The following is a 461,373-nucleotide window of genomic DNA, read 5'->3' as shown; positions in this document are numbered from 1 at the left end:
TACGCACCATCTCCGGATCGGTCTACTACCTGGCCGTAGGTGCGAAGATCGCCGCCTCCCGTCAGCGAGTTGAAGCCTCCTACGCTGAGTTGTGGCTACTTCACGATGCGGAATCGGGTGTGGATCGCGGCTGGGGTTTCGACGACCTGCAGGGTTTCCAGTGGCAGATGATCGGTGGGCAGGTTCTCGAACAGGCGGGTGCCTGCCCCGAAAATGACCGGTACGACGTGCAGGGAGACCTCGTCGAGCAGGCCGGCGGCCAAGTACTGCTGACCGAGGTCGGCGCCTCCCATCACACAGACGCTCCCGTTCCCGGCCGCGGCGCGGGCTCGATCGAGGGCATCGTGGATGCCGTCGGTGGCGAACTCGTACACCCCGTTCTCCGGGGCGGTGTCCGGAGCGTGGTGAGTGACGACGATGGTCGGGCGCCGGGCCGGGCCGGACGGTCCGTTCGGTCCCCACCACGTGATCGAGTGGTCGAAGGTCCGGCGACCGCAGATCACCGCGCCCAGGCCGCCGAGTGCCTCTTCCATGTACTGGCGGTTGGCATCGTCGCGACCGATCCAGTCGTGCAACCTCAGGCCGCCCTCGCCCATGGGCTCGTCCGGCGTCTGGTTCGACGCGGTGATGAAACCGTCGATCGATACGCTGATGTCGAACACGACCGTGCTCATGCTGTTCCTCCTCGATGATGCCGGGCGGCGCCCAGCTTGTGTGATATCGGTGAAACGTCCGCCGAGATCCGAATCCATCGGTTCAGCGGAAGAAACTTTGCGGTCGTATTCACCGATGACACCGAGTAGCCGGGACGTCGTTGCCGCTACCGTCACGATCCGGCTGGAGGCCGCCACGATGAAGGATGCCCAGGAGCTCGACCCCGAGGACCTTGCAGCTGCCGCGGTAGCCGGTGACGAGTCGGCCTTCGCGACGCTGTTCGAGCGGCACCGACGTGAACTCCACGTGCACTGCTACCGGCTGCTCGCCTCGTTCGAGGAAGCCGAAGACATGGTCCAGGAAACCTTCCTGCGTGCTTGGCGCAAGCGCGAAACCTTCGACGGCGGTCCGATGATCCGTGCGTGGCTCTACCGCATTGCCACCAATGCCTGCATGGACCTGCTCCGGCAGCGGGCCCGCCGGATCCCGGTCTTGCACTCCTACGCCGAGATCGCATGGCTCGAGCCCTATCCGGATCGGCTTCTCGACCAACTCGCTCCACGGGAGGACGAGCCCGGTGCTGCCGTCGTCGCCCGGGAGACGATCGAGCTGGCCTACCTTGCCGCCCTTCAGTTGCTGCCGCCCCAACAGCGAGCCGTTCTGGTTATGCGCGATGTCATCGGTTGGTCGGCTGCCGAGGCCGCGGCGGTGCTCGAGACCACCACTGCTGCGGTCAACAGCGCCCTGCAACGAGCCAGGGCGACGATGGCCCGCCACTCCGCACGCGACCGACAGCCCACCGGCGGCGACCTCAGCGCCGAAGAGCGTGACCTGCTTCAGCAGTACATCGCGCTGCACGAACGTCCCGACCTGGCGCGGATGGCGGCACTGGTCCACCACGACATCCGAGTGACCATGCCACCCCAGCCGCTGTGCTTCGACGGCTGGGAGAATCTGGCTCCCCTGCTCGAACGGGCATTCGGCCCACAAGGCTTCGGCGACTGGCATGTCATACCCACCAGCGCGAACCGCATGCCGGCGGCGGCCTGCTATGTCCGCCCCGCCGGTGACACCTTGTTCCACGCCTTCAAAATGGACGTCCTGCGATTCGACGGCGGCAGTATCACCGAAATCACCACGTTCGAGCGGCACGTATTCCCACGATTCGGCCTGCCGGACACCCTTCCCGGCCCGCCACCGCACAGCCGATGAGGCCCACGCCCAACTCGATGCGCAGAGCTGGTGCGGGCCTCGCCCGTGGCTTGTTCAACGACATGATTCGCTATTGGGGTCGAGACGTGCTGGTCTGCGGGGGCGGTGGTTTACCGGGTGGTGTCGCGGTCGGAGACCAGCCCGGCGACGGCAAGATGGGTTGGCGGGAGTGTGTGGCGGCGGTGGTGCCAGCGGCGCAGGCCTCGCCATTGCTTGTGTGCGGCGATTGCGTGTTCGACCGGGATGCGTGGTGAGGAATGCCGTGTGCGGGCCCGACTCCCTGGCCCCGGCGGTCAAAGTTGGTGGCGCAGGATCGCCCTGGGGTTGCCTGTGTGCCCGCGCCAGCGCCCACCCCCTCGGGTACGAATGGCCGCGAAACCATGATCGTGGATGTGGTGCCTGGCTGCCGGGAAGCCGCAGGTTCGACGGTCAATGTCGGTGACAGACCAGCTTGACGTCGCGTCGTGTATTGGTCGCCCTGCCTTCGCTATCGACCGGTGGGCGGTAGCAGGGGATGTAAACCCCGGGCCTGGCCCCCGGCCGCAGCAGCGGTGGGGCCGATAGGTCGCGGGTGTGTCCGAAGACACCATCGCCGACGCCCTGAAGCGAGGTACTCACGAATCGGGCAGGGAAGTCAGCCAGGACCGAACCCTTTCTCCGCGTTCGATAGCGGCGTCGTATTGCCCAGGTCGCCGTTCGTTCAATCTTTGGAAGATCCGGGTGGCTTCTTCGATCGCGGCCAGTCCGTCCTCGTGTCGGCCAAGATCGCCCAGCCGGTTCGCGAGGTTGTGCAGGCTGGTGGCGAGGTCGGGGAGGTAGGTGTCGGGTCGCTGTTGGGCCAGGGCCCGGTACATCCGGGTGCCTTCTTCGATCGCGGCCAGTCCGTCCTCGTGTCGGCCGTGGTCGCCCAGTTGGACTGCGAGGTTGTTCAAGCTCATGGCGAGGTCAGGGAGGTAAGTGTCGGGTCGTTGTTGGGCCAGGGCCCGGTAGATCCGGGTGGCTTCTTCGATCGCAGCCAATCCGTCTTCTGGTCGGCCGTGGTCGCCCCGTTGGACTGCGAGGTCGCCCAGTTGGACTGCGAGGTTGTTCAAGCTGGTGGCGAGGGCGGCGAGGTGGGTGTCGGGTCGTTGTCGGGCGAGGGCCCGGTAGATCCGGGTGGCTTCTTCGATCGCGGCCAGTCCGTCCTCGTGTCGGCCGAGGTCGCCCCGTTGGACTGCGAGGTTGTTCAAGCTGTTGGCGAGGGCGGAGAGGTAAGTGTCGGGTCGTTGTTGGGCCAGGGCCCGTCGGATCCGGGTGGCTTCTTCGATCGCGGCCAGTCCGTCCTCGTGGCGGCCGAGTACGCCCAGCCGGTTTGCGAGGTTGTTCAGGCTCATGGCGAGGTCGGGGAGGAAGGTGTCGGGTCGTTGTTGGGCGAGGGCCCGTCGGATCCGGGTGGCTTCTTCGATCGCGGCCAGTCCGTCCTCGTGGCGGCCGAGCGCGCCCAGCCGGTTTGCGAGGTTGTGCAGGCTGGTGGCGAGGGCGGGGCGGTAGGTGTCGGGTCGTTGTTGGGCGAGGGTCCGGTGGATCCGGGTGGCTTCTTCGCTCGCGGCCAGTCCGTCTTCTGGTCGGCCGAGGTCGCCCAGCCGGACGGCGAGGTTGTGCAGGCTCATGGCGAGGGCGGGGCGGTAGGTGTCGGGTCGTTGTTGGGCGAGGGTCCGGTGGATCCGGGTGGCTTCTTCGCTCGCGGCCAGTCCGTCTTCTGGTCGGCCGAGGTCGCCCAGCCGGTTCGCGAGGTTGTTCAGGCTCATGGCGAGGGCGGGGCGGTAGGTGTCGGGTTGTTGTTGTGCCAGAGCCCGGTGGATCCGGGTGGCCTCTTCGATCGCGGCCAGTCCGTCCTCGTGGCGGCCGAGCGCGCCCAGCCGGTTCGCGAGGTTGTGCAGGCTGCCGGCGAGGGCGGGGCGGTAGGTGTCGGGTCGTTGTTGGGCGAGGGCCCGTCGGATCCGGGTGGCTTCTTCGATCGCGGCCAGTCCGTCTTCTGGTCGGCCGAGGTCGCCCAGCCGGTTCGCGAGGTTGTTCAGGCTGCCGGCGAGGGCAGGGTTCGTTTCGGGTGGGGTTCCGTCGGTGCGGTAACGCCGAACGAGCGCCTCGGTCATGGCGGTGGCGATCTCTGCGAGCGCTTGGCTGGTGTCGGGGAGGCTGTCGTGCAGAGTGATCAGAACCGTGGTGGGAGTGGTCGGGTCGGTGATGGCGTCGTCGAGGGCAGTGGTCAAGGGTGTCGGGTTCTCGACGTGGGTGGCGACCTCGATGGCGTGGACCAGCATCGTGTCGGGCTGGGTGCGGCACCATGCGGTGAGTCGCTGCCCGGGCATGGGTCCGAGGATCGGGTGGGCGGCGGCACGGGTGCACACCGTCAGTAGCTGGCGGGCACGGGTGTCGGTGAGTGGCAGGGCGGTGAGGTGTTCGATGACGCAGGGGCGGGTGCGGTCGAGCATGAGCCGCCCGACAAGTCGTTCGGCGACCCGGTCGGGTGCCAGCCCGGTGAACACGCCCGGTTCCTGTCCGGGATACAGGCTGGTCAGCCAGGCGCGGGTGCGGTTGCGGATGAGCAGGGGTTGTTCGGCCAGCTCGGGTACCCAGCCCAGGATTTCATCGAGTTCGGCTCCGCCGGTGGGGGCGAGGACCGCGGTGGTGGCGACCACGTCTTTGAGGGCGGGTGTGTCGAGGCTGGTGAGCCCGTGGCTGGCGGCGATGTGGCCCCAGTATCGGTATTCGTGGTCCAGTACCCGGTCCTCGATCCCTCGCGCACCCGCCCTGGCTGACGATGGAGGACTACTTGTGTCCAGAAGCGCGGTCAACGCGGTCATCTGCACAGTCAGAACGCTGGTGTCTTCGACGAACTCCGGTACCGGCGCGGCCAGGACCTTGTCGGCGGCTTCGGCCCACCCGTGTGCTTGTGTCGGGCCGGGCAGTCCCGGCAGCGCGGTCGCGAACGCTTCGACCGCTGCCCGGTAGGACTCTGCGCGGGCGCCGGGGTCGGGATCGAGCGCGCTCAGTTCGGTGATCGCGGCGGTGTCGGTCAGATCGGCGATGTCGTCACTGCCGGTGGGGATCTCGTTCCACCAATCGCCGTGGGTGCGGGCCAGCAGCAGCACTTTCATCGACCGATCGCCTGTCGTCGCGGCCAGCGTGGTCAGCAGCTCTTGGACTTGGCCAACCCGTGACTCGGCGTAGTCGATGATCACCAGCAACGAGGTCACCACCTGAGCCAGCACCGCCAGATCGGTGTGCGGGGCGTGCGGGTCCAGCCAGAGTACTGTCCATTTCTGGTCGGTCAGCTGGCCGGCGAAATGGTGTGCAAGTCGGGTCTTGCCATGTCCTCCCGCGCCGGTGATCAGCTGAACTCCGATCCCCGGTGCCTTTGCCCACTCGAGGAGTTGGTCGAGGAGGGTTTCGCGGCCGGGCCGGAACTTCACGATTGCTCGGCGTGCCAGCAGCAGCGAGGCCGGAGTCGCGGGTGCGGTGGCTGTTCGGGTGGGGGAATGGCGGTCGGACAGGTGCTGGAGTTCGACCGGCGCCCATCCCGAACCCGCTTCCCCGCCATGGGATGTCACTACTTCCCGGAACCGGTCACTATTGAGCAGCACGTACGCGGGAACGACATCGAGCGCGCCATGAGCGCGGTGCGCGGGATCAGCGGCCACGACACCGGTCAACAGGTCCCCGCAATACACCGCCGCGCCGGAGATCCCCGACCACGGTGACTCACCCAGCTGCGCTGGTGGGTGTGCGTCGAGTTCGACGACGTAGCGGTTGCCGACCAGCCCCGCACCAGGATTGATACGTCCGGTCGGCTGCGCCAGCTCAGTTGCACCGCCCTCATGCTGGGCGAAGTCGGGCACACCCCAGCTACGGCAGGCGATACCGGGTTGGTGGGTGACCGTGCGTCCCCACACCACCGGCCGCATCGCCGGTGGAACCCACTGCGGGTCGGTGACTTCCACGAGCGCGGCGTCATCACGTCCACCAGGGGTTCCACACCACAACACCCTCGCGGCGTAGACACCGGACGCGCCCGGTCGAAACACCCGCACCGCCGCACCGACCCCGCCGGTCACGTGCGCGGAGGACAGCACCAAACGCGGTGCGATCAGATACCCCGAACCTGCCTGCTGCCCGGTCACCCGCAGCAGTTGCTCCCACCGCATCACATCGCTCCGCTCTCACCGCGAACCCAGTGCATCCCAACAGCTTCAGCCGGTGACGTCATGGATTCAGGGTCCTATCGCACCGAGCTGTTACGGCTCGATCCGTTCCGACAGATCACCTGGCCCCTCCTCACCGGCCTGGCTGCCGACCAGCACTCGCCCGCCGCCGACGGCTTGCGGGGTCAAGGTGAGCGTCACCCGTTGGCGACGTGAGTGCCCGGCTCCTGCCTCGACGTCCGCTGACACCACCCAGGCTTTGAACCCGGCCTTGGCCTTGGCGTCCTTGCGGAGTTCGACCTCGAAAGACAACTCGACCGGGCCCACCTCGAATTGCAGGCCCGTTCCGGCTCCCTTGGCCGCGGCTTCCAGCAATTCGTCGCGCAAGGCTGCGACAGCATCACTCAACTCGATATCCACATCGACCCCTCATCGCTGTCGGCCCCATCGGCCCACTTCATCGTGGTGGTCGTCATCGTGCCCGATAGACGGTGTACGACGAAACCTGAACCCGGCCAGCCGGTTTCACGCCAGGGACGACCGATCGTCGCCGAGTCGACCATGCGCTGCCGTGGTTTTCGGAGCCGGTCGTAGTTGTCGGTACGCCAGGAGTGGCTGTTCGGGTCGGCTCGTCGGCACCGGTACACCGAACCCAGGGTGGTTCGTCCTCAAGCGGCCGACCAGCCGATTTTCGTTCAGAACATCTGTCCCCGAAAACTTTTTCAAGATCATGGGAAGTGGCGGTGGTCAGGAACGAGAACGGCGGTACCGCACGACGAGGTGCGGTACCGCCGTTCGCCTTCCCTGAGTCAGTTCAGGGCGAAGGCGGCGGTCGGCGCGGAGGCTTCGCCCTCGGCGCCGAGCGCGTTGTAGACCAGCGTGTAGTCGCCGGTGCCGGGGGAGTCGACCACGAAGACCACGAAGTTGTCCGGCTTGTCGATGGTCTGGCGCGCGCCGAGCAGCTCGTTGATCGGGCCCTTGAAGTCGGCGGGCACGGTGCGGCCGTCCGGGGTGCGCACGCTGAAGTACTGGTAGTAGATGTTGGCGCCGCCGGCCGGGATGCCGGAGCCGCCGGTGAGCGTGATGTGCAGCGCCACATCGGATTTCCCGCGCTCGCCGGTGCTGTAGCTCGGGTGCAGGCTTGCGCCGGTGACGGTCACCGTCGTCTCGCCCTGGGTGAGCTTCGCGGAGGTCGGGAAGCTGCGCGGCTCCACGCTCTGCACCTGCGCGTCCTTCTTCAGCGCGATGATGGTCTGGTTGTCGGTGGCCGTGCCGTAGACGATCGTCATGGTGTCGATCAGGTGCTCGGCGTCGTCCAGCGAGCGCACCGGGACCTCGGCCTTGCCCCTGCCCTTGCCGCCTGCGGCGACGGTCGGGCTGTCGAAGGTCGCGCCGCCCTCCAGCTCGCCGTTGACCAGCAGGGTCGGGGTCAGCCCCAGCATTCGGTCGGCGAGGCCGGTATTGGCGTAGGTGATGTCGATGGTCACCTCGGCGCCGCCATACTCGTCGGGCACCACGGTGGCCTTGTCCACGGTGATGGCGAAATCGTCGTACCAGCCGGTCTTGCCGACGGTGCGCACGGTGGACTGCCCCGCGCGGCCCGCGGCGGGGGCGCCGGCCGGCGTGCCCGCGGAGGTGGCCACCGTCGTGCTGGCCGGTGTCGCGGTGCCGACCTCGTCGTTGCAGGCGGTGAGGGAGAGCAGGGCGACGGCCAGCGCGGCCGCCACAGCGGTTTTCCGGACAAGTGGAGTGGGCACGACTGCCTCCAGTGATTCGACACCCCGTCCGGCGGATTCCCGGGTTCGGCGCACGGCGGGTTCTGCCCGAAGATATCCCGGCGCGCGCCCGGTGTTAACCGGAGCGCGTAGAACGATCGGGGAACGCCCGGATCACCGCCGCAGCGCGGTGTAGTCGATCAGCTTCTCCGCGTTGGACAGCGAGGTCACCACGCAAATGCCGAGCGGGCCGGTGCGGTCGTCCATGGTCGCGGTGCCGATGGAGACGCCGTCGGCGGCGAGCGGTGTCTCCACAACGACTGGCGGTAGTGTTCGGTCGTTTTCCGAACACCGTGCACCACCTTTCCAGTAGGGGCACGGTGTTCGCCTCCGACCGCGGCGGCCGCTACTCTGATTTCCCTGCGGGGGTGGGCAGTACAGTCGGTGGCCCTCCCTCCAAAGGAGGGGCAGGGGCCTGGATCTGGGCATGCTGACGTCGGCGGCCCAGCCAGCGACGACCGACGAGGGGGTAGCCAGCCCTCCGCCTCCGACCGCGAGCGACCAAGATGTAACGGCGACAAGCGATCTCGGACCCGCCCCGTGCACGCACCAGTGGCGCCCCCGGCATGGCCTGCGGAATATCGGGTTTGTCTCGGCAGCGGCGCCGCTGGCGGCCCCGGCCTGGCGGGCGGATGCGATGCAGACGGCCGTCTGGCGGGGTCCAAGAAGGCATCTGCACGGGCGCGGAATCTCGCCTTCATCTGTGTGCCGGGTCGCCGGACCGCTGCGGTCTGCCCGCTCGGCCCCTTCGCTCCCAGCTGTCTCGACCGTCTCACCGGCCTGCCCATCGCTGCACCAGCTGCGCCATTCCCGCCTGACTCACGCCGCGGAAGAGGGTGCGCCGACGCCGGTGCTGATGAAGCTGTCCGGGCACACCTCGGTGCGCAGCTTGGTGAAGTACGCGCGAGTTTCCGACGAGGGGCTGCGCCGCTTCCATGCCGACAGCGACCCGGCGGCTCGGCGGAGAGGACGACCACGCAGTTTGGAATTCGTTGCCGTGCAGGTTGTTTCAGTGAGTGAGGTCCAGGGTGTCGAATCGGTGGGCCGACCAGATTCGCCGCGAAGCGTCTTCTGGGTAAGGCCGGGTGATCGGTTCGGCGTCGTAGACGCGGGTGGTTCGTGTCCGTGGATCGTAGGGTGCCCAACCGGGTTTGCCGGTGGCGGCGAACCGCACCCAGTCGGCACGCATGTACTGGCCGACCTGGTTGATTTCGTTCGCGGCGTTCGGATGGGCGGCTCGGTGGGCGCGGACCTCGTCGGGGCTGAGGGTGCCGAACAGGAGCAGGAAGTCCAGGCAGTGCGAGGCGCCCTGTTCGGCGTTGAAGCTCCAGGTGAGTTCGTAGAGCCACACGGGTCCGCCGCCGGCGTAGGCGGCGTCGGCCAGATGCAGGCTCGGCATGCGGAACAGCCAGTCGGTGCTGAGTATTTCGAGTCGCTGGCTGGGGGAGGCGTCGGGGTAGGCGGTGCGGTAGAGCCTGTCGCCGTCCGCATTGGGGGCGAGGTGGTGGAATGCCGCGGTCATGTGCGCGGGGGTCGGTTCGCTGCAGGGCCGGGATGTGTAGAGCCGGAACTCGTCTCTGGTGTGGCCGATGAGCAGGTCCACCCCACGCGCGGCGCCGCCGGCGACCGCGCTCCACGGTGCGCTCGGCAGGACGTCGCCGTCGATGAGGGGTGAGAACGGGGTGGGCGTGAACGTCAGCGGGCCCCAGATATCGACGAACTCGGGCATCTTCGCGATCACCGCAGTGGTCGCGTCGGTCAGGGCGCGCGGTGGCAGCTGGCTGAAGTCGGAGACCGTGGCTTGGACGCCTGCCTCGGTGGCGATCGTGGTCGAGATCGCGGCGGCGAGTTGTGGGGTGAAGTAGGTGCCGGGCATGGATTGGCTGATCGCGCGTCGGAACAGTCCGGCCGCCCTCGGCATGACGAGGAGGGCGGCGATGGCTGCCCCGCCGGCGGATTGGCCGAATACGGTGACGTTGGATGGGTCGCCGCCGAAGGCGGCGATGTTGTCCTGGACCCAGCCCAATGCGGCGATCTGGTCGAGGATGCCGCGGTTGTCGGGGGCGCCGGTGATGCGGGCGAAGCCGTCGACGCCGACGCGATAGTTCATGCTGACCACCACCACGCCCGCCCCGGCGAGTGTCGCGGCGTCCAGGTGCGGGTTGGCGGTGTTGTTCTCCAGATAGGTGCCGCCGGAAAGCGACGTCATCACCGAACCGGTGTTGCCTGGTTGGGGCACGGGTGGACCGAACCGGCGTGCGTCCCGGATGCCGTCCCACCGCTGTGCAGGAACGGGGGCGGCGAATCGTCTTGCACCGAACGGTGGTTCGGCGTATCGGATGCCCCGGAACACCGCGACAGGGTCTTCCCATCTGCCGCGTACCACTCCGGTCGCGGTGCGGATTTCAGGTTCGATGTCCACACGATGCTCGCTTCTCTTGGCAGCGGACGGTGATGATCAGCCGAAACGCACATCTCAATCAGATGTCGGGTGTGTTGTAGGTCACTGCCTGTTGAGGGAACCGGTCTTGGGCGTGTCCCGTCCTACCATGCGACACATCGGAACTCTCGATGTGCCCGAAAGTCATGGGGGTACAGCATGATTCGGAACAGTCGGCCCGTTCGGGCCTGTGCATTGCTTCTCGGGATTCTCGCAACGGGGTTGGTCGAGCCGGGGTTGGCACGAGCGCAAAGTCTTCCGACCTGCCAGAACTATGTGGTCAACGCCCAGTGGGGCAAGTTGACCGTGGACACGCGGCGGTCGAACGACGGCGACCCCATCGGAGTTATCAGCTGGGCGTGGTTCATCAACGTCCATGCCGATGTTCCAGGCCGCTACGACTGGACGGTGTTCATCAACAGCACCGCGCCGGAGGGTCCGCAATGGAACGTCAAGGACGACAACTTGCATTCGGCGTTTCGTCGCTACCGCGACGGGGTCACCCGGTACAACTCCGGTGACGTGTTCCACGTTGAGGCTGCCCACGCGGCGGGTAGGAACCTGTACGTCACCCCGCTCAACAGATGCCGCATTCCGTAGGAGGTGTGGAAGAATCGTGGAAATGACTGAGTCCAACGCTGTTGTCGGGGCGCGACTTTTGGCTGATGACATAGCGAACGCACTGGGCTATGAGGTGCAGATCGATGCCGAGACCGATGATCGGTTAGGCGGCGAAACCGCTACGAGTTCGATCGGTATCCGGGTTCCCGATCTGGGGATCGAGATGGGATACCGTCCCGCTGCCGGGGTTGCGCCGGAGTCGGTGGCTTGCCAGCTGGCCAGCCACATTCAGGACGACATCCTGTCCAAGACCGGGATGATCTGGCCCGAAGATCAGGGCCAGGGTGACCAGCCGCTGGTTCCAGGCGATTCCGGGTGGCACCGGGAGAGTGAGCCAGGTGTGGTGGTCCCGTACGGTCAGGCGGGCGGGGCCCACCGACCGGACAGTTCACTGGACGCGGTGGTCCGGTGGTGGCTGGGATATTGGTTCGTCGGCGTGATCGCTGACCCGGCGGGCGATGTGTGGTTCTCCGAGCACGAATTCGTCGGGGACCTGTCGGCGATCGCCCCAGGGGTTCGAGTCGACTACGAGGTCGGCGACCGTTTCCATGGTCAGCTCCGCAAGGCGACCGTAGTTCGTTTCGCCGACTGATCGCGCTCCGGGGCGGCGTAGCGAGATCGAAAACGGAAGACCCCGGCTGTATCCCGTGCCCCTGACGGCAGGCCATATCCGACCGCAACCACGGCTCGGCCGCAGTGATCTCGAACGCCCGCGACATCAAAGCGCCAGAAATCCGCTACTCCTCCGCGAGGTGCCGACCGAAGGCTACGTTTCTGCCCGAGGGAGAGGGATCATCAGGGCCATGTCCAGGACCGGACTTCTGGCCACCGGTGGGCGTAGCCGTGGCGGCCGAGGTAGCGGCTGGTGAGGCGGTGATGGATCTCGGCGTAGAGCTGAAGTTGGCGCAGGTCGCAATAGGCGTTCTCGACAAAGAGTGTCTCGTTGTTGTAGAGATCGAGCGCGTTCTCGATCAGGTCGCCAGACGCGCAGCAACCGTCGATCGTAGTGGCGGGGCCGACGATTGTTGCCCATGATGTTGCCCCTGAGTCCTTGGACACTGGAGACACTGCCCGAGCAGGAGGCCAGATGGTTCGCGCTGCGGTAGTTCTGGATGTTCCCGCCCGTTTGCGCCAGGAACTCACCGGTAAGGACATGGCCGAAACCCGGCATACTCGACACGATGGGGGTGTAGGGGTGTCGCCTGAGGATGGCCTCCACGGACCGCTCGACTTGGGCAATCGCGGTGTCGAGTAACAGGATGTCGTCTGCGATTTGTCCGATGATCACGCCTGCGAGCTGTTCCCCGGGGATCTGAACAGTCTGCTTCTGTGCCGCTTCGACTGCGGCGACAGCGATTTTGCGTGAGCAACGGGCACCCTGACTCTGTAGCCACGCCTCGATCCCGGCCGCTCCGGCCTGGAGGATCGCCGTTGGCGTCTGGTACTGGCTGACCAGCATGACCGCTGCCGCGCTTCTGGCGAACTGAAACTCGCGTCGAGGGCTGGAAGGACTCGGTCAGCAACCCTCTCAGACGATTGATCGCGCGGACACGGTCCTCCTCAACATGCTGCGACGGGCCGTGAGCACCTTCAAATGGCGTGCAGCAGTATCCGCCGGCGGCAGGTAGTGCGGATCTAGAGACGACCGGGCGTGATCAGCGAGTACGGCGGCATCCTTGGCATCACTCTTCACCTCACCGCGATACAACTCCGCGGCATGATGGAACCTTCGACCTGCCAGGTAGATCACCCGCTGTTGACGGTTGTGCAACAGAGTGAGCAGCAGCGAAGCGGGGCCGCGGTTGAGATCGGCGGCCCAGGCTACGCCGCCGTCGGCGAGCCCTAGGACATCGTCGATCAGAACGTTCAGGTCGGCCTCGGTGTTGGGGACACGTCGAGACAACAGCTGCTTGCCGGCGTCATCCATGACGATGCAATGATGAGCCGACTTCCCGATGTCGACGCCGCTCCAGATGTTCTGTGCCATACCGCAACCCGATCTCGGCTTGAGGGACGATTGACAAGGGTGGCTCGCCGACACAGACAGGTTCTAGCGATCGGTCGCAGTTATATCAGAGCGGTCGAGCCATCCCTTGTGGGCGGATGGCTCTCGACCAGACGGGTGGGATCGTGGGGATTTTCGCGAGGTCGCTGAGTCCGTAGGTCCGTATCCCGACGGCGGCGAGGTCGCGGACCAGCCGGATGTCGTAGCCGTTGCGGCCGTTGTGGAACCAGGCGGGCAGGTTGTCGAGCCAGTCGTCGCCGTGTGGCATCCCGGGGTGGGTGAAGACCGTCGGCGTGGGGGAGGACCGGTCGGGTTCTGGTCCAGCGCGGTGTTCGTTGCCCTGTGATGTCGAGGTCGTCGTCGTCGGATCGGGCTGGCCCGGCGAGGTGATCGCCGACATCGTCGCGTGAACACCCGATGGTCCGCAGGTAGCGAGACCGCGGGCCGTCGGAGCACCCGTCTCACTGCGCATCGTCCTCGGACCGCTGCGGGCCGGGGCGCACATGCGCACGCGTTCCGTGCGAGCCGAACAGAATGAGCAACTCGACCGCACCGCCGTCGGCGCTACCCAGCCAGTGGGGCAGGGCGGTGTCGAACTCGGCGGCCTCGCCGGACGGCAGGGTCAGGTCGCGGTCACCCACGATCAGCCGCAGGCGGCCGTTGAGGACATACAGCCATTCGAAACCGTCATGCGTCTGTGGGGTCGGTTCCACCGGGTGCGGCCGGGCCGGGATCATCATCTTGAACGCCTGCACCCCACCCGGCCGACGGGTCAGCGGGATGTACACCAACCCGGACCGCCGGATCGGTTTCAGATGGATCCGGGGATCGCCGGTGCGCGGGGCACCCACGAGATCGTCCAACGGGACATCGTAGGTCCGCGCCAGCGGGAGCAGTAATTCCAAGCTCGCCCGGCGCTGCCCGCTCTCCAGCCGGGACAGGGTGCTCTCCGACACTCCCGTCTTCTCGGCCAGGTCGGCGAGGGTGATCCCGCGGTCGCGGCGCAGTGCGCGCAATCGCGGACCCACCACGTCGAGAACGTCTTCCGTTTCACGGTCCATCCAGCCATCTTGCCGGAACCGCAAGATTTCGTGCCAGGCGACCGGGGGCCCGAAAGACTGAATACGTCCCGACCCAAGGCGCCCCCGGAACCCCACCTCTCCCAGGACGGATCATGATGACCACCGCAACCCGGCCACCATCGCGCCGATCAGCGCGCACCGTAGCGGCCGCCGCGCTCACCTTGCTGCTCATGCTCGGAACCGCGGCGTGCACCACGCCCGCCGCCGAGATTCCCTCCTACGCCGCCGTCACCCACAACGACCCCGAGTTCCAGAACAGCTTCCGCCACGAATTCGCCGATGTCGACGGCGTCCGCATGCACTACGTCACCGGAGGTAGCGGTACCCCGGTGGTGCTGATCCACGGGTGGCCGCAGACCTGGTACGGCTGGTGGCCGATCATTCCCGCGCTCGCCGAACACCACACGGTCTACGCCGTCGACCTCCCCGGACTCGGTGACAGCACCGGTACACCGGCCGGCTACGACAAAGCCACCCTCGCGCGATACATCCACACCCTGATCGCCGAACAGCTCGGCGTGCGCGACGCCCACATCGTCGGACACGATTTCGGTGCCGCGGTCGCGTTTCAGTACGCCGCCCAATTCCCGGCCGACACCGCACGACTCGGCTACCTCGACCTCCCCCTGCCGGGCCCCGCGATCGACGCCGCCACCTACCGTGCGATGAGCTGGCATATCGCCTTCCACTCCCAGCCGCGGGTGCCCGAGGCGGTGGTCGGTGACGACGTCCGCGACTACCTGGCGCTGTTCTACCCCCAGGTCGCGTTCGGCGGAACGGCTTTCGGCGGAACGTCGAACCGCTCCCCGTTCACCGAGGCCGAAATCGATGAGTGCGCCCGAACCTACACCCGCCCCGAGACGCTGACCGGTGGCTTCGAGCTCTACCGCGCCCTCGACCAGGACGTACGCGACACCGTGACGACCGCACCGGTCCGGGTCCCGGCCCTGCTGCTGACCGCCCAGGGACAGCTCGACCAAGTCCGCGCAACCGTGGCCCCGATGATGACCGACATCGTGCGGGCGGCGGATGTCCCGAACGCGGGGCACTGGCTCGTCGAGGAGAACCCTGAGTTCGTCACCGCCGAACTGCTGCGCTTCCTCGACGGCTGATGAGCCGGGGTCTGTCGGGGCCGGCAGGCCGAGCCGGTTGCGCGCCCGACCGCGCCCGTTCCGCGCAACCTGTCGGTGCTATCCGGAATGCGGGCTTTCGGCCGGTCTGCGGGGGATCTCGGTGCGGGCGGCGATCCCGAGTTTGGCGAGGATATTGCGCACATGGGATTCGACGGTGCGTTCGGAAAGCACCAGTCGAGTGGCGATTTCGCGATTGGAGAGGCCGCAGGCGACCAAGTCGTGCACCTCGCGTTCGCGGGCGGTGAGCGGGTCGGCAGCGCGGGTGGCGGTGGTGACCTCGGTCAGCAGCGCATCGGTTTCGAGCAAGCGGTAAGACATGCCGAGACGACGGAACACCGCGGCGGCCTGCTCGGCGGCGGTACGGGCAGCACGCAGGTCGGCGCACACCTCGCGAGCATGTGCGCCGGGCTGGATGGCCCGTGCCAGATGAGTGCGAGCGAGGCCGAGATGTCCGAGGGCGACGAAGGGTTTGGCACCGATCGCGGCGTCCATCGCGAGGCCGCGGTGGTAGAGCGCGACAGCCTCGTCGAGGTGGCCGGCCACCCTGGCATTGTCGGCGCGTACTCGGGCCAGCGAGCCGACACAGATCAGTGCCCCGGTGCCGTCGGCGGAGTAGTGCTGTTCCACGCCGCGGTACACCCGGTAGACACGGTCGGCGGTGACGGTGTCGTCGAGGAGTCCGGCGACGATCCCCACCGAGTGCATGGTGCCTGCCCAGCGCGGGCCGACCTCGAGCGTGTCGGGCAGCGTCCGCAACGGTTCGAACAGCGCACGTGCCTCGTCGAGATCCCCGGCGAGCGCGTGCATCATCGGCGCGAACAGTTGCGCGATAGGAATCTTCGGTGCGACGGCGAGCGCGGTGACAGCGGCGTCGAGTTCGGCGCGCTCGACGTGGCCGACGATCGCCGCGTACATACCGCGGAACGCGTGGTGCAGGCCCGCGAGCGAGAGGTCGCCGATGCCGACGGCCAGTTCGTGCGCGGCGGAATCGTATTCGAGGCTCGCGGCGAGCTCACCGACGAGCACCGATCGCGTCGCGCGCAAGCGAAGCAGATGCCAGCGGGCGATCGGGAGGCGACGCCGGTCGGTCAGGAGTTCGATGTGGTCGAGCGCGGCGTCGAAGGCGGTGAGGTCGCCGCGTTGCAGGGCGGCGTCGGCCGTCCACGCGTATCCCCAGAGCTGGGCGAGTGGTTGTTCGGCGTCGGCGGCGATCTCGACCGCCCTGGCCGCCAGTTCGATTCTCTCGTCCAGGAATTCGAGGCTCGATGACGCCAGATGCCGCGCGTGGATCACGTCCAGGGCAACGTCGGGGTCGGTGGATCGCGCCGCGGCGCGCATCGCCCGTTCCGACAGTTCCCTTGCCTGTGCGCCCGCGCCGCGATCGGCGGCCGACAGGGCGTACTGGGCTAGAATCCGCGCGATCAGATCGGCGTGCTCGGCCGGGTCGAGCTGGTGTAGAGCCCTGCCACAGAGCTGATCCAGCTGAGTCATGACCGTCGGGGCGGTCACGCCGTGGACGACGAGACCGGCTTCGGCCAGCAGATCGGGCCTGCCCGCGCTCTCGGCCAGGGCGCCGGCTCGAACACAACGCTCGAGGCTGTCCGTGATCCGGCCCGCGGCGAACTCGTCACGAGCCAGATCGATGAGCAGCTCGGCACGTTCGGCCTCGGTCGCCGTCGACCCGGCGGCGTCGATCGCCCACTGCCCGAACCGGATCGCCTCCGCGTAGGCGGCCGCCTCGCGCGCCGAACGCGCCGCCCGTCGCGACCAGTCCAGGCACGGTGGTGACTCCGCGCGGGCACTCGCGCGTCGCCAATGCGTCGCGATCACCCCCGCGACAGCGGAATCCGGGCCGCGGCGCTCGGTCAGGGCGGTGGCGGCCGCACGATGAAGGGCGGTCCGTCGCGAGGGTGTGAGGTCGGCGTACACCGCGTCCCGAATCAACGCGTGGGTGAATCCGCTGGTGTCATCCGCGAAGCGACGCACGATACCGGCGGCGGTCGCCGCATCGATGGCCCTTAGCACGCGGCTGCGCGGCCGACCGTCCGTGCGCCGCCGCGACCGTCCTCGGCGGGGCTGCCGCGATGCTCCGTCCGCGCCGAGGTTTCGCCGGGTGTGCCCCGCTGGGGCGGGTCGCCCACGGTGGTGACGACGGCGGTGAGGACATCCACATCGATCCGTTCCCCGAGCATACTCGCGGCACCGAGGATGTCGACATCCTCGGCCGAAAGACGGTCGAGCTGGGTGAGAACCAGGCGGCGGAAGCCGGGAACCGCGACCAGTGGATCATCCGACTGCGCCGGGTCCGATTCGATGACCAGGCGGACCAGCAGCGGGTTGCCGTCGGTGCGGGCGTGCACGCGGGCCGCGTAATCGGTACGGAGGCCATGACATTCGAGCCAGTACCGCACGTCCTGTTCGGAAAGCGGACCGACACTGATCAATTGGGTGTGCGCCAGACGCAGCCAGTCGGGTTCGTAGGCGAGCAAGGTTTCGCCCGCCGGTTCCCGCGCGGTGGCCACGATGAGCAGTTGGGCCCGGTCGGTGTGGGCCGCGACGTGGCCGAGCAGGGCCAGCGAAGTCGGATCGGCCCAGTGCAGGTCTTCGAGAATCAGCAGGAGCCCGGTCGGCGCGGCCGCGGCGGTGAGCGCATCGGCGACCTCGGTGAACATCCGGAATTGTCGCTCGGCGGCGCCGCGACCTGGCTCGGTGACCGTGTTCAGCGCGGCGGTCAGCTCCGGGAGCGATCGGGCCGCCCGCCGCCACGGCCACAGCGGCGGCATCCCCACGTCGTCTACGGCGTTGCCGCGCGTTGATCGCATGCCAGCCTCCGCCGCCAGTTCGGCGGCTCGATCCGTCAGCCATGACTTGCCGATCCCGGCGGGGCCGCTCACCAGCACGAACCGCCCCGCACCCGACCCAGCCGCCAGCACCGCCGCGCGCAACCGCGCGATCTCCTGATGCCGTCCGACCGACGGAGTCCGCATCGCACCAGTATCCGCCGAAATCGCAGCGCGTCACACAGTTCAGTACCGCGAATCCGTACTGGCACGGATCCGGGCACGACCGCGCGCGACGAAGCTGGAATCAGTCGCATCATCACAGGTCAGGAGCTGAAATAATGTACGCACATCTCATCTGGTTCGACCGCCCACGCAGCGCGGACGAACTGGCGGCCGCCGACTTCGCCGCCACCCACCGGATCAGGCCCGCTCTCGCCTCCGTGCCGGGCCTGCTCGACTACTACGAACTGCGCCGCGCCGATGGGTCGGGCGTGCTGATCGGCATCGCCGAAACCGAAGCCACCTTGGATGCCGTTCGCACCGCGATCCTCGCCACCGCACTGCTGCCGGACGAGGACCCGGCCCTGCTGCCTGGCCCGGACCGTGTCGAGATCTACCCGGTTCACGAGCACCGCGACCAGGCAACCATCTACGCCGAAGGAGCACGGTCATGAACCTGATGGGCGCGGGGACGCGGTGGACCGCCGACCCCGAACACAGCGGCGCCGTTTTCCAGGTCGCCCACTTCGGTGGCGCGGTACACGGGAACGTACCGGTGCGGGCGGGGCTGCTCGCGCTGGGGCCGGACGGACAACCGATCACGGTGTCGGGCGTCGTCGACCTGGCCGCGATCAGCACCGGCAACCCCCGGCGCGACCGGGACCTGCGCAAACCACGGTTCCTCGACCTCGACCGGCATCCACGGATGACGTTCACCGCCGAAGACATCACCACCACCGACGGGCAATGGCGCGTCGCCGGTGTCGCGTCGGCGCGGGGGAGGACGGTGCCGCTGATCTTCACCGTCGACGGCTTCGACATCACCGACACGACCGTCGCCCTGACCGCGCACGCGGTGCTCGACCGCAAGCAGCTCGGGCTGCGCGCACCGAACGTGCTGATCGGACGCTGGGTGGACATCACCGTGCGGGTCGTGCTGCGGGCCACCGCACCTGCCCCGGCCGCGGCGAGGGGGTGAATGCCCCGGCGTCGAGGGTGAGCCCGCGGTCCGCGACTACGCCGAAGGCGATGTGTCGACAACCCGCCGCGCCACGGCCGTCGCGTGCCGCACCGGCCATGTCCGTCTACGCGGCGACGGTGATCACGATCTTCGCCCTGGCATGCTCGGACTCCATGTAGTCGATGGCCGCGGGGGTCTCGGCCAGTGGATAGGTCCGGTCGATGGCCGGGCGGACATCGCCCGACTCGATGAGCTCGCGGAGCTCTGTCAGCGACGCTGGACTCTGCGCAGCCAGCGGACCACGGATCGACGGTTTCACGAACGGCCGAGCCAGCTGGCCGAGCGCGAGCAAACCAACCGGACCGAACAAGCTGCCACCGTCGAAGTTGCCGCCGCCGGACAGGACCAGGGTGCCGGTGGGTTCGACCAGGCGAAGGAGCTTGCGCAGGCCCCGCGTGCCAGCCAGGTCGACAACGGTGTCGTAGCGGCCGGTCACGGTCTCGCGGGTGTAGTCGAAAACGTGTCCGGCGCCGAGAGACCGTGCCGCCTCGACATTGCGGGTACTGCACACCGCGGTGACCCCGGCACCTCTGGCCCGGGCGATCTGGACCGCGAACGTGCCGACCCCACCGGAGGCACCGATGATCAACACCCGCTCCCCGGCGTTGAGGTGGCGCAGGCAGGTCAGGGCCGTGTTGGCGGCCAGCGGCACGGCCGCCGCTTGTTCGAAGCTCAGATTCTTCGGCTTTCGGTCGAGAAGGACGCGCGGTACCGCGAGGTACTCCGCGAACGCTCCGCTGACCGCCTCCCCGAACACTTCGTCGCCCACCGCGACATCGGTGACCCCTTCGCCCACCGCCTCGACCGTCCCCGCGAAGTCTCCGCCCTGCACCAGGTTCGCCGGCCCCTTGCCTCGGAACACCGACCGATCCATCCACCGCGCGATCTTCGGATCCCCCCGCATCACATGCCAATCTCGCGCGTTCACCGACGCCGCACGGACCCGAACCAGCACCTCTCCCGCCGACGCTTCCGGGCGCTCGACATCGGCCACCGCCAACATCGCCGATGATCCGTAAACCCGCTGCACGATTGCCTTCACCCCCACAACGCTAGGCGTCGCGACCACCCACGCACATCAGGGAATGCCCCGAGGTGTCCCGGATCCGAGACCCCGTCCGTTCGCCCACGTCGCCGCCGTCACGCCAGTGCGCCTCGGAAGGGGGCAGAGAAGGCGAACTCATACCCCTTTGACCGCGGTTCGTGACCGGAGGCGCCTTCGGGCCGCAGTTACCCAAGGCGCTGTCGGCGCTGAAAACACTGATGCGCGTCACAGATTCGGGCCCGCTTCGGTTCACCGCCCCGGTCTTGGGGCGTCTGGCGGTGCCGGTGGTGGACCGGTCACTGGGGCCGGTCCGGCTCGGCCGCGAAGAAGATCGATGCCGATTTCAGAATTGCGTTGGCGCGCTTGAGTTCTTCGTTCTCCCAGCGCAATCGCTTCAGCTCCGCGGACTCCTCGGTGGTGACTCCGGCCCTCGCACCGACATTGACTTGACCCTGGCGCACCCACTTGCGGACGGTCTCGGAGGTCCCGACACCCAGCAACTCGGCGACCGCCCCGATCGCCGCCCACTCTGACTCGTGCTGGTCGCGGACCTCCGCCACCATCCGCACCGCCCGCTCACGCAACTCCTGCGGGTACTTCCTCGAACTCACAGACTTTCATCCTTCCTCAAGAGATGAAGTCTCCGGAATCACCGGGGGATTCAGACCGCTGGCACGCTGGCCGTGGAGAACACCTGGGCGGCGGTGTATTCGCCCAAGACCGTCGAGGGCTGATCCATGGACTGGCCGACGCTGGCAGTCCTGATCGGTGCCGTCTTCGGAGGCCAAGGGCTTTTGCAGCACCTCTCCGAGCACCGAATCCGCGCAGCGAACGCCAGGCATGTGTATGCATAGACCGAGTCGTCATCCGTCGCAGCCTCCGAGCGCGCCGTGGACCTCGCCATCAAGATGATGGAACGGCTCAATACCGAGCTGGAACACGAGAAGCGCGCGCGGGTGCTGCTGATGGAGTACGTCAAGGATTTGCGCAACAACATGATCGAGGCCGGTATCCCGGTCTCCTCGATTCCTCGCGAGCTGCGGGATCTGGGGCTGTAGCACGAGAAGACCCCCAACTGTTCGGAATTCCCGAATGGTTGGGGGTCTTTTCTGCGTTCAGGCTACTTCTCAGCCTTGCGCTCTCCGAACCGGACCGGTTCTTCGAGGCAACGTTCGAGCAGTGAGTGGAGGAGGAAGATCGTGCACGGGAAAAGCAGTAGAAGCCATGGTCCGAAATCCGGTGCGCGCCCGTCGAGAACCGCCATTAGCTGGAGCACGCCCGCGATGGCGAGAGCAGGGTAGGCCACACCGAAGAAGCCCGCCCGGACGGCGACCCGCCAGGCCCCCCGCGGCGGGCGCAAGGCGCAGACAACGACACACAGCCCAGCAGCAGCCATCGCGAATCCGAGGAGGGCTTTTGCCGCAGTGCCGGTTGGCGCGAGAAGCAGGAGGATGGCCACGACTATTGCGGCCGGGAGCGCGACGACGACCAGGCCGAGGAGCCGGACTGTCGCCTCGACCGCCCTCGACTTCGTCGTATTCGGTGTCAGTTCAGCCTCCACTTGGACTCGTTGTCGCCCTCGACCGAGGCGTCGTTGAATGTGGAGGCTTGGGACGCGGGCCAGGCGCCGCCGGGGAATGCTCCGTTATCCGACAGGGTTGAGTTTATCTCGCCGAATGCCTTGTACTGCATGCCGAGGAAAGTCGTCAGCAGACCGACAGCGGCCCACAGCTGCGCGGTGCTGACCCCCGATGTAGCGGCGATATCGGCAATGCTCACTCCAGCACCCACGCCGGACGCCATCTCCGCGATTGCCCTCATCAGTCCGATGATGAAACCGCCGGTGATCGCGAGAATGCCTGCGTAGAAGGCGGCTCCGCCGATCGCGCAGTCCATCATCGCACTGCGAGCCTTGTCGGAGATGTCGCCGAGAGACTTGGCTGCGCCGCTCTGCTGGGTGCACGTTTTCAGGTAGGACAGTTGTGCCGCGCCCCTCCAGGTGCGGTTGGCCTCGAGGTTGTTGGCGTCGATCACGCTCTGGGTAGTGGTGACGATCTGACGAATGTCCGCCCAGTCGTTGCTGCGGAGGTACATCTCATACGGTGCTCGGATGCCCTGGTAGATCTCTTTGATCTTGTTCAACATCCACTGTGCGGCCTCGATCAGCTTGGTCGCGGCAGTCTTGATCAGCTTCTGCAGCGGAGGTATGAGGCGAACGTACGGCAGGTCGAGGGCGTCCGATTTGTCGTTCGGAATCTTGACATTGATCGAGTTGTCGACCTTGGTGAGGAAGTCCTCGATGTCATCGATAATGGAGTTGTAGCTTGCGACGTCGAATGTCATGGTGATCCCCCATCTACCACAGGTTGTCGATGCGGTGCTTGCCCGCTTCGTCTTCGGCTTGGTACGTATCGGCGCAGAAGATCATGGTGTCGGCGACTTGGTCGAAGCTCGTTTCCGCCTGCTCGGCCAGACGTGCCACCTTCGGAACGAGCTCGTCGTTGGCGCCGACGATGACCTGGAACAATCCCGCTTCGATTCGGTTGAAGGTCAGCGCCTCCACCTTGGGCTTGACCGATGCGATCTGGGTTGCTTCGTTCGCCCAGGTGCGCGCGTCGTTCCGCAGTGAGCCGAGGGCTACGTTGAGTTGTTCTGGAGTGGGGCTCACTGCGCTCTCCCGGGTTGGTCGACCTGCATTGCGGCAAGGAGTTGAATGGCGTCGTTGGCGAGAGATTCCAGCGGGTTTCCTCCGGATGCCGCGGCGGTCCAGCGCGCATTGAAGGCGTCTGCGTACGCCTCCGAGACGAGGGCGGCTATCGATTCCGCAGAGGGGTCCATCCCCCAGGGCAGCCCCACGGTGCACGACGAGATGCCGGTCGCCGTGAGTTTCACCGAGGCGTACAGCTCATCTTCGGTCTCTCGGGTTCCGGTGAATGAGGTTGCCTGCTCGTCCGCCGTCGAGGTGTTCACTGCGTCAAGGATTTCGTTGGTGAGCTGGTTGACCCCGACCGTGGGATATCGAGGAGGCTCGGGCAGATCGAACTTCGTCGGAGCGAAGTCTTCGACCTTGAGTCCATCGAGCCTCTCGACGAGTCCGCTGGCTGCAGTCGCGTCGGAGATTGCCTCCAGGCTTGCCAGTTCGGCGTTCTTCACTGCCTCGACTATCGCTTTACCCAGATCACCCCGGTCGATGACAGACGACCGCTCGTGGAGCGATTCGCAGGTCCGCCAGTTCGCCTGATCGTTGAATCGTGACCGTCACCGTGCCGGTGGCGTCTCGTCCGCTCGACTGATCCGGCCCCAGCGTGGAAGCCTGTCGCATCACGTTGCCGATGGCCTGGGTGTAGGCGTGGAACTGTGCGATTTCCTCTAGCAGCTTCTCGTGCAAGCGTCCCCCATTATGGCGATTTGGTGCAGAACCTACCTGGCACCATCCCTGCCGTCAAAGCGGCGCGGTGGCATCGAATCCTCTTGTTGGACTCCTCACTTCAGGTCAGGGGATGCCGTTGCCGTTGGCCGCGATATCGCCCGCGTTCTGCTGGTCGACAGCCTGCAACTTGCCGATAGCGGCCAGGGACGTGTCCCGCTGATCGCGGGCAATCACGATGGGTTGGTCCAGGCGCTTCACGGCATTGTCGTCGGGATCGTCCCCGCTGAACCACCCCGGGTTTGGTGCCCACCTTCTTTCTTGGGAAGGATGGGCAGATCATGCCTGCGAAGTACGACGAAGCGACCAAGGCCAAGGCTGTCCGGCTGGTCGTCGATCACCGCGACGACTACGAAGCCGACTGCTATGCACTCCACGCCGAGCAACCGGCTGGAGACAGATAACCCCGGTGCGCATCAAACCCGGGGCGGTTCAACGATGCTCGGTCGTGTCCGATGACACTGCTGCTACCCCGCTCCGACGTGATCCCCCGGCCTCCGAAGCTGAAAGAGAGCGTTTGCGGGCGCTGACGGAGCGCGGCAGGCCGTCATCGGGGCTGACGACTGCATGATGACCGCGACCGAGTTGTCGCCGTCACGGTGCAGTCCCGTTGAGGGCCGAGTGGCCGCACCGCGGTTTGTTCTCGAACACGCGATGTCCGCGCACTGCTCGAACCTGGGTACCGCGCCCGATCCTGGGTAGTGGTCCGATAGGCGCGGCGCTGGGGGCCAGTGTGCGGGCCAGGTGGTCCGGCGTCGCGGTGTCCTGGTGCCGTGCGACATCCTTCTTCGGTCGGTTTGGAGCCGCGCGTTCGCGCCCGGCCATCGGTTGTCGGTGAAGCCGATCGTCCTGATGGGTATCCCGAATCTCACGCCTCTGGCCCCTCCAGACCCAGGTTCACCCGAGCCGCGGCAGCGCGGAAGGCGTAGCGGTCAGCCCTGCGGCTTCGCCTGATCTGTGTCCGTCTCGGCCCGTCGACTCGACCCTCTCACGGCCCATCTCGGACCCGGTTCAGGAATACAGATAGGTGATACACGTGTTGTGGATCGTGGGTAAATCGTAGAAAAATCGTAGAAAGCAGGGGTGGACCCCGAAGATGACCAGGTCAGCGGTGGTATAGGCTTTGTCGGTCATGAATTCAGCCCAGTGTTTCCGCAGGTTCCCGGAATTGCTCGACTCTTCCCGTTCTCCCCTCTTTGCGCAGCTAGATACCTATCTGAAAGTCCTGAAGGTGCCGGACCTTTCCCGAAAATGCCCGTGCAAACCCGCGCGCAAATCGTAGAAGAATCGTAGAAACAAAACTGCGATGGGAACGGGCGGCGGGTGGGGCCTGCTCAGCGGCCCAGCGGTATCTGTCTGTCGTCATGCGCCGCCGGGCCACATCGAAGTACTTTGGAACGCGGGCGACTTCGAGTACGTTCGGGTCGACTGGTAGTCGAAGCGGTTTCGCTCTGAGCTGGGGGAGCGGACGATCATCGTCGGTGGGTACTTGAATTCTGAACCCGCTGATCGAGAGTTCTGGTCAATGTTTAGGTAGTACCTGGATTCCGACGTGGGGGCTCGTTGTTCGGGGATTCAGTAGAGGGGCCCTTTCCTGCGTCGACGTGGGTATGACCTGACCCCATGTGCTCGGTCCGGCTGACCTTCCGAGCCTGATGGCCTCCGGAGCGAACGACCAGGGTACCGGCGTCGGTGACCTCAACTGTTGTTCTGTGCCGACTTGTGCCACGCAGCGGTGAGGAATGAGCTTGGCAACGGAACGGTCATCGAGAACCCCAGGCTAGATGTGCCCCCGGCTCAACGGTCCCGGGACAATGCACGCTCGTCGTCGGCATGGGCTTGCGCCTGGGCCTCAGTTGGTCTCGTCAGCAATGCACTTCCTGCCGGTTCGATTCGCACGCTATGCGGATCCACCCCGTAACCCAAAGTACGTTTGATACTTGCGGCGGATTGGTCGAGACCCGGCAGTCAGGCCGAATGAGGTTTTCGGTCGAGGCGAGAACCTTCCTGCCGGAGCGCGTCTATGAACTGCGGGTAGGCGTCGTCCCAGGGGATTCGTTCCTGTTCGAGTAGCAGCCCTCTCCCATGTTCGGTCGCGTGCTCGACGAGGTGGTTGTACAGCCGGCGCTCGTGGTCCCTCAGATGCGGAGGTGTCGAGTTACGTTGCGGCATTGCACCTTCAACCAGCAGATGCTGGTAACGGTCGAGGACGGTGGTATCGGTGAGGATGGTGGTGGCGGGTATGCCGTGGCCGCGCAAGTCGCTGACGAACTGCAGGCCGGGGATGTCGATATCGCCCCAGTAGATGATTCGTTCGGCGTCGCGTACCCAGATGATCCGGGCGTATTGGTCGACGAAGAAGCCGTGGCCGTGCAAAATGACCGTGCCGAGGTGGTCATCTTGCACTGCGAAGGCGGTTTCCTTGTTTTCCAGGATCACCACGGTCGTGGGATGATGCGGCCATCGGTTGAGATCGTCGACCGGGGCAGCGAGGTGGCGCATACCTGCCAGCTGATGGCGCAGCTGTGGATCGCAGACGGTGACTTGGACGAGTTCGGGGACGACCCGCAGGCCGAGTCGGGTGTGCAGGGTGCGCTTGCGAGATTGGGGTGACTCGTTGTCGGAGGGTTCGGGGTTCGGTTCGTCTCCGAGCAGCGCGAGGACCAGGTTCGCGTGTGCGCCTATCCATTTCGTGTCGATGCCTTCAATCGGCAACTGTCGTAGCAGTAGCCCGGAGGTCGGGTTCGCACGTAGCCAGCGCACGGTGTGGGTCAGGCGGTCGTAGTCGCGTTGCTTGAGCTCGGTGATGCGGCGGACCAGGCCGGTGAAGCGTGTCTCGGGAAACTCGCGTTGCAGGGCGGTGAGGCGCTGCCCGCACCGCTGCCATGTCTGCTTGTCGTCGGCATGCCCCGCGGCGACGTCGCCTGGTCGTTGGAGTATCAGCGTTTTCGGCATGCGGTGGGTGCCGGTCGGGAATCGCAGGTTGGTGTATTCGAGGGTGCCCGGGCCGGGGTGGGCAGCCCAGTGTGCGGCCCATTCGTGGCACGCGACCGGAGCGGTGGATCGTTGCGCGGTGCTCGGTGGTTGTAGTGAGATGCGAAGGGGCCAGCTGCCTTTGCCGCGGGCCCATGCCGGGTATTCGTCGAGGAACCGCCGGTGCAGTCGATCGAGAACCTCGTCAGGCCGTAGCACGGGTGGCTCCGTCGCTTTCGGCGAATCGCTGGGTGGCAAGCTCGCCGAAAGTGGCGGAGCGGCCGTGCGATCGGGTGCCGTCGGGGAAGAGTCTCTTTTCGACCAGGATGGCTTGGCCGATGTAGGGCTCAACGATGCCTGACAGGCGGATGGGTGCTGCGATGACCAGTTGAAAGCCGAACTCGTCGAACGCCGACAGGGCCTGGGCGGAGAAGTTCTCGTCAGATTTGCTGAACGCTTCGTCGAGCATAAGGGTGCCGAATCGTGGGCGCGCGTCGGTTTGGTCATCGGCGAGGTTGTAGCTCAGTGCCGCAGCGAGGCAGAAGGCGACCAATTTTTCTTGTTCCCCACCGGAATTAGAAGCGGTGTTGCGGTAGGTGTGTTTGGTGATCTCACCCTCGACCTCACGTCCGTAGAAGACGTAGCCGTTGCGGACGTCGAGCACATTGCGGCGCCAGCGTTCGGCGGCGGTGTCGGTGGCAGTGAACTTTCCCATGAGTGCTTTGACCCGTTTGAACTGTTCGACGTAGCGCTGGGGGTCGTTGCCGAGTTGGGCGGCCTTGCGCATCAGGGTGTCGACGCTGGCACGGAAGGCCTTGCTGTCGACGGAGGAGCTGGTCGTATACGAGATCTGCAGGTGTGTCCCGGTGTTGAATTCGACGCGGCGCAGGCCGGCATTGACCATCCCGACACGTCGCTCGATCTCGGTGGCGGCGTTCTCGATGCTGCGCTGCAGCATGGCGATCGAGGGAACCATGTCCTCGCTGATCATCTTTTCGAATCGCCGCATCGCTTCCGGAAATCGGCGTTGTACGATCTCGGCGTGCAGGTCTGCAAAGTCCTGGCCGCTGCGGTCGACGTCGCCGCTGTCGTCGGGTGCGCTGTCGCGCCACTGGTCGAGAAATCGTGTGATCGCCGACCGGACTCGCTCGCGTGCGGCCTGCCGTTCGCCGTTGGCGATGCCGACACTCTTGTCGAGCGTCGAACGGAGCTGGCGCCGAACGTCGTCGATGGTGTCGACGGTGGCAATGACACCGGTCGAGACGTATAGCTCGTCGAGGTACTGCTGGTCGTCTGCGTCGAGGGCGTGGGGGCGGCGTTCCTCATCGGATTGCAGGTCCACCAGAGTCGTTTCGCGGGTCGTGATTTCGATGATCCGTTGCTCGGTGCGGTGCCAGATGCCGTAAGCCTTCTTGTCCTCGTCGGCAGCCTTGTCCCGTTTGGCTTCGAGTTTCTGCAAATCGACATTGCCCGAGCGGATCTCGTCGATGCGGTCACTGAGCTCGCTCGCTTCGTGGTCGGGAGTCCAGTAATCCAGTTCCGTCCAAGTGGTGAAGCCAGTGAGCTCGGTGGCGGCGTCCCGGTGCCGGTTGGCTTCTTCGAGTTGGTACTGCAGGTCCCGGGCGGTGTCTTCGGCGATCTTCTTCTCATCGGCGAGCTGCTGGACTTCCGCTTCCTGCGCTCGACGTTTGGCGATCGTGTTGGCTCCGAGAATGTAGCTCGACGTGCTGGTCAGCTCGGGGCGGTCGTCCTTGCGGTAGTGGTTGGCGTGCAGTTTCACGGTGCCGTTGACTGTGACGGCTATTTGATGATCGTCGAGGTCGTGTGCGGATTCGACGCAGACGTGGTTGAAGCGGCGGGTCAGCTGATCGGCGAGCCATCGTCCATGTGGATGGTCTCGGTCGACGGTGAGTTTTCCCGCTAGGGTCGTGGGCAAGGGGCGCGGCTCGTGCGCGGAGACTGCGGTGACGACGCTGTATTCAATGACTCCGCGCATATCGTGCTGGTCTATGAAGCGACGTAGCGCTTCCTTGTGCCGCTGCGGGACGAGCATCCGCATGCCGTAGCTGCGTAGCACCTTCTCCGCGGCTGCCCGCCAGCGTTCGTGGCCTTCGGCCATATCGATCAGTTCTGCGGCATAGGGCAGGTCGGCGATTGGCACACCGGTTTCCGCGCTGATGCGGGCCCGCCGTTCGATGGCAGGGCCGGGCATCAGGGACTTCGCCGAACGCAGCCGGGCGAGTTCTTCCCCGGCTTCTCGGTGCGCCTTGGCAGCCATGTACTCGGCGGCAATGGCGGTATGGGTTGGTGGCGTGAGATTTCCCGCGCGCGCAGCCGCCACGGAGCGCAGCTCCGGCAGCCGGGTTCGCAACTGCTCGAAGCCCTCGGGATCCTGCGGGCACGGTTCGCCCAGCTTCGTCACATGCCCGCTGTATTGCCGGTACAGCAGCTTGGCCGCGCGCGCTTGGTCCAGCAGCGCTTCGTGGCGTGTTTCGAGGGCGCGCAGGCTCTGGTTCTCCTTGTTGAGCTGCATTTGCAGGTCGATCAGAGCCGCGCGGGCGGCCTCGCTACGGGCCTTCTGGTCGCCGATCACCGCATCGAGGCTCTGGACCTCGGTGTCGATCTCGTCGAGTTCACGCTGGATCGCCGAGAGCAGAAGCCCGCGCACATACCGTTCGAGTCCCGCTCCCCGCAGGTTGGTAGCCCGGTCGATCATGTGCGCGGATTCCCTGTATGTCCGCCAGCTTTCGGGAAGATCATGCAGCACCTGGGCTTGCGCGTTGGCGCGCTTTGCCGTCTCGTAGGCTTCGTTGAGAGGCGTGAACGCCGACAGCATGTGCTGGGCGTCGTCGAAGGTGTCGGGGCGGTCGAGCATATTGTCGCGAATGAAGAGGTTGAGATCGCCGACGTTCTTCATTGCTTTCGCTTTACCGAGCAGCGCTAGCGCGGTGCGCGATTTGCTCAGGCCGATGCGTTTGGCCAGTTCGGTCATGTACTTGTCTTGAGTCGGCGGGAATTGCGCCGTGGGATTGACGCTCTTCCACCATCGGGTGTCGAATGTGCGGTCAGCCCAGCCATTGAGCTCCTGCAGATCGAAGTCGCCGTCGTTGAGTTGATGCAGGGTGCTCATGGCCGCGCCGTCATTCTCGACGCCGGTGAACCACTTCACGACGACCGCCGTGGTGACAGCTCCTTGGCCGTCATCGTAGGTGGTCGCAACCGCGGACCAGGTGGGCGCGCCGCCACGCAGGTAGCGGACCTGTGAATGTTCGTTCTCGTCGTTGGTTTCCGACCACGCGCCGCGGACGTAGTCGGCGACGGTACGGGTATTGCGTTTCGAACCGCGCGCGGTGAGGTCGGCTGAGGCGTTGAACCGTTGGTCGTGGGTCGGTAGCAGCACCAGTGAATGCGCGTCCATGAGCGAGGATTTGCCGGATCCAGACGGGCCGGTGAGTAGCACCCCGCGATCGTCGATGCGAAAGTCCTTATAGCCGCAGAAGGTTCCCCAGTTCACTACCTGTAGTCGCGTCAGGCGGAACTGGCCCAAATGCACGGTGCGCGATGATGCGGGCTCGGTCATTCGGATCCCTCTTCCTGCGCGCTGGCACCATCCGCGGACGGTGCCGACTCCCCTGTGGCGATCGCCCGGTATCGAGCTTCGAGTGCGGCCACCTGATCGGCGGTCAGGAGAGCCGTGATCACTCCGTAGATGGTGAATCGATCGCTGTTCCCCTTGATGGGCTTGATGATTGCGGCTTCGTCGAGCGACCGGATTGCCGCATTGATCTTGTCGCGGAATCTGATCTCGTCGGTATCGTCGCTCGGCCGGTAGGCCAGCAGATGCTCGACCATATCAGCGCGGTCGACGATCGGATCGTCCGGCGAAACCACATACAGCCGATACAGATACAGTGCCAGTGCACTTGCCGCCAGACTGAGCGTTTTGGCGCGCAGCAAGGTACGGCTACGCGGGCTGGGGTCCTCGGCTTGTCGGGTGAACGCGTACCGGAACTCGCGGTTGATCTCGAGAATCAGACCGAGCTCCGACAATCGCGACCGCAGGGGCTGTTCGTACTGCAGGACCACCGGCCAGCTTCTGGACTTCTCTGTAATGTGCGGCGCGGTCACCAATTCTTGCAGTGTCCAACACAATTCGGATGGCAGTTCGCTGGTGTCACCGTCGAAACGCTCGGCGGGAGCGTCGTCGTTCACCCGTGCCCCAACGTTCTCGTCATCGCCAGTGAACACGGCGTCCGGATCGAGTCGCACTTGATCGGCGAGCGACGCCGCGTTCCCCTGGCCGGACAGATCGTCGCCGAACACGTCGGCGAAGGATGGGGCAGTTGTGTCACTCATCGCTCAGCTCCTCGGCCAGGGTCAGCTGCCGTTCCAGGCGGCGTGGTGCGCGTACCGGGGCGGCCGGAGCGGGAATGGGCTCGCCGAATATCGCGTAAGGAACCAAGATTTCCCGGTGTCCGCCTGCGGTGACCGCCCGAACCGGGGTGGTCGCGGTGTCATCGACTTCGCCATAACGTGTTGCCAGCGACCATAATCCGATGACGTCGCCAGTACGCGCGGCGGGCAGTCGTTTCAGCACTTCGGATAATGTAGCGAAGCCCGATTGCGCTGCCATGGTCGCGTGGACAGCCTCACGCAACGCGCTCCAGTCGATCGATTCCCGCCCTACCATCTCCGCCGGATCGATCGCGAACTCCGCACTGGTGTCCTGTACCGCCGCGGGCTTGGTGGTCAGGCCCTGGTCGAGCCGGAGCCGACCCACCGAATGGGTATCCACGCCACTCATCGGCACGACGAAGCCGATGTCACGGCTGCCATGGGTGTGCTGGAACGCCAGCGCCGCCGAGGCCTGCGCTTCGCTGATCCGTGTCCGCATGCTCCGATAGTGCGTCAGATCTCCGCCACGCACGAAGTTGCTCATGCGGCGGAAGGCGATGCGGCGAATGTCCTCGACTTCGCGCACCCGCTGCCACATGGCACCGATGAATCCGTTCAGTGACCGCTCCAGATGTGCTGGCAGTCCTTCGACCCGGTCGATGATCTCGGAGATATCGCGTTCGAGCTGGGCACGCTGCGACGGCGTCGCGATGAGCGTGGCGAAGGCCCGGAATGCTTGGCCTTCAGGTGATTCCGCGATCACGTCATGCCCGTCGAACATGCGCTGAAGAGACTCGGCGAACTCCATCGCATCATCGGAGAGGCTCTGCCGCAGCAGCGCGGCGGTATTGGTGTGCATCCGCTCGCCGTAACTGGCGACGTCGGAGGGAATCCGGTCAACGAGCTCGGCCAGCGTGGCGATCTTGTCTACCAGCTCCGCGTGATCCACCGTGAGCTCCGCGCCGCTGTCGAGCGCATCGCGCTGCGCGACCAGTTTCGCGATCCGTTCGTCGATCGCGAGCCGGCGAGCCGCTCGATCCGGGTTCGCCTCGGTGGCGATCAGGTGGAGTTCCGACATCACGATGCCCAGACCCGACCCGGTCGCAACGGATGTACGCCGCCGCAGATTACGCATCTGCCGTACCGCCGCATGCGCCCCCGAGGTCAACTGATATCGCTCCACCCGCGGATCACGCGGGTCGGCACTGCGGTGAACCCAGTTCCTTTTTCGCCATCGAGTGAGCACCTCGTCAGCGCCCCCCGATTCCTGCTCGGCACCGCCCTCCTCTGCGGCACTCCCGCGCAGCAGTGCCGGCAGATCGGCGTCCATCGCCGCGGTCAGGGTCTGCCCGTCGACGATCTGCCCGTCTCCCAGGTGCGCGGCCATAAGCGCCAGGTCGAGCAGCGCGCCCCGGGACCGCAACAACGACAGCGAGACATCCGCTATCGCACTGTTGCGGAACTCGTGGAAGAGCTGTTCCGCAGTCAATTCGGCCAATCCAAACCCCCTAGCCCTGAGCAGCTTCCTGTCTCATTACAGCATCGCCCGCCGACAGGTTGCTGCTTCTCGGATTCCTCGCAGCCGGCACGACGGCCTTGCATTGGAGCTCGGTCGGCAGACACCGTCGTGATCCACACAACGCGTCCTCGCTGACCTTGATGAGTCGCCCCGGTGAGTCCGGAGACTTATTGGTGTGACAGCCCGGTAGGTTGCTGGGCTGGGTGTTGAGCGTAGTAGGCCGATTCCATCTCTGCAGGCGGGATGTCACCGCAGTACCGATAGAGGCGCCGGTGGTTGAACCAGTCGACCCATTCAGCGGTGGCGAACTCAACCTGCTCGACGCTGCGCCACGGGCTACGTGGTTTGATCAGCTCGGTCTTGTAGAGGCCGTTGATCGTCTCGGCGAGTGCGTTGTCATACGAAGATCCCACTGCCCCGACCGACGGTTGTATCCCGGCCTCGGCGAGACGTTCGGTCAGCGCAATCGAAGTATATTGCGCGCCTCTATCCGTATGGTGCACAACATCTTTCACCTCGGCTCCCGCTCCTTCTCAAGTCCAGATCGCATGCTCGATCGCGTCGAGAACCAACGTGGTCGTCATCGTTGTCGAGGTGCGCCAACCCAGGATCCGCCGGGCATAAGCATCGATGACGAACGCGACGTACACCCACCCCGACCACGTGGACACATAGGTGATATCGGCGACCCACAATCAGTTCGGCGCCCTCGGCGCGAACCGGCGTCGCACCAGATCCGCCGGCCGCGGTGCGGCCGGATCAGCGACCGTAGTGCGCTTGATCCGGCCACGCACCGCCCCAGCCAGCCCGAGGGCTTTCATCAATCGTTCGACCGTGCAGCGGGCTACCGCGATGCCCTCACGATTGAGCTGCAACCACACCTTCCGTGCCCCATAGATACCGAAGTTCTCGCCGTGAACCCGCCTGATCTGGACTTTCAGCTCTTCGTCGGCGACTTCCCGTTTCGTCGGAAATCGTTGTCGCTGTTCGTAATAGGTCGATGGGGCGATCTTCACGCCGAGCTCGGCCAGCCCGGCGCAGATCGACTCGACACCCCATCGCAAGCCGCCGACCTCGCGGTGACCCTGGTGTTCGCTGATGAACCGCACAATCAGCGCTGAGGCCGGTCCAGTTCGGCCGCGAAGAAAGCCGACGCGGCTTTCAGAATTCCGTTGGCGCGCTTGAGTTCTGCGTTCTCACGCCGCAGTCGCTTCAACTCCGCGGACTCATCGCTGGTGATGCCAGGACGGGCACCGTCATCGACCTGGGCCCGCCGGACCCACTGCCGGACTGTCTCCGGCGTCGCGACGCCGAGCAGGTCAGCCACGGCCCGCATCGCGGCCCACTCCGACTCGTGCTGATCCCGGATCTCGACCAGCATCCGCACCGCACGTTCACGCAGCTCTGGCGGGTACTTGCTCCTCGACATGACTCCATCCTCTCCAAGAGATGAAGTCCCCGGACACGCCGGGGCGACTCACGTTCTGGGCTGGGTCAAGCCTGGAGTGTGTCCCGCGTGTCTCCGGCGTCGAACGGTCGCGCGGCCACCAACCGACTCTCGGAGATGACCTGAGCGACACGAGTATCGAACTCGGAGCACCAGCGGCGGATGCGCTGACCGGTTTAGATCAAGCTGGCGAAGCGCTGCGGGTGTGGCGTCGGCTCTGTTGCCGGGCCGCGATGGTTCCTACAGTCCTCTCTGAGCCAGCGCCAAGATCATTCGCATGCGCGCGGTGACATGCCATTTGTCCCGAGCGAACGCTCCGGAGGGATTGTGGATCAACTCGGTTGCCTCTTGGAGGGTTGCCGTTCGCCCGGCGGTGAAGTAGTCGAGTCGTTGCGCATCTGCGTCGGCAGCGATATCGGACACGCTTCTACAAGTTCTCGCCACCCCCAGCACCGCGCAGTTCAAGTGCCTCGATTGCAGTGCGATGGCACTGAACTCGATGCCCAGTACGTCAGTGCTGTCGATACCCAGCTCGCGTTTGAGGCCGCCCAGGGCGACACCGGTGATATCGACTTGACCTGCGACAATGTCGGACACCTTGACCCCCTGCTCCATTGAGCATGTCCATCGACGCCCGCTCTGTGCCTCGCCACCGCCTGCGCGGGGGTCTTTGGAGAGCAAAAGGATCTGGTCGTCTTGGTCGATGACCGCCACCTCGACATAGAGGCTGGAGGGGAACCGGAACCGGTAGTTGCCGGCATCGTTGTCGGTATCGAGCAGTGCACCCACGAGGCGTCCTGCGAGGTCTCGTAGGTGGCTCTGTTCTTTGTCTGCCGCTGCGGGGCCTGTCCGATGGGCCCGGAGGAGCTGTCGATTGAAAGTGTTCTCCACCCACCACAATTGGGGTTCGACCAGTATCTGGGGCGCTATCGTGTCCCCTGGTTTGCCCCGCAGGATCCTCGACACCGAAACCTTGTAGTCGTGGGTGCCGTGCTCGACGTCCTCCGGAAGTTGTTGTCGCAGATACGCACTAACCTCCGGGTCCCGGGCGGATGTGTCGATGGCCTGCTCGAGTTGTCCTCGTGTCGGGTCCTCGATTCGCTGGTACCGAGAGCTGTCGAGTGCGCCGTCGACCGTCCGGCAAATCACGCTGCCCACTGGTTGCGCCCAGCTTGTAAGGCAGATCGCGTCATCGACGGCGAAGAACCCCGGCACCGATACGGCGTCCAATGTTGCGCGGGCATGCTCGGACGCCAGGTCAGTCGTAGTCAGCTGTTCGGTTATCCGGCCGTTGGCTGGTCCGCCGGCATCTGTCCGAGTGCTGTAGGGCACTCCATCTGGAAACTCCGAGGAGGGTGGTCTCGCCGTCTTCTGGGCCTCGGTCCATCGGGCCGTCCATACCTGTTCGGAGAAAAGTTCCTCGCTGACCGCGACGCCTACCTCTTGCGTGTAGCCGTGGCATCCCTCCACGAAGGCGAGCACGACCTCGAGAGACGGCATGCCTTTTCCCCTGGGCGCGGCCCACGCAGCGCTTCGAGAAAGAAACCGGTTCGATTTCGCGGCCGCTGCTTCGATGCGTCCGAAGCTGGGTCTGCCGCATGCATCGCGCAGCACCTCGAGCTCGGCCGCCAGTCGGGACTGGTTTTCGCTTGCCGGTGTAGTCATGGCTGGATTTCCTTAGGTCGGAGGGTTAGAGGGGCCAAATGGCTTGAACCCAGTGGAGTGGCTCGAGACAAGCCACGACCACCACGATCACGACAAACCGTGCCGTGTGTGCCCAGCTAGCCATCGCCTGCCGCACAGTCGCCCCGATTTCGTGCCACATCCCGTTGCCGATTCGCTTGCTGGAGTTCATGTATCAAGTTCAACCGCTGGAGGTGGTGTTGGCATCGCCAACGGACAGCATCGGACAGCGATGGACAGATCCGGTCAAGAATTGATCGGTACCAAGGGGCCGAGACTGACCATCAGCCCAGCGGGGTCCGCGGTAACGCGCGTGGCTTCGCGGATCGGAAACGATTGTTCTCGAGACACTCAGTGGCGAACCGGTTTCCCGCAGGTCGGTTCTGTAACGCTTGCTGTGTACGCGGCAATGTCAACCTGTCGGAGGTTCGTAATACACTCCGCGCCATGAGAATCGGTTATGGGCGGGTCTCGACCCGCGATCAACATCCCGAAGCCCAGCACGACGCACTCACCGCGGCCGGGTGCGAGGAGATCTTCCTCGACAAGGCCTCGGGCAAACTCGCCCTGCGCCCGGAGCTGAGCAAAGCGCTGCTTGTGGCCCACCGACCAGGCGACCAACTGGTGGTAACCAAACTCGACCGCCTCGGCCGCTCCCTCGAGCACCTGATCGAGTTGTCGAAAGCCCTCCAAGACCGCGAGGTCGATCTGGTGGTGCTCGATCAGGGCATCGACACCTCCACCGCGGTCGGGCGCATGTTTTTTCAGATCCTGGGCTCCATCGCCGAATTCGAGCACGCCCTGATGTCGGAACGTACTCGCGACGGTCTGGCCGCCGCCCGCGCCCGCGGGCGAACCGGCGGGCAGAAGCCCAAACTCGGACCACGGCAGGTAGCCCTCGCCCGGCAGATGTACGACGAACTCGACGACCACGGCAAACGCCGGTACACCGTCGAGCAGATCGCCACCGAATTCGGCGTCACCCGACCCACCATTTACCGCCATCTCTCCGCCGCCGCAGCAAAAATGGAGGCATGAGCACGGTCGAATTGACCGAATTGACCGACGCCGAGCGCCGGCACGCGATGCGCCGCTTCGAGGTATTGCGTCCCCACCTGCACGACGAGGTGCCGCTCACGTGCGCCGCGGCCGAAGCCGGTGTGCCACTGCGGACCGCTCAACGGTGGCTGCGCCGCTACCGAACCGCAGGGTTCGCGGGGCTCGCCCCAGCCCGGCGCCGATCGGGTGAGCGGCGCACCCGCCCGGATCTGGTGCGCCTGATCGAAGGCATGGCGCTACGACGCCCGCGCCCATCACTGGCGGCGATCACCCGCCGATGCGCCCGGATCGCTACCGACCAGGGATGGGTACCGGTGTCCTACAACACCGTTCGCTCGATCGTCACCGCCCTCGACCCGGCCGTGCTCACCCTGGCGCACGAGGGCACGGTCGCGTTCCGCGATACCTTCGAGCTGGTCTACCGGCGCCGCGCCGAGTGTCCGAACACCATGTGGCAGGTCGATCACACTCAACTCGACATCCTGGTCCTGGATTCCGAGACCGCGCGCCGGCCGTGGCTGACGGTGGTGCTCGATGACTATTCGCGGGCGGTGACCGGCTACACCGTCACCCTGGGCGCACCCTCAGCGCTGAACACGTCCTTGGCGCTGCGCCAGGCGATTTGGACCAAATCCGACCCGGCGTGGCCGATGTGCGGACTGCCCGAAATCCTGTACGTCGATCACGGCAGCGACTTCACCAGCGAGCACCTCGCCCACGTCGCGGCCGATCTGAAGTTCCAGATCGTGCACTCCACGGTGGCCCGCCCGCAAGGCCGCGGGAAGATCGAGCGGTTCTTCGGCAGCATCAACACCGAATTACTCGCCGAACTGCCCGGCCATCTCATCGCCGGTAAGCCGGTCACCGCACCGGCGGTGTCGCTGCGCGAGCTCGATGAGCAGATCGGCCGGTTCCTCACCGACACCTATCACCGGCGCGTGCATTCGGAGATCGGATGCACCCCACAACAGGCATGGATTGCCGAGGGCTGGCTCCCGCGCATGCCCGAGAGCCTGGAACATCTCGACGTGCTGCTGGTGCAGGTCGCCGCGCGACGGATGGTGCACCGCGACGGCATTCACTTCCAAGGCCTGCGATTCCTGCATCCCGCCCTGGCCGCGTACGTGCGCGAATCGGTCACCATCCGCTACGACCCGCGCGACATCACCGAGATCCGGGTCTTTCACAAGAATCGATTCCTGTGCAAGGCCGTGAGCCCCGACCACACCGGGGACACCATCGGGCTCAGGGACATTCAGGCCGCTCGCCGTGCCTACCGCCAGCGCGTCCGCGCCCAGATCAACGAACGCATCACCGTGGTGGCCGACTACCTGCCCGCACCCTCGCGCGTCCGCGCTCCCACGAGTCCGGCGCCACCGCCGGCGCCACCGCTTCGCGCCTACCTGGAGGAGTGAGAATGCCGCAGCCGCGGAACTGGCCGTTCATCGCCACCAAGGAATACCGCCGCTTCGTCGAGTTCGCCGACACCGTCAAACGCGACCGCACCATCGGAATCTGCTACGGAGCAGCAGGAATCGGGAAAACCCTGTCCGCATCCCGCTACGCCCGGTGGGACAAGGCCGAACCCCTGCTCAGGGACTGGGGACCCCGCCAGGAGTCAGACAAAGACATCTACGCCGCACTGGCACGCTCACGCACGGTGTTCTACACACCCACCGTCGCAGCCGCCCCGCGCGAACTGCGCGAAGACCTCAAACGGCTGCACAGCCGGGTCAATATCTGTATCGACCAGCACGTGGACACCCACGTCGGTCCGCGCCCGATGCCCGACTACGTCGAGCTGGTCGTCATCGACGAATCCGAACGCCTGTCCGCGATCGGGATCGAGCACCTACGCGACCGATATGACCGCAGTGAACACGGGCTTCTGCTCATCGGCATGCCCGGCATCGAGAAGACCTTCTCCCGCTACCCCCAGCTCTACAGCCGCGTCGGATTCGCCCACCATTACCGGCCATTGACCGGCGAGGAGCTGACATTCGTCTTGGCCCGGCACTGGCACAAACTCGGCCTGGAATTGGACTCTGGCGACTTCACCGACGCCCAAGCCGTAGCTGCGGTCGCGCGTATCACCGGCGGCAACTTCCGTCTCCTTCAACGCCTGTTCGCCCAGATCCACCGAATCCTGAAGATCAACGACCTGCACACCATCACCGCCGACGTCGTCGAAACCGCCCGCAGCACACTGGTTATCGGCGCCACCTAGACGTGCGAGAAGACCGCCACTTATCGCTGCGAGTTCACAGCGCCAGGACGGGTCCGCCGTTACGGTGTCGAGAAAACATGTTGCAAAGTCGGAGTGTTCAAAAATCCGTGTCAGCCCTTTCTCGTACAGTTCCGGGCATGGTCTCCAAGTCGACCGCACTCGATCTCCCGGAACCGCTTGTCCTCGACGGGGATGCGCTCGATCCGATCGGAGGCGGGGGAGCGCTCGTCGGGTACGGGCGGGTCTCGACCACCGGCCAGTTGCTCGACCGCCAGCTCGCCGCGCTCACCGCGGCCGGCTGCCAGAAGATCTTCACCGACAAGAAGTCGGGCAAGGACACCGAGCGCGCCGAACTGTGGAAGTGCCTTGAGTACATGCGCGCCGGCGACACCCTCGTCGTACCGTCATTGGATCGGCTCGGCCGCTCGCTGCAGGATCTGATCTCGATCGTCGCCGGACTCCGCAAGCGCGACATCGGGTTCCGGTCGCTGCACGAAGCGATCGACACCACCACCCCCGGCGGGCGACTGGTCTTCCACGTCTTCGCCGCACTGGCCGAGTTCATCCGCGAACTCATCGTCCAAGGCATCAACGAGGGCCTGGCCGCCGCGCGCGCTCGCGGGCAACGCCTCGGACGTCCACCGGCGATGACCGAGGAACAGATCCGCCAGGCCCGTGCGATCCTGACCCGGCCCGAAGAAACCGTCTCCTCGGTCGCCCGGCTGCTCGGCGTCTCACGCTCGACGATCTACAAGTACGTCCCCGACCTCGCCGCCGCCGGAAAGCCGAGCATCGACTCCTCCGCGGTCTCGATCACGACCTGACTATTCGTCGGCGGGGATCAGTCCACGGCGCTTGGCCTCCGCCCGATACTCTTCGGCGGCTTCGCGACACTGAGCGGCGGCCTCAGGATCACCTTCGCGGTTAAATTCCGCTTCCTTGCTCTCGAAATAGGGGATGTGCTGAAGAACGTCATCGTCTTCTTTGGTGTCAGGCTTTCCGGATGAGGGCGTCCATGACGGCATGACTGGATTGTGCACCCGGACTGGGGCAATCCAGTGTTGCGCCGTTCACTGCGGCGAGCCTGCAGAGCTGCTCTTGCGTCGCCGGTAGGCACGCTGGCGGTCGCGACGAATTCCGAAGAGGGAGAACATCGGTAATGGCGAAGAAGTTCGCCGGCCGACGAGCTGGTCGGGCTCGGCGAGGAGATCCGGCCGCACCCCCGACGACTTCCGTGCGGGCATCCTGTTCGCCTGCAAGCTATTCGCCGATCCCGACTTCGACTACTGAAAAGCGGGGTGCTGCACCAGCAGGTGCAGCACCCCGGCGTGACGCCTACCGACTGCGTCGTCGCCCGGCCGGGCGCGACATCCAGGAGATGTCAGGGCCCTGCATCTTCATCGCCATCAGCTGCCCGGCTTTGTCGAGCTCGGGCCGCATCGTCTCGCGGATGTCTTCGAGCATCCGGGCCTGCTGAGCTCTGACCGCGCTGTTGTTGTTGATCGCGTCCTTCACCGAGTCCATCCAGGACAGGTTCATGGTGTCTCCTCTATCGCGATCCGGTGGTTGGTGTAGCACGCCCGCCTGTCTGCGGATCGCTGGTCAGAACAGTTTTCGAGCGTGCGACGCGCACGGTATCGACCAGGGGTGCAAAAGCTTCCAGCGTGCGATTTGTGAAGGCACTCATCGCGGCCGCGGTGGCGAGGCGACGCCGGGATCTCCACCGTCTCGAACGACTGAGAGAACGGCAGCTGGGGCGCCGGTGAGGCGAGTACACGGCGCCGGGGCGATCCGACGCTGTCGTCGCAGGTCGACCCCGCAATGCCGCGATAGAAGACGGTGGTCGCGCCGAGGGGGCACCAGACGCGCAAAACCCCGGGAAGACATACCTGGCCTCCCCGGGGCTCCACGCACGCTTTATGCGCCGGACTCCAGAGCGCTCTGAAGGGGCGGCCGACGGTGCTGCCTCCGAGGAGGCGTTTCAGGTGCGGTGTCGACGACGTAAGTCCGAAGCTACGGCACCGGCATCGCCGCTCGCAAGTACCCGGCTGGGATCTTCGACGCTAGCGTGAGGTTAGACCCCCCTGTATCGTTAGGTCATATGTTATTACTAATCAGGAACGCGTTCCGCCGCACGCAGGAGGGCAGCAGGCTGTCATGGGAAGACCAGTCCGATTGACCGCAGCCAACGAGGTGGCCTCGCGTCTGCGAGGGCACTACGGCGCGCCGTTGCGTCGGGAGTTCGTGGTCCGGTCTGAGCGCGGCGAGCCGACACCGCTCAACCGGCTCATGAGCAGCCAGGGCGCAGCCGGTGGCGGCCGCGGCGGACGGCAGCGGCTGGCGTTGCTGCTGACCGCGCTGTGGGTGTGTTCGAAGCCGCCTCACAGCACGAAGCATTCGGCAGGCTGGTGGGCGGAGATGATCGGGCTGCCCGAGCCTCGAGGTCAGGCGGCAGGCCGGTCCGTGGTCGCGAATCTGAGAGAGCTCGACCGTCGGGGATTCATCACGCTCGAAGCCGGCCGCGATGGCCTGCTGCCGAAGGTAAGCCTGCGCAGCGAGCTCGGCACCGGCGAGCCGTACGTGAGGCCGCATCTGGATCCGTACCCGAGTTTCATCAGGGTCCCCGAAACCCTGTGGACCAGAGGCCTCATCGGCGAGCTCGATGCGCGAGCGCTGGCGATGTACCTGCTCTTGATCTACTACACCAATTTGGACTCCAGAAACGAGATCTGGTTCTCCAACACCGCGTTCCGGGAGCGCCATGGGATGGCCGAGGCGACCCGCCTCAACGGGTTGAACACGTTGGTGAACCTGGGCGTCGCCACCATGCGCGAGGACTATGTCGACGCGGCGCACGACGTCGGCTACCGCACCATCAAGCGCCGGTTCTACCGGCTGGACCCGCTGTACATCCCGCCGGCGACATCCAAGCCCGACACGGAGCCGAAAGTATCCAACACCGACATTGAGCCGAAGCCCATGAATCGGTGGCCGGAAGCCGTACCCGAGATCGACCCATGGGCATCGTTCCCAGCGGGGAACCAACCCACTGGGGCGAAGCACTTCGACGACGAAACACCCATCTTCTAGCACTCGCTCAGCACGCAGTTGCACACCGGCCCGCGAACACTCATGCCTGTGTCGCAGCGCTATGGGCTGGACTGCGCACAACGATGTTGCGGCTGCACGTCGGTGGGGTAGGCCATCATGCGGGCATGGGAGTGAAGATGAAGCCAGAGGTATCGCGCCGGTATTGGCGAGCGCTGACGGCCAACGTGGTCGGGTTGATCTGTGACGCTCAGACCCTGCTCGAGCACGAGTCAGCGGGGCGGGCACGGTCGCTGCTGATCTTGGCTCGCGAGGAACTCGCGCGAGCCAACGCGGTCTACAACACCGCCCACCTCAGCTGGACCGAGGGCCGGGGGATATGTGAGTTCCCGAAGCACCACCTCAGCTTCTCGACCAGCCACCCGAACAAGATCGCGGCCACCGACAGCTACAGCCGAGAGTTGGGCCCGTTCTGGGGCGACTACGACGACATTCCGCCACTGAGCAGCCAGGCCGAGATCGACCACCTCAACAGCGACAAGCAGGCAGGGTTCTATGTCGACTCCGCGGCGGGTAAAGGCGGGCGGTTCGGTTCCCCGCTCGATGTCGAGCCCGACCCTGTCCTGAGTGAGTTGCAGGTCGTAGCCCAGCTCGCCGAGATGTCGCTGATCAGGGATCACACCCGAATGCGGGACGGCGACCAGCCCTACGACTCCACTTACGACCTTCAGAGTGAACTGACGCCGATTGCGCACCCCGAAGAGTTCGCCGAGTTCATCGCCGAGATATCAGCGGCAGCAGACGAGTCTTGAACCGCGCGGGCTGGACGGCCGCGAGCTTCCCGAAACGAGTTTCCGAGTATCCGCGCCCCGGCTGGTCCACTGCCAGCCTCCAAGCCGCACGGCGCGGGGGCGCAGAACGTGCTCAGTTCAGTGCTTGCATTGACTTATGTCCGCTGCTCCGTACATCAGTTCAGCCGTGGCCCTGATCATGGGCGGGGCCAGCATCTGGCATGCACGCAAGGCATACAAGCTGACCGAGAAGGCTGATCTCCGAGCTGCGGCTGCAGAAGAACGAGCCAAGACAGCAGAGCAGCGAGCCGAGAAGGCGGAACAACGAGCCGCAGAGCGCAGGAACTTCCGGTGGGAAATCCTGGAGACGGCAGGGTCGGTCGGCCGTGGCCCTCGGGGCCACTACAGCGTCTCGGTAGTGAATCGAGGGCTTGATACCGCCCATCACGTAGTTATCTCTCTCGAAGCTCCTTTCGCGAAACCGGTGAAAAGAAGCTTCGAAGCTCTCGACTGCGACACACCTGTCGAAGTCGAGACCGAGTGGCATAAGCCCGCATGGCTCCAGAACCTGCCGGACAACCTCCGAGGGCCGGACATGCCGGGCATTGGCCCCCCAGACAAGTGCGCGGTTCGGATCTCATGGCGTTCGGAGCACGGGGTCTGGGACGAGCAGGAACTCATGTGGTCGACCTCAGGTGGAGAGAGCTGACCGCCGATCCTTGCTGATGCGGTGCTTATAGGTCGTGGTGGTGTCCACGATCGCCGCGCCGACGGCGTTGGTCTGCACCGAGGAGATGCCCTTCTTCGCCGACTCCTTGGACCCGTACGCCGCGATGATCTCGCCGTTGCCCGCCTTGAGTCCGCGCGCCAGTCGGACTGGCACCAGGACAATCCCGATGATCTCCAGCTCGCGATCAACGTGATCCCCGACGATGTGCCGACGCAGGGCTGGAAGGACCTCGCCGCAGGAGGGAACGAGCCAGTAGCCGGGACCTGCACTAGGTTCCGGTCAGGGCGTTGATGACCGCCGAGGCTTTGTCTCGGCGGCCATCCTGCTCTTGCAGTAAGACCGCGGTGGATGGTGAGCGCGTACGGGTTTTACGAACACGCGCAACGTCCCGGGATCCCGAGCAAGCTGCGGATGCAGAGGTCAGCACAGTCTCCAGGGTGGGCCGGTATTGGAAACCCCTTCGGCCACTCAGTGTTCTCATCGTGGTAAGCGCCACTCAGGTCCGCGCCGCCCAGGTCCGCGCCGGTCAGGTCCGCGTCGCCAAGTTTCGCGCCGGTCAGGTCCGCGCCGCGCAGGTTCGCGCTGGTTGTAGTCCCGACGCCGACCCGCGATCAACTTCCGGTCTTCGTCATCGAGGTAGAAGAACCGCTCCAGCTCAACACGGGACAACGTCCCGAACCGGCCGTAGCCGCACTCATCGGTCACCACGACTTGAAATCACTTGTAGGTCAACACCGCTCGATGTTCCCGTTCGGCTTAGTGGTTATGCCAGCGAATCCTGGCACCGTTTGTCGATGAATTCTGGCGTCACGCAGGCAAGGTCTAGTTCGATCGTGACGGTGAAAAATGACGTTAGTTGTGGCCGTTCGTGTCAGCTCGAGTCCAGAGGATCCGGCGTGTTGGTGACGGCTCAGTCGGCCGGGTGCGGTTCGATCCCCTGCGGCGCTATGTGAGGATGTCGACGAGCTGGTCGGTGGCTTGGATCACCCAGTCTGGGTCGTGGTGTTGGCGTCCCCAGAGCGCTGCATTGATCGCACGGACCTGTGCCCAGCGGCGGGCCCGCTCGCGGTCGATGCCCGCTGACTCGCAGAACAGGTCCAGGCCGCGCGAAAGGCCCTGTTCGGGGTTCGGACCGAACAGCAGATGCGCGAAGCGGATACTGCGGATCACAGTGATCGTGTCGTAGGCCCGGTCACCGACGTAGCCTTTCGGGTCGATCGCAAGCCAGGGTTCCCGCTCGCCTGGCAGGACGTTGGCGTCGTGAAGGTCGCCGTGTACCAGGGTGTCGGGTTGGTCTGGGCCGAGTTCCCGCAAGGTCGCTATGGCGGCGTCCAGAGCTCGGCGTGGCAGCGGATCGCCGAGTTCGGCGGCGGTGGTGAGGATCTCGGTCTCCCAGTCTGCGACCAGGTCGCTGAGTCTCGGCAATCCCTCTGGTGCGTCGACTGCGAGGCGTTGAGACAGCTGGCCCAGCGTGCTGACGGCTTGGTCGAAGTCGGTGACGTCGGCCAGCGTTCCGTGCCCAGCCCGTTCGAGCAGCATGGCGAATTGTTCATCGTCACGGTCGTAGAGGTGCACTGCTCCGCTGCCGTTCCAGACACTGAACGCGTCCGGTTCATAGACGTTGCCCGGATGCGGGAACGACACCTTGATGACCGAGGGAGGTAGGTCGGTGTGTCGCACCGGCACGATGATTCCGATGTGGCCGTGCAGCACCGACCCGTCGGGCACGCAGTCCCACCGTTGCAGCAGTTCATCGACCAAACCTGGAAGCGTTGATATCCATGTCCTGCCGGGATCTCCCTCTCGGAGAACGGTCTCGCGGGCGAAATCATCGGGAATCTCGATCACAATCCGACTGTATGCGCGCCCAGATTTGGTCTCGACGCGCAAGCACCACCCGCATGACCGTCGACCCAAACCATCCCGGCCTCAAAGGACAGCGAACGAACATTCAGACCAGCGCAGTGCAACTGACATCAAATCATGCCCTGAACTGGGATCTATCGGCGAATAGCGACGTCACCTCGCAGCAGCCGCGGCGGCTGTGCGAGCGAGTCGGTAGGAGTCGGTGCCGGTTTCGATGATGTGGCCTCCGAAGGTGAGCCGATCGACGATCGCGGCGCAGAGCCGCGGGTCGGTGAAGGTCTTTGTCCAACCGGAGAACGACTCGTTGGAGGCGATCGCGACTGAGTTCTTCTCCTCGCGTTCGGTAAGGACCTGGAACAGCAGTTCCGCGCCGCGGCGGTCCAGTTCCATGTAGCCGAGCTCGTCGATGCAGAGCAGATCGACGCGGCCGTAGCGGGCGATCGTCTTGGTCAGCTGCTTCTCGTCGGCGGCCTCGACGAGTTCGTTGACCAGTTTCGTGGCGAGAGTGTATTTCACTCGGTGTCCCTGCATGGCAGCTTCGGTGCCCAGCGCGATGAGCAGGTGTGACTTGCCGGTGCCGGAGTCGCCGATCAAGCAGAGGGGAAGCCCCTTCTTGATCCAATCGCCCTTGGCGAGGGTGTTGATCGTTGCTTCCTCGATGTTGGGGTTGGCCGTGAAGTCGAACGCGCGCAGCGACTTGTCGCGCGGGAACCCGGCTGCGCGGATGCGGCGTTCGGAGCGTCGGCGTGCGCGGTCGTCGCATTCGGCCATCAGCAACTCGGCCAGGAACGCCCGGTAGGTCATCTGATCGCGGGTCGCGCCTTCGGCGATCTCGTTGAACTGGGACCGGACTGTGGGAAGTCTCAGCATTCGGCAGGCCTGGTCGACCGCGGCGTCGGCCGCCTGCTCGGTCATGCCGTGCCGTCGAGGTGTGGTGGTTGTCATGCGGAACTCCCTTTCGTTGTGGATGTGCGGCGAAGCAACTGGTCATAGGCGGTCACCGACGGCAACGGCCGCCGGTCCGGGGGCAGCGACGCGAGCCGACGCTGGGTCAACGACGAGACGGTGCCCGGGCCATCGAGATCGACCACAGGTGTCTCGGCTGGACTGGACTCGCCGATTTTGCGGGCCTCCAACGCGACCGCGTCCGCGGTCAGTGCCCCGGCCTGCAGTGCGGCGGCCAGGCCGGCGACGACATGTTCGTGCGGGAGATGCCTGTGAAGAAGAAGGACTTCGATCAACGCCCGAGTGCCGTCGCGCTCACCGTGTGCTCGCCGCGCTGCCGACCACCAACTGTCGTGGACCGGTGTGAATTTGCCTGCCGAGCGGGCTTGCTCGAGCGCGGTCGCACCAGGCAGTGCACCTGGTTTGCGCAGCAACCCCTCCAGATAGTGGTCGAGATCCAGGCGTGTTCCAGCTTTCGCCGGCAGGCGCTCGTGGCGGGCGACCTCGGTGCGGCCGTCGAACACTATGAGGTGGTTGGCGTGGAGCAGGACCCGGACCTGGCGTCCGATCAGCCGGACCGGAACCGAGTAGCGATTCGTGCGGACGGTGATCTGGGAGAATTTGTCGACGCGCGGGGTGAACCACCGCCCAGTCTCGAATGTCTCCTCCGGAAGAGGTTTGAGCAAGGGTTTCTCGACGGCGAACAGTTCACCGATGGTGCGGGGGCGTGCGCCGATGCGCCGTTGCTCGTCGGAGAGATCCCAGGCGTCGATCATCTCGTTCAACTCGTCGATCGACTCGACTTCGGGAATGGGAACGAAGTGGTTGCGCCGGAACCAGCCGATCTGGCCCTCGACGCCACCCTTCTCGTGGGCGCCGCCGATCCCGGGCTGGCAGTAGAACGCTTCGAGGTCATAGTGGGAGCGAAACGCTGTCCAACGGTCGGATTCTTCACGGAGCCGGGCGAATCCGAGGACTCGCGACACCGCCGCGCGCAGGTTGTCGTAGCGGACATTGATCGTGGGGACCCCGCCCAGCACCGAGAACGCATGCGCGTGGCCTTCGAAGAACGCTTCCTGACCCGCGGATAGGAAGCAGCGGTGGACGGCTTTGCCCGAGAACGACATCCGCAACGCGAACAAGCAGACCACGACCAGTTCGCCGCGCAGTCGGATCGTCACGTCGCCGAAGTCGACTTCGGCTTCTTCACCCGGCCGATGGGTCTGCCGGATGAACACCTCGGCCGGGCCCCTCCCGACTTCGGTCTTGATCTGTGGCTTGCGCTCGGCGACGTAGTCGCGGACCGTCTGATACGAGATCTCGTCCATCCCGTGCTCGTCGATCAGTCGGGCATAAAGACGTTTGACAGTGTGCCGCTGCTTCCTCGGAGCCCGCAGGTCATCCTGCAGTACCTCATCGATGAACGACTTGAACGGGTCGAGCTTGGAGGCCCGCTTCGGATACTGCTTGCGCGTTGCTGGCCAGACCGACTCGGTTGCGGCCTGTACGGTGCGCCAACCTACCCCGTACTTGGCCTGTAGTGCCCTGCCCGTCACTCCCGCTCGGGCATCACGCGGGATCGCGGCATACAGCTCGACCTTCGACTGACGGGGCAACTGTGACCTTCTTCCACGCAAGTTCGGGATGAAGCACACGCATCCTTGCACCGCAACTAAGATCACGACGTCAAAATTCGCCGATACGAACATCTTCCGATCGCCAGCGACGCTGGCATCCACCGATCGGTGACGTCAGAGATGACCGATAAAACCAGCCGGGGGAATGGTGTCGAGCAGCTCGCATACCGGCTGCGGCGGCCGGTACCCCGACGCATACAGCTCAGCTTCGGCGTCGGCCCAGTCTTGGTGCTGCTCTGGGGTCCAGCCTGCCTTCGGGTCGCCACCCCAGGGCAGCTCATGTGGGGTCGTCCAGTCGTCCATCGTGTTCTCTCTGGTGAGGTCGATCAGGCCGAAGCGCTGTCGGCGGTGCGGCGCGAGGGCAGCAGCTCGTCGTACACGCTGACGTCGGGCATGGGGCGATCCTGCCCGACGGCGAGCTCGGCCGCCGGCACTTCGCCGTGCACGACCGCGAGGCTGACCCCGGCACCGCGCGAGATCTCGCGCAGGGTCTGGCTTCGGCGCGACGGGCCAGGATCGCGCGGCGCTTGTCGTCGTCGACCTCGCCGTGCGGCTGATGGACTGCTGCCCGACTGTCTAGACAGTCCAGAGCAATGTCAGAACGAGAACGAACAGGGTGAGCGTTCCGGTGAAGATCCCGACGCCGGTGAAAAAACAGGTGGCCCAAGAGTTTTCCGCGCTGCGGGCCACCCACGCTCCGATGACTCCGCTGAGGAGGCTGAGGAGCACGCAGATCACGAAGTAGAGGTACTTGATCCGCTGGCGCAGTTGGTCGTATGACAACATCGAGTTCCCTCATAGTCGGCAACCTGCGGATAGTCGGGAAGGCCCCGAAATCCACTGTTGGGTTTGCTGATTCATGAGGGTCTAGGCCTGATACGTGGGGACTCGTACGCCTGGAAGCGGTGCTGAGAGGTTTCTCGCATTCGCGTACGCGCGGCGACTCCACCCCCTACACCAGCCCGGAAGGCTATGGGTATCGCAGGATCATCGTTGCCACGCCCGTGCCCGGTTCGACCTTCCCGGTGTAGTAGAGCCGGACACGCCCCTCGTTGTCGTGCAAGATCGTGACTCTCCCGGTGGAGGACCACTCCACCGGCGAAGGCCCGGCGAGGGGGAGGCATCTCATCGTGGCCGCATCGATGCCTTGGACACGCAGTTCGCAGTCCCACCCCACGTGTTCGCTGGTGTTTTCGGTCCGAAACTGGAAGGAAGTCGGCCCCGTTCGTGTAAACGTTCCGGACACTCCACTGCGTTCTGATTCGAGCAGCCAGTCCCCGCTGGTATCGACGTCGGCGAGAGCCCCTCCCGGTATCGGTACCGGCGGCAGGGTGGTCGTCGTGGCCGGCGGTGTCGTGGTGGTGGATGCGTCCTGGTCCTGAACACCGACGGTTCCGCTGGGCCGCGAGAACAGGATGCCCCCGCGCAGATCCAACAACGTGAAGGCCTGCAGCGGCGCGCTGGGAGTGATCGTCACGACGGTCGCGGGCGAGAACTCCTGCCAAGCGGTGCCGGTGTAGTGGATGTGTGTGGCGACTTGTTCGGGCGCGGTCAGTGGTGATCCGCTGATGCTGCGAATCCGCGGGACCCCGGTTCGATCGATTAGCACCACGGTCCCCATTTGCAGCACGACCTGGTTGGCTGTGCCGCCGTCACCCCAGTTGGTGGCGTAGTCGGTGACGCGGGTATCGGCGCGTAGCCACACCGCGGTCAGTTCGTTCAGATAGTCGACCAGGTTGACGGCGGTCAAAGGCCCTCCCGGCCACGTCAACGTGGCATCGGTTTCGAGAGCCGCCGCAGCCGCCGCAGCCGCCGCACGGTCGGATCGGTAGAAGTCGATGATCTGTTCACGTCCCCCCATCATCTGATCGCGAATACCGCTGTAGAGGCCGTCGGTCCCGCCCGAATACCTGCTGGTGCCTCCAGGCAAAGTCACCAACGGGGTGATCGGCTCCGAGGGTGGAGCAGATCCTGGGGGCGGTACCGACAGATACGGCGTGCCACCGGGGTCATCGGCGCGCAGCAGCTGCGCATCGATCGTGACCGGTGGCGCCTGCGTACTGTCGGAAAAGAACAACACGCGTACACCGAACACCATCAACGGCACCAGGACCGCCAGCACGACCACACCCCGCCATCCTGGGCGCCGGGCACGGCTGATCACGTTGTTTCGAACCACAACGGATCCCCCCTCGGCGACCACACCGCCGATGTAGGCCCCGCCGACGGCGTATCGGTCGCGGATCTGGTCGCCATTCGACTTCCGTGCGGGTGACCGTTTCTTCTTGTGATGCAACCGGTCTCGGCTTGAAGGTGGGTCGTCAGGCGGCGGTGTGCGCTGGTTGTCGGCGCGGGCGAGGAGCTGGTCGACTTCGGTGTCGGAGGTGCGTTCACGTAGCGCGCGCCCGCCCTCGGAGCCGAGGGTCGAGTCCTCGATGAGCTGGCGGAACCGTTGCCGTTCGGAAGGGGACGGGCCTGGTGGTGGAGTGGTGGTCACTGGTCCTCCTCCAGCTTCAAACGCGCATAGATTCCCGGCATCCGCTGCCGAAGTCGCTGCAGCACGGCACGTACCGCTCCGGGTGTCGGCAATCCACAGATCTCAGCAATTTCACTGGTCGAGTAGCCGTCCAACCTGGCGGCGATGATCTCTCGTTCCAACGGTGTCAGCAGGTCCCAGAGGCGGTTTCCTTCGACGTCGTCGAGGACGCTTTCCGGGGAAGCCGACTGGACAGGCGGGAACACCATGCTGCCGCCGATGAGGGAGAATGCCTCATCGAGATCGTCATGCCATGCCGGTTGGTCGGCGGGTTTGAGCAGGCGCCGGAACACACTGATGAACTTCAGGACGCAGCCGTTGGTGAAGAAGGTGCGGATGTCGGCGCCCTTGTCCGGATCCCATCCCGTTCCCGCGAACACCTGCGCACGGAACCCTTTGATCGCCTCGACCAGCGTCTCGTTGAGCAGATCGTCGCGCAGCCCCGCATCGCTGCGTACGCGTCGACGCTCCTGCGGGGTGGCCGAGAACGAGCCGCCGCGTTTCTGGATCAGTTCGGAGGCCTTGACGTACACGGCCTCGCTACGTATCCACGCCCGCATCACCGGCAGCGCGTACTTCACCAGCTCACGCTCGAGTTCCTTGAACTGCCAGCTGTCTATCCCGGCCTCGTGAGCCGCAGCGAGCAGCTCGATATCGCGGGCCTTCCTCTCCAGCCTTGCCAGCTCCTCGGCGTCGACGCCGACACCGGGCGCACCATCGGCGGGACGACCGAGCGCGTGTTCGTCCGTGGGATCGGACATCGACCACCTTCTGCCCGGAAGCACAAGAACGGATCGCCGAGGCGAAGAGAACACGCACAGTTATAGGCGCGACCGAGCCAACGCGTACGCGGTTGGACAAAGAAGTTTCAACAGATCCCAGCTCATTCGGCGCCGAAGGCCGCCGGCGGTTCGCCGCCCCTACGGTCGCTGTTGAAAATCGATCGGTTCTCAACACCATCACTCCCGAAGTCGAGCAGGCGAGTCCAGGTGTCGGACAAACGTGTCGAGATCTCCGGCGTCGCTCCCGGCACTGCGCGTGGTGGGATACGGGGCCCCGGATCCCACCACGACCGCGTCCTGGTGAGCTACGCGAGCCAGTCCCAGATCTTCGGGAGCCACTCCCTGCGGATCTCGGTTGCCCAGTCACCGACGATCCGGCCGGTGAATGAGCCGATCGCCGCGGAGAAGAACACCCTCCGAGACTTCTCCGCTCCGGCGACAGACGGCGTCGGCGCAGCAGCGTTGTCGTCGCGGGGCTGGGCCGACCGTTCTGGCGGCCTTACTACAGTCATTTCCTACCTCGATGGTGAGAGCTGTCAGCGATTGCGAAGTTGAGGTGCCCCGGCTGTCCTCGCCTGTTGCAGCAGACGAGGACAGCCCTCAGGGAGGCCCCCGATCGCGGATCCGCCAGGGCCAGGCACAGTTCATGCGGCGCCTATCCGACTCGGAGGCGCGCGACGACCCGGGTGGCATTGCCCCGCAGCGGCGGGTCGCCGAACTCGACCTGGGATCTGGCGCGGATCCACTGTCCGAGACCGGTGTCTTCGGGGATGGCGATCTCGCCGAGGAAGTGCTGCCGCAGGATCTTCTTCTTGAAGCGGCGCAGCTGCGTGCGCACCGTCGACGGATTCAGCCCGAGCTCCGTGGCGGCATCGAAGACGGTGATGCCGTCGTAGATGTGGAGCATCAGCACATCTCGCAGGTCATCCGGTGCTCGCAGCAGGAGGTAGCGGGCGAGATCGCGGCCTTCGAAGTCGGCCAGGCCGGCGTCGGGGGATCGCAGGACGGCGAACAGTTCATCGGTGTTGGGCCGCAGTTCGGCGATCGTCACCTGGTGTGCGCGGATGACATCGCCGAGCCGGTTGCGGCAGGCACCGATGAAGTAGGTCCTCATCGAGGAACGGGTGTCGTCGAATTCACGGTCGAGCCGGGCGAGGAAGCCGGGCAGGGTGGCCATGAAGGTTTCGAGCGCGATGTCCTCGCGCAGATCGCGATCGAACTCGGCGAGGTCGAGGACGTTCCGGGGTAGCTTCCCGTAGCGGGAATACTGACCGGCCACGCCGTCGGCAAGCCACTTGATCATGGCCGAAATCGCCGGGTCGTAGAGCTCAGCAGTGACCTTCTGACCGGCAGCAGTCAGCTTTCCGGTGTAGTCGATGTACTTGCGCATATGAAGTCCTCGCGGGTGTGTCAGGCGCCGCACGGATGCAAGCGATTACTGGTCATACGGCGGGTTCTGGGCTGTGTGTTGCACCGACATCTCGCGAGTTTTTCAGCCGGGGTCCCAGGCCGGTCGGCCAGCGCGATGGAGTGCGGTCGGCGCTTCGGGTTGCGGTGCAAACCTGGGCGCGCGCAGGAGCGCTCGCCCAGGTCCGGCGTAGGCACAGCGAAGGAGGTGGAGGGCACGGCGTCCACTTCACTCCGAAAGCGGTTGGGGCGTAAGTGGTGCACTTGGTGCGTTTCGGTGCACTTGGTGCACTCCGGCGGAGTTCGCACCGGACATGTTGCCCGATAACTATGGATATCGGGCATGGTCGCCCCTAGGCGGGCTTCGCCTGACCGATTTCTGCGGGTCGGGCAAGATGGCGTCATGACAGACCTCAACGGCCAGTTGACGATTCGGACCAGCGGAGACTCCGACGAGCTGTTCCGGTTGTTGGAGTGGTTCCGCAACGACGACGCGCTACGCGGCCGGGTCAGCCTTCCCACCCCACAGATCCGTGAAGGTCAGATGGGCGATGTCTACGACGTCCTGACCGTTGCAGGCGGCGCCGGCGGATTCGGCACGGCCCTGGCCATGTCACTGAACGCCTGGTTGAAGACCCGCCGCTCCCAGGTCAAGATCACGTTGAAACGCAACGGCATCGAACTCGAACTCGATGCCGCAATCATCAAAGCTCCCGAACTCGTCCGCGAGATCCACAAGCTGCTCGGCGAGGCGGACACCCCACAGTGACCGCACCATCCCGAGGTCAGGGTTCGCGTGCGGTCCTCATCGGCACCGCCACCTACACCCACCCCGATCTGACCGCGATCCCCGCCGCGCTCAACAACCTCACCGACCTGAGCACAGCGTTGACCTCCACCGGTGGGGCATTCGCTACCGAACACTGTGTCGCTTTGCCTGACCCGGTCAGTGGCGCGCAGATCGGGCACTCCGTCGCTGCTGCCGCTGGTGAAGCCACCGATGTTCTGTTCGTCTACTACACCGGGCACGGGGTCCTCGACTCCCGCGGTCGTCTCTACCTGACCGTGACTGGAACCGACCCGACACGGCCCTCCTGGACCTCGGTGCCGTTCCAGACGTTGCGTGAGGAGATTCTCGAATCCCGCGCCACCGCGCGCATCCTGATCCTGGACTGCTGCTTCTCCGGTCGGGCGTTCGAAGCGATGAGCGACACCGCCAGCGTGATCGCGGGGGAGACCGGTATCCGTGGCACCTACACGATCCCTCTTCGGCGGCCAACGAACCGTCCCTCGCTCCCCACGGCAACCGAAACACCGCCTTCACTGCCGCTCTATTGACTGCGGCCAACACCGCGGATCTCACTCTCGATGAGCTCTACTTCCGTACCGAACAACACCTCATCGAACACGGACACCCCCGACCCCAACGACGTACGGTTGATGCCGCCGGCGAGCTCAAGCTCTTTGGAGACACCCAGGAGCGCCAGTACCGCAGTCTCGCCGAGCTCGGCGACACCAACGCAATGAACAAACTCGGGAACATGCTCTGGGATCAGGGTGAATTCGCCGAAGCCGAAATTTGGTGGCGCCGAGCCGCTGAGCTCGGCAATACCGACGCCATGTCCATCCTGGGGGCTGTGCACATGGAGCGTGGTGAGCTCACCGAGGCCGAACACTCGTGGCGCAGAGCCGCCGACACAGGCCATCTGTACGCCATGACCGACCTCGGGATCCGGCTCAAGCAGCGTGGGGAGCTCACCGATGCCGAACACTGGTGGCGTAAAGCTGTCGACGCAGGCGACACCAACTCCATGTCCCACCTCGGGGGCCTGCACCTTGAGCGTGGGGAGATCACCCAGGCTGAACACTGGTTGCGCAAAGCCGCCGACATCGGCGAAACCACCGCCATGATTAACCTCGGGGTCCTGCTCAAGCAGCGTGGGGAGCTGACCGAGGCCGAACACTGGTGGCGCAAAGCCGCCGACATAGGCCACCCGAACGCCATGATTAAACTCGGTGTCCTGCTCAAGCGGCGTGGGGACCTGACCGAGGCCGAACATTGGAACCGCAAAGCCGCCGACACTGGCAACCGCAAGGAGGTGGACTGATAGCTCCTGGTGGAGTACTCGCGTTCGTGATTCGAAGTTTGTCTAGTTGGGGTACACCCCAACACCACGCCGGTATGCCAGCGCGAGCAGCGTCAAAGTTGAAGTCGCTTCGACGAAATTCTGACGCTGTCCGGTTAGGCTCCTAGACTCCTGATCCGTTCTGCGGCTGGGTAGGCCAGGTGTTGAGCATTCGCAACGCTAGATGTATTGCCGCGGCGGCATTGGGCACCAGGTATCCGCGGTCGAAGGTCGCGGAGTTCACGGGCCGGAAGTCGGGAGCTTCGAGGCAGATGCGGGGATCATCAGTTCGTTGGTTGTCGGAGAGCGTGTGTATCGGCTGTCGAGAGTCGCTGTATTCCCAGCCCAACCGCATCGGGCGTCCGAACTCCCGCGCGGTGCGTGTCTCCTCCTTCAGCCAGGTGGAGTCGTGGACCACCAGCGCCAAACAGATCTCCGGGCGCAGGGTCAGGAGGTTGACAGAGACTCCTGTGTAGTACAGAGCCGCCCGCCCGTCACTGATCGCCTGCTTGAGCCGGATCACTTCGGGGGCGTACTCCGGGTCGGGTGCATCTATGCCTTCTGGACGTTCGAAGGCATCTTGGGCGTAGATCTCTTCTACCCACTCGCGGAAGAAGTTTCGTTCCACTGAGCACTCGTCTATCGACGGAACCGGGTCCTCGAAGTGGGGAGACAGGATTCCTGACGGCGCCACGTGGTTGAAGTAGGCGTGGGTGGCGACCGCCTCGGAGCGGAACGGCAGAAGGAGGTCGTAGCGGTCAGTACCATTTGCCACGAGAAGGACAGTGGCGTGCGATAGCGCTGCGGCGCGAGTGGAGCCGGCGACAACCGGGTCGATTATGGAGCCGTCCCTGTCGGTGGATTGGTGCAACCACGACCGGCGCGGCAGATCGGCCAGCCTGACCACACCGTCGCGATCAGGCCGCAGAGCGTCCATCAGCTCCTTATCGAGGTCCTCCGAGGTCGCGATGGACGCGAAGTATCGGCCCAACTTGCAGTCCAGGCGCGGTGCACCTGCGTCGTCGAACCAGAGCTTCTCGAAGGCATAAGTGGAGCCGGAGAAGAACGCGCGCGTATCAACGCCGAGGTCCTCGGCCTTGTCGAATCGGTCGTTGAGAGCGACGAATCGGTCGTAGACGTCACGATCGAACCTGTCCGAGTAGTCCTTCTTCGAGGGAAGGACATCACCCTGCGGCTTACCAGCGAGGACAGCTTCCCAATCGAGATGCTCGGACTCTGGCGCAGGGAAGGCACAGATAGGGTAGTCGACATCCCACAGTCGAACGAGATCGTAGTTCGGATAGATACTGCGAAGGGTCTGGACCACGCCGCTACCCGTCAAGAGATCGGCCCGCTCCTTCTCGGCGGCTCGCTTCTGCTGCCTCGCTGACTCGGTCGGGGTCAGCCTCGGCACCGATGCAAGAGATGTGAGAGGCGAATCCACGATCTGGCCCATCTGGGCGGCGCCCTGGAACTTTTTCCAGGCGTCAAGGGTGCCGATCTGACCATGACCTTGAGAATCGGGATGGTCCGACGCGTCCAGCAGAACCATGATGATTGACTGTACGAAGCTCCAGTCCGGGCACTTGCGCGGATTCGAGCCCAGCCTGCTGTAGAAAGTCGAGTTTGGCACTCTGGGCGTCCCCGGCACACTGGCTGCCCGCAGGAGTCGGTTAGCCCGCTGGGCGACTTCGTGCCTGTTCAGTCCCACCGTGTTGATGGCATCGGAGACTTGGGTCAGAAGGTTGCCTGCAGGCGTCAGGCCGCTATCGGTTTCCAAGTTCTTCCAACCTCTTCCACGCTACGACTTTTGGCGGCGGCAACCGGCGATCCTGTGATCAGAAACCTTGCACTGGAAGGGAAGTCTGACACATGAGCATCGGATGGCAGGCTCTGTTCGACACCGCAGGACCTGTTGGTCTCGCCATCGGCGTAGCGCTGGTTGTGGTGGGCCTGATATTGAGGACCGTAGGTGTGCACGGACCACATCTCCTCGGCGCCCTCGATCATCGGCGCGTTGTACGCGCCGCCGCCGAAGCCAGAACCAAAGGGGAACGCACCCACACACTGCAGTTGCTCCAGTCCTTGTCCGATCACAAGGGCGGGCCGGTAGCTGAACCCGCACGCAAACGTCAGAAGAAGCCGCGCTGAAGATTCACCGCCTTGGGCGGCGCCCACTCTGGCTTGTCCGTAGCCGCCGAACCACACAGAGACTTCGAGAAGCGATCGGTTCTCGACACCGACTCGGTCGCGTGGGCGGTCTCCGGTGTCAACAAACGCGACGAGATCTCGCGTCGTGCAACGCAGACAGGGCACCCATATGGGTGCCCTGTCACTTTGGTACCGGCGGCCGCCCGCTTCCTCCATGCCCGGAACGCGAGAGAGCTCGCGGTGCCGCGTCGCCACTCGCCTTGCGAGTGCGCCCCTGCCAGCTTCTGAACTAGGCGCGGATGCTTGCCTCGAGCTCAGCGGCGTCGGGGCCCGTGATCGTGAATTCGACACCGACTGGCACTACCGGTGTGCTCGCCTCGTTGGCGGAACCGGGCACGATCGACTGTGCCAGTTCGCTGATCGCATCGAGTTGGTCGACCAAGCCTCGCTGGGTTGCGTAGTGCCGCAGCGCCGACTTGTTCTCGTCGAGCAGGACTGCAAGGACGTCTTCGACACCGAACCACGCGCGGCCGTTGCGCTCGGCTGATTCGGTGGCCTGGCGCAAGGCTCGGATCAGGGCCGGAGCCGCACCGGTCAGAGTCACGTGAGTTTCGTTGGTTTCGGTCATGTGGTACTCCCGTCAGAAGAGAATCTCGAGTCCGGTGTAGAACCCGCCGATACAGGTTTTGGTCCCGTCCATCTCGTGGATCACGACCCCACCGCCACCTACACACTGCCCCCCGGTGATCGCCGAGGCTTGCCCAGCGGAGACGACTGTCACCGTCGCAAAAGCGAGGATAATCGTGGCCCTGGTCAGGATCTTACGCATTCTTGTAACCCCCAAATTGATTGTGTAGGTGAAGAACTCGCCTACACCTTCTTTGACGCACCCCGGGGCCACAGGGTTCCGTGCGGGAATCCATCCCTCTTGACAGTCCCGGCTGAAGTGAGTCGGAATGCCGCGCGGAGCTCACACCGACTCGGTCGCTGGCTCCCGTGTCGCCTTCACTTCGCCGTGGACAACGGCCAGGCTGACCCCAACGCCGCGGGAGATCTCGCGCAGCGACTGACCTTCGGCATGACGGGCCAGGATCGCGCGGCGCTTGTCGGCGTCGACCACCCGCGGCCGACCACCCTTGCGGCCACGGCGGGCTGCGGCATCCAGGCCGTCGCGGGTCTTGCGGGCGATATCGCGGCGCCGGTCCTCGGCCAGCGCGAGCGCCAGGTCCAGGATCAGGCTGCGCTCGGTGTGCTCGCCGGCCGCGATGCCGTGGAGCACCTTGACCGAGATGCCCTGCTGGAACAGATCGTTGAGCACGATCAGCCCCTCGAGCAGGTTGCGGCCGAGCCGATCGGCCTCCTGCACGGTCAGCAGGTCGCCGGGCCGCAGGTAGGCCAGGGCGGCCTGCAGGCCGGGCCGGTCGGCGACTTTGATGGTGCCGCTGATTTTCTCGTCGAAGACCTTCACGCAGATCGGGTCGAGGTCATCGTGCTGGCGCGCGGTCTCCTGCTTGCTCGTACTGACCCGGACCAGACCGACCAACGCCATGAAAACTCCTCTGCCCGTTCAGAAAACGTGTTCGACAACCGGAAATGAGACTACCTGTTTCCGAACGGGTTTCCGAACATCCGCCCCTGCGAGTCTGTCCTCGGCGCCCGCCCTGCGCGCGGGTGTTCGGTAAACGTTCGTTTTCCGAACGCCTCGGGCACCGGCAGCTGCGCGGACGAGTCTGGTCATCTGTGGAGCTGATCGGGGTTCCGGTAGTAACCGCCGAAAAATCAACGGATATGGCGTAGCTGCTGGTCAGCGTCGGCGTTCGGCTCCCGGGCCCAGGATCGAGGTCAGCTCGCGCATCGCCTGCGGGGACGGTTTGAAGTAGCGGCGCAGGTTCTCGGCCTTGCGGTGTCGGGACTTGGCCATCAGTTCCAGCAGGCTGGCCCCGGCTTCCCCGAGGTGGTCACGGCCAGACGCGTACCGCCGTTCGCCGCAGTCACCGATGCCCACGCCCCCGGACGACAGAGTCGGCCAGAGTCTCTCGGGGCCCGCGCAATGAGCAATGCCGTCCTGCCTACCGGTGCTCCCGGCTAGCGCCGAGTCCGCCGCGATCATGGAATATCGTGCCGGTCATGACCACGGATGACTGGTTGGCCGACACCCGAACCTCTTATGACACAGTCGCGGTCAGCTATGCCGACCAAGTGCGCGGCGCCCTCGCCGGACACCAGTACCTTCGCGCGGCTCTGGCGTTGTTCGCCGACAGCGTGCGGACCGCTGGCGGCGGACCGGTCGCGGACGTCGGCTGCGGCCCCGGTGAAGTCACCGCCCACCTGCATGAGCTCGGTGTCGACGCCTTCGGTATCGACCTCTCCCCGGCGATGATCGACGTGGCCCGGCGCGACCACCCCGGCCTGCGGTTCGAGGTGGGCTCGATGACGGAACTGAACCTGCCCGTCGCTTCGGTGGCCGGCCTGCTCGCCTGGCAGTCGTTGATCCACATCCCAGACGACGAGGTGCCGACTGTATTCGGGCGCTTCCACCGAGCATTGCGTCCCGGCGGACCGTTGCAACTCCTGTTTCACGTCGGCGAGGAGTCGCTGTTGAAGACGGAGGGCTACGGCGGTCACCCGATGAAGGTCCATGTCCACCGCCGTCAGCCGGACCAGGTGGCGTCCTGGCTGCATGATGCCGGATTCGTGGTCGAGGCCCAGATGCTGCTCGACCCGGATGCGAAAGCTCAGCAAGCGATTCTTTTCGCACGCAGTAAGTCCTAACTTCTGCATATGTCGGCTCGCCATTCGGAACCGCGGGTCCCCGACGTACACCGCCCGGCGGGAAGCGTGGGTACCGCCGAGACCTGGAGTACGCATGTCACCGAAGAAGCAGCCCACCGCCGCCAAACCCGCTCGCGCCGCCGCCCGCGAGGGCGACAAGTACACCACCGCACTGCGCGGTGGGACCGCGGCCGGCACCCGCACCGAGCCCGAGCCCGTCGATCCCGAGCTGATCGTCGCCGGGCTCCGGGAACTCCCGCAGCCGCGCCAACTCCTCATCCGCGAACACCCGCGTTGCCACGAACCTGACCTCCGGCACCAACCAATAGCGTTGGGAGCCAAGCCAACCAGCAACAGGCCATCACCGCAGGATGAACCAGGACTCACCCGTGACCAGCCACGGCATATCCGTTGGTTTTTCGGCGGTTACTACCGGAACCCCTGTTCAGGACGAGGGGTCGTCGCCACGGTCGTCGAGTTCGCGCTGTAGGCCGGTGTTGATGCGCTGGGCCTCGGCGAGCTGATCTTCCAGGATCACGATCCGGCACGACGCGTCGAGAGCGTTGCCCGCATCGACGAGTTCGCGCACGCGTGCGGCGATCCGCAGCTGGTAGCGCGAGTAGCGGCGGTGCCCGCCGTCTGAGCGTTGCGGAGTCAGCAGCCGGGCCGCGTCGAGGCCACGCAGGAACGCTTGGGTGACGCCGAGGATCTCCGCGGCGCGTCCCATGCTGTAGGCGGGATAGGTGTCGTCGTCGAGCTTGTCCGCGGCGCTGGCGCCATCGGCGGGATGGGTGTTCGGATGCTGCACGAGGCCTCTCAGGTTCAACGCTGGAAGGCCCCGGCGCGCTGTGCGCCGGGGCCTTTTGGTTTACGACTTAGGGATTGAGTTCAACTGCGTTCACCGGCCATGGGGGCCCGGTCTGGGACACCGCATCCGACACTTCCAGGATGCGGAACTGGTAAAGGAACACTCAGTGGCCGACCACCTCCTGGATCGTTGGGTTCTTCCTGCGGTACTGCACTTGCCTTGCTTCGTCGCCCCGCCGGCGGTCCGGCCGACTGCACCGGATTCTCTTCTCCGCCGGGCGGGGCGGTCGAACTGTCCCGGGGCAAATCACCTGCCCGGGCATCTACTGCACTTGCTGGTACTTCACTTACTTCACTTGCTAGGTACTGCACTTGCCTTGCTTCATCGCCCCGCCGGCGGTCCGGCCGACTGCACCGGATCTTCTTCTCCGCCAGGCGAAGCGGTCGAACTGTGTCCCGGGCAGCTCACCTGCCCGGCCCATCTGATTTTGTGGAACGACAGCGACTGTATACGCCAACTTCGAGAATGTCTACATTCACCACTATAGGTTTTTTGCATCACACGGAGGGTGGGCTCAGTGCTTTGCTGCCGGCGGTCACAGCGACCCAATTTTCGCCATCTCTTCAGAGTGGAGGCCCCTACATCGGTCGCGGCCCTGCACCGAAGGGGCAATCCGTGACCGACCAGCACAACCGAGGCCATACCCCCGACCGGCGGCCCGCGCACGCGTCGTCTCCGGCCGCCCCTGTCACATCCGCCGAGCGCAGCTTCGCCCGCCGAGCGGCCGAGGCGGTCGTGTTCTCGGGTTGGGCGAGAACACAATTCAGGTGGCGGCACCCGCCGCGGTCCCCGTCGCCGCCGATGCGGTCGACGGCTCACCGAGGCGACCGAGCGCCGTCCCCGGCACGGTCGCGAGCGCGAGAACAGGCGGCCTACGCCACAAAACTTCCGGGGTCGGGACCGGCGCCATGGCCTCGACCTCGACCTCGGTGTTCGACTGATCGGTGTCGATCTTCAAGAACACCTCGCCGACGCGCAAGGTCGCGCGCTCGTGATGGGCGTTGACGACCTCGACCTCTTTCACGTCGGCAAGTATGGCTGGGACGACCGTCGATGTGCCGGGCAGCTGTCCGCGGCTCCCGGCGGCGAGCGGTGTCTCCACAACGACTGGCGATAGTGTTCGGTCGTTTCCCAACACCGTGCACCAGCTGTCCAGCAGAGGCGCGGTATTCGCCTCCGACCGCGGCGGCCGCTACTCCGGTTTCCCGCGGGGTGGGCGGTACAGTCCGTGGCCCTCAGCTGACCCCTGCCCCTCCGAAGGAAGGGCGGGGGCTGGATCTGGGCATGCTGACCTCGGCGGCCCCGCCATCGACGACCGACGAGAGCGGTAGCCAACCCTCCGCCTCCCGACCGCGGGCTCCCGAGATGGAACGGCGACAAGCGTGCCAAGCGATCTCGGACCCGCCCCGTGCACGCACCAGCGGCGCCCCCGACAGGTGGCCTGCGGAATATTGGGTTTGTCACGCCAGCGGCGCCGCTGGCGGCCGTTGTCGGCCACTGCGCAGCGGCCCCGGCCCAGCGCGCGGATGCGCGGCATACGGCCGTTCGGCGGGGCCAAGAAGCATCTGCACGGGCGCGGAATCTCGCCTTCATCTGTCTGCCCGGTCGCCGGACCGCCGCGGTCCGCCCCTCGGCCCCTTCGCTCCCAGCTGTCTCGACCGTCTCACCGGCCTGCTCATCGACGATTCGGGAATGAAAGTAGGTGATACACGTGTTGGAAATCCTGGGTAAATCGTAGAAAAATCGTAGAAAGCAGGGGTGGACCCCGAAGATGACCAGGTCAGCGGTGGTATAGGCTTTGTCGGTCATGAAGTCGGCTTATACGGGTCCGGTCACCGGTGCGCCCAAGACGGTCTACCTCGACCATGCGGCGACAACTCCGATGCTGCCCGCCGCCGTCGAGGCGATGACGGCTGCGTTGGGCACGGTCGGGAACGCGTCGTCGCTGCACGGTTCGGGGCGGGCGGCGCGGCGGGTGCTGGAGGAGGCGCGCGAGTCGATTGCCGCTGATCTGGGGGCGCGGCCCTCGGAGGTGATCTTCACTTCTGGCGGCACCGAGAGCGACAATCTGGCCGTCAAGGGCATCTTCTGGGGGCGCAGGGCGGCCGATCCGCGGCGTACCAGGATCGTCACCAGTTCGGTCGAACACCACGCGGTGCTCGACGCGGTGGAGTGGCTGGAGAAGCACGAGGGTGCGCAGGTCAGCTGGCTGCCGGTGGACGACGAGGGCACCGTCTCGCCGCACGCGCTGCGGGAGGTGCTCGCCGCGCACGTCGACGAGGTGGCGCTGGTCAGCGTGATGTGGGCCAACAACGAGGTCGGTACCGTGCAGCCGATCACCGAATTGGCTTCGGTCGCCGCGGAATTCGACGTTCCGATGCACAGTGACGCCATCCAGGCCGTGAGCCAGCTGCCCATCGATTTCGGCGCGAGCGGGCTGGCCGCGCTGAGCGTGGCCGGACACAAGGTGGGCGGTCCGCACGGTATCGGCGTACTGCTGCTGGGCAGACAGGTGCCCTGTGTGCCGCTGGTGCACGGCGGCGGACACGAACGCGATCTGCGCTCGGGAACCTCCGATGTGGCGGCGGCGGTCGGGTTGGCCGCGGCGCTGCGGGACGCGGCCAACGATCTGCCAGGGCGTACCGCGCAGCTGCGTGCGCTGCGCGATCGGTTGATCGCGGGCGTGCGCGCGCTGGCGCCCGACGCGGTGCTCAACGGCCCGGCCGACGAACGCAGGCTGGCCGGCAATGCCCACTTCACCTTTCCCGGCTGCGAGGGCGACTCGCTGTTGATGCTGCTCGACGCCGCCGGGGTCGAATGCTCCACCGGGTCGGCCTGCAACGCGGGCGTGGCCTCGCCGAGTCATGTGCTCATCGCGATGGGCGTCGAGCCGTGGCAGGCGCGCAGCTCGCTGCGGTTCTCGCTGGGCCATACCTCGACCGGAGCCGATGTCGAAACCCTGTTGACCGTGCTGCCGCAGGTCATCGATCGGGCCAGGGCCGCCGGCCTGGCCGGCGCTAGAGGAGGTGCCTGATGCGAGTTCTCGCCGCGATGAGTGGTGGTGTCGATTCGGCGGTGGCCGCGGCGCGGGCCGTGGACGCGGGCCACGAGGTGGTCGGGGTGCATCTGGCGCTGTCGGCCTCGCCGGGCACGCTGCGCACGGGGTCGCGCGGATGCTGCTCCAAGGAGGACGCCGGTGACGCGCGCCGCGCCGCCGACGTGCTCGGCATCCCCTTCTATGTCTGGGACTTCGCCGACCGCTTCAAGGAAGACGTGATCGACGATTTCGTCGCTGCCTACGCCGCGGGGGAGACGCCGAACCCGTGCCTACGCTGCAACGAGAAGATCAAGTTCTCCGCCCTCGCCGACCGCGCGCAGGCGCTGGGCTTCGATGCCGTGGTCACCGGTCACTACGCCCGCCTCGACGAGGGTGTGCTGCGCCGTGCGGTCGACGCCGACAAGGACCAGTCCTATGTGCTGGCGGTGCTCACCGCCGAGCAGCTGGCACGCGCGATGTTCCCGGTCGGGGACACCCCGAAGCCGCGTATTCGCGAGGAAGCCGCCGAGCGCGGGTTGGCCGTGGCGAACAAGCCCGACAGCCACGACATCTGTTTCATCCCCTCCGGTGACACCCGCGCGTTCCTCGGCGCCAAGATCGGTATCCGGCCCGGTGCGCTGGTCGACTCCGACGGCACGGTGCTCGGCAGTCACGAGGGTGTGCACGGCTTCACCGTCGGCCAGCGCAAGGGCCTCGGCCTGAGCCACACCGCCGCCGACGGCAAGCCGCGCTACGTCACCGAGATCGACCCCGACTCGGGCACCGTCAAGGTCGGTTCGGTCGAAGACCTGCAGGTCGACGTCGTCACCGCCGAGCGCGCCATCTGGACCTCCGGTGCGCGGCCTGGCGGGCCGGTCGAGTGCGTCGTGCAGGTGCGCGCGCACGGTGGTACCGCGCCCGCCGTGGTCGAGCCCGATGGTGACGGCCTGGTCGCGCGCCTGCGTGAACCGCTCAGCGGTGTCGCGAAGGGACAGGCGATCGTGCTGTATCTGCCCGATGCCGAGGGTGGGGACACCGTGCTCGGCAGCGGCACGATCAGCGGTACCGACCGCGCTGGTGTCCCGATGGATTCGGCCGACGCTACGGCGTAGCTGCTGGTGGAGTCCGCGGCTCGGCCGGATCGCAGGTCGCCATCGACCGCTCAGGTGTCCGATGGCGCTCAGGTGTCGTTGCAGCCGCCGGTGCTATCGATGGCTCGGCCGGGTAGCGGTGGCCTCCAACGAGGCCGAACGGCCGGCCACACGGATTGGCGACCACCCGGCTGACCCGCAAGGGCGGCGTACGAATCGAATCGGCCGGGGCGTACGCGGGCATGCGCTGATCGGCCCGGGCGGTGTGTACCGCGTCGGGTGGTGGGGGGATGATGGCGAATGGGCGGATCCGCGCGTCGCAGAATCAGCGTGTGCGGTCCGTGGAGCGTGGTGTCCTCACCGACCGGGTGATGGCTCCGTTTCGATGACACGAAAGGTGCTGAGCGCGTGACATTGTGGCGCAGCGAGAACTCTCCGGAGACTGCTCAGGAGCCGGTCGAGACCCTGAGGGGCGGCGTCGCCACGGGCGTCGGTTCCTGGCCGGGAACCGATCCGCGCGAGGCGGCCGCGACGATCATCGGTGAACTGCCCGACCTCCCGCACCTGGTCGAGTTGCCGGATCGCGGCATCGGCGCGGACATGATCGGCCGGGTCTCGGCCCTGCTCGTCGACCTGCGATTCGATTCGACGACCCGGGGTTATCGTCTGGCCGCGCGACCGGGCGCGGTGTCTCGCCGGGCCAGGGACCTGCTGCACGCGGATCTGGACGCCATCGAAGAAGCGTGGGAGACACTGGGTCTCGCGGGCACCGGTCGCGTGGTGAAACTCCAGTCGGCGGGCCCGCTGACCCTCGCCGCCGAGGTCGAACTCCCCGGCGGACACCGCATCCTCACCGATTCCGGTGCGGTGCGCGATCTTTCGGAGTCCCTCGCCGAAGGGCTGGCCCGGCACGTCGCCGAGATCCGCAGGCGGTTGGGTGCCGAGGTCGTCCTGCAACTGGACGAACCCCAGCTCACCACCGTTCTGAACGGTGCACTGCAGGGCCCGAGCATCCTGAACACCATCGGCGCGCTCCCCGAACCGGACGCCCTGCACATCATCGACACCGTCATCAACGCCCAGTCCGCCCCGGTTCTCCTGCACGCCTGCGCCTCCCGCCCCGCCCTCACCACTCTCGGCCGCACCGCCGCCGCCGCGATCTCCTTCGACGCCTCGACGATCACCACCGCCGATCTCGACGCCCTCGGCGAGATCCTCGACGCGGGCAAGAAGATCGCCCTCGGCCTGACCCCCGCCGAAGCCCCCGCCAAGCCGCCGACCTGGCGCGACATCGCCGAACCCGCCGTCCGCCTCATCGACCGTCTCGCCCTGCCCCGCACCACCCTGGCCACCCAGATCCTGGTCACCCCCGCCTGCGGCCTAGCAGGCGCACCCCTCCCATGGTCGCGCCAAGCTCTCGCCCTCACCACCGAGGTAGCTCGTGCCTTCGCCGACGAACCGGAGTCCATCACCTTCGACTGATCTCGCCGGAAACGGCGCGGTGACAGCCCCCGGAATAAGCCCTGCGACGTGCGGTAACGGTGGGCGGAAGTGTCGGTGGGCTGGACTACTCTGCGGTATGTGAGTGACAGCGACGGCGTGGTTTCGGTGGGTGTCGAGTCGGTGGAGGCGACCTCCGATCAACGAGTGCGGTGGCAGAAGCTGGCCGATGAGGTGCGTGAGCATCAATTCCGCTATTACGTGCGGGACGCGCCGATCATCAGTGACGGCGAGTTCGACACCTTGCTGCGTGAGTTGCAGGCGCTGGAGGAGGCACATCCGGATCTGCGGACGCCGGATTCGCCGACTCAGCTGGTCGGCGGCGGGTTCGCCACCGAGTTCACCGCGGTCGACCATCTCGAGCGGATGCTCTCGCTGGACAATGTGTTCGACTACGACGAACTGCGCACCTGGGCGAGCCGGGTGGAGGCCGAGGCGGGGGCGAACCTGCACTATCTGTGCGAGGTCAAGATCGACGGCGTCGCGCTGAACCTGGTCTACGAGAACGGCCGACTCGTGCGCGGCGCCACCCGCGGCGACGGGCGCACCGGCGAGGACGTCACCCTCAACGCGCGCACCATCGCCGACATCCCCGCCGAACTCACCCCGAGCGCGGACTTCCCGATCCCGGACCTGCTCGAGGTGCGCGGCGAGGTGTACTTCCGGCTCGCGGACTTCGAGACGCTCAACGCCGCCATCGTCGCCGAAGGCAAACCGCCGTACGCGAATCCGCGCAACACCGCCGCGGGCTCGCTGCGCCAGAAGGACCCGGCGGTCACCGCGCGGCGCAGGCTGCGGATGATCTGCCACGGCTTCGGCCGCATCGAGGGCTATCGGCCGGACTCCCTGCACGAGGCCTACCTGGCACTGGCGGCCTGGGGTCTGCCGGTCTCCGAGCACACCCGGCTGGTCGAGGGCATCGACGCGGTGATCGAGCGGGTCGCCTACTGGGGCGAACACCGCCACGACATCGAGCACGAGATCGACGGTCAGGTGATCAAGATCGATCAGACCGCCCTGCAACGCCGACTCGGTTCCACCTCCCGCGCGCCGCGCTGGGCCATCGCCTACAAGTACCCGCCCGAGGAGGCCACGACCACGCTGCTCGACATCGAGGTCAACGTGGGCCGCACCGGCCGGGTCACGCCGTTCGCGGTGATGTCACCGGTGAGTATCGCGGGCTCGACGGTCGCCATGGCCACCCTGCACAACGCCTCGGAGGTGAAACGCAAGGGTGTGCTGATCGGGGACACGGTCACCATCCGCAAAGCCGGTGACGTGATTCCCGAGGTGCTCGGCCCGGTGGTCGACGCGCGCACCGGCGCCGAACGCGAGTTCGTGATGCCCACGCACTGCCCGAACTGCGGCACCGAACTGGCACCGGAGAAGGAGGGCGACGCCGACATCCGCTGCCCCAACCAGCGGCACTGTCCGGCGCAGCTGCGTGAGCGGGTGTTCCACCTCGCCGGGCGCGGCGCCTTCGACATCGAGGCGCTCGGCGACAAGGCCGCCGATGCCCTGCTGCGCTCCGGCGCGATCGTCGACGAGGGTGACCTGTTCGACCTGGACGAGCAGAAGCTGCTCACGGTCCCCCTGTTCACCAATCAGAAAGGCCAGATCACTCAGAACGGTCTGCGCTTGTTGGAGAACTTGCGGACCGTGCAGGACCGTCCGCTGTGGCGGGTGCTCGTCGCGCTGTCGATCCGCCACGTCGGTCCGACCGCCGCGCGTGCGCTGGCCGCGGAGTTCGCCAGCCTGGAACGCATCGAAGCCGCGACGGTGGAGGAACTCTCGGCCACCGACGGCGTCGGCCCGACCATCGCCGCGGCGGTCGCGGAATGGTTCGCCGTCGACTGGCATCGCGCCATCGTCGACAAGTGGCGTGCGGCGGGTGTCCGCATGGAAGACGAGCGCGACCAGTCCATCGAACGCCATCTCGAGGGCCTGTCGATCGTGGTCACCGGCTCCCTGCAGACCTTCACCCGCGACGGCGCCAAGGAGGCGATCCTGGTCCGCGGCGGCAAGGCCGCCGGGTCGGTGTCGAAGAAGACCGCCTTCGTGGTGATCGGCGAAGCGCCTGGTTCCAAGGCCGCCAAGGCCGAGGAGCTCGGTGTCCCCATCCTGGACGAAGATGGTTTCCGCGCCCTCCTGGCGCACGGTCCCGCCGCCGTCACCCCGGAGCCCGCCGAACAGGCACCAGCCCAAGATCTGGACGGTTGATCACCACGCTCTCGGGTAGGTATCCGCCGAGAGGAACGCCACCAGGGCGTGGGGATCGACGATCCGGGTCGGGCACGGACTCAGTTCGGGCTGACGGTGACCGAGTTGCCGATCTGGGTGCGGAAGTCGAACGAGGCGCATCGGCCGTTGTGGACCTGCACCTCGTGCCGGGGCCGCTTCTTGATGTTGGTCTCGATCACGATGGTGACGTCGGTGCTGGCCATCGAGCACACCTTCGACACCGGCGCGTCGGTGTAGCGGACGGTCCCCGCCCCTTGACACGAGTTGGTCGAGTTCGCCAGGAACACCCGCGCGGTCCCGGTCGGACACGGATCGGCCGCCGCGTTCGGGGCGCCGAGCAACACCATCGGCACCGCCGCACCGGCGCTCACCGCCGCGACGACAACCCCACGAACCATGATCCGAACCGCCATCACGCGCACCCATCCTCGTCATCGACCCACTCGGCGACCTCCCGGCCGCATTGCCCAGCATGCTAGTTCCTCACCCCCACCCCCGCCCATCGAAAGTCCAGCACCGACAACCAACGCGGGAACATGGGCAACTCACCGGAACGCCCAGAACCCGCCCACCGACCAACCGGCGTCCGCCGCAAGCACCGCCCCGTCCCTCACGCCCGGCAAAAGACGCGAAGTGGCAGGCGAGAACATGGGTAACTCCCCGGGTACGGGCGAACTCGACCCCCATACCACCGCCGGTCGCGTCCCCAACTCGCCCCATCCTTTAGTCTGGCCAAGAATCTCGGAGAGGCGGGACAGCACCGTGCTGCGTAGTTTTCAGGTGTCCAATCACGGGTCGTTGGCCCAGGCGCAGCAATTGCGGTTGAGCCGGGGTGCGGGTGGTCCCGTGTCCGTTCCGGTGACCGCCGTGCACGGCGTCGCCGCCGCCGGAAAGACCAGCCTGATCGACGCGCTCGCCCAGATGCGTGACGCCGTGTTGCATTCGGTGAGCGGTTGGGATCCCTACGCGGGTCCGGTGCGCCGCCCGCATCTCGGATTCGCCGACCGGCCTTCGGAATTCGTGGCGGGCTTCATCGCCGAGGGCGTGCCCTACACCTACGGTTTCCGGCTCGACAACGCCGATGTGATCGCCGAATGGCTCCACACCCATCCGCGCTCGCGCAAGCGGATCGTGTTCGAGCGCACCGGTGACCAGATCAAGATCGGCCCGATGTTCGAGGCGGCCCGCTACGGGGTGGCGGCGCTGGTGCCGCTGGTGCGGCCGAACGCGCTGCTGTTGAGCCTGGCCGGGCAGCTCTACGCCGAGGCACTGGTGCCCGCCTATCGCTGGTTCGCGGCGAACCTCCAGGTCCAGCAGGGTGCGGTCGACACCGCCGCCCTCGCCCTCGATCTGGGCAGCCACATCTCCCGCTCGCCCGACAACGCCGCGCGCCTGCTGATGCTGTTGCGCACCGCCGACCTCGGCATCGAGGACCTGCTCGTGGCCGAACCCGATCCGATGTATGCCGACTACCTGCGTGACCTGGACACCGAGATCGCCGCGCTGGCAACCAGACTCGATCACGGCGGCGCCGACCCGATCCTGCTCGAGCGCGAACTCAGTACCCTGCGCGCCGCCCGCGACGCGCTGTATCGCCGGATGGTCGACCGGCGCGGGGTCGGCCTCGGCCTGGTGCACGAGGGTATCGATGTGGCGTTCGAACTGGCCGACGAGTCCACCGCCACCCGCTCGCTGCTGCGGGTGCTGCCCGCCATGCTCGAGGCGCTCGACACCGGCCAGGTGCTCGCCGTCGACGATCTCGGCGCGGGCCTGCCGGTGGAGGAGACCGACCGTCTCGTGCAGCTGTTCCAGAATCCGGAGACCAATGCCCGTGGCGCGCAGCTGATCTACACCACCGCCAACCGGACGCTGATCGATCGCGGCAACGGGCGTTCGCAGCGTCGGCGCTGCGCGGTCTGGCAGCTGCGTCGCGAGCAGGGCGTCAGCGAGCTCACCCCGCTCTGAAGCCGCCCGGAACCGCCTCGGCACCCAGCGCCTAGCATGGGCGGCATGCTCGAAGTGGTGATGGCGCTGGCGCTGGTGACGATGCTGGTCGTGATGATCGGTGCCATCCTCGCCCGGCGGCGGGGCATGGGCGGTGGGGGAGCGAACCTGGAACAGGGTTCGCTGTACATCACCGGGGTCAGCCCGCTTCCCGAGATGACCGGCGAGCACTTCGTCACCATCACCGGCACGCTCACCGGGCCCTCGGTCACCGGGAAGGTCGTGTACCGCCGCTTCGTGTGGGACGCCGCGCAGTGGCCCGCGATCGGGGACCAGCTCGTCGTGGCCTATCCGCCGAACAATCCGGGCAAGTGGGTCGCCCAGCATCCCGGCCTGCGCTGAACCAGGCGTGCGTCCCTGGTCCGTGAGCGTCGGCTGCGCGGCAGCGATCGGGGGCGGTGCGGTCGGTCGACGACAGGGTGCGTGCGAGTTCACAGCCCCGTGGGGTGCGATCATGCCCAGATGCGCGCTGACCACGACCTGACCCCCGAGACCGGTGTACTGATTCGCCCGGCGCGGCCCGACGAATACCAGGCCGTGGCCGAGTTGACGGTGCAGGTGTACGTGGGTGACGGCTATGTCCCCGCCGACGACGACTACGCCGCCGAACTCGCCGACGTCGCCCACCGCGCGGCCGCGGCGGAAGTGCTCGTGGCCGTCCACGACGGCCGGATCGCCGGTTCGCTCACCGTCGCGAAGCCGGGAACCACCTACGCCGAGATCGCCCGGCCCGGTGAGCTCGAGTTCCGCATGCTCGCGGTGGCGAAACAAGCCCGTGGACATGGTGTCGGCACCGCGCTGGTGCGTGCTGTGATCCAGGAGGCGACGGCGGGGGGTTACGAGGCCGTGGCGCTCACCACGATGGCCACCATGGTCGACGCGCACAGCATCTACGAGCGGCTCGGTTTCGTGGCTGTGCCGGAACGGAATTGGCTGACACACGACGGACTGCGATTGTTCGTCATGCGCCTGGCACTGAACTGATCAGTTGAGCACCGTGGCGACGATGCCGGCCAGGTAACCCAGGCGAGCCACCTCCGAGGGCCGGAATTCCGGGCCGCCCGGTCGGCCCAGCAGCAGCGCCTTGCCGGTGTCGCCCAGCGGGGCGGCGGCCAGCTTGGTGTCCATGTCGCGCCAGATCTGCGGCACCCAGTCGGCGTCGGGGTCGAGCAACGAGGGCTTCTGCAGCGGCATCCACGGCGCCGAACCCGCCTGTGTCTCAGGGGCACTCGGACTTCCGACGACCCGGTAGGCGCCGGTGGGGCCGAGGCCGATGATCGTCGACCAGCCCACGCGCAGCACGCGCGGTACCCCGTCGACGAGCACCTGGAGCCGATCGTCGCGGGCGTTGGCGACCTGGTCGATCAGCTCGAGCTCACGGTGGGTGTCCAGGACCCCGGAGTAGGGCCGGATCGAGTCGACGGTGACATCGTGGACGGACTCCGCCGCGGTGATGAGGGTGTCGGGCAGGGCGCCGGTCGGGACCTCGACGACGAGGTCGTCCACCGCGAACCCGGCGCCACGTTCGACGACATCGAGCGAGAGGATGTCCGCGCCGACCCCGCCGAGGGCGAGTGCCAGGGAGCCGAGGCTTCCCGGTCGATCCGGAAGTTGCACGCGGAGCAAGAATGACACGTGCGTTCCTTTCCTAGGGCGCTGCCGGGTTGTTCGGAACGAATACCCGGTCAGCCAATACTTACACCCCGGTACGCGGGTTATCGACTCGAAGTATGACCCCAACGGCCCGACATGCGCGAACTTTCGCGCACGGCGAGCGGGTCCGATGCCTCGACGAGGCCGCCCGCGGCCGTGCAGGGCGCGGGATCGGGGCCTGGTGCTGCCAACTAGGCTGTAGCCGACTACTGCCCACCGAAGCCGAAAGGGGTCCCGCGGTGCCCGCAATCTCCCGTGACGAGGTCGCTCACCTCGCCCGGCTGTCCCGCCTGGCGTTGACCGACGCCGAACTCGACCAGTTCGCCGGTCAGCTGGATTCGATCCTCAGCCACGTGCGGACCATCTCCGAGGTCGCCGCCGACGTCCCCGCCACCGCGTCGCCGAACCCGACGACCAATGTGACCAGGCCCGATGTGGTGGTTCCCGGACTCACCCCCGAGCAAGCGCTGGACCAGGCGCCCGCGGTGGAGGAACAGCGCTTCCTGGTCCCGCAGATCCTGGGAGAGGGCGAATGAACGAGTTGACCCAGCTGTCGGCGGCGGAACTGGCGGCCAAGATCCACGGGGGCGAGGTGTCCTCGACCGAGGTCACCCAGGCGCACCTGGATCGCATCGGCAAGGTCGACGGTGAGCTCAACGCCTTCCTGCACGTCGCGGGCGACGAGGCGCTGGCCGCGGCCGCCGTGGTCGACGCCGCGCACGCCGCGGGCGAGACCCCGGTCTCGGTGCTGGCGGGAGTTCCGTTGGCGCTCAAGGACGTTTTCACCACCACCGACATGCCGACCACCTGCGCGTCGAAGATCCTGGAGGGCTGGCGCTCGCCGTATGACGCGACGGTCACCTCCCGGCTGCGCGCCGCGGGCATCCCGATCCTCGGCAAGACCAACATGGACGAGTTCGCGATGGGCTCCTCCACCGAGAACTCCGCCTACGGTCCCACCCGCAACCCCTGGGACACCACCCGCATCCCCGGCGGTTCCGGCGGTGGTTCGGCCGCCGCGCTGGCCTCGTTCCAGGCGCCGCTGGCCATCGGCACCGACACCGGCGGCTCGATCCGTCAGCCCGCCGCGGTCACCGCGACGGTCGGTGTGAAGCCCACCTACGGCACCGTCTCCCGATACGGTTTGGTCGCGTGCGCGTCCTCGCTGGACCAGGGCGGTCCGTGCGGGCGTACCGTGCTCGACACCGCGCTGCTGCACGAGGTGATCGCCGGGTACGACCCGCGCGACTCGACCTCGCGCAATGTGCCGGTGGCTCCGGTCGTCGAGGCAGCCAAGCAGGGCGCCGAGGGCGACCTGAAGGGTGTGCGTGTCGGCGTGGTGCGCGAATTGCATTCCGACAGTTACCAGCCCGGCGTGCTCGGTTCCTTCGACGCCGCGGTCGCGGTGCTGAAGGACCTCGGCGCCGAGGTGATCGAGGTGTCGTGCCCGAGTTTCGAGTACGCGCTGTCCTCGTACTACCTGGTGATGCCCTCGGAGGTGTCGTCGAACCTGGCGCGCTTCGACGCCATGCGCTACGGCCTGCGCGCCGGGGACGACGGTGGCCACAGCGCCGACCAGGTGATGTCGCTGACCCGCGAGGCGGGTTTCGGACCCGAGGTCAAACGCCGCATCATCATCGGCACCTACGCGCTCTCGGCCGGGTACTACGACGCCTACTACGGCCAGGCGCTCAAGGTCCGCACGATGATCGCGCGCGATTTCGACGCCGCCTACGAGCAGGTCGACGTGCTGGTCTCGCCGACCAGCCCGTTCACCCCGTGGAAGCTGGGCGAGAAGGTGGACGACCCGCTGGCCATGTACCTGTCGGACCTGTGCACGCTGCCGACCAACCTGGCGGGCCATCCCGGCATGTCGGTGCCGTCGGGTCTGTCGGCCGATGACAACCTGCCGGTGGGCCTGCAGATCATGGCGCCCGCACTGGCCGACGACCGCCTGTACCGGGTGGGCGCGGCCTACGAGGCGGCACGTGGTGCGCTGCCGACTCCCACCGGAGTCTGAGTTCAGAAACGGGTGTGCCTGGCCGAATCGGCCAGGCACACCCCGCTTTTCAGTGGGTGGTGGCCCGTTCGCCGACTCCGGCCGTCATCGCGCCGAACCCGGCTCGGAGGTGTTTGCCGAGGGCGAGTACCACTACCGGGCTGAGCCATCCGGCCAGGGTGAACCGGGACTCGTAGCGGCTGCGGTTCGGGCCCAGCGCCACCACGGTGTGCGAGCGCAGGCTGTGCAGCGCGCCGAGGGCCACCGGCTTCATGGTGTAGCTGAACTCGGTGCCGGGGGTGTGGGAGCGGATCCACTCCCGCTGGGTTCGGGTGTTGGCGCCGAGGCGCACCCGCATGTCGATGGGTTCGCCCGGAACCAGCGTGCTGGCCGCCTCGACGCAGAAGGTGTTCCATTCGCCGTAGTGCTCGAAATCGGTGAGCACCTCCCAGACCTTCTCGGCAGGGGCGTCGATCTCGATCGTCTCGTCGATGACTAGAGCCATGCGTGAAAACTAGGACATGTTCTAGTCTCAGGCAACAGGGCCGGTCAGATCAGGCGGCGGCGGCGCTTCCGCAACGCATCGATGATGACCGCCGAGGCTGCCGTCACCGCGAACAACCCGAGGGCGGTGCGCGCCAGCGGCCACAGGGTGGGCCGGTCGGCCGGGTCGGTGCTGGCGAAGACGTTCTCGACCACCGGTGCGCCGTACTCCTGCCTGCGCGAGTTCACATCGACCGCGGTGAAGGCGATATCGGCCATCACCGAGCAGCGGGCGCGGGAGAAGTCGTCGGCACGCTGCTCGCAGGCCGCGTGGATGCGCCGGTTCAAGGCCGCGTCCACCGAGCGGCGCGCCCACGGGCCGAGCGGCTCGTCGAACCGCTCGGCGTAGCGCAGCATGTCGTAGCCCAGATCGTGCGCCCTGCAAGCCGGCTGGAACTCCGCGGGCAGGGTCACCGGGGATGAGCAGTCGCCGTGGGGGTTCACCAGCAGGCCGTTCTCCACCGCCGGGTCATAGCCGAACTTGTAGCCGAAATCACGCGGGATCAGCGCGAGCGCGTCGGGCTGGTCGTCGGTGAGCGCGTGCACCACCGCGGCCGCCGCGGCGTTCTCGGCCGCGTCCGGGGTGGTGCCGAGCGCGCCGGGCGAGGACATGATGACGGCGGCGGCCATGGCCAGCCCCGCGGTGCACAGCGCGACACCACTGCGGCGGCGGTGCTGCCCGGGCTGGGCCGGGGTGGACGCGGAGACTGCGGTAGGGCCGGCGGCGGGTACCGGGCGAAGCGGGGTGTTCATGGCCTCCGACGATAAGGAGCGGGTCGTGCGACGGGCATCCCGCTGCGGACCGGTTCTGAAGGGCACGCGGGCGGGTGACCCGGCGCCGGGGTCACCCCAGGGTAGGGGGTCCGAATTCGCTCGTGGGTATGAGGTCCGCTGACCGGACGGTTCGTAGGCTCACAGTCATGACCGGACATCTGCGCGCCGCCGCGCGACCCATCACCGCGCGCACCTGGTTCGATCTGGGGACGGTGGCTGTCGCGTTGATCTTGTACAGCATCGCGTGGCCGACGCTGTTCGTCACCCACGAGGTACCCGCGACCCTCGCGCCGCTGCTGTCGGCACTGGCGGTGTTCCCGATCCTGTTCGTCCGGGTGAATCCGGCGCTGGGCTGGGCGGTCTCGGCGGGTTCGGCGCTGCTGTTGTCGCTGGCGCTGAACCCGACCGAAGGCAACGACCTGCCCTTCCAGGTCGTGCACGTGATCGTGCTGTTCGTGCTGCTGTTCGCGGTGGCCCTGCGGGCCTCGGCGCCGATCGTGGTCGTGGCGTGGGCGGCGACCTCCATGCTGTTCGCCACCACGATGCCCGGATCGGAATCGGGGCCGCTGTGGGGCTGGCCGATCGGTTTCGGCGCGCTCGCGCTGTTCGGGTACCTGCTGCGCATCCTGGTGGTCTCGCGACGGCGGCTCGAACAGCAGGAGGAGGTGACCGAGCTCGAACGCGCGCGCAGGGCCATTCTCGAGGAGAAGGCGCGCATCGCCCGTGACCTGCACGATGTGGTCGCCCACCACATGTCCATGGTCGTCGTGCAGGCCCAGACCGCGCCGTACCGGATCGCCGACATGGACCCGGCCGCGCGCACCGAGTTCGAATCCATCGGCGCCACCGCCCGCACCGCGCTCAACGAGATCCGCGGGATGCTCGGGGTGCTGCGCAGCGACGGCCAGTTGCCCGAGCACGCGCCCCAGCCCACCGCCGCCGAGGTGCCCGCGCTGTGCGCCTCGGCGCTGCGGGCGGGGATGCCGGTCGAGTGCACTGTGATCGGGGACCTGACGCTGGTGCCGGACACGACCGGGCTGGTCGTCTACCGGGTGGTGCAGGAGTCGATGGCCAACTCCGCGCGGCACGCGCCGGGCGCGCCGGTGCACGTCACCGTCGCGGTCGATCCGGGCCTGGTCGCGGTCACCGTGCTCAACGCCCCCGCGACGAGCGTGCCGCGCCCGGCGGCGGGAGGCGGCCACGGGATCGATGGGATGCGCACCCGGGTCGCCGCGGTCGGCGGCGAACTCCGCGCGGGACCGACGCCGACCGGCGGATTCGAGGTCTCGGCGAAACTACCCACCCACTAGGGTGGTTGGGTGGCTATTACCGTTTTGATCGCCGACGACCAGGCGATGGTGCGGCAGGGTTTCGGCGCGTTGCTCGCCGCGCAGCCCGACATCAGCGTCGTCGGGGACGCGCCCGACGGCAAGGTCGCGGTGGCCGAGGCCAAGCGGTTGCGTCCCGATGTGGTGCTGATGGACGTGCGGATGCCGGAGATGAACGGACTCGACGCCGCCCGCGCGATCCTGGCCGCCGGTTTCGAACCGCCGGTGCGGGTGCTCATGCTCACCACCTTCGACATCGACGACTACGTCTACGAGGCGCTCAGCCTGGGCGCGAGCGGATTCCTGCTCAAGGACGCCCCCGCCGAGGAACTCGTGCGGGCGGTGCGGGTGGTCGCCGACGGCGAGGCGCTGCTCGCGCCGACCATCACGCGCCGACTGATCGCCGACGTCACGCGCAGGCGCAACACCGCGCGTACCCCGGCCGCGCCCGCGCTGTCCTCGCTGACGCCGCGCGAGCGCGAGGTGCTCGAACTGGTGGCCAAGGGACTGTCGAACACCGAGATCGCCGCCTCGCTCTACGTTGCCGAACAAACGGTGAAAACCCATGTCTCCAAGGTGTTCTCGAAGCTCGGGTTGCGAGACCGGGCCCAAGCGGTGGTGCTGGCGTATGAATCCGGCCTGGTCGTCCCCGGCTGAGCCGCGGCGGCGCTCAGCGCGGGCAGACACCACCGCGCAGTTCCGGCAGGTGCCGGTCCAGCAGCACCGCCATCCGGTCCAGCAGCGCGGTGGTGTCCTCGAAGGCACCCGAATCCGCTTGTGCGGCAAGGGCGACCGCGAGCTGTCCGCTGCCGACCGGTACCAACCCGAACTGGCGCACGGTGTACACGCCGGTGTCGTCATCGGGGCCCCACCCGCCTTTGAACTCGGTGCCGTCGAGCAGGCCGAGGCCCCAGCCCTGGTCCGGGTCGATCTCACCCATCAGCGCGGTGACCACCTCGGTGTGGGGCAGGCACGGCAGCCGCGAGGCGAAGCGGACCTGGTCGGCCAGCGACCATTCGGTGCTGCCGAAGGAAGTGGCGTTCATCTCGGGGTGCCGGACCGCCGTACCGGTGGTCGTGCCGCCGGCTTCGTCGAGAACCCGCTGCACGGCCTCGGCCGCTGCGGGCCCGTCGCCGAGGGATGTCCACAGCCCGTAGGCGGCGTCGTTGTCCGACACCGTGATCGCCGCGCGCACCATCTCGAAGATCGACTGGTTCTGCTCGTGGCGCAGCGCCGCGACCGCCAGCGGCACCTTGATGGTCGACCAGGCGATGCCGGAGGTCCAGTCGCCGTAGATCGTCATCCGGCCGCCGCCGACCGGCATCAGCGCCATGCCGACCTGACCGGGCAGCGCGGACTGCAACCGGGTGAAATCCGCGCCCAGCGAATCGGGCAGCACGATGGACAGGCCAGGATGCCGCGGGTCGTCGCTGTTCACCGTGACCGTCGGCGCGACCGGAGTCGCGGTGCCGCTGACGACACACGAGGTGGACAGCGACACCGCCGAGAACACCACCGCACACTGCAGCAGCCTGCGGCGGAGGGCCGCCTTGCGGGTCGAGAACACTACCGAATCCTCCCCACCACCCGCTGCGCGTCGGCGCCCTGCTTCGGCGGTGCAAACTACTCGTCGAGCGCGCCCGGACACTATCGGACGCCTACCGGCAAGTCTCACCGATCGAGGGCCAGAATTCGAATGTGGGTGGTCAGGCGGTCGAACGGCTACGATGCTGATCCGCCACCGGCATCGGAAGGGGGTCGCGGTGCTCGAGAACGGTGAAGTGTTCGCCGGGTTCACCATCGAGCGGTTGCTCGGCCAGGGCGGGATGGGCACGGTGTACCTGGCTCGGCATCCGCGCCTTGACCGGTTGACCGCGCTCAAGCTGCTCAACCGGGATCTGTTCGCCGACGAGCGGATTCGCGCTCGGTTCGAGCGGGAAGCCGATCTCGCGGCGGGGCTCGATCATCCCGGCATCGTCACCGTCTACGACCGTGGCACCGAGGGTGACCAGCTGTGGATCAGCATGCAGTATGTGGACGGGGTCGATGCCGCGACCGTCGATCCGATGACGCTGCCACCCGAGCGGGCCGTGCAGATCGTCGAAGGGGTCGCCGACGCCTTGGACTTCGCGCACGAGCGAGGAGTGCTGCACCGGGACGTGAAGCCGGCCAACATCCTGCTCGCCCGCTCCAGCGGAGGTCAGGGGGAGCGAGTCTTCCTGACCGACTTCGGGATCGCCCGTTTGCGCGCCGACTCCACCCACCTCACCCAGCAGGGCATGTTCACCGCGACCCTGGCTTACGCCTCGCCCGAGCAGATGACCGGCGCCGAGCTCGACCATCGCTCCGACCAGTATTCGCTGGCCTGCGCCCTGTACTGGCTGTTCACCGGCATCGCCCCTTTCGACTCACCCGACCCGAACGAGATCATCCACGGCACCCTCTACCTCGGCCCACCGCCCCTGGCCCTGCGTCGCACCGGCCTGCCTCCCGTCATGGACGCGGTCCTCGCCGCCGCGATGGCGAAACACCCTGCCGCCCGGTTCGATTCGTGCGCCGCCTTCGCCGCGGCCGCCCGCCAGGCCCTGACGTCCACCACCCCGCCCGTCCTCCCGCGCCCGGCCCCGAACCCCGCGCCTCCCTACCCTCCGCAACAGCCTGCACCGGCCGGGCCCTTTCCACCGCAAGGTCAACCGGTACCTGTTCCCGGATACCCGGTATCTCCGATGCCTGCTGTGCCCCAAGGTAATTGGCAGCCTCGAGCCCCCCGGCCACCAGCGGTGCCGTCGAGTCCGCCCCCACCGCGCCCACCCGCAGCGCAAGCGCCTGCCCATCCATACGGCGTGCAGCCGCAGCCACCGCAGCCGCAGCCACCGCAGCCGCAGCCACCGCAGCCGCAGCCACCGCAGCCGCAGCCACCGCAGCCGCAGCCACCACAGCCACAGCCGCAGCCGCAGCCGCAGTCACCGGAACCGCAGCAGTCGCCGCCCGGCGCGCAGCGGCAGGCGGACCTCGACAAAGCCGGGAAACCTGCTGAGGAGACTTCCGCGAAGATGAGCGCACCGGGTGGCAGTGCGGCGCAGCCAGGTAGCGGTATCGGGCTCGACAGCACAACCCATGTCTCCGATTCGGCCACGACCGATGTGGTCGCCATGCCGAATGCCGGTGTGCTGGACGCGGAGAACTCCGCCGCGCAGACGGATGTGACGGCGCTCGCGCAGCCTTCGGGGTCCACTGCTGCCGCTGATTCGAGTCGGCATCGGCCTGCGCGGGAACCTGTGCTCGGCTCGGACAGCGCACCACAGCCGGATTCGGGTGGTGCCGCCGAGTCGGGTTCGGGCGAGGCGGTGGACAGGGAAGCCGCACAGGTGATCTCGCTGGAGAAGTCCTTTGCCGCCGAGGGGGCGAAGGGATCGTCGGAGGCCGGTTCGGCCGCTGAGCTCGCATCCGGTGGGCCCGGGTCGGATACCTCCGCTGAAGGGTCTGCGGCACAGGAGGATCGGGGAGCGCCGGTGAAACCGCTGGGCGGACAGCCGATGGTCGCACCGCCCGGCCCACCCGACGGCGCGGCGGTGCGGCGCGGGTCGGAGGGTGATCCCGCCGCGGTTTCCGCGCCGGTGCAAGTGAGTTCGCGTCAGGGTCCGCCAGTGGCGGGAAATGGGCGAGGAGCGCAGCAGGTTCCGCGGATGGCGCCCGGGATGGTGCACCAGGCGCCCTGGCCGGGGCCGCGGCGGCCGGTGCGGCGACGGGCTGCCTCGCGATTGCATCGACTCGGGTGGCTGGTGTTCGCGGCGCTCCTCGCGGCGCTGCTGGTCCTGGTCGGGGCGTTGGTGGTCGTGGTACTGCCCGATGGCGACGAGGATGCCGCAGCCGACGCGGCGACGACAGCGCCGTCGAGTTCTGTGACGGCGGTGGATGATTCGTTCGCGGCCAGCAGGCGGATCTTCTCGACGCTGGTTCCGCAGGGCGAGACTGCCGAGGGGCCGGGGTATCGCGGCGCCCACTGCGTCGCGGTGCGCAGTGTCAGTGATCTGGAGTGGAAAGAACCTGCCCTGCAGTGGAATCCGATCACCGCCGGCTGGCAGTGCGAGCGCACCGGTACCGGCGCGGCGGCGGTGAGCTATCTGGTGCTCGAGTATCCCCAGGCCGCGCAGGCGCGCTCGGTCGTCGAGGCGCTACCTGCCCCGATCCGCTTCACCGGCGACAAGGACGACATCCCGTTCTCGATGCGCCGCTGGGTCGTCGAGGATCCGGCGAGCAGTCGCGTGGCGACCGCGCACCAGGTGGTCAGCTTCCCCGGCGACCCGTCCCGCGCCAACTACGTGGTCGCGGTGAGCCGCCGGGGCAGCAGCGGAGTCGACGGTGCCCCGCGCCCCTCCGCACTGGACGAGGTGATCGCCTGGTGGGAGGAGGTACCGCTGTGAGCGCTCAGTCCACCGCGAGCGCCGCCACGATCGGCATCCGCGCCGCCCGCAACGCGGGTGGGATGGAGCCGAGCAGCGCCAGCCCGAGCGCGACCGCGCCGTAGAGCACCAGCATCGGGCTCGCCTGGTAGACGATGTCGATGGTCATCGCGTGCCCGATCGCCACGGTGGCCAGGTACTGCACCGCCGCGCCGATCACCAGCCCGATCACCGCCCCGACGACCCCGATCCCGGCGGCCTCGGCCAGCACCGACCGCAGCAGGAACTTGCGGTTGGTGCCCATGGCGCGCAGCACCCCCAACTCCCGGCGCCGTTCCAGGACCGACAGCATCAGTGTGTTGAGCAGGGCCACGGTCGCCACCAGCACGACGATCCACAGGATCATGCCGCTCATCGCCGCACCCTGTTCCACACTCGCCGAGATGGCCGCGACCATGGTGGCACCGGCGTCGACGTGGATCTGTTCGGGCACGACGGCCCGCACCGCGGCGCGCACCGCGTCCGGATCGGCGCCGGGCGCGAACTGCACCGACAGGATGGTCTCGCCGGGACGCTGATACCACTCGCGCATCTGGTCCAGGTCCATCATCACCACACCGGACACGGCGGTGAAGTACGGAATGACTTGCAGGACCGGGGTGGTGCGCGCGCCGGTCGGGGTGGGCAGGGTGATCTCCTCACCCGCGCCGACGCCGAGCGAGCGCGCCACGTCCCTGGTGATGACGACGCCTTCGCCGCGGCTCATCCGGTCGATGACGGCCGGATCGACGGCCCCGAGGCGCGCGTCGTCGCCACTGGGCGGATAGCCCTGCAGCATCACCCGCCCGCTGCCGACGGTCGCGAAGGCCATCTGAGCCGGCCTGACCTGCTCGACGCCGGGCACCGCCGCGACCCGATCAGCCAGCTCGGGCGGCAGAATCGGTCCGGTCGGGAACTGCTCGACCGGGCTCGGGCTGACATACAGGTCGGTGTCGCCGAGGTTCTGGAACGAGGCGGTCGCCGCGTCGACCATGTTGCGCGAGGCACCGCCGAGCGCGACCACGGCAGCGACACCGATCATCACCGTCATGGCGGTGGCCCAGACCCGGCGCGGCGCGCGTTCGAGGGTGGTCGCGCCGAGGGCACCCGGTGCGCCGAACCAGCGCGCGATTCCCGCCGCCGCGCGCACGATGGGCCCGGTCGCGGCGAAACACAGCAGGACCGCCGCGGTGAACGACGTCGAGATCGCCGCGAGGGACAACCGGCCGAGATCGAGCACGGCCACCGTCACCGCGAGCGCGGCCAGACCGAGCCCGGTGATCAGGGCCGCCCAGCGCAGTGCCGAACCGGTCGACGCCGCATCACTGGCCTCCACCGGCGCGAGCGCCTCGACCGGGGCCACCTTGTACACCTGTCGAGCAGCGATTCCCGCGGCCAGCACGGTCGCCAGGACGCAGGCCAGAATCGCTACGGGCACCGCGTAATTCGGGACGAGGAACTCGGTGCGCGCCTCCACCGACTGCACGATCGCCGCGGGCAGCCGCCCGATGGCGAACCGACCCATCAGCACACCGATTCCGGCACCGAGCACACCGCCGATCAGGCCGAGCAGCGACGCTTCGACCAGCAGGTCACGCACCATCGGTCCGCGCTGTCCGCCGATCGCCCGCAGCAGCGACAGCGTGGGTCTGCGCTGGGCCACCGCCATGCTCATCGCGTTGTAGATGAGGAAGGCGGAGACGATCAGCGCCGCCGCCGAGGACATCAGTGTGGAGTAGCGCATGATCTGGATCGCGCCGCCCGCCTGCGCGGTCCGCAGACTGGGTTCGGCGACCACCGCGCGCCCGTCGACGACGGTGGTGAGCGCGGCGCGCAGCTCTCCGATATCGGTCTCGGGGGCGGCGATGATCTGCACCGAGTCGAGCTTGCCGACCCGGTCGGTGAGCCGCTGCGCCAAGCCCAGCGGCGCGGCGACCACGTGACCACCGTTGAGCCGGTCGGTGGTCTCGGCATCGAGCACACCGGCCACCGTCGCGGTGCCGGTGCCGATGGGCAGCGTGTCGCCCTCCCGGTAACCCATCGCGGCGCCGACCAGTACTCCGTTGGGGGTGGTGATCAACTTGTTGGTGAATCCCGACATCGGCCCGGCCAGATCACTGCCCAGGGCGGCGATGCTCGTGTCGGCCCCGATCAGCAACGCCCGATCGGGGCCGGCGCCGAGTGCGCTGCGCACCATCGGCACCGCCGCCGACACGCCAGGAGTCGCGGCGATCGCTGGCAACAGGGCCTGCTCGAATCCGGCGTCGGTGATCCCGGTGACTTCCAGTGCGGCCGTGCCCGCCAACCCCTTGGTGAGCCGGTCGACCGAACCGGTGACCGATCCGGAGATGCTCAGCACCGCGACCAGCAGCGCGGCCGAGACCGCCATCACCGCCATCGACATGACGGTGCGGCCGGGATGCCGCACCAGTTCGCCGATATTGAACAGCCGCAGCCGATCCCACAGCGCGGCGATCATGCCCGCACCCGCGTCGGCACCGCGTCATCGGCACCGATGCGGCCGTCGTGCAGCGTGATCATCCGATCGCAGTAGGCGACCGCGCCCATGTCGTGGGTCACCATGACCACCGAATTGCCCTGTGCGGTGATCTCCCTGAGCAGGGCGAGGATGGCCGCGCCGGTCTTGGAGTCCAGATTGCCGGTCGGCTCGTCGGCCAGGATCAGCGGCGGGTCCATGATCAGCGCTCGCGCCACCGCGACCCGCTGCATCTGCCCGCCGGACAGTTCCGCGGGCCGGTGCTGGGCGCGATCGCCGAGGCCGACCAGGTCCAGCAGTTCCAGCGCACGGGGCTTGGCTTTGCGTAGTCCGGTGCCGTCCAACAGCTTCGGCACCGCGACGTTCTCCCACGCCGAGAGCGTGGGCAGCAGATTGAAGAACTGGAAGACGAACCCCACCTGCTCGAGCCGGAACGCGGCCTGCCGATCCTCGTCGAGATCACCGATCTCGGTGCCGCGGAAGCGAATCGAGCCCTCATCGGGGCGATCCAGGGCGCCGAGCAGGTGCAGCAGGGTGCTCTTGCCGGACCCGGACGGTCCGATGATCGAGGTGAACTGCCCGGCCTCGATCCGCATGCTCACCCCGTCGAGCGCGCGCACCGTCTCGTCACCGATCCGGTACTGCTTGATCACCCGCGTCAGCTCCAGCATCGGCGGCTGTGCTGTGTCGGTCTCCGGCATGTGGTGTCCCCCAAACGTGTTCGATCGTGGATGGTCAGCGTGCGAGCACGTGCGAGCGGATGGTACGGCCGACGGGCTGATGGGTGTCGAGAATCGCGCGCAGTGCGGGTTGTTCGGCGGCCAGCTCCAGATAGGCCTCCACCGCCGTGTTGCCCTCGAACTCGGCCTGTTCGAGTTTGGCGTGCAGGTGGTTGTTCCAGCGGTAGGCCAGTGCGCGCACCACGCCGTCGACTCCGCCGAAGAGCCTATCCAGCTCGGGCAGACCGGCGAACAGCTCGGGGTCGGCGGGGTCGAGCGCCGCCCTGGCCAGCACGGTGTGCACGATCTCGGTGCGTTGATGCTGATCGGTCCAGGTCATGGGCTTCACCTTCCGTGATCGGTATCGATGACGCTACGGTCGTCCACCGGGCGAAACGTCGTGCCCGGGACCCGACTTCTTCTCCTACCCCGGTAGGAGGCCGGGACCGTTCGCGGGACGATGCCTCACCAGGAGTGCGCCAGCTAGCCTGGCTACATGGATGTGGTCCACGCCATCCCCGGCACCGAGCCGAGCCGGCCACGGTGGGTGGCTCGGCCGTGGGCGATGGCGCGACGGCTGGTCGAGGCGGGACGGGCCCGCATGGAATCGCTGCCGTTCGACTATCCGCCCGCGGTGATCCTCGCCGCCGACCTGGCTTTGCTCGTGATCACCGTCGCCGCGGTCGTGCAGCGGCACTCCTACTTCCCGTCGCTGCTGCCGCTGTTGGCGATGCTCACCGCGTTCCTGCCGATCCCGCTGTTCGTGATCTTCGGGGTGAAACCCCATCCGGTTCTGCTCAAGGCTTGTGGACTGCTCTCCTGCGCGCTGTTCCTGCTGCAACCCGTGCCCGCTGATTTCGCGCCGTTCGTGCTGGTCATCGTGGCCGGTGAGGTGGCCGCTATCGCGCCGCGCGGCATCACCATCGGCTTCACCCTGATCGCGATTCTGGAACTGGTCGCCTTCGACCTCGCGGGCAATGTGCAGTGGGGTCTCGAGGGGCAGCGGCTGCAAGGGCTGCCGATGTATGTGCTGGGCATCCTGCTCGGCATGTTCGTCGGGGTGATGCTGCAGTACCAGCGCCGCTTCCTCTATCAGGAACGCGAGAACCAGGCCATCCGAGCCGGTCAGGCCGCCGACGAGGAGCGGCGTCGGATCGCGCGCGAGGTGCACGATGTGATCGCGCATTCGCTGTCGATCACCCTGCTGCACCTGACCGCGGCCCGGCGCGCGTTGCAGACCGACGACGACGTCACCGAGGCCGTGGAGGCGCTCGTCGACGCCGAACGCCTCGGCCGCCAGGCGATGGCCGACATCCGCCGCACCGTCGGCATGCTCGACCAGGGCAAGGGCCAGATCACCCCTGAACCGGGCGCCGCCGACCTCGACGAACTCGTCGGCGACTTCCGCCGCGCCGGACTCACCGTCGACTACACGCGCACCGGTGATCTGACCGCGGTCGCGGGTGCCGTCGGCCACGCGCTGTATCGAATCGGCCAGGAATCGCTGTCCAATGTCGCCAAACACGCCCCCGGCGCGGCGGCGACGGTGCGCCTCGACATCAGCCCCGAGGCCGCGACCCTGGTGGTGCGCAACGCGCTGCCACTGGGTCCACCCGCGCGCCACGACACCGGCATGGGCGTGCGCGGGATGCGCAAACGCACCGAATTGCTCGGCGGGTCCATCATCGCGGGCAGCGCCGAGGGCAGTTGGATGGTCCGGGCCGACTTTCCGCTGAAAGCCGGGCCGTGCCAGATCGTCTCGGGCCTGCTCCGACCCAAACTCCAGGAGGACATGTGACGGCCGCCGCGCCCGTCGAGAACCCGGTGACGGTGCTCGTCGTCGATGATCAGGAACTCGTGCGCGGGGGGTTGCGCCGCATCCTGCGCCGCCGCGACGGCTTCACCGTCACCGAGTGCGCCGACGGGGACGAGGTCGCGGCGGCCATCGCCGCCGAACGGCCCGACGTCGTGCTCATGGACCTGCGGATGAAGCGGGTCGGCGGCATCGACGCCACCCGACTGCTGCGCGCGCGGCCGGACGCGCCGCCGGTGCTCGTGCTCACCACCTTCGACGACGATCAGCTGCTCTCCGGTGCCCTGCGCGCGGGGGCGGCCGGATTCCTGCTCAAGGATTCCCCCGCCGAGGACCTCATCCGCGCGGTGCGCACGGTCGCCGCCGGTGGCGCGTGGCTCGATCCCTCGGTAACCGGGCGGGTGCTCACCGCCTACCGGACGGTCAAACCCGCCGGTACCCGCACCGATCGCAGGCTCGGTGAACTGACCGCCCGTGAGTACGAGGTGCTCGAGCTGATCGGGCGCGGCCGGGTGAACAGTGAGATCGCCGCCGAGCTCGGTATCTCCGAAGTCACCGTGAAAAGCCACGTCGGACACATATTCGGCAAGCTCGACCTGCGTGATCGCGCCGCGGCGATCGTGTTCGCGTTTGACCACGGCGTGGTGACACCGGGAGAATCCTCCTTCTGACACGCGAGCTCTGCAGGGCCCGCATGGAGTGGGAGGCGGACGCCGGTGCAGGCACCTGGGTCACGGACGGGGAGCAGCTTCGGCCCGTACGAGTTGCGGTCGATGCTGGGCAAAGGCGGGATGGGCGAGGTCTACGAGGCCTACGACACCGGCAAGGACCGGGTGGTCGCCCTGAAGTTGCTGGCCGAGGAACTCGCGCAGGACCCGGCCTACCAGGTCCGGTTCCGCCGGGAATCCCAGGCCGCGGCCAAACTGGCCGAGCCGCACGTCATCCCGATCCACGACTGGGGCGTGATCGACGGGGTGCTGTTCATCGACATGCGTCTGGTCCCCGGCACCGATCTGCGGACCGTGCTGCACACCGGGGGACCGCTGAGTCCGGATCGCGCGGTCGCCGTCGTCGAGCAGATCGCCGCGGCTCTGGACGCCGCGCACGCGGGCGGGCTGGTGCATCGCGATGTGAAACCGGCCAACATCCTGGTCACCCCGGCCGATTTCGCCTATCTCGCCGACTTCGGCATCGCGCACACCGAGGGTGACAGCGCGGTGACCCAGGTCGGGATGGCCATGGGCTCCTACATCTACATGGCGCCGGAGCGCTTCGACGTCGGCCCGATCTCGCACCGCGCCGACGTCTACTCGCTGGCCTGTGTCCTGCACGAATGCCTCACCGGTGCCTCTCCGTTCCCCGCGGCCAGCATGAGCGTGCTCATCCGCGCCCACCTCTCCGACGCGCCGCCGCGCCCCAGCACCCTGCTGCCCGGCCTGCCCGTCGCCCTCGACGACGTCATCGCGCGTGGCATGGCCAAGGACCCCGCCGACCGGTACGCCACCGCGGGCGACCTGGCGATCGCGGCCCGCGACGCGCTGGCCTCGGCCGGCCACGGTGGGGCGCCGCGCCCGCCCGCCTACCCTGCTTACGGCGGGCCCGGTGCCCACCCCGGCGCCGGACCGAACACCCCCGGCCGTTCGACCGGGTCCCACCCGATCCCGGCCGGTCCGGTCGTCGGCCGCGACGTGCCCGCCGGTTCGGCCGCAGCCGTGATGCATGGTGTGCCCGGTGGTTTCGGAACGGGTGCCACACCGATCGCGGGTCGCGACGTGCCCGGATCCACTGGACCCCGCGGCACGACCGGTGCCACGCCGTTGGTGGGTCGAGAGGCGCCTCCGGGGGCCGGCGGTCCGCGTGGTGTGCCCGGTTCCGGTCCGGTTGGGGCTGCGAAGGATCCCAGATCGGTGACCGGTGCCAGGGGTGTCGTGCCGTCCGGTGTGCAGGACGACGAGGATGATCAGCCGCAGCCCACACCGACCGGGGAGTTCCGTGTCGTCGGGGCGGTGACCGCGACCGGCGGCATCGAGACTTCACGCAGCCAGACCCCGGCCACCGGCGCCCAGCCGACTCTGATCATCCGGCCCCCCGAGCCGCGGCCGGACACCACGGGTTTCCGCCGCGTTCCCGTGGAGAGCACCGGCGAGATGTCCATCCCCGCGGTGATCCAGCCGACCGGCCCCGCGGAAATCCGCGTGGCCGACACCCATTTCACCCCGCTGCCCCCCGCCGACGGCCCGGCGGAGGCACCCGAACCCCCACCCGCCTACACTCCCGACCAGGGCCTGCCCCGCATGCGCCCGTTCCCCGACGCGCACCTCTACGGCGACAACGGTCCCGGCGAGACCTCAGGCCCGGTCCCACAGCCCACTCCGCCCTACCCGGCCCCGACCGGCCCCCACCGCCTCGCCCAACCCCCGCATGCCGGAGCCTTCCAGCCGCCGCACGGTCCCGCTCCCCAGCGAGCGGTGCCGACCCAGCGCTACTCCGGCGAACATCCTGTTCCCGCAGCGCCGTTCACACCTCCGACGGAGCAATTCCGCCCACCGGAGAACCCCCGCTCGGCCCCCACGCAGCACTTCGCCGGCGGGCCCGATCCGGACGCCCGCTTCGGTCCCGCCGGTGCGCCGTTCGACGACGACCGGAACGCCCCGGACGCCCGATTCGGTGGCCCGGCAGCGCAGTTCGGTGGCGGACGTCCCTCGCCTCCCGGTGGGCCGACCCAGCGCTACAGTGACGATCCCGATGCCGGGTTCGGTCCTCGGCCCGGATTCGATGACGACGGGTACGACGATCCCGATGCCGGGTTCGGCGCACCGACCGAGCAGTACCGGGGTCCCGCGCACGAGGACCCGCAAAGATTCGCCGCGACACAGCATTACGGTGGGGCGCCGGAGCCGTTCGGGCCGGCCGCCGAGCAGTTCGATCCGAAGGGGTTCGATGCGCGGCGGGCGGCGCCGACACAGCACTATGGTGGCGCGCCGATCGGGCCTGACGCCGGGTTCGGTGCGCCGACCGAGCAGTACGACGCGGACCCGCAGCGTGCGCGGGCGACCCATCAGTACCGTGGCGGGGCGGCGCCGTTCGCCGCGCATCAGGCGGGGCCGGACGACTATGACGATCCGGCGCGCGCGGCCGAGGCCAGGCAGTACGCCGGTTCCGGCCCGGTCGCCTACTCCCAGTACGACGATCCCGACGCCTACGGCGATCACGCCTACCGTGATCCGGCCTACGGTCCCGACCCCGCGTACGGGTCCGAACCGGCCTGGCCGCAACAGGATTCGCGGCGCAAACGCTCGTTGTTGCTGCCGGTGCTCGCCGGTGTGCTCGGCCTCGTCGTCGTGGTCATCGGCGGCGCGATCGGCTGGCGCATGATGTCGGCCGCCGATACCGCCGAGACCGCCGACACGGCCGCGGCCGCCACGACCACCGGCTCACCGATTGGCGCCGGTGGACCCACCGCCACCACCGCACCGCGCGCCACCACCACCGCACCGACCACCACGGCGGGCCCGGTCACCCTGCCCGCCGACGCCCAGCCCTGTGAATCCGGCGGCGCCGGTGGCGACTATGGCAACGCCGCGACCGGCACCACGGTCACCAGCTGTGGCTTCGCCGAAGCGGTCAGGCAGGCGTACGTGGCCGGTGGTACCACCGGCCGCACCGGCCCCCAGTCGGTGGTCGCGACGAGCCCGGTGACCGGCCGCGCCTACACGATGACCTGCTCCCCGGACGGCACCCTCGTCACCTGCACCGGTGGCGACAACGCCGTGGTGTACGTCTACTGATCGGGAATGGCGTAGGCGGGCCGGGGGCTCGACATCGCGGTGGGATTCGCTGGAGCCCCGCTGATTCGCGAACCGGTTGCCGACGCCGCACCGACGTGCGAGACGCAGGCATGCGTAACCATGCATACTGGCGATATGGCTGACGACAACGAACAGTGGTACTACTGCCTGAAGCATCACACAGCCGAACCGGGCAAGACCTGCTGGTACGGCGACCGGATGGGCCCGTACCCGGACAAGGCCACCGCCGAGCAGGCGCTCGAGATCGTCCGGGCGCGCAACAAGGCCGCCGACGACGAGGACGACTGACCACCTCGGCCCCTGTGGGTACGGTCGTTCTGGCGAGGACGAACACCCCGCTCGCCGGTGTCGCCACCGGCTGAGTGAGCCGCCCGCAAGCCAACGAGCGATCGGTACGTCTGATGAGCAGAGTCACCGCACGGCGCAAGACCACCCGGCTGTCCCCGGCCGGGCGGATCCAGCGGCCCGACACCCTCGCGGTGGAGGAACCGCTCGAGATCCGGGTCGACGGCCGGTCGCTCACCGTCACCATGCGCACCCCCGGCAACGACATCGACCTGGTGCACGGCTTCCTGTTCGGTGAGGACATCATCGGCTCGGTCGCCGACATCGTCACGGCCCGCTATTGCGCGGGCGCCGACAGCGAGGGCCGCAACTCCTACAACGTCCTCGATCTGCGCCTGCGCGAGCAGGTCCCGCTGCACACCCGCAACTTCCTGACCACCGGTTCCTGCGGCCTGTGCGGCAAGACCGCGCTCGACGAGGTGCGCACGCGCACCCGCTACCCGATCCCGCACGACGGCATCACGCTGTCCACCGACGTGCTCGCGGGGCTGCCCGCCCAGCTGCGAATCGGACAGAAACTGTTCGACGCCACCGGCGGCCTGCACGCGGCCGGACTGTTCACCACCGACGGCACGCTCCTGGCGTTGCGTGAGGACATCGGCAGACACAACGCGGTGGACAAGGTGATCGGCTGGGCGGTGCGGGAGAACCGCGTCCCCGCCCACGATCTGGTGCTCGTCGTGAGCAGCCGCGCGTCGTTCGAACTCGCGCAGAAGGCCGTGATGGCGGGCATTCCCGTGCTCGCCGCGGTCTCGGCGCCCAGTTCCCTCGCCGTGGACCTGGCCGCCGAATCGAATCTGACGCTGGTCGGCTTCCTGCGCGGCGAGACGATGAACATCTACACCGGAGAACACCGTCTGAGCTGAGCGTTTCCCCGACCAGGTGGGCGATCGGCCATACTGCCCAGTACGGTGTCGGGACGGCTACCCAGCACTGAAAGCCCGGGGGAGTTCACAAACAAAGATGCTTCACATTATGACGATTGATCGACACCGTCGTGTTCGGACGGTGCTCGCCGCGCTGCTGGGCGCGGTCGTGCTACTCACCGCCGCCTGTGGCGCCGAACCCGAAATCGAGCCGCCCCAGGTGACCAGAACGGTGCCGGTCATCGACCCCGGTGCCGGTGGCGAGGTCTCCATCGCGCTGCCGGGTAGCCTCGCGGCCGACTTCGCCGAACTCCAACAGGGTTTCCGCGGCCGCGCCGGGTTGGCGATCATGCCGGTCGGCGGGGAGAAGATGGTCACCTTCGGGACCTGGACCTCCGGTCCGGCCTGGTCGACGATCAAGGTGCCGATGGCGATCGCGGCCCTGCGCGCCGACAACGCCTACGCCGCCACCGCCTCGGCCGCCATCACCGCCTCCGACAACGGCGCCGCCGATACTTTGTGGGCCTCGCTCGGCTCGGGGGTCGACGCCGCCGCGGCCGTCCAGGGCGTGCTGCGCGAGGGCGGTGACGACACCACCACCGTGCCCAGTGTCCGCACACGTTCGGACGCCTCGATCTACGGGCAGTCGGACTGGACGTTGGCCGACCAGGTGCGCTTCGCCGCGCAGTTGCCATGCGTGCCGCAGAGTCAGCGCGTGCTCGACCTCATGGGCCAGATCGTGCCGAGTCACCGCTGGGGTCTCGGCGCGTTCGGCAGCGCCGAGTTCAAGGGCGGGTGGGGGCCCGACCCGTCGGGCAAGTACCTGGTCCGCCAATTCGGCCTGATCGATTCGCCCTCGGGCCGGATCGCCATAGCCTTCGCCGCGCAACCGGATTCGGGCGCGTTCGCCGACGGGATGACCATGCTGGACGAGATGACGACGCTGCTGTCCGGTCATCTGAGCGAGCTTGCCGGAGGTCGCTGCGCCTGATCGGGCTCGGTGCGGCAAGATGGTCGCCATGCGCATCGGAGTCTTGACCGGAGGCGGAGACTGTCCAGGGCTGAACGCGGTGATCCGGGCTGTCGTCCGCACCGCGAACGGCCGCTACGGCGACGCGGTCGTCGGCTTTCAGGACGGCTGGCGCGGGCTGCTGGAGGATCGCAAGGTCCAGATCCACAATGACGACCGCACCGACCGGCTGCTCACCAAGGGTGGCACCATGCTCGGCACCGCGCGCACCAATCCCGACGTGCTGCGCGCCGGGCTCGGCCGGATCAAGAAGACACTCGACGACAACGGCATCGAGGCACTGATCCCGATCGGCGGCGAGGGCACCCTGACCGCCGCGAGCTGGCTCTCCGACGAGGGCGTGCCGGTGGTCGGTGTGCCCAAGACCATCGACAACGACATCGACTGCACCGACGTCACCTTCGGCCACGACACCGCCCTGTCCATCGCCACCGAAGCCATCGACCGCCTGCACACCACCGCCGAATCCCACCAGCGCGTCATGCTGGTCGAGGTGATGGGCCGGCACGCGGGCTGGATCGCGCTGAACTCCGGCATCGCCGCGGGCGCGCACCTGACCCTGGTCCCCGAGGAACCCTTCGACGTGGCGCAGGTGTGCGCCATGATCAAGAAGCGTTTCCAGCGCGGCGACAAGCACTTCATCTGCGTCGTCGCCGAGGGCGCGCATCCGGCGCCCGATTCCGGGTTCGCCTTGCGCGAGGGCGGGATCGACGAGTTCGGGCACGAGCGCTTCACCGGCGTCGCCCAGCAGTTGGGCTCGGAGATCGAACGCCGGATCGGCAAGGAGGTGCGCACCACCGTGCTCGGGCACATCCAGCGCGGCGGCAGCCCCACCCCCTACGACCGCATCCTGGCGACCAGGTTCGGTGTGCACGCCGCCGAGGCAGTGCACGCGGGTCACTTCGGTCAGATGGTCGCGCTGCACGGGACCACCATCGGTCTCGTCCCGCTCGCGGAGGCGACCAAGCAGCTCAAGCGGGTGCCGGTCGAGCGGCTCAGCGAGGCGCAGGCCTTCTTCGGCTGAGCCGGAGTCGTTCGGGTTCTCGCCTTTTCGAGACCCATCGGTACGGTGGCCGTATGCGCACTGGTCGAGTGATCGTTTCGGTACTGTTCGCTGTCGCCGCGTTGGCGACGGGATGTTCGGACTCGTCGCAGGATTCGGCGGCGTCGCCGGTGCTCGGCCAGTGGCACGGCGACATCGAGGTTCCCGGGCAGGTCATCGGCATCGGCTTGACCTTCGCCGAAGACGGGTCGGCCACGATCGACATCCCGGTCCAGGGCGTGACCGAGGGTGCGCTGAAAGATGTGCACACCGAACCGGATCGGGTCGAGTTCACCATTCCCGACGCGCCGGGCGACCCGGGTTTCCGTGGCCGCCTCGACGGTGAGCAGATCACCGGTGACTGGGTGCAGTTCGGCGAGAAGCTGCCGGTCACCCTCACCCGCGGCCCGATCGAGGCGATGGAACGCCCGCAGGACCCGGCCCCGCCGTTCCCGTACAGCAGCGAGGACGTCACCTACCGCAGCGGCGACATCACCATCGCGGGCACGCTCACCACACCCGAGGGCGACGGCCCGTTCCCGGCGATGCTGCTGATCACCGGCAGCGGCCCGCAGGACCGCAACGAAGAGATCATGGGCCACAAGCCCTTCCAGCTGCTGGCCGACACCTTCACCCGCGCGGGCTACGCCGTGCTGCGCGCCGATGACCGGGGTGTCGGCGGCACCGGTGGCACCCTCGACCAGGCCACCTACTCCGATCTGGCCGACGACGCCGCCGCCGGTGTCGTGTTCCTGCGCGAGCGTCCCGAGATCGACCCGGCCCGCGTCGGCCTGTTCGGCCACAGCGAGGGCGGCTACCTGGCGCCGCTGGTCGCCGCCCGGCCCGACAGCGGTATCGCCTTCGCCATCCTGATGGCCGGTCCCTCGGTGCCTGGCGCCGATGTGCTGATCGAGCAGAACGAAGTGATCATGGCCTCCTCGGGCGCCCCGCAGGAGCAGATCGACGCGCAGGTCACCTTCGTCACCGAGTGGACCGCGCTGCTGCGCGCGGGCGACACCGAGGGCGCCAAGGCCTACGCCCAGCAGCACAACGACTCGCTGCCCGAGGCCGAACGCACCCCGCAGTCCGCGGTCGATTCCTTCAGCACCCCGTACATGACCTCGTTCGTCACCTACGACCCGAAGCCGGCGCTGGAGGCACTGCGGGTGCCGGTCCTCGCCTTCTTCGGCGGCACCGACCAGCAGGTCATCGCCACCCAGAACGAGGGCCCGATGCGCGAGAACCTGGCCGGTGCGCCCGATGCCACCGTGCACACCTTCCCGGGCCTCAACCACATGATGCAGCCCTCGCAGACCGGCAAGCCCAGTGAGTACGTCTCCATCGAGACCACCATCGACCCGTCGGTGCTCACCTATGTCACCGACTGGCTCACCCAGCGCGTCCCGCCCCGCTAGCGCTTCCTAAGATAGGAAGCTATGAGCGAGCGCAGCGAGCGAACAAGGGGCACAGCCGCCCGTGCGGTCATGCCGGAGCCGAGCGGCAGCGAGGCGAAGGCATGAGCGCACCCACGGTCGAGTTGATGGATTACGCCGATGTGATCTCCCGGTACGAGCCCGTGCTCGGCATGGAGGTCCACGTCGAGTTGTCCACGGCGACCAAGATGTTCTGCGGTTGCCCCACCGAGTTCGGCGCCGAACCCAACACCCAGGTGTGCCCGGTGTGCCTCGGTCTGCCCGGCTCGCTGCCGGTGGTGAACGAGAAGGCCGTGGAATCGGCGATCCGGATCGGTCTGGCGCTGAACTGTTCGATCACCCCGTGGGGCCGATTCGCGCGCAAGAACTACTTCTACCCGGATCAGCCGAAGAACTACCAGATCAGCCAGTACGACGAGCCGATCGCCACCGAGGGCTTCCTCGATGTCGTCCTCGACGACGGGTCGACCTTCCGGGTGGACATCGAGCGCGCGCACATGGAGGAGGACACCGGCAAGTCGCTGCACGTGGGCGGCGCGACCGGGCGCATCCACGGTGCCAGCCATTCGCTGCTCGACTTCAACCGCGCCGGTGTGCCGCTGATCGAGATCGTCACCAAGCCCATCACCGGCGCGGGGGAGCGCGCCCCGGAGGTCGCTCGCGCCTACGTCACCGCGCTGCGCGAGGTGCTGCGGTCGCTGAACGTCTCCGACGTGAAGATGGAGCAGGGCTCGCTGCGCTGCGATGCGAACGTCTCGCTGATGCCGGTGGGCGCCACGGTGTTCGGTACCCGCACCGAGACCAAGAACGTGAACTCGCTCAAGAGCGTCGAGGTCGCGGTGCGCTACGAGATGCGCCGCCAGGCCGCCGTGCTCACCGACGGCGGCGAGATCGTCCAGGAGACCCGCCACTTCAACGAGGCCGACGGGTCGACCTCCGCGGGTCGCCGCAAGGAGACCGCCGAGGACTACCGCTACTTCCCCGAGCCCGACCTCGAGCCCGTCGCCCCGGCTGCCGAGTGGATCGAGGAACTGCGCACCACCATCCCCGAGTACCCGTGGCTGGTGCGTGCCCGTATCCAGGCCGACTGGGGCCTGTCCGACGAGGTCATGCGCGACCTGGTCAACGCGGGCGCCCTCGACCTGATCATCGCCACGGTCGAGTCCGGCGCCCCCGCCAACGAGGCCCGCTCCTGGTGGGTCGCCTACCTGACCGAGAAGGCCAAGGAGCGCGAGATCGCCCTGGCCGACCTGCCGATCACCCCCGCCCAGGTCGCCGCCGTGATCGCCCTGGTCGAGGCCAAGACCGTCAACAACAAGGTCGCCAAGCAGGTCGTCGACTTCGTCCTCGCGGGTGAGGGCGAACCCGCCGCCATCGTCGAAGCCAAGGGCCTCGGCATGGTCAGCGACGACTCGGCCCTGCAGACCGAGGTGGAGAAGGCTCTCGCGGCCAACCCCGACATCGCCGAGAAGATTCGCTCGGGCAAGGTCGCCGCCGCGGGCAAGATCGTGGGTGATGTGATGAAGGCGACGCGCGGCCAGGCCGACGCGGCGCGCGTGCGCGAACTGGTCATCGCCGCCGTGTCCTGACCGGCCCACTGAACACCGCGGCGCCCGTCCCGAGTCCGGAGGCGGGCGCCGCGGCGTCGCATCGTGGCTCAGTGCACTCCGGCGAGCCGGGCGTGCAGGACGCGCAGCCATCGCGGCGCCCACCAGTTCCATCGACCCAGCAGCAACATCGCGGCGGGTACCAGGGTGACCCGGACGACGAACGCGTCGACGAGGACCGCGACGCCCAGTCCGATGCCGAGCAGTTTCACGATGGTCGTCCCACCCGAGCCGATGGCGAAGAACACGACCGCCACCAGGATCGCCCCCGCCGACAACAGCTTCGAGGTCCGTTCGACCCCGGTCCGCACCGCGATGGCGGTGTCCCCGCAGCGGTCGTACTCCTCGCGAATCCGGGCCAGCAGCATGATCTGGTAGTCCATCGCGAGGCCGAAGGCCAGGCAGAACAGCAACACCGGGGAGGTGACATCGAGACTGCCGGTGGGGGTGAAGTTCAGCAGCCACGACAGGTGGCCCTGCTGGAAGGTCCACACCATCACCCCGAAACTGGCCGTCAGGCTCAGCGCGGTCAGCACGACGGTCTTCACCGCGACCACCGGGCTGCCCGTCACCAGCAGCAGCATCGGCACCATGGTCGCGACGACGATCGCCAGGATCAAGGGGAGCCGGCTGAATATCGCGTCCTGCTTGTCGATCTCGTTGCTGTAGGTCCCGGTGACGACGACATCGTCGGGCACCGCGGCCCGCAGATCCCGTGCGCCCCGGAGCAATTCCTGTGGATCGAGGCCGCCGGGCGGGACGAAGGCCAGTGCCGACAGCGTGCCGTCGGTCTGCGCGGGATTGCCCGGCGCCACGGCCAGACCGCCGGAGTAGGTGGCGCCGGGCCCGATGATCGCGGCGGCGGCCTGCGTCTTCGACAGCGCGCGGGCCAACTCGTCGGCGCGGTCCGGCCCGCCCGGTACCTGCAGGAAGAGGACGTCGCTGGACAGCCGGGGGAAGTCGCGGCGGAGTTCGTCGGCCGTCTGGTGGGTCGCCGCGTCGCTGGGTAGTACTCGGTCGTCGACCGGGCCGAACTGGGCCGAGAAGAACGGCAGCAACAGCACGCCGAGGAAGGTCAGCACCGTCACCGCCACCACGGCCGGACGGCGGAACGCCAGAGTGAGCACGCGCCGCAGCACCGGGCCCGCGGCGGCCAGGTCGACGCGGCGCACGGTGAGCGCGTCGATGCGCGCGCCCAGCAGCGCCAGCAACACCGGCAGCACGGTCAGGACCAAGAAGGCGGTCACCGCGATCACCACCAACCCGGCGACGGCCACCGACCGGATGTATCCGAGTGGGACGCAGAGCAATCCGGCCAGGCACAAGGCCAGGGTCGCGGTCGAGACCGCCACCGTCATCCTGGTGCGACCCAGCGCGATCCGGCGCGCGGTGTCGTAGTCGTGCCCCTGCTTCACCAGCTCCCGATAGCGGGAGACGATGAGCAGGCTGTAGTCGATGGCGAGGCCGAGCGCCAATCCGGTGGTGAGGTTCAGCGCGAACACCGACACCGGCATCGCGTAGGCGATCACCCGCAGCACCGCGATCGAGGCCAGCGCGCACAGCCCGCCCAGCGCCACCGGCAGCACCGCGGCGGGCACGCTGCCGAACACGAACAGCAAGATGAGCAGCGTGATCGGCAGCGCGATCAGCTCGGCCACGATCAGGCTCTCGCGCGAGACCGTGGTCACCTCGTCCAGGATCGCGGCCTGCCCGGTGACGGCGACATCGACACCGTCCTGTTCCCCGGTCAGCTGCGGCACGATGCGCTGGGTCACCGCCGCGACCTGGTCCTCGTCGCCGGGGATCAGACCGAAGATCAGCCCGGAGCGCCCGTCGTCGGACTTCAGCCACGCGATGTCGGTGTTCCAGTACGACTGCAGCGAACCGGCGCCGAGTACGGGTGCCAGCGTCACCGCGATCTGCTCGGCGCGCGCCCGCACCGCCGGATCGTCCACGCCACGTGGTGAGCTCACCCGGACGACGAGATTGGGCGCCCCGACGCCGAGCCGCTCGGACAACTCGTCCGCCGCGCGGGCCGCCGCGGCGTTCTCGTCGACGAAACCGCCCGCCGTCAGATGTGCCGAAAGACCCGGCCCGGCCAGGGCGCCACCCACCGCGAAGCCGAGCGCGATCACCACCGCGAGCAGTTGTCCCCAGGTGAGCCGCCGCCGCGGCGGTCGCTCATCGTGCGGCGGGGCGGCGCGAGTCGCCGTGCTCACTCGCCCATCACAACCCAGATCGATCGTTCACCGAGGAACCGCCTGCGCGCGTGCATCGCCTGGAGATTGTCGACCAGCATCCAGTCGCCCCGCCGCCACCGGAACGACACCTCGGCCCTGGTATAGGCGCGATTGAGGGTGGCGACATCAGCACTGGTGAGTTCGCCCTCGCGTTCGAAGGCGGAGTGGCGCGGCGCGGAGGCGGTGCTGAAACCGAACAGCCGATGCGCCGCGTATCCGGCCGTGCCCAGGCCGCCCCGGCTGAAGTTCTGCGTCAGTACCTGATTGAAGAACACCTCGCGGCCGGTCTCGGGCAGCGTGCGGAACACCGGGAGCACCGAGCGCACCTCGAGCGTCTCCTCGGCGGACCACTCGAACTTCAGTTCCAGTTCGGCGCATTTCGTTTCCACCTCGGCCCGGTCCTCGGTGCCGAAGGAATCCTGCCAGGACACGAACATCGAGGGGAACCGGCGCACCCGTGACGGATGGCGGTCCCGCGACAGATATCGGCGGGTGTAGACGACGTTGTCGCCCGCGATCCGCGCACCGAACTCACCGCCCAGTTCGCGCTGGATGTCGCTCTCGTGCGCGATCGGCGTCTGCCCGCCCCACCGGCTCGGTGTCTCACAGAAGAAGGTGATGTAGCGCGGATAGTTGCGCTGATACGCCATCTCGTTGTGCAGTTTGAGATTGAACAGGCCGTTGAGCTCCGTCGAGCTGAACACGTACCGCGAATGGTTCGATCGCGGTACGACACCGCCGGTGTAGGCCTCGTAGAGCGTGCTCATCAGCTCACGCGACATCGATTCCAGCTCACCGGTTTCGGTGAGTCCGGTGTCGCGCAGGAGCACCGCGCCGTGTTCGAGCAACTCGGCCCGCGCGGTGGTGCGCAGATACTCGCGGACCGCTGTGGCGTCCCCCCGCATCGCGTGCACGGGGAAGCGCTCGGCGAAGCTGTTGTCTTGCATCGGAACACCTTTCACTTGCGGTGGGTAGATGTGGCCGGACCGGTCGAGAGTCCGTACTCGCTGCCGAGGGTGTCCATCGAGATGATCTGGCACAGGAACGCCTGCAGATAGAAGGTGCCCAGTACCCGGACCAGCTGGCCGAAGACCGTGCGGTTGGCCACCATCGCGGTCAGCAACGGCAAGCGGTAGACCTGAGCGACCAGACCGGCGTCGCGGCGGTGGCGGGCGCAGATCGCGGCGACCTCGGCACGCAGCTCCTCGAGCTGTGACTCGTCCTCGGAGAAGGGGAAGACGCTCTTCTTGCGGTACACGACCTCGTCGTTGAACCGTCCGGCGAAGCTGTCACGCAGCAGCTTCTTCTCCGCCGTCGTGTATTTCAGGTCATCGGAGAGCCCGAAGACGTACTCGGCGATCCGATGGTCGCAGTAGGGAACCCGCAGCTCGAGCGACTTCGCGGCACTGAGCCGGTCGGCGCGATCGAGCAGATACGGCAGCGTGAACCGCAGCTGCAGATAGTGCATCAGCCTGCGTTTGTCGGTGCGCACCCGAGCGGGCAGGTGGGCCAGGTCCTCGTCGAATCGGCGGCGCACCGTGCGAGCGGCCGCCAGCGGCCCGATGAAGCCCGGATTGAGCAGGGCGAAAGCGAACCGGGCACGTGGCGAGGAATAGTACGGCCCGACCTCACCGGAGGTGTCGATCTGCATGAAGTAGCCGAGGAACACCTCGTCGGCGCCGTCCCCGGACAGCACGACCGTGTCCGAGTCGGCGATCCGCTCGAAGAGTTTGAGCATCGAGACCTCACTGGCCAGAGTCACCAGGCCGTCGCGGGCACGGGCGCAGCGACGGACGTATTCCACGACGTCACCGGCGAGTTCGTCGAACTCCTTGAGCGCGTGCCCGGCCTCCGCGGCGACGGTGCGCGCGAACGACAGGTCCGAACCGTTCATGAAACTCTTGGCGGTGTACTCCTCGCGCCGGTCCTCGCCGATCGTGTAGGCCCTCGTGCCCGTGCCCACCTCACCGGACAGGTAGGCCACCAGCGAGGAGTCGAGACCGCCGCTGAGCATCACCGAGTAGTCCACGTCCGAACGCATGCGCAGCGCGACCGAGTCGGCGAGCAGCTCGGCTACGGTGCGCTGAGCTCGATCCCGGTCATCGGCACAATCCTGGTCGCCCAGTTCCCAGTAGCGGGTCTTGCTCACCAGGCCGGACCGGGCGCACAGGATCGCCTGTTCGCCGCCGCGCAGCGCCTCGACACCGTCGTAGAACGTCGTCGGCGGCACCGGGTTGCCGTACAGCAGCGTCTGCAGGAAACCCGTGCGATCCAGCGACGGTGTGCTGCCGGGGATCAGCCGCTCCTCGGCCGCGAGTATGCCCTTGAGCTCGGAGGAGATGATCGCGAAGTAGGGGCCGGTCTTGAGGTAGAGCGGCTTGACCCCGAGCCGGTCGCGCCCCAGGAGCAGCCGCTGTGCGGTCCGGTCGTACCAGATGAAGGCGAAGTCGCCGTTGAGATGGTCGACCGCCTGTTCGCCCCACTGCTCGAGGGCGGCGCGCAGCACATCGGTGTCGCTGTCGTCGGTGAAGGAGTGGCCGAGATCGGCGAGCTCGACGCGTAGTTCACGGTAGTTGTAGATCTCACCGTTGAACGCCAGCACCGCGGCCTCGGTGACCACCGGTTGGACGCCCCCCTCCAGATCGATGACCCGGAGCCGGGTGTGCCCGATCGCGACATTCGCACCGGTCCACACGCCGTCGGCATCGGGACCACGATGGTCCAGACGGGTGTTCATCTGCCGTACCGCATCGGTGACGTCGTCGACGGTGGTGTCGGCGCCCCACCAGACGATCGCGTTCAACCCGCACATCGAAGGCTCCCTCGCTGAATGCGTCGCCGGATCATCGGGTATCCGAGGACGGGGGTGGAGAAGGCGACTCGCTCACCGCGGGTGAGCGGGCGCCCGAGTCGGTGCTCCCAGAACGTTCGGTAGTACTGGAAGGGGTTGGCACCCGGCGCGTTCCACCGAGTCCGCCAGGCCCGCGCGATCGGCATGGCCACCGCGGCCGGGTCGTTGCCCCGGACGACCTCGCGTTCCATGTAGACACGCAGCTGCTCGGCCTGCTCGCGGTTGACCGCGATGTCGTCGGCACCCCGGTCGCTGAAGTCGATCGGGGCGTGTACCCGGTAGCGCAGCTGGGCAGGCATCGCGCCGATGAAGTTGCGGGGCAGCAGAATCATCGGCAACGTCGGTCCCAGCGGCAGGAAAGGCAGCCCGAACAGGCGGCGCGCGAGCCGGTTGATCCAGCCGACGGTGCGGGTGAACGGGTTCAGATAGGCGCTGTTGGACACCGTCACCGGAACCACGAGTGCGCCGTGCTTCTTGGCCATGTGCACGAACGACGAGCTGAACGGCAGGAGCTCGTCGGCGCGATGGTGGCCTTTCGCCAGGCCGCTCACGCCTTCGGGGGAGATGAAGATCGCGGCCTTGTCCGCGCACAGCCGATCGAAATCGGGCATCGTGGCCTCGTGGCACTGCATGGCTTCCCACCAGCGTGGCATCAGGAACGGAGTGACCTTGTCCTGGTAGAGCGTGGTGTGGACCAGCCGCTGCAACTTCGTCGGATACCCGGCGGCCGTGGCGGCGCGCCACAGGAGCGCGTCGAAGACGATGTTGTCCCACGACAGGCTCGCCCCCGCGTGGTTGCCGATGAAGATGACCGGGCGGCGGCCGACCTCGGCGAGAACGGACAGATCGCCGTGCAGTTCGGCGCGGAAGTAGTTGTCGGCCAGCGGTAACAGCACCTGCTCGGTGCAGGCGCGGGTGTAATCGCTGGCCCGGGTCGGCGGTGGCGCGGTGATGGTCGAGGTCATCGCGACACGACCGAGGTGATGCGGCGTTTGGCGAATTCGGTGATGTAGTGGCCCTGCACGACCTGGTCGGGGTGCAGGTCGTCCTTGATCAGCCGGTCGATGGCCGGGGCGTGATAGGGGTGCAGGAACGGCAGCATCGAATGCACAACGTGCAGTCCGTCGTTGTCGCCGAAGGAATTGAAGAACTTGGCATAGGAATTGACCGAATGATGGTGCACCGCATCGTCTTTCACCACGTCATGCATCATGTAGAGCACGATCGCCGAGCCCGCCCAGGCAATGGCGAGCGAGGGGATCAGCACGAACAGCGCGAACCGGGGGACCAGGATCAGCAGGGCGACGTCGAGTGCGACCACCACCGCCAACTGGGCGAAGAACTCGGCGAGCTTGCGCCGAGAGGCCTTGCCGACCACCAGGCGGACCTGATGGAAGTACTGGTAGACGAACAGGTAGTGCGCGGCCCAGACCAGGAAGTTCACCGGCTTGCCCGCGGGGGAGTACAGGTAGGTCGACTGCCGGTCTTTGGCGAGTCCGCGTTCGGGAACGTCGTTGTCGTAGCGGTGATGCGCGAAATGGCCGAGCCGGTATGCCTCGAAGGGCACCTGGTACGGGGCGAACGCGAGATAGCGCAGGTATCGGGTCTGCCAGGCGGTGCGGCCCAGTCCCCAGTGCACCTCCGAGTGGATGAACACACGCAGGTAGGGCAGTGCGACGAAGCCGTTCACCAGCGTGCAGGCAACGGCCATCCACCAGGTCTGTCCGGCGAGGAAGAACGCCACCGCCGTGGCGACGAACAAAAGATTGAGGCCATATACTTTCCGCCTGCTGGCGGCGTCGAATTCGTCGATGGCGGCCTGGTGCTCGGGCGCGCGGCGCAATCGTTGCGCCTCGGCTTTCAAAGACGCGGAATCGGTGGTCGGCATGAGAAACTCCTCGAGGCCTTTGTGCATGGCAGCGAAACCCGTATTCGGTGCGCAACGGCGCTGTCCGCGGAATACGTGTCTATGTGAAAGAGGTTGTCGGAACGGACGTTGGTCAACAGCCCAGTTGATTCGCCAGATCCAGGAAATCGGTGGCGTTGACATCGAACTCGTCGGAGAATTCGATGTCGGCGGCAGCGCCGGGGCCGAATTCCAGCGGCCGGGCGACGAAGGCGGTGCGGAAGCCGAGACGAGCGGCGGCGGTGATGTCGTACTTGTGGCTGGCCACCATCATGATGCATTCCGGTGGCAGACCGAGATACTGTGCGGCCATCGTGTAGATCGCCGGGTCCGGCTTGAACACCCCGGCCATCTCCGCGGCGAAGACCGCATGCCAGGGCAGGTTTGCGTGCCTTGCGATGCTGACGACCGCGCTGACGTCGGCATTGGACAGGGTGGCGAGCAGGTACCGGTCGCGGAGCCGGCGCAGTCCGGCAACGGTGTCGGGCCACGGGTCGAGCCGGGCCCACGAGTCACTGAGCAGATCGCGCTCAACGTCGGTGAGGTCGATGCCGTGTGCGTCGAGCAGCTCGTCCATCGTGGCCCGATAGGTGGCCGCGACAGAATTCCACGGATCGGTGGATGCGCGCGGCCGGGATGTTTCCCGGAAATACGCGCTGCGCCATTCGTTGACGAAATCGGGCCAGTGGATTTCGGGAAATCTGTCTCCGGCGACTGCCCGGGCGGTATTGCAGACGGTGGAATGAAAGTCCGTCGCGGTCCCCTGAACGTCGAAGAGAAGCGCGTCGACATGCGCGATCCCCAGATCGTTCATCATGCTGCCCCTTAGAGTCGATGCTTTCGATAGATCGGAGAGCTGCTGCTCGATCCGGTGACCCCTGCTGTATCTGACAAGTGTGGTTACCTTAACTTTCACTCCGGGGCGGAGCAAACCGGAATCCTCGTAATCCGGGTCACAGGGCGAGCTGTGCGTCTACACGAAAATTGTTGCATCAGCGAATGATTCGTCGATCGCACGAATGCCCGAAGGCATAACTCGCAGCGTGCGGGCAGTGTGTGCGGCGCGACGTGGACGTGGCCGCGGACCGCCGGATCGAGTACCCGACGATGCGGTAGGTGCCCGAGGTGTGTCCACCAGCACAGCGAAAAATGGCTGCCCGCAACATCTTTGGTGTCGCGAGCAGCCATGGTGGTGCGTGGGCCTAGTCCGGTCCGCCCGCGCCGCCGGAGGGCGGTGGGATGCGCACGACGCGGTCGTCGAATTCGCCTGGCTCACCGTCGGTCTTGTTGATGGTGGTCACCCAGATGCTGCCGTCGGCGCTGGCGGTGGCGCCGAGGAGCTTGCCGTACCTGTCCTGGCTGATCAACGTCGGCGCGGTGGTGACGGCGAAGGTGGTGGCGTCGGCGCCGACCGCGGCCAGCGCCTTGCCGTCGCCGAGGGCGACCGCCACGCCGTCACTGGTGGCGGTGCAGCCGCCGACGCCGGGACGGTCGGGCCAGGTCCAGGCGACGCGCAGGGCGCCGTCGGCGCCGAGGTGCTGGAGCCGGTCCTCGGCAGTGGTGCGGTCGGTGACCCACATGCCGTCCTTGCCGTCGCGGCAGATGTCGCCCGCCGTCCCGATCCCGGAGGCGACGACCTGCGGGGTGTTGGTGCCCGAGGACGGCGATTCCAGCCGCAGCACCTTGCCGCCGAGCGAGCCGGGATCGGCTGCGGCGCCGGGATTTCCGGCATCACCGGTGAGCACCATCAGCTGGGTCGGTGTCGCCCACTCCAGCGCGCCGCGATTCCCGGTGGCGCCCTTGGGGATTCCGGTCAGGATCTCCTTGGGAGTGCCGTCCTGTGACAGGCGCACCACCCGGTTGTCGCTACCGGTGGTGATGTAGGCGTACATCAGCCCGTCCTCACCGAAGGTGGGCGAGAGCACGATGTCGGAGATGCCGCCGTCGCCGGAGCCGTCGACGGTGAGCGCGGCGACCTCCACCGGCGGCTCCTGCGGCGTGCTCGCGTCGACCGGGAGCACCCGCAGGATGCGCCCGGTGCGCCGCTCGGCCACCAGCGCGCCCTCGCCGACCGCGATCAGCCCGGACGCCGAGTCCAGACAGGTGGCGATGACGTTCGGATCGGGATCGATGCACGGCCCGGTCGGTCGCGGTGGCTGTGACGGCGAATCCTGCGGGCGCTGGGGCTCCACATTGGAACCACCCAGCGACGGTTCGGTGGTGAACGGGCTCGACGCCGACTCGTCGAAACGGGCGCACCCCGCGACCAGCACGGCCCCCACCGCCACCCCGACTGCCACGCGAACCGTGATTCCCGACCTCATGCCAGAGACGTTACCGGCAGTCGAGCGGGGCTGACACGCCTGATGCCGGGAAGAGGGGCGCACCGCGATCACACGTCATAAGGTGGGTCGGTGACCGACAAGTCGAACGACGACACTCCGACGGCGGACGGATCGGCGCAGGCCGGACCGCCTGCGTCGTCGGCTGGTCGCCCGGTGACCAGCCCCTATGATTCGCCGACCACGCAGATGCCGACGGCGGACCTGCGCAAGGACATTCCGCACACCGACGAGGATCTCGGCCTCGACCCCGGTGACGAGGTGCCCACCGCGGGCGCGCCGGCCGGCGGCGGTGGCGACGACAGCTACGGCTACGCCACCATCCCGCCCGCGACCGCCGCCTCCGCGGGTGCGGTCCGGCTGCAGCGCCGCGCCCGCGAACCGCGCCGCGGCACCCTCGATCTCGGCCTGTTCGTGCTGCGCCTGGTGGTCGGCTACACCTTCATCTACCACGGCCTGCAGAAGCTGACCGGCTGGTTCCACGGCCCCGGCCTCGACGGCACCAAGTCGATGATGGAAGGCGGCGGCTGGGACTACCCGTCGCTGGCGACCGCCCTGGTCATCGCCGGTGAACTGGGCGGCGGCATCCTGCTGGTCATCGGACTGGCCACCCCGCTCGCCGCGGGCGCCGTGCTGGCCACCATCGCGACCGCGTGGATGTGGAAGCAGGGCATGTACCCGGGCTTCCAATACAACGCGGGTACCCCCACCGGCGTCGAACTCGATTCGATCCTGGCCGGCTCGGCTCTGGCGATCATCCTCACCGGCCCCGGCCGCTGGTCCCTCGACCGCACCCGAGGCTGGGCCACCCGCCCCGCCTACGGCTCCGGTGTCGTGGTCCTGCTGGCCCTTGCCGCCGCCATCGGCACCTACTGGTTCCTGCACGGCGGCAACCCGCTGACGGGTATCGGTCCGTTCAGCTGACTGCGCCCACAGCCGACGCCGCCGGTCGCGTCAACGACCGGCGGCGCACCTGTGTCCGGCCAGAATCCACGGAGAGGCGGAACAGTTACGGCACCTTGCGGACGGCACCCTTGTCGGCCGAGGTCGCCAGGGCGGCGTAGGCGCGCAGGGCGGTGGTGACCGTGCGGTCGCGGTTGACCGGCTGCCACGGGCGCTCGGAGGCTTCCATCTTCGCGCGGCGCTCGGCCAGGACCTCGTCGGAGACCAGCACCTCGAGTGCCCGGGTGTGCACGTCGATGCGGACGCGGTCGCCGTTCTCGATCAGGCCGATGACACCGCCCGAGGCGGCTTCGGGGGAGACGTGGCCGATCGACAGGCCCGAGGTGCCGCCGGAGAAGCGGCCGTCGGTGATCAGCGCGCACACCTTGCCCAGGCCGAGGCCCTTGAGGAACGAGGTGGGGTGCAGCATCTCCTGCATACCCGGACCACCCGCGGGACCTTCGTACCGCACGACCACCACGTCGCCGGGCTGAATCTTCTTGCCCAGGATCATCGAGACCGCCTCCTCCTGGGACTCGACCACCACGGCCGGGCCCTCGAAGGTGAACAGTTCCTCGTCGATGCCGGCGGTCTTGAGGATCGCGCCGTCGGGGGCGATGTTGCCGCGCAGCACGCACAACCCGCCCTCGACGGTGTAGGCGTGCTCGATGTCGCGGATACAGCCACCGACTGCGTCGGTGTCGAGCGAGGACCAGCGGTTGCTGGTGGAGAAGGGCTCGACGGTGCGCACACCACCGGGGGCGGCGTGGAACAGTTCCAGCGCTTCCTCGGAGGCCTTGCCGGAGCGGATGTCCCAGGTGTCGAGGAACTCGGTGTAGTCGGCGGTGTGCACGGTGGTCACGTCGGTCTCGAGCAGACCGCCGCGGCGCAGCTCACCGAGGATGGCAGGGATGCCACCGGCGCGGTGCACGTCTTCCATGTGGTAGTCGGAGTTGGGCGAGACCTTCGACAGGCACGGCACCCGGCGGCTGATCTCGTCGATGGTCTGCAGATCGAAGTCGATCTCGCCCTCCTGCGCGGCGGCGAGGGTGTGCAGCACCGTGTTGGTCGAACCGCCCATGGCGACATCGAGGGCCATCGCGTTGCGGAAAGCCTTGGCGTTGGCCACGTTCCGGGGCAGGACCGACGCGTCGTCGTCCTGGTACCAGCGCTTGGCGATATCGACGATGACGGTGCCCGCCCGCTCGAACAGCGCGCGGCGCGCGGAGTGCGTGGCCAGCGTGGAACCGTTGCCGGGCAGCGCGAGTCCGAGCGCCTCGGTCAGGCAGTTCATCGAGTTGGCGGTGAACATGCCCGAACACGAACCACAGGTCGGGCAGGCGGAACGCTCGACCTCGTCGAGGCCCTCGTCGGAGACGGCCTGGCTCGCGCTCGCGGAGATCGCGCTGACCAGGTCGAGCGGCGCGTGCGCGACACCGTCGACGACCACGGCCTTGCCGGCCTCCATCGGACCGCCGGAGACGAACACCGCCGGGATGTTGAGCCGCATGGCGGCGTTGAGCATGCCGGGAGTGATCTTGTCGCAGTTGGAGATACACACCAGCGCGTCGGCGGTGTGCGCGTTGGCCATGTACTCGACCGAGTCGGCGATGATCTCGCGCGAGGGCAGCGAGTAGAGCATGCCGCCGTGGCCCATCGCGATGCCGTCGTCGACGGCGATGGTGTGGAACTCGCGCGGCACGCCACCGGCCGCGCGCACCGCCTCGGCGACGATGTCGCCCATGTTCTTGAGGTGCACGTGGCCCGGCACGAACTGGGTGTAGGAGTTGGCGATCGCGATGATCGGCTTGCCGAAATCGGAGTCGGTCATCCCGGTGGCGCGCCAGAGCGAACGGGCGCCAGCGGCATTGCGGCCGATGGTGGTGGTGCGTGAGCGAAGCGGTGGCATCAGCGGAGTCCTTGGTCGTGTCGCTTGGTGCGTCCTCGCCTGCGCGCAGGGGGCTGACCTGCGGGGCGCGGTGCGAGTGCGCGGTGCGTTCGGCAATCCTGCACGTTACTCGGACGGACGGTGGTCGCGTCGCGCCGGTGGCGTGCGGAAGAGAGGGGACCGAGCCGGGGCGGGAGTATCGCTCCGGCGGGTGTCGCCGCGGTCGTGCCGTCGGCGCGGGGGTGCCCGGTCGGCGTCAGCTTACCGGGGAAACGGTGTCGTGCGCTCGTCGATTCCCGATGTGGCCGAGCGCCGTCAGTTCGGCTTCGCCGGGTCCTCGGTCGCCGCGGGGTCAGTGGCCTTCGCGCTGGTGGCCTTCGCGTCGGCGACCTCGGCATCGGTGGCCGAGCTGTCGGTGGCCGCTGTGTCAGGGGCTTCGTCGCGCTCGGCGGCCTCGGCCTCTTCGCGGGCGAGGCGCTCGGCCTCGGCGGCCTCGGCGGCGGCGAACACGTCGGGCAGGCGCCCACCGGAGGCCTCGATCAGTTCGCGCAGGCGGTCGTAACTCACCGAGGGCAGCTTGACCTCGGAGTCGTCGACGAGCCGGGCCCGCACATACCCACGCTTGGGGATGCTGATGCCCTTGACCTGGGACCAGTCCAGATGCCTGCGCTTGCCGAACAGCGAGCTCAACTCCAGCCCGGTCGCCGAGATCGTGGTGTGTGTACGGGTCACCCACAGGACCGCGATCACCGGGAACAGCAGCAACCACCACAGCGCGGCGGGCCACCCGACGAACGGGAAGAACACGCAGAACGCCAGCACGAGCACGCCGATGTAGGCCAGTCGCGGCACGGCGATCACGTGCGTGCCCGGAACCGGGGTGTTGGCTTTGCGCGGGATCAGCAGCCACACGATCACCGCGGTGGGCACGATCAGCCCGATCCGCAGGACCAGCGACCAGTCCTGCACGGTGCCGACGACGACGAAGGCCAGGTAGGCCAGCACCACCGCGGCGATCGCTACGAGTCGGCCCTGACTCGCCGCGCGCAGACCGCCGGGTCGCGTCGGGCGACCCGTATCGGTTCCCTCGTCGGTGGTGTGGGACGATTTAGCCGGTGGCACGGACTGATGCGGTGAAGACACCCCCCTATCCTCGCATCTTGGTACACGGACCCACGCAACCGCTCGAGTCCCACATAATGGGACGCAGTGAGTAGCCTGTTTGACTCATCGGTCCATACACGCATAACGTCGTGTGCGTGAATCGAAACGAGTTGCTCGTACTCGGCCGGCGCGTCCAGCGTTGAGCCTGACTACCTGAGTCGAATACGTCAGCTCGCGTTGCGACGCGCCACCCTCGAACAGCCATGCGCTGATCGGGGGCTTTTTTGTGTTCGGGAGAATTCCGCGCCAGTCCGGAGTCGGAACGACAAAGTTAGGAACGAAGACGGTGAGTGCACCAACCGCACGACCCGGGCCATCGGCCCGCAGGTCAGCGCCTTCAACGGGTCAGCCGAACCCGGCGACCACCCCCGCCCGGCGCCAGGTCGCGCCCGAGCGCGTCACCGGCGCGCAGTCGGTGGTCCGGTCCCTCGAAGAGCTCGACGTCGACACCGTATTCGGCATTCCCGGCGGCGCGGTCCTTCCTGTCTACGACCCACTGTTCGACTCGAAGAAGGTCCGCCACGTGCTGGTGCGCCACGAGCAGGGCGCCGGTCACGCGGCGACCGGCTACGCGCAGGCCTCCGGCAAGGTCGGTGTGTGCATGGCCACGTCCGGCCCGGGCGCCACCAACCTGGTGACCCCGCTGGCCGACGCCCAGATGGACTCGGTCCCGATCGTGGCGATCACCGGTCAGGTGGCGTCGAGCCTGGTCGGCACCGATGCCTTCCAAGAAGCCGACATCTCCGGCATCACCATGCCGATCACCAAGCACAACTTCCTGGTCAAGGACCCGGCCGACATCCCGCGCATCCTGGCCGAGGCGTTCTACCTGGCCGCCTCGGGCCGTCCGGGCGCGGTCCTGGTCGACATCACCAAGGACGCCCTGCAGGCCCAGACCACGTTCTCGTGGCCGCCGGAGATGCGTCTGCCCGGCTATCGTCCGGTCACCAAGCCGCACGGTAAGCAGGTGCGCGAGGCCGCCAGGATGATCCTGGAGTCCAAGTCCCCGGTGCTCTACGTCGGTGGCGGCGTCATCAAGTCCGACGCCTCGGCCGAGCTGCTCGAGCTGGCCGAGCTGACCGGGATCCCGGTCGTCACCACGCTGATGGCGCGGGGCGCGTTCCCCGACAGCCACACCCTGAACATGGGCATGCCCGGTATGCACGGCACCGTCGGCGCGGTCGCCGCGCTGCAGAAGTCGGATCTGCTGATCACCCTCGGCGCCCGCTTCGACGACCGGGTCACTGGTCAGCTGGACTCCTTCGCGCCCGACGCCAGGATCATCCACGCCGACATCGACCCGGCCGAGATCGGCAAGAACCGCCACGCCGACGTCCCGATCGTGGGCGACGCGCGCGAGGTGATCGTCGAGCTGATCGAGACCCTCAAGGCCGACCCACAGACCGGCGCGGCCCCGCTGCTGACGCTCACCGAGTGGTGGGCCTACCTCAGCGACATCCGCGACAACTACCCGCTGGGCTGGAGCCAGCCCAGTGACGGCTCGCTCTCGCCGGAGTTCGTCATCGACGCGCTGGGCCGCCTCGCCGGTCCCGACGCGGTGTACTGCGCCGGTGTCGGCCAGCACCAGATGTGGGCCGCGCAGTTCATCAAGTACGAGAAGCCGCGCACCTGGCTGAACTCCGGTGGCCTCGGCACCATGGGCTACGCCGTCCCGGCCGCCATGGGCGCCAAGATGGGCACCCCGGACAAGGAGGTCTGGGCGGTCGACGGTGACGGCTGCTTCCAGATGACCAACCAGGAGCTGGCCACCTGCGCCGTCGAGGGTGTGCCGATCAAGGTCGCCCTGATCAACAACGGCAACCTCGGCATGGTCCGCCAGTGGCAGACCCTGTTCTACGAGGAGCGCTATTCCAACACCGATCTGGGCACGCACACCCTGCGCATCCCCGACTTCGTCAAGCTGGCCGAGGCGCTCGGTTGCGTCGGCATCCGCGTCGAGAAGGAAGACGAGGTCGAGGCCGCCATCCGGCAGGCCCAGGCCATCAACGACCGTCCGGTCGTGATCGACTTCATCGTCGGCAAGGACGCCCAGGTGTGGCCGATGGTCGCCGCGGGCACCAGCAACGACGAGATCATGTTCGCTCACGGCATTCGTCCGCTGTTCGACGACGACGAGCAGGTCGCCGAGCCCGCCGTCATCCACGAGGCGATGGAACGCGAGCAGGCTGCCTTCGAGAAGGGTTCCCCGGAATGAGCACGACCCACACGCTGAGTGTTCTCGTCGAGGACAAACCGGGCGTGCTGGCGCGCGTCGCGAGCCTGTTCTCGCGCCGCGGCTTCAACATCGAGTCGCTGGCCGTCGGTGGCACCGAGATCCCCGAGATCTCGCGGATGACCATCGTCGTCACTGTCGACGATCTGCCGCTCGAGCAGGTCACCAAGCAGCTCAACAAGCTGATCAACGTCATCAAGATCGTGGAGCAGGACGCCGACGCCTCGGTGGCCCGCGAGCTGATCCTGGTGAAGGTGCGCGCCGACGCCTCGGTGCGCACGCAGGTGATCGAGGCCGTGCAGTTGTTCCGCGCCAAGGTGATCGACGTCTCGCCCGACGCGCTGACCATCGAAGCGACCGGCACCCGCTCCAAGCTGGACGCCCTGCTGCGCATGGTCGAGCCGTACGGTATTCGCGAGATCGTGCAGTCCGGTGTCGTCGCCGTCGGTCGTGGCCCCAAGTCGATCACCGCAACGCGCTGACCGTTAGTATCTCCCCGCGCCTGCGGGGATGACCCCCAGAAATAATCCAGAAGGGACTCCACTGTGGCAGTCGAGATGTTCTACGACGACGACGCTGACCTGTCGATCATCCAGGGCCGCAAGGTCGCCGTGATCGGCTACGGCAGCCAGGGCCACGCGCACTCGCTGAGCCTGCGCGACTCCGGTGTCGACGTGCGCGTCGGCCTCGCCGAGGGTTCGAAGTCGCGCCCGAAGGCCGAGGAGGCCGGGCTGACCGTCGGTACCCCCGCCGAGGTCTCCGAGTGGGCCGACGTGATCATGGTGCTGGCCCCCGACACCGCGCAGGCGTCGATCTTCACCAACGACATCGAGCCGAACCTGAAAGACGGCGACGCGCTGTTCTTCGGCCACGGCCTCAACATCCACTTCGGTCTGATCAAGGCTCCGGCCAACGTCACCGTCGCGATGGTCGCCCCGAAGGGCCCCGGCCACCTGGTGCGTCGTCAGTTCGTCGACGGCAAGGGCGTTCCGGCCCTGATCGCGGTCGACCAGGACCCGAAGGGTGAGGGCCAGGCGCTGGCGCTGTCCTACGCCAAGGGCATCGGCGGCGCGCGCGCCGGCGTCATCAAGACCACCTTCAAGGAAGAGACCGAGACCGACCTGTTCGGTGAGCAGGCCGTCCTCTGTGGTGGCACCGAGGAACTGGTCAAGACCGGTTTCGAGGTCATGGTCGAGGCGGGCTACGCCCCCGAGATGGCCTACTTCGAGGTTCTGCACGAGCTCAAGCTGATCGTCGACCTGATGTACGAGGGCGGCATCGCGCGCATGAACTACTCGGTGTCGGACACCGCGGAGTTCGGCGGCTACCTGTCCGGTCCGCGCGTCATCGATGCCGGCACCAAGGAGCGCATGAAGGCGATCCTCGCCGACATCCAGGACGGCACCTTCGTCAAGCGCCTCGTCGCCAACGTCGAGGGCGGCAACAAGGAGCTCGAGGGCCTGCGCAAGGCCAATGCCGAGCACCCCATCGAGGTCACCGGCGCCAAGCTGCGCGGCCTGATGAGCTGGGTCGACCGCCCCATCACCGAAACCGCGTAAGTTCCGCTGTTTGTCCGAGGGGCCCGTTCGCCACAGGCGAGCGGGCCCCTCGGCATTCCCGACGTCTGCCCAGCTCAGCGGCTTCGGCTTGCCTTGGAGATGTCGGAATTCGGCGTGCAGATGTACCGCACGCGGACGCGTCGGATGTACCCGAACGCATCGGCGGCCGAGATCGACGACAACGTCACGTGCTGGCTTCTGTCCCGGCGTGGGGCGCGGGGTAGGCGGGGTTGAGGGGGTTGCTCGGGTTCATCGGGCTGTAGGGGTAGTTCGGGTCGGCGAGGTTGGGGCCGTAGTCGACGATGGTGTCGCAAGGGGTGGTCGGGTCCGGCTTGCCGCACGGGGATTCGGCGGTGGCGGCCGCGGGGAGGGCGAGTGCGGTCAGGGCGAGGGTGGCGAGTGCGGATGCCGCGGCGAGGCGGGTGAGCGGGCGGCGCGGGGAAGTCATCTGAGGAGTCCTGTCGTGGTGTGGGGTGTAGGGGCGGCCGTCCTCGCCCGATCGGCTCGAAGCCGTCGGTGCGGAGAATGTTCGTCGGGCCGGGGAGGCTAGCTGCTGCCGAAGGAACCCGAGAGGAACGGACGCCAGGGTGACGGGTTCGACGGGTGGTGGCCGCGCCAGCGATCGCAGCGGTCGTCCCACTTGTTGCGCGAGTTCCACGGGTAGTGCCTGCAGTCCCTGCGGTCCCACATGTCGTTGCGGATCTCGGTGGCCGACGGGGTGCTCGGCTGGGCCGCGGCGGGCGTGACGGCGAGTGCGAGGGGGATCGCGGCGATGGTGCCCGCCATGGCGATGCGGGCCAGAGCGTGTCGTGCCGGAGTCTTCGTCGACATCGTGAATCCTTTCGAAGGACTGCCCGCCGGGGCTGAGCGGGGGCCGGTCGCCGTCGCCGGGTGATTCGGTGTGGCGACCGTGTAACTCCACTGTGGCGCAAGCGAATCGAAAGATCAGTAGGTCGGGCGGGACTCGAGGGGCGATTCGGGGGAGGACACCCAGTGGTCTGGGGGTTAACCCTGAGAACCGCTGCTTCGGTGTTGCCAGGTGACAGCTGGATACCGGTGCAGTGCGGGTTCTTGCTGTTGGTCACAGGTAGCGCGAGACTTGCTCGATGGTGAACGAGACAGTGGAGGACTTCCGGGGCGAGGCGATCGAGCAGGGTAGGGCCGCTCGCAAACGCGTCGCGCGTTCCCAGCTCGGCGAGTGGGGCGCCGGTCCGGGGCGAGCGGATCCGGTGGCCATTCTCGAGCAGCAGGCGCAGACCAGGGTCGCCGAACTCGTGCCGATCCGGTACGCGCGAATGCGCCAGTCGCCGTTCACCTTTCTGCGGGGCGCGCCCGCGATCATGGCCGCCGATCTGGCGCAGCGCGAGCACACCGGACTGATGGTGCAGCTCTGTGGTGACGCGCACCTGTCGAACTTCGGGCTCTACGCCTCCCCGGAACGCAATCTCGTCTTCGACGTCAACGATTTCGACGAAACCCTGCCCGGCCCGTTCGAATGGGACGTCAAACGGCTGGCCGCCAGCGTCGCGGTCGCCGCGCGGGACAACGGCTGCGACGACGAGCGCGCCGCCACCGCGGCGGCGGACGCGGCGCGCGGCTATCGCGAGACGATGCACGAGCTCGCCGACACCGACAGCATGGCCGTCTGGTACCAGACCGTCGACGTCGACCGGGTGGCCGAGCTCATCCGGAAACCGAAGGTGCGCAAGAGGTTCGACAAGACCGTCAGCAGCGCGCGCAATCGCAACAGTCTGCAGGCCCTGGCCAAACTCACCACGCCCGACGCCGATGGCATCCCACGGATCAACAGTCAGCCACCACTGCTGGTCCCGATCGAGCTGGCCGACGAGAAGGAGGTGCGCGACGTCTTCGGCGACTACCGCCGCAGCCTGCCCGGCGAGCGCCGCGTCCTGCTCGACCGGTACCGGCTGGTCGATCAGGCGCTGAAGGTCGTCGGCGTCGGCAGTGTCGGTACCCGCTGCTTCATCGCCCTGCTCATGGACAAGGAGTCGGGCAGCCCGCTGTTCCTGCAGGTGAAGGAGGCCGAGACCTCGGTGCTCGCCCCGCATCTGAAGCCGAGCAAGTACCGTCATCAGGGTCACCGGGTGGTGGTCGGTCAGCGCCTCATGCAGTCCTCCAGTGACATCTTCCTCGGCTGGGCGACCGGTCCGGCGGGCCGGTTCTTCTACCTGCGGCAGCTGCGCGACATGAAAGGCTCCGCCGACATCGCCACGATGTCGCACGACACGCTCGCCCAGTACGCCCGCTTGTGCGGAGCGGTTCTCGCCAGTGCCCACGCCCGTTCGGGCGACCGCGTCGCGATCGCCGCCTACCTGGGCAAGAACGACACGTTCGACCGTTCCATGGCCGAGTTCGGCCTCGCCTACGGCGACCAGACCATCACCGACCGGCTCTCGCTGCTGGCCGCCATCGACTCCGGCCGGGTGACCGCGGCGACGCACGCGTACTGAGTCGTCCTACACTGGTTACCGATGAGTAGGTTCTTTTCCTCGGTGGACCAGGTGACCGACCGGCTGACCACAGCCGGGTACCTGCCGTCCCTCGACATCGCGACCGCGGTCTTCCTGGCCGACCGCCTCGGCAAGCCGCTGCTGATCGAGGGGCCCGCCGGCGTCGGCAAGACCGAACTGGCCAAGGCCGTCGCGTCGGCGGTGACGGCCGAGCTCATTCGTCTGCAGTGCTACGAGGGCATCGACGAGGCCCGCGCGCTGTTCGAGTGGAACCACGCCAAACAGCTGCTGCGCATCACCGCCACCTCGGGCGAGACCTGGGACAGCACCCGCGACCACGTCTTCACCGAGGAGTTCTTGCTCGCCCGTCCGCTGCTCGCGGCCATCCGCAACCCCGACCCCACCGTGCTGCTCATCGACGAGCTCGACAAGGCCGATGTGGAGTTGGAGGGCCTGCTACTCGAGGTGCTCGGCGATTTCCAGGTGAGCATCCCCGAACTGGGTACCGTCACCGCCGTGCGCAAGCCGTTCGTGATCCTCACCTCCAACGCGCATCGCGATCTGTCCGAGGCGCTCAAGCGTCGCTGCCTGTATCTGCACATCGACTATCCGACCGCGGAATTGGAGAAGGCGATCGTCCGGCTGAAGGTGCCGGAGCTGGACGCCGCGCTGGCCGAGCCGGTGGTGACGACGGTGAGCGCGCTGCGGCAGCTGTCGTTGCGCAAGGCGCCCTCGATCGCCGAAACCGTCGACTGGGCGAAGACTTTGGTCGCGCTGGGTACCCGCAATCTGAGCGGGGGAGTGGTGCGCTCCACGCTGGGCGTGCTGTTGAAGTATCAGTCCGATCATCGGGTGGCGATCGAGCGCCTCGGTCTGGACGATCAGACCGACGACGGTGTGCCCCGATGACGAGCAGGCCCGACACCGCCGAGGCTCGGCGCGCACCCGGAGCGGCGCGATGAGCGACACGACCACGCGGAAGGGTGTCCTCGCGCCGACGAGCGATCGACTGGTCGGCTTCGTCGGTCTCCTGCGCGAGCACGGCATCCACGCCGGTCCCAGCGAGACCGTCGATGCCGCCGCCGCGATCGTCGCCCTCGGCGCCGACGACCACCGGGTGCTGCGATCAGGCCTCGCCGCCTGCCTGCTGCGCCGAAACGGTCAGCGCAAGGTCTTCGACCAGCTCTTCGACCTGTACTTTCTCGACGGCACCCGCCCGACAAGTTCCGAGGACGACCCCGAGTCCCTGCGCGAGCGGCTCATCGCGACCCTGATCCAGGGCACCGACACCGCCCAGCTGGCCCGGGAAGCGCTCAACACCTTCGGCGCCTACGGCGGCGCGGGCGAGACCGCTGGCCGGGTCACCACCGCCTCGGGCGCGGGGTGGTCGTCGTACATGACCATGAAATCGCTGCGCCCGGAAGAGATCTCCGAGCAGATCGCGCAAACCATCGGCGGCACAGGACAATTCGATGCTGCCGTGCACACGATCGAGGCCCGCCGCCGGGTCGAGCAGTTCCGTTCGGCCGTGCAGTCCGAGGCCCGTCTGCGCTCGGCGCAACTGCGCGGCACCGACTACATCGCCCGCCGTGGCGTCGAACCCGGCGGCGACAGTACCGATTTCCTCGGCGCCCGCGAGCAGGATCTGGCCGAGATGCGCAGGCTCGTGCATCCGCTGGCCCGCAAACTGGCCTCCCGGCTCGCCGTTCGACGCAAGAAGGCGGTGCGCGGGCAGATCGACCTGCGCCGCACCCTGCGCCGTTCGATGGCCACCGGCGGCGTCCCGATCGATCCCGTCCTGCGGACGCGTCGGCACGGGCGACCGGATCTCGTCGTGCTGGCCGATGTCTCGGGCTCGGTCACCGGCTTCGCCGAGTTCACCCTGCAACTCGTGCAGGCTCTGCAGGATCAGTTCAGCCGGGTCCGCAGCTTCGGTTTCGTCGATGTCTGCGCCGAGATCACGCACTACTTCACCCCCGGCGAACCCCCGCCACCCGGCTTCGCGCAGAACATCGTTCGCGACGCCGGGGTCGTCCGGTTCGGCTCCAGCAACTACGGCGAGGCGCTGCGGGGTTTCACCGACCATTACCTCGACGCGCTCGGCCCGCGCACCTGCGTGCTGATCCTCGGTGATGCGCGAACCAACCGCACCGACCCGAATCTCGCTGCGCTGCAAACGATCACCGAGCGAGCCAAAGCGGTGTACTGGCTGAATCCGGAACCCGCGCGGTCCTGGTCGACCGGTGATTCGGCCGCCGAGGCGTACACCGAGATCGTCACCATGCACGAGTGCCGCAATGTCCGGCAACTGGCCGAAGTGATCGGCAGACTCCTGCCCGCCTGAGCTGTTTCAGTGGTGGTACTTGGTGGTACTTGGTGGTACTTGGTGGTGCCCGCGGAGCCACGAGAGTCGCTGACCAGCTTGGCGAAACAATCGTCGGCGGGGAGCGAGCGAGCGTCGCACCAGGCGTTAGCCGAGTCGAGGTCGGCGAACGCGGCGTCGGCGAGGGTGATCCACCAGCACCCCGATCACCCACGGCGATCGACGGTCGCGGCGCATACGGGCCGTTCGGTAGATAGCCCGGATAGCCCGGATATCCCACGGTCACCTCCGCTGTCGCGGCGCGCGACGATCCTTGCCGAGCCTCGATCCCCCGTGCCCTGTCAAGGAGTCTGGAAATCCCTGGCAGGGCCCTCGGCTTTCGTTGCGCAACCGACATGCGTCCGGCTCACCGCGCGCTGAGCCGGACCACCGCGTACTCGTGCTCGCTCTTGGCCTGGTACTTGGCGTAGCGGGGCTGAGCGGTCGTGATCGCCGCCCAGGCCGTGGCGCGCTCCTGGCCCCGCAGCACCTGCGGCCGGACCGGCGTCGGCGCGCTCGCGGGCAGTTCGATGGTGGCCTTGTCGGGGTGTGCCAGCAGATTCCGCTGCCAGTCCGGGGCCCCGGTGCCGCCACCGGAGGCGACCAGCAGCCAGCCGTCGGCGCCGTCAGAGAACCAGGAGATCGGAGTCTGGCGGCAGCTCGCCGCTGCGGCGGCCGATGGTGTGGAGGATCAGCACGTCCATGCCCATGAACTCGCCCTTGCCGTTGCGGATCTTGCGGTTCATGCGGGCGTTCATCTTGTGCTGCATCCAGCGGGAGAAGCTCGAGGTGGCCATGAGATTGTCCTTTCGAGTGGTGGTTCAGCCCCAGGCGCCGGCGATCTGGCGGGTGGTGGCATTGAGGCGGTTGAACATGTTGGTGACGCCGATCATCAGCACGATCGAGGCGAGCTGCTTCTCGTCGAAGTAGCTGGCGGCGTGGTCCCAGACCTCGTCGGTGACCGGGTTGGGACGGTCGGCGAGGCGGGTGGCGGACTCGGCCAGCTCCAGGGCGGCCCGCTCCTCGTCGCTGAAGTACGGGGTCTCGCGCCAGGCGGCGACGGTGGCGAGGCGCTCGTCACTGACACCGGCCTTGCGGGCGGTCTTGGCGCCGCCGTCCACGCAGGCGCTGCAGCCGTTGATCTGGCTGATCCGCAGGTGCACCAGCTCGAGGATCTCGCCGTCCACGCCGCCGGTGCGCACGGCCTTCAGTACCGCCTGGATCGGGCCCATGGCGTCGGTGAGGACCATGGCCGGGTTCTGCATCCGAGACTGCATTGTCGTTCTCCTTGTTCGATGTCGTTCCCGCTGTTCGCGGTGTGCACTGATCACAGCCCGTCACGCTCGGCGAAGCGATGCCCGTGGGACACTGTGGGACAGTGGAAAACGGCCCTGACCTTGCCCTCTACGTCCGGGAAAAAGGTGACCCGGGCCGGGACAGATGGAGTGGACAACGGTGGCGGTACAGCAGCAGACGACGAGGCGGGCTCATCCGCGCGACGAACTGGCCGCCCGGCTGCGGCTGCTCCAGGAAATGTCCGGTCGCGGGGTTCGCGCGCTGGCCCGCGACACCGGCCTGAGTTCGTCGTCGCTGTCGCGCTATCTGAGCGGGCAGACGGTGCCGCCGTGGCCCGCGGTGCTGGAACTGTGCCGCCTGGTCAAACGTGACCCGCGCCCGCTGCGCCCGCTGTGGGAGAGCGCCGCCAACCCGCTGCCCGCCCCACCCAAGACCAGCCGCCAGGTCGCCCCACCCCGCCCGCCGGCCGACGCGCCACCCCCGCCGCGCAATGACCTGCCCCGCGACATCCCCGACTTCACCGGGCGTGAGCAGGCACTGGCCGAGGTGCTCGCCGCCGTGCGCGCCGACCGGGTGGTCGCCATTGACGGCATGGCCGGTGTCGGCAAGACCTCCCTGGCCGTGCACGCCGCCCACCAGCTCACCGCCGACTACCCCGACGCCCAGCTCTACCTCGACCTGCACGGCTTCACCGACGGCCGCGCGCCGCTCGATCCCGATGCCGCCCTGCGTGCCCTGCTGGCCGCGCTGCAGGTGCCCTCGGAGAAGGTGCCCCAGGACGGCGGCGTCGAGTTGCGGGCTGCCTGCTGGCGCGCGGAACTGGCCCGGCTGCGCGCGGTGATCGTGCTCGACAACGTCGCCGACGCCGCGCAGGTCGCGCTGTTGCTGCCTGGTGCGGGCGAGTCGATCGCGATTGTCACCAGCCGCAACCGGCTGCTCGAGCTCGACGAGGTGGCGCCGGTGAGCCTCGACGTGCTCACCGAGCGGGAGAGCGCCGAGCTGTTGGCCCGCGCCAGCGGCGATTCGCGCGGCCCCGACGGCCGACTGGGCAGGGAACCCGAGCAGACCGCGGAGGTGCTGCGGCTGTGCGGCAACCTGCCGCTGGCCCTGCGCCTGGCCGCGGCTCGGTTGCGGCACCGGCCGGGCTGGTCGATCGGCATCCTGGTCGAGCGAATGGCCGAGGGGGCCAGCGAATTCGACACCGCCTTCGGGATGTCGGTGCGTCAGCTGCGCCGCGATCAGGGCCGACTCTTCCGGCTGCTCGGCCTGATCCCCGGCTCGACCTTCACCGACTACGTCGCCGCGGCCGTTGCCGACGTCCCGCTGCGCACCACCCGCGCCATGCTCGAGGACCTGCTCGACGCGCACTTGGTCCAGCAGCCCGCCGACGGCCGCTACCGCCTGCACGACCTGGTCCGCCAGCACGCCCGCCGCGCCACTGCCGAGATCGATTCCGACACCGACCGTGAGCGCGCGCTGGGCCGCGTCCTCGACTACTACGTGCACGCCGCCGCTGCCGCCGACGCCGCCATGCCCTTCCTGACCCCGACCCGACCGGTCTCGGCGGGATCACCACCCGCCGACCTGCCCCGGTTCCTCGATCGCGACGCCGCGTTCTTCTGGTACGTCGCCGAGTACACCAATCTGATGGCGGTGTTCTACGCCGCCGTCGAGGCGAACGCCGACGTGCACGTCTGCGAACTCCCACGCTTCCTGCGCACCTTCTTCGCCCGCCGCTGCGGCACCACCCATCTCAACGACCTGTTCGAGCGATCACTCACCGCTGCAACGCATCTCGGCGACCCACGCCAGCTCGCAGAAGCACACAGCGACCTCGGTTTCGCCCGCTACAACGCGGGCCGGATGACCGAGGCCGCGACCGCCTATGCCGCCGCGGCTCCCCTGATCGCCGCGGCGGGCGACCCGCTGCCACGCGCCGAGCTGCTCATGCGCTGTGCGCAATTGCGCTGGGACGAGGGCGATGTCGTGGAACCGCTCACCCTGTTCCGGCAGGCTCGTGAGCTGTATGCCGCCAGCGGCTGCCCGGTCAGCGCCGCCGACGCCGTCGCGGGGGAAGCCTGGGCGGTGCTGCAGCTGGGCGATTCCGATGCGGCCGCGCGCCTGGCCCGTGAGGCGCTGGCCCTCGCCGGTGACGCGGCGCCGTCGCTGCAGGCCCTGGTCACCCTCGGTGTCGCCATCGCCGCCGAGCAGCCCGAGGCCGCGCTCACCCACCTGGACCAGGCGCTGGCGGCGGCGCGCGCCGACGGACACCAACACAACGAGGCCTGGTGCCTGAACTGCCGGGGCGTCGCCCTGCGCCGGATGGGTCGCTTCGACGAGGCCATCGCCGCGCACCGCGCCGCCTTCGATCTGCTCGACGCCCTGTTCGAAGAACACTGGAAAATCCACTTCCTCAACAGCTACGCCGAAACCTGCCGACTGGCCGGGCTGACCGACGACGCGCTGCGCTTGTATCGTGAAACCCTGGAGCTGGCACCGAAACTCGGCTATCGCCTCGAGGAAGCGCGGGCGCACCAGGGGATCGCTGATGTCCTCGAAGCGACCGATCCGTCCGGGGTAGACGGCCATCGCGTGGCGGCGCAAGTCATTCTGGCCGAGCTCGAACCACCACCGCGGCCGCTGGTCGAATGAGGTCGGTGATCTCGGTCGATCCACGCGGGCGTACCGTTCGGGGCGGATCGAATCACCGACTGAACGGCGCACAACCTCGTGATGCCGGGCGCCGCGCCCGGCGAGCTGCACGCGAGCGCCTCACTCCGGCGTCGCGTTGTCAGCCGCTGCGGTAGCGCTGCCTGCGCCGACGCTGGAAGAACAGTTCATCGACAGCGACCGGGGCTACCAGCGCGGTGATCTCCGCCAGCCTGGCGTCGTACCGATGCTCGGCGATGCACCGGTGCAGGTGTGCGCGACGCTCTGGTCCCAACCTCGACCAGATGGCCCCGAACCTGGCTTGGGCGTCCGGTCCCGACATCGCGACGAGATCGAGAAGCGCTGGCCAGCAACTTGTTTCGGTCGCTCGGGCGGGCAGCGCCGCCACCGCGGTGTCCGACAGTGTGGCCAGGGCGTAGCCGACTTCGCTCCTGACCTGCTCGTCCATCCGCGACATCAGCGTGAACAGGCCACTCCAGCTCCCGGCGTCGTCGCGACGATCCAGTGCGGTGACCAGTCCGGTCCCGACGTCCGGGTGTTCGAACACCGGATTACCGACCAACGTCCAGAGCCCGAGTGGCGTGAGATGCCCAGCGATCGTGAGGAACTCGCCACCCGCCCCGACTGTGAGAGCGTTGCCGACCAGGTTGGCGACATCGGCCGGGGGTGCGTTACCGAACAGAACATCACCCACCCGACTGATCACATCGGGCGTGCACCGCGAGAACACCGACAGCGCGGCGTGCTGCAAGGCGGGCGGACCGGCCAGCACGGTCTGCGTCATCCGCGGAATCCGCCGGTGCGGTCCATCGAGCAGCTGGCGAACGACGGCACTGAGCACCGCGGCGTCGTAGGAATAGGCGGCCGTATGGATGAGACCGGCGTCATCGTGTACCCCCGCTTCCACCGCAGTGATCAATTCCGTTGTGGCAAAGGACAGGAACGGTCCCGCCGTCACATAGTCACGCCGCCGCAGCAGTTCGTTGACGATGTCGACCACCGGCCCCGTCGGCGCTACCTCCGCCAACTGTTCGATGGCGCGTGGATCCAGATACGGCGCGCAATCCGCCGCGTACGCCGGATCGAGTAGTGCCAAGGTCTCCACCGCCTTGCCCGGGTGTTCGAGCCCGACCGCCCCCGCCGCTCGCCCCGTCATCATCGGCGGAACCAGCCGCTGCACCAACGGAATCGAGATCGACAGCGGAATGACCGGCACCAGCGCGCTGATCCGCCGAAAGACCGGCGTGTGCTGATCGAACAGAACCCCCGAAATCTGCTGCTGCAATTCGTGCAACCGCTCCGCGCCCAGATACCGCAGATGATGCAGCCGCTGCGGATGCACATGCAGCGTACGAGCCAGCAGAATCAACTGCGCTCGCGTGGTGAGATCGATCATCGCCCCCCGAACATGATCTTCTTCGTCACCGCCCGCAACGGCCGCGGCAACGCCCCGATCATCGAATCGATCGACTTGTCCAACGCCGCCGCCTCGAACACCGAAGCGGCCCTGGTCAACTCGAACAGATCCCGCGCCTGCTCCGCGGGCAACCGCTCCAACGCGGGCAACGCCCCCGCTTCGCCACCTTCACGATCTCTTCCGGCAGCCATGCAACTCCTCGATAAAACAGCCCTTCCCCGCCGAGGATGCCCTGTCCAGCCCCCTACCCACCACCACTTCGCGAATAACTGTACGCAGCAACGAAAATAACAGAAAGATTACATGTGAACCAACGTCTCCCCTGCGCAATTTCGCGACTATTAGGGGTGTTGTGCGACTAATTAGCGCTTGGGATGTGGTTCGACGTTGACAGCTCCGTGTGAGCGGTCGAGAATGACCGCGAACGTTGCGGGTGAAATTTGTTGCAGCATGATGGTGATAGTGGGGACTGGCGCATGGCTCGAATTACTGGGGTGGTCGAGAACGCGCAGCGGATCCAACCGCACAGTCATGAGTCGAGTGTGGAGTGCCGATATCAGCTCCTCGCAGACGAGAACGGTGAGCCGCTCGTACACTTGTCAACTTTCGGATCGAAGAATCGCGCATCGAAGCCCAAAAGCAGCCAGTCACTCCAGATCGACCGCACCATCGGCGTGAGCCTGGTGGAATTACTGTGCGAGACGTTCGGGTTGGCGGCCCCAGCAGACGACTACGAAACGCGCCTGAACGCCGCCTATCAGGCCAATCCAGAGCTGTTCCGGAAGATCATCGCCAACGATGTCGCCGCCCAGGACGTCATCGGTTTGGCACACCGTCGAGTCCAGGTTGAGCGGTTCCGCCAGCTGTTGAACGATGATGAAGCCTTCACGCAGGAGGCCGCGGTGATTCCGGGCCAGGGGAATGAGAAGGTCTGGCAACGATACTTCGAACAAAATCCATGGATTCTCGGCACGTCGCTGGCGACCCAAGTCCTGACCGCCTGGGACGCGAGCCGTCTGGAGCAGGTGGTCGCAGGCTTCTCCATCGATGGGGCGGGAAAACGCGTCGATGGGCTACTGCGCACGTCGGGTCGAATCCGTTCGATGGTGTTTGTAGAGTTCAAAACGCACAAGACGCCGCTGCTCGGCGCGACCGAGTATCGACCTGGTGTCTGGCGAGCCTCCTCCGACCTGTCCGGTGCGGTGGCGCAAGTGCAGACCACCGTGCATACGGCGACGAGAGCGATCGCTGACCGGTTGCAGTCGAAGGCCGACGACGGCAGCGACATCCCAGAAGACTGGACCTACATGTTCCGTCCCAGGTCGTACGTGGTGATCGGGCAACTGGGGCAGCTCATCGGAAAGGCCGGAGGGGACAACCAATCGCAGATTCGCTCTTTCGAGCTGTTCCGCCGGGAGCTGACCGGCCTGGAGATCGTCACCTTCGATGAGCTCTTGGCCAGGGCCGAGTGGATGGTTGCGCCGCCGTCCACCGACTAGTGGAGACCACGGACTATCACCGTCATTCACAGCCAAAATCGCGCAGGACCGCATCGAGATCCGGGCAGGGGCTGTCTCCTTCAGCGGCACCTCGCCTTGTCCAGGAGTCGGTCACCCTCGTCGAGGTCGCGCGCGACCTGTCCGGCCGCTATGGCGACTGAGTCGCAGGTGAATCGGTGAATGGAGGTTCGAATACGGTCGCTCCCAGGTCAGTGCCCATTGTGACCGGCGTGATTCGTTGGAAGTCGGGCTTGATGGCTCCCGGTGCGGTCGGGTGGGCATGCGTAGTTCCGGTGAGAAATTCCTGGAAGCGCTCCGCGAGTCGATCTCCCGCCGGGTGGAATCTCTTCTTGTCGGGCAGCGTCAGCAACACATTGTTCAAGCCTTTGAAGCCGAACTCGAGAATTGGGCCCTCGTTGTCGGCCTCGGCCAGCGTTGGCCCGATGTGGACCCGATAATCGGGGGAGATACCGATCATGTTTCGGTCGTAGGCGGCGTGGTGGATACTGCAGAGGCTCAACCCGTTCGGGATGTCGGCGATGCCGTGAGCCTTCTTGTCGCCGATGATGTGTGCGGCTTCCAGCAGTTGGGGTCGTCCGAGCCGGCACACTGCGCAGCGGTTTCCATAGGCCATCAAAACGCGGCTGCGGAACTGTGGCTGGTGCAGGCGCTGGCTGGTCATCCGCTGTACGTAGCGTCGTTCGGTCTCGGTCAGGTGCTGCGGATCGCTCACCTGGCGTAGCGACTCGTCGAGTGCGATCAGGACCCGACGGTTGGCTGGGTCATCGGCGACGACATAGACCGGGAAGACGGGCAGGTACCGAATCTCGGTCCCCACCTTGATCCATCGGAGCAGAATGAGCGGAAGCTTCGTGAGGGCTGATCTTCGCAACTTGACGTTGTCGCCCGCATCGATCGGACCCTCGCGGTATGCGTAGGAGAACAGCGAGTCGCCGACCTCTTCATCGGCATACGGGCTGTCGGGCTTGGACATGATCGATAGCGTCGATGCGAGTACCTGCGGATTTCGGATCCCCCGATTGCGGTCGACCAACTGAATTGCGTAGGTGCCCGCGCGGAATTCCAGCAGATCGGCTCGCGTAACCGCTCCGCCCCGCGCGTCCACCAACTCCCGGAGTACATCGAAGATGTCGCGCCTCAGTGCCCACTCATCTTCTAGATCCACTTGCTCAGTGTGCCACGGACATACGACAGAACTCTTGGTTGCACCGGCGCTGAGCGGTGCCAATTGCTCGGATTCCACATCGACGGAAACCGTGGGGTGCCTGCGTTATCTCGAACGGCGTGGAAGAACTGTCGGTGGGGTTGATTGGGGTCCGGCGTATGACTTCCGGTGCGGGTGTTGTGGCTGAGATCGTAGGTGGGATCGAGCCGTTCGATCGGGTGGAGCGGGAGCATGCCGAGGACACGTTGCGGTGGTGGGGGAGCACGGCCGATGTGTATCGGCGGGTGAAGCCGGATGTGCCTGCGCGGCATCTGGTGGCATATGTCGTGGTGGTGTAACCGGGGTAGGCGCGACTTCGCTGAGGTCCGTGGATCGTTCAGTCGGTTTGGTGGTGGGGGGAGTGATCGGTGACGAACTCCTTCGCCCAGCGGTAGTCGGGCTTGCCGCTGGGGGAGCGGGAGATGGTGTCGGTGATCCAGATTTGTTTGGGGAGCTTGTAGCCGGCGAGGTGGGGGCGGAGGTGGGTGTGGAGGGTGTCGAGGTCGAGGGTGTGGTCGGGGGCTATAGAGATGATGGCGGCTACCTGTTGGCCCCAGCGTTCGTGGGGGACGCCGATGACCACGGCGTCGTAGATCGCGGGGTGGGACTTCACGACGGCCTCGACCTCCTCGGGGAAGACCTTCTCGCCGCCGGTGTTGATCACCATGTTGCCGCGGCCGATCAAGGTGATCGTGCCGTCGGATTCGGCGCGGGCGCGGTCGTCGGTGACGACGATGCGGGTGCCGTCGACGGTTTTGAAGAGTCGGGCGCTGCGGTCGGGGTCCTTGTAGTAGCCGAGGGGGACGGCGCCGGTCTTGGCCAGCCAGCCCTCCTCGCCGGGGGTGACGGGGCGGCCGTTCTCGTCGACGACGACCGCGCCGCGTCCGGTCTGGACCCGTGGTCCACGCGCGGGATCGTCGTCCTTCTGCGCGAAACCGATGCCGCCGAAGCCGGTTTCGGAGGAGCCGATGGAGTCCGACACCATCGAGGTCGGGAACGTCTCCAGCAGCGCGTTCTTCACCGGTTGGGACAGCAGCGCGGCGCCCGAGGCGATGACGAGCAGGGAGGAGGCGTCGACCGGTTCGGCGTCGAAGGCGTCCATGAGCGGGCGGGCCATGGCGTCGCCGGTGATGACCATGATGTGCGGGTGGTGGGTGGCGACGGCCTGCCAGATCCTGGCCGGGTCGAAACGCGGTTCGAACAGCACGGTGTTGCCCGACCACAGGGCGTTGAAGGTGGGCATCATCGCCGCGGCGTGGATCAGTGGCGGGAGGACGAACCAGATGCTGGGAACGCCTTGTGCGCCGGTCGCGGACTGCTGGTATTCGTCGCGCACCGGTTCACCGCTGTAGAAGTCGATGCCGCCGCCGAGGACTCGCCACATGTCCTCCTGGCGCCACATGACGCCCTTGGGCATGCCGGTCGTGCCACCGGTGTACATCATGAACAGGTCGTCGGCGGTGCGAGTGATGTTCGGGCGGAACGGCTTTCCTGCCGCGACCAACGGTTCGTACAGGATGGCGCCGGTGTCAGGGGTACCGATGTCGCGGTCGTCGTCGACGCAGATCGACCGGCGCACCGTCGGGACCAGCGCGAGGGCCGCGCGCACGGACTCCTCGTAGCAGGCGTGGTACAGCAGCACTTCGAGGTCGGCGTTGTCGTAGACGTAGGCCAGCTCGGTCGGGCCGTATCGGTAGTTGATGTTGATCGGCACCGCGGCCAGCTTGAAGCAGGCGATCAACGTCTCCATGGTCTCGATGCTGTTGTGCAGCTGGAATCCGACGTGTGTGCCGTGCCCGACTCCTGTGTCCGCCAGCTGGTTGGCGAGTCGGTTGGCGCGAATGTCGAGCTCTCGGAAGGTCACTCGACGATCACGCTGAATGATCGCGATCCGATCGGGCATCGCGTCGACGGCGTGTTCGAACAGGTCGGCGAAGTTGTTGGCCATGTCAATCCATCTCTCGACGCCTGCTCACACGACGGTGAGCGGCAAGGGCTTTCCCCGGTCGGTGAAGGCGAAGCCCGCACCGGTGCTGAAGCGGGTGACCGCGACCTCGGACGCTTCGCGGAACGGTGTGTCGGCCAGGTCGATGTCGACGGTCCAGCCGTGCTGATCGGTGGCGGCGACGCGAGCGACGAAGCGCGGGTTGACGCCGCGGACAAGGGCGTCGAGAGGGCGTAGGTCGTCGGGTGTCAACATCGACGGCCAGGCCCCGTCGGTCTGTGCTCCGCTGTTGTTCGGAAAACGAAGGCGTACGACAGAATTCAGGACCGAGATGTCGGTTCCCGTGTAACTCAGCGGGTTCAGCGCGGGATGCAGACGCAAAACGGTGGCGAGTGCGCGTGGATCGTCACCGAGGTCCAGGCAGCGCCGGATGCGCTCCGAGGTCAGGCCGGCGATCCCGGCGAACTGCTTACGTCCGATTCCGAGCGCGGTTGCCGTATCGGAGCGTTCGGTGATGGCGAGCATGAAGCCGAGCGTCAGCAGGTGCTGTTGCAGGCAGATCTCCTCGGCCATCCGCCGCAGCGCCGAACGCGAGAAATCGGCGAACCGCAGATCGCTCAGCAGCGGACCGGTGTAATCGGCCAGTCCCTCCTCGGCGGGATCGATCGAGGCCAGTTCCGTCCGCGCGGCAACGGAATTGGCGATCAAGGCGGCATGGGCCGGGACGGCGGGTGGGACGTGCGCGGGATCGATGATCACCGTCCACGCGCACACCGGGGTCCGATCGGCGGGCCGACGCGGTGGGCGGTGCACCGGCCGCACCTGAGCGTGCGGATTGGTGGCCAGGGCGGTCGCGTCGAAGGTGGGGTCCTCGATGTCGTGGCACATCGCCACCACGAACTCCTCGCCCATCGGCTCCACATCGGCCAGCGCACCGCAGTGATCGAGCCAGAATTCGCCGTGATCGTGGTCGTCGACCCGGAACCGGAAGTCCATGAACTGTGGTGGCGCGCCGATGTCGAGTTGCAGCCCCTTGAAGATGGTCTCGACGCTGTCGCCGGTGAAGCGCAGGGCCCGCTGCATCCGGCGGGTGTAGATCGGGCTGGCCAGCTGCCATTCCTCGATGGCCACCGCCGTCATCCCCTCCCGGCCGAACGCGGCGATGGTGTGCGCCATCCCGGATCGGTCGATGAGGTGCCCGCACAGCAGCAACTCCGGGACCAGTGCGGCCAGTTGGTCTCGGGACAGCTCCGCATACGTGCTCATCGGATCACCACAGCGGGACCGGCGATTCGCCGATCCGGTACCAGCCGGGCAGGGGATCACGCGAGACCGAGCGCTCGATGCGCTGGTGCATGCCGGGGGAGAGCGCGTTGTCGGTGATCATGTCGAGGAACATCGCCGAGACATTGCCGAAGTCGAAGAAGTCGCGCTGCCAGGACCATTGGAAGTCGCCGCCGTAGCGGAACCAGCTGCCGCCGATGCCCTCGGGGGAGTAGTGGCGGCCGTCGGCGCGCGTGCCCTCGTTGACCTGTTTCCAGAAGCCGATGACGGTGCCGCTGCGCTCGTCGATGACGAATTCCTGGTACGGATAGGTCCAGCCCTCGAGGCCGAGCATCTCCTGACCGAGGGCGTAGTCGCGGATCTCGTCGCGGCCGACGGACATGAACTCCTGCTTGGGACCGTAGTTCCAGCCGTAGGTGGCGTCCTCGGTGTACATCTCGGCGAGGGGCTTCCAGTCGCCCTTCTCCTCGCAGCGCTTGTTCTCCGCGACCCAGCGCCGAACCATCTCCTCGAGTTCGGACCGTTCGAAACGTGCCATCAGTCAGTGCCTTTCACAGCGGAGTCGGGTTCGCCGCCGTCGGTGATCGACAGCGCTCGGGTGGGGCAGTAGCGGATCGCGGTCTCCACGGCCTCGCGCTGCGCGGCGCCCGGGGTGGGGTCGACGATGTGGACCGTGCCGTGTTTGGGCACGGTGAAGACCGCGGGCGCCTCGTCTTGGCAGACCCCGTGGCCCTGACACAGATCGAGGTCGACGACGATCCTCATGACGCGTCCAGGTCTCGCAGCGGCGCCTCGGGCTGCACCTCGACCAACACCATGTGCGCGCCACGCGGAACCGAGACGACCGTCGTGACCGCGTCGGCGAGGTGTTGCGGGCGCAGCATGTAGGGGTGGCGGGCGAATCCCCAGTCCTTCCAGTCCTGCAGCAACGGCCCGACGACCTCCGGCGTCGAGTCCATACCCATCCCGGTCAGCGTCGGACCGGGGCGGACGAGGGAGGCGCGAATGCCGCTGCCCTCCAACTCCATCCGCAGCTGGCCGACCATGGCTTCCAGGCCGTTCTTCGCCGCGCTGTAGGCACCGGAGCGGGGTCGAGGGTTGTCGGCGCAGTCGGAACTGATCACCACCAGATCGCCGCGCCGCCGCGCTCTCATGCCGGGTAGCACACGATGGATCAGCCGCTGCGCGCCGACGAGGTGGACCTGCACCTGGTGCAGGAAGCGTTCCGGGTCCATCTCGCCGACCAGGGCGAATTCGATGTCGCCGGCCCCGGAGACGAGGATCTCGGTCGGGCCGAGGGTGCGTTCGGCGGCCGTGACGAACTCGTCGACGGAGCCGCCGTCGGTGACATCGAGACGGTGCGCGTACGCCTCTCCGCCACCCGCGCGGATCTTGGCGGCGATCTCCTCGCACAACTCGACCCGGCGCGCGCCCAGGGTGACCGGGTGGCCGAGTTGGGCCAGGGCGACGGCGGTCGCGGCGCCGATACCGGAGGACGCGCCGGCGACCAGCGCCGGCCTGCGATCGGGGTTGGGTTCGAATCGGGGCACTAGCTGACCTCCACCGTGATCGGAAGTGTGGCGAAGCCGCGGACATTGGTCGAGTGCACCCGCACGATGCCCTCCGCCCTGACCTCGAAAGACGCGACCCGCGAGGCGAATTCGCCGAGCACGACGGTCGCCTCCAGCCGGGCCAGATGCGCGCCGAGGCAGAAGTGCACGCCCGCACCGAAACTGGCGAGCGCCGCACCACTGCTGCGGTCGATGACGTAGCTGTCGCCGTCGTCGAAGGCCGCCGGATCACGGTTGGCCGAACCGATCAGCAGTAGCACCTTCGCGCCCGCGGGGATGGTGGCGCCGTGGTAGTCGAGGTCGACCGCCGCGGTGCGGGCCACGATCTGGCTGGAGGTGTCGTAGCGCAGGGTCTCCTCCACCCAGTCGCTGACCAGCTCCGGTTCGGCGACGACCTTGGCGTATTCCGCCGGATTGGCGCCGGCCCAGTAGAGCGCGTTGCCCAAAAGCTTGGTGGTGGTCTCGTTTCCGGCCACGACCATCAGGAACATGAAGCCGATGATCTCGTGATCGGTGAGGGTGTCGTCGTCGATTTCGGCGTCCAGCAGCGCCGAGGTGAGATCGTCGGTCGGGTTCGCGCGGCGCTGGGCGACCATCTCGGTGTAGTAGCCGAACAGTGAGATCGATGCCTCGATCGCCTCGACGGGCACATCGAGCACGCCCTCTTCGCGGTGCACCACCAGATCCGCCAGCCGGCGGATCTCGGCGCGGTCGGACTCCGGGACGCCCATGAGTTCGGAGATGACGTCCATCGGCAGCTTGCCCGCGACCTCGTCGATCCAGTCGAAACTGCCGCGCGCGAGCGCGGGCTCGAGATGTTCCAGGGTGATCTCACGGATCCGGGCTTCCATCTCGGCCACCCGTTTCGGCGTGAACCCCCGGAAGACGAGCCGGCGCATCCGCATGTGCCGCGGATCGTCCATCGCCAGAAATGACATCACCCGATGCGCGTGCGGACCCCACGCCGCCGGATCGAGGGAGACGCCATTGGCGCTGGAGAGGCGATTGCTGTCCCGGAACGCCGCGATCACGTCGGCATGCCGCGACAGCGCCCAGAAATCGAGGTCCGGATTGTGGTAGAGCGGCGCCTCGGTGCGCAGGCGGTGGTACGTCGGATAGGGATCGTCGTGGAATCCGTAGTCGTACGGGTCGAAATTCACGGGCTCCACAGTGGTGCCGGTCATCGCGAACACCCCGGTTTCGATAGGTCGTCTCCGTCGGCGGCGGGAACCGAGAACCCAGAGGGAGACATGTAGCTGGACATGTGTCTGGACGGTACCAGCGACACGAGTTCAATACAACGCTTTCGGGCTTCTACCGGCTGTTGTTGTCAAAATCTGGCCTGCCCAGAAAACTGGACCAGTGTCTGGAATGTGGTCTAGATCATATGGTACGGTCTCCGCCATGACGGGGGTATACGGCGAAGTCGCACCGGATTCCGGGGGCGCGGCGAGCGCGGGTGACCCGGAGGTGCCGGCGGGCGCCGGGCAGGTATTCCGCCGAAACTTCGCCGAGACCGTCGGAGCGAGCGTGGCGACGCTCGGGCGCGCGCTGAGCATGGGGGCCGCGGCGATCTACCTCGGTACCAACGACGCCCTTCGAGGGCGATTCCAGGTCAACGAAACTCTCACGCAGGCGTGGTTCCTGATCAGGGTCACCGCGATCCCGAGCATTCTGATGGCCATACCGTTCGGTGTCATCGTGTCGGCGCAGGTCGGCAACATCGTGTCCGAGCTCGGCGCGGATTCGATGATCGGCGCGGCGGGCGGTCTCGGCGTCATCAAGCAGGGCGCACCGATGGCCACCGCGATGTTGCTCGGCGGCGCGGGTGCCGCCGCCATCGCGGCCGACCTGGGGGCGAGGACCATTCGCGAAGAGGTCGACGCGCTGCGGGTGATGGGTGTCGACCCGGTACAGCGCCTGGTCGTGCCGCGCATCGCGGCCATGATGCTGGTCGCGCCGCTGCTGAACGTCTTGATCATCTTCATCGGCATCAGCTCCGGGTTCGTGGTCGCGGTGGCGGCACTGGATGTCACCCCGGGCAGCTACTGGCAGTCCTTCGGCGCGTTCACCACGCCGATCGACGTGTGGGTCTCACTGGTCAAGGCGCTGCTGTTCGGCTTCCTGGTCGTCGTCATCGCGTGTCAGCGCGGGTTGGAGGCCAAGGGTGGACCGCGCGGCGTGGCCGATGGGGTCAATGCCGCGGTGGTCATGTCGATCGCCGCGGCCGTCGTCCTCAACACCGTGATCACCCAGGTGGTCACGATGTTCCTCCCGGTCAGGATGGCCTGATGAGCGCCGCGCCGTACTACCCCGTCGGGCTGCGGTGGCTGGGCAGGCTCCGTCGCCGCGGCATTCGCCCGATCGAGTCGATCGGATTCGCGATCGGCTTCGGCTGGCAGGTGCTGCGGTCGGTGCCCTACACGCTCGTGCACTACCGGCGTCAGACGGTCACGATGGTGACGGACATGACCTGGGGGCGCGGCTCGGTCATCATCGGCGGCGGCGTGGTACCGCTGATGCTGCTACTCGGTGCCGCCATGGGCGCGTCCATCGGCATCGAGGCGTTCAGCGCGCTGAACCTGTTGTCCCTGGGCCAGCTCAGCGGTCTCATCTCGGCCTTCGGCGTGACCCGTGAACTCGCGCCGATCGCGGCCGGGATCGGGTTCGCCGCGCAAGCCGGATGCCGGATGACCGCGGAGATCGGCTCCATGCGCATCTCCGAGGAGATCGACGCCCTCGAATCACTGGGCATCCGCTCGGTGCCGTTCGTCGTGACGACCCGGGTCATCGCCGGGATCATCGCCGTCGCACCGGCATTCGTGGTCGCGCTGATCCTGAGCTACTTCTCCTGCGCCTTCATCGTGACGACGATCCACGGGACACCGATCGGCACCTACAACCACTACTTCGACCAGTTCGTGGTCGGCTGGGACGTCTTCGCCGCGACGGTCAAGGTGATGGTGTTCGCCCTCGCGGTGGTGCTGATCCATTGCTATCAGGGCTATTTCGCGACCGGTGGCCCCGAAGGCGTCGGCATCGGTTCCGGGCGGGCCATTCGGGCCAGCCTGGTGGCGATCATCGCGCTCGACATGGTCGCCACCATTCTGCTGTGGGGATTCCAGTCTCCCGTCACATTCACCGGGTGATGCCATGCCTGCCTACACTCTGCCGGGAACCGAAGTGGGACCGCTGCGTTCCCGTGTTCTCGGGACTCTCGCCGTCGTCCTCACGCTGCTCGGTGTGCTCGTCTGGCAGGTGGTGCCCGACAGCGTGCCCGCCGACCAGATCCGCGTCGCGCTGCTCGTCGGTGAGGTCGGTGCGGGAGTGGGGGAGGGCACCGATGTCCGGCTCGACGGGGTGCGGGTCGGCTCGGTCAGCGCGATCGACTCCGCGGGAGGCAGCGGACAGCGCATCGAGCTGACACTGAACGGATCCGAGCTGTTCGGCCTGACCAGCGCCCTGCGCGTCGACTACGCACCGGGCAACCTGTTCGGCATCAGTGCCATCGAGCTGCATTCGGCGGCAGGCGGTGCGGTGCTGGCCGACGGATCGATCGTCGATCTGACCGATAGCGAGGCCGATCGAGTGCACGACGCCACCCTGTCCGCCCTGCTGAAATCGACGGGACAGCTCACCGACGAGGTGCTGACCCCGAAACTCGTCGAGTTGCTCGGCACCCTCTCCCGTGACCTCACCGCCTTCACCCCGCTGCTGGAAGCCATCGGCGCCACCGCCCGCTCCTACGCCGAGACCAGACAGCTCCCGCCGTCACTGCTGTTCGAGCAGTTCGGTTCGGCGCTGACCGGGCTGCCGCCAATGCTGACCGGCGCGCTGACGCTGTTGTACGCGGAGTACACGAACAAGTACCTGGCAGTGCCCGACCAGCTCCGACGATTCAGCGAGATGTTCGCCGGCATCCAGTACGAGCTGCTGCCGACCGTCACCGAGCTGCTCACCACGTCCGAACGGCATTTCGGGGAGATCCTGCCCATGATCAGCCTCGTACTCGACCGGCTGGCCGCCTCGGTCAGCACCCCGCAACGCTCCACACAGCAGCTGAGCGAACTCCTCACCCGCCTCGACACCGCCTTCCGTGACACACCCGACGGTCCGGTGCTCACCGCCCGGATCGAGCTGGATGTGGTGCCCGGGCTGGCGGGACCACTGGCCGCGATGCTCGGGGGTGGTCGCTGATGAGGACACCTGCCCTGCTGCTGCGCGTGGCCACGGCGACGCTGCTGATGGGCCTGGTGCTGGCCGGAGTCCTGCGCGTGATCGAGCGCCCTGTCGATGGTGAAACCCACACCTACACCGCGTTGTTCACCGATGCGAACGGTCTGCGCGACGGCGACGACGTGCGCCTCTACGGTGTTCAGGTCGGGAAGGTGCGCGCGGTCGAACTCGACGGCGCGCTCGCGCGGGTGCGGTTCACCGTCACCAAGGATCGGGCGCTGTTCACCAACACCACCATCGCCCTCCGGTACCAGAACCTCACCGGCTTCCGGTATCTGGCCGTCGAGCAGCCCGATCAGCCTGCGGGGCAGCGCGATCCGGGCTCGGTCTTCGGGACCGCCGAGACCGTGCCGGACTTCGACATCACCCGGCTGTTCAAGGGACTGCAGCCGGTGCTGGCCGAACTCTCACCCGAGGATCTGAACCGGTTCGCGACCAGCATCCTCGCAGTGATCCAGGGCGAGGGGACCGGGCTGGGGCAGGCGCTGGGCGCCATCGACGAGCTCAGCCGCTACGCCTCCGACCGGCAGGCGGTGCTGTCGACGCTGGCCCGCAACCTTGCCCAGGTCGCCGAGCACCTCGGCGGGAAGTCGGGCAACGCGATGACGCTGCTGACCAATCTGACCAACCTGTTCATCACCATCACCGCGAAGCTGCCCGGCCTCGTCGACTTCGCGAACGGGATTCCCGGTGTGCTGCAACCGCTGCGGAGCATGCTCGCCGTCTTCGGGGTCACCGGCGCACCCGGCCGCGATCTCGATGCCGCGTTGCGCAGCGCGTTTCCCGATCCGTACGACGCGGTGGCCGCGTTCGAGAGCCTGCCCGGCCTCATCCAGGCGATGACGCGGGCGATTCCGCCGAGCGGCCCCGACCTCACTTGCTCGCGGGGCGATGTCACCGCGCCGGAACCGCTGCGGGTACTCATCGCCGGACAGGGGATCGTGCTGTGTCACCGATGATGCGCGGGCGGGCCGCCGACCCGCGAGCGAGCGAGTTGCGCTGGGGGATAGCGGGGTTGTGTGCGGCCATGCTGCTGCTGGTCGCGATCGGTGCCGTGTACGTCACCGGAACGACCGCGCAGCGAACGTATTCCGCCGAGCTGAGCCAGGCGGGTTCGGTCCGCGTCGGTGACGACGTGCGGCTCGCGGGTATCCCCGTCGGGAAGGTGACCTCGCTGAGCCTGCTGCCCGATCGGGTCAGGATGGAGTTCACCGTCGCCGCCGAGGCGTTGCTCGGTGATCAGACCACCCTCGACATCCGGATGCTGACCTTCGTCGGTGGCTACTACGTGGCCGTCCTGCCCGCCGGGACGGCACCGCTCGGCGACACCGTGATCCCCGTGGAGCGAGTCATCGTGCCCTACAACCTGACCCAGGCTTTCCAGGACGCGGTGCAGCCGGTGCGCCGCATCGACGGCACCCTCTTCCGGCGCGATCTCGCCGCCCTGTCCACCGCGATCGACAACAGTCCGGACGCCGTGCGGTCGGCGGTGCGGGCGGCCGGTGACGTGGTCGCGATCCTGGACGAGCAGAACTCCGACATCTCCCGCACCCTGGCCATCGCCGACGAGTATCTGACCGCGCTCGACGCGAACGCCGATGTGCTGGCGGATCTGATCCTCACCCTCGGCACGCTCGAACAGATCATCCAGACGAACAAGGTGCAGGTCGCCGAATCCCTGCGGGACCTGGCGGTGATTCTGCGGGGCTTCACGCCACTCGGGCGGGCGTGGGACGCTTCGCTCGCTCAGCGTGCCCAGCCCCTCGCCGATGCCATTCCGGCGCTGGAGGAGCTCGGCGGCCGACTCACCACCCTGTCGGATTCCGTTCGCGCGCTGATGGAAAGACTGCTTCCGCTGCTGCCCGCGGGTGGTGGGGTGAGCGTCGACCAGTCCGGCGCGACGATCCCCCTACCCGCTGTGTGCGTGCCGCTGCCGGGAGGTGGTTGTTGATGTGGCGACAGATCCTGGGATCGCGCGGGCTGATGTCGGCCGCGGTGGTCCTCACCCTTGTCCTCGTCGGTGCGCTGGGCCTGCGGTTGAGCACACCGAATCCGGCGATGCGCGGCTACTGTGCCGACATGCCCGACAGCATCGGGCTGTACGAGGGCAGCGCGGTCACGGTCATGGGGGTGCAGGTCGGGCGCGTCACCGGGATCAGTGTCGATGGCGCGTCGGCGCGTGTCGAATTCCTGGTTCGCGCGGATCGCACGCTGCCGGTCGATGTCGGGGCGGTGACCGTGAGCGACACCTTGATCGCCGATCGGCGGCTGGCCCTGATCGGCGCCGAACCCGCTGGGCCGGGCTGGGATTCGAGCGAGTGCATCACCAACACGCTGACACCCAAGAGCCTGACCCAAACCTTCGACGCGCTCGCCGCCCTCGCCGATCAGCTCAACGGTGCGGGAGATCCCGCGCAGCGCGACGCCGTCGGCGCCGGGATCGACGCGCTCGATCGCGCGACAGTGGGGACCGGCGAACAGATCAATGACATCATCGTCGCGCTGAGCCGCGCGCTGGCCGCACCCGAAGTGGCCATCGGCCACCTCGGGCAGTTGCTCGACGCGCTCACCGACCTCGCCCATCGGGCCCGCGGTGGCTGGTCGCAGGTGGAGACCACGGTGTCCGGGCTGCCGCAGACCTTCGACGACATCGTCACCATCGCGTTCCCGCCGATCATCGAGATCGTCGACACCCTGGCCGACCTGCTGCCCCAGCTCAACGATGTGATCGTGCTGTTGGGTTCGCCCGCGCTGCGTGCGGTGGACTCTGTGCCGGATCTGTCACGCATGATCGCGGCGGGCGTCGGTTCGCTCGCCGACATCATCGCCATGGCACCGGCCGTCGCGAGCGGATTCGCCGGTGCGGTGGATCCGGTGAGCGGGGCGCTGACAATCGGCTACGCCCCGCCGCGACTCGCACTCGCCCAGCAGGACACGGCCCAGGTCTGTGCCGCCCTGCAGGTCGTCACCGGGCACCACTGCCAGGCGGAAGACGGTGCGATGACGATCCCGGCTCTGCCCGTGCTGCTGGGGGCGGTGAGCGCACGATGAGACGCGCCGCGCTCCTCGTCGCGATGCTGCTCGCCGCCGGATGTGGCTTCCAGCCCGCCGACCTGCCGGTGCCGGGAGCGGGCGTCGGTGGTCCGACGTATCCGCTGCGGATCGAGTTCGCCGATGTGCTCAACCTCCCGACGGGCGCCAAGGTGATCGCGGCCGGCGTCCGCGTCGGCGTGCTCACCCGGGTCGCGCTCGTCGATCCCGTCGCCGCTTCGTCGGAGCGGGCGGCCGAGCCGGGCTACGTCGTCGCCGAGGTCGACATCCGGCAGTCGGTGCGGCTCGCGGTCGGCACCACCGCCGAACTGCGGCAGGAGACTCCGCTCGGCGACGTCCACATCGCGCTGAGCGAACCGCGGGACGTGGCCGCGGGGGAGTTGGCGCCGGGTGCGACCATCCCGCTCGCGGACACCACGCAGTCGCCACCGATCGAAGACATCCTGGCCGGACTGTCCACCTTCCTCGGCAGTGGCGCGGTGACCGACTTCCAGAACATCGTCGCCACCATGAACGGCGTGTTCCCCGACGATCCACGCGACACCGCCCGTCTCGCGGACATCCTGGGCACCGACATCGCCGACCTCGGCGCGAATCTGCGCTCGGTCGACGCGCTGCTCGACGGCATGGAGGCCACGGTCGAGGAGGGATTGCAGGGCAATCTGCCGATCCTCGACGAACTGCTCACCCCCTACGGTGTCGAACACACCACCGAGGCGGTGAACGCGCAGATCGGTGTCATCTTCGTCCTGACCGCGCTTGGCCCGGTCGCACCGAGCGCGCAGTGGCTCGGGCCGTTGCTGTCCTCCTTGGACGACACCGCGCAGGTGCTGGTTCCCATGCTGTTGGGTGCGAATCCGCTCGACACCGAATCGCCCTCGAACATGAAGGCGCTCGTCGACCTGATCAACACGAAGCTCGTCCCCTATGCCACCCACGGTCCGAAAGTCGACGTGGTCGAGGTCGGGCTCAGCCCGGTCACGGCGGACGATCACACCGCGCGCATCGTCGACACCCTGCGGATGATCGGTCTGGTGCGATGAAACTTCGTGCGGCGGTGTCGCTCTGCGCGATCGTGGCGGTGCTGATCTTCGGCGTCGGGTACATGTCGCTCGGGGTGCTGCGGCTGGATCCGCGGATCGATTTCATCACCGTCGATCTGCGGCTGGACAATTCGGGTGGGCTCGGCCCGAATTCGCCGGTGCTGCTGGCGGGTGTGCGGGTCGGGCGTACCGAGTCGGTGCGCAAAGAATCGGACGGGGTGCTCGTTCGGTTGCGGATCGACGATCGCCATCGAATCCCGCTGTCCAGCGAGGTTCGGATCGAGCAACTTTCGGCCCTCGGCGAGCCCTACGTCGCCTTCGCACCGGCATCCGGTGCGGGCCCGTATCTGGCGGACGGACAGGTCGTCGCGGCCGACCGAATCCACGTCCCGATGACCATCACGGCGCTGTCGGCTCGACTGGTGGAATTGCTCGACCAGATCCACCCCGAGGCGATCGCGCGCCTGGTCGACACCTTTGACCGCGCACTCGCCGGAACCGACGCCGCGATGCAGACCCTGCAGCGGTCCTCGACCCTGCTCGCGGCCACCTTGCTCAGCCGCACCGAGGCCATTCGGCAGTTGTTCGCCGATGTGCAGGCCCTCGGCGGCGACATGGAATGGCTGGGGCCCTCACTCGGCACGGCGGGCCCGCTGTTCGGTGAGTTCGGCGTGACGCTGAACGCGATCGTCGAATCGGGATCGGCACTGGTCGAGAGCCGTCCGGTGCCCGACTATTTCACCGGCGACGGCCTGGTTCCCTTCCTCGCCGAGCTCACCACCTTGATCGAGGAGATCGGGCCGGGTATCGCCCCGCTGGGACAGATCCTCGGCCCGGTCGTCACCGACGCGGTGCGGCGCAGCCCCGCCATCGACATCAGCACTTTGATCGACCAAGCCCTGCAGAGCGTGGACGTCGAGGGCACCGTGCACTTTCGCCTCGGCGTCAAATAGTTCGAACAAAGGACAGACCATGAGCACCGAAGCAGCCACCACGACCGAGGTCGGCGAGCCGTCGCCGCGCACCGTGTCCGTGCGACTGTCCACTGTCCTGGTCACCGCGACGATCGGTGTCCTCGTCGCCGCGGTCATCACCTTCGCCGCACTGTATTTCGCGGCCGACGCGACGCTCGCCGAGCGCGAGGCCCGCGAGGCCGATGCCAGGCGGGTCGAGCAGATCGCCACCGACTACGGGGTCGGCGCGTCCACGATCGACTATCGCGATGTGCGGGCGTGGTTCGCCCGGTTGCGGGCGGGCACCACCCCGCAACTGGCCGCGAAATTCGATGCCACCGCACCGCAACTGGAGCAGATCCTGCTGCCCCTGCAGTGGACATCGACAGCGACGCCGCTCTCGGCGACCGTGACGTCGGAGAGCGGCGGCATCTACCAGGTCAACGCCTACTTCGACGTGGTCTCCACGAGTGCCCAGACACCCGACGGCACGCGGTCGACCGTCACCTATTCGCTCACCGTCGATCGTGGCGCCGACTGGCAGATCACCGAGGTGGGCGGCCTGCAGAACGCGCTGCCGACCAAGTAGCCGGCCTCAGTAGGCGATGAAGAGGATCTCGTCGGGGGTGTAGTCGTGGCCGGGGTGGTTCTCGGCCAGGTGCGCCTGGGTCTTCTTGATCAGGTCGTCTTCGTCGGTGCCCTGAATGCTGACGCCGCACGGGCAGTTGAGGCGAGTCTTCATCGTCTTCTCCTTGCTGGACAGTAGTCTGGATTGTATTCCAGGTCGTGTGTTAGCGTGACCCGCATGGGAGCTGACGACCTGTTCGCACTGGCCGAACAGACGGTCGGATTCATGCCGCCCGACGAGGGGCACGCGCTGTACGCCGCCGCCCGCGAGTACGCGGGCGATGGCACCATCCTGGAGATCGGCACCTACTGCGGCAAGTCGACCGTCTATCTCGGTGCCGCCGCCCGCGAAACCGGCGCCAGCGTTTTCACCGTGGACCATCACCGGGGCTCCGAAGAGCACCAGCCGGGCTGGGAGTACCACGACACCACGCTGGTCGACCCGGTGACCGGTGTCTTCGACACCGTGACCACGTTCCGGCGCACCATGATTCGCGCGGGCTTGACCGACACGGTGACCGCGATCATCGGCTCTTCCACGGCTGCGGCCAACATCTGGCGGACCCCGCTGCGCATGGTGTTCGTCGACGGCGGGCACACCGAGGAGGCCGCCCAGCGCGACTACGACAACTGGGTGCACTGGGTGGCCGGCGGTGGGCTGCTGGCCATCCACGATGTCTTCCCCGATCCCGCCGACGGTGGTCGTGCGCCGTTCAACATCTATCGTCGCGCCCTCGACAGCGGAAAGTTCCGCGAACTCTCGGTCACCGGATCGCTGCGCATCCTGCAGCGCACCGCCGCCTGCGGGTGAGCTGTCAGCACGCGTCGCGGAAGATGCCGTTGCCGAGGGTGGCGCGCGACAGAGCGTCGGCGGCGAGCACGACGGCCGCTCCGGTCCAGGTGGTGCGTTCCTCGGGCCAGCGTTTGCCGTCGGTGAAAACCAGTCCGGTCCAATAGGAACCGTCGGTCTCCCGCAGGTGCTGCATGGCGGCGAACAGCCGGTTCGCGGTCGCAGTGTCACCGATGGCATCCAGGGCGAGCACCAGCTCACAGGTCTCGGCGCCGGTCACCCACGGTGCGTCGGAGACGCACCGGATGCCGAGATCGGGAACGAAGAATTCGTCCCAGTGCCGGGAAAACCGGTCCGTGGCCGCCGCGCCGCGGACGGCACCGCCGAGAATGGGGTAGTACCAGTCCATCGAGTAGCGGCTCTTGTCCAGGAACACTTCCGGGTGATGGCGCAGGGCGTGACCGAGCCGGTCGCGGGCCGCCGCCCAGTCCGGGCGAGGATCGCCCACCCGCTCGGCGAGGGTGACCGCGCAGCCGAGGCTGTGGAAGATGCTCGAGCAGCCGGTCAGCAGGGCTTCGCCGGAAGAACCGGATTCGGTTGCCGACCAATGGATCTCACCCTCAGTGCCCAGCTGCAGGCCGAGAACGAAGTCGATGCCGGCGCGCACCGTCGGCCACAGCTCCGCGGCGAACGCGGTGTCTCCGGTGACCGTGAGGGCGTGCAGGACACCGGTGGCCAGGTAGGCGCAGAAATTGGTGTCGGCGTCAGGGTTTTCGACCACGCCCGCGCGCAGCTGCGTGGGCCAGGAGCCGTCGTCGCGCTGGGATTTCGCCGACCAGATGTAGGCGTCGCGGGCCTCGTCCCAGAGGCCGGCCGCGGTCAGTGCCATCGCGGACTCGATGTGGTCCCACGGGTCGGTGTGGCCACCGGTGAACCAGGGAATGGCACCGTCGGGTTCCTGTGCGGCGGCGATGGATTCGGCGGTGCGCCGGAGCTCGCGGGCCGACAGGATGCCGGGCACGACCGGCAGGTCAGCGGGCCGCACGGCGCACCACCGGTTTCGTGAAGTAGAGGGCGACGGACTTGCCGACCAGGGGGTTCAGCAGTCGCTCGGCGGTCCGGGTGAGCGTGGGCGCGGACATCATGTCCCACACCAGCATACGGTGGTAGGCGCTCACCAAGGGGTGATCGTCATGGCGCACGCCCACCGCGCATTTCAGCCACCAGAAGGGTGAGTGCAGGGCGTGCGCGAAGTCCTGATGGTCGTAGCGCAGGCCACGCGCGGTGATCTTGTCGCGTAGTTCGTCGGCGCGATAGATGCGCACGTGGCCGCCCTCGTTGGCGTGGTACTCGTCCGAGAGCGCCCAGCAGAGGCGCTCGGGCAGCCAGCGCGGCACCGTGACCGCCAGTGCGCCACCGGGTTTGAGCACTCGTGCCAGTTCGATGACGGCCTGGTTGTCCTGCGGGATGTGCTCGAGGATCTCCGAGGCGATGACCACGTCGAATTCGTCGTTGCCGTAGGGCAGATCGAGGGCGTCACCGCGCACGGTCTCGGCCTTGGCGTACTCCGGCGCTTCGCACGCGTCGGCCATGGCCTCGAACATGGCGGCCACCTCCGCCAGATCATCGGCGTTCTGGTCGAAGGCGACGATGTCGGCGCCGCGGCGGTAGGCCTCGAAGGAGTGTCTGCCCGCGCCGCAGCCGATGTCGATCACCCGTGAGCCAGGGCCGACGCCCAAGCGGTCGAAATCGACGGTCAACATGGGGCCTCCTGGTGGGATGATGTCGTCATCGGGTGGTGCCCGGTGGTGCGGGGGAGCGGCGGGCGATCGCCCGTTGGTAGACCTCGACGGTTCGCGCGGCGACCGCCGCCCAGCTGAACAGCGCCAGGACGCGCTCGCGACCGGCCGCGCCCATCCGGTCGCGCCGATCGGAGTCGGTGAGCAGCTCGCCGAGCACGCGGGTCAGCGCGTCCACATCGCCCGGCTCGACCAGTGCCGCGCACTCGCCGACGACCTCGGGCAGCGCACCGGCCCGGCTGGCGACCAGCGGTGTGCCGCTGGCCATGGCCTCGACGGCGGGCAGCGAGAACCCCTCGTACATCGACGGAATGCAGGCGAGCTCGGCCGAGGCCAGCAGTTCGGCCAGTTGCTCGTCGCTCACCCCGCTGACCGGGGTGACGATGTCGGCGATGCCGAGTTCGGCGATCAGCTTCTCGGTCGGGCCGTTCGGTTCCAGCTTGGCGACCAGCCGCAGCTCGACCTCGTGGGTGGGGCGCAGCCGGGCGACGGCTTTCAGCAGATGCGCGATGCCCTTGAGTGGTTTGTCGGCGCTGGCGACCGCGACGATCCGGCCACGGACCCGTGGCGTCTCGCGCGGTCGGAACAGGGTGGTGTCCACGCCGAGCGGGACGGTGTGCAACTGCTGCGGCGTCACCGCGAAGTCGGCCGCGATATCGGCGGCCGACGACGAGGAGACCGTGATCAGGTCCGGAATACGCTGCGCCACCCGCTGTTGCATGCCGAGAAATCCGTACCACCGCCGCACGAACAGCTTGCGCCGCCACGGCGCCGCCGCCAGATCCACCGCGCGGTCGCGGGTGATCGGATGGTGGACGGTCGCCACCAGGGGCAGCCGTGCGGCGATGTCGAGCAGACCGTGGCCGAGGCACTGGTTGTCGTGCACGACGTCGAAATCCTGTGCGCGCGCCGACAGCAGCTTGGCGGCGCGCAGGCTGAACGTACGGGGTTCGGGGAAACCGGCCGTCCACATGGTGGCCAGCTCGAGCAGATCGATGCGATCACGGATCTCCCGAGGGTGCGGCGTGCGGAACGGGTCTTCGTCGCGATAGAGGTCCAGACTCGGCACCTCGGTGAGCGCTACCCGCGGATCGAGATCCTCGGGATAGGGCTGGCCGGAGAACACCTCCACCCGGTGGCCCAGCTCGACGAGGCCCTGGCTCAGGTAGCGGACGTAGACACCCTGCCCGCCACAGTGCGCCTTGCTCCGATAGGACAACAGTGCGATCCGCATCAGTACACAGTTCCCGACTCGAACCTGACCTGCCAGTGTTTGATGCCGTTGATCCATCCCGACCGCAGACGCTGCGGCTCCGACACCTGGGACAGGTCCGGCATCGCCTCGGCGATGGCGTCGAAGATCAGCTCGATCTCGAGCCGGGCCAGGTTCGCGCCGACACAGAAGTGCGCGCCGGTGCCGCCGAAGCCCAGATGCGGATTCGGGTCGCGGGTGATGTCGAAGCGGAACGGGTCCTCGAAGGCGTCCTCGTCGAAATTGGCCGAGCTGTAGAACAATCCGACACGGTCACCGGCGCGGATGAGTTGTCCGCCGAGCTCGGTGTCGGCGGTGGCGGTGCGTTGGAACGCCGTCACCGGGGTCGCCCAGCGCACGATCTCGTCGGGTGCGGTACGTGGGCGCTGCTGTTTGTAGAGCTCCCACTGATCGGGATGGTCGACGAACGCCTTCATTCCGTGGGTGATGGCATTGCGGGTGGTCTCGTTGCCGGCCACCGCCAGCAGGATGACGAAGAACCCGAACTCGTCGGAGCCGAGTGCCTCCCCGTCGAGGTCGGCGTGCACGAGCCTGCTGACGATGTCGTCGGCCGGGTCGACGCGTCGTTGCTCGGCCATGTTCCAGGCGTAGCCCAGGATTTCCATCGCCGCGGTGGACGAGGCGTCGGTGGTTGTCGCGTCGCCGTACTCCGGGTCGTCGTAGTTCAGCATCTGGTTCGACCAGTCGAACAGCTTGCGGCGATCCTGCTGGGGAACCCCGATGAGTTCGGCGATGGCCTGCAGCGGCAGCTCGCAGGCCACCTGTTCGACGAAGTCGCCGCCCCCGGTCGCGCGTGCCGCGTGCACGATGGCCGCCGCGCGCTCGGCCAGTGCCGCGCGCAACCCCTCGACCGCACGCGGGGTGAACCCCTTGGCGATGATGCGGCGGATCTTGGTGTGCTTGGGCGGGTCCATGTTCAACAGCAGGGCGCCGGTGAGTTCGATCTGTTCGGGCGTCACCTCGCCGGGCAACCGGATGACCGAACCCTTGCGTTCCGACGAGAACAGCTCCGGATTCCGCGAAACAGTCTTGATGTCCTCGTGTTTGGTGATCACCCAGTAGCCACCGTCGCGGAAGCCCCCCGACTGCGGGTCGGTTTGGGCGTTCCACCACACCGGAGCGGTGCGGCGCAGCTCGGCGAATTCCTGGACGGGGTTGCGGGATTCCCACAGTGCCGGGTCGGTGAAGTCGAATCCGGTGGGGAGCGACGGCGTGGCCACGATGTCCTCCGGCCGCGCTCAGCGCTGCCTGCGGCGGTAGCGCACGCGACAGGGCTGCTCGAGCTGCACCACCATCTTCGAATGATCGTTGCGGTAGGTGTCGGAGGGCTGGGCGAGTTCGAACTCCCAGTCCCGCAGCAGGATCGAGAAGATCGCCTTGAGTTGCATGAGCGCGAACGGCGCGCCGACGCAGCGGTGCCTGCCCGCGCCGAAGGGGATCCAGGTCCAGCGGTTGAGGATGTCGTCCTGGCGCGGGTCGAGGTAGCGCGCGGGATCGAAGGTGTCCGGGTCGGGGAAGTCTTCCGGAATCCGGTTGGAGACCGCGGGGGTGGCGGCCACCATGTCGCCCGGTGCGATCCGGTGCCCGCACACCTCGAACTCCGCGCGGGCCAGGCGCATCAGGATGATCAGCGGCGGATGCAGCCGCAGTGTCTCCTTGAGCGCGGCTTCCAGATTCGGAATCTGGCGCAGCGCGTGATGGCTGACGTCGGCACCGTCGGCGTAGAGCGTGTCGAGCTCGGTGACCACCTCGGCCAGCGTCGCCGGGTGGCGCAGCAGTTCGATGATGGTCCAGGCCGCCGTCCCCGAGGTGGTGTGGTGGCCGGCGAACATCATCGAGATGAAGATGCCGGTGATCTCACTCGCCGAGAACCGCAACGCCCCGCTCTCGTCTTTCACCGAGACGAGGACATCGAGCATGTCGCGATCGTCCTTGCCGCTCGGCGGGTTCGCCTGCCGCTGATCCATGATCGCCTGTACCAGCTCGACCAGGGCGACCCGCGCCGCGTCGCGCCGGGTGAAACTCTCGATCGGCGCGTACGGATCGACGTAGGCCAAGGCATCGGTGCCCTGCTCGAGCTCGTGATAGAGATGCGCGAAGCGCCCGTCGAGCTGATTGCGGAACTTCACCCCGATCAGACACGCCGACGAGGTGTAGATGGTCAGCTCGGCGAAGAACTCGAGCAAGTCGATCTCACCCTCGTCGTCCCAGCTCGCGACCATCCGATCCACCTCGGCCGCAATGGTTCCCGCGTGCCCGCGCATGTGGTCGGCACGCAGTGCCTGATTGTGCAGCATCTCCTTGCGGCGTTCGGGCGGTGCGTCGAAGACGACGCCCTCGCCGAAGATCGGCTTCATGAACGGATAGGCGGCGCCCTGGTCCAGATCCTCGTCTCCAGCCCGGAAGAAGAACTCGTTGGCCTCGGCGCCGGAGAGCAGGACCACGTTCCGTCCGGCGAGGTCGAAGGTCCCGACATCGCCGCATTCGGCGCGAACCCGCCGCATCAGCGCGATCGGGTCGGTGCGGAACTCGGCCAGGTGCCCGTGGTCGTCTTCGCCTCCGGATACGCGCCGTGGTTTGACCAGCGTCATGTGGAAGTCCTTCCCGGAATGCCGTCCAGACATATTATGGACAGGTGTCTAGACAGTACTACGGCTGATCTGGCGCGACAAGGCTGCTGATTCGGCGGGCGCGGGCCGTTCGGCGCGTCAGCAGTCGGTGGCGGGTTCGGCCATCAATCGCCGGGCGCACATGTCGAGCAGGTCCGCGACCTGCGCGTACGACAGCAAACCCATGCCGCCCTGCAAGAGTGCGCCGGAGTACAGCAGTTCCAGTGCGGCAAGGCGTTCGGGATCCTTGGCGCCGAGCGCTTCGCCGAGTCGACGGCGGATCTCCCGGCCGATGCGCACGCGGAGATGGCGCACGTCGGGATCGTCGCCGAGCAGGGCGCTGCTGACCGCCCCGGCGAGTGCGGGTTCGTCGGCCACCAGCATCGAGACTTGTCGAAGGACCGCGACCACCCGGGTGGTCGCGTCGGCTTCGCCCGGCTCCATGGGCGCCAGGGCGACGAGTCGCCGCCAGAACACCTCGGAGATCAAGTGCTCCTTGGACGAGAAGTAGGTGTAGGCGGTGGCGGTGCCGACCCCCGCCGAGGCGGCGACGAGCCGGATCGTGGTGCCCGAATAGCCCTCGCGTGCGAGCACCTCGACTGCCGCGACGGTCAGGCGGTCGACGGTGTCGGCCTGCTTCTCGGTCAAGCGTCGCCGCGTTGCTTCGATGCCGGTGGGTGCGAGTTCGGACATGTGTCTGGATGCTACTCCAGGTTGAGACGCAGTAGGTGGGCGACATGGCCTTGCGTCTGGTCGGTGAACCGAACTATATTCCGTACACCTGTCCAGACACATATCGGAGCTGCGCTATGAACGGCCTCGTCCCCGCCGAAGGCACGCCACTGTTGATCGGCGGCAAGCTGATTCCGGGTGGTTCCGGTGTCTTCGCCACCATCAATCCCGCGACCGAGGAGGTGCTCGGCTACGCCGCCGACGCCTCGGCGGCCGACATGGCCGCCGCCATCGCCGCGGCCCGCACCGCGTTCGACGAGACCGAGTGGTCGCGCGATCCGGCACTGCGGGCGCGCTGTCTGCGCCAATTGCGTGACGTGCTGGGCGAACACCTCGAAGACTTGCGCGCGATCACGATCGCCGAGGCCGGCGCGCCGCTGATGCTGACCAGCGGCCCGCAGCTCGAAGGGCCGATCGCCGATCTGTCCTATGCCGCCGACCTGGCCGAGAACTACACCTGGGAAACCGATCTCGGTACCAGGGACCTGATGGGCGTCGCCAGCCATCGGGTGATCCGCCGCGAAGCCGTCGGTGTCGTCGGCGCCATCACGCCGTGGAACTTCCCGCACCAGATCAACCTGGCCAAGCTCGGTCCCGCGCTGGCCGCGGGCAACACCGTGGTGCTCAAGCCCGCCCCGGACACTCCGTGGTGCGCGGCGGTACTCGGGCCGCTCATCGCCGAGCACACCGACTTCCCGGCGGGCGTGATCAACATCGTCACCTCGTCCGACCACGGCCTCGGCGCCCAGCTCGTCCAGGATCCGCGGGTCGACATGATCACCTTCACCGGCTCCACCCGGACCGGTCGCTCGGTGCTGGTCGACGCCTCGGCCACCCTCAAACGGACCTTCCTCGAACTGGGCGGCAAATCCGCCGCCATCGTGCTCGACGATGCCGACATCGCGGCGGCGGCCGCCTATACCGCGTTCACGGTCGCCGTCCACGCGGGCCAGGGCTGTGCACTCACCACCCGACTGCTGGTGCCCCGCGAGTCCTATGACGCGGCGGTCACCGCGGCGGCCGGTACGTTGCGCGGGCTCGCGGCCGGTGATCCCGCCCAGGCCGGAACGGTCTGCGGGCCACTGATCTCCGAGCGTCAGCGGGCGCGGGTGGAGCGCTATCTCGAGATCGCGCGCGACGAGGGCGGGCGGATCGAGGTCGGTGGCGGCAGGCCGGCGGATCGCGAGCGCGGGTTCTTCATCGAACCGACGCTGATCAGCGGGCTCGACAACACCGCGACCGTCGCGCAGGAGGAGATCTTCGGTCCGGTGCTCGTCGTGATCGCCCACGACGGCGACGACGACGCGATCCGGCTGGCCAACGCATCGCCCTACGGCCTGTCGGGCTCGGTCTGGGGCACCGATCCGGACCGGATCGAGCGGGTGGTCGCGGGCGTGCGGACCGGGACGTTGAGCGTCAACGGCGGGCTCTGGTACCACGCCGACGCGCCGTTCGGCGGCTACAAGCAGTCCGGCATCGGCCGCGAGATGGGCGTCGCCGGTTTCGAGGAATACCTCGAGACCAAGTTGATCGCCACCCCCGCCTGACCGCACGAACCATTCACAGGAGCTGAAACACCATGGCACGTTTCACCGGTCGCACCGCGATCGTCACCGGCGCGGCACAGGGCATCGGCGCGGTCTACGCCACCGCGCTGGCCGCCGAGGGCGCCAATGTCGTCGTCGCCGATCTCAATGTCGAGCGCGGCGAGGAGGTGGCCAAGCAGATCGTCGCCGACGGCGGCGTGGCGGCATTCCGGCGCGTCGATGTCGCCGACCCCGAATCCGCCGTCGCCCTCTCGGAATTCACCGTCGCCGAGTTCGGCGCGATCAACCACCTGGTCAACAACGCGGCCATCTACGGCGAGATGAAGCTGGATCTGCTGCTGACCGTGCCCTGGGATTACTACAAGAAGTTCATGGGCGTGAATTTCGACGGCGCGCTGAATGTGACGCGCGCGGTGTGGAAGCCGATGGTCGCGGCGGGTGGCGGCTCGATCGTCAACCAGTCGTCGACCGCCGCCTGGCTGTATTCGGGCTTCTACGGGTTGGCCAAGGTCGGCATCAACGGCCTCACCCAGCAACTCGCCACCGAACTCGGCGGTTCGCGGATCAGGGTGAACGCCATCGCGCCCGGCCCCATCGACACCGAGGCCACCCAGACCGTCACGCCTGGAAACATGGTGAAGGACATGGTGTCCCGCATTCCGATCAAGCGGATGGGCACCCCGCAGGACCTGGTCGGCGCCTGCCTGTATCTGCTCTCCGACGAGGCGAGCTGGGTCACCGGACAGATCCTCAATGTCGACGGCGGGCAGATCATCCGATGACGACCGAATCCGCCAGCGCCCCGGTCGGATTCATCGGACTGGGCAAGATGGGCGCGCCGATCGCGCGACGGCTGCTGGACTGGCCGGGCGGGCTCACGGTCTGCGATGTCCGGGCCGAGGTCACCGAACCGTTCGTCGCGGCGGGTGCGCGTTCGGTCCTCGATCCGGCGCAGGTCGCGACGCACGCGCGGATCATCTGCGTGACCGTCGTCGACGACGCGCAGGTGACCGAGGTGCTCACCGGCCCGGCCGGTATCCTGCGCACCGCGGCGCCGGGCACCGTGGTGGCCGTGCACTCCACCATCGGCGACCGGACGGCGCGGGAGCTGGCCGCCCGGTGCGCCGAGCGCGACGTCGAGTTCGTCGACGCACCCGTCAGCGGTGGTGCGCCGGGCGCGATGCGCGGCAGCCTGGCGGTGATGATCGGCGGCAGCGCCGCCGCGGTCGATGAGCTCAGCGGCCCCTTCGGCTGCTTCGCCGACCTCATCGTGCACGCCGGCCCGGTCGGGGCCGGCACGCGAATGAAGCTGGCGCGCAACCTGCTCCACTTCATCTCCTTCACCGCGGCCGCCGAGGCGCAGCGCCTGGCCGAGGCCGCCGGGATCGGTCTCGCCGACCTCGGCAAGGTGGTCCGGCACTCCGACGCCGTCACCGGCGGACCCGGCGCGATCATGTTGCGCGAGACCACCGCGCCGATCGACCCGGACGATTTCTGGTTCCCGATCCTCGGTCACGTCCGCGATCTCGGCGAGAAGGACCTCGCGCTCGCGCTCGAACTCGGTGACCGGCTCGGCATCGAGCTGCCACTGGCCCAGCTCGCCCTCACTCGACTGGCCGACGGGCTCGGCGTCGCCGAATCCGCGCTCGACAAGGAGACGTCATGACCACCAACGCAGACACACCCGCCGGCACCCGCCAGCGTGGCTTGGCCAAGATGAGCGAGGTCTACGGGTGGGATTTCGCTGACGGTCCGGGTGACCATTTCGCCGTCACCGCCGACCACCTCTTCGCCGACATCTGGTCACGGCCCGCGTTGACTGTGCGCGAACGACGGTTGCTGCTGCTCGGTGCCCTCACCGCGCAGGGCAATCTCGATGTCGCCGAGATCCAGATCGGCGCCGCGTTGCGCAACGGTGAGCTGTCCGAGGAACAGTTGCGCGAGATCGCGCTGTTCCTGTGCCACTACGTCGGCTGGCCCGCGGGGACCAAGCTCGACGGCACCGTCGGCAAGGTGATCGCGCAGGAGCGCAAAGCCGCGCGACGTGGGGACGACCGACAGCGCGGGACCGCCGAGTAACATTCGGACGCATGTCTGAAAGCGAGTCCATCAGTCTCGAAGCGACCCGGCGTCGATTGACCGGCAAGCAGGCCGACACGGTCGATCGGTTGACCAGGGCCGCGCTGCTCGTGCTGGCCCGAGACGGCTTTTCCGGCATGACGATCCGGCTGGTCGCCGCGGAGGCGGGCGTGGCCACCGCGACCGCCTACACGTATTTTTCCTCCAAAGAGCACCTGGTCGCCGAGATCTTCTGGCGTCGCCTGCTGGCCTCGCCCTCGCCGGCCAGCGACGATCCCGACCCGACCGTGCGGGTTTTGGCCGAACTGCGCAACATCGCCCTGCTGGTGGCCGACGAGCAGGCGCTCTCCGGTGCGGTCACCGGCGCGCTGCTCGGGCCGGACCCCGACGTGGAGCATTTGCGCACCCGCATCGGGATCGAGATCCGCGGCCGGATCGCGCGGGCGCTGGGCCCGGACGCCGACACCGAGGTCATCGAATGGCTCGAGATGATCTACGCCGGTGCGCTGGTGCGTGCGGGTATGGGCTACGAGTCGTACTCCGAGATCGCCGATCGTATCGAGCGGGCCGCACTGCGGATTCTGCGACCGGTTCGAGCGGAGTGATCGGGCTGGGTGTCAGTTGGTCTGCCGGACCTTGATGGCGTCGTGGGAGATGTAGACGTCGTATTCGCCGGGGGTCGCGATGACGGCATTGCCGTAGGCGGACTTGACGAAAGGGGAGGTGAACCAGGCCCCGTCGTTCATGTCCTCGAAGAAGTCGCGGTCACCGCCGTTGAGCAGGACATGATCCTGGGTGGTTGCCTTGCCGTCGATGCGCTGGCCGAACAGGCGGGTGATCTTGTAGCCGGAATGGAATCCCATCGCGTTGACCCAGGGGTGCAGTTCGACGATGTTGGCCTGCAGCGCCCACAGGTCGCCCTCGACGCGGTGGGTGGAGCGGCGTTCGCTGCCCTCGTCGTAGAGGGTGAGTTCGAGGTCGAGTTGGTGTTGCTGTCCCGCAACGGGTTTCGCGATCACATGGGCGGCTTTGATCTCGCCGCTGAGGCCGAGATAAGTCTGTAGCAGGGTCGCGATCCAGAGCAGGAGAACGGCGACCAGCAGCAGGGCGAGGCCGGGAACGCCGCGTCCCAGTATCGCTTTCGGACCGCGACGACGGGTGGTCGCCAGCACGGCCCAGCCGATGAGGCCGAGGGCGAGCACGATCATCGCGAGCAGGCCTACTTGGGCGAACCCGAAGGTCACCGGGAAACTCATGCACCCGGTATACCCCGAAAAGAGCTGCGACAGGCGATATCCGGCTACTCCGATACCTTCTCGGAAGGGGAACGGTAGTGCAGCAGCGCCGCGATCGCGACCGCGCAACCGAGGGCCATGCCCACCGCGACCATCGCGGGGACAGGTCCGCGATCGACCTCGACGGTGCGATACCAGGACGACGAGTAGGCGAGGTGGCCGAACTCGCTGTCACTGAGCGCGACACCGATCGACGGCACGAACAGAATCGCCAGGCCCACGGTCGCCGACGCGGGACTCTCCGGGACAGCCGCGCCGACGCAATAGCCACTGACCAAGCCCAGCGCGAGGCAGCCGACGGTGACCGCGACCGCGGCCGGAGGGGCGAACAGATCGGCGATGAGCGTGAGAACGGCCAGCGCGACCACGCTCACCGCCGCGACCAGCGGTCGCGGCGCACGCAGCCCGGACAACAGGCCGACCGCGACGGCGACGAGCGTGACGACATCGACCCAACCCGACCGCGGCACCGTGATGACCAGGCTGCCCGCGACGGCGAAACCGGTCATCAACAACACCAGGATGCCGTCGCGACCAGGCAGGATCGCCGCGGCCGCGGTCGCCGCCGCGACCACCACCATCGCGCCGACGATCAGATGGAGGCTGCTGGTCTTGTGCGCCGCCAACGCCTGGGAGGTGGCGATGATGGTCGAGAAGGCGACGACGGCGGCGAAGATCGGGGCGAGGGGGATCGCGGTGTCGACCGGCACCCGCGGTGCCGGGGTGTCGGTGATCGCGAGGCAACCGAGCGCGAGCACGCTGGCGGCGAGGAACCACAGCGGCAGCGCGCCGCCGAGAACTCTGTCGAAGCCGTCCGCGCTCGCGTCGGTGGGGGCCTGGGTGAGGTCGCCGATGATGGTCGCGCCGATCGCCGCGAACAGATGGACCGCCCGCAGCAGCGGTTCGCGCCATACCGCGACCGCGATGGCACCGAAGGCGATCCCCGCGAGCAGGGCATCGATGAAGTTCAGGGTGGGCAGGGAGAGGGTGTGGAGTTGTCCGTCGCCGCCGTCGCGGACCAGGGCGAGGTGATTGACGAGGATCCCGGCGAGCGCGAACAGCGCCGTCCAGCGGGCGGTTCTGATGCTGCCGACGGCCAGGGTGACCGCGGCGGTGATCGCCGCGACGAAAGCAGCCCCGGTCATCGCCCGCGGAATGTTGAACACCAGCAGGTCGACGTGCACAGCGGCGGTCAGCGAGGCGAAGCTGATCGGCAGCATGATCGCGAGCACCGCCACCGAGGTCGCGACGAGAACGGTGAGTGTTTCGACGGCGCGGCGCGGCGTCATCGGTCGGGCCATGGCTCAGCGTAGCCAGCGGGTGAGTGACCGAGCGGCACGCGCGAACGCGCGACTTTCGTGTCGTGGCCACTGGCATGCGACGATGGACGAATCAGCATGTCAGACAGATGATCAGGAAGGTCGGTGGATGACCGGCGGCGTGGTGAGCTGGTTCGACAGCGGCAAGGGATTCGGGTTCATCACTCCCGATTCCGGCGGCCCTGACGTATTCGTGGAGTACACCGAAGTCGTGGGCGGTGGATTCCGCACCCTGCGTGACGGGCAGCGGGTCGAATTCGGGATCAGAGAGACCCGGCGTGGTCCCGAAGCGCATCACGTACGGGTCGTGTGATCAGGAGACCGCGTATATCGCGAAACCGGTGGCCGCGAGCGAGGCGACCGCGCCGAGGGTCGACAAGCGATTGTTGAGTTGGCGAAGCTTCGCTCGTACCGGTGTTTTCTAATACCCATTGTCTCAGCCGGGTATGACAAGAACGGGCCATCATGGGGCTGGTTTGCCATGGGAAGTCGGCGAATTCGCTGGTAGAAAATTTACCGCACCCGGTTTATCGAAAAGGTGTCCCGGACGGCCGTGAGCCGGGTCGCTCGAGTGACCACACCTGCTCGCACGGTACGAACGTTGGGTTCCTCACAGTCGACGACATCGAGTGTGGAGGAATTCGTCAGATCATGGCATTGTGGAACAACGAGACCGGGTCCGGACCATTAGGACCCTGGCTCGTCTACAAGAAGGTTTTCGAAATGGCTCAGGGCATTGTGAAGTGGTTCAACAGCGAGAAGGGCTTCGGCTTCATCGCGCAGGACGGCGGGGGACCCGACGTCTTCGTGCACTACTCGGCTGTTAGCGGCTCAGGCTTCCGCTCCCTCGACGAGGGTCAGCGTGTGGAGTTCGAGATCGGTCAGGGCCAGAAGGGCCCGCAGGCACAGGACGTTCGCGTCCTCTAGTTCCTGCGCTGACCAGCGTATGAGTTGAAGCTCCGCACCGGACCGGTGCGGAGTTTCTGCGTTGTCGGGGTCGTTCAGCCCGCGGCGAGTGCCTCGGTACGGAAGAACTCGTCGGTGATCGCCCGGGCCGTCGTCAGGTCACGTGGCGCACGCCCGGCGAAAGTCTGCGCCGCCGTGCCGAACTCGCCGGTGATGAAGTCGGCGATCGGCCTCGGCGCCGCCCCGTTGCCCATCTCCCGCGTCCGCGACTTCAACGCGGTGAGCTCGGTGACCGAGGCCACGAAATCGGCCGGCAGCGCGCAGTCGGCCAGCAGCGTGGGCAGGTGCATCGGCGCCACCGCCGCGCCCGGGTGCTCACGCAACCACCGCAGCGCCATCGCCGGGCGCAGCGCGTAGAACACCTTCTTCAATCCGCCGGTGCGCTCGGCCAGTGCCCACTGGCGGGCACCCAGGTGCAAGTAGTGCCGGGCGACCCGGTCCCGATCGGCCACCTCGGCCGCCACCTCCCGCAGCCGGGTGCGAAACGCTTCGTCGCCGCGGTAGACGATGGGTGACATCAGCCACTCGATGAGCACCGCGTTGCCCTGCACCAGCAGGCGCAGCGCCTTGGCCAGATCCCAGCCGTTCACATCCAGCAAGCCGACCAGCGGGGTCTCGATCACATCGCGGGTGCGCCACGGGGACAGGTAGATCTGCAGACCCGCCACATAGACGAATCGGCAGTCGTAGTCGGAGTCCGGCGAGGGAAAACCCCAAGCGCGGCTGCCACTTTCGATGGCCAGGCGGATGGTCACGCCGTGCTCGGCCGCCACCCGGTCGAGCTCGGCGTCGACGGCGGCCACCACGGCCGGATCCATCGAGTCGGGGACGGTGCGCAACAACATGGCGTGATGGTAGAGGCCGCGGTGCGCGGGGTTCACCCGGTTTTCGGCAGGGGGGTAAGGGCACCCGAACCCCGGCGACTATTCTGGTCGGCGGTAACTGCCGACCCCCTTTCTTCCCCAGGAGTACCCCACAGTGAGCCAAGCAGGCCGTCCTGTTGTTCTGATCGCCGACAAGCTCGCCCAGTCGACCGTCGACGCGCTCGGTGACGGTGTCGAGGTTCGCTGGGTCGATGGCCCCGACCGCCCGGCGCTGCTCGCCGCGGTCCCCGAGGCCGACGCGCTGCTCGTGCGCTCGGCGACCACCGTCGACGCCGAGGTCCTCGACGCGGGCAAGAAGCTGCAGATCGTCGCCCGCGCCGGTGTCGGCCTCGACAATGTCGACGTGCCCGCCGCCACCGAGCGTGGCGTGATGGTCGTCAACGCGCCGACCTCCAACATCCACACCGCCGCCGAGCACGCCGTCACGCTGCTGCTCGCGGCCGCCCGCCAGATCCCCGCCGCCGACGCGACCCTGCGTGAGAAGACCTGGCAGCGCAGCAAGTTCAACGGTGTCGAGATCTTCGGCAAGACCGTCGGCGTGATCGGCCTCGGCCGCATCGGCCAGCTCTTCGCCGCGCGTCTGGCCGCGTTCGAGACCAAGATCGTCGCCTATGACCCCTACGTGTCGCCGGCCAAGGCCGCCCAGCTCGGCATCGAGCTGCTGACGCTGGACGAGGTGCTGCAGCGTGCCGACTTCCTCTCGGTGCACCTGCCCAAGACCCCGGAGACCAAGGGGCTGCTCAACGCCGAGCGCCTCGCGCTGACCAAGCCGGGCGTCGTCATCGTCAACGCCGCGCGTGGTGGCCTGATCGACGAGCAGGCCCTCGCGGACTCGATCAACTCCGGCCACGTGCGTGCCGCCGGCCTCGACGTGTTCGAGACCGAGCCGTGCACCGACTCGCCGCTGTTCGACCTCCCCCAGGTCGTGGTGACCCCGCACCTGGGCGCGTCCACCTCCGAAGCGCAGGACCGCGCGGGCACCGATGTCGCCAAGTCGGTGCTGCTGGCGCTGGCCGGTGAGTTCGTGCCCGGCGCCGTGAACGTCACCGGTGGTGCCGTGAACGACGAGGTCGCCCCGTGGCTGGACGTCGTGCGCAAGCAGGGCGCGCTGCTCGGCGCCATCGCCAACGAGCTGCCGGTCAGCATCGAGGTGCAGGTGCGCGGCGAGCTGGCCGCCCAGGACGTGGCCGTGCTGGAACTGTCCGCGCTGCGCGGAGTGTTCTCGGCGCTGGTCGAGGACCAGGTCACCTTCGTCAACGCCCCGTCGCTGGCCAAGGAGCGTGGCATCACCGCCTCGGTCACCACCGCCACCGAGAGCCCGACCCACCGCAGCCTCGTCGACCTGCGCGCCGTGTTCGGCGACGGTTCGACGCTGAACGTGGCGGGAACCCTGACCGAACCGCAGCAGGTCGAGAAGATCGTCAACATCAACGGCCGCAACTACGACATGCGCGCCGAGGGCCTGAACCTGGCCGTGCTGAACTACAGCGACAAGCCCGGCGCACTGGGCAAGATCGGCACCAAGCTGGGCGAGGCCGAGATCGACATCCTGGCCGCGCAGCTGAGCCAGGACGTCGACGCCGAGGGTGCCACCGTGGTGCTGCGCGTCAACGCCGAGGTTCCGGCCGAGGTGCAGTCCTCGATCGCCGAGGCCGTTGGCGCTTCGAAGGTTGTCCTGGTCGACCTGGCCTGAGTTGTACCGTCCCGGTCTCCGGGACATCGGCAGCTGCGCGCCGTCACCCCACGGTGGCGGCGCGCACCTGTATCCCGGCGGCGCGGGCCGTGACCGGGCAGCGGATCACTTCGAACGGAGCAGTTCATGAAACTCGCAGTTATCGCCGGTGACGGCATCGGTCCCGAGGTCATCGCCGAGGCGCTGAAGGTGCTCGACGTGGTGTCGCCCGGTGTCGAGAGGACCGAGTACGACCTGGGTGCGGCGCGGTATCACCGGACCGGGGAGATCCTGCCGGAGTCGGTGCTGCCCGAGCTCAAGCAGCACGACGCGATCCTGCTCGGCGCGATCGGTGATCCGTCGGTGCCCAGCGGTGTGCTCGAGCGTGGTTTGCTGCTGAAGACCCGGTTCGCGCTGGATCATCACGTCAACCTGCGGCCGTCGAAGCTGTTCCCGGGCGTCACCAGCCCGCTGAGCGGCAACCCGGACATCGACTTCGTGGTGGTGCGCGAGGGCACCGAGGGCCCGTACACGGGCACGGGTGGCGCGATTCGCGTCGGCACCCCGCACGAGGTGGCCACGGAGGTCTCCAACAACACCCGCTTCGGTATCGAGCGCGTGGTGCGCTACGCCTTCGCCGCCGCACAGGCCCGCCGCAAGCACCTGACCCTGGTGCACAAGAACAATGTGCTCACCTTCGCCGGGTCGCTGTGGCAGCGCACCGTCGACGAGGTCGCCACCGAGTTCCCGGAGGTGCAGACCGCCTACCAGCACATCGACGCGGCCACCATCCACATGGTCAAAGATCCGGGCCGCTTCGATGTGATCGTCACCGACAACCTCTTCGGCGACATCATCACCGACCTGGCCGCCGCCGTCAGCGGTGGCATCGGCCTGGCCGCCTCCGGCAACATCGACGCCTCGGGCGCCAACCCGTCGATGTTCGAGCCCGTCCACGGCAGCGCCCCTGACATCGCGGGCCAGTCCAAGGCCGACCCGACCGCCGCCATTCTCTCGCTCTCGCTGCTGCTGACCCACCTCGGCAACACCGAGGGCGCGGCCCGTATCGAATCCGCCGTCGCCAAGGACCTGGCCTCGCGCACCGGCGCCGCCTCCACGATCGAGATCGGCGACCGCATCGCCGCCATCGTCTGAGGACGCTGACCCGATCGGCCCGCGCTGTCCACGACGGCGCGGGCCGATCCCGTTGGCGCACCGAACAGTAGAAGGCTCGGTGCCGGTGGGTCCGGGACGGGCCTCTACGGTTCGACAGTGCCGCAAGAGATTCCGTGCGATCAATGAAAAGCTCGGTAGGGCAGCTATTTCCGCTTGGCGACGGGCACGAGTGGGATCGCTGCCGCGGCGGCTACGGCCGCGATGGCGTAGACGACGGGGAAGCCGGTGACAGTGATGACGGCACCGAAAACCGGTGGGACGGCGGCTATCGCAAGGTTCTGGCCGGTGTTCTGGACGCCGAGGCCGCGGCCGCTCCAGAAGGGGCCGGCGATCTCGGCGACGGCGGTGAAGGCGAGGCCGTTGTCGGAGACCGAGATCACCGAGGCGGCGATCATCAGGGGCACGGCCAGCCACCACCAGCCGGTCCACGCGGTGAGTGACAGTGCGGCCATGGCGATCACGGCCGCGACGGCGACCTGACGCAGGGGGCCCAGGCGGCTGCCGACCCGGTCCGACCAGGCGCCCGCGCCGATTCGTCCTGCGGCGCCCAGGAACTGGGTGACGGTCATCAGCAGCCCCGCGGCGGGGAGCGACCAGCCCAGGTCGCGGTGCAGCCACAGCAGGGCGAAGGTCCACAGGGCGGCCTGAGGGACGACCAACAGGATCGACACGGCATGGATGCGCCACAGGGTGGAATCGCCGCGATAGGGGTTGGCGCGGTCGGCGGCCTTGGTCGGCGGGCGCGGCGGGTCGATGATGCCGACCAGACAGCCGATCGCGGCGAGGCCCGCCATCAGCGCGGGGACCAGCAGCGCGGCGGGGATACCGTGGTGCATGGCCACCCAGGGGATGGTCAGCGCGCCGATGCCGACACCCAGCGGCTGCGCCGTCTGCCGGATGCCCATGGCCAGGCCGCGCCGATCCGGCGGGAACCAGCCGACGATGACCCGGCCACTGGCACCGTTCGAACTCGCCGCGCCGACGCCGCCGAGGAACAGCAGGGCGCCGAACGCGACCGGGTCGTCCACCACGGCCGCCGCGACGCCGGCCACGAACATCAGGGCGGTCCCCGCGACCAGCACGACCCGTTCGCCGATCCGGTCGACGACATAGCCCCACGCGATCAACGTGCACACCAGGCCGACGGTCGGTAGCGCGACCAGCCCGCCCGCGGCGACCAGCGAATCACCGCGCGCGGTGAGCGCGGGCAGCAGGAACGGGGTGCCGTGGATGAAGATCGAACTGGCGGTCTGGGCGAAGACACCGAGCGCGAGCATCGACCAGCGTCTGCCGTCGCGGATCCGGGTCATCTCGGCCGTCGGCCGCGTCTCCGTCACGATTCTCACCTCGCCCGTTGCCTGATTGCATCTCAATAGATGAGATGAAGGTCTCAATGAATGAACATCAAGAAGTACGCTACACCGGTGACCGCTGTATGTGAGCCCGGGTGCCGGTGTCTGAAAGATCACATGCCGCCGGGTCGGCGAGCGCCGCGAATAGCGCAGGCGGGCAGCGGCTTCGAATCACATCGGTGTGAGTTCTCTCGCAGTCCGGCGGCGCGGTCATCGACCGATCCGTGGCGTGTCCCGGGTGCGTTCGGGCAGGTCCAGACGCCTCGATAGACTCCGGGAATGCGCTTAGGTCGAGTTGCCAGTCCCGATGGAGTCGCGTTCGTCAGCATCGAAGGTGACGGCGGCGACGCCACCGCCAAGGAGATCGCCGAACACCCGTTCGGCTCGCCGACGTTCACCGGACGGAGCTGGCCGCTGGCCGATGTCCGCCTGCTGGCACCGATCCTGGCGAGCAAGGTGATCTGCATCGGCAAGAACTACGCCGCCCACGCGGCCGAGATGGGCGGCGAGGCACCGGTCGACCCGGTGATCTTCCTCAAGCCCAACACCTCGATCGTCGGCCCGCACGCCCCGATCATCCTGCCGCCCAGCTCTTCCCAGGTCGACTACGAGGGCGAGCTGGCCGTGGTGATCGGGCGACCGTGCAAGGACGTGCCCGCCGCCAAGGCCGCCGAGGTGATCCTGGGCTACACCGTCGCCAACGACGTGACCGCCCGTGACCAGCAGCGACACGACGGGCAGTGGACCAGAGGCAAGGGCTACGACACCTTCTGCCCGCTCGGCCCGTGGATCGAAACCGCCATCGACCCAGCCGATCTGGAGATCGCCACCGAGGTCGACGGCGAGGTCCGGCAGCGCAGCCGCACGTCGCTGTTCCTGCACGACATCCCGAAGATCATCGAGTGGATCAGCGCGGTGATGACGTTGCTGCCCGGTGACGTGATCCTCACCGGCACACCGGAAGGCGTCGGTCCGCTGCGGGCCGGGCAGAACGTGTCGGTCACCGTCGAGGGCATCGGCACCCTCACCAATCCTGTTGCCACCAAGCGCTGATACCCCAGACAAGCGCGGAGAAGAGAGTCATGACTGAAGTACGGGTCCGTTTCTGCCCGTCGCCGACCGGCACGCCGCACGTCGGCCTGATCCGCACGGCGCTGTTCAACTGGGCCTACGCGCGCCACCACGGCGGTAGTTTCGTGTTCCGCATCGAGGACACCGACGCCGCACGCGATTCCGAGGATTCCTACCGCGCGCTGCTGGACGCGCTGCGCTGGCTCGGTCTCACCTGGGACGAGGGCCCCGAGGTCGGCGGTCCTTACGAGCCGTACCGGCAGTCGCTGCGCCGCGACCAGCACCTCGATGTCGTGGCGAAGTTGCTCGCGGCCGGTGAGGCCTATGAGGCATTCTCCACACCGGAGGAAGTCGAGGATCGCCACAGGGCTGCTGGGCGTGATCCGAAACTCGGCTACGACAATTTCGATCGTGACCTGAGCGACGAGCAGATCGCGGCGTACAAAGCCGAGGGACGGCCGGCCGTGGTGCGCCTGCGGATGCCCGATGAAGATCTCGGCTGGAATGATCTCGTGCGCGGGGAAACCATCTTCAAGGCCGGTACCGTCCCCGATTTCGCGCTCACCCGTGGAAATGGCGACCCGCTCTACACACTGGTGAATCCGGTGGACGACGCGTTGATGCGGATCACCCATGTGTTGCGTGGCGAGGACCTGCTCTCCTCGACTCCGCGTCAGCTCGCGTTGTACGCGGCGCTGCAGCGTATCGGGGTCGCCGAGTTCACACCCGAGTTCGGGCACCTGCCGTTCGTGATGGGTCAGGGCAACAAGAAGCTGTCCAAGCGCGATCCGGAATCGAATTTGTTCCTGCATCGCGATCGTGGATTCGTCCCCGAGGGCTTGCTGAATTACCTCGCCCTGCTCGGCTGGAGTATCGCCGAGGATCGCGATGTGTTCTCCATGGCGGAGATGGTGGCTGCATTCGATGTCTCGACGGTGAATTCGAATCCCGCGCGATTCGACCAGAAGAAGGCCGATGCCATCAATGCCGAGCAGATTCGTTTGCTGGAACCGGGTGATTTCGGCCACCGATTGCGCGAGTACCTCACCGCGCACGGGCACATCGGCGCCGATATCGACGAGAAGACCTTCCTGGCCGCCGCCGACCTGGTGCAGACCCGCATCGTGGTGCTCGGTGACGCGTGGGGCCTGCTGAAGTTCCTTTTCGTCGCGCCCGAGGACTTCGCGATCGACCCGGCGGCGGGGGCCAAGAACCTCGGTGCCGAGGCCGACCAGGTGCTCGACGCCGCGATCGCCGCGGTGGAGCCGCTGAGCGCGTGGACCACCCCGGCGCTGGAAGAGGCGCTCAAGACCGCGCTGATCGACGATCTCGGGCTCAAGCCGCGCAAGGCCTTCGCGCCGGTGCGGGTGGCGGTGACGGGTTCGCACATCAGCCCGCCGCTGTACGAGTCGATGGAACTGCTGGGCCGTGAGGTCTCCCTCGACCGGCTGCGTGCCGCTCGCGGGTGGGTACCCGCTGCGGAGTAGCGCGTCGGGAGCGGGTGCGCCCATCGGGTCGCGTCCGCTCCCCGCCGGGTCGCCGAAAGTGGCCGAAAAGTAGCCTATGACCAGGCGATTTGTAGTTCACCCCATGGGTTGGGGTAATCTTCTTCTCGCCGCGGAACACGGCCTCGCAACACCGACAACCAGCCGGTGGAATGCAGGCCGAACGTTTCCATCCTTGGGGTATGGTGTAATTGGCAACACAGCTGATTCTGGTTCAGCCATTCTAGGTTCGAGTCCTGGTACCCCAGCAAGGTTTCATCTCGGTGAGATCGTCCTGGCCCCGTCGTCTAGCGGCCTAGGACGCCGCCCTCTCAAGGCGGTAGCGCGGGTTCGAATCCCGTCGGGGCTACAAGGGAAAGACCCCCGGTCGAATACGGCCGGGGGTCTTTCTCGTTCACAACCGTTTGTGCAGCGCCTCGGCCGCGGCCACCAGATCGGCGGCCCAGCGTGCGCCCGGTCGGCGGCCCATCCGGTCGATCGGACCCGAGACCGACACCGCGGCGACGAGCACACCGCCGGCATCGCGCACCGGCGCGGACACACTCGCCACGCCCTGCGCGCGCTCGGCGGCGCTCTGCGCCCAGCCGCGCTTGCGGACCTCGGCCAGCGCCCGTTCGCCGAACACGGCGTCGGCCAGGACGGTGCGCTGCAGTTCCGGGTCCGACCAGGCCAGCAGGACCTTGGCCGCCGAGCCCGCGGTGAGCGGCAGCCGGGAGCCGACCGGGACGGTGTCGCGCAGTCCGACGGGGGGTTCCAGCGCGGCCACGCAGACCCGCGCGTTGCCGTCGCGGCAGTACAACTGGACACTCTCGCCGGTGATCTCCCGCAGACGGGGCAGAATGGCCCCTGCCGCCTCCACCAGAGGATCGGCGACCCCCGCCGACAGTTCGGTCAGCGCGGGGCCGGGACGCCACAGCCCGTTGCCGTCACGAGCCAGCAGCCGATGCGTCTCCAACCCGACCGCCAGTCGATGCGCCGTGGCGCGGGGCAGGCCGGTACGGGTGCACAGGTCGTTGAGACCGCATGGCTCGTCCGCGACGGCGTAGAGCACCGCCACGGCTTTGTCGAGGACGCCGATACCGCTATGCTGTCTCATAGAACGATACTAACGTCTCATATCATGAGATTCCAAGTATGCCCGTCGAAAGGTGATCAAGCAATGGCCGAGCGCGCCCGCACACTGGCCGAGAAGGTGTGGGAACAGCACGTCGTCGCCCGCGGCGACGGCGAAGGTTCCTCTCGCGAACCCGACCTGATCTACATCGATCTGCACCTCGTGCACGAGGTGACCAGCCCGCAAGCCTTCGACGGGCTACGGGCCGCGGGCAGGCCGGTGCGCCGCCCGGATCTCACCATCGCCACCGAGGACCACAACGTCCCCACCGCCGACATCGACAAGCCGATCGCGGACCCGATCTCGCGCACCCAGGTCGAGACGCTGCGGCGCAACTGCGCCGAGTTCGGCGTGCGCCTGCACCCGATGGGCGATCGCGAGCAGGGCATCGTGCACGTGGTCGGCCCGCAGCTCGGCCTGACCCAGCCCGGCATGACCGTGGTGTGCGGCGACAGCCACACCTCCACCCACGGCGCCTTCGGTGCGCTGGCGATGGGCATCGGCACCAGCGAGGTCGAGCACGTGCTGGCCACCCAGACGCTGTCGCTGCGCCCGTTCAAGACGATGGCCATCACCGTCGACGGCGAATTGGCGCCCGGCGTCACGAGCAAGGACCTGATCCTGGCCGTGATCGCCGAGATCGGCACCGGTGGCGGCCAGGGCTATGTGCTGGAGTACCGCGGTGAGGCGATCCGCACGCTGTCGATGGAAGCGCGGATGACGATCTGCAACATGTCCATCGAGGCGGGCGCCCGCGCGGGCATGATCGCCCCCGACGAGGTGACCTACGAGTTCCTGAAGGGCCGCCCGCACGCGCCGCAGGGCCAGGACTGGGATGCCGCGGTGGCCGCCTGGGACGCGCTGCGCACCGACGAGGGCGCCGAATTCGACGCCGAGGTGCACATCGACGCGAGCGCGCTGACCCCGTTCGTCACCTGGGGCACCAACCCGGGCCAGGGGCTGCCGCTGGGCGCCACTGTGCCCGACCCGGCCCAGATCGCCGACGAGAACGAGCGTGAGTCCGCCGAAAAGGCCCTGCGTTACATGGACCTGATCCCCGGTCAGCCGCTGCGCGAGGTGAGTGTGGACACCGTATTCGTCGGTTCCTGCACCAACGGCCGCATCGAGGATTTGCGCGCGGTCGCCGATGTTTTGAAGGGCCGCCACGTCGCCGACGGGGTGCGAATGCTGGTGGTACCTGGCTCTATGCGAGTGCGCGCGCAGGCGGAAAAAGAAGGACTCGGTGAGATTTTCACCGCAGCCGGTGCGGAATGGCGTCAGGCGGGCTGCTCGATGTGCCTCGGCATGAATCCCGACCAGCTCGAGCCGGGCCAGCGCTGCGCCTCCACCTCCAACCGCAATTTCGAAGGCAGGCAGGGCAAGGGCGGTCGAACCCACCTGGTCTCGCCGCTGGTCGCCGCCGCCACGGCGGTCCGCGGCACCCTGTCCTCGCCCGCTGATCTGGCCTGAGCGCCGAAGATCGCCACGATCGAAGGAGAATCGTTATGGAAGCCTTCACTGTTCACAAAGGCATCGGGGTCCCGCTGCGCCGGTCCAATGTCGACACCGATCAGATCATCCCCGCCGTTTACCTGAAGCGCGTGACCCGTACAGGTTTCGAGGACGGCCTGTTCGCGGGCTGGCGCGCCGACCCGGACTTCATTCTGAACACCGAGCCTTACCGGCACGGCAGCGTGCTGGTGGCCGGTCCGGATTTCGGTACCGGGTCCTCGCGAGAGCATGCCGTGTGGGCACTGTCGGACTACGGCTTTCGGGTGGTCATCTCGTCGCGTTTCGCCGACATCTTCCGCGGGAATGCGGGTAAGGGCGGCGTACTCGCCGCGCAGATGTCACAGAACGATGTCGAAATGCTGTGGAAGCTGATCGAGGAACAGCCCGGCCTCGAATTGGTTGTCGACCTGTCCGCACGCACAGTGACAGCGGGAACCGTCGTGTTGCCGTTCGATATTGACGACTACACGCGCTGGCGTCTGCTGGAGGGTTTGGACGACATCGGGCTGACGCTGCGGCAAGCCGACGTCATCGGCGAGTTCGAAAAGGGAAGGCCGTCATGGAAACCCGTGACGCTGCCGGAGCCTATTTCGCAGGCGTAATCACCTCCGACGATTGGCGGCGCATCCCCTGGGGGCGGTAGCTGGACGTGTGCTAAACCACATGAATTTTGGCGTGGCACATAGACTCTTGCCCAAACTGGGTTTACCGTGGTACCTAGTCGGTCCGACGACGGGCCATTAGTCTGCGGAGGATTCAATGAACAAGGCGGAACTGATCGACGTTCTGACCGAAAAGTTGGGTACGGACAGGCGCACGGCTACAGCGGCTGTCGAGAACGTGGTCGACACCATCGTCCGTGCCGTGCACAAAGGTCAAAGCGTCACCATCACCGGATTCGGTGTGTTCGAACAGCGCAAGCGTGCCCCCAGGGTTGCCCGTAACCCGCGTACCGGAGAAACCGTGAAGGTGAAGGCGACTTCGGTGCCTGCCTTCCGGCCGGGCGCTCAGTTCAAGGCGGTGATCGCGGGTAAGCAGAAGTTGGCCTCGTCCGGCCCCGCCGTCAAGCGTGGCGTGAACGCGCCGGTGGCGGCGAAGAAGGCGGCGGCCAAGAAGACCGCGGCCAAGAAGACGGCGGCCAAGAAGGCCACGCCATCGAAGGGTCCGGCCAAGACCACCGCCCGCAAGGCTGCGACGAAGGCTCCTGCCGCCAAGAAGACCACGGCAGCGAAGAAGACAGCCGCCAAGAAGACCACGGCGGCAAAGAAAGTGACCGCGGCGAAGAAGGCTCCGGCCAAGAAGGTCACCGCCGCGAAGAAGGTGACGGCGGCCAAGAAGACCACGGCCGCCAAGACCGCAGCGAAGAAGGCTCCCGCAAAGAAGACTGCAGCGAAGAAGACAGCCGCCCGTCGTGCTCGTTGATCCCGCCGCAGCGGGATCAGGTCGGGGAATGTGCACGTAGGCGTACCTCCGCCTTCGCTCCGGCCATGCGCGAAAGACTGAGGATCGCTGTCGCGCCTGTGCTATTGAGCCGCATCACCCACCACTGGACCGAGAACGGCCCCGTCGAAAGCGGGGCCGTTTCGGCTGTTTCGAGGGGGGCGTTCGCGCGACTCAGGCGGTGACGATTCCCGTCGAGAGCGACCGATCCATATGGTGTGCCGCGACCAATCGGTCCGCGCTGAACGACAATGCCCAGACGCTGCCCTTCCGATTGCGGGCCGGGGGCAGGGTCAGCGCGCCGCGCTCGGCCAGCCAGTGCATCAGATCCGGTATCACCCCGCCCTGACTGCACACCACCGGCACACCCCGATCCGTTACCAACGACAGAAATCGTTGCTGCGCCGATCCTTTCGCTGAATCGTAACCTTGCTCGGAAAACATTGGCTCGCAATTGATTTCGACGTTCAGCTGTTCCGCCAACGGGGTAACGGTTTGGATACAGCGCAGTGGATCGGCCGAATGGATCTCGGATGCGCCGAACGCCAGCAGATTCGGCGTCAGCGCTTTCGCCTGCTGCTGTCCGGACGCCTCGAGCGGGCGCGAAGCGTCGGGCCCGTCGAACTGGTCGCGCTTGCCCGCCTTGGCGTGGCGCACGAGCAACACCGTGCTCGTGTGGGCGGGCAGCCGGGCGAACATGCGCACGACCTGACGGTCCATCGGATACGACAGCTGGTCCATCACCTGGTCGAGCGTGAACCAGCGCAGCTGGTCGACCTCGGCATTGACGGTGAACTCACCGGGCGCGGCCTGGGCAGCCCAGTAATCGACCCGCTTGAGCTGGCGGTGTCCTGGGATCGGATAGGTGACGTGGCCCAGATAGCGGCCCAGCGTGCACGGGAGACCGGTCTCCTCGGCCACCTCGCGCACCGCGGCGATCACCGGGGTCTCGCCGGGGTCGAGTTTGCCCTTGGGCAACGACCAGTCACCGTATTTCGGCCGGTGGATGACGGCGATCTCCGGTCCCGCCACGCTGTCGCGCCACAGGACCGCGCCGGCGGCGTGGATGTTCGGGCGCACCCGCGGATCCCGGATCGACCCGCCCTGCCGCGCGCTCACGGCTGATCGGGACGACGCAGCCGCATGAGGAACGCTTGGTGGTCGCGCACCTGGCTGGCATCGGCGTCGGTCGGACTGGCCTGCCACGTGCCGTCCGGTAGGAGGACCCAGCAGCGTGTCATCGGGTCGAGCGCGGAATCGAACACGGTGGCGAGTTGCTCGGTGAGCCGGGGATCGTTGACCCGCACCATCACCTCGACACGGCGGTCCAGATTGCGGTGCATCAAGTCGGCACTGCCGATCCACGTCTGGTCCTGTGCGCGGAACGAGATCACCCTCGAGTGTTCGAGGAAACGGCCCAGGATCGAACGGACCTCGATGTTCTCGCTCAGACCCGGCACGCCCGGGCGCAGACCGCAGATGCCGCGCACCACGATCTGCACGGGCACCCCGGCCTGCGAGGCGCGGTAGAGCGCGTCGATGATCTGCTCGTCGACGATCGCGTTGGCCTTGAGCCGGATCCGTGCGTCCTTGCCCTCGCGGGCCAGTTCGATCTCCCGGTCGATCCGTTCGATGATCCCGGCTCGCACACCGAGCGGGGCGACCATCAGATTGCGGTAATCCTCCTTGCGGGAGTAGCCGGTCAGCGAATTGAACAGGTCGGTCAGATCGGCGCCGATCTCCGGTGCCGCGGTGAACAACCCGACGTCCTCGTACAGGCGCGCGGTCTTGGGGTTGTAGTTGCCGGTGCCGATGTGGCAGTAGCGCCGAATCGTCGAGCCCTCACGGCGCACCACCAGGCAGGTCTTGCAGTGGGTCTTGAGCCCGATCAGGCCGTAGACCACGTGCACGCCCGCCTGTTCCAGCGCCCGCGCCCATTTGATGTTGGCCTGCTCGTCGAAGCGAGCCTTGATCTCGACGAGCGCGACGACCTGCTTACCCGCCTCGGCGGCCTCGATGAGCGCGTTGATGATCGGGGAGTCGCCGGAGGTGCGGTACAGGGTCTGCTTGATCGCCAGCACCTGCGGGTCGGCCGCGGCCTGTTCGATGAAGCGCTGCACGCTGGTGGAGAACGAGTCGTACGGGTGGTGCACCAGCACATCGCCCTCGCGCAGCGCGGCGAACACATTGCGCGGCGTCTCGCGCTCGCCGAAGGCGGCCGGAGTGGCCGGAACATACGGCGCGTCCTTGAGTTCGGGCCGGTCGACGCCATAGACCTGCCACAGGCAGGACAGGTCGAGCAGGCCGGGAACCTGGATCACGTCGGCGGGGTCGACCTCGAGCTCGCGTAGTAGCAACTCCAGCATGTGCTCGGTCATGTCGTCGGAGACCTCGAGCCGCACCGGCTTGCCGAAGCGGCGGCGGGCGAGCTCGCGTTCCATCGCCTGCAGGAGGTCTTCGTCGCGGTCCTCGTCGACCTCGAAGTCGGCGTTGCGGGTGATCCGGAACGAATGGGTCTCCACCACGGTCAGGCCGGGGAACAGCAGATCCAGGTGCGCGGCGATGAGGTCTTCCATCGGCAGGAACGCCGCGATCGCAGACGGTGCCTTGGTGCGGCGGACACGGACGAACCGGTCGACGTTGTCGGGCACCTTCACTCGGGCGAAGTGCTCGCCGCCGGTCCCGGTGTCCTTCACTGTCACCGCGAGGTTCAGGCTCAGGCCGGAGATGTAGGGGAACGGGTGTGCCGGGTCGACAGCCAGCGGCGTGAGCACTGGGAAGACCTGATCGGTGAAGTGGCCCGATAGTCGTTGCCGTTCCTCGTCGTCGAGGTCGGCCCAGCCGATGATGTCGATGCCCGCCCCGGCCAGCGCCGGGTTCACCGCGTCGATGAAGACATTGGCGTGGCGCACCGCGAGTTCCTGGGCGCGAGTGGTGATCATCTCGAGCTGTTCCGACGGTGAGCGACCGTCGGCCGAGCGCACCGAGAGGCCGGTCTCGGCGCGGCGTTTGAGCCCGGCGACCCGGACCATGTAGAACTCGTCCAGATTCGAGGCGAAGATCGCCAGGAATTTCGCTCGTTCCAGTAACGGCAGCGACGCGTCCTCGGCGAGGGCGAGGACACGGGCGTTGAAGTCGAGCCAGCTCAGCTCGCGGTTGAGGTAGCGATCTCGGGGCAACCGTTGCGTGGTCGCGTCACCGCCCGTGGCTGTGGCGGCCGCGGGTGGCGGGGAAATCGGGGGCTGCTTGATGGTTTCCGTATCGCTCACGACACCAATCATCCCTCGAGGATGGGAGTGTCCGCAGCAGGACACCGACCGGTTCGTCCGATCCGTGATGAACGCGGCGATCTGCTAGCACACGGTGCGCACCGGATCCCCATGGTGCGGTGACATTCCGAAGGCGCGCAGTGTCCGCGTGGTGAACTCGCCCACGCCGAGCGCGCGCACGATGTCGAGATCGGCGGGAGTGTCCACGTCGCAGCGCAGCCCCGGCCAGTGCCCGGCCAGTGCCCGCGCGCCGCCGTCGCGGTGCGCCCGCGCGGAATCGGCGCCGAAGCGTGGAGTCAGGGGGGCGGTGGCGTCGCGGACCAGCAGGGCCGCGGTGCCGGTGCCGGTGTGATCGATCACCACCGAGCGGCCGCCGGCGGGGGCGACGACGAGCAGGTCGGTCAGTTCCGCGGCGCGCAGGGCGGGCAGATCGGCCTGCAGGGCGAGCAGATGACTCGGCCCGTGCCGGTCGCGCACGTCCGCCGCGCCCGCGGCGAGCGCGGTGTTGAGCGGATCGTGATCGGTCGCCGGTTCGTCGAGTACGTGCGCGCCGAGTTCGCGGGCGCGCGCGGCGACGAGCGGATCCGGGGTGACCACGGTCAGCGACCGCACCTCGGGCACGGCGGTCGCGGCCACGACGGTATCGGCGAACATGGCCAGCACCAGCCGGCCGCGCTGGTGCGGTGTGAGTACCTCGGCCAGCCTGCTCTTGGCCCGGTCGATGTGCTTGACCGCCATCACGACGTGCACGGTGTGCGGACGCATGCCGTCAATCCTTGCATGGCATATTGGGCTGATGACGAGGGCGGCGGTAATGGGAGCGGGGTCGTGGGGCACCGCGTTCGCGAAGGTGTTGGCGGAAGCGGGGACCGAGACGACCATCTGGGCCAGGCGCCCCGAGGTCGCGCTGGCCCTGGACACCGAGCATCAGAACCCCTTCTATCTACCCGGCGTGCAGCTACCGCCGGTGCGGGCGACCGACGATCACCGGGTCGCGCTCGACGGCGCCGACCTCGTGGTGCTGGCGGTTCCGTCGCAGTCGCTGCGCGCCAATCTGGACCGCTGGAAAGGCGATATCGGCGCCGATGCCACGCTGCTGAGCCTGTGCAAGGGCATCGAGACCGGCACGTTGCTGCGGATGAGTCAGGTGATCGCCGAGGTCACCGGCGCCGAGCCGGGCCGCATCGCGGTGCTGTCGGGACCGAATCTGGCGCACGAGATCGTCCAGCGTCAGCCCGCGGCGACGGTGATCGCCTGTTCGGACGCCGAGCGTGCCGGTGCGGCGCAGCGGGCCATCGCCACCGGATACTTCCGGCCGTACACGAATTCCGATGTGATCGGCGCCGAGATCGGCGGGGCGTGCAAGAACGTCATCGCCATCGCCTGCGGGATCGCCTCGGGCATGGGCCTCGGCGACAACTCGGTGGCCAGCCTGATCACCCGGGGGCTCGCCGAGATCATGCGGCTCGGTGTCGCGCTCGGTGCCCAGCCGGTGACGCTGGCCGGGCTGGCCGGGGTCGGCGATCTGGTGGCCACCTGCACCTCGCCGCTGTCGCGCAATCGCTCCTTCGGCCATGTGCTCGGGGCGGGCGGGTCGATGCAGGTCGCGCAGGAGGCGACCAATGGCCAGGTGGCCGAGGGTGTGAAGTCGTGCACATCGGTGCGGGCGCTGGCGGCCGCGCATCAGGTGGAGATGCCGCTCACCGACGCGGTGCACCGGGTGTGTCACGAGGGACTTTCGGTGAACGAGGCGGTCGGCAGTCTGCTGGGCCGACGGATCAAACCCGAGTAAGGCCGATACCACCGCACGGCCGCGAACCCACTAGGTTGGCGTGCATGACGAACCGGATCAGGGTTGCCGTGGTGTTCGGCGGTCGCAGTAGCGAGCACGCCGTGTCGTGCGTGTCGGCGAGCAGCGTGCTGCGCAACCTCGATCCCGAGCGCTACGAGGTGGTGCCGATCGGCATCACCACCACCGGCAGCTGGGTACTGGCCGAGGGCATCGGCGAGCTCGCGCTGAGCCACGACACGCTGCCCGCCGTCGACGCGACGGGTACCGCGTTGACCCTGGCAGCGGACCCGGGCCGGGCCGGCGCGTTGGTCGCGCTCGACGATCCGACCGCCGCGCTCGGTAGCGTCGACGTGGTGTTCCCGATCCTGCACGGTCCCTTCGGCGAGGACGGGACGCTGCAGGGGATGCTCGAATTGGCAGGCGTGCCCTACGTCGGCGCGGGCGTGCTGGCCAGCGCGGCGGGGATGGACAAGGAGTTCACCAAGAAATTGCTGGCGGCCGAAGGGTTACCGGTGGGTCTGCAGGTGGTACTGCGACCCGGCACCGACACCCTGGCCGAGGCCGACCGGGCGCGGATCGGATTGCCCGCGTTCGTGAAGCCAGCGCGCGGTGGGTCCTCGATCGGCATCACCAAGATCACCGATTGGGCCGCGCTGCCCGCCGCGATCGCCGCCGCCCGCGCACACGATCCGAAGGTGATCGTCGAGGCGGGCATCGTCGGACGCGAAGTCGAGTGCGGCGTCCTGGAATTCGCCGACGGACAGGTGCGCGGCAGCGTGGTCTCCGAGATCCGGATGCCCGACGCCGACTCGCCCGCGCCCGAGTTCTACGACTTCGCCACCAAATACCTCGACGACGTGTGTGAATTCGATGTCCCCGCCAAGCTCGACGACGCCGTCGCCGACCAGATCCGCGAACTGTCGGTGCGCGCCTTCCGCGCCCTGGACTGCCAGGGGCTCGCTCGCGTCGACTTCTTCGTCACCGCCGATGGCCCGGTGATCAACGAGATCAACACCATGCCCGGCTTCACTCCGATCTCGCAGTACCCCCGGATGTGGGAAGCGACCGGGGTCGACTACCCGACCCTGGTGTCGACCCTGATCGAAACCGCCGTCGCCCGCGGCACCGGCCTCCGTTGACCAACAGTCACGCGTAGCGACTGAACACCCACACCCGAGGCGACCAACGCCACCGGCCGAACCCGACCACCACCCCCGCGGCGCCAGCCGCCAAAACTACAGCTCGCCCGGCTGGGGTTCCTGGTAGGGGAGCGTCTTCTTGATGGTGTCGGAGACGATCTGGACCGGTGCGGTGCCGGAACCGTCGGGGACGGTCAGGGCGATGTAGGTCTCGCGGTCGACGGCGAACCAGGTGCCGGTCTGGGCCACCTCGTCGCGGACCTGGAACCACTGCACGTCATCGATCACCTGCAGCGGGGAGGCGCGGTTGAATTCGAGCGGGCGGTCGAGGCCGCAGCGCAGCACGATCGGGTCGCCGCCGTCGGGGAGTTGCCAGGCGCGGGTGGCTGGTGGGGCGGGCTCGTGGAGGGTGGACTTGGTGTAGTCGCCGAGGTCGGCGGGCAGTGCGGGGAGCAGGGCCTGGCAGGCCGGGCCGTCCGCGGCCGGCGCGGGGACCGGGCCGAGAGCCAGGGGTTCGCGTTCGGTGGGGGCGCGCAGGGCGATGAAGGCGGCGACCAGGACCGCGACGAGGAGCACGACCGGCAGCGCAACGGCGGTGGCGATGAGTGCGGGGGAGTAGGGCGTCGACGCCGAGTCCGCAGCCGCGTCCGCGTCCGCAGCGGTGTCCGTCGCGTCGGAACCCTTGTCGGCTCGATCGGATTCGAGGTCGGCCGGGTCCGGCTCGTCGGCGGCTTCGGCGGTGGTGGGCGCATCGGCTGCCGAGGCGTCTGCCGGATCGGTGCTCGGCCGGTCGTCCGAGGAGCGCGGGGCGGGCGCGGGAGCGTCCGGGCCGGGGGACTGCTCGTTCCGGTCGTTCGCTGTCGGGTCCGACGAATCCGCCGCCATAGCCGTGTGGTCCTTCCGTTGTGTCCGATCGCCTCCGAAAGGGTACCGTCGGGGCGATTTCGTCGGTCGGCAGCACAGTGGAAAGGGGTCGGTCATCAGCGAGGACAGTCGTTCGCTGACGGTGCGTGAGCTGGGCGAGTTCGCCTTGATCGACCGGATCAACGCGGGCCGGGAACAGGCAGCCCACGTGCTGCTCGGCCCTGGCGACGACGCCGCGCTCGTGGCCGCGCCCGACGGCCGGTTCGTGGTGAGCACCGACATGCTCGTCGAAGGCAGGCACTTCCGGCTCGACTGGTCGTCACCACGCGACATCGGTCGCAAGGCGATCGCCCAGAACGCCGCCGACATCGTGGCGATGGGCGCGCGGCCGACCGCGTTCGTGGTGGCCCTGGGCTGTCCGGGCGAGACCGAGGTGGCGGTGGTCGAGGGCATCGCCGACGGGATGTGGGCCGAGGCCGGACGCGCCGGCGGGTCCATCGCGGGCGGGGACCTGGTCCACAGTGCGCAGTTGGTGATCTCGGTGACCGCGTTCGGCGACCTCGGTGGGCAGGCGGCGATCACCAGGTCGGGCGCTACCGTCGGTGACATCGTGGCGGTGGCGGGCGAGCTCGGCTGGTCCGGTGCCGGTCTGGCCGTATTGTCGAGCAGCGCCGATTCTTCCGACCCGGCCTTCGCGCATGCCCTTGCGGCGCACCGGGTTCCGCAACCTCCGTACGCGGCGGTGGTCGATGTGTTCGGCGCCGAGGGACCGTCGGCACTCACCGACATCTCCGATGGACTGCTCGCCGACCTCGGGCACCTGGCCACCGCCTCCGGCGTCGCGATCGAGGTACACAGTGCCGCACTGGCCGACGCGGAACTGGCCGCGCTCGCCCAGAGACTCGATGTCGATGCGGGGCAATGGATTCTGGCCGGGGGCGAGGAACACGCCTTCGTCGGTACCTGGCCCGCGAGCACGAGCCTGCCCCCGGGGTGGCGGCCGATCGGGGTCGTCCGCGCAGGCAGCGGCGTCACCGTCGACGGCGCGGCGCCGACCGGCGGCACCGGCTGGGAATCGTTCCGTGGGGCGGACGCCCCCTCCACCGGCGACAGACGATAGGTTGTGCGGTCATGGGTGCCAAACCACTGTCGGAGATCATCGATCCGGGCTGGGCCCGGGCACTGGAGCCGGTCACCGACCGCATCAGCGAGATGGGCGAATTCCTGCGCGCGGAGAACGCGGCGGGCCGCGGCTATCTGCCCGCGGGGGAGAACGTGCTGCGCGCGTTCACCCGTCCGTTCGACGCGGTGCGCGTGCTGATCGTCGGCCAGGATCCCTATCCGACCCCCGGACACGCGATGGGACTGAGTTTCTCGGTCGCGCCGGATGTTTCGCCGGTGCCGCGCAGTCTGTCCAACATCTTCGCCGAGTACACCAAGGACCTGGGCTTCGACACACCCAGCTGCGGTGACCTGAGCCCGTGGTCGGATCAGGGCGTGCTGCTGCTCAACCGCGTCCTCACCGTCACCCCGGGGACGCCGGCCTCACATCGCGGCAAGGGCTGGGAAGCGGTGACCGAGCAGGCCATCGCGGCACTGGTCGAGCGCGCCGAGCCGTTGGTCGCGGTGCTGTGGGGGCGCGACGCCGGTTCGTTGAAGCCCACGCTGACCGCCGCCGAGGTCCCCTACATCGAATCGGCGCATCCCTCCCCGCTGTCCGCCTCGCGCGGTTTCTTCGGTTCGCGGCCCTTCTCCCGGGTCAACGAACTGCTCGACGAGCTCGGTGCCGAGCCCGTCGATTGGCGGCTGCCCTGACCCGGGGTGCCGTCCGCACCAGAGGAAAATGATGAAGGAGCACAATTTCATGCACACCACGACCGTTCGCGCCGCCCTCGCGACCGCCGCCGTCGCCGCGGCTCTCACCGCGGGAGCGGGCTCGGCCGCCGCGGCCGGCCTGCAGCTCGAGCCCTACAACGAGCAGGCCGCGCCGGTGAAGACCAGCCAGATCGGTGAGGAATGGACCTCTACCGGCACCTCCACCATCTCCTCGGGCGTGAACGCGAAGGTGACCTGCATCCTGCAGAACACCTTCAGCGCCCTTGGCGCGAATTGCTGAGTCAGTCGAGCCCGCGGTAATCGGGTTTGCGCTTGGCCACGAAGGCGTCGACGCCTTCGCGGCCGGTGTTGCTGCGCGCGGCGGCGGAGATGCCGTCGCGTTCGGCGTCGAGCTGCTGGTCCAGGGTCGCCGTGGGCGATTGGGCCAGCAGCTTTTTCATGGTCGCGTAGGTGGGGCGGGGGCCGGTGACGAAGCCGGTGGCCACACGCAGGGCCTCGGCGCGTACGTCCTCGTCGGCGACGGTGCGGCTGAGCAGGCCGAGGCGGACGGCTTCCTCGGCGTCGACGACGGCGTCGGTGAGCAGGATCTCGCTGGCGCGGCTCGCGCCGACGATACGCGGCAGCGTCCAGGACATGCCGCCGTCGGGGCTCAGGCCGATACCCGGGTAGGCGGGGCGCAGCTTGGTCGACGGGCCGCCGATCGCGATGTCGGCCGCGCACACCAGGCTCATGCCCGCGCCCGCCGCCCAGCCGTGCACCGCGGCGACGACGGGCACCGGGGCGGCGTCCAGGGCACGCACGAAATCGTGCAGCTGGGATGCCAACTCGTGGAGCCGGGCACCGCGGTCGTCGGCACTGGCGAAGTCACGGACATTGCCGCCCGCGCAGAAGTTGGCGCCCGTGCCGACCAGCAGGATGGCGCCGACCTCGTCGCCGAGCGAGCGCAGTGCCTCGGTGCCCGCGTTGATCAAGGTGAAATCCATCGAGGTACCCGCGGCGGCGGTGGCGATGGTCAGCTGCAGCACGCCGTCGAGCAGTTCGACGGCGGCGACCGGTTCGGTGGTACTCATGGCGTCACCCTAGCGATGCGCACGCCGCCACAATTGTTCGGGCAGGAGGGTGAACGGGTCGACCTTGCGCTCGCCGGTATCGGTGAAGCCGTGCCTGCGATAGAAGGCGTGCGCGCGCGGATAGTCGCCGAAGACCCACAGCGTGCACGGCGAGCCGGGGGCCGCGGCCTCGATCAGGGCGTCGGCGACACCGGTGCCGTGCCAGGCGGCCCGGACGTAGAGCGCTTCGAGTTCGGTGTCGGTGGCGGCGGCGAAACCGACGAGCTGGTCGGCGACCACGGCGACGGGTATCCGGTGCTCGCCGTCGGCGCGGCGCCGCTCCCAGGTGATCGCGGAGCGGTCGAGATCGAAACCGGCGAGCACGTGCTCAGGGACCAGCGTGCCGTAGGCCTCGCGCCAGCTCGTGATGTGGCAGGCCGCCAGCTCGGTCACGCGGCAAGCGGTCAGCGGGACGATCCGCCAGGTCATCGCCGTGCCCCACCGACGACAACGCCCCGGGTCACCCACAAGGGGTGCCGGGGCGTTGTCGGCAGAATGTACGGGCTGAGAATCAGCCGCGCACGACCTTGCCCGCCTTCAGGCAGGAGGTGCACACGTTCATCCGGCGAGTGTTGCCGGGGGCAACCTGCGCACGCACGGTCTGGATGTTCGGGTTCCAGCGACGGTTGGTGCGCCGGTGCGAGTGCGAGACCGACTTCCCGAAACCGGGGCCCTTGGCGCAGACGTCGCAAACGGCAGCCATGTCGCGAGCTCCTTCATGTCATAAGCGGACAGCGGCGCACGTATGCCCGCTGAACCGGAAACTGATGTCGTCAAATGCCTTGCCGACTCGCGTCGGCCAGCGCGAACCCAGGGGCCGCACGAGGCAACCCTGCAAGGGTAGCTGGCCGGGCCGTGAACTTCCAAACCGGGTGTCCCGGTCGACACGCCGGGTGCAGCCCGGATGACGGGCCCGTCCGCGGTCAGCATACCGCTGTCGGTCGCTGGCGCTAACCTGGCGTGCGGTGCTCGGCGCGCGGGCATCGATGACGGGGAGCGAGGTGACGGTGTCGCAGGTGCGTGAGGCGCTCGACGGTGCCGCGCTGCTGGCCTGGGCTCGTGATTGCCGTACCGACCTGGACCGTCGCCGCGCCGAGATCGACGCGCTCAATGTGTTCCCCATCGCCGATGCCGACACCGGCACGAATCTGCTCGCCACCATGCGAGCCGCGGTCGCCGCGGCCGACGACGTGGTGGTGGCGGACGCCTCCAACGCCACCCACATCGTGGCGCAGGCCCTGGCCCGCGGCGCCACCCTGGGCGCGCGCGGGAACTCCGGGATCATCCTGTCGCAGGTGCTGCGGGGGATCGCCGAGGCTGTGCGCGGCGGGCCCCTGACCGGTGATCGCCTGCGCGTGGCACTGCGGCGTGGCGCCGTCCTGGTTCGCACCGGCCTGAGCGCCCCGGTCGAGGGCACGATCCTGACCGTGCTCGATCGCGCCGCGCTCGCCGCCGCCGCGTCCGCCGACACCACGCTGGTCACCGTCGCCAGGGCAGCCGCCGAGGGTGCCGCCCGCGCCCTGAACGAAACCCCCACCCAGCTGGGCGTACTGCGTGCGGCCGGAGTGGTCGACGCCGGTGCCCGTGGGCTGTTGGTCCTGCTGGACTGCCTCGTCACCCAGATCAGCGGTGACGCGCCGCACCGCGGTGTGTACGCCCGCGACCGCGCGGACACCGGCGATCCCACGACGGCCGCGCGCACCCCTGCCCGCGACCGCGCCCGGCGGGCCGCCGATCCGCACGTCGCGAACGATGACCCCGCGAGTGCCGCCGCCGACCGACAGGGCATCGACCTTGGTGGGCGGGCCCTCGGCGGTGACCGGGGCGATGCGGATTCCGGCGTCGAGGACGGCCGGCTCACGGGTTCCGGAGAGGGGCGCGCCGACGGCCCCCACGATCGCCCGGCCGGTTCGAGTGAGCGGGCATCCGGGTTCCCCGATGGCCACGGTGATCGCGGCAACCGTGGCGACGGCTGGTTCGACTCGTTCGACCAGGCCGGCGAGCCGCACTTCGAGGTCATGTATGTGATCTCGGGCACCGACGAGGAGGGCGCGGACGCGCTGCGGGATCGGCTCGCCGTGCTCGGTGACTCGGTGGTCGTGGTGGGAGACGGGGACAGCACGTGGTCGGCGCATGTGCACTGTCGTGACGCCGGGGCGGCGATCGAGGCGGGCATCGGGGTCGGGCACCTGACCCGGATCCGGGTCGAGAGCTTCGCGGTGACCGCGCCGCACGGCGGTGGGCACGAGCACGCCGCACCCGCCGGGCCGCACGCACACACCGCAGTGACCGGTTCGCCCGATGGCGTGACGACTGATTCTGCGGGCGGTGGCGGATCGAGTGCCGCTGCGGTCGGCGGTGGGTCCAGCGATGCCACCGGCGGCAGCGAGCCGAGCCGAGGTGCTCGACAGGCGCGCGTCTCAGAAGACGCGGGCGTACTGGGGATGGTCCACCGAGGGCTGCCGCCGGGAACCGAGGCGCGGGTCGAGGACCGAGGGCGCGATGCGGCTCGCCTCGTGGGTGGCGCAGGCCCGGTGGCCGACGGCGGCTCGACGGGTGGCAATGGCCCGGCCGGAGGCGACAGCACGGCGGCCGGCGATGGTCCGGCCGGCGGCGATGGTCCGGCCGGCGGCGATGGTCCGGCGGGTGGGGACGGTTCGTCGGGCGGCGGTGCCGGGCTCGCCGACCGTGGCATCCTCGCCGTGGTCGCGGGGACCGATGCCGCGCGCCTGTTCGAGGACGCGGGTGCGGTGGTGCTGCGCGGTGATCGGCAACTCGATACCAGCGCCCTGCTCGCGGCGATTCGAGCCATGCCGCACCGGGAAGTGCTGGTGCTGCCCAACGGGGCGCTGCCCGCGCAGGAACTGGTCGCGGTCGGTGTGGCGGCGCGCGACGGGTCGCGGGATGTGTTGCTGTTGCCGAGTTCATCGGTGGTGCAGGGGCTGGCCGCGTTGGCGGTGCACGATCGAGGGCGGATCGCGGTCGATGACGCGTTCGCGATGTCGGAGGCGGCGGCGACGACACGGTGGGGGGCGTTGCGGGCGGCGCGTGTGCGGGCGCTGACCATGGTCGGAACCTGTTCGCCCGGTGACGGGTTGGGGCTGGTCGGGCACGATGTGGTGGTGATCGACCCGGATGTGGTCGGTGCGGGCCGTATCCTGCTCGACCGGATGCTCGGGCTCGGCGGCGAACTGGTGACGCTGCTGATGGGCGCGGACGCGGGTCCGGAACTGGCGCGGGTGCTCGGCGAGCATGTGACGGCCGGTTTCCCCGGTGTCGAAGTCGTGGTGTATTCCGGTGGGCAGCAAGCGGATCTGGTGCAGATTGGGGTCGAGTAGACGATGACGACAGTGAGCGACCGGCTCGACCACGTCCTCGGCGTGAAGGCGGCCGACCGCCTGGCCGAGGCCTTCGACATGACCACCGTCGAGGACCTGCTGCGGCACTACCCGGTGCGTTACGCCACCCAGGGTCAGCCCCTCACCGAGGAGGAACCCGAGGAGAGCGCGCACATCACCGTCATCGGCCGGATCACCAAGACCGAATTGCGCCCGATGAAGAACCGCAGGGGCTCCCTGTTGAAGGTCCAGCTCGACACCGGCGCCACGCGTCCGATCGAGGCCACCTTCTTCAATGGCGACAAGGTGCGCTATCTGGTGAAAGAGGGTGTGCGGGCGATGATGTCGGGCACTGTGCACTGGTGGCGCCCCGACCGCTGGAGCCTCTCGCACCCGGACTATCTGATCCTGCCCGACAAGCCGGAAGCGGGCGTCGAGGAACTCACCTCGGTGCGTGGCAGCGGTGCGCTGCGTGGCCTGGCGCAGAGCGCGAAAGGTGCGGGGGGCGTGGATGCCTCGTTCTTCGAGCGCGAGTTCGTCCCGGTGTATCCGGCGACAGCGAAGGTGCAGAGCTGGGACCTGCTGGCCTGCATCCGTCAGGTCCTCGACCAGCTCGACCCGATCGATGATCCGCTGCCGAGCGAGCTGCGCGAGGAGCGCAACCTGCTCGATGTCGCCGACGCGCTGCGCCTGATCCACCTGCCCGAGCACAAGCTCGACATCGAGAAGGCAAGGGGTCGACTGCGTTTCGACGAGGCGCTGGCGTTGCAACTCGTGCTCGCCGAGCGCCGTCACGAGGTCGAGGGCCGTACCGCCCCGGCGTGCTCGCCGCGCGCCGACGGCATCGCCGCCGCTTTCGACGAGCGGCTGCCGTTCGAGCTCACCGAGGGTCAGCGACAGGTGATCGATGAGATCTCCGCCGACCTGTCGCGCACCCGCCCGATGCACCGCCTCCTCCAGGGCGAGGTGGGCTCGGGCAAGACGATTGTCGCCCTGCACGCGATGCTGCAGGCGGTCGACGCCGGTCGCCAGTGCGCACTGCTCGCGCCGACCGAAGTCCTCGCCGCCCAGCACCATCGGTCGCTACGGGCGATGCTCGGCGATCTGGGTACCGCGGGCGAACTCGGCGCCGCCGAGCATTCGACGAAGGTGGTCCTGCTGACCGGCTCGATGGCGGCGGCGGCGAAGAAGACGGCGCTGCTGGACGCGATGACCGGCGAGGCCGGAATCGTCATCGGCACCCACGCCCTCATCCAGGACGCGGTGGAGTTCTTCGATCTCGGCCTCGTGGTGGTCGACGAACAGCATCGCTTCGGCGTCGAACAGCGAGATGCCTTGCGCGCCAAGGCGAAAGATGGCATCAGCCCGCATCTGCTGGTGATGACCGCCACTCCCATTCCGCGCACCATCGCGATGACCACCCTCGGCGATCTGGAGACCTCCACCCTCACCCAGCTGCCGAGGGGCCGCTCGCCGATTGTGTCGAAAGTCGTGCCCCGCAAACTGCATCCGGGCTGGGTGGACCGCGCCTGGGAGCGCATCGTCGAGGAGGTCGGCGCGGGCAGACAGGCCTATGTGGTGTGTTCGCGCATCGGCGAGGACCCCGACGCGCCCCCGGCGAAGGGTAAGAAGTCGGCGCAGGAGAAGGAGGGGCCGACCACCCAGGCCGCTGTCGAGATGTACGAGACGCTCGGCGCCGGGCCGCTCGCCGGAGTCCGGGTCGGACTGCTGCACGGTCGGCTGCCCGCCGACGAGAAGGACCAGGTGATGCGCCAGTTCAACGACGGCGCCATCGACGTGCTGGTCTGTACCACCGTGGTCGAGGTCGGCGTAGACGTGCCCAACGCGACGGTCATGGTGATCGTCGACGCCGACCGGTTCGGCGTGAGCCAGCTCCACCAGCTGCGCGGCCGGATCGGACGGGGCAAGCATCCCGGCCTGTGTCTGCTTGTCACCGACGCCGCGCCCGGCGGCACCGCGATGGCCCGGCTGGAAGCGGTCGCCGCGACCACCGACGGTTTCGAGCTGTCGGTGCTGGATCTGCGCCAGCGTCGCGAGGGCGATGTGCTCGGCGCCGCCCAGTCCGGCACGGCCCGCTCGCTGCGGCTGCTCTCGCTGCTCGACGACCTCGAGGTGATCACCGCGGCACAGGAACTGGCCAGGCAGGTCGTCGCCGAGGACCCCGGACTCGTGAAGCACCCCGGTCTGGCGGGCATGATGCACGCCGCCGTCGATGGCGAACGCATCGAGTACCTGGCGAAATCCTGACCACCGCGCCGATCCGCGAAACGTGCCTGCCCGGATCGGGTGCGGTGTACGACACCGCCGCGGCGACGGCGGTCAGCGCGGCAGGCGTGGGTACGGCAGGTCGGTGCTGGTGTGTTCGGCGACCGCCAGCGGCCGACCGATCTGCGGGAACGCGCGCTGTGGGCAACTCGCTCGCTCGCAGACCTTGCAGCCCGCCCCGATCGGCACCGCGACCAGCGGGTCGTCGAGCTGAATGCCCTGGGAATACACCAGCCGGTCGGCGTATTCGATGTCGCAGCCCAGCCCGATGACGAAGTTCTTCGACGAGGCCCCGTGCCCCTGCGGACCGCTCGGCGTGGTGCGCGCGATCCACAGGTAGCGGCGACCGTCGGGCATCTCCGAGATCTGGGTGAGGATGCGGCCGGGATGGGCGAAGGCCTCGTGGGTGACCCACAGCGGGCAGCTGCCACCGACCCGGGAGAAGTGGAACGCGGTGGCGGACTGGCGCTTCGAGATGTTGCCCGCTCGGTCGGTGCGGACGAGGAAGAACGGCACCCCGCGCTGGCCCTGACGCTGCAGGGTGCTGAGCCGATGGCAGACCGTCTCGAAACCGACCTCGAACCGCAAGGCCAGCAGATCGACGTCGTAGCGCAGTTCCTCGGCCGAACGCAGGAACCGCCCGTAGGGCAGGATCAACGCGCCCGCGAAGTAGTTGGCCAGTCCCACCCGGGCCAGCGTGCGGGATTCGCCGGTGAGCGCGCGGGATTCGGCGAGCACGTTGTCGATTTCGCGGCCGTAGAGCAGCAGGCCGAGGGTGGAGGCGATCTGGAAGGCGCGCTGGCCGGGACGCAGCCGCCGGGCCAACGTCAGGGTGCGGGTGTCGGGATCGTAGTGGCGTTTGGGGATGGTCGGGTCGGCGCCGTCGCCGCGCACGAGCACGGTCACCCCGGCGCGTTCCTCGGCGACCCGGGCGAGTTGACGATCCAGCGAGCCGATACTCAGCCCGGACTCCTCGAACAGCTGCTCGGCGGCATGGTCGAGGGTGGCGATGTGATTGCGGTGGTCGTAGAAGAAGTCGCGCACGTCCTCGTACGGCATGGGGGTGCCCGGCGCGCCGCTGGGAGTGTCGACCCGCGAGGACAGCAGATCGAGCTGATCGGTGGCCGCGCGCAGGCGCCGGTGCATGGCGATCACGATCCGCGCCACCTCCGGCAGGCGGGTCGCCAGTTCCTCGACCTCGGTGATCGGCGCGGTGTCGCCGCCGCCCGCGGCTTCCACCAGCACCTCGTGCAGGTCCGAGACCAGGCGGGCATCGGAGTCGGCGGCGAAGAACTGGACATCGAGATCGAAGGTCGAATTGAGTTTCAGCAGTACCGGAATGGTGAGCGGCCGCTGATCGCGTTCGAGCTGATTGAGATAACTTGGCGAGAGATCCAGTGACTTCGCGAGCGCGGCTTGCGTCATTCGCCGTTCCTCGCGCAGCCGTCGCAGCCTGGCCCCCGCGTACATCTTTCGCACGTCGAAGATCCTAACGCGGCTGGTTCGCAATGTTCGCTGAAAGTCGCGATTGTCTGTGCAGAACCCTAGTCCTGCAAGGGATTCTATCTGTAACTACTGGTGCGTAACGTGCGAAGAGCCTGGCGCCGAACAGTGACTGCCCAGGACAGGAGCGACACCGTCCCGGGCAGTCACGGCGATGATCAGCGCAGCGCGGCCGCGGCGGTCACCAGATTACGCAGCGAGGCCTCGACCTCGACCGGGCCGCGGGTCTTCAGCCCGCAGTCCGGGTTCACCCAGAGACGCTCGGCCGGAACCGCTTTCAGCGCCGCCGACAGCGAGATGGTGATCTCCTCCACCGAGGGCACCCGCGGGGAGTGGATGTCGTAGACGCCGGGACCGACGCCGAGCGCGAAACCCGCCGCGTTCAGGTCGTCGAGGACCTCCATGTGCGAACGGGCCGCCTCGATCGAGGTGACATCGGCGTCCAGGCCCGCGATGGCCGAGATGACCTCGCCGAACTCCGAATAGCACAGGTGGGTGTGCACCTGGGTGGTGTCCGCGACCCCGGCGGTGGCCAGGCGGAACGAATCCACCGACCACCGGAGGTAGGCGGGCTGGTCGGCCGCGCGCAGCGGCAGCAGCTCGCGCAGGGCGGGCTCGTCGACCTGGATGACCCTGGTGCCCTGGGCTTCCAGGTCCACGGTCTCGTCGCGGATGGCGAGGGCGACCTGGCGGGCCGAGTCACCGAGGGGCTGGTCGTCACGCACGAACGACCAGGCCAGGATGGTCACCGGGCCGGTGAGCATGCCCTTGACGGGCTTGGTGGTCAGCGACTGGGCGTAGCCGATCCACGACAGCGTCATCGGCTCGGGCCGCGAGACATCCCCGAACAGGATCGGCGGGCGCACGCACCGGGTGCCGTAGGACTGCACCCAGCCGTTGTCGGTGGCGGCGAAGCCGTCGAGCAGCTCGGCGAAGTACTGCACCATGTCGTTGCGCTCGGGCTCGCCGTGCACCAGCACGTCCAGACCCAGCTTCTCCTGCAGGGCGATCACGTCGGCGATCTCGGCCTGCATCCGGCGCACGTACTCGGCCTCGTCGATCTCGCCCTTGCGTAGCGCGGCGCGCGCCAGGCGGATCGCCGAGGTCTGCGGGTAGGAGCCGATCGTGGTGGTCGGCAGCACCGGCAGGTCGAGGTGGTCGCGCTGCAGCGCGCGCCGCTCGTCGGCGGGCAGCCGGTTGAGGTCGCGCTCGTCGAGGGCGGCCAGCCGGGTGCGGACCCGCTCGTCGTGCAGGCGTGGATCGGTGCGCCGCGACTCGGCGGCAGCGCGCGCGGCGGCCAGCTCGGCGGCGACCGCGTCGGTGCCCGTGGTGAGGGCGGTGGCGAGCAGGCGCACTTCGGCGACCTTCTCGGCGCCGAAGGCCAGCCACGAGCGCAGCCGCTCGTCGAGCTCGGTCTCGGGGTCCAGCGAGTACGGCACGTGCAGCAGCGAGGACGAGCTGGACACGGCGACCGAACCGGCGCTGCCCAGCAGGGTGCCCAGCGTGCCCAGCGCGGCGTCCAGATCGGTGCGCCAGATGTTGCGGCCGTCGACGACGCCGCCCACGACCAGCTTGGTCGCCAGCGCGGGCAGCACCGCGAGGTCACCGACCTGCGTACCCGCGGTGAAGTCGACCGCGACACCTTCGATGGCGGTGTCGGCGAGGGCGCCGAGCGCGCCGTCGGGGTGGCCGAAATAGGTGGCGACCAGGATCGCCGGACGCCGCTCGCCGCTCGACAGCTCGGTGTAGGTCTCGCGGACCAGCGCGATCTCGGTCTCGGTGAGGTCGGTGACCAGCACCGGCTCGTCGAACTGGACCCACTGCGCGCCCGCGTCGGCGAGCCGGGTGAGCAGGTCGCGATAGAGGGCGACCAGCTCGGGCAGACGGTCCAGCGCCGCGCCGTCGGCAGCCTTGGCCAGCTTCAGGAAGGTGAGCGGGCCGACCACCACCGGGCGGGCCGCGACACCGAGCTCGATCGCCTCGGCCAGCTCGGCCAGCAGCTTGTCCGGGTGCAGCGAGAAGACCGTCTCGGCGTCGATCTCGGGCACCAGGTAGTGGTAGTTGGTGTCGAACCACTTGGTCATCTCGAGCGGGGCCACGGTGTCGGTGCCGCGTGCGGCCGCGAAGTAGCGGTCCAGCGGATCGGCGATTCCGGCGACGCGCCGCGGCAACGCGCCGAGCAGCACGGCGGTGTCGAGCACCTGGTCGTAGTAGGAGAAGGTGCCGACCGGCACCGAGTCCAGGCCGGCGGCCCGCAGCTCGAGCAACTGCGCGCGTCGCAGTGCACGGCCGACGGTGTGCAGGTGCCCGGCGTCGGCGCGACCGGCCCAGTAGGCCTCGATGGCGCGCTTGAGCTCTCGGTTCGGGCCCACCCGGGGCAGACCGAGAACCGTGGCGGTGAAAGGAGTGTGCGAAACAGTCACGGAAGTTTCTCCAGTGCGGTATGGACGGCCGCCACCATGCGGGCAGACGCCAACCGCCGGACCGTCCACTCGACGCGTGCGACACGTGGCGGCAGGTCTGCTGGTGGTCCGCGCGCCCGATCCACGAGGCGGTGGCCGCCGGATACGGCGTATCCGGCACAGTCGGCAGGTCTTCGGACTCGCGGGCACCGGTCGTTGTGCTCGACCGACCTACTGGCCGTCGCTTCCCAAGCCTGCGGCCCAGTGCGTGATGACGGCGGTCGTTCCTGCATACCGCTGCGGGACAGTCCCGGATTCTCACCGGGTTCCCTCTCACCCGGCACCGGGAATCCGGTGCGGGCTTCGACACCGGCGCGGGAGGTCGGGGCTCCGACTCTTCCACCGCGCAGGCGAACCAGCTGCACCTCTCAGCATAGGGCCTCGCCGGGCCGAGGATGACCGGTGCGTCTGGGGCAGTGCCGTGACCTGCGGATTGCCCCGGTCGCGCGAGCACGCACCGGCAAGGGCTCGAAACGGTGAGATGTGACGGTCCGATGAACGCAACTTCGCAGGTGGGCGGGTGTGCGCTGTGAAGAATACGACGAAGCCACCTTGCTGGTGAACCGGCGGTTCGGGGCCGGGTACCGTAGGCCAATGTTCTCGAAAGTCTTGGTCGCCAATCGCGGCGAGATCGCCATCCGCGCCTTCCGTGCAGCCTACGAACTAGGCATCGGAACCGTCGCGGTGTTTCCGTACGAAGACCGCAATTCGGTGCACCGGCTGAAGGCGGCGGAGTCCTATCAGATCGGCGAGCAGGGCCATCCGGTCCGGGCCTATCTCTCGATCGAGGCGATCATCGACGCGGCCAAGAGCGCGGGCGCCGACGCGATCTACCCCGGCTACGGCTTCCTGTCGGAGAACCCCGACCTGGCCGCGGCGTGCGCGCGCGAGGGCATCACCTTCATCGGGCCCACCGCCGAGGTGCTGGAGATGGCCGGCAACAAGGCCACCGCGATCGAGGCGGCACGGGCTGCCGGGCTGCCGGTGTTGAAGTCCAGCGAGCCCTCGGCCGACATCGAGGAGCTGCTCGCGGCCTCCGCCGAGCTCGAGTACCCGATCTTCGTCAAGGCGGTCGCCGGTGGCGGTGGACGCGGTATGCGCCGGGTCGCCGCCCCCGAGCAGCTGCGCGAGTCGATCGAGGCCGCTTCGCGGGAAGCCGAGTCGGCCTTCGGCGATCCCACGGTCTTCCTCGAACAGGCGGTGGTGAATCCGCGCCACATCGAGGTGCAGATCCTGGCCGACCAGCACGGCAATGTGATGCACCTGTTCGAGCGGGACTGCTCCCTGCAGCGCCGCCACCAGAAGGTGATCGAACTCGCGCCCGCGCCGAACCTGGATCCCGCACTGCGGACGCGCATCTGCGCCGACGCGGTGGCCTTCGCCCGCCAGATCGGCTACATCAACGCGGGCACGGTGGAGTTCCTGCTCGACGAGCGCGGCAACCACGTCTTCATCGAGATGAATCCGCGCATCCAGGTCGAGCACACGGTCACCGAGGAGATCACCGACGTCGACCTCGTCCAGTCCCAGCTGCGCATCGCCGCCGGGGAGACCCTGGCCGACCTCGGCTTGAGCCAGGACACGGTCGCCATCCGCGGCGCGGCGCTGCAGTGCCGGATCACCACCGAGGACCCCGCCAACGGTTTCCGCCCCGACACCGGCCGCATCACCGCCTACCGCACCCCCGGCGGCGCGGGTATCCGCCTCGACGGTGGCGCGAACCTGGGCGCGGAGATCGGCGCCTACTTCGACTCGATGCTGGTGAAGCTCACCTGCCGCGGTCGCGACCTGCCCGCGGCGGCCGCCCGGGCCCGCCGGGCGCTGGCGGAGTTCCGGATCCGCGGCGTCACGACCAACATCCCGTTCCTGCTGTCGGTGCTCGACGATCCCGATTTCCAGGCAGGCCGGGTGACCACGTCGTTCATCGACGAGCGCCCGCAACTGCTCACCTCGCGTGGCTCGGCCGACCGTGGCACCAAGATTCTGAGCTACCTGGCCGATGTCACCGTCAACAAGCCGCACGGTGACCGGCCGACGACGGTGTACCCCTATGACAAACTGCCCGCGCTCGACCTGACGGTGCCGCCGCCCGCCGGGTCGCGTCAGCGGCTGCTCGAGTTGGGTCCGGAGGGCTTCGCGCGCTCGTTGCGTGAACAGAAGGCACTCGGCGTCACCGACACGACCTTTCGTGATGCGCATCAGTCACTGCTGGCCACCCGCGTGCGGACCAACGGTCTGCTCGGCGTTGCCGGTCATGTGGCGCGCCTGACGCCCGAACTGCTCTCGATCGAGGCGTGGGGTGGTGCGACCTACGATGTGGCACTGCGCTTCCTGCACGAGGACCCGTGGGAGCGGCTCGCGGCCCTGCGCGAAGCGGTGCCGAACATCTGCTTGCAGATGCTGTTGCGGGGGCGCAACACGGTCGGCTACACGCCCTACCCTGAGCAGGTCACGCGTGCTTTCGTTGCCGAGGCGACCGCGACCGGTATCGACATCTTCCGGATCTTCGACGCGCTCAACAATGTCGACCAGATGCGGCCCGCGATCGAAGCGGTTCGAGAAACCGGCACCGCCGTGGCGGAAGTCGCGCTCAGCTACACCGGTGACCTGATGAACCCGGACGAGTCGCTGTACACCCTCGACTACTACCTGAAGCTGGCCGAGCAGATCGTCGACGCGGGCGCCCATGTCCTGGCCATCAAGGACATGGCGGGCCTGCTGCGTGCCCCCGCCGCCGCGAAACTCGTGACCGCGCTGCGCAGCAACTTCGATCTGCCGGTTCACGTGCACACCCACGACACTCCCGGTGGACAGCTGGCGACGTACCTCGCCGCCTGGCAGGCCGGTGCGGACGCGGTCGACGGCGCGTCGGCGGCCATGGCGGGCACCACTTCGCAACCCGCTCTGTCGGCGATCGTGGCCGCGGCCGCGCACACCGAACACGACACCGGTCTGAATCTGCAGAACGTGTGCGATCTGGAGCCGTACTGGGAAGCGCTGCGAAAGGTCTACGCGCCGTTCGAATCCGGCCTGCCCGCACCGACCGGCCGGGTATACACCCATGAGATTCCGGGTGGTCAGCTGTCGAATCTGCGCCAGCAGGCGATCGCGCTCGGCTTGGGCGACCGGTTCGAGGAGGTCGAGGCGAAATACGCTGCCGCCGACCGGCTTCTGGGGCGTCTGATCAAGGTGACCCCGTCGTCGAAGGTTGTCGGCGACCTCGCGCTGGCCCTGGTCGGGTCCGGTGTCGACATCGAGGACTTCGCCGCCGACCCCGGCCGCTACGACATTCCCGATTCCGTGATCGGCTTCCTGCGTGGCGAACTCGGCACACCGGCCGGTGGCTGGCCGGAACCGTTCCGTAGCAAGGCGCTGGCCGGGCGGAACGAGCCCAAGCCCGAGACCCCGCTGTCTCCGGCGGATCAGGCCGGTCTGGATGGTTCCTCGGAGGAGCGTCGCGACACGTTGAATCGTCTGCTGTTCCCCGGCCCGACCGCGGAGTTCCGTACTCATCGGGAGAAGTACGGCGACACGACCGGGCTGTCGGAGAACCAGTTCTTCTACGGTCTGCGTCGCGGCGAGGAGCACCGCGTGCAGTTGGAGAAGGGTGTCACCCTGCTCATCGGTCTGGAAGCGATTTCCGAGCCGGATGAGAAGGGTATGCGCACGGTCATGTGCATCATGAATGGTCAGTTGCGGCCGGTCGCGGTGCGTGACCGTTCGATTGCCTCGGAGGTGCCGGTCGCGGAGAAGGCGGACAAGAACAATCCCGGCCATATCGCGGCACCTTTCGCCGGCGTCGTCACCGTCGCCGTCGCCGAAGGCGAGCAGATCCACGCGGGTGACACTGTCGGCACCATCGAGGCCATGAAGATGGAAGCCGCGATCACCGCACCGCGCAGCGGCGTCGTGGCCCGGATCGCCACCGCGAAGGTCGCCCAGGTCGAGGGCGGCGACCTGCTGGTGGAACTGGCTGCGCGCGAGTCGGAATGACACGCATCGTCGCGGGAACGGCCGGTGGGCGGCGCCTCGAGGTGCCGCCCACCGGTACCCGGCCCACCTCGGATCGGGTACGCGAAGCCCTCTTCAGCGCCATCGACGCCCGCCTCGACCTCGACGGCGCCCGGGTCGTCGACCTGTACGCGGGCTCGGGCGCGCTGGGCCTGGAAGCGCTCTCGCGCGGTGCCGAACACGCCCTGCTGATCGAGTCCGACCGCAAGGCGGCCGCCGTGGTGCGCGCCAACATCGCCGCGCTGGGCCTGCCCGGCGCGGAACTGCGGGTCGGCACCGTCGGCACCGTCCTCGCGCACGCGGCGCCCGCGGCTTTCGACGTGGTCTTCTCCGACCCGCCCTACGACGTGAGCACCGACGACGTCATCGACGACCTCACCGCGCTGGCGGCCAACGGCTGGCTGGCTCCCGACGCCCTCGTGGTGGTGGAACGATCGTCGCGCTCACCCGAGATCACCTGGCCCGCAGGCTATGCGCCGCTGAAACCGCGCAAGTACGGGGAGACCAGGGTCGAGCTCGCCGAATTCGGTGCTAGCGTCTGAGGTATGGCTGCAGCTCTGTGTCCCGGCTCCTTCGACCCGGTCACCAACGGTCACCTCGACGTGTTCATCCGCGCGGCCGCGCAGTTCGACGAGGTGATCGTCACGGTGATGGTCAACCCCAAGAAACAGGGCATGTTCACCGTCGAGGAACGAATGGAACTGCTGCGCGAATCGGTCGCGCACCTGTCCAACGTGCGGGTCGCGTCCTGGCAGGGGCTGCTGGTCGACTTCGCCAGGCAGGAGGGCGTCGGCGCGATCGTCAAGGGTCTGCGCGACGCCGGTGACTTCGGCTACGAGCTGCAGATGGCCCAGATGAACCACAAGCTCGCCGGTGTCGACACCTTCTTCATCGCCACCAACCCGTCCCTGAGCTTCCTGTCCAGCTCCCTGGTGAAGGAAGTGGCGGCCTACGGCGGCGACGTCAGTGACATGCTCCCTGCCGCTGTCCACAAGCGCCTCCTCGACCGCCTGGCCGAACGCAAGAACGGGTCCGCCTAGCCAGTAGGCGAACACGGGGGAGCCTAGAACACCCAGCCACGCAGGGCCAGGAACCGCATCCCGCCGACGGCGGCGGTGATGGCGAGCACGGCCACCGCCTGGGCGGTGCCGCCCAGGGTCGGTGCCCAGACGTCGAGCGCGGCCAGTCCCGCCGTGGTGATGCCGAGGCCGAGCAGGGCCAGCCCGCCGCCCTCCCACTGCGCGGTGAACCAGCTGACCCGGTCGGTCGCGTGGAAGGTGAGCTGGCGGTGCAGCTCGTTGGCGATGATCGTGCTCACGATCGAGCCGATGACATTGGCGATCAGCGGGCCGACGCCGTACATGGCGAAGAACAGCAGCACATAGGCGACATTGCTCGACCCACCGACCAGGGCGAAGCGGATGAGCTGCGGGAGCGCGCGGTCACCGCGCAGGTAGACCATCGTCCCGTTGCACCGCGGACGCATGGTGGGAACCGCCAGGCGCGGCGCCGGCACCGGGTACGGACCCGTCCACGGAGAGAGCATGCCCGCGACATGCGACACCGAGGTTCTCGGTGTTTCCAGAACGGTCATGGTCGGCTCCGATCCCCATGAAAGGTCTCGGGGAGAACAACAGCGAAAGACGTGCGGTGCTTCCCGGCGGACGGCATTGTCGTGCCTTCCGATGGTAGCGGAAGTGGAGGGTGAGACTCCATTTGAATTCGGTGCGATCTAGGACACTGTCGCGACACACCGCGCCGACATTCGGCACACGCGCCGTGGACGGGCACACTGGGCGTCGGCGGTAGTGGTTTCGCCGGGATTCCGCAGGAGGGTAGTGAGCATGTATCGGGTATTCGAAGCACTCGACGAACTGGTCGCCATCGTCGAAGAGGCGCGCGGCATCCCGCCGACCCGCAGCTGCATCGTGCCGCGCGGCGATGTCCTGGAACTTCTCGACGACGTCCGTGACGCGCTGCCCGGCGAACTCGACGACGCCCAGGACGTGCTCGACCACCGGGACAAGATCGTCGGCGACGCCCGCACCGGCGCCGAGGCGACCGTCACCACGGCCAACGAGCAGGCGCGCACCACCGTCGAGAACGCCCGCGCCGAGGCCGACCGCATCCTCGCCGACGCCAAGGAGCATGCCGACCGGATGGTCGCCGAGGCCACCGCGCACGCCGACCGGCTCGTCACCGCCGCCCAGGCCGAGGCCGACCGGGTGATCGCCGACGGCAACGCCGAATACGACGAGCTCACCGGTCGCGCCCAGATCGACGCCGATCGATCCATCGAAGCAGGTAAGGCGTCCTACGAGCGTGCCGTCGCCGACGGCAAGGCCGAACAGGCCCGCCTGGTCGCGCAGACCGAGGTCGTGCGGGCCGCGCACGCCGAATCGGCCCGGCTGATCGACGAGGCGCAGGCCGAGTCCGATCGGGTGCGCGCCGAATGCGACGACTACGTCGACGAGCGGATGGCCGATTTCGGCGGCAAACTCGCCGCGCTGGAGGAGACGCTCAGCACCACCCGGCGCACCATCACCCGCGGCCGCCAGCAGATGCGCGGCGGGCCCGCGCCCGAATACCCCGAATACGCTGCCGAGTACCGCCGCTGAGCCGAGGTCGCGTTTTGAGTTCCGGCGGGGTCCTGCCGTACTGTTGAGTGGTTGCCCACGATCCCCTCGACAAGTCAGTGAGTCAGTGATGTCCGCCCGATCCGGTTCGTCCGCGCGTCCGCACAAGACCAACGGTCCTGTGTCCGAGGCGGGTTTCGTGCTGGATGTCCGCAGTCTCGGCCGTCGGCCGGGCACGATGCGGGACGTGCGTCGCACGGCCACCGACCACGGGCGGCTGGGTCTCGACCTGATCGCCATCCCGGCCGACGCCGCGGTGGAACTCGACCTGCAACTGCAGGCCGTCTCGGAGGGCGTGCTGGTCACCGGCGCGGTGTCCGGGCCGACGGTCGGGGAGTGCTCGCGCTGCCTCGAATCGTTCGACGACCAGGTGGGGATTCGTCTGACGGAGCTGTTCGCGTATCCGGACAGCGCCACCGAGCAGACGACCGAGGAGGACGAGGTCTACCGCATGGAAGACGACCTCATCGATCTCGAGCCGGTGATCCTCGATGCCATCGGGCTGGAGCTTCCGCTGCAGCCGCTCTGTTCGCCGGACTGCGCGGGCCTGTGCCCCGAGTGCGGTGTGCTGATGGCGATTGCGGGTCCCGATCATGGGCATGAGATACTGGACCCTCGCTGGGCGAAGTTGGCGAGTTTCGCCGTCGACGCGCCCGGTACCGGCGACCCCGCTGAGGGTTCCACCCACCCAGACCAACCCGCATCCGCGGCAGATTCTGCTGTCGTGGTCAGCGAAAACCAAGAGGAGAAGTAGCCGTGGCTGTTCCCAAGCGCCGGATGTCCCGTTCCAACACCCGGTCGCGGCGCAGCCAGTGGAAGGCCGTCGCGCCGACCCTGGTCACCTGCCCGAACCGTGCCTGCGGTGAGAAGACCCTCCCGCACATCGCGTGCCCGTCCTGCGGCACCTACAAGGGCCGCCAGGTCACCGCTGCCGTCTGATCGTCTCGATCATCAGTAGCGACGTGACAGCAAGCAAAGACAGTGCGGGCACGGCCGATCACGCCAGCCTGCTCGCCGCCCTCGGTGTCGACGTAGGACCGGAGCTTCTGCGCCTCGCGCTGACGCACCGGTCCTACGCGTACGAGAACGGGGGCCTGCCGACCAACGAGCGCCTCGAGTTCCTCGGCGACTCGGTACTCGGCCTGAGTATCACCGAGCGTCTTTACACCGAGCACCCGGAGAAGTCCGAGGGTGAACTCGCCAAGCTGCGCGCCAGCGTGGTGAACATGCACGCGCTCGCCGAGGTGGCGCGTGGTCTCGGTGACGGTGGCCTCGGTCAGTACCTGCTGCTCGGCAAGGGCGAAGAGCTCACCGGCGGCCGGGACAAGCCGAGCATCCTCGCCGACGGCATGGAGTCGCTGCTCGGCGCCGTGCATCTCGAGCACGGCATCGAGGTGGCGCGCGGCGTGGTGCTGCGTCTGTTTGCCGATCTGCTCGAGCGCGGCCCCCGCATGGGCGCCGGTCTCGACTGGAAGACCAGCCTGCAGGAGCTCACCGCCGAACGCGGTCTCGGTGTGCCCAGCTACGAGATCACCTCGACCGGTCCCGATCACAACAAGGAGTTCACCGCCACCACGGTGATCGCCGGACGGTCCTATGGTTCGGGTGTCGGTCGCTCGAAGAAGGAAGCCGAGCAAAAGGCCGCCGGCACGGCCTACCAGGCCCTCACCGCCGAAGCCGCGGCCGAGTCCGCTCCCGAAGCCTGAGCCGTGCCCGAACTGCCCGAAGTCGAGGTGGTCCGGCGCGGCCTGGCCGAGCACGCGGTCGGCCGGGCCATCGAGGCGGTCACCGTCACCCATCCCCGCGCCGTGCGCAGGCATGTCGCCGGCGGGGCGGATCTGGCCGCCCGGCTCGCCGGCCTGCGCATCGACGCAGCCCAGCGGCGCGGCAAATATCTCTGGCTCACCTTCGACGAGCCCGACGCCGCCCTGGTCGTGCACCTGGGTATGAGCGGGCAGATGTTGGTGCAGCCCGCAGTCGCCCCGGTCGAGAAGCACGCCCACATCCGGGCCGCCCTCGACGGCGGCACCGAACTGCGCTTCGTCGACCAGCGCACTTTCGGCGGCTGGGCGCTGGGCGGACTCGTCGAGGTCGATGGCACCGTCGTCCCCGACTCGGTCGCCCACATCGCCCGCGATCCGCTGGACCCGCGCTTCGACACCGACGCCGTCGTCGCCGCGATCCGCGCCAAGAGCACCGAGATCAAGCGGGTGCTGCTCGATCAGACCGTGATCTCGGGCATCGGCAACATCTACGCCGACGAGGCGCTGTGGCGGGCCGGTCTGCACGGTTCCCGGATCGCCTCGGGCCTCAGCCGTCCGGTGGTACGGACCCTGTTGGTCGAGGTCAGCGCCGTGATGAGCGCGGCGCTGGCGGTCGGCGGGACCTCTTTTGACGCGCTGTATGTCAACGTCAACGGGGAATCGGGCTATTTCTCCCGATCATTGGCCGTGTACGGGCGCCAGGACGAGCCGTGTGAGCGCTGCGGGGCCCCGGTGGTTCGGGAACAGTTCATGAATCGGTCGTCGTTTTCCTGTCCGAAGTGTCAGCCGAAGCCTCGCCGTCGTTGATCGGGGCGCGCTACCGTTTCTTATGCGCAAGCTGACCTATTTCGTGGCATCGACGATCGACGGCTTCATCGCCGCCGAGGACGGGACGCTGGACTTCTTCCCGGTCGGTGGCGATCACGGTCCCGCGATCATCTCGCAGTATCCTGAGACCCTGCCGACCAAGGTGCGCGAGGCGCGCGGCATCGCGGCGCGCAACAGCTACTTCGACACCGTGATCATGGGCCGCAAGACCCACGACTTCGGCGTCCGCACCGGCACCGCCAGCCCCTACGAACACCTGCGCCAGTTCGTGGTCTCCACGACGCTGCCCGAACCGCCGGCCCCGGGCGTCGAGCTGATCAGCGCCGATCCGGTCGCGGCGGTGCGCACACTCAAACGTGAACCCGGACTGGGGATCTGGCTGTGCGGTGGCGGTGAACTGGCGCAGACGCTGCTGCCCGAGATCGACCAGGTGTTCCTCAAACTGCACCCGGTCCTGCTCGGCACCGGCCGCCCGCTGTTCGGCCCCGGTGTGAAACTGCCCGAACCGGAACGGTTCCGGGTGATCACCAGCCGCGTCTACACCGACGGGGTGGCGTTCGTGAAGTACGGCCGGATCAGGTAGCGCCACCGTGGCGACGGCGACGAGTCCCGGACCGGTGGCGGCCTTGCGTGAGATCGGGTTCTGGCTCGAGCGTTCGCGTGCCGAGACCCACCGGGTCAGGGCCTACCGGCGCGCCGCCGATGTCGTCGCCGGGCTGAGCGAGACCGAACGGGCCGAGCGCGCCCGCGCGCGCAGCTGGCGCGAACTGCCCGGGATCGGGCCCAAGACGGCCGCCGTGATCGAACAAGCAAGTGCCGGTGCGACTCCCGACTACCTGGTCGACCTGCGTGCCGCGGCCGAACCGATCGCGCCCGCCGGTGACGAGTTGCGTGCCGCGCTGCGCGGCGATCTGCACACCCATTCGGACTGGTCCGACGGCGGCAGCCCGATCGCCGAGATGATGGGCGTGGCCGCCGCACTCGGCCACGACTATTGCGCGCTCACCGATCACTCCCCGCGGCTGAAGGTCGCCAACGGACTGTCCGCCGAGCGGCTGCTGCGCCAACTCGACGTGATCGCCGAACTCAACGAGCAGCTGGCGCCGTTCCGGATCCTCACCGGCATCGAGGTCGACATCCTCGACGACGGCACTCTCGATCAGCGGGCTGATCTGCTCGAACGCCTGGATGTCGTTGTCGCCAGCGTGCATTCGCGGCTGCGCGACGACAGCGACACCATGACCAAGCGGATGGTGTACGCGGTCGCGAACCCGCATGTCGACATCCTCGGCCACTGCACCGGTCGCCTCGTCGAGGGCGGCCGCGGCACCAGGCCCGAATCCCGTTTCGACGCCGAACTCGTCTTCGAGGCCTGCCGCCGCTACAGCACCGCCGTCGAGATCAACAGCCGGCCCGAACGTCGTGACCCGCCGGGCCGGCTGATCGAGCTGGCGGTGGAGATGGACTGCCACTTCAGCATCGACACCGACGCGCACGCACCCGGCCAGCTGGCCTGGCAGGGCTACGGGTGCGAACGGGCTCTGGCCCACGGCGTCTCGGCCGACCGGGTGATCGACACCTGGCCGCTGGACCAGCTCCTGGCCTGGTGCCGAGAATCCGGTGGGTGAAGACTTGCTTAACACCTGACCCCATTGGGCGCCGAGCCCGGATCCAGCTGGTACACAGGCGATTACAGGCGTGTGCACAACAGCGGGGGAGCTGGTGGAGGAGTTTCCGTTCGAGGTCGTGTTGTCGGTCATCGGCGTGGTGGTGGCCGTGGCCGCGTTCCTGCGCGAGTTCGTTCTCGTCGGGCGTCGTCGGATCGGCTACCGGGTGCAGATGGACACTCCGGTCACCGGCGAGATCGAGTTCCCCGCGCCGAACACCCCCACCGACCCGGATGTCACCGGCGCCCTGCGTAATCTGCGCACCACGGTCGCCGGCGGGCAGGACTGGCAGCTGAAGAAGCTGTCGCTGGTGCTGGTGCGGATCGAGAACAGCGGTTCGCTCGGGATCGGCGCCGACGACTACACGATGCGCAGTGACGGACGGCCGACCGTTGGTCTGCACCTGAGCTTTCCGGGCCGCGAGGTGATCGGCGTGGCCGTCACCGAGCTCCAGGGGGTGCCGCGCGACAACCTCGGCGACGGCTCCGGCATCGCCCGACGGGTCGAAGGCAGCCCGGCGCACGAGCCGGGCCGCGTCTCGAACCTGGTCGGTGTCGTCGACTTGCCCAAGGTGCCGCTCGAACGCGGCGACCACTACAAGATCCTGGCTGTGCTCCACCGGCCCAACGACGAGGACCCGGCCCCGGAGCCCGAACTCGCGGGCGGTGTCAAAGGCGGCCGGGTGGTCAGGACCCGCAGCAACGCGCGCCCGCCGTGGATTCTGGTGGCGCTCAGTCTGTTCCTGCTCGTAGTCGTGGTCGTGCAGCTGGTCCTCGCTGTCGTTCGCGCCGATCGGCCGCCGCGCGACTGCGTGTCCGGTGACCTCACCGTCGTCGGCTCCTCGGCCATGGCGCCGATGATCCGTGCCGCCGCCGAGAGCTACGCGGCGACCTGTGCCGGCGCGAATTTCCGATTCGACTTCGCCGGGACCGAACCGGGGCTGCGCGCGATCACCCTGGCCGGGCCGACTCCCGACGTCCTCGCCATCGGCGACGGCGACAAGGGCGATTCCTTCGCGGCGCTGACCGAACACCCGCTGGCGCTGGCTTCGTTTTCGGTCATCGTGCACCCCGAGGTGGGCCTGAAAGACTTGTCGACTCAGCAGATCCGGGACCTGTACCGGGGCACGGTGACGAACTGGCGCCAGCTCGGCGGGCCAGATCTGCCGGTGGTGCTGATCGATCGGACCGCGGGCTCGGGCACCCGGCGGGCGCTGGAAGCCCGGCTGCTCGAGGACAACCGCAAGGTGTTCCGCTACACCAGCTGCGTCGGGAGGGCCGCTGGTGGGCCGCAATGCGAGGTCGACGTGACCGAGGAAGTGGCTACGTTCGTTGCCAAAATTCCTGGGGCGGTGGGCTATCTGGAGACCTCGGCGATCGGCGCCGACGTCGCGGCGGTCTCGATCGACGGCGTTGTGCCGAATCCGCAGACCTTGCGCGCGGGTACGTACCCGTTCACCGGTGTCGGGTACGCCTACACACACGGTCCGATCGCCGGTGATTCGCTGGTTGCCCAGTTCCTCGACTACCTGACCCGAGGTAAGGCCAGGCTCACCATGACCGAGTTCGGCAACATCCCCTGTGTGGACCCGGTCGAACCGACATTCTGTACGCCGTAGACCGCCTCTGACGGCGGAATCTCCTGTCCCGGCAGGGAATCGCCGAAAAGGAATCCCAGCAACACACTGGTTTACTCTCCGGTAGCGGGGTACGTTCCATGTCGGCCCCTCTGTTCAGGTGGCACCAGCACAGGTGCGCTCCACGCCTGACCAGGCCAACCATGCCCCATGGACGGCGGTGAAGCTCTCGTCTCCACCCCCGCCGAGGCGGCCATCTCTTGTTCGCGCAAGTGTTGCGAGGTTGTGTCCCTGGAAGGAAGGTCATGAGTGCAGACATGTCGGCAATGTCGCCGACCGGGTTCTCGACGTCCGATCTCTATTCGATCGAGCACAACGGTGGCCCACTGCGGATCGCGATGGTGGTTCCACCGTATTTCGATGTACCCCCCAAGGCGTACGGCGGCGTGGAGGCCGTAGTCGCCGATCTGGTCGATTCACTGTGTGAGCGCGGCCATCACGTCACCCTGTTCGGCGCGGGCGAACCGGGTACCAAGGCGAATTTCGTCCCGCTGTGGGACCGGATCCAGCCCGAGCGGCTCGGCGATCCGTTCCCCGAGATCGTGCACGCGCTGCGGGTGCGCCGCGCGATCGAGCGACTGGCCGACACCGAAGGCATCGATCTGGTACACGACCACACCTTCGCCGGTCCGCTCAACGCGCCCGCGTACGCCAATCTCGGGCTGCCGACGGTGGTCACGGTGCACGGGCCGGTGCAGGACGACTGCTACCGCTACTACAAGGAACTGGGCGAGGAGTGCTCGCTCGTCGCGATCAGCGACCGTCAGCGCGCGCTCGCACCCGACCTGCCGTGGGCCGGTCGCGTGCACAACGCCCTGCGGCCCGACCAGTGGCCGTTCGAGACCGAGAAGCAGGACTACGCACTGTTCCTCGGCCGGTTCAGCATGGACAAGGGACCGCATCTGGCCCTCGACGCCGCGCACGCGGCGGGCATCCCGCTGATCCTCGCGGGCAAGTGCAGCGAGCCGCCGGAGAAGGCGTATTTCGACGAGCACGTGCGGCCGCGACTGACCCCCGATGACCACGTGTTCGGCCTCGCCGACGCGACCGCCAAGCGTAAACTCCTCTCCGGAGCACGGTGTCTGCTGTTCCCCATTCGCTGGGAGGAGCCGTTCGGCATGGTCATGATCGAAGCGATGGTGTGTGGCACACCGGTGGTCGCCTTGCGCGGCGGTGCGGTGAGCGAAGTACTGGTCGACGGGGTGACCGGGCGGATCTGTGACGAGCCGGCCGAATTGTCCGCCGCCATCACCGAAGTCGCCACGTACGACCCGGCCGCCTGCCGGGCGCACGTCGTCGCGAACTTCGGCGACGAGGTCCTCGGCCACGGCTACGAGCAGGTGTACCGGCAACTGCTGGCGCGCACCACGATCGGCTACGACACCGCCTACCGGCTGCCCATGCCGGTCGGGGCGGCGATCAGCGGGCGCGCATGAGCCTGGACAGCACCTCGTCACCGACCCCGCTCAACGCGGGGGAACCCGCGGGGCTCGGCGGCAACGGCGGCAACGTCACCCTCGTCGAAGGCGGCACCTTCTGCCTGTCCGATCGGCTCGGCGACATCGAGCCGGGCAAGCCGCAGGGCCTGTTCTTCCGCGACGCCAGGGTCATCTCGCGCTGGGAACTGATGATCGACGGCAAGCGGCCCGAGGGCTTGTCGGTCCTGAGCCCGGAGGCCTTCGCCGCGCGGTTCGTGCTGCGCAGGCCGCCACAGCAGGGCCGGGCCGACAGCACCCTGCTCGTCGTGCGCGATCGGCTCGTCGCCGAAGGCATGCACGAGGTGATCACCCTCGAGAACATGAGCCGCGAGGCGACCGCGGTGGTGCTCGAGCTGCACGTCGACGCCGATTTCGTCGACCTGTTCTCGGTGAAGGAAGGCCGGATGGGCGGGCGCCGGGCGGAGATGACCACCGCCGACGGCGAGCTGCTGCTGCACGACCGCGCCGACCTCTCCCGTGGCCTCGCGCTCACCTCGACCGTCGAGCCGATGGTGCTGCCCGGCACCATGATCTGGCGGGTCGTGGTACCCGCGGGCGGACGCTGGCAGACCGAGATCACCGCGCAACCGGCCGGCGCCGCGCAACGTCCCCAGGTACAGGGCACCGTCGGTGAGCGGTACCGGGCCAGCGAGCCGGTGCGCAAGATCCAGGCGTGGCGGGCCACCGCCACCGACATCAGTGCCGATTCCGGCCTGCTCAACCGGATTCTGCGGCGCACCGAAAGTGACCTGGGCGCCCTGCAGATCCACACCGACTCGGGCACCGGCAGACCTTTCGTCGCGGCGGGCGCGCCCTGGTTCATGACGCTGTTCGGCCGGGACTCCCTGCTGACCGCGTGGATGTCGCTGCCGCTGGAAACCGACCTGGCTCTCGGCACGCTGCAACAGCTGGCCGAATTGCAGGGCCAGACGGTCGATCCGCTGGTGGAGGAGGAGCCCGGCCGGATCATGCACGAGATGCGGCGTGGTCCCTCGGTCGGACAGGTGCTCGGCGGCCAGATCTACTACGGGACCGTCGACGCCACCCCGCTGTTCGTGATGCTGCTCGCCGAATGCCTGCGCTGGGGTGCGGAACCCGCCTCGATCGCGACACTGCTGCCTGCGGCCGATGCCGCGATCGGCTGGATCACCGACTTCGGCGACCGCGACGACGACGGCTTCGTCGAGTACGTCCGCGCCACCGACCGGGGCCTGATCAATCAGGGCTGGAAGGACAGCTTCGACGGGATCAACGACGCCGCGGGCCATATCGCGCAGGCGCCCGTCGCGCTGTGCGAGGTGCAGGGGTATGTGTACGCGGCCTACCGCGCCCGCGCCGAACTGGCCGACGCGTTCGACGACCCGGCGCTGGCCACGCGCATGCGCGAGCGGGCCGCCGAATTGCGCACCAAGTTCGCGGAGCAGTTCTGGCTACCGCACTACGGCTGGTACGCCGTCGCCCTCGACGGCAGCAAGCGCCAGATCGACGCGCTCACCAGCAATGCCGCGCACTGTCTGTGGTCGGGTATCGCCACCGACGAGCACGCCGAGATCTTGATCCAGAATCTGGCCAAGTCGGAGATGGACTCCGGGTTCGGCTTGCGCACCCTGGCCTCGAACATGGGCGCCTACAACCCGATGAGCTACCACTGCGGGTCGATCTGGCCGCACGACACGGCGATCGCGGTCGCCGGGCTGATGCGCTACCAGCACGTGCCGGGCGCGGTCGAACTGGCGACCAAGCTCTCGGCCGGACTGCTCGACGCCGCGGCCGCGTTCGACGGTCGGCTGCCCGAGCTGTTCTGCGGCTTCCCGCGCGCTCGGTTCGCCGCGCCGGTGCCCTATCCCACCTCCTGCTCGCCGCAGGCGTGGGCCAGCGCGGCGCCCCTGCTGCTGGTCCGCTCGTTCCTCGGGCTCGACCCCGACGTACCCGACCGAACCCTGACGCTGCGTCCACAGGTGCCCGACGCGTGGGGCTGCGTGCGGATGTCGGAGTTCCGGCTGGGCGAGGCGACGGTCGACATCGAGGTCTGCGGGTCGGCGGTCACCGTGACCGGCCTGCCCGAGGGCTGGGCGCTGGTCACCGACGAGGAACGCACCGAGTAGTGCACGACAGCGGCGGGGCCGGAGCGCAGTGCTCCGGCCCCGTGCCGTGAGTGGGCCCGATCACCTCGCCGGAATGCCGTCACCGGCGTCGACGTTGCCAGGCGTGCGTTGCCTCCGACGAGAATGGCAGGATCTGACCCATGGCTGAGCAGCAGAGCGCCCCCGTGACCACCGCCCCGACCGAACTGTGGGTCGAGCGCACCGGAACCCGGGCCTACACCGGACGCAGTTCGCGCGGCGCCGAGGTGCTGATCGCCTCCCAGGGCGTGCCGGGCGCGTTCACCCCCGGTGAGCTGCTCAAGATCGCCTTGGCCGCCTGCACCGGTCTCAGCTCGGATCTGCCGCTCTCGCGCCGCCTCGGCGACGACTTCGACGCCACCATCCGGGTCTCCGGCGATGCCGACCGCGAGAACGAGGTGTACCCGCAGCTCGACGAGGTCGTCGAACTCGATCTGTCCGAACTCGACGAGGCCGCGCGCGAACGACTACTGGTCACCGTGGAACGGGCCGTCGACAAGGTGTGCACCGTGGGCCGCACGCTGAAGGCGGGTACCAAGGTGACGTTGAGCTTCGACATCGACGCATGAGCGGGCAGGCCCGGAGGCGGCATCGGAGCGTAACCACGCAGGGTCCCCGCTCATGCAGGTTGGACACAGCATGAGCGGCGAACCGGTTCGGCTCAGCGCCTGGGTGCACGGATACGTGCAGGGCGTGGGCTTTCGTTGGTGGACCCGTTCGCGCGCACTGGAACTCGGCCTGGTCGGCTTCGCCCGCAACCACGCCGACGGTCGCGTGCACGTGGTCGCCGAAGGGTCGCGAACGGTGGGAGAGAAGCTGCTGGAACTGTTACGGTCGGGCGGTGCTCCTGGCCGGGTCGATCTCGTTGTGGAAAGCTGGGAGCCCGCGCGGGGCGATATGACCGGATTCGAGGAGCGGTAGTGGTGACTTCGGGGGTCAGACAGCGGTGAGCACACAGAACCCCGGCCCGCCCGATCAGCCGGAACAGGGGCAACCCCCCCACAGCGGCGACGAATCGCCGCTGTGGAAGGCCCCGGATCCGGGCGCGGGCTGGCCGCCCAAGCCCGAGCAACCGCCGACACCGCCCTCTGGCCCCGGCGGCGAGCAGCAGTCACGGCAGGGCCGGATGCACCGGCAGGAACCCGGTGTCACCCAGCCACGCCCGCCGACCGTCGCCGAGGCCCGGGCCAGGGACAAGGCCCGTCGGGACGCCGAGCTGGCCCACCGCGCGGCTTTCGCGGCCGAGGAGGCCAAGCGGCGCAGCCGCAAACGCGTGATGATGGGCGGTGTCGCCATCGTGGGTGTCGCCGCGCTGGTCGGCGGCGGCTACCTGGCCTATCGGGCGGTCGCGGCACCCGAACAGGTCACCGCCTCGTGCGTGGCGATCGACCAGAACGGGCAGGAAGTCGTCGTCCCGGACGACAACTGCGGTGACGGCAAGGCCAACTTCCGCAGTGACGGCGGTGGTGGCGGCGTCGGCAGTCTGCTGATCCTGGGCTGGCCCCAGTACCGGTACCACTACGGCGGCAACTCCACCATCGGTCAGCCGCCCTCGGGCGGCACCTCGGTGAAGCCACGCAACGCCGAAATCAAGACCAAGAGCGGCACCACCGTGCAGCGTGGCGGCCTGGGTAGCAAGTCGACCGGTGGGAGCGGGTCCTAGTGCGGCGGGTGGTGAGTACCCCGCGTCCGGGGTGGCAGCAGATCATCGAAAGTCAGGGGCTGGTCTACGGCATCCCCGGCCGCGATGCCAGCGGTCAGCCACGGCCGTATTGGGACGAATCGGTGCACTACGAGTTCTCGATGGACGAGATCCTCGCGCTGGAAGCCGATGTCGAACTGCTGCAATCGATGTGCCTGAAGGCCGCCGAACACGTGGTGCTCACCGAGCGCTACGCCGATTTCGGTCTGCCGGAATGGAGTTGGGGCCCGATCGCCGAATCCTGGCGGCGCAGTGACCCTTACGTGTACGGCCGCTTCGATCTGCGCTACGACGCGCGTCGTCCGGCCACGATGCTCGAGTACAACGCCGACACCCCCACCTCGCTGCTCGAGGCCGCGATCATCCAGTGGCACTGGCTGCAACAGATGTATCCCGGTGGCGACCAATGGAATTCGCTGCACGAGAAGCTGGTGGAACGCTGGGGCGAACTGCGCGGCGTGCTGCCGGGCAGTGAACTGCACTTCACCTGGTCGGGGGCCGATGCCACCGGCGAGGACAACGTGACCACCGCCTACATGCAGGAGACGGCGGCCGAAGCGGGCTTCGACACCGTCGCGCTGCCGATCGAGGAGGTCGGCTTCGACATCGAGCTCGACCGGTTCGTCGATCTGGCCGAGGCCCCGATCGAGGCGATCTTCAAGTTGTACCCCTGGGAGTGGATCCTCGACGACGACTTCGGCAAGCGCGTCGTGGCGAGCCTGCCCGCCACCGCGTGGGTCGAACCGCTGTGGACCACATTGCTGAGCAACAAGGCGCTGCTGGCCGTGCTGTGGGAGATGTACCCCGGCCATCCGAACCTGTTGCCCGCCTACCTCGACGACCCCCACGAGCTCACCGAGTACATCCGCAAACCCAAACTCGGCCGCGAGGGCGCCAACATGACCATCGTCGGTCCCGGCATGGAGACCGCGACCGGCGGCGTGTACGGCGCCGAGGGTTTCGTCTACCAATTGCTGGACCCGCTGCCGGAATTCGACGGCATGCGCCCGGTACTCGGGGCGTGGGTCGTCGGTGACACGGCGGCGGGCCTCGGCATCAGGGAGACCGCGGGCCTGATCACCGATGACGGCGCGGCGTTCGTGCCACATCGCATCCTCGACTGACACCAGACCTCATCCACTCTGTTCGAAAGGACCACGATGACCCTCGCCCTGGAATCGGGTTATTGGAACGCGCTCGGTGAAGGCGTCGGCGCCATCATCCTGTACTGCCTCGTCGGCTTGGCGCTCATGCTGGTCGGCTTCTTCGCGATCGACCTGACCACGCCGGGCAAGCTGCGTGAACTGGTCGTGGCGAGCAAGCCCAACGCGCTGATCGTCTCCGCCGCGGGCATGATCTCCATGGCGTTCATCGTCGTGTTCGCGGTGCTGGCCACCGGCGGCTCCGGCAGGCTGATCGAGGGCCTGCTCGCTGCGGTGGTGTTCGGCCTGGTCGGCATCGTGGCACAGGTCATCTCCGTGCGCGTGGTCGAGAAGATCACCGGAATCGACATCGGCCGCACCCTGCATTCCGACACCTACACCCCCGAGGTGTTGGTGGTGGCGGCGGCGCATTTCGCGCTCGGCCTCGTGGTGGCCTTCGCCATTCTGTGACCGTCCACCAGGGTTGACATTGCACAGTGGAGGGTGGACGCTGGAAACCAGCACCTCCACCGTGGACGGTCACCGAGAGGACCTCGGCATGGACATCACCCCCGGCACGCGCGCGTCCGACGCCGAACGCAACGCGATCGTCGCCCAGCTCGGCACGCACCTGGCCGACGGCAGGCTCGACCTGGCCGAGTACGACCAACGGGTCGCCCAGGTCTACGCGACCACGACCCGCGATCAACTCGATGTCGTCCTGTCCGATCTGCCCGAGCTGAGCACACAGCAGTCCGCCGAGGTGGTCGAGCGCAAGTCCGCGCCGCGTATTCCGGTCTGGCAGCGCATCGAGGCGGGCAGCTGGGCCGGCGTCAGCGTGATCGTGCTGGTCATCTGGGGTCTGATCTCACTCACCGCCGGCGAGCTCACCTATTTCTGGCCGATGTGGGTGATCGGCCCGTGGGGCGCGGTGCTGCTGTTCCGCGTCATCACCGGCTGGGAAGCGACCCCAGGCACTCAGACCCACCTGCGTCAACTGCAGAAACACGCGCAACGCATGGACCCCCACCACCCACACCGACCGCGCTGACGTAGTCCGCGCGGTAGCGGGGGGTACGCTGACGCGAGCACATCGGTAACTCATGGGGCACGGGCTACCGGGACCCGAAGCATGTCAGCCAGCCGCCTGCACAGTCCCCGCACCAAGGTCTGGCCAGAATCGCGGGGAGGCGGACCGGAGAGGCGGTGGCGGTTGCATCTGAAGAGCTTGACGTTGAAAGGGTTCAAGTCCTTCGCGTCCGCGACCACACTGCGCTTCGAACCGGGGATCACCTGCGTCGTCGGTCCGAACGGGTCGGGGAAGTCCAATGTCGTCGACGCGCTCACCTGGGTGATGGGCGAGCAGGGTGCCAAGGCGTTGCGGGGCGGCAAGATGCAGGATGTCATCTTCGCCGGAACCACCGGCCGCGCCGCCCTCGGGCGCGCCGAGGTGACCCTGACCATCGACAATTCCGACGGCGCGCTGCCGATCGACTACGCCGAGGTATCGATCACCCGGCGGATGTTCCGCGACGGCGCGGGCGAGTACGAGATCAACGGCAACAGCTGTCGGCTGATGGACGTGCAGGAACTGCTGTCGGACTCGGGTATCGGCCGCGAGATGCACGTCATCGTGGGGCAGGGCCAGCTCTCGGCCATCTTGGAATCGCGCCCGGAGGACCGGCGCGCGTTCGTCGAGGAGGCCGCGGGTGTCCTCAAGCACCGCAGGCGCAAGGAGAAGGCGGTCCGCAAGCTCGACGCGATGCAGGCCAACCTCGCCCGGCTCACCGACCTCACCACCGAACTGCGCCGCCAGCTCAAGCCGCTCGGTCGCCAGGCCGAGGTGGCCCGGCGGGCGCAGACCGTGCAGGCCGACCTGCGTGACGCGCGACTGCGACTGGCCGCCGACGACCTCGTGACCCGTCGCGGTGAGCTGGAATCCCAGCTCAGCAAGGAGGCCTACGCCCGCGAGCAGCAGATCACCGTGCAGTCCGAGCTCGATGCCGCCAATGCCGCGCTCGCCCAGCAGGAGTTTCAGCTCTCCCGGCTGAACCCCAGCGCCGAGGCCGCCGCGCAGACCTGGTTCCAGCTCTCGGCGCTGGCCGAACGGGTCAACGCCACCATCCGCATCGCCGGTGACCGGGCCAGACACCTGCACACCGAGGCGCCCGTCGGCACCGGCCGCGACCCCGAGCAGCTCGAGGCGGAGGCCGAACGGATCGAGGCCGAGGAGGCCGAGCTGCGCTACGCGGTCGAGATGGCCGCGGAGACCCTCGACGCGGCCCGGGAGGCACTCGCCGACCGAGAGCACGCAGCCAAGGCCGCCGAACAGGCGCATCTGGCCGCCGTGCGCGCCATCGCCGACCGGCGCGAGGGTCTGGCCAGGCTCTCGGGTCAGGTCGACACCCTGCGTACCCGCGCGCAGTCGGTGGATGCCGAGATCGCCCGGCTCTCGGTCGCCATCGCCGACGCCCGCCACCGTGGCGAGACCGCACAGGTCGAATACGACGCCGTGCAGGACGAACTCGGCGATCTCGACGCGGGGGAGAAGGGCCTCGACGCTCAGCACGAACACGCCGTCGCCGCGCTGGAACTGGCCGATGAGCGGGTGCGGGAACTGCGGGAGCAGGACCGGGAGGCGAGCAAACTGGTCGCCCGGCTCGGTGCGCGCATCGAGGCGCTCGGGATGAACCTGGCACGCAAGGACGGCGCGGCCTGGTTGCTCGAACACGGAGTGAGTGGTCTCGGCGGGCGACTGTCCGGTGAGCTGCGGGTGCAGGCGGGATTCGAGGCCGCTGTCGCCGCGCTGCTCGGCCCGCTCGCCGACGCCGTCACCGCCGACACCGCCACCGTCGCCGATGCGGCCGTGCGCGAGCTGCGTTCCGGTGACGGCGGCCGGGTGGCGTTCGTGTTCGCGACCGCCGGCGTGGTCAGCGCCGAACGCGGTGCGCTGCCCGCTGGTGCGCGCTGGCTGGCGGAGGTGCTCGACGGTGCCGAGCGGGTGCGCCCGGCACTGGCTGCGCTCACCGCGGGGGTGGTCGTCGTCGAGGACTTGGCGACCGCCACCGAACTCGTCACGGCCCGTCCCGAACTGCGCGTCGTCACCCGCGACGGTGATCTCGCGGGCTCGGGCTGGGTGATCGGCGGATCGGAGCGGATGCCGAGCCAGCTCGAAGTGCAGGCCGACATCGATACGGCCACCGCCGATTTGGCGTCCGCACAGCGCAGGGCCGAGGAGCTGGAAGCGGCGCTGGCCGGTGCGCTGGCCGAGCAGACCGACCGCAAGGACGCCGCCGACCACGCCCTGATGGCCCTGCACGAATCCGATCAGGCACTGCTGGCCATCTACGACCGGCTCGCCCGCGTGGGCCACAGCGCCCGCTCGGCCCAGACCGAAGGCGAGCGGCTGGCCACCCAGCGCGCCGAGGCCGAAGCCGTGCGGGAGAAGTCCCTCGCTTCGCTCGCCGAGTTGGAGGACCGGCTGCGTCACGCCGAGATCGAACACGACGGCGGCGACGACAGCGACACCGCCGCGGGCACCGAGACCGCCGCCCGTGCCCGCGAAGAAGCCGCCGCCGCGCTCGCCGAGGCCCGCACCATGGAAGTCGAGGCCCGCTTGGCCGTCCGCACGGCCGAGGAACGTGCGGAATCGGTACGGGGCAAGGCGGATGCGCTGCGCCGGGCCGCTCGCGCCGAACGGGAGGCCAGGGCCAGGGCCGAGCGGGCGCAGGCCGCGCGCCGCCAGGCCGCCGCCGTGGCCGCCGCGGTCGCCGAATCGGGCGCGAAGATCGCGCACGAACTCGAACAGGTCGTCGCCTCGGCCGCCGCCCGCCGTGACGAACTCGTCCGGCGCCGTGGGGAATGCGCCGCGTCCCTGGAACAGGTGAAGGAACGGGCGCGGGCGCTGAACACCCAGCTGGCCCAGCTCACCGATGCCGTGCATCGTGACGAGGTCGCCAAAGCCCAAGCGGCACTGCGCATCGAACAGCTCGAGACCACCATCTCCGAACAGTTCGGCATCGCGCTGGCCGATCTCGTCGCCGAGTACGGTCCCGACGTACCGCTGCCGCCCTCGGCACTGGAGCTGCAGGAGTACGAGGACGCCAAGGAGCGCGGCGAGCAGGTCAGCGCACCCCAGCCGATGCCCTACGACCGGGCCTCCCAGGAGCGCAGGGCCAAGCGCGCCGAGAAGGACCTCACCACCCTCGGCAAGGTCAATCCCCTCGCGCTGGAAGAGTTCGCGGCGCTCGAGGAACGCTACAACTTCCTGGCCACCCAGCTCGAGGACGTCAAGAACGCCCGCAAGGACCTTCTCGATGTGGTCGCCGAGGTCGACGCCCGCATCCTGCAGGTGTTCACCGAGGCCTACGCCGATGTGGAACGCGAATTCGTCGGCGTCTTCGCGAAACTGTTCCCCGGTGGCGAGGGCAGGCTGGTGCTCACCGACCCCTCCGACATGCTCACCACCGGCATCGAGGTCGAGGCCCGCCCGCCGGGCAAGAAGGTCAAGCGGCTCTCGTTGCTCTCCGGTGGTGAGAAGTCACTCACCGCCGTCGCCCTGCTGGTCGCCATCTTCCGGGCGCGGCCGTCGCCGTTCTATGTGATGGACGAGGTGGAAGCGGCCCTCGACGACACCAACCTGCGCCGCCTGATCGGGCTGTTCGAGCAGCTGCGCGAGAAGAGCCAGCTGATCGTCATCACCCACCAGAAGCCCACCATGGAGGTCGCCGACGCCCTCTACGGCGTGAGCATGCGCGGGGACGGCATCACCCAGGTGATCTCGCAGCGCCTGAACCGGGCCGAGGTCGCCGACGCCGACCCGGTGGGCGCTCCCGCCTGATCGCCGGTCTCGGCGCGCGGGCACCGGGCGTCGATCCGCTCGGTGCGGACAAGGATGCCAGCGGCGAGCAGCCTGCGGATCGTCGCGCCGCCGCCTGACGACTCCCGGCGTACCCCTACAGGAGGTCGCTGACGTCGTCCGGGACGTCGACAGCGTATTTGCGCAGGATCTCCATCGAGATCACCTCCAGGGCGTTCTCGTGGGTGGCGGCCAGCACCACGGGCGCGGCGACACCGTCCTCGTGCGCGTGCAGCCATCGCACGGCTACCACGCACCAACGGTCGCCCGGCTGCAGGCCGGGGAAGTTGTTCTCCGGGCGCGGCGTGCTCAAATCGTTGCCGATGGAGGCTTGATGCTCCAAGAATTCCGCCGTCGCGACGGTGCACACGGTGTGGCTGCCGAGATCCTCCGGACCGGTGCTGCAGCAGCCGTCCCGGTAGAAGCCCGTGAGAGGATCGGCGCCGCACTCTTCCAGCGGCCCCCCAAGCACGTTTCGATCGGTCACGTCGCCGATCCTATGGGGAGAGCGCCAGAAGTTCCGCAGGACAACGAATCTGTAGTGTTTCCCCGGCGCGGCACCGGGCGCCGAAACCGCCCTCGACCCGCCGCGCCGACGCCGCCGACGAGCCGCGACCAACTGCCCGAATAGACTCGGCCGGGTGAGTTCGCAAGCGTGGATCCTGATCGCCGCGATCGCCGCCGTGCTGTTGGTGGCGCTCGTCGCGGGTTTCGTCCTGTACAAGCGTCGCCAGATCTCCCTGGCGCCGCCCGAACCGGACAAGGAGTTGACGGATCGGTCCGGTGGCTACACCGCGTCCGGGGGTTTCAGCTTCAGTCAGGGCGGGTCGGCACCGACGCTGCCACGCCCCGAACCGGCGCCCGAGCGCACCGATGTCGAGGGTCAGCCGCATGTCGGCGACGATGCCGCCGTCCCCAGAGACGCGCCGCGCCGCAGCATCACTGATGTCGCGCTGCCGGAAGCCGATGTCACCGCCGAGACCGTGGTGGTCCCGGACGACACGTCCGCCCTGGTCACACCGGTCGCCCCCGCCGACACCGCGCCCACCGACACCGCGCCCACCGACACCGCGCCCACCGACACCGCGCCCACCGACACCGCGCCCACCGACACCGCGCCCACCGACACCGCGCCCGCTGACACCGCGCCCGCTGACACCGCGCCCGCTGACACCGCGCCCGCTGACACCACTCCGGTCGAGACCGCGCCCGCCGAGGCCGCTACCGAGACGGCACCGACCGAGGCCGACACCGCTGTCGCACCGCAACAGCCGGCCGAGACCGCGCCCCCGGCACCCGTCGAACCCGTCCCGGCCGAGGTCGACGCCGTCGCCGCCGCGATCGAGGAGATCGACCCCACCACCGGCCGCCTGGTCCGCCTGCGCGGACGCTTGGCCCGCTCGCAGAACGCCGTCGGCAAGAGCCTGCTCGGCCTGCTCGGCGGCGGCGACCTGGACGAGGACTCCTGGGAGGAGATCGAGGACACACTGGTGCTGGCCGATATCGGCACCGCGAGCACCGCGGCGATCGTCGAGCGCCTGCGCGAGGAGATGGCCTCGCGCAGCGTGCGCACCCCCGAGCAGGCGCGCGCCGTCCTGCGCGACGTGCTGATCGAGGCACTGCGGCCCGAACTCGATCGCTCCATCCACGCGCTGCCGCACGGCGACCATCCGGCGATCCTGCTGGTCGTCGGTGTCAACGGCACCGGCAAGACCACCACCACCGGCAAGCTGGCCCGTGTCCTGGTCGCCGATGGGCGCCGGGTGCTGCTCGGCGCCGCCGACACCTTCCGCGCCGCCGCGGCCGACCAGCTGCAGACCTGGGGCGAACGCGTGGGCGCCGACACCGTGCGTGGCAAGGAAGCCGCAGACCCGGCCGCCGTCGCCTTCGACGCGGTCGCCGCGGGCATCGAACGCGGTGTCGACGCGGTCCTGATCGACACCGCGGGCCGCCTGCACACCAAGACCGGCCTGATGGACGAGCTGGGCAAGGTCAAGCGCGTGGTGGAGAAGAAGGCCGAGGTCGACGAGGTGCTGCTCGTGCTCGACTCGACGGTGGGGCAGAACGGCCTGATGCAGGCCAGGGTGTTCGCCGACGTCGTCGACATCACCGGGGTGGTGCTCACCAAGCTGGACGGCACCGCCAAGGGCGGGATCGTGTTCCAGGTGCAGCACGAGCTCGGCGTGCCGGTGAAACTTGTCGGTCTGGGCGAGGGCGCCGATGATCTGGCCCCCTTCGAGCCGGGCGCCTTCGTCGACGCGCTGCTCGGCGGCACGTCCTAGGAGCACCCGATGCCCGTCCGGTTCCAGCGATCGGGCGGGCATGGTGGTGTCCAGCCGAAATCTCCGCCGCGAAACGCCCGCGCGAACACGTGGCGAACCGCACATCCGGACTGACCTCACGGTGAGCCGTCGAGTCGCGTAGAGCGGGACGAAACGTGGACGCAACACAACCGCGCCATCCGTTCACGTAGGTGAAACACCACAGCTCAACGGATGAAACACCCAATGAGGACCCTTCTTGGCAGGCCTTCGTCGTACTCGGCGGGGCCCGAGATGAGGAGGACTAAAGGTGGTGAATCCCGTACTCCTGGCGGGCGCCGAGATCGGCGTGCCCGACACAGGTGACACGGCCTGGATCATGACCAGCGCGGCACTCGTGCTGTTGATGACGCCAGGACTCGCGTTCTTCTACGGCGGTATGGTCCGTAGCAAGAATGTTCTGAACATGATCATGATGAGCGTCAGCGCCATGGGCCTGGTCGGTGTGCTCTGGGTGCTCTACGGCTACTCGATGGCCTTCGGCACCGACAAGGCGGGCCTGATCGGCGACCCGACCGAGTTCTTCGGTCTGCGCACGCTGTTCGGCGGCTTCGGCGAGGACTCGGCGGGCGTTCCGCTGACCGGTACGATCCCGACCCTGGTGTTCGTGGCCTTCCAGGCGATGTTCGCGATCATCACCGTCGCCCTCATCTCGGGTGCGGTCGCCGACCGGATGAAGTTCAGCGCCTGGCTGATCTTCGCCGGTGTCTGGGCAACGGTCGTCTATTTCCCGGTCGCGCACTGGGTCTGGGGTGGTGGCTGGATCTTCGACAAGATCGAGGCCATCGACTTCGCCGGTGGCACCGCGGTGCACATCAACTCCGGTGCGGCCGCGCTCGCGCTGGCACTGGTCCTCGGTAAGCGCAAGGGCTGGCCGAAGACGCCGTTCCGTCCGCACAACCTCCCGTTCGTCATGCTGGGTGCCGGCCTGCTGTGGTTCGGGTGGTTCGGATTCAACGCGGGTTCGGCCCTCGGCGCCAACGGCACCGCCGCCGCCGCTTTCGTCACCACCCTCGTGGCCACCGCCGCCGCCATGCTGGCCTGGCTGCTGGTCGAGAAGTTCCGTGACGGCAAGCCCACCTCCCTGGGCGCGGCCTCGGGCATCGTGGCCGGTCTGGTCGCGATCACCCCGGCCTGTGCCTCGGTGAACGTGCTCGGCGCGCTGGTCATCGGCGTGATCGCCGGTGCGGCCTGTGCGCTCGCGGTCGGCCTGAAGTTCAAGTTCGGCTACGACGATTCGCTCGACGTCGTCGGCATCCACCTCGTCGGTGGTGTCCTCGGCACCGTGCTGATCGGCCTGGTCGGTAGTGCCGAGGCGCCGACCGGCGCGGCCGGTCTGTTCTACGGTGGCGGCTTCGACCTGCTGTGGCGTCAGGCTGTCGGCGCCTTCGCGGTGCTGGCTTACTCGCTGGTCGTCGCGGCGGTCATCGCGCTCGCCATCAAGGCCACTATCGGTCTTCGTGCCACCCCGGAGGAAGAAGCTACGGGCATGGACGAGTCCGAACACGCTGAGACGGCATACGATTTTGCTGCTGTGGGTGGCACGGCACGGACTGCCGTCAAGGAGGCATGACGTAATGAAACTCATTACCGCTATCGTCAAACCGTTCACGCTGGAGGACGTCAAGACCGGCCTCGAGCAGGCGGGTGTGCTCGGCATGACCGTCAGTGAGGTCCAGGGCTACGGTCGGCAGAAGGGCCACACCGAGGTCTACCGCGGTGCGGAGTACTCGGTGGACTTCGTCCCCAAGGTCCGCGTCGAGGTCGTCGTCGACGACGCGTCGGTCGAGAAGGTCGTCGAGGTGATCGTCGAGGCCGCGCGCACCGGCAAGATCGGTGACGGCAAGGTCTGGGTGAGCCCGGTCGACACCATCATCCGGGTGCGTACCGGCGAACGCGGTACCGACGCACTGTAATTCGGCGCCGGAGCTTCCGGCGGTGTAACGATCGAGCGGCGGCCCCGCTCCCACCGGCACGACCGGTCGGGGCGGGGCCGCCCGCATGAATGGCGGTGGGGCTGTGGCACAGCAGAACGGCGGTATTCAGCACAACGGAGCGGCTGATCTGGTCAGGGCCAGGGAGCAGCTGCTCACCGGAGCGGGCACCCGAAATCCGCGACTCGATCCGGAATCCCTGCGCTCGGCGCTGGTCGACCTGTTCGAACTCTGGCTCACCAGCAAGGGCAACGAACTCGGCATCACCGCCGACAGCGGCCTCGCGGTCATCGCGGTCGGTGGCCTCGGCCGCCGCGAGATGCTGCCCTACTCCGATCTCGACCTGGTCCTGCTGCACGACGATGTCGACCCCACGCTGGTCGCCGAGGTCGCCGACCAGCTCTGGTACCCCCTGTGGGACGCCCACATCAAGCTCGACCACAGCGTGCGGACGGTCCCGCAGGCGCTGCGGGTGGCCGCCGACGACATGATCGCCGCGCTCGGCATGCTCGAAGCACGCCACATCGTCGGCGACGAGGACCTCAGCAATCTGCTCATCGGCGGCGTTCGCCGGGAATGGCGCACCGGAATCCGTTCGCGCTTCGACGAGCTCATCGCCCAGGCCACCGCGCGCTGGCAGCGCAGCGGACAGATCGCCCATCGCGCCGAACCCGACCTGAAGAACGGTCGCGGCGGCCTGCGCGACATCCAACTGCTCGACGCGCTCGCCATCGCCCAGCTGACCGACGCCATGCCCGGCCTCGGCCCCGAGGTGCCCGGCGGCGGCCTGCGCCAGGCTCACCGCAGACTCCTCGACGTGCGCACCGAACTGCACCGGGTGGCCGGCCGGGCCCGCGACCAGCTACGCGCTCAGGACGCCGACGAGATCGGCGCCGCACTGCGCATCGGCGATCGCTTCGATCTGGCCCGCACCCTGAGTGATTCGGCCCGCACGGTGAGCTACTCCACCGAGGTGGGCCTGCGCACCGCGGCCAACGCGCTGCCGCGCCGCGGCCTGGCCCGCCTGCGCCGGATGCCGGTGCGGAGACCACTCGACGAGGGGGTGGTCGAGCATTCCGGTGAGGTGGTGCTGGCCAGGGACGCCCGGGCACAGCGCGATCCCGGCCTGATCCTTCGTGTCGCGGCCGCCTCGGCGCAGACCGGGCTGCCGATGTCGGCGACCACGCTCAACCGCCTCTCCGAGGACGCCCCCGAACTGCGCGAGCCCTGGCCCAAGGACGCGCTCAACGATCTGCTCGTGCTGCTCGGCGCGGGCCGGGGCAGCATCGACGCGGTCGAGGCACTCGACCGGACCGGGCTGTGGGGCAGGCTCTTTCCCGAATGGGGCGCGGTGCGCGACCTACCACCGCGCGACGCCGTACACACCTGGACCGTCGACCGGCACCTGATGGAGGCCGTCGCCTACGCCGGTGGCTTCAGCACCAGGGTGGCCCGGCCCGACCTGCTCGCGCTGGGCGCGTTGCTGCACGACATCGGCAAGGGCCGCGCGGGCGATCACAGCATCGTCGGCGCGGAACTGGCCACCCACATCGGGCGCAGGCTCGGCCTGTGGCCCTCGGACGTGCGCACGCTCAGCGCGATCGTGCGCCACCACCTGCTGTTGCCCGACACCGCGACGCGACGCGACCTCGACGATCCGGCCACCGTGCGGCACGTCGTCGAGGCGCTCGACGGTGACGTCGGCCTGCTCGAGTTGCTGCACACGCTCGCCGAGGCCGATTCGCTGGCCACCGGGCCCGGCGTCTGGGGCGACTGGAAGGCCTCGCTGATCGGGGAGCTGGTCCGCCGCTGCAAGCTGGTGATGGCGGGGGAGCCACTGCCGCAACCGGAACCGATCGACCCGGAGCTGCTGGAGCAGGCGCGCGCGGGCGGTGTGCACGTCACCCTCGCGCCCGGCGACGGCAAACACACCTACGTGGTCACCGTGATCGCTCCCGACGAGCCCGGCCTGCTCTCCGACGCGGCCGGTGTCCTCGCGCTGCATTCGCTGCGGGTGCTCTCGGCGTCGCTGGGGGAGGCGGGCGGCTCGGCGATCAACACCTTCGTCGTGGCACCGAAGTTCGGTGATCCGCCCGACGCGGGCCTGCTGCGCCAGGAGCTGATTCGCGCCACCACCGGTGCGCTGAATCTGCCCGCGGTGCTGGCCAAACGCGAGGCCGAGGCGATCGGCACCGGACCCGGTCAGTACGCACGAGCCCAGCCGCGGTTGATCTGGTCACCGACCAGCACACCGGGACAGGTGATCCTGGAGCTTCGCGCCGAGGACCGGGTCGGCCTGCTCAGCAGGCTGGCCGGTGCTTTCGCGGCGGCGGAGGCGAATGTGCGCTGGGCCAAGGTGGTGACGATGGGTTCGTCGGTGGTCGACGCGTTCTGTCTCGATCTGGGCGACGCCGACAGCGCACCGCTGCGCGATCGCATCGAAAAGGCTGTCCTCGACCTGGTTCCGAAGCCCGCGCCCGCGCCACCGCCGGGCGAATCCGACTCCGCCGACTGAGACGGCAAGGACACGGTTTACTCACCGATTGCTATCAGGTTGCCCGCAAAGCCTCCACATGCCCGATCAGTCGCGGTGTGACCTATAGCATTCCTGAGGTCTGGCTGTCACTCGTACGAGGGGAGCAGATCCGTGGCTATCGAAGTCGTATCCGCATCGATGATGACCAGCGACGCGACCGCGCACATCGCGCGCTGCGTCGGTGGCGACCTGTGGGTGGTTTCCTGGCTGCCGGGACGCACCCTCAGTGGTGCCCAGGCACTGGCCGCGATGACCATCGCCTCGACCACCGCGCGCGACGGCGACGGCGCCGATGCCGAGTGGGATCGGATCGAGTCGCTCTCGCGCGAACTCGGTCTCACCGGCCGCGAGGCGGTGTACCTGGTCGACATCGAGAATCACGAGTTGCGGCGCCCCGCGCCCCCGCACGTGCGCCACCGGGAATAACACCCATTACCCTGGGAGGGCAATAGACGTCCCTTTCAGATCAGGAGCGCGATCGGTGTTCGAATCCCTGTCCGACCGGCTTACCGGTGCCCTGCAGGATCTGCGCGGTAAGGGGCGTCTGTCACCGGCCGACATCGACGCCACCGCGCGCGAGATCCGCCTCGCTCTCCTCGAAGCCGACGTCGCGCTGCCGGTGGTGCGCGGTTTCATCGCCAACGTCAAGGAGCGCGCCAAGGGCGCCGAGGTCTCCGCGGCGCTCAACCCCGCCCAGCAGGTCGTCAAGATCGTCAACGAGGAACTCGTCGGCATCCTCGGCGGCGAGACCCGCAGGCTCAACCTCGCCAAGAACCCGCCGACGGTCATCATGCTGGCCGGTCTGCAGGGTGCGGGTAAGACCACCCTCGCGGGCAAGCTGGCCAAATGGCTGCGCGACCAGGGGCATCAGCCGCTGCTGGTCGCCTGTGACCTCCAGCGTCCCGGCGCCGTCACCCAGCTGCAGGTCGTCGGTGAGCGCGCGGGCGTGCCCGTGTTCGCCCCGCACCCCGGCACCTCTGTCGGCGGCGGCGAGAACCCGCTGGGCATCACCGCGGCCGATCCGGTCGCGGTGGCCTCCGCCGGTATCGAAGAAGCCAAGGCCAAGCAGTACGACGTGGTCATCGTCGACACCGCCGGCCGCCTCGGCATCGACGCCGAGCTCATGCGCCAGGCCGCGGGCATTCGCGATGCCGTGCAGCCCGACGAGACGCTGTTCGTCCTCGACGCGATGATCGGCCAGGACGCGGTCAGCACCGCCGAGGCCTTCCGCGACGGCGTCGGCTTCACCGGTGTCGTGCTCACCAAGCTCGACGGTGACGCCCGCGGTGGTGCCGCGCTGTCGGTGCGCAATGTCACCGGTTCGCCGATCATGTTCGCCTCCACCGGCGAGAAGCTCGAGGACTTCGACGTCTTCCATCCCGACCGGATGGCCTCGCGCATCCTCGGCATGGGCGATGTGCTCACCCTCATCGAGCAGGCCGAGCAGGTCTACGACGCCCAGCAGGCCGAGGAGACCGCCCGCAAGATCGGCAGCGGCGAGCTCACCCTCGAGGACTTCCTCGACCAGATGCTGGCCATCCGCAAGATGGGCCCGATCGGCAACCTGCTCGGCATGCTGCCGGGCGCCGGTCAGATGAAGGACGCGCTGGCCGCGGTCGACGACAAGCAGCTCGACCGGGTGCAGGCCATCATCCGCGGCATGACCCCCGCCGAACGCGACAACCCGAAGATCATCAACGCCTCCCGCCGCCTGCGCATCGCCAACGGCTCCGGCGTGCAGGTCTCGGAGGTCAACCAGCTCGTCGACCGGTTCTTCGACGCCAAGAAGATGATGGCGCAGATGGGACGGCAGATGGGGCTGCCGGGGTCGTCCTCGCGTCGGAACACGAAGAAGGGCAAGAAGGGCAAGAAGGGTGGCCGCGGGCCCACGCCGCCGAAGGTGCGCGGTGGGTTCCCGGGGATGCCCGCGGGGATGCCGGGATTGCCTGCCGGGATGGACCTGTCGAACATGCCGCCCGGGCTCGACAAGCTCCCGCCGGGGCTCGACGGGATCGATCTGTCACAGCTGAAGTTCCCGAAGCAATAGCGAACTCGGTGTTCGCCCGCCCAGGGTGGTGTACGGGCGGTGTTTGTTGGAGCGCTGGCGCGCTCGAGTTCGCGCCCCCGGCGGTCCCGCCGATCAGGCACCGGTGCTTGCTCCTTCGTCGCGTACGCACCGGCGCCTGATCGGCGGGACGGGCGCGAACCGCCGACTTCGTCGGCGATCCCTCCTCGGGGTCGGGATGTGCGGGGTTGGGTGTGCGGTCATGGCGGATTCAGGTGGTGCCGGGTGTGCGGGAGGCTGCGGGCCGAGTGGGCTCTTCGGGGTCGCGCCACCCGCGGCGCTGCTGGGTGCGGTCGTCGAGGTGGCCGTTGTTCGCGACAGCCCGAGCGGGCGGTCTTGGCCTCAGATCACGCCGGGGATCAGGGCTTTTCGGTTTGTCGGGTAGTCGGCGAACTTTTCCTTGTACCAGCGGTGGGTGGCGAAGGCGCGGGGGATCAGGTTGCCCGCGGTGATCAGGAAGATCGCGACGCCGGCCAGTGACCAGGTGAGCAGGGCGAAGCCGGCCCAGGCGATCAGTTCGCCGAGGTAGGCGGGACTGCTGACGTAGCGGAAGCCACCACCGTGGGGAACGCGGTACTCGGCGGCGCCGGGGTTGTTCTTGTCGCGCAGGTTGCGCACGATCGCCTCCGAGCGCACCAGCAGTGCGAAACCGCTCAGGTACACGACCAGGCCGATCAGGAAGCGCGGGTCGGTGAGCCAGGCGGTGCTGTACTGATTCTTGTAGTCGTGACTGAAGAACGCGCCGTTGAGATAGCCGTGCAGCGCGGTCACGAACACCCCGGCCGCCACGACCGAGATGTTGAAACTGCTCTTCTTGCCCGGCACCTGCCGGAGGGAGAGCGGGAAGAACCAGCCGCGGTTGCCGTAGTGCAGCAGCCAGATCGCCGCCAGGACCAGTGGCACCGGCTCGAATCGGTCCGGGCCGGTGAAGAAGAACAGCGCGAACACCACGGTGGCGGGCAACTCCATCAGCCACCAGCCCAGCTTCGGATTGAGATTGAAGCCGACCGCGGTCGAGGTGAAGCGGCCGTAGGGACTCTGCGCGAACAACCCGCCGACGATCACGAACGCCGCGAAGGCGAAGGCGATCGTGAGCACGGTGTCGTAAGCGGTGTTCCCGGTGTACCAGTCCATCGAGATCCTCCGTCGAACAAGGGTGCGCGGAGATCGTGATCCCCGGCGCCAAAACTAGAACACGTTCTATCATGGATGTCGCGGGGAGCACACGACTATGGAGGACGTACATGCCGCTGGACCAGACCGCTCGAGACCTGTTGGCGGCCGTGCACGCCTCACCGCGCGCCGTGGCGGCGCACGACAAGACGGCCTGGGTCGCGCTGTTCGCCGAGAACGCGGCGGTGCACGATCCCTACGGCTCGCACGCGCACATCGGCACCGAGGCCATCGGGCGGTTCTACAACGTCTTCATCGGGCCGAACGCCATCACCTTCGATGTCGACCGCGATCTCGTCGGTGGCCACTCGGTGGTTCGGGACCTGCGTATCGCGATCACGATGTCCACCGGCGCCACCGTCACGGTGCCGATGCACCTGCGCTACGACCTGGCCGAGACCGAGGACGGCTGGCGAATCATCCGGCTCGCCGCGCACTGGGAACTGGCGGCGATGATCGCGCGTCTGCTGCGGGTGGGGCCTTCCGGTGTGCTGGCGGGAACGAAGCTCGGGCCGCAGCTCGTCGGCGAGCTGGGCGTGGGCGGCGCGATGGGGATGATGCGGGCACTGCGCGGTGTGGGTGGGGGCGGCAAGCGCGTGACCCGTCGGCTGTTCGAGGCGGCCGCCGCGGGTGATGCGAGCGGTGTCCAGGCGTTGCTCGCGGCCGATGCGGTGGTGGAATCGCCCACCGGAGCGCCGATCGCGGTGGCCGAGTTCGTCGACCAGGCCCGGAACATGGAGTGGGGCAAGCTGATCGCCGCCGGTCGCACGGTCAGCGCGAGCGTGCGGATCGGCGCCTCGCATGGCGTCGCCTTCGTCGAGTTCGCGGCGAGGCAGCCGCGCGTCACCGGCGTCACGGTCTTCCTCGACGGAGCAACTCCATCCGGCGCCTGAGGGCGCCGGGCAGGTGGCGATTCCTCGGAAGTGGGCCGCCATCACGCTCATGACGAACTGTCGAGTAGGGGTTGGCGCGGGTGCGTGCCCAGGTGGTCGGCGGTAGGTTGGGCGCTGACCGAGGTCTGGAGGTTCGTGTGCATCTGCGTGGTGTGGTTCTCCCCGATGACCGGGAGCGCGATCTCTGGGTCGTCGACGGTGTCGTCACCTTCGAGCCGGTGGCGGGGGCCGAAACCCTGTGCCGCACCGGGTGGATCGTGCCCGGCCTGGTCGACGCCCACTGTCATGTCGGCATCCGGTACGGCGGTGGCGACGAGACCCGCGAGGGCGCGATCGAGCAGGCCGAGACCGAACGCGACGCGGGCGCGCTGCTGCTGCGCGACGCGGGCTCGCCCATCGACACCCGCTTCCTCGATTCCCGCGCCGACCTCCCGCGCATCATCCGCGCGGGCCGCCACATCGCCCGCCCCAAGCGCTACATTCGCGAACTCGGCATCGAACTCGACGACGAACGCGACCTGCCCGAGATCGTCGCCGAACAGGCCCGCTTCGGCGACGGCTGGGTGAAGATCGTCGGCGACTGGATCGACCGCTCCGTCGGCGACCTGCGCCCGCTGTGGAGCGACGACATCCTGAAACAGGCCATCGACGCCGCCCATGCCAACGGCGCCCGCGTCACCGCCCACGTCTTCGGCGAAGATGCCCTCCCCGGTCTGATCGACGCGGGCATCGACTGCATCGAACACGGCACCGGCCTCACCGACGACACCATCGCCCTGATGGCCGCCAACGGCACCGCACTGGTCCCCACCCTGATCAACATCGACACCTTCCCCGGCATCGCCGACAGCGCCACCAAGTTCCCCGTCTACGCCGCTCACATGCGCGACCTGCACCACCGCGTCCGCGACACCGTCGGCAAGGCGAACGAGGCAGGAGTCGCCATCTACGCGGGTACCGACGCGGGCGGCTCCATCCGCCACGGCCGCATCGCCGACGAGATCACCGCCCTCACCGGCGCGGGCCTCACCCCCCACGCCGCCCTCGGCGCCGCCTCCTGGAACGCCCGCACCTGGCTGGGCCGCGAATCCGTCGTCGAGGGCGCCCCCGCCGACTTCGTCATCTACGCCGAAGACCCCCGCATCAACCTCGCAGCCCTGATGGACCCGCAGTGGGTCGTCCTGCGCGGAATGGTCGTCGAAACCCCGAATCCGGTCACGGGCCACCGCTGACGATTCGCCCGCCACCTCAGTACCCCGCTGCGCACCGGTGTGATTCCTGACATCTCGGTGGTGGCCGGAGGGATCGGTCATGTGAGTTTCGTGGCCGAGGACGTACCGCTTGCTGTCGAGGTCTGGTCACCCGGAAACTCTCGTGAAGAGCGGGACACCAAGATCGCGGCCTACGCTTCGGCCAGGATTCCGAATCTCTGGATTGTCGAGTTGCCGATAGGGAAACCGGCTCGATTCTGGGGTTACGCGCTTGGCGAGACCGGCTACCGGCAGGAGGTCTACGCCGACAGCGGGGAAACGGTGAAGGCAGCCGGCCCGGTGCCGGTCGCCATCGACACCTCGCAGTTGCGGTGAGGTAGCGCGGGACCGATTTCGGCTGAGGTCGACCCGTCTGGCACAATGATCAACCGTCCTTCCTGGACAGTGTCAGCCCGTCTCCGGTCACGTACCGCGCGGCGGTCACACACTCCATGCGCGAAACCGGGCTCGCAGACCGTGCGGGTTGCTGAATCGCGTGGTGACCAACTATCGAAAGAGGCAGATCAGCATGGCTGTTCGCATCAAGCTCACCCGCCTGGGCAAGATCCGCACCCCGCAGTACCGCGTCGTGATCGCCGACGCGCGCACCCGTCGTGACGGCCGGGCCATCGAGGCCATCGGCAAGTACCACCCGAAGGAAGAGCCCTCGCTGATCGAGATCGATTCCGAGCGCGTGCAGTACTGGCTGGGTGTCGGCGCGCAGCCGACCGAGTCGGTGCAGCGTCTGCTGGAGATCACCGGCGACTGGCAGAAGTTCAAGGGCCTGCCGGGCACCGAGGGCACCCTGAAGGTCAAGGCCCCGAAGGCGTCCAAGCTGGACCTGTTCAACGCCGCGCTGGCCGCCGCCGACAACGAGCCCGTCGCCGAGGCCGTCACCCCGAAGAAGAAGGCCGCCAAGAAGGACGAGGCCGCCGCCGAGGCGCCCGCCGCCGAGGCTGCCGAGTAATGACCGCAGTTGTTGCCGATGCCGTCGAACATCTCGTTCGCGGCATCGTCGCCAACCCCGATGACGTCCGTGTCGAGCTGATCACCGGCCGCCGCGGACGCACGGTCGAGGTGCACGTCCATCCTGAAGACCTGGGCAAGGTGATCGGGCGCGGTGGTCGTACCGCGACCGCCCTGCGCACCCTCGTCGCCGGTATCGGCGGCCGGGGCATCCGGGTCGACGTGGTCGACACCGACGCCTAGATGGAACTCGTCGTAGGTCGAGTCGCCAAGTCGCACGGCGTGCGCGGCGAACTCGTCGTCGAGGTGCGCACCGACGAACCGGAACTCCGGTTCGCCCCGGGCGTCACCCTGCGCGGTCGGATGCCGAAGTCGGCGTCGACCCGCGATTACACCGTGAAGTCGGCCCGAGAGCACTCGGGCCGACTTCTGGTGTTCGTCGACGGTGTCGACGACCGTACCGCCGCCGACGCCCTGCGCGGACTGTTGTTCGTCGTCGACAGCGAATCGCTGCCGCCGTCCGAGGATGACGACGCCTTCTACGACCACGAGCTCGAGGGCCTGCGGGTCGAGCTCACCGACGGCACCGTCGTCGGTGAGGTCAGCGAGGTGCTGCACTCGGCCGCCGGCGAGCTGCTGTCGGTGCGCGCCGCCGACGACGGCCGTGAAATTCTCGTTCCCTTCGTCACCGCCATCGTGCCGACCGTGTCGCTGGCCGATGGACTGGTGGTCATCACCCCGCCTGAGGGCCTGCTCGATCCGGAGTAATTCGTGCAACTCGATGTCGTCACGATCTTCCCGGAGTACCTGGAGCCGCTGCGCACCGCGCTGCTCGGCAAGGCCGTCGACAAGGGCCTGATCTCGATCGGCGTGCACGATCTGCGTCAGTGGACCCACGACGTGCACAAGTCGGTCGACGACTCGCCCTACGGCGGCGGTCCGGGCATGGTCATGAAACCCACCGTCTGGGGCGATGCCCTCGACGAGGTGTGCCCCGACGACGCCCTGCTCGTCGTCCCCACGCCCGCGGGCGTGCCGTTCACCCAGGCCACCGCGCAGCGCTGGGCCACCGAGCAGCACCTGGTCTTCGCCTGCGGTCGCTACGAGGGCATCGACCAGCGCGTCGTCGACGACGCCGCCCGCCGGGTCCGCGTCGAAGAGGTGAGCATCGGCGATTATGTGCTCATCGGCGGCGAGGCCGCGGTCCTGGTGATGACCGAGGCCGTGGTGCGGCTGATTCCCGGTGTGCTCGGCAATCAGCAATCACATCAAGAGGATTCGTTCTCCGTGGGGGCGCAGGGGCGGGAGGGTCTGGGCCTGCTGGAAGGTCCCAGTTACACCCGTCCGGTGTCCTGGCGCGGCCTGGACGTGCCGCCGATCCTGCTCTCGGGCGACCACGCCAAGGTCGCCGCCTGGCGCCATGAGCAGTCCCTGGAACGGACCCGCGCACGCAGACCCGATCTGCTGCCGGAGCAGTGACTCAGAGCGGCGTCACCCTGGTGGTGATGCAGAACGGGTGCCCGGCCGGATCGAGCAGCACTCGCCAGCGTGGATCGGGTTGCACCGGAGCGGGTTTCGCGCCGATCGCCAGCGCGTGCTGTTCGCACAGATCCAGATCGGCATCGGCGGCCAGATCCAGGTGGACCGCGGCGGTGCCCGGCCACTGCGGCGGGTAGTAGTCCTCGACCCGCTGCGCGGCGACCGTCAGGCCCGACGGGATGCGGATCCCGACGCTGTGCGCGTCGTTCCACAGCACCCGCCCGCCGAGCAGTCCGAGGTAGAAGCGGGCGAGGGACTCGGGGTCGTCACAGTCCAGCGAAAGGCCTGCCAACTGAAAAGGCTCCGTCATCGGATCGACGGTACCGGGCCGAACGGGGGTCGAGATTGTTTTGCCCTAAAGACATTTGGGTATTCATTGGGGTCGTTCGTTGTGTGATCGTCCATTGTGAGGGTTGCTGGTTCCATCCGGAATGGGCTCGGCGCGGTTCCCGATGGTGGAATCGGTGTCCGACCCCGGGGGAATGGCGGGCCGTGTGCCGATGTTCCCAGTACAGACCCTGTGCGCCTTGGTGATTCGATCCCATCACGCCGCACGCGTGGCGACCGCCGATGCTCGGTCCGGGTGCGATCGCGCGTGTTGTTCTCGCTCATGTGCTCGGTCGATGGCGCCCACATTGCCGCTGCGGCCAATCGATGGAGTGATGAATCGCACAATTCGTAGAGCGTGGAATGACCAGAGCGCCAAGGGGTTCAAGGTAGCAAGCCGTGCCGCCGGGCCAGCGCCACCGCCTCGTGGCGAGTGCCGGCATCGAGCTTGGTCATCGCCTGCCGGAGATAGCTCTTCACCGTCTCCGCACCGAGCGAGAGCCGCCGCGCCGCTTCCTGATTGGTGCACCCGAGGGCGATCTGGGCGAGTACGTCGAGCTCGCGGCGAGACAACCGGGGCGCTGCGCCGCCGGGCTCGCCCGACAGCACGCCGGTCAGCCGGTCGCAGACGCCGGACAGGCGGTCGCGCAGCCCCCGGTCGCCTGTCGCGGTCGCCAGGACACGTAGTTCGGCGTGGATCTCCCGCAGTTCCTCGGCCACCGCGGGAGTGGTGGCCGAGGTCGGCGTCGCGAGTTCGAGCAGCCTGATCCGGCGGTCCACCTCGTCTCGGACCGCGATCTCGGCAGCCAGGCGCCGACCGGCCTGCAGGACGACCTCGGCGGTGCGGTCACCGAGCGGGCCCACACCCCTGGTCGCCGCGTAGAGCACGGCGCGCGGCTGTTCGGCGACCACGACCGGCACGGCGATCACCGAACGCAGGCCCTCGCCGACAACCTGCGCGTCGTAGTGGTGGGTGATGGTCGACGCACCCTGGTAGTCGGCCACCGACGTGGGCCTGCCGTACTCCATCGCCTGGCCGCCCAGACCGGAGGTGCGCAGGACCGACAGTCCGCGCAGCCCGTTGGTCAGGGTGCCGACGAATTCGGTGAGCAGCAAGGTGTCGTCGGCGACCGACCCGCCGAACACCACGGGCACGCTCGCCCGACGCGCGACCCAGCGGATCTCGGCGCGTAGTGCGTCGCCGTCGCGCGGGCGCAACAGGGAGGTCATCGAGCACCCCTTTTCGGGGGTAGTAACGGAGGTGAGCTGTACCACATTCTAGGGCAGACCCGGCGGACCGAGCCGGGTGTTGAGGAGAAGCTGCGATGAGTACCGACCTGGACGTGCGGGTGCGCGACCTGCTCGACCACTACGACGGACCCGAGGCCTGCGCCGCCGACCTGCTCTGCGATCGGCATCCGGCGGAGCGGATCGCGTTCACGGTGATCGAGTCCGATCTGCGCGCCACCGAGCTGACCTACGGCGCGTTGCGGGAGCGCTCGGCCCGTTTCGCCGCCGCGCTGGCCGAACTCGGGATCGAGCCCGGCGACCGGGTGGCGACGCTGATGGCGAAGTCGGCCGACCTGGTGGTCGCGCTGCTGGGTATCTGGCGGCGCGGCGCGGTGCACGTACCGCTGTTCACCGCCTTCGCCGCGCCCGCCATCGAGTTCCGGCTCACCGCCAGTCACGCGAAGGTCGTTGTCGCCGATTCCGACCAGGCGCCCAAGCTCGGCGCTGTCGCGGGCACGACCATCATCGCGGGCACTGGCGAGCAGCCCGGCGCGCTGCGTTTCGACGACCTGCTCGCCGCGCACGAGCCCGGCGACCCGCGCGCGGCGGCGGTCGCGGTCGGCGGTGACGGACTGCTGGTCCAGCTGTTCACCAGCGGCACCACCGGAACCCCCAAGGGCGTGCCGATTCCGGTGCGTGCGCTGGCGTCGTTCCACGCCTATCAGGAGTTCGCCCTGGACGTGCGTCCCGAGGACGTCTACTGGAACGCGGCCGACCCCGGCTGGGCCTACGGTCTCTACTACGCGATCCTGGCGCCCTTGGCCGCGGGTGTGCGCAGCCTTCTGCTGCACGCGGGGTTTTCCCCGTCGCTGACCTGGGAGGTACTGCGGCGTTTCGAGGTCAGCAACTTCGCCGCCGCGCCGACCGTCTACCGGGCTCTGCGCGCCGACAGCGGCCCCGTTCCCGACGGAATCGCGCTACGCCGCGCTTCCTCGGCGGGGGAGCCGCTGACACCCGACGTCGTCGCCTGGTCGAGGCGGACGCTCGGGGTGCCGGTCCGCGACCACTACGGTCAGACCGAGCACGGCATGGTCATCTGCCACGCGTGGCACCCGGCCCTCGATGTGGTCGCCCCGCTCGGTTCGATGGGCCGCCAGCTGCCCGGCTGGGCCTGCACGGTGCTGGCCGAGGACGCCGACACCGAGGCCGCGCCCGGCGAGATCGGCCGCGTCGCCATCGACACCCAGCACAGCCCGCTGCTGTGGTTCCTCGGCTATCTCGACGACGCGCAGCGCACCGCGAACCGATTCACCGCCGACGGCCGCTGGTACCTCACCGGTGATGTCGGGTCCCGCGACGCGGACGGTCTGTTCCGGTTCAGCTCCCGCGACGACGACGTGATCATCATGGCCGGCTACCGGATCGGCCCGTTCGAGGTCGAGAGCGTGCTGGTCCTGCACGACCAGGTCGCCGAAGCCGCCGTGGTCGGTATGCCCGACGAGCTGCGCGGAGAGGTGCTCGAGGCGTTCGTGGTGCCGCGCGAGGGTGTCGCAGGCAGCGACGAACTGGCCGCGGAACTGCAAAAACTGGTCAAGGACAAATTCGCCGCGCACGCCTATCCGCGCACGGTGCACTTCGTGGCGAGCCTGCCCAAGACGCCCAGCGGCAAGGTCCAGCGATTCCTGCTGCGCGACAAGGAGACCCGGTGATGCCCGAACTCAGCTACTCCTGCGGCCCCGCCGACCTCCCCCTGCTCGGGGACACCATCGGCGCGAACCTCGACCGGACCATCGCCGCGTACCCCGAGCGGGACGCGCTCGTCGACCACCCGACCGGACGCCGCTGGACCTATCGCGAGCTGGGCATCGCCGTCGACGCCGTCGCGACCGGCCTGGCCGCGCTGGGCATCGTGCCCGGCGATCGCGTCGGCCTCTGGGCGCCCAACTGCGCGGAATGGTTGCTCGTGCAGTACGCCACGGCCAAGATCGGCGCGATCCTGGTCAACATCAATCCCGCCTACCGCACCAGCGAACTCGAGTACGTCCTCGACCAGGCCGGAGTGCGGATGCTCGTCGCCGCACCGGAGTTCAAGTCCTCCGACTACGTGGCGATGATCGAGCAGGTCCGGCCGAACTGCCCGGCGCTCGAGCAGGTGCTGATCCTGGGCACCGAGCCGTGGCACCGGGTCGCCGAGTCCGCACCTGACACCGACCGGCTGACCACGATCGCCGCGACCCTCTCGGCCGACGACCCGATCAACATCCAATACACCTCGGGCACCACCGGTTTCCCCAAGGGCGCGACGCTGAGCCACCACAACATCCTCAACAACGGATTCTTCGTCGGCGAGCTGTGCGGCTACACCGCGGCCGACCGGGTCTGTATTCCCGTGCCGTACTACCACTGCTTCGGCATGGTCATGGGCAATCTCGCGGTCACCTCGCACGGTGCGGCCGCGGTGATCCCGGCGCCGTCGTTCGATCCGGCCGCGACCCTGGCCGCCGTCGCGGCCGAACGCTGCACCTCGCTCTACGGCGTACCGACGATGTTCATCGCCATGCTCGCCGAACTCGACCACGGCGCCACACCGGACCTGTCGGCCCTGCGCACCGGGATCATGGCGGGCTCGCCGTGCCCGGTCGAGGTGATGAAACGAGTCATGGACCGGATGGGCATGACCGAGGTCGCCATCTGTTACGGCATGACCGAGACCTCGCCGGTCTCGACCCAGACCCGCCGCGACGACAGCATCGACCGCCGTACCGCCACTGTCGGCCGGGTGGGTCCGCACCTCGAGGTGAAGGTCGTCGACCCGGCCACCGGTCGCACCCTGCCGCGCGGCGAACCGGGCGAACTGTGCACCCGCGGTTACTCGGTGATGCTTGGTTACTGGGGGCAGCCCGACAAGACCGCCGAGGCGATCGATGCCGCCCGCTGGATGCACACCGGTGACATCGGTGTGATGGACGCCGACGGCTACCTCTCGGTCACCGGCCGGATCAAGGACATGGTCATCCGCGGCGGCGAGAACATCTACCCCCGCGAGATCGAGGAATTCCTCTACACCCACCCTGACATCGTCGACGCCCAGGTCATCGGCGTGCCCGATGAGAAGTACGGCGAGGAACTCATGGTCTGGCTCCGCCTGCGCCCCGGTGCCCCGCCACTGGACGCCCCTACCCTGCGCGCCTACTGCACCGACCGCCTCGCCCACTACAAGATCCCCCGCTACGTCCACCTGGTCGAGGAGTTCCCGATGACGGTCACCGGCAAGGTCCGCAAGGCGCGGATGCGCGAACTGGCCAGGGACATCCTCGGATGACAATCCGCTGACCTGGCTATCGGCCGGGTGTCGGCGGGGAGCTGTAGTCTCTGCGGACGTGACGACAGCGCCCGAGATCGCCCGCGACAGCACGACCACCCTCGCCAGCGTAGGCAGGCGGATCGCCGACGAACTGGGGGTGCGCGAGACCCAGGTCCGCGCCGCCGTCGAACTGCTCGACGGCGGTTCGACGGTCCCGTTCATCGCGCGCTACCGCAAGGAGGTCACCGGCGGCCTCGACGATGCCCAGCTACGCCAGCTCGACGAACGGCTCGGCTATCTGCGCGAGCTCGACGAACGGCGCGGCGCGATCATCGAATCCATTCGCGGCCAGGGCAAACTCGACCCCGCCCTGCACTCCCAGCTCATGCTCGCCGAGACCAAGGCCCGCCTCGAAGACATCTACCTGCCCTACAAGCCCAAGCGCCGCACCAAGGCCCAGATCGCGCGCGAGGCCGGCCACGAGCCGGTGGCCGACGCGCTGATCGGCGACCCGACCACCGACCCCGCCGGCTACACCGCCGAACAGCTCGAAGGCGCCCGCGCGATCCTCGTCGAACGCTTCGCCGAGGACGCCGACCTGGTCGGTGAACTGCGTGAACTGATGTGGAACCGCGGTCAGGTCACCTCCACGGTGCGCGCGGGCAAGGAAGAGGCGGGCGCCAAGTTCGCCGACTACTTCGAGTTCAGCGAGCCGTTCCACAAGCTGCCCTCGCACCGGATCCTGGCGCTGTTGCGCGGCGAGAAGGAAGAGGTGCTCTCCCTGCACCTCGAGCCCGACACCGAGGAACCGGCCCCCGGCGAGCGCACGATCTACGAGGGCCGTATCGCGGTCGCCTTCGGCATCGCCGACCAGGGCCGCCCCGCCGACTCCTGGCTGCTCGACACCGTGCGCTGGGCCTGGCGCACCAGACTGCAGGTCAGCCTCGGCATCGATACCAGGATGCGGTTGCGCCAGGCCGCCGAGAAGGACGCGGTCGACGTGTTCGCCGCCAACCTGCGCGACCTGCTGCTGGCCGCCCCCGCGGGTACCCGCACCACCATGGGCCTCGACCCCGGCTACCGCACCGGCGTGAAGGTCGCGGTGGTCGATGCCACCGGCAAGGCCGTCGCCACCGAGGTGATCTACCCGCACAAGCCGCAGAGCCAGACCGAGAAGTCCCTCGCCGTGCTGGCCGCGCTGGTGGCCCGGTTCGAGGTGGAACTCATCGCCATCGGCAACGGCACCGCCTCGCGCGAGACCGATGCCCTTGCCACCGAACTGATCTCGCGCATTCCCGAGAACAAGCCGACCAAGATCGTAGTCTCGGAGGCGGGCGCGTCGGTGTACTCCGCCTCGGCGTACGCCTCGGCCGAACTGCCCGACATGGACGTCTCGCTGCGCGGCGCGGTCTCGATCGCCCGGCGGCTGCAGGACCCGCTCGCCGAACTGGTCAAGATCGATCCCAAGTCGATCGGCGTCGGCCAGTACCAGCACGACATCTCCGAGACGCTGCTGGCCCGTTCGCTGGGCGCGGTGGTCGAGGACGCGGTGAACGCGGTCGGCGTCGATGTGAACACCGCCTCGGTGCCGCTGCTCGCGCGCGTCTCGGGGGTGTCCAGCTCGGTCGCGGAAAGCATCGTGGCCCACCGTGATCAGAACGGCCCCTTCGGCAGCCGGACCGCGCTGCTCGAGGTGCCCCGCCTCGGCCCGAAGGCGTTCGAACAGTGCGCGGGCTTCCTGCGCATCCGTGGCGGTGCCGACCCGCTCGACACCTCCGCGGTGCACCCCGAGGCCTACCCGGTGGTGCGGCGCATCCTCGAGACCACCGGTCGCCCGATCGCCGAGATCATCGGCAACACCGGCGCTCTGCGCGCACTGAAGCCCGCCGACTTCACCGACGAGAAGTTCGGCGTGCCCACCGTCAGCGACATCATCGCCGAGCTGGAGAAGCCCGGTCGTGATCCGCGACCGGAATTCAAGACCGCCGAGTTCGCCGCCGGCATCGAGAAGGTCGCCGACCTGAAGCCGGGGATGGTGCTCGAGGGTGTCGTCACCAATGTCGCCGCCTTCGGCGCGTTCGTCGACGTGGGCGTGCACCAGGACGGGCTCGTGCATGTGTCCGCGCTGTCGCACTCCTTCGTCAAGGACCCGCGTGAGGTGGTCAAGTCCGGTGACGTGGTGAAGGTGAAGGTGCTCGAGGTCGATGTCGCCCGCCAGCGCATCGGCCTGACTCTTCGCCTCGATGACGAACCGGGCAAGCCCGCGCAGGGGGACAATCGGACTGGCGGCGCACCGCGCGGCCAGGGTCGCGGACAGGGCCGCCCGCAAGGCGGTCGTGGACAAGGCGGGCAGGACAAGGGTCGCGGCCAGGCGCAAGGGCGCGGTGGCAACCAGCGCAAGCCCGCGGCGGCGCCGACCGGATCGATGGCCGACGCACTGCGCCGGGCGGGGTTCGGCCAGTAACTCGAGGACAGGGCGGGCGGCATGCGACGGTGGCTCGAAGACGATGTGATCGCGCACGGCCGCCTGCCCCTGCTCTGCTTCCTGCTGGGCTTCATCCTCGGCTTCGTGGTGATCCGGATCAGCGTGCGGCTGATCCGGGCCAAGGTGAAATGGTGGCCGGGCAACCTCAAGGCGGGCGACACCCACATCCACCACATGGTGTTCGGCGTGATCACCGTGCTGCTGTCGGGCATCGGCCTGATCGCGACCGCCGAGGACTCCACCCAGGTGACCTCCAGCGTGCTCGCCACACTGTTCGGGATCGGCGCGGCGCTGGTGCTGGACGAGTTCGCCCTGATCTTCTACCTGCGTGACGTCTACTGGGAAGAACAGGGTCGCACCTCGGTGGACGCGGTCTTCGTCGCGGTCGCGGTGACCGGTCTGCTGCTGCTCGGCGTGCAGCCCGCGACCTTCCTCGACTACGACAGCTTCCGGCAGTCGCGCGGGATCGGTGTGCGCGTCGGCTTCGCCCTCTCCCTCGCGCTGAACCTGCTGTTGGCCGCCGTGGTGATCGCCAAGGGCAAGATCTGGACCGGACTGTTCGGCATGTTCTTCGCGCCGCTGCTGCTGATCGGCGCGGTCCGGCTGAGCAGACCGGGCGCGCCGTGGGCGCGCTGGCGCTACGGCAACCGGCCCAAGACGATGAGCCGCGCGATCGCCCGCGAACGACGGTATCGGCGCCCGGTCATCCGCGCGAAGATCTTCATCCAGGACCTGATCGCGGGCACCCCCGACATCGAACACGCGCGCACCGCCGCCGAGGCCGAGCTGCAGCGCACGGTGGTCGCGGCGCCGTCCGCGCCGCCCCCACACCCGCATCTGCTGCCGCGGCGCCGTGCCGAGCCGGCGGGGGACCACGCCGCCGACGAGTGACCGGGGTCGCCCGATTTCTGTCGTGGCTTGCCGGTCTGGCACAATGAACCGGTTGCCTTGGACGAGTCATGTCCGAGAGCACTCCTGTTCTGAGCATGAACCGGTCGAGCGCGACAGTGCCGCCAGGTTCCTCTGTTCGCGCAAAGAATCCGAAAAGGTGGAAAATGAACACCCTTGATTTCGTCGACGAGAAGTCGCTGCGTAGCGATGTCCCCGACTTCCGTCCGGGCGACACCCTGAACGTGCACGTGAAGGTCATCGAAGGCTCGAAGGAGCGCATCCAGGTCTTCAAGGGCGTCGTGATCCGGCGCCACGGCGGCGGCATCGGCGAGACCTTCACGGTCCGCAAGGTGTCCTTCGGCGTCGGTGTCGAGCGCACCTTCCCCGTGCACAGCCCCAACATCGACCACATCGATGTCGTGACCCGTGGTGACGTGCGTCGCGCCAAGCTGTACTACCTGCGCGACCTGCGCGGCAAGGCCGCCAAGATCAAGGAAAAGCGCTGATCTCGCGGTAGCTGTTCGCAGCACAGAGTTTTCAGGTAGCCCGGCACCCGACTCCCGTCGGGGCGCCGGGCTACTCTGTTCGGCGTGGCAGACGACAGTGGTTCGGGGTCGGTATCCGATTCGGGTGACGACAATGGGCGGCGCGGAAAAAAGCGCGGCGCGAAGAAGCAACGCCCCTTCTGGCAGGAACTGCCGATACTGATCGTGATCGCGGCCGTGATCGCCGCGCTCATGGTCACTTTCGTCGGGCGGCCCTACGTGATCCCCTCGCAGTCGATGGAGGACACGCTGCAGATCGGCGATCGGATCTACGTCCAGAAGATCAGTTACTACGGCTCGGATCCCAGTGCCGGTGAGGTCGTGGTCTTCGTCGGGCCGCCCTCCTGGAACGGGCACTACAAGTCGGTTCGTTCCGACAACACCGTCGTGCGCGGAGTGCAGAACTTCCTGTCCTATTTCGGGCTGGTGCCGCCGGACGAGAACGATCTGGTCAAGCGGATCATCGCGGTCGGCGGACAGACCGTGCAGTGCTGCGACCCGCAGGGCCGGGTGATGGTCGACGGGAAACCGCTCGACGAGCCCTACATCAAGAAGGACTACCCCTGGTACACCGACCGTCCCAACGCGGTGTATCCGGCCGGGAGGGTGTTCGGTCCGGTGAAGGTGCCCGAGGGCAACCTGTGGGTGATGGGGGACAACCGCAACGAGTCGGCCGATTCGCGCGCTCATGTCAGCGACGAACTGCAGGGCACCGTCCCGCAGGACAACGTGCGAGGCAAGACGGTCTTCAAGATCTGGCCGCCGAGCCGGATAGGCCCGGTGCGCACACAGAACGCCCAGGAGAACTGACCGGACGAGACGCGGGGACAATCGAACTGTGGGGCAGGATCGGACCAGCTGGCCGCCGCGCGTGGTGATGCGCCGGGCGGGCGGACTACGCACGCTGGAGGCGGCGCTCATCCGTGGGGGCCTCGGCCCGGTGGCCGGAGTCGACGAGGCGGGGCGCGGACCGTGTGCGGGGCCGCTGGTGGTCGCCGCGTGCCTGCTGGCGCCCAAGGCCTACGACAAGCTGTCCGGGCTCGACGACTCCAAGAAACTCACCGAGGCGGCCCGTGAGGAGCTGTTCCCGGTTGTCCAGCGCTTGGCGCTGGCCTGGAGTGTGGTCGTGATCCCGGCCTGGGAGATCGACTCGATCGGTATCCACGTCGCCAATATCGAGGGCATGCGCCGGGCCGTCGTCAGCCTCGGCGCCACCCCGGGCTACATCTTGACCGACGGTTTCAAGGTCCCCGGCCTGCCCGCGCCCTCGCTGCCGGTGATCGGCGGCGACGGCACGGCGGCCTGCATCGCGGCGGCGAGCATCCTGGCCAAGGTGACCAGGGACCGCATGATGGTCGACCTCGACGGGCAGTTGCCCGGGTACGGCTTCGCCGCGCACAAGGGATACAACACGCCCGAGCACACCGCCGCGCTGCGGCAGCTCGGACCGAGTACCGAACACCGCCGATCCTGGCGTAATGTGCGCGAGCTCGAGGTGCCGGGCGGTAGCCGAGTGGCTACCGGCCCGGCGCATGCGCGATGATGTGACCAATGAACGCGGCGCTGCTAGCAGGAGGACGTCCCACCCGATGAGTGCTGAGGACCTCGAGAAGTACGAAACCGAGATGGAGCTGTCGCTGTACCGCGAGTACAAGGACATCGTCGGCCAGTTCTCGTACGTGGTGGAGACCGAGCGCCGCTTCTACCTGGCCAATTCCGTCGAACTGCGGCCCCAGAACGCCGACGGCGAGGTCTACTTCGAAGTGCGCATGAGCGACGCCTGGGTCTGGGACATGTACCGGCCGGCACGCTTCGTCAAGCACGTCCGGGTGATCACGTTCAAGGACGTGAACATCGAAGAACTGGAGAAGCCGGACCTGCGTTTGCCTGAGTAGTCGGAGCGCTGGCACGTCCCCTCCTCGAGGTCGGGGAGTGCGGGCTGGTAGCGCGGGAATTGGGTTGTCCACAGGCATGGGGTTGTCCACAGGTTTGTTGTTTTCGCAGGTGGGGTGATCGGGTCCGGGGTCGGCGGGCCACATGCTTCGGGGCGTGGCAGACAAACAGGCGCTCGGCGCATACGGGGAGGAGCTGGCGGCGCAGTATCTGCGTGGGACCGGCATGGAGATCGTCGCTCGGAATTGGCGGTGTCGGTACGGAGAGCTGGACCTGATCGTCCAGGATCCGTCCATCACGGCGTTCGTCGAGGTGAAGACGCGGTCGGGGCTCGGGTTCGGGGCGCCGGCCGAGTCGGTCACCTTCAGCAAACAGCAGCGGATCCGGCGGCTGGCGCTGCTGTGGCTGGCCGAGCAGGAAGGGCCGTGGCGCCGGATCCGGTTCGATGTGGTGTCGGTCCTGGTCGTACGAGGGCATCGACCAGTTCTCCACCACCTCGCCGCGGCGTTCTGATGGCGCTCGGACGGGCGTTGTCGGTGGCCGTGACCGGGGTCGACGGGCAGCTGGTGGAGATCGAGGCCGATATCGGCCAGGGTCTGCCATCGGTGAATCTGGTCGGGCTGCCCGATACCGCGCTGCAGGAATCCCGGAACCGGGTGCGTTCGGCGGTGGCCAATACCGGGGAGAAGTGGCCCGACGGGCGGGTGATCCTGGCGCTTTCCCCCGCGACGCTGCCGAAGATCGGCAGCGTTTACGACCTGGCGCTGGCTGTCTCGGTGCTCGACGCTTCCGGCGCGGTGCCCGGTGAGCGGCTCGTGACGACAGTGCTGCTGGGCGAACTGGCCCTGGACGGGCGGGTGCGGCGTGTCCGTGGTGTGTTGCCCGCGGTGATCGCGGCGCGCAACGCGGGACTGACCACTGTTGTCGTCCCCGCCGAGGCCGTGGCCGAAGCGGGACTGGTCGAGGGAATCGAAGTGCTCGGGGCGACGAGCCTGCGTGCGGTGGTCACCTGGTTGCGCGGGGAGGGCTCGCTGCTGGAACCCGACGGCGTGGTCTCGGGTGTGCAGGCGCCATGCGGTGATCTCAGCGATGTGGTCGGTCAGGACGAGGCGCGCTGGGCTCTGGAGGTGGCCGCGGCGGGCGGTCATCACCTGTTGCTCACCGGTCCACCAGGAATCGGCAAAACCATGCTGGCACAACGACTTCCCGGTTTGCTGCCGCCGCTGTCGGAGAACGAGTCGCTGGAGGTGACCGCGATCCACTCCATGGCGGGTTCACTGTCGGCCGAGCAGCCGCTGATGACGCTGGCTCCCTTTGTCGCCCCGCACCATTCGACCTCGGTGACCGCCATGATCGGCGGTGGTTCGGGAATGGCGAGACCGGGTGCGGTGAGCCGGGCCCATCGAGGCGTCCTGTTCCTGGACGAGTGCGCCGAGATCGGCACGAAAGTGCTGGAGGCACTGCGTACTCCACTCGAGGAGGGCGAGGTGCGGATCGCCCGGCGCGACGGTGTCGCCCGGTATCCGGCGCGATTCCAGCTGGTGCTGGCTGCCAACCCCTGCCCTTGCGCTCCGGCCCGTGATGTCGACTGCATCTGCGCGCCGCTGGCGCGCCGCCGATACCTGGGCAAACTGTCCGGTCCCCTTCTCGATCGCATCGATATCTGGGTTCAGATGCACGGTCAGGCGGGTGCGACCTTCGGTGACGAGCAGGTCGAGTCCAGTGCCACGGTGGCCGGGCGGGTCGCCAAGGCCAGAGCGATGGCCGCCGAGCGGTGGAGCGGGGACGGCTGGGCGACCAATGCCGAAGTGCCGGGACATATTCTGCGACAGCGATTCCGGCTGCCCCAGGAGTCGATCGCGCCGATCGAGACCGCCCTGCGGCTGGGCCGCATGTCGGCCCGTGGCGCCGACCGAGCTGTCCGCGTCGCGTGGACGGTCTGCGATCTGCGCGGTGGAGAACGGCCGTCGGTGCAGGACGTGTTGTCGGCGTTGAATTTCCGTCAGCGGGGAACGCAGTGAGCCGGGCGCGTGCGGTGCGGTCGGCCGACACTGACGGGCACCGGTCCGCGGGTGTGCCGGCGACCGGGGGTTTCGTGGTGGATCTGGACGGGGATGCCGACGAGCGGCGGCTCGCATGGGTGTATCTGTCGCGGGTGGTGCAGGGCCCGTGTGCCCCGCTGTCGGCGTTGATCGCCTCGGTCGGGGTGTGCGAGGCGGCGCGTGCGGTGCGGGAACACGAGCTGCCGCAGGCATTGCGTGGGCCGACGGCCGCCCGCCGTGAGATCGACTCGGCGGCAGAGGATCTGGAAACGATGGCCCGGCTGGGCGGCCGGGTCATCACTCCGGAGGACGACGAATGGCCGGGGTGGCGGATGCTCGGCCTCGATCAGCTCGACACCGACCGCGACCGTGACGGCGCCGTTCCGCTCGTCCTGTGGGCGCGCGGCCCGCTGTCGCTACAGGCAGCATCCGAACGCGCTGTGGCCGTGGTCGGTTCGCGCTGCAGCAGCGGCTACGGCGTCCAGGTGGCCGGCGAGATCGCCTGCGATCTGGCCGGACGGGGTTGGACCATCGTCTCCGGAGCAGCCTTTGGCATCGACGCCGCCGCTCACCGCGCCGCACTGGCCGTCGGCGGCTCGACTGTCGCCGTCCTGGCCTGCGGTGTCGATCGCCCCTATCCGGCCCAACACGACCGGCTGCTCACCGCCATCGCCGACACCGGCCTCGTGGTGAGTGAGTATCCGCCGGGCGTCACCGCGCAGAAACACCGTTTCCTCGCCCGCAACCGACTGATCGCCACACTCGGCGACGGTGTGCTGGTCGTCGAGGCGGGCATGCGCAGCGGTGCGCGCAACACGGTGAAATGGGCACGTCGACTGGGTAGGCCCGCGATGGCGGTGCCCGGACCGGTCGGATCGGTCTCCTCGGCGGGTTGTCACCGCATGATCAGGGAGGGCGAAGCCCACCTGGTGACCAGGGCCGAAGACGTCATCGACGAAGCAGGCCCGCTCCGCCTCCCGGTCGCCGAGTCCGCTGACGCCGACCCCGCTGCCCACCTGCACGGCGCTGAAGCCGAGGTCTATGCGGCCCTGCCCGCCATCGGCTCGCGTCTTCCCCGCGAACTGGCCCAACAATCCGGCCTCGACGTCGCCACCGTTCGCGCGGTCCTGCCCGCCCTCGAACTCGCCGCTCTGGTGGGATGCGACTCCGACGGCTGGTTCCGTACCCGAGGCCGCCGCCCCGGATGAGGTCATCAGCGCGGGGTTCTCGGGTCGGACCTGTCAGGGAGCGCTCGACATCGGTGCCGCTCGCCCGGTCGGTTCGCCGGGGTGCGGTGGCTGTTGGCGCGGAGCGTGGTCGGCGTGGTGGGTTGCGTGGGCGGGGGACAGGGGTGACGGTGGGGGGATGGAAGTGCTGCCCGAGGATTTGACCGCGTTGCTCACCGAGTTCGGACGGCACCTGCGGTTGGGGCGCAATCGGTCGGCGCACACCGTGCGGGCCTATCTGGGGGATGTGCGGTCGTTGCTCGAGCATCTGTACGCCCGGTCACCGGATTCGGCCGTGCGGGAGCTGGATCTGCCGTTGTTGCGAGCGTGGTTGGCCGAGTCGGCGGCAGCGGACGTGGCGCGGGCGACGTTGTCCCGGCGTGCTTCTGCCGCGCGGACGTTCACCGCCTGGCTCACCGAGACCGGGCGACTCGAGATCGATCCCGGACTGCGGCTGCAGGCGCCGAGGGCGCACCGAACGCTGCCACCGGTCCTCGCCCGCGAACAGGCGGAGCAGGCCATGGAAGCGGCGGAATCCGGTGCGGCCCAGCAGGACCCGATGGCACTGCGGGACCGGCTGATCGTCGAGCTGCTCTATGCCACCGGTATCCGGGTCAGCGAGCTGTGCGGGCTCGACATCGATGACATCGATCGGGAGCGCAAGCTCGTGCGGGTGCTCGGCAAGGGCAACAAGGAACGCTCGGTGCCGTTCGGCGGCCCCGCCGACACCGCTGTGGACGCCTGGCTCCGCGCCGGGCGCCCGGCCCTGGCCGCCGCCCACTCCGGCCGCGCGCTGCTGCTCGGTCTTCGCGGTCGCCGCCTCGACCAGCGCCAAGCCCGCACCGTGGTCCACGAGGTCGTCGCCGCGATCCCCGGCGCCCCCGACATGGGACCGCACGGACTACGCCACACCGCGGCCACCCACCTCCTCGAAGGCGGCGCCGACCTCCGCGTGGTCCAAGAACTCCTCGGTCACGCCAGCATGGCGACCACCCAGCTCTACACCCACGTCTCCGTCGAACGCCTCAAACGGGTCCACGACCAAGCCCACCCCCGCGCCTAGACGCCCGATAACCGTTCTCCGCGACCTCCGTGGCCCCGCGAACGTCGCGGCCCTGTGGCCATCGCGCGGCACCCTCGATGGCCCTGGGGGGTGCCCAGAGGCCGGGCGGATTCGCTCGGTGCAGGCCCGGGAACGCGGTGCCGACCCGGGAACTCGGACTCGCCGGGTCGCGGGCAGTGCCTGCCTGGCATCTGCGCACTCCGGAACACGGCAAGATGGGGTGCGGAGGTGGTGACGATGACATTGCCCGAGGTCGGGGCCGAGTCCGACGACGGGGAAGGCGACGTCGACTATCGGTTCACCCTTGCCAACGAGCGAACCTTCCTGGCCTGGATCCGGACCGCGCTGGGTCTGCTCGCCGGGGGTGTCGCCGTTCATACCCTGGTGCAGCCGCTCCGCCTGGCGGGGTTCGCCGGTGTCATCGCCGGGAGCTGCCTGGTCATGGCCTTGGCCGTCGCGATCGGAGCCTATCGGCACTGGCGGCGGGTGAACATCGTGATGCGGGCCGGGGGCTCGCTCCCCGGCACGATTCTGGTGCCGGTGTTGTCGGTCGGCGTCGCGCTGGTCGCGGTGCTCGCCTGTGTGGCGGTACTGCTGTCATGACGGCACCGACCTTGGCCATGGAACGGACCGCGCTGGCGTGGCGGCGCACGGGCCTCAGCGCGGCGGCCTGCGCCATGCTCTTCGTCCACGCCGCCGCGACCCAGGGGTCGACAGCCATCCTTCCGCTCGCCGCGGCGGCCGTGTCCCTGCTGCTGACCTGTCTCGGGTGGGCCCGCGGCCGTGCGCTCGACCACGGTCGAATACCGCCCGGCCATCGCCCGGTGGCCACCACCACCGTCGCCATCACGCTGGTCGCCCTCATCGCCCTCGGCAGCGTGCTGCTCGACGGATAGACAGCTTTCCCGGAGCAGGCAGCCGCAGCCGTGGAGGGCGTCGGTGGTCGCCGCCTGGGAAGGGCGGATCCGGGCGCGGGGCCGCAAATGTGCTCGACGCTGCTCCGGACCGGCGGTTAGGCTCGCCGACCATGACCACCGGAACATCGGACCAGCTCGGGGTGCCCCTGCGCGAGCGATTGCGCGCCGCGCTGAAGCCTGCGATGAAGGCGCGTGACCTCAGCGCGGTCTCGGCACTGCGATCTGCCCTGAGCGCCATCGACAATGCCGAGGCCATCGATGCCGGTGACGGGAAGGCCGGTGCGCTGGAAAACAGCGCGCTCGGCCTCGGCGCCGCCGAGGCCGCTCGCCGCGACCTCAGCGAAACCGAGATCGTGCAGATAGTGCGCCACGAGATCGACGAAAGACGCACTGCCGCAAAAGAATACGACCGCCTCGGTGCAGCGGAACGTCGCGATCAACTGACCTCGGAAGCCGACGTGCTCACCGCACTGCTCTGATCTGTCAGGTGCCGGCAGGCCGCCGCGGCTCGGCGACGCGAAGGAGCGATCCACCATCGCGCACTACGCCGAGCCGTTCGTGGAATGTGCGGGCTGGGTGGACCGACCCTGGCTGCGAAGTGACGGGCCTTGATTGATCCGCAGGTGTCGGCGAAGGTCAGGGCTCGGTGGGGAGGGTGCGTAGGTAGCGGATCGCGAACCAGCGCTGGATCATGCGCACCGCGGGGCCGCCAAGGCGTACGTACCAGGTGGCGGGTCGGGAGAAGGCGGTGACGAGGCCGTAGACCGTGTCGTCGGCGGGGTCGTACTCGACGGCGAACAGTTCTTCGCCGATCTCGGGGTGGCCGGGGAGGGTGCCGTAGGCGAAGCCGCCGCGGTTCGGGTCGGTGAGGACGTAGACCACTCGGCACGGGGCGGTGATGGCGAGTGGGCCAAAGCCGAGTCGGACCGTCAATTCCGTGCCGGGCTCGGCGGTTTCGGTGTCGGCGCGATCGAAGATGTCGACACCCTTCTGCATGCCGAATTCGAGGATGTGGGCGGCTGCGCGGTCGAACAGGTCCCGGCCGTGGCCGATCCGGCGGCGATGCCGGAACCGGTGGTACCTGGTGGGCATGGTCGTGCGGGTGGCCCCCACTTCGGGGTAGGTGAACGGCGCGGATCGCTCTGACACGCCTCGATTGTCGTCCGGCGCTGGTCGGCACCGCCGTCGGATCAACGGAGTGGTTCATCACATCACCGTGGCAACGGCTTCAGTCGGATCGGGACATGGTGGAGCAGACCGAGTGGATCGACGTATTCGCGCTTGCTGTGTGCGCTGGACTCGCGCCGGGCGCCCCAGTGCAGGCAGGCGGCGGCCGGACACCCCTCATGTCCGGACTCCAGCGTGCCGATCGGCGTGCCTCTGCTCACCCGGGTACCCACGGTGATATCCGCGCGCACCGGCTCGTAGGTCGAGCGCAAACCTCCGGGATGATCGATCGATACCACCGGTTTGTCCGCCACCACACCCGCGAACACCACGATGCCCTCGCCCGCCGCCACGACGACCTGCCCGGCGCTGCCCGCCAGATCGACACCACGATGCCCGGGCAACCAATTGTGTTCCGGCTTGTCGAACCGGCGCTCCACCGTCGGCCGCGGCCGCAACGGCCACCCGAACTCGCCCGGTTCGGCCGCATCCACCAGCGTGGTGCCGCACAGCACCGTGACCACCAGCCAGATTCCGGCCAGACTCCAACAGCGCACCGTCCGCCCACGAACCAACTCCTGGCGCATCGCTGGAACGACTCAACGGTGCGGCCGTGGAGTGGGAACGCGCTGGGCGGTGGTCAGCCCCTGGAGCACTTCCCGCAGCACGTCGGAAAGCTCCGCCGCCCCGCTCCCGGTTCCGGCCGTCGTGTCCGTTTCTGGCTCGCGTACCGGGGCGAGCACGGCATCGGTGTCGGCCGCTCGGGCCGGCGGCAGAATCCGCCCCGCTCGAGCGCGCACCACCGCGCCCGTTCGGGCGTCCGCCCCCGCTTCGGCTCTTCCGCCGGGCCCCGCCGCGGTCACGGTCCCGGCTTCGGGCTTTGCTGTTGCCTTCGCGTCGGCTCGGAGGATGATCCCGACCTGGGACCGTACCGACAATCCTTCGAGGGTGGCGCCTCGTGGCGCGGTCGGCGCCGTGGCGAGGTCGTGCACTGTTATCTGCACCGGGATGGGCCTGGGGACGAGCTCGGGATCGGCCGCAGGGTTCGTCCGACCCTGCGGCCGGTTGTGCGACGCATCCGCCGGCACCGCGCTGGGCACACCGCCGCACACGGGCCGAGGCCGAGGCGCGGCAGGGGTGCCCCCGTCGACCGTCGGTGACGGAAAGATCCGCGGATGGTCTGCATCGCTGTGCGGCGGCTGCGTCGGCGCCCGGCCGACATCACCCCCGGCGCTCACCGGCGCGACCTGGAGCGAATCAGGAGGCTCGGCCACCACCGGTGCGGCCGCGAGGCCAACCGCGCAGAGCAGCCCGGAAAGGGAGGTCATGACCCGTGTCAACATGTTCATGAACCCACTCTGAGCGGCGAGAACCGGGTCCGGGGCCACCGAACTCAGAATGTGGACAACTTCGCCCCATGTGGATATCGCGTGCTTCACCACTGGTGTGGGCGGGCCCTGCGAGGGGGTGATTTCGGGCGTGGCGCCGCTCCGCGTAGACTGATCGAGCGGTTTGTGCTCAGCAGTAGTTGTGCACGGCACGGACCGACTTCGCGCGCCACCCGTGCTCGTCCATCCGGTCGCCGCTCGCAACGCAGGCAGTCCGTGAGGGCATGTCCGCGCGAGTTCTCCAACGGATGAACAGTGGAATCGTCGGCTGGTCCCGATCGTGTAGATCTGGGTCCGGCGGTTCCGGTGGCGCCAGGGCAGTCGATCACCGATCGATCGCGACAACCGGCAACGAAAGAGAGATACGAGGGCTATGCCTGTCGTAACCATGAAGCAGCTGCTCGACAGCGGCGCGCACTTCGGCCACCAGACTCGTCGGTGGAACCCGAAGATGAAGCGGTTCATCTTCACCGACCGCAACGGTATCTACATCATCGACCTGCAGCAGACGCTGACCTTCATCGACAAGGCCTACGAGTTCGTCAAGGAGACTGTCGCCCACGGTGGCACCGTCCTCTTCGTCGGTACCAAGAAGCAGGCCCAGGAGTCGATCGCTTCCGAGGCGCTGCGCGTCGGAATGCCCTACGTCAACCAGCGCTGGCTGGGTGGCATGCTCACCAACTTCTCCACCGTGCACAAGCGCCTGCAGCGCCTCAAGGAGCTCGAGGCCATGGAGCAGACCGGTGGCTTCGAGGGCCGCACCAAGAAGGAAATCCTCATGCTCACGCGTGAGATGACCAAGCTGGACCGCACCCTCGGCGGTATCCGCGACATGGCCAAGGTTCCCTCGGCCATCTGGATCGTCGACACCAACAAGGAGCACATCGCCGTCGGCGAGGCGCGCAAGCTGAACATCCCGGTCATCGCGATCCTGGATACCAACTGCGATCCCGACCTGGTCGACTACCCGATCCCGGGCAACGACGACGCGATCCGCTCCGCCGCACTGCTGACCAAGGTCGTCGCCTCCGCGGTGGCCGAGGGCGTGCAGGCTCGCGCGGGCCAGGCTTCCGGCGACGCGAAGCCCGAAGCCGGTGCAGGCGAGCCGCTCGCCGAGTGGGAGCAGGAGCTGCTGGCTCAGGCGACCCCGGCTGCCGAAGCCGCTCCCGCCGCCGCGACCGAGGCTCCGGCCGTCGAGACCCCGGCCGAGGCCGAGGCCGAGGTCAAGGCCGACCCGGCGCAGCACACCCCGGCCGACTTCTGAGCTGATCGGTAGTTCGACGTTCACCTTGCCGGCCCTTCTGAATTCAGAAGCGGTCGGCAAGGTGGTGTAAGTACCTACGAAAGTGCATGGCCCGAGTCGAGAAGTCTCTTTCCCTGGGTCTTCGAGGTCTCAGGGCCGAGAAACCCCGCGGCACCAGCCGCCATAGATACAGGAGGCTCGCCCCCGATGGCGAACTACACCGCTGCTGATGTGAAGCGGCTCCGCGAGCTCACCGGCTCCGGCATGATGGACTGCAAGAACGCGCTGGCCGACTCCGACGGCGATTTCGACAAGGCCGTCGAGGTGCTGCGCATCAAGGGCGCCAAGGACGTCGGCAAGCGCGCCGAGCGCGCGACCGCCGAGGGCCTGGTCGTCGCCAAGAACGGCGTCCTGGTCGAGATCAACTCCGAGACCGACTTCGTCGCCAAGAACGCGGAGTTCCAGGAGCTGGCCGACGCCGTCGTCACCGCCGCCGCCGCCGCCAAGCCGAACGATCTGGACGCGCTCAAGGCGCTGCCGCTCGACGGCAAGACCGTCGACGAGGCCGTGCAGCAGCTGGCCGCCAAGATCGGCGAGAAGCTCGAGCTGCGTCGGGTCGTCTCCTTCGACGGCCCGGTCGCCACCTACCTGCACAAGCGTGCCTCGGACCTGCCGCCCGCCGTCGGCGTGCTGGTCGAGTACACCGGTGAGGGCGACGCCGCGGCCGAGGCCGCTCGCGCCGCCGCCATGCAGGTCGCCGCGCTCAAGGCCAAGTACGTGACCCGCGACGAGGTTCCGGCCGAGCTGGTCGAGAACGAGCGTCGCATCGCCGAGCAGACCGCGCGCGAAGAGGGCAAGCCCGAAGCCGCGCTGCCGAAGATCACCGAGGGCCGGGTCAACGGCTTCTTCAAGGACGTGGTCCTGCTGGAGCAGTCCTCGGTCACCGATTCGAAGAAGACCGTCAAGGCCCTCCTGGACGAGGCCGGTGTCACCCTGACCCGCTTCGCCCGCTTCGAGGTCGGCCAGGCCTGATCAGGCCGCAGTACACGCCCCCGATGCTCACCGGCATCGGGGGCGTTTGCCGTGCCCGGCCGTGCCCCGCCCCTCGCGCCGCTCACGCCAGGGGGTCTTGTGCGGCACCGGGAACCGGATAAGGCAGGATGGATGCCGCTCTGCCTTGCTGTGCGGCCGGTCCGCAAGCCCTCGAGTTCGACCCGATCTCTACCTTGCCGAAGGAGACGAACACCCATGACCGACCCGGGTAACGACCGCCCTGGATACAACCGGGTGCTGCTGAAGCTGGGTGGGGAGATGTTCGGTGGCGGGGGCGTCGGCCTCGACCCCGACGTCGTGCAGACCGTGGCCGAGCAGATCGCCGAGATCGTCGAGACCGGCGTGCAGGTGGCTGTGGTGATCGGCGGCGGCAACTTCTTCCGCGGTGCCGAGCTCGAGGAGCGCGGCATGGAGCGGGCCCGCTCCGACTACATGGGCATGCTCGGCACCGTGATGAACGGCCTTGCGCTGCAGGACTTCCTGCAGAAGCAGGGCGTGGACACCCGCGTGCAGACCGCCATCACGATGGGCCAGGTCGCCGAGCCCTACCTGCCTCTGCGTGCCAAGCGGCACCTGGAGAAGGGCCGGGTGGTGATCTTCGGCGCCGGTATGGGCATGCCCTACTTCTCCACCGACACCACCGCCGCCCAGCGTGCCCTGGAGATCGGTGCCGAAGTGGTGCTGATGGCCAAGGCCGTCGACGGCGTGTTCGACGCCGACCCGCGCGAAGACGCGAACGCGACCATGTTCACCGAGATCACCCACAAGGAAGTGATCGAAAAGGGGCTCAAGGTCGCCGATGCGACGGCATTCAGCTTGTGCATGGACAACCAGATGCCGATGCTGGTGTTCAATTTGTTGATCAAGGGCAATATTGCCCGTGCGGTCGCCGGTGAACACATCGGCACCCTGGTTCGGTCCTGACGCCGCATCCGCGGACGATGACGATGACGACGCTGTGGAGGAATCGGTCGTGATTGATGAAGCGCTCTTCGATGCCGAGGAGAAGATGGAGAAGGCCGTCTCGGTGGCGAAGGACGATCTGGGCAGCATCCGCACCGGCCGCGCCAACCCGGGCATGTTCACCCGGGTCCTGGTCGACTACTACGGCTCGCTGACCCCGATCACCCAGATGTCGAGTATCAGCGTGCCCGAGCCGCGCATGGTCGTGATCAAGCCCTACGAGCAGAGCCAGCTGGGCCCGATCGAGAACGCGATCCGCAACTCCGACCTGGGCGTCAACCCCACCAACAATGGCGACATCCTGCGCATCACGGTGCCTCAGCTCACCGAGGAACGCCGGCGTGAGATGGTCAAGATGGCCAAGGGCAAGGGTGAGGACGCCAAGGTCTCGATTCGCAACGTCCGGCGCAAGGCGATGGACGAACTGAGCCGGATCCAGAAAGATGGCGAAGCGGGGGAAGACGAGGTCGGGCGCGCCGAAAAGGAGCTCGACAAGACCACCGCCAGGTACGTGGGCCAGGTCGATGAGCTGGTCAAGCACAAGGAAGCCGAACTGCTCGAGGTCTGAGCGCCAGATCTCGCCAGTCCCGCTCGTGCGGGGGATGAACGGAACGACGAGTTGAGCGACGGGACAATCGTGGCCGAAGACGCCGCCGCCACCGGAGCGGCACCGGAACCGATGCCGGACACGGTAGACGTGCCCGGTGGCGCGGCCACGCCGCCCGAAACACAGCCGCAGGGGCCGCCCTCGCGCGCGGGCCGTAACCTGCCCGCGGCGCTGGCGGTTGGCCTGGGACTCGGATTGTCGCTGATCGCGATCCTGCTGTTCGTGCCCAAGGTGTTCATCGCGATCGCCGGCGTCGCCGTCGCGGTCGCGACCTGGGAGGTCACCAAGCGGCTGCGCGAGGCCGACGTCCTGGTGCCGCGGATTCCGCTGCTGGTCGGCGGTCAGGCCGTGTTCTGGGCGGGCTGGCCGTGGGGTGCGGGCGGTGTGCTCGGCGCGTTCGCCGCGACCGCGCTGGCGTGCATGGTGTGGCGGCTGTTCGACCATGGCCTGAACACCGCGCCGCGCAACTTCCTGCGCGACACCTCGATCACCCTGTTCACCCTCAGCTGGATTCCGCTGCTGGCCGCGTTCTCGACGCTGTTGCTACTCGAACCCGACGGCAACCTGCGCGTGCTGACCTTCATGATCCTGGTCGTCTGCTCCGACGTCGGCGGCTACGTGGCCGGTGTGCTGTTCGGCAGGCATCCGATGGTGCCCGCGATCAGCCCGAAGAAGTCCTGGGAGGGTTTCTGCGGGTCGCTGGTGTTCAGCGTGATCGGTGGTCTGCTGACGGTCACCCTGCTGCTGGAAGCCAACTCGATGATCGGCGTGGTGCTCGGTGTCGGCCTGGTGGTTGTGGCCACCGTGGGCGACCTGATCGAATCGCAGATCAAACGCGAACTCGGCATCAAGGACATGGGCACGCTGCTGCCGGGTCACGGCGGCATCATGGACCGCCTCGACTCGATGCTGCCCTCGGCCTTCGTGTCGTGGCTGGTGCTCAGCGCGCTGCTCTGAGCCGCGCTACTCAGGGCTTCTTGGCCGCGTGCCGCAGCTGCAGGATGCGCACCCCGCCGACCAGGCCCATCACCAGCGCGCCCGCGATCACCGACAGCAGCACGGTGATGCCCAGCGGCAGCGAGAAGTCCCAGAACAGCAGGTTGACCTGCGCCTTGTCGAGATTCTGGATGATGAAGATCAGCAGGACGATGCCGAGGATCGCGGCGGCGAGCAGAGCGATCCAGGTATAGCCGGTGCGTGACCGGGTGAGCGCGTCGGGCGTGGCCCGCTTGGCTGGTCGGTCGGGTTCGGCGCGGCGATGCTTCGTGGTGTCGGTGGGGTCGGACGGCACGGGAACCGGCTCGTGAGCAGCCGGTGACGCGCCCGATTCTGCGTTGGTGGACATGTATCGATCATTGCCGACCGCTATCGCCGGTGCACGCATCTTCTCGATAACAAGGCCCGGCGTGGCGGCCCGCCCACCGGGTCCGGCGCCTCGTTTGGGACAATGGGGGAATTATGGCCACCTCCCTGCCCCTCGTCTTCGATGCCCCGCGTCGCGGTATGCCGCCGCGCCACCTCGCCGATCTCGACGCGGACGAGCGCAAGACCGCGGTGCAGGAGCTGGGATTACCGAAGTTCCGCGCCGATCAGCTGGCCCGCCAGTACTACGGCCGGTTGCAGTCCGATCCGGCGCTGATGACCGATCTGCCCGCCGACGTGCGCGACAAGGTCGGCGAAACCCTCTTCCCGCCGCTGCTGTCGGTGGTGCGCCACCTCGCCTGCGACTCCGGCGACACCCGCAAGACGCTGTGGCGGGCCCATGACGGCACCCTGCTGGAGAGCGTGCTCATGCGCTATTCCGACCGCAACACCCTGTGCATCTCCAGCCAAGCGGGCTGCGGCATGGCGTGCCCGTTCTGCGCGACCGGCCAGGCCGGTCTCACCCGCAATCTGTCGACCGCCGAGATCGTCGACCAGGTGCGAGCCGCGGCCGCCTCGTTGCGCGACGGCGAGGTGCACGGCGGGCCGGGACGACTGTCCAACATCGTGTTCATGGGCATGGGCGAGCCGCTGGCCAACTACAAGCGGGTGGTGAACGCGGTCCGCCGGATCACCTCGCCCGCTCCCGACGGGCTCGGCATTTCGCAGCGGTCGGTGACGGTGTCGACTGTCGGCCTCGCGCCCGCGATCCGCAAACTGGCCGACGAGGACATGTCGGTGCGCTTGGCGGTGTCGCTGCACACCCCCGACGACGAACTGCGCGACACCCTCGTGCCGGTCAACAATCGCTGGTCCATCGCCGAAGTGCTCGACGCCGCACGGTATTACGCCGACAAGTCGGGCCGCCGCGTGTCGATCGAGTACGCGTTGATCCGCGATGTCAACGACCAGCCGTGGCGCGCGGACCTGCTCGGCGAGAAGCTGCACAAGGCCCTCGGCCCGCTCGTGCACGTGAACCTGATCCCGCTCAACCCCACCCCCGGCAGCGAGTGGGACGCCAGCCCCAAGCCCGTCGAGCGCGAGTTCGTGCGCCGGGTGATCGCCCAGGGTGTGTCGTGCACGGTGCGTGACACCCGAGGTCAGGAGATCGCCGCCGCCTGCGGTCAGTTGGCTGCCGAGGGCTGAGCCCTATTCGATCCGGATCGGCTGGACGAAGTCGTCGTAGGGCAGCGGCCCCGCGACGAAGGCGTTGACCACCATCGAGTTCAGGGTGATGTCGCCGCCGTGGTTGTCGAGGAAGGCGATGTCGGAGGCGTCGCGGCCGGTGGCGATGCGCACCAGGCTCATTCTGGGGGCCAAGCAGGTCGGGTCGAAGGTGCGCCACACACCGTCGACGAACGCCTCGGCGACCGCGTGGAAGTCCATCGGGACACAGCCCGGGGCGTAGACCGCCGCCATGCGGGCGGGCACGCCGACCGCGCGCAGTAGTGCTACCACGAGGTGGGAGAAGTCACGGCAGACGCCGGTGCCCGACAGCAGGGTCTCCACGGCGCCGTCGATGGGCGCGCTGCTGCCCGAGACGTAGGAGATCCGTCTGCCGACCCAGGCCGCGACCCGGGCGGGCATGTCCGGGTCGACGATGCCGTAACCGAATTCGGCCGCCGCGAAGCCGAGTAGCTTGTCCGACTCGGCGTAGCGGCTCGGCCGTCGATACAGGGCGAGGTCGTAGTCGGTGATCGGCTCGGGGGTGGCGGTGCCCGAGACGCTCGCCCGGTAGTCCAGTCGCAGGGTGCCCGCGGGGGCGTCGAGCACATGGATGCGGGAATTGTGGGGGCCGATCACCTCGCGTGGGGTGAGGAATTCCCCGTCGACCGAGCAGGTCATTGCCTCGACCACGTCCAGTCCGGGCTGTCGGGCGACCGCGATCTGGAACTGCAGCATCGCGTCGGCATGGACCGCAACCTCCATGTTGGCGGAAACGTCACGCTGCACCGGTCCAGCCTGCCAGGCCAGGGCTCCGACGGCGACTCGAATCCCCGAGCATCCGGCTGATTCGTTCGGGGGAGCGGTCGCGACGACATCCGTCGGGTGAAGTGATCGTGGTCCGTCGACGCCCGCGAACGCTGGACCATGCGGCTCGAGACCGATTCGGGCCGCGACCGCGCAAGCGCTATGTTGGAGGTGGCCGGACAATGGTGTTCACGGCTGCGTTCGAGTCAGCCGGACAACGGGGGAACCATGCTTGCGACGGGGGATGTCTTCGCTGGATACGCGATCGAACGGCAACTCGGGCGCGGTGGCATGGGGTCGGTGTACCTGGCTCGCCATCCGCGGCTGCCTCGGCAGACTGCGCTGAAAGTGCTGAACTCGGAACTGTTCGCCGACACCGAGATGCGGGCCCGGTTCGAGCGGGAGGCCGATCTGGCCGCCCAGCTCGAGCACCCCAACATCGTCACCGTGTACGACCGCGGGGTCGACGGTGACCGGCTGTGGATCAGCATGCAGTTCGTCGACGGGGTCGACGCGGCGACCATCGCGCGGCCGGTGCCGGTCGAACATGCCCTGCACATCATCGAGGGAACTGCTGCCGCACTCGATCACGCGCATGAGGCGGGGGTGCTGCACCGTGATGTGAAGCCCGCGAACATCCTGCTGACCGGTGAGAGCGGTCGGGAGCGAGTGCTGCTCACCGATTTCGGTATCGCCCGCCCGCGTGAGGACACCAGCAATCTCACCCGCACCGGCACGTTCAACGCCACCCTCGCCTACGCGGCGCCCGAGCAGCTCACCGGTTCCGCGCTGGACCATCGCGCCGATCAGTATTCGCTGGCGTGCACGCTGTTCGCGCTGCTCACCGGCGCTGCCCCCTTCGCGGCGGCCAATCCGGTGCTGGTCATCCAGGGGCATCTGCAGTCGCCGCCGCCATCGGCGCGCGGCCACCGTCGCGAACTTCCGGCGGCGTTGGACGCGGTGCTCGCCCGCGCGCTGGCCAAGCGCCCCGCCGATCGCTTCGACTCGTGTGCGGAGTTCACTGCCGCCGCACGCCGGGCCGTCGCCGGGGTCGGCGCGCAACCGACGCTGTTCGGCGCGTCCTCGATGCCGCGGCCAGCACAGGCGAATCCCCCTGCGGTGCGAGCGCCTTCGCTCGTCAGGCCTCAACCGGCCCCCGCCTCCGAGCACGGCGCCACATCCCGGCAGCATTCGATGCCTCAGCAGGGCGCCGCACCTCACCAGGGCTCCACCACTCGGCAGGGCCATCTGCCCCAGCCCGGCACCGCGCCTCGGCAGGGTTCCACACCTCCGCAGGGCCATCCACCCCAGCGCGGCAATGCGCCTCAGCAGGGCTCCGCGCCCCAGGGCCACGCGCCGCGACCGGTAGCACCGGGTCGACCGCCCTCGCAGCGCCCCGTCGCTCCAGCTCGGCGAGGGCGCCGCGGGCCCCTGGTGGCGTTGGCGATCGTTGTCGCGCTCCTCGCCGGAGCAGGCGTGTGGGTGTGGCGGGACGACACCGGTTTCATCGCGGTGGCGTTGGGCCGCTCACCGGGCCACGGCGACCTGAACGCGATGGCCGCGGCGTTTCCCGGCCTGCTACCCGGTTCCGACAAGGACACCGACGGCTATTTCGACACGACCTGCCGGGCAGCGCCACAGTGGCAGTCCTTCTACGCGGAGAAGGGGGTCGAGGCCGCGTTCAACGGCTGGCGGGCGCGGTGGGAATGCCTGAGCCCGTCCGGGGACGGATTCGCCTTCCGCTTCTACAGTTTCGACGTCGGGACCGCCGCGGAGTCGGCAGTGGCCACCTTCGCCGTCGATGCCGACGCTCGCGGCGAGTCCGCCGACATGTTCCGTCGCGACCACCGATTCGTCTACCGAGACGAATACGGTGGGGTGGTGTCCACGGTGATCTCGCGGTTCACCGACACCGAACGGGAACGCTTCGTACTGTTCACGATTCCACGGGTGATGGGCGAGCAGGTTCTCGACGAGCTGTCCCAGCAGGTCGCCACCGCACCCTGGTGAGCCGGTCGGGCCAGCGCGCCGACCCGCGATCGCCCCGTTTGGTAGGGTCCTGGCCGTCGGTACGACGAGCGAGATTCGGGGGTCAGAGTGGTTTCTGACGGGACGGTGTTCGCCGGATACACGATCGACCGGCAGTTGGGGCGCGGCGGGATGGGGTCGGTGTATCTGGCCAGGCATCCGCGGCTGCCACGCTGGACCGCGTTGAAACTACTCAATCGAGAGTTGTTCTCCGACAAGGAGATCAGGGCCAGGTTCGAGCGTGAAGCCGATCTGGTCGCCCAGCTCGACCACCCCAACATCGTGACCGTGTTCGACCGCGGTGTCGAAGGCGACCAGCTCTGGATCAGCATGCAGTACATCGACGGCGTCGACGCGTCGAGCCTGGATCCGGTGTCGCTGCCGCCGGACCGGGCGCTGCAGATCATCGGGGAGACCGCGGCCGCCCTCGACTACGCCCACCGCTGCGGCGTCCTGCACCGTGATGTGAAGCCGGCCAACATCCTGCTCGCCCGCTCCAGCAGTCAGGAGCGGGTGTATCTCACTGATTTCGGTATCGCTCGCCTGCGCGACGACTCCGGGCATCTCACCGAGACCGGCTCGTTCACGGCCACCCTCGCCTATGCCGCGCCCGAACAGCTCACCGGCGCCGCCCTGGACCATCGCGCCGATCAATACTCGCTGGCCTGCACGCTGTACACGCTGCTCAGCGGCTCGGCGCCGTTCGAATCGGCGAGCCCGGCCGCCGTGATCACCGGTCACCTGCAGGCGCCACCGCCGCCGGTGAGCCCGCGCCGGGCGGGGCTGCCGCCGGTGCTCGACGCCGTCATGGCGCGTGCACTCGCCAAACGCCCCGCCGATCGGTTCGACTCGTGCGAGGAATTCGTGGATGCCGCGCGTCGGGCGCTGCGGACCGGCACGACCGGCGCTCGTTCGACGGTGCCGCCGCCGTCGGGAGCACACGCGCGGCCCGCGCCGTTCGTGGGCATACAGCCCATGCGCCCGGTGGGCACCGCGGGCGCCCCGATCGCGCCCTACGCCCAGCCGGTGACGCCCTATCGGCCGCCGATGGCGGCGCGGGGGCCGGTGCCGCCGTACCACCAGGGCGTGCCGCCCGGGTGGTCGTCGCCACAGATGCGGTCACCGGTTCCGCACCCGCCACCCCAGCGGGGCTGGGGCTCGGCCCTCGGCACGTACCTGATCCTGCTGATCTGTGTCGTGGTCGTCGCGGTATTCATCGCGCTGGTGGCCGCCAGCGTGTGATCCACGCGTCCGCGGTGCCATATTCTGGTCAGAATGAGCGACTTCGACGTCACCGCCGCCGACTCCATCGACCTCGCCCGGCTGCGTCGCTTCGTCGCCGTCGCCGAGGAACTGCACTTCGCGCGCGCCGCCAAGGCACTGCGGATTCCCCGGCAGGCCCTGAGCGCCACCGTGATCGAGTTGGAGCAGGAGCTCGGCACCAGGGTTTTCGTGCCCGGTGCCTCGCCGACCCAGCTGACCGAGGACGGCGCCGCGCTGCTCGGCCACGCCAGGGAGCTGATCCGGGCACACGAACAGGCCGAGCGCGAGCAGAAGCCCGAGGCCCCCGCGAGCCTGCGGGTGGGCTTCGTGCCGGGCGTGACGGTGTCGAAGTGGGCGCGGATCTGGGCCGACCGACAGCCGGATCATCCGCTCGAGGTCGTCGGTGTCGCCCAGAGCGAGCAGGAGAACGCGCTGCGCGAAGGCCACGTCGACCTGTGCTTCGTGCGGCTGCCGATCGACAGGACCGCGATGAACGCGATTCCGCTGTGGCAGGAGACCCCGGTCGCGGTGGTGCAAAAAGACGACGCGCTCTCGCTGCTCGATGTGGTGTGCCCGGCCGATCTGGCCGCGGAGACCCGGCACGACGGCGCCGACCTCGATCAGGCCGCCGACACCCTCGCACTCGTCGCGGCCGTCGGTGGCGCCGCGATCGTGCCGCAGTCGATCGCGCGTCTGCATCACCGGCGCGACCTGGTCTATCGCCCCATCAGTGACACCGAGGTCACCGAGATCGCGCTGGCCTGGCCCGCGGGTACCGACACCGGGCTGCTCGAGGAGTTCGTCGGGATCGTGCGCGGCCGCTCGGCCAACAGTTCCCGTGGGGCGGCCGAACCGGAACGAACCGCGCGTCCGCGTGCGGCGGCGCCGGCACGCAAGAACACTGCGAAGAAGCCTGCGGCCACACAGCACAGCGCCCGTCAGGGCACCGGCCGCGGCCGCAAACCGGGCGCTGGCCGCGGTCGCTGACCTGCTCGGAACAGACGAAAACGCCTGCGGCACAGTAGCGCCGCAGGCGTGATCGACCGAAGTGCTACTTCGGAATGCGCTTGGTGAGCGAGTCGACGACCAGCAGCAGCGCCATCAGACCGGCGAGGCAGACGAGGAAGTAGTCCTCCACATGTCCCTGGTGGTTGCCGATGGTCATGGCGAGCAGGGCGATCACGACGAACCAGCCGGCGATCTGGAAGGTCCGGCGCGACTCACCGCTCCAGCCCCACGCGGCCGAGGGCACCTCGGCGGGGTCGACGCTGGTGGCGACGGGGCGCTCGGTGCTGGCTTTTTCGAGGTCCGTGGCGGCCACGATCGCTCCTTAGGGCTCGAGTACTGGTTAAGCGAGTAGGCATATCGTGGCATACGACCGTCCGTCGTAGCCAGCAGCCCTGCCACAATGGGCCCGTGTCCCACCCCGCAACGCGTGCCGCGCACGACCACTCCCAGTCCACCGATCGGGTGAAGGTGCTGCTCCTGGGCAGTACCGGTTCGATCGGGACCCAGGCGCTCGAGGTGATCGCCGCCAACCCCGACCGCTTCGAGGTGGTCGGCCTGGCCGCGCGCGGCGGCAACCCCGCGCTGCTGGCCGAACAGATGGCCGCCACCGGCACCCGCAATGTCGCCGTCGCCGATCCCGCCGCCGCCCAGGCCCTCGATCTCGAGCTCGGTGGCGAGGCCGCGGTGACCGAACTGGTGCGCCGCACCGAGGCCGACGTCGTGCTCAACGCCCTGGTCGGCGCGCTGGGCCTGGAACCCACCCTGGCCACCCTCGCCGCCGGAACCAGGCTGGCGCTGGCCAACAAGGAATCACTGGTCGCCGGTGGCTCCCTGGTGACCCGCGCCGCCGCGCCCGGCCAGATCGTGCCCGTCGACTCCGAGCACTCCGCGCTGGCCCAGTGCCTGCGCGGCGGCACCGCCGAGGAGGTGGACCGGCTGGTCCTCACCGCCTCGGGTGGACCGTTCCGCGGCTGGACTGCCGAGATGCTGGAATCGGTGAACCCCGAGGAGGCCAAGGCACACCCCACGTGGTCGATGGGGCTGATGAACACCCTCAACTCGGCCACCCTGATGAACAAGGGCCTCGAACTGATCGAGACCCACCTGCTGTTCGGCGTCCCCTACGACCGCATCGACGTCACCGTGCACCCGCAGTCGATCGTGCACTCCATGGTCACCTTCACCGACGGCTCCACTCTGGCCCAGGCCAGCCCGCCCGACATGAAGCTGCCCATCGCCCTGGCCCTCGGCTGGCCCGACCGCATCCCCGGTGCGGCCGCGGCCTGCGATTTCGGCACCGCGTCCACCTGGACGTTCGAACCGGTCGACGACAAGGTGTTCCCGGCTGTGCAGCTGGCCCGCCAGGCGGGTGAGGCCGGTGGCAGCGTCACCGCCGTCTACAACGCCGCGAATGAAATCGCCGTCCAGGCCTTCCTCGACGGCAGGATCACCTTCCCCGCGATCGTGCGCACCGTCACCCGCGCCGTAGAGGCCGCAGATCGCTGGCAGGCCGAACCCGATACCCTGGACGACGTCCTCGCGGCCGACCGCTGGGCACGGGAGTATGCCGCGAACACCATCGCGGGCACAACGACGCCCTGACCTGACGGACCAAACGAAACCACCACGTTTCGGCCGCCCGCGGCGCCAGCCGCCAAGAAGAAAGGCCCTGATGGTATTCGCGCTGGGGTTCGCACTGTTCGCCCTCGGTATCACGATTTCGATCGCGCTGCACGAGTGCGGACACATGTGGACCGCGCAGGCTACCGGGATGAAGGTGCGCCGCTACTTCATCGGTTTCGGACCGAAGGTGTTCTCGTTCCGGCGCGGGGAGACCGAATACGGTCTCAAGGCGCTGCCGCTGGGCGGTTTCTGCGACATCGCGGGCATGACCGCTCTCGACGAGCTCGAGCCCGAGGAGGTCGACCGGGCGATGTATCGCCAGGCGACCTGGAAGCGCCTGCTCGTGATGTCCGGCGGCATCGCCATGAACTTCCTGCTCGGCTTCATCCTGCTGGTGGTGCTGGCGATCGGCTGGGGCCTGCCGCAGCTGCAACAGCCACCCGCCACCTCACTGGGCACCATGGGCTGTGTCGCGCAGGAGAATCCGGACAAGACCCTGGCCGCCTGTACGGGCGACGGTCCCGCCCAGCGCGCGGGGCTGCAGCGCGGCGATGTGGTGACCGCCGTGAACGGTGTTCCGGTCAGCACGTGGACCCAGTTCCAGGCCGAGACACAGAAGCAGAGTGGCACCTTCGACTACACGATCGAGCGCGACGGCCAGACCCTGACGGTGCCGGTCACCCCGGAGCGGGTTCTGCGCTCGCCGAAGGAGGGCCCCAGCCGCGAGGTGAGCGCGGTCGGTGTGGGTCCCGACTTCGCCGAACCTCAGCAGTACGGGGTGGTCGCCGCGATTCCGGCGACCATCGTGTTCGCCGGCGATTTCATGGTCGAGACCGTGAAGTCGCTGGCCAAGATGCCGCAGAAGGTCTCCGCGCTGTGGGAGGCGGTGACCGGCGGCGAGCGCGATCCCGAGACCCCGGTCAGCGTCTACGGCGCCAGCCGCATCGGTGGCGAGACCGCCGAGCGCGGTCTGTGGGGGATGTTCATCCTGGTCCTGGCCAGTCTGAACTTCTTCCTCGGCGCGTTCAATCTGCTGCCGTTGCTGCCATTGGACGGTGGTCACATCGCGGTGGTGCTCTACGAGAAGATCCGCAACACCCTGCGGTCCTGGCTCGGCAAGGCACCGGCCGGCCCGGTCGACTACCTCAAATTGTTGCCCGCCACCTACGTAGTGGTGGTGATCGGCGGTGCGTTCATGCTGCTGACACTCGCCGCTGACATCGTGAATCCCATCCGTCTGCCGTGATGTCGGCGGCCGGGCGCCGCGGCCGGGCACTCCTTCGTCGCACCCTCTGGTCAGTCCAGGTCGAGGCGGCCGCACACCGCGTGGGTCCGGTGTCGTGCCCCTCACAGGGCGCCCGGTCACCCCGCGCGACTAAGCTCGGCAACAACACCCGAGACCTTGTAGGAAAGAAGGCAGCCGAAAGTGACCAGCACAATCGGATTGGGGATGCCCGCCGCCCCCGCTGCTGTTCTCGCCCCTCGGCGCAAGACCCGCCAGCTCATGGTTGGCTCGGTCGGCGTCGGTAGTGACTCCCCGATCTCGGTGCAGTCGATGACGACCACCAAGACCCACGACATCAATGCCACTCTGCAGCAGATCGCGGCGCTGACCGCCTCGGGCTGCGACATCGTCCGGGTGGCCTGTCCGCGCCAGGAAGACGCCGACGCGCTCGCCACCATCGCGAGGAAGTCGCAGATCCCGGTGATCGCCGACATCCACTTCCAGCCGCGCTACATTTTCGCCGCGATCGACGCGGGCTGTGCCGCGGTCCGGGTGAACCCGGGCAACATCAAGGAGTTCGACGGCCGCGTCGGCGAGGTCGCCAAGGCCGCGGGCGCCGCGGGAATCCCGATCCGCATCGGCGTCAACGCCGGTTCGCTGGACAAGCGGATGATGGAGAAGTACGGCAAGGCCACCCCCGAGGCGCTGGTCGAGTCCGCGCTGTGGGAGGCGAGCCTATTCGAGGACCACGGCTTCGGCGACATCAAGATCTCGGTCAAGCACAACGATCCGGTGATCATGGTGGAGGCCTACCGGCAGCTGGCCGCGCAGAGCGACTACCCGCTGCACCTGGGCGTCACCGAGGCAGGCCCGGCGTTCCAGGGCACCATCAAGTCCGCGGTGGCCTTCGGTGCGCTGCTCAGCGAGGGCATCGGTGACACCATCCGCGTCTCGCTCTCGGCCCCGCCCGCGGAGGAGGTGAAGGTCGGCGGCCAGATCCTGCAGTCGCTGAACCTGCGCCCGCGCAAGCTCGAGATCGTGTCCTGCCCGTCGTGTGGCCGCGCCCAGGTCGACGTCTACACCTTGGCCGACGCCGTCGCCGCGGGCTTGGACGGCCTCGAGGTCCCGCTGCGGGTCGCGGTGATGGGGTGTGTGGTGAACGGCCCCGGTGAGGCCCGCGAGGCCGACCTCGGTGTCGCCTCCGGCAACGGCAAGGGCCAGATCTTCGTCAAGGGCGAGGTCATCAAGACCGTGCCGGAATCCCAGATCGTGGAGACGCTGATCGAAGAGGCGATGCGCATCGCCGAGGAGATGGGCGAACAGCCCGGTGGTGAGCCGGTCGTCACTGTCGGATGAGGCGGCGGTAGCGCGGCGGCACCACGCGGGCCCGTGCGAGCCCGACAAGTAGATGCCGCCGACTGACAGCCGCTACTCACGGTCGAGCGTCGGATTCGGCGGACCCGTACCGTTGCGCGCGCTTTCGTGGCAGGCTGGTGCCGTGCGGAGTCTGCTGGAGCCGACGCGACGGTCCAAGACCGCCCCCGCGCGCCCGGTGTCCGTCCGGGATCTGGGCGAGGTACTGCGTGTGCTCGACGCCGATCCGGTGGCGACGTGCATGATCGCCGCCCGCGTCCAGGAGTTCGGACTCGACGCGCGCAGCGGCCTCGGTGAGCTGTGGAGCCGCGGCGGGCCCGCGGACTCCCTGTGCTTCTCCGGCGCCAACCTGGTTCCGCTGCGCGGTGATCAGCAGGCCCTGCGCGCGTTCGCCGATCGCGCGGGCCGCTGGCCACGCGTGTGTTCCTCGGTGGTCGGCAGGCAGGAACTCACGCTGCCGCTGTGGGAACTGCTGCTGCCCAAGTGGGGCCCTGCCCGCGATCTGCGTGCCGACCAACCGCTGCTCGCCCTCGCCCAGCCCGCCCTGATCCGTCCCGATACCGGGGTCCGCCGGGTCAGGCCCGACGAGATCGACCGCTACCTGACCGCCGCGATCGCCATGTTCATCGAAGAGGTGGGCGTCGACCCGCGCGCGGGCGACGGTGGCCGCGGCTATCGCCGACGCATCCAGAGCCTGATCGAATCAGGAAGGGCCTGGGCACGTTTCGAGGACGGTGTGGTCGTCTACAAGGCCGAGATCGGCGCGCTGTCGCGGCGGACCGGCCAGATCCAGGGTGTGTGGGTGCATCCCGAGCACCGGGGTTCCGGTGTCGGCACGGCGGGCACCGCGGCGGTGGCGAATGCCGTTGTGGCGACCGGCCGTACGGCGAGCCTGTACGTCAACGACTACAACCGCATCGCCCGACGCGCTTACAGCCGTGTGGGTTTCCGTCAGATCGCCACCTTCGCCACCGTCCTGGTGGACTGATCTCGCGCCGCCGACACCGCGTTGTTGCGCGGTCAGTGGCCCTTTCCGCACTACCATCGGTGCCGATGAGGATACGGATGCTCACCACGTGCGCGGTGGCCGCCCTCGCGGTGGCGGCGACCGCCTGTTCGTCGGGTCCGCAGGGGCCGGTGCCCGCCGCCGACGCCTTCGCCACGGCCTTCGCCCAGCACGACTTCACCGCCGCCGCCGAACTCACCACCGAACCCGAGAAGGCCACGGCGGCACTGACTTCGGCATGGCAGGCGCTGCAGGCCGAGGAACTGTCCATCCGCACCGGCGACGCCCGCGTCAGCGGCGACACCGCCACCGTCGACTACACCTACGAGTGGCGCCTGCCCAAGGGGCGGCAGTGGACCTACTCCGGTGAACTGCAGATGGGTCGCAGCGGCGGCCGCTGGCTGGTGCGCTGGACCTCCTCCGACATCCATCCCCGGCTGGGTGACACCCAGACCCTGGAACTGCGCACCCAGGCCGCCCCGCGTGCCAGGGTCAACGAGTCGGCGGGCAGCGATGTCCTGGTCCCCGGCACGGTGTCGCGGGTGCGGTTCGACGTCGCGGAGGCCGCCGATCCGCAGCGTGTTGCCGGGGCCCTCGCCGCGGCGCTGAGCCGCATCGACCCGGTTGCCTACACCCCGCAGGCGATCCTGACCGCGGCCCGCCGCGCCGACGGCCCGCACACGGTGATCCTGCTGACCGAGTACGAGGCCGAGACGATCGGCGGTCAGCTGATCGGCTTGCCCGGGGTGACGCTGACCCAGGAGTGGGACATGGTGCCCACCGACCGCAAGTTCGCTCCCGATCTGCTCGCCCAGGTTCGCAAGACGGTGATCGCCGAGGTCGACGGCAAGGCGGGCTGGAGCGTGGTCACCCGCAACGCCAACGGCGCCGATCTCGATGTGCTGCACGAGGTCGCGGCCCAACCGGCTCCATCGTTCGCGCTCAGCATCGACCGGTTCGTGCAGAACTCCGCCCAGCACGCGGTGGACCTGCGCGCCGAGCAGACCATGATGGTGGTGCTGCGCCCGTCGACGGGCGCGATCCTGGCGGTGGCCCAGAACAAGGCCGCCGATCGCGACGGACCTGTCGCCACCAGCGGCCAGTATCCGCCGGGGTCGATCTTCAAGACCGTGACCGCCTCGGCGGCCATGGCGGCGGGCCTGGCCACCCCCGACACAGTGCTGGCCTGCCCCAGCCGCACCACCATCGGCGAGCGCACCATCCCCAATTACGAACTGTTCTCCGTCGGTGACGTGCCGATGGCCACCGCCTACGAACGCTCCTGCAACACCACCTTCGCCCGGCTGGCCAGCACGCTCGAACCCGACGCCCTCACCGAGGCCGCCGCGCGTCTCGGCATCGGCCAGGACTATCGCGTCGAAGGGCTGCCGACCATGTCGGGCTCGGTTCCCGAGGCCGAGGGGTTGGTGCAGCGCGCCGAGGACGGCATCGGCCAGGGCCGGGTGGTGGTGAGCCCGTTCGGCATGGCGGTCATGGCCGCGACGGTCGCCAACGGCACGGCTCCGGTGCCGTTCCTCATCGCCGGCCGACCGACCGAGGTCACCGGCGAGCGACCCGAGATCGCGCCGGAGGTGGTGGAGGGCTTGCGCACGATGATGCGGATGGTGGTCACCGGCGGCACCGCCGAGCGCATCCGGGACCAAGGCGAGGTGTACGGCAAGACCGGCGAGGCCGAGGTCGAGGGCGGCTCGCATTCGTGGTTCGTCGGGTACCGCGGGGACATCGCCTTCGCGACCCTGCTCGTCAAGGGCGGCAGCTCCGACAATGCTGTCGCCGTGACGAGGGATATGTTCGCGGCGCTGCCGCCGGGCTACTGACCGGCGGTGGGTGCGGTGTGGCCGGGTCCGTCGGCGTGCTCGGTCGCCAGCAGGCCCCGCACCACCGCGAGCGAACTGCTCTCGGGATGGGATGTCGCCGCGTGGTGGATCACGCTGTAGCCGACAGTCGGTGCGGGCGCTGCCTCCGCGCCCGCACCGTCGAGAAGGTCGATGGCGGCCGCGCCGCCCAAGATCATCCCGGCAGTGGTCAAGATCAGGGTGGAACGCCTCATGCTTCGTCTCCCTCGTTCAGGGTTTCGACGTGTCTACGGGCAGCCCTTCGATTGTCTGGGGATTTGCTGTTGGAAGAACCGTAGAACGGCCACCAGGAGGGCAACAGCTGGCCGCAGTAAGCGAAACACAATTGTTGCGTTATGTGCGGGCGTGTTCGAACACAACCGGTACATATCCGTGATGAAAAGGTGAACGACCGGTTTCCGCCGATCAAATGCGCAGTTCAGGAGGCTGCGCGACGATGAACAGTCGAATTCGGCGACGCTCAGGCGCGTTGCAGAGTTGCGGCCAGATGGTGTTGTAGGGATTCCCCGACCGCCGCCATTCGCAGGGTGTAGTCGATGGTGTCTTCGGTCACGTGGAATGAACGGCCGAGCGCGGTAACCGACTTCGCCGATCCGCTCAGACCGATATTCGTCGAGTTCAATTCGAGCCGAATTCCGTCGACGGTTTCGGTGATGGTGCCCTCGCAGATCTCGGTGATCCCGGTGGGATGGGCGAGCACGAGTTCGACCCGGCCGGGGGCCGGGCAGCGCAGGTAGCCGGTCTCGGCGTGCAGCGGCCTGCCGTCGTCGCCCGCCGTGGTGCGCTGGCGGTAGGTGAGGAAGGGCCGGCCGAGATGGCCGAAGGTGATCTCCTCGAGATAGTCGAACGAGTCGATGGTCGGGTACTCGCCGTGACCGCGGCCGCGCCAACTGCCCAGCAGGGGAGCGAGCGCGGCGACAGCGGGATGCGGGGCGATGGGGGCGGGGGGTTCGACCACGGGCGACAGCCTAGACCTGTCCTCGGAGCGGCCGTCACGGCACGCCGTCGCAACGATCAGGCTAAGGTCAGCCTCGCCGAAACGCCGTGCGGCGGAGGTCGAAAGGATGGAACGTGAACGGACAGGTGAGGGGCGCCCGCGCGGTGCGGTCCGGGTTGGTGCGCGGTGCCGTGCTCGCGGCGGCACTGCTGGTGGCCACCGCGTGCTCCAGCACCGGGCAGGCCGCCGTCGAGGTGAGCGCGCTGGACGGTAACCGCTACAGCCGAACCGATCTGGTCGCGGCCAAGGACTCCTATCGTGCCCAGCTCACCATTCCCGAGCTGGTCGACGCCTGGGGCCTGGCCGATCGGCCGAAGGGCGCGGGCGGTCACTTCTGGGTCGGTGCGGGCGGTTCGGCGTTCCAGTTCCTCGGTGACGCGCATTCCTCCTCGGACACCAAGCTGAAGAAGCTGACCCAGGACGACCTGAAGGCCGTCACTGTGCCCGGCGCCGGGACCGCCGATCCGAAGTCGGGCACCACCACCGGTGTGGTGTACAACCCCGCGCCGATCGGCTCCGATCTGTTCGTCGTGCGCGATCAGTGGGTCCAACTCGACGGCATCCCGATTCCGCTCACCGGTTCGGCGCGCCACATACTCGCCACCGATTCGGGCAAGCTCTCGGCGTGGACCGAGCAGGCGCCCGACGGGGCCGTCATCCGGCGCGACGGCACCGCGAACCTGATGTTCGACGGCTCCGCCCAGGACATGGCGTTCTTCGGTCTCGCGCTCTCGCCCGCGGGTGACAAGCTGCTGGTCGCCGACTTCGGCGCCGACCCGCAGATCCGTACCTTCGACAAGTCCTGGCAGCCGGTGGCGACCACCGGGTTCGCCAACCCCTTCGCCACCGGTGAGGTGATCGACCCGGCCACCCCGGAGAAGGGCAAGAAGGCCGAGCCGGGCGATCCCGCGCCGTACAACGTCACCACATTGGGCAGCCGGGTGTTCGTCTCGTACGCCGTGACCACCCCGGACGACAAGGACCCGGAGACCTTCGAGAAGGCCGAGATCGCGTCGTTGTCCGCTGAGGCGGACAAGTCCGCCGACGGCAAGCCGGACCGGGGCAAGATCGCCGAGTTCGACGCCGCGGGCAAGCTGGTGCGCATCATCGACGACGGCGGCAGGCTCAACGCGCCCTGGGGCGTCGCCATCGCGCCGTCGAACTTCGGTGCGCTGTCGGGCAAGCTGCTGGTCGCCAACTCCGGTGGTCTGGGCCGCGTGCTGGCCTACGACGACACCACCGGTACCTTCGTCGACTATCTGCGCGACAACGAGGCCGAGCCGATCGAGATCGCCGGGCTCACCGCACTGCTGTTCGGCAACGGTGACACCCTCGGCGACGCGAACGCGCTGTACTTCACGGCCGGTCCGGCCGGCGGAAAGGATGGCCTGTTCGGCAGTCTGCGCGTGCAGTAGGCGGTCACCGGCGGCAGCGGACAATCCGAATGTCCGGTATGCCAGCTGCTTGTCGTCGGTGCCCTTGTACGGGACAGTGGTGGCGGAATGATTGCCGGGTGCGCGCGAACGGCGCGGAAATGGCCTCGTTCCGCCGCACGCGAGAACACCCCCACCGGGGTGTCGTGCCCCGATCCGGAGGTGTGCAGATGATGATTTCGCGCCATGACGTCGTCGGTTCGTCCGGGGAGCGGTGAGATGCGGCATTCGGCACGAGCGACGATGCTGCCCGATCGCGACGTACTCCTTGCCGCGTTCCGTGGTTTGCCGCACGATGACCATCCGATCCTCGACGCCGCAGGCGAGCTCGCCCTGCTGCATCAGTTGCGCGACCGGATCCCGCGGGGCGAGGCCGAGCGGATCGATCGCCGCCGCGCCCAGCTGATGCGGTCGATCGACCGGTGGGTGATCCTGGCCGCGCCGGTCCCACCGGCCGCCGCCGACGAGCACTCCGAGACTCTCGGTGACCTGGTCGACCGGCTGGCCATGCACAGCGCCCAGGCGTTCGTGGTGCTGGCCGGTGCGCCCGAGTCGGTGTTCTACGACGAGTGGGTCCGGCTCGACGATCTGGCCGACAGCTATCAGCGCCTGATCGATGACCTGTGGGCCGGGGTCCGCAGCCTGCCCGCCTACACCTACTGACGCCCCGCGCTGCCCCCGAAAGTGTTGGGGTTGTTCAGGATTCGTACGACGTATCATTTGTTGTGCCCATTCACGATGATGCCGACGGCACCCCGCCGATGGCCTGCGGGTTCGCGCCGGACCGGCCCGAGGACTGTCCGGCGGTCGACCACGACCGCTCGTCCGCCGTCCCCGGTCCGACCGATGATCGGCCGGCGTCGGCGACGGTGGTGCCGATCCGCCCACTCGGCACCACCGTCGACGGCCCACCGCTGTTCTGCTTCCCCGGCGAAGCGGTTCTGGCCTGGAGTTTCGCCGCCCTGGTGCACCACCTCGACCCCCGCGTGCCGATCTACGGGGTGCAGACGAGTGCCCCTGCCCCGACCATTGCCGCCTACGCGAGCCGACACCTCGCCGAGATCCGCCGCCTCGCGCCACACGGCCCGTACCAGCTGCTCGGCTGGTCGGTCGGCGGATTGATCGCCCACGAGGTCGCCGCACGGCTGCGCACGGCAGGCGAACAGGTCACTGTCGTGCTGCTGGCCACCGAGCTGTCCGCCCCCGGCCCACCGGACCTGGCGCCGATCGCGCCCGAGGGAGCAGAACGTATGCCGACGCCGCGACGTCCGACCGGGCCGGGACCTGCGACACCGCCGCGACCCGCGACAACGCCGGGCCCGGACTTCGTGGAGCGGTTCGCCGCCGTGCTCGGCATCGACGCCGCCATCACCCATCGCAGCGCCGCCGCGGCCGCCGTGCTCGCCGCGCCATGGACGGATGCCCTCGGCCTCACCGCTGCCGACCTCGATCGCCTCGGCGAAGCGAGCACCGCCATTGCGCGCGCGGGTGCCGGTCATCGGCCGTCGATCCTGTCCGGGGATCTGACCCTGTGCGTCCCCGGCCGTGCACCAGACGGAACCGACCGGCCCGATCCCGGTGTGGACGTGCGTAGCTGGCGCCCCTACGTCGCAGGGACGGTCACCGGCGTGGTCCTCGACGCGGGTTCCGGCGAACTGATCGATCCCGAGTTGATGCCCGACATCGCCGGGATCATCGCCGCCGTGTCCGCACCACGGCAGAACCCTTGACCGTGCCCGAATTCGCCACCACGGGCCCGATCGCGCACGATGGGAGTGTGCACATCTCCGACGAACCGGTCACCGGGCACGATCTGTCCGCGACCGGGGCGCTGGGCCAGTGGTGGGTGCTGGCGCGCCGGTTGATCCGGCCGTCGTGGCGAACCGGCGAGATCCTCACCGCGATCTTGGCGCCGGTGGCGTTCACCGTCGGCTTCTACGTCCCGCTCAACCTCGTGATGACCGTGTACGGGCACGGCCTGAGCAGCTACGCCCAGTTCCTGATGCCGATGATCGTCATGCAGGCGGTCTCGTTTTGCGCCATCGCCGCAGCCTTCCGCTCGGCCACCGACGCGCGCGACGGCATCGACATCCGCTTCGCCACCCTGCCCATGCCGCGCTGGGTGCCGTTGGCGGCCAGGATCACCGCCGCCGCGCAGCGCTCGGTGATCGCCATCGCCGCCGCCCTGGTGTGCGGCGCGCTGATCGGGTTCCGGTTCTACGGAAGCTGGTGGCACACGCTGGGTTTCCTCGCCTTCGCGCTGCTGATCGCGATCGCGCTGTGCTGCGGCGCCGACCTGATCGGCAGCGTGTCGTCGAGCCCCGAGGCGACCACCCAGGTGCTGGTGCTGCCCCAGTTGATCCTCGGCATGGTGTCCACCGGCTTCGCACCGGCCGACCAGTTCCCCGGCTGGATCCAGAGTTACGCGCGCAATCAGCCGGTCTCCCAGTTCGTCAACGGATTACGCGCACTGGCGGGCGACTCCACGGGCAACGCGGGCGTGGTCGACCTCGCCACCCTCGGTCCCGGTCTGGCCTGGGCCGGTGGCATCCTCGTCTTCTGCGGTGCGTTGGCCTGGTCGCACGCGGTTCGGCGGACCGGATGACCGCATCGCGCACCGGCGCCCTGCCGAGGGTGAACCGACCTACCGAAACGCTGCGGATGCTGGTGCCCCAGACCCTGATCCACACCAAACGCCTGCTCATGCGCTGGTACCGCGACCCGCTGACGGTCATGCAGGCCCTGGTCTTCCCCGCCCTGCTGTTGGTGATGCTGAATTCGGTCCTCGGCAAGCAGGTCTCGTCGTTCGCGGGCGACAACGCGCTCTACGGCTCGGTGCCGATGATCGCGTTGGTCTCGGTGATGTCGGGCTCGCTGGCCGGTGCGGTCACCCTCGGCCGGGAGCGCGGTGAGGGACTGCTCGCCCGGTTCTGGGTGCTGCCGGTGCATCGCGCGTCGGGCCTGCTGTCGCGCGTGGTAGCCGAAGGCGTGCGGATCGTGCTGTGCACGCTGGTGATCTTCGCGGTCGGTGTCGCGCTGGGGTTCCGGTTCACCCAGGGTCCGCTTGCCGCGCTGGCCTTGTTCGCCGTTCCGCTGGTCTATGGTCTCGGGTTCGCCACCATGGTCACCGCGCTGGCGGTGTACACCGCCAAAGCCGCGCTCGTCGAGAGCGTCTCGCTCGGTTCGTCGATGCTCATGTTCTTCAGCACCGGCTTCGTCCCGCTGACCGCCTACCCCGCCTGGGCCAAGCCGATCGTGGCCAACAACCCGCTGACCCACGCCATCGACACCATGCGCGGGCTCGCCCTCGGCGGACCGGTCGGCGCGCCGCTGCTGGCCACGCTGGCCTGGTCGCTCGGTGCGATCGCGCTGTTCGCGATGCCTGCCGCGTACGGCTTCCGGCGGGCGAGCCGCTACTGAGCGATCGAGGCACGCGCCTCGGCGAGCAGCACGGCCGAATCGCGCGGGCTCAGCGCCATCGCGCGCAGCTGGTCGAAGATCACACCGAAGCGGCGGATCTCGGAGTGGCCCTCCACGAGGGTGTCGATGGCGAGACTCTCCACGTACACCAGCTCCGGGTCGGCCGGATCGCGGAAATCGAGCAGGGTGAACGAGCCGGCCATGCCGGGGTGGGCGCCCGCGTCGAACGGCAGGATTTGCAGGATCACGTTCTTGCGCTTGGTCTCGGTGATCAGCCGATCGAGCTGGCCCGCCATCACCGCAGACCCGCCGACGACCCTGCGTACGGCCGCCTCGTCCATCACGACCCACAGTTCCAGGGGGTCGTCCTTGGACAGGTTGACCGAGCGATCCATCCTGGCCTTGGCCCGGCTCTCCATGGTCACCGCGTCCAGGCGCGGCATCGTGGTGTCGATGACGGCTGCCGCGTACTCGTAGGTCTGCAGCAGACCTGGCACGGTGGATGTCTGGTACTGCCGCGCCGAGAGCGCTTCGGCCTCGAAATTGATGTAAGTGGCATAGACATCGGAGACTGCGCCCTCGTAGGCGTGTGACATGCCGGGTTTCAACGCGTCGGTGAGCAGGCTGAGCGCTTCTTCGCGGATTTTGTCACTGACCTGGTAAAGGTCGAGCATCGCGCCGAGGGTGCGGCGTTGGGGGCGGGCCTGCGCCATTTCGATCCGGTACAGCGTGGTCACGTTGATACCGGTGCGCGCGCTGACGTCTTCCTTGCTCAGCTGCGCGCTTTCGCGCAACTCGCGCAGCATCGCGGCGAGGCGCCGCAGCCTGACGGTCAGTGTCGTGCGCTTGCCTGCCATTGGTTCCCCTTCGCCTGTGGCGCGCTTCGTGAATCGCATTATTGCGCTGCGTGGCGTCGATGTCACGCGATCCGCGAAGACAGCCTGCTCGGTCGCGGCTACTGTGGTCACAGTGCTCGTTGATGCATCGCGGACCGCTGTCGCGGGGCCGATGTGACCGCCGGTTCTGTCGAGGCGGCTTTACTGCAGGAGTGACAACGCAATCTTGCGTTTCGCGTTGTGAGCGAGCATGATCCAGTTAGCCTGGTTGCGAGCAATCCGAACAGAAGACCGGGATAACCGAATCGAGAGCCAATCATGTTGGTAGTCAAATCTTGGGTGTCGGGTGAATTCGGGGCGAAGCGATGAGCGCGCCGGTGATGGGGGTACTTCCGACCGCGCCGCAATTGTTGTGCGCATTCCAGGGCCGTCGTTTTCAAGATCGCGAATTGTTGCGATCGGCGCATGCGCTCGCCGAACTGCACGAACGGCGAGCACAGGTGCGTGACGCCGCGTTGATCGCCGAAATCGATTGCCGTCGAGGTGAACTCGTCGACGACATCAACGACTGGATCGTCGCGGAGGTGCCGATGCATCGCCACGGCGCATCGCTGCACACCGAGAGCCTCGGCGCGGTCGTCGACCGCATGGCGCGTAGCTGGGTGGATGCCAATCAGGCCATCGACCTCAACGGCGCGCGCAGTGACAGCACGCACAAGCACTGGTATCAACTGGCCGAACTCGTCGACGGCTACACCGATCTGGTCACCGACGTGGCCGGTGGACGGCGAAGGCTGCCGGAGCAGTAGTCCGTCACGCCGGCTCGGGTGAGAGCCTCGCCTCGAAGGCGACGCGGTCACCCCGGTACAGCGAGCGCACCCGCTCGATGGGGGCGCCGTCGGCGTCGACGCTGCGCCGGTGCAGCAGCAGCATCGGTAGCGCGGTGCTGCAGTCGAGCAGTCCCGCCTCTCTCGGCGCGGCGAGTACGGTTTCGATGCGTTCGCGCGCACCGGCGAGTTCGACGCCGGTCGCGCGGATCGCGGCGTACAGCGAGGTGGTCGGGTCGTAGCCGCCGCGCAGGGTGGCGAAGCGGTGCAGGGGCAGGTAGGTGCTCTCCAGTCCGATGCGTTCCCCGTCGGCGAGCAGTACCCGCTCCAGGTGCATCACCTCGGTGCCCGGTGTCAGTTCGAGGTCGGCGGCTGTCTCCGCGTCCGCCGCGGTGTCCTCCCAGGTGACGAGGATGCGGCCGGGGGTGCGGCCGAGGCTGATCGCGCCCTCGGTATAGGAGCCCAGTGACAGCGGCTGGGTGAGCTTGGGCCGAGAGACGACGGTGCCCCGGCCGAGGCGGCGAATCCGGCCCGCCACCAGCAGTTCTCGCAGTGCTTGTCGTACCGTCTCGCGGGCGACACCGAAGCGGGTGGCCAGATCGCGTTCCGAGGGGACGGGGTCGCCTTCGTCGAGATCGGCCAGGATGGCGTCGATCTCGGTGCGAACCAGGAACACCTTCGGAACTCGTGTTGCGTCCATGCCATCAGGGTACCCAATTGGTCTATACCAAAATTTAACTTGCTGTTCTCGTTGCCCACACTCATCGGTCTAGACCATTTGCCACCATCATTGGCATGCGATTGGTCATCATCGGTGGCGGGATACTCGGCACCGCACACGCCTGGGCGGCGATCGCCCGCGGCCACGAGGTCGTCCAGCTCGAACGGGAACGGGAAGCGCGCGGCGCGACCGTCCGCAACTTCGGACTGGTCTGGGTCTCCGGGCGTTCGGCCGCCGAGCTGGACCTGACCCTGCGCTCGCGGGAACTGTGGGCCGAGATCGGCGGTCGCGTCGCCGGTGTCGGCTTCCGTGCGGCGGGCTCGATCACGCTGGTGCGCACGCCGGCCGAACTCGCGGTGGCCGAGGCTGCCGCGGGTGGGCCCACCGCGGCCGCCCGCGGATTCGCCCTGCTCGAGCCCGACGCGGTGCGGGCGGTCAATCCGGCGCTGCGCGGCAAATACCTGGCCGGACTGCACTGTTCGACCGATGCCGCAGTCGAGTCGCGCCACGCGCTGCCCGCGCTGCGCGCCCACATGGCCGCCTCCGGCCGCTACACCTTCCACGAGGCCACCGAGGCCCGCTCGGTACTCGACACCGGGTCCGGCGCGGTCGTCATCGACGACCACGGCCGCCGTCACGAAGCCGATCTGGTGATCCACTGCCCCGGCGCAGCCCATACCGGGCTCACCCGCGAGCTCGTCGCAGACCTCCCGGTGCGCCGCGTGCGGCTGCAGATGATGCAGACCGCGCCGTTGGACGAACCGCTCACCACCGCGATCGCCGACGGCGACAGTTTCCGCTACTACCCGGGTTTCGCCGGGGCCGAGGTGGATTCGCTGGCCGCCGAGCAGTCCCAGACCGCGACCGCCGCCGAGCACAAGATGCAACTGCTGTGCGTGCAGCGCCTGCACGGCGGCCTGACCATCGGTGACACCCACGAGTACACCGAGCCGTTCGCCTTCGACCTCGACGAGGCGCCCTACGACCACCTCACCGAGGTGACCGAGGAACTGCTCGGTCGCACACTGCCCCGGATCGTGCGCCGCTGGGCCGGTGTCTACAGCCAGAGTGTCGACCCCGACGCCATCGTCACCCGCGTGCGCGCCGACACCCATGTCTGGGTCGTCACCGGCCCCGGCGGTCGCGGGATGACGCTGGGCCCCGCCATCGGCGAACAGACCGCCGACCAGCTCGGACTGTGAGGAAAACAATGCCGGACACCACCATTCAGCTGGCCGTGCTCGACATGGCCGGAACCACCGTCGCCGACGGGGGGCTGGTGCTGCGCGCCTTCGAGGCCGCCGCCACCGCCGCCGGGATCGAGCCGGCGGGCCCGCGGCGCGCGCAGGCCCGCCGCTATGTCATCGACACCATGGGGCAGTCAAAGATCGAGGTCTTCCGCGCGCTGGTCGGTGACGAGGACGCGGCCCAGGCCGCCAACCTCGCCTTCGAAGCCGCCTACGACGCCCTGGTCGAGAACACCGACATCGCACCGATTCCCGGTGCGGCCGAGGCGATCACCGCCCTGCGCGCGGCGGGCGTTCGGGTGGCGCTGACCACCGGGTTCAGTCGCGGCACCCAGGACAAACTGCTCGCCGCTCTGGGCTGGGCGAGCCTCGCCGACCTCACCCTCGCGCCGTCGGACGCGGGCCGCGGTCGCCCGTATCCCGACATGGTGCTGGCCGCCGCGCTGCGCCTCGGCGTCGACGCGGTCGACCGGATCGCCGTGCTCGGCGACACCACCAGCGATGTCGCCACCGGTCTCGCCGCCGGTGCGGGCATTGTCGCGGGCGCCCTGACCGGCGCGCACACCGCCGAGCAGTTGCGCGCGGCCGGCGCGACCCACGTCGTCGACTCCGTCGCCGAGTTCCCCGCGCTGGTCCTGCGCTCCTGAATCGTCTCCTCTCGGTAGCCGCCGGGAGCAGACCCACCGTCCCTGCGATTCCCCTCTCGACATCGAAGCGAAAGTTGTTGTCATCGTGCGTACATTCCTTCCCGCGCGTCGCCTGTCCAAGGTCGCGTTGCTGCTGGCCGGCGTCACCGCCGTCGCGTTCACCGCGGCCTGCGGCGGCACCGGCACCGAATCGGCGGACGGCCGGACCGTCACCGTGTACTCCGCCGACGGTGTCGGCGGCTGGTACACGGGCCGTTTCGCCGAGTTCACCGCCGCGACCGGCATCGCGGTCAACCTGGTCGAGGCCGGGTCCGGCGAGGTGGTCAACCGCGTCGACAAGGAACAGTCCAATCCACAGGCCGACGTGATCGTCACCCTGCCGCCGTTCATCCAGAAGGCCAAGAAGTCCGGGCTGCTGCAGCCCAGCGGCATCGACACCGCCGCGATCGGTGCCGCCGACAAGGACGTCGACGGAACCTACGTGACCATGGCCAACAACTACCTGTGCTTCATCGCCAACCCCGCGGTGGATGCCTCGGCGCTGACCTGGGACGACCTGCTGAAGCCCGAGTACAAGGGCAAGCTGCAGTACTCGACCCCCGGCCAGGCCGGTGACGGCACCGCGGTGCTCGTCCTGCTGCAGCAGCTGCGCGGCAAACAGGGTGCGCTGGACTACTTGACCGCGCTGCAGGCCAACAATGTCGGCCCGTCGTCCTCGACCGGCAAGCTGCAGGCCAAGGTCGACAAGGGGGAGCTGCTCATCGCCAACGGTGACGTGCAGATGAACCTGACCACGGTCAAGGAGAAGGGCTCGACGTTCGACGTGTTCTTCCCCGTCGCCGACGGCAAGCGCACGACGGTGCCGGTGCCCTACGTGATGGGCCTGGCCAAGGGCGCCCCGCACAAAGACGACGCCATCGAGCTGATGACCTTCCTGCTCGCCCCCGACGCCCAGTCCAAGCTGGCCCCCGAGGCATTCGCCGTCTCGCCCCGCACCGACCTGACCGAACCCAGTGCTCCGGCCGAGGTGCTGGCAGGTGTCGAGGTGCTCCCGATCGACTGGGACGCGGTTCTGACCGACCTGGACGCCGATCTCGCGGCGTACCAGCAGGCCACCGGCAGCTGAATCCGGCCGCGCTGTAGAGGAGTTGACGATGTCCGACGGTGACCTCCGCACGACGTTCGCTACCGCCGCCCCGCTCGGGACGGCGACGACGGACGAACCGGCGATCGTGTTCGACCGGGTCGGGGTCAGATACGGCAGGGGCCGCAAGGCCGCCGTCGCGCTGGCCGATTTCACCCTGCGCGTCGCCGTCGGCGAGACCGTCGCGCTGCTCGGCCCGAGTGGATCGGGCAAGTCGACCGCGCTCAAGGCGCTGGCCGGATTCGTCCGGCCCACCGCGGGTGCGGTGCGGCTGGCTGGGCGTGAGGTCACCGATCTCTCGCCCGCCAAGCGCGGGATCGGTGTCGTCGTGCAGTCCTACGCGCTGTTCCCGCACATGAACGTGCACAGCAATGTGGCGTTCGGGCTGCGCTCGCACCGGGTGCCGCGCGCCGAGCTCGGCGCGCGGGTCACCGAGGCGCTGGAGATGGTCGGCATGGGCGGCTACGCCCAGCGGCTACCGCGCGAGTTGTCCGGTGGCCAGCAGCAGCGCGTGGCGATCGCCCGCGCGCTGGCCATCCGGCCCCGCGTCCTGCTGCTCGACGAGCCACTGGCCGCGCTCGACGCGCAACTGCGGCACTCGATGCTCGGTGAGCTGCAGCAGCTGCGAAAAGCCCTGCCCGACACCGCGATGCTGTATGTCACCCACGATCAGGCCGAAGCGCTGGCGCTGGCCGACCGCATCGCGGTGATGCGCGAGGCCCGGCTCGTCGACATCGACAGCGCCGAGAATCTCTGGCAACGGCCGCCCACCGACTTCACCGCCGCGTTCCTCGGCGGCGCGAATCTGGTGCCGTGCACGGTGAATCATGTCGCCGGGACCGCCGCGTCGGTGACCGCGGGCACCCACACCCTGCGGGCCGAGGCGCCCCGTCCCGGAGTCGGGGCCGCGGAGTGGGCGCCCGATGACGATGCGCTGCTGTGTATCCGGCCACACACTGTGACTGTCGGCGCGACGACCGACCGAGATGCCTTGTGCGCCACCGTGTCGACCGCGGTCTGGCGGGGCGCGTCGACCCGCCTCGAGCTGACGGTCGACGGTCTCCCCGGCGAGCTCGCCGCCGACGTACCCGGGCATTTCAGTGCCGGGGTCGGTGCGGTGGTCGGCGTGCGATTGCCCGACCCGGCCGGTGTGCTGATTCCCCGTGCTGTCGGGGCGAGTTCCGGCGGGGCCGAAGGTTCGAGCACGGAGAGTGCGTCGTGAGTGCGAGGGCGTTGTCGCGCGAATCGGCCCGCGGTGGGCAGCGTCGGCTCGCGGCGACGAGCCCGACGGCGCCCAGCGGTGTACGACCTGACGACGGCAGGGGGTCCCGGCGATGAGTGCGATTGTCATCGACCGCACCGACGGGGTGCCGCCGGTGAAAGCCCCCGCACCACGACGGCAATGGCTGCCGATTCTGTGGACCCTGCCGCCGGTACTCGTGGTGCTCGGCATCGCGGGTTACCCGATCGTGCGGGTGCTCACCGAGTCGACCCAGACCCCGACCGGGCGCGGCACCGAGGTGTGGACCTCGGTGCTCGGCTCGACCGCCTTCCGGGAGGCGCTGTGGCGCACGGTGTCCATCGCTGTCTGCTCGACGATGGGCTGTGTGGTACTCGGCACGTTCCTGGCCATCGTGCTCGCGTTCGTCCCGTTCCCCGGCTCGGGTCTGGTCGGGCGGCTCATCGACACGATTCTGACCTTGCCGTCGTTCCTGATCACCCTCGCCTTCACCTTCCTCTACGGCACGGCGGGCGCGGTGAACGCGCTGATCGCCGAATTGACCGGCGCCACCACACCGGTCATCGACTTTCTCACCACCCCACTGGGGGTGATCCTGGCCGAGATCACCTTCTTCACTCCGTTCGTGGTGCGGCCCGTCCTGGCCGCGTTCGCGCAGATGCCCCGCGAACAACTCGATGTGGCAGCGAGTCTCGGCGCCTCACCGTGGCGGGTGTTGCGGCAGGTGGTGCTGCCCGAGGCCTGGCCCGCGCTCGCCGCCGGTGGCAGTCTCGTCCTGCTGCTGACGCTCAACGAGTTCGGCATCGTGCTGTTCACCGGTGCCAAGGGCGTGATCACCCTGCCCGCGCTCATCTACACCCGCGGCATCGTCACCTTCGACCTGCCCGGCGCCGCCGTGCTCGCCTCGGTGCAGGTGCTGCTCTCGCTCACCCTCTACCTCACCTACCGGTTCGTCTTCGGCCGGTTCACCCGCACCCGCCCGAAGGGGGATTGACTGTGCTCGTCTGGACACCGCGGGGAAAGGCACTGGTCCTCGGCGTTTTCGCGCTCGTGGTCACGGTGGTCTTCCTCGCCCCCCTCGCCACCGTGGTCGCCGCCGCGCTGGCGGGCAGCTGGACCGGCCCCCTGCCCTCGGACCTCGGCTTCGCCAATCTCGGCCACGCGCTCAGCGGCGAGCAGGCCGCCAGCCTGTCGGTGAGCCTGCAGACCGCCCTGCTGGCCGGGGCGCTCTCGCTGATCCTCGGCACCTGGGCGGCCTTGGCCGCCCGGGAAGCACCCGGCTGGCTGCGTCGAATCACCGACGCGGTGTTCACCTCCCGGTCGCCGTGCCCTCGGTGGCCATCGGCCTCGGCGTGCTCATCGCGTTCAACGAGCGCCCGATCCTGCTCGGCGGCACGAAATGGATCGTCATCCTCGCCCACGCCGTGCTGGTCCTGGCCTACGCCTTCAGCGCGGTCTCCGCCGCCCTCGACCGCCTCGACCCCGCCTACCGGCAAGCCGCCGAATCCCTCGGCGCCGGCCCCGTCCGCGTGCTCTGCCAGATCACCCTGCCCCTGCTCCTGCCCGCGATGGGCGCCGCCGCCGGTCTGGCCGTCGCCCTGTCCATGGGCGAACTCGGCGCGACGATCATGGTCTATCCCGCCACCTGGAAGACCCTGCCGGTCGGCATTTTCGCCCAGACCGACCGAGGGGAGGCCTTCGACGCCGCCGCGGGGACCACGGTGCTGGTCGCGGTGACCCTGATCGTGCTGGTGCTACTGGGGCGGCTCAACGGACGTGCCGCGCTGCGCTGACGAACTCGGCCAGGCTCGACCGAGCCCCGTGCCTACCGAATATCGTTGTCTGCCAGCAGATCTCGTCACACCACCGGATCCAGGTGTGCGATGAGTCGACGGGCATCGCGGCCCACGCCGCGCAGGGATGCCGAGGACAGGGTGCGTTGCCATTCCAGGCCGAGGTATCCCAGGCCAGGGTGCGTGGTCGAGACCCCCTTGCGGTGCAGGGGTCTGCCGGTGTCGTCGAGGGCGCCGAGGCTGTGGAGGTAGGTCAGGTCGGGACGGTACCCGGTGGCGAGAATGATCGTGTCGACCGTGCTGCGGGTCGCGTCCGGCCATACCGCCGCGTCGGCCTCGAGCCGGGTGAACATCGCCCGCGCCACCGGCCGTTGCGCGGTGAGCGCGGCCCGGTACCGGCCGGTGTCGACGGTCGGCACCGTGGGCGGTTCGCGGATCAGGTGGCCGATCGGCAGTGCGTCCAGGCCGCTGATGGTGAACCAGAAATGAACGTCGCGGCCGAATGGGCGTTGGGGTACGAATGTGACCGGGGTGCGACTGGCCACTGTGACCGATGCGGTTTCGGCGAGTTCGGTCGCGATCTGGACCGCGGAGTTTCCTGCGCCGACCACGATCACCCGCTGACCGGCGAACGCGGAGGGTGAGCGATACCTGCTGGCGTGCACTATGTCTCCGGTGAAGTCGGTCTGGCCGGGTAGCGACGGAATGTTCGGCGTGCCGAATCCGCCGGTCGCGGCGACCAACCGTGGCGCGGTGTAGACCTTTCCGGTCGCGGTGTGGGCGGTGAACAGTTGCCCGTCGTAGTCGACGTCGGTGACGCGTTGCGATGTCTGGATGTCGGTGTCGAGGGTCGCGGCGTACCGGCGAAGGTAGTCGACCACTTCGTCACGATGCGGGTAGTGGTCGGGATCTCCGGGGAACCGAAGACCGGGCAGGGCGCTGTATCGCGCGGGTGAGAACAGCGTCAGGCTGTCGTAGTAGTGGGGCCAGGAGCCCACCGGCTCGGACCCGGATTCCACGACAACGGCGCTCAGGCCGCGCCTGCGCAGGTGGTGTGCGGCTGCCAGGCCGGATTGACCTGCGCCGACGATGACGGCGTCATGACTCGAATGCACGAGGATCTCCTCTACGGGACGCGGAGTTTCGATGAACGGGGCATGCTCGCGGTGGCCGCAAGCGCCGCCAGTGCCGCGATGGCGGCGAGGACGAAGTAGGCGCGGGCGTAGCTGCCGGTCCAGGTCATCAGCACGGTTCCGGCCCATGGCGCCAGCGCCATCACGATGACCACGGGGGCCGACAGGAGTCCGTTGAGGCGGCCGTAGTGGGTGGCGCCCCAGCGGTCGGTGACAGCGGTCGCCTTGACGAGGGTCATGATGCCTCGGACGACTCCGGCGCCGATCGAGATCGCGATGAGCGCGAAGACCGCCGTCGCCCAGCCTGTCAGCGCTGTCGCGACAGCGGTCAAGGCGAAGGTTCCGACAATGCGGCCGCGGGCGGTGGTTCGGGTCATCAGCGGGAGGTAGCCGATCCGGCCGAGGACCTGTCCGGCGCCGCCCAACCCGAGAGTGAGTGCGGCCAGCGAGGGGGAGAAACCGCGTTCGATCAGCAGTGGTACCAGATTGAAGATCGCGGCGAAGGCAGCGAACGCGCCCAGGCTCGAGGCGAGCACGAGCATCAAGAACGCGCGACTGCGCGACACCGCGCTGTGATCGTCGTCGGCGGGGGACGCGGCGATCGGCGGATTCGGCCACGGGCCGGACAATCCGAACAGGTGCGCCGGGATCGTCACGACCGCCAGCACCACGGTGAGCGTGAGATAGGTGGCGCGCCAGTCGGTGTGCTGGACCAGCGCGGCGGTGAGTGGGGCGAACACGGTGCTGGCGAATCCGCCCGAGAGGGTGAGGATCATCAGCGCCTTGACGTGGTCGGTACCGAACCAGCGGGTGAGTGCCGCGAACGCCGGTGGATACAGCACCGCGCCCATCGCCACACCCGCGGCCACCCAACCTGCGAAGAACACTGCCGGGTTGGGCGCGAGCGCGACCGCCACCAGCGCGGGCACCGCCAGCACCGAGCCCGCTGTCATGACTGACCGTGGACCGACGCGGTCGATGACACGACCGATCGGGATACCGGTGAGCGCGGCGGCCAGTTGGCTGAGCGAGAACGCGGCGGTGATCATCGGCAGCGACCATCCGGTGTCGGCCGAGATCGACACCGAGAGAACGGGAAAGGCGTAGTACAGAATTCCCCAGCTGGTGATCTCGGTCAGGCACAGCGTGATCAGTACCCGCCGGCGCAGGCCGGGCTCGGTGGACCCGGCCTGCGCCACGAGGGTGGCGGTCGACACTTCTCAGCGGCCGACCGCGGGCGCCGTCAAGGTCAGCACTTCGGGTGCTGGACCGCAACAACCACCTGAGCTCTCGCTGTCCGGATCATCGAAAACGCCCGCGCCACCACATACTCCGGTCTCGGGCAAGGTGAGTTCGACGCGAGCGGCGGACTCGTGGTCGCCGACGAGTTCGGCGGCGATGGAACGAACCTGTTCGTAGCCGGTCATCGCCAGGAACGTCGGCGCGCGGCCATAGCTCTTCATGCCGACGAGGTAGACGCCGGGTTCGGGGTGGGTCAACTCGGCGACACCGTGCGGGTAGACAGTGCCACACGAGTGCACATTCGGGTCGATCAGCGGGGCCAAGCGGACCGGGGCCTGCAGGACCGGGTCCAGTTCCAGCCGCACCTCCGACAACCATCCGAGCTCGGGCCGGAATCCGGTGAGAGCCACCACGTTGTCGACATCGTCGATGCGTCGCCCGTCGTCGGCCACGAGGGTGACGCGCCCGCTGGCGCCCGATTCGATTGCGGCGGTGCGGAATCCCGTCACCACCTCCAGGAGCCCGTCGTCGACGACCTGCTTGGCGCGCAGTCCGAGCGCGCCGCGCGCGGGCAGTTCATCGGCGTCGCCGCCACCGAAGGTCGAATCGGCGGATCCTCGCCGCAGGACCCAGGTCAGTCGGGCGCCCGGCTGCCGCTGGGCCAACTGGGCCAGGGCCACGATCGCGCCGAGGGCGGAGTGGCCGCCACCCGCGATCACCGTGTGCGCTGCGCCGAATCGCGCTGCCTGCTCAGCGGAGTCGACATCGGGTACCCGATAGGTCACTGCGGCACAGCCGCGTTCACCGAGTGCGGGGAGTCCTTCTCCACCCAACGGATTCGGCCCGCCCCAGGTGCCTGAGGCATCGATCACCGCGCGCGCCAGGATCCGATCCTCGCTACCGTCGGTACGTTGCACGTGCACCGACAGCGGTTCGCTGTCGCGTCCGGCGTCGACCAGGCGGTCACGCCCTCGGCGGGCGAGTCCGACGACCTCGGTGTCGTAGCGCACGGAATCGCCCAGCGCGGCGGCCAGCGGGGTCAGGTAGTCGCGCACCCAGTCCTGTCCGGTCGGGTAGCCGTCATCCGCGGGGGCGGTCCACCCGGTTCTGTCGAGCACGCGGCGCGCGGCGGGGGCGATCAGTTCGGCCCACCGTGAGAACAACCGCACGTGATTCCACTCCGCGACCGCGGCGCCCGCCCGGGGGCCACGTTCGAACACCAGGACATCCACGCCGCGCTCGCGCAGTTCAGCGGCGGCGGCCAGTCCCACGGGACCGGCTCCTACGACAACGACGGGCAATTCGGTCATTGCACAGCTCCATTCATCGACGTGCATCGATCTAATGGAGATGAATCTATCGACAGTCGTCGATGAATGCAACCATTGATTGTCGTCGATACAATGGCGCTCATGACGTCCCTGGATATGCCCGTGGTTCGCGACGCGACCGCTGCGCGCGTCGACGCCCTGGCCGTCGGTGACGCCACGACCTACGCCGAATGGTTCGCCTGCCTGGCCGACCCGACTCGCATCCAGCTGCTGCACCTGGTGGCCACCCGTCCGGGCGGGATCACGGTGCGCGAACTGACCTCCGCGCTCGAGATCGCGCAGCCGACGGTGTCGCACCACGTCCGCAAGCTCGCCGAAGTCGGGTTCGTGACCACCCACAAGCGCGGGACCTCCACGGTCGTCGCGATCAACCCGTCCTGCTGTACCGGCCTTCCGCATGCTGCCGACGCGGTCATGGGCGTGCTCGCGCCCCGGCCCTGCTGTCCGACCGACCTCCCCGTCGATGTCACTGTGCGGGCGATGCGCGACGACGACTGGGACGCGGTCCTGCGGATCTACGGCGAGGGCATCGCCACCGGCTCGGCGACCTTCGATACCGAGGTTCCCGGTCGGGCGACCCTGGGCGCGCAATGGTTGCCTGATCATCGCTGGGTCGCCGAGATCGGCGGCGTTGTGGTCGGCTGGGCGACGCTGAGTTCGGTTTCCGGCCGTGACTGCTACGCCGGTGTCGTCGAGAACTCTGTCTATGTCGGTGACGGCATGCGTGGGCGAGGCGTGGGGAAGTCGCTGCTGCGAACCCAGGTCGTGGCCGCCGATGAGGCGGGCCTGTGGACGCTGCAGTGCGCGATCTTCCCGGAGAATCGCCCCAGCATCGCCCTGCACCACTCGGCGGGGTTTCGGACCGTGGGAGTCCGCGAGCGCATCGCGCGGCTGGACGGCGTCTGGCGTGACACCGTCTTGCTCGAACGACGCGGCGCGAATTCCTGACGCTGCCGGGGCGGCGGTGGGGGCGTGGCCGTATATCGTGACGCCGCACGATCGTGGTTCCCGGCCGTTCACCGTACGTTTGCTTGCGCATTGATTCGACATACGTCAATATCGAGGAATGTCGAAGTCGGAGCTGAACCTGACACCGGTCGCGGCCTGCGCCGCCGACCCGGTCGTCCGTGACCCGCTGACCCCCACGGAAGCCGTGGAACTCGCCGCCGTGTTCAAGGCGCTGGCGGATCCGGTGCGCCTGCGACTGTTCTCGCTGGTCGCGAGCCGAGCCGGTGGGGAAGCGTGCGTGTGCGACATCTCCGACGGTGTCGAGGTCAGCCAGCCGACCATCTCGCACCACCTCAAAGTGCTGCGCGAAGCAGGCCTGCTCACCAGCGAGCGCCGCGCATCGTGGGTGTACTACCGCGTCGTGCCCGAAGCATTCGCCCGCGTGTCCAGTGCGCTGATCACCGAGAGCGTGCACGCATGAGCGCGACCACCACGACCGAGCACCCGCCCGTCGTCGGCAAACTGTCGACCCTCGACCGCTTCCTCCCGGTATGGATCGGCGTGGCGATGCTGGCCGGAATCCTGTTGGGGCGCATGATCCCCGGCCTCGGTGACGCCCTCGGCACGATCGAGCTCGACGGCATCTCCCTGCCGATCGCGCTCGGTCTGTTGATCATGATGTACCCGGTGCTGGCCAAGGTCCGCTACGACCGCCTCGACTCCGTCACCGGCGACCGCAAGCTCCTGATCGGTTCGCTGGTCCTGAACTGGGTGCTCGGCCCGGCGCTGATGTTCGCGCTGGCCTGGATCTTCCTGCCCGACCTGCCCGAGTACCGCACCGGTCTGATCATCGTCGGTCTGGCGCGCTGCATCGCGATGGTCATCATCTGGAACGACCTGGCCTGCGGTGACCGCGACGCCGCCGCAGTGCTGGTCGCGCTGAACTCGGTATTCCAGGTGTTCATGTTCGCCGTGCTCGGCTGGTTCTACCTCTCGGTACTGCCCGGCTGGCTGGGCCTGGAACAGACCACGATCGATGTCTCTCCCTGGCAGATCGCGAAATCGGTCCTGATCTTCTTGGGCATCCCGCTGCTGGCCGGTTACCTCACCCGCCGCTTCGGCGAACGCGCCAAAGGTCGCCAGTGGTACGAGGAGAAATTCCTTCCCATCATCGGCCCGTGGGCGCTGTATGGGCTGTTGTTCACGATCGTGGTCCTGTTCGCCCTGCAAGGTGACCAGATCACCTCCCACCCCCTCGACGTCGCCCGGATCGCCCTACCGCTGCTGGTGTACTTCGCCGTCATGTGGGGCGGTGGCTACGCCCTCGGCGCTGTCATGGGCCTGGGCTACGCGCGGACCACGACGCTGGCGTTCACGGCAGCGGGCAACAACTTCGAGCTCGCGATCGCTGTCGCGATCGCCACCTACGGTGCGACCTCCGGTGAAGCCTTGGCGGGTGTCGTCGGTCCGCTGATCGAGGTTCCGGTGCTGGTCGGCTTGGTGTACGTATCACTCGCGCTGCGCAAACGTTTCCACAGTGCCGTCGTTTCGGCACCGAGCCCGGCTGTCACGACCGCGGAGGACGCCCGGTGAGCGACAAGCCCTCGGTGCTGTTCGTCTGCGTGAAGAACGGCGGAAAGTCGCAGATGGCCGCCGGACTGATGCGCCATCTCGCCGGTGACCGAGTCCAGGTGCACTCCGCGGGTACCCGCCCCGGCACCGCGTTGAACGAGCTGTCGGTGGCCTCGCTCGACGAACTGGGCATCGACCTCGCTGACGAAAAGCCCAAACCCATCGATCCCGACCTGCTCCCCACCATCGACGTGGTGGTCACCCTGGGGCGCGAAGCTCGGGTCGAACCCGTCCCCGGTGTCCGAATCATCAACTGGGACACCGACGAACCCTCCGAACGCGGAATCGACGGCATCGAACGCATGCGCCTGGTACGCGACGACATCCACGATCACGTGCGACACCTGCTGACCGAACTCACCACCTCAGAACCATCGGACCCGACAAAGGGACATCGTCAATGACCGACAGCCCGGTAGACCACGCACACGCTGTGCGCAGCACCCTCACCCTCGATCAGAAGCACGCTCTCAAGACTGCCGCGACCCGGCTACAACGCGAGTTCGAGACGGCGTTCGGCGTCGAGACGATCGAACGGTTCCTGTATTCCTCTTATGACCAGTTCGCCGGTCGCGCCACCGTGGTGAACTACCTGCCGCTGCTGGCCGAACGGTTCGCCCGCCAGCGCCTGGTCGCCTTGGCCCGCGTCGAAGGCAAAGCCAACACCGGCAAACCGACCGTGCTGTTCCTGTGCACCCACAACGCCGGGCGCTCGCAGATGGCGCTCGGCTACTTCACTCACCTGGCCGGTGACAACGCGGTGGCCTGGTCGGGTGGTTCCGAACCCGGCGACGAGATCAACCCCGCCGCGGTCGCCGCGATGGCCGAGGTCGGCATCGACATCACCGGGGAATTCCCCAAGCCATGGACCGAAGAGATCCTCCAAGCCGCCGACGTCATCATCACCATGGGCTGCGGTGACGCCTGCCCGCTGTACCCGGGCCACCGCTACGAGGAATGGCAACTCGACGACCCCGCCGGCCACGATGTTGCCGCTGTGCGCCCGATCCGCGACGACATCGAAACCCGGGTCCGGCACCTGCTCGCCGAACTCGACATCCCCACCAGCTGACCCACCACCGAAAGGCCTTGCCTCCCATGACGACCAAGCCCAGCGTGCTCTTCGTCTGTGTCCACAACGCCGGACGCTCCCAGATGGCCCAAGGCTTCCTGACCCACCTCGCGGGCGAGGACATCGAGGTCCGCTCCGCGGGCAGCGCACCCGGCAATGCCCTGAATCCGGCCGCGGTCGAGGCGATGGCCGAACTCGGCATCGACATCACCGCCCAGTCACCCAAGATCCTCACCACCGACGCCGTGGAGACCTCCTCGGTGGTGATCACCATGGGATGCGGCGACGCCTGCCCGTACTTCCCCGGCGTGGACTACCGCGACTGGAAGCTCGAAGACCCGGCGGGCAAAGGCGTGGAATCGGTGCGCCCGATCCGCGACGAGATCAGAAAGCGCATCGAGGAACTGATCGCCGAACTACTCCCCGCCCGCACCTGACAACCCGCCCCAACTCGAGAAAGCGACATGTTGATGAGCAAGATCGAAGTCTACGAGCCCGCGCTGTGCTGCAACACCGGTGTGTGCGGACCCGACGTCGACCAAGCCCTGGTGAGTTTCTCCGCCGATCTGGACTGGCTGCGCGGCCAGGGCGGTGACATCACCCGGTTCAACATGGCCTCGGAACCCCTCGCTTTCGCGGGCAACGACACCGTCCGTAGCTTTCTCGAAGTCGCAGGCTCACAAGGGCTTCCGCTGATCCTGGTCGACGGGGTCACCACACTGACCGGTCGCTATCCGACCCGCGACGAGATCACCCTGTGGTCGCGCACCCCTGCGGTGAGCCCGGCGGCGAAGAGCATGACGTTGCTCGACACCGGCAAAGACAGCTGCAGCGGACCCGGCTGCTGCTGATCACCGTGGACACTCCCGCCTTCCTGACCGATGCCCCGCGCTGTGTGTTCTTCACCGGAAAGGGTGGAGTCGGCAAGACCTCGGTCGCCTGCGCATCGGCGATCGCGCTCGCGCGTGGCGGTGCCAGGGTGCTGCTGGTCAGCACCGATCCGGCCTCCAACATCGGCCATGTCTTCGACACGACCATCGGCGCGTCGGTCACCGCGATTCCCGCGGTGACCGGCCTGTCGGCACTCGAGATCGACCCGCACCAGGTGGCCGCCGCCTACCGCGAACGGATCATCGGACCGGTACGCGGGCTGCTGCCCGCCGCCGAGATCGACACGATCACCGAGCAGCTGTCCGGCTCGTGCACCACCGAGATCGCCTCGTTCAACGAGTTCACCGCGCTGCTCGACCCGGCGGCCACCCACCTGGCGGAGTTCGACCACATCGTCTTCGACACCGCGCCCACCGGCCACACGATCCGGTTGCTGCAACTGCCGGGAGCGTGGACCGAGTATTTGCAGGGCAGCGGCGACGCCTCCTGTCTGGGGCCGCTGTCCGGACTGGACGCGCAACGGGAAACCTATGCGGCGGCGGTGCGCACCTTGACCGACCCCAAGCTCACCCGCCTGGTCCTGGTGGCTCGCGCTCAGGACGCGGCGCTGCGCGAGGTGGCCAGAACCTACGACGAGCTCGCCGACATCGGTGTCACAGCCGGGCACCTGATCATCAATGCCGTGCTGTCACAGTCGGATACAGACGCGCTCGCGGTGGCGATCACCCGCCGCGAGAATGCTGCGATCGCGTCGATGCCCAGGTCGCTGGCCGAGTTGCCGTGCGACCGGATCCCGCTCAAGTCTGTCGAGATGGTCGGGGTGACGGCCCTGAGCGCGCTATTCGACTCCAGCACAACACTTTCCGAGGTATCCGACGCGGGTGACGCGCACATCGAACCAGCCCCCTTGTCGGCTCTGATCGATGAGCTGGCTCTCGACGGCCACGGTCTGATCATGTGCATGGGCAAAGGCGGCGTCGGCAAAACCACCATCGCCGCCGCGATCGCGACCGCCTTGGCCACCCGCGGCCACGAGGTACATCTGAGCACCACCGATCCCGCCGCGCACCTGGCCGACACCCTCGGCGAAGGCCCCGCCACCATGCGGCTCTCGCGCATCGACCCCGTCGAGGCGACCGAGCAGTACCGGCAGCGGATCCTGCGCTCCCGCGGCGCCGACCTCGACGCGCAGGGGCGGGCCGCCCTCGCGGAAGACCTCCGCTCGCCCTGCACCGAGGAAGTCGCGGTGTTCCAAGCGTTTTCACGCCTGGTCCACGAATCCCGACGCCGTTTCGTCGTCGTCGACACCGCCCCGACCGGGCACACCCTGCTGCTGCTCGACGCCACCGGTGCCTACCACCGCGAGATCAGCCGCAACCTCGGCGCCGACGGCGGTTTCACCACCCCGCTCATGCGGCTTCAGGACCCCGCGCACACCAAGATCCTCATCGTCACCGCACCGGAGTCGACGCCGATCGTCGAATCCGTCGAACTCTGCGCGGACCTGGAACGTGCCGCCATCACCCCGTGGGCCTGGGTCCTCAACAACTCCCTCGCCGCAGCGCACCCCACCAACGCGTTGCTGCGCGCCCGTGCGGCGACCGAAGTGGCCCATATCGAGGCTGTGGCATCGCGATACAGCAGCCGATACGCGATCGTTGCGATGGCGAGTACCGAGCCGACCGGCGCGGATCGACTGGCGCTGCTGTCCGGCGAGGTCGCCGTGTCGCCAGCCGATTGACCGCTGGGGCGCACCATCCCGCTGTCCGGAGCCGGACAGCGGGGGCCACGCCGAACCGAACTACGCCTGGATGACCTCGATGCCCACCAGCGCGTTGAGGGAATCGCAACTGGCCCAGGACTGGCCCTGGCCGTACTGCGCGGGGCCATACTTCCAGTAGACGAACGGGACAGGCCAGGCGACGCAGGTGAGCTTCACCTGGTGCCAGGTCGGCCGCTCGCAGGTGGACATCCCACCGGTGTTGAAGATGTTGTACACGTGACAGTTGGCCTCCCACACCGGTACGTCGGCCTGGGCTACGCCGCCGCCGGCGATCACGGCGGAAGCGGTGGCGGCGGCAACAGCGGCGCTGGCGGCGAGTCTCTTCGCAGAAAGCATGTCGAACCTCCTGAATCGGTGTTGTCTGAAAGATCGCCAGGAGATCGAGAATGTTACTCAGGCCACTCGTGGCGGCGGATTCACATCCGCCTGGACAGGGCTCTGAACAGGCTGTTCATTCGATCTATGTGCTGTCCTGTGGTGCCGTTGGGAGGTTCGAACAGCGATTTGCCATCGAGCATTTCGGCTCCCACGGTCAGGCTCGGTCGCCTCGGATACTGGCGTGCAGGTGCATGTCGAGGTTGGCGCGCGAGCGCGGCGCGTCGGTGGACGGCTTAGGCTGGGCGCGTGTCGGTGCTGCCTCTGATCTTCACCGCGGGCTGGGCCAGCGGGATCAACGCGTATGCGGTGGTGTTCCTGCTCGGGGTGTTCGGACGGATCGGGTGGGCCGATGATGTGCCCGCCGGTCTCGAACGCACCGATGTGCTGGTCGCGGCGGGGGTGCTGTTCCTCATCGAGGCGGTCGCCGACAAGATCCCCTATCTGGACTCGTTCTGGGATGCGATGCACACGGTGGTCCGGCCCGCCTCGGGTGCGGTGGTGTCGGCATTGATCGCGGGGCAGGACGATTCGCTGCCGACCTTGTTCGCCGCGGCGGTCGGCGGCACCACAGCGCTGCTCAGCCATGTCGTCAAGGCGGGCACCAGGATGGCGGTCAACACCTCGCCGGAGCCGGTCACCAACATCGCGCTGAGCACGGTGGAGGACCTCGGTGTCGCCGGCGTCATCACCCTGGCCGTGTTCTTCCCGATCTTGGCGGCCGTGATCGCCGCGATCGCGTTGGCGATCGGACTGTGGGTGGTCTACCTGTGTGCCAACAGAATTCGCCGCTACCGCCGCCGGAGAAGTGAGCGCCGCGCCGCCCACCGTGCCGGCCGAGACCCGGCACTGGAATAGGCCGCGCGAACCCGAGGTTCGGTCGCGCCCTCGCACGGCGAAAGATCAGCCGTGCGAGGCGCCATCACCCATCACCTCACCTGCGGGGCCACCTTCGTACCCAGCAGGTCGATGCTGTGCAGCACCTGTTCCGGCGGCAGCGTGCCGACGCTGGTGTGCAGCATGAAGCGGTCGAGCCCGAGATCGTCGCGCACCTCGGCGATCTTGCCCGCTACGTGGTCGGGCGTGCCGACGAACAGCGAACCCCCCGGCGAGCGCAGGGCGTCGAACTGCGCGTGGGTCATCGGACCCCAGCCGCGTTCGCGCCCGATGACCGACATGGCCAGCGCGTAGGGCGCGAAGAAATCGGCCACGGCCTGCTCGTCGGAATCGGCAACATACCCGTGCGCGTGCACTGCCACCGGCTGCTTGTCGTGACCGCCCTCGGCCAGCGCGCGGTGATACAGCTCGACCAGCGGCTTGAACCGGGCGGGCTGGCCGCCGATGATCGCGATGGCCAACGGCAGGCCGAGCAGGCCCGCGCGGATCACCGATTCCGGGCTCCCGCCGACCGCGATCCACACCGGCAACGGCCGGTCGTCGGTGCGCGGATAGACTGTGACATCGCGCAGCGGTGCACGGAACCGGCCCGACCAGGTCACCGGATCATCGCCGCGCAAGTGCAGCAGCAGGGCCAGCTTCTCCTCGAACAGCGCGTCGTAGTCGGCCAGGTCGTAGCCGAACAGCGGGAACGACTCGGTGAACGACCCGCGACCGGCCATCAGCTCGGCGCGACCGTTCGACAGCCCGTCCAGCGTGGCGAAGTCCTGAAAGACCCGAACTGGATCGTCGGAGCTGAGCACGGTGACCGCGCTGGTCAACTGGATGCGTTCGGTCCGGGCCGCGGCGGCGGCCAAGACGACAGCGGGGGAGGACGCGGCGAAATCCTCGCGATGGTGTTCGCCGACGCCGTAGACGTCCAATCCCGCCGCCTCGGTCGCGACGGCCTCGGCGACCACCTGGCGCAGGCGTTGGGCGGCGGTCGGCGCGGGCCGATCGCCGGTCGGGTACAGCTCGGCGAAGGTGGTCAGCCCCAGTTCCATGTGAACCTCGTTTCTGGGAGTCGGTCTACTCCACCGCATAAACGGACCGTGGTCCGAAATGATTCCCCGTGTCATTGTGGCTGGTAGCAGACTATCTACGACGAAACTATGATGGACCGCATGACGGCCCCGGCGAACGCTCGTACCGCACCCGACCTGTCCTATCTGCTCGACCGCACCAGTCACGTCCTGCGTACGCGGATGGCGTCCGCGCTCGGGGAGATCGGGCTGACGGCTCGCATGCACTGCGTGCTGGTGCACGCGCTCGAAGGCGAGCGCACCCAGGCTCAGCTCGCCGACCTCGGCGACATGGACAAGACGACGATGGTCGTCACTGTCGACGCGCTGGAGAAGGCCGGCCTGGCCGAGCGCAAGCCGTCGAGTGCCGACCGGCGGGCTCGCATCATCTCGGTGACGCCCGCGGGTGCTGAATTGGCAGCGCGCAGTGTCGAGATCGCCGACGGAGTCCACGAGGCGGTCCTCGGCTCGCTGCCGAAAGGGGACCGGGACGTGCTGCTGCGCGCGCTGAATCGCCTGGTGGAGGGAGAGTTGTCGACCGCGGTGGAAGCGACCTGTGCGCGCCGCGCTCGGCAATAGTCCGTAACGGATTGTCTGCTACGAAACTATCTAGTACGGTCCTTTTATGACCAAATCTCAGCGCGTCGCGCTCGCTGTGCTCTCGGCCGCGATGCTGATGACCATCCTCGACGGCAGCATCGTCACCGTCGCCATGCCCGCGATCCAGGACGATCTCGGCTTCTCGCCCGCCGGTCTGAGCTGGACCGTGAACGCCTATCTGATCGCTTTCGGCGGTCTGCTCCTGCTGGCCGGGCGCCTCGGTGACCTGATCGGTCGCAAGACGATGTTCCTCACCGGCACCGGCGTTTTCACCGTGGCCTCGCTGCTGGCCGGTGCGGCCACGAGCCCTGAGATGCTCGTCGGTGCCCGCTTCCTCCAGGGTGTCGGCAGCGCGATCTCCGCCTCGGTGGTGCTCGGCATCCTGGTGACGATCTTCACCGGAGCGCGCGAACGAGCCACGGCCATCGGCGTTTTCAGCTTCACCGGCGCCGCGGGCGCCTCCATCGGTCAGGTCCTGGGCGGTGTGCTCACCGACGCACTGAACTGGCACTGGATTTTCCTGATCAATGTGCCGATCGGGGTACTGACCATCGCGGTCGCGCTCGCGGCACTGCCCGCCGACCGCGGACTCGGGCTGGCCGCCGGTGCCGATGTGTTCGGGGCGATCCTGGTGACCGCCGGGCTGATGCTCGGCATCTACACCGTCGTCGAGGTCGAAACATACGGCTGGGTCTCGACGCGCACGCTGGGCCTCGGCGCACTGGCCACCGCCCTGCTCGCCGCCTTCGCCGCGCGTCAGGCGACTGCCCGCACGCCGCTGCTGCCGCTGCGGATCTTCCGCTCCCGCAACGTCTCCGGCGCCAATGTCGTGCAGATGCTCGCGCTGGCCGCCATGTTCGCCTTCCAGATCATCGTCGCGCTCTACCTGCAGAAGGTGCTCGGCTACAACGCACTGCAGACCGGCCTTGCCATGCTGCCCGCCGCGCTGGCCATCGGCACGGTCTCGCTGTTCGCCTCCGCGCGATTGGTCACCCGCTTCGGCGAACGGGCCGTGCTCCTCTCCGGTCTGGTGCTGCTGCTGATCGGGATGTCGTGGCTGATGCGGTTGCCCACCGAAGCCGTCTATGTCACCGACCTGCTGCCGATGATGGTGCTGATCGCCGGTGGTGGTCTGGTGCTGCCGACGCTCACCGCCTTGGCGATGTCGGGTGCCGAGGCCGACGACGCTGGACTGGCATCGGGTCTGTTCAACACCACACAGCAGGTCGGCATGGCGATCGGTGTCGCGGTTCTGTCCACCCTCGCCGCCGCCCGCACGGGCGCCGAGCTCGCGGTCGGCGCGTCCGAGGCGGACGCGCTGACCAGCGGCTACCGGCTGGCGTTCACGGTGGCCGCCGGGCTCCTCGCGGCGGCGCTGGCCATCAGCGTCACGGTGCTGCGCAGACCCGGCGCACCCGCCGCGCCCGCGGCGGCAACCGACCAGGTCGCCGTGCGCTGAGCGGCGGCGACGGTATCGCATCCCGAGGTCGGCTGGAACAATGGGCGATATGACCTCGACCGAGGACCCCCAGGACAAACTGACCGTCACGCCGCCCAAGACGTGGGCGGCGGGCGTCCCCGGTGTCGTGCACGCGATCGAGTACTCGCTGTCGCAGACCACTCCGGCGCGCACCGCCTTGACCCTGCTGAACATCAATCAGACCAAGGGTTTCGACTGCCCTGGCTGCGCGTGGCCCGAGCCCAAGCACCGGCACCGCAACGAGTACTGCGAGAACGGCGCCAAACACATCAACGACGAGGCGACCACCCGCCGCGTCACCGCCGAGTTCTTCGCGACCCATCCGGTCGCCGAACTCGACACGATGTCGGACTACTGGCTCAACCAGCAGGGCAGGCTCACCGAGCCGATGGTGAAACGCCCCGGCGCCACCCACTACGAGCCGATCGGCTGGGACGGCGCCCTTGACCTGATCGCCACCCACCTGCGCGAACTCGACTCGCCTGATCAGGCCCTGTTCTACACCTCGGGGCGGGTGAGCAACGAGGCCGCGTTCCTGCTGCAAATGTTCGCCCGCGCCTACGGCACCAACAATCTGCCCGACTGTTCGAACATGTGCCACGAGTCGAGCGGGTCGGCGCTCATCGAGACCCTCGGTGTCGGCAAGGGCAGCGTGTCGCTGGAAGACATCTACGAGGCCGACCTGATCTTCGTCGTCGGCCAGAATCCCGGTACCAACCATCCGCGCATGCTCTCCGCGCTCGAGGAGACCAAGCGCAACGGCGGCAAGATCGTGGCGGTCAACCCGCTGCCCGAAGCCGGATTGATCCGGTTCAAGAACCCGCAGGTACCGCGCGGGGTGATCGGGCGCGGCACCGCCATCGCCGACTGGTTCCTGCAGATCCGTCCCGGTGGCGACCTCGCGCTGTTCCAGATGCTCAACCGGTTGCTGCTCGAATCCGAGGACGCGGCGCCGGGCAGCGTGCTCGACCACGACTTCATCGCCGCGCAGACCAGCGGTTTCGACGCGTTCGCCGCGCACGCCTGGCGGATCACCTGGGACGACGCGCTGCGGGCGACCGGGCTCACCCGCACCGAGATCGAGCAGGTGCGCAGGCAAGTGCTCGCCAGCAAGAAGATCATCGTGTGCTGGGCGATGGGGCTCACCCAGCACAAGCACGGGGTGCCGACCATTCGCGAGATCGTGAACTTCCTGCTGCTGCGCGGCAACATCGGTCGCCCCGGTGCCGGGGTGTGCCCGGTGCGCGGGCACAGCAATGTCCAGGGCGACCGCACCATGGGCATCTGGGAACGGATGCCGCAGTCGTTCCTGGACGCGCTCGGCACCGAGTTCGCGTTCACTCCGCCGAGCGAGCACGGGGTCGACTCGGTCGGCGCCATCCGCGCCATGCGCGACGGCAAGGCGAAGGTATTCGTCGGTGTCGCGGGCAATTTCGCGCGCGCCACGCCCGACAGCGAGGTCACCGAGGCCGCCCTGCGGCAGTGTTCGCTGACGGTGCAGATCTCCACCAAACTCAACCGCTCCCACACGGTGTGCGGGGAGACCGCGCTGATCCTGCCGACGCTGGGGCGCAGTGATCGCGACATCCAGGCCTCGGGTGAGCAGTTCGTCACCGTCGAGGACTCGATGAGCGAGGTCCACGCCTCGCGCGGACGGCTCGACCCGCCGCGCCCACCCTGCTGAGCGAGGTGGCGATCATCGCCGGGCTGGCCCGGCGCACGCTCGGCGACGGCGGGGCGATCCCGTGGGAGGAGTTCGTCGCCGACTACGGCACCATCCGCGAGCGGATCGCGCGTGTGGTGCCCGGCTTCGCGAACTTCAACGAACGCGTCAGCGAACCCGGTGGTCTGCGACTGGCCAACCCGGTCAACGAGGGGGTCTATCGCACTGCCAGCGGCAAAGCGCAGTTCACCTGTAACGACTTCACCGCGCTCGATGTGCCGCCGGGGCACCTGGTGCTGCAATCGCTGCGCTCGCACGACCAGTGGAACACCATCCCGTACGCGAACAATGATCGGTATCGCGGCATCCACAATGCCCGCCGGGTGGTGCTGGTCAACCTCGCCGACCTGATCGAACGCGGGATCGGCGACGGTGACGTGGTCGACATCGTCAGCGTCTGGCACGACGGCACCGAGCGGCGCGCGCGCGATTTCATCGCCGTCGCCTACCCGGCCAGTCGCGGGTCGGCGGCGGCCTACTATCCGGAGACCAATGTGCTGGTGCCGCTGGACAGCGTGGCCGACATCAGCAATACGCCGACGTCGAAGGGCATCGTGGTCCGGTTGGAGCCATCGCCCGACGGCGCCGAGTCGCTGAGCTAGCCGCTCTGGATACACTCTCCTCTATGTCCGTGCGCACCCGTCAGCCACTCGTTCCCGGCACCCAGTCGCCGATCCGGGACGTCCCGCGTTCCATCGAGCGCCCCGAATACGTGTGGAAGAAGACCGCCAACGAGGGCAACGAGCCCTGGGTGCAGACGGCCGAGACCATCGAGAAGATGCGGATCGCGGGCAAGATCGCCGCGCAGGCGCTCGACGAGGCGGGCAAGGCGGTCGCCCCCGGTGTCACCACCGACGAACTGGACCGCATCGCGCACGAGTACATGTGCGATCACGGCGCCTACCCCTCCACGCTGGGGTACAAGGGCTTCCCCAAGTCCTGCTGCACCTCGCTGAACGAGGTCATCTGCCACGGCATCCCCGACTCGACCGTGATCGAAGACGGTGACATCGTCAACATCGACGTCACCGCCTACATCCACGGCGTGCATGGCGACACCAACCGCACCTTCCTCGCCGGGAACGTCGACGAGGAGGTGCGCCTGCTGGTGGAGCGCACCGAGGAGGCGACCAATCGGGCGATCAAGGCGGTCAAGCCGGGCCGCGCGCTCAATGTCGTCGGCCGCGTCATCGAGGCCTACGCCAACCGCTTCGGCTACGGCGTCGTCCGCGACTTCACCGGCCACGGCGTCGGCCCCACCTTCCACAGCGGACTGGTCATCCTGCACTACGACCAGCCCTCCATCGAATCGGTCATCGAACCGGGCATGACCTTCACCATCGAGCCGATGATCAACCTCGGCGGCATCGACTACGACATCTGGGACGACGGCTGGACCGTGGTCACCAAGGACCGCAAATGGACCGCCCAGTTCGAGCACACACTCGTGGTCACCGAGGCAGGCGCGGAAATCCTGACCCTGCCGTGAGGCTTCCGCCGGGGACGGCGCTCACGGTGTCGGGTGGTCATCGAGACGGGGTGGGGGCGTCCGGATCGAGGGTCACGCTCGATCGGGCTGCGCGGTGAGCGAGGGTGATCTGCGCGGCGCTGTCTTGATCGCGGGTACCACCTCCGATGCGGGCAAAAGCGTGGTGGTGGCCGGGATCTGCCGGATGCTGGCACGGCGCGGGGTGCGGGTGGCGCCGTTCAAGGCGCAGAACATGTCGAACAACTCCGTCGTGACCCTCGACGGCGGGGAGATCGGGCGGGCGCAGGCGCTGCAGGCTCGGGCGTGTGGATTGGCGCCGAGCGTGCGGTTCAACCCGGTGTTGCTCAAGCCCGGCAGCGATCGGCGATCGCAGCTGGTGGTGCGCGGTCAGGCGATCGGAACCGTCGGGGCGCGGGACTACTTCACCCGTCGTCAGCAGTTGCGTGCGGTGGTGGCCGCCGAACTCGACTCGCTGCGTGCGGAATTCGATGTGGTGATCTGCGAAGGTGCGGGTTCACCCGCTGAAATCAACCTGCGCGCGACGGATCTGGCGAACATGGGGCTGGCGCGTGCCGCCGACCTCCCCGTGCTGGTCGTCGGTGACATCGATCGCGGCGGGGTGTTGGCTCACCTGTTCGGCACGGTCGCCGTCCTGGAACCCGCGGACCAGCAACTCATCTCGGGCTTCATCATCAACAAATTCCGGGGCGACGTCTCCCTGCTGCAACCGGGACTCGACCAGCTGACCACCCTGACCGGCCGCCCGACGCTGGGTGTGCTGCCTTTCGCCGAGGACCTGTGGCTCGATGCCGAGGACTCCCTCGGCACCGTCGCGGGCACCCCGGTCGGTCGCCCCGGCTCGCCACACGGCACCGAATGGCTCACCGTCGCCGCCATCCGCCTCCCACGCATCTCCAACTCCACCGACATCGAAGCCTTGGCCTGCGAACCCGGTGTGGCCGTGCGCTGGGCCGACGCCCCCGACCAACTCGCCACCGCCGACCTCGTCGTCCTGCCCGGCTCCAAAGCCACCGTCTCCGATCTGGAATGGTTGCGCGCCAAGGGAATCGACGGCGCACTACGGTCCCGTGCCGCCGACGGGCGACCCATCCTCGGTATCTGCGGGGGTTACCAGATGCTCGGCCATCGCATCATCGACGGAATCGAATACCTCGCGACTCCCGAACCCTGGGTGGCCAGCGGTCTCGGCCTGTTGGACCTCGACATCGAATTCGCCGACCCCAAGATCGCCCGCCAGGTCACCGGCAGCGCGGCCGGGATCCCCGTGCACGGCTACGAAATCCACCATGGTCGCGTCCGCCGCACCACCGACCCCGCCTGGCTCACCATCGACGCCGCTTCCGAAGGTAGTGCGCGCGAGGCGATCTGGGGCACACACGTCCACGGACTCCTCGAATCCGACGAGTTCCGCCGCGCTTGGCTCACCGAGGTCGCCGCCCGTGCCGGGCGCACCGGCTTCACCGTGGCACCCGACACCTCGGTCGCCGCCATCCGCACGGCACAACTCGACCTGCTCGCCGACCTCGTCGAACAGCACCTCGACCTCGCCGCGCTGGACCGACTGATCCGCGTCGGCGCACCCGATGATCTCCCCGTCATCCGCACCGGAACGATCGGGTCGGCTGGGCTGTAGCGCAGCCGGGGTGCTGGGTCGATCATGGTGCCGGCCGGGTGAGCAGTGTGATGACGGCGTTCACCTCTTGGTGGGTGGGAATCGGCAAGCTCGCGCGACCGTGGATGAAACCGATGCCGAGGTAGACCATGGCACCGGCCCGCAGCCTGGCCGTCTCGGCGTCGAATCCGAGTTCGGCCAGCGCCGCCCGGATGGTGTCGAAGATCTTTCGATCCAGTTCCTGGACAGCGTTCTGCACTTGCGGGCGGGTGCGGCTCCACTCGCGCACGGTGGCTTCGACCAGCCAGTTCCGATCGACGAGCATGGTGGCCATCGCTTCGATGCGCTGTTCGATCGGCATCGAATCGACGGCGGCGAGTTCCGCGATGACCTGGGCCTGGGTCGTGCTCCATCGATCGGCCATGGCTTCCTCGAGCCGGCCGATGTCGTCGAAATGCCAGTAGAAGCTGCCCTTGGTGACACCGAGTGCTTCGCAGAGCCGGGGAATGCGTACGGCGGCCGCGCCTTCCCTGGCGAGCAGGGCCAGTGCGCCGTCGACCCAATCGTCGTAGGACAGGCGTGGGCTGCGGCTCCGGCCCGACTGCTGGGCACCGGAACGCGCACCGCGCTGTTGCGCCTCGGCCTTCTTGGACCGCCGCGGCGCGGCGGGGCGCGCGGGTTCGGTGGTCATCGGGTCCGGGGGCTGTCGGTCATCTGCACACCTCGATCGTAGAAGGCGGGCCCGGCGTGACGTCGCCCGATCGGCTGCGCCGGGCGAGATCGCGATTTACTCGACCATCCCAGAAGTACGGGCTACGGTACCCCACCGTATGGAGGCGCGATCGGAGGCGCGGATGCCCGAATCCATTTCCATACTTTCGAGTACCGTTGTAGATACTTCAGCGTATGGTGAGGTCGTTGCCCTGGATCCGTGATCACGGGATTCGACTGGAAGGACCGCCCATGTCAGTGGATGTGCCGTCGGAACCCGCCGGAGCGCTGATTCCGCGGCAGGCCCGCTGCCCCAGCGCCTTCCGCTACTGGGAGGGCCGCGACAGGCCGGGCGTCCAGCGCTTCGAACGCCTCGTCACCGCGCTCACAGGTGCCGGACCGTTCCCCACCGACGAGCAGGCGAAAGCCTTGTGCGCGGACCTGTTCACCGGCGATCCGGTGGCCGAACGGTTCGTCGCCGAGGTGATGCACGGCGCGATCGGTGCGACCCGGGGCCGCGAGATGCTGGAGACCGCCCTCACCTCAGGCGTGGATGCCGTCGCGGACTCGCCGGCCGCCATGCGAGAGCTGTTCGCCGAGTTCGAGACCCAGCCCGACTGGCTGCGGCCGGAACTGGTGGAACAGGGCGCGGCCATCTGGCGACGCTGGGGCACCATGCTTTTCAGCTTCGCCGGTGCCGAGACCCTGGAGATGTACACCGAGGCCGCGGTCGCCACCCCGCTCTCGCTCGCCGGAGGTTACGCCGGGAACAGCGCGCTGCGGCGGTTTCTCGAGACCTGCCGGTTCTGGATCGATGTCTCGCAGCCGGGTGCGTTGCTGACGCCGGGATCGGCGGGCCGGGCCACCGCCATGAAGGTGCGGGTCATGCATGTCTCGGTGCGGGCGCGGGTCGCCGACCATCCGGAATGGGACACCGAGCGCTGGGGGCTGCCGATCAGCCAGACCTATCAGCTGCTGACCCTGCTGGGCGGCAGTATCACACCGGGAATGGGACTGTGGTTGCTCGGCTACCAGACCACGCCCTCGGAAATCCGTGCGCTGCTGCACTTCCAGCGATATCTGGGACATCTGCTCGGGGTCCGGGTGCGCTGGTACCCGGAGACGGTCGCCGATTCGCTGCGCGTGCTGGCGATGACGCTGATCTCGCGCTCCTACGATGCCGGACAGCACGGCGCGGAACTGATCGAGTCCTATCCGGCGGCCTTCGCCCCGCGCGCGGACCAGCGCGGGTGGGCTCGGGTGCGCGCGGCGTACAACTTCCGGATCAACGCGGTGTATTCGGCCATGTACATGGCGCCCGGCACCCGTCGGGGTTATCGGATGCCCGCGGCGTTCCCGTGGATTCTGCTTCCCATCGCGCGGTTTCCGCTCATCACCGCGATGGAGGTGACCCGCCGCGTGTGCCCACCGCTGGCCCGGCTGCACGAACGGGTCATGTGCCGCCATCGAGAGAACTGGTACCGCGCCCAAATGGCCGGTCGGGAAGCCCAATTCGAGGCCACCGGTGCGCTGCGGCGCTGACAGAGCGAGGACGAACAGCTGTGCCGAGTACCGCGATCACCGAGGTGTGGAACGGGCCGGGCCGCCGCGACGGCGACCTGACCACCGTGCTTCCACGCCACAACGGCCTGCACCCCTCGCCGAGCCGGGCGGCCTTCGAACACTGGTACTTCGACGCCCAGCTCGACAGCGGGCACGTGGTGGTCGGATTCCTGACCAAACGCCGCCCGGAGGACCTGCCCTGGGCTAGGCCGTGGGTGGAACTGATCGTGTACACCCCCGACGGTGGCCGCAGGCAGGCCGCCCAGCGTTATCCGCATGCGGCGACCAGCTTTTCGGCCGACACCTGCGACGTGCGGATCGGCGACAACCGCGCCTGGTCGGAGTATCCGGCAGCTGGGCTGCCCAGACATCACGTGCGGCTGGCGTGCGACGGAGTGGCCTTCGAATTGACCTTCGACAACGAGACGCCCAGCTGGATGCCGGGCAAGGGTGAGACCCGCTTCGGCGACGGCGAGACCTTCGGCTGGGTGGTCGGGGCACCACGCGCGCGCGTCCACGGCACCCTGGAGATCGACGGCGAGCAACTCGCGGTCACCGGACGCGGCTACGCCGACCACAATTGGGGCGTCGGCGACATGAAGCGGATCATCGACCGCTGGCACTGGGGCCGCCTCTACACCGACGAATACTCGCTGCTGTACGCGAATGTGCTGACCCAGCCGCAGCGCGGCGGGCACGCGATCGCCCCGCTCATGCTCGCCCGCGGTGCGGAGGTGGTCTTGTCGACCGGGGAGACCGTCCTCACCGAGGGGCCGAAGCGCTACGACTCGATCGCGGGCCGGGAGTTCCCGGAATGGATCGACCTGCGGGTGCCCGATCAGCTGGAATTGCGCCTGACCGTGGAATCGGTCATCCACGCCCACGATTTGCTCGACGATGTCCCGGTGGTTCGATCGCGGGTGCTCCGTCCGTTGCTGCACAAGGTGATCGGGCATCCGGCCTACTTCCGGTTCCGGTCGTCGTTCGAACTGACGATCCACCGCGACGGCGCCGTGGACCGGCAGTCCGGCACCACCCTGCACGAGCTCGTCGCGCTGCGCTGACCTGGCGCCTGCTCAGCGGGTGGTGTAGCCGCCGTTGGCGAAGATGGTCTGGCCGGTGACCCAGCCGCCCTCGGTGACGAGGAATTCCACCAGGGGAGCGATGTCCTCGATGCGGGTCAGGCGGCCGCCGAGAGCTTGGGACTTGTGGAACTCCACGCGGTCCGGGGTTTCCTGCGGATAGAAGAACGGGGTGTCCATGGGGCCGGGGGCGACGTTGTTGACCGTGATGCCGCGCTCGGCGAACTCCTTGGCGGCGGCCCGGGTGAAGTGCTCGACGGGACTCTTGGCGCCCGCGTAGGTGGAGTAGCCATCGGTGAAGGCGGCCAGCAGGGAGGTGACGATCGTGACCACGCGCCCGCCGTCGTTGAGTCGCTTGCCCGCTTCCTGGAGGAAGAAGTAGGCGGCCTTGGCATTGATGTCGAACATCGCGTCGTAGTCGGCCTCGGTGGTGTCGAGGATGGGCTTGCGCAGCACCTTGCCGACAGTGTTCACAGCGATGTCGACGCCGCCGAACTCCGCGACCGCGGTGTCGAACAGGCGAACCACATTGGCGGGCACGGTCAGGTCGGCCTGGAACTTCACCGCCCGCACGCCGGCGGCCCGCGCCGCGGCGACGGTCTTGTCGGCGTCGGCTTCGCTCGCGTCGCTGTTGTAGTGGACCAGTACGTTGGCGCCGTCCTCGGCGAGGGTGGTGCTGATCAGCCCGCCCAGATTCTTCGCTCCCGCGGCGACCACGGCGGAATTCCCGGTCAAGATGCCTGCCATCGATCTGTCCTCTCGTCGGTGTCGCTTGCTCCTACTCCTTCAACGCTAGGCAGCCGTGGAACAAATAGGAAACAGTACTTTCTGACCGTTTCACAAAAACTATTTGTGCATCGCTAGGGTGGTGGTCATGGATGGCCACCGGGTGCCGCGGGCGGACAGGCCGCTGGATCTGCATCGACTCCAGCAGTTCCTCGCCGTCGCCGAGAACGCCGGATTCACCAGTGCCGCAGCGCAATTACATCTCACCCAGCAGGCGCTGAGTACCGCCATCCGACAGCTGGAACGCCAACTCGGCGTGACCCTGTTCGACCGCACCGGCCGACGCCTGCGCCCGACGGCGGCGGGCGAGGTGCTGCGCGACGGTGCCCGTGCCCTGCTCGCGGCCGCGGCGACCCTGGCCGAGCAGACCTACGAGGCGGGCACCGAGTCGCCGCGACCGTTCGTCATCGGGCACACCCCGGCCATCACCGCCGAGGAGGTGTACCTGCTGCTGGCCTCGGTCCGGGCGCGACTGCCCACCGTCTCGGTGACCGCGCGACAGATGTTCCCCGACGCCCTGGTCCACGCGCTCTACGACGGACAGATCGACCTCGCCCTGCGCCGCGGCGTGGCGATGCCCGCCCACCTGGCCTCGGCGATCATCGCCTATGACCCGGTCCGCCTCGCCGTCGCCCGCACTCACCGCCTGGCGGATCGCGACATCGTGCGGATCGACGACCTGCGCACGGAGTCGGTCATGGTGTGGGCCCCGCCCGGCCACTCGTTCTACACCGACTTCCTGCTCAGCACCTGCCGTCGCGCCGGTTTCGAACCGCGCTTCGTCGTCAACCGTATCCAGGGGACACCCCCGGTCACCGCCGTCGCCGACAACGACTGCGTCGCGTTCGTGACCGCGCCCGCCGGCCCTGCGGTCGGCGGTCTGGTCCGCGTGGTCGAACTCGCCGACCCGCCACTGGCGCCCACCCAGGCGCTGTGGCTGCCACATACGGTCTCGCCGGTGCGCGACCTGCTCACCGTGCAGCAGCCCACAACCGACGCCGCCGAGTGACTCGGCGCTCGCCGCGCGATCCGATGTGCGGCCGATCTCCGCGGGCCGCCCGCGCCGCCCGTTGTGACAGGTCCGTCAATTCGGGCCGTCCGCGCTGGGAAACCGCAGGACACGGCTGAAAACCGACGGGCCGGACGGACCGGAACACGCTGCCGTGTTCCGCCGCGCCGTGTACCGTACACCGGCATGAAATCTCGGCAGATCACGGTCGGTGACCGGGCCTGGACAGTGCGGGTCGACGGTCCCTCATCGCGGCACAATGTGCTGCTGCTTCCCGATGCGGACGACCCTGCCGATGTCTTCGACCAGGTGTGCGCCCGACTGCACGAATCGGATCTGCAGACCGTCGTCGTGGAGTCCGTCGACGGACTCGACCCGGCGGCCGTCCACACCATCCTCGACGCACTCGAACTGCCCTACGTCAATGTGGCGGGGCGCGGCGCCGGTGGAGCGCTGGCCTGGCGGGTGTGCGCGGGGCGGTTCGGCAGGTTCATGAGCCTGGTCGTCGCCGACCACGGCCACCCCGCCGTCCCCGATGCCGAGGGCAATGCCCCCGATGCCGCCTGTCCGCCGCTGGAGCTGCCCGTCACCATGCTGGTCACCAAGAGCCTGCCTCGCGCGGTCGCCGATGCCTCCGGTCGCTACGTGTACGGCGAGTTCCGGGTGGTGCCGCTCGAGGTCGACAACATCGCCACCGAAGCGGGCCACGAGCTGGCCACCGAGATCGTGCTCCGCACCAGCTTGTGGTGACTGTGTCCACGGCGGCTGGTGCCGCGAGTCCGCGGCCCTGACGGCCTCGAACTAACCCTTCCGGTAGGTGGCCAACCAGTCCAGCCAGCTGTCGGTTTCGGTGAAGGCGTTGGCGCGCACCGCTTCCGAGGACAGGAACACGTCGTGGCGGGCGCCGTCGATCGGGACAATCGTGGTGCGCTCGCCCAGGCAACCGGCCCAGCGCTGGATCTGCCTCACATCGAGCACGGCATCGGCCACGTCGACGGCCGGGCTGTGCTCGCGGGCGAACTTGGTCAGGCGCGAACGCAGGATCAGCGCGGGCACCCCGATCGCCAGACCCTGGTGTAGCCGGGCCTGGCCCTGCCGGATGGCGCGCAGCCAGCCCAGCCGCACCGGTTCGCCGGCCAGCGGCTTCCAGTCCAGGTTGTAGTCCCACTCGCCGCGGCGGGTGTGGTGCAGGCTGTCGCCGTAGGCGGTGCTGACCCCGCCGGGCAGCTGGGCGAACGCGCGGAACCGGCCGACCGCGTTGATCACCGGCGTACCGACGGTGCGGTAGTACGCCGGACCCTGCAGATCGAACCAGGGGCTGTTGAGGACGACACCGGCCACGCCCGCCGCCGCGGCACCGCCCGTGGCCTCCAGCCGGTCCAGCCACAGCGCCGCGATCAGCCCGCCGGTCGAATGCGCGACGATCAGCACGTCGTTGCCGGTCTCGGCCCGCGCGATCCGCAGCGCCTCGTTGAGCTCCGCGTCGTAGAGCGCCAAATCGCTGACGTAGTGCGCGCTCTGCCCCTCGCGCCGCGATCGCCCGCACTTGCGCAGGTCGAGGGCGTAGAAGCGGTGCCCGCGCGCCGCGAAGTGCTCGGCCAGGTGCTCCTGGAAGAAGTAGTCGGTGAAGCCGTGCAGATACAGCACGGTGGGCTCGGCCGCCGGCGCGGCGGACTCGGGCAGGTAGCGCACGAGCGTGGCCACCACCTCGCCCTCACCGTCGGGGTCGGTGCCCAGCGGCAGCGTCCGCTGCTGATAGCCGGTGCCGAGGACATCGGATCGCCACTGCTCGTCGGTCCGGTCGGTGGTACCGATGGTTTCGTTCGTCACACCGCTCAATCTATCGCGCGGTCGTAGCGACGTGCAGTGTTGGTTTACATCACATTCGGTAGGTCGGTTGCAGAAGTCCGGACGGTTGAGGTGCACAATTGGCAACAGGTGAACGACGGGTAACCTACCTCCCGGCGATCACCGCGAGTCGCCTCACGACCCCAAAGCGCCCGCGCCCAAGCGACTCACCTGCCGGTGGGTAGCTGAGAAGGACAAGGAAGTCGATCTACCCGTGCCGAACGCTGCGAAGATGGAAAAGACCGATGTAGTTCTGATCGGTGCAGGCATCATGAGTGCCACGCTGGGCACGCTGCTGCGGCAGCTGCAGCCGGACTGGACGATCTCGGTGTTCGAGCGGCTCGACGCCGCCGCCGCGGAGAGCAGCGATCCGTGGAACAACGCGGGTACCGGCCACTCGGCCCTGTGTGAGCTCAACTACAGCCCGCAGAATGCCGACGGCTCGGTCGACATCGGCAAGGCCGTCGACATCAACGAGCGCTTCCAGGTCTCGCGCCAGTTCTGGGCCGCCGCGGTCGACACCGGCGTTCTCGACGACCCGGCCGGGTTCATCAACCCCATTCCGCACGTCAGCTTCGTCCACGGCGCCGACAACGTCGACTACCTGCGCAAGCGCTACGAGGCACTCGCCCCGCACCCGCTGTTCCGCGGCATGGAGTACATCGACAGCCCCGACGAGTTCGCCGCGCGCCTGCCGCTGATGGCCAAGGGTCGCGACTTCGCCGACCCGATCGCGCTGAACTGGACCGACGGCGGCACCGACATCGACTTCGGGGCGCTCACCAAGCAGCTGCTGGCCTATCTCGGCCGCTCCGGCGGCGAGATAGCCTTCGGCACCGAGGTCCGCGACCTCGACAAGCAGTCCGACGGCAGCTGGAACGTCACCGTGCGCAACCTGCGCACCTACCGGTCACGCACCCTCAACGCGAAGTTCGTCTTCGTCGGCGCCGGTGGCGGCGCGCTGCCGCTGCTGCAGAAATCCGGCATCGCCGAGGCCAAGGGCTTCGGTGGGTTCCCGATCAGCGGCCAGTTCCTGCGCTCGACCAACCCCGAGCTGATCGCCGCGCACGAGGCCAAGGTGTACGGCAAGGCCGCCGTCGGCGCGCCGCCCATGTCGGTGCCGCATCTGGACACCCGCGTCATCAACGGCCGCAAGGGCCTGCTGTTCGGCCCCTACGCGGGCTGGACCCCCAAGTTCCTCAAGGACGGCTCCAACGCGGACCTGTTCAAGTCGATCAAGGCGAACAACATCGCCTCGCTGGTCGGTGTCGGCCTCACCGAGATGGGCCTGACCAAATACCTGGTCGAAGAGCTGCTCAAGTCCCAGAACGGCAAGATCGGCGTGCTCGAGGAGTTCCTGCCGCGTGCCCAGGGCCGCGACTGGGAGCTGATCACGGCCGGTCAGCGCGTGCAGGTCATCCGCCGCAAGGGCGCCGGTGGCGTGCTCGAGTTCGGCACCGCGGTCATCTCCGCCGAGGACGGTTCCATCGCCGGTCTGCTCGGCGCCTCCCCGGGCGCCTCGACCTGTGTGACCGCCATGCTCGACGTCATGCAGCGCTGCTTCCCCCGCGAGTACGCCGAGTGGACCCCGCAGCTCGAGGAGCTGATCCCCTCGCTGGGCAAGAAGCTCTCGGAGAACCAGGCCCTCTTCCAGGAGGTCTGGGACTGGACCAACAAGTCGCTCAAGCTCGACGAGTCGAGCAACGCGGCCGCGCGTCCGGGAGTCGAGAGTCTCGCGCAGGTGTGACCATGATGTCGACGGTCGCGCTGAAGCGGGCATGGTCGGCCGATCTCGACGCGGCCACCCTGTACCGGCTGTTGCGGCTACGCGTCGAGGTGTTCGTCGTCGAGCAGGAATGCGCCTATCCCGAGCTGGACGGGCGTGATCTGGAGCCCGGGACCAGGCATCTGTGGCTCGACGGCGATGGTGCGGTTCTCGCCACCCTGCGCCTGCTCGAGGAGCAGGTCGACGGGGTGCGCGCGTTTCGCATCGGCCGGGTGTGTGTCGCCCGGTTCGCGCGTGGCCGCGGCTACACCGCTCGTCTGATGCGGGCGGCGCTCGCCGAAACCGGTACGGCCACAGTGCGGTTGGATGCCCAGTCGCCTCTGGTCGAGATGTACGCGAAGTTCGGTTTCGTGGTGGATGGCCCCGAGTACGACGACGACGGGATCCTGCACGTGCCGATGCGTCGCGGGTAGCGACGCACCTGCCCGGCTGCGGGTGACGACCCGGGCGCGCCTAGAGTTGAGCCGTGCCTGGTTCTGCTGATGTCGCCGCTGGTCCGCACGCTCCCGCCCGCTCGGTGGGGGAGGCGGGTTTCCCGTTCTCGGCTGTCGTCGGGCAGGAGCGGCTGCAACTGGCCCTGATCTTGTCGGCGGTGCATCCCGGAATCGGTGGTGTGCTGGTGCGGGGCGAGAAGGGCACCGCGAAGTCGACCGTGGTGCGCGCGCTGGCCCAGCTGCTGCCGCCGGTGGTGGACGAGACCGGCGCCCGGCCCGCGCGGCTGGTGGAGTTGCCGGTGGGTGCCACCGAGGATCGCGTGGTCGGCTCGCTGGATCTCGAGCGTGTGCTGCGCGACGGAGAGCAGGCGTTCCGGCCCGGTCTGCTGGCCGCGGCCCACCACGGCGTGCTCTACGTCGACGAGGTGAACCTGCTGCACGACCACCTGGTCGACGTGCTGCTCGATGCCGCGGCGATGGGGCGGGTGCACGTCGAACGTGACGGCGTGTCGCATTCGCACCCGGCGCGCTTCGTCCTGGTCGGCACCATGAACCCCGAGGAAGGGGAGCTGCGCCCGCAGCTGCTCGACCGGTTCGGGCTCACCGTCGACGTGGCCGCCTCCCGCCAGGTGGACACCCGCATGGCCGTGGTGCGCAGGCGCCTGGACTACGAAGCCGACCCCGACGGATTCGCCGCGCGCTACGCCGATGCCGATCAGATGGTCGCCGAACGGATTCTGACCGCGCGCGACCGGCTGCCCGCGGTGGCCCTGGACAACGGGGAACTGCGCCGGATCGCGGCGCTGTGCGCGGCGTTCGACGTCGACGGGATGCGCGCGGATCTGGTTGTCGCCCGGACCGCCACCGCGCACGCGGCGTGGCGCGGGCGCGATCGGGTGACCGAGGACGACGTGCGCATCGCGGCCGAACTGGCGCTGCCGCACCGGCGCAGGCGTGATCCGTTCGACGAGCCCGGCATCAGTGAGGAACAGCTCGACGAGGCGATGCGGGCGGCGGCCGACGAGGTCGAGAAGGCCGCTGCGGCCCAGGATTTCGACGAGTCGTCGGTCGCCGCTGACGCGGACGGGGAGCCGGACCGAAGTGATCGCGGGCAGGGTCGAGACGAGGTCGAGGACTCGGGCGGTCAGGACGGTGTGAACGGGCCGGACGGCGGTGGCGCCGGCCCGATCGACGGCCAACCCGCCGATGGTCCGCAGGACGGTATTCCCGACGACGATGGCCCCGATGACGGTGGCCCGGACGGCGACGGCCCCGATGGCGGTGGTCCCGGCGACGGTCCCGGCGGTCCGCCCGAGGGTGGTCCCGGCTCGGGTTCTCGCCCGGGCGCGGAAAGTCTTTCGGGCACACCGGGTGCAGCGAACAAGCCCGCCCCGCGCTGGGAGGTCCCCGGTCTCGGCGAGGGCGCGCCCGGTCGACGCTCGCGCGCGCAGACCCGCACCGGTCGCATGGTCCGCCCCGATACCGACACCGCCACCGGACTGCACCTGCTCGGCACCATCTTCGCCGCCGCCCCACGGCAATTCGAGCGTGGCCGCTTCGGTGGCCCGCTCGCCCTGGCCGCCGAGGATCTGCGTGGCGCGTATCGCGAAGGGCGCGAAGGGAACCTGGTCGTCTTCGTGGTCGACGCCTCCGGCTCGATGGCCGCCCGCGACCGCCTCACCGCCGTCACCGGCGCCATCGTCACCCTGCTGCGCGACGCCTACCAGCGCCGCGACAAGGTGGCGGTGATCAGCGTGCGCGGCAGCGAAGCCGAACTCGTGCTGCCCCCCACCTCCTCGGTCGACATCGCCGTCCGCCGCCTGGCCGGACTGCGCACCGGCGGCAAGACCCCCCTCGCGGCCGGTCTGCGCAAGGCCCGCGAGGTGATCGCCCGTGAACACGTCCGCGACCCCCGCCGCCGTCCGATGCTGGTCCTGCTCACCGACGGCCGCGCCACCGGCGGCATCGACCCGCTGCCCCGCGCCCGCACCGCCGCGCGTCTGCTGGCCGGTGAAGGTCACACCGCCATGGTCATCGACTGCGAACGCGGCATGATCCGCCTCGGCCTGGCCGCCGACCTCGCCCGCGACCTGCGCGCCCGCTACCTGCGCCTCGACGAACTCACCGGTGACACGGTCGCCGACGTGGTCCGGGGTTCCTCCCGCGGTCCGTCCGTCCGCGCCGCGTAGCGAAACCTCGGCGAAGCATGGCGGCGAGCAAGGGCGCGATGCCGAGGGCTTCGGTGGGCTTCGGTCGGTGCCTGATAGAAAGAAGGGCGAACCCGGCAGGGTCGGTGACCCTGGCGGATCTGTGTCGGCGGCCCCTGGGTTCTGGACAGTAGTGCGCCGAGAAGAGGAGTTCCTGTGCCAAAAGGTGTCCCGGAGGTCGTTCCCGAGGACGGGCTGACCACGCGGCAGCGGCGCAATCAGCCGGTGCTCGCCGTGCACACGGGGCCGGGCAAGGGGAAGTCGACCGCTGCCTTCGGGATGGCGTTGCGGGCGTGGAATCAAGGGTTCGATGTGGCCGTGTTCCAGTTCGTCAAGAGCGCCAAGTGGAAGGTGGGCGAGGAAGCCGCCTTCCGCACGCTCGGCACGCTCCACGACGAGACCGGAGCCGGCGGCGCGGTCGAGTGGCACAAGATGGGCGAGGGCTGGTCCTGGACCCGCAAACACGGTACCGAGGAAGACCACGCGGCCGCCGCTCTGTCGGGCTGGCAGGAGATCGCCCGCCGTCTCGCCGCCGAACAGCACCGCTTCTACGTCCTCGACGAATTCACCTACCCGCTCAAGTGGGGCTGGGTCGACCTCGACGACGTCGTCGAGACTCTGGTGAACCGCCCCGGCAACCAGCACGTCGTCATCACCGGCCGCGACGCACCCCCGGCCCTGATCGAGGCCGCTGACCTGGTCACCGAGATGACCAAGGTGAAGCACCCCATGGACGCGGGCCGCAAGGGCCAGCGCGGCATCGAATGGTGAGTGGGGACGGATCTTCTCGTCTGCGCCGTCGCGAAGCCCGAGGTGAGGCCACTCAGGTATGCGCCACCGGTGGCTCGAGAGGTGTTCGGTGAGCGCACCGGCGGTGGTGATCGCCGCACCGGCCTCGGGCAGTGGGAAGACGACGCTGGCCACCGGGCTGATCGGCGCGCTGCGGGGCGCCGGGCATCAGGTGGCGCCGTTCAAGGTGGGGCCCGACTACATCGATCCCGGCTATCACGGGCTCGCGGCGGGCCGCCCCGGCCGCAATCTCGATCCGGTGCTGGTGGGGGAGCAGCGGGTGGTTCCGCTGTATCGGCACGGTACGCAGGGGTGCGACATCGCCGTGGTCGAGGGCGTGATGGGCTTGTTCGACGGGCGGATCGACGAGCATCGCACCGAGGCCGTGGCCGAGGGGTCCACCGCGCAGGTGGCGAGTCTGCTCGGAGCGCCGGTGGTGCTGGTGGTGGACGCGCGGGGGCACTCCCAGAGTCTGGCCGCTCTGCTGCACGGCTTCGCCACCTTCGACTCCTCGGTGCGCCTGGGTGGGGTGATCCTCAACCGCGTCGGCAGTGAACGCCACGAACAGGTTCTGCGCGCCGCCTGCGACCGCGTCGGCATTCCCGTCCTCGGCGCCCTGCCCCGGATGGCCGAACTCGAAGTGCCGTCTCGTCACCTCGGCCTCATCCCCGCCGTCGAACACGGCACCGCCGCCACCGTCGCGGTCGACGCGATGACCGAACTCGTCGCGGCCCACGTTGACCTGCGAGCCATCGTCGCCCTCGCCGGCGGATCCGTGCCCGGCCCGGCCTGGGACCCGGCCACCGAACTCGCCGCCACCGGGCAGGTCTCGGAGTCCGGCGCTGCCGATGTTTCGGGTGGCAGGTCCAGCTCGGGATCGGCGCCGTTGATCGCGATGGCGGGCGGGCCCGCCTTCACCTTCGGGTACGCCGAGCACCGTGAACTGCTGATCGCCGCCGGAGCCCAGGTGGCGGTCTTCGACCCGCTGTACGACGAGTTACCCTCGGGAACAACGGGATTGGTTCTGCCGGGTGGATTCCCCGAGGAGCATGCCGGACAACTCTCCGCCAACGAGCGGCTCCGCACCGCGGTCGCCGAGGGCGCAGCCCGCGGCCTGCCGATCCACGCCGAATGCGCGGGCCTGCTCTACCTGACCCGCTCCCTCGACGGCCACCCGATGGCCGGGGTGATCGACGCCGACGCCGAATTCGGCCCGCGCCTGACCCTCGGCTACCGCGACGCCGTCGCCCTGCACGACTCCGCCCTCTGGCGGGCCGGTGCCAGGGTGCGCGGTCACGAGTTCCACCGCACGCGGGTGACTCGTACCGGCCGCGAGAACGCCGCTTGGGGTTGGCGCACAACAGGTTCCGTTGCCGAGGGCGCCGTGGTGCGCCAGGTGCATGCTTCCTATCTGCACACCCATCCGGCCGGAAATCCGGAGGCCATCGCCCGATTCGTCGTCGCTGCACGACGATTCGGGCAGTGACCGTGCATCGGAATGTTGAGGTGACGAGCACTGGCAGTGCACTGCTGTCGAGCGGGCGCGATCACCGTGGTCCACGAACGCCACAGGCCGACGTGCCGCGATCGAGCGGTGGTGCGGCACCGCGGCCTGCGTCCGGCCGCATCGCCGTGGCGATCGGGATCGGTGTGCGGCCGGGGACCGAGTCGGCGCGCATCGTTCGCGCGGTAGACGCGGTGGTCGGGCAGACCGCCGTTGTCTGTCTGGCGACGATCGATCGGCGAGCAGCCGAGGACGGGGTCCGCGGTGCCGCTGCCACGCTCGGCGTCCCGCTGATCGGGTTCACCGCCGAGCAGCTGGCCCAGGTGGACGTGCGGCACAGCTCGGAGCGTACATCGGCCGCCGTCGGCGCGCCCAGCGTTGCCGAAGCGGCGGCGCTGCTCGCAGGCGGTGGCGAACTGATCTGTGGGAGAACAATTGTCGAAGGAATTGTCGTCGCCACTGCCGCGATGATCCGGCGCGAGGAAGGTCCGAACTGATTCACTCGGCAAGGGTCGTGGGCTGAAACGTCTCTGGCCGGCCGACTCCGCCATGGCCGCTGAGGAAATCGGAGCCGCCGCGACCTCGTTGTCGCGGCGGCGCCTTTCCTCTCGCACGAGGGGTGCTCGGTCGTCAGGGGGCGACAGAGGACCAATCGGCGAAACCGGTGGGGTCGTGGCGACCCATCGAGGCGTGCTCGAACAGGCCCCAGCCTTCGGCATCGCCGCAGCGGGCGTAGCCGATGTGGTCGATCACGCCGTAGGGGGTGCGGCCGATGATCGCGGGGTCGGTCAGGTCGTAGGAGCTCGACAGCGACCAGTTCTCGCCCATCCAGCGACCGTGTGTCCAGTCGGGGTCGGGCCCGTAGCCGCAGCCGACGTGCAGGGCGATGCCGGGGCGGGATTCGATCTCGACTTCCAGGGGCTTGCCGTCGGGGGTGGTCATGTCCAGGCGCAGCGACTCCGGGTGCCGGGTGCCGGACTTGTAGGTCCAGTGCATCCGTGGCCAGCCGAGCTGTTCCTTGCGGCCGTCGTTCCAGATCCGCACCGCGTTGTTGAGCGTGCGGGTGCCGTCGGGCTCCTCCTGCACGATCACCACGATCGCGAAGTCCTGGAAGCGCAGCGGCGTGTACAGCCACCAGAAACCGCCCATCCCGTCGGCGGGCCGACCCGCGGGTTCGGGCTCACCGGAGGGACGGATGCCCCAGGAGCGGTCGCGGCTGCCGGTCCACACCGCCGGGTCAACGGAGTAGTCGCGCCCGTCGACGGCCAGCGTGCCCGCCCACGAGCCCAGCTGCGCGAACCGGGAGGCCTCGATGATCGGCCGGGTGCCCGACAGGATCAGATGCGGCTGTTCCTGCACGGCGGGCTGCGCGCCGGTCCAGGTGAGGTCGAAGCTCAGGTCGTCGTGGTCGCACACCACCCGCAGCTTCTGCAGCGGCTCGAGCACCTCGACCCGGTAGCCACCGACGCTGGTGTTCAGATCACGCGAGGTGAGCGCGTCGGAGAACCGCACGCTGCGCTGGCGCTCGCCGTGGCGCACCGTCGCGAACGCGTCGAGCACCCCGAGGTTCGGGTACACGCCGAACCCGGTGATCAGCATGGTGTCGCCGCCGGGATCGAAGGCGTTGAAGTAGTAGCGGTCGTAGAAGTTGCGGTCGCTGGTGGCCGCCCGGGCCAGCGAGAGCGGGGTCTGATGGACGGGGTATTCGTCCAGGGGTACCGGCATGATCGCCATCGTCGAAGCTCCTCAGTCCCACTCGTAGGTGCCGTCGAGCAGAGCCTCGAGGCTGAGTCGGTGCATCACGTAGTCGTCGAGCTCGGCGGGCACGGTGTCCTCGCCGAAGTGGATCATCCTGCGCTTGATCCTGGCCATCACGATCGCGTGCCGCAGCGCCGCGTAGATGATGTAGAAGTCCAGGTTCTGCACCGAATGTCCGGTCAGCTCCTCATATTTCGCCACCACCGCGTCGCGGCGCAGGAAATCGGACAGACCCGGCTGATCGAAGCGGGTGGCGATGTCCTGGAAGAAGCGGTGGATGAAGATCACCCAGCCCAGATCCAGCTCGCGCGGGCCGAAAGTGGCCATCTCCCAGTCCAGGACCGCGGCTGGAGTGAATCCGTTGAAGAGGATGTTGCCGGGGCGCGCGTCGCCCCAGTTGAGCACCTCGGGACCGGTCTCGGCGGGCCAGTGGGCTTCCAGCCACGCGAAAGTCCGCTCGATCAGCGGGATCTCGACCCCGTCGTCGGTCAGCGCCCAGTTGTACCAGGCGCGCTGGGCCTCGAAATGCCTGCGCAGCGCCGAACCCTCGCCGTCGAGGGCGGGGAAGCGGCGGCTGATGTCGTCGATCGCGTGCACCTGGGCGATCACCTCGACGGTCGCGTCGGCGATCTGCGCGCGCTCCTCGACCGTCGCGTCGAAGACCCAGCCGAAGAACACATACGGCGGATTGTCGGCCGGTACCCGGCCTTCGACCTTCTCCATCACGAAGAACGGGGTGCCGAAGAAGGATTCGTCGAGTTCGAGCCAGCGCAGCGGGGGCACGGCGACCTGGGAGGCCTCGGCGACCCCGGCCATCACCTGGTGCTGCAGCGCCAGATCGTAGGACTGGAACACCGGGAACGAGGCGTCCTCGGGTGCCATCCGCGCGACGAACGATCCGCCGTCGGCGACCCCGTTCGCCGTCCACGCGGCGTCGAACAGGATGGTCGTACTCGACATGCCGCCGGTGGACGGCTTGCTCAGGTCGGTGATCTTCGGTGGCGCGTCGGCGCCGACCTGGCCGGACAGCCACTGCGACAACTGCTCGGCGAGTTCGTCGAGGTCACGCTCGGTGACGGTGAGCGACTGTTGCGCGGTCAGGTCCGGATCGTCGGACATATGTGAGTACCCCTGTCGCAAGTTGTAACGCGTTCCGATACTGGCCTACCGGACGGTCGACCGGATTGTAAGCCGGGCGTCGGTGAGTGAGATTCAGGGTTGACACCCAAAAGATGGGGGTTTTCCCGGACGCGCACCTGGACTGCCTTCGATTAGCTTCGGTAACAATCGATCTCGACGGGGAGGTGCCGGTGACAACCGCGACCATGGAGCACGCGCACGACGATCTCGCGGGCCCACCGCCACCGGCGCCGACCTGGCGTCCGACCACGCGACTCGCATTCCGCTTCACGGTGGCCTATCTCGGGCTGTTCTGTCTGTGGATGGCGCAGATCACCTTCGTTTTCGTCGGTGTGCTGTTCGAACTGCTGCCCGATGACGCGATCGCCTGGCAGATTCTCGCACTGGCCCCGGTGAGCAGCTGGATCGGCGAGCACGTGTTCGGGGTGGAAGCCGAAGTGGTGCTCAACGGCAGCGGCGACATGGCCGCGCTGTGGATCCAGTGCGGACTGGTGCTGGTGACCGCGTTGGTGGTCACCGTGGTCTGGTCGGTGCTCGATCGGCGTCGGCGGGCCTATCCGCGACTGGCGAGCTGGGCGCTGACCGGCCTGCGGCTCGCGGTCGGCGGACAGATGCTGTTCTACGGCTTCGCGAAGCTGATTCCCACCCAGATGGCGGAGCCGGGATTGATCGCGCTGCTCACCCGGGTGGGCGATCTGAGCCCGATGGCGATGTTGTGGACCCAGGTGGGTTCCTCGCCCGCCTACGAGATCGCGCTCGGCGCCGCCGAGGTGCTCGGCGGGCTGCTGCTGTTCTGGCCGCGCACCGCGACGGTGGGCGCCATGATCAGCGTGATCAGCATGGCCCAGGTGTTCCTGCTGAACATGACCTTCGACGTGCCGGTGAAGATGCTGTCCGGACACCTGCTGCTGATGAGCCTGGTCCTGCTGGTCCCGCAGGCGCGCAGGTTGGCGAATGTGCTCGTGCTGGAACGTGATTCGGGGCCGATGACGCAGCCGGAGTTGTTCCGGTCGCCGCGCGGGAATCGGTGGGCCACCGTGGTGCAGGTCGCCGCGGGTCTGTGGGTCGTCGCCGGGTGCGTCTATACCGGTGTCCAGAGCTGGAACGAATATGGCGGTGGCGCACCGAAACCCGAGCTGTACGGTATCTGGGACGTCACCGAGTTCGCCGTCGACGGCGAGCCGCTCCCGCCGCTGCGCACCGACGAGGTCCGCTGGCAGCGACTGGTCGTCGACTCGGACCTGTCGGCCGTCCAGCACATGAACGACAAGTTCGCGCTCGCGGGCGCCGCCGTCGACCCGGCAGCGGGCACCCTGGCGGTGACGCTGGCCGCGCGAGCACCGGATTCGGCGCCGTACGCCACCTTCACCGTGGAAAAGCCCTCCGCCGACCAGCTGATCCTGCGCGGCGAAATCGACGGCACACCGAGCGCGCTCACCCTGACCCGCTTCGATCACGAGCAGTTCCCGCTGCGCGCGACGGGCTTTCGCTGGGTGCAGAACGAGGCGTACTTCTTCACCGGCTGAGGTTCAGCGATCACGGGCCGGACCGGCGGCCCCGATGTCCTCGAACCACAGGTCCGGTCGCGCGGCGATGAAGTCGGTCATCAGCGTCACGCAGCGCGGATCGTCGAGGATCCGCACCCGCACCCCGTGCTCGGCGAGCCAGTCGTGGCCGCCATGGAAGGTCCGCGCCTCGCCGATGATCACCGTCCCGATGCCGAACTGGCGCACCAGGCCGCTGCAATACCAGCACGGGGACAGCGTCGTCACCATGATCGTCGGTCGGTAGTCGCGGCGACGGCCTGCCGCGCGGAAGGCGTCGGTCTCGGCGTGTGCGCTCGGATCGTCGTTCTGTACCCGGCGGTTGCGGCCGCGCCCGAGCAGGGTGCCGTCGGCGTCGAACAGGGCGGCGCCGATCGGCACACCGCCCTCGGCCAGCCCGCGCAGGGCTTCGTCGTAGGCGACCTCGAGGAGTGCGTTCGGCTCGGTCATGGTTCCACCTTCCGCGCGGGCGAACCGGTCGGCAACACCAGATCGTGTGACACCACGCCGGACCGATCGTGGATGCTCGCCGCGAATGTCGGCGGGTGCGTTCGGCCGGTTCCGCGCCAGGCTCTAGGCTCGGACACTGTGCCGAACACCGCTGATGCCGCATCGAACCAGCCCGCCGGGGACCCGAACTACCTGGTCGGGCTCGATCTGCGGGAGCGAAGGGTCGTCGTGGTCGGCGGCGGAACCGTCGCCCAGCGCAGGCTCGGCCTGCTCGTCGCCGCCGGGGCCGATGTTCAGGTGATCAGCCGCGCGGCCACCCCGGCGGTCGAAGCGATGGCGACCGCGGGGCAACTCACCCTCACCCTACGCGACTACGCCGCCGGCGACCTCGACGGCGCCTGGTACGCGATGGCCTGCACCGACGAACCCGAGACCAATGCCGCCGTGGTCGCCGAAGCCACCACCCGGCGGATCTTCTGCGTGCGCGCCGACATCGCCCGCGACGGCACCGCCGTCACCCCGGCCACCGCCCGCTACGACGGTCTCAGCCTCGGCGTGCTGGCCGGTGGCGCGCACCGGCGTTCGGCGGCGGTGCGCAACGGACTGCTCGAAGCGCTGCAATCCGGTGTGGTGACCGATGATTCGGAACCGGTCACGCCGGGCGTCGCGCTCGTCGGCGGCGGGCCCGGCGACCCGGACCTGATCACCGTGCGTGGCCGCAGGCTGCTCGCCCGTGCCGAACTGGTCGTCGCCGATCGGCTCGCGCCGCCGGAACTGCTCGCCGAACTCGGCCCGCACGTGGAGGTGATCGACGCTGCGAAGATTCCCTACGGCCGGTCGATGGCGCAGGAGGCGATCAACCTCGCCCTCGTCGAAGGCGTCAAGGCGGGCAAGTTCGTCGTCCGGCTCAAGGGCGGTGACCCGTATGTGTTCGGCCGCGGCTACGAGGAACTGGAAGCCTGTGTGGCAGCGGGCGTTCCGGTGACGGTGGTACCCGGCGTCACCAGCCCGATCTCGGTGCCCGGCGCCGCGGGCATCCCGGTGACCCATCGCGGGGTGACCCACGAGTTCGTCGTCGTCAGCGGCCACGTGGCCCCCGATCATCCCGATTCGCTCGTCGACTGGCCCGCCCTGGCCAAGCTGCGTGGCACCCTCGTGCTGATGATGGCGGTCGAGCGGATCGACAAGTTCGCCGATGCTCTGTTGGCCGGCGGCCGACCGAGCGACACCCCGGCCGCGGTCATCCAGGAGGGCACGCTGCGCACCCAGCGCGTGCTGCGCGCCGATCTGGCGACGGTGGCCGAGCGGGTCAAGTCCGAGGGCATCCGCCCGCCCGCGATCGTCGTCATCGGTCCGACGGCGGGCTTCGGTCTCGACTAGGTTCGCGGGCCGCGCGCCCGAGCGCTGTCGTGGCGCCAATTACACTGCCTCGTTGTGCTCGATAAACCCGCTGCGGCGATGCAGTACCCGGTGAAGACGCGGGCCTTCGGCCTGGCCATTCTCGTCCTGAGCGGCCTGCAGTTCATGGTCGTGCTCGACGGCACCGTCGTGATCTTCGCCCTGCCGCGGCTGCAGCAGGAGCTGGGACTGTCCAGTTCGGGCAGCGCGTGGACCGTCACGGCCTATGGCCTCACCTTCGCCGGATTGATGCTGCTCGGCGGCAGACTCGGGGACGCGTTCGGTCGCAAACGGATGCTGATCATCGGTGTCGGGGTGTTCACGGCGGCGTCGCTGGCCTGCGGTCTGGCCAACAGCGAGGCCATGCTGCTGATCTCGCGCGCCGTCCAGGGCGCCGGTGCGGCGATCGCGGCACCGACCGCGTTCGCGCTGGTCGCCACCACCTTCGCCCCCGGACCCGCGCGCAACCAGGCGATCGCGATCGTCGGTTCGATGGTGGGTATCGGTTCGGTCGGTGGCCTGGTTCTCGGCGGTGCGCTCACCGAGCTGTCGTGGCGGTGGATCTTCCTGATCAACGTGCCGATCGGCGCGCTCATCGTGCTCGGCGCGGTCTACAAGCTCGCCGACACCACCCACCAGCGCACCCCGCTCGACATCAAGGGCGCGATCCTGGGCACGCTGGCCTGCGCGACAATCGTGTTCGGCGCCACCGAGGGCCCGGCGATGGGCTGGACCAGTCCGGTGATCCTCGCGACGCTGATCGGCGGGTTCGCGCTGCTGGCGGTGTTCGTGCTGGCCGAGCGTCGTGCGGCCGACCCGCTGCTGCCGTGGTCGCTGTTCGACAGCCGGGACCGGGTCGCCACCTTCGGGCTGATCTTCCTGGCCGGCGCGGTCCTCGGCGCGAGCACGTTCTTCGTCGCCCAGTTGCTGCAGAACGTGCTCGGCTACAGCCCGCTGCAGGCCGGTGTCGCCTCGATCCCGTTCACCATCGGCATCGGTGTCGGTGGGGCCTTCGCCTCCAAGGCGGCGCTGTTGATCGCGCCGCGCTGGCTGCTGGCCGGGGCCGCGATGGTGCTGTCGGCGGGGCTGCTGTTCGGCTCGACGCTGGACCGGCACGTGCAGTACCTGTCGACGCTGCTGCCGCTGCTGCTGGTGATCGGTGTCGGTGTGGGCGTCGCGATGGTGCTGGCGCCGCTGTGCGTGCTGGTGGACGTGCCGCCGGCCGATATCGGTCCGCTCTCGGCGGTCGGCCAGATGTTCATGAACCTGGCGACACCGATCGCGATCGGCGTGCTCAGTCCGATCGCAGCCTCGCGCACCCTGTCGCTGGGCGGCCCCGACGGGGCGGCCCAGGGCATGGGGCCGATCGAGATCGAGGCGCTCAACAGCGGGTACACCCTCGTCCTGCTGGTCTGTTCCGGATTGGCGCTCCTCGCCGCGGTGATCGCGCTGACCCTGCGGTTCAGCCCGCAGCAGCTGGCGCAGGCCCAGCACGCCCAGGAAGAGGCCCAGCGCGTCTGAGTGCGTCGGTGCCCGGCTGCGGCCTGTGCCCGGCGGAGCCGACTCCGCCGGGCAGCGCAACGATCAGAGGCCGCCCACGACGCGCTGCGGGGTGACTCGGACCGTGATCCGGTCACCGTCGTTCACCGACTCGGGGTTGTAGTCGGCGTAGGTCTTGCCGGTGTACTCGAGCGACAGCTCATCGGGCAGCGCCCGTTCCGGATCGGGCACGGTGGTGGCGGTGCCACGAATCGCGGCGTACACGTCGGGCCGCTCGGGCGGGTTCACCATGACGGTGATCCGTGGATCGCGCAGGAGGTTCTTGGCCTGCTGACGATCGACCGTGGTGGAGAACAGCAGGTCCTCGCCCTCGCGTTTGAGCCACACCACGGTCAGGTGTGGGTGTCCGGTCGCCCCGACGGTGGCGACAGTGGCGTACACCTTCCCCTCGTCCAGATACTTCTTCAATTCATCGGAAAGCACTGCGGTGTCAGTAGTCACGTTCGGGGCAACACCGGACGCGGCGGGCGCATTCCGTCCGCCGCGCGTCGGTCAGCGCGCGTCGACGGTGTGCGCGTCGGCCACGTTCAGCGCCTGGTCCAGGATCGCCAGGCCTTCCTTGGCCTCGGCCTCGCTGATCACGCAGGGCGGCACCACGTGCAGCCGGTTGAAATTGACGAACGGCAGCACGCCGCCCGCCCGACAGGCCGCCACCAGCTCGGTCATCGCCGGGCTCGTTCCGCCGTAGGGCGCCAGCGGTTCTCGCGTCACCCGGTCACGGACGAGCTCGATCGCCCAGAAGACGCCGATTCCGCGCACCTCGCCGATGCTCGGATGCCGCGCCGCGAGGTCCCGCAGCCCGGGGCCGAGCACCCGCGCGCCGATGTCGAAGGCGTTGTCGACGATGCCCTCCTCGTGCATCGCGGTGATCGTCGCGACGGCGGCCGCAGCGGCCAGCGGATGACCCGAATAGGTGAGCCCGCCCGGATACGGCCGCTGCGCGAAGCTCGCCGCGATCGCGGGGCTGATCGCCACCCCACCCAGCGGCACATACCCGGAGTTCACACCCTTGGCGAAGGTGAGCAGATCGGGCACGACATCGAAATGCTGGATGGCGAACCATTTTCCGGTCCGGCCGAAGCCCGACATCACCTCGTCGGCGATGAACACGATGCCGTACCGGTCGCACAGCTCCCGCACGCCGCGCAGGTACTCCGGCGTGGGCACCATGATGCCCGCGGTGCCCGGCACCGATTCCAGCACGATCGCCGCGATGGTGGCCGGACCCTCCATCTCGATGGTGCGGGCCAGGTGGCTGAGCGCGCGCTCGGTCTCCTGCGCCTCGTCGTGCGCGTGGAACTCCGAGCGGTACAGGAACGGGCCGAAGAAGTGCACCACGCCCGCGTTGCCGTGATCGTTGGGCCAGCGGCGCGGGTCACCGGTGAGGTTCACCGCGGTCTCGGTGCCGCCGTGATAGGAGCGGTAGCGGGTGAGTACCTTGTAGCGGCCGGTGTGCAGCCGCGCCATCCGCACCGCGTGCTCGACCGCGTCGGCGCCGCCGTTGGTGAAGAAGATCGTGTCCAGCTCGCCGGGGGTGCGCTCGCTGATCAGCCGCGCCGCCTCCGATCGCGCGTCATTGGCGAAATGCGGTGCGACGGTACACATTGTCGCGGCCTGCGCCTGGATCGCGGCGACCACCTTCGGATGCTGGTGGCCGATGTTGGTGTTCACCATCATCGACGAGAAGTCCAGCAGCCGGTTGCCCTCGCCGTCCCAGACATAGCAGCCCTCGGCCGCGGTGAGCACCGTCGGCGTGAGATGTGCCTGCGCGGACCAGGAATGGAAGACGTGGCGGCGGTCGAGTTCATAGGTGCGGGCCGCATCGTCGGAAAGCGTCATCGGCGATCTCCTCTATTGTGGCGGCTGGCGCCGCTGTTCTCGGCCCTGTAACCCCGACTCTTCCCTCCCGGCGGGCACTCCTTCGTCGCACCCTTCGGTCAGTCCAGAGCCGGGGGCGGGCCGAGAACGTTGTCAGTTGTTCTGCGGGAAGCCGAGTTCCAGTCCGCCGTGGCTCGGGTCGAGCCAGCGGGTGGTGATCGCCTTGGTCCTGGTGAAGAAGTGCACGCCGTCGGTGCCGTGGGCGTGTGAGTCGCCGAACAGCGAGTTCTTCCAGCCCCCGAAACTGTAGTAGGCCATGGGCACCGGGATCGGGACGTTGACGCCGACCATGCCGACCTCCACCTCGTGGTGGAACCGTCGCGCCGCGCCGCCGTCGTTGGTGAAGATGGCGGTGCCGTTGCCGTAGCGGTTGGCGTTGATCAACGCCACCGCCTCCTCGTAGGTGCCGACCCGCACGACCGAGAGCACGGGACCGAAGATCTCGTCGGTGTAGACGCTCATCGTGGGTCTCACGCCGTCCAGGATGGTCGGACCCAACCAGAATCCGTCCGGCGCGCCCTCGACGGTGAGCGCGCGGCCGTCGAGCACCACCTCGGCACCGGCGTTCTCGCCCGCGTCGATGTACTCGGCGACGCGATCGCGGTGGGCACGAGTGATCAGCGGCCCCATGTCGGCCCCGGAGGACCCCTCGCCGGTGACGATGCTCGCGGCCCGCTCGGCGATCTTGCCGACCAACTCGTCGGCGACCCCGCCCACGGCGACGACCACGCTGATCGCCATGCACCGCTCACCCGCCGAGCCGAACCCGGCGTTCACCGCGGCATCGGCGGCCAGATCCAGATCGGCGTCGGGCAGCACCACCATGTGGTTCTTGGCCCCGCCGAGGGCCTGGACCCGCTTGCCCGCCGCGGTGCCGCGCTGAAAGACATACTTGGCGATCGGGGTCGAGCCGACGAAGGAGACCGCCTTGATCCCCGGGTTGTCCAGCAGTTCGTCGACGGCGACCTTGTCGCCCTGCACGACATTGAACACCCCGTCGGGCAGCCCGGCCTCCTGGAACAGCCGCGCCAGCCACAGCGCCGCCGACGGGTCCTTCTCGCTCGGCTTGAGCACCACCGTGTTGCCCGAGCCGATGGCCAGCGGGAAGAACCACATCGGCACCATGGCCGGGAAGTTGAACGGCGCGATGATCGCCACCGGGCCCAGCGGCTGGCGCACCGACTGGATGTCGACATCGGTGGAGGCGTTCTCGGTGAACCCGCCCTTGAGCAGATGCGGTATGCCGCAGGCGAATTCGACCACCTCGAGGCCGCGGGTCACCTCGCCGAGCGCGTCGGCGGCCACCTTGCCGTGTTCGGCGGTGATCACCGCGGCCAGCTCCTCCTTGCGCTCGTTGAGCAGCTCACGGAAGCGGAACAGTACCTGGGTGCGGCGGGTGAGCGAGGTGTCGCGCCAGGTCGCGAAGGCCAGCGTCGCCGCGTCGATCGCCGCGCGGGTGTCGGCCACGTTCGCCAGCGCCAGTTCGCCGGTGACGGCGCCGGTGGCGGGATTGGTCACCGGCGCGGTGGTCTCGCTGGTGCCGGAGACCGATTTGCCGTCGATCCAATGGCCGATGGACTGCATGGATTCCTCGTTTCGCCGGGAACGGTGGTGTCTCCACCCTGGCTGATGGCGGCGGTGATGCAGGCCGACGATCTGTACGTGCTTTCGGACTTCATATTACGATTCGTCGGTGTTGTTGACTGTGGCCGACGTGCTCGCGACGCCGGTGGTGCAGGCCGGGCAACCGGAGGTCGTCTGCGCCGCGAATCTGGACCGGCCGGTGCGCTGGGTGCACGTCAGCGACCAGGCCGAGATCGCCCATGTGCTGGTCGGGGCCGAGTTGATCCTGACCACCGGGCAGGCGCTCGCCGCGCCGGAATCCGCGCGGATCACCTACCTGCGCTCGCTGGCCGCCGCGGGCGTGGCGGGGCTCGTCGTCGAGCTGGGCAGCTATGTCAGCGAGCTGGGGCCGGTCGTCGCGGCCACCGCCGCCGAACTCGGGCTGCCGGTGATCGCGCTGCACCGGGTGACCCGCTTCGTCGAGATCACCGAGGTGGTGCACCGGGTGATCGTGGCCGACCAGTACGCCGAGCTCGAATTCGCGCGCACCGTGCACGAGACCTTCACCGAGCTGAGCGTGCGCCGGGCCGCGCTCACCGAGATCGTCAAGACCGCGGCGGGCATGCTCGACGCGTCGGTGGTGCTGGAAGACCTGGCCCGCCGGGTGTTGGCCGCGACCGCGCACAACACCAGTTCGGCTGCCCTGCTGGACAATTGGGAGTCGGTCTCGCGGCTGCTGCCGGAGGGCCCCGGTGTCGTCGCGGTCGGCCCACACACCGAGCGCTGGGGCAGGCTCATCCTGCGCTCGGACGGGGTGCCGACCCCACGCGCCACCATGGTGCTCGAACGCGCAGCCCAGACCCTCACCCTGCACCGGATGATCGACCGCGACCGCTTCGGCCTGCACCAGCAGGCCCAGACCGGGTTGATCGCCGATCTGATCGGGGGCAGGGTGATCGACGAGCGCGACGCCATCGCGAGGGCGGCGGCACTGGGCCTGACCCGCCGGGCCCGCTATGTACCGCTGGTCATCGAGATCGAGACCGTCGCCGAGTCCGATCCGGTCGCCGGGCAGCGGCGCAGCGCAGCCGTGGTCGAGGCGGTCACCCACGGTCTCGGCCGCACCGGTGCTTCCGCCCTCAGCGCGGCCGAACACCGACCGGCGGCACGGCGAGCAGCGGGCCGTCGGACGGGCGGTGGCCGCAGCGCCACCGAGTTGCCCGGCACAGGGCGGCGGTTCGCGGGGGAGCACAGTGTTGACGAGCGAGTCGAGAGGGGTGACTCTGCCGGGGTCGCCGGGGAACGGGTGGCGATGATCCTGGCGGTGCCCGCCGGGACGTCGGTCGACGATCACCTCCGTGTGGTGTGCGCGGCGATGCTGACCGAGGTGCGACGGGCGGAGGGGGTCCGGGGTGCCGCGATCGGTGTCGGGGCCGACGCCGATTCGCTCCTCGACACCGCCTCGCAGTTGGCCCACGCGGCCGATGTCGCCGCCGTGGCGCGGTCGATGACCGGAGCTTTCTCGCGCCTGTTCTTCCGCAGCGCCGACATCCGGTTGCGCGGGCTGCTCTCCTCGATCCGCGACGAACCCGCCGTGCAGAGTTTCGCCGAAACCGAACTCGGCGCCCTGCTGCGCTACGACATCCGTCACGACACCGATCTCACCGGCACCCTGCGCAGCTTCCTCGACCTGGCAGGCAACAAGACCGAACTCGCCAAGTCGCTCACCATCAGCCGCCCCACCCTCTACGACCGCTTGGCCCGCATCGAACGCATCCTCGCGGTGGACCTCGATGACGGCGAATCCCGCACCTCGCTCCACGCCGCGCTCCTCGTGCGCGATCTCACCGCCGGCAGCGACGAACTCTGATCCGAGCCGAACCCGAACGTCGAGACCGGCTCATCGGTGCCCGCGGGCCGACGCCCCGTGCGGTCGAAGGAGCGAGATCCGCCGAAGGCGTGCCTCGCGGGATTGCCTGTGTCGTTGGGTACGAACAGAATTGGTGAATGAGCGCGTTGTCGGAAAGTCTGCTGGAACGATGGATCGCGTTGGCGGGCGCCGGGTCCGCCGAGATCGGCGCCGGGGTCATCGGCCGCTACGCCGAACCGCATCGGCGCTACCACACCGAGGCCCACCTGGCCGTGATGCTCGCGGCGATCGACGAATTGTCCGCGGCCGCGGCAGATGTCGGCGCTGTCCGCTACGCGGCGTTCTTCCACGACGCGATCTATGCCGTGGCCCGCGCCGACAACGAGGAACGCAGTGCCGAGCTGGGTCGTGATGTTCTCGAATCCCTCGGTGCCGCACCGGAACTGGTGACCGAGGTGACCCGCCTGGTGGTGCTCACTCGCGGCCACGATCCCGAAGCCGGTGACGCCAACGGGGCGGTGCTCTGCGATGCCGACCTCGTGGTACTGGCCGGAACATCGCGGGAATACGCCGATTACGCCGCCGCCGTGCGCGCCGAATACGCCGCTGTCCCCGATGACCTGTTCCGTACCGGGCGCGCCTCGGTCCTGCGCAAGCTGGCCACTCAGCCCCGCCTGTTCCGCACCGAGCTCGCCCATCACCGCTATGAGGAACGCGCTCGCGCCAACCTTGCCGCCGAGCTCGCCGACCTCACCGGTGTCGCGCCCTGAGCCGACCCGTCGGCGTCGGTCGGGACGGTTCGTCCTCGCCGGCCGATCGACGCGACCACTTCGCGGTCAACGGTTCAGGACACCGCTCGCGGCGACGGCGTCGACGATCAGCGCCGCGACACCACGCTGACCGGCCAGGGTCGGGTGATAGGGGAGCAGGGTCTGATCGGCCAGGATCGGGTCGAACCAGCGCAGCGCCGGGTCGGCGCACATGCCGAACTCTCGGGAAGCGGTGACGGTGTCGAGGTAGACGGCGCCGTGGGCGGCGGCTTCGCCGGCGACGACGGTGTTGAGGCGATCGAACTTCGACTGGATGTAGGCGGCGTCGGCGTCGAGCAGCCCGAGCATCGCCGGGCAGCTGGTGTCGGTGAGATAGGTGGGCCAGCCGTCGACGAAGACGGTGGCCCGCGGTGCGCGCCGGGCGATCTCGTCGAGTGCGGCCGCGTAGGCGGGGGCGATCGCGTCGATCCGGCGGTCCCATTCCGGGTCTGCCGCCGCCGCGCAGCCGCCCGTGGCGGCACCCGCGTGGCACTGGCCGAGGATGAACTCGGTCATGTCGGCGTCGTTGGCGCCGATGTGCAGGGTGACGATCTCGGTGGCGGGTCCGAGCGCGTCCAGCTGCGGCGCGATCCCGGGTCCCTGCGAGGTGTACAGGTCGGGGATCTCGGCCGAACTGCAGGTCCGGTCGTCCACGGCGAGGTCGAGGCGCTCGGCGACGAGCTTGGGCGCGTTCACCGTGGATCGCACGCACCGCAGCGGCGCGGTCACATCGAGTTCGGCGACCCCGGTGGTCGCCGCGCCGGAATCGCCGAGCGCGACGTACCGAGCTCCGGCGGCGGGCGCCGGTTCGGCCTGCGCGCCGGCGGGCACGATCGCGGCCGCCGCGATCATCGATGTCGTCGCGATCACGCGGAGCCAGCTCTTCATCGAATGTCCTGATCGTCGGGGTTCGGTCGGAAGTGGAACCAGCGGGGTTCGCCTTGCGAGGGTACGACCGCTGTGGCGCGGACCACAAGTTCGGCCACGTCGTCCTTGACAGGCAAGTGAACACTTGCCTATGGTCTCGAAGAGACGGGAGGACGTGCCGTGACCGACATCTTCACCGCTCTCGCCGACCCCACGAGGCGGGCGCTGCTCGACGAACTCGCCGATCGGGACGGGCAGACCCTGTTCGAGCTGTGCGGCCGACTGGCCATGAAACATCAGATCAGCTCGTCCCGGCAGGCGATCACCCAGCACCTGGGGGTGCTCGAGGCGGTCGGCCTCGTCCACACCCGCCGAGATGGTCGATACAAGTTCCATCACGCCGATTTCGCGCCACTGCGCGCGGTGTCGGGGCGATGGCCGATTCCCCAGGAGAACCCATGATTCGCATCGGCGTGACCAGTATTTTCGTCGACGACCAGGACAAGGCCCAGGCCTTCTACACCGACGTCCTCGGCTTCCAGCTCAAGGACAAGGTCCCCCTCGGTGCCCACAGCTGGCTGACCGTCGTCTCCGGCGCCGACCCCGACGGCACCCAACTCTCGCTCGAACCCGACGAACACCCCGCCGCCAAGGCGTACAAGACGGCCCTGAGCGCTGACGGGATCCCGGTCATGGCCTTCACCGTCGACAACGTCGAAACAGAACACCGCCGCCTCACCGACCGCGGCGTGGAGTTCACTCAGGCGCCCCTGGCCATGGGCCCGGTCGTCACCGCGGTCTTCGACGACACCTGCGGCAACCTCGTCCAGCTCGTCTCGCCGGTCGGCGCCTAGGTGATGATGAGCAGTTCGGTGGGGGAGGCGATCTCGGCGCGCAAGCCCGCCTTGGTCGCGACCCGGGCGACCGCGCGGATGTCGTCGGGCTCGGCGCGGGTGAGGACCAGGGCCCGGGCCAGCAGCCCCTTGTGATGCTTGTTGAAGTGCGAGACCACGGTGCGTGAGCCGTCTGGGTGCTCGGTGAGGACGTTGGCGGTGATGGCGCCCGGAACGCGGCCGAGTTGCTGGTAGGTGCCCGAGCGCAGGTCGATGACGAGTTCGTCGGCGGCTTCGGCGTGGAGGGCGTCGGGCAGGACTTCGCGCCACAGGGCCGAGAGAGTCGGCAGGCCGGGGAGTTTGGTGCCGCCGGAGAGACGGTAGGCGGGGATCGGGTCGGACGCGCGGACGGCGCCGAACAGGGCCGAACCGATGCCGAGGCGGGCGTGGGCCTTGGCGCGCTGGACCTTGGTGAACGAGGTGGCGGCCAGGGCGTCGTAGAGGACGCCGGTGTAGCGCTGCAGCGCGGGCCGGGTGGCCGAGGTGCGCAGGCTCGCATTGCGGGCGATGTCGGCGTCGGCGCCCTTGCCGAGCCCGAGCACGGTGGCCGAGGCGACCGGGTCGGCCGCCAGACCGACCACCTCGGTGATCAGCTTGTCGCGCACCGCCGTGAGCTGCGGCATCGCCAGATCGGCGAGGTCGAGCGGCGCGCCCGATCCGCCGTCGGACTTGGTCTCGGAGGGAGGCAGCAGCACCAGCACGATCGTCAACGGTAATCGTGTCGGCGCCGCCGCCGGACTCCGGGTCAGCGCACGGCTTCGAGGAACTTGCGGGTGCGCTCGTTGGTCGGGTCCTCGAAGATCTGCTCCGGCGGACCCTGTTCGATGATCCGGCCGCCGTCGAACATCAGCACCCGATCCGACACCTCGCGCGCGAATCGCATCTCGTGGGTCACGATCAGCATGGTGATGTCGGTGGTCTCGGCGATCGTGCGCAGGACGTCGAGGACGTCACCGACCAGTTCCGGGTCCAACGCCGAGGTCACCTCGTCGAGCAGCATCACCTTCGGGTCCATCGCGCAGCAGCGCGCGATCGCCACCCGCTGCTGCTGGCCGCCCGACAGTCGCGAGGGGTGCTCGTCGGCCTTGTCGGCCAGCCCGACCACTTCCAGCAGATGCCTGGCCCGTTCTCGCGCTTCGTCCTTGGACTTGCCGAGCACGTGGATGGGGGCCTCGGTGATGTTCTCCAGCACCGTCATGTTCGGGAACAGATTGAACTGCTGGAACACCATGCCGATCTTGGTGCGCACAGCGCGCAGGTGTTTCTCCTTGGCGGGCACCAGCTTTCCGCCCCGCTCGGTGTGAGTGAGCGGGGTGCCGTCGACCCAGATCACGCCGTCGCTGATCTTCTCGAGGGTCATCAGCAGCCGCAGGATGGTGGTCTTGCCAGAGCCCGACGGCCCGATCAAGGTCACCTTCTCCCCACGGCTGACACTGAAATCGAGGTGGTCGAGCACGACGTTGTCGCCGAAGCGTTTGACCACCTGATCGAATCGGATCATCTCGTCAGTAGTAGGCAAGTCGCTTCTCCAGTCTTCTGATCAGCACGGACGTCGGGTAGCTGGCGACGAGGAAGAACACCCCAGCGAGGGTGATCGCCTCCAGGTACGCGAAGTGTCGCGCCCCGAATTGCTGTGCGGCGGTCACCAATTCGACGACCGAGATGGCGAACAGGAACGGGGTGTCCTTGAACATCGACACCGCGTTGGTGCCCAGCGCGGGCAGGCTCGACCGGATCGCCTGCGGCAGCACCACCGCACGCCAGGTCCGGCCCGGCGGCAGCGACAGTGCGCGCGCCGCTTCCCACTGCCCCTTGGGCACCGCCTCGATCCCGGCCCGGTACACCTCGGCCAGGTAGCTCGAATAGTGGATACCGAGCACCGTGATGCCGATCTGCAACGCCGAGAACTGCGTCAGCAGGGTGTAGGCGAACAGCAACTGCACGATCAGCGGCGTGAGCCGGACGAACTCGCTGACCGCGTGCACCGGCGCGGCGATCCAGCGTGGCGCCGACTGCCGGATCATCGCGATCACCAGGCCGAGCACCGCCGCCAGCGCAAAGCCGAGCACGGTGGCCAGCAGCGTGATCTGGAAGCCGTCCCACAGCACGGGCAGCGCTTCACGAGCGCGCTGCCAGCTCCATTCCGCGGTCATGAGCCCACCTTCGCGTGCGCGTCGTCGGGCGCCAGGCTGAGGACTTCCTTGAGTGAGGCGCCCCGGCCCAGCTTGGTCTTGGCGCGGGTCTCGAGCAGGTTCATTCCGAGGGTGAGCAGGTAGGCGAGCACGAAGTAGATGGCAAGGCCGACCCCGAACGCGAACAGCGTGTCACCGGTGTCCTTGCGCAGGTTGCCGATCTCGAAGGTGAGGTCCTGCAGGGTGATGTAGGACGCCACCGCGGTGCCCTTGAGCAGGTGGACCAGCAGGTTGGTCATCGAGGGCAGCATCAGCGCCCACGCCTGCGGGAACAACACGCGCCGCAACCGCTGCCACGGACTGAAGTTCAGCGCGACCGCGGCTTCGAACTGCCCGCGGGGCACCGCGTTGAGGGCACCGCGCACCACCTCGGCGCCGTACGCGCCGTAGTTCAGGCCCAGTGCCAGGATCCCGCAGAACACCGGATCCAGCTTGTAGCCCAGCAGCGGCAGCACATAGAACAGCCAGAAGATCTGTACCAGCAATGACGTGCCGCGGAAGAATTCGATCAGGACTCGGGCACTCCCGCGCGCCGCGAGATTGCGGACGCGCGCCAAGGTACCGAGCGCGAGGGCGAGGACGAACGCGAGCAGCGCGCCGCCGATGGTCAGCTCCAGCGTCACCACGATGCCCTCCCCCAGCGAGGGGAGGGCATCGCGTAACGCGTCGAGATTGCTCATGCGTGAATCAGATTTCGCCCTCGCACAGCTTGGCTGTCGTGTACTGCGGATCGGGCAGCTCGCGTTCGGTGAAGCCGAACTCGCCGACGATCGAGAGGTACTTGTCCTTGTCGGAGGTGATCTTGGCCAGCTCGGCGTTGTAGGCGGCCAGCAGGTCGGGATCGCTGGTCCGGAAGACCGTGCCACCCGCGCCGACCTGCGGCTTGCCGTCGATCACCGCCACGAACGACGGCGTCACGTCGACGTCGGCGCCGGGGGTGTGGTTCTTGAGCCAGTTCAGCGAGATCGCGGTGAGTGCGAACACGTCGGCCCGGCCGGAGGTGACCGCGTCCATGCCGTCCTGCGGGGTGGCGACCTGGGCCGCGTCGATGCCGAGCGCGCTGGCGTAGTCGGATTCGATGGCGCCGGTCATCGCGGTCATCTTGGCACCGCTGTCCTTGATCGATTGCATGTCCGTCAGGTTCAGTGGGTTGCCGGATTTCACCATCAGCGCGGTGGTGTACATGAATTCCGGTTCGCTGAAAGCGGCCTGTTCACAGCGTTGCGGCAAGATCGACATCCCCGCGCTCACGGCATCGAATCGATTTGCCTGCAGGCCGGGGATCAGGGCGCCGAAGTCGGTCTGTACGCCGTCGACGGTCTCGATGCCGAGATTGCCGAAGATCTCCCGGTGCAGGGCCACCGTCGCGCCGGTGAGCTGGCTGTTCTCGTTGAACGAGTACGGCGCCTCGCCCGCGAAACCCACGGTGATCGTGCCCTTGTCGCGCAGCGACTCCAGCAGCTGACCGCTCTCGGCGGTCTCGGTCTTCGTGCAGCCGGCCAGTGCGGCCGCGACCAGCGCGGCGCCGCTCAGCACCGCCGCGCAGCGCTTGGGCAGCGATTTCTTGTCGGTCATATCGGCCTCCCGAAAGGGTAGCGTGCGCGAATTCGGCAGCTACCGTTTTCTGTTGTAATTACAAATTGGACGCACGTAGAACCTAGAGGGAACAGAATAGTTCACTCATCATCCGTTATTGTTTTGTTATCCGCTGATTGGTGTCGGGCATCATTGGGTAACCTTCAGTACTTTCTCGCGCGAATCAGTTGTCCGGGCGCGCGGGCGGCGCCCACGTGGTAATCCGCTGTGAGGGCCGGGGGACCAGGGGCTACGCTGTGCACCCGTGATCACCCGCCTCTCCCGCCTGTTCCTGCGCACCCTGCGAGACGATCCCGCCGACGCCGAGGTGCCCAGCCACAAACTGCTCGTTCGCGCCGGATACGTCCGCCGCGTCGCCCCCGGCGTGTACTCATGGCTGCCGCTGGGCCTGCGTACACTGCGCCGCATCGAGGACGTGGTGCGCCAGGAGATGGACGCCACCGGTGCCCAGGAGATCGCCCTGCCCGCGCTGCTGCCGCGCGAGCCGTACGAGACCACCAACCGCTGGACCGAATACGGCGACGCCCTGTTCCGCCTGCAGGACCGCAAGGGCGGCGACTACCTGCTCGGCCCCACCCATGAGGAGCTGTTCGCGCTCACCGTCAAGGGTGAGTACAACTCCTACAAGGATCTGCCGGTCACGCTCTACCAGATCCAGACCAAGTACCGCGACGAGGAGCGCCCGCGGGCCGGCATCCTGCGCGGACGCGAGTTCGTCATGAAGGACTCCTACTCCTTCGACCTCGACGACGCGGGCCTGGCCGCCAGCTATGCCACCCATCGCGCCGCCTACCAGCGCATCTTCGATCGCCTCGGCGTGCGGTACGTGATCGTGGCCGCCACGTCCGGCGCCATGGGTGGCAGCGCGTCGGAGGAATTCCTCGCCGAGAGCCCGGTGGGCGAGGACACCTACGTGCGCTGTGTCGAGTCCGGCTACGCGGCCAATGTGGAGGCCGTGGTCACGCCCGCGCCCGCGCCGCTGCCGATCGAGGGCAGGCCCGCGGCCGTCGAGCACGACACCCCGAACACGCCCACCATCGCCACCCTGGTCGACTGGGCCAACGAGGCGAAGGCTCTCGACCGCGCGGTGACCGCCGCCGACACACTCAAGAACGTGATGGTCAAGCTGCGTCATCCCGACGGCAAGACCGAGATCCTCGGCATCGGCATCCCCGGTGACCGCGAGGTCGACGACAAACGCCTCGAAGCCGCCGTCGAGCCCGCCGAGGTGGAACTGCTCACCGAGGCCGACTTCGCCGCCAACCCCTTCCTGGTGAAGGGCTACATCGGTCCGAAGAGCCTGCAGGCCAACGGCATTCGCTACCTGGTCGATCCGCGCGTGGTCGAGGGCACCGCCTGGATCACCGGCGCCGATGTGGCGGGCAAGCACGTCGTCGGGCTCGTCGCTGGTCGTGACTTCACCCCCGACGGCACCATCGAAGCCGCCGAGGTCCGCGACGGCGATCCCTCGCCCGACGGCGCCGGTCCGCTGGTGTCGGCGCGCGGCATCGAGATCGGTCACATCTTCCAGCTCGGCCGCAAGTACACCGACGCCTTCGACGTCGACGTGCTCGGCGAGAACGGCAAGCCGGTCCGCCTCACCATGGGTTCCTACGGCATCGGCGTGTCCCGCATGGTCGCGGTGATCGCCGAACAGCAGCACGACGACAAGGGCCTGCGCTGGCCCGCCGAGATCGCCCCCTTCGACGTGCACGTGGTGATCGCCAACAAGGACGCCGCCGCTCGCGAGGGCGCCGAACAAGTTGTCGCGGGCTTGGACTCCCAGGGCCTCGAGGTCCTCTTCGACGACCGCACCGCCTCGCCCGGCGTGAAGTTCAAGGACGCCGAACTGCTCGGCATGCCCTGGATCCTGGTGATCGGCCGCGGTTGGGCCGACGGCAAGGTCGAACTGCGCAATCGCGCGACCGGTGCGGCCGAGGAGATCCCGGCCGAAGACGCGGTCGCCGCCGTGACCGCCAAGATCCGCGGCTGAGTTCTGTTTCGTCACATCGCGCCGCTCCGCACACTGTGCGGGGCGGCGCGTTCGCCTTCCGGCGCACCGGCGACCGGCGGGCCGGCCGGTGGCGGCCGAACCTACGCCTACGTAGGGGAAACCGGCAGGTAGACGGCTCGCAGCGGGGTACGGCGCTGATAAGTTGACCGCATGACGAGTTCGCCCAGCCTGCTGTTCAACCCCGCCACCTACGACCCCCAGCATTTCGATGCCGAGACGCGGCGGCTGTTGCGGGCCACCATCGAGTGGTTCGAGTCCAGGGGCAAGGCGCAGCTGCTGGCCGAGGATCGCGACGCGGTGTGGACCGAGGAGTTCCTCGAGTTCGTGGGTGAGGAGAAGCTGTTCGCCACCTTCCTGACCCCGGCCGCCTACGCCGACGGTGATCCGAACAAGCGCTGGGACGCCGCGCGCAATGCCGCCCTCGCCGAGATCTTCGGCTTCTACGGGCTGGCGTACTGGTACGCCGAGCAGGTCACCATCCTGGGGCTGGGCCCGATCTGGCAGAGCGACAACGAGATCGCCAAGCGCAAGGCCGCCGCCGACCTCGACGAGGGTCAGGTGATGGCGTTCGCGCTGTCCGAGCGCGACCACGGCGCCGACATCTACAACACCGACCTGATCCTCACCCCGAGCGCGCCGGGCAGCGCCGACGCCGAGGCGGGCATCCTGTTCCGCGCCAGCGGCGAGAAGTACTACATCGGCAACGGCAACGTCGCTTCGATGGTGTCGGTGTTCTCCCGGCGCGGCGATGTCGAGGGGCCCGAGGGCTACATCTGGTTCGCGGCCGACAGCAGGCACGCCAACTACCACCTGGTCGAGAGTGTCATCCACGGGCAGATGTACGTCAGCCACTTCCGGCTGGAGAACTACCCGGTCACCGCCGCCGATGTGCTGCACGAAGGCCCCGAGGGCTTCTCGGCCGCGCTCAACACCGTCAACGTGGGCAAGTTCAACCTCTGCCACGGCAGCATCGGCATGGTCGAGCACTCCTTCTTCGAGGCCATCAGCCACGCCAACAACCGCATCCTCTACGGCAACCCGGTCACCGACTTCGGCCACGTGCGAGGCAACTTCGTCGACGCCTACGCCCGGCTGATCGCGATGAAGCTGTTCAGCGACCGCGCCGTGGACTACTTCCGCAGCGCCTCGCTCGAGGATCGTCGCTACCTGCTGTTCAACCCGATGACCAAGTCCAAAGTCACCTCCGAGGGCGAGGTCGCGATGACCCTGCTGCTGGATGTGCTGGCGGCCAAGGGATTCGAGAAGGCCACCTACTTCGCGCAGGCCTCGCGCTACATCAACCACCTGCCCCGGCTCGAGGGCACGGTGCACGTGAACGTGGGCCAGATTCTGAAGTTCATGCCGAACTACCTGCTCAACCCGAAGGAATACCCGGTGATCGGCACCGATCTCGCCCCCGGTGACCAGGAGTTCTTCTGGAAGCAGGGCCCGGCGCGCGGCGCGGGCAAGGTGCAGTTCGCCGACTGGGCCCCCGCCTACGAGCAGGCCGCCGAGGTCCCCAATGTCGGCCGCTTCTACGAGCAGGCCCAGGCGCTGCGCACCCTGCTGCTCACCGCCGCCCCCGATGCCGGCCAGCAGAAGGACCTGGACTTCATGCTGACCATCGGCCACCTGTTCTCCACGGTGGTCTACGGCCAGCTGATCCTCGAGCAGGCCGAACTCACTGGCCTCGACCGCGACGTGCTCGACCAGATCTTCGACTTCCAGATCCGCGACTTCAACACCCAGGCCACGGCCCTGCTCGGCAAGCCCTCGGTCACCGAGGCCCAGCGGGCATGGGCGATCGGCGCCCTGCGCAGCCCCGTCGCCGACGCCGAGCGCTTCGACCGCGTATGGCAGCAGGTCGAGTCCTACGACGGGGCCTACGCGATGCGCCCCTAGTCGCGACAGATCTGGGCCGTTGATCACCACGCCCTGGTGGCGTCGCTTCTCCGGCGATGCTCACCTGGGAGCATGGTGATCAACGGTCCTACTCCAGGTCATGGCCGGCGGGGTGCGTCTATGCCTTGCCTGGGAAGCTGACGGTGACCGGATCGGCGCCCAGGATGACCTGCCAGCGGGCGCGGCGTACGGCCGCCTCGGTGAGCGCCTGGGTGGCCGTCACGCGCACGGCGGGCTCGGTGGCTCGTTCGACCGCGGCCAACCACGCTGCGGCGCAGTCGGATTCGACCGCGACAGCCAGCTGGGCCGCGGGGATCGGGTTGTCGACCGGGAACGGCGGGTTGTAGGCGGCGTCGGGTGCTTCCGGGGCGGTGCCGTCGGCTTCGAGAAGTTCGATGGTGGCGTCGCGGCGGGCCCGGTGGGCCGCGCTGAACTCGGCGACCAGGCGGGCCCGGTCGTTGTTGGCGTAGGCGGCGATCACGCCGTAGGAATAGACGGCGGCGTGCTCGCTGTCGAGCGCGGCCTGCAGTGCCTGTCGTTGGTCGGTCATGTCAGCAGGACTCCCGCCTGGGTGGCGCAGGACGCGCTGATCGAGGCCAGCAAGCCTGCGCGATAACCGGATTCGGTACTGGCCGCGCGGGCGGCGGCCTGCTGGGAGCGCGCCAGCTGATCGCGCAGCTGCGCGAGGTCGAGCGGCTGCGCGGCATGGGTCTCGACGACCGAGGCGGGCACCGTCGATCCGTCGGGCCCGGGCACGACGACCTCGCCCGTGCGTCGCACCGGTGTGGTGCCGTCGCCGTACACGCCGAGCACCCGGTCGATCTCGGCACGCAACGCATCGGCATGCGCGGTGCGCTCGGTCGCGATGGTGCTCAACGCGGCCTGCGACTGCGGCGCCAGCGCGATGGCCGCGGTCGCCGCGACGGCATCGGCGCGGGCCAGAACCTCTTGGGCGGCAAGCGGATCGGGTGCGTGGACGGTGTCGTCCTCGGCACAGGCGGCCAGCACGGCTACCGCGGGCGCCCCGAGCGCGCCCGCGCCGACCAGCCGCAGCAATGTCCGCCTGCGCCAGGTCCGTGCCTCGGCGGGCGTCGTGGCGGTGTGCGCCGCTGTGCCATCGGTGTGTGTCGCGACGGCGTCTGTCGCGGCATCCGCGGAAGCGACGAGCGCGGCGCTGACACGGATGACGCCGGCAGGCGCGGTGGCGGTCCGGGCCGCGCGGACGGCGGTGGCCTCGAGGGAGTGGCGGGGCGGGCGGGGTTGAGTCAGTGGAGCTGGAAGCTGTTGTGCGTGTGCGGGATACGTGCTTGCCGTGGCGTCGGCAGGCGGTGTCGGTCCGGCGGGGGCGACGCTGACCGGGTACGGCGCCGCGAGCGTCGTCGGGCGGGATTCGTGCCGGTCGGAACGCATGCCGGAAGGTCGCCCGGCGCTCGACGGGGCGGTATGGCGGAAGGGCACGACCACCATCGTGCCAGATCCGTCCGGCGGCGCTCGCGCACGCCGTGACCTGGTAGGGCACGCCGGAGCGGACCGGTGCGCGACGCCCGGCTGCTGGTCCTTTACACTCTCGGAGCGCGTTACGCTAGACCTTCGGCGTAGAAATTTCCGATCGCGTCACAACTGAACCAGGAGCCGCCCATATGCCGATGCCCACCGAGGAAAGGGTGAGCCAGCTAGTCGCTGAGCTCGTTGCACGCCGGGGATTCGACCTCGAGGGCGTTGCGATCGCGGCTGCGGGCAAAGACGAGCTGGCGCCGGTTCGGTTGAAGGTCATCGTGGACAGCGACGGCCCGGTCGACCTCGACGCGATCGCCGAGCTCAGCCGCGAGACGTCGGAGCTGCTCGACGCGGCCGGTGATTTCGGCGATTCCGCCTACCTGCTCGAAGTGACGACCCCGGGCGTCGACCGCCCGCTCACCACCGATCGGCACTGGCGCCGCGCCCAGGGACGCAAGGTGAAGGTGGTCCTGGCCGAGGCCGCCGACCAGGTCGAGGGCAAGAAGCGCTTCGAGGCTCGCGCGGGGCACCTCGCCGACGACGGCACGATCGCACTCGTGCTCGGCGGCCGCAGCAAGCCGCACCGGGTGCACGTGCCGCTGGCCGACATCGCCTCCGCGGTCGTCCAGGTGGAATTCAACGCACCCGGCGCCGCCGAACTCGAGCTCGCGGGCGGTATCGCCGCGGGCCGACCCGTCCCGGGTGACGAACCCGCAGACCTCGCCGCCAGTGGCCTACACAGTGACTCTCCCACCGAAGGGGTTGCGGAATGAACATTGAAATCGAAGCCTTGCGGGCGATCGTCGCCGACAAGGGCATCTCGATCGAGACCGTGATCTCGGCGATCGAGTCGGCGCTGCTCACCGCCTACCGGCACACCGAGGGTCACCAGCCCAACGCGCGCATCGACATCAACCAGAAGACCGGCGTGGTCCGGGTGATGGCGCGCGAACTCGACGCCGACGGCAACCTCGTCTCCGAATGGGACGACACCCCCGAGGGCTTCGGCCGGATCGCGGCGACCACCGCGCGCCAGGTGGTGCTGCAGCGGCTCCGTGATGCCGAGAACGAGAAGTCCTTCGGTGAGTTCGCCACCCACGAAGGCGACATCGTCGGCGGTGTGGTCCAGCGCGACGCCAGGGCCAATGCCCGCGGCATCGTGGTGGTGCGCATCGGCAGCGAGGCCAATGGCGCCGAGGGCCTGATCCCGCCCGCCGAGCAGGTGCCCGGCGAGACCTACGAACACGGTGACCGGATCAAGTGCTACGTCTACGGGGTCTCCCGTGGCCCGCGTGGCCCGCAGATCCAGCTCTCGCGCACCCATCCGAATCTGGTGCGCCGACTCTTCTCGCTCGAGGTCCCCGAGATCGCCGACGGGTCGGTGGAGATCGTCGCGGTGGCGCGCGAGTCCGGGCACCGCTCCAAGATCGCCGTGCGCTCCACCGTGCCCGGCGTCAACGCCAAGGGCGCGTGCATCGGCCCGATGGGTCAGCGCGTGCGCAACGTGATGAGCGAACTGGCGGGCGAGAAGATCGATATCATCGATTACGCCGAGGATCCGGCGACCTTCGTCGGCAACGCCCTCTCGCCCTCGAAGGTGGTCTCGGTCACCGTCGTGGATCCGGAAGCCAGGGCGGCGCGGGTGATCGTGCCGGACTTCCAGCTGTCACTGGCGATCGGCAAGGAGGGCCAGAATGCCCGCCTGGCCGCTCGTCTGACCGGCTGGCGTATCGATATCCGCAGCGACGCGGCTCCGGAACCGGGCGATCCGGTCCGCCCGGAGGCGCACCGTAGTTGACGAAGACGCGGGAATCCCGACCCTCGGATGACATGTTCGTAACTTCAGAAGGGGAGGGGTTCGTCGTTATGACCGGGTCACCGGTAGAGTGGGTGAAGGATCGGCCCGCGCAATCCGTTCGAACCTGTATCGGATGCCGTCTGCGCGAGCCGTCTGCCGACCTGTTGCGGATCGTGGCGCAGCATCGAGGCGCCGACGGTGACAGTGTCGGAACCCCGGCTGTTGCGATAGTCCCCGACCCGCGGCGCAGACTTCCCGGACGGGGTGCTTGGTTGCACCCCGTTTCAGCTTGTCTGCGTTCCGCAGAGCGGCGCCGAGCATTCGGCAGAGCCCTACGAGTGTCCGGAAATCTGGATATCTCAGCCCTGGAGCAGTACCTCGAGAACAGGCACGAGCACTCATGAGCACACCGTGAAGCACCAACGATGAACGTCCATCGGAGATAACCCGAGGTCGTGCGGGCCCGCCTTCCCTAGGCGGTGTCACTGCTCGACCTCTCAGTGAGGAGAGCAGTGGCAGGCAAGGCCCGCGTGCACGAGTTGGCTAAAGAGCTCGGTGTCACAAGCAAGGAACTACTCGCGAAGCTCAAGGAGCAAGGCGAGTTCGTGAAGTCGGCGTCCTCGACGGTGGAAGCACCCGTCGCCCGTCGTCTGCGTGAATCGCTCGCGTCGAAGTCCGCCCCGGCGGCCGATGCGAAGTCGGCAGCCCGTCCCGGACCGTCCCCGGCGGCCCGTCCGGGCGCCAAGCCCACCCCCGGCGGTCCCCGTCCGGGCCCGCGTCCGGCTCCGGCGGCTCCCGCCGCGGCCGCGACCCCCCCGGCACCGGCCGCTCCCGCGGCACCGGCGACCCCGGCTCCGGCCGAGTCCACTCCGGCTCCGGCTGCCAAGCCCACCCCGGCGGCGGCGCAGTCCGCGCCCGCTGCCAAGCCCGCCGCGCCCGCCCCGCGCCCCGCGCCCGGCGCGCCGCGCCCGGCGCAGGGTGGTCAGGCTCCGCAGCAGCAGCGTCCCGGCCAGCCCGCGCAGGGTGGTCAGGCCCCGCGTCCGGCCGGTCCCGGCCCGAAGCCCGGCCCGAAGCCCCCGCGCGTCGGCAACAACCCGTTCAGCTCCGCCCCCGATCGTGAGCGTCCCGCGCCGCGTCCCGCCCCGCAGGGTGGCCCGCGTCCGACGCCGGGTCAAGGCGGTCCTCGCCCGACGCCGGGTCAGGGTGGTCCGCGCCCGGCTCCCGGTCAGGGCGGTCCCCGTCCCGGTCAGGGCCAGGGTGGTCCGCGTCCGGCCGCCGCGCAGGGCGGTGCCCCGCGTCCCGGTGGTCCGCGCCCCAACCCGGGCTCGATGCCGCCTCGTCCGAACCCGGGTGCCATGCCCGCGCGCTCGGCTCGTCCCGGCCCCGCGGCCGGTGGCCGTCCGGGTCGTCCCGGCGGCGCACCCGGCGGCGGGGGCGCAGGTCGTCCCGGTGGTGGTGGCGGTGGCGGCTACCGCGGTGGCGGTGGCGGTGCCCCCGGCGCCGGTGCCGGTGCGGGTGCTCCCGCGGCCGGTGGTTTCCGTGGTCGTCCCGGTGGCGGCGGCGGTCGTCCCGGTGGTCCCGGTGGCCGTGGTGGTGCGGCCGGTGCGTTCGGTCGTCCCGGTGGTGCTCCGCGTCGTGGCCGCAAGTCGAAGCGGGCCAAGCGCGCCGAATACGAGAACATGCAGGCGCCCGCCGTCGGTGGCGTGCGGCTGCCCCGCGGCAACGGCGAGATCATCCGTCTCGCTCGCGGCGCGTCGCTGTCGGACTTCGCCGAGAAGATCGACGCGAACCCGGCTGCCCTGGTGCAGGCGCTGTTCAACCTCGGCGAGATGGTCACCGCGACCCAGTCGGTGAACGACGAGACCCTCGAGCTGCTCGGCGGCGAGATGAACTACGTCGTCCACGTCGTCAGCCCCGAGGACGAAGACCGCGAGCTGCTGGAATCGTTCGATCTCACCTACGGCGAGGACGCCGGTGGCGAGGACGACCTCGAGCAGCGTCCGCCGGTCGTGACCGTCATGGGTCACGTCGACCACGGTAAGACCCGACTGCTCGACACGATCCGCAAGGCCAACGTCGCCGAGGGCGAGGCAGGTGGCATCACCCAGCACATCGGTGCTTACCAGGTGCTGACCGATCTCAACGGTGAAGAGCGCCTGATCACCTTCATCGACACCCCGGGTCACGAGGCGTTCACCGCCATGCGTGCTCGTGGTGCGAAGGCCACCGACATCGCGATCCTCGTGGTCGCGGCCGACGACGGCGTCATGCCGCAGACGGTGGAAGCGATCAACCACGCCCAGGCGGCCGATGTGCCGATCGTGGTGGCGGTCAACAAGATCGACAAGGAAGGCGCGAACCCGGACAAGATCCGGCAGCAGCTGACCGAATACGGTCTGGTCACCGAGGAGTACGGCGGCGACACCATGTTCGTCAACATCTCCGCCAAGCAGGGCCTCAACATCGACGCGCTGCTCGAAGCGGTGCTGTTGACCGCGGACGCCTCGCTCGACCTGCGGGCCAACCCGGACATGGACGCCCAGGGTGTCGCCATCGAGGCGCACCTCGACCGCGGCCGTGGCCCGGTGGCGACCGTGCTCATCCAGCGCGGCACGCTGCGCGTCGGCGACTCGATCGTGGCGGGCGACGCCTACGGTCGCGTGCGCCGCATGGTCGACGAGCACGGCGAAGACGTCCTGGCGGCCCTGCCGTCGCGGCCGGTCCAGGTCATCGGTTTCACCTCGGTGCCCGGCGCGGGTGACAACCTGCTCGTGGTCGACGAGGACCGCATCGCCCGCCAGATCGCCGACCGCCGCAACGCACGCAAGCGCAACGCGCTCGCTGCTCGCAGCCGCAAGCGGATCAGCCTGGAAGATCTGGATGCCGCCCTGAAGGAGACTTCGGAGCTCAACCTGATCCTCAAGGGCGACAACTCCGGTACCGTCGAGGCCCTCGAAGAGGCCCTGCTCGGCATCGAGATCGACGACGAGGTGCGTCTGCGCGTCATCGACCGCGGTGTCGGTGGCGTCACCGAGACCAACGTCAACCTGGCGTCGGCCTCGAACGCGATCATCATCGGCTTCAACGTCCGTGCGGAGGGCAAGGCCACTGAGCTGGCCAACCGCGAGGGCGTCGACATCCGGTACTACTCGGTGATCTACCAGGCCATCGACGAGATCGAGAAGGCCCTCAAGGGCATGCTCAAGCCGATCTACGAAGAGGTCGAGCTGGGCCGGGCGGAGATCCGCGCGATCTTCCGTTCGTCCAAGATCGGCAACATCGCCGGTTGCATGGTGCTGTCGGGTTCGGTCAAGCGCAACGCCAAGGCGCGCCTGATCCGCGACGGCCGGGTGATCGCCGAGACGATGACCATCTCCTCGCTCAAGCGGGAGAAGGACGACGCCACCGAGGTCCGCGAAGGTTTCGAGTGCGGTATGACCGTGACCTACAGCGACATCAAGGACGGCGACATCATCGAGGCGTACGAACTGCGCGAGAAGCCGCGCGACTGATATCGCACACCGTTCCACACGCCGCATCCGAGTTTCGGGTGCGGCGTGTGGTCATGCGGGCGAATCCCATCTACCAGGAGGTGAGCACCGCTGTACATCGGTGCGCTCGAATTCGATCTACTGCTCGGTGACGTGCATTCGCTCAAGGAGAAGCGGTCGGTCATCCGCCCGATTCTCGCCGAGCTGCAGAAGCGCTTCGGCGTGAATGCCGCCGAGGCCGGAGATCAGGACCTGCACCGCCGAGCACTGCTCGGGGTGGCCATGGTCAGTGCGGAAACGGGACACCTGAACGAGGTGCTCGACAAGTGTGAGCGGCACGTTGCCGCGCGTCCGGAGATAGAGTTGCTGGCAGTACGCCGCCGGATCTTCGGACCCGAAGACTAGAGGGAGGTCAGGCCATGGTGGATCAAGCCAGGGCACGCCGACTCGCCAAGCGGATTTCCGCGATCGTGGCCACCGCGATCGAATACGAGATCAAGGATCCGCGGCTGCGGTTCATCACCGTCACCGACGCCAAGGTGACCGGCGATCTGCGCGAGGCGACGGTGTTCTACACGGTGATGGGCGAGACGCTCGAGACCGAACCCGACTACACGGCCGCGGCCGCCGGTCTGGACGCGGCCAAGGGTGTGTTGCGGTCCAAGGTCGGCGCCGGAACCGGGGTGAAGTTCACGCCGATCCTGTCGTTCACGCTGGACAAGGTGCCCGACGCGGCACGCGACATGGAGGAGCTGCTGGCCCGGGCTCGCGCCATCGACGACGAGGTCGCCAAGGTGGCCGCCAACGCCACCCACGCCGGTGACGCCGATCCGTACAAGTCCGATCGCGACGACGAAGACCCCGAGTAGTCGTCGTGCCCGGTCGCGACGCCGGAATCCGTGACGGGACCGCGCTGGATGCCGCCGTCGCCGCGTTGGCGGCGGCGCGTTCGGTGACCGTCCTGTGCCATGTGCAGCCCGACGCCGACACCGTCGGCAGCGGGCTCGCGCTGGCGCTTGCCGTGCATCGGCGCGGCGTGCCGGTCCGGGTGTCGTTCGCCGAACCGGCCGAACTGCCCGCCTCGCTGCGTACCCTGCCCGGCACCGAACATCTCGTGCCGCCCGCGGAGGTGCCGGACGAGGTGGATCTGTTGATCGTGGTCGACTGTGGTGCGCGCAGTCGTCTCGGCGCGCTCGCCGACCGGTTGCGCGGCGCCCGCTCGACCTTGGTGATCGATCATCACCGCGCCAACGACGGGTTCGGCACCGTCGACCTGATCGATGAATCGGCGGCCTCGACCACCGAGCTGATCACCCGCCTGCTCGACGCCTGGGAAGTCCCGATCGACGCGGCGATCGCGCACTGCCTGTTCGCCGGTCTCGTCACCGACACCGGTTCGTTCCGCTGGGCCAGGCCGGGCAGCCATGCGCTGGCCGAGCGTCTGCTCGCCACCGGCATCGACGGCACCGAGATCACCCGCGTGCTGCTCGACACCCATCCGTTCGCCTGGCTGCCGATGCTGTCGAAGGTGCTCTCGACCGCGGTGGTCGTGCCCTCGGCTGCCGGAGTGGGTTTGGTGTACGCGCTGGTGCGCGCCGCCGACACCCACGAGGTCGGCCCGGAGGAGGTCGAGAGCGTCATCGATGTCATCCGAACCACCACCGAGGCGGGTATCGCCGCGGTCTTCAAGGAGGCCCGCGGCCACAACGACCGCTGGACGGTCTCGCTGCGCTCCCGGGATTCCGCACCCGGCACCGCCGACGGCATCGACGTGGCGGCCGTCGCGAGCGGTTTCGGGGGCGGCGGCCATCGCTTCGCCGCCGGCTACACCACCTACGGCAGTGTGGAGTCGGTGGTTCGGGCGCTGGTCACCGCGCTGGGCTGATCACGTCAGGCGGCGAGAAGACATCGATTGCGCGGAACCCGAGCAGCTCGCGCAGTTCTGGTGCGAGGTAGTGGCATACGAGCGGAGTGGCACACGAGCCGCGGTGTCGGTGCCGTGTGCGACCATCGGCGGCAGTCGTGCACAGGTACGCGCCGGGGAGTGAGCGGCGCCCTTCATCGGGGAGGTCGTCGGGCGTGAGTTCTGCGGTGGAACAGGCCGGGCCGCGGCGCATTCTGGGGATCGCGCTGCCGACCCTGGGTGTTCTCGTCGCCGAGCCGCTGTATCTGCTGTTCGACATGGCGGTGGTCGGCCGGTTGGGGGCGCTCGCGCTGGCCGGGCTCGCGGTCGGTGGCGTGATCGTGGGAACCGTGAGCACGCAGCTGACATTTCTGTCCTACGGGACGACAGCGCGGGCGGCCCGTCGCCATGGCGCGGGGGACCGGGCGGGCGCGGTCGAGGAGGGGATTCAGGCAAGCTGGGTCGGCGTGGCCATCGGGCTGTTGATCGTGGCGGTGGTGCAACTGTTCGCCGGGCCGCTGTGCTCGGCGATCGCCGGGGGCGGCGAGATCGCCGGCGAGGCGCTGACCTGGGTGCGGATCGCGCTGTTCGGGGTGCCGTTGATCCTGCTGTCGATGGCCGGCAACGGCTGGATGCGCGGGGTCCAGGACGTGCGTCGGCCGTTGCTGTTCGTGGTCGCGGGCTTGGCGCTGTCGGCGGTGCTGTGCCCGGTGCTGGTGTACGGGCTGCTCGGTGCGCCGCGGCTGGAGCTACCCGGGTCGGCGGTGGCCAACGTCGTCGGCCAGTTCGTCACCGGCACGCTGTTCGTCTACGCGCTGCTGCGCGAACGGGTTTCGCTGCGGCCACGACCGGCGGTGATGCGCGCGCAACTGGTGCTCGGGCGCGATCTCATCGTGCGCAGCCTCTCGTTCCAGGTGTGCTTCGTCTCTGCCGCCGCGGTCGCCGCCCGCTTCGGTGCCGCGTCCGTGGCCGCCCACCAGATCGTGCTGCAACTGTGGAATTTCCTCGCGCTGACCCTGGATTCGCTGGCCATCGCGGCCCAGACCCTGGTCGGTGCGGCCCTCGGTGCCGGAAATGCGCGAGACGCCAAGGGGATCGCGCGCCGCGTCACCGGCTGGTCGGAGATCTTCGCGCTGCTGCTGGCCGCCACGTTCGCCGCGGGCGTGGGGGTGATCCCGCTGCTGTTCACCGACGACCCGCAGGTGCTCGACCGCGCCCATGTCATCTGGTGGTTCTTCGTCGCCATGATTCCGGTGGCGGGCGCGGTCTTCGCGCTCGACGGGGTCCTGCTCGGCGCCGGCGACGCCGCCTTCCTGCGCACCGCCACGCTGATTGCCGCTCTGCTCGGGTTCCTGCCACTGATCTGGCTCTCGCTCGTCTTCGACTGGGGCGTGGCCGGGATCTGGTCAGGACTGGTCGCGTTCATGCTGCTGCGGTTGGTCGCCGTGGTCGCCAGGGCCAGGTCGGGTCGGTGGGCCAGGGTCGGTGCCGACGTGCCCAGCGGCGCCGCGTGAGCCGGGGTCAGCGCGAGCAGGGGGCTGAGAATGTCGACCCAGCGGATCTCGAGATCGCGGGGCGGATACTCGCCCGCGACCGCCGATCGGTGAACCCGCCGGTCGTCCGCGACGCGGGTGTGCCACTGTGGACGGGTGATACCGAAGTTGATGGCGGTCAGCGACGTCCATGTGGGACACCAGGGCAACAAGCCGGTCGTGGAGCAGATCCACCCGGACTCGCCGGAAGACTGGCTGATCGTCGCCGGGGACGTGGGCGAGAAGGCCGAGGAGGTGCGGTGGGCACTCGAGCTGCTGCGCCGCCGGTTCGCGAAGGTGATCTGGGTGCCGGGCAACCACGAACTGTGGACCACGCCCAAGGACCCGGTGCAGATGCACGGCGCCGCCCGCTACGACTATCTCGTGGCGATGTGCCGTGACCTCGACGTCGTCACCCCCGAAGACCCGTTCCCGGTCTGGACCGGGGCCGGCGCCGAGAAGTACGGCGGACGCGTCACCATCGCGCCGATGTTCCTGCTCTACGACTACTCGTGGCTGCCGGAGGGGACCACGACCAAGGCGCAGGGACTGGCGCTCGCGCGTGAACGCAATGTCGTGGCCACCGACGAATTCCTGCTGACGCCGGAGCCGTACCTGTCCCGCGACGCCTGGTGCCACGCCCGCGTGCAGTACACCCAGCGCCGCCTCGACGCGCTCGCCCCCGATACCGCGGTGGTCATGGTCAACCACTTCCCGCTGGTGCGTCAGCCCACCGAGATCCTGTTCTACCCGGAGTTCTCGCTGTGGTGCGGCACCGACCTCACCGCCGATTGGCACACCACCTACAACGTCGTCTGCTCGGTCTACGGCCACCTGCACATCCCGCGCACCACCTACTACGACGGCGTCCGGTTCGAGGAGGTCTCCCTGGGCTACCCGCGCGAATGGAAGCGCCGCGGTGTGCCCGAGCCCCTGCTGCGCCAGATCCTGCCCGAACCGGTCTACGCCGAGGGCGACCTCAACTCCTGGGGCGGCCACTTCAAGCTCACTCCCGAGATGGAAGCCGCCGCCGCGGAAATGCGAGCCAAGGCGGATCGGCGCCGAGGACTGTGACCGGGAATTTGCGTCGGTGCGCGACGACTGATTTCGTGGTGACCATGGGTAACTCATCGGGGACGGGCGAACGCGCCACACCCGCATTCCGCCGGACGCCGATGAAGGCCGTCGCGATTCTCGCTCCGGCCGGAATTCGCGGAGAGGCGCGACAGTGATTCAGGACATTGTGCCGTCAGGCGTGGCCACCGCCGAGCTGCTGACCTATCCGGAGGAGCTGAAGGCGCATCCGGCCGAGGAACACCTCATCGCCAAGGCGGTCGAGAAGCGCCGCCGCGACTTCATCGGCGCTCGCCACTGTGCGCGCCTGGCGCTCGAACAGCTCGGTGAGCCCCCGGTCGCGATCGGCAAGGGGGAGCGCGGCATGCCGCTGTTCCCGCGTGGCGTCGTCGGCAGTCTCACCCACTGCGACGGCTATCGCGCCGCCGCGCTCACCCACGCGCTGCGCTTCCGCTCGGTCGGCATCGACGCCGAACCGCACGGCGCCCTGCCCGAGGGCGTGCTCGATTCGGTGAGTCTGCCCGCCGAGCGCGAGTGGCTGACCACCGCGCCCGCCGGCCTGCATCTGGATCGGCTGCTGTTCTGTGCCAAGGAAGCCACCTACAAGGCGTGGTTCCCGCTGACCCACCGCTGGCTCGGTTTCGAGGACGCCCACATCACCTTCGAGATCGATTCCCGCACCGCCGATTCCGGTTCCGGAACGTTCCACACCGAACTGCTCATCCCCGGCACGACACACGATGGCGGCGCGCCCCTGCGCACTTTCGACGGACGCTGGACGATCGCCGACGGGCTGATCCTGACCGCGATCGCGCACGGCTGATGGCCGCGCGCCACTCCGCGGTCGGCCAGCTCGGCGGACTGGTGATCGTCGACAAGGACGGCGGCTGGACCAGCCATGATGTGGTGGCACGCAGCCGGAAGCTGCTACGCACCAAGAAGGTCGGGCACGCGGGCACTCTCGACCCGATGGCCACCGGAGTGCTCGTGCTCGGTGTCGAGCGGGCGACGAAACTGCTCGGTCAGCTGATCCTCACCACCAAGGCCTACACCGCGACGATCCGGCTGGGCCAGGCAACCGTCACCGACGACGCGGAGGGCGAGGTCACCGCGACAACGCCCGCGCTGCACCTCACCGACGACGCGATCGCGGCCGAGGTCGCCGCCCTGACCGGTGACATCCAGCAGGTCCCCGCCACCGTCAGCGCCATCAAGATCGATGGGGAACGCGCCTACGCCCGCGCCCGCGCGGGCGAGGACGTACACCTGCCCGCCCGCCCGGTGACGGTGTCACGGTTCGAGGTCCTGGCCCGCCGGGATGTCGCCGACGGCGAATTCGTCGACCTGGACGTGGAAGTCGACTGCTCCTCGGGCACCTACATCCGCGCCCTCGCCCGGGACCTGGGCGCCGCTCTCGGCGTCGGTGGACACCTGACCGCCCTGCGGCGCACCCGCGTCGGTCCGTTCACCCTCGAACACGCCCGCACCCTCGACGAACTCGCCGCGGCCGCCGAGGCCGAGCACCCCTTGCTCAGCCTCGACATCGACACCGCGGTCCGCACCGCTTTCCCCCACCGGGACATCGACGAATCCCAGGCGGAAGACCTCCGCAACGGCCGCTGGCTCGACCCCATCGGCCGCGCGGGAGTCTACGCCGCCATCGACCCGGCGGGCCGAGCCATCGCCCTGCTCGAGGAGAGCGGCAAACGCGCCGCCTCGGTCATGGTGGTTCGCCCGCCGGGCATCGGCGACTGACTGCAGTTCAGCACGTCGGGAATCCGGTGCGCCGCATCGTGTTCGGTTTCAGCGGGCCGGTCGGCGCCAGGGTGGCCGTGCCGGTATCGATCGATCGTGAGTCGCGCACTGTCGTGTATCGCGGTGACTGCTAGGTGGCGAGCCAGATCGCTTCCGCCGCAAGAGTTCCCAGCTCGGTCGGCAAGGCGCCATCGGCGATCCGGACCGCGATGGTGCCGGCGAAGTCGCGACGTTCCTGGACCACTATCGTGGTGTCGAGGGCGATGCCCACCGAGTCGAAATAGCGCAGCATGGCGGGGTCGGAGTCGGAGATGCGGGCGACCCGGCCGGACTCGCCCGCCCCGAAATCGCTGAGCTGGCGGGCCGGGGGAGTGGGGACCGCGCCGTCGACCGAGGGGATCGGGTCGCCGTGCGGATCACGGTCGGGGTGGCCGAGTTTCGCGTCGATGCGCGACATCAGGAGTTCGGAGACGGCGTGTTCGAGCACCTCGGCCTCGTCGTGGACCTCGTCCCAGCCGTAGCCGAGTTCGTTCACCAGGAAGGTCTCGATGAGCCGGTGCCTGCGGACCATCGCCACGGCGGCGCGCCGACCGTGTTCGGTCAGCGTGATCGCGCCGTAGCGGGCGTGTTCGACCAGGCCCTGGTCGGCGAGCTTGCGCACCGCCTCGGACACCGTCGAGGCCGACACCCCGATCCGCTCGGCGAGCAGCTTGGTCGACACCTTCTCCTGTGACCATTCCTGAGCGGTCCAGATGACCTTCAGATAGTCCTGCGCCACCGCGGACAACTCGGGCGCGATCGTGGCGGTGGCGGCGAGTTCGGCCTGCTCGCCGGATCGCGTCGCCGCACGGCGGGGCGCGACATCTCGTTTACCTGGCACACCATTGATGTTAGGCATCCCTGACGGGAATGACACATCCGGCGAACCGGCGCGGCGCACGGCCGCGATAGGCTTCGCGGTGTGCAGAGGTGGCGAAGTCTCGACGAGGTGCCCGCGGACTGGGGGCGCTGCGTCCTCACGATCGGTGTGTTCGACGGCGTGCATCGCGGGCACGCGCAGCTGATCAGTCGCGCGGTGGCCGCGGCGAACTCCCGTGGTGTCCCGTCGGTTCTGATGACCTTCGATCCGCATCCCATGGAGGTGGTACGGCCCGGTTCGCACCCCGCCCAGCTCACCACCTTGACCCGCCGCGCCGAACTGGCCGAGGAACTCGGCATCGACGTGTTCTGCGTGATGCCGTTCACCCAGGAATTCATGAAGCTCACCCCGGGCGGCTACGTGCACGACCTGCTGGTCGAACGACTGCACGTCACCGCGGTCGTGGTCGGGGACAACTTCACCTTCGGCAAGAAGGCCGCGGGCACCGTCGACACGATGCGCGAGCTCGGTGAACGGTTCGGCTTCGAGGTCGACGGGGTGACCCTGCTCGGTGAGCACGCCGTCACGTTCTCCTCCACCTACATCCGCGCCTGCGTCGACGCGGGCGACATGGCCGCGGCCGCGGAGGCGCTCGGTCGCCCGCACCGCATCGAAGGCGTCGTCGTGCACGGCGACAAGCGCGGACGCGAACTCGGCTTCCCGACCGCCAACGTCGCCCCGCCCATGCACGCCGCCATTCCCGCCGACGGCGTGTACGCGGGCTGGTTCACCGTGCTCGGCGCCGACGGCCCGGTCGGCACGATCGACCCCGGTCAGCGGGCGATGGCGGCCATCTCGGTGGGCACCAATCCGACGTTCTCGGGCCGGTCGCGCACCGTCGAGGCGTTCGTTCTCGACGCCGAGGCCGACCTGTACAGTCAGCACGTCGCGGTCGACTTCGTCGAACAGCTGCGCGGGATGCGCAAGTTCGATTCCATCGACGAGCTGGTCGAGGCCATGGGTCGCGATGTCGAGGCCGCGCGCAAGGTGCTCACCGCCGCCGACGCCTGAGGCCGGTGCGGCTCGCCCGAACAGGTCGGGTAAAGTGGTTCCTCGGGTTTGCTGCGGTCCGCGGTGGCGCCCATCCCGGGTAACCGGACATTCGAGCGCGGAACTGAAAAATAGGAGTCTGCCGCATGGCGCTGACCACTGAGCAGAAGTCGGCCATTCTGGCCGAGTACGGCCTGCACGAGAAGGACACCGGTTCGCCGGAGGCGCAGATCGCGCTGCTGTCGAAGCGGATCTCGGACCTGACCGAGCACCTCAAGCAGCACAAGCACGATCACCACACCCGGCACGGCCTGCTGGCCCTGATCGGTCGTCGTCGTCGCCTGTCGAAGTACCTGCAGGCCAAGGACATCAACCGCTACCGTTCGCTCATCGAGCGCCTCGGCCTGCGTCGGTAACCTTGGCGGCTGGCGCCGCGGGTTTTCGGTATTCATGGCGGCTGGCGCCGCGGGTTTTCGGCCTGGTAGCCCCGAATCCGAGGGCCGATACTCCGCCTTCGGCGTTACGTCTCGGCCCTCGGATCCGGGGCGGCCGAACACGTGGGGGTTGCGTGAGAGTCCGTAGCGGGCTTGCTCGGGGTCGATCGCGCCACTCGTGAGGGTGGTCGGTTCGCACGCTGGGTTCCACGCTGAGTTCATTGACACGCCTTCTGGTGGAGGCGGTCGCTCGATAGCCAATGGGAAGAAGTACACTTCTTCTCGTTGGCTATTCGTGTATTCGGCGACCATCGGGGTTCCGCGTGCACTACAACATGTGACAGCCGTATGCATCCGTCCGCGTGGCGTCGGTCTTCGGTAGTGGCCTTTCGGCAGGCGTTTCCCGCCGCCGTCGGGCTTCGATCGATGACCGCCTCCGCGTCGCCGCTTCCAAGGGGATCCGGCCGGGTGCTGCGCGTGGCAGCCAGGAGGGCTGCCGCGTGTCCGTGTCCGGTACGGCTGACGAGGAGCTGGTTCGCGCCCACCCGGCGCCAGTGCGCCTGGAAAACGGCAGCGCGACCAGCGAGACGAGAGGTCGAGAGAAGAAAATGACGCAGACAACTGAACGTACTTCGACCGCGGTCGAGGTCGAGCCCGGAATCTTCGAGTCGGTCGCGCTGATCGACAACGGCAGCTTCGGCACCCGCACCATCCGCTTCGAGACCGGCCGGCTGGCCAAGCAGGCCGCGGGCTCGGTGGCCGCGTACCTGGACGACGAGACGATGCTGCTGTCGGCGACCACCGCCGGTAAGCACCCCAAGGACCAGTTCGACTTCTTCCCGCTGACGGTCGATGTCGAAGAGCGCATGTACGCCGCGGGTCGCATCCCCGGCTCGTTCTTCCGTCGCGAGGGCCGCCCCTCCACCGACGCGATCCTGACCTGCCGCCTGATCGACCGTCCGCTGCGCCCGACCTTCATCGACGGTCTGCGCAACGAGATCCAGGTCGTGGTCACCGTGCTCAGCCTCGAACCGCAGGATCTCTACGACGTGGTGGCCATCAACGCCGCCTCGGCGTCGACCCAGCTCTCGGGCATCCCGTTCTCCGGCCCGATCGGTGGCGTGCGCGTCGCCCTCATCGGCGGCCAGTGGGTCGCGTTCCCGACCGTCGAGCAGCTCGAGGACGCCGTGTTCGACATGGTCGTCGCGGGCCGGGTCACCGAGACCGGTGACGTCGCCATCATGATGGTCGAGGCCGAGGCCACCGACAAGGTGATCGCGCTGATCGCCGACGGCGCGCAGGCGCCGACCGAGGCCGTCGTCGCCGAGGGCCTGGAAGCCGCCAAGCCGTTCATCGCGCGCCTGGTCCGCGCGCAGGCCGACTTGGCCGAGCTGGCCGCCAAGCCCACTCAGGAGTTCCCGCTCTTCCCGCCCTACGGTCCCGACGTGTTCGAGACCGTCGAGGGCACTTCGAAGGTGGAGCTGAACGAGGCGCTGAGCATCGCCGACAAGCAGGCCCGCGAGGCCCGCATCGACGAGATCAAGGCCGAGGTGCTCTCGCGCCTCGGTGAGGACTTCGTCGGTCGCGAGAAGGAGTTGGGTGCCGCGTTCCGCTCGGTCACCAAGAAGCTGGTGCGCCAGCGCATCCTCACCGACGGTTTCCGCATCGACGGCCGCGGTCTGGCCGACATCCGTCAGCTCTCCGCCGAGGTCGACGTGATCCCGCGCGCCCACGGTTCGGCGCTGTTCGAGCGTGGCGAGACCCAGATCCTGGGCGTCACCACCCTGGACATGGTGAAGATGGCCCAGCAGGTCGACTCGCTCGGCCCGGAGACCTCCAAGCGCTACATGCACCACTACAACTTCCCGCCGTTCTCCACCGGCGAGACCGGTCGCGTGGGTTCGCCCAAGCGCCGCGAGATCGGCCACGGCGCGCTCGCCGAGCGTGCGCTGATGCCGGTGCTGCCCTCGCAGGAGGAGTTCCCCTACGCCATCCGTCAGGTCTCGGAGGCGCTGAGCTCCAACGGCTCCACCTCGATGGGTTCGGTGTGTGCCTCCACCCTGTCGCTGCTCAACGCCGGTGTGCCGCTCAAGGCGCCGGTCGCGGGTATCGCGATGGGTCTGGTGTCGGACACCGTCACCAACGACAAGGGTGAGGACGAGGTCCGCTACGTGGCGCTGACCGACATCCTCGGCGCCGAGGATGCCTTCGGTGACATGGACTTCAAGGTTGCCGGTACCCGTGACTTCGTCACCGCCCTGCAGTTGGACACCAAGCTCGACGGCATTCCCTCGCAGGTGCTGGCCGGTGCGCTGAACCAGGCGCACGATGCCCGCACCACCATCCTGGACGTGATGGCCGAGGCCATCGCCACCCCGGACGAGATGAGCCCCTACGCCCCGCGCGTCACCGCGATCAAGATCCCGGTCGACAAGATCGGCGAGGTCATCGGGCCCAAGGGCAAGATGATCAACCAGATCACCGAGGACACCGGCGCCAACATCTCCATCGAGGATGACGGCACCGTGTTCGTCGGTGCGACCGACGGGCTGAAGGCCCAGGCCGCGATCGACGCGATCAACGCGATCGCGAACCCGCAGCTGCCCAAGGTCGGCGAACGCTTCCTCGGCACGGTCGTCAAGACCACCGCCTTCGGCGCGTTCGTCTCGCTGCTGCCGGGCCGTGACGGCCTGGTGCACATCTCCAAGCTGGGCAACGGCAAGCGCGTCGCCAAGGTCGAGGACGTGGTCAACGTCGGCGACAAGCTGCGCGTGGAGATCGCCGATATCGACAATCGCGGCAAGATCTCGCTCGTCCCGGTCGAGGACGAGGCCCCGGCCGCCGAGCCGGCCGCCGTCGAGGAGACCGCCGCCGCCGAGTAGGGTAGCGCACCAGACGCAGAACCCCCCGCCAGCACAACGGCGGGGGGTTTTGTCGTCTCGGCGGGAAAGCAACGTTGATGCAACGTTGTTTCACTTAGTGTTGCCGGACACAGTGGTGACAGCCGCGTGCGCCCGGCGAAGGGCGCGTCGCCTGCTGTCCGCTCGGCGTATGCGGTCGGATTGCTGGACTGTTCTCGGCGCCGGAAAGTTACTCTCAGGTACCAGTATTTTGACGGAATCTGGTCCGGTTTATTATCGAACCGAATACGCTTCCCTTCGTCCGCGGGCGTGTGTGTCAGGTGTCGGGGTTGACGATGGAGGTCGGGAGATAGCCGAGTCATAGCTGTAAGGGATGCAACCCCTGGATCGTGGGCCCGGTGGAGACGGACGAGCCGGTGCCCGGTTGCATGACGGCGCGCCGGAACGGAATGGTCGTGTTATAGCCGATCGCCCTGAATTCTGGCGGCAGTGGGCGGATTTCGGGCAGGGTGCCCGAGGTTGGCCGCCCACCGCCGATCCCATCACCCGGTCAGGCCCGGGAGTTCCGAGAGTTTTTGCGGCCGCGCGATGTCAGCTGCGGTCGGTAGATGGAAGGCAGTGTGCGATGACCAACCCCACTCCGGCGCGCGCGGGAACCGAGCAGCTGGCAGCGCTGGTGGCGACGGTCGCGGCGATGGATCCGGCGCGGATCGCGGTCGAGTTCGACGGCACCGCGGTGTCGTATGCCGATCTCGATGCCCAGCTCACGCTGATGGCCGAGCTCACCGGCGGCGCACTGGACCCCGAGACACTCGTGCAGGTGGTGCTCGCCGAGCTGTTCCCCGGCGTGGTCGACGCGGCCGAGGGGACCTTCGGGCAGCTGCTGGACACCTTGATCGCCGACACGATGGCCGCGCTGGGGATCGAGCAGCCCTCGGCGACCACGGCGCCGACGCTGGTGGACCGGTTCACCGATCAACTGGCGCGTACCCCTGATCGCGTCGCGCTGCGGTTCGGCGCCGAGACACTGACCTACGCGCAGTTCGATGCCAGGGTGCGGGTGCTGGCGGCGCGGCTGGTGGAACTCGGAGTGGGTCCGGAATCGCTGGTCGGTGTGTCGATGCGGCGCAGCGTCGAGCTGATCGTCGCGGTGCATGCCGTCGTGCGGGCGGGTGGTGCCTACGTGCCGCTGGATCCGGATCATCCGGTGGATCGCCTGCGCTATGTGCTCGAGGTGGCGCGTCCGGTCGTGGTGGTGACCCGCGCCTGCGACGCACCCGACCTCGCCGACACCCCCGTGTTGCGTACCGACGACATCGACTGGACGGCGACGCCCGCCGAGGTGATGCCGTGCGCTCAGGCCGGTAACACGGCCTATGTCATCTTCACCTCCGGGTCCACCGGTCGGCCCAAGGGGGTGGCGGTGACCCACGGCGCGATCGTGGCGAACCTGGACTGGCGACAGCGCCGCTACGGCATGACCGAGGCCGATGTGGTGCTGCAGAAGACGCCGTACACCTTCGACGTGTCGGTGTGGGAACTGTTCTGGCCGTTGCAGATCGGCGCCCGGTTGGTGGTGGCCGAACCCGGTCGCCACGGCGACCCCGCGTACCTGGCCGGACTGATCGCCGAGCACGGCATCACGGTCACCCACTTCGTCCCCTCGATGCTGGCCGCGTTCGTCGGTGCACTGGCCGAGCCCGGCGCCGAGGTGGACCTGTCGACGCTGCGGCTGGTGTTCGCCTCCGGTGAGGCGCTGCCCGCCGCGACCGCCGCGCGACTGCGCAAGCTGTCGGCCACCGCGCTGCACAACCTGTACGGGCCCACCGAGGCGGCGGTCGACGTCACGGCGCACGAGGTGAGCGCGGCCGACGAGGTGTCGGTGCCGATCGGCGGACCGGCCGACGACACCGGCCTGCTGGTGCTCGACGAGAACCTCGACCAGGTGCCCGCCGGTGTCGTGGGTGAGTTGTATCTGTCGGGCGTGCAGCTGGCACGCGGGTATGTGGCGCGACCCGGCCTGACCGCGGACCGGTTCGTCGCCAATCCACACGGCGAGCCCGGCGAGCGCATGTATCGGACCGGCGACCTGGTCCGGCAGTTGCCCGGTGGGGACGAGCTCGAGTACCTGGGGCGCACCGATTTTCAGGTGAAGTTGCGCGGTCTGCGGATCGAGCTCGGTGAGATCGAGGCGGTGCTGGCCGCGCATCCGCGGGTCGGCAATGCCGCGGTGGTGCTGCACCGGCACGCGGCGGGGGAGGCGCTGGTCGGCTACGTGGTGAGTGCGGACGGCGCACCGCTGGATCCCGCCGAGTTGACCGCGCACGCGAAGACGTCGATGCCGGAATACATGGTGCCTTCGCTACTGGTGCAGCTGGCGGCCATGCCGGTCAACGCCAGCGGCAAGCTCGATCGGAAGGCGCTGCCGGAACCGGACTTCCGGGTCGCGGCGGCGCAGTTCCGTGAGCCACGAACGGCGACCGAACGCGCGGTCGCCGCACTGTTCGCCGAGTTGCTCGGAGTGGAGACGGTCGGTCTCGACGACGACTTCTTCCGCCTCGGCGGCAACTCACTGATCGCCACCCGCGCCATCGGCCGCCTGCAGGCGAATTTCGGTGTGCGCGTGGACGTACGGGACTTCTTCGACAGCCCGACCGTCGCCGTGCTGGCCAAGCTGGTCGAGGGCGGCGCCGCCGACGATCGCCCTGCCCTCGTCGCCGGTCCGCGCCCGGCGGTGCTTCCGCTCTCGCCCGCGCAGCAGCGGATGTGGTTCCTGAACCGGTTCGACCCGGAAACCGGCGCTTACAACATCCCGATCGCGGTACGGCTCTCCGGAACGCTCGACCTGCCCGCTCTGCGTGCGGCGGTCGGCGACCTGATCGCTCGGCACGAGGTGCTGCGGACGATGTATCCCGAGGTCGACGGGGTGGGAACCCAGCAGGTGCTCTCGCCTGCGGAGGCCATCGAATTGCTCGTCGCCGAGTCGGGTTCGGCGTCGGCGTCAGTGGTCGCGGACAACACCGATGTCGCCAGTTCGACCAGCGTGGTCGAGGCCGGCACGAGCACGGAGGTAGTTGCCGGTCCCGCGTCTCGTGGCGGCGCCCCAGCCAGGTCGGAGCGCTCCACGCTGCTCGATCCGATCGGTGTCGCGGTGCGGGATCTTCCGGCTGTGTTGGCGGCGGAGATCCTGGGTGGCTTCGACGTGACCGCCGCGCCACCGGTGCGGGCGCGGTTGTTCGAGGTCGACGGGGACCACGTGCTGGTGCTCGTGGTGCACCACATCGCTTCCGACGGGTGGTCGGCCGGGCCGCTGGTGCGTGACACCATGGCCGCCTACCACGCGCGGACCGAGGGTGCCGCGCCCGAGTGGGCGCCGCTGCCGGTGCAGTACGCCGACTACACATTGTGGCAGCGGGCCACGCTCGGTGCCGAAGACGATGCCGACTCGCAGGCCGGGCGTGAGATCGCCTACTGGCGTAGCGCGTTGGCCGGACTGCCGGACGAGTCGAACCTGCCGACCGATCGGCCGCGGCCCGCCACGGCGTCGATGCGGGGTCGGCGGATCGACTTCGAGCTCGACGCGGGGCTGGTCTCGACGCTGAATACCGTGGCCGCCGAGCAGGGCGCGACGCTGTTCATGGTGCTGCACGCCGCCTTGTCGGTGTTGATCGCGCGCCTGTCCGGCAATACCGATGTGGCGATCGGCACCCCGGTCGCGGGGCGCGGCGCCGCGGCACTCGACGATGTCATCGGCATGTTCGTCAATACCGCCGTCCTGCGCACCCGGATACGCGCGGGGGAGTCGTTCAGCGAGTTGCTCGGCCGTGTTCGCGCCGAGGATCTGGCCGCGTTCGACCACACCACCCTGCCGTTCGAGCGGCTGGTCGAAGTACTCACGCCGCCGCGCTCGGCCGGTCGGCACCCGCTGTTCCAGGTCGCGCTGTCGCTGCAGAACCTGCCCCCGACCACCTTCGAGCTGCCCGGTGTGCGGGCAGCCGCCATCGACCTGCCCTACGACATCGAGAAGTTCGATCTCTCGATCACCTTGCGTGCGTCCGCCGGCACCGGCCTGTCCGGTGAATTCTCCTACGCCACAGATCTGTTCGACGAGACCACGGTCGTCGCGATGGTGCGCCGGTTTACCGGTCTGCTCGCCGCGATCGCCACCGCACCACACACCGCCGTCGCCGATCTCCCACTGCTCGTCGACGCCGAACGCCTCGAGCTGACCAGCCGAACGGGCGGCCCGTGCGCCCCCGCCCCGCTCCTGCCCGAGGTGCTGGCCCGCGCCGCCGCCGATCCCACCGCGATCGCGATCCGCGACGGCGCCCGCACCCTCACCTACGGCGAACTCGACACCACCTCCACCCACCTGGCTGCCCGGCTGACCGCCCTGGGCATCGGCCCCGGTGATCTCGTCGCGGTGGGCATCCCCCGGTCCGCCGATTCGGTGACTGCCGTCTGGGCCGTGGTGAAGTCCGGCGCGGGCTTCCTGCCCGTCGACCCCACCTACCCCGTCGACCGCATCGCCCACATGCTCGCCGATTCCGGTGCGGCAGCGGGCATCACGGTCGCCTCGATCCGCCCCGATCTGCCCGACACGGTGAACTGGCTCGTGCTGGACGGTGCAGGTGCTTTCGGCGTCGACGAGCCCTTCGCCGACCTTGTCGGGACCGGGTACCTCGGTGGCGCCGGCCCGGTAGGCGAGGTGGCGTCGGAAGCCGCTGTCCCGCAGGCAATGTCGAGCCGCGACGCCGATGCGGGTTCTGCCGATGTCGTCTCGGCGGGATCGCGTCGGGCGCTGGATCCTCGTGATCCCGCGTATGTCATCTATACCTCCGGCACCACCGGTCTGCCCAAGGGCGTGGTGATTCCGCACGGCGCCGTCGCGGCGTACCTGCCGGTGCAGGCGGGGCGCTACCGCGCGTCGGCCGATGCGCGGGTGCTGCATGTGGCCTCGCCGTCGTTCGACATCTCGGTGGCCGAGCTGCTGTTGACCGTGACCGAAGGCGCGACCATGGTGGTCGCGCCGACCGGGGTGTTCGGTGGGGCGGAGCTGCGCGAGCTGGTGCGGGCCGAGCGGGTGACCCATGTCGTCATCACGCCTTCGGCGCTGGCGACGGTGAATCCGGACGGGCTCGACGATCTGCGCGTGGTGGTCGTGGGTGGTGAGGCGTGTCCAGCGGAGCTGGTGGCGCGCTGGACCGCCGCGGTTCCGGGGCTCGTGTTCCGTAATGGCTACGGCCCCACCGAAACCACGATCGTCACCAATATCAGCGAACCACTGGGTGCGGAAACGCCGATCACCCTCGGCGCGCCGGTGGAGGGGACCGCCGAGCTGGTCTTGGACGAGCGACTGCGCCCGGTGCCCGCGGGTGTCGTCGGTGAGCTCTACATCGCCGGTGCTCAGTTGGCGCACGGCTACCATCGCCGGCCCGCGCTCACCGCGGGACGGTTCGTCACCAATCCCTACGGTGCGCCAGGGGAGCGGATGTACCGCACCGGCGACACTGTGCGCTGGGTGCGCCGAAACGACTCGTTCGAACTGGAATACCTGGGCCGCAACGACTTCCAGGTGAAGGTGCGTGGTTTCCGGATCGAGCTCGGGGAGATCGACGCGGTGGTGACCCGGCACGCCTCGGTGGACTTCGCGGCGACGATCGGTCATCGCACCGACGCGGGCGCGACGCTGCTGGTGTCGTATGTGGTGCCGGTCGCCGGTGCCGTCATCGATGCCGCGACGCTGATCGCGCACGCCGCCGCACACCTGCCAGCGCACATGGTGCCCGCCGCCATCGTCGCCCTCGACTCGGTGCCCCTGACCCCGGTCGGCAAGCTCGACCGCGCCGCACTGCCCGCGCCGGTCTTCGAAGCCGGCGCCTACCGCGCGCCGCGGACCCCGGCCGAGCAGGTCGTGGCCGATGCCTTCGCCGAGGTACTCGACCTGGACCGCGTCGGTCGCGATGACGACTTCTTCGACCTGGGTGGCAACTCGCTGCTCGCGACCCGGGTGATGGCGCGCATCGGCACCGACCTCGACCTCCGCATCCCGGTCCGCCAGCTCTTCGACACTGCCACCGTGCTGACCCTGGCCGCGGCGGCCGACCGCCTGCGCGGCACCGGAACCGGCCCTGCCCTGGTCGCCGGCGTGCGACCGGATCCGCTGCCGCTCTCGCCCGCCCAGCAGCGCATGTGGTTCCTCAACCGCTTCGACCCCGGCTCGGCCACCGACAACATCCCCGTGGCGGTCCGCCTCACCGGCACCCTCGACGTGCCCGCCCTGCACGCGGCGATCGTCGACGTCCTCGACCGGCACGAGGTCCTGCGCACCCGCTACCCGGAGGTCGACGGCACCGCGATCGCCGAGATCCTCCCCGCCGTCGGCATCGTCGCCGAGGTACACCCGCACATCGTCGCGGCCGACGCTCTTCCCGACGCGGTCCGCACCGTCGCCACCACCGGTTTCGACCTCACCCTCGACGCCCCCGTCCGCGCCACCCTGCTGCGCGGTGCTGCCGATGATGAAGTGGCACAGCCGAATGCGGTGGGGGCGTCGGCCGAGTACGTGCTTGTCATCGTGCTGCATCACATCGCGGCGGACGGGTTCTCCTTCGGGCCGCTGATCCGGGACGTGCTCACCGCCTACGGCGCACGGGCTGCCGGCGTGGCGCCGCAGTGGGCGCCGTTGAGCGTGCAGTACGCCGACTACGCGGTGTGGCAGCACGCGGTGCTCGGTGCTGCCACCGATCCGGAATCGACGGCGGCCAAGCAGCTCACGTTCTGGCGTGCCGCGCTGACCGGGGCGCCCGAGCAGCTCGAGCTGCCCGCGGACCGGACGCGGCCCGCGGTCGCGTCGCGGCGTGGTGTCGCGCACGGTGTCGAGATCGACGCCGAAACCCACCGGGCGCTGGCGGCATTCGCTCGCGCACACGGTGTCACCGTGTTCATGGCGGTGCATGCCGTGTTCGCCGCGCTGCTCGCGAGGATGTCGGCGACCACCGACATCGCCATCGGCACCCCGGTGTCGGGGCGCGGTGACCGTGCGCTCGACGATCTCGTCGGCATGTTCGTCAACACCCTCGTGCTGCGCACCGACGTCGCGCCCGCGACGCCGTTCACGGAACTGGTCGCCCAGGTCCGCGCCACCGATCTCGCGGCCTTCGGCAACGCCGACATCCCGTTCGAGCGGCTGGTCGAGGCGCTCGACCCGGTTCGCTCCACCGCCCGAAACCCTCTGTTCCAGGTGATGCTGTCGCTCAACGAGGCCACCCCCGGCGACCTGGCTCTCCCCGGCCTCACCGTCGGCGGCGTCGACCTGCCCACCACCGTCGCCAAGTTCGACCTCGAACTGACCCTCACCGAATACCGCGACGACACCGGCGCCCCCGCGGGCCTGTCCGGCGCTTTCGTCTACGCCACCGACCTCTTCGACCACACCACCGTCGCCGGCTTCACCACGCGCCTGTACCGACTGCTCGCCGGAGTCCTCGCCGACCCGACCCGCCCCGTCGGCGACATCGACCTCCTCGACCCCGTCGAACGCACCCAGATCCTCGAAACCTGGAACGTCACGACCTCCGTCGGCAGGACCGAAGCCGTGGGCGAGGCCGCCACCGTCGACGAGGTCACCGCGGCGGTCGGCACCGACAAGGCGGCTACCACCGACACCGTGCCCGCCGTCGCCGTTTCCCGCGAGACCGCCGATTCGGACGGCACCGCCGACACCGACGTTGCCGTCGAGCCGGGCGCCATCGCTGCCGACGTCGCAGCGCGCGCGACGACGCTTGCCTCGCTGTTCGCCGATCAGGTGGTGGCGACGCCGTCCGCGATCGCTGTGGTCGTCGATGTCGACGGTGCGGACTCGAACGGTTCGGCGGTGCGGACAGGCCGCTCGCGGGAAACTGCCGATGCGGATGTGGTCAGTCGGCTCGAAGGGGCGGCCACTGATGTGATCGCCGCGCATCGGGGTACGGGCGGTGCCGGGCGGTCGGCACGCAGCGTGCTGTCCTATCGGGAATTCGGGGCTCGGGTGGCGCGGTTGGCGCGTCATCTGATCGGGCTCGGCGCCGGGCCGGGATCGTTGGTCGCGGTGGGGATGCGGCGCGGGGTGGATCAGCTCGTCGCGGTGCATGCGGTGTTGGCGGCGGGGGCGGCGTATGTGCCGGTCGATCCGGATCATCCGGCCGAGCGGACCGCCTATGTGCTCGGCCAGACAGCGCCGGTCTGTGTGCTGACCGTCACCGGAGGCGGTGTGGCGGTGACGAACTCGGTGGTCGAGGTCGACACGCTCGACCTGTCGGCGCTGTCCGGTGAACCGATCACCGACGATGAGCGGCTGGCTCCTTTGCGTCCCGGGCACCTCGCCTACGTGCTGTTCACCTCGGGCTCCACCGGGCGGCCCAAGGGCGTGGCGGTGCCGCACGCGGCCGTGGTGAACCAATTGCTGTGGCTGCAGCGGGCATTCCCGCTGGGGGCCGACGATGTCGTCTTGCAGAAGACCCCGTTCACCTTCGATGCCTCCGTGTGGGAACTGCTGTGGCCGTTGCGAGCCGGTGCGCGGCTGGTGCTGGCCACCCCCGAGGGGCATCGCGACCCCGCCTACCTCGCCGCCGCCACCGCGCGGCACGGGGTCAGCGTCGTCCAGTACGTGCCCTCGGTGCTCGCTGCCGTTTCGGCTGAACCTGCTGCCACACAGGCGGATTCGCTGCGACTGGTCTTCGCGGGCGGTGAGGCGCTGACCGCCGACCTCGCCGGCCGGGTACGCACGGCCACCGGTGCGACGGTGGTCAACCTCTACGGCCCCACCGAGACCACCATCCAGGTCACCGCCCACCGTGTGGGTGCGGAACAGGGCGCGGCCGTGCCGATCGGCACGCCGGTCGCCGACACCAGGGTGTATGTGCTCGACTCGCGCCTGCACCCGGTTCCCGCCGGAGTGCCCGGCGAGCTGTATGTGGCCGGCGCACAGCTGGCCGAGGGCTACCACGGTCGCACCGACCTGACCGCCGAACGCTTCGTCGCCGACCCCTTCGGCACCGGCGAACGCCTCTACCGCACCGGCGACCTCGTCACCTGGCGCACCGGCCCCACCGGCCCCGCCCTGCACTACCTGGGCCGCACCGACTTCCAGGTGAAACTGCGCGGCCTGCGCATCGAACCCGCCGAGATCGAAGCCGCCCTCACGACGGTCCCCGGCGTGCGCCGCGTGGCCGTGCTGGTGCGCTCGGACGAGGGCAGGCCCGACCAACTGGTCGCCTACATCGTCGCCGCCCCGGACTCGTCGGAGAGTGCGCTCGAAACCTCCTCGGCCGCCTCGTCGCCGTCCCCCGCCGACCTCGACGCCGCGGTCGCGGCGGTCCTGCCCTCCTACATGGTCCCCGGCGCCTACGTGTTCCTCGATGAGCTGCCGGTCAACAGTTCCGGCAAGCTCGATCGCCGCGCACTGCCCGCGCCGGAGCGGCCGCGAATCGACGTCCGCGAGCCCGCCACCGCCACCGAGCGGATCGTCGCCGCCACCTTCACCGACGTGCTCGGCCTGGATCGGGTCGGCGCCGAGGACGACTTCTTCGCCCTCGGCGGCAACTCGTTGGTGGCGACGCAGGTGGCGGCGCGGCTCGGCGCGGCATTGGATGCCAGGGTGCCGGTGCGCGAGCTGTTCGAGGCGAGCACGGTCAGCGGTTTGGCGGCGCGGCTGGACGCGCTGCGCGGGACCGGCAGCAGGCGCGGGCCGGTGGCCGGGCGACGCCCGCAGCGGATTCCGCTCTCACCCGCGCAGCAGCGGATGTGGTTCCTGCACCGCTTCGATCCCAGCTCGGCCGCCTACCTCATTCCGGTCGCCATCCGGCTCGGCGGCGAGCTCGATGTCGCGGCGATGCGCGCCGCGCTCGGTGACCTGATCGCCCGGCACGAGACCCTGCGCACCACCTATCCCGAATTCGACGGACAGGCAACACAACTCGTCGGCGCTCCGTTCGTGCCGGAGCTGGCCGTCACCGATGTCGCGCCCGCCGAGGTGCCCGCGGCCGTCGCCGCCGCCCTCGCCGGTGGATTCGACATCACCACCGAGGTGCCCGTGCGCGCCGCCCTGCTGCGGGTCGCACCGAACGAGCACGTGCTGGTGCTGGTCGTCCACCACATCGCCGCCGACGGCTGGTCGATGGGCCCACTGACCCGAGACCTGGTGGCCGCCTACGCCGCCCGCACCGCGGGCACCGAACCACGGCTGCCCGCGCTGGCTGTGCACTACGCCGATTACGCCCTGTGGCAGACCGAGGGCCTCGGCAGCGCCGAGGACCCGGACGCTGCGCTGGCTCGCCAGTTGTCCTACTGGACCGAGCGTCTCGCCGGTCTGCCCGACGTGCTGACCCTGCCCGCCGACCGGCGCAGGCCACTGGTCGCCTCCCAGCGCGGCGCCACCTTCACCGCCGCCCTCGATGCCGACCTGCACCGCGGCATCGAGGAACTGGCCCGAGCCCGGCGCGCCACGGCGTTCATGGTGCTGCACGCCGGACTCGCGGTGCTGCTGGCCAGGCTCTCGGCCGGTGCCGACATCGTGGTCGGCACCCCCGTGGCCGGGCGCGGACATCGCGAACTCGACGATATCGTCGGCATGTTCGTCAACACCCTCGTGCTGCGCGCCCGGGTGCGCACCGAGGCGAGCTTCAGCGACCTGCTCGACGAGGTCCGCGCGGGCGATCTCGACGCCTTCGACAACGCCGACGTGCCCTTCGAGAGCCTGGTCGACGCGGTGAATCCGGCCCGCTCGCAAGGCTATTCCCCGCTGTATCAGGTCTCTCTGGCCCTGCAGAACCAGCGCGGGACCGCCTTCGAACTCCCCGGTCTCACCCTGTCCGGGCTGACCCTGCCGGACGCGCCGATCGAAGTGGACCTCGACTTCACCTTCGTCGACCGATTCGGCGCCGACGGCACGGCCGAGGGTCTCGACCTCGAACTGCGCTACGCCACCGACCTTTTCGACGCCGATACCATAGCCTCGATGGTCGCCATGCTCGAACGGGTGCTGCGCGCCGCGGTCACCACCCCGGGGACCGCCGTCGGCGATCTCGCCCTGCTCGACGACACCGGTCGCGCCGCCCTGCTCGCCGGCCCGCACGGTGACGTCGAACCGCTCGAGCCGGCACTGGCCGAGCTGGGCATCGGCGCCCCACTCGCTGCCCATCTGCTCGACGCTGCGGCCGCCCGCGACCCGCACGCCGTCGCCGCCGTGTTCGAAGGCGCCGAGATCACCTACGGAACTCTGGCGGCCAGGGCCAACCGTTTCGCGCGCGGGCTCATCGACTGCGGTGTCGGCCCGGAAACACCGGTCGCCGTGGCGGTTCCGCGTGGCATCGAGCTGCTGGTGGTCCTGCACGGCGTGCTCGCCGCCGGTGGCGTGTACGTGCCGATCGATCCCGCCCAGCCCGCCGACCGCATCGGGCACGTGCTCGAGACAGCGGCACCGCGCCTGGTCGTCGTCGCGGCACCCGGAGACCTCGATCATGTCGACAGCGGTATCCGACCCGCCACGGCCTCGGTACATTTCGCCGCCGCCTCACGCTCCGGGATGCCGGTGCTGACCGTCGCGCAGCTCGAGGACCCCGCCCAAGGGGCCGTCGCGAGCGCCCCGGTCACCGATGCCGAACGTCTCGCGCCGCTGCACCCCGATCACCCGGCCTACGTGTTGTTCACCTCCGGCTCCACCGGCACGCCCAAGGGCGTGCTGATCTCGCACCGTGCCGTGGTCAACGAATTGTGCTGGCTGCGGGGCGAATACGCGATGACCTCCGCGGACCGGCTGCTGCAGCGCGCACCGCTCACCTTCGACGTCTCGCTGTGGGAGCTCCTGGCTCCCGCGCTGCTGGGTGCCACCCTGGTGCTGCTGCGCCCCGGTGGCCATCTCGACCTGGCCTATCAGGCCCGGGTGCTGCGGGAACAGCGCATCACCATCGTCGAGATCGTGCCGTCGGTACTGGCTGCCATGCTGGCCGAGGATCTCGGCGACGCGCTGAGCGGCCTGCGGATGCTGCACGTCGGCGGTGAGGAACTGCCCGCACCGCTCGCGGCGTCCGTGCTCGCCACCCTGCCCGGCGAACTGCACAACACCTACGGCCCGACCGAAGTGGCGATCACCTGCACCTTCCAGCAGATCACCGCGCCGGTCGAGCAGACCGAACTGCCGATCGGCAGGCCGAGCTGGAACGTGCGCGCCTACGTCCTCGACGAGCGGCTGCATCCGGTGCCCGCAGGCGTCGCGGGTGAGCTGTATCTGGCGGGCGACCAACTGGCCCGCGGCTATCTCGGCAGGCCCGATCTGACCGCCGACCGCTTCGTCGCCGACCCGTTCGATCCCGACGGCAGGCGCATGTACCGCACCGGTGACCTGGTGCGCCGAGATCGCTCGGGCGCGCTGGTCTATCTGGGCCGCAACGACTTCCAGGTGAAGATTCGCGGTCTGCGGATCGAGCTCGGCGAGATCGAGACCGCGCTGGGCGAGGCTCCCGGCGTCACCCACGCGACGGTTCTGCCCGCCACCGACGACGCCGGCCGCCAATGCCTGGTGGGCTATGTCGCGGGTGAGGTCGACACGGCGTCGGTGCGGGCGCATGTCGCGAGCCGGGTACCCGCGTACATGGTGCCCTCGCACCTGGTGGTGCTCGACACGGTTCCGCTCAACTCGGCGGGCAAACTCGACCGGGGCGCGCTGCCTGCCGCCGACCTGTCCCGCACCACCGAGTACGTGGCACCGCGACCCGGTGCGCAGACCACGCTCGCCGCGGTGATCGCCGAACTGCTCGGTGTGGCGCGGATCGGTGCCGACGACGACTTCTTCGCCGTCGGCGGCAACTCGCTGCTGGCCATGCGCCTGGTCGCTCGCGCCAACGCGGCGCTGGACAGCGCGCTGGACGTGCGCGACGTGTTCGACGCCCCGACCGTCGCGGGCCTGGCCGAGCGCGCCACCTCCGGCCGTGCAGAGCGGCCCGCGCTGACGGTGGCAGACCCCCGTCCCGATCGGATTCCGCTGTCGCTGGCCCAGACCCGTCTGTGGCTGCTCAACCGCATCGACCCCGGCTCGGCGGTCTACACCCTGCCGATCGCCCTCCGCCTGACCGGTGACCTCGACACCGAAGCCCTGTGGGCGGCGCTGGCCGATGTGCTCGCCCGCCACGAGTCGCTGCGCACCGTCTTCCCCGAGGATGCCGACGGCCCGACTCAGGTCGTGCTCCCGACCGCGGAGGTGTTGCCCGCCGCCGTCGTCCGCGACGTCGCCGAAGCCGACCTCGCCGACGCGGTCCGCAACATCATCGGCGCGGGCTACGACGTGACCACCCAGCCCCCGCTACGGGCCGCACTGCTGCGCCGCGCTCGCGAGACGCCCCCGCACGACGGCCCGGCCGACGGTGCGCGGCGAGTCGGCGGCGAGCCGGTGCACGACCGGCACACCGGTGACCTGGGCGCGGGTGAGCATCGCACCGGCCCCACCGAGAAGCGTGGTCCGGTGATGTCGGGCGAGGTCGAGCACGTGCTGGTGCTCGCCGTGCATCACCTCGCCGCGGACGGTGTGTCGACCACGCCCCTGGCCCGTGATCTGGTCACCGCCTACGCCGCGCGGGCGGCGGGGAACGCGCCCGTCTGGGAGCCACTGCCGGTGCAGTATCCGGATTTCACGCTGTGGCAGCGCGAGGTTCTCGGCGACGCGGGTGACCCCGAATCGCGGCTGGCGCGGCAGTTGGCGCACTGGCGCGACGAACTGTCCGGGCTCGCACCGGTGCTGGAACTGCCCGCCGATCGGCCGCGTCCGGTCACCCGCAGTGGTGCGGGCGGTGCCGTCGGGTTCGACGTGCCGGGCGAGGTGGTCGCGCAGCTCGAGGTGCTGGCCCGGCGCCACGGCGTGTCGACGTTCATGGTGGTGCACGCGGCGTTCGCGGTCCTGCTGGCCCGGCTGGGCGCGGGATCCGATATCGCGGTCGGTACTCCGGTCGCGGGCCGTGCCGATGCCGCGCTCGACGATCTCGTCGGCATGTTCGTGAACACGCTGGTGTTGCGGACGAGCGTCGATGCCGGTGCCGGTTTCGCCGATCTGCTCGCCGAAGTGCGGGCGGCCGATCTGCGGGCGTTCGCCCATGCCGATCTGCCGTTCGAACGACTGGTCGAGGAGCTCAATCCGGTGCGGTCCACGGCGTACTCGCCGATCGTGCAGGTGATGCTGGCCTTCGAGCACCGCGAGGACACCGTCATCGAACTGCCGGGCCTGCGGATCGAGGAGTTCGCACTGCCGGCCGCGACCACCCAGTTCGACCTGTCGCTGGCGATCAACGAGGTCACCGGCGACGCGGGTGAACCGGGAATGCGGGGCTGGCTGCGCTACGCCACCGACCTGTTCGACGCCGAGACCGTGGCCGAGGTCGGTGCGCGATTCGTGCGGGTGCTGAGCGCGGTCGTCGCCGACGACACCGTTGCGGTCGGCGAGATCGACCTGCTCGATGCCGCCGAGACCGCGCGACTGGCCGCCTGGAACGACACCGCCACCGCGTTGGACACCGACGCCACCCTCGTCTCGTTGTTCGCCGAGCAGGCCGGGCGGACCCCGCACGCCGTCGCCCTCGAGTTCGAGGGGGAGCGAATCACTTACGGCGAGTTCGCTGTTCGCGTCGCTCGACTGGCGCGTTGGTTGATCGCCGAGCAGGTCGGGCCCGGCGCGACCGTCGGCGTGGGGCTGCGGCGCGGCATCGACCTGCTGGTGGCCCTCTACGCGGTGCAGGCCGCGGGTGCCGCGTACCTGCCGCTGGACCCCGACCATCCGGCCGACCGGATCGCCGACGTGCTCGCCACCGCGGCACCGGCCTGTGTGCTGGCCGCCGCCGGATTCCCCGAAAGCGGCACTCCTGCAGTTGATCCGGCCACACTCGACCTGGCCGGATTCGCGGCCGATCCGGTCACCGACGCCGAGCGGACCCGCCCGCTGCGTGGTGCCGACCTGGCCTACGTGCTGTTCACCTCGGGGTCGACCGGCACGCCGAAGGGCGTCGCGGTCACCCACACCGCGATCGTCAACCGCCTGGCCTGGATGCAGGACACCTATCGGCTGGACGTCACCGCTGTGGTGCTGCAGAAGACCCCGATCACCTTCGACGTGTCGGTGTGGGAACTGTTCTGGCCTTTGCAGATCGGCGCCACCCTGGCCATCGCCCGGCCCGACGGGCACCGCGATCCCGCCTACCTGGCCGAGGTGATCACCCGGACCGGGGCCGAGGTCGCCCATTTCGTGCCGTCGATGCTGGCCGCGTTCCTGGCCGAGCCCCGCGCCGCCGACTGCGCGTCCCTGCGGCAGGTGTTCGCCTCCGGCGAGGCGCTGCCCGCCGCGGACGCCCAGCGCCTGCGCGCACTGCTGCCCGGTGTCGCCGTACACAACCTGTACGGCCCCACCGAGGCCGCCGTCGACGTGAGCTTCCACCAGGTCACCGACGCCGACACCGTCACGGTGCCCATCGGCGCCCCCGTCGCCAACACCGCTCTGCACGTGCTCGATGCCCGCCTGCGCCCCGTCCCGGTCGGCACCCCCGGCGAGCTGTACCTGGCCGGCGTCCAGTTGGCCCGCGGCTACCTCGCCCGCCCCGACCTCACCGCCGACCGCTTCGTCGCCAACCCGCTCGGCGCACCCGGCGAACGCATGTACCGCACCGGCGACCTCGTCGTGCGCACCCGCACCGGCGAACTGGACTACCTGGGCCGCACCGACTTCCAGGTGAAACTGCGTGGCCTGCGCATCGAACTCGGCGAGATCGAAGCGGTCCTCACCGGACTCGACACCATCGATCGCGCCGTGGTCACCGTCCGCGACGACGGTGCAGGCGACTACCTCACGGCCTACCTCCTCCCGGCCGTCTCCGCGCCGAACCCACGGCACACCTCTGATCCTGGCCCGCAGCCCGCCAACGCGCGCACTGGCACGGCGGTCGAATCTGCGGGCGGCGCCGCGGTTCCCGGCGCTGCCGAGACGGCGGGTGGCGGCGACTTCGGCGATCACCGCAGTGCGGCGACGGTGGCGGACTGCGTCGACTGTGTTCGTGGCGGCGACGCTGACGCGACTGCCGGTGCCCGAGCGGCGAGCGGCAGTGACACCGCCGCCCCCACCCTCGCGTTGGATGCGGTGAAATCCACTCTGCAGAAGGCGCTTCCGGCCTACATGGTGCCGAGTGCCTTCGTGGTGCTCGATGCGTTCCCGGTGAACGCGTCCGGCAAGCTCGATCGGCGGGCATTGCCCGCACCGCAGCTCGTCGCTCGGGAATTCCGGGCCGCGGTCACGCCGTCGGAGCAGTTGGTGGCGGGGGTCGTGGCCGAGGTGCTCGGGATCGAGCGGGTCGGTCTCGACGACGACTTCTTCGACCTGGGTGGCAACTCGTTGATCGCCACCCGGGTCGCCGCGCGGCTCGGGGCGGCGGTGCGGCGGCAGGTACCGGTGGCGCGGATCTTCGAGACGCCGGTGGTGGCCGAGCTGGCCGCCGCACTCGACGCCATCGGTGGTGCCGCGCGGGTGGCGCTGGTGGCCGGGCCGCGGCCTTCGGCGATTCCGTTGTCGCCCGCCCAGCAGCGCATGTGGTTCCTCAACCGGTTCGATCCGGACTCGGCGGGGTACAACGTGCCGATCGCCGTGCGGCTGACCGGGGCGCTCGATCTCGACGCGCTCGCGGCCGCCGTCGGCGATCTCGTCGAACGACACGAAGTGCTGCGGACCTACTACCCTCAGACGCCCGGCGGGCCGGTTCAGCAGATCCTGGAGGCAGCCGAAGCCGGTGTGGCACTGCGGGTTCGCGAGATCGCCGCCCAGGACGTGGTCCACGCGGTGACGATGCTGGCCGCCACCACCTTCGACGTCACCGCGGGTGTGCCGTGGCAGGTGGTGCTGTACCGGATCACCGCCGAAGAGGCCGTGCTGGCGCTGGTCGTGCACCACATCAGCGCGGATGGTTCCTCGGTGCCGCCGCTGGTCCGCGATCTGATGACCGCCTACCTGGCTCGCCGCGACGGCGCCGCACCGCGGTGGGCGCCGCTACCGGTGCAGTACGCCGACTACGCCCTGTGGCAGCGCGCGGTGCTCGGCGACGAAGCCGACGCCGCCTCGGTCGCCGCCCGACAGCTCGACTTCTGGCGCGGTGAACTGGCCGACCTGCCCGACGAACTGGCGTTGCCGCTGGACCGGCCGCGCCCGCCGGTGCGCACTCTCGCCGGTGGCACCGTCGCGGTGACCATCGGCGCCGCCACCCATGCCCGGCTCGCCGAACTGGCCCGCGCATCCGGGGCGACGCTGTTCATGGTGGTGCACACCGCCTTCGCCGCCCTGCTCGGTCGACTCTCCGGCAGTGCCGACATCACCGTCGGCACCCCGGTCGCCGGACGTGGCGAGGCCGCGCTCGAGGACCTGATCGGGATGTTCGTCAACACGTTGGTGTTCCGCACCCGGCTGCGCGCGGGGGAGTCGTTCCAGCAGTTGCTGACCCGCCAGCGGGCCACCGACCTCGCGGTCTACGCCAACGCCGACGTGCCGTTCGAACGTCTCGTCGAGGTGCTCGACCCGGCCCGCTCCACCGCCCGGCACCCGCTGTTCCAGGTCGGCTTCTCCTTCCAGAACTTCGAACGCGCCGAACTGGCCCTGCCCGGAATCACGGTGTCGGACCTGGACACCGACACCGAGCTGTCCCAGTTCGACCTGCACCTCATCGTCAGCGACGACTACGCCGCCGACGGTGCCGCCGCGGGTATCACCGGCGTGCTCACCTACGCCCACGACGTCTTCGACACCGAGACCGCCACGGCGATCGCGGCTCGTCTGGAACGGCTGCTCACCGAGGTCGCCGCCGCACCGCACACCACGCTGGACGCCATCGACGTGCTGGAGCCCGCCGAGCGGTCGCGCATCCTGCACCAGTGGAACACCACCACCCACGAGATCGACCGCACCGCGACACTGCTCACGCCCTACCGTGCCCAGGTATCGGCTCGACCGGAGGCCACCGCGCTCGTCTTCGACGGCACCGCGCTGACCTACGCCGACCTCGAGGCCCGGGTGAACCGCCTCGCCCGTCATCTCATCGCCGAAGGTGTCGGCCCGGATGTCCTGGTCGCCTTGGCCATCCGCCGTTCGATCGACCTCGTCGCCGCCATGTACGCGGTCCTCACCGCCGGTGGCGCCTACGTTCCCATCGACCCGGACCACCCGGCCGATCGCATCGCCCAGGTCCTCGACACCGCCCGCCCCCACCTCGTCCTGACCACCCACGGGGATCGTTTCGAGATGCCGGTGTCGACAGACTCGGTCGAAGCGGTGATGGGCGACGAAACCGGTTCCCCGACAACGGAAAGCGACGCGGACCGCACAGCGCCGGCGCAGCGGGAGGGAACCCGGCTCCTGGTCCTCGACGACATCGACGTCGACCGCTACCCCGCGCACCCTTTGGCCGACGCCGAACTCGTTGTACCACTGCGTGAGTCGAACCTGGCCTATGTGCTGTTCACTTCCGGATCCACGGGTAGGCCCAAGGGTGTGGCGATGAGTCATGCCGGGATTCGTAATCAGGTCGCGTGGGTGATCGAGCGGTACCGGCTCGACAGTGCCGATGTGTACCTGCAGAAGTCGGCGGCGACCTTCGACCTGTCGGTGTGGGGCTTCTTCGTGCCGCTCGCCGCGGGCGCGACGCTGGTGCTCGCCACTGCGGATGGGCACCGAGATCCGCTGTACCTGGCCGAACTCGTCGCCGCCCAGCGGATCACCGTGGTCGACTTCGTCCCGTCGATGCTGGCGATGTTCGCCGCGCACGCCCAGGCCGAACAGCTGGCGAGTCTGCGGCTGGTCTTGGCGATCGGCGAGGCGCTCACTCCGGACACCGTGGCAGCATTGGGCGTGAAATCTGCTGCGGCCGTACACAACCTGTACGGGCCGACCGAGGCGGCCGTATCGGCTACCGCCTGGCCGGCCGAGGGCGCGAGCGGGCCCACCGTGCCGATCGGTGTGCCCGAATGGAACACCAGGGTCTACGTGCTCGACGAGCGGCTGCGACCGGTCGCCCCCGGCGTCGCCGGTGAGCTGTATCTGGCCGGTGACCAGCTGGCCCGCGGCTACCTCGGCCGCGCAGACCTCTCGGCCGACCGGTTCGTCGCCGACCCCTTCACCCTGGCCGCAGACACGGCACGACCCAGTGACGGCCCCGGCGCCGCGCCGGCGGGTGCCCGCATGTACCGCACCGGTGACCTGGTCCGCTGGACTCGCGACGGTGTGCTGGTGTACCTGGACCGTATCGACTTCCAGGTGAAGTTCCGTGGCCAGCGGATCGAGCTCGGCGAGATCGAGACCGCGCTGCGGGCACTTCCGCGAGTCAGCCAGGCCGCGGCGGTGGTGTCGGCGAGTCCGACCGGTGACCGCCTGGTCGGCTACGCGGTGCCCGTGCCGGGAACGGACCTCGATCCGGCCGCGCTGCGTTCGGCGGTTGCCCAGGTGCTGCCGTCGTACATGGTGCCGTCGGTGATCGTCGTACTCGACGCGTTCCCGCTCAACACCTCCGGCAAGCTCGATCGCAAGGCGCTGCCCACACCGGAATTCGTGGCCAGGCCGTTCCGTGCCCCGGTCACCGCGGCTCAGCGCGCGGTGGCCGAGGTGTTCGGTGAGGTGCTCGGGCGTGCGCCTGTCGGTCTCGACGACGACTTCTTCGACCTCGGCGGCAACTCGCTCATCGCCACTCGCGTGGCCGCCCGGCTCGGTGCCGCCTTGTCGACCCGGGTACCGGTGCGGACCCTGTTCGAGGCCGGCACCGTCGCCGAATTGGCCACTGTGCTCGCCGAACACGCGGGCAGCGGTGCGGGTGCGGCCCTGGTGGCTGGTCCACGTCCATCCCGTATTCCGCTCTCCCCGGCGCAGCAGCGCATGTGGCTGCTCAACCGTCTCGATCCGGAATCGGCCGCCTACAACATCCCGATCGCGGTCCGCCTCACCGGTGATGTCGACGCCGCCGCGCTGGCCGCCGCCGTCACCGACGTGCTCGACCGGCACGAAGTGCTGCGCACCGCCTACCCGGCGATCGACGGCATCGGTCACCAGGCCGTGTGGGAGTTCGTGCCGGCCCCGGTCGTGGAGACCGTGGACCCGATCGCGGTGCCGGCCATGGTGGCCGCCGAGATCGGCCGCGGCTTCGACGTCACCGTCGCCCCGCCGGTGCGGGTGCGCGTGCTCCGGTGCGCGCCAGACGAGGTGGTGCTGGTCGTGGTGATCCACCACATCAGCGCCGACGGGTTCTCCGCCGGACCGCTGCTGCGCGACACCACCGCCGCCTACCTGGCCCGCCGCGCGGGCACCGACCCCGGATGGGCACCGCTGGCGGTCCAGTACGCCGACTACACGCTGTGGCAGCGCGCGGTACTCGGCAGCGAGGACGACGTCGAGTCGGTCGCCGCACGGCAGCTGCGGTTCTGGCGGACCGAACTCGCCGACCTGCCCGGCCTGCTCGAACTGCCCACCGATCGGCCGCGCCCCGCCGTCGCCTCGCAGCGCGGTGCCAGTGTGGAAACCACGGTGCCGCAAAAGGTCTGGCAGCGGGTCGGCCAGCTGGCCAGACGCGCCGACGCCAGTGAGTTCATGGTCGCGCACGCCGCGCTGGCCGCGCTGCTGGCTCGCCTGAGCGGCACCGGTGACATCGCGATCGGCACGCCGGTCGCGGGCCGTGGTGACGCGGCGCTCGACGACCTGGTCGGCATGTTCGTCAACACGCTGGTGTTGCGCACCGCCGTCGATCCCGCCGCCTCGTTCACCACCCTGCTCGCCGAGGCCAGGCGCGCCGATCTGGACGCCTTCGAGAACGCCGACGTGCCTTTCGAACGGCTCGTCGACGTGCTCGACCCCGCCCGCTCCACCGCGCACAGCCCGCTGTTCCAGGTGATGCTGGCCTTCCAGAACCTCGACGCCGCCGCGGGTGCGGTCGTGCTGTCCGACCTCACCGTGACGGGTCTGGAGACCCACGCCGCGACCGCCAGGTTCGACCTGGACCTGGTGCTCACCGACAGCGCCGAGGGCGGTCGGGTCGTCAGCCTCACCTACGCCACCGATCTGTTCGACGCGACCACCGCGGCCCGCCTCGCCGAGGGCTATGTGCGAGTGCTCGACGCGATGACCGCGCATCCGGACGTGGCGGTCGGCGATGTCGACCTGCTCACCGACGCGGACCGACGCGTGCTCGAAACGTGGTGTGACACAGCGCGGCCGGTGCCCGCGGCGGTGCTGCCGGTCGCGTTCGACCGGCAGGTCGCCGCGACACCGGACGCGATCGCGCTGGTCGACGGCGACACCGTCCTCACCTACGCCGACTTCGCGGCCCGAGTGAACCGACTTGCCCGCCACCTCATCGCTCAGGGCGTCGGCCCCGACACCGCGGTGGCGGTGGCCGCCCGCCGGTCACCGGAACTGCTCGTCGGTCTGTACGCCGTGCTCGCCGCCGGCGGCACCTACGTGCCCATCGACCCCGACCATCCGGCCGAACGCATTGCCCGGATCCTGCGGATCGCGCAACCGGTCCGCGTACTCACCAGCCGCCGCGACGCTGCCGATCTGCTGGGTGCCGGTGTGTCCGCACCGAACCACGACGCCGGTCCCGCCGGGACGGCGATGTCCAGCGGCGCCGAGCCGATGGCCGGCGTGGAGTCCGAACGCACCGGCGCCGGATCTGTTTCGGGACAGGACAGCCGGGCCGGTGACCGGCTCGACGGTGTCGACGTGGTCGTGCTCGACGCGCTCGACCTCGTGGCGTACTCCGCCGAGCCGGTGACCGATGTCGAGCGGGTACAGCCGTTGCGGCCGGAGCACACGGCGTATGTGATCTTCACCTCCGGGTCGACCGGACTGCCCAAGGGCGTCGGCGTGCCGCATCGGGCGATCGTCAACCAACTCGATTGGCTGGCAGCGTCCTTCGAATTCGGGGCCGGTGATGTCGTGCTGCACAAGACACCGGTCACCTTCGACGCCTCGATCTGGGAACTCCTGCTGCCGCAGCGGGTCGGCGCCCGTACCGTCATCGCCCGCCCGGGCGGACACGGCGACCCGGCCTATCTCGCGGCGCTGATCGCCGAGCACGGCATCGACACCGTGCAGTTCGCGCCGACCATGCTGGCCGCCTACCTCACCGAGCTGTCCGACGGGCGAACCGCCGATCTCGTCGTCAGGTCTGCCGGTCTCGCCACCGGAACCACCAGCGGGGCCGCCGGTCTCGCCAGTGGTGCGGCGCACGAGGCCGTGGGCGCAGGACCGGCCGCATCGACGGATCGAGGCGGCATGGTGCGGTCGCTACGCCGGGTCTTCGCCGGCGGCGAGCAGTTGCCCGCCGCGCTGGCCCAGCGGGCGCAGGCGCTCACCGGCGCGCAGGTGGTGAACCTGTACGGACCCACCGAGACCACCGTCCAGGTCAGCGCCCACGTGCTGGCCACCGACGACACCGACTCGGTGCCCATCGGCGTACCCGTCGCCAACACCGGGCTGTACGTGCTGGACGCCCGCTTGCGGTCGGTGCCTGTCGGGGTGACCGGCGAACTGTACGTCGGTGGAACGCAACTCGCGCACGGCTACCTCGGCGCCGCCGAACTCACCGCCGAACGGTTCGTGCCCGACCCCTTCGGAGCACCCGGCGCCCGGATGTATCGCACCGGCGATCTCGTCCGGCTGCGCGTCAGCGAAACCGGCGCCGCCGCACTGGAATACCTCGGCCGGTCCGACCTGCAGGTCAAACTCAACGGTCAGCGCATCGAACTGGGCGAGGTCGAAGCCGCTCTACTCCGGCAGCCGGGCATCGCCCAGGCCGCGGCAACCGTCGTGTCCGATGCGGGCGTCGACCGACTCGTCGGCTACGTCGTACCCGGCACTGCGACCGGCCATCGTGATGCGGCAGCCGACGTGGTGACCGCGACAAACGGTCATGCGGTGGCGGCGGATGCCGAATCGGCAGGTTCGGATGCCTCGGCGTTGCGGGCGGCGCTGGCCGCGGAACTGCCCGGCTACCTGGTCCCGGCCGTCGTGATCACGCTGGACTCCTTCCCGGTCAACACCTCCGGCAAGCTCGATCGTGGCGCACTGCCGCGGCCCGCGCCGCACCGGACCGCCTACCGGGCTCCGGTGACCGAGACCGAACAGGTCGTCGCGCACGAGTTCGCTCGGGTCCTCGGTTTGGACCGGATCGGTATGGACGACAACTTCTTCGACCTCGGCGGCAACTCGCTGACCGCGGTCCAGCTGTCCGCGCGACTGAGCGAGGCGCTGGGATCCGCAGTGCCGGTGGCGTGGTTCTTCACCGATCCGACGCCCGCCGTGGTCGTGCAGCGCCTGTGCGGACACGACGATTCGGCCGACGACGCGTTCGCGGTGCTGCTGCCGCTGCGCACGGGCGGTTCCGGGGCGCCACTGTTCTGCATCCACCCGGTCGGTGGTGTGTCCTGGTCGTTCGCCGGGCTCACCCGCCACCTGGACTCGCAGCGCCCGATGTACGGGCTGCAGTCGCCCGCGCTCACCGCCGACGAACCGCTGCCCGCCACGATCGAGGACTGGGCGAAGCGTTACGTCGACGCCATTCGCGAAGTACAGCCCGAGGGGCCCTATCACCTGCTCGGCTGGTCGCTGGGTGGGCTGCTCGCCCACGCCGTCGCGACCCGGTTGCAGGCCGAGGGGCAGCGGGTGGCGGGGTTGGCCATGATGGACAGCTGGCTCGGCGACGGTCCGGAGCGGACCCCATTGCCCACCGTCGGCGACCTGCTCGGGGGCCTGGCCGGTGACGAGCTCGACGTGGCCTTCGACGCCGACGGGCTCACCGCCGCGGCGGCGGAGCTCGGCGGGCCACTGGCCGCGCTCGACCGCGACCGGGTCGCCCGGATCATCGACGCCGCCACCGCCTCGATGCGGATGGTCGACGACTACCGGCCGCGCCGATTCGATGGCGACCTCGTCTACTTCGCCGCCCTCGCCGACGACCCCACCGGCTCCCGGGGCGCCGCGAGCTGGACCACCGCGATCGGCGGAACCGTGCACCGGCACGGCATCGACGCCACCCACTGGGCCATGGCGGGCGAGGCCGCGCTGGCCGCGATCGCCGCTGTTCTCGACGCGCCACGACCCGACGGTCACGGCGGTGACGACCACAGGCTCGCGGCGGGCGATCCGGCGAGGGCCGATGCACGGGCGGGGGCGATGGGCGCCTAGAATCGCGGAGCCTGCCATCGTGCCCGCTGCCTGCTCACGAGGCATCCACGCCCGTCGCCGGTTCCCGTGTCGAGAGGTTGAGAAAGCCCATGTCAGTACAGCCGTCCGGTGGGATCGGGTGACGAAGCCACAGTTGACCGAATCCGGTACCACCTCCGCTGAGGACGTCTCCACCGACGGTGGGGTGCGTCGCACCGTGCTCCCCGGCGGCCTGCGCGTGGTCACCGAACACGTGCCCGGCGTGCGCTCCGCCTCGATCGGCGTCTGGGTCGGCGTCGGATCCCGTGACGAGGGCCCCACCGTGGCGGGCGCGGCGCACTTCCTCGAACACCTGCTGTTCAAGGCGACTCCGGCGCACACCGCCCTCGACATCGCCCAGGCCATGGACGCGGTCGGCGGCGAACTCAACGCCTTCACCGCCAAGGAACAGACCTGCTACTACGCCCACGTCATCGACGAGGACCTGCCGCTGGCCGTGGAACTGGTCTCCGATGTGGTGCTCAACGGGCTGTGCCGCGCGGTCGATGTCGACGTCGAACGCCAGGTGGTGCTCGAGGAGATCGCGATGCGCGACGACGACCCCGAGGACCTGGTCGCCGATTCCTTCCTCACCGCCATGTTCGGCGACCACCCCATCGGGCGCCCGGTGATCGGCACCATCGAATCCATCGAGGGCATGCGCGCCGCCCAGCTGCGGGGATTCCACCAGCGCCGCTACCGTCCCGAGCGGATGGTGGTGGCCGTGGCGGGCAATGTCGACCACGAACGCACCGTCGAACTGGTGCATCGCGCGTTCGCCGCGCACCTCGACCCCGGCGCCGAACCGGCCCCGCGCCGCGAGGGCGTCTTCCGCGCCAAGGCCGCGCCCGGTCTGGTCCGGATCAATCGGGACAGCGAACAGACCCACCTCGCCTTCGGCGTCCGGGCCTTCGGCAGGCACGAGGGCCAGCAGCGCTGGCCGCTGTCGGTGCTCAACACCATCGTCGGCGGTGGCCTGAGTTCGCGGCTGTTCCAACGGATCCGGGAAGAACGCGGACTGGCGTACTCGGTGTACTCGAGCGTGGACACCTTCGCCGACACCGGCGCGTTCTCGGTGTATCTGGGCTGCCAGCCCGAGAACCTCGCCCAGGTCGCGTCGTTGGCGCGCGGGGTACTCGACGATGTCGCCGCGAACGGGGTCACCGACGCCGAATGCGCCAGGGCGAAGGGGTCGCTGCGCGGCGGGCTGGTGCTCGGGCTCGAGGACTCCGCGTCCCGGATGAACCGGATCGGGCGCAGCGAACTCAGCTACGGCAATCATCGCAGCGTCTCGGCCACCCTGGCCCGCATCGACGCCGTCACCACCGACGAGGTCAGCGCGATCGCGCGCACGCTGCTCGCGCGCCCGTACGGCGCGTGCGTGGCCGGCCCGTATCAGCGCACCCGGGATCTGCCCGCTTCGGTACGCAAGCTCGTCGAGTCCTGAGTCGGCGTCAGCCGGACTCGGCGGTCGCGCGATTGGCGGCCGCGACGATCGCGGGCAGCAGGCCGGGGACCGCGTCCTCGAGCGCGTCGAGGCGCAGGCGCTGGCAGATCTGGCCGTCGATGGTCAGGCGCTCGATCACGCCGGCCTCGCGCAGGATCTTGAAGTGGTGGGTCGCGGTGGATTTGTTGATCGCGTCGTAGAGGGCCGCGCAGCGCACCGGCGTGCCCGCATTGCTGAGGCGCCGGACGATCTCGAGCCGGACAGGGTCGTGCAGCGCACCCAGGACAGCGGGGAGTCCGGCGACGGGTATGGTCGGCGCCACGGGAAGATCTTTAGCCTGGGTCATGATCTACCTCACTCGGGGGTTTGATAGCCATCATACCCAGCGGTAGTCTCAGGCAAGTTCGATGGTGATCAAACTCTGGTGATAGGGGCTGCGATGGCAGCGACAACGATGGCGCCGGTCGAAGCCGGTCAGCGCTGGGCCTACGGCCTGGTCCTCGCGGCGAGCGCGGTGGCGCTCGGCGTGTCGGGGGCGCCCGCACCGCTCTACGGCATCTACGAGACCGAATGGCAGCTGTCGCCGCTCACCACGACCGCCGTCTTCGCGGTGTACGCGGTCGCCGCGCTGGGCGCGGTCCTGGTCTCGGGGCGGCTCTCCGACGTGGTCGGCCGCAAACCGGTGATGATCGGCGCCTTCGTCACCATGATCGCGGGTCTGATCGTGTTCCTGCTCGCCGATTCGGTGCCCATGCTGCTGCTCGCGCGAGCGCTGCACGGTGCGGCGGTCGGCGCCACGGTGGTCGCAGGCGCCGCCGCCCTGCTGGATCTGCGTCCCGAGCGCGGTGCGCGCTCCGGGCAGCTCACCGGCGTGGCGTTCAATGTCGGCATCGCGATCACCGTGCTCGGAACGGCTGTGCTCGCGCAGTACGCGCCGTGGCCGCTGCGCACGCCGTACGTGGTGATCGCGGTGGTGTGCCTGATCGCGGGTGCGGGCATTCTCGCGCTGCGAGAACCGCACACCGCCCGGTCGAAAGGACGCATCACCATCGCGAAGCCAGCGGTGCCGCAGGAGATCAGGGCCGATTTCTGGTTCGCGGCGATCGGCGTGATGTCGGCGTGGTCGGTACTGGGCGTGCTGCTGTCGCTGTACCCGTCGCTGGCCGCGGCCGAGACCGGCGTGCACAACCTGGTCTTCGGCGGTGTGGTGGTCGCGAGCACCGCGCTCGCCGGGGCGCTGGCGCAGCTGTTCGCCACCGGCATCCCGGCACGCCGGGCCGCCATCCTCGGTGACCTCGGGATGGCCGCCGCGCTGCTGGCCACCGTGCCCGCGCTGGCCACCGGACAGCCCGCCGTGGTGTTGATCGCCGGGCTGGTACTGGGCGCCACCTTCGGTCTCGGGTTCGGCGGTTCGCTGCGGCACCTGTCGGAGGTCGTGCCGCCGCATCGCCGCGGCGAGACCATGTCGGCCTATTACCTGCTCGCCTATTCGGCACTGGCCCTGCCGACCCTGGCCGCGGGTTGGGCGGCGACGACCTGGGGGATCGCGACCGTGTTCCCGTGGTTCATCGTGATCGTCGCCATGGCGTGCGTCTCGGCCGCGGCGATCGGGGTGTGGGGGAGCAGGGCCGCCGCGAAGAAGGCGGCCTGACCTCGACAGGGTGACTACGCGGGCCAGCCGCCGTACGGGACGGTGATCAACTCGAGGAAGTGACCGTTGGGGTCGAGGAAATAGACGCCGCGACCACCGTCGTGGTGATTGATCTCGTTGATCCCGTGTTGCTGGGGATCGGCCCAATGGTCCAGCTTGTAGCGCTGGATCTTGGCGTAGGCCGCGTCGAACTCGGCCTCGGAGACGAGGAACGCGTAGTGCTGCGGCTGGATCTCGGAAATATGCGGTGGCACGCGCGCGAAATCGAAGACGGCACCGTGCGCGAGGGGGATCGGAATGAAAGGTCCCGCCTCTTTTCCTATGTCCAACCCGAGGATGTCCGCCCAGAACTCGGCGGTTTCGCGATTGTCGTGACATCCGACAATGGTGTGATTGAACTGCACTGACAAAGGATTTCTCCCTGTTCATGATGGCACCGACCCTGGGCTCGGTACGAGGCGGCCAACAGGAGCACCATCACCGCGATCGACGTTAGCGCCGCAACCGCGGTCGCGCAACGGTCGCTTCGCGGTAGCGTCGCGCCCATGAGGATTCGTGGAGCCGTCCTGGAACGCGTCGCCGATCCGGCGCCGTTCGCCGATTCGCAGCCGATCACCGTGTGCGAGCTCGACCTGGCCGAGCCGGGACCGGGGGAACTGCTGGTCCGGATCGAAGCGGCGGGGCTGTGCCATTCGGATCTGTCGGTGGTCGACGGCAATCGGGTGCGTCCGGTGCCCATGCTGCTCGGTCATGAGGCGGCCGGCATCGTCGAATCGGTTGGCGCCGCAGTGACCGATGTGGCGGTGGGGCAGCGAGTCGTGATGACCTTCCTGCCGCGCTGTGGCGAGTGCGCGGGCTGCGCGAGCAACGGCCGCACCCCGTGCGGGCCGGGCAGTGTGGCCAACAATGCCGGTGAACTGCTCGGCGGCGGTCGGCGACTACGCCGTGACGACGCCGAAGTCCACCACCACCTGGGCGTCTCGGGCTTCGCGACCCATGCCGTGGTCGATCGGCGTTCGGTCGTGCCGGTCGACGACGATGTGCCGCCCGAGGTGGCCGCGGTGCTCGGCTGCGCGGTGCTGACCGGTGGCGGCGCCCTGCTCAACGCGGCGAAACCCGGTGCGGGCGACCGGATCATGGTGGTCGGGCTGGGCGGGGTCGGGATGGCGGCGGTGCTCGTCGCGGTCTCGCTCGGGCTCGGCGAGGTGATCGCGGTCGACACCGTGCCCGACAAACTCGCCCTGGCCCGCCAGTTCGGCGCCACCGCGGCGTTCACTCCGGTCGAGATCGCCGAGCAGGGCGTGCAGGCCGACGTGGTGGTCGAGGCGGCCGGGAATGTGCGCGCCTTCGAAACCGCCGTCGCGGCAACGGCTCCCGGAGGCGTGACGGTGACGGTGGGGCTACCCGCGCCCACCGCCACCGCCACCATCTCCCCGCTGGCGCTGGTCGCCCAGGGGCGCACCATCATCGGCAGCTACCTCGGCTCGGCGGTGCCGGCCCGTGACATCCCCGAATACGTGCGGCGGTGGCGCGCCGGCCAGCTGCCACTGGAACGGCTCGTCTCGGCGCGCATCGGCCTCGATCAGGTGAACGAGGCGATGGACGACCTCGCGGCGGGCGCGGCGCTGCGCCAGGTGATCGTGTTCGACTGACCTCGCCGCCGGGGCGTGCGCCGCTGCTCGATAGGCTGAGGACAAGCGGAATCGAGACGAGGAGATACGGGTGACCATTCGGGTCGGAGTGCTCGGCGCACGCGGCAAGGTCGGGCAGGCGATCTGCGCGGCCGTGGAGGCGGCGGGCGATCTGGAGCTGGTCGCGCAGGTCGACAAGGACGACGCGCTGACGGTGTTCACCGAGACCGGTACGCAGGTCGTCGTCGACTTCACCCACCCCGATGTGGTGATGGGGAATCTGAAGTTCCTGGTGGAGAACGGGATCCACGCGGTCGTCGGCACCACCGGCTTCGACGGGACCCGCCTTGACGAGGTTCGCGGCTGGCTGGCGCAGCGGCCCGAGGTGGGCGTGCTGATCGCGCCGAACTTCGCCATCGGCGCGGTGCTGTCGATGCGCTTCGCCGAGCAGGCGGCCCGGTTCTTCGAATCGGTCGAGGTGATCGAGCTGCACCACCCGAACAAGGCCGACGCGCCCTCGGGCACCGCCTACCGCACCGCCGCCTTGATCGCGGCGGCCCGTGCCGAGGCCGGGGTCGGGGTGAGTCCCGATGCCACCACCACCGAGCTCGAGGGTGCCCGCGGCGCCGACGTCGACGGCGTGCGGGTGCATTCGGTTCGCCTGGCCGGGCTGGTCGCGCACCAAGAGGTGCTGTTCGGCACCCAGGGCGAGACACTGACCATCCGGCACGATTCCATCGACCGCAACTCCTTCGCCCCCGGTGTGCTGCTGGGCGTGCGCGAGATCGCCGGCCGTCCCGGCCTGACCGTCGGGCTCGACCCGTTCCTGGATCTGTGAGTCCGGCCGCCGCACGACCCGACCGGCAGGTCGTGACGATCGTCGCGTTCGTGGCCTTCCTGGTCCTGGCGCTGGTCTTCTACTTCGTGCGCCTGGGCAGTGTGGCCATCGCCTTCATCGCCGACGGCGAATTCGCCGGGATCGCGATGGGTGTCGGCATGCTGCTGCTGCCGGTCGTCGGCGTGTGGATCGTGTGGGCGACACTGCGCGCGGCCTTCGACCACCAGCGCCTGGCCCGGCGCATCCACGAGGAGGGACTCGAGGTCGACACCGCCGAGCTCCCGCGCCGACCCTCGGGCCGGATCGAACGCGCCGCGGCCGATGCCCTGTTCGCCGAGATCAAGACCGAGTGGGAAGCCGACCCGGACAACTGGCGCAGCTCCTACCGGCTGGCCCGCGCCTACGACTACGCGGGCGACCGAACCCGCGCCCGCGAGACGATGCGCCGCGCGGTCGCCCTGGAAAAGCTGGACCGCGACCCCGGAGAGTAGGCGAGCCCATGGCCCGGTTGCTGATCATCCACCACACCCCCTCGCCGCACACCCAGGCGATGTTCGAAGCCGTCCTGGCCGGGGCGGGCGACCCCGAGATCGAGGGCGTGGAGGTGGTGCGCCGGGCCGCGCTGGCCGTCACCGCCGTCGACGTCCTCGACGCCGACGGCTATCTGCTCGGCACCCCCGCCAATCTCGGCTACATGAGCGGCGCGCTCAAGCACGCCTTCGACACGATCTACTACCCGTGCCTGGACTCGACCAGGGGACGGCCGTTCGGGCTCTACGTCCACGGCAACGAGGGCACCGAGGGTGCGGAGAAGGGCGTGGAGCGGATCACCACCGGGCTGGGCTGGCAGCCCGCGGCCGCCGCGGTGGTGGTCTCGGGGCCACCCACGAAGGCTGATCTGGAGAAATGCTGGGAGCTGGGGGCCAGCGTCGCCGCAGGTCTGATGGGGTAGTGGTCGAGGCCCCGAATTCTGGTGGGCTGACACGCGGGCGCCCGATGCGGTAGAACTCGACACCGACGGGTTGCGGGCTGGCCGCGGTGGGTGTTCGAGGACGGGGAATGGTCGGTGAGCGAAGTGACGCGAACGCAGGCGGTGCGGCGGATCGGGCTGGTGGAGGACCACGAGTCCGTGGCGATCGGGCTGGCCGCCATGCTCGGACCCGAACCCGATCTGGATCTGGTCGCGGCCGCGGAATCGGTCAGCGGACTGCTCGCCCAGACCACCGATCTCGATCTCGTCGTGCTCGACCTGCGCCTGCCCGACGGCTCCAGTCCCGAGGACAACGTCACCGCGCTGCGCGAACGCGGCATCGAGGTGCTGGTGTTCACCGGTGCCGACAACGCCTTCCTGGTGCGCTCGGCCGCCAAGGCCGGTGTGCTCGGGGTGCTGCGCAAATCCGAGAGCGTGGCGACGGTGGTCGAGGCAGTGCGCCGGGCCGCCTCGGGCGAGCAGGTGGTCACCACCGACTGGGCCGCCGCCATCGACGGCGATCCGCAGCTGTCCGACGTCGGCCTGAGCCCGCGCCAGGAGGAGGTGCTGATGTTGTACGCCTCGGGGGAGAAGGCCTCGCGCGTCGCCCGGCTGACCGGACTGTCCGAACAGACCGTCAACGACTATCTGGGCCGGATCCGGCAGAAGTACGCCGACGCCGGCCGGCCCGCCCCCACCAAGACCGATCTGTACAAGCGGGCCGTCGAGGACGGGTGGCTGCCCGTGCCGGAACGGCAGCAGCGCACGTGAGTGGTGTCGCGGTCGCGTCGGCGCCCGCGCTCGTCGGGGACACCGAACTCGCCCGCGCGGCCAACGATCAGATCCTGCGCAGGCTGGGCATCGTCATCGGGATCGGTGCGATGCTGGTCATGGCGCTGGAACTGCCCGCGGTCCTGGTCCAGCCCGTCAACCCCACGATGTGGCCCGAGCTGCACCTGATGGCCGCCTACGCGCTGTTCGCCCCGTTGGCGATCGTGTCGGCTCGTGGTCCGGTGGCCGCGATCGGCCGGGTCGCCGCCGCGGCCGCGCTCTGCTACTTCGCGGCGACGCTGGTGACCCCGCTGGTGTACTCGGTGATCGACATCGGTTCGTTCGCGTCCTGGCCGTATCGCGGGCTCGCTCTCGGCGTGCTGGCAGCCGGACTGGCCTGGCCGCGCGGGATCGCGGCCGGGTTCGCGGTCGTGCTCGCGGTGGCGACCAGTGTGTCGAACACCCTTGTCGTCCCGGATGGTTCGGGGTGGGCGGCGGTCGGTGACGTCACTCGGGCACTGGGCGTGGCCGCGCTGTTCCTGTGGTGCGTCGTCTACGCGAGGTCCTCGGCCGAACGGGTCGACCGCGAGGCCGTCCAGCAGCGCCTCCGGGCCGCGACGGTCGCGGCGACGGCGGCCCGCGAGCGCGAGTCCGCCCGGTTCGCCGCGCTCATCCACGACGGCGTGCTCTCCACGCTCCTGGAGGCCTCGCGCGCCGAGCGGTCGTCGCCGGTACTGCGCGACCAGGCCGCGCGCACCCTCGACCAGCTCGAACACTCGCGCAGCGCGCCCGAACTCGACCACTTCGACGCCGTGGCCACGGTGGAATTCCTGCGCGACGCGGTGCGCGAGGTGGGGCCCGACCTTCCCGTGCAGGTGTCCTCGCACAGCGGGGCCGACCTGTGCCTGCCGATCGAGGCGGCGCAGGTGCTCGGCGCCGCGCTCGCCGAGGCCGTGCGCAACAGCCTGCGCCACGCCGACCTGACGACCCGGCAAGCCGCCCGCGGAGTGTCGGTGACCGTGGCCACCGGCGGGATCCGGGTGGTGCTCTCCGACGACGGCGCGGGCTTCGACCCCGCTCGGGTACCGGCCGACCGGATGGGCATCGCGGGCAGCATCCTGGGCCGGATGCGCGCCCTGGCTGGCGGGGCGGCGTTCGTGGAGTCGGCGCCGGGCGCGGGCACCGTCGTGACCTTGGTGTGGGCCAGTGACGGCTGAGCGCGACCTGCCGCTGGGCATGCGCGATCTGTTCGGGCTCAGCGACGGCATGGCGTGGCTGTTCGTGGTGATCTTCGAGGTCACCATCGTCATGTACATGCGGGTGAACTTCGACATCGCGCCGCCCGCGCTGGCCTTCGTCGCCCTCGTACTGATGGCGGTGGCGGCACTGGTGGTGCTGGTCTTCCCGGTGGACCCGCTGCCGTGGCCGGCGACCGCCTATGTGGCCGCTGCCGGGCCGGTCTCGGTGGCGCTGACCATGCCGTGGGTCGAGAACCCCACCAGCTTCGCCCACCAGTTGTGGACGGCGTATCCGACGTCGTATCTGCTGTCGATGCTGGTCCTGCGTGGTCGGATCGTCTCGGCCTGGTGCGGGGTGCTCGCCACGGGGACGGTGCTGGTCACCATGGGCGCGTTCACCACCTGGCACCCCGAGACCGTGGTGCGAGCGCTGACCCCGGTCGCCACGGTCGGCGCGGTCACGGTGTTCATGGCGATCGTGCGCCCCACCCAGCGGTCCCTGCGCGAATTGCGCAGCCAGGCCAATCGCCGCGCGGCCACCGAGGCGGCACTGGCCGCGGCCACCGCCGAGCGTGACCGGCAACTGACCCGGCTCGACCGGATGGCCCGGCCGGTGCTGGCGCGCATCGCCGAGGGCGCCCAGCTCACCGACGCCGAACGCGAGCAGTGCCGGTTGCTCGAAGCCGAACTGCGCGACGGACTGCGCGCGCCCGACCTGGCCACCGAGCGGCTGAGCACCGCCGCCCGCAGGGCACGATCACGCGGTGTCGAGGTGACCCTGCTCGACGACGGCGGCTTCCTCGGTGTGCCGGAATGGGTGCGCCACCACGTGATCGACGCCGCCGTCGAGGAACTCGACACGGCCGAGGCGGGCACGGTCACCGTGCGGGTGCTGCCGGTGGGCAGGCGCTGGGTGGCGACCGTGCTGGCGGCGGCGCCGACCGGAGACCGGCGCACCGAGATCGACACCGCGGGTGCCGTGCACGTCTCCACCTGAGCCCGGATTTCCTGTCGGACCCCTGTGCGAGGCTGAGCCGATGCAGCGGATGAATGCGGCGGCGGCCCGGCGGACCGCGTTGGCCGCCCAGGGTTTCGGCAAGCGCAGACCGGCCAAACCCAATCGGCGCGCGGTGCTCGATGTGGTCGCCAGAACCCGTCTGCTGCAACTGGATTCGGTGTCTGCGGTGGTGCGCGCGCACTACGCGCCGGTGTTCAGCCGGATCGGCGCCTACGACCGAACCCTGCTCGAGGGCGCGGCCTGGAGCGACAGCCCGCGGGCTCGGCGTGGGTTGGTCGAGTACTGGGCGCACGAGGCGGCGCTGATCCCGGTCGCGGACTGGCCGCTGATGCGCTGGCGGATGGCGAAGTACCGGCACGGGCGCTGGTCGGGGATGCGCAAGGTCGTCGAGCGCAATCCCACCCTGGGCAAGGACATTCTCGATGTGGTCACCGAGGTCGGCGCCGCGAGCGCCGGGGAGATCGAGCGTCACCTCGAACTGGACAAGCTCCGCCCCAAGGGCACCTGGTGGAACCTCAGCGACACCAAGATGCTGTGCGAGCAACTCTTCGCCGCGGGGGAGTTGTCCACCGCGCGCCGGGTCGGATTCACGCGCCACTACGACCTCACCGAACGGGTCGTCCCCGCCGATGTGCGCGGCCGCGAGATCGGCGAGGACGAGGCCGTGCGCGAGCTGTTGCGCCGCGCGAGCCGCGCGCTCGGTATCGCGACCGAATCGGACCTGCGCGACTATTACCGTCTGCACCGCCGCCAGAGTGCCCCGGCGATCGCCGCCTTGGTCGACGCGGGTGAGCTGGTGCCCATCGACGTCGACGGCTGGGACGCGCCCGGCTACCTGCATCCGGAGGCGAGCACCCCGCGCCGGGTCGCCGGCGCCGCGCTGCTGTGCCCGTTCGACCCGCTGATCTTCTGCCGCCCCCGGATCCAGCGAATCTTCGGTTTCCACTACCGGATCGAGATCTACACCCCCGAACCCCAACGGGTGCACGGCTATTACGTGTTCCCGTTCCTGCTCGACGGACGCCTCGTCGGCCGCGTCGATCTGCGGGCCGAGCGCGGCAGCGGCAGGCTGCTCGCGCCCGGTGCCTTCGCCGAACCCGGTTACGCCACTCCGGAGACCGCGGGCGCACTGCGCGCGGCCCTGCGGGAGATGGCCGACTGGCTCGAACTCGACGAGGTGGTGATCGGTGAGCGCGGCGATCTCGCGCCGCTGCTGTGACCGGTCACCAGCCCTTGCCGCCCGGGCCGCGCATCTGATCGCGCAACGCGCCGGAGACGGCGCCGGAGAGCCAGGAGTTCAGCGACTGCCCGTTCTGGGCCGCGGCCTCCTCGGCCCTGGACTTGAGCTGTTCGACCAGACGCAAGGTCACCCGGCTGATGTCGCCGGTCATCTCCTCGAACGTCGGTGGTTCCTCCGGGCCCGACGGCGTGTTCTTGCGCACGTCGGCCACGGCATCGGTGCCGTCGAGCCGGATGTGCACGGTGCGGTCGCCGAGCTCGGTACTGATCTCGGCGGCCAGTTCCGACAGTGCCGAGAGCAGCACGAGCCGGCTCGAGCTCTCCACCGCGGCGGCCAGGGCGGCGGCGGTGGCCTGCGTTTTCTCGTCGCCGAGAGCAGCGGCGGCGATCAGTTCCTCGCGCAGCCGCGCGGTGTGAGCGTTCAGATCCATGACATCAGTGTGGCGTCATTCATGACATCACGCAAGGTGAAAGGCTGCCACCGGCAGCCGCTTCGGCCGCTAGGGTGTCGAACCGGGTTCGGGGACCGGGTAGCCTTTCTGACCATGACGAACGGTGAATCGACGCCCACGGAGCTGCACGCGTCCGGCACGGTCGGTGTCGCGATGGTGACCCCCCTCAGCGCCGCGGGCAAGCTCGACGTCGATGCCGGTGTGGCACTGGCCGCACGTCTGGTCGACCGCGGGGTCGATCTGCTCGCGATCTCCGGCACCACCGGTGAGTCGCCGACCACCACCGAGACCGAGAAGGCCGACCTGCTCCGTGCCGTCGTCGACGCCGTCGGCGACCGGGCCACCGTGATCGCCGGTGCCGGCACCTACGACACCGCGCACTCGCTCGAGCTGGCGCGCGCCGCCGAGAACGCGGGCGCGCACGGTCTGCTCGTGGTGACCCCGTATTACTCGCGACCCACGCAGGAGGGGCTGATCGCGCACTTCACCGCGGTCGCCGACGCCACCGCCCTGCCGGTCACGCTCTATGACATTCCACCGCGATCGGTCGTACCGATCGCGATCGACACGATCCGTCGCCTGGCCGAGCATCCCAACATCGTCGCGGTGAAGGATGCCAAGGGCGACTTGGTCTCGGGCGCCGACCTCATCGCCAGCACCGGGCTGGCGTTCTACTCCGGAGACGACGGGCTCAACCTGCCCTGGCTCTCGGTCGGCGCGACCGGATTCATCAGCGTCATCGGGCATCTGGTGCCCGAACGACTGCGCGAGATCCATCAGGCCTACACCATCGGTGACGTGGCAAAGGCCAGGGAGCTCAACGCGACACTGTTGCCGCTGTATGCGGCCATGACCCGCCTGGGAGGTGTGGCGATGTGCAAGGGAGGACTCCGATTGCTCGGCATCGACGTGGGTGAACCACGGTTGCCCCAGCTGATGCCGAACGAGGCTCAGCTCGAAGAACTGGCGCTGGACCTGCAGGCCGCGGGGGTGTCGGCATGACCGAACCCGTCGCTCGCAAGCCCCGTCGTCGCGCGGCCTCCCGTGCCGCGGGTGCGCCCGAACCCACGCCGGTCGAGGCCCCGGTGGAGAAGGTCGAGGCCCCGGTGGAGAAGAAGGCCCCGGTGGCGGACAAGGTCGTGCCGCCGAAGGCCGCCGAACCCGTCGTCGCCGAACCGGTCGCCGAGATCGCCGCCGAGGCGGCGCTGACTGTCGAGGTCGAGGCGGCCACCGAAGCGCAGACCGTCGCGCAGGAGCGCACCGAGCCCAAGAAGGCCAGTGCGCGTCGCGCCAAGACCAAGCCCGCCGAGCAGGCGGCCGCACCGCAGCAGAACCGTCGTGGCGGCGGCGCCGGCGGCCGTGGCAGGCAGGGCGGTCGTGGTCGTGGCGACGTGCAGTCCGAACCGCGCCAGAAGGCCGCCCAGGACAAGCTCGGTGCCCCGCCGAAGCTGCCCAAGAACGGTCTGCGCGTGTTCGCCCTCGGCGGTATCGGCGAAATCGGCCGCAACATGACCGTTTTCGAGTACGACGGCAAGCTGCTGATCGTCGACTGCGGTGTGCTGTTCCCCGAGGACCAGCAGCCCGGCGTCGACCTGATCCTGCCCGACTTCCGGCCGATCGAAGACCGGATGGACGACATCGTCGCCATCGTGCTCACCCACGGTCACGAGGACCACATCGGCGCGGTGCCGTTCCTGCTGCGTATGCGCTCCGACATCCCGGTGATCGGTTCGAAGTTCACCCTCGCCCTGGTCGCGGCCAAGGCCCGCGAACATCGGCAGCAGCCCAAGCTGCGTGAGGTCGCCGAGGGCGAGACCACGGTGCACGGGCCGTTCGAGCTCGAGTACTTCGCGGTCAACCACTCGATTCCCGACGCCCTCGCCATCGCCATCCGCACTCCCGCGGGCGTCGTGCTGCACACCGGGGACATCAAGCTCGACCAGCTGCCCCTCGACGGGCGGCTGACCGACCTGGCCGGGTTCTCCCGTCTCGGCGACGAGGGTGTCGACCTGCTCCTGATCGACTCGACCAATGCCGAAGTCCCCGGCTTCGTCACCCCGGAACGTGAGATCGGGGGCGTGCTCGACACTGTGATCGGCAAGGCGCGCAACCGCGTCATCGTCGCGTCCTTCGCCAGCCATGTGCACCGCATCCAGCAGGTCGTCGACGTGGCGCAGAAGTACAACCGCAAGGTGTGCTTCGTCGGCCGCTCGATGGTTCGCAACATGCAGATCGCCCAGGACCTGGGCTATCTGACCGTGCCCGAGAACGTGGTCGTGGAGATGGATCAGGCCGCGAGCCTGCCCGGCAATCGCCTGGTGCTGATCTCCACCGGCTCGCAGGGTGAACCGCTCTCGGCGCTGTCGCGGATGGCGCGTGGCGAGCACCGGCAGATCCACATCCGTGAGGACGACCTGGTCGTGCTCGCTTCCTCGCTGATCCCCGGCAACGAGAACTCGGTGTTCGCGGTGGTCAACGGCCTGGCTCGGCTCGGCGCGACGGTGATCACCCAGCAGAGCGCGAAAGTGCACGTCTCCGGCCACGCCTCGGCCGGTGAACTGCTGTACCTGTACAACGCGGTGCGGCCGACCAACGCCATGCCGGTGCACGGCGAATGGCGGCATCTGCGCGCCAACGCCGCCCTCGCCGTGGCCACCGGCGTTCCCGAGGAACGGGTGATGCTCGCCGAGGACGGCGTGGTGGTCGACCTGGTCGACGGCATCGCCTCCATCGTCGGCCGTGTTCCGGTCGGGTACGTCTACGTGGACGGCCTCTCGGTCGGTGACGTCGGCGAGTCGACGCTGTCGGACCGCCTCGTGCTCGGTGAGGGTGGCTTCATTTCCATCGCCATCGTCATCGACTCGACCACCGGCAAGGCGGTCAGCACGCCCGAGATCAACGGGCGCGGCTTCTCCGACGACCGGACCGCCCTGCACGGCGCGAACGAACTGGTCGAGGCCGAGCTGCTGCGCCTGGCCGGTGAGGGCATCACCGACACCCACCGCATCGCCCAGGGCGTGCGCCGGGTGGTCGGGCGCTGGGTCGCCGACACCTACCGTCGTCGCCCGATGATCGTGCCCACGGTGATCGGCGTCTAGGAACCGGCAACGACGAAAACCGCCGGGTGACAAGGTCACCCGGCGGTTTCGGTGTGGTGTGGGCTACGCGCTCTGGCAGGCCGCGGAGTCGAGCTTGGCCGACTTCACGATGCTGCAGGCGAAGGTGTTCGACACCTTCCAGTCGCTGCCCTGCGCAACGAACTGGACGGTCGCGCCTTCCACGGGGGCGCCGTCGATGGTCACGTCCGCGTTCGCCTTGAGCTTGCCGTCGGCGGGATCGTCCACCGAGACGATCTTGACGGTGACCTTGTTCTCCTTGGCCGCCGTCACGAACTTGTCGACCAGATCAGGATCCCGATCGGCGTTCTCGATGTAGGTCAGCTTCTCGGAATCGCTGAGCTGGCCGTTGAGCGCCTTGTTGACCCGGTCGTTGAGCTCCTCGGGCGTCGGCTTCGGCAGGTTCGGTGCCGGCGTCTCGGCGATCGAGGCGCCGGTGTCCGACTCGCCGCCGGTGTTCTCGGACTCGAAAGCGGTCGTCGACGTGTCGCCGGCGGCGCTGGTGTCCTCGGAGTCGGAGCTGCACGCGGACAGGCCCAGCGCGGCGGCGGTCATCGCGATGGCCGCGATGGTCTTGAACGAACGGTTCTTCACAACTGTCCTTCTGGTGTGAGTCGGATGTCTACAGCGAGTAGCCGGGCGTGCAGTTCCAGTGCGCGATCTCGGTGCCGCTGCTGGACTGCTTGCCGAGCGCATCGGTTGTCGCCGCGGACAGCGAGGGCCCGGAACCGTAGCTGATCGTCCGCTCGACCTTGTTGACCGCGATGGCGCCGCATCCGTTGCGCCAGGTGACCTTGACTTCGCAGTCGGTGCCGCCGCGTGACTGGCAGTCGGCGATGGCCATGCTCGCAGCCTGTTCGTAGCTGTTCGAGTTGGGCACCCAGCCGTAGTAGCCGGTCTCGAGCGACAGCGCGATCGCGCTGTAGGTGTTCGAGGCGTAGGCGTTGCCGTTCCCGTCCCCGACCTGGGCTGCGGCAGAGGCCATGTGTGCCGACATGATGGCGCCGACGGCGGCAGTGACGACTGCGGCCCCGGACAGAATGTGCTTCACGATCAAATCCCCTTCATCTGTTCACTGGTCCACGACCCGATGGACCAGTGACAACGTACCGGGCAGGGCCCCGACACACCAGCGAGCGAGCCGGGATCTGGCCTGCGCCAAAGGGATCTGACAAGTTTCTTGTAAGGTCTCGGCACCGGTGCCGCTGGTCGAACTCGTGCGAAACGCAGTCTCGAGTGCGCCTTTCGCGAGCTGACCGCAAGCACCGCGACCTGCGGCGTAGTGTCGAACCGGCACCTGAACCGGGGTGGGACCAGTGTTGCGGATGGTCCGGACGGTGCCCGAGCGGCTAGCCTGATGGTCATGGCAGGTAAGTCCCGCAGCACCACGACCTCTCGTGCGCGGGCGGGATCGAGCGGGGGGCGCGCGCCCTCGGCGCGGTCTCGTTCGGCGAACCCGCGAGCGTCGTCGGCACCGCGCGGGCGCACCACGCCCGTCCGCAGGCCGGTCAAACGCGCCTCCAACACCGCCCCGCTGGCGGTGATCGGCCGCGGGATCGGCAGCGGCTGGACCATGCTGGCCCGCGGTCTCGGCGCCACCACCCGCACGCTGAGCCGGGCGGGTGAACTCGAACACGGGCACCGGCGCGACGGCATCGGCCTGGGACTCATCGCCCTGAGCGCGATCATCGCCGCCGCGGTGTGGCTCTCGGCCGGTGGGCCGGTCGGTCGCTTCCTCGAAGACGTCGTACGCGCGGTCGCCGGGTCGGCCGCCGCGCTGGCCCCGATCCTGTTCGTGGCGCTGGCGGTGGTGCTGATGCGCACCGAACCGCATCCCGAGATCCGGCCCCGGCTGGTCCTCGGCGGTCTGCTCGTTGTGCTGCCCGCCCTGGGCCTGTGGCATCTGGCGGCTGGTTCGCCCACCGACGCGCACGGGCGGTCCAGGGCCGCGGGCGCCCTGGGCTACGCGATCGGCGGCCCGCTCGGGCAGGGGCTGACCCCCTGGCTCGCGTTGCCGATCCTGTTGCTGGCCATCATCTTCGGCGTCCTGCTGCTCACCGGGACCACGGTGCGTGAGGTGCCGACCAGGTTGCGCGAGTACTTCGGCCTCGGCGAATACGCCGACGACGGCGACCCGTACGACCCGGCCAACTACGACGCCGACGGATTCCCGGTGCACCGCAACCGAACCCGCCGCCGCGGCCGAAATCCCGACGACAACTACCCGCCCGACGAGTTCGGCGGCTCCGACGCGATCACCGAATCCCTGGGTGAACCGCCGCTGCGCGATGCCAAGCCGATCGTCGAGGAGCCGCCCGCGCCGGCGCCCGCCCCGAAACCGGCGCGCAAGCGTCCGCCCGCCAAGGCCGTCGATCAGACCCCGCCCGCGCCGCCGGAACCGGAGTTCGTCACCGACCGGGTCGTCGACGGGGACTACACGCTGCCGCCGCTGACCCTGCTGCTCGACGGTGACCCGCCCAAGAAGCGTTCGGCCGCCAACGAGTCGATGATCGAGGCGATCACCGAGGTGCTGGTGCAGTTCAAGATCGACGCCGCGGTCACCGGCTTCGTGCGTGGCCCGACGGTCACCCGCTACGAGGTGGAGCTGGGCCCCGGCGTCAAGGTCGAGAAGATCACCGCGCTGGCGCGCAACCTGGCCTACGCCGTCGCCACCGAGAACGTGCGCCTGCTCGCGCCCATCCCCGGCAAGTCGGCCGTCGGCATCGAGGTGCCCAACGCCGACCGTGAACTGGTGCGCCTGGCCGACGTGCTCAAGTCGCCGCACACCCGCAACGACCATCATCCACTGGTGATCGGCCTCGGCAAGAACATCGAGGGCGAGTTCGTCTCGGCCAACCTGGCCAAGATGCCGCATCTGCTGGTGGCGGGGTCGACCGGCTCGGGTAAGTCCAGCTTCGTCAACTCGATGCTGATCTCGCTGCTGCACCGGGCCACCCCCGAGGAGGTCAGGATGATCCTGATCGACCCGAAGATGGTGGAACTCACGCCCTACGAAGGCATTCCGCACCTGATCACGCCCATCATCACCCAGCCCAAGAAAGCCGCCGCCGCGCTGGCGTGGCTGGTGGAGGAGATGGAACAGCGCTACCAGGACATGCAGGCCAACAAGGTGCGCCACATCGACGACTTCAACAAGAAGGTGAAGTCGGGCCAGATCACCGCGCCGCTGGGCAGCGAACGGGTCTACCGGCCCTACCCCTACATCCTGGCCATCGTCGACGAGCTCGCCGATCTGATGATGACCGCGCCGCGCGACGTCGAGGACGCGATCGTGCGGATCACCCAGAAGGCGCGCGCGGCCGGCATCCACCTGGTGCTGGCCACCCAGCGCCCGTCGGTGGATGTGGTGACCGGCCTGATCAAGACCAATGTGCCCTCGCGACTGGCCTTCGCCACGTCCTCGCTCACCGATTCGCGGGTGATCCTCGATCAGCCGGGCGCGGAGAAGCTGATCGGCATGGGCGACGGGCTGTTCCTGCCGATGGGCGCGGGCAAGCCGACCCGGCTGCAGGGCGCCTTCATCTCCGACGAGGAGATCCAGGGGGTCGTCGAGTTCAGCAAGACCCAGGCCGAGCCGGAGTACCAGGAGGGCGTCACCGCCGCCAAGGCGGGCGAGGCCAAGGACGTCGATCCCGATATCGGCGACGACATGGACGTCCTGCTGCAGGCGGTGGAGCTGGTGGTCACCTCGCAGTTCGGCTCGACGTCGATGCTGCAGCGCAAGTTGCGGGTGGGCTTCGCCAAGGCGGGCCGGTTGATGGACCTGATGGAGACGCGTGGCGTCGTCGGACCCAGCGAGGGGTCCAAGGCGCGCGACGTGCTCATCAAGCCGGACGAGCTGGACGGGTTGCTGTGGTCGATCCGTGGCGGGGAGCCGGGCGGAGCCGAGGACGAGTAGCGGGGTTTGCTCTGACCGTGCCGGGAGCAGGCGGCGACGAACGAGGAGGGACCTGGCGAGCTCGATGCGGCCGGGAACGTGGGAGGACCGTCGGAGGACGGGATGGCCTGTGGTCAGGCCGGGGGAGTACCGGTCAGGAGTCGCCGCGAACGCGCGAACGGCGTTGCGGTAGACCGGCATTCGAGGGCAGCCGGTGCATCGGTGCCCGGCGCTGGTACTGCGCGGTGGGTTCGGTCACGGCTCGCTCCTCTCGCGGGTGCCGGTGGATTCGGTCGGTGCGATGACGGTAGCAGCGCGGCCTCGTGCGACGGTACGGGTTTTCCGGCGCGGCCGGGGCGGGTGGATAGGGGCGGTGGCGCCTGTGTGTGAAATCATGGCGGCACACATCCACGCGGTACTGGCTGAAACGGACATTTCGGGCATTATGGGCGGCATGAACTACTTCGATCGGACCACGACATGCAGGTGACCGCGCTCGTCTGGGTGATCACCGCGGTGGTGATTCTCGGCCTGTTCGTCTTCGACTTCTTCGCGCATGTGCGCACACCGCACGATCCCTCCTTCAAGGAGTCGGGTTTCTGGTCGGCGGTCTACATCAGCATCGCGCTGCTGTTCGGGCTGTTCGTGGCCTGGCAATGGGGCGGGGTGTACGCGGGGGAGTACTACGCGGGCTTCGTCACCGAGAAGGCGCTCTCGGTGGACAACCTGTTCATCTTCCTCATCATCATGACCACCTTCGCCGTGCCGCGGATCTACCAGCAGAAGGTGCTGCTCATCGGCATCGTGCTCGCGCTGGTCATGCGCGGCGCGTTCATCGCCGTCGGCGCGGCCGCGATCAACGCGTTCAGCTGGGTGTTCTACCTGTTCGGCGCGTTCTTGATCTACACCGCCGTGAACCTGCTGCGCGAGAGCGGGCACGAGGCCGAGCACGAGGAGAAGCGCGACAGCCGCATCGTCGTGCTGGCCAAACGCTTCCTGCCGACCACCGATCACTACGACGGCGACAAGCTGATCACCAAGATCGACGGCAAGCGGGTGGTGACTCCGCTGCTGCTGGCCCTGCTCGCCATCGGTTTCGCCGACCTGCTGTTCGCCCTCGACTCGATTCCGGCCATCTACGGCCTCACCCAAGAGCCGTACCTGGTGTTCACCGCCAACGCCTTCGCGCTGATGGGCTTGCGTCAGCTGTACTTCCTCATCGGTGGCCTGCTGGACCGGCTGGTGTATCTGTCCTACGGCCTGTCCGCGATCCTGGCCTTCATCGGCGTCAAGCTGGTCCTGCACGCGTTGCACGAGAACACGCTGCCGTTCATCAACGGTGGCGAGCACGTGAGCGTGCCGGAGATCTCCACCGTGCTGTCGCTGTCGGTGATCATCGGCATCCTGACGATCGCGACGGTGGCCAGCCTGATCCGCACCCGCAACCGCGACAAGGCCGAACAGTAGGTCCGCTCAGGCGAAGGCGCCCATCACCGGCAGCCACTCGACGACGCGCACGGCCTCGATCAGGTTCTTCTCGGCGAACGGATCGTGGCCGAGCAGTTCGGTCAGTGCGGCGGCGTTTTCGGCGCGGAAGAGCAGCAGCGCGCCCGTACCGTCCGGGTACGGGCCGCTGCTGAGCAAAACGGTGGCGGAACGCGACCCCGCGTGGTCGCGTTCCGCCACCGCCTCCGGGCCCGCCGGGGGCATCGCGGTGTCCACGAGTGCGTTCTGCCACGCCCGGTGCTCGGGACGGTGAATCGCGCGGTCGGCCGCGGTGTCGTCGGTGTAGGTGTAGTGGACGGCGAAAATCGGCACGGGCGTATCGCTTTCTGCGGGTGCCCGGCTGATCCGGGCGGGATCGAGCGGGGAAATCAGAGCGTGAGCAGCATGCGGGTGTTACCCAAGGTGTTGGGCTTGACGAAGCTCAGGTCGAGGAACTCGGCCACACCGGTGTCGTAGGACCGGCACATCTCGGCATAGACCTCCGCGGTCACCGGCGTGCCATCGATCTCGACGAAACCGTGCCTGCTGAAGAAATCCACCTCGAAGGTCAGCACGAACACCCGCTGCAACTGCAGCTCACGCGCGACCGCGATCAGGTGCTGCACCACCGCGCCGCCCACCCCGCGGCCCTTCACCACCGGATCGACCGCGACCGTTCGCACCTCGCCCAGATCGGCCCACAGCACGTGCAGTGCGCCACAGCCGACGACCTGACCGTCCAGCTCGGCGACCCAGAACTCCTGCACGGCCTCGTACAGGGTGACCAGATTCTTCTCCAGCAGGATCCGACCCGCGTACTCGTCGACCAGGCGCTTGATCTCGGGAACATCGGAGGTTCGCGCGCGTCGGACGATCAGGTGCGGAAGAGGCGCCACAGTGGGCGCGACAGGGTGCGCGTCGCTGGTCGAACCACTCAGTGGTCCCCGTGAGGTCATGGGGTGCACAGTAGTCGGCCCGGTTACCGATAGTCTGAACATGTGCCGCACATCCTGTCGTTCCGCTCACCGCATCGCGCCGGGCCCGACGACCGGATCGGACGGTTGCGACCGCGCGAGCAAACCACGCGCGAAATTGCTGGATCTCGGCGCAGTGCCGGTGAGTGCCGAGAGGGCAGGGCATGAGAGGTCAGCGCCTGGAGGCGGCAGCTCGCGTCACCACGGAGGGCGCCCGAGCATGCCGGACGGAGACAGCATGAGCGTGCGACCCGAAGAAATCGATCGTGGGTCGGGTGCCCACGCACCGCCGCGCGCGGTGCCGGAGCGGGCCGAACCACAGGTTCCGCTGCTCAACATCGCCAATGTGCTGACCGTCGCGCGCATCGTGCTGGTGCCGCTGTTCGTGCTCGCGCTGTTCGCCGCGGACGGTCATGACACGCGCTGGCGGATCATCGCCGCGGCCGTGTTCGGCGTGGCCGCGATCACCGATCGCTTCGACGGGCAACTGGCCCGCAAATACGGCCTTGTCACCGATTTCGGCAAGCTCGCCGACCCCATCGCGGACAAGGCGCTGATCGGCGCGGCCCTGATCGGACTCTCGATCCTGGGGGATCTGCCCTGGTGGATCACCCTGGTGATCTGTGGCCGTGAGATCGGAATCACCCTGCTGCGGCTGGTGGTCGTGCGACGCGGGGTGATCCCGGCCGGCCGCGGCGGCAAGCTCAAGACCCTGGTGCAATCGGTGGCCATCGCGCTGCTGGTGTTGCCGCTGTCGGGCGCCTTTGCCACCGCGGGGATGGTCCTGATGTATCTGGCCGTCGTGCTGACGGTGGTCACCGGCCTGGACTACGTCGGGCAGGCGGCCCGGCTGTGGTTCGCGGGAGGACGCGCGCGCGGCGAGTCCCGCTCGTGAGCGATCCCCTCGTCGCTGGCGCGCCGGTCGCCGAACTGGTCAGGGCCCTGAACGCGGCCGGGCAGACCGTGGCGACCGCGGAATCGCTCACCGCGGGTCTGCTGGCCGCCACCATCGCCGGTGTTCCCGGTGCCAGCGCGGTCCTGCGCGGCGGCCTGATCGTCTACGCCACCGACCTGAAGAACCACCTGACCGGCGTCGACGACGAGGTGCTGCGGCTCGACGGGCCGGTCGCAGCCTCGACCGCCGAGCAGCTCGCGCTGGGGGCGCGGCAACGGTGCGCGGCCGACTGGGGCCTGGGATTGACCGGGGTCGCCGGACCCGATTCCCAGGACGGACATCCGGTCGGCACGGTATACCTCGGGTTGTCCGGTCCGAGCGTGAGCGAAGTGCTCCGGTTGAAACTGGGCGGTGACCGGTGGACGATCAGAATCGGTGCGGTGCACAGCGCGGTGCGGGAGTTGCTGCGCTGTGTGATCGCGGCGACATCGGATCCGGTTCCGGAGCGGAACTGACCGGATTCGGGAACCACCGGCCGATGCTCGACGTTGTGCCAGAAAGAGGTGAGCACCGCTACGGTGGTGACACGAGGTGGAGGAGAACGAGATGACGCTGCTGCGGGAGGCAATCGGGGACAGTCTGCGGCGTGCGCGTCTCGCCCAGCATCGAACGCTGCGCGAGGTGTCGACCTCGGCGCGGGTGAGCCTCGGCTATCTGTCGGAAGTGGAGCGCGGCCGCAAGGAAGCCTCCAGTGAATTGCTCGCCGCCATCTGCGAGGCACTGGACGTGCCACTGTCGCGGGTGCTGTGGGACGTGAGCACGATCATGGCCGGTGCCGACGGCTCCGCGCCGCGTGAACCCGCGCTGACCGGCCCCGCCGCCGAGCGTGAGCCCGACGCGGCCGAGCCCGCCCCGGCCGATACCGAGCCGGCCGCCACCGCGAGCGCGGCGGCCGAACAGGGCGCCAAGATCGGCATCGCCGAAGACACCCGCATCGTCATCCCGGCGCCGAGAGCCGAGATGCTGGTATTGGTGAAGGGGATGTGACGCGGCGAACCCCGTGCCGGACGCGCGAGACGCTGCACACCGCTGGCGAGAACGGATAGATTCTCTTCAGGCGTCGATTGGGCCGGGCAGACCGGTCCGGGTGCCGCATGGTGAAGGATAAGCACATATCTGGTGCGTGACGGTCGCGCACCACCAGTCGCACACGAGCGACGCACAGATGGAGGCGGGATCAATCGATGGCTAATCCGTTCGTGAAGGCCTGGAAGTACATGATGGCCCTCTTCGACTCCAAGATCGAAGAGCATGCGGATCCGAAGGTCCAGATTCAGCAGGCTATCGAGGAGGCGCAGCGCCAGCATCAGGCGCTGTCGCAGCAGGCGGCGTCGGTGATCGGTAACCAGCGTCAGCTGGAGATGAAGCTGAACCGTCAGCTCGACGAGGTCGAGAAGCTCAACGCCAACGCCCGGCAGGCCGTCACCCTGGCCGACCAGGCGGCCACCGCGGGCGACACCGAGAAGGCGATCCAGTACACCAACGCCGCCGAGGCGTTCGCCGCGCAGCTGGTCACCGCCGAGCAGTCGGTGGAAGACCTCAAGGTGCTGCACGACCAGTCCCTGCAGGCCGCGGCTCAGGCCAAGAAGGCGGTCGAGCAGAACGCGATGATGTTGCAGCAGAAGGTCGCCGAGCGCACCAAGCTGCTCAGCCAGCTCGAGCAGGCCAAGATGCAGGAGCAGGTCTCGGCCTCGCTGCAGCAGATGGACTCCACCCTGTCCGCGCCGGGCTCCACACCCAGCCTGGACGCGGTGCGCGACAAGATCGAGCGTCGCTACGCCAACGCGCTCGGTTCGGCCGAGCTGGCGCAGAACTCGGTGCAGGGCCGGATGATGGAGGTGCAGCAGGCCAGCATCCAGATGGCCGGGCACAGCAAGCTCGAGCAGATCCGCGCTTCGATGCGCGGTGAAGCACTGCCCACCGGCAACACCGCGGCGGTCGACCCGGCGCAGCCGCAGGCCGCGCCACCGCAGATCAACAAGGGCCAGGCGGCTCAGCAATAGGAGCACAGGTCCGCCCGAGGGCGCGGTGACCCGGCGGCGACGCCAGGTGACCGCGCCATCAGCGGACCGCGGAAGGACGAGGGGATGAGCGGGAGAACACGGCGCGAACGAGCCGAGATCGTCGGCCCCACCGCTGTCGCGCGCGCGTCCGCCGGGGTGCCTGCCACGCTGCGCGATGTCGGCGAGCAGGCGATGGTCGCGGTGCGCCGCTGGGCCGATCCGCGCGAACGTGAGCTGCGCCGCCGCCGCCGCGCGCGCAGGCGCAGCTTCCAGCTCGGCACCGCCTCCGGAATCACCACCGTGGGCGCGGTGGGCCTGGCTGTGGTGTCGGCCCCGGCCTGGGCGGTCGTCGTGATCGGTGGTGGCGCCGTCGCGTTCGTCACCGGCACCGCGTTGAGCGCCCGGCGCTATCTGCAGCTGCGGGGCCAGCCCCTGCCGCAGGCGGCCTTCGTCGCCCGCAAGACTCCCGGGCTGCGGTCGGCGGCACGCGCGCCCATCCAGCGATTGATCCGCGCCGAACGGGCACTGCACGGCCTCGGCACCCAGATCGCGCGCACCCGGCGCCTGCCCGAGGACGAACTGCGCGATCTGCTCGACACGGCCCGCTCCGGCGCGGCCGCCCTGCACGCCCTCGCCACCGACATCGTGGCGATGGAACAGGCCGCCGACACCGTCGGCCGGGCCGATCCCGACACCATCTGCGCGCTGAAGGCCACCGTGACCGGTGTGCAGACCCGGCTCGACGCCGGTGTCGTCGAATACGAACAGCTGGTGGCTGCGGCGGCCCGGATCCTTGCCGTTCCCGAGGACACCGTCGTCGCCTACCAGTTCAACGGGATCGTCGCCGATCTGCGCGAGGCCGCCGACCGGCTCGACGGCTGGGCGCAGGCACTGACCGATCTGGCCGACCGGCCGGTCGCCACGCCCCCACACTGAGCCCGCCCTGATCGTTTCCCGGCCCCGTCACTCGCCCTGGGTGACGGGGCCGAGTCGTGTCAGGCGCGGGTGTTGGCGTGGTGCGGGGCGTCGAGATCCATCTCGGGGTGAACCCTGAATTGTTCCCCATATCGAGGGTGACCTGGTGATTTATCGATACGGAACTGGCAGCATCGAAGAAGACGGATCGCCGGAGTGCGGTCGCGGTACTGGCGAGGAGTCACATCATGGTCTGGAAAGTCATCGGCATCGTCGTCGTCGCGTGGATCGCCCTGTCGATCATCGGCGCGCTGATCAAGGGACTGCTGCCGCTGCTGGTTGTCGCGGCCATCGGCACCGGCCTCTACCTGCTGTACAAGGCGGTCTCGGGATCGAACGACAAGTCCCCGCTCACCAAGTCCTGATTCGCGCCGGCGCCTACCATGGGCCGGATGGAGCAGGTACCCGAGAACTGGCAGCGCGGCCTGGTGATCGTCGCGCATCCCGACGACATCGAATACGGCGCCGCCGCCGCGGTCGCGCGCTGGACCGGGCAGGGCAAGGACATCAGCTATCTGCTGGTCACCCGCGGTGAGGCCGGGATCGCGGGAATGGCACCGGCACAGGCGGGTCCGCTGCGGGAGGTGGAGCAAATCGCGGGGGCGCGCGAGGTCGGCGTGCACACCGTCGAATTCCTCGAGCACCCGGACGGGCGCATCGAAGAGGGGCTCGTGCTGCGTCGTGATCTGGCCGCGGCGATTCGCCGGCACCGCCCGGAGATGGTGGTGCTGCTCAACTTCGGCGACACCTGGGCACCGGGCCTGGTCAACAGCGCCGACCATCGTGCCGTCGGCCGCTCGGCGATGGACGCCATCTCCGACGCGGGCAACGAGTGGATCTTTCCCGAACTCGCCGATCTGGCACCGTGGTCGCCGCGCTGGGCCGCGGTGGTCGGTCCGGTCGTCACCCACGCGGTCGACGTGAGCGCGCACCTGGAGCAGGCGCATGACTCGCTGGCCGCGCACCGTCGCTACCTGCAGGTGCTCAACCCGGCCATACCGGTCGAGGAGCAGGTACAGGAGGTCATCGCGATGGCGACCGGGCCCAAGGAAGGATTCCCCGCCGCGCACGCGGTCGGCTTCGAATTGTTCACGTTCGCGGGCTGATCGGCGGCTACCGACCTGGAACGTCTGACCCGGTGCGCTCGGTCACGCTGAGCTGCCACCAGTTTCGTAGAAGCCGCCGCACCGTCGGGGGGAGTGTGATCGCACGGATCCTCCTGAAGTGGTCGGGCGGCGTGGGGGCTCGTCGGCGTGACGCCAACGCGCGAACCGGGATTCGGCCGGGTGTGATGTGGGCGACAGGCACCACCTGTCGATGTGGCAGGCTGAGGCCCATGCGAGTAGCCGTGGTGGCCGGGCCCGATCCAGGGCATGCGTTTCCCGCGATCGCGTTGTGTCTGCGATTGCTCGAGGCAGGCGACGAGCCGGTGTTGTTCACCGGACCGAGGTGGCTGGACGCGGCGCGGGCCGCGGGGATCAGTGTGCGCAGGCTCAAGGGGCTGGCGCCGCGGATCACCGACGACGATACCGACGCGGGCGCGCGGATCCACGAACGCGCCGCGCACATCGCGACCGAGAACCTGCCCGAGCTGAGCGCGATGCTGCCCGACCTGATCGTCTCCGACGTCCTCACCGCGGGGGGCGGGATGGCGGCCGAGCGGCTCGGGCTGCCGTGGGTCGAACTGTCCCCGCATCCGCTGTACCTGCCGTCGAAAGCGTTGCCGCCCATCGGCAGTGGGCTCGCCCCGGGCGAGGGCGTACGCGGCCGGGTACGCGACGGGGTGTTGCGCACGATGACCGCGCGCGCGGTCCGCACCGGTCAGCGACAGCGCTCCGAGGCACGGGAGAGCATCGGGCTGCCCGCCGAGGACCCCGGCCCCACCGCACGGCTGGTCGCCACGCTGCCCGCACTGGAGGTCGAGCGCCCGGACTGGCCCGCCGACACCCATGTGGTCGGGCCGCTGTTGTGGGAACCCACCGACGCCGTCCTCGCGCTCCCGCCCGGTGACGCCCCCCTGGTGATGGTGGCGCCCTCGACCGCGCACACCGGTGTGGCCGCGATGGCCGAGACCGTGCTCGCCGGACTGACCGGTCTCGGTGTGCGCGCGGCGGTGTCGATGCTCGACACCCCACCGGCCGACCTGCCCGACTGGGCGACCGCGGGCCTGGGCCGTCAGGACGAGCTGCTCACCCACGCGGCGGTGGTGGTGGGCGGCGGTGGACACGGTCTGCTCGCCAAGTCCCTCTCGGCGGGCGTGCCCGTGGTGACGGTGCCCGGCGGCGGCGACCAGTGGGAGCTGGCCAATCGCGCTGTCCGTCAAGGTGGTTCGCTGCTGGTGCGGCCGCTCACCGCTGAGGCGGTGGGTGCGGCGGTCCGCAAGGTGCTCGACGACCCGGCCTTCGCCGACGCCGCGCGCCGGGCGGCCGAGGGCCGCGACGAGGTGGCGGACCCGGTGGAGATCTGTCACCGCGCCCAGGCCTCGGTCTGACAGCTGGCACCGAGGGCGATCCGGCGGCCGGCGGGCCGCCGACGGCGAGCGTGGGACCGGTGGTGGTGCCGCCGAATGCGTCGACGGTCCTCGATGGTTGCCCTGTCGGGTGCGCCCGGGCGCGAGTATCTTGGGCAGCGTGCGGTTGACCGAATTCCAGGAGCTGATGCACACCGAGTTCGGCGCGGCCCGCGCCGACGCCCTGCTGGCCGATCATGTGATTCCGACGCTGGGACGAACCGGGCGGGCCGCGATCGACGGCGGTGTCGACCCTCGGGAGGTGTGGCGCGCCCTGTGCGCCGATTTCGATGTCCCCCGAGCCCGGTGGTGATCGGGCGATGTCGGTGACAGCGCACGATCCACCCACCCGGCCGTACCGGTTCGACGAACGACTGCGGATGATCCCGGTCGATCCCGAGAGCCTCGCGGCCAGGGTCGCCGTGGCCGACCCACACGATTTCGTCGGCCTGCGCAGGCTGGGTATCGCGTTGATGTTGCTCGGCCGCCACGACGAGGCACTCGATCGGCTCGATCAGGCGCTGGAGCTGGCCGATACCCAGCAGCGCCGGATCACTGTCTGGATCAACCTCGGTGACGTCTACCGCTACCGAGGTGAACCGGGGCCCGCCGAGGTGCTCTACCGGCGTGCGCTCGAGGCCAGCCGGGCGCACGACCCCGATCTGGTCTCCTTCGCCGCGCACCACCTCGGCAAGTCGTTGGCCGAGCAGCACCGCCCGCGCGAAGCCAGGGAGCTGCTCAACGAGGCACTGCGGTTGCGGGTGGCCGACGGTGAGCCCGAACTCATCGAGTCGACTCGGACGGCGCTCGATCACCTCGCCGACCTGGCTCTGTCACTGCCGCCGGTGGTCGCCGACCTGCTCGGCCCCGCACCCGTCTGGTCGGCCGAGCACGAGGGCCGTGGCGGCAACCTCGTGCGCGCGGGCGGGTATTGGATCAAGCGAGGGCCGGCAGCGGTGGCCGAGTACGAACGGCTGACCTGGTTGCGTGATCACGGGGTCGCGGTGCCCGAGGTGGCCGCCTTCGCCGAGGACGTCCTCGTGCTCGCCGATGTCGACGGCGGCTCGCTCACCGGGGCCGGCGACGCGGCCGCGGTCGGCACGCTGATGGGCCGGGTGTTGCGCCGGGTGCACGACCTGCCGGTGGACAGGTGTCCGTTCGACAGCGGCCTGGACGTCAGCCTCGCCCGCGCCCGCCGCGCGGTGGTCGAGGGCTTCGTCGACCCCGCCGACTTCGACGACGACCACCGCGACCTCAGCCCCGCCGAGGTGCTGGCGCGATTGCGGGACCGGCGCCCGGCCGAGGAGGACGTGGTCGTCACGCACGGCGACTTCACGCCGGGCAATGTGCTGGCCGGCGGCGTGCTCATCGATGTCGCGGTGCTGGGCCGCGGCGACCGCTATCGCGACCTCGCCCTGGCCCATCGCGATCTGGCCGAGGACTTCGGCGCCGATGCGGTGGCGGCGTTCGGTGCCGCCTACGGGCTGTCCGACCTCGATGCCGACCGGCTCTACTACTACCGACTGCTCGACGAATTGTTCTGACGCCGAACCGGATTCACTCCGTGATCTTGGCGTAGTGCCGGGCCGCCTTGGTCCGGTTGCCGCAGGTCGCCATGGAATGCCAGCGGCGGGTGCCGTTCTTGGACGTGTCGTAGAAGAACAGGACACAGTCGGGATGCGCGCACTGGCGGATGCGGTGCGGCGCTTCGGCGATGAGCCGCAGCAGATCGTCGGCGGCCAGCCAGCCGGGCAGCCACGCCGGATCGGCCACCTCCGGGACCTCGCGCGGGCCCTCACCGGTGAGCTCACGGCGGATGCGGCCGTGCGCGAGGACCTGGTTCACCGCCGCGTACTCGCCCGTGGTGACCGCGGCGTGAATGGCGTCGCGGGCGGTGCGCAGCGCCTGCAGGGTGTGCTCGTCGGCGGGGACCTGCTCGGCGAGGCCGAGCAGGTTCAGCCACAGCCGCAGTCCGTCGAGATCGTCGAGCAGATCGCCCGGGTCATCGCCGCGCCACCGCGTGTTGAGCAGGTCGAGGGCGGGTGGTTCGCCGGTGTGCGGACGGGGATCACGCATCCGGCGAGGCTACCAACCCCACCGGTTGACGCCGCCGGTCTGCCACCTTAGGGTCTAACTGGCAAAAATAAATTAGCAGGTTAGGTTCGGGCATTCCGAATCTCCGGGAAAGGCTTCGCCGTGCGACCACCACTACCACCGTTCGATCTCGACTCCGCGCGTGCCAAGGTGCTCGCCGCCGAAAACGCTTGGAACACCAAAGATCCCGAGCGTGTCGCCGCGGCCTACACCGAGGACTCGGTGTGGCGCAATCGCGACGAGTTCTTCACCGGTCACGAGGCGATCGTCGACTTCCTCACCCGCAAATGGGCGGCCGAGAACGGCTACGTCCTGCGCAAGGATCTGTGGGCCTTTCACGACAACCGCATCGCCGTGCGCTTCCAGTACGAATGGCACGACGCGGCGGGGCAGTGGTGGCGCAGCTACGGCAACGAGCAGTGGGAGTTCGCGCCGGACGGGCGGATGGCGCGCCGGGAGGCCAGCATCAACGACGTGCGCATCGACGAATCCGAGCGGCGGCTCTTCGGGCCCCGCGCCGAGGGTGAGGACTCCGTGCTGCCGCAGCGGTGACATCGGGGTTGCCGGTCGGGGAGCGCTTCGCGTGTTACCGGGCGCGTCGCTTGACTCGAATGGGTGTTCGACTAATCTGGGCGCAGAACTTGTCGGTGCCGGCCTCTACTGTGGGCGCCAACCAGAGAGACACTCACCTCGAGAAGGGGAACCACACATGGCACCGCAGGCCTACGATCGCGACAAAGCGCTGGAGCTGGCACTGGCGCAGGTGGAGAAGAACTTCGGCAAGGGCGCGGTCATGCGCCTGGGCGAAGAAGCCCGTCAGCCGATCTCCGTCATCCCGACCGGCTCCATCGCCCTCGACGTCGCGCTCGGTATCGGCGGCTTGCCGCGCGGTCGCGTCGTCGAGATCTACGGTCCGGAATCCTCGGGTAAGACCACCGTCGCGCTGCACGCGGTGGCCAACGCCCAGGCCGCCGGCGGCGTCGCCGCGTTCATCGACGCCGAGCACGCTCTCGACCCCGACTACGCCCGCAAGCTCGGCGTCGACACCGACGCCCTGCTGGTCTCCCAGCCCGACACCGGTGAGCAGGCGCTCGAGATCGCCGACATGCTGGTGCGTTCCGGCGCCATCGACATCATCGTGATCGACTCCGTCGCCGCCCTGGTGCCGCGCGCCGAGATCGAGGGCGAGATGGGCGACAGTCACGTCGGCCTGCAGGCTCGCCTGATGAGCCAGGCGCTGCGCAAGATGACCGGCGCGCTGAGCAATTCCGGCACCACCGCGATCTTCATCAACCAGCTGCGCGAGAAGATCGGCGTCATGTTCGGCTCGCCGGAGACCACCACCGGTGGTAAGGCGTTGAAGTTCTACGCCTCGGTGCGCCTGGATGTGCGCCGCATCGAGACCCTCAAGGACGGCAGCGACGCGGTCGGCAACCGCACCCGCGTGAAGGTCGTCAAGAACAAGGTGAGCCCGCCGTTCAAGCAGGCCGAGTTCGACATCCTCTACGGCCACGGCATCTCCAAGGAGGGCTCGCTCATCGACATGGGCGTCGAGCACGGCTTCATCCGCAAGTCCGGCTCCTGGTACACCTACGAGGGCGACCAGCTGGGCCAGGGCAAGGAGAACGCCCGCAAGTTCCTGCTGGAGAACACCGATGTGCGCGACGAGGTCGAGAAGAAGATCAAGGAGAAGCTGGGCATCGGCGCCGATCTGACCGCCGAGGCCGAGACTCCCGCCGACTTCTAGCCGATGGGTTCGCCGACCTCCGGCGGGCGCGCGCGCCCCGATGCCGTCGACCCGGTCGAGGACATGCGCAGGCAGCTGGCACGCCTCGGCATCGAGGTGGAGCCGGAGCCCGCGCCGCAGGCGGGATCGGCGACAGAACTCGTCCGCTCGGCGCGCGAACAGCGCGTCGAGCCGGACGTCCGGGGGGTTCGATCGGGTGCGGGCGATCCGCAGCGCACGCACCCGATCGGATTCGCCGATGAACCACGCTCGAATCACCCGAACCGACCCGGCGTGGAGGCCGAACCTCTCGCGTGGCGGTCGGCGGATGATCACGTGGGGAGGGGGAGCGGGGACCGTCCCCGCGGCGCGCGGCGGGGACGCAGGTCCCGACGGCGCGATGAAGACTCCCTGTCGCCCGGCGTCGGTGGTGACGACGGGCGGCATGCGGATCCGGTGGCGGCCGGGTCCGAGCCGGGAGAGCCCGAGAGGCGGGCCGGCACACGTCGGCTCGCCCCGGGTGACCGGCCCGGCGCGACCCTGGAGCAGGCCAAGGACTCGTGCCTGCGATTGCTCGCGGTGCGCGCCCGCAGCCGTGCCGAACTGGAGAAGCGGCTGGGCGAGAAGGGCTTCCGGCTCGAGATCATCGAGGCGGCGCTCGGTCGGCTCACCGAAGTCGGCCTGATCGATGACGCGGCCTTCGCCCAGCAGTGGGTGCACGCCAGACACACCTACTCCGGCAAGGGCAAGAAGGCCCTGCAGCGCGAACTGCGGGACAAGGGAGTGGCACCCGACGAAGTGGAGCAAGCCTTGGCGATCGTCACCGACGCCGCCGAACACGCCCGCGCCGCCGACCTGGTCCGCCGCAAACTCCGCACCCTGCCCCGCGATCTCGATCGCGACAAGGCGCTGCGCCGTCTCGTCGGCATGCTCGCCCGCCGCGGCTACGACCAGTCCACCGCCTTCGCCGTCGTCGCCACCGAACTCGCCGACGCGGGCTATGAACGCACACCCACCCCACCTCGCCCGACCGGCCCCACCCGGTCCGACAGTCGATCCCGGGACGGTGGAACGGACGATCCCCCAGGCGCCGACGGCCTGCCGGACTCCGACGGCGCCGCCGCGGAGGTCTCGCCGTGGCGTGCTCGTCATCGGCCGCGGTTCGGTGGTGCGGGCTCGGCGCGTTCAGCCGATGCTGTCGATACCTCCGACGGCATGGAAACGCCCGGAACCCAGGGGCGTCCTGCCCGGTCGAGGCCCGTCCCGGGCGACGAACAGGCCGCCATCGACCTGGTTCGCCGCAAACTTCGTTCGATGCCCGCCGACCTCGATCGCACCAAAGCCGCCCGCCGCCTGGTCGACCTGCTCGCCCGCCGCGGATACAGCCCCACCCTCGCCTACGCGGTGGTGAAAGCCGAATTGGCCGAGGCCGATCTTTGAGTGGGTGACGATCGGCGACCGACCCGGAGCGCACGGGGTGGGGACGAATTGCCGCGAGGTGGTCGCGGGGCGCGTAGGATGATTCGCGCTGATGAAAGCTGTTTCTGCGCAGGCGGATTCGGTGTTCGAGCAGCGCGCTGGGGCTGAGGCAGGGTGTTTCGCCCGGTGGTGGGTGGGGCATTCCGGAGGGCAGGGCCCGGTGGGGCCGCCGGACTACGGGGAGGTGAGACCCTGGACGCGTTGTGGTCATTCGTGGTGAACCGGCGAGAACAGCTGCTGGTCGATTCGTATCTGCATGTGTCGGCCGTGGTCCAGTCGTTGGTGGTGGCGACGCTGATCGCGGTGGCGCTCGGGGTCCTGGTGTACCGGAGTCCGCTCGGCTCGGCGGCGGCGACCGCCACGGCGGGCGCGATCCTCACGGTGCCCTCGTTCGCGCTGCTCGGGTTGCTGATCCCGTTCCTGGGGCTCGGCGTCGGCCCGACGATCGTGGCGCTGGTGCTGTACGCGCTCTTACCCATCCTGCGCAATACGGTGCTCGGGCTTTCCTCGGTGGACCCGTCGGTCGTCGATGCCGCGCGTGGAGTCGGCATGAATCGACTGCGGCTGCTCACCACGATCGAACTGCCGCTGGCCTGGCCGGCGATCCTCACCGGCATGCGGGTGAGCACCCAGATGATCATGGGCATCCTGGCCCTGGCCGCCTACGCGAAGGGCCCCGGCCTGGGCAATCTGATCTTCTCCGGGCTCTCACGCCTCGGCAGCCCGAACGCGGTGCCGCAGGCACTCACCGGCACCGTCCTCATCGTCGTCCTCGCGCTCGTGCTCGACGGCGTCCTGCTCCTGCTCGGACGGCTCACCATATCGAGGGGAATTCGTGACTGACACCGAAACCAGCGCCGCGGCCGCGACCGTCTCCGGCGTCGAGATCGTCCTGGACCGGGTCACCAAACGCTATCCGGAGCAACCCGATCCGGCGGTCGACGAGGTCAGTATGACCATTCCGGCCGGGGAGATCGTGGTGCTGGTCGGGCCCTCCGGCTGCGGCAAGACCACCACCATGCGGATGATCAACCGGCTCATCGAACCCACCTCCGGGACCGTCACCATCGGCGGCCGCGACGCCGGGGCGATCGACGCCGACGAACTGCGCCGCGGCATCGGCTATTCGATCCAACAGGCCGGACTCTTCCCGCACCTGACCGTCGCCAAGAACATCGCCACCGTGCCCGGCCTGCTCGGCTGGGATCGCCGCCGCGCCGCCGCCCGCACCGACGAGATGCTCACCCTCGTCGGACTCGACCCCGCCATCTACCGCACTCGGTACCCCCGGCAGCTCTCCGGCGGTCAGCAGCAGCGCGTCGGAGTGGCCAGGGCGCTCGCCGCCGACCCACCGGTGCTGCTGATGGACGAGCCATTCGGCGCCGTCGACCCGATCACCCGCGCCCTGTTGCAGGACGAATTGCTGCGTCTACAGCGCGAACTCGGCAAGACCATCGTGTTCGTCACCCACGACTTCGGCGAGGCGGTGAAGCTCGGTGATCGCATCGCGGTACTCGGCGACCGCTCCCGCATCCTGCAATACGACACCCCCGCCGCCATCCTGGCCGCCCCCGCCGACGACACCGTCGCCGGTTTCGTCGGCGCCACCCCGGCCATCGACCGACTCGGCCTCGTCGTCCTCGCCGACATCGACTTGGACCAGGCAACGGCGGTCACCGACGACACCGCACCCGCCGACCTGGCCGCCGCCCTGCGCGCCAGTGATCGCCAGTGGGGCATCGTCATCGATCCGCAGCGCCGTCCGCTGCACCGGGTCTCGGCATCCGAACTCGCCCACGCGGAGTCCCTCCGCGATCTCGGCACACCGATCAGCACCACCGTGCCCGCGGACGCCACCCTGCAGGACGCACTCGCCCTCCTGCTCACCGACCGCACGGCCTCCGCCGTCGTCGTCGACCCCACCGGCGCCTATGCGGGCGTGGTCACCGTCGACACCCTGATCAGACATCTCGCCACACCCGCCCCGGCAGCGGCGGTGTCGACGTGATCCCCGCCCCACGCCGCCTGCTCCTCGCCTCGAAGCCGCTGTCGCGGCGGGACGCGATGCCATACCCCGGTGCCTCGGCCACCCCGATCCCCGCCCATCGTGGCGCTGTACGCTCCGACGGCTCGACAGTGCTGGTGCTCCGCAGGGGCCGGATAGCCCACGGCGGTGGGGTGGCCGGGGCCATCGGCGGAGTCGCGCGCGCGGGATCGCCATCGACGACACGGCTCGGGTGGGAGGGGCCTCGATCATGACGAATTCCCTGTCGGCCCGGCCGCGTTCGGTTGTCGATGTTCCCGCGACGGTGGCGGCGCCGGGTGCGCAGCGCCGGGCCGAACTGCTGCGCCTGCTCGTGCAGCCGGTGATCGTGCTGATCCTGACCATCGGGGTACTGGTGTGGGCGTTTCGGCGTGATCTCACGCTGACCCAGCAGGCCAGTATCAACGTGGGCACCATCGCCGAAGTCACCTGGCAGCACGTGCTGATCACCGCGACGGTGGTGCTGATCGTCATCGCGGTGGCGGTGCCACTGGGGACGCTGCTCACCCGGGACCGGTTCCGGCGGCTGGCACCGATTTTCGTCGGCATCGCCAATATCGGGGCCTCGGCGCCCGCCATCGGCCTGATCGTGCTGTGCTACTTGGCCACTCGCACCACCGGGTTCTGGGTGGGGGTCGCGCCGATCGCGTTCTACTCGCTGCTGCCGGTGCTGCGCAACACGATTCTCGGCTATCAACAGGTCGATCCCGCCGTGATCGATGCGGGCCGCGGGCAGGGCATGTCGGCGGTGCAGGTGCTGCGGCGCATCGAGTTCCCGCTCGCCGTGCCCTACATCCTGGCCGGACTGCGCACCTCGCTGGTGCTGGCGGTCGGCACCGCGACGCTGTCGTTCCTGGTGAGCGCGGGCGGGCTCGGCATCCTCATCGACACCGGGTACAAACTGCGTGACACCGTGACGCTGACGCTCGGCGCGGTGCTCGCTGTCGCCCTCGCGCTGTTCGTCGACTGGCTCGGCGCACTGGCCGAACAGTTTCTCGGACCGAAGGGGTTGCGGTGAGAATCGCCGGATGGTTGCGCGGGCTCGTCCCGGTGCTCGGTGTCGTCGTTCTCACGAGTTGTGGTCTGCAGTCGGGGAGTTCGGTGCCGCTGCCGGTGGGGCCGGGCAGTATCGGGCCGGTGCCCGAACTCGACGGGGTCGCCGTGACGGTCGGCTCCAAGGACTTCACCGAGGCCAACATCCTCGGCTACCTCATCGAGTTCGCGCTCACCGCCGCGGGCGCGAACGTCCGCGACCTGACCAACATTCAGGGCTCCAACAGCCTGCGCGACGCCCAGCTGCACGGCCAGGTCGACATCGCCTACGACTACACCGGCACCGGCTGGATCAACTACCTGGGCAACGAGACGCCCGAACCGGACGAACGCACACAGTTCGAACTGGTCCGCGACGCCGACCGGGCCGAACACGGCATGGTGTGGGCGGCGATGGCCCCGATGAACAACACCTACGCACTCGTCACCAGCAGGAACACCGCCGAGCAGACCGGGGTGCGGACGCTGTCGGACTACGCGGACCTCATCGCGAAAGACCCCGCCGCGGCGGCCACCTGCGTCGGCACCGAATTCAATGTGCGCCAAGACGGCTATCCCGGCATGGCCCGCAAGTACGGTATCGACGTCGGGGCGGTGCCGAAGCAGATCGTCCAGGACGCGCTCGTCTACCAGGCCACCGCCGACGCCACCCAGTGCCGGTTCGGCTCGGTCGCCGCGACCGACGGCCGCATCCCCGCCCTCGACCTGGTCCTGCTCGAAGACGACCAGGGCTTTTTCCCGAAGTACAACGCCGCCGTGGTGATGCACGGCGATTTCGCCGACGCGCACCCCGAAGTCGCCGAGATCATGGCCCCGATCTCCGCGCGCCTGACCAACGAGGTGATCACCGAACTCAACCGCCAGGTCGACATCGATGGCCGAGAGCCGGCCGAGGTCGCCCGCGACTGGATGGTCGCCGAAGGACTGGTCACCGCCGGCTGACCCGCTCTCGCGCGACGGTTTGCCGAACTGTTACCGGCTGCCGCCCGAGATGTCCGGTACGTGTGGGTCGCGTCCCACACGAGGTCGGTCATCCGGTCCATGATGAGACGCATGACCACCGAATTCCGCAAGGTAACCGTGCTCGGGACCGGGGTGCTCGGATCCCAGATCGCTTTCCAGACCGCGTTCCACGGCTTCGACGTCACCGCCTACGACATCGATGACGCCGCGCTCACGGCGGCGCGCCAACGCCTCGAGGGGCTGGCCACGGTCTATCAGCAGGAGGTCGAGGGCGCCGATGCCGACAACACCGCGACGACGGCGTCGGGTATCACCCTGACCGACGATCTGGCCGCCGCGGCCGCCGAGGCCGACCTGATCATCGAGGCCGTCCCGGAGGTTCTCGCCATCAAGCGCGACCTCTACCGCAAGCTCGGCGAACTCGCGCCCGAGCGCACTGTGTTCGCGACGAACTCCTCCACTCTGCTGCCCAGCGACCTGGTCGACTACACCGGGCGCGCCGACCGTTTCCTGGCCCTGCACTTCGCCAACCGGGTCTGGAAGTTCAACACCGCCGAAGTCATGGGAACCACACGCACCGACCCGGCGGTGTTCGGCGCGGTCGTCGACTTCGCCGAGGCCATCGGCATGGTGCCGATCGAACTGCACAAGGAGAAGGCGGGCTACGTCCTCAACTCGCTGCTCGTGCCCTTCCTCAACTCCGGCATCGCCCTGGCGGCGGGCGGATACGCCGAACCCGCCGCGGTCGACGAGACCTGGCGCATCGCCACCGGCTCGCCCATGGGCCCGTTCCAGATCCTCGACATCGTCGGCCTGACCACCCCGTACAACATCCTGGCCAACGCCGACGGCGAGGGCAAGAAGCTCGCGGCCTGGCTCAAGGACAACTACATCGACAAGGGCAAGCTCGGCGTGGCCTCCGGCGAAGGGTTCTACAAGTACTCCACCTAGCCGCGTCGCCGTATCCGGATCGGACGAAGGAGCTCGGATGTACTACAGCAGTGGCAATTACGAAGCGTTCGCCCGTCCCCGCAAGCCCGAGGGCGTCGATGACAAATCAGCCTGGTTCGTGGGCGCCGGACTGGCCTCGATGTCGGGCGCGGCCTTCCTGATCCGCGACGGGCAGCTGTCCGGTGACAGGATCACCATCCTGGAACGGTTGCCGCTGCCCGGTGGCGCGCTGGACGGGATCAAGAAACCGAAGAAGGGTTTCGTCATCCGCGGCGGCCGCGAGATGGAGAACCACTTCGAGTGCCTGTGGGATCTGTTCCGCACCGTGCCGTCCCTCGAGATCGAGGACGCCAGCGTGCTCGACGAGTTCTACTGGCTCAACAAGGACGACCCCAACTTCTCGCTGCAGCGGGCGACGGTGAAACGCGGTCAGGACGCGCACACCGACGGCCTGTTCGCCCTCACCGACCGCGCGCAGAAGGACATCGTGAAGGTGTTCCTGGCGACGCGGGAGGAGATGGAGAACAAGCGGATCGACGAGGTGTTCGGCAAGGACTTCCTGACCAGCAACTTCTGGCTGTACTGGCGCACCATGTTCGCCTTCGAGGAATGGCACAGCGCGCTGGAGATGAAGCTGTACCTGCATCGTTTCATCCACCACATCGGCGGGCTGCCCGACTTCTCGGCGCTGAAGTTCACCAAGTACAACCAGTACGAGTCGCTGGTGCTGCCGCTGTATCGCTGGCTGCTCGACCAGGGCGTGGCCTTCCGGTTCGACACCGAGGTCACCGACATCGACTTCGACATCAGCGGCGCGCGCAAGCAGGCCACCCGCATCCACTGGGTCGCCGAGGACGAGTCCGGCGGCGTCGACCTGACCGCGAACGATCTGGTGTTCGCCACCATCGGCTCGCTCACCGAGAACTCCGACGAGGGCGATCAGCACACCCCCGCCACGCTCGACGAGGGGCCTGCCCCGGCCTGGGATCTGTGGCGGCGGATCGCGAAGAAGGACCCGTCGTTCGGGCATCCCGACGTCTTCGGCGGCCACATCCCGGAGACGAAATGGGAATCGGCGACGGTCACCACCCTCGACAAGCGGATCCCGCGCTACATCGAGGAGATCGCGAAGCGGGACCCGTTCAGCGGCCGGGTGGTCACCGGCGGCATCGTCACCGTCAAGGATTCGTCGTGGCTGATGAGCTGGACGGTCAACCGGCAGCCGCATTTCAAACAACAGCCGCCCGATCAGATCGTGGTGTGGGTGTACGCGCTGTTCGTCGACCGGCTCGGCGACTTCGTGAACAAGACGATGCAGGAGTGCACGGGCGAGGAGATCACCCAGGAGTGGCTCTACCACCTCGGCGTGCCCGAGTCCGAGATCCCGGCGCTGGCCGCCGATGCCGCGACCTGCGTGCCGGTGATGATGCCGTACGTCACCGCGTTCTTCATGCCGCGCGCGGCCGGTGACCGGCCCGACGTGGTGCCGGAGGGTGCGGTCAACTTCGCCTTCATCGGTCAGTTCGCCGAGACCAGCCGCGACTGCATCTTCACCACCGAGTACTCGGTGCGCACCGGGATGGAGGCGGCCTACCGGTTGCTCGACATCGAACGCGGGGTACCGGAGGTGTTCGACTCCACCTACGACATCCGCTCGCTGCTCGCGGCGACCAGCCGGTTGCGCGATGGTGCCGAGGTGAGCCTGCCCGGCCCGGACTTCGTCCGCAATCGTCTGATCAAGAAGCTCGAGGACACCGAGATCGGCGTGCTGCTGCGCGAATCCGGGCTGCTCGGCGAGGACTGAGCACCACGACGAGAAGCGGGGCCCGATCCGCATGGATCGGGCCCCGCTCTCGTCGTGCCCGCTAGGTCTTGGTGATGTCGACGCCGGGGGCGCCGTCGGTGACGATCGAATCGGCGGCCACCACGGCGGTGCCCTTCTTGCGCCGACCCCGCAGCCGCTTCTCCAGCGTCGTCGCCAGGAAGGTCAGCGCCAGGTTCAGCGCGATCATGATCAGCGCGACGACCATCAGCGCGGGGATCGTGTTCTGCTGCGAGGCACCCACCTGCTGACCGGAGCGAACCAATTCCACATAGGTGATCTGGTAGCCCAGGGCGGTGTCCTTGAGGACGACCACCATCTGCGACACCAGTGCGGGCAGCATCGCGGTGATCGCCTGCGGCAGCAGGATCAACCGCATGAGCTGGTTCTTGCGCAGGCCCAGCGCGACGGCGGCCTCGGACTGGCCCTTGGGCAGTGACCGGATACCGGCGCGCACGATCTCGGCGATGACCGAGGCGTTGTAGATGACCAGCGCGATGACGACCGCCGCCAGGGCCAGCTGATCGGACGGGAAGATCTTGTAACTGCCGAACACCGCGAACAGGAAGATCATCAGGATCAGCACCGGGATCGCCCGGGCGAGTTCGACGATCGCGCCCGCTGTCCAGCGCACCCACCGGTGCTCGGACAGGCGCAGGATGCCGAAGATCATGCCGAAGAGCACCGCGAACACGATCGAGATCGCTGCCGCCACCAGGGTGCCCTCGAGACCGGGCAGCAGGTAGGTCTTCCAGACGTCGGCTTCGAGGAACGGCTTCCACTTCTCGGCGGTGAACTGGTCCTTCTCGGCGAAGGCGTTGAACAACCACCAGCCGCCGACGACCAGGGCGATCACGACCAGGACCGAGTAGAGGCGGTGCCGGAACCGCGCCTGGGGGCCAGGCGCGTCGAACAGTACCGAAGCGCTTGCACTCATCGCGCCACCTCGAATCGCTTGGCCAGCCAACCGAAGAACAGACCGGTCGGCAGGGTGAGTATGACGAACCCGAGCGCGAAGATCGCGCCGATCGCGAGCACCGCGGCCTCGTTCTCGTTCATCGCCTTCATCAGGAAGGCGGCTTCGCCGACGCCGATCGCCGAGGCGATGGTGGAGTTCTTCGTCAGCGCGATCAGCACACTGCCCAGCGGGGCGATGACCGCGCGAAACGCCTGCGGCAGCACCACCAGGCGCAGGTTCTGGGAGAAGCCGAAGCCCAGCGAACGACCGGCCTCGGACTGCCCGAGCGCCACGGTGTTGATGCCCGAACGCAGCGACTCGCACACGAAAGCCGCTGTGTAGACACTCAATCCGAGAATGGCCCAGCGATAGTTGTTGTCGGCCAGCGAATCACCGGCCAGCTTCCAGCCCAGCGTGGTGTAGAGGCCCAGCGAGCAGAACACGATGATCAGAGTCAGGGGGGTGTTGCGGAAGATCGCGACGTAGGCGGTGCCTACCCAGCGCGCGACCGGGATGGGCGACACTCGCATACCGGCGACGACGGTACCGATGATCAGCGCGCCGATCGCCGAGAAGAACGTCAGCTTGATGGTCACCCAGAAGGCTTCGAGGATTTGGGAGTCATACCTCGAGATCAGGTCGAACACGGACGCGCGTCCTCCGATCGGTGTGAAAGGGCCAGCGGGAAAACACCGCGGCGGTGGCTCGGGCGTACCCGGCCACCGCCGCGGTGATGATCAGTAGCGATCGACAGTGGGCGGCTCGGGGACCGCGAAGCCGGTACCGGCGAAGGACTTCTCCAGCGCGGCCTTCCACGAACCGTCGGCGATCATCTCCTCGATCGCGTCGTTGATCTTGGTCCGACCCTCGGTGTCGCCCTTCATCAGGCCGATCCCGTAGTTCTCGGTGGTGAAGGTCTTGTTCACCAGCTTGTAGGTGCCCGGCGCCTGCGCGGCGTACCCGGCCAGGATGACGTTGTCGGTGGTCACCGCGTCGATCGCACCGCCACGCAGCGCCTCGATGCACAGCGAGTAGGTGTCGTAGGTCTGCAGCTGCGCCTGCGGGAAGTTCTTCTCGATGTTCTGCGCCGGGGTGGAACCCGCCACCGAGCAGACCTTCTTGCCGTCGAGCGACTCCGGGCCGGTGATGTCGGTGTTGTCGGCACGCACCAGCAGGTCCTGGCCCGCGACGTAGTACGGACCGGCGAAGTCGACCTTCTGCTTGCGGGAATCGGTGATCGAGTAGCTGGCGACGATGAAGTCGACCTGGCCGTTCTCGATCAGCGTCTCGCGCTGGGCCGAGGGCGCTTCCTTGAAGGTGATGTCCTCGGCCTTGACGCCCAGCTTGTCGGCGACGTACTCGGCGACCTCGATATCGAGACCGCTGTAGGTGCCGTCGGTGTTGCGCAGGCCGATGCCCGGCTGGTCGAACTTGATGCCGACGGTGAGCGTGCCTTCGTTGGCGTTCTCGGTCAGGGACTTGCCGTCCCCGCCGCCGCACGCGGTGAGCGTGGCCGCCAGTGCCAGTGCCGCAGCGCCGATTCCGACGCGCATCGCACGATTGATCCTCATCGAGTTACCTTCTCCTCTTCGGTGGTGGTGACGGCCGTCAGTGGCTGAGAATTTTGCCGAGGAAGTCCTTGGCGCGCTCCGAGCGCGGGGTGGTGAAGAACGTCTCCGGTTCGGTGTCCTCGACGACCTCGCCGTCGGCCATGAACAACACCCGGTCACCGGCACGGCGGGCGAAGCCCATCTCGTGGGTGACGACGAGCATCGTCATGCCCTCCTTGGCCAGGGAGACCATCACCTCGAGCACCTCGTTGACCATCTCCGGGTCCAGTGCGGAGGTGGGTTCGTCGAACAGCATCACCTTCGGGTCCATCGCCAGCGAGCGCGCGATGGCGACGCGCTGCTGCTGGCCGCCGGAGAGCTGCGCCGGGTACTTGTCGGCCTGATCGGCGATGCCGACGCGCTCGAGCAGGGCGTACGCGTGCTTGCGCGCTTCGTCCTTCTTGATCCCGCGCACCTTCAGCGGCGCGAGCATCACATTTTCCAGAATCGTCTTGTGCGCGAACAGATTGAACGACTGGAACACCATGCCCACCTCGGCCCGCAGTGCGGCCAGCGCCTTGCCTTCGGCGGGCAGGGCGACACCGTCGATGGCGATGTCGCCGGAGTCGATCGGTTCGAGCCGGTTGATGGTGCGGCACAGGGTGGACTTCCCCGAGCCCGAGGGACCCAGGACGATCACGACCTGCCCGCGGGGCACTTCGAGGTTGATATCGCGCAGAACGTGGAGTGCACCGAAGTGTTTGTCCACGTTGCGCATCGAGATCATCGGCGGCGCAGCGGCAGTGGCAGCGGCGTCGGCATTCCCGGTCGCGGGTGCGGCGTCGTCGGTCATGGTCAGAAACCTTATGCGTTATTCGGAGATTTGCCCCGCTTTCCGCGACTCACCCCAGCGGCACGCCGAAACGACACCTGTCGGTAACCTGCCGGTATCGCCCCCGCATTGCCGGAGTCGGCGCAGACCGCGGGAGCCGCTGCCCGTACCCTGGATGGGTGGATTCGAACGGACAGAACGTGGCAGAGCGTGCGGTGACCCAGGCGCGTAGTTACGAGGTCCGCACCTTCGGCTGCCAGATGAACGTCCACGATTCCGAACGTTTGTCCGGTCTGCTCGAAGACGCGGGTTACGTCAAAGCCGCACCGCAGGACACTCCGGACCTGGTGGTGTTCAACACCTGCGCGGTGCGCGAGAACGCCGACAACAAACTCTACGGCACCCTCGGTCACCTGGCGCCGGTCAAGCAGGGCAGGCCCGGCATGCAGATCGCGGTGGGCGGCTGCCTGGCGCAGAAGGACCGCGAGACCGTCGTGCGCAAGGCACCCTGGGTCGATGTGGTGTTCGGCACACACAACATCGGCTCGCTGCCGGTGCTGCTCGAACGGGCCCGCCACAACGAGCAGGCCCAGGTCGAGATCCTGGAATCGCTCGAGGCCTTCCCGTCCACCCTGCCCGCCAAGCGCGAGTCGGCATACGCGGGCTGGGTGTCGATCTCGGTGGGCTGCAACAACACCTGCACCTTCTGCATCGTGCCCGCGCTGCGCGGCAAGGAGGTCGACCGCCGCCCCGGTGATGTGCTCGCCGAGGTGCAGGCACTGGTCGACCAGGGGGTACTCGAGGTGACTCTGCTCGGCCAGAACGTGAACTCCTACGGCGTGAACTTCGTCGACCCCGAGCAGCCGCGCGATCGTGGTGCCTTCGCCCAGTTGCTGCGCGCGACCGGCCAGATCGAGGGCCTCGAGCGGGTGCGCTTCACCTCGCCGCATCCGGCCGAGTTCACCGACGACGTCATCGAGGCGATGGCGCAGACCCCCAACGTCTGCCCGCAGCTGCACATGCCACTGCAGTCCGGCTCGGACCGGGTGCTCAAGGCGATGCGCCGGTCCTACCGCAAGCAGCGCTTCCTCGGCATCATCGACAAGGTGCGCGCCGCCATGCCGCACGCTTCGATCACCACCGACATCATCGTCGGCTTCCCCGGCGAGACCGAGGAGGACTTCCAGGAGACCCTGGACGTGGTGCGCCGGGCGCGGTTCACCAGCGCCTACACCTTCCAGTACTCCAAGCGGCCCGGAACGCCCGCCGCCGAGTTGCCCGACCAGCTGCCCAAGGCGGTCGTGCAGGAGCGCTACGACCGGCTGATCGCGCTGCAGGAGCAGGTCTCCCTCGACAGCAACCAGGCGCTGATCGGTGCCGAGGTGGAACTACTCGTCGCCGACGGTGCGGGCAAGAAGAACGCGGCGACGGCGCGAATGAGCGGCCGGGCGCGCGACGGCCGGCTGGTGCACTTCCGGCCCGGGGACGCGGCGGGCATCCGGCCCGGCGACATCGTCACCGTCGACATCACCCAGGCGGCCCCGCACCACCTCATCGCCGACGGCGTGGTGAAGGCGCACCGGCGGACCAGGGCCGGCGACGCGCACGAACGCGGCGTGACCCCCAAGACCGAACCGATCGGCGTCGGCCTCGGGCTGCCGCGCATCGGCGCGCCCGCGGTCGAGCCGGTGACCAGCGGCTGCTCGACCGGCTGCGCATGAGTTCCCCGGAGGAGCCGGACGCTACTACTGGTCGTAGTGGGTCGGGTGCGGGCGCGTCGCGGTGGGATGGCACAGTGGAGCCCGGCGCACACGAGCCCAGCGACGACCAGCCTGCGGACAGGAGTGAGAACGCGGTGAACCCGGTGCAGAACGACCAGGAATTCGAGCAGTTCCGTGGTGAGCTCGACGCGGTGGAACGTCGCATCGCCGGTGAGATCGACCCCGGCGCGCGGGCGCTGGTGGTCGCGGGCGCGGTCTTCGCGCTGCTGATCTCGCTGGTGCTGCCGACCGCGGGCGCCGCGCGCGGCTTCGACGTTCTGCTGAACACCGAGGTCGCGGGGATCGAACACATCGGCCTGCCCTCGCGGATCTTCGTCTGGCTGGTCATCGTCTTCGGCGTCGGCTTCTCGCTGCTGGCCCTGACCACCCGCCGCTGGGTGCTGGCCTGGCTGGCCTGCGCGGGATCGGCGGTGGGCAGCGTCTTCGGTGTGCTCTCGATCTGGCATCGCCAGACCCCCGGTCTGAACAACTACGAGGGCGCGGGTCCCGGTATCGGACTGATCCTCGGCACCATCGCGATCATGGTGCTCACCTTCCACTGGATCCGCGTCGTCTGGAGTCGCACCGCCGTGCAACTCGCCGCCGAGGAACAGCGCCGCAACGCCGCCCGCGAGGCCGAAGAACGCGACCGCAAGCGCCTCACCGGCGAGTGAACTTCCCCGCCTGGTCGTGACTTGGCCAACCTCCCCACGACCGGCAAGAGTCGCGGGGAGGCGGTTACAGATTGCTGACCGCGCCTTCGGCGGCTTCGGCCCATTCACGCCACTGCTGGGCCTGCGCGAGTGCCTTCTCCGCGTCCCGCTTCTTGCCCGCCGCGGTGGCCTTGGCGGCCTGCTCCTCGAACTGGGCGACCCGCTCACGGAACTGCGCGGCCCTGGCCACGGCCTCCGGATCGGTGCGCCGCCACTGCTGATCGGCGGCATCGCGGACTCGCTTCTCGATCGCGCGCAGCTTGCTTTCCAGCTCCTGCATGCGCTCGCGCGGCACCTTGCCGATGGCGTCCCACTTGTCCTGCAGTTCGCGCAACGCGGCGCGGGCGGACTCGAGCCCGGTGGCCGGGTCGATGTGCTCGTAGGCGTGCAGCAGTTCCAGTTTGGCGGTGGCATTGTGTTCGAACTCGGCGTCGCGTTCGGAGACCGCCGCGTTGCGGGCGGCGAAGAACACGTCCTGAGCGCTCTTGAACCGCCGCCACAGCGCCTCGTCGGCTTCGCGCGGCGCGCGGCCGGCGGCCTTCCACTCGGTGAGCAGGTCACGGAACACCGCGGCGGTGCCGGTCCAGTCGGTGGAACCCGACAGCTCCTCGGCGCGCACGCACAGCTCTTCCTTGCGCGTCTTGGCCGAGGCCCGCTCGCGGTCGAGCTCGGCGAAGTGTGCGCCACGGCGGCGATTGAACGCCTCGCGCGCTTTGGAATAGCGCTTCCACAGGGCGTCGTCGACCTTGCGGTCCACGCCGCGGATGGACTTCCACTCGTCGAGGATCTCGCGCAGCCGGTCGCCCGCGGCCTTCCACTGGGTGGATTCGGCGGCGATCTGCTCGGCCTCGGCGGCGAGGGCTTCCTTGCGTTCGGTGTGCTCGTGGCGGGCGCGTTCCTTTTCCTCCTTGGCGTGCGCGGCGGCTTCCTCGGAGTGCTCGGTGATGGCCTGCAGCCGCGTGGTCAGCCCGTCGATGTCGCCGATGACGGCGGCGGTGGGCAGCGTCTCGGCCAGCGCGAGCGCGGCGGCCTTGGTCTTGCGGGCGTCGGCGCCGGCGGCCAGCCTGGCCTCGAGCAAGGCGACCTCGGTCGCGAGATCGTCGAACCGGCGGCCGAAGTGTTCGAGGCCCTCGGCGGGGTTGCCGGCCTGCCAGGAGCCGATGACGCGTTCGCCGTCGGCGGTCTTGACCCAGGCGGTGCCGTCCTCGTCGACGCGGCCCCATTCGGCGGGATTGGTGGCGGCGGGCACGATGACGGCGTGCGGGTGCGGTTGATCGGGACCCGGCGCCGGTTTCACGGCGTGCGGCTTCGGCGGGCGCGGGGAACTACCGCCGGGCTTGGGGGCGCCGGACGGTCGCGGACCCGGACCGGGGGTGGGCTTCGCGGTTCCGTTGCTGTCGGTCATTGCTCTCCGTCCCTGCCGCGCGTCACGGCTGCCTGGTTACGCCCTAGCACATCCCATTGAACCCGGTTCGAGTGTCGGAAACCATCGATCCCGAGGATCGGATACCGGATTTCCTGGGTTTTCGTCCCGGACGACGTGGGTAGTCGTACTTGAAAACACTAGCAATCGCAGCGGGCATCACCGCGCCGGACACTCGCGGACTCCGGTCGGGTGGCGGTGCGCCGGGTGCAGCCGCGCGCTTGCGGTGCGGCTACGGTTACCGCGTGTTCTCGATAGCGGCCCTGGTCCCGTCGCCGCCGATGCTGGTGCCCGCGCTGTGCGGACGCGGCGAGCTGCCCGACGGTGAGTCCGATGACCCGATCGCGGTGCTGCGCGCCGCCGCCCTCGACGCCGCGGCCGCGCTGGCCGCCGTCGCCGACCGGTGGACGGTCCTCGGCGTCGGTGCCGACGACCAGAACTTCGGTCCCGCGACCAGGGGCACCTTTCGCGGTTTCGGCGCCGATGTCGTCGTCGGGCTCGGACCGCGAGACTCGGCACCGGTTCCAGCAGACCCCCAGCTTCCCCTGCCCGTACTGATCGCCGGATGGTTGCGCGAGCAGGTCGCGCCCGAGATCTCGGTGCGCGCGCGTCTGCTGGCCGCCGACACCGCGCCGCGCGAGTGCGCGCGGGTCGGCGCCGCGCTCCGCGCCGCACTCGACGCCGATCCGGCGCCGCACGCGGTGCTCGTCGTGGCCGACGGCGCCGCGACCCTGACGGTCAAGGCACCCGGCTACCTCGACGAACGGGCCGCCCCGGCGCAACACGAACTCGACGCAGCCCTGCGCGCGGGTTCCCGGTCCGGACTGGCCGTGCTCGACCCGGACCTGTGCGCGCGACTGCTGCTCGACGGCCGCGCCGCGTACCAGGCGATGGGCGGCCTGTTCGCCGGTGACCCGGCCGATCCGCTGGTGCGTACCCTCTATCAGGGCGCGCCCTACGGCGTCGCCTACGACGTGAGCGTGTGGCGATCCAGCGGACCGGAAGGCAGCGACGAGTGACCAGCAGGCCCGGGCCTCCGATCGCGGTCGTCGGTCCCACCGCCACCGGAAAGTCCGACCTCGCGCTCGACCTCGCCGAACGCCTCGACGGCGAGATCGTCAACATCGACGCGATGCAGCTCTATCGCGGCATGGACGTCGGCACCGCGAAACTGCCACCCGAGCAGCGCCGCGGTATCCCGCACCACCTGCTCGACGTCCTCGACGTCACCGAGACCGCGACCGTGGCCGCTTATCAGCGCGCGGCCAGTGCGATCGTCGAGGACATCATGGCGCGCGGGCACACCCCGGTCGTCGTCGGCGGGTCGATGATGTATGTGCAAGCCCTGCTCGACCAGTGGGACTTCCCGGCCACCGACCCGGCTGTGCGCGCCCGCTGGGAAGCGCTGCTCGCCGAGGGCGGCGTCGACGCGGTGCACGCGGCACTGCGCGCGGCCGACCCCGCCGCGGCGGCCACCATTCTGCCCACCGACGGCAGGCGGATGGTGCGCGCGCTCGAGGTGGTCGAACTGACCGGCGAACCCTTCGCCGCCTCGGCCCCCACCATCGGCATGCCACGCTGGGACACGCGCATCCTCGGCGTCGACCGGGAGACCGCCGCGCTGGACGCCCGCATCGAGGCCCGCACCGCGCTGATGTTCGACACCGGCCTGGTCGAGGAGGTGCGCGGCTTGATCGACTTGGGTCTGCGCGAAGGGCAGACCGCGCGCCGCGCCATCGGCTACGCCCAGGTCCTGGCCTACCTCGACGGCGAATACGATCTCGCCCACGCCCGCGAGCGCACCCTGATCGGCACCCGCCGGTACGTGCGCAGGCAGCGGTCGTGGTTCCGCCGCGATCCCCGGGTCGTCTGGGTCGACGGCGCCGACCCGCAGCTCGCCGCGACCGCGCTGACCCGGCTCTTTCTCCACCCCGCAGACCCGACAGGACGGACAGCGCAGTGACGCGACGAGTGAGTACCCGCAACGCCTCGGTGCAGGTGTGGCAGGCCTACCTCAACAACCGGACGAAACGTCATCGTGACGGTCGGTTCCTCGTACAGGGTGTGCGCCCGATCACCCAGGCACTGGCCAACGGCTGGCCGCTGGAGACGCTGCTCTACCGGCTCGGCACCCCGGATCTGTCGAACTGGGCGCGCGAGGTCCTCGACACCGCCGACGTGCCGCAGGTCGGACTGGTGCCAGAACTGATGGCCGAACTGGGGGAGAAGGCCGCGAGCGTGCCCGAGATCGTCGCGGTCGCGGTCTCCCGCCAGCCCGAGCTGGCCGACTACGCGCCTGGTGAACCGGGGGAGGACGCCCCGGTTGTCGTGGTGTTCGATCGCCCGAACTCGCCCGGCAACCTGGGCACCCTGATTCGCTCGGCGGACGCCTTCGGCGCGTCCGGGGTGATCGTCACCGGGCACGGCGCCGACCAGTTCGATCCGCAGGCGGTGCGCGCTTCCACCGGCTCGCTGTTCGCGATGCCGGTGCTGCGGACCGCCGGACCCGCTCAGGTGCTGGAGTTCCGCGATCGCCAGATCGCGCGCGGCATTCCCACCCGCATCGTCGGCACCGACGAGGACGCGCCCTCGACGATCTACGACCACGACTTCACCGAGGCCACGATCCTGGTCGTCGGCAACGAGACCAGCGGGTTGAGCACCGCCTGGGCGCAGGCCTGCGACGATTTGGTGACCATTCCGATGGGCGGCACCGCCAGCTCGCTGGGCGCGCCGTCGGCGGGCGCGATCAGCCTCTACGAGATCGCCCGGCAGCGGCGCACCTTCGCCCGGTAGCGGCCGCGCCGACGACACAGAGGAGAATGAGGTACGTGTCCGACATCGAATTCAGCAAGGGCCACGGCACCCAGAACGATTTCGTGGTGCTGCCCGACCCACGGGTTCAGCTCGAATTGACCGCCGACCGGGTCGCCGCGCTGTGCGACCGGCAGCGCGGTCTCGGCGCCGACGGCGTCCTACGCGTCGCGACGGCCGGTGCGCTGCTCGACGCCGGGGTGCTCGACGCGCTGCCCGACGGCGTCGGCGCGCAGGACTGGTTCATGGACTACCGCAATGCCGACGGCTCCCTCGCCGAGATGTGCGGCAACGGCGTGCGGGTGTTCGCGCACTACCTCACCGCCACCGGGCTGGAAGCGCGCACCGAGTACGTCGTCGGCAGTCGCGCGGGCGCCCGCCCGGTGGTCGTGCACGCGGCCGGGACAACCGAGGGCGAGGTCACCGTCGACATGGGGCGCGTTCGCGAACTCGGCCCCTCCACCGCCACCCTGGCCGGCTGGGCGCTGCCCGGTATCGGCATCGATGTCGGCAATCCGCATCTGGCCTGCGTCGACGCCGGACTGACCGCCGACGCGCTGGCCAAGCTCGATCTCACCGTCTCGCCCGGCTTCGATCCCGACCTGTTCCCGCACGGGGTCAATGTCGAGATCCTCACCGCCCTGGATGGCGAGGGCGTCGTCGACATGCGCGTCTACGAACGCGGTGTCGGCGAGACCCGCTCCTGCGGAACGGGAACCGTGGCCGCGGCCGCCGCCGCGCTCACCTCGGCCGGCGTGGCGATCGGCACCGGAACCGGCGAGGTGACGGTGCGCGTGCCCGGCGGGCAGGTGCGGGTCGGGATCGCGCAGGGGCACGCTTGGCTGCGCGGCCCCTCGGTCCTGGTGGCCACCGGCACGCTCGCGCAGGACTGGTGGGACGCGCAGTAGGGCGGATATCCGGATGCGCGCTGTCACCGTGACGTGGCAGCATAGAGGGCGTATGACGAAACCAGAAGCACCCACAGACCCCACCTCGGCCGAGCACATCACCGCGGCCGATCCCGACGCAGCCGCCGACCGCGGCGACGTCGACGAGGCGCTGGCCCGCCACGCGGCCCGCATGAAGCAGCCCGGCTGGGCCGCCGAACCCACCGTCGGTGAGATGCAGCTCGACGAGCGCACCTCGATGCGCCGCGTCGCCGGGCTGTCCACCGAACTCACCGACATCACCGAGGTCGAATACCGCCAGCTCCGGCTGGAACGGGTGGTGCTGGTCGGGGTGTGGACGGTCGGCAGCGCCGCGCAGGCCGACGCGAGCATGATCGAGCTGGCCGCACTCGCCGAGACCGCGGGCTCGGAGGTGCTCGAGGGCCTGATCCAGCGCCGCGACAAGCCCGACCCGGCCACCTACATCGGCTCCGGCAAGGCCGAGGAACTGCGCACCGTGGTCCTCGACACCGGCGCCGACACCGTGATCTGCGACGGTGAACTCACCCCCGCCCAGCTCACCGCGCTGGAGAAGGTGGTCAAGGTGAAGGTCATCGACCGCACCGCGCTGATCCTCGACATCTTCGCCCAGCACGCCACCTCCCGCGAGGGCAAGGCCCAGGTCGCGCTCGCGCAGATGGAATACATGCTGCCGCGCCTGCGCGGTTGGGGTGAGTCGATGTCGCGGCAGGCCGGTGGTCGCGCGGGGAGCAACGGCGGCGTGGGTCTGCGTGGTCCCGGTGAGACCAAGATCGAGACCGACCGCCGGCGCATCCGCGAGCGGATGGCCAAACTGCGCCGCGAGATCCGCGAGATGAAGACCGCCCGCGACACCATGCGCGCGCGCCGCAGCGCCAGTGGGGTGCCCTCGGTGGCGATCGTCGGCTACACCAACGCGGGCAAGTCCAGCCTGATGAACGCGCTGACCGGCGCGGGCCTGTTGGTGCAGGACGCCCTGTTCGCCACGCTCGACCCGACCACCCGCCGGGCCGCGCTCGACGACGGCCGCGAGATGGTCTTCACCGACACCGTCGGTTTCGTCCGCCACCTGCCGACCCAGCTGGTCGAAGCCTTCCGCTCCACCCTGGAAGAGGTGACCGGTGCCGACCTGCTGCTGCACGTCGTCGACGGGTCAGATCCGCTGCCGCTCGAGCAGATCAGGGCGGTGCGCGAGGTGATCACCGACGTGATCAAGGAGCAGGGCACCGCCGCGCCGCCGGAACTGCTGGTCGTCAACAAGATCGATGCCGCCGATCCGAACGAGCTCACCCGCCTGCGCGGCATGCTGCCGCAGGCGGCCTTCGTCTCCGCGCAGACCGGCGCCGGTATCGAGGAGCTGCGCGAGCGGCTCTCGGAGGTGCTCGGCGGACTCGATGTCGACATCAGCGTGCTGCTGCCCTACAGTCGCGGCGATCTGCTCGCGCGCATCCACGCCGACGGCCGGATCATCGCCTCCGACCATGAGGAAGGCGGCACCCGGGTGCGCGCCCGCGTGCCGCACGCGTTGGCCGCCGCGCTGTCGGAGTACGCGCATTCCGGTCCGGCCGAGGCCGTCCCGAGCTGATCATCAGGGTGGGCTTTGCCGCCGGGTTGCGGTAAACGTCGATGCGACACAGCCTTTTTCGGGAGCTATGGTCAATTGTCGACAGCAGGAGGGTGTTATGTCGAACGACCAGCGGGGTCCAGAAATTGTGAACGGGAACATGTCCGAGGTGGTCGTGCAGGGCGACCATGTCCTCTCCGACGGTGCGCCGTTGGAACCGACACCGAGTGAATGGGAGATCCGGGCCTTCGAAGCGGTGTTCGCACCGGTGACGGCCTGGACGAGCCCGCGGTTCTACGGGTTGGAGAACATACCGGCGCAGGGGCCGGTATTGATCGTGGCCAACCACAATCTGCTCGGCGGGATCGACGCGCCACTGCTGATGCCGGCGATCCTGCGGGAACGTGGCCGGTTGGTGCGCGGGCTGGCCGAGCATGTGCTGATGGTGCCGGTGGTGCGGGAGATCCTGCATCGCTTCGGCGCGGTGCGTGGCACCCGCGCCAACTGCCTGACGCTGCTCGAACGCGGCGAGGCGGTGGTGGTGTTCCCCGGCGGTGGCCGGGAGGCGATCCGCCGCAAGGGGGAGAAGTACGTCCTCAAGTGGGAGGGTCGCACCGGATTCGCGCGGATGGCGATCCAGGCGGGTGTGCCGATCGTGCCGCTGGCGATGATCGGCATTGACGATGCCTACGACATCGTCTTCGACGGACAGCATCCGGTGATGCGTCCGCTGCGCTGGACATGCAGCCTGCTCGGCATCAATCCCGAATTGAATCCGCCGCTGGTCAAGGGCGTCGGCCCCACGCCGCTGCCCCGCCCCGAGCGGTTCTATTTCTCGGCGGGCGCGCCGATCGACCCGGCGCCGTGGCTGGAGGCCGAGGACCTCGACAGCGCCGCCGAGGACCTGCGCGATGTCGTCCGCAAGGGTTTGGAGGAGGAACTGCAGTTCCTGTTCAACGAACGCGATCGGGATTCCGGCCGCACGCTGGTCGGCCGGCTGCGCGGCGCGCTGCCCTGGTGAGGCGCTGACCCGCGCGGTGAATGTGGAATGCCCACCGCATGCACCGCGTTACCCGCTATGCGGACTTTGGTCCGCATAGCGAGAGGCGGCGATGATGGGGCAGGTCGAAGTGATCCGGAGTGGTCAGCGCAGGCACTGGTGGAACGAGTGGCTCGACTCGCGTCAGTCCTTCCCGGTGACCGGCAACTTCGTGCTCGAGGACTACGCGCACGGCGTGCTGCTGGTGCACAACGAGGACATCGTCGGTCCGGGCGAGGGTTTCGACACCCATCAGCATCGCGATACCGAGATCCTGACCTGGGTGCTGGAAGGCACTGTGGTGCACCAGGATTCTGCTGGGAACTCCGGGGTGATCCATCCCGGGCTCGCGCAGCGGATGAGCGCGGGCACCGGAATCCTGCACTCCGAACGCAACGGCGCCGGTCTGCTCGAACGCGAGCGCCTGCATGTCGTGCAGATGTGGATCCCACCGGATGTGCTCGGCGCCGACCCTGGCTACCAGGAACTCGACGTCGCCGGGGATCTGCGCCACAACGCCTTGGTGCCGGTCGCCTCCGGCATGTCGCGCCACCGGTCCGAGGCCGCGATCGGCATCGCCAACCGCCATGCCACCTTCCATGTGGCGCGACTCGACCCCGGTCACTCGATCGCCGTCCCCGACGCACCCTACGGACACGTGTTCATCGCCCGCGGCACCGTCGACTACGAGGGGCACGGCGTACTCGACCAGGGCGACGTCGTGCGCCTGACCGCGACGGGCGGCCACCGCGTCACCGCCGTGACCGCCGCCGAAGTGCTGATCTGGGAGATGGACGCGAGCGTGCGCTAGACCTTGCGGATGACGGTGACGACCTTGCCCAGGATCTGGGCGTCGTTGCCGGGGATCGGCTCGAAGTGCGGGTTGTGCGGCATCAACCACACGTCCTTGCCGCTGCGCTTGAAGGTCTTCACGGTGGCCTCGCCGTCGATCATCGCGGCCACGATGTCGCCGCCCTCGGCGACATTCTGCTGGCGCACGACCACCCAGTCCCCATCGCAGATGGCGGCGTCGACCATCGACTGGCCGACGACCTTGAGCAGGAACAGCGACCCGTCGCCGACGAGTTCGCGCGGCAGCGGGAACACGTCCTCCACGGCCTGCTCGGCCAGGATCGGCCCACCGGCCGCGATCCGGCCGAGGACTGGGACGAAGGTGGGTGTCGGGCGGCTGGCGTCGGCTTCTTCGGCCGGTGCGACCGGCAGGGTCGTCACCGAGCGAACCGCCTCGTCGAGCCCGCGGACGTTCACCGCGCGCGGACGGTTCGGATCGCGGCGCAGGTAGCCCTTGCGTTCGAGCGCGCGCAACTGATGGGCCACCGAGGAGGTGGAGGTGAGGCCGACCGCGTCGCCGATCTCGCGGATGCTGGGCGGATAGCCGCGTTCGGTCACCGAGCTGCGGATGACATCGAGGACCGTGCGCTGACGCACGGTGAGATCCTCGCCGGATCCCGATGTGACGGTGCCGGTAGCGCTTTCGTCACCCGTGTCGTCTGTGTGGGTCACCCTGTCCCGCCCTTCTCGTTGTCGAATTCGCCTTTCCGAGGCTAGTCGTGCCACGCCGAACTATCAAACATCTGTTCGAGCATGTCGGGCGTTTCGTGCTGACATCGGCGTCGCCGCGTGGTAGAAATCGAACATCAGTTCTTCGCACACATGTTCGAACACGGCGAGGCGCCGACGCCTCACCAGCACTTTTCCTTCAGCAGCGGAGCACACCACCCCGGAGGTTCTTCCGATGAGCACAGCGAGCAGCGCCCTGCGTTCCTTCGATCCCACCGCCGTCCCCGAGCCCGTGCTCCGCCGTCGCCGGTCCGCGCGCGCCGCACGGAATTTCACGCTGGTCCGGGGTGTGCGCCGTCCCTCGTCGGTGCGCGAGCATGGTCGTCGGACGCCTGCCGAAACCGCGGCCCGCTCGGCCGCGATCACGCCGACACAGGCACGTCGCTCCACGGTGCGCAGCATTGTCGTCCAGTCCGCGCCGCCTGCCGTTCGCCCGGCCGCGCCCGCCCCGGGCGACATGGTCCGGCGCGCCATCGCCTTCGCCCCACCCGAGGAGGGTGGACGGCGCACCCGGCCCTTCGATCTCACCGATGCCGAACTCGACCTCGCCTTCGCGACGGTGCCGCGCACCGAGCCGGTGCGCCGCCGCCGAGAGATCGCCCCGGGTGATCGCGGTCCGCGCCGGAGTGGCCCGCCCAGCGAACTGTCGCTGTACGCGCGCGGATCGGTGCGTGGCGGCGTGACCGCGCGCGGTGTGCATCCGATGCGCCGGGTCGAGCAGGCTCAACGAGGGTTCGCGGCGCTGGCGGTGACGGCACTGGTGACCGCGCTGATCGTCGTGGCGTTCCTCGGCTTGGCGCATCTGCGGGCGGGCAGCTTCGGCGACCGCGTCGAGGCTCCGGTTCCCGGCATCTCCGAGTACTTCCCGGCGGGCGGTCTGCCCGAGCCGGTGCGCTAGCGCGAAAACGGCTGTACGGAAGACGTTTTCGAAACGCGCACCAAAACTAGAACACGTTGCTACCGTGACGGGCATCCTGAGCCGGGGCGGGCTCGCGCCCCGGTCGAACCCGGATGCGAGGTCACGTGCGCCGCTGTTCGATCGCTGTGTTGCTCTGTCTGCTCGTGGGCGCCCTGCTCGCGCCCACCGCGCGGGCCACGCCCGCCTACGCCCACTACCTGGACCTCCCCGCGCTCAACGGTCAGGGCGAATTCGGCGGCGGACTGCATCCCGCGCTCCCGCTGACCGAACCCGAGCTGCTGGTGGCGCTCGACCAGGCCAGGGCCGACGGCATCGCCCCGACCCGCTACGCGACGCTGCTGCATCAGTACTGGTTCGTCGTCGCGGCCGACAACGCGTCCATCGACCTGACCGCGTGGGCGCCCGAACGTGGCGTGGCGGCGAACACGGCGATCTTCACCCAGGTGTATGTGAACTACTTTCGCATCGCCGCGGCCCGGCCCGACTTCTACTGGGCGGGCCTGGCCGGCATCGCGGGCGGGTCGTTCGCCTCCGGCTTCTTCGACGTCAGCGACATCGGCGCGGTCCTCTCGGTCGAAGGCATCCAGCGGCTCGGCTCGGCCGTCGCCGATCTGCTGCGCGCCACCCCGCCCGAACTCGTCGTCGCGGTCCCCGCCGACATCGCCGGACTCGCCTTGCTCGGGCCCCGGCTGACCCCGGCCGATCTGGCCTGGTACCAGGTCCGGCTGATGATCATGCAGCGGCACATCTTCACCGATCTGGTGCCGATGCACGAGGCCTACCTCGCTCGCGGCATGGCCGGCGTCGACGAGATGTTCGCGGCGGGTCTGCTCGACGACCGCCTGCGCTCGGCGTGGGCAGGCATCGACGGGGGTACCGTGGCGGGCCGCGCGGACGCGCTGGTCGCGATGACCGACCGGGAACAGAACCACGTCGTCGCCGACCAGTGGGACGTGACGGCGGCCGGTCGCCACGGCATGGGCCGGGTGCTCACCTACGTCACCACTGTCGCGGGCAAGCCCGCCGTACCCGGCACTCGCGCGCCAGGGGTGTACGCGCCGGCCACGGTCCGCTCGCCGCTGCCGGGCAGCGCACTGGGCCTGCGGGTGCCGTTGCCCGCGTTCAACTGGGCCGACCGGGACAGCCGCTGGGCCTACATCACCGCCGACCTGGTGCCGCGCCAGCTCGACCTGGCCGCCGACGCGGCCCAGGCGGTGACGGTGTACCGCGAGCCGTTCCCCGTCAAGCTCGACCGGGGTCGGCTGATCGCCCGGATACCGGAACTGATCGCGGACCTGACCACGCAGTGGCAGGTCGTGGACTCGTGACCGGTATCCTGTCAAGAGCCATGGAGTGCGCCTCGACGAAGGAACCCTCGGATGCATTGCCCGTACTGCCGACACCCCGACTCGCGAGTGGTCGATTCGCGGGAAGTCGAGGAGGGCACGGCGATCCGTCGCCGCCGCTCCTGCCCGACGTGTGGGCGCCGGTTCACCACCGTCGAGACCGCGATCCTGTCGGTGGTCAAGCGTAGCGGTGTCACCGAGCCGTTCAGTCGTGAGAAGGTCATCGTCGGTGTCCGGCGCGCCTGCCAGGGGCGTGAGGTCGACGACGACGCGCTGAACCTGCTGGCCCAGCAGGTCGAGGATGCGGTGCGCGCCAAGGGATCTCCCGAGGTCCCCAGTCACGAGGTCGGTCTGGCCATCCTCGGGCCGCTGCGCGATCTCGACGAGGTGGCCTATCTGCGCTTCGCCTCGGTGTACCGATCCTTCACCAGCGCAGCCGATTTCGAGCGCGAGATCACCGAGATGCGCCAGGCGCGCGCGGCCGCCGTCGCTACCGACTGAGCTCGGCGCACCCGGTCAGCGCCGGATCGCCGAGATCGCCTTCTCGATCCGCTTGGCCGACACCGGATACGGCGTGCCCAGCTTCTGCGCGAACACGCTGACCCGGAACTCCTCGATCATCCACCAGACCTCGGTGACATCGCGGGCGTTGCGGCGCCCCTCGGGCAGACTGCGGACGAGCCGGTCGTAGGCCGCGAGCATCCGGTCCACCTCGACCATGCCCTGGCGATCACGTACCGCTGAACCGGGGAGCGACTCGAGCCGCTGCGCCGCCGCGAGCAGATAGCGCGGCAGTTCGCGCAGCCGTGCCCGACCCCATTCCGCGACGAAACCGGGAAACAGCAGGTCGTCGAGTTGCTGACGGACATCGTCGGCGATATCGGCCTCGACGGTGTCGGCCAGTGCCGCGCGAGCCTGGTGGGCGGCAGCCAGCACCGGCGTCACCGAGCGGATGAGACCGGCGACGGCGCTCGACAGCTGCGGGCGCACGGTCGAGACCAGCTTGTCGAACTCCGCCGGGGTGCGGACGGGGCCACCGGCCGCGGCGATGAGTTCGTCGGCGGCGGCGACCCGGCAGTCCTCGACCAGTTTGTCGAGCGAGCCGTCGGGATTCTGGCTCAGGGCCAGCCGATCGGCCGGCGGCAGTCCGCCGGTGACCGCGCGCGTGGAGGTGGGGACGGCGGCCAGCAGCAGGGTTCGCACCCCGGCGCGCATGGCGGCAGCCTGCTCGGCGGGGGAGCTGAGCACGCGCACGGCGACGCCGTCGCCCTCGGGGACCAGTGCCGGATACCCCGTCACCGTCTGCCCGGCGACCTCGCGGCGCACGGTCGGTGCCACCGCGCCGAGCGACTCGGAGGTCCACACGGTGGCGGGTGCGCGTTCGGCACCGGCGGTGGCACGGGCCACCGACGCCGAGACCTGTTCGGCCAGCTGTGTTTTCAGCTGGGCCAGGCTCTTGCTCTTGGCCAGCACCCGGCCGCCCCGCTCGACTGCGGCGAAGGTCATCCGCAGGTGATCGGGCAGCGCGGTGGGGGAGAGGTCGTCGGCGCCGATCGTCACCGAGCCCAGCCGCGAGAGCTCCCTGGACAGGCCGGTGCGCAGTGGTTCGGCGCGCGGAGTCAGGCCGCGCAACGCGGCGGCGGCGAAGTCCGGCGCGGGAACGACGGCGCGGCGCAGCGTCTTCGGCAGCGTCTTGATGAACGCGGCGGCGAGTTCTTCTCGCATTCCCGGCACCAGCCAGTCGAAGCCGACCGCCCGCACGTGCGCGAGCTGTTCGACCGGGATACGCACGGTGACGCCGTCGTCGTCTTGGCCCGGTTCGAACTGGTAGGTCAGCGGGAAGCTGAGTTCGCCCTGGCGCCAGGCATCGGGGAAATCGGTCGGATCCAGCGCGGCGGCACCGGCATTGACCACGGTGTCGGTCGAGAAGTCCAGCAGCGCGGGATTTGCGCGCTCGGCCTTGCGCCACCAGGAGTCGAAGTGGCGCACCGAGACGACGTCGGCGGGCACGCGCCGTTCGTAGAACTCGAACAGCACCTCGTCGTCGACCAGGATGTCGCGACGCCTGGCGCGGTGCTCGAGGTCGGCCACGTCATCGATCAGGGCGCGATTGCGGGCGAAGAAGCCGTGCCGGGTCTGCCATTCACCCTGCACGAGGGCATGGCGGATGAACAGCTCCCGCGACAGTTCCGGGTCGATGCGCCCGTAGTCGACCGGTCGCCCGGTCACCAGTGGCACACCGTAGAGGGTGGCCCGTTCGTAGGCGCGCGCCGCGCCCCGCTTCGATGACCAATGCGGTTCGGAGTAGGTGCGTTTGACCAGCTCACCCGCGAGCCGTTCGGCCCACTCGGGTTCCACCTTCGCCGCGATCCGGCCCCACAGGCGCGAGGTCTCCACCAGTTCGGCCGCCATCACCCACCGCGGCGGCTTCTTCGCCAGCGAGGACCCGGGGAAGATCATGAACTTCGCGTTGCGCGCACCGAGGAACTCGCGCGATTCCGCCTCGCGCACGCCGAGATGGGAGAGCATGCCCGCCAGCAGCGACTGATGGATCTGCGCGCTCGGCCACGGCATCGACGCGTCGTCGTCGGCGATCACGGATTCCGCCTGTCGCTGACCGGCTTTTGCCCGAGCCGAGGTCTGGTCGCCACGCTGGGTCCGCTGCCTCGTGTCGCTTCCGGCTCGACGGGAAGGGCCGCCCGCCTGCCGTGTCGCCGATCGCGCACTGTCGCCTCGAGCGTCGGAATTCGCGGGCTCGCTGTCGATGGTGCCCGATTCCGTCAGTGCGCGTTCGGAATTCGACCGGCCCCGGCGACCTCGACGGCGGTCGGCACCGCTGTCGACCGCCTGGTCGCCCCCTTCGGCCTGCGCCGGTCCACGCCCGCCACCGCCGCCGTTCCAGCCGAGGCCACGGGTGATGGTGCGGAGCTGACCGTGCAGATCCTGCCACTCCCTGATCCGCAGGTAGTGCAGGAACTCGTCACGGCACATGCGCCGGAACTGGTTGGACGACAACGACTTACGCTGCTCGGTCAGGTAGTCCCACAGGCGCAGGTAGGCCAGGAAGTCCGAGCCGTCGACGGTGAAGCGGGCATGCTGGGCGTCGGCGGCCTGCTGATGCTCGACCGGCCGTTCGCGGACGTCCTGGATGGACAGCGCGGCCACGATCACCAGCACCTCGTCCAGGCAGCCGTTGCGCTGCGCCTCGACGAGCATGCGCGCCATCCGTGGGTCCACCGGCAGTTGCGCCATCTCGCGCCCGATCGGCGTCAGCGTGAGCTGTCCACCCGAATCGGCTTCGCCGTCAACAGATTTCGCGCTGCCGTGCGCGAGTGCGCCGAGTTCTTCCAGCAGGGCGATGCCATCGCGGATGGCACGGCGGTCGGGCGCCTCGACGAACGGGAAACTCTCGATGTCGCCCAGGCCCAACGCGGTCATCTGCAGGATGACCGCGGCCAGATTGGTGCGCAGGATCTCCGGTTCGGTGAACGCGGGCCGGGCTTGGAAGTCGTCCTCGGAGTACAGCCGGATACAGATGCCGTCGGCAACGCGGCCGCACCGGCCGGAGCGCTGCCGCGCCGAGGCCTGGGAGACCGGTTCGATCGGCAGCCGCTGCACCTTGGTACGCATCGAATAGCGCGAGATCCGGGCGGTGCCGGGGTCGACGACGTAGCGGATACCGGGCACCGTCAGCGAGGTCTCGGCCACATTGGTGGCCAGCACCACCCGGCGGCCGGTGTGCGGGGCGAACACCTTGTGCTGCTCGGCCGCCGCCAATCGCGCGTACAGCGGCACTATCTCGGTGCGTGGCAGCCGCAGATCGCGCAGCGCGTCGGCGGTGTCGCGGATCTCGCGTTCGCCGGACAGGAACACCAGCACATCGCCGTCACCCTCGGCGAACAGTTCGGTCACCGCGTCGGCGATGGCATCGGTGGGGTCGCGGTCGACGATGCGGGTGTCGTCCTCGTCGTCGGTGGAGCCGGGCAGCTCCAGCGACAGCGGGCGATAGCGCAGCTCCACCGGGTAGGACCGGCCCGAGACCTCGACGATCGGCGCCGGTGTCCCGTCGGCGGCGGCGAAATGGCGGGCGAACAGCTCGGGATCGATGGTCGCCGAGGTGATGATCACCTTGAGATCGGGTCGCCGGGGCAGCAGCTGCTTCAGGTACCCGAGCAGGAAGTCGATGTTGAGGCTGCGCTCGTGCGCCTCGTCGATGATGATCGTGTCGTAGCGGCGCAGCATCCGGTCACGCTGGATCTCGGCCAGCAGGATGCCGTCGGTCATCAGTTTGACCAAGGTGCGATCCGAGGCCTGATCGGTGAACCGGACCGTGTAGCCGATCACGTCACCGAGTTCGGAGCCCAGTTCCTCGGCGATGCGCTCGGCCACGGTGCGCGCGGCCAACCTGCGCGGCTGAGTGTGCCCGATCGTGCCGCGGATGCCACGGCCCAGTTCCAGGCAGATCTTCGGGATCTGGGTGGTCTTGCCGGAACCGGTCTCACCGGCCACGATCACCACCTGATTGGCGGCGATCGCGGCGGCGATGTCGTCGCGGCGCGCCGAGACGGGCAGTTGTTCGGGGTAGGTGATCCGCGGAACCGCCGCGCGGCGATTGTCCGCGCGGGTCGCGGCGGCGGCGATCTCGGCCTCGAGGGCGGGCAGGTCGTCGGGGCGCGCCCGGTCGAGCTTGCGCCGGAGCCGGTGTTCGTCGCGCAGCGAGACCTCCGCCAGGCGGGTGCGCAGCGCGCGGGTTCCGGAGCTAGCTGTCCTGGTCATTGCATCTGCCAGCCTAGCGAAGCCCGCCACCGGTTTTCCCGCCGCGCCGTCGCTGCACCGGGCGGCCGAGACCAACGACACACCGGGACCGGCGCCCGGCGACCCTCCGCCCCGCCGACGGCCGTTCCTGACGCGAGGCCGGACGATCGCGAGTCCGGTTCCCCGGCGGCCGTCGCGACGCGCGGGCCCGGCGGCCGCGAACACGGCGGTAGCGGCGTCCGGACGTGCGAAGATCCGGGCATGAGCGCAGCGACGGCGTGGTGGATCAGGGTTTACCGGCTCGGCTTCGGTGTCCTCGGCGCGGTCGCGCTGCTGTGGATCCCGCTGCGCAACATCGACTCGGCGACGTTCTCGCTCACCAACTACCTGAGCTACTTCACGATCGAGTCGAACATCCTCGGTGTCGCCGTGCTGCTCGTGGGTGGGCTGTTCGCACCACAGAGCCGGGGCTGGCAGCTCGTGCGCGGCGCGGTGACGCTGTACATGCTCATCACGATGGTGGTCTACGCCGTCCTGCTGGCCAACATCGACGTGATGCTCAACGACAAGTGGGTCAACGACGTCATGCACCGCTACCTGCCGCTGGTCCTGGTGCTGGACTGGGCGCTGGTCGCGATGGCGCAGCGGCTGCGGCCGAGCCCGGCGCTGATCGGCCAGTGGTTGATCTTCCCGCTGCTCTACGGCGTCTACAGCCTGATCCGGGGGCCCATCGTCGACTGGTACCCGTACCCGTTCATCGATCCACGCCAGCAGGGCTACCTGTCGATGGGCATCGGCCTGGTCGTGCTCACCCTTGTGTTCGCGGTGCTCGCGGTGGCGATGGCGTCGCTGGGTGATCTGCCCGCGTGGTGGCGCGAACGCCGAGCCGCGGCCTGAGCCTTCCGCGGGGGCCGTCGAGCGCAGACCGCTCGGTTCGGGTAAGTGTGGAGCCATGAATGCGCTCTGGCATGGATTCGCCGATATGGGTGCCGTCGATCGGGACGGCGCGTTCGTCATCGCCCGCGGTGACGGCGCCTACGTCTACGACACCGCGGGGACGCGATACCTCGACGCCACCGCCGGACTGTGGTTCGCCAATGTCGGACACGGTCGCGGTGAGATCGCCGACGCGGTCGCCGCACAGTTGCGCACCATCGCGCACTACTCCAACTTCGGCGACCTGACCGAACCGCCGACCCAGGAACTCGCCGAGAAGCTCTCGGCCATCGCCCCGGTGCCGGGCAGCAAGATCTTCTTCACCTCCGGCGGCTCGGACTCGGTGGAGACCGCGGCCAAACTCGCCCGCCGGTACTGGCACGAACTGGGCCGCCCGGACAAGAAGATCCTGGTCGGACGGCGCCTGGCCTATCACGGCATGCACTACGCGAGTACCTCCCTCGGCGGGCTGACGCCCAACAAGGAGGGCTACGGCGTCCTGGTCGACGACACCCGCACGGTCGAGTGGGACGACGCGAAATCGCTGCTCGCCCTGATCGAGGAGGTCGGCGCCGAACGGATCGCCGCGTTCTTCTGCGAACCGATCATCGGCGCGGGCGGGGTGTACCCGCCGCCGGCGGGCTACCTGGCCGAGGTGCGCCAGATCTGCCGCGATCACGACATCCTCTTCGTCGCCGACGAAGTCGTCACCGGGTTCGGCCGGATCGGCGGTTCCTGGTTCGCCTCCACTCGCTTCGACCTGCGACCCGACCTGATGACCACCGCCAAGGGGCTCACCTCCGGCTACCTGCCGATGGGCGCGGTCTTCATCGCCCCGCACCTGGCCGAGCCGTTCTACGCGGGCGGTGTCTGGTTCCGCCACGGCTATACCTACGGCGGGCACGCGGGCGCGGCCGCCGCGGCGCTGGCCAATCTCGCCATCATCGAACGCGAGGGACTCCTGAAAGAAGCCGCCCGCCTGGAACAGTCCCTGCACGCCACCTTGGCGCCGCTGGCCGACCATCCCCGCGTGGCCGAGGTCCGCAGCGGCCTCGGCGCCGTCGCCGCCATCCAGCTGGCCGACCCCTCCGAAGGTCCCGCGCTGGTGAAATCCCTTCGTCAGCAAGGTGTCTCGGGTCGCGCCGCGGGCGCGGGCGCGATGCAGATCTCCCCGTCCTTCGTCATGACCGACGCCCAGGTCGCCGAACTCGCCGAGGGATTCGCGCGCGCCCTCGGCTGACGCACACCGGGCCCGCCGGCGAAAACTCGCTGGTGGGTTCGGCGGTCGGCCCGATACTCTCGCCCCGGTATTCGATCAGTACGGGGGAGGACCTGGCATGCAGGCTGCCGTGACAGTGACGCCGGACCAGCTACCGGAACTCCTGTTGCACGTGGCCGTGGTGCGGCCGGTGTTCCTGTGGGGCGCACCGGGCATCGGCAAGAGTTCGCTGGTACGGACCTTCGCCGATTCACTCGGCCTGGACTGCGTCACCCTGCTGGGCACCCAGCTCGCCCCCGAGGACCTGATCGGTGTGCCGCAGATCGTCGACGACCGCAGCCGGTTCGCACCGCCGGAACTCATCGCCCGGCCCCAGCCGTACTGCCTGTTCCTCGACGAACTCAACGCCGCCGCACCCGAAGTGCAGAAATCGTTCTACTCGCTGATCCTGGACCGCCCCATCGGCACCTACGAACTGCCCGCCGGTTCGGTGGTGATCGGCGCGGGCAACCGGGCCACCGACAACGCGCTCGCCCGGCCGATGGCCTCGGCCCTGGTCAACCGGATGGTGCACCTGCACCTGCGCGCCGATGTCGACTACTGGCTGACCTGGGCGGCGAACAACGACATTCACCCCTGGGTACTGCGCTACCTGACCCAGCGACCCGATCACCTCTGGTCGGCCCCGCCCAAGACCGAGGCGCCGTTCTCCACCCCGCGCGGCTGGCACATGCTCTCCGACGCCCTGCACTCCTGCGGCGACGACATCGACGACACCACCCTGCACGTGCTCGCCTCCGGCACCCTCACCCTCGGCCATGCCTCCGGCTTCCGCGCGTTCGTGAAGACCATCCGGCACGCCTACGACCTCGACGCGGTCCTGAAGGGCGACGCGTCGTGGCCGCGCGAACCGGCCGACCGTGACCTGCTCTACTTCCTGTCCGAGACGATGCGCGCCCGGCTGATCAAGGAACTGCCCGGCGCCCGCGAGCACGTCTCCCCGAGCGTGCGGCGGTTCGTCCTGCGCGCCAAGACGCTGTTGGTGGAACTGGCCGAGATCTCGGTGGAATGCGCGCAGCTGGTGATCGCCGCGGACGCCGACGGGGTGCCGGTGCTGCCCTCGTGGTTCCTGATCGAGGTGTCGCGGGACATGCCGCGACTGGCCGCGCGGCGCTGAGCATGTCCTCGGCACGCGGGCGTCGCGGCATCCGCGACCCGTGGCAGCAGGCCGTGGACGACGGCTGGCAGCGGGTGCACGGCCATCCGGCCTTCCGGCCACTGACCACCCATCTGTATCGGCTCGACGAACGCACCCCGCGCGAGGTATGGGCGCGGATGATCGGCACCCGGCTCGCGTTTCACCCGAGACGGCGGGCCACGGCCGAGGAATGGGCCTGGGTGTTCGCGCACTGTCTGCTGCACGCGGGCTTCGGCCATCTCGATCCACGCACCACCGACGCCGTCAACATCATCGGCCTCGCGCCCGAGGACCCCGAGTCCGCGCGCGAGGGGCGCGCCCCGCATCCGGCCTACCGCGCCGCCTGCTGCGCCGCCGTCGACACCTACCTGTCCACGATGAAGATCGGCACCAGGCCCACTGACGCGTCGCCGACCCCGGAGCTGACCGACGAGCACGTCGCGGTCGCCCGCTGGCGCGAGGACGGCGCCGTCCCGACCGCGTTCGCCCGCACCGGCCTCGCGGATTTCCTGATCGGCTCCGCCGAGGCCGCCAAACGCAGCGACGCGCCCGCCCGGTTCGCCGCGGGCATCGCTGACGCCGCCCGCGTCGCCCTGGCCACCGCGGGCGGCGAACACACCCCGGAGGGGCTGCGCCGCCACCAGCCCTGGGATGCCGCGCTCGGCTGGTTCGTCTCCTCGTTCCCCTTGCTCGGCGCACTGGCCGCGGGCATGACCGTCGTCGCCGACGCCGAACTCGCCCGCGGCTGGGACATTGTGATCGCCGCGGTGAACGCCGAAGCCGCCGAGATCTACATCAACCCGCACGCCGGGCTCAGCGAGCCGCAGTGGCGGTTCGTGCTCGCCCACGAGATGCTGCACGCCGCCCTGCGCCACGGCGAACGCGCCGACTGGCGCGACCCGTACCTGTTCAACATCGCCTGCGACTACGTGGTCAACGGCTGGCTGGTCGAGATGGCCGTCGGCCAGCTGCCCGAAGGGCTGCTCTACGACCCGCAACTGCGGGGGTTGTCGGCCGAACAGATCTATGACCGCATCGCTGTCGACCTGCGCAGGCTGCGCAAACTCGCCACCCTGCGCGGCCGTGGCCGCGGCGACGTGCTCGGCGAACCGCTGGCCCACCCCGGCAGTCCGGGCCGCTACGTCGATCTCGACGAGTACTACCGCAATGCGCTGGTCACCGGCCTGGCCTATCACACCGGCAGTGGCCGGGGAGACATCCCCGCCGCGCTGGAACAGGCGATCCGCGCCCTCGACCAGCCGCCGCTGCCGTGGGACGCGCGCCTGGCACGCTGGTTCGACCAGCACGTGCCCGCTGTCGAGCCGCGCCGCAGTTACGCACGCGCCTCCCGTAGGCAGGCCTCGACCCCCGATATTCCGCGCCCCGCCTGGGTGCGGCCCGAGGAGAACCATCGGCTGCCGACCTTCGGCGTCGTCCTCGACACCTCCGGCTCGATGGATGTGACCCTGCTCGGCAAGGGACTCGGCGCGATCGCGTCCTATGCGCTGGCCAGGAACGTGCCGCGGGCCCGGGTCGTCTACTGCGACGCCGCCGCCTACGACGCGGGCTATCTGCCGGTGGAACAGATCGCGGCCGGTGTCCGGGTACGCGGGCGCGGCGGGACCGTCCTGCAACCCGGCATCCGGCTACTCGAACGCGCCGAGGACTTTCCGCCCGACGGCCCGATCCTGGTGATCACCGACGGCCAGTGCGATGTCGTGCGCATCCGGGGCGAGCACGCCTTCCTCGTCCCGGCGAACGCGCGCCTGCCTTTCACCCCGCGCGGACCGGTCTTCCGGATGCGGTGAGGTGCCCGCTCATTCGGGGTCGAGCGCCAGGGTGAAGAACCGACTCAGCGGATCGGGGACGTAGGCGCCGAACGGCGGGCATTCGGTGAAGCCGTGGCGGAGGTAGAGGCGCCGTGCCGGGGCGAAGTAGTCCTCCGCGCCGGTCTCGAGGCTCAGCCGCCGGTACCCACGGTCGCGGGCCGCCGTGACGAGGTGGCCGAGCAGGGCGGCGGCCACACCGCGGCCGGTGAAGCCGTCGGCGGTGCGCATGGACTTGATCTCGGCGTGCCCGGCGTCGAGTTCCTTCACCGCGGCGCAACCCGCCAGGTCGGCACCGAGCCAGGCGCTCCACACCGTGACCGCCGGATCGCGCAGGGCGGCGAGGTCGAGGGCGTGCATGCTCTCGGCGGGGGAGGTCGCCGCCATGTCGGCGTGGTGCTGGGTCAGCAAGGCGATGATGCGCGCGCCGGTGAGATCGTCGACATCGACGCGCAGTTGCTCGACCATCGATCCGGGTAGGCAGTCGGTCATCTGTCGATTTTGACGCCCGGTGCGCGCCCGGGTCGCGTCGGCCCGGTGCTCGGCTCCGCTTCGGGCCGGAAAATCGCCCGGTTCGACCGTGCCGGGTGCGAGCATGGTGGGCGGGTGGCGACTCGAAGGCGGTGGGGTGTGGTCGAATTCGTTGAGCACCATGCGTTCGTGCGCTGGTCGGTGGTCGCCGCGTTCATCCTGGCCGCGCTGATCGTGGTGGTCCGGCTGGCCCGGCCGAGCCCACCGCCACACCGCGCCGACGCCGGGGCCGACAGCGCGCATCTGCTCATGTGCCTGGTGATGCTGGCGATGCTGGTGTTCCCCGCCGCCACCGATCCACACGCCGCGCGGGGCGTGCTCACCGCCCTCGTCGTGGCCTTCGCGATCCTGCTGGCCGAACGCGCGGCGCAGTGGCGTCGCGGCGCGGTCGACCCGGGCGCGGTGTTCGCCATCGGCTATCACACCGTGGCCGTGGCCGCGATGCTGTACGCGATGGCCGGACACGGCGCCGAGCACGCCGGACCGGCGCCGGTCCCCACGCTGGTACTCGCGCTGCTGTTCGGGGCGGACGCGCTGCTCGTACTCGGTACCGTCGGTCACGGACCGCGCTGGCACCGGTTCGTGCACCCGGTCGGCGCGCACCCACTGACCTCGGCGCTGGTACCCCATGTGGTGATGGATATCGGCACGGCGTTCATGCTGATCGCCGCGATCGGCCGGTGAATACCGATCCACAACCGTCCGCGCTGCGAATTGCCCTTGTGCGGACAGGAATTCGACGATGAACGGGCAGCGTGGTCCCGAGCCGGTGCCGGGGGTCCGCGGCCTCGGCGCGCCCACCCCCGAGATCTCCGCGGGCGCCGACGATCACGACGCGCTCCGTGCGCTCTACCAGGCCACCGGAGCTGCCGCGTTCGGGCTGGCCCTGCGGGTGCTGCATCGTCGCGGAGCGGCCGAAGACGTTGTCCGCGAGGGATATCGCCGCCTGCGCGCCGCGCCCTGGATCGTCGGCGACGACACCGCCCAGGCCGAATCCGATTCCGACGCCGTCGATTCCCCCGACACCGAACCCGGACCCGCCGAGCGCGAACGGGTCCCGGCCCCCGACCTCGGGACACCGTGGGGCCGTTCGGCCTACGTCGCCGCCGAACCACGGTCGGACACCGATGTCGGACCCGCGACCGAGGAGACCACGCCTGCCGTCGACATCGCCTTCGGCACCGGCGTCACCTACACCGAGACTCCCACGCCGCCCGCTGACACCGGCGCCCCGTTCGACCCCGAACAGACCTGGCTGCTCGCCCAGGTCCATCGCCTCGCCGTCCAGCGCCTGCGGCTGGACCGCCACGACGGTGACGATGTGCCGTGGCTCGCGGCCTCGGCGCGCCTCGGCTTCGACGACCCGCTCGACAGCCACTGTGAGGTGTTCGTCCTCGCCTACTACGGCGGACGCACCTACCGGACGATCGGGCGCGAACTGGGGCTGCGTGTGCCACTGGTCAACCGGCTGCTCGCCGAGGGTGTCGAACAGCTCGCCGAGCAGCGGATGGACCGATTCGGCACCCGCGGTCCGTGGAGTCCGCCGGGGTCGATGCTCGCGCTGGCCGACGCCTACGCCCTCGACGCGGTCGCCGAACTCGAGCACCACCACATCGAGAACAAGCTCGCCACGCTCACCCCGCCGAGCCTGGCTCGCTTCGCCGACCGCGTGCGCACTGTCCACGAGGTTCTTGCCCGGTTGGCCGCCGACGACCAGCACACGCCACCGCGACAGCTGGAATCACGAATTCTGGCCGACCTCGGGACCGCCGATACATCGCCGCGGCGCGGTCACTGGACGACCAGGCCACCGTGGCTGCGCCGCTTCGGCAGCGAACGCTAGAGCACCACCACGTGGTCCTCGGCGACCCGGCCGCCCAGGCGGACCCAGCCGTCGGAATCCCACTCGGTGTAGAGCTGCGAGCCCCCGCCCTGGGTGATCACCAGGCCGCGGCGCAGCTTCGCGGTGAGCGCGACCGCCGCCGCGCCGGTGGCCTCGTCCTCGGCGATGCCCATCGAGGGGGCGAACATGCGTGAGCGCAGCGCACCGCGCGGTTCGTTGGTCCAGGCCCAGAAGTAGTGCTGGCCCTCGGTGAAGTCCTCGGCTCGTAACGCCGTCAGCTCGTCGGGTGAATCCAGTTGCTGGAAGTCGAAATCCGGCGCCCACTCGGCCTTGGCGGTGATCCAGGTGAGGCCGTCGGTCTGCGTGACGGTCACCGGCCCGGCCGAGACCCGCAGGGTGTGCACCGGCTGGTGCTGCGCGGCCAGCCACCAGGCCGTGCCGACGGTGGGATGCCCGGCGAAGGGCAGTTCGATGGTGGGGGTGTAGATGCGCACGTCGGCCGTGCCGTCGACGGGCTGCGAGACCACGCTGGTCTCGCTGAAACCCAGCCGCGCGGCCAGCTCCTGCTTGTCCAAGGCGACGACGTCGCCCGCCCGCGCGATGCCGAGGGCATTGCCCTGCCCGCCGGCCGGATCGGTGAACACTCGCACGACCTCGACCTGGATGTCCGGGGCATCGGGCACATCATGTGCGTTCATGATCGCGAGCCTACCGGCCCGCTCCGACACCCCGGCCGAACCGACAGCGCGCGCACGTGTCCGCCCCGGCGAACGCGTCAGGCCCCGATCCGGAAACCGGATCGGGGCCTGACGCGGGATCGAGAGATCAGACGGCGGCCGCGGCCAGCGCCTCGGTCGAGGCCACCGCCTGGCCGACACCGGCGACGATGGCCGCCGCGCGCAGCGACTCGAAGATCACCTCACGCGAGACGCCGGCCTCGCGCAGCGTCTTCTCGTGCGCCTCCAGGCAGTGGGCGCAGCCGTTGATCGAGGACACCGCGAACGACCACAGCTCGAAATCGGCCTTGTCGACGCCCGGGTTGCCGATGATGTTCATCCGCAGACCCGCGCGCAGATCGTCGTAGCGGCCGTCCAGGAACGCCTTGCCGCGGTAGAACACGTTGTTCATGCCCATGATCGAGGCGGCGCCCAGCGCGGCGTCGTAAGCCTCCGCCGACAGCGTGTCGGCGGCTTCCTCGGCGATCTCGCGCAGCGTGGTGGCCGAGCGGGTGGCGGCGGCCGAGGCCAGCAGGGTGCCCCACAGCTGCTGCTCGCTGAGCACGGTGGTGCGCGCGATCGAGGACAGGTTGAGCTTGAGGTCCTTGGCGTACTCGGGAAGGGAGTTCTTCAGGTTCTCGATGCTCATGACAGTGGGGCTCCTCTGGGGTGTATCGGTGGGGAAGGTGGATCAGACGCTGGCCGAGAGCAGTTCGCCCGCGTCGATGGTCGGATCGCCCTTCTTCCAGTTGCAGGCGCACAGCTCGTCGGACTGCAGGGCGTCGAGCACACGCAGCACCTCGTCGACGTTGCGGCCGACCGAACCGGCAGTCACCGAGACGAACTGGATCTCGTTGTTCGGGTCGACGATGAAGGTCGCACGATCGGCGACGCCGTCGGCGTTGAGCACACCGGCGGCGGTGGCCAGCTCACGCTTGAGGTCGGACAGGATCGGGAAGGGGAGGGTCTTGAGATCCTCGTGCTGGGCGCGCCACTGGAAGTGCACGAACTCGTTGTCGACCGAGGCGCCGAGGACCTGCGCGTCACGGTCGGCGAACTCCTCGTTCAACTTGCCGAACGCGGCGATCTCGGTGGGGCAGACGAAGGTGAAATCCTTGGGCCAGAAGAACACGATGCGCCACTTGCCCGCGTGATCGTCGCTGGTGATCTGGGTGAAGTAGTCGTCGGGCTGCTGCGCGTCGACCTTCGACAGGTCACCTCCGATGACGGCCTTGAGGTTGTATGCCGGGAACTGGTCGCCGATGGTCAGCAGAGCCATGCTCATCTCCTCATTCAGTGGTGTGATCGCGCTCGTCGTATGAGCCCGTGGGGGATCTTGCCGAAAGCCTACTGAAAGGTAAAGCCGATTGCTCGTCGTACACTGATAGGCGTGACTGATCAGACTTATCAGCCAACCCTGTCGCAGCTGCGTGCGTTCGTCGCCGTCGCCGAATACCGGCATTTCGGTACCGCCGCAGCACGTTTGACTGTGAGCCAACCCACGCTATCGCAGGCCCTGGCATCACTGGAAAACGGACTGGGGATCCAGTTGATCGAGCGCAGTACCCGCCGCGTGCTGGTCACCGCGGCGGGGATGCGGCTGCTGCCGCAGGCGATGGCGACGCTCGAGGCGGCCGACCGTTTCGTGGCCTCGGCCACCGGCGACAGCCTCGGTGGCGTGCTGCGCCTCGGCATCATTCCCACCGTCGCGCCGTACGTGCTGCCCGAACTGCTGCCCGAACTGCGCCGCAAGGTGCCCGGCCTGGTGCCCCAGGTGGTCGAGGACCAGACCGCACGGCTGCTCGACGGCCTGCGCACCGGCGTGCTCGACGTCGCGCTGCTTGCCCTGCCCACCGAGGCGCCGGGGCTGGTCGAGATCCCCCTCTACAGCGAGGAGTTCGTCCTGGTCACCCCGCGCGGGCACGAGCTGGCGGGTCGCACCGACCTGGCTGCCCCGGCGCTGGCCGATCTGCCGTTGCTGCTGCTCGACGAGGGACACTGCCTGCGCGACCAGACCCTGGATCTGTGCCGGACCGCCGACGTGCACCCCGGCGCGGTCGGTGACACGCGCGCCGCGTCACTGACGACCGTCGTGCAGTGCGTGGCGGGCGGGCTCGGCGTGACATTGATTCCGGAGATGGCCGTGCCTGCGGAGACCGCCCGAGGCACCCTCGACACCGCGCGCTTCGCCGCGCCCGCGCCCGGGCGCACCATCGGCCTCGCCTACCGCGCGTCCTCGGCCCGCGCCGACGACTACGAGTACCTCGCCGCGGTGATCCGCTCGAAGCGACCGCACTGATTTCATCTGTTCGAACGACGCCGCGGCCCGGGATCGGTGCTGTTCTGGATGAGGTGCCGATCCCCGGCCCCGACAGTTCAGACAGTTCGAAGGAATGGCCATGATCAACAACAAGATTCGCTCCACCCTCGCGGTGTTCGCTTGTGCGCCGTTGATCGCTCTCGGCGCCGGCGCAGCCGGCGCGGCACCCGTGGCGGACCCCGTCCCGGTGCCCGTGCAGCCCGCGGTGCTCTCACCGTTCATCACGATTCCGGGCGCGCTGCTCACCTGCGTCCCGATCCTGGTGACGCTGCCCATCCTGTACCCGGTGTGCGTGGTCTGACCCCGCGCATGTCCGTACACAGGAGTAGCCGAGGCACTCCCGCGCTCCGGTGCGAGAGTGCCCCGATCGCGCGGGCGCGCCGGTGGTGGATTCTCGCCGCCGCGCTCGTCCTTGCCTGGGCGGGTGTCGGGGTCGCCCAGGCAGCGCCGCCGGTGGCACTCGGCGGCGGATCGGGCATCGTCCTGGGGGACGGCTCGGTGTGCACACTGACCACGATCGGCACCGATGGTGCCGGTCGGACGGTCGGATTCACCGCGGGGCACTGTGCGAGTCCCGGCGCGGGAGTGGCCGCCGAGGCCGATCCCGACGCGGGCACGCTCGGCACCGTCGACTTCGTGAGCAACGATCTCGACTACGCGGTCATCGTCTTCGATCCGGGTCTGGTCACTCCGGTCAGCCACGTCGGGTCGACATCCATCTCCGGGATCGGCGTTCCGGCGCAGTTCCCGGTCATCGCCTGCAAGGAGGGCAGAACCACCGGCCAGACCTGCGGATTGGTCTACGGCGACGTGTTCGACACCGCCACCTGGACCCTCACCCAGATCTGCGTGATCGTCGGTGACTCCGGCGCGCCGGTGGTCGTCGGATCGACCCTGGTGGCCATCGTCAACGGCTATATCGGCGTGCCGTGCCTGGGACCACAGGTGGGTGCCAACTTCACCACGATCCTCGACGACGTCGGCGCACGCGGCGGGACAGGAGCCGGCTTCATCCCGGTGTGATCGGCACCGGACTTCACGGCGCGGCGACCGCGCTGGTCAGCAGCAGCCGTACCAACTCGGCTTGGCGGTGCGTGTGCGTCTTGGCGAAGATGTGCTGCAGGTGCGTGCGTGCGGTGTACACCGAGACAGAGAGTTGATCGGCGACCGCCGGGAGACCGTCGCCGCGCAGGACGGCCATGGCGACCGTCGTCTCGGCCTCGGTCAACCCGTACACCTCGTGCAGCACAGCCGGATCCGGGTCCGGGTCGTGTTCTGGATCGATGACCAGCGCCAGCGCCGATCGCTGCCAGGGCCCGGTGCCGGCGTCGCCGTCGAGTGAGGTGATCCGCACGATCAGTGGCCGGCCGCCGGACGCGCGCGGCACGGCCACATTGCCGCTGACGCGCTCGGAGCTGGCCGCGCTCTCGATGAGGCGGCGCAACCGATGGTGTGTCGTCGTAGGGGCGGCGTGCAGGTACCCGAAAGCATCGACCGCCAGCCCGTCGGCCCGTGAGGTGATGTCCGTGGCCATGGAGTTGGCGAACACGAGGGCGGCGTCGGCGGTGATGATCATGATGCCGTAGGGCGTCTGTTCCAGTGTCGCCAGCGCCATGGCCCGCTCCTGGGACAACTCGATCAACTCCGAGCGGGAACACAGGGCACGGTGCAGGTGCGGCACGAGCACGCGCAACAGCGCCAGGCCCACCGAATGTCCGGCGATCGCGGCGTGGTCGGCCATGGTCAGACAGAGGAACGAGCACGGCACATCGTCGCTGAGCCGGACCAGGAAGCTGTTGGCCAGGCCGTTGGCACTCGCCCGGTCGGCGGGCGCGCCGCACTGCTCCCGCGCGGCGAACAGATCGTCGCTGGTCGCGGCCAGCCCGGTGGGCAGGTGGTGGACGAGCTCGGCGACCCGGCTCAAGTGGACCGTGATCGGCGTGGGGGCATCGTGACCGGCGGTCTTGACCGCGAACCGGTCGGTGGCGGGTTCGGCGATGACGAGAATGCCGTGCACCGCACCGAAAGCCTCGGTGATCTCGTGGATCACCCCATCCCATCGGTCCGCGTCGGTGCCGGCGCTGTAGATCGCGGCGATCATGTTCGAAAATCGTTGTAGCGCAATCGACATGGTGGCCCTTCCTCGGTGACGAAATGCTCACGCGATGTCGTCGTGCGGCGAACGCCACCCGAGTTGTTCCAACCCATCGAGCTTAGTTGATCTACACCCCTGCCGGAAAGGTCGGCGGCCTCCCTGGCGGCACCGCAGTGCCTGCTCGCCTGCTATTTTGAACGTCGTTCAAGTCTGCTGTGAAGGATGTCTGCCGTGCCCGAAGTCGAGAAGTCCCCGAAGGCCAAGTCCCCGGCGACCGGGTTCACCGCCAGGGACATGGCCCAGATCGCGGTGTTCGCGGCCTTGATCGCGGCCATGGGGCTGCCGGGGGCGATCACGGTCGGGTTCAGCGGCGTGCCGATCACCCTGCAGACGCTCGGCGTGATCCTCACCGGCGCGGTCCTCGGCGCGCGCAAGGGTACCGCCGCGGTAGCGGTGTTCATCGCGCTGACCCTGATCGGACTGCCGCTGCTCTCGGGTGGGCGCACCGGTCTGACCGCGCTGGCCTCGCCGACGGCCGGTTATCTGATCGGCTGGATTCCCGCGACGCTGGTGATCGGCTGGCTGACCGCCAGGATCCTGCCGAAGTACCCGATCGTGCTCGGCCTGTTGATCAACGCTCTCGGTGGTGTGGTGATCATCTACCTGTTCGGCACCGTCGGCCTGCTCGTGCGCGCCGATCTCGGCCTGTGGGCGGCCATCTCGACCAACTTCGCGTTCGTGCCCGGCGATCTGGCCAAGGTCGTGATCGCCACGGTCGTGGCCAAAGGCGTGCACCGCGCCTATCCCGGGTTGATCCGTGGCTGATCGCGCCGCGTGCCATCGCGGGCGGGCATCGTGAGCGAGATCGTCGTCGAAGGGGTGGGCCACCACTTCGGCGAGCGGACCGTGCTGCGCGCGATCGACCTGCGGATCACCGAGCGGCGGGTCGGGTTCATCGGCGCCAACGGCTCGGGCAAGTCGACCCTGGCGCGGATGCTGAACGGGCTGCTGAAGCCCTCGACCGGCACGGTGACCGTCGACGGGATCGACGCCGCCCGCAAGGGCGCGCAGGTGCGGCGCAAGGTCGGCTTCGTGTTCACCGACCCCGACACCCAGATCGTGATGCCGACCGTGGCCGAGGACCTCGCGTTCTCGCTGCGCCGCAGCGGGCTCGGCAAACCGGAGATCGCGGCCCGCGTCCAGCGGATGCTCGACCGCTTCGGCCTCGCCGCGCACGCCGACCATCCCGCGCACCTGCTCTCGGGCGGGCAGAAGCAGCTGCTCGCCATCGGCTCGGCGCTGATCCGCGAACCCGAGGTGATCGTCGCCGACGAGCCGACCACGCTGCTCGATCTGCGCAATGCGCGCCGGGTGTCGGAGGCGCTGAACTCCCTCGATCAGCAGGTCATCGTGGTGACCCACCAGCTCGGCCTGCTCGACGGCTTCGACCGGGTGGTGGTACTCGACGAGGGCCGCGTGGTGTTCGACGGGGCGCCGGCCGACGCGGTCGGCGCCTATCGTCGCCTGATCGAATGATCGGGCTGTACTGCCCCGGCGACTCGCTGCTGCACCGGCTGCCCGCGGGCGTGAAACTGGCACTGCTGCTGGCCTCGATCGTCGCGATGACCGTGTTCGTGCGCAGTCCGCTCGGCATCGCCGTCGTCGCGGTGGCGGTGGCCGGGCTGTTCGCGCTGGCGCGCATCTCCTGGCGGGTGGCGGTGGCCCAGCTGCGCCCCGTGCTGTGGATGACGGTGATCATCGCGGTCTTCCAGCTGCTCACCACATCGGTCGAGCGCGCGGTGGTGGTGTGCGGGGCCCTGGTGATCTCGGTGGCACTCGCGGCGCTGGTGACCGTGACGACTCGGGTCACCGCGATGCTCGACGCGCTCACCCGCGCGTTGCGCCCCCTACGCGGTATCGGCGTCGACCCGGAGCGGGTGGGCGTGCTGCTGGCGCTGGCCATTCGGTGTGTGCCGCTGCTGGCGGGCATCGTGCACGATGTCGCCCAGGCGCGGCGGGCGCGCGGGGTCTCCTGGTCGGCGACCGCCCTGGTCACGCCGGTGCTGGTGCGCGCGTTGCGGACCGCCGACGCGATGGGGGAGGCGTTGGCCGCGCGCGGCGTCGACGACGACTGAATGTGCGGCACTTGCCATTAGTAGACGACCGGTCGTATAGTTCCTCGCATGGCACGACCACGGCGTAGCGACGACACGCGAGCCCTCCTCATCGAGGAGGGTGCGGTCGGCCTGCTCGCCAACGGCTATCACGGCACCGGCATCAAGCAGGTGCTCGACAAGGTCGGCGTGCCGAAGGGGTCGTTCTACAACTACTTCGACAGCAAGGAGAGCTTCGCGCAGGCGGTGATCGAGCATCACTCGCTGTGTGTGCAGCGAAATCTGGCCGCGGCCTTCGCCTCGGCGCCCGACCCGCTCAGCGGCGTGCGCGCGTTCTTCGCCGTGCTGACCGAGGATTTCGTCGCGGCCGATTTCACCGGCGGCTGCCTGATCGCCAACCTCGGCGGTGAACTGGAAGGCAGCGAGATCCTGCGCTCCGCGCTGTCGGCGGCGTGGGCGGCCTGGCGAGACGGAGTGGCGGACGCGCTGCGCGCCGCGCAGGAACAGGGCACGGTGCGCACCGATATCGATGCCGTCGACCTGGCCGACCTGCTGTTGGAATCGTGGGAGGGCGCGGTCATCCGGATGAAGATCGACCGGACGGTGGACCCGCTCGACAAGTGCCTGCATCGACTCCTGGACGACTACTTCCGTCCCTGACCATCACGTGTTCGTTGCCGGTCGTTTCCGTACCTCGAGTCCAAGACGACCGGTCGTATTCAATCGAGAGGAAGACTGCAACATGTCGACACCGAAGACGGTCATCGTGACCGGTGGCTCCAGCGGCATCGGTCGCGATGTCGCCCGCGCGTTCCTCGCCCGCGGCGACTCCGTCGTGCTCGGCGGGCGCGACGCCGACAGGCTCGCCGACGTCGCGGCCGAGCTCGACGCGCCCACCCGGCTGGCGACAGTTGTGGGCGACATCGGTTCGCCCGCAACGGGTTCGGCATACGTGCGCACCGCGCTGGATCGCTTCGGCCGGGTCGACGTGCTGATCAACAGCGCGGGCGTGTTCGGCTCGACCCCGTTCGTCGACGTCACCGAAGCCGACCTCGACCGCTACCTCGGCGGCAACCTCAAGGGCACCTACTTCACCACGCAGGCCGTGGTGCGCCACCTGCTCGACCAGGGCGCGGGCGGCAGCATCGTCAATATCGGTACCGTCTTGATCGACCACGCCCTGACCGGCCTGCCCGCCTCGGCGGCGCTGATCAGCAAGGGCGGCGTGCACGCGCTCACCGTCAGCCTGGCCGCCGAACTGGCGCCGGCGCGAATCCGGGTGAACGCCGTGGCGCCCGGCGTCATCCGCACTCCGCTGTTCGGCGACGGTGACGTGGGCTCGGCCGCCGACCTCGCCCTGCTGGCGCGCATCGGCGAGGTCGCCGACACCACGGCCGCGGTGCTGTACCTGGCCGACGCCGAATTCGTCACCGGCCACATTCTCCCCGTCGACGGCGGGTTCATCGCAGGTAGAGCGGCCTAGAAAGGAAATCATCATGCCGTTTGTCAACATCAAGGTCACCGACGAAGGGGTCACCCCGGAGCAGAAGAGCCGGCTCATCAAGGGCGTCACGGATCTGCTCCACGACGTTCTCGGCAAGGATCCCGACAGCACCTTCGTCGTGATCGATGAAGTGCCGCTGACGGATTGGGGTGTGGGCGGAGTGAACGTCGCCGAGTATCGCGCCCGCCGCGCCGCGCTCGGCTGAGTCCGGCCACCGCGAGCCGGGTGTGGGGTCACACCCGCACCCGGCTCGTCGTCGATTCAGGCGAGAGTGTCGAACGGGACCGAGGCGTCGAGGGCGAACCACCCCATCGAGATCAGGCGCCCCCTGGTCGCGAAGTAGCTCGGCCCCAGCCACAGGCCCGGCTCGATCTCGCGCAACTCGTCATAGATCCGCCGGGCCGGACTGCCCGAGCCCACCCGGGGATCGCGGTAGTCGAGCAGTACGGCGGACTGCCCGTCGACCACGGAAGCGCCCACCGTGGCAACGAAGTTCAGCGCACGGACGCCACCAAGGGCACGGAAGACGTTGTGGCCGAGCGCCGTCTGCGCATCCACGTGACGAAACGACTTGCCCACCCAGAAGTACCCGGGCCGCGCCATCAACGCGCCGAGTACCCGCTCCCCGGACCCAGGGAACGAGCGCATGGCCAGATCGCCGTCCAGCCGCGCGAAGTCGGCGGCCGTCACCGCGGGCGCCGCGGCGAACCGCGGGCCGAACGCGGCCGGTCCGGCGGCCGAGAGCGCGTCCAGCCGGGGGCGGTGAGCGGACGGCGTGCGCACGGGCATCAGGCCGTTCGCGGACAACGATGTCTGCGTCACTGGCGACTCGATTCTGTTCGTCCCGAAGTGTTCGGTACAGACAGTGTCGCTCGACACGCGGCGGCGGACCGGTGGAATCGGCAACCGAGCGGTCGATTGTTCAACAACGACGAACGGCGGTGACCCCGGAATGTCGGGGTCACCGCCGTGGGCGTCGCGTCAGCGGCGCAGCGCGTACGGTTCGATCGCGCCGCGCTCGAGTGCGCGGGCGTCGATGGTCTCGGCGCGGTAGGGGAGCAGGGCCAGGCGGTCGGTCATGCCGCGCACCGGGTCGTCGATCTTCTCGTTCAGGCCGAACAGGAAGGTCCACTCGTGCTCGTCGCTGCCGTAGGGCACCACCGTGGTGAACTGGGCGTTGAACCGGCCCCACGAGCGCTTCAGTGTCTCGTTGCGCCACAGGGTCGCGCACCCGGCCTGGGCCGAGAGCACGCCGCCGGGGGCGAGCAGCGCCCGGCATCGGGACAGGAACTCCGACTCGTAGAGACGGTTGTGCTGGGCGTCCTCCACGCGCTCGTCGGGCAGATCGATGACTATCACGTCATAGCGGGTACCTGCCTGCTGCGCCTTGGCCAGGAAGTCCCAGCCGTCGGCGTAGTGCACGCGGATCGGGCCCTCGCCCGCGACCGCGGCGGCCAACTCCTCGGGGGTGTACCCGTAGGGCAGGTGCCGCGCGCACAGTTCGACCTCGCGCTGGTCGATGTCGACATGGTCGACCAGGGTGGCGCCCGCGGCCACCGACATCTGCGAGGCCACACCCTCGCCGGAGCCGATGATCAGCACCCGGTCCAGTTTCTCGGCCAGCACGAACGCCGGGACCATCATGGCCTCGTGGTAGGTGAGCTGGGAGAACTCGGTGGACTGGCGGTCGTCGTCGGAGAACAGGGAGATGCCCTGATCGGTCCGCGCGATCACCATGTGCTGGAACGGGGTGTTCGTGTCGACGATCACCTCGTGCAGATCCCAGATCCGGGTCAGGCCCTCGCCCACCGGTTCGTAGATCTTCTCCGCGCCGTGGCCGCGCTGGACGACCTTGGTTCGAACTTCCTTGGGAGACAACTTGTCTCGCAGCAAGTCCACGGCTTTCGTCGCGCCGGCACCGATGGTGCCGCAGGTGAAGACGTCGACGAAGATGTCGCCGGACTCCGGATAGGTGTGAATCGAGGCGTGGGACTCCGACAACAGCGCGAGGACGGTCACCCCCTGCGGTTCGAACTTCTTGTGAACGACATCGCAGATGGTGACGCCCGCGGCAACCAGAGACTCACGCAACGCCGATTCGAGTCGTTCGAGATCGTCACACAGGTCTGTGTCGACACCACCGAACTCGGCCAGCACGTGCCAACCGGTGAATTCCGCCGTCATGGCAAACTCACTCTCGCTCAGCGCCCGAGACATGAACGGTCAAGGGCGGAAAACCATTGAAGGACACCGACGAATAACTCGCGGTATAGGCGCCGGTGTGCAGGATCTGGATCCGGTCACCGGCTCGCAACGTGGTCGGCAGAAGGACTCGCGTGCGTTGATACAGTACATCGTCTCCGTCGCAGGTCGGACCCGCGACCACCGCTTCGCCGACCGGATCGCCGTCGCGATCGGTGACGAATCGATAGGCGATGTACTCGTTCTCCGTCTCGGCCATACCGTTGTATCGGCCGATGTCGAGATACACCCAGCGCCGGCCGTCCGGCGCGAATCGAACGCCGACGACCTCGGCGTGGATGGTGCCCGCGTTACCCACCAGCGCACGGCCGGGTTCGACGACCAGCGCGGTGTTCTCGGGCAGGAATCGCGCGGCGGCGTCGGTCATCGCGGCGGCGATCTCACCGAGCGAGGGAGCGTCCTCGGCGTAGGAGATCGGCAGTCCGCCACCGACATTGACCGCGGGCACGCGAATGCCCTTGTCCGCCAACGTCGAGACGATCTGGCCCGCCTGCTCGATACCGATCCGCCAGGCGGTCGGATCGAGCTGCTGGGAGCCGACGTGGAAGTACGGGCCCGCCACCGTCAGGCCCAGATCGCGGGCGCGCACGAGCAGCCGCGTCGCCTCGCGCGGCGCACAGCCGAACTTGGTGCCGAACGGGGTGCGTGACTCCGGCGCCGCCGACAGGAACCGGCACTCGACCTCGGTGCCGGGCGCGTGCTCGGCGATGCGCGCCAGATCGTCCTCGGTGTCGAAGGCGTAGCGGCGCACACCGAGGGCGAAGGCGCGCGCGATGTGGGCGCTCTTCTTGATCGGGTTGCCATAGCAGAGCGCGCCCGCGTCGATGCCGAGGCGCAGGCACTGGTCGATCTCACCGATGCTGGCGACGTCGAACTCCGCGCCCTCGGTGTCGAGCAGGGTGAGCAGTTCGTCGACCGGCGCCGCCTTCACCGCGTACCTGATCCGGGTGTCGCGAGACCGGGGTGCCGACACGGCGTCGGCGAGAGCTCGGTAGTTGGCACGTACCTGTTCGGGGTCGAGGACAAGGTACGGGGATTCGGGCATCGGTGAACTTTCGGTCGGCAGCCGGGAGAGACTATCAGCGGCCCCTACCCAACAACGAATCCGTCAAACATTCGTCATCTTCGGTCATGTTGATCGGCTATGTTTCAGCCCGCTGACACCGTGACCTCGTCGAATACCACCTCGCCCGCGGCATCGGACTCCTCCAGATCCACGATCGCGGTCAGCGCCCAGCCGTGATCGCCCGCCGGGTCGTCGAGCACCTGGCGTACGTGCCAGAAGCCGGGGCGCTTGTCCACCTGGAACAGCTGCGGGCCGCGCGCGTCGGGGCCGGTGCCGATCGCGGCGTACTCGTCGAAATAGGGCGCGAAGTCCTCGGCCCAGTCCGGCCCCGGGCTCAGTTCGTCGAGGTCGTACCAGCGCCGCCGGGAAGCCAGCTCGACGCGCCGGAACATGGCATTGCGCACCATCACCCGGAAGGCGCGTTCGTTGGCCGAGATCGGGCGCACCGATTCCGCGCCGAAGGCGATCTGCTCGGTATCGGTTTCCGCGCCCGGATTGGTGAGCTGTTCCCATTCGTCGAGCAGGCTCGAATCGACCTGGCGGATCAGCTCGCCGAGCCATTCGGTGATGTCGCCGAGTTCCTCGGTGCGCGCGGCGTCGGGCACGGTGCGTCGCAGTGCGCGGTAGGCGTCGGCGAGGTAGCGCAGCACCACGCCTTCCGAGCGAGCCAGTTCGTAGAACGAGATGAGCTCAGCGAAGGTCATCGCGCGTTCGATCATGTCGCGCACCACCGACTTCGGCGAGGGCGCGAACTCCGAGACCCAGGGATGCCCGGCCCGGTAGGTCTCGAACGCGGGTTCGATCAGCTCGGCCAACGGCTTGGGCCAGGTGACCTCTTCCAGGAGCTCCATGCGCTCCTCGTATTCGATCCCGTCGGCCTTCATCTCGGCGACCGCGGCGCCTCGGGCCTTGTGCTGCTGGGCCATCAGCAACTGGCGCGGGTCCTCGAGCGTGGCTTCGATCAGCGAGACGACATCGAGTGTGTAGGTGGGATTCTCGCGATCGAGCAGCTCGAACGCGGCCAGCGCGAAGGGCGAGAGTGGCTGATCGAGGGCGAAATCGCGTTGCAGGTCGACGGTGAGCCGGGCCCTGCGGCCAGTGGCATCGGGCTCGGAGAGCTGTTGCACCACACCGGCATCGCGCAACGCGCGGTAGAGCCGGATGGCGCGCAGGATGTGCCTGCGCTGGGCCGGGCGCGGCTCGTGGTTGTCCTCGAGCAGATGGCGCATCGCGACAAAACAGTTGCCGGGGCGGGCGATCACGTTGAGCAACAGCGAATTGGTGACCGCGAAGCGCGAGACCATCGGCTCGGGCTGTGCGACGACCAGCCGGTCGAAGGTCTCCTCGCTCCAGGACACGAAACCCTCGGGTGGCTTGCGGCGCTGGATCTTTCGCTGCTTCTTCGGATCGTCGCCCGCCTTGGCGATCAGCCGCGCGTTCTCCACCTCGTGCTCGGGTGCCTGCACCACGACGGTGCCCATGGTGTCGAACCCCGCGCGACCGGCACGCCCGGCGATCTGATGGAACTCGCGCGCCTTGAGCCTGCGGGTGCGCACGCCGTCGAACTTGGTCAGGCCGGTCAGCAAGACCGTGCGGATCGGCACATTGATGCCGACGCCGAGGGTATCGGTGCCGCACACCACCTTCAGCAGGCCGTCCTGGGCCAGCTTCTCCACCAGTCTGCGGTATTTGGGCAGCATGCCCGCGTGGTGTACGCCGATGCCGTGCCGGATCAGCCGCGACAGCGTCTTGCCGAAGCCGGTAGCGAACCGGAACTCACCGATGGCGGCGGCGATCGCATCCTTCTCCGCCCGGGAAGCCAGATTCACGCTGGTCAGCGCCTGGGCGCGTTCCAGGGCAGCGGCCTGGGTGAAGTGCACGACATAGACCGGCGCCTGATGGGTGGTCACCAGTTCTTCGAGGGTCTCGGTGATGGGGGTGCGCACGTAGGAGAACGTCAGCGGGACAGGGCGTTCGGTGCCCGCCACGACCGCGGTCGAGCGACCGGTTCGGCGCTCGAGATCGGTGGCGAAGAAGTCCACCTCGCCCAACGTCGCCGACATCACCAGGAATTGCGCGCGCGGCAACTCGATGATCGGCACCTGCCACGCCCAGCCACGGTCGGGGTCGGCGTAGAAATGGAACTCATCCATCACCACCTGCCCGACCTCGGCGGCCGCGCCCTCGCGCAGCGCCAGATTCGCCAGGATCTCCGCGGTGGCGCAGATGATCGGGGCATCGGCGTTGACCGCGGCGTCTCCGGTGACCATCCCGACGTTCTCGGCGCCGAACACCTCACACAGCGCGAAGAACTTCTCGCTCACCAGCGCCTTGATCGGTGCGGTGTAGTAGCTGCGCTGCCCGTTGGCCATCGCGAACAGGTGCGCGCCGACCGCCACCAGCGACTTGCCGGATCCGGTCGGGGTGGCCAGGATGACATTGGACCCCGAGGCCAGCTCCATCAGTGCCTCGTCCTGCGCCGGATACAGGGTGGTGCCCTGCTCGGCGGCCCACGCCGCGAACGACTCGTAGAGCGCGTCGGCGTCGGTCCCGGGAATTTCCAGCAGGTCGGTCAGATCCACTCCGACCACCCTAGTGGGTCGGGTGCTCAGGCCTTGTCGTCGCCGGCGGTGTCGTCGTAGCCGCCCTGCTCGGCCAGGAAGCGCTCGAACTCCGCGCCGAGCTCCTCGCCGCTGGGCAGTTCGCCCTCACCGGCGAGCAGGCTGGACTGGCGTTCCTGGGCGGTGACGAAGTTGTCGTACTGGCGTTCCAGTGCCGTGACGACGGTCTCGACCTCCTCGTTGCCCGCGATGTGCTCGGCGACCTGCTCGCGCACCCGCGCGGCCGCCTCGCCCAGCGCCGCGAGCGGCAGCTCGAGCCCGGCGTTGTCGGCGACGTTCTCGAGCAGGGTCTGCGCGGCCTCGGGGTAGTCGGTCTGGGCCAGGTAGTGCGGCACGTGCACCGAGAACCCGACGGATTCGTGCCCGTGCTGGGCCATCCGGAACTCGAGCAGCGAGGACGCGCTGCCCGGCACCTGCAGCTCACCTGGCCAGCGTTGGTGCTCGCCGATCAGCGAACGGTCCGAGGAGTGCGCGGTGACGCCGAGCGGGCGGGTGTGCGGGATCGCCATCGGGATGGCCGACAGGCCGATCGTGCGGCGCACCCCCAGCTGTTCGGCCAGCAGGCGCACCGCGGTGGTGAACTTCTCCCAGCGCAGGTCCGGCTCCAGCCCGGCCAGCAGCAGGAACGGGGTGCCCGTGGTGTCGCGCAGGGCCCACAGGTTGAGCTCCGGCTCGGCGTAGTCGGCGAAATGGTCGGTCTTGAACGTCATCAGCGGACGGCGCGAGCGGTAGTCGAGCAGCTCGTCGACATCGAAGGAGGCGACCAACTCGGATTCGAGGCTCTCGCGTAGGTGCGTGGTCGCCAGGCGGACGGCGTGTCCGGCATCGGTGAAACCTTCCAGGCCGTGCACCAGCACCGGGCCCGCGCCGTCGTCCGAGGACAGCTGTGGTGCCGGGAACTCCAGCTCGTACATGTGCGACTGGTCATCCATCGCGTTCTCCTTCCTGCGCGGTCCACCAACGCTCGCGGCGGGGGAGGCGTTCTCCATTGTCCCCCACGCGAGCAGACGCATCGCACACGGCCGGAGGACGGCTCGTCTTCGAATGCCAACAGCCCGTCCGGCCGCGGCATTCCCACCGGCGTGGCGCAACCGGTGCCGATCGCCGCCGTGGGGCACAGTGGACGGTGTGAACGTGGCGCAGACGAGGGCCGGTCGTGCGGGTGATGCCGTCCGGGCACGCGGGCTCGTGCGCCGATGCTGTGCGGCCGCGGCGATCGTGTCGGTCGCGGTGCTGACCGGCTGTGGGCAGAGTGTCAGCGGGACACCGGTCGCCGAGAGCACCATGTCGGTGCGCGCGGTGGCGGGGGCGCTGGCCGACCTGCTGCCCACCCCGCAGCAGTTCCCGGACCGATATCCGGCCGTGGTGCTGCCGCCGCAGGCGGCCAGCGCCGCGGCGGGTGATCTCGACGGCGTCGGCGCGGGCGCCACCGTCAGCCCGGCCGCGTGTGCGCCACCCGAGGCCGAGATCGGCGCCGAACCGGCGGCCGTGGCGGTCGGCAGCGACGACGCCAACCGCTCCACACTCACCGTCGAACTGGCGCGCAGCACCGAAGTGTTGTCCGGCCTGCGCGAACGACTGCGCGGCTGCGAGCGGATCCGGGTTGGGCGAGCGGGCGCGGACTCCACCGTCACCACGGTGCTCGACGAGTTCGTCCCGTCGGGCGCCGATGACGCGATCTCGTTGCGGCGCAGGGTGATTCCGGATGTCGGCGGTGCTGGTCTCACCCAGACGATGCAGACCTCGGTCGGCCAGATCGGGGACGTGCGGATCACTGTCACCTCGATGACCTTCGGCGGCGGGGAACCCGACACCGACGCGGTGGCGGAGATGTTCGAAACCACCGTGCGCGCGGTCCACGACAGCTGAGGCCTCGGCTACCACACGGCGGTGACAGTTT

General features: G+C 68.7%; 417 protein-coding genes, 2 tRNA genes, 12 pseudogenes and 1 riboswitch. Of the genes and pseudogenes, 269 read left to right on the top strand and 162 right to left on the bottom strand.

Translation table 11 applies throughout. The features are described 5' to 3' along the window. Positions 1-95: 95 nt before the first annotated feature. On the bottom strand, positions 96-674 hold the full coding sequence (locus tag BOX37_RS22985) for a dihydrofolate reductase family protein (RefSeq protein WP_071929443.1): 579 nt from the start codon (positions 672-674) through the stop codon (positions 96-98). Between the two features lie 115 nt (positions 675-789). On the opposite strand from BOX37_RS22985, the gene BOX37_RS22980 reads away from it, so the two are divergent. Continuing rightward, positions 790-1,866, top strand: coding sequence for an RNA polymerase subunit sigma-70 (locus tag BOX37_RS22980; RefSeq protein ID WP_206045702.1), 1,077 nt, complete (start codon positions 790-792; stop codon positions 1,864-1,866). Between the two features lie 614 nt (positions 1,867-2,480). Here BOX37_RS22980 and BOX37_RS22975 read toward each other — a convergent pair. The 4 genes from BOX37_RS22975 to BOX37_RS34210 form a co-directional block, all read right to left on the bottom strand. After that, positions 2,481-6,050 carry a tetratricopeptide repeat protein gene (locus BOX37_RS22975; protein WP_071929442.1) on the bottom strand — a complete coding sequence of 1,190 codons (3,570 nt, stop codon included), beginning with the start codon at positions 6,048-6,050 and terminating at the stop codon, positions 2,481-2,483. A 90-nt stretch (positions 6,051-6,140) separates the two neighbouring features. Next, entirely contained in the window at positions 6,141-6,455 is a 315-nt protein-coding gene (locus BOX37_RS22970; RefSeq protein WP_240505013.1) for a trypco2 family protein, read from the bottom strand. Between the two features lie 401 nt (positions 6,456-6,856). Then, positions 6,857-7,804, bottom strand: coding sequence for a hypothetical protein (locus tag BOX37_RS22965; RefSeq protein ID WP_156910501.1), 948 nt, complete (start codon positions 7,802-7,804; stop codon positions 6,857-6,859). 132 nt (positions 7,805-7,936) lie between these two features. After that, positions 7,937-8,077: a hypothetical protein gene (locus BOX37_RS34210; RefSeq protein ID WP_206045701.1), complete on the bottom strand. Its 141-nt coding sequence runs from the start codon at positions 8,075-8,077 to the stop codon at positions 7,937-7,939. 172 nt (positions 8,078-8,249) lie between these two features. Between BOX37_RS34210 and BOX37_RS35980 the strand changes: the two are divergent. Then, a pseudogene (locus BOX37_RS35980) lies at positions 8,250-8,726 on the top strand (site-specific integrase); the annotation flags it as partial. Between the two features lie 105 nt (positions 8,727-8,831). On the opposite strand, the gene BOX37_RS22955 reads toward BOX37_RS35980, so the two are convergent. Continuing rightward, positions 8,832-10,244, bottom strand: coding sequence for a carboxylesterase/lipase family protein (locus BOX37_RS22955; RefSeq protein ID WP_071929439.1), 1,413 nt, complete (start codon positions 10,242-10,244; stop codon positions 8,832-8,834). A 255-nt stretch (positions 10,245-10,499) separates the two neighbouring features. On the opposite strand from BOX37_RS22955, the gene BOX37_RS22950 reads away from it, so the two are divergent. Beyond that, positions 10,500-10,862 (top strand): hypothetical protein, encoded by a 363-nt coding sequence (locus BOX37_RS22950; RefSeq protein ID WP_156910500.1) that lies wholly within the window; start codon positions 10,500-10,502, stop codon positions 10,860-10,862. Between the two features lie 22 nt (positions 10,863-10,884). Then, complete coding sequence (locus BOX37_RS22945; protein ID WP_156910499.1) at positions 10,885-11,475, top strand: hypothetical protein; 591 nt, start codon at positions 10,885-10,887, stop codon at positions 11,473-11,475. A 203-nt stretch (positions 11,476-11,678) separates the two neighbouring features. On the opposite strand, the gene BOX37_RS22940 is transcribed toward BOX37_RS22945, so the two are convergent. The 4 genes from BOX37_RS22940 to BOX37_RS22925 form a co-directional block, all read right to left on the bottom strand. After that, positions 11,679-11,942, bottom strand: coding sequence for a hypothetical protein (locus tag BOX37_RS22940; protein ID WP_071929436.1), 264 nt, complete (start codon positions 11,940-11,942; stop codon positions 11,679-11,681). A gap of 469 nt (positions 11,943-12,411) precedes the next feature. Next, a complete protein-coding gene (locus tag BOX37_RS22935) occupies positions 12,412-12,870 on the bottom strand; it encodes an IS110 family transposase (RefSeq protein ID WP_071929435.1) in 459 nt (152 codons plus the stop codon). A gap of 85 nt (positions 12,871-12,955) precedes the next feature. Further along, positions 12,956-13,288: a hypothetical protein gene (locus BOX37_RS34205; protein ID WP_156910498.1), complete on the bottom strand. Its 333-nt coding sequence runs from the start codon at positions 13,286-13,288 to the stop codon at positions 12,956-12,958. A gap of 61 nt (positions 13,289-13,349) precedes the next feature. Beyond that, on the bottom strand, positions 13,350-13,949 hold the full coding sequence (locus tag BOX37_RS22925) for a helix-turn-helix domain-containing protein (protein ID WP_071929433.1): 600 nt from the start codon (positions 13,947-13,949) through the stop codon (positions 13,350-13,352). Between the two features lie 113 nt (positions 13,950-14,062). Here BOX37_RS22925 and BOX37_RS22920 point away from each other — a divergent pair, with 113 nt between their 5' ends. Further along, complete coding sequence (locus tag BOX37_RS22920) at positions 14,063-15,082, top strand: alpha/beta fold hydrolase (RefSeq protein WP_240505011.1); 1,020 nt, start codon at positions 14,063-14,065, stop codon at positions 15,080-15,082. A 78-nt stretch (positions 15,083-15,160) separates the two neighbouring features. Here the strand turns inward: BOX37_RS22920 and BOX37_RS22915 are convergent, their stop codons facing one another. Further along, the gene (locus BOX37_RS22915; RefSeq protein ID WP_156910497.1) at positions 15,161-17,128 is read right to left on the bottom strand and encodes a helix-turn-helix transcriptional regulator; all 1,968 of its coding nucleotides are present in this window, start codon (positions 17,126-17,128) and stop codon (positions 15,161-15,163) included. Then, a complete protein-coding gene (locus BOX37_RS22910; RefSeq protein WP_071929431.1) occupies positions 17,122-18,090 on the bottom strand; it encodes an AAA family ATPase in 969 nt (322 codons plus the stop codon). The genes BOX37_RS22915 and BOX37_RS22910 overlap by 7 nt, the downstream gene beginning before the upstream one ends. Before the next feature lie 134 nt (positions 18,091-18,224). Here BOX37_RS22910 and BOX37_RS22905 point away from each other — a divergent pair, with 134 nt between their 5' ends. Then, positions 18,225-18,560 (top strand): hypothetical protein, encoded by a 336-nt coding sequence (locus tag BOX37_RS22905; RefSeq protein WP_071929430.1) that lies wholly within the window; start codon positions 18,225-18,227, stop codon positions 18,558-18,560. Further along, the gene (locus tag BOX37_RS22900; protein ID WP_071929429.1) at positions 18,557-19,084 is read left to right on the top strand and encodes a YceI family protein; all 528 of its coding nucleotides are present in this window, start codon (positions 18,557-18,559) and stop codon (positions 19,082-19,084) included. Before BOX37_RS22905 ends, BOX37_RS22900 begins: the two co-directional genes overlap by 4 nt. A 106-nt stretch (positions 19,085-19,190) precedes the next feature. Here BOX37_RS22900 and BOX37_RS22895 read toward each other — a convergent pair whose 3' ends face one another. Together BOX37_RS22895 and BOX37_RS22890 are read right to left on the bottom strand one after the other, a co-directional pair. Continuing rightward, complete coding sequence (locus BOX37_RS22895) at positions 19,191-20,168, bottom strand: NAD(P)-dependent alcohol dehydrogenase (protein WP_071929428.1); 978 nt, start codon at positions 20,166-20,168, stop codon at positions 19,191-19,193. 306 nt (positions 20,169-20,474) lie between these two features. Further along, a pseudogene (locus BOX37_RS22890) lies at positions 20,475-20,734 on the bottom strand (transposase); the annotation flags it as partial. 327 nt (positions 20,735-21,061) lie between these two features. Here BOX37_RS22890 and BOX37_RS34200 point away from each other — a divergent pair. Further along, the gene (locus BOX37_RS34200) at positions 21,062-21,229 is read left to right on the top strand and encodes a hypothetical protein (protein WP_156910496.1); all 168 of its coding nucleotides are present in this window, start codon (positions 21,062-21,064) and stop codon (positions 21,227-21,229) included. Between the two features lie 62 nt (positions 21,230-21,291). Here the strand turns inward: BOX37_RS34200 and BOX37_RS22885 are convergent, their stop codons facing one another. The 6 genes from BOX37_RS22885 to BOX37_RS35855 form a co-directional block, all read right to left on the bottom strand. Beyond that, positions 21,292-21,732: a hypothetical protein gene (locus BOX37_RS22885; protein WP_071929426.1), complete on the bottom strand. Its 441-nt coding sequence runs from the start codon at positions 21,730-21,732 to the stop codon at positions 21,292-21,294. Then, complete coding sequence (locus tag BOX37_RS22880; RefSeq protein WP_071929425.1) at positions 21,717-22,514, bottom strand: hypothetical protein; 798 nt, start codon at positions 22,512-22,514, stop codon at positions 21,717-21,719. The genes BOX37_RS22885 and BOX37_RS22880 overlap by 16 nt, the downstream gene beginning before the upstream one ends. Positions 22,515-22,527: 13 nt before the next feature. Next, entirely contained in the window at positions 22,528-22,839 is a 312-nt protein-coding gene (locus BOX37_RS33420) for a hypothetical protein (protein ID WP_084760003.1), read from the bottom strand. Continuing rightward, positions 22,836-23,324 carry a hypothetical protein gene (locus BOX37_RS22870; protein ID WP_071929424.1) on the bottom strand — a complete coding sequence of 163 codons (489 nt, stop codon included), beginning with the start codon at positions 23,322-23,324 and terminating at the stop codon, positions 22,836-22,838. The genes BOX37_RS33420 and BOX37_RS22870 overlap by 4 nt, the downstream gene beginning before the upstream one ends. Before the next feature lie 25 nt (positions 23,325-23,349). Next, a complete protein-coding gene (locus BOX37_RS22865; protein WP_071929423.1) occupies positions 23,350-23,559 on the bottom strand; it encodes a hypothetical protein in 210 nt (69 codons plus the stop codon). A gap of 105 nt (positions 23,560-23,664) precedes the next feature. Continuing rightward, positions 23,665-23,799, bottom strand: coding sequence for a hypothetical protein (locus tag BOX37_RS35855; RefSeq protein ID WP_276207212.1), 135 nt, complete (start codon positions 23,797-23,799; stop codon positions 23,665-23,667). A gap of 80 nt (positions 23,800-23,879) precedes the next feature. Between BOX37_RS35855 and BOX37_RS35850 the strand changes: the two genes are divergently transcribed. After that, entirely contained in the window at positions 23,880-24,002 is a 123-nt protein-coding gene (locus BOX37_RS35850) for a hypothetical protein (RefSeq protein WP_276207211.1), read from the top strand. 1,564 nt (positions 24,003-25,566) lie between these two features. Here BOX37_RS35850 and BOX37_RS22860 read toward each other — a convergent pair. From BOX37_RS22860 to BOX37_RS22820, 6 genes and pseudogenes are all read right to left on the bottom strand, one after another. Continuing rightward, complete coding sequence (locus BOX37_RS22860; protein ID WP_071929422.1) at positions 25,567-26,790, bottom strand: DUF3322 domain-containing protein; 1,224 nt, start codon at positions 26,788-26,790, stop codon at positions 25,567-25,569. After that, positions 26,777-30,151 (bottom strand): ATP-binding protein, encoded by a 3,375-nt coding sequence (locus tag BOX37_RS22855; RefSeq protein ID WP_071929421.1) that lies wholly within the window; start codon positions 30,149-30,151, stop codon positions 26,777-26,779. Before BOX37_RS22855 ends, BOX37_RS22860 begins: the two co-directional genes overlap by 14 nt. Beyond that, a complete protein-coding gene (locus BOX37_RS22850) occupies positions 30,148-30,894 on the bottom strand; it encodes a DUF4194 domain-containing protein (protein ID WP_071929420.1) in 747 nt (248 codons plus the stop codon). Before BOX37_RS22850 ends, BOX37_RS22855 begins: the two co-directional genes overlap by 4 nt. 25 nt (positions 30,895-30,919) lie before the next feature. Next, complete coding sequence (locus BOX37_RS22845; protein ID WP_167659976.1) at positions 30,920-32,464, bottom strand: DUF3375 family protein; 1,545 nt, start codon at positions 32,462-32,464, stop codon at positions 30,920-30,922. A gap of 188 nt (positions 32,465-32,652) precedes the next feature. Continuing rightward, positions 32,653-33,914: pseudogene (locus BOX37_RS33415) on the bottom strand (IS3 family transposase). A 258-nt stretch (positions 33,915-34,172) separates the two neighbouring features. Further along, on the bottom strand, positions 34,173-35,597 hold the full coding sequence (locus BOX37_RS22820; protein WP_156910495.1) for a hypothetical protein: 1,425 nt from the start codon (positions 35,595-35,597) through the stop codon (positions 34,173-34,175). 465 nt (positions 35,598-36,062) lie between these two features. Between BOX37_RS22820 and BOX37_RS36210 the strand changes: the two are divergent. The 4 genes and pseudogenes from BOX37_RS36210 to BOX37_RS22800 all read left to right on the top strand — a co-directional run. Further along, positions 36,063-36,410 (top strand): annotated as a pseudogene (locus tag BOX37_RS36210) (recombinase family protein); the annotation flags it as partial. 239 nt (positions 36,411-36,649) lie between these two features. Then, complete coding sequence (locus tag BOX37_RS22810) at positions 36,650-38,089, top strand: Mu transposase C-terminal domain-containing protein (RefSeq protein ID WP_240505010.1); 1,440 nt, start codon at positions 36,650-36,652, stop codon at positions 38,087-38,089. A 2-nt stretch (positions 38,090-38,091) separates the two neighbouring features. Continuing rightward, positions 38,092-38,901: an AAA family ATPase gene (locus tag BOX37_RS22805; protein ID WP_071929414.1), complete on the top strand. Its 810-nt coding sequence runs from the start codon at positions 38,092-38,094 to the stop codon at positions 38,899-38,901. A 137-nt stretch (positions 38,902-39,038) separates the two neighbouring features. Next, positions 39,039-39,725, top strand: a complete 687-nt coding sequence (locus tag BOX37_RS22800; RefSeq protein WP_084759993.1) for a recombinase family protein — start codon at positions 39,039-39,041, stop codon at positions 39,723-39,725. Here BOX37_RS22800 and BOX37_RS34195 read toward each other — a convergent pair whose 3' ends face one another. Beyond that, entirely contained in the window at positions 39,726-39,926 is a 201-nt protein-coding gene (locus BOX37_RS34195) for a hypothetical protein (RefSeq protein WP_156910494.1), read from the bottom strand. A gap of 310 nt (positions 39,927-40,236) precedes the next feature. Next, positions 40,237-40,440, bottom strand: a complete 204-nt coding sequence (locus BOX37_RS22795; RefSeq protein WP_071929413.1) for a hypothetical protein — start codon at positions 40,438-40,440, stop codon at positions 40,237-40,239. 636 nt (positions 40,441-41,076) lie between these two features. Here BOX37_RS22795 and BOX37_RS22790 point away from each other — a divergent pair. Both BOX37_RS22790 and BOX37_RS22785 read left to right on the top strand, forming a co-directional pair. Then, positions 41,077-41,991, top strand: a complete 915-nt coding sequence (locus BOX37_RS22790; RefSeq protein WP_156910493.1) for a hypothetical protein — start codon at positions 41,077-41,079, stop codon at positions 41,989-41,991. Positions 41,992-42,116: 125 nt separating this feature from the next. Next, positions 42,117-42,761 carry an AbiV family abortive infection protein gene (locus BOX37_RS22785; RefSeq protein ID WP_167659975.1) on the top strand — a complete coding sequence of 215 codons (645 nt, stop codon included), beginning with the start codon at positions 42,117-42,119 and terminating at the stop codon, positions 42,759-42,761. 670 nt (positions 42,762-43,431) lie between these two features. On the opposite strand, the gene BOX37_RS22780 is transcribed toward BOX37_RS22785, so the two are convergent. From BOX37_RS22780 to BOX37_RS22735, 11 genes and pseudogenes are all read right to left on the bottom strand, one after another. Next, a complete protein-coding gene (locus BOX37_RS22780) occupies positions 43,432-43,623 on the bottom strand; it encodes a YegP family protein (protein ID WP_240505009.1) in 192 nt (63 codons plus the stop codon). A gap of 215 nt (positions 43,624-43,838) precedes the next feature. Next, the gene (locus tag BOX37_RS33410) at positions 43,839-44,045 is read right to left on the bottom strand and encodes a pentapeptide repeat-containing protein (protein ID WP_084760970.1); all 207 of its coding nucleotides are present in this window, start codon (positions 44,043-44,045) and stop codon (positions 43,839-43,841) included. A gap of 370 nt (positions 44,046-44,415) precedes the next feature. Further along, a complete protein-coding gene (locus BOX37_RS22770) occupies positions 44,416-45,318 on the bottom strand; it encodes an aminoglycoside phosphotransferase family protein (RefSeq protein ID WP_071929410.1) in 903 nt (300 codons plus the stop codon). A 171-nt stretch (positions 45,319-45,489) separates the two neighbouring features. Beyond that, complete coding sequence (gene istB / locus BOX37_RS22765; protein ID WP_071929409.1) at positions 45,490-46,281, bottom strand: IS21-like element helper ATPase IstB; 792 nt, start codon at positions 46,279-46,281, stop codon at positions 45,490-45,492. Then, positions 46,259-47,897: pseudogene (gene istA / locus BOX37_RS22760) on the bottom strand (IS21 family transposase); the annotation flags it as partial. The pseudogene istA and the gene istB, both read right to left, overlap by 23 nt. 135 nt (positions 47,898-48,032) lie before the next feature. Further along, a complete protein-coding gene (locus BOX37_RS22755; RefSeq protein ID WP_071929407.1) occupies positions 48,033-48,221 on the bottom strand; it encodes a hypothetical protein in 189 nt (62 codons plus the stop codon). 273 nt (positions 48,222-48,494) lie between these two features. After that, positions 48,495-48,704: a hypothetical protein gene (locus BOX37_RS34695; RefSeq protein ID WP_071929406.1), complete on the bottom strand. Its 210-nt coding sequence runs from the start codon at positions 48,702-48,704 to the stop codon at positions 48,495-48,497. Between the two features lie 184 nt (positions 48,705-48,888). Next, positions 48,889-50,415 (bottom strand): DUF6777 domain-containing protein, encoded by a 1,527-nt coding sequence (locus BOX37_RS22745; protein ID WP_071929405.1) that lies wholly within the window; start codon positions 50,413-50,415, stop codon positions 48,889-48,891. Further along, entirely contained in the window at positions 50,412-51,269 is an 858-nt protein-coding gene (locus BOX37_RS22740) for an RNA polymerase sigma factor (RefSeq protein WP_156910492.1), read from the bottom strand. The genes BOX37_RS22745 and BOX37_RS22740 overlap by 4 nt, the downstream gene beginning before the upstream one ends. A gap of 272 nt (positions 51,270-51,541) precedes the next feature. Further along, positions 51,542-51,748 carry a hypothetical protein gene (locus tag BOX37_RS34190; RefSeq protein ID WP_156910491.1) on the bottom strand — a complete coding sequence of 69 codons (207 nt, stop codon included), beginning with the start codon at positions 51,746-51,748 and terminating at the stop codon, positions 51,542-51,544. A 143-nt stretch (positions 51,749-51,891) separates the two neighbouring features. Further along, positions 51,892-52,626 carry an RNA polymerase sigma factor gene (locus BOX37_RS22735; protein WP_071929403.1) on the bottom strand — a complete coding sequence of 245 codons (735 nt, stop codon included), beginning with the start codon at positions 52,624-52,626 and terminating at the stop codon, positions 51,892-51,894. Positions 52,627-53,046: 420 nt separating this feature from the next. Between BOX37_RS22735 and BOX37_RS34690 the strand changes: the two genes are divergently transcribed. Genes BOX37_RS34690 through BOX37_RS22720 form a run of 3 tightly spaced genes read left to right on the top strand, consistent with a single transcriptional unit; the run spans position 53,047 to position 54,751 of the window. Further along, positions 53,047-53,412: an effector-associated constant component EACC1 gene (locus BOX37_RS34690; protein ID WP_071929402.1), complete on the top strand. Its 366-nt coding sequence runs from the start codon at positions 53,047-53,049 to the stop codon at positions 53,410-53,412. Further along, complete coding sequence (locus BOX37_RS22725) at positions 53,409-53,981, top strand: caspase, EACC1-associated type (protein WP_071929401.1); 573 nt, start codon at positions 53,409-53,411, stop codon at positions 53,979-53,981. Before BOX37_RS34690 ends, BOX37_RS22725 begins: the two co-directional genes overlap by 4 nt. After that, entirely contained in the window at positions 53,978-54,751 is a 774-nt protein-coding gene (locus BOX37_RS22720) for a tetratricopeptide repeat protein (protein ID WP_071929400.1), read from the top strand. Before BOX37_RS22725 ends, BOX37_RS22720 begins: the two co-directional genes overlap by 4 nt. 142 nt (positions 54,752-54,893) lie before the next feature. Here BOX37_RS22720 and BOX37_RS22715 read toward each other — a convergent pair whose 3' ends face one another. The 6 genes from BOX37_RS22715 to BOX37_RS22695 form a co-directional block, all read right to left on the bottom strand. Further along, positions 54,894-56,321, bottom strand: coding sequence for a hypothetical protein (locus tag BOX37_RS22715; protein WP_071929399.1), 1,428 nt, complete (start codon positions 56,319-56,321; stop codon positions 54,894-54,896). A 206-nt stretch (positions 56,322-56,527) separates the two neighbouring features. Next, positions 56,528-56,947: a hypothetical protein gene (locus BOX37_RS34185; RefSeq protein ID WP_156910490.1), complete on the bottom strand. Its 420-nt coding sequence runs from the start codon at positions 56,945-56,947 to the stop codon at positions 56,528-56,530. A gap of 262 nt (positions 56,948-57,209) precedes the next feature. Next, entirely contained in the window at positions 57,210-57,548 is a 339-nt protein-coding gene (locus tag BOX37_RS22710; protein WP_063054757.1) for a hypothetical protein, read from the bottom strand. Positions 57,549-57,560: 12 nt separating this feature from the next. After that, positions 57,561-57,749 (bottom strand): hypothetical protein, encoded by a 189-nt coding sequence (locus BOX37_RS22705; protein WP_071929398.1) that lies wholly within the window; start codon positions 57,747-57,749, stop codon positions 57,561-57,563. 141 nt (positions 57,750-57,890) lie between these two features. Beyond that, positions 57,891-58,469: a recombinase family protein gene (locus tag BOX37_RS22700; RefSeq protein ID WP_063054759.1), complete on the bottom strand. Its 579-nt coding sequence runs from the start codon at positions 58,467-58,469 to the stop codon at positions 57,891-57,893. Positions 58,470-58,724: 255 nt separating this feature from the next. Beyond that, positions 58,725-58,925: a hypothetical protein gene (locus BOX37_RS22695; RefSeq protein WP_240505008.1), complete on the bottom strand. Its 201-nt coding sequence runs from the start codon at positions 58,923-58,925 to the stop codon at positions 58,725-58,727. Between the two features lie 194 nt (positions 58,926-59,119). On the opposite strand from BOX37_RS22695, the gene BOX37_RS22690 reads away from it, so the two are divergent. After that, the gene (locus BOX37_RS22690; protein ID WP_240505007.1) at positions 59,120-59,692 is read left to right on the top strand and encodes a class I SAM-dependent methyltransferase; all 573 of its coding nucleotides are present in this window, start codon (positions 59,120-59,122) and stop codon (positions 59,690-59,692) included. 97 nt (positions 59,693-59,789) lie between these two features. Here BOX37_RS22690 and BOX37_RS22685 read toward each other — a convergent pair whose 3' ends face one another. From BOX37_RS22685 to BOX37_RS22675, 3 genes are all read right to left on the bottom strand, one after another. Next, on the bottom strand, positions 59,790-59,993 hold the full coding sequence (locus tag BOX37_RS22685) for a hypothetical protein (RefSeq protein WP_156910489.1): 204 nt from the start codon (positions 59,991-59,993) through the stop codon (positions 59,790-59,792). Positions 59,994-60,137: 144 nt separating this feature from the next. Then, the gene (locus BOX37_RS22680) at positions 60,138-60,500 is read right to left on the bottom strand and encodes a MerR family transcriptional regulator (RefSeq protein ID WP_071929396.1); all 363 of its coding nucleotides are present in this window, start codon (positions 60,498-60,500) and stop codon (positions 60,138-60,140) included. Positions 60,501-61,323: 823 nt separating this feature from the next. Further along, positions 61,324-61,584, bottom strand: a complete 261-nt coding sequence (locus tag BOX37_RS22675) for a hypothetical protein (RefSeq protein ID WP_206045700.1) — start codon at positions 61,582-61,584, stop codon at positions 61,324-61,326. A gap of 783 nt (positions 61,585-62,367) precedes the next feature. Here BOX37_RS22675 and BOX37_RS22670 point away from each other — a divergent pair. From BOX37_RS22670 to ligA, 4 genes are all read left to right on the top strand, one after another. Then, entirely contained in the window at positions 62,368-63,594 is a 1,227-nt protein-coding gene (locus BOX37_RS22670) for a cysteine desulfurase family protein (protein ID WP_071929395.1), read from the top strand. Further along, positions 63,594-64,709, top strand: a complete 1,116-nt coding sequence (gene mnmA / locus BOX37_RS22665; protein WP_071929394.1) for a tRNA 2-thiouridine(34) synthase MnmA — start codon at positions 63,594-63,596, stop codon at positions 64,707-64,709. The genes BOX37_RS22670 and mnmA overlap by 1 nt, the downstream gene beginning before the upstream one ends. Before the next feature lie 393 nt (positions 64,710-65,102). Further along, complete coding sequence (locus BOX37_RS22660; protein WP_420811636.1) at positions 65,103-66,170, top strand: methionine synthase; 1,068 nt, start codon at positions 65,103-65,105, stop codon at positions 66,168-66,170. A gap of 99 nt (positions 66,171-66,269) precedes the next feature. Next, positions 66,270-68,408 carry an NAD-dependent DNA ligase LigA gene (ligA, locus tag BOX37_RS22655; RefSeq protein ID WP_084759987.1) on the top strand — a complete coding sequence of 713 codons (2,139 nt, stop codon included), beginning with the start codon at positions 66,270-66,272 and terminating at the stop codon, positions 68,406-68,408. An 80-nt stretch (positions 68,409-68,488) separates the two neighbouring features. Here ligA and BOX37_RS22650 read toward each other — a convergent pair whose 3' ends face one another. Continuing rightward, positions 68,489-68,842: a hypothetical protein gene (locus BOX37_RS22650; protein ID WP_071929393.1), complete on the bottom strand. Its 354-nt coding sequence runs from the start codon at positions 68,840-68,842 to the stop codon at positions 68,489-68,491. A gap of 433 nt (positions 68,843-69,275) precedes the next feature. On the opposite strand from BOX37_RS22650, the gene BOX37_RS22645 reads away from it, so the two are divergent. The 3 genes from BOX37_RS22645 to BOX37_RS22635 all read left to right on the top strand — a co-directional run bounded on the left by BOX37_RS22645 (position 69,276) and on the right by BOX37_RS22635 (position 71,417). Further along, positions 69,276-70,394: an AAA family ATPase gene (locus BOX37_RS22645; RefSeq protein ID WP_240505006.1), complete on the top strand. Its 1,119-nt coding sequence runs from the start codon at positions 69,276-69,278 to the stop codon at positions 70,392-70,394. 45 nt (positions 70,395-70,439) lie between these two features. Continuing rightward, a complete protein-coding gene (locus BOX37_RS22640; RefSeq protein ID WP_071931794.1) occupies positions 70,440-70,775 on the top strand; it encodes a hypothetical protein in 336 nt (111 codons plus the stop codon). A 120-nt stretch (positions 70,776-70,895) separates the two neighbouring features. Next, positions 70,896-71,417 (top strand): GNAT family N-acetyltransferase, encoded by a 522-nt coding sequence (locus tag BOX37_RS22635; RefSeq protein ID WP_071931793.1) that lies wholly within the window; start codon positions 70,896-70,898, stop codon positions 71,415-71,417. Here BOX37_RS22635 and BOX37_RS22630 read toward each other — a convergent pair whose 3' ends face one another. Next, the gene (locus BOX37_RS22630; protein ID WP_071929391.1) at positions 71,418-72,068 is read right to left on the bottom strand and encodes an ACT domain-containing protein; all 651 of its coding nucleotides are present in this window, start codon (positions 72,066-72,068) and stop codon (positions 71,418-71,420) included. Positions 72,069-72,325: 257 nt separating this feature from the next. On the opposite strand from BOX37_RS22630, the gene gatC reads away from it, so the two are divergent. Together gatC and gatA are read left to right on the top strand one after the other, a co-directional pair. Continuing rightward, on the top strand, positions 72,326-72,622 hold the full coding sequence (gatC, locus tag BOX37_RS22625) for an Asp-tRNA(Asn)/Glu-tRNA(Gln) amidotransferase subunit GatC (RefSeq protein WP_067493225.1): 297 nt from the start codon (positions 72,326-72,328) through the stop codon (positions 72,620-72,622). Then, on the top strand, positions 72,619-74,106 hold the full coding sequence (gene gatA / locus BOX37_RS22620; protein ID WP_071929390.1) for an Asp-tRNA(Asn)/Glu-tRNA(Gln) amidotransferase subunit GatA: 1,488 nt from the start codon (positions 72,619-72,621) through the stop codon (positions 74,104-74,106). The genes gatC and gatA overlap by 4 nt, the downstream gene beginning before the upstream one ends. Positions 74,107-74,155: 49 nt before the next feature. On the opposite strand, the gene BOX37_RS22615 is transcribed toward gatA, so the two are convergent. Together BOX37_RS22615 and BOX37_RS22610 are read right to left on the bottom strand one after the other, a co-directional pair. Beyond that, complete coding sequence (locus BOX37_RS22615; protein WP_071929389.1) at positions 74,156-74,590, bottom strand: SRPBCC domain-containing protein; 435 nt, start codon at positions 74,588-74,590, stop codon at positions 74,156-74,158. Between the two features lie 44 nt (positions 74,591-74,634). Continuing rightward, entirely contained in the window at positions 74,635-75,381 is a 747-nt protein-coding gene (locus tag BOX37_RS22610; protein WP_071929388.1) for a hypothetical protein, read from the bottom strand. Positions 75,382-75,548: 167 nt separating this feature from the next. Here BOX37_RS22610 and BOX37_RS22605 point away from each other — a divergent pair, with 167 nt between their 5' ends. Further along, complete coding sequence (locus BOX37_RS22605; protein WP_071929387.1) at positions 75,549-76,712, top strand: sensor histidine kinase; 1,164 nt, start codon at positions 75,549-75,551, stop codon at positions 76,710-76,712. A 9-nt stretch (positions 76,713-76,721) separates the two neighbouring features. Beyond that, on the top strand, positions 76,722-77,387 hold the full coding sequence (locus BOX37_RS22600; protein ID WP_071929386.1) for a response regulator: 666 nt from the start codon (positions 76,722-76,724) through the stop codon (positions 77,385-77,387). A gap of 13 nt (positions 77,388-77,400) precedes the next feature. Here the strand turns inward: BOX37_RS22600 and BOX37_RS22595 are convergent, their stop codons facing one another. Further along, a complete protein-coding gene (locus BOX37_RS22595; RefSeq protein WP_071929385.1) occupies positions 77,401-78,297 on the bottom strand; it encodes a serine hydrolase in 897 nt (298 codons plus the stop codon). A 196-nt stretch (positions 78,298-78,493) separates the two neighbouring features. Between BOX37_RS22595 and BOX37_RS35975 the strand changes: the two genes are divergently transcribed. Next, positions 78,494-81,154, top strand: a complete 2,661-nt coding sequence (locus tag BOX37_RS35975; RefSeq protein WP_206045699.1) for a protein kinase domain-containing protein — start codon at positions 78,494-78,496, stop codon at positions 81,152-81,154. Positions 81,155-81,158: 4 nt separating this feature from the next. Here BOX37_RS35975 and BOX37_RS22585 read toward each other — a convergent pair whose 3' ends face one another. The 3 genes from BOX37_RS22585 to BOX37_RS22575 are packed head-to-tail and all read right to left on the bottom strand — an operon-like array spanning position 81,159 to position 84,728. Then, the gene (locus tag BOX37_RS22585) at positions 81,159-83,651 is read right to left on the bottom strand and encodes an ABC transporter permease (protein WP_071929384.1); all 2,493 of its coding nucleotides are present in this window, start codon (positions 83,649-83,651) and stop codon (positions 81,159-81,161) included. Continuing rightward, positions 83,648-84,370 (bottom strand): ABC transporter ATP-binding protein, encoded by a 723-nt coding sequence (locus BOX37_RS22580; RefSeq protein ID WP_084759984.1) that lies wholly within the window; start codon positions 84,368-84,370, stop codon positions 83,648-83,650. Before BOX37_RS22580 ends, BOX37_RS22585 begins: the two co-directional genes overlap by 4 nt. Before the next feature lie 34 nt (positions 84,371-84,404). Continuing rightward, positions 84,405-84,728 (bottom strand): hypothetical protein, encoded by a 324-nt coding sequence (locus BOX37_RS22575; RefSeq protein ID WP_071929383.1) that lies wholly within the window; start codon positions 84,726-84,728, stop codon positions 84,405-84,407. 156 nt (positions 84,729-84,884) lie between these two features. Here BOX37_RS22575 and BOX37_RS22570 point away from each other — a divergent pair, with 156 nt between their 5' ends. From BOX37_RS22570 to gatB, 9 genes are all read left to right on the top strand, one after another. After that, positions 84,885-86,186 carry a sensor histidine kinase gene (locus tag BOX37_RS22570; RefSeq protein WP_084759982.1) on the top strand — a complete coding sequence of 434 codons (1,302 nt, stop codon included), beginning with the start codon at positions 84,885-84,887 and terminating at the stop codon, positions 86,184-86,186. Then, a complete protein-coding gene (locus BOX37_RS22565; RefSeq protein WP_206045698.1) occupies positions 86,183-86,872 on the top strand; it encodes a response regulator in 690 nt (229 codons plus the stop codon). Before BOX37_RS22570 ends, BOX37_RS22565 begins: the two co-directional genes overlap by 4 nt. A gap of 45 nt (positions 86,873-86,917) precedes the next feature. Continuing rightward, positions 86,918-89,989, top strand: coding sequence for a serine/threonine-protein kinase (locus tag BOX37_RS36205; protein WP_420811557.1), 3,072 nt, complete (start codon positions 86,918-86,920; stop codon positions 89,987-89,989). A gap of 135 nt (positions 89,990-90,124) precedes the next feature. Next, positions 90,125-90,298, top strand: a complete 174-nt coding sequence (locus tag BOX37_RS34685) for a hypothetical protein (RefSeq protein ID WP_167659974.1) — start codon at positions 90,125-90,127, stop codon at positions 90,296-90,298. 113 nt (positions 90,299-90,411) lie between these two features. Then, on the top strand, positions 90,412-91,221 hold the full coding sequence (fdhD, locus tag BOX37_RS22555; protein ID WP_071929381.1) for a formate dehydrogenase accessory sulfurtransferase FdhD: 810 nt from the start codon (positions 90,412-90,414) through the stop codon (positions 91,219-91,221). Positions 91,222-91,330: 109 nt separating this feature from the next. Further along, a complete protein-coding gene (locus tag BOX37_RS22550; RefSeq protein ID WP_071929380.1) occupies positions 91,331-92,212 on the top strand; it encodes a hypothetical protein in 882 nt (293 codons plus the stop codon). Between the two features lie 28 nt (positions 92,213-92,240). Beyond that, positions 92,241-93,275, top strand: a complete 1,035-nt coding sequence (locus BOX37_RS22545) for an ATP-dependent 6-phosphofructokinase (RefSeq protein WP_071931789.1) — start codon at positions 92,241-92,243, stop codon at positions 93,273-93,275. 53 nt (positions 93,276-93,328) lie between these two features. Further along, positions 93,329-94,708, top strand: coding sequence for an alpha/beta hydrolase family protein (locus BOX37_RS22540; protein ID WP_071929379.1), 1,380 nt, complete (start codon positions 93,329-93,331; stop codon positions 94,706-94,708). Between the two features lie 101 nt (positions 94,709-94,809). Continuing rightward, complete coding sequence (gatB, locus tag BOX37_RS22535) at positions 94,810-96,315, top strand: Asp-tRNA(Asn)/Glu-tRNA(Gln) amidotransferase subunit GatB (protein ID WP_071929378.1); 1,506 nt, start codon at positions 94,810-94,812, stop codon at positions 96,313-96,315. A 68-nt stretch (positions 96,316-96,383) separates the two neighbouring features. Here gatB and BOX37_RS22530 read toward each other — a convergent pair whose 3' ends face one another. From BOX37_RS22530 to BOX37_RS22500, 7 genes are all read right to left on the bottom strand, one after another. Further along, positions 96,384-98,552: an MMPL family transporter gene (locus tag BOX37_RS22530; protein ID WP_084759979.1), complete on the bottom strand. Its 2,169-nt coding sequence runs from the start codon at positions 98,550-98,552 to the stop codon at positions 96,384-96,386. After that, positions 98,549-99,520, bottom strand: coding sequence for a TauD/TfdA family dioxygenase (locus tag BOX37_RS22525; protein ID WP_156910488.1), 972 nt, complete (start codon positions 99,518-99,520; stop codon positions 98,549-98,551). The genes BOX37_RS22530 and BOX37_RS22525 overlap by 4 nt, the downstream gene beginning before the upstream one ends. An 11-nt stretch (positions 99,521-99,531) precedes the next feature. Further along, entirely contained in the window at positions 99,532-101,385 is a 1,854-nt protein-coding gene (asnB, locus tag BOX37_RS22520; protein WP_084759978.1) for an asparagine synthase (glutamine-hydrolyzing), read from the bottom strand. Then, positions 101,373-102,389: a 1-acyl-sn-glycerol-3-phosphate acyltransferase gene (locus tag BOX37_RS22515; RefSeq protein WP_071929375.1), complete on the bottom strand. Its 1,017-nt coding sequence runs from the start codon at positions 102,387-102,389 to the stop codon at positions 101,373-101,375. Before BOX37_RS22515 ends, asnB begins: the two co-directional genes overlap by 13 nt. Beyond that, positions 102,386-103,312, bottom strand: a complete 927-nt coding sequence (locus tag BOX37_RS22510) for a fatty acid desaturase (protein ID WP_167659973.1) — start codon at positions 103,310-103,312, stop codon at positions 102,386-102,388. Before BOX37_RS22510 ends, BOX37_RS22515 begins: the two co-directional genes overlap by 4 nt. Positions 103,313-103,424: 112 nt before the next feature. Then, the gene (locus BOX37_RS22505) at positions 103,425-104,144 is read right to left on the bottom strand and encodes a haloacid dehalogenase type II (RefSeq protein ID WP_420811635.1); all 720 of its coding nucleotides are present in this window, start codon (positions 104,142-104,144) and stop codon (positions 103,425-103,427) included. 388 nt (positions 104,145-104,532) lie between these two features. Further along, the gene (locus BOX37_RS22500) at positions 104,533-105,654 is read right to left on the bottom strand and encodes a PQQ-dependent sugar dehydrogenase (protein ID WP_071929372.1); all 1,122 of its coding nucleotides are present in this window, start codon (positions 105,652-105,654) and stop codon (positions 104,533-104,535) included. Positions 105,655-105,744: 90 nt separating this feature from the next. Here BOX37_RS22500 and BOX37_RS22495 point away from each other — a divergent pair, with 90 nt between their 5' ends. Beyond that, a complete protein-coding gene (locus BOX37_RS22495; protein ID WP_084759974.1) occupies positions 105,745-106,596 on the top strand; it encodes a DoxX family protein in 852 nt (283 codons plus the stop codon). Between the two features lie 85 nt (positions 106,597-106,681). Here BOX37_RS22495 and ilvD read toward each other — a convergent pair whose 3' ends face one another. Then, complete coding sequence (gene ilvD, locus BOX37_RS22490; RefSeq protein WP_071929371.1) at positions 106,682-108,523, bottom strand: dihydroxy-acid dehydratase; 1,842 nt, start codon at positions 108,521-108,523, stop codon at positions 106,682-106,684. A gap of 294 nt (positions 108,524-108,817) precedes the next feature. Continuing rightward, the gene (locus BOX37_RS22485; RefSeq protein ID WP_240505005.1) at positions 108,818-109,645 is read right to left on the bottom strand and encodes a PH domain-containing protein; all 828 of its coding nucleotides are present in this window, start codon (positions 109,643-109,645) and stop codon (positions 108,818-108,820) included. Positions 109,646-109,952: 307 nt separating this feature from the next. Here BOX37_RS22485 and BOX37_RS22480 point away from each other — a divergent pair, with 307 nt between their 5' ends. From BOX37_RS22480 to BOX37_RS36200, 4 genes are all read left to right on the top strand, one after another. Then, complete coding sequence (locus BOX37_RS22480) at positions 109,953-111,881, top strand: acetolactate synthase large subunit (RefSeq protein ID WP_071929369.1); 1,929 nt, start codon at positions 109,953-109,955, stop codon at positions 111,879-111,881. After that, a complete protein-coding gene (gene ilvN / locus BOX37_RS22475; protein WP_019048314.1) occupies positions 111,878-112,381 on the top strand; it encodes an acetolactate synthase small subunit in 504 nt (167 codons plus the stop codon). The genes BOX37_RS22480 and ilvN overlap by 4 nt, the downstream gene beginning before the upstream one ends. Positions 112,382-112,456: 75 nt before the next feature. Next, on the top strand, positions 112,457-113,458 hold the full coding sequence (ilvC, locus tag BOX37_RS22470) for a ketol-acid reductoisomerase (protein WP_206045915.1): 1,002 nt from the start codon (positions 112,457-112,459) through the stop codon (positions 113,456-113,458). 99 nt (positions 113,459-113,557) lie between these two features. Then, on the top strand, positions 113,558-113,692 hold the full coding sequence (locus BOX37_RS36200) for a hypothetical protein (protein WP_420811556.1): 135 nt from the start codon (positions 113,558-113,560) through the stop codon (positions 113,690-113,692). On the opposite strand, the gene BOX37_RS22465 is transcribed toward BOX37_RS36200, so the two are convergent. Then, the gene (locus BOX37_RS22465; RefSeq protein WP_071929367.1) at positions 113,643-113,906 is read right to left on the bottom strand and encodes a hypothetical protein; all 264 of its coding nucleotides are present in this window, start codon (positions 113,904-113,906) and stop codon (positions 113,643-113,645) included. The two genes, BOX37_RS36200 and BOX37_RS22465, sit on opposite strands and share 50 nt — an antisense overlap. A gap of 98 nt (positions 113,907-114,004) precedes the next feature. Then, a complete protein-coding gene (locus BOX37_RS22460) occupies positions 114,005-114,289 on the bottom strand; it encodes a hypothetical protein (RefSeq protein WP_071929366.1) in 285 nt (94 codons plus the stop codon). A gap of 275 nt (positions 114,290-114,564) precedes the next feature. Here BOX37_RS22460 and BOX37_RS22455 point away from each other — a divergent pair, with 275 nt between their 5' ends. The 3 genes from BOX37_RS22455 to BOX37_RS22445 are packed head-to-tail and all read left to right on the top strand — an operon-like array spanning position 114,565 to position 118,273. Beyond that, entirely contained in the window at positions 114,565-115,929 is a 1,365-nt protein-coding gene (locus BOX37_RS22455) for a DUF2252 domain-containing protein (protein WP_071929365.1), read from the top strand. 21 nt (positions 115,930-115,950) lie between these two features. Beyond that, complete coding sequence (locus tag BOX37_RS22450) at positions 115,951-116,838, top strand: AAA family ATPase (RefSeq protein ID WP_071929364.1); 888 nt, start codon at positions 115,951-115,953, stop codon at positions 116,836-116,838. A gap of 49 nt (positions 116,839-116,887) precedes the next feature. Further along, positions 116,888-118,273, top strand: coding sequence for a vWA domain-containing protein (locus BOX37_RS22445; RefSeq protein WP_071931786.1), 1,386 nt, complete (start codon positions 116,888-116,890; stop codon positions 118,271-118,273). 385 nt (positions 118,274-118,658) lie between these two features. Here the strand turns inward: BOX37_RS22445 and BOX37_RS22440 are convergent. Next, positions 118,659-119,088: pseudogene (locus BOX37_RS22440) on the bottom strand (nitroreductase family deazaflavin-dependent oxidoreductase). Between the two features lie 24 nt (positions 119,089-119,112). Beyond that, a complete protein-coding gene (locus tag BOX37_RS22435; RefSeq protein ID WP_071929363.1) occupies positions 119,113-119,568 on the bottom strand; it encodes a carboxymuconolactone decarboxylase family protein in 456 nt (151 codons plus the stop codon). Positions 119,569-119,746: 178 nt separating this feature from the next. On the opposite strand from BOX37_RS22435, the gene BOX37_RS22430 reads away from it, so the two are divergent. Further along, positions 119,747-122,239 (top strand): tetratricopeptide repeat protein, encoded by a 2,493-nt coding sequence (locus BOX37_RS22430; protein WP_240505003.1) that lies wholly within the window; start codon positions 119,747-119,749, stop codon positions 122,237-122,239. 139 nt (positions 122,240-122,378) lie between these two features. On the opposite strand, the gene BOX37_RS22425 is transcribed toward BOX37_RS22430, so the two are convergent. Both BOX37_RS22425 and BOX37_RS34175 read right to left on the bottom strand, forming a co-directional pair. Continuing rightward, the gene (locus BOX37_RS22425) at positions 122,379-123,653 is read right to left on the bottom strand and encodes a hypothetical protein (protein WP_071929361.1); all 1,275 of its coding nucleotides are present in this window, start codon (positions 123,651-123,653) and stop codon (positions 122,379-122,381) included. After that, positions 123,650-123,865: a hypothetical protein gene (locus tag BOX37_RS34175; RefSeq protein ID WP_156910487.1), complete on the bottom strand. Its 216-nt coding sequence runs from the start codon at positions 123,863-123,865 to the stop codon at positions 123,650-123,652. Before BOX37_RS34175 ends, BOX37_RS22425 begins: the two co-directional genes overlap by 4 nt. 303 nt (positions 123,866-124,168) lie before the next feature. Between BOX37_RS34175 and BOX37_RS22420 the strand changes: the two genes are divergently transcribed. Next, positions 124,169-125,173 carry a Shedu immune nuclease family protein gene (locus tag BOX37_RS22420; RefSeq protein WP_071929360.1) on the top strand — a complete coding sequence of 335 codons (1,005 nt, stop codon included), beginning with the start codon at positions 124,169-124,171 and terminating at the stop codon, positions 125,171-125,173. 148 nt (positions 125,174-125,321) lie between these two features. Here BOX37_RS22420 and BOX37_RS22415 read toward each other — a convergent pair whose 3' ends face one another. Continuing rightward, positions 125,322-126,359, bottom strand: coding sequence for an HNH endonuclease (locus tag BOX37_RS22415; RefSeq protein ID WP_084759969.1), 1,038 nt, complete (start codon positions 126,357-126,359; stop codon positions 125,322-125,324). 179 nt (positions 126,360-126,538) lie between these two features. On the opposite strand from BOX37_RS22415, the gene BOX37_RS22410 reads away from it, so the two are divergent. Continuing rightward, positions 126,539-126,697: a hypothetical protein gene (locus tag BOX37_RS22410; RefSeq protein WP_156910486.1), complete on the top strand. Its 159-nt coding sequence runs from the start codon at positions 126,539-126,541 to the stop codon at positions 126,695-126,697. Between the two features lie 38 nt (positions 126,698-126,735). On the opposite strand, the gene BOX37_RS22405 is transcribed toward BOX37_RS22410, so the two are convergent. Genes BOX37_RS22405 through BOX37_RS22380 form a run of 6 tightly spaced genes read right to left on the bottom strand, consistent with a single transcriptional unit; the run spans position 126,736 to position 132,382 of the window. Further along, on the bottom strand, positions 126,736-128,346 hold the full coding sequence (locus BOX37_RS22405; RefSeq protein WP_071929357.1) for an acyl-CoA synthetase: 1,611 nt from the start codon (positions 128,344-128,346) through the stop codon (positions 126,736-126,738). 24 nt (positions 128,347-128,370) lie between these two features. Continuing rightward, complete coding sequence (locus BOX37_RS22400; protein WP_071929356.1) at positions 128,371-129,609, bottom strand: hypothetical protein; 1,239 nt, start codon at positions 129,607-129,609, stop codon at positions 128,371-128,373. Between the two features lie 4 nt (positions 129,610-129,613). Next, positions 129,614-130,165 carry a Cif family virulence factor gene (locus BOX37_RS22395; RefSeq protein ID WP_071929355.1) on the bottom strand — a complete coding sequence of 184 codons (552 nt, stop codon included), beginning with the start codon at positions 130,163-130,165 and terminating at the stop codon, positions 129,614-129,616. Further along, complete coding sequence (locus BOX37_RS22390) at positions 130,165-130,392, bottom strand: ferredoxin (protein ID WP_071929354.1); 228 nt, start codon at positions 130,390-130,392, stop codon at positions 130,165-130,167. The genes BOX37_RS22395 and BOX37_RS22390 overlap by 1 nt, the downstream gene beginning before the upstream one ends. After that, positions 130,389-131,177 carry an SDR family oxidoreductase gene (locus BOX37_RS22385; protein WP_071929353.1) on the bottom strand — a complete coding sequence of 263 codons (789 nt, stop codon included), beginning with the start codon at positions 131,175-131,177 and terminating at the stop codon, positions 130,389-130,391. The genes BOX37_RS22390 and BOX37_RS22385 overlap by 4 nt, the downstream gene beginning before the upstream one ends. Beyond that, positions 131,177-132,382, bottom strand: coding sequence for a cytochrome P450 (locus BOX37_RS22380; protein ID WP_071931785.1), 1,206 nt, complete (start codon positions 132,380-132,382; stop codon positions 131,177-131,179). The genes BOX37_RS22385 and BOX37_RS22380 overlap by 1 nt, the downstream gene beginning before the upstream one ends. 220 nt (positions 132,383-132,602) lie before the next feature. On the opposite strand from BOX37_RS22380, the gene BOX37_RS22375 reads away from it, so the two are divergent. From BOX37_RS22375 to BOX37_RS22335, 9 genes are read left to right on the top strand one after another with little or no spacing between them, the layout of a single operon-like run. Continuing rightward, complete coding sequence (locus BOX37_RS22375) at positions 132,603-133,490, top strand: MlaE family ABC transporter permease (RefSeq protein ID WP_084759967.1); 888 nt, start codon at positions 132,603-132,605, stop codon at positions 133,488-133,490. Continuing rightward, positions 133,490-134,347: an ABC transporter permease gene (locus tag BOX37_RS22370; RefSeq protein ID WP_071929352.1), complete on the top strand. Its 858-nt coding sequence runs from the start codon at positions 133,490-133,492 to the stop codon at positions 134,345-134,347. The genes BOX37_RS22375 and BOX37_RS22370 overlap by 1 nt, the downstream gene beginning before the upstream one ends. A 4-nt stretch (positions 134,348-134,351) precedes the next feature. Beyond that, complete coding sequence (locus BOX37_RS22365; RefSeq protein WP_156910485.1) at positions 134,352-135,395, top strand: MlaD family protein; 1,044 nt, start codon at positions 134,352-134,354, stop codon at positions 135,393-135,395. Next, positions 135,395-136,393 carry an MlaD family protein gene (locus BOX37_RS22360; RefSeq protein ID WP_071929350.1) on the top strand — a complete coding sequence of 333 codons (999 nt, stop codon included), beginning with the start codon at positions 135,395-135,397 and terminating at the stop codon, positions 136,391-136,393. Before BOX37_RS22365 ends, BOX37_RS22360 begins: the two co-directional genes overlap by 1 nt. Then, positions 136,390-137,385: an MlaD family protein gene (locus BOX37_RS22355; RefSeq protein WP_071929349.1), complete on the top strand. Its 996-nt coding sequence runs from the start codon at positions 136,390-136,392 to the stop codon at positions 137,383-137,385. Before BOX37_RS22360 ends, BOX37_RS22355 begins: the two co-directional genes overlap by 4 nt. Further along, entirely contained in the window at positions 137,385-138,485 is a 1,101-nt protein-coding gene (locus BOX37_RS22350; protein ID WP_071931783.1) for an MlaD family protein, read from the top strand. Before BOX37_RS22355 ends, BOX37_RS22350 begins: the two co-directional genes overlap by 1 nt. Next, positions 138,482-139,528 carry an MlaD family protein gene (locus BOX37_RS22345; protein WP_084759965.1) on the top strand — a complete coding sequence of 349 codons (1,047 nt, stop codon included), beginning with the start codon at positions 138,482-138,484 and terminating at the stop codon, positions 139,526-139,528. The genes BOX37_RS22350 and BOX37_RS22345 overlap by 4 nt, the downstream gene beginning before the upstream one ends. Further along, positions 139,525-140,481, top strand: a complete 957-nt coding sequence (locus BOX37_RS22340) for an MlaD family protein (protein WP_071929348.1) — start codon at positions 139,525-139,527, stop codon at positions 140,479-140,481. Before BOX37_RS22345 ends, BOX37_RS22340 begins: the two co-directional genes overlap by 4 nt. A gap of 19 nt (positions 140,482-140,500) precedes the next feature. Next, positions 140,501-141,070, top strand: a complete 570-nt coding sequence (locus BOX37_RS22335; RefSeq protein ID WP_071929347.1) for a hypothetical protein — start codon at positions 140,501-140,503, stop codon at positions 141,068-141,070. A 6-nt stretch (positions 141,071-141,076) separates the two neighbouring features. Here the strand turns inward: BOX37_RS22335 and BOX37_RS22330 are convergent, their stop codons facing one another. Next, positions 141,077-141,223 carry a DUF1059 domain-containing protein gene (locus BOX37_RS22330; protein WP_071929346.1) on the bottom strand — a complete coding sequence of 49 codons (147 nt, stop codon included), beginning with the start codon at positions 141,221-141,223 and terminating at the stop codon, positions 141,077-141,079. Between the two features lie 63 nt (positions 141,224-141,286). Between BOX37_RS22330 and BOX37_RS22325 the strand changes: the two genes are divergently transcribed. Next, positions 141,287-141,919, top strand: coding sequence for a class I SAM-dependent methyltransferase (locus BOX37_RS22325; RefSeq protein ID WP_071929345.1), 633 nt, complete (start codon positions 141,287-141,289; stop codon positions 141,917-141,919). Positions 141,920-141,923: 4 nt separating this feature from the next. On the opposite strand, the gene BOX37_RS22320 is transcribed toward BOX37_RS22325, so the two are convergent. The 6 genes from BOX37_RS22320 to BOX37_RS22295 all read right to left on the bottom strand — a co-directional run bounded on the left by BOX37_RS22320 (position 141,924) and on the right by BOX37_RS22295 (position 148,272). After that, positions 141,924-142,943 (bottom strand): prenyltransferase, encoded by a 1,020-nt coding sequence (locus BOX37_RS22320; RefSeq protein ID WP_071929344.1) that lies wholly within the window; start codon positions 142,941-142,943, stop codon positions 141,924-141,926. Next, positions 142,930-143,661, bottom strand: a complete 732-nt coding sequence (locus BOX37_RS22315; protein ID WP_071929343.1) for a class I SAM-dependent methyltransferase — start codon at positions 143,659-143,661, stop codon at positions 142,930-142,932. Before BOX37_RS22315 ends, BOX37_RS22320 begins: the two co-directional genes overlap by 14 nt. A 25-nt stretch (positions 143,662-143,686) precedes the next feature. Next, complete coding sequence (locus BOX37_RS22310) at positions 143,687-144,931, bottom strand: glycosyltransferase family 4 protein (protein ID WP_071929342.1); 1,245 nt, start codon at positions 144,929-144,931, stop codon at positions 143,687-143,689. Continuing rightward, entirely contained in the window at positions 144,931-146,190 is a 1,260-nt protein-coding gene (locus BOX37_RS22305) for a cytochrome P450 (protein WP_071929341.1), read from the bottom strand. The genes BOX37_RS22310 and BOX37_RS22305 overlap by 1 nt, the downstream gene beginning before the upstream one ends. Positions 146,191-146,208: 18 nt before the next feature. Beyond that, positions 146,209-147,561 carry a cytochrome P450 gene (locus tag BOX37_RS22300; RefSeq protein ID WP_071929340.1) on the bottom strand — a complete coding sequence of 451 codons (1,353 nt, stop codon included), beginning with the start codon at positions 147,559-147,561 and terminating at the stop codon, positions 146,209-146,211. 117 nt (positions 147,562-147,678) lie between these two features. Next, on the bottom strand, positions 147,679-148,272 hold the full coding sequence (locus BOX37_RS22295; protein ID WP_071929339.1) for a TetR/AcrR family transcriptional regulator: 594 nt from the start codon (positions 148,270-148,272) through the stop codon (positions 147,679-147,681). Positions 148,273-148,388: 116 nt separating this feature from the next. On the opposite strand from BOX37_RS22295, the gene BOX37_RS22290 reads away from it, so the two are divergent. Genes BOX37_RS22290 through BOX37_RS22270 form a run of 5 tightly spaced genes read left to right on the top strand, consistent with a single transcriptional unit; the run spans position 148,389 to position 152,542 of the window. Beyond that, positions 148,389-149,858: an aldehyde dehydrogenase gene (locus tag BOX37_RS22290; RefSeq protein WP_071929338.1), complete on the top strand. Its 1,470-nt coding sequence runs from the start codon at positions 148,389-148,391 to the stop codon at positions 149,856-149,858. A gap of 32 nt (positions 149,859-149,890) precedes the next feature. Further along, positions 149,891-150,640: an SDR family oxidoreductase gene (locus tag BOX37_RS22285; RefSeq protein WP_071929337.1), complete on the top strand. Its 750-nt coding sequence runs from the start codon at positions 149,891-149,893 to the stop codon at positions 150,638-150,640. Further along, on the top strand, positions 150,637-151,524 hold the full coding sequence (locus tag BOX37_RS22280; RefSeq protein ID WP_071929336.1) for an NAD(P)-dependent oxidoreductase: 888 nt from the start codon (positions 150,637-150,639) through the stop codon (positions 151,522-151,524). The genes BOX37_RS22285 and BOX37_RS22280 overlap by 4 nt, the downstream gene beginning before the upstream one ends. Further along, positions 151,521-151,937 carry a carboxymuconolactone decarboxylase family protein gene (locus BOX37_RS22275; RefSeq protein WP_071929335.1) on the top strand — a complete coding sequence of 139 codons (417 nt, stop codon included), beginning with the start codon at positions 151,521-151,523 and terminating at the stop codon, positions 151,935-151,937. The genes BOX37_RS22280 and BOX37_RS22275 overlap by 4 nt, the downstream gene beginning before the upstream one ends. Before the next feature lie 11 nt (positions 151,938-151,948). Next, positions 151,949-152,542 (top strand): TetR/AcrR family transcriptional regulator, encoded by a 594-nt coding sequence (locus BOX37_RS22270; RefSeq protein WP_071929334.1) that lies wholly within the window; start codon positions 151,949-151,951, stop codon positions 152,540-152,542. 12 nt (positions 152,543-152,554) lie between these two features. Here BOX37_RS22270 and BOX37_RS22265 read toward each other — a convergent pair whose 3' ends face one another. Next, positions 152,555-153,193 carry a hypothetical protein gene (locus BOX37_RS22265; protein WP_071929333.1) on the bottom strand — a complete coding sequence of 213 codons (639 nt, stop codon included), beginning with the start codon at positions 153,191-153,193 and terminating at the stop codon, positions 152,555-152,557. A 44-nt stretch (positions 153,194-153,237) separates the two neighbouring features. Next, positions 153,238-154,533 carry a hypothetical protein gene (locus tag BOX37_RS22260; protein WP_071929332.1) on the bottom strand — a complete coding sequence of 432 codons (1,296 nt, stop codon included), beginning with the start codon at positions 154,531-154,533 and terminating at the stop codon, positions 153,238-153,240. Positions 154,534-154,660: 127 nt separating this feature from the next. On the opposite strand from BOX37_RS22260, the gene BOX37_RS22255 reads away from it, so the two are divergent. Further along, on the top strand, positions 154,661-154,864 hold the full coding sequence (locus BOX37_RS22255; RefSeq protein WP_071929331.1) for a cold-shock protein: 204 nt from the start codon (positions 154,661-154,663) through the stop codon (positions 154,862-154,864). Between the two features lie 410 nt (positions 154,865-155,274). After that, positions 155,275-155,478, top strand: coding sequence for a cold-shock protein (locus tag BOX37_RS22250; RefSeq protein ID WP_014987157.1), 204 nt, complete (start codon positions 155,275-155,277; stop codon positions 155,476-155,478). Between the two features lie 74 nt (positions 155,479-155,552). Here the strand turns inward: BOX37_RS22250 and BOX37_RS22245 are convergent, their stop codons facing one another. Continuing rightward, positions 155,553-156,362, bottom strand: a complete 810-nt coding sequence (locus BOX37_RS22245; RefSeq protein ID WP_071931781.1) for a nucleotidyltransferase domain-containing protein — start codon at positions 156,360-156,362, stop codon at positions 155,553-155,555. A 133-nt stretch (positions 156,363-156,495) separates the two neighbouring features. Between BOX37_RS22245 and serA the strand changes: the two genes are divergently transcribed. Together serA and BOX37_RS22235 are read left to right on the top strand one after the other, a co-directional pair. Beyond that, on the top strand, positions 156,496-158,094 hold the full coding sequence (serA, locus tag BOX37_RS22240; RefSeq protein WP_071929330.1) for a phosphoglycerate dehydrogenase: 1,599 nt from the start codon (positions 156,496-156,498) through the stop codon (positions 158,092-158,094). Between the two features lie 126 nt (positions 158,095-158,220). Continuing rightward, positions 158,221-159,228 carry a 3-isopropylmalate dehydrogenase gene (locus tag BOX37_RS22235; protein WP_071929329.1) on the top strand — a complete coding sequence of 336 codons (1,008 nt, stop codon included), beginning with the start codon at positions 158,221-158,223 and terminating at the stop codon, positions 159,226-159,228. 164 nt (positions 159,229-159,392) lie between these two features. On the opposite strand, the gene BOX37_RS22230 is transcribed toward BOX37_RS22235, so the two are convergent. Then, on the bottom strand, positions 159,393-160,559 hold the full coding sequence (locus BOX37_RS22230) for an MFS transporter (protein ID WP_071929328.1): 1,167 nt from the start codon (positions 160,557-160,559) through the stop codon (positions 159,393-159,395). 321 nt (positions 160,560-160,880) lie between these two features. Here BOX37_RS22230 and BOX37_RS22225 point away from each other — a divergent pair, with 321 nt between their 5' ends. The 4 genes from BOX37_RS22225 (at position 160,881) to BOX37_RS22210 (ending at position 163,526) form a co-directional block, all read left to right on the top strand. After that, positions 160,881-161,654 (top strand): fumarylacetoacetate hydrolase family protein, encoded by a 774-nt coding sequence (locus BOX37_RS22225; protein ID WP_071929327.1) that lies wholly within the window; start codon positions 160,881-160,883, stop codon positions 161,652-161,654. 29 nt (positions 161,655-161,683) lie between these two features. Further along, complete coding sequence (gene gltX / locus BOX37_RS22220; RefSeq protein ID WP_071929326.1) at positions 161,684-163,159, top strand: glutamate--tRNA ligase; 1,476 nt, start codon at positions 161,684-161,686, stop codon at positions 163,157-163,159. A 194-nt stretch (positions 163,160-163,353) separates the two neighbouring features. Beyond that, positions 163,354-163,425, top strand: a tRNA-Gln gene (locus tag BOX37_RS22215). 28 nt (positions 163,426-163,453) lie between these two features. Then, a tRNA-Glu gene (locus BOX37_RS22210) sits at positions 163,454-163,526 on the top strand. A 45-nt stretch (positions 163,527-163,571) separates the two neighbouring features. On the opposite strand, the gene BOX37_RS22205 is transcribed toward BOX37_RS22210, so the two are convergent. Beyond that, on the bottom strand, positions 163,572-164,273 hold the full coding sequence (locus BOX37_RS22205; protein ID WP_071929325.1) for an IclR family transcriptional regulator: 702 nt from the start codon (positions 164,271-164,273) through the stop codon (positions 163,572-163,574). Between the two features lie 63 nt (positions 164,274-164,336). Between BOX37_RS22205 and leuC the strand changes: the two genes are divergently transcribed. The 3 genes from leuC (at position 164,337) to BOX37_RS22190 (ending at position 167,225) form a co-directional block, all read left to right on the top strand. Then, positions 164,337-165,761, top strand: a complete 1,425-nt coding sequence (leuC, locus tag BOX37_RS22200; RefSeq protein WP_071929324.1) for a 3-isopropylmalate dehydratase large subunit — start codon at positions 164,337-164,339, stop codon at positions 165,759-165,761. 35 nt (positions 165,762-165,796) lie between these two features. After that, positions 165,797-166,405 (top strand): 3-isopropylmalate dehydratase small subunit, encoded by a 609-nt coding sequence (leuD, locus tag BOX37_RS22195; protein WP_071929323.1) that lies wholly within the window; start codon positions 165,797-165,799, stop codon positions 166,403-166,405. Positions 166,406-166,562: 157 nt separating this feature from the next. Next, positions 166,563-167,225: an HU family DNA-binding protein gene (locus BOX37_RS22190; protein ID WP_071929322.1), complete on the top strand. Its 663-nt coding sequence runs from the start codon at positions 166,563-166,565 to the stop codon at positions 167,223-167,225. A 192-nt stretch (positions 167,226-167,417) separates the two neighbouring features. Here the strand turns inward: BOX37_RS22190 and BOX37_RS22185 are convergent, their stop codons facing one another. The 3 genes from BOX37_RS22185 to cofC all read right to left on the bottom strand — a co-directional run bounded on the left by BOX37_RS22185 (position 167,418) and on the right by cofC (position 171,277). Beyond that, positions 167,418-168,362 (bottom strand): NUDIX hydrolase, encoded by a 945-nt coding sequence (locus tag BOX37_RS22185; RefSeq protein WP_084759963.1) that lies wholly within the window; start codon positions 168,360-168,362, stop codon positions 167,418-167,420. After that, positions 168,359-170,524, bottom strand: a complete 2,166-nt coding sequence (locus BOX37_RS22180) for an RNA degradosome polyphosphate kinase (protein WP_071929321.1) — start codon at positions 170,522-170,524, stop codon at positions 168,359-168,361. The genes BOX37_RS22185 and BOX37_RS22180 overlap by 4 nt, the downstream gene beginning before the upstream one ends. A gap of 72 nt (positions 170,525-170,596) precedes the next feature. Next, positions 170,597-171,277, bottom strand: coding sequence for a 2-phospho-L-lactate guanylyltransferase (gene cofC / locus BOX37_RS22175; RefSeq protein ID WP_084759961.1), 681 nt, complete (start codon positions 171,275-171,277; stop codon positions 170,597-170,599). 31 nt (positions 171,278-171,308) lie between these two features. Between cofC and BOX37_RS22170 the strand changes: the two genes are divergently transcribed. Together BOX37_RS22170 and BOX37_RS22165 are read left to right on the top strand one after the other, a co-directional pair. Continuing rightward, on the top strand, positions 171,309-172,304 hold the full coding sequence (locus BOX37_RS22170; protein ID WP_071931778.1) for an NAD(P)H-dependent glycerol-3-phosphate dehydrogenase: 996 nt from the start codon (positions 171,309-171,311) through the stop codon (positions 172,302-172,304). A 44-nt stretch (positions 172,305-172,348) separates the two neighbouring features. Beyond that, positions 172,349-173,443, top strand: a complete 1,095-nt coding sequence (locus BOX37_RS22165; protein ID WP_071929320.1) for a D-alanine--D-alanine ligase family protein — start codon at positions 172,349-172,351, stop codon at positions 173,441-173,443. Positions 173,444-173,539: 96 nt separating this feature from the next. On the opposite strand, the gene BOX37_RS34170 is transcribed toward BOX37_RS22165, so the two are convergent. After that, complete coding sequence (locus BOX37_RS34170; RefSeq protein WP_071929319.1) at positions 173,540-174,328, bottom strand: DUF3515 domain-containing protein; 789 nt, start codon at positions 174,326-174,328, stop codon at positions 173,540-173,542. Between the two features lie 115 nt (positions 174,329-174,443). Here BOX37_RS34170 and BOX37_RS22155 point away from each other — a divergent pair, with 115 nt between their 5' ends. From BOX37_RS22155 to BOX37_RS22145, 3 genes are read left to right on the top strand one after another with little or no spacing between them, the layout of a single operon-like run. Further along, the gene (locus BOX37_RS22155) at positions 174,444-175,427 is read left to right on the top strand and encodes a thiamine-phosphate kinase (RefSeq protein ID WP_071931777.1); all 984 of its coding nucleotides are present in this window, start codon (positions 174,444-174,446) and stop codon (positions 175,425-175,427) included. An 11-nt stretch (positions 175,428-175,438) separates the two neighbouring features. Beyond that, positions 175,439-176,122 carry a uracil-DNA glycosylase gene (locus tag BOX37_RS22150; RefSeq protein WP_071929318.1) on the top strand — a complete coding sequence of 228 codons (684 nt, stop codon included), beginning with the start codon at positions 175,439-175,441 and terminating at the stop codon, positions 176,120-176,122. A 49-nt stretch (positions 176,123-176,171) separates the two neighbouring features. Further along, entirely contained in the window at positions 176,172-176,423 is a 252-nt protein-coding gene (locus BOX37_RS22145) for a hypothetical protein (protein ID WP_071931776.1), read from the top strand. A 1-nt stretch (position 176,424) separates the two neighbouring features. On the opposite strand, the gene BOX37_RS22140 is transcribed toward BOX37_RS22145, so the two are convergent. The 3 genes from BOX37_RS22140 to rpmB form a co-directional block, all read right to left on the bottom strand. Continuing rightward, a complete protein-coding gene (locus BOX37_RS22140) occupies positions 176,425-177,213 on the bottom strand; it encodes an enoyl-CoA hydratase/isomerase family protein (protein ID WP_071929317.1) in 789 nt (262 codons plus the stop codon). Between the two features lie 9 nt (positions 177,214-177,222). Beyond that, positions 177,223-177,681 (bottom strand): GNAT family N-acetyltransferase, encoded by a 459-nt coding sequence (locus tag BOX37_RS22135; protein WP_071929316.1) that lies wholly within the window; start codon positions 177,679-177,681, stop codon positions 177,223-177,225. 82 nt (positions 177,682-177,763) lie between these two features. Beyond that, positions 177,764-177,955: a 50S ribosomal protein L28 gene (gene rpmB, locus BOX37_RS22130; RefSeq protein ID WP_011210730.1), complete on the bottom strand. Its 192-nt coding sequence runs from the start codon at positions 177,953-177,955 to the stop codon at positions 177,764-177,766. Positions 177,956-178,238: 283 nt separating this feature from the next. Between rpmB and BOX37_RS33395 the strand changes: the two are divergent. The 3 genes and pseudogenes from BOX37_RS33395 to recG all read left to right on the top strand — a co-directional run. Then, positions 178,239-179,459 (top strand): annotated as a pseudogene (locus BOX37_RS33395) (DAK2 domain-containing protein); the annotation flags it as partial. Positions 179,460-179,936: 477 nt separating this feature from the next. Continuing rightward, positions 179,937-180,590: pseudogene (locus tag BOX37_RS22115) on the top strand (DAK2 domain-containing protein); the annotation flags it as partial. Positions 180,591-180,593: 3 nt separating this feature from the next. Beyond that, positions 180,594-182,858 carry an ATP-dependent DNA helicase RecG gene (gene recG / locus BOX37_RS22110; protein ID WP_071929315.1) on the top strand — a complete coding sequence of 755 codons (2,265 nt, stop codon included), beginning with the start codon at positions 180,594-180,596 and terminating at the stop codon, positions 182,856-182,858. Positions 182,859-182,930: 72 nt separating this feature from the next. Here the strand turns inward: recG and BOX37_RS22105 are convergent, their stop codons facing one another. Both BOX37_RS22105 and metE read right to left on the bottom strand, forming a co-directional pair. Next, a complete protein-coding gene (locus BOX37_RS22105) occupies positions 182,931-184,355 on the bottom strand; it encodes a short-chain fatty acyl-CoA regulator family protein (protein WP_206045697.1) in 1,425 nt (474 codons plus the stop codon). Between the two features lie 182 nt (positions 184,356-184,537). Then, positions 184,538-186,802: a 5-methyltetrahydropteroyltriglutamate--homocysteine S-methyltransferase gene (gene metE, locus BOX37_RS22100; RefSeq protein WP_071929313.1), complete on the bottom strand. Its 2,265-nt coding sequence runs from the start codon at positions 186,800-186,802 to the stop codon at positions 184,538-184,540. A 147-nt stretch (positions 186,803-186,949) separates the two neighbouring features. Beyond that, positions 186,950-187,158: riboswitch (cobalamin riboswitch) on the bottom strand. A gap of 277 nt (positions 187,159-187,435) precedes the next feature. On the opposite strand from metE, the gene BOX37_RS22095 reads away from it, so the two are divergent. The 3 genes from BOX37_RS22095 to coaD are packed head-to-tail and all read left to right on the top strand — an operon-like array spanning position 187,436 to position 191,892. After that, positions 187,436-190,834: a pyruvate carboxylase gene (locus BOX37_RS22095; protein ID WP_071931775.1), complete on the top strand. Its 3,399-nt coding sequence runs from the start codon at positions 187,436-187,438 to the stop codon at positions 190,832-190,834. Next, positions 190,831-191,394 (top strand): 16S rRNA (guanine(966)-N(2))-methyltransferase RsmD, encoded by a 564-nt coding sequence (rsmD, locus tag BOX37_RS22090; protein WP_071929312.1) that lies wholly within the window; start codon positions 190,831-190,833, stop codon positions 191,392-191,394. Before BOX37_RS22095 ends, rsmD begins: the two co-directional genes overlap by 4 nt. Before the next feature lie 3 nt (positions 191,395-191,397). After that, entirely contained in the window at positions 191,398-191,892 is a 495-nt protein-coding gene (coaD, locus tag BOX37_RS22085) for a pantetheine-phosphate adenylyltransferase (protein ID WP_071929311.1), read from the top strand. A 23-nt stretch (positions 191,893-191,915) separates the two neighbouring features. Here coaD and BOX37_RS22080 read toward each other — a convergent pair whose 3' ends face one another. Next, a complete protein-coding gene (locus BOX37_RS22080) occupies positions 191,916-192,446 on the bottom strand; it encodes a GtrA family protein (RefSeq protein ID WP_071929310.1) in 531 nt (176 codons plus the stop codon). Between the two features lie 250 nt (positions 192,447-192,696). Here BOX37_RS22080 and BOX37_RS22075 point away from each other — a divergent pair, with 250 nt between their 5' ends. The 17 genes from BOX37_RS22075 (at position 192,697) to smc (ending at position 210,667) form a co-directional block, all read left to right on the top strand. Continuing rightward, a complete protein-coding gene (locus tag BOX37_RS22075; protein ID WP_071929309.1) occupies positions 192,697-193,470 on the top strand; it encodes a DivIVA domain-containing protein in 774 nt (257 codons plus the stop codon). Positions 193,471-193,558: 88 nt separating this feature from the next. Then, entirely contained in the window at positions 193,559-194,242 is a 684-nt protein-coding gene (locus BOX37_RS22070) for a YceD family protein (protein ID WP_071929308.1), read from the top strand. Between the two features lie 2 nt (positions 194,243-194,244). Beyond that, the gene (rpmF, locus tag BOX37_RS22065) at positions 194,245-194,427 is read left to right on the top strand and encodes a 50S ribosomal protein L32 (RefSeq protein ID WP_022565580.1); all 183 of its coding nucleotides are present in this window, start codon (positions 194,245-194,247) and stop codon (positions 194,425-194,427) included. A gap of 23 nt (positions 194,428-194,450) precedes the next feature. After that, a complete protein-coding gene (gene rnc / locus BOX37_RS22060; RefSeq protein ID WP_071929307.1) occupies positions 194,451-195,194 on the top strand; it encodes a ribonuclease III in 744 nt (247 codons plus the stop codon). A 3-nt stretch (positions 195,195-195,197) separates the two neighbouring features. Beyond that, positions 195,198-196,058, top strand: a complete 861-nt coding sequence (mutM, locus tag BOX37_RS22055) for a bifunctional DNA-formamidopyrimidine glycosylase/DNA-(apurinic or apyrimidinic site) lyase (RefSeq protein WP_071929306.1) — start codon at positions 195,198-195,200, stop codon at positions 196,056-196,058. Between the two features lie 22 nt (positions 196,059-196,080). Then, positions 196,081-196,662 (top strand): dihydrofolate reductase family protein, encoded by a 582-nt coding sequence (locus BOX37_RS22050; protein ID WP_071929305.1) that lies wholly within the window; start codon positions 196,081-196,083, stop codon positions 196,660-196,662. A 7-nt stretch (positions 196,663-196,669) separates the two neighbouring features. Then, the gene (locus tag BOX37_RS22045; protein WP_071929304.1) at positions 196,670-197,707 is read left to right on the top strand and encodes a PHP domain-containing protein; all 1,038 of its coding nucleotides are present in this window, start codon (positions 196,670-196,672) and stop codon (positions 197,705-197,707) included. A 70-nt stretch (positions 197,708-197,777) separates the two neighbouring features. After that, entirely contained in the window at positions 197,778-199,364 is a 1,587-nt protein-coding gene (locus BOX37_RS22040) for a PstS family phosphate ABC transporter substrate-binding protein (protein ID WP_240504999.1), read from the top strand. A 284-nt stretch (positions 199,365-199,648) separates the two neighbouring features. Then, positions 199,649-200,818: a glycosyltransferase family 4 protein gene (locus BOX37_RS22035; RefSeq protein ID WP_071929302.1), complete on the top strand. Its 1,170-nt coding sequence runs from the start codon at positions 199,649-199,651 to the stop codon at positions 200,816-200,818. Next, positions 200,815-202,965 carry an amylo-alpha-1,6-glucosidase gene (locus BOX37_RS22030; protein ID WP_071929301.1) on the top strand — a complete coding sequence of 717 codons (2,151 nt, stop codon included), beginning with the start codon at positions 200,815-200,817 and terminating at the stop codon, positions 202,963-202,965. The genes BOX37_RS22035 and BOX37_RS22030 overlap by 4 nt, the downstream gene beginning before the upstream one ends. 140 nt (positions 202,966-203,105) lie before the next feature. Continuing rightward, positions 203,106-203,552, top strand: coding sequence for an OsmC family protein (locus tag BOX37_RS22025; RefSeq protein WP_071929300.1), 447 nt, complete (start codon positions 203,106-203,108; stop codon positions 203,550-203,552). Between the two features lie 70 nt (positions 203,553-203,622). Beyond that, complete coding sequence (locus BOX37_RS22020; protein WP_071931774.1) at positions 203,623-203,904, top strand: acylphosphatase; 282 nt, start codon at positions 203,623-203,625, stop codon at positions 203,902-203,904. Between the two features lie 25 nt (positions 203,905-203,929). After that, positions 203,930-204,646, top strand: a complete 717-nt coding sequence (locus BOX37_RS22015; RefSeq protein WP_240504997.1) for a hypothetical protein — start codon at positions 203,930-203,932, stop codon at positions 204,644-204,646. Next, the gene (locus BOX37_RS22010; protein ID WP_071929299.1) at positions 204,646-205,809 is read left to right on the top strand and encodes a glutathionylspermidine synthase family protein; all 1,164 of its coding nucleotides are present in this window, start codon (positions 204,646-204,648) and stop codon (positions 205,807-205,809) included. The genes BOX37_RS22015 and BOX37_RS22010 overlap by 1 nt, the downstream gene beginning before the upstream one ends. 36 nt (positions 205,810-205,845) lie before the next feature. Continuing rightward, positions 205,846-206,298, top strand: a complete 453-nt coding sequence (locus BOX37_RS22005) for a DUF350 domain-containing protein (RefSeq protein WP_071929298.1) — start codon at positions 205,846-205,848, stop codon at positions 206,296-206,298. Between the two features lie 88 nt (positions 206,299-206,386). Continuing rightward, on the top strand, positions 206,387-206,878 hold the full coding sequence (locus BOX37_RS22000; RefSeq protein WP_071929297.1) for a DUF1707 SHOCT-like domain-containing protein: 492 nt from the start codon (positions 206,387-206,389) through the stop codon (positions 206,876-206,878). A 162-nt stretch (positions 206,879-207,040) separates the two neighbouring features. Beyond that, positions 207,041-210,667, top strand: coding sequence for a chromosome segregation protein SMC (gene smc, locus BOX37_RS21995; protein WP_071929296.1), 3,627 nt, complete (start codon positions 207,041-207,043; stop codon positions 210,665-210,667). A gap of 115 nt (positions 210,668-210,782) precedes the next feature. On the opposite strand, the gene BOX37_RS21990 is transcribed toward smc, so the two are convergent. Beyond that, positions 210,783-211,172, bottom strand: a complete 390-nt coding sequence (locus tag BOX37_RS21990) for a DUF2237 family protein (RefSeq protein WP_071929295.1) — start codon at positions 211,170-211,172, stop codon at positions 210,783-210,785. 154 nt (positions 211,173-211,326) lie between these two features. Between BOX37_RS21990 and ftsY the strand changes: the two genes are divergently transcribed. The 6 genes from ftsY (at position 211,327) to ffh (ending at position 219,523) form a co-directional block, all read left to right on the top strand. Continuing rightward, positions 211,327-212,967, top strand: a complete 1,641-nt coding sequence (gene ftsY / locus BOX37_RS21985) for a signal recognition particle-docking protein FtsY (RefSeq protein WP_071929294.1) — start codon at positions 211,327-211,329, stop codon at positions 212,965-212,967. 358 nt (positions 212,968-213,325) lie between these two features. Beyond that, the gene (locus BOX37_RS21980; RefSeq protein WP_206045913.1) at positions 213,326-214,579 is read left to right on the top strand and encodes an ammonium transporter; all 1,254 of its coding nucleotides are present in this window, start codon (positions 213,326-213,328) and stop codon (positions 214,577-214,579) included. A 4-nt stretch (positions 214,580-214,583) separates the two neighbouring features. Further along, positions 214,584-214,922, top strand: coding sequence for a P-II family nitrogen regulator (locus BOX37_RS21975; protein WP_071929293.1), 339 nt, complete (start codon positions 214,584-214,586; stop codon positions 214,920-214,922). 85 nt (positions 214,923-215,007) lie between these two features. Then, positions 215,008-217,455 (top strand): [protein-PII] uridylyltransferase, encoded by a 2,448-nt coding sequence (locus BOX37_RS21970; RefSeq protein ID WP_071929292.1) that lies wholly within the window; start codon positions 215,008-215,010, stop codon positions 217,453-217,455. 132 nt (positions 217,456-217,587) lie between these two features. After that, the gene (locus BOX37_RS21965) at positions 217,588-217,902 is read left to right on the top strand and encodes a hypothetical protein (RefSeq protein WP_240504995.1); all 315 of its coding nucleotides are present in this window, start codon (positions 217,588-217,590) and stop codon (positions 217,900-217,902) included. Positions 217,903-217,957: 55 nt separating this feature from the next. Beyond that, positions 217,958-219,523, top strand: coding sequence for a signal recognition particle protein (gene ffh / locus BOX37_RS21960; RefSeq protein ID WP_084759957.1), 1,566 nt, complete (start codon positions 217,958-217,960; stop codon positions 219,521-219,523). A 360-nt stretch (positions 219,524-219,883) separates the two neighbouring features. Here ffh and BOX37_RS21955 read toward each other — a convergent pair whose 3' ends face one another. Continuing rightward, the gene (locus BOX37_RS21955; RefSeq protein ID WP_071929290.1) at positions 219,884-220,675 is read right to left on the bottom strand and encodes a phosphatidylethanolamine N-methyltransferase family domain-containing protein; all 792 of its coding nucleotides are present in this window, start codon (positions 220,673-220,675) and stop codon (positions 219,884-219,886) included. Between the two features lie 110 nt (positions 220,676-220,785). Here BOX37_RS21955 and BOX37_RS21950 point away from each other — a divergent pair, with 110 nt between their 5' ends. From BOX37_RS21950 to trmD, 7 genes are all read left to right on the top strand, one after another. Then, complete coding sequence (locus BOX37_RS21950) at positions 220,786-221,607, top strand: nuclear transport factor 2 family protein (RefSeq protein ID WP_071929289.1); 822 nt, start codon at positions 220,786-220,788, stop codon at positions 221,605-221,607. A gap of 137 nt (positions 221,608-221,744) precedes the next feature. Further along, the gene (locus BOX37_RS21945; RefSeq protein WP_071929288.1) at positions 221,745-222,839 is read left to right on the top strand and encodes an amidohydrolase family protein; all 1,095 of its coding nucleotides are present in this window, start codon (positions 221,745-221,747) and stop codon (positions 222,837-222,839) included. 27 nt (positions 222,840-222,866) lie between these two features. Continuing rightward, positions 222,867-223,193 carry a Uma2 family endonuclease gene (locus BOX37_RS21940; protein WP_084759955.1) on the top strand — a complete coding sequence of 109 codons (327 nt, stop codon included), beginning with the start codon at positions 222,867-222,869 and terminating at the stop codon, positions 223,191-223,193. 193 nt (positions 223,194-223,386) lie between these two features. Then, positions 223,387-223,824: a 30S ribosomal protein S16 gene (rpsP, locus tag BOX37_RS21935; protein WP_071929286.1), complete on the top strand. Its 438-nt coding sequence runs from the start codon at positions 223,387-223,389 to the stop codon at positions 223,822-223,824. After that, positions 223,824-224,066 carry an RNA-binding protein gene (locus BOX37_RS21930; protein WP_019048210.1) on the top strand — a complete coding sequence of 81 codons (243 nt, stop codon included), beginning with the start codon at positions 223,824-223,826 and terminating at the stop codon, positions 224,064-224,066. Before rpsP ends, BOX37_RS21930 begins: the two co-directional genes overlap by 1 nt. Then, complete coding sequence (gene rimM, locus BOX37_RS21925) at positions 224,067-224,591, top strand: ribosome maturation factor RimM (RefSeq protein WP_071929285.1); 525 nt, start codon at positions 224,067-224,069, stop codon at positions 224,589-224,591. 3 nt (positions 224,592-224,594) lie between these two features. After that, positions 224,595-225,302 (top strand): tRNA (guanosine(37)-N1)-methyltransferase TrmD, encoded by a 708-nt coding sequence (gene trmD, locus BOX37_RS21920; RefSeq protein ID WP_071929284.1) that lies wholly within the window; start codon positions 224,595-224,597, stop codon positions 225,300-225,302. A 1-nt stretch (position 225,303) separates the two neighbouring features. On the opposite strand, the gene BOX37_RS21915 is transcribed toward trmD, so the two are convergent. Beyond that, positions 225,304-225,672 (bottom strand): VOC family protein, encoded by a 369-nt coding sequence (locus tag BOX37_RS21915; protein ID WP_071929283.1) that lies wholly within the window; start codon positions 225,670-225,672, stop codon positions 225,304-225,306. A gap of 401 nt (positions 225,673-226,073) precedes the next feature. Further along, positions 226,074-226,919: a helix-turn-helix transcriptional regulator gene (locus BOX37_RS21910; protein WP_071929282.1), complete on the bottom strand. Its 846-nt coding sequence runs from the start codon at positions 226,917-226,919 to the stop codon at positions 226,074-226,076. 95 nt (positions 226,920-227,014) lie between these two features. Here BOX37_RS21910 and BOX37_RS21905 point away from each other — a divergent pair, with 95 nt between their 5' ends. The 15 genes from BOX37_RS21905 to BOX37_RS21835 all read left to right on the top strand — a co-directional run bounded on the left by BOX37_RS21905 (position 227,015) and on the right by BOX37_RS21835 (position 241,764). Continuing rightward, positions 227,015-228,628: an AMP-binding protein gene (locus tag BOX37_RS21905; RefSeq protein WP_071929281.1), complete on the top strand. Its 1,614-nt coding sequence runs from the start codon at positions 227,015-227,017 to the stop codon at positions 228,626-228,628. Then, positions 228,628-230,241, top strand: a complete 1,614-nt coding sequence (locus tag BOX37_RS21900; protein WP_071929280.1) for an AMP-binding protein — start codon at positions 228,628-228,630, stop codon at positions 230,239-230,241. Before BOX37_RS21905 ends, BOX37_RS21900 begins: the two co-directional genes overlap by 1 nt. A gap of 58 nt (positions 230,242-230,299) precedes the next feature. Next, a complete protein-coding gene (locus BOX37_RS21895) occupies positions 230,300-232,687 on the top strand; it encodes a Tex family protein (RefSeq protein WP_240504991.1) in 2,388 nt (795 codons plus the stop codon). 21 nt (positions 232,688-232,708) lie between these two features. Continuing rightward, a complete protein-coding gene (locus BOX37_RS21890) occupies positions 232,709-233,599 on the top strand; it encodes a hypothetical protein (protein WP_071929279.1) in 891 nt (296 codons plus the stop codon). 164 nt (positions 233,600-233,763) lie between these two features. Beyond that, on the top strand, positions 233,764-234,105 hold the full coding sequence (gene rplS / locus BOX37_RS21885) for a 50S ribosomal protein L19 (protein ID WP_071929278.1): 342 nt from the start codon (positions 233,764-233,766) through the stop codon (positions 234,103-234,105). Positions 234,106-234,189: 84 nt separating this feature from the next. After that, positions 234,190-234,954 (top strand): signal peptidase I, encoded by a 765-nt coding sequence (gene lepB / locus BOX37_RS21880; RefSeq protein WP_071929277.1) that lies wholly within the window; start codon positions 234,190-234,192, stop codon positions 234,952-234,954. Positions 234,955-234,982: 28 nt separating this feature from the next. Further along, entirely contained in the window at positions 234,983-235,687 is a 705-nt protein-coding gene (locus tag BOX37_RS21875) for a ribonuclease HII (RefSeq protein WP_084759953.1), read from the top strand. A 46-nt stretch (positions 235,688-235,733) separates the two neighbouring features. Continuing rightward, positions 235,734-236,039, top strand: coding sequence for a DUF2469 domain-containing protein (locus BOX37_RS21870; RefSeq protein ID WP_011210678.1), 306 nt, complete (start codon positions 235,734-235,736; stop codon positions 236,037-236,039). 154 nt (positions 236,040-236,193) lie between these two features. Then, on the top strand, positions 236,194-236,550 hold the full coding sequence (locus BOX37_RS21865) for a YraN family protein (RefSeq protein ID WP_071929276.1): 357 nt from the start codon (positions 236,194-236,196) through the stop codon (positions 236,548-236,550). Further along, entirely contained in the window at positions 236,550-238,058 is a 1,509-nt protein-coding gene (locus tag BOX37_RS21860; protein WP_071929275.1) for a YifB family Mg chelatase-like AAA ATPase, read from the top strand. The genes BOX37_RS21865 and BOX37_RS21860 overlap by 1 nt, the downstream gene beginning before the upstream one ends. A gap of 83 nt (positions 238,059-238,141) precedes the next feature. Continuing rightward, complete coding sequence (dprA, locus tag BOX37_RS21855; protein ID WP_071931768.1) at positions 238,142-239,287, top strand: DNA-processing protein DprA; 1,146 nt, start codon at positions 238,142-238,144, stop codon at positions 239,285-239,287. A 157-nt stretch (positions 239,288-239,444) separates the two neighbouring features. Continuing rightward, positions 239,445-240,368, top strand: coding sequence for a tyrosine recombinase XerC (locus BOX37_RS21850; RefSeq protein ID WP_071929274.1), 924 nt, complete (start codon positions 239,445-239,447; stop codon positions 240,366-240,368). A 237-nt stretch (positions 240,369-240,605) separates the two neighbouring features. Further along, positions 240,606-240,971 (top strand): YidH family protein, encoded by a 366-nt coding sequence (locus BOX37_RS21845; protein WP_071929273.1) that lies wholly within the window; start codon positions 240,606-240,608, stop codon positions 240,969-240,971. Beyond that, positions 240,968-241,264 carry a DUF202 domain-containing protein gene (locus BOX37_RS21840; protein ID WP_071929272.1) on the top strand — a complete coding sequence of 99 codons (297 nt, stop codon included), beginning with the start codon at positions 240,968-240,970 and terminating at the stop codon, positions 241,262-241,264. The genes BOX37_RS21845 and BOX37_RS21840 overlap by 4 nt, the downstream gene beginning before the upstream one ends. Positions 241,265-241,353: 89 nt before the next feature. Beyond that, a complete protein-coding gene (locus BOX37_RS21835) occupies positions 241,354-241,764 on the top strand; it encodes a GatB/YqeY domain-containing protein (protein ID WP_240504990.1) in 411 nt (136 codons plus the stop codon). Positions 241,765-241,921: 157 nt separating this feature from the next. Here BOX37_RS21835 and BOX37_RS21830 read toward each other — a convergent pair whose 3' ends face one another. The 3 genes from BOX37_RS21830 to BOX37_RS21820 form a co-directional block, all read right to left on the bottom strand. Next, positions 241,922-242,434 (bottom strand): DUF1990 family protein, encoded by a 513-nt coding sequence (locus BOX37_RS21830; protein ID WP_071929270.1) that lies wholly within the window; start codon positions 242,432-242,434, stop codon positions 241,922-241,924. A 62-nt stretch (positions 242,435-242,496) separates the two neighbouring features. Next, positions 242,497-243,039, bottom strand: a complete 543-nt coding sequence (locus BOX37_RS21825) for a peptidoglycan DD-metalloendopeptidase family protein (protein ID WP_084759949.1) — start codon at positions 243,037-243,039, stop codon at positions 242,497-242,499. A gap of 12 nt (positions 243,040-243,051) precedes the next feature. Beyond that, positions 243,052-243,801, bottom strand: coding sequence for a hypothetical protein (locus tag BOX37_RS21820; RefSeq protein WP_156910484.1), 750 nt, complete (start codon positions 243,799-243,801; stop codon positions 243,052-243,054). 412 nt (positions 243,802-244,213) lie between these two features. Here BOX37_RS21820 and rpsB point away from each other — a divergent pair, with 412 nt between their 5' ends. The 5 genes from rpsB to BOX37_RS21795 all read left to right on the top strand — a co-directional run bounded on the left by rpsB (position 244,214) and on the right by BOX37_RS21795 (position 248,663). Then, the gene (rpsB, locus tag BOX37_RS21815) at positions 244,214-245,104 is read left to right on the top strand and encodes a 30S ribosomal protein S2 (protein WP_071929268.1); all 891 of its coding nucleotides are present in this window, start codon (positions 244,214-244,216) and stop codon (positions 245,102-245,104) included. A 186-nt stretch (positions 245,105-245,290) separates the two neighbouring features. Then, positions 245,291-246,115, top strand: a complete 825-nt coding sequence (gene tsf, locus BOX37_RS21810; RefSeq protein ID WP_071929267.1) for a translation elongation factor Ts — start codon at positions 245,291-245,293, stop codon at positions 246,113-246,115. 216 nt (positions 246,116-246,331) lie between these two features. Then, a complete protein-coding gene (gene pyrH, locus BOX37_RS21805; protein WP_071929266.1) occupies positions 246,332-247,060 on the top strand; it encodes a UMP kinase in 729 nt (242 codons plus the stop codon). Positions 247,061-247,109: 49 nt separating this feature from the next. Beyond that, positions 247,110-247,667 (top strand): ribosome recycling factor, encoded by a 558-nt coding sequence (gene frr, locus BOX37_RS21800; RefSeq protein WP_071931766.1) that lies wholly within the window; start codon positions 247,110-247,112, stop codon positions 247,665-247,667. Positions 247,668-247,778: 111 nt separating this feature from the next. Next, positions 247,779-248,663 (top strand): phosphatidate cytidylyltransferase, encoded by an 885-nt coding sequence (locus BOX37_RS21795; protein WP_206045912.1) that lies wholly within the window; start codon positions 247,779-247,781, stop codon positions 248,661-248,663. A gap of 10 nt (positions 248,664-248,673) precedes the next feature. Here the strand turns inward: BOX37_RS21795 and BOX37_RS21790 are convergent, their stop codons facing one another. Next, a complete protein-coding gene (locus BOX37_RS21790; protein ID WP_084759947.1) occupies positions 248,674-249,051 on the bottom strand; it encodes a LapA family protein in 378 nt (125 codons plus the stop codon). Between the two features lie 113 nt (positions 249,052-249,164). On the opposite strand from BOX37_RS21790, the gene rlmN reads away from it, so the two are divergent. Beyond that, positions 249,165-250,274 (top strand): dual-specificity RNA methyltransferase RlmN, encoded by a 1,110-nt coding sequence (gene rlmN, locus BOX37_RS21785; protein WP_071929264.1) that lies wholly within the window; start codon positions 249,165-249,167, stop codon positions 250,272-250,274. 3 nt (positions 250,275-250,277) lie between these two features. On the opposite strand, the gene BOX37_RS21780 is transcribed toward rlmN, so the two are convergent. Next, positions 250,278-251,081: a transglutaminase-like domain-containing protein gene (locus tag BOX37_RS21780; RefSeq protein WP_071929263.1), complete on the bottom strand. Its 804-nt coding sequence runs from the start codon at positions 251,079-251,081 to the stop codon at positions 250,278-250,280. Positions 251,082-251,327: 246 nt separating this feature from the next. On the opposite strand from BOX37_RS21780, the gene BOX37_RS35475 reads away from it, so the two are divergent. The 3 genes from BOX37_RS35475 (at position 251,328) to BOX37_RS21765 (ending at position 255,377) form a co-directional block, all read left to right on the top strand. Then, the gene (locus BOX37_RS35475; protein WP_071929262.1) at positions 251,328-253,109 is read left to right on the top strand and encodes a serine/threonine-protein kinase; all 1,782 of its coding nucleotides are present in this window, start codon (positions 251,328-251,330) and stop codon (positions 253,107-253,109) included. An 87-nt stretch (positions 253,110-253,196) separates the two neighbouring features. Continuing rightward, positions 253,197-254,369, top strand: coding sequence for a serine/threonine-protein kinase (locus tag BOX37_RS21770; RefSeq protein ID WP_084759944.1), 1,173 nt, complete (start codon positions 253,197-253,199; stop codon positions 254,367-254,369). A gap of 33 nt (positions 254,370-254,402) precedes the next feature. Continuing rightward, positions 254,403-255,377 (top strand): LysR family transcriptional regulator, encoded by a 975-nt coding sequence (locus tag BOX37_RS21765; RefSeq protein WP_071929261.1) that lies wholly within the window; start codon positions 254,403-254,405, stop codon positions 255,375-255,377. Positions 255,378-255,441: 64 nt separating this feature from the next. Here the strand turns inward: BOX37_RS21765 and BOX37_RS21760 are convergent, their stop codons facing one another. Further along, on the bottom strand, positions 255,442-255,711 hold the full coding sequence (locus BOX37_RS21760) for a DUF2631 domain-containing protein (protein ID WP_071929260.1): 270 nt from the start codon (positions 255,709-255,711) through the stop codon (positions 255,442-255,444). Positions 255,712-255,806: 95 nt separating this feature from the next. Between BOX37_RS21760 and dxr the strand changes: the two genes are divergently transcribed. The 5 genes from dxr (at position 255,807) to BOX37_RS21735 (ending at position 262,464) form a co-directional block, all read left to right on the top strand. After that, entirely contained in the window at positions 255,807-257,000 is a 1,194-nt protein-coding gene (gene dxr / locus BOX37_RS21755; RefSeq protein WP_240504989.1) for a 1-deoxy-D-xylulose-5-phosphate reductoisomerase, read from the top strand. 70 nt (positions 257,001-257,070) lie between these two features. Beyond that, positions 257,071-258,267, top strand: coding sequence for a M50 family metallopeptidase (locus BOX37_RS21750; protein ID WP_071929258.1), 1,197 nt, complete (start codon positions 257,071-257,073; stop codon positions 258,265-258,267). A gap of 180 nt (positions 258,268-258,447) precedes the next feature. Further along, positions 258,448-259,602 carry a flavodoxin-dependent (E)-4-hydroxy-3-methylbut-2-enyl-diphosphate synthase gene (ispG, locus tag BOX37_RS21745; protein WP_071929257.1) on the top strand — a complete coding sequence of 385 codons (1,155 nt, stop codon included), beginning with the start codon at positions 258,448-258,450 and terminating at the stop codon, positions 259,600-259,602. 142 nt (positions 259,603-259,744) lie between these two features. Continuing rightward, a complete protein-coding gene (locus tag BOX37_RS21740) occupies positions 259,745-260,608 on the top strand; it encodes a GNAT family N-acetyltransferase (protein ID WP_084759942.1) in 864 nt (287 codons plus the stop codon). A gap of 65 nt (positions 260,609-260,673) precedes the next feature. Further along, positions 260,674-262,464, top strand: a complete 1,791-nt coding sequence (locus BOX37_RS21735) for a penicillin-binding transpeptidase domain-containing protein (RefSeq protein ID WP_071929256.1) — start codon at positions 260,674-260,676, stop codon at positions 262,462-262,464. On the opposite strand, the gene BOX37_RS21730 is transcribed toward BOX37_RS21735, so the two are convergent. Then, complete coding sequence (locus BOX37_RS21730) at positions 262,458-262,697, bottom strand: hypothetical protein (RefSeq protein WP_071929255.1); 240 nt, start codon at positions 262,695-262,697, stop codon at positions 262,458-262,460. The genes BOX37_RS21735 and BOX37_RS21730 overlap by 7 nt on opposite strands. A gap of 266 nt (positions 262,698-262,963) precedes the next feature. Beyond that, positions 262,964-263,461, bottom strand: a complete 498-nt coding sequence (locus BOX37_RS21725) for a peroxynitrite isomerase (RefSeq protein ID WP_071929254.1) — start codon at positions 263,459-263,461, stop codon at positions 262,964-262,966. A 113-nt stretch (positions 263,462-263,574) separates the two neighbouring features. Between BOX37_RS21725 and BOX37_RS21720 the strand changes: the two genes are divergently transcribed. The 5 genes from BOX37_RS21720 (at position 263,575) to BOX37_RS21700 (ending at position 268,353) form a co-directional block, all read left to right on the top strand. Continuing rightward, positions 263,575-264,915 carry a TIGR03118 family protein gene (locus BOX37_RS21720; protein WP_240504987.1) on the top strand — a complete coding sequence of 447 codons (1,341 nt, stop codon included), beginning with the start codon at positions 263,575-263,577 and terminating at the stop codon, positions 264,913-264,915. Positions 264,916-265,152: 237 nt separating this feature from the next. Then, positions 265,153-265,596, top strand: a complete 444-nt coding sequence (locus BOX37_RS21715; RefSeq protein ID WP_071929253.1) for a DUF4254 domain-containing protein — start codon at positions 265,153-265,155, stop codon at positions 265,594-265,596. Between the two features lie 62 nt (positions 265,597-265,658). Further along, positions 265,659-266,663 carry a thioesterase domain-containing protein gene (locus BOX37_RS21710; protein WP_071929252.1) on the top strand — a complete coding sequence of 335 codons (1,005 nt, stop codon included), beginning with the start codon at positions 265,659-265,661 and terminating at the stop codon, positions 266,661-266,663. Positions 266,664-266,665: 2 nt separating this feature from the next. Further along, a complete protein-coding gene (locus tag BOX37_RS21705; RefSeq protein ID WP_420811634.1) occupies positions 266,666-267,538 on the top strand; it encodes an ABC transporter permease in 873 nt (290 codons plus the stop codon). Beyond that, the gene (locus BOX37_RS21700; RefSeq protein WP_071929251.1) at positions 267,535-268,353 is read left to right on the top strand and encodes an ABC transporter permease; all 819 of its coding nucleotides are present in this window, start codon (positions 267,535-267,537) and stop codon (positions 268,351-268,353) included. The genes BOX37_RS21705 and BOX37_RS21700 overlap by 4 nt, the downstream gene beginning before the upstream one ends. On the opposite strand, the gene BOX37_RS21695 is transcribed toward BOX37_RS21700, so the two are convergent. Beyond that, a complete protein-coding gene (locus tag BOX37_RS21695; RefSeq protein ID WP_240504981.1) occupies positions 268,347-269,321 on the bottom strand; it encodes a helix-turn-helix domain-containing protein in 975 nt (324 codons plus the stop codon). The genes BOX37_RS21700 and BOX37_RS21695 overlap by 7 nt on opposite strands. 317 nt (positions 269,322-269,638) lie before the next feature. Here BOX37_RS21695 and BOX37_RS21690 point away from each other — a divergent pair, with 317 nt between their 5' ends. Continuing rightward, the gene (locus BOX37_RS21690; RefSeq protein WP_071929250.1) at positions 269,639-269,998 is read left to right on the top strand and encodes a DUF4254 domain-containing protein; all 360 of its coding nucleotides are present in this window, start codon (positions 269,639-269,641) and stop codon (positions 269,996-269,998) included. A gap of 4 nt (positions 269,999-270,002) precedes the next feature. Here BOX37_RS21690 and BOX37_RS21685 read toward each other — a convergent pair whose 3' ends face one another. Next, a complete protein-coding gene (locus BOX37_RS21685) occupies positions 270,003-270,716 on the bottom strand; it encodes a GntR family transcriptional regulator (protein ID WP_071929249.1) in 714 nt (237 codons plus the stop codon). A gap of 95 nt (positions 270,717-270,811) precedes the next feature. Between BOX37_RS21685 and BOX37_RS21680 the strand changes: the two genes are divergently transcribed. The 6 genes and pseudogenes from BOX37_RS21680 (at position 270,812) to BOX37_RS21655 (ending at position 276,808) form a co-directional block, all read left to right on the top strand. Beyond that, positions 270,812-271,939 carry a TIGR03364 family FAD-dependent oxidoreductase gene (locus tag BOX37_RS21680; RefSeq protein ID WP_071929248.1) on the top strand — a complete coding sequence of 376 codons (1,128 nt, stop codon included), beginning with the start codon at positions 270,812-270,814 and terminating at the stop codon, positions 271,937-271,939. An 8-nt stretch (positions 271,940-271,947) separates the two neighbouring features. Then, positions 271,948-272,631 (top strand): phosphonatase-like hydrolase, encoded by a 684-nt coding sequence (locus tag BOX37_RS21675; RefSeq protein ID WP_071929247.1) that lies wholly within the window; start codon positions 271,948-271,950, stop codon positions 272,629-272,631. Between the two features lie 112 nt (positions 272,632-272,743). Continuing rightward, positions 272,744-273,757: a 2-aminoethylphosphonate ABC transporter substrate-binding protein gene (locus BOX37_RS21670; protein ID WP_156910766.1), complete on the top strand. Its 1,014-nt coding sequence runs from the start codon at positions 272,744-272,746 to the stop codon at positions 273,755-273,757. A gap of 28 nt (positions 273,758-273,785) precedes the next feature. Beyond that, on the top strand, positions 273,786-274,997 hold the full coding sequence (locus BOX37_RS21665) for an ABC transporter ATP-binding protein (RefSeq protein ID WP_071929245.1): 1,212 nt from the start codon (positions 273,786-273,788) through the stop codon (positions 274,995-274,997). Positions 274,998-275,109: 112 nt separating this feature from the next. Further along, a complete protein-coding gene (locus BOX37_RS21660; RefSeq protein WP_071929244.1) occupies positions 275,110-276,009 on the top strand; it encodes a 2-aminoethylphosphonate ABC transporter permease subunit in 900 nt (299 codons plus the stop codon). Between the two features lie 2 nt (positions 276,010-276,011). Continuing rightward, a pseudogene (locus BOX37_RS21655) lies at positions 276,012-276,808 on the top strand (ABC transporter permease). A 65-nt stretch (positions 276,809-276,873) separates the two neighbouring features. Here BOX37_RS21655 and BOX37_RS21650 read toward each other — a convergent pair. From BOX37_RS21650 to BOX37_RS21640, 3 genes are read right to left on the bottom strand one after another with little or no spacing between them, the layout of a single operon-like run. Then, the gene (locus tag BOX37_RS21650) at positions 276,874-277,923 is read right to left on the bottom strand and encodes a flavin-containing monooxygenase (protein WP_167659876.1); all 1,050 of its coding nucleotides are present in this window, start codon (positions 277,921-277,923) and stop codon (positions 276,874-276,876) included. Positions 277,924-277,934: 11 nt separating this feature from the next. Then, positions 277,935-279,158 carry an MFS transporter gene (locus BOX37_RS21645; protein ID WP_084759937.1) on the bottom strand — a complete coding sequence of 408 codons (1,224 nt, stop codon included), beginning with the start codon at positions 279,156-279,158 and terminating at the stop codon, positions 277,935-277,937. A gap of 3 nt (positions 279,159-279,161) precedes the next feature. Further along, complete coding sequence (locus BOX37_RS21640) at positions 279,162-280,493, bottom strand: FAD-dependent oxidoreductase (RefSeq protein WP_071929243.1); 1,332 nt, start codon at positions 280,491-280,493, stop codon at positions 279,162-279,164. 102 nt (positions 280,494-280,595) lie between these two features. Between BOX37_RS21640 and BOX37_RS21635 the strand changes: the two genes are divergently transcribed. The 8 genes from BOX37_RS21635 to arsA all read left to right on the top strand — a co-directional run bounded on the left by BOX37_RS21635 (position 280,596) and on the right by arsA (position 286,798). After that, positions 280,596-281,462 (top strand): helix-turn-helix domain-containing GNAT family N-acetyltransferase, encoded by an 867-nt coding sequence (locus BOX37_RS21635; protein ID WP_071931758.1) that lies wholly within the window; start codon positions 280,596-280,598, stop codon positions 281,460-281,462. 118 nt (positions 281,463-281,580) lie between these two features. Continuing rightward, on the top strand, positions 281,581-281,943 hold the full coding sequence (locus BOX37_RS21630) for an ArsR/SmtB family transcription factor (protein ID WP_071929242.1): 363 nt from the start codon (positions 281,581-281,583) through the stop codon (positions 281,941-281,943). Then, positions 281,940-283,055, top strand: a complete 1,116-nt coding sequence (arsB, locus tag BOX37_RS21625) for an ACR3 family arsenite efflux transporter (RefSeq protein ID WP_071929241.1) — start codon at positions 281,940-281,942, stop codon at positions 283,053-283,055. The genes BOX37_RS21630 and arsB overlap by 4 nt, the downstream gene beginning before the upstream one ends. A gap of 53 nt (positions 283,056-283,108) precedes the next feature. Then, positions 283,109-283,498, top strand: a complete 390-nt coding sequence (locus BOX37_RS21620) for an arsenate-mycothiol transferase ArsC (RefSeq protein ID WP_240505443.1) — start codon at positions 283,109-283,111, stop codon at positions 283,496-283,498. Further along, positions 283,495-284,166 carry an arsenate reductase ArsC gene (locus BOX37_RS21615; protein WP_071929239.1) on the top strand — a complete coding sequence of 224 codons (672 nt, stop codon included), beginning with the start codon at positions 283,495-283,497 and terminating at the stop codon, positions 284,164-284,166. Before BOX37_RS21620 ends, BOX37_RS21615 begins: the two co-directional genes overlap by 4 nt. A 26-nt stretch (positions 284,167-284,192) precedes the next feature. Next, complete coding sequence (locus tag BOX37_RS21610; RefSeq protein WP_071929238.1) at positions 284,193-284,603, top strand: arsenate reductase ArsC; 411 nt, start codon at positions 284,193-284,195, stop codon at positions 284,601-284,603. A 33-nt stretch (positions 284,604-284,636) separates the two neighbouring features. Beyond that, positions 284,637-285,017 (top strand): arsenite efflux transporter metallochaperone ArsD, encoded by a 381-nt coding sequence (gene arsD / locus BOX37_RS21605; RefSeq protein ID WP_071929237.1) that lies wholly within the window; start codon positions 284,637-284,639, stop codon positions 285,015-285,017. A 5-nt stretch (positions 285,018-285,022) separates the two neighbouring features. Next, entirely contained in the window at positions 285,023-286,798 is a 1,776-nt protein-coding gene (arsA, locus tag BOX37_RS21600) for an arsenical pump-driving ATPase (RefSeq protein ID WP_071929236.1), read from the top strand. 60 nt (positions 286,799-286,858) lie between these two features. Here arsA and BOX37_RS21595 read toward each other — a convergent pair whose 3' ends face one another. Beyond that, entirely contained in the window at positions 286,859-287,176 is a 318-nt protein-coding gene (locus BOX37_RS21595; RefSeq protein WP_071929235.1) for a hypothetical protein, read from the bottom strand. A 288-nt stretch (positions 287,177-287,464) separates the two neighbouring features. Between BOX37_RS21595 and BOX37_RS21590 the strand changes: the two genes are divergently transcribed. Continuing rightward, positions 287,465-288,073 (top strand): DUF4126 domain-containing protein, encoded by a 609-nt coding sequence (locus BOX37_RS21590; protein ID WP_071929234.1) that lies wholly within the window; start codon positions 287,465-287,467, stop codon positions 288,071-288,073. Positions 288,074-288,144: 71 nt separating this feature from the next. Here the strand turns inward: BOX37_RS21590 and BOX37_RS21585 are convergent, their stop codons facing one another. Continuing rightward, positions 288,145-289,155: an LLM class flavin-dependent oxidoreductase gene (locus BOX37_RS21585; protein WP_071929233.1), complete on the bottom strand. Its 1,011-nt coding sequence runs from the start codon at positions 289,153-289,155 to the stop codon at positions 288,145-288,147. A gap of 120 nt (positions 289,156-289,275) precedes the next feature. On the opposite strand from BOX37_RS21585, the gene BOX37_RS21580 reads away from it, so the two are divergent. The 5 genes and pseudogenes from BOX37_RS21580 (at position 289,276) to BOX37_RS21560 (ending at position 296,119) form a co-directional block, all read left to right on the top strand. Further along, entirely contained in the window at positions 289,276-289,752 is a 477-nt protein-coding gene (locus BOX37_RS21580) for a MarR family winged helix-turn-helix transcriptional regulator (protein WP_071931757.1), read from the top strand. 46 nt (positions 289,753-289,798) lie between these two features. Further along, positions 289,799-291,232: an MFS transporter gene (locus BOX37_RS21575; RefSeq protein WP_071929232.1), complete on the top strand. Its 1,434-nt coding sequence runs from the start codon at positions 289,799-289,801 to the stop codon at positions 291,230-291,232. A 49-nt stretch (positions 291,233-291,281) separates the two neighbouring features. After that, positions 291,282-293,578: pseudogene (locus BOX37_RS21570) on the top strand (FdhF/YdeP family oxidoreductase). Between the two features lie 23 nt (positions 293,579-293,601). Next, positions 293,602-294,465, top strand: a complete 864-nt coding sequence (gene map, locus BOX37_RS21565; protein WP_071929231.1) for a type I methionyl aminopeptidase — start codon at positions 293,602-293,604, stop codon at positions 294,463-294,465. A 94-nt stretch (positions 294,466-294,559) separates the two neighbouring features. Beyond that, on the top strand, positions 294,560-296,119 hold the full coding sequence (locus BOX37_RS21560) for a cobyric acid synthase (protein WP_071929230.1): 1,560 nt from the start codon (positions 294,560-294,562) through the stop codon (positions 296,117-296,119). Positions 296,120-296,141: 22 nt separating this feature from the next. On the opposite strand, the gene BOX37_RS21555 is transcribed toward BOX37_RS21560, so the two are convergent. After that, on the bottom strand, positions 296,142-296,789 hold the full coding sequence (locus BOX37_RS21555) for a TetR/AcrR family transcriptional regulator (RefSeq protein WP_071929229.1): 648 nt from the start codon (positions 296,787-296,789) through the stop codon (positions 296,142-296,144). Positions 296,790-297,061: 272 nt separating this feature from the next. Here BOX37_RS21555 and BOX37_RS21550 point away from each other — a divergent pair, with 272 nt between their 5' ends. Both BOX37_RS21550 and BOX37_RS21545 read left to right on the top strand, forming a co-directional pair. Then, complete coding sequence (locus BOX37_RS21550; RefSeq protein WP_071929228.1) at positions 297,062-298,351, top strand: oxygenase MpaB family protein; 1,290 nt, start codon at positions 297,062-297,064, stop codon at positions 298,349-298,351. Positions 298,352-298,371: 20 nt separating this feature from the next. After that, positions 298,372-299,436, top strand: a complete 1,065-nt coding sequence (locus tag BOX37_RS21545; RefSeq protein ID WP_084759936.1) for a lipocalin-like domain-containing protein — start codon at positions 298,372-298,374, stop codon at positions 299,434-299,436. Between the two features lie 12 nt (positions 299,437-299,448). Here the strand turns inward: BOX37_RS21545 and BOX37_RS21540 are convergent, their stop codons facing one another. Further along, positions 299,449-300,201, bottom strand: coding sequence for an SDR family oxidoreductase (locus BOX37_RS21540; RefSeq protein WP_071929227.1), 753 nt, complete (start codon positions 300,199-300,201; stop codon positions 299,449-299,451). Positions 300,202-300,328: 127 nt separating this feature from the next. On the opposite strand from BOX37_RS21540, the gene BOX37_RS21535 reads away from it, so the two are divergent. Both BOX37_RS21535 and BOX37_RS21530 read left to right on the top strand, forming a co-directional pair. Beyond that, positions 300,329-301,249: a LysR family transcriptional regulator gene (locus BOX37_RS21535; protein WP_071931755.1), complete on the top strand. Its 921-nt coding sequence runs from the start codon at positions 300,329-300,331 to the stop codon at positions 301,247-301,249. 186 nt (positions 301,250-301,435) lie between these two features. After that, positions 301,436-301,999 carry a hypothetical protein gene (locus BOX37_RS21530; RefSeq protein ID WP_071929226.1) on the top strand — a complete coding sequence of 188 codons (564 nt, stop codon included), beginning with the start codon at positions 301,436-301,438 and terminating at the stop codon, positions 301,997-301,999. A gap of 51 nt (positions 302,000-302,050) precedes the next feature. Here the strand turns inward: BOX37_RS21530 and BOX37_RS21525 are convergent, their stop codons facing one another. Beyond that, positions 302,051-303,079, bottom strand: a complete 1,029-nt coding sequence (locus BOX37_RS21525; protein WP_084759934.1) for an alpha/beta hydrolase — start codon at positions 303,077-303,079, stop codon at positions 302,051-302,053. Positions 303,080-303,311: 232 nt separating this feature from the next. Between BOX37_RS21525 and mqo the strand changes: the two genes are divergently transcribed. From mqo to BOX37_RS21495, 6 genes are all read left to right on the top strand, one after another. Continuing rightward, positions 303,312-304,844, top strand: coding sequence for a malate dehydrogenase (quinone) (gene mqo, locus BOX37_RS21520; RefSeq protein WP_276207208.1), 1,533 nt, complete (start codon positions 303,312-303,314; stop codon positions 304,842-304,844). Positions 304,845-304,846: 2 nt separating this feature from the next. Next, complete coding sequence (locus BOX37_RS21515) at positions 304,847-305,296, top strand: GNAT family N-acetyltransferase (RefSeq protein WP_071931753.1); 450 nt, start codon at positions 304,847-304,849, stop codon at positions 305,294-305,296. Positions 305,297-305,400: 104 nt separating this feature from the next. After that, entirely contained in the window at positions 305,401-307,506 is a 2,106-nt protein-coding gene (locus BOX37_RS21510) for a magnesium chelatase subunit D family protein (protein WP_071929224.1), read from the top strand. A 174-nt stretch (positions 307,507-307,680) separates the two neighbouring features. Next, positions 307,681-308,295 (top strand): cob(I)yrinic acid a,c-diamide adenosyltransferase, encoded by a 615-nt coding sequence (gene cobO / locus BOX37_RS21505; protein ID WP_071929223.1) that lies wholly within the window; start codon positions 307,681-307,683, stop codon positions 308,293-308,295. Between the two features lie 58 nt (positions 308,296-308,353). After that, complete coding sequence (locus BOX37_RS21500; protein WP_084759933.1) at positions 308,354-309,799, top strand: cobyrinic acid a,c-diamide synthase CobB; 1,446 nt, start codon at positions 308,354-308,356, stop codon at positions 309,797-309,799. Positions 309,800-309,819: 20 nt separating this feature from the next. Beyond that, a complete protein-coding gene (locus BOX37_RS21495; protein ID WP_240504979.1) occupies positions 309,820-310,314 on the top strand; it encodes a cobalamin biosynthesis protein in 495 nt (164 codons plus the stop codon). A gap of 133 nt (positions 310,315-310,447) precedes the next feature. Here BOX37_RS21495 and BOX37_RS21490 read toward each other — a convergent pair whose 3' ends face one another. Beyond that, positions 310,448-311,542, bottom strand: coding sequence for an Rv3169 family protein (locus BOX37_RS21490; protein WP_071931750.1), 1,095 nt, complete (start codon positions 311,540-311,542; stop codon positions 310,448-310,450). Between the two features lie 21 nt (positions 311,543-311,563). Continuing rightward, the gene (locus BOX37_RS21485) at positions 311,564-312,694 is read right to left on the bottom strand and encodes a phosphotransferase family protein (protein ID WP_071929222.1); all 1,131 of its coding nucleotides are present in this window, start codon (positions 312,692-312,694) and stop codon (positions 311,564-311,566) included. Between the two features lie 191 nt (positions 312,695-312,885). On the opposite strand from BOX37_RS21485, the gene BOX37_RS21480 reads away from it, so the two are divergent. Continuing rightward, positions 312,886-314,241 carry a DoxX family protein gene (locus tag BOX37_RS21480; RefSeq protein WP_071931749.1) on the top strand — a complete coding sequence of 452 codons (1,356 nt, stop codon included), beginning with the start codon at positions 312,886-312,888 and terminating at the stop codon, positions 314,239-314,241. A 3-nt stretch (positions 314,242-314,244) separates the two neighbouring features. On the opposite strand, the gene BOX37_RS21475 is transcribed toward BOX37_RS21480, so the two are convergent. Continuing rightward, positions 314,245-314,709, bottom strand: coding sequence for a nucleoside deaminase (locus BOX37_RS21475; protein WP_071929221.1), 465 nt, complete (start codon positions 314,707-314,709; stop codon positions 314,245-314,247). A gap of 138 nt (positions 314,710-314,847) precedes the next feature. Between BOX37_RS21475 and cobA the strand changes: the two genes are divergently transcribed. Next, positions 314,848-316,089 (top strand): uroporphyrinogen-III C-methyltransferase, encoded by a 1,242-nt coding sequence (cobA, locus tag BOX37_RS21470; RefSeq protein WP_071929220.1) that lies wholly within the window; start codon positions 314,848-314,850, stop codon positions 316,087-316,089. 78 nt (positions 316,090-316,167) lie between these two features. After that, positions 316,168-317,628, top strand: a complete 1,461-nt coding sequence (locus BOX37_RS21465) for an MFS transporter (RefSeq protein WP_071929219.1) — start codon at positions 316,168-316,170, stop codon at positions 317,626-317,628. Between the two features lie 63 nt (positions 317,629-317,691). Here BOX37_RS21465 and BOX37_RS21460 read toward each other — a convergent pair whose 3' ends face one another. From BOX37_RS21460 to BOX37_RS21450, 3 genes are all read right to left on the bottom strand, one after another. Further along, positions 317,692-318,090: a PPOX class F420-dependent oxidoreductase gene (locus tag BOX37_RS21460; RefSeq protein ID WP_071929218.1), complete on the bottom strand. Its 399-nt coding sequence runs from the start codon at positions 318,088-318,090 to the stop codon at positions 317,692-317,694. A gap of 69 nt (positions 318,091-318,159) precedes the next feature. After that, positions 318,160-319,506 (bottom strand): aspartate aminotransferase family protein, encoded by a 1,347-nt coding sequence (locus BOX37_RS21455; protein WP_071929217.1) that lies wholly within the window; start codon positions 319,504-319,506, stop codon positions 318,160-318,162. A 132-nt stretch (positions 319,507-319,638) separates the two neighbouring features. Further along, positions 319,639-321,129, bottom strand: coding sequence for a CoA-acylating methylmalonate-semialdehyde dehydrogenase (locus tag BOX37_RS21450; RefSeq protein ID WP_071929216.1), 1,491 nt, complete (start codon positions 321,127-321,129; stop codon positions 319,639-319,641). 109 nt (positions 321,130-321,238) lie between these two features. Here BOX37_RS21450 and BOX37_RS21445 point away from each other — a divergent pair, with 109 nt between their 5' ends. Beyond that, positions 321,239-322,978: a PucR family transcriptional regulator gene (locus tag BOX37_RS21445; RefSeq protein WP_071929215.1), complete on the top strand. Its 1,740-nt coding sequence runs from the start codon at positions 321,239-321,241 to the stop codon at positions 322,976-322,978. Positions 322,979-323,115: 137 nt separating this feature from the next. Further along, positions 323,116-323,748, top strand: a complete 633-nt coding sequence (locus BOX37_RS21440) for an HD domain-containing protein (RefSeq protein WP_071929214.1) — start codon at positions 323,116-323,118, stop codon at positions 323,746-323,748. 66 nt (positions 323,749-323,814) lie between these two features. On the opposite strand, the gene BOX37_RS21435 is transcribed toward BOX37_RS21440, so the two are convergent. Next, positions 323,815-324,675 (bottom strand): SGNH/GDSL hydrolase family protein, encoded by an 861-nt coding sequence (locus BOX37_RS21435; protein ID WP_071929213.1) that lies wholly within the window; start codon positions 324,673-324,675, stop codon positions 323,815-323,817. A 159-nt stretch (positions 324,676-324,834) separates the two neighbouring features. Between BOX37_RS21435 and BOX37_RS21430 the strand changes: the two genes are divergently transcribed. Continuing rightward, on the top strand, positions 324,835-325,116 hold the full coding sequence (locus BOX37_RS21430) for an ArsR/SmtB family transcription factor (protein ID WP_071929212.1): 282 nt from the start codon (positions 324,835-324,837) through the stop codon (positions 325,114-325,116). After that, a complete protein-coding gene (locus tag BOX37_RS21425; protein WP_071931748.1) occupies positions 325,116-325,508 on the top strand; it encodes a VOC family protein in 393 nt (130 codons plus the stop codon). The genes BOX37_RS21430 and BOX37_RS21425 overlap by 1 nt, the downstream gene beginning before the upstream one ends. On the opposite strand, the gene yaaA is transcribed toward BOX37_RS21425, so the two are convergent. Genes yaaA through ehuB form a run of 5 tightly spaced genes read right to left on the bottom strand, consistent with a single transcriptional unit; the run spans position 325,505 to position 329,314 of the window. Further along, positions 325,505-326,248, bottom strand: coding sequence for a peroxide stress protein YaaA (gene yaaA / locus BOX37_RS21420; protein WP_071931747.1), 744 nt, complete (start codon positions 326,246-326,248; stop codon positions 325,505-325,507). The genes BOX37_RS21425 and yaaA overlap by 4 nt on opposite strands. 44 nt (positions 326,249-326,292) lie before the next feature. Continuing rightward, the gene (gene ehuA / locus BOX37_RS21415) at positions 326,293-327,048 is read right to left on the bottom strand and encodes an ectoine/hydroxyectoine ABC transporter ATP-binding protein EhuA (RefSeq protein ID WP_071929211.1); all 756 of its coding nucleotides are present in this window, start codon (positions 327,046-327,048) and stop codon (positions 326,293-326,295) included. A gap of 4 nt (positions 327,049-327,052) precedes the next feature. Then, the gene (ehuD, locus tag BOX37_RS21410; RefSeq protein WP_071929210.1) at positions 327,053-327,700 is read right to left on the bottom strand and encodes an ectoine/hydroxyectoine ABC transporter permease subunit EhuD; all 648 of its coding nucleotides are present in this window, start codon (positions 327,698-327,700) and stop codon (positions 327,053-327,055) included. Next, positions 327,697-328,419 (bottom strand): ectoine/hydroxyectoine ABC transporter permease subunit EhuC, encoded by a 723-nt coding sequence (gene ehuC / locus BOX37_RS21405; protein WP_071929209.1) that lies wholly within the window; start codon positions 328,417-328,419, stop codon positions 327,697-327,699. The genes ehuD and ehuC overlap by 4 nt, the downstream gene beginning before the upstream one ends. A gap of 7 nt (positions 328,420-328,426) precedes the next feature. Continuing rightward, positions 328,427-329,314 carry an ectoine/hydroxyectoine ABC transporter substrate-binding protein EhuB gene (ehuB, locus tag BOX37_RS21400; protein ID WP_071929208.1) on the bottom strand — a complete coding sequence of 296 codons (888 nt, stop codon included), beginning with the start codon at positions 329,312-329,314 and terminating at the stop codon, positions 328,427-328,429. Positions 329,315-329,579: 265 nt separating this feature from the next. Between ehuB and BOX37_RS21395 the strand changes: the two genes are divergently transcribed. After that, complete coding sequence (locus BOX37_RS21395) at positions 329,580-331,328, top strand: proline--tRNA ligase (protein WP_071929207.1); 1,749 nt, start codon at positions 329,580-329,582, stop codon at positions 331,326-331,328. Between the two features lie 171 nt (positions 331,329-331,499). Beyond that, positions 331,500-333,251, top strand: coding sequence for an acyl-CoA dehydrogenase family protein (locus tag BOX37_RS21390; RefSeq protein WP_071929206.1), 1,752 nt, complete (start codon positions 331,500-331,502; stop codon positions 333,249-333,251). Between the two features lie 118 nt (positions 333,252-333,369). On the opposite strand, the gene BOX37_RS21385 is transcribed toward BOX37_RS21390, so the two are convergent. Beyond that, the gene (locus BOX37_RS21385) at positions 333,370-333,801 is read right to left on the bottom strand and encodes a ferritin-like domain-containing protein (protein WP_071929205.1); all 432 of its coding nucleotides are present in this window, start codon (positions 333,799-333,801) and stop codon (positions 333,370-333,372) included. Then, positions 333,798-334,718, bottom strand: coding sequence for a hypothetical protein (locus BOX37_RS35970; protein WP_338039715.1), 921 nt, complete (start codon positions 334,716-334,718; stop codon positions 333,798-333,800). The genes BOX37_RS21385 and BOX37_RS35970 overlap by 4 nt, the downstream gene beginning before the upstream one ends. 173 nt (positions 334,719-334,891) lie before the next feature. Here BOX37_RS35970 and rimP point away from each other — a divergent pair, with 173 nt between their 5' ends. The 11 genes from rimP to truB all read left to right on the top strand — a co-directional run bounded on the left by rimP (position 334,892) and on the right by truB (position 346,301). Further along, complete coding sequence (gene rimP, locus BOX37_RS21375; protein WP_071929204.1) at positions 334,892-335,521, top strand: ribosome maturation factor RimP; 630 nt, start codon at positions 334,892-334,894, stop codon at positions 335,519-335,521. After that, positions 335,518-336,546 (top strand): transcription termination factor NusA, encoded by a 1,029-nt coding sequence (gene nusA, locus BOX37_RS21370; protein ID WP_071929203.1) that lies wholly within the window; start codon positions 335,518-335,520, stop codon positions 336,544-336,546. Before rimP ends, nusA begins: the two co-directional genes overlap by 4 nt. A gap of 68 nt (positions 336,547-336,614) precedes the next feature. Beyond that, the gene (locus BOX37_RS21365) at positions 336,615-336,950 is read left to right on the top strand and encodes a YlxR family protein (protein WP_071931745.1); all 336 of its coding nucleotides are present in this window, start codon (positions 336,615-336,617) and stop codon (positions 336,948-336,950) included. Positions 336,951-337,058: 108 nt separating this feature from the next. Further along, positions 337,059-340,058 (top strand): translation initiation factor IF-2, encoded by a 3,000-nt coding sequence (gene infB / locus BOX37_RS21360; RefSeq protein WP_071929202.1) that lies wholly within the window; start codon positions 337,059-337,061, stop codon positions 340,056-340,058. Positions 340,059-340,148: 90 nt separating this feature from the next. After that, positions 340,149-340,442 (top strand): DUF503 domain-containing protein, encoded by a 294-nt coding sequence (locus tag BOX37_RS21355; RefSeq protein WP_071929201.1) that lies wholly within the window; start codon positions 340,149-340,151, stop codon positions 340,440-340,442. Positions 340,443-340,456: 14 nt separating this feature from the next. Further along, entirely contained in the window at positions 340,457-340,906 is a 450-nt protein-coding gene (rbfA, locus tag BOX37_RS21350; RefSeq protein ID WP_071929200.1) for a 30S ribosome-binding factor RbfA, read from the top strand. A 5-nt stretch (positions 340,907-340,911) separates the two neighbouring features. Then, positions 340,912-341,922 carry a DHH family phosphoesterase gene (locus BOX37_RS21345; protein ID WP_071929199.1) on the top strand — a complete coding sequence of 337 codons (1,011 nt, stop codon included), beginning with the start codon at positions 340,912-340,914 and terminating at the stop codon, positions 341,920-341,922. A gap of 194 nt (positions 341,923-342,116) precedes the next feature. Then, the gene (locus BOX37_RS21340; protein WP_071929198.1) at positions 342,117-343,454 is read left to right on the top strand and encodes an MATE family efflux transporter; all 1,338 of its coding nucleotides are present in this window, start codon (positions 342,117-342,119) and stop codon (positions 343,452-343,454) included. Positions 343,455-343,604: 150 nt separating this feature from the next. Next, complete coding sequence (locus tag BOX37_RS21335; protein WP_071929197.1) at positions 343,605-344,546, top strand: metallophosphoesterase family protein; 942 nt, start codon at positions 343,605-343,607, stop codon at positions 344,544-344,546. A gap of 154 nt (positions 344,547-344,700) precedes the next feature. Next, complete coding sequence (gene npt, locus BOX37_RS21330; RefSeq protein ID WP_071929196.1) at positions 344,701-345,369, top strand: 4'-phosphopantetheinyl transferase Npt; 669 nt, start codon at positions 344,701-344,703, stop codon at positions 345,367-345,369. Beyond that, positions 345,369-346,301, top strand: a complete 933-nt coding sequence (gene truB, locus BOX37_RS21325) for a tRNA pseudouridine(55) synthase TruB (RefSeq protein ID WP_071929195.1) — start codon at positions 345,369-345,371, stop codon at positions 346,299-346,301. The genes npt and truB overlap by 1 nt, the downstream gene beginning before the upstream one ends. 130 nt (positions 346,302-346,431) lie before the next feature. Here truB and BOX37_RS21320 read toward each other — a convergent pair whose 3' ends face one another. Next, the gene (locus BOX37_RS21320) at positions 346,432-347,199 is read right to left on the bottom strand and encodes a metal-dependent transcriptional regulator (protein WP_240504976.1); all 768 of its coding nucleotides are present in this window, start codon (positions 347,197-347,199) and stop codon (positions 346,432-346,434) included. A 63-nt stretch (positions 347,200-347,262) separates the two neighbouring features. Between BOX37_RS21320 and BOX37_RS21315 the strand changes: the two genes are divergently transcribed. From BOX37_RS21315 to BOX37_RS21295, 5 genes and pseudogenes are all read left to right on the top strand, one after another. Continuing rightward, positions 347,263-348,231, top strand: coding sequence for a bifunctional riboflavin kinase/FAD synthetase (locus BOX37_RS21315; protein ID WP_071929194.1), 969 nt, complete (start codon positions 347,263-347,265; stop codon positions 348,229-348,231). Positions 348,232-348,356: 125 nt separating this feature from the next. Further along, complete coding sequence (rpsO, locus tag BOX37_RS21310) at positions 348,357-348,626, top strand: 30S ribosomal protein S15 (RefSeq protein ID WP_067492627.1); 270 nt, start codon at positions 348,357-348,359, stop codon at positions 348,624-348,626. Between the two features lie 626 nt (positions 348,627-349,252). Then, a complete protein-coding gene (locus BOX37_RS21305; RefSeq protein WP_071929193.1) occupies positions 349,253-351,526 on the top strand; it encodes a polyribonucleotide nucleotidyltransferase in 2,274 nt (757 codons plus the stop codon). A gap of 604 nt (positions 351,527-352,130) precedes the next feature. Beyond that, positions 352,131-375,599 (top strand): annotated as a pseudogene (locus tag BOX37_RS21300) (non-ribosomal peptide synthase/polyketide synthase); the annotation flags it as partial. 256 nt (positions 375,600-375,855) lie between these two features. Next, positions 375,856-377,187, top strand: coding sequence for a M16 family metallopeptidase (locus tag BOX37_RS21295; RefSeq protein ID WP_071929191.1), 1,332 nt, complete (start codon positions 375,856-375,858; stop codon positions 377,185-377,187). A gap of 7 nt (positions 377,188-377,194) precedes the next feature. On the opposite strand, the gene BOX37_RS21290 is transcribed toward BOX37_RS21295, so the two are convergent. After that, complete coding sequence (locus tag BOX37_RS21290) at positions 377,195-377,533, bottom strand: ArsR/SmtB family transcription factor (protein ID WP_071929190.1); 339 nt, start codon at positions 377,531-377,533, stop codon at positions 377,195-377,197. A 93-nt stretch (positions 377,534-377,626) separates the two neighbouring features. On the opposite strand from BOX37_RS21290, the gene BOX37_RS21285 reads away from it, so the two are divergent. After that, on the top strand, positions 377,627-378,838 hold the full coding sequence (locus tag BOX37_RS21285; RefSeq protein ID WP_071929189.1) for an MFS transporter: 1,212 nt from the start codon (positions 377,627-377,629) through the stop codon (positions 378,836-378,838). A 14-nt stretch (positions 378,839-378,852) separates the two neighbouring features. Here the strand turns inward: BOX37_RS21285 and BOX37_RS21280 are convergent, their stop codons facing one another. After that, positions 378,853-379,248, bottom strand: coding sequence for a VOC family protein (locus BOX37_RS21280; protein WP_071929188.1), 396 nt, complete (start codon positions 379,246-379,248; stop codon positions 378,853-378,855). Between the two features lie 135 nt (positions 379,249-379,383). Between BOX37_RS21280 and BOX37_RS21275 the strand changes: the two genes are divergently transcribed. The 8 genes from BOX37_RS21275 (at position 379,384) to BOX37_RS21240 (ending at position 386,523) form a co-directional block, all read left to right on the top strand. Next, positions 379,384-380,490 carry an alcohol dehydrogenase catalytic domain-containing protein gene (locus BOX37_RS21275; RefSeq protein ID WP_071929187.1) on the top strand — a complete coding sequence of 369 codons (1,107 nt, stop codon included), beginning with the start codon at positions 379,384-379,386 and terminating at the stop codon, positions 380,488-380,490. A gap of 70 nt (positions 380,491-380,560) precedes the next feature. Then, complete coding sequence (dapB, locus tag BOX37_RS21270) at positions 380,561-381,307, top strand: 4-hydroxy-tetrahydrodipicolinate reductase (RefSeq protein ID WP_071929186.1); 747 nt, start codon at positions 380,561-380,563, stop codon at positions 381,305-381,307. Continuing rightward, complete coding sequence (locus BOX37_RS21265; RefSeq protein WP_071929185.1) at positions 381,304-381,798, top strand: hypothetical protein; 495 nt, start codon at positions 381,304-381,306, stop codon at positions 381,796-381,798. The genes dapB and BOX37_RS21265 overlap by 4 nt, the downstream gene beginning before the upstream one ends. 8 nt (positions 381,799-381,806) lie before the next feature. After that, complete coding sequence (locus tag BOX37_RS21260) at positions 381,807-382,259, top strand: flavodoxin family protein (protein WP_071929184.1); 453 nt, start codon at positions 381,807-381,809, stop codon at positions 382,257-382,259. A gap of 114 nt (positions 382,260-382,373) precedes the next feature. Next, the gene (locus tag BOX37_RS21255; RefSeq protein ID WP_071931743.1) at positions 382,374-383,048 is read left to right on the top strand and encodes a response regulator transcription factor; all 675 of its coding nucleotides are present in this window, start codon (positions 382,374-382,376) and stop codon (positions 383,046-383,048) included. Beyond that, positions 383,045-384,265 carry a sensor histidine kinase gene (locus BOX37_RS21250; protein WP_071929183.1) on the top strand — a complete coding sequence of 407 codons (1,221 nt, stop codon included), beginning with the start codon at positions 383,045-383,047 and terminating at the stop codon, positions 384,263-384,265. Before BOX37_RS21255 ends, BOX37_RS21250 begins: the two co-directional genes overlap by 4 nt. Beyond that, positions 384,255-385,283 (top strand): hypothetical protein, encoded by a 1,029-nt coding sequence (locus BOX37_RS21245; protein ID WP_240504973.1) that lies wholly within the window; start codon positions 384,255-384,257, stop codon positions 385,281-385,283. Before BOX37_RS21250 ends, BOX37_RS21245 begins: the two co-directional genes overlap by 11 nt. 40 nt (positions 385,284-385,323) lie before the next feature. Beyond that, positions 385,324-386,523 (top strand): winged helix-turn-helix domain-containing protein, encoded by a 1,200-nt coding sequence (locus BOX37_RS21240; protein ID WP_071929182.1) that lies wholly within the window; start codon positions 385,324-385,326, stop codon positions 386,521-386,523. Positions 386,524-386,527: 4 nt separating this feature from the next. Here the strand turns inward: BOX37_RS21240 and BOX37_RS21235 are convergent, their stop codons facing one another. Then, entirely contained in the window at positions 386,528-386,974 is a 447-nt protein-coding gene (locus BOX37_RS21235) for a toxin-antitoxin system HicB family antitoxin (RefSeq protein ID WP_071929181.1), read from the bottom strand. Between the two features lie 114 nt (positions 386,975-387,088). Here BOX37_RS21235 and dapA point away from each other — a divergent pair, with 114 nt between their 5' ends. Together dapA and BOX37_RS21225 are read left to right on the top strand one after the other, a co-directional pair. After that, positions 387,089-387,997: a 4-hydroxy-tetrahydrodipicolinate synthase gene (dapA, locus tag BOX37_RS21230; RefSeq protein ID WP_071929180.1), complete on the top strand. Its 909-nt coding sequence runs from the start codon at positions 387,089-387,091 to the stop codon at positions 387,995-387,997. Then, positions 387,994-390,093, top strand: coding sequence for a ribonuclease J (locus tag BOX37_RS21225; RefSeq protein WP_071929179.1), 2,100 nt, complete (start codon positions 387,994-387,996; stop codon positions 390,091-390,093). Before dapA ends, BOX37_RS21225 begins: the two co-directional genes overlap by 4 nt. 63 nt (positions 390,094-390,156) lie before the next feature. On the opposite strand, the gene BOX37_RS21220 is transcribed toward BOX37_RS21225, so the two are convergent. Further along, positions 390,157-390,705: a WKL family lipoprotein gene (locus tag BOX37_RS21220; RefSeq protein WP_071929178.1), complete on the bottom strand. Its 549-nt coding sequence runs from the start codon at positions 390,703-390,705 to the stop codon at positions 390,157-390,159. A 28-nt stretch (positions 390,706-390,733) separates the two neighbouring features. After that, a complete protein-coding gene (locus BOX37_RS21215; protein ID WP_156910481.1) occupies positions 390,734-391,162 on the bottom strand; it encodes a DUF4189 domain-containing protein in 429 nt (142 codons plus the stop codon). A 312-nt stretch (positions 391,163-391,474) separates the two neighbouring features. Between BOX37_RS21215 and BOX37_RS21210 the strand changes: the two genes are divergently transcribed. Continuing rightward, positions 391,475-394,030, top strand: a complete 2,556-nt coding sequence (locus tag BOX37_RS21210) for a DNA translocase FtsK (protein WP_071931741.1) — start codon at positions 391,475-391,477, stop codon at positions 394,028-394,030. Positions 394,031-394,489: 459 nt separating this feature from the next. Beyond that, complete coding sequence (locus BOX37_RS21205) at positions 394,490-395,476, top strand: TerC family protein (protein WP_071929176.1); 987 nt, start codon at positions 394,490-394,492, stop codon at positions 395,474-395,476. Positions 395,477-395,482: 6 nt separating this feature from the next. Here the strand turns inward: BOX37_RS21205 and BOX37_RS21200 are convergent, their stop codons facing one another. Beyond that, a complete protein-coding gene (locus BOX37_RS21200; RefSeq protein ID WP_071929175.1) occupies positions 395,483-395,827 on the bottom strand; it encodes a YciI family protein in 345 nt (114 codons plus the stop codon). Positions 395,828-395,883: 56 nt separating this feature from the next. After that, a complete protein-coding gene (locus tag BOX37_RS21195) occupies positions 395,884-396,450 on the bottom strand; it encodes an amino-acid N-acetyltransferase (protein WP_071929174.1) in 567 nt (188 codons plus the stop codon). A 256-nt stretch (positions 396,451-396,706) separates the two neighbouring features. On the opposite strand from BOX37_RS21195, the gene pgsA reads away from it, so the two are divergent. The 10 genes from pgsA (at position 396,707) to BOX37_RS21150 (ending at position 404,454) form a co-directional block, all read left to right on the top strand. Beyond that, positions 396,707-397,363 (top strand): CDP-diacylglycerol--glycerol-3-phosphate 3-phosphatidyltransferase, encoded by a 657-nt coding sequence (gene pgsA, locus BOX37_RS21190; protein ID WP_071929173.1) that lies wholly within the window; start codon positions 396,707-396,709, stop codon positions 397,361-397,363. Beyond that, entirely contained in the window at positions 397,360-397,878 is a 519-nt protein-coding gene (locus BOX37_RS21185) for a CinA family protein (RefSeq protein ID WP_071929172.1), read from the top strand. The genes pgsA and BOX37_RS21185 overlap by 4 nt, the downstream gene beginning before the upstream one ends. A 91-nt stretch (positions 397,879-397,969) precedes the next feature. Beyond that, a complete protein-coding gene (locus BOX37_RS21180; RefSeq protein ID WP_071931740.1) occupies positions 397,970-398,410 on the top strand; it encodes a helix-turn-helix domain-containing protein in 441 nt (146 codons plus the stop codon). A 197-nt stretch (positions 398,411-398,607) separates the two neighbouring features. Beyond that, positions 398,608-399,426: a phage shock protein PspA gene (gene pspA, locus BOX37_RS21175; protein WP_071929171.1), complete on the top strand. Its 819-nt coding sequence runs from the start codon at positions 398,608-398,610 to the stop codon at positions 399,424-399,426. A gap of 84 nt (positions 399,427-399,510) precedes the next feature. Next, a complete protein-coding gene (gene pspM, locus BOX37_RS21170) occupies positions 399,511-400,362 on the top strand; it encodes a phage shock envelope stress response protein PspM (protein ID WP_240504972.1) in 852 nt (283 codons plus the stop codon). A gap of 227 nt (positions 400,363-400,589) precedes the next feature. Then, positions 400,590-400,766 carry a hypothetical protein gene (locus tag BOX37_RS34680; RefSeq protein WP_167659971.1) on the top strand — a complete coding sequence of 59 codons (177 nt, stop codon included), beginning with the start codon at positions 400,590-400,592 and terminating at the stop codon, positions 400,764-400,766. Between the two features lie 27 nt (positions 400,767-400,793). Continuing rightward, the gene (locus tag BOX37_RS21165; RefSeq protein ID WP_071929170.1) at positions 400,794-401,507 is read left to right on the top strand and encodes a PIG-L deacetylase family protein; all 714 of its coding nucleotides are present in this window, start codon (positions 400,794-400,796) and stop codon (positions 401,505-401,507) included. 230 nt (positions 401,508-401,737) lie between these two features. Continuing rightward, positions 401,738-402,892, top strand: coding sequence for a glycosyltransferase (locus BOX37_RS21160; protein ID WP_071929169.1), 1,155 nt, complete (start codon positions 401,738-401,740; stop codon positions 402,890-402,892). Positions 402,893-403,031: 139 nt separating this feature from the next. Further along, the gene (locus BOX37_RS21155) at positions 403,032-403,223 is read left to right on the top strand and encodes a DUF3046 domain-containing protein (protein WP_071931738.1); all 192 of its coding nucleotides are present in this window, start codon (positions 403,032-403,034) and stop codon (positions 403,221-403,223) included. Positions 403,224-403,230: 7 nt separating this feature from the next. Further along, positions 403,231-404,454, top strand: coding sequence for a phosphotransferase (locus BOX37_RS21150; protein ID WP_071929168.1), 1,224 nt, complete (start codon positions 403,231-403,233; stop codon positions 404,452-404,454). 13 nt (positions 404,455-404,467) lie between these two features. On the opposite strand, the gene BOX37_RS21145 is transcribed toward BOX37_RS21150, so the two are convergent. Further along, a complete protein-coding gene (locus tag BOX37_RS21145) occupies positions 404,468-404,986 on the bottom strand; it encodes a CGNR zinc finger domain-containing protein (RefSeq protein WP_071929167.1) in 519 nt (172 codons plus the stop codon). A 120-nt stretch (positions 404,987-405,106) separates the two neighbouring features. Here BOX37_RS21145 and BOX37_RS21140 point away from each other — a divergent pair, with 120 nt between their 5' ends. From BOX37_RS21140 to BOX37_RS21100, 10 genes and pseudogenes are all read left to right on the top strand, one after another. Beyond that, complete coding sequence (locus tag BOX37_RS21140; protein WP_071929166.1) at positions 405,107-405,556, top strand: nuclear transport factor 2 family protein; 450 nt, start codon at positions 405,107-405,109, stop codon at positions 405,554-405,556. Between the two features lie 157 nt (positions 405,557-405,713). Further along, positions 405,714-406,751, top strand: a complete 1,038-nt coding sequence (recA, locus tag BOX37_RS21135; protein ID WP_071929165.1) for a recombinase RecA — start codon at positions 405,714-405,716, stop codon at positions 406,749-406,751. Between the two features lie 435 nt (positions 406,752-407,186). Beyond that, positions 407,187-407,735 (top strand): annotated as a pseudogene (gene recX / locus BOX37_RS36195) (recombination regulator RecX); the annotation flags it as partial. Positions 407,736-407,945: 210 nt separating this feature from the next. Next, positions 407,946-408,170, top strand: coding sequence for a hypothetical protein (locus BOX37_RS36190; RefSeq protein ID WP_420811633.1), 225 nt, complete (start codon positions 407,946-407,948; stop codon positions 408,168-408,170). A 231-nt stretch (positions 408,171-408,401) separates the two neighbouring features. Further along, positions 408,402-409,052 carry an ABC transporter permease gene (locus tag BOX37_RS21125; protein WP_071931737.1) on the top strand — a complete coding sequence of 217 codons (651 nt, stop codon included), beginning with the start codon at positions 408,402-408,404 and terminating at the stop codon, positions 409,050-409,052. Next, the gene (locus tag BOX37_RS21120) at positions 409,045-410,217 is read left to right on the top strand and encodes an ABC transporter ATP-binding protein (protein ID WP_071929163.1); all 1,173 of its coding nucleotides are present in this window, start codon (positions 409,045-409,047) and stop codon (positions 410,215-410,217) included. Before BOX37_RS21125 ends, BOX37_RS21120 begins: the two co-directional genes overlap by 8 nt. 247 nt (positions 410,218-410,464) lie before the next feature. Continuing rightward, a complete protein-coding gene (locus BOX37_RS21115; protein ID WP_084759924.1) occupies positions 410,465-411,271 on the top strand; it encodes an ABC transporter permease in 807 nt (268 codons plus the stop codon). Continuing rightward, positions 411,268-412,248: a glycine betaine ABC transporter substrate-binding protein gene (locus tag BOX37_RS21110; RefSeq protein ID WP_071929162.1), complete on the top strand. Its 981-nt coding sequence runs from the start codon at positions 411,268-411,270 to the stop codon at positions 412,246-412,248. The genes BOX37_RS21115 and BOX37_RS21110 overlap by 4 nt, the downstream gene beginning before the upstream one ends. Before the next feature lie 111 nt (positions 412,249-412,359). Further along, complete coding sequence (locus tag BOX37_RS21105) at positions 412,360-413,220, top strand: 3-hydroxyacyl-CoA dehydrogenase (protein ID WP_071929161.1); 861 nt, start codon at positions 412,360-412,362, stop codon at positions 413,218-413,220. A 37-nt stretch (positions 413,221-413,257) separates the two neighbouring features. Next, positions 413,258-415,024 (top strand): oleate hydratase, encoded by a 1,767-nt coding sequence (locus tag BOX37_RS21100; RefSeq protein WP_071929160.1) that lies wholly within the window; start codon positions 413,258-413,260, stop codon positions 415,022-415,024. A gap of 61 nt (positions 415,025-415,085) precedes the next feature. On the opposite strand, the gene BOX37_RS21095 is transcribed toward BOX37_RS21100, so the two are convergent. The 4 genes from BOX37_RS21095 to BOX37_RS21080 form a co-directional block, all read right to left on the bottom strand. Beyond that, a complete protein-coding gene (locus BOX37_RS21095) occupies positions 415,086-415,979 on the bottom strand; it encodes an amino acid ABC transporter permease (RefSeq protein WP_071929159.1) in 894 nt (297 codons plus the stop codon). Beyond that, positions 415,976-416,647, bottom strand: a complete 672-nt coding sequence (locus BOX37_RS21090; RefSeq protein ID WP_071929158.1) for an amino acid ABC transporter permease — start codon at positions 416,645-416,647, stop codon at positions 415,976-415,978. The genes BOX37_RS21095 and BOX37_RS21090 overlap by 4 nt, the downstream gene beginning before the upstream one ends. A gap of 90 nt (positions 416,648-416,737) precedes the next feature. Next, the gene (locus BOX37_RS21085) at positions 416,738-417,571 is read right to left on the bottom strand and encodes a glutamate ABC transporter substrate-binding protein (protein ID WP_071929157.1); all 834 of its coding nucleotides are present in this window, start codon (positions 417,569-417,571) and stop codon (positions 416,738-416,740) included. 37 nt (positions 417,572-417,608) lie between these two features. Beyond that, on the bottom strand, positions 417,609-418,337 hold the full coding sequence (locus BOX37_RS21080) for an amino acid ABC transporter ATP-binding protein (protein ID WP_071931735.1): 729 nt from the start codon (positions 418,335-418,337) through the stop codon (positions 417,609-417,611). A gap of 224 nt (positions 418,338-418,561) precedes the next feature. Between BOX37_RS21080 and miaB the strand changes: the two genes are divergently transcribed. Both miaB and BOX37_RS21070 read left to right on the top strand, forming a co-directional pair. Then, the gene (gene miaB, locus BOX37_RS21075) at positions 418,562-420,103 is read left to right on the top strand and encodes a tRNA (N6-isopentenyl adenosine(37)-C2)-methylthiotransferase MiaB (RefSeq protein WP_420811547.1); all 1,542 of its coding nucleotides are present in this window, start codon (positions 418,562-418,564) and stop codon (positions 420,101-420,103) included. A 134-nt stretch (positions 420,104-420,237) separates the two neighbouring features. After that, positions 420,238-420,816, top strand: a complete 579-nt coding sequence (locus BOX37_RS21070) for an Rv2732c family membrane protein (RefSeq protein ID WP_071931734.1) — start codon at positions 420,238-420,240, stop codon at positions 420,814-420,816. 64 nt (positions 420,817-420,880) lie between these two features. Here the strand turns inward: BOX37_RS21070 and BOX37_RS21065 are convergent, their stop codons facing one another. After that, positions 420,881-422,260 carry a DUF349 domain-containing protein gene (locus tag BOX37_RS21065; protein ID WP_071929155.1) on the bottom strand — a complete coding sequence of 460 codons (1,380 nt, stop codon included), beginning with the start codon at positions 422,258-422,260 and terminating at the stop codon, positions 420,881-420,883. A gap of 263 nt (positions 422,261-422,523) precedes the next feature. Between BOX37_RS21065 and BOX37_RS21060 the strand changes: the two genes are divergently transcribed. The 7 genes from BOX37_RS21060 (at position 422,524) to BOX37_RS21030 (ending at position 429,432) form a co-directional block, all read left to right on the top strand. Continuing rightward, the gene (locus BOX37_RS21060) at positions 422,524-423,297 is read left to right on the top strand and encodes a class III extradiol ring-cleavage dioxygenase family protein (protein ID WP_071931733.1); all 774 of its coding nucleotides are present in this window, start codon (positions 422,524-422,526) and stop codon (positions 423,295-423,297) included. After that, entirely contained in the window at positions 423,294-424,241 is a 948-nt protein-coding gene (miaA, locus tag BOX37_RS21055) for a tRNA (adenosine(37)-N6)-dimethylallyltransferase MiaA (protein WP_071929154.1), read from the top strand. Before BOX37_RS21060 ends, miaA begins: the two co-directional genes overlap by 4 nt. 8 nt (positions 424,242-424,249) lie before the next feature. After that, entirely contained in the window at positions 424,250-425,074 is an 825-nt protein-coding gene (locus BOX37_RS21050) for a TrmH family RNA methyltransferase (protein ID WP_240504970.1), read from the top strand. 44 nt (positions 425,075-425,118) lie between these two features. Beyond that, positions 425,119-426,000, top strand: coding sequence for a diaminopimelate epimerase (gene dapF / locus BOX37_RS21045; protein ID WP_071931732.1), 882 nt, complete (start codon positions 425,119-425,121; stop codon positions 425,998-426,000). Between the two features lie 172 nt (positions 426,001-426,172). After that, positions 426,173-427,603, top strand: a complete 1,431-nt coding sequence (hflX, locus tag BOX37_RS21040; protein WP_240505440.1) for a GTPase HflX — start codon at positions 426,173-426,175, stop codon at positions 427,601-427,603. A 139-nt stretch (positions 427,604-427,742) separates the two neighbouring features. Then, on the top strand, positions 427,743-428,603 hold the full coding sequence (locus tag BOX37_RS21035) for a lysophospholipid acyltransferase family protein (RefSeq protein WP_071929152.1): 861 nt from the start codon (positions 427,743-427,745) through the stop codon (positions 428,601-428,603). Positions 428,604-428,697: 94 nt separating this feature from the next. Beyond that, the gene (locus BOX37_RS21030; RefSeq protein WP_071929151.1) at positions 428,698-429,432 is read left to right on the top strand and encodes a pirin family protein; all 735 of its coding nucleotides are present in this window, start codon (positions 428,698-428,700) and stop codon (positions 429,430-429,432) included. Here the strand turns inward: BOX37_RS21030 and lexA are convergent. Next, on the bottom strand, positions 429,429-430,145 hold the full coding sequence (lexA, locus tag BOX37_RS21025) for a transcriptional repressor LexA (protein WP_071929150.1): 717 nt from the start codon (positions 430,143-430,145) through the stop codon (positions 429,429-429,431). The two genes, BOX37_RS21030 and lexA, sit on opposite strands and share 4 nt — an antisense overlap. Before the next feature lie 232 nt (positions 430,146-430,377). Between lexA and BOX37_RS21020 the strand changes: the two genes are divergently transcribed. The 3 genes from BOX37_RS21020 to nrdR all read left to right on the top strand — a co-directional run bounded on the left by BOX37_RS21020 (position 430,378) and on the right by nrdR (position 432,968). Beyond that, positions 430,378-431,100 (top strand): hypothetical protein, encoded by a 723-nt coding sequence (locus BOX37_RS21020; protein ID WP_071929149.1) that lies wholly within the window; start codon positions 430,378-430,380, stop codon positions 431,098-431,100. A gap of 146 nt (positions 431,101-431,246) precedes the next feature. Beyond that, positions 431,247-432,449 (top strand): hypothetical protein, encoded by a 1,203-nt coding sequence (locus BOX37_RS21015; protein WP_240505439.1) that lies wholly within the window; start codon positions 431,247-431,249, stop codon positions 432,447-432,449. 51 nt (positions 432,450-432,500) lie between these two features. Next, the gene (nrdR, locus tag BOX37_RS21010) at positions 432,501-432,968 is read left to right on the top strand and encodes a transcriptional regulator NrdR (protein ID WP_071929147.1); all 468 of its coding nucleotides are present in this window, start codon (positions 432,501-432,503) and stop codon (positions 432,966-432,968) included. 15 nt (positions 432,969-432,983) lie between these two features. On the opposite strand, the gene hrpA is transcribed toward nrdR, so the two are convergent. Then, on the bottom strand, positions 432,984-437,243 hold the full coding sequence (gene hrpA / locus BOX37_RS21005) for an ATP-dependent RNA helicase HrpA (protein ID WP_071929146.1): 4,260 nt from the start codon (positions 437,241-437,243) through the stop codon (positions 432,984-432,986). A 240-nt stretch (positions 437,244-437,483) separates the two neighbouring features. On the opposite strand from hrpA, the gene BOX37_RS21000 reads away from it, so the two are divergent. The 4 genes from BOX37_RS21000 (at position 437,484) to BOX37_RS20985 (ending at position 442,383) form a co-directional block, all read left to right on the top strand. Continuing rightward, positions 437,484-438,119: a Pr6Pr family membrane protein gene (locus BOX37_RS21000; protein ID WP_071929145.1), complete on the top strand. Its 636-nt coding sequence runs from the start codon at positions 437,484-437,486 to the stop codon at positions 438,117-438,119. A gap of 55 nt (positions 438,120-438,174) precedes the next feature. Further along, the gene (locus BOX37_RS20995; protein ID WP_071929144.1) at positions 438,175-439,398 is read left to right on the top strand and encodes an aminotransferase family protein; all 1,224 of its coding nucleotides are present in this window, start codon (positions 438,175-438,177) and stop codon (positions 439,396-439,398) included. Between the two features lie 97 nt (positions 439,399-439,495). Next, positions 439,496-440,554, top strand: a complete 1,059-nt coding sequence (locus tag BOX37_RS20990; protein WP_071929143.1) for an AAA family ATPase — start codon at positions 439,496-439,498, stop codon at positions 440,552-440,554. A gap of 2 nt (positions 440,555-440,556) precedes the next feature. After that, positions 440,557-442,383 carry a vWA domain-containing protein gene (locus tag BOX37_RS20985; RefSeq protein WP_071929142.1) on the top strand — a complete coding sequence of 609 codons (1,827 nt, stop codon included), beginning with the start codon at positions 440,557-440,559 and terminating at the stop codon, positions 442,381-442,383. 9 nt (positions 442,384-442,392) lie between these two features. On the opposite strand, the gene BOX37_RS20980 is transcribed toward BOX37_RS20985, so the two are convergent. Beyond that, positions 442,393-442,893, bottom strand: a complete 501-nt coding sequence (locus BOX37_RS20980) for a GNAT family N-acetyltransferase (protein WP_084760939.1) — start codon at positions 442,891-442,893, stop codon at positions 442,393-442,395. Positions 442,894-443,031: 138 nt separating this feature from the next. Here BOX37_RS20980 and BOX37_RS20975 point away from each other — a divergent pair, with 138 nt between their 5' ends. Both BOX37_RS20975 and BOX37_RS34165 read left to right on the top strand, forming a co-directional pair. Then, positions 443,032-443,616 (top strand): DUF5134 domain-containing protein, encoded by a 585-nt coding sequence (locus BOX37_RS20975; protein WP_156910478.1) that lies wholly within the window; start codon positions 443,032-443,034, stop codon positions 443,614-443,616. 58 nt (positions 443,617-443,674) lie between these two features. Then, the gene (locus BOX37_RS34165; RefSeq protein WP_071929140.1) at positions 443,675-444,775 is read left to right on the top strand and encodes an RskA family anti-sigma factor; all 1,101 of its coding nucleotides are present in this window, start codon (positions 443,675-443,677) and stop codon (positions 444,773-444,775) included. On the opposite strand, the gene BOX37_RS20965 is transcribed toward BOX37_RS34165, so the two are convergent. From BOX37_RS20965 to BOX37_RS20955, 3 genes are all read right to left on the bottom strand, one after another. Then, complete coding sequence (locus BOX37_RS20965) at positions 444,772-445,473, bottom strand: PhzF family phenazine biosynthesis protein (protein WP_071931729.1); 702 nt, start codon at positions 445,471-445,473, stop codon at positions 444,772-444,774. The two genes, BOX37_RS34165 and BOX37_RS20965, sit on opposite strands and share 4 nt — an antisense overlap. A gap of 127 nt (positions 445,474-445,600) precedes the next feature. Then, positions 445,601-446,140: an alkylhydroperoxidase, AhpD family gene (gene ahpD, locus BOX37_RS20960; RefSeq protein ID WP_071929139.1), complete on the bottom strand. Its 540-nt coding sequence runs from the start codon at positions 446,138-446,140 to the stop codon at positions 445,601-445,603. A 42-nt stretch (positions 446,141-446,182) separates the two neighbouring features. Then, entirely contained in the window at positions 446,183-446,770 is a 588-nt protein-coding gene (locus BOX37_RS20955) for a peroxiredoxin (RefSeq protein ID WP_071931728.1), read from the bottom strand. 111 nt (positions 446,771-446,881) lie between these two features. Between BOX37_RS20955 and BOX37_RS20950 the strand changes: the two genes are divergently transcribed. From BOX37_RS20950 to BOX37_RS20940, 3 genes are all read left to right on the top strand, one after another. Further along, positions 446,882-447,790: a hydrogen peroxide-inducible genes activator gene (locus BOX37_RS20950; RefSeq protein WP_071929138.1), complete on the top strand. Its 909-nt coding sequence runs from the start codon at positions 446,882-446,884 to the stop codon at positions 447,788-447,790. Positions 447,791-447,890: 100 nt separating this feature from the next. Then, positions 447,891-448,112, top strand: coding sequence for a hypothetical protein (locus BOX37_RS20945; RefSeq protein WP_156910477.1), 222 nt, complete (start codon positions 447,891-447,893; stop codon positions 448,110-448,112). Between the two features lie 8 nt (positions 448,113-448,120). Continuing rightward, entirely contained in the window at positions 448,121-448,834 is a 714-nt protein-coding gene (locus tag BOX37_RS20940) for a S1 family peptidase (protein WP_240504968.1), read from the top strand. Between the two features lie 13 nt (positions 448,835-448,847). Here BOX37_RS20940 and BOX37_RS20935 read toward each other — a convergent pair whose 3' ends face one another. Next, positions 448,848-449,912: a helix-turn-helix transcriptional regulator gene (locus tag BOX37_RS20935; RefSeq protein WP_084759913.1), complete on the bottom strand. Its 1,065-nt coding sequence runs from the start codon at positions 449,910-449,912 to the stop codon at positions 448,848-448,850. Positions 449,913-450,128: 216 nt separating this feature from the next. Between BOX37_RS20935 and BOX37_RS20930 the strand changes: the two genes are divergently transcribed. The 6 genes from BOX37_RS20930 (at position 450,129) to BOX37_RS20905 (ending at position 453,729) form a co-directional block, all read left to right on the top strand. Next, positions 450,129-450,731 carry a biotin transporter BioY gene (locus tag BOX37_RS20930; protein ID WP_240504966.1) on the top strand — a complete coding sequence of 201 codons (603 nt, stop codon included), beginning with the start codon at positions 450,129-450,131 and terminating at the stop codon, positions 450,729-450,731. 30 nt (positions 450,732-450,761) lie between these two features. Continuing rightward, on the top strand, positions 450,762-451,442 hold the full coding sequence (locus tag BOX37_RS20925) for an energy-coupling factor ABC transporter ATP-binding protein (protein WP_071929135.1): 681 nt from the start codon (positions 450,762-450,764) through the stop codon (positions 451,440-451,442). Then, positions 451,439-452,041, top strand: coding sequence for an energy-coupling factor transporter transmembrane component T family protein (locus BOX37_RS20920; RefSeq protein WP_071929134.1), 603 nt, complete (start codon positions 451,439-451,441; stop codon positions 452,039-452,041). The genes BOX37_RS20925 and BOX37_RS20920 overlap by 4 nt, the downstream gene beginning before the upstream one ends. Before the next feature lie 48 nt (positions 452,042-452,089). After that, positions 452,090-452,680: a TetR/AcrR family transcriptional regulator gene (locus BOX37_RS20915; RefSeq protein ID WP_071929133.1), complete on the top strand. Its 591-nt coding sequence runs from the start codon at positions 452,090-452,092 to the stop codon at positions 452,678-452,680. Positions 452,681-452,762: 82 nt separating this feature from the next. Continuing rightward, positions 452,763-453,503 carry an SDR family NAD(P)-dependent oxidoreductase gene (locus BOX37_RS20910; protein ID WP_071929132.1) on the top strand — a complete coding sequence of 247 codons (741 nt, stop codon included), beginning with the start codon at positions 452,763-452,765 and terminating at the stop codon, positions 453,501-453,503. A 13-nt stretch (positions 453,504-453,516) separates the two neighbouring features. Next, positions 453,517-453,729 carry a tautomerase family protein gene (locus BOX37_RS20905; RefSeq protein WP_071929131.1) on the top strand — a complete coding sequence of 71 codons (213 nt, stop codon included), beginning with the start codon at positions 453,517-453,519 and terminating at the stop codon, positions 453,727-453,729. Positions 453,730-453,785: 56 nt separating this feature from the next. On the opposite strand, the gene BOX37_RS20900 is transcribed toward BOX37_RS20905, so the two are convergent. From BOX37_RS20900 to BOX37_RS20880, 5 genes are all read right to left on the bottom strand, one after another. Further along, positions 453,786-454,346 (bottom strand): hypothetical protein, encoded by a 561-nt coding sequence (locus BOX37_RS20900; RefSeq protein ID WP_156910476.1) that lies wholly within the window; start codon positions 454,344-454,346, stop codon positions 453,786-453,788. Positions 454,347-454,505: 159 nt separating this feature from the next. Then, on the bottom strand, positions 454,506-455,708 hold the full coding sequence (gene speD / locus BOX37_RS20895) for an adenosylmethionine decarboxylase (RefSeq protein ID WP_071929129.1): 1,203 nt from the start codon (positions 455,706-455,708) through the stop codon (positions 454,506-454,508). A 7-nt stretch (positions 455,709-455,715) separates the two neighbouring features. Further along, positions 455,716-456,831: a type III PLP-dependent enzyme gene (locus tag BOX37_RS20890; RefSeq protein ID WP_071929128.1), complete on the bottom strand. Its 1,116-nt coding sequence runs from the start codon at positions 456,829-456,831 to the stop codon at positions 455,716-455,718. 104 nt (positions 456,832-456,935) lie between these two features. After that, positions 456,936-459,434 carry a DEAD/DEAH box helicase gene (locus BOX37_RS20885; protein ID WP_071929127.1) on the bottom strand — a complete coding sequence of 833 codons (2,499 nt, stop codon included), beginning with the start codon at positions 459,432-459,434 and terminating at the stop codon, positions 456,936-456,938. A 26-nt stretch (positions 459,435-459,460) separates the two neighbouring features. Then, positions 459,461-460,405, bottom strand: a complete 945-nt coding sequence (locus BOX37_RS20880; RefSeq protein WP_071931725.1) for a PAC2 family protein — start codon at positions 460,403-460,405, stop codon at positions 459,461-459,463. Between the two features lie 202 nt (positions 460,406-460,607). Here BOX37_RS20880 and BOX37_RS20875 point away from each other — a divergent pair, with 202 nt between their 5' ends. Continuing rightward, positions 460,608-461,342 (top strand): sensor domain-containing protein, encoded by a 735-nt coding sequence (locus BOX37_RS20875; RefSeq protein WP_240504965.1) that lies wholly within the window; start codon positions 460,608-460,610, stop codon positions 461,340-461,342. Positions 461,343-461,373 lie beyond the last annotated feature (31 nt).

The organism is Nocardia mangyaensis (genome assembly GCF_001886715.1).
GTDB lineage: Bacteria > Actinomycetota > Actinomycetes > Mycobacteriales > Mycobacteriaceae > Nocardia > Nocardia mangyaensis.
The sequence above is the reverse complement of the archived record's forward strand: the minus strand, read 5'-3'. Positions and strand labels throughout refer to the sequence as shown.

Coding starts and splice junctions, on each gene's coding strand:
- BOX37_RS22580 (WP_084759984.1), bottom strand. CDS start 84,370: ATGCCGGAGACCGACACAGCACAGCCGCCGATGCTGGAGCTGACGCGG.
- BOX37_RS34205 (WP_156910498.1), bottom strand. CDS start 13,288: ATGTCGGCGATCACCTCGCCGGGCCAGCCCGATCCGACGACGACGACC.
- BOX37_RS21115 (WP_084759924.1), top strand. CDS start 410,465: ATGACGAATTCCCTGTCGGCCCGGCCGCGTTCGGTTGTCGATGTTCCC.
- asnB (WP_084759978.1), bottom strand. CDS start 101,385: ATGTGCGGGTTGAACGCGATCGTCTGGTGGGGCGCCGACACCACCGTC.
- fdhD (WP_071929381.1), top strand. CDS start 90,412: ATGAGCAGAGTCACCGCACGGCGCAAGACCACCCGGCTGTCCCCGGCC.
- recG (WP_071929315.1), top strand. CDS start 180,594: ATGACGACAGTGAGCGACCGGCTCGACCACGTCCTCGGCGTGAAGGCG.
- BOX37_RS21860 (WP_071929275.1), top strand. CDS start 236,550: ATGGCGCTCGGACGGGCGTTGTCGGTGGCCGTGACCGGGGTCGACGGG.
- BOX37_RS21915 (WP_071929283.1), bottom strand. CDS start 225,672: ATGACGGAGCCTTTTCAGTTGGCAGGCCTTTCGCTGGACTGTGACGAC.
- BOX37_RS20890 (WP_071929128.1), bottom strand. CDS start 456,831: ATGCCCGAATCCCCGTACCTTGTCCTCGACCCCGAACAGGTACGTGCC.
- BOX37_RS21390 (WP_071929206.1), top strand. CDS start 331,500: ATGACGAGTTCGCCCAGCCTGCTGTTCAACCCCGCCACCTACGACCCC.
- BOX37_RS22800 (WP_084759993.1), top strand. CDS start 39,039: ATGGTCTCCAAGTCGACCGCACTCGATCTCCCGGAACCGCTTGTCCTC.
- BOX37_RS21195 (WP_071929174.1), bottom strand. CDS start 396,450: ATGACCTCACGGGGACCACTGAGTGGTTCGACCAGCGACGCGCACCCT.
- coaD (WP_071929311.1), top strand. CDS start 191,398: ATGGCTGCAGCTCTGTGTCCCGGCTCCTTCGACCCGGTCACCAACGGT.
- ehuB (WP_071929208.1), bottom strand. CDS start 329,314: ATGACCGACAAGAAATCGCTGCCCAAGCGCTGCGCGGCGGTGCTGAGC.
- BOX37_RS21730 (WP_071929255.1), bottom strand. CDS start 262,697: ATGAGGCGTTCCACCCTGATCTTGACCACTGCCGGGATGATCTTGGGC.
- BOX37_RS22455 (WP_071929365.1), top strand. CDS start 114,565: ATGGTGAACGAGACAGTGGAGGACTTCCGGGGCGAGGCGATCGAGCAG.
- BOX37_RS22165 (WP_071929320.1), top strand. CDS start 172,349: ATGACGAACCGGATCAGGGTTGCCGTGGTGTTCGGCGGTCGCAGTAGC.
- BOX37_RS21580 (WP_071931757.1), top strand. CDS start 289,276: ATGACGGCCCCGGCGAACGCTCGTACCGCACCCGACCTGTCCTATCTG.
- rbfA (WP_071929200.1), top strand. CDS start 340,457: ATGGTGGATCAAGCCAGGGCACGCCGACTCGCCAAGCGGATTTCCGCG.
- BOX37_RS22715 (WP_071929399.1), bottom strand. CDS start 56,321: ATGGTTCTGCTGGACGCGTCGGACCATCCCGATTCTCAAGGTCATGGT.
- BOX37_RS22735 (WP_071929403.1), bottom strand. CDS start 52,626: ATGCGCAAGTACATCGACTACACCGGAAAGCTGACTGCTGCCGGTCAG.
- BOX37_RS21795 (WP_206045912.1), top strand. CDS start 247,779: ATGCCGGACACGGTAGACGTGCCCGGTGGCGCGGCCACGCCGCCCGAA.
- BOX37_RS21150 (WP_071929168.1), top strand. CDS start 403,231: ATGTCGGTGACAGCGCACGATCCACCCACCCGGCCGTACCGGTTCGAC.
- BOX37_RS21595 (WP_071929235.1), bottom strand. CDS start 287,176: ATGCTTTCTGCGAAGAGACTCGCCGCCAGCGCCGCTGTTGCCGCCGCC.
- BOX37_RS21790 (WP_084759947.1), bottom strand. CDS start 249,051: ATGTCCACCAACGCAGAATCGGGCGCGTCACCGGCTGCTCACGAGCCG.
- arsD (WP_071929237.1), top strand. CDS start 284,637: ATGAGCAAGATCGAAGTCTACGAGCCCGCGCTGTGCTGCAACACCGGT.
- BOX37_RS22935 (WP_071929435.1), bottom strand. CDS start 12,870: ATGGCACAGAACATCTGGAGCGGCGTCGACATCGGGAAGTCGGCTCAT.
- BOX37_RS22980 (WP_206045702.1), top strand. CDS start 790: ATGACACCGAGTAGCCGGGACGTCGTTGCCGCTACCGTCACGATCCGG.
- BOX37_RS21900 (WP_071929280.1), top strand. CDS start 228,628: ATGCCCGAACTCAGCTACTCCTGCGGCCCCGCCGACCTCCCCCTGCTC.
- BOX37_RS21700 (WP_071929251.1), top strand. CDS start 267,535: ATGACCGCATCGCGCACCGGCGCCCTGCCGAGGGTGAACCGACCTACC.
- BOX37_RS22035 (WP_071929302.1), top strand. CDS start 199,649: ATGTCGCCGACCGGGTTCTCGACGTCCGATCTCTATTCGATCGAGCAC.
- BOX37_RS20930 (WP_240504966.1), top strand. CDS start 450,129: ATGTCTGCCGTGCCCGAAGTCGAGAAGTCCCCGAAGGCCAAGTCCCCG.
- BOX37_RS21975 (WP_071929293.1), top strand. CDS start 214,584: ATGAAACTCATTACCGCTATCGTCAAACCGTTCACGCTGGAGGACGTC.
- BOX37_RS21685 (WP_071929249.1), bottom strand. CDS start 270,716: ATGGACGCAACACGAGTTCCGAAGGTGTTCCTGGTTCGCACCGAGATC.
- BOX37_RS21540 (WP_071929227.1), bottom strand. CDS start 300,201: ATGGCAGGCATCTTGACCGGGAATTCCGCCGTGGTCGCCGCGGGAGCG.
- BOX37_RS21335 (WP_071929197.1), top strand. CDS start 343,605: ATGGCGGTCAGCGACGTCCATGTGGGACACCAGGGCAACAAGCCGGTC.
- BOX37_RS20985 (WP_071929142.1), top strand. CDS start 440,557: ATGTCCTCGGCACGCGGGCGTCGCGGCATCCGCGACCCGTGGCAGCAG.
- BOX37_RS21640 (WP_071929243.1), bottom strand. CDS start 280,493: ATGACCGAATTGCCCGTCGTTGTCGTAGGAGCCGGTCCCGTGGGACTG.
- BOX37_RS20935 (WP_084759913.1), bottom strand. CDS start 449,912: ATGATCGCCGCGATCTACAGCGCCGGCACCGACGCGGACCGATGGGAT.
- BOX37_RS21100 (WP_071929160.1), top strand. CDS start 413,258: ATGTACTACAGCAGTGGCAATTACGAAGCGTTCGCCCGTCCCCGCAAG.
- BOX37_RS21585 (WP_071929233.1), bottom strand. CDS start 289,155: ATGGAACTGGGGCTGACCACCTTCGCCGAGCTGTACCCGACCGGCGAT.
- BOX37_RS20940 (WP_240504968.1), top strand. CDS start 448,121: ATGTCCGTACACAGGAGTAGCCGAGGCACTCCCGCGCTCCGGTGCGAG.
- BOX37_RS20920 (WP_071929134.1), top strand. CDS start 451,439: ATGATCGGGCTGTACTGCCCCGGCGACTCGCTGCTGCACCGGCTGCCC.
- BOX37_RS21080 (WP_071931735.1), bottom strand. CDS start 418,337: ATGATCTCGATGCGCAACGTGGACAAACACTTCGGTGCACTCCACGTT.
- BOX37_RS22905 (WP_071929430.1), top strand. CDS start 18,225: ATGTACGCACATCTCATCTGGTTCGACCGCCCACGCAGCGCGGACGAA.
- truB (WP_071929195.1), top strand. CDS start 345,369: ATGGCCGCGCGCCACTCCGCGGTCGGCCAGCTCGGCGGACTGGTGATC.
- BOX37_RS22605 (WP_071929387.1), top strand. CDS start 75,549: ATGACCGGACATCTGCGCGCCGCCGCGCGACCCATCACCGCGCGCACC.
- BOX37_RS22355 (WP_071929349.1), top strand. CDS start 136,390: ATGATGCGCGGGCGGGCCGCCGACCCGCGAGCGAGCGAGTTGCGCTGG.
- BOX37_RS21660 (WP_071929244.1), top strand. CDS start 275,110: ATGAGTGCGATTGTCATCGACCGCACCGACGGGGTGCCGCCGGTGAAA.
- rimM (WP_071929285.1), top strand. CDS start 224,067: ATGGAACTCGTCGTAGGTCGAGTCGCCAAGTCGCACGGCGTGCGCGGC.
- BOX37_RS21000 (WP_071929145.1), top strand. CDS start 437,484: ATGAGCGCAGCGACGGCGTGGTGGATCAGGGTTTACCGGCTCGGCTTC.
- rlmN (WP_071929264.1), top strand. CDS start 249,165: ATGGCCACCTCCCTGCCCCTCGTCTTCGATGCCCCGCGTCGCGGTATG.
- BOX37_RS22150 (WP_071929318.1), top strand. CDS start 175,439: ATGGGTGCCAAACCACTGTCGGAGATCATCGATCCGGGCTGGGCCCGG.
- BOX37_RS21435 (WP_071929213.1), bottom strand. CDS start 324,675: ATGAAGAGCTGGCTCCGCGTGATCGCGACGACATCGATGATCGCGGCG.
- BOX37_RS21615 (WP_071929239.1), top strand. CDS start 283,495: ATGACCGACAGCCCGGTAGACCACGCACACGCTGTGCGCAGCACCCTC.
- BOX37_RS21905 (WP_071929281.1), top strand. CDS start 227,015: ATGAGTACCGACCTGGACGTGCGGGTGCGCGACCTGCTCGACCACTAC.
- BOX37_RS21260 (WP_071929184.1), top strand. CDS start 381,807: ATGGCCCGGTTGCTGATCATCCACCACACCCCCTCGCCGCACACCCAG.
- pgsA (WP_071929173.1), top strand. CDS start 396,707: ATGAGCGTGCGACCCGAAGAAATCGATCGTGGGTCGGGTGCCCACGCA.
- BOX37_RS22395 (WP_071929355.1), bottom strand. CDS start 130,165: ATGGCACGTTTCGAACGGTCCGAACTCGAGGAGATGGTTCGGCGCTGG.
- BOX37_RS21530 (WP_071929226.1), top strand. CDS start 301,436: ATGAAATCTCGGCAGATCACGGTCGGTGACCGGGCCTGGACAGTGCGG.
- BOX37_RS22805 (WP_071929414.1), top strand. CDS start 38,092: ATGCCGCAGCCGCGGAACTGGCCGTTCATCGCCACCAAGGAATACCGC.
- BOX37_RS22920 (WP_240505011.1), top strand. CDS start 14,063: ATGATGACCACCGCAACCCGGCCACCATCGCGCCGATCAGCGCGCACC.
- BOX37_RS22270 (WP_071929334.1), top strand. CDS start 151,949: ATGTCTGAAAGCGAGTCCATCAGTCTCGAAGCGACCCGGCGTCGATTG.
- BOX37_RS21515 (WP_071931753.1), top strand. CDS start 304,847: ATGATGTCGACGGTCGCGCTGAAGCGGGCATGGTCGGCCGATCTCGAC.
- cofC (WP_084759961.1), bottom strand. CDS start 171,277: ATGCGTCCGCACACCGTGCACGTCGTGATGGCGGTCAAGCACATCGAC.
- pspM (WP_240504972.1), top strand. CDS start 399,511: ATGAGCGGGAGAACACGGCGCGAACGAGCCGAGATCGTCGGCCCCACC.
- BOX37_RS22005 (WP_071929298.1), top strand. CDS start 205,846: ATGACCCTCGCCCTGGAATCGGGTTATTGGAACGCGCTCGGTGAAGGC.
- leuD (WP_071929323.1), top strand. CDS start 165,797: ATGGAAGCCTTCACTGTTCACAAAGGCATCGGGGTCCCGCTGCGCCGG.
- BOX37_RS21490 (WP_071931750.1), bottom strand. CDS start 311,542: ATGCCGGTACCCCTGGACGAATACCCCGTCCATCAGACCCCGCTCTCG.
- BOX37_RS22290 (WP_071929338.1), top strand. CDS start 148,389: ATGAACGGCCTCGTCCCCGCCGAAGGCACGCCACTGTTGATCGGCGGC.
- BOX37_RS21290 (WP_071929190.1), bottom strand. CDS start 377,533: ATGACCCAGGCTAAAGATCTTCCCGTGGCGCCGACCATACCCGTCGCC.
- BOX37_RS22500 (WP_071929372.1), bottom strand. CDS start 105,654: ATGAGGTCGGGAATCACGGTTCGCGTGGCAGTCGGGGTGGCGGTGGGG.
- BOX37_RS21065 (WP_071929155.1), bottom strand. CDS start 422,260: ATGACCGACAGCAACGGAACCGCGAAGCCCACCCCCGGTCCGGGTCCG.
- BOX37_RS22340 (WP_071929348.1), top strand. CDS start 139,525: ATGAAACTTCGTGCGGCGGTGTCGCTCTGCGCGATCGTGGCGGTGCTG.
- rpmB (WP_011210730.1), bottom strand. CDS start 177,955: ATGGCTGCCGTTTGCGACGTCTGCGCCAAGGGCCCCGGTTTCGGGAAG.
- BOX37_RS21105 (WP_071929161.1), top strand. CDS start 412,360: ATGACCACCGAATTCCGCAAGGTAACCGTGCTCGGGACCGGGGTGCTC.
- BOX37_RS22250 (WP_014987157.1), top strand. CDS start 155,275: ATGGCTCAGGGCATTGTGAAGTGGTTCAACAGCGAGAAGGGCTTCGGC.
- BOX37_RS22190 (WP_071929322.1), top strand. CDS start 166,563: ATGAACAAGGCGGAACTGATCGACGTTCTGACCGAAAAGTTGGGTACG.
- BOX37_RS21910 (WP_071929282.1), bottom strand. CDS start 226,919: ATGACCTCCCTGTTGCGCCCGCGCGACGGCGACGCACTACGCGCCGAG.
- BOX37_RS20910 (WP_071929132.1), top strand. CDS start 452,763: ATGTCGACACCGAAGACGGTCATCGTGACCGGTGGCTCCAGCGGCATC.
- BOX37_RS22275 (WP_071929335.1), top strand. CDS start 151,521: ATGACCACCAACGCAGACACACCCGCCGGCACCCGCCAGCGTGGCTTG.
- ehuA (WP_071929211.1), bottom strand. CDS start 327,048: ATGATCCGATTCGATCAGGTGGTCAAACGCTTCGGCGACAACGTCGTG.
- BOX37_RS22880 (WP_071929425.1), bottom strand. CDS start 22,514: ATGACATTCGACGTCGCAAGCTACAACTCCATTATCGATGACATCGAG.
- map (WP_071929231.1), top strand. CDS start 293,602: ATGTCCGTGCGCACCCGTCAGCCACTCGTTCCCGGCACCCAGTCGCCG.
- BOX37_RS22635 (WP_071931793.1), top strand. CDS start 70,896: ATGCGCGCTGACCACGACCTGACCCCCGAGACCGGTGTACTGATTCGC.
- dapA (WP_071929180.1), top strand. CDS start 387,089: ATGACGAACGGTGAATCGACGCCCACGGAGCTGCACGCGTCCGGCACG.
- BOX37_RS22170 (WP_071931778.1), top strand. CDS start 171,309: ATGACGAGGGCGGCGGTAATGGGAGCGGGGTCGTGGGGCACCGCGTTC.
- BOX37_RS21145 (WP_071929167.1), bottom strand. CDS start 404,986: ATGCGTGATCCCCGTCCGCACACCGGCGAACCACCCGCCCTCGACCTG.
- BOX37_RS21035 (WP_071929152.1), top strand. CDS start 427,743: ATGTCCGAGGTGGTCGTGCAGGGCGACCATGTCCTCTCCGACGGTGCG.
- BOX37_RS22000 (WP_071929297.1), top strand. CDS start 206,387: ATGGACATCACCCCCGGCACGCGCGCGTCCGACGCCGAACGCAACGCG.
- BOX37_RS22365 (WP_156910485.1), top strand. CDS start 134,352: ATGCCTGCCTACACTCTGCCGGGAACCGAAGTGGGACCGCTGCGTTCC.
- rsmD (WP_071929312.1), top strand. CDS start 190,831: ATGACACGCATCGTCGCGGGAACGGCCGGTGGGCGGCGCCTCGAGGTG.
- BOX37_RS34680 (WP_167659971.1), top strand. CDS start 400,590: ATGGTCTGGAAAGTCATCGGCATCGTCGTCGTCGCGTGGATCGCCCTG.
- BOX37_RS22650 (WP_071929393.1), bottom strand. CDS start 68,842: ATGGCGGTTCGGATCATGGTTCGTGGGGTTGTCGTCGCGGCGGTGAGC.
- BOX37_RS36200 (WP_420811556.1), top strand. CDS start 113,558: ATGTCGGAATTCGGCGTGCAGATGTACCGCACGCGGACGCGTCGGATG.
- BOX37_RS22295 (WP_071929339.1), bottom strand. CDS start 148,272: ATGTCCGAACTCGCACCCACCGGCATCGAAGCAACGCGGCGACGCTTG.
- BOX37_RS20945 (WP_156910477.1), top strand. CDS start 447,891: ATGATCAACAACAAGATTCGCTCCACCCTCGCGGTGTTCGCTTGTGCG.
- BOX37_RS21735 (WP_071929256.1), top strand. CDS start 260,674: ATGAGGATACGGATGCTCACCACGTGCGCGGTGGCCGCCCTCGCGGTG.
- BOX37_RS21870 (WP_011210678.1), top strand. CDS start 235,734: ATGAGTGCTGAGGACCTCGAGAAGTACGAAACCGAGATGGAGCTGTCG.
- BOX37_RS34685 (WP_167659974.1), top strand. CDS start 90,125: ATGGCTGACGACAACGAACAGTGGTACTACTGCCTGAAGCATCACACA.
- BOX37_RS22445 (WP_071931786.1), top strand. CDS start 116,888: ATGAGCGACACGACCACGCGGAAGGGTGTCCTCGCGCCGACGAGCGAT.
- BOX37_RS22700 (WP_063054759.1), bottom strand. CDS start 58,469: ATGGCGTTGGTCGGTCTGGTCCGGGTCAGTACGAGCAAGCAGGAGACC.
- BOX37_RS21950 (WP_071929289.1), top strand. CDS start 220,786: ATGCCGCTGGACCAGACCGCTCGAGACCTGTTGGCGGCCGTGCACGCC.
- BOX37_RS21160 (WP_071929169.1), top strand. CDS start 401,738: ATGCGAGTAGCCGTGGTGGCCGGGCCCGATCCAGGGCATGCGTTTCCC.
- BOX37_RS21610 (WP_071929238.1), top strand. CDS start 284,193: ATGACGACCAAGCCCAGCGTGCTCTTCGTCTGTGTCCACAACGCCGGA.
- BOX37_RS20995 (WP_071929144.1), top strand. CDS start 438,175: ATGAATGCGCTCTGGCATGGATTCGCCGATATGGGTGCCGTCGATCGG.
- BOX37_RS22670 (WP_071929395.1), top strand. CDS start 62,368: ATGAAGTCGGCTTATACGGGTCCGGTCACCGGTGCGCCCAAGACGGTC.
- hflX (WP_240505440.1), top strand. CDS start 426,173: ATGAAGCAGCCCGGCTGGGCCGCCGAACCCACCGTCGGTGAGATGCAG.
- ehuC (WP_071929209.1), bottom strand. CDS start 328,419: ATGAGCAATCTCGACGCGTTACGCGATGCCCTCCCCTCGCTGGGGGAG.
- BOX37_RS22525 (WP_156910488.1), bottom strand. CDS start 99,520: ATGCAAGACAACAGCTTCGCCGAGCGCTTCCCCGTGCACGCGATGCGG.
- leuC (WP_071929324.1), top strand. CDS start 164,337: ATGGCCGAGCGCGCCCGCACACTGGCCGAGAAGGTGTGGGAACAGCAC.
- BOX37_RS22550 (WP_071929380.1), top strand. CDS start 91,331: ATGACGATTGATCGACACCGTCGTGTTCGGACGGTGCTCGCCGCGCTG.
- BOX37_RS22510 (WP_167659973.1), bottom strand. CDS start 103,312: ATGCCGACCACCGATTCCGCGTCTTTGAAAGCCGAGGCGCAACGATTG.
- arsB (WP_071929241.1), top strand. CDS start 281,940: ATGAGCGCGACCACCACGACCGAGCACCCGCCCGTCGTCGGCAAACTG.
- BOX37_RS21750 (WP_071929258.1), top strand. CDS start 257,071: ATGGTATTCGCGCTGGGGTTCGCACTGTTCGCCCTCGGTATCACGATT.
- BOX37_RS22330 (WP_071929346.1), bottom strand. CDS start 141,223: ATGAAGACTCGCCTCAACTGCCCGTGCGGCGTCAGCATTCAGGGCACC.
- BOX37_RS22710 (WP_063054757.1), bottom strand. CDS start 57,548: ATGACCGAAACCAACGAAACTCACGTGACTCTGACCGGTGCGGCTCCG.
- BOX37_RS22205 (WP_071929325.1), bottom strand. CDS start 164,273: ATGAGACAGCATAGCGGTATCGGCGTCCTCGACAAAGCCGTGGCGGTG.
- BOX37_RS22390 (WP_071929354.1), bottom strand. CDS start 130,392: ATGAGGATCGTCGTCGACCTCGATCTGTGTCAGGGCCACGGGGTCTGC.
- BOX37_RS21240 (WP_071929182.1), top strand. CDS start 385,324: ATGCAGCGGATGAATGCGGCGGCGGCCCGGCGGACCGCGTTGGCCGCC.
- BOX37_RS22030 (WP_071929301.1), top strand. CDS start 200,815: ATGAGCCTGGACAGCACCTCGTCACCGACCCCGCTCAACGCGGGGGAA.
- istB (WP_071929409.1), bottom strand. CDS start 46,281: ATGACAACCACCACACCTCGACGGCACGGCATGACCGAGCAGGCGGCC.
- BOX37_RS21630 (WP_071929242.1), top strand. CDS start 281,581: ATGTCGAAGTCGGAGCTGAACCTGACACCGGTCGCGGCCTGCGCCGCC.
- BOX37_RS21890 (WP_071929279.1), top strand. CDS start 232,709: ATGCGACGGTGGCTCGAAGACGATGTGATCGCGCACGGCCGCCTGCCC.
- BOX37_RS34190 (WP_156910491.1), bottom strand. CDS start 51,748: ATGACTGTAGTAAGGCCGCCAGAACGGTCGGCCCAGCCCCGCGACGAC.
- BOX37_RS22705 (WP_071929398.1), bottom strand. CDS start 57,749: ATGCGTAAGATCCTGACCAGGGCCACGATTATCCTCGCTTTTGCGACG.
- BOX37_RS21840 (WP_071929272.1), top strand. CDS start 240,968: ATGACGGCACCGACCTTGGCCATGGAACGGACCGCGCTGGCGTGGCGG.
- BOX37_RS21465 (WP_071929219.1), top strand. CDS start 316,168: ATGCAGTACCCGGTGAAGACGCGGGCCTTCGGCCTGGCCATTCTCGTC.
- BOX37_RS22810 (WP_240505010.1), top strand. CDS start 36,650: ATGAGCACGGTCGAATTGACCGAATTGACCGACGCCGAGCGCCGGCAC.
- BOX37_RS22755 (WP_071929407.1), bottom strand. CDS start 48,221: ATGGACGACTGGACGACCCCACATGAGCTGCCCTGGGGTGGCGACCCG.
- BOX37_RS21225 (WP_071929179.1), top strand. CDS start 387,994: ATGACCGAACCCGTCGCTCGCAAGCCCCGTCGTCGCGCGGCCTCCCGT.
- BOX37_RS22350 (WP_071931783.1), top strand. CDS start 137,385: ATGTGGCGACAGATCCTGGGATCGCGCGGGCTGATGTCGGCCGCGGTG.
- BOX37_RS22570 (WP_084759982.1), top strand. CDS start 84,885: ATGGATGTGGTCCACGCCATCCCCGGCACCGAGCCGAGCCGGCCACGG.
- BOX37_RS22145 (WP_071931776.1), top strand. CDS start 176,172: ATGCACACCACGACCGTTCGCGCCGCCCTCGCGACCGCCGCCGTCGCC.
- BOX37_RS22425 (WP_071929361.1), bottom strand. CDS start 123,653: ATGATCGATCTCACCACGCGAGCGCAGTTGATTCTGCTGGCTCGTACG.
- BOX37_RS22140 (WP_071929317.1), bottom strand. CDS start 177,213: ATGAGTACCACCGAACCGGTCGCCGCCGTCGAACTGCTCGACGGCGTG.
- BOX37_RS22075 (WP_071929309.1), top strand. CDS start 192,697: ATGTATCGGGTATTCGAAGCACTCGACGAACTGGTCGCCATCGTCGAA.
- BOX37_RS21665 (WP_071929245.1), top strand. CDS start 273,786: ATGTCCGACGGTGACCTCCGCACGACGTTCGCTACCGCCGCCCCGCTC.
- BOX37_RS22540 (WP_071929379.1), top strand. CDS start 93,329: ATGCGCACTGGTCGAGTGATCGTTTCGGTACTGTTCGCTGTCGCCGCG.
- BOX37_RS22300 (WP_071929340.1), bottom strand. CDS start 147,561: ATGACGCTGGTCAAACCACGGCGCGTATCCGGAGGCGAAGACGACCAC.
- rpsP (WP_071929286.1), top strand. CDS start 223,387: ATGGCTGTTCGCATCAAGCTCACCCGCCTGGGCAAGATCCGCACCCCG.
- BOX37_RS21555 (WP_071929229.1), bottom strand. CDS start 296,789: ATGACCACCGAACCCGCGCGCCCCGCCGCGCCGCGGCGGTCCAAGAAG.
- BOX37_RS34195 (WP_156910494.1), bottom strand. CDS start 39,926: ATGCCGTCATGGACGCCCTCATCCGGAAAGCCTGACACCAAAGAAGAC.
- recA (WP_071929165.1), top strand. CDS start 405,714: ATGGCACCGCAGGCCTACGATCGCGACAAAGCGCTGGAGCTGGCACTG.
- BOX37_RS22230 (WP_071929328.1), bottom strand. CDS start 160,559: ATGACCCGGATCCGCGACGGCAGACGCTGGTCGATGCTCGCGCTCGGT.
- BOX37_RS21955 (WP_071929290.1), bottom strand. CDS start 220,675: ATGGACTGGTACACCGGGAACACCGCTTACGACACCGTGCTCACGATC.
- BOX37_RS21500 (WP_084759933.1), top strand. CDS start 308,354: ATGCGCCACCGGTGGCTCGAGAGGTGTTCGGTGAGCGCACCGGCGGTG.
- BOX37_RS22615 (WP_071929389.1), bottom strand. CDS start 74,590: ATGGCTCTAGTCATCGACGAGACGATCGAGATCGACGCCCCTGCCGAG.
- BOX37_RS21095 (WP_071929159.1), bottom strand. CDS start 415,979: ATGAGTGCAAGCGCTTCGGTACTGTTCGACGCGCCTGGCCCCCAGGCG.
- BOX37_RS21440 (WP_071929214.1), top strand. CDS start 323,116: ATGAGCGCGTTGTCGGAAAGTCTGCTGGAACGATGGATCGCGTTGGCG.
- BOX37_RS22315 (WP_071929343.1), bottom strand. CDS start 143,661: ATGTTGACCGTCGATTTCGACCGCTTGGGCGTCGGCCCTGGCTCACGG.
- BOX37_RS22545 (WP_071931789.1), top strand. CDS start 92,241: ATGCGCATCGGAGTCTTGACCGGAGGCGGAGACTGTCCAGGGCTGAAC.
- BOX37_RS22400 (WP_071929356.1), bottom strand. CDS start 129,609: ATGAGCACGTATGCGGAGCTGTCCCGAGACCAACTGGCCGCACTGGTC.
- BOX37_RS20905 (WP_071929131.1), top strand. CDS start 453,517: ATGCCGTTTGTCAACATCAAGGTCACCGACGAAGGGGTCACCCCGGAG.
- rpsO (WP_067492627.1), top strand. CDS start 348,357: ATGGCGCTGACCACTGAGCAGAAGTCGGCCATTCTGGCCGAGTACGGC.
- BOX37_RS22310 (WP_071929342.1), bottom strand. CDS start 144,931: ATGCGGATCGCACTGTTGTCCTATCGGAGCAAGGCGCACTGTGGCGGG.
- BOX37_RS35475 (WP_071929262.1), top strand. CDS start 251,328: ATGCTTGCGACGGGGGATGTCTTCGCTGGATACGCGATCGAACGGCAA.
- BOX37_RS22245 (WP_071931781.1), bottom strand. CDS start 156,362: ATGTTGTTGCGCACCGTCCCCGACTCGATGGATCCGGCCGTGGTGGCC.
- BOX37_RS22910 (WP_071929431.1), bottom strand. CDS start 18,090: ATGCGGACTCCGTCGGTCGGACGGCATCAGGAGATCGCGCGGTTGCGC.
- BOX37_RS22345 (WP_084759965.1), top strand. CDS start 138,482: ATGAGACGCGCCGCGCTCCTCGTCGCGATGCTGCTCGCCGCCGGATGT.
- BOX37_RS20915 (WP_071929133.1), top strand. CDS start 452,090: ATGGCACGACCACGGCGTAGCGACGACACGCGAGCCCTCCTCATCGAG.
- BOX37_RS21850 (WP_071929274.1), top strand. CDS start 239,445: ATGGAAGTGCTGCCCGAGGATTTGACCGCGTTGCTCACCGAGTTCGGA.
- BOX37_RS20980 (WP_084760939.1), bottom strand. CDS start 442,893: ATGACCGACTGCCTACCCGGATCGATGGTCGAGCAACTGCGCGTCGAT.
- BOX37_RS22235 (WP_071929329.1), top strand. CDS start 158,221: ATGAAACTCGCAGTTATCGCCGGTGACGGCATCGGTCCCGAGGTCATC.
- BOX37_RS22225 (WP_071929327.1), top strand. CDS start 160,881: ATGCGCTTAGGTCGAGTTGCCAGTCCCGATGGAGTCGCGTTCGTCAGC.
- BOX37_RS22380 (WP_071931785.1), bottom strand. CDS start 132,382: ATGACCGGCACCACTGTGGAGCCCGTGAATTTCGACCCGTACGACTAC.
- BOX37_RS21675 (WP_071929247.1), top strand. CDS start 271,948: ATGCCGGACACCACCATTCAGCTGGCCGTGCTCGACATGGCCGGAACC.
- BOX37_RS20955 (WP_071931728.1), bottom strand. CDS start 446,770: ATGGCTCTGCTGACCATCGGCGACCAGTTCCCGGCATACAACCTCAAG.
- BOX37_RS21635 (WP_071931758.1), top strand. CDS start 280,596: ATGACGTCCCTGGATATGCCCGTGGTTCGCGACGCGACCGCTGCGCGC.
- BOX37_RS21085 (WP_071929157.1), bottom strand. CDS start 417,571: ATGAGGATCAATCGTGCGATGCGCGTCGGAATCGGCGCTGCGGCACTG.
- BOX37_RS21535 (WP_071931755.1), top strand. CDS start 300,329: ATGGATGGCCACCGGGTGCCGCGGGCGGACAGGCCGCTGGATCTGCAT.
- tsf (WP_071929267.1), top strand. CDS start 245,291: ATGGCGAACTACACCGCTGCTGATGTGAAGCGGCTCCGCGAGCTCACC.
- ehuD (WP_071929210.1), bottom strand. CDS start 327,700: ATGACCGCGGAATGGAGCTGGCAGCGCGCTCGTGAAGCGCTGCCCGTG.
- BOX37_RS21320 (WP_240504976.1), bottom strand. CDS start 347,199: ATGCCTAACATCAATGGTGTGCCAGGTAAACGAGATGTCGCGCCCCGC.
- gatA (WP_071929390.1), top strand. CDS start 72,619: ATGAACGAGTTGACCCAGCTGTCGGCGGCGGAACTGGCGGCCAAGATC.
- BOX37_RS21180 (WP_071931740.1), top strand. CDS start 397,970: ATGACGCTGCTGCGGGAGGCAATCGGGGACAGTCTGCGGCGTGCGCGT.
- BOX37_RS21020 (WP_071929149.1), top strand. CDS start 430,378: ATGAGCACAGCGAGCAGCGCCCTGCGTTCCTTCGATCCCACCGCCGTC.
- ilvD (WP_071929371.1), bottom strand. CDS start 108,523: ATGCCACCGCTTCGCTCACGCACCACCACCATCGGCCGCAATGCCGCT.
- BOX37_RS22795 (WP_071929413.1), bottom strand. CDS start 40,440: ATGAACCTGTCCTGGATGGACTCGGTGAAGGACGCGATCAACAACAAC.
- BOX37_RS22050 (WP_071929305.1), top strand. CDS start 196,081: ATGCGCAAGCTGACCTATTTCGTGGCATCGACGATCGACGGCTTCATC.
- BOX37_RS21980 (WP_206045913.1), top strand. CDS start 213,326: ATGACCAGCGCGGCACTCGTGCTGTTGATGACGCCAGGACTCGCGTTC.
- BOX37_RS21305 (WP_071929193.1), top strand. CDS start 349,253: ATGACGCAGACAACTGAACGTACTTCGACCGCGGTCGAGGTCGAGCCC.
- BOX37_RS21205 (WP_071929176.1), top strand. CDS start 394,490: ATGCAGGTGACCGCGCTCGTCTGGGTGATCACCGCGGTGGTGATTCTC.
- rplS (WP_071929278.1), top strand. CDS start 233,764: ATGAACACCCTTGATTTCGTCGACGAGAAGTCGCTGCGTAGCGATGTC.
- BOX37_RS22360 (WP_071929350.1), top strand. CDS start 135,395: ATGAGGACACCTGCCCTGCTGCTGCGCGTGGCCACGGCGACGCTGCTG.
- BOX37_RS36190 (WP_420811633.1), top strand. CDS start 407,946: ATGGAAACGCCCGGAACCCAGGGGCGTCCTGCCCGGTCGAGGCCCGTC.
- speD (WP_071929129.1), bottom strand. CDS start 455,708: ATGACGGCGGAATTCACCGGTTGGCACGTGCTGGCCGAGTTCGGTGGT.
- gatB (WP_071929378.1), top strand. CDS start 94,810: ATGAGCGCACCCACGGTCGAGTTGATGGATTACGCCGATGTGATCTCC.
- BOX37_RS21235 (WP_071929181.1), bottom strand. CDS start 386,974: ATGGATCTGAACGCTCACACCGCGCGGCTGCGCGAGGAACTGATCGCC.
- BOX37_RS22985 (WP_071929443.1), bottom strand. CDS start 674: ATGAGCACGGTCGTGTTCGACATCAGCGTATCGATCGACGGTTTCATC.
- BOX37_RS22255 (WP_071929331.1), top strand. CDS start 154,661: ATGACCGGCGGCGTGGTGAGCTGGTTCGACAGCGGCAAGGGATTCGGG.
- ahpD (WP_071929139.1), bottom strand. CDS start 446,140: ATGAGCATCGAGAACCTGAAGAACTCCCTTCCCGAGTACGCCAAGGAC.
- BOX37_RS21825 (WP_084759949.1), bottom strand. CDS start 243,039: ATGCGCCAGGAGTTGGTTCGTGGGCGGACGGTGCGCTGTTGGAGTCTG.
- ilvN (WP_019048314.1), top strand. CDS start 111,878: ATGAGCACGACCCACACGCTGAGTGTTCTCGTCGAGGACAAACCGGGC.
- BOX37_RS34165 (WP_071929140.1), top strand. CDS start 443,675: ATGAACGGGCAGCGTGGTCCCGAGCCGGTGCCGGGGGTCCGCGGCCTC.
- BOX37_RS21285 (WP_071929189.1), top strand. CDS start 377,627: ATGGCAGCGACAACGATGGCGCCGGTCGAAGCCGGTCAGCGCTGGGCC.
- BOX37_RS22095 (WP_071931775.1), top strand. CDS start 187,436: ATGTTCTCGAAAGTCTTGGTCGCCAATCGCGGCGAGATCGCCATCCGC.
- BOX37_RS22375 (WP_084759967.1), top strand. CDS start 132,603: ATGACGGGGGTATACGGCGAAGTCGCACCGGATTCCGGGGGCGCGGCG.
- BOX37_RS22975 (WP_071929442.1), bottom strand. CDS start 6,050: ATGCGGTGGGAGCAACTGCTGCGGGTGACCGGGCAGCAGGCAGGTTCG.
- hrpA (WP_071929146.1), bottom strand. CDS start 437,243: ATGACCAGGACAGCTAGCTCCGGAACCCGCGCGCTGCGCACCCGCCTG.
- BOX37_RS20990 (WP_071929143.1), top strand. CDS start 439,496: ATGCAGGCTGCCGTGACAGTGACGCCGGACCAGCTACCGGAACTCCTG.
- BOX37_RS35850 (WP_276207211.1), top strand. CDS start 23,880: ATGCCTGCGAAGTACGACGAAGCGACCAAGGCCAAGGCTGTCCGGCTG.
- BOX37_RS21550 (WP_071929228.1), top strand. CDS start 297,062: ATGTCAGTGGATGTGCCGTCGGAACCCGCCGGAGCGCTGATTCCGCGG.
- BOX37_RS21845 (WP_071929273.1), top strand. CDS start 240,606: ATGACATTGCCCGAGGTCGGGGCCGAGTCCGACGACGGGGAAGGCGAC.
- BOX37_RS22025 (WP_071929300.1), top strand. CDS start 203,106: ATGGCTGAGCAGCAGAGCGCCCCCGTGACCACCGCCCCGACCGAACTG.
- BOX37_RS22610 (WP_071929388.1), bottom strand. CDS start 75,381: ATGAACACCCCGCTTCGCCCGGTACCCGCCGCCGGCCCTACCGCAGTC.
- BOX37_RS21475 (WP_071929221.1), bottom strand. CDS start 314,709: ATGACCGAGCCGAACGCACTCCTCGAGGTCGCCTACGACGAAGCCCTG.
- BOX37_RS22820 (WP_156910495.1), bottom strand. CDS start 35,597: ATGACTACACCGGCAAGCGAAAACCAGTCCCGACTGGCGGCCGAGCTC.
- BOX37_RS35970 (WP_338039715.1), bottom strand. CDS start 334,718: ATGGTGGTCGTGCCCTTCCGCCATACCGCCCCGTCGAGCGCCGGGCGA.
- BOX37_RS22640 (WP_071931794.1), top strand. CDS start 70,440: ATGCTCGAAGTGGTGATGGCGCTGGCGCTGGTGACGATGCTGGTCGTG.
- BOX37_RS22080 (WP_071929310.1), bottom strand. CDS start 192,446: ATGACCGTTCTGGAAACACCGAGAACCTCGGTGTCGCATGTCGCGGGC.
- BOX37_RS21620 (WP_240505443.1), top strand. CDS start 283,109: ATGGCCGCCGGACTGATGCGCCATCTCGCCGGTGACCGAGTCCAGGTG.
- BOX37_RS22515 (WP_071929375.1), bottom strand. CDS start 102,389: ATGACCTCGACCATCACCGCGCCACCGCCGACCCGGGCCAGCGATTAC.
- BOX37_RS22450 (WP_071929364.1), top strand. CDS start 115,951: ATGAGTAGGTTCTTTTCCTCGGTGGACCAGGTGACCGACCGGCTGACC.
- rimP (WP_071929204.1), top strand. CDS start 334,892: ATGCCGATGCCCACCGAGGAAAGGGTGAGCCAGCTAGTCGCTGAGCTC.
- BOX37_RS22585 (WP_071929384.1), bottom strand. CDS start 83,651: ATGATCGCCGCGCTGTGGGATCGGCTGCGGCTGTTCAATATCGGCGAA.
- BOX37_RS22465 (WP_071929367.1), bottom strand. CDS start 113,906: ATGACTTCCCCGCGCCGCCCGCTCACCCGCCTCGCCGCGGCATCCGCA.
- BOX37_RS21820 (WP_156910484.1), bottom strand. CDS start 243,801: ATGAACATGTTGACACGGGTCATGACCTCCCTTTCCGGGCTGCTCTGC.
- BOX37_RS22335 (WP_071929347.1), top strand. CDS start 140,501: ATGAGCACCGAAGCAGCCACCACGACCGAGGTCGGCGAGCCGTCGCCG.
- gltX (WP_071929326.1), top strand. CDS start 161,684: ATGACTGAAGTACGGGTCCGTTTCTGCCCGTCGCCGACCGGCACGCCG.
- BOX37_RS22020 (WP_071931774.1), top strand. CDS start 203,623: ATGAGCGGCGAACCGGTTCGGCTCAGCGCCTGGGTGCACGGATACGTG.
- BOX37_RS21680 (WP_071929248.1), top strand. CDS start 270,812: ATGCGATTGGTCATCATCGGTGGCGGGATACTCGGCACCGCACACGCC.
- BOX37_RS34175 (WP_156910487.1), bottom strand. CDS start 123,865: ATGGCTGCCGGAAGAGATCGTGAAGGTGGCGAAGCGGGGGCGTTGCCC.
- BOX37_RS34695 (WP_071929406.1), bottom strand. CDS start 48,704: ATGTTGTCATACGACCAACTGCGCCAGCGGATCAAGTACCTCTACTTC.
- BOX37_RS21275 (WP_071929187.1), top strand. CDS start 379,384: ATGAGGATTCGTGGAGCCGTCCTGGAACGCGTCGCCGATCCGGCGCCG.
- BOX37_RS20965 (WP_071931729.1), bottom strand. CDS start 445,473: ATGAACGCACATGATGTGCCCGATGCCCCGGACATCCAGGTCGAGGTC.
- BOX37_RS21485 (WP_071929222.1), bottom strand. CDS start 312,694: ATGTCCGACGATCCGGACCTGACCGCGCAACAGTCGCTCACCGTCACC.
- BOX37_RS22180 (WP_071929321.1), bottom strand. CDS start 170,524: ATGATTGGTGTCGTGAGCGATACGGAAACCATCAAGCAGCCCCCGATT.
- BOX37_RS22435 (WP_071929363.1), bottom strand. CDS start 119,568: ATGCAGTCTCGGATGCAGAACCCGGCCATGGTCCTCACCGACGCCATG.
- BOX37_RS22325 (WP_071929345.1), top strand. CDS start 141,287: ATGGGAGCTGACGACCTGTTCGCACTGGCCGAACAGACGGTCGGATTC.
- rpsB (WP_071929268.1), top strand. CDS start 244,214: ATGCCTGTCGTAACCATGAAGCAGCTGCTCGACAGCGGCGCGCACTTC.
- pyrH (WP_071929266.1), top strand. CDS start 246,332: ATGACCGACCCGGGTAACGACCGCCCTGGATACAACCGGGTGCTGCTG.
- BOX37_RS22260 (WP_071929332.1), bottom strand. CDS start 154,533: ATGGCCCGACCGATGACGCCGCGCCGCGCCGTCGAAACACTCACCGTT.
- BOX37_RS21210 (WP_071931741.1), top strand. CDS start 391,475: ATGGCAGGTAAGTCCCGCAGCACCACGACCTCTCGTGCGCGGGCGGGA.
- BOX37_RS20880 (WP_071931725.1), bottom strand. CDS start 460,405: ATGGATGACCAGTCGCACATGTACGAGCTGGAGTTCCCGGCACCACAG.
- BOX37_RS22460 (WP_071929366.1), bottom strand. CDS start 114,289: ATGTCGACGAAGACTCCGGCACGACACGCTCTGGCCCGCATCGCCATG.
- BOX37_RS22280 (WP_071929336.1), top strand. CDS start 150,637: ATGACGACCGAATCCGCCAGCGCCCCGGTCGGATTCATCGGACTGGGC.
- BOX37_RS22505 (WP_420811635.1), bottom strand. CDS start 104,144: ATGAACGATCTGGGGATCGCGCATGTCGACGCGCTTCTCTTCGACGTT.
- BOX37_RS22135 (WP_071929316.1), bottom strand. CDS start 177,681: ATGACCTGGCGGATCGTCCCGCTGACCGCTTGCCGCGTGACCGAGCTG.
- nusA (WP_071929203.1), top strand. CDS start 335,518: ATGAACATTGAAATCGAAGCCTTGCGGGCGATCGTCGCCGACAAGGGC.
- BOX37_RS34170 (WP_071929319.1), bottom strand. CDS start 174,328: ATGGCGGCGGATTCGTCGGACCCGACAGCGAACGACCGGAACGAGCAG.
- BOX37_RS22785 (WP_167659975.1), top strand. CDS start 42,117: ATGGGAGTGAAGATGAAGCCAGAGGTATCGCGCCGGTATTGGCGAGCG.
- BOX37_RS21165 (WP_071929170.1), top strand. CDS start 400,794: ATGGAGCAGGTACCCGAGAACTGGCAGCGCGGCCTGGTGATCGTCGCG.
- BOX37_RS21455 (WP_071929217.1), bottom strand. CDS start 319,506: ATGACGCTTTCCGACGATGCGGCCCGCACCTATGAACTCGACCGCCGC.
- BOX37_RS21930 (WP_019048210.1), top strand. CDS start 223,824: ATGACCGCAGTTGTTGCCGATGCCGTCGAACATCTCGTTCGCGGCATC.
- BOX37_RS22285 (WP_071929337.1), top strand. CDS start 149,891: ATGGCACGTTTCACCGGTCGCACCGCGATCGTCACCGGCGCGGCACAG.
- BOX37_RS22575 (WP_071929383.1), bottom strand. CDS start 84,728: ATGACCTGGACCGATCAGCATCAACGCACCGAGATCGTGCACACCGTG.
- BOX37_RS21450 (WP_071929216.1), bottom strand. CDS start 321,129: ATGCAGTCCATCGGCCATTGGATCGACGGCAAATCGGTCTCCGGCACC.
- mnmA (WP_071929394.1), top strand. CDS start 63,594: ATGCGAGTTCTCGCCGCGATGAGTGGTGGTGTCGATTCGGCGGTGGCC.
- ilvC (WP_206045915.1), top strand. CDS start 112,457: ATGTTCTACGACGACGACGCTGACCTGTCGATCATCCAGGGCCGCAAG.
- BOX37_RS21385 (WP_071929205.1), bottom strand. CDS start 333,801: ATGACCGACCAACGACAGGCACTGCAGGCCGCGCTCGACAGCGAGCAC.
- BOX37_RS22265 (WP_071929333.1), bottom strand. CDS start 153,193: ATGAGTTTCCCGGTGACCTTCGGGTTCGCCCAAGTAGGCCTGCTCGCG.
- BOX37_RS22855 (WP_071929421.1), bottom strand. CDS start 30,151: ATGACCGAGCCCGCATCATCGCGCACCGTGCATTTGGGCCAGTTCCGC.
- BOX37_RS22370 (WP_071929352.1), top strand. CDS start 133,490: ATGAGCGCCGCGCCGTACTACCCCGTCGGGCTGCGGTGGCTGGGCAGG.
- BOX37_RS22925 (WP_071929433.1), bottom strand. CDS start 13,949: ATGGACCGTGAAACGGAAGACGTTCTCGACGTGGTGGGTCCGCGATTG.
- BOX37_RS21970 (WP_071929292.1), top strand. CDS start 215,008: ATGAATGGCGGTGGGGCTGTGGCACAGCAGAACGGCGGTATTCAGCAC.
- nrdR (WP_071929147.1), top strand. CDS start 432,501: ATGCATTGCCCGTACTGCCGACACCCCGACTCGCGAGTGGTCGATTCG.
- BOX37_RS21575 (WP_071929232.1), top strand. CDS start 289,799: ATGACCAAATCTCAGCGCGTCGCGCTCGCTGTGCTCTCGGCCGCGATG.
- BOX37_RS21365 (WP_071931745.1), top strand. CDS start 336,615: ATGACCGGGTCACCGGTAGAGTGGGTGAAGGATCGGCCCGCGCAATCC.
- BOX37_RS22070 (WP_071929308.1), top strand. CDS start 193,559: ATGTCCGCCCGATCCGGTTCGTCCGCGCGTCCGCACAAGACCAACGGT.
- BOX37_RS22900 (WP_071929429.1), top strand. CDS start 18,557: ATGAACCTGATGGGCGCGGGGACGCGGTGGACCGCCGACCCCGAACAC.
- BOX37_RS21765 (WP_071929261.1), top strand. CDS start 254,403: ATGAGCGACTTCGACGTCACCGCCGCCGACTCCATCGACCTCGCCCGG.
- BOX37_RS22945 (WP_156910499.1), top strand. CDS start 10,885: ATGACTGAGTCCAACGCTGTTGTCGGGGCGCGACTTTTGGCTGATGAC.
- BOX37_RS21030 (WP_071929151.1), top strand. CDS start 428,698: ATGGGGCAGGTCGAAGTGATCCGGAGTGGTCAGCGCAGGCACTGGTGG.
- pspA (WP_071929171.1), top strand. CDS start 398,608: ATGGCTAATCCGTTCGTGAAGGCCTGGAAGTACATGATGGCCCTCTTC.
- BOX37_RS21715 (WP_071929253.1), top strand. CDS start 265,153: ATGCGGCATTCGGCACGAGCGACGATGCTGCCCGATCGCGACGTACTC.
- BOX37_RS34690 (WP_071929402.1), top strand. CDS start 53,047: ATGACAGACCTCAACGGCCAGTTGACGATTCGGACCAGCGGAGACTCC.
- BOX37_RS22405 (WP_071929357.1), bottom strand. CDS start 128,346: ATGGCCAACAACTTCGCCGACCTGTTCGAACACGCCGTCGACGCGATG.